This window comes from Leifsonia sp. RCC_180 (assembly GCF_058138205.1).
This window is the reverse complement of the sequence record NZ_CP200340.1, coordinates 3444256-3861539: the sequence shown is the minus strand read 5'-3', so window position 1 is coordinate 3861539 and position 417284 is coordinate 3444256. Positions and strand designations below refer to the sequence as shown.

The following is a 417284-nucleotide window of genomic DNA, read 5'->3' as shown; positions in this document are numbered from 1 at the left end:
GCGATCCCGAACGGCAACGCCGACGGGCCACCCCAAATCTGGCACGACGTGTCCACCGTGGACACATCCCGCAGGATCGACGGGTGGAACTCCACATCCTGGAACGCCTGCCGTGCCCGCGCCAGCGACAACTCGCCCTCCGCGGCACCCTCGGTGTAGTCGAACGCCGCCTTCGGTGTGCGCCGGCGAGCGATCCGTGCCAGATCCTCGATCGTCAACGCCGACGACAACCGCCGCTTCTTCAGATTCAGCTCCGGACGCTTGAACTGCATCAACTCCAGCAACTCGACCGGACGAGGGAACTGACGGGAAACCATATGACTGCCTATCTGGGGTCGTATCGGATGAGGTGGGAGGTGCGGGCGACGAGGCCCCGGAGCGTCTCGAGGTCGCCGGCGAGGAGCCCGGCAGCACGAGCCTGCACCAAGACGTTGCCGATGGCGGTAGCCTCGACCGGCCCGGCGAGAACGGGCACGCCGGCTCGGTCTGCGGTGGCCTGGCAGAGCAGCGCGTTGCGCGCTCCGCCCCCGACCAAGTGGATGGTGTCGACCGGCACGCCCGACAGCTCGGACGCACGCTCGACGGTACGCGCGAACGCCTCCGCGAGGCTCTCCACGATGACGCGGACGATGCCGGCCGGCGAGGCCGGCGCCCGTAGGCCGCGCTCCTCGAACCATGACGCGAGCCGCGAGGGCAGGTCGCCGGGCGCCAGAAACCGCGGGTCGTCTGCGTCGAACAGGTCGGCCGGTCGCGGGAGCGCCGCGGCCTCGGCGAGCAGCGCCTCCAGGGTCACCGGCAGTCCGCGCCGCTGCCATTCGCGCAGCGACTCGCTGAGCAGCCAGAGCCCCATGACGTTGTGCAGGTAGCGGATGCGCCCATCCACCCCGCCCTCGTTGGTGAAGTTGGCGGCGCGTCCCTCGTCGCTCAGGATGCGGCGCTCGATCTCGACACCGACGAGGCCCCAGGTGCCGCACGAGATGTATGCGGCGCGGGAGGCGTCCATCGGCACGGCGACGACCGCCGACGCGGTGTCGTGCGACCCGACCGAGGTGACGACCGGTCCGGCGCCGTCGAACGGCAGCTCGGTCGCGAGGTGCGACAGCAAGGGGCCGACGGCTGTGCCGGCATCCACGAGTCCCGAAAACAGGACCGGCGGCAGGCGGAGTCGGTCCATGAGCCGTCGGTTCCACTCGCCGTCCGCTGCCAGCAGGCCCGTCGTCGACGCGTTCGTGCGTTCGGCTAGCTCCTGCCCGGTCAGCCAGTACGTGATGAGGTCGGGGACCAGCAGGATGCGGTCAGCGCCCCCGAGGGAGCCGTCGGCCGCATCCACCGCCAGCTGGTACAGCGAGTTGAAAGGCAGGAACTGCAGCCCGCCCTCCCGGTACAGCTCGGCCGGGTCGACAGCGGCGTGCACCGCCGAGACGCCGGCTGTGGTCCGCTCGTCGCGGTAGTGGTAGGGCTCCCGCAGCAGCCGACCGCCGGCCATGAGGCCGTAGTCGACCGCCCACGCATCCACCCCGATGCTCGCGAGGCCCGGGTCGGATCGTGCAACCACACCGAGCCCATCGAGCACGTTCGCGTACAGGCCGGTCGCATCCCAGTGCAGGGCCGCGCGGTCCCCCTCCCACACCCGAACGGGCGAGTTCGGGAAGCGCGCGGCCTCGGTTAGTTCCAGCGTGTCGGCGCCGACGCGTGCGTGCATCACGCGTCCACTCGTCGCTCCCAGGTCGACCGCGGCGACGGTTCGAGAGGCGCCGGTCATCGCAGGAACGCGGCCGCGACCCCCGCGTCGACGGGGATGTGCAGCCCGGTCGTGTGGTCGAGGTCGCTGGTGCACAGCACGAACACTGCGTTGGCCACGTGCTCGGGCAGTACTTCGCGCTTCAGCAGGGTGCGCTGCGCGTAGTACTTTCCGAGCTCTTCCTCCGGCACCCCGTAGACCGCGGCGCGTTTGGCACCCCAGCCGCCGGCGAAGATTCCCGAGCCGCGCACGACACCGTCCGGGTTGATGCCGTTGACGCGGATGCCGTGCTCCCCCAGCTCCGCCGCGAGCAGCCGCACTTGGTGCGCCTGGTCGGCCTTGGTCGCCGAGTAGGCGATGTTGTTCGGGCCGGCGAAGATCGAGTTCTTCGAGGAGATGTAGACGATGTCGCCGCCGAGTTTCTGGTCGATCAGGACGCGGGCCGCGGCGCGGGAGACCAGGAACGACCCCTTGGCCATCACGTTGTGCTGCAGGTCCCAGTCAGCGTTCGTGGTCTCCAGCAGCGGCTTCGAGATGGACAGGCCGGCGTTGTTGACCACCAGGTCGAGACCGCCGAACGCGAGCAGCGCATCCCGGATGGACGCCTCCACCGCCTTCTCGTCGGTCACGTCCGCAGCGACACCGATCGCGACGTCGGTGTCGCCGATCTCGGCCGCGGCGGCCTGCGCCTTCGCCAGGTCGAGGTCGGCGATGACGACACACGCGCCCTCCCCCGCGAGCCGGGTCGCGATGGCCTTGCCGATGCCCGAGGCGGCGCCCGTGACCAGAGCGATGCGCCCGGCGAGCGGCTTGGGCTTCGGCATCCGCTGCAGCTTCGCCTCCTCCAGCGCCCAGTACTCGATGCGGAACTTCTCCGACTCCGGGATGGGCGCGTAGGTCGAGAGCGCCTCGGCGCCGCGCATGACGTTGATGGCGTTGAGGTAGAACTCGCCCGCCACGCGGGCGGTCTGCTTGTTCGCGCCGTAGGAGAACATCCCGACGCCCGGGATCAGGACGATCGCCGGGTCCGCGCCGCGGATCGCGGGCGAGTCCGGGGTCGCGTGCCGGTCGTAGTAGGCCTGGTAGTCGGCCCGGTACTGCTCGTGCAGCTGCTCCAGCCGCGCGACCGAGTCCTCGATGGAGGCGTCGGCAGGGAGGTCGAGAACCAGCGGCTTCACCTTGGTGCGCAGGAAGTGGTCTGGGCAGGAGGTGCCCAGCGCTGCCAGCCGCGGGTGCTCCGCCGAGGCAAGGAAGTCGAGCACCACGCGGTCGTCGGTGAAGTGGCCGACCTGCACCCGGTCGGTGGACGCGATGGCACGCAGATGCGGAGCGAGCGCCGCGGCCTTCGCCCGCCGCTCCGCCTCCGGCAAAGGCTCGTAGCCGGGCAGCGCCGACCCGAACGGCTCCGGGCGTCCGTGGGCCGCGATGTAGTCGGCGGCGGTCTGGATGATCCACAGCGAGTTGGCCTCAGCCTCCTCGCTCGTGTCGCCCCACGCCGTGATGCCGTGGCCGCCGAGGATCGTTCCGATCGCCTCCGGGTTCGCCGCCTTGATCGCCGCGATGTCGAGCCCGAGCTGGAACCCGGGACGCCGCCACGGCACCCACACCACGCGTCCGCCGAAGATCTCCTGCGTCAGCCGCTCGCCGTCAGCCGCGGTCGCAATCGCGATGCCCGAGTCAGGATGCAGGTGGTCGACGTGGGCCGCATCCACCAGTCCGTGCATGGCCGTGTCGATCGACGGCGCAGCGCCGCCCTTGCCATGCAACGTGTAGTCGAACGCGGCGACCATCTCGTCCTCGCGCTCGACGCCCGGGTAGACGTTCTGCAGCGCACGGAGCCGGTCCAGGCGAAGCACGGCGAGTCCCTGCTCGGTGAGCGTGCCGAGGTCTCCCCCGGACCCCTTCACCCACAGCAACTCGACCGGCTCACCCGTCACCGGGTCGGTCTCGGTGCCCTTGGCGGACGTGTTGCCGCCGGCGTAGTTCGTGTTCTTCGGGTCGGACCCGAGGCGGTTGGAGCGGGCGATCAGCGCAGCGACGGTCTCGTTCGTCATAGTCAGGCTCCCCATCCCGCCTGCGTGCCGCCGACACGGTCGGACTCGATCTTCTCCTGGTACCCGCTGGCCTTGTACGCGGCCATCGGGTCGGCTGGCAGGCCGCGCGACTCACGCCAGGCGGCCAGGTCGGAGCGCACGTCGGTGTTGAACGCATCCATGAACACCGTGTTGGCCGCGAGGACGTCGTTGGCGCGCTGGGCGGCGTCGAGCGCCTCGAGGTCGACCAGCAGGGCCTTCGCTGTCGCCTCCTGCACGTTCAGCACCGAGCGGATCTGGCCCGGGATCTTCGCCTCCAGGTTGTGGCACTGGTCGAGCATGAACGCGACCTCGGGGTTCGCGTACCCGCCGCCCCGGATCACCTCGAAGATGATGCGGAACAGCTGGAACGGGTCCGCCGCACCCACGATCAGGTCATCGTCGGCGTAGAAGCGGCTGTTGAAGTCGAACGAGCCCAGCTTTCCCAGCCGCAGCAGCTGCATCACGATGAACTCGATATTCGTGCCCGGCGCGTGGTGGCCGGTGTCCAGGCACACCACCGCGCGGTCGCCGAGCGTCGCGGTCTGCACGTAGCTCGTCCCCCAGTCCGGCACATCCGTGTGATAGAACGCCGGCTCGAAGAACTTGTACTCCAGCACCAGCCGCTGGCCCTCGCCGATGCGCTCGTAGATCTTCGCCAGGGAGTCCGCGAGGCGGTCCTGCCGGGCGCGCATCGAGTCCTGCCCCGGGTAGTTGGTGCCGTCGGCCAGCCAGATCTTCAGGTCGCGCGACCCCGTCTCGTTCATCACGTCGATGCACTCGAAGTGGTGATCGATCGCCTTCTGGCGGATCCGGTCGTCGGAATGCGTCACCGACCCGAACTTGTAGTCGTCGTCCTGGAACGTGTTCGAGTTGACCGTCCCGAGCTCGACGCCGTTGTCCTCGGCGTGCTTCTTGAGGTCGGCGTACGAATCCACCTTGTCCCACGGGATGTGCAGGGCGACGCTCGGAGCCAGGCCGGTGTGCTTGTGCACCTGCGCGGCGTCCGAGATCTTCTCGAACGGGTCACGTGCGGTGCCCGGGGTTCCGAACACCTTGAACCGGGTGCCCGAGTTGCCGAACGCCCAGCTCGGCAGCTCGATCGCCTGCAGCGCCAGCTGATCCCGGATCTCGACGGGGAGGGTCATGGGAGTTTCACTTTCTCTCTGCCGCTGCGTGATGCGCGGCCGCTGTCGTGGTCGAAGCCGTCGCCGGTCAGCGGACGACGTCGACGGTGGCCGGCAGTGCGGTCGTCGCGCTCGTGCGTCCGGCGCCGATGGTCTGGTCGTCGCGCCCGGGGAGCCGGAGAACCCCGTCCACACCGTCCGGGAGCTCGGCCTCGACGGTGAGGTCATCGCCGTCGAGGGTCCATCGCACGCGCACCGGGCCGTGAGGCGTGGCCAGCGAGGTCTCCGCCTCGGTCAGACCGCCGCCCGGCTGGGGCGCGACGAGCACCCGGGCGTAGCCCGGCTCGAGCGGGGAGACTCCCCCGACCACGCGGTGCATCCAGTCCGCCACAGCGCCCAGGGCGTAGTGGTTGAAGCTCGTCATCTCGCCGGGGTTGATGGTGCCGTCGGGAAGCATCGAGTCCCACCGCTCCCACACCGTCGTGGCTCCCATCGTGACCGGGTAGAGCCAGGACGGGCACTCGCGCTCCAGCAGCAGCCGGTACGCGTCGTCGAGGTGGCCGGTCTGCGTGAGGGCGTCCGTGATGAACGGTGTACCCGCGAAACCGGTGGAGATACGGTAGCCGGCCTCGGCGGTCAGCTCCGACAGCCGGTTGCCGGCGAACTCCTCGTCGGCCGCGTCGAGCAGGCCGAAGACGATCGCGAGCGCGTAGACGGTGGTGCAGTCGCTCTTCACGACGCCGTCACGGACGTACTCGGTCGTGAACGACTGGCGGAGGCGCGCGGCCAGGGCCTCGAACTCCGCCTGCTCCTCCACCCGGCCGAGCAGCTTCGCCGTCTCGGCGACGATCGTCGCCGAACGGAAGGCGCAGGCCGTCGCGACGACCCCGGTGTCCGCCTTCGCACGCGCCGGGTCCTCCGGCGGTGCGTCGGGGTCGAGCCAGTCGCCGAACTGGAAGCTGGTGTCCCAGACCCCGGCCGGTGACAGCAGCGACTCGACATGCCGGACATGCGAGGCCATCGAGTCGAACTGCCGCCGCAGCACGGTGTCGTCGCCGTACGCCTGGTACAGCGTCCAGGGCACCCACACCGCAGCGTCGCTCCAGATGGCGGTCGATTCGACCGGGCCGAAGTCGGTCGGCTGGTCGATGTGCTTCAGGATGTCCGGGATGACGAAACCGACGATGCCGTCGTGGTGCTGCTGCTCCAGGTCGAGGTCGACCAGCCAGTCGGAGAGGAACCCGTCGACGTCGTACAGGAACGCCGCCGTCGGCGCGAACGCTGCGATGTCGCCCGTCCATCCCAGGCGCTCATCGCGCTGCGGGCAGTCCGTGGGCACATCGAGGAAGTTGCCGCGCATCCCCCACACGACGTTCTCGTGGAACTGGTTGAGCAGCGGGTCCGAGGTGCGGAACTCGCCGATGCGCGTCAGCTCGGAGCCGACCGCGATCGCCGTCAGGTCCTCCGGCTTCAGCTCGCCCGGCCATCCCTCGATCTCGGCGTACCGGAACCCGTGGAAGGTGAACGTCGGCTCGAACTCGTCGACCCCGCCGCTCAGGATGTAGCGGTCGGTCGCCTTCGCACTCCGCAGTGGGCGGACGCCCAGCTCGCCGTGCTCGAGCACCTCGGCGTGACGGATGACGACCTCGGTGCCTGCCTCGCCCTGCACCCGGACCTTGATCCAGCCGACCAGGTTCTGGTCGAAGTCGACCAGGGTCCGGCCCGACGGGGAGGTGGTGATCTCTTGGACCGGGAGCGCGGCCCAGCGGGTCACGCGCGGACCGATGTACGGCGTCAGGGCCGCGGTATCGAAGTCGAGCTCGCGCACGCCCGTCCATCCCTCACCGGCGAAACCAGCGGTCTTCCAGGCGTCGTCGCGCAGACGGGCGTCGATCGTCTGCCCGTCGTACAGGTCATTGGCGAGCACCGGGCCGGGGCCGGAGGTCCAGTCCTGATCGGTCACGACGAGCTGCGTCGTACCGTCGGCGAACTCCACCTCCAGCTGGGCGAACGCTCCGAGGCTGTCACCGTAGTACGAGCCGCCGCCGGCCCATCCCAGCCGGCCGCCGAACCAGCCCTTGCCGAGCGCGAGCGCGAGCACCGAGGTGTCGTCCAACAGCTCGGTGACGTCGTAGTCCGCGTACCGCAGCCGCCACTCGTACGCGCTCCAGCCGGGCGTGAACAGATCCTCCGACACCGGGCGGCCGTTGATCCACGCCTCGACGATGCCGTGAGCGGTGAGGTGCAAGGTCGCACGGGTGACGGCGCCATGGCCCGCCTCGAGGGAGAACTCCCGTCGCAGCAGCGGCGCTCCGTCGAAGTCGTTCGCGGCGGCGATCATGCGGGCGTGCCAGTTCATTGCGGTGTCTCTCCGGTTTCGTGTCGTGGGTTCGGTGTCGGTGGTCTCGGCGGGCATCCGGCTCATCCCTTCACAGCGCCACTCGTCATGCCGGCGATGATCTGCCGGTTGAAGAAGATGTAGGCGACGAGCGGCGGGACGGTGATGAGCAGGAAGTCCATGAAGAGCAGGTTGTAGAAGCTCAGGTTCTGGCCCGAGAAGCTGTAGAGGGTCGTCTGGACGGTCGCGTTGTCGGCGCCCGGCAGGAAGTACAGCGGGTTCTGGAAGTCGTTGAAGACGAAGACCGACTGCACAACGATCACCGTGACGATGACGGGCCGCAGCAGCGGGAGGATGACCTGGAAGAACATCCGCACACGCCCGGCGCCGTCGAGCACCGCCGCCTCGTCGAGCTCCCGGGGTACCGTCCCAAAGAACGCCCGGAACATCAGGATCGAGAACGACAGGCCGAAGGTGGTCTCGATCAGGATCATGCCCGGCATCGTCTTGAACAGGCCGAGGCCCTGCAGCACCCAGATCGTCGGGACGACAGCCGGGGGCACGATGAGCCCGGCGAGCACGAAGAAGTTGACGACCGGTCCCCACTTGCTGCGCTTGCGGGCCAGCACGTAGCCGGCCATGGCCGCGATGATCACCATGAGGGTGACCGAGAAGACGGTGAGGATGGCGGAGTTGAAGAAGGCACGCCAGATCAGACCGTCGCCGCTCTCCAGCACCGCGATCAGGTTCGGAAGGAAGCTCCACTCCTTCGGCCAGGTGAAGGCGAGGCTGGAGGCGTCGTCCGGCGTCTTCGAGGCCTGGAGGAGCACGAAGGCGAGGGGGACGAGGAAGACGACGACGGAGACCGCGATCGCGATGACCCCGATCGTCCAGGACCGGATGCGCTGCCGCTTCACAGCTCCACCTGCTTTCTGTTCAGGAAGTACGACAGCGGCACCATGATCACCGTCACCACGAGGAACAGCACGACGTTGCCCGCGGTGGACAGTCCGTAGAAGCCCGCCTGGTACTGCTTGTAGATCACCGAGGCGAGTACGTCGCTGGTGAAGCCGGGGCCTCCGCCGGTCGTGGCCCAGATGATGTCGAAGGAGCGCAGACCGCCGATGAGCGAGAGGATGATGACCGTCGCCATGGCGCCGCGGCTCAGCGGGAGGGTGATGTCGCGCAGGATGCGCCAGCCGGTGGCCCCGTCCATCCTGGCCGCCTCGTAGAACTCGTTCGGGATGGCGACGATCCCGGCCATGAAGATGAGCGTCGCGATACCGACGCCCTTCCAGATGTCGACGCCGGCGATCGTGTAGAGGGCGAGGTTCGGATCCGTGAACCACCCCGGCTGCGGGAGCCCGAAGAACCCGAGCACGCCGTTGACCATCCCGTGGAACGGGTCGAGCAGCGCTTTCCAGAGGATGCCGACGCCGATGGTCGACAGCAGCACGGGGAAGAAGACGATCGCCCGGAGGTAGCCGCGCCCGACGACCGGGGAGGTCAGGAGCAGTGCCAGGAAGAAGCCGATGATGACCTTGGCTCCGGAGGTGAGGATCGCGTAAACCAGGGTGTGGATGAAGCTCGTGTAGAGCTGCGGGTCCTGGAAGAACTGGACGTAATTCGCGAATCCGATGAACTGCGCATCGAACAGCGACCAGCGGGTGAGCGAGAAGTAGAACGACGACAACGACGGGATCGCGAAGAAGACGGCGTACAGAACCAGCGCCGGGATGAAGAACCAGGTCGGATAGTGCGACCTGATGCCGGTGCGCCGGGCCTTGCGATCATCGGGGCCTTTCGCCTCGGTCAGGATTCCGGCCGCCTGCGTTGCGGTCGAAGTGGTAGCCGTCGACATGTCCGCTCCTCGTCGAGTGTTCTGTGGTGGCCGGGCTCAGGGCCGGGGGCGACCGGGCCGACGCGATCGCGCCGACCCGGTCGGGGCGTCACCAGCCCTTGATGCCCAGCTGCTGGGCCTGCGCCTTCACATCCTGGTCGTAGAGGGCCGCGCCCTCCTTGGCCGAGGAGATGCCGGAGCCGACCTGGATCAGGATCTTCTCCAGGTTCGGACCCTTGATCGGCGAGAGGAACTCGAGCGCCAGGCCGGTCTTCTTCGCCTCCTGGTACGCCAGCTCGTCCTTCACCAGCGCCGGGGCGTCGGTGGGCAGCTTGCACGTACTGATGGCGAACGGCCCGGCAGGGGTGCCCGCACTGTTCTGGATGTCGCAGCCCTCGGAGGAGTTGATGAACGCGATCAGCTTCTTCGCCGCGGTCAGCTTGTCGCCCGTCGTCGACTTCGGGATGTAGGCCGAGGTCGGCTCCCAGACGGTCGCGTTCGGCTCGCCCGAGTCGGACGGGATCGCGAAGTACCCGATGTCGTTGATCTGGTCGGGGTTGGACTGCAGCACGTTGCTGATCACCGCGGTGATCATCGGGTACTGCGCGCCCTCGCCGGTGGCCAGCATCTTCAGGGCGTTGACGTTGGTCAGGGACGCGAAGTCCTTGTTCATCAGACCCTTGTCGAAGATCTCGCGCGTGTGCTCGAAGCCGGCGAGGGCCGGCTCCTTCGAGTACTTCGCGTCGGCCTTGTTCGCCGTGTAGTCCGTGGCCCAGTTCGAGTCCTTCGCATTCACGTTGGCGAAGTCGGCGAGCACGAACAACTGACTCGTCCAGGTGTCGCCGTACGACTGGATCACGGGAGCGATTCCGGCGGCCTTGATCTTCTCGCTGTTCGAGATGAAGTCGTCCCAGGTCTTCGGGACGCTCAAGCCGAGCTTCTCGTAGACCTTCTTGTTGTACATGATGCCGCCGTTGAACGTGGTGCCCGTCGGCGCTCCGTAGAGGGCCTTCTCCGTGCTGACGGTCTTCTTGTAGTCGCTGGTCAGATCCTTCGCCCACGCCTCGTCGCTCAGCGGCTGTAGCTGGGTGTCCGGGCGCAGCGCCTGGAACAGCGAACCCGAGTTGTAGAGGAAGACGTCGTTCATGTCCCCGGTGGAGAGCCGCGTCTTGACCAGGTTGTCGCCGTCGGTTCCGCCGGGGCGGGTCTCGACCTTGACGGTGATCGAGGGGTTGGCCTTATGGAAGGCCTTTACCAGGTCTTTGGCGAACGTGGTGCTCGCGGGGTCGTTGCCCGCGGCCAGCAGCGAGATGGTGGTCGCACCGCCGGATCCGCCGGATGAGCTGCAGCCGGCCAGGGCAGCACCGATGAGCGCGACGCCGCCGAGAGTGGCGGCGACTCGTGTCGCCGTCCTACGAGAGAACATCAAATACCTCCTTGTATTTTGAGAGCGTCGCAGTCCCGGGGATTTTCGGGTGAGTTTGAAACGCTTCACTGACCATAGAGGGATGCGCATCCTCTCGTCAAGGCGCAATAATAACGATTCAAAATCGCCCGTTGGCGCGGCGTTGTTGGTTCGATTCAACGACCCTCCGCTAGCATGGCGACCAGGGAGGAGTCGCATGGCTTCCGCAAGCGTTAAAGACGTCGCCGCTCTGGCGCAGGTCTCGGTCGGCACCGTTTCGAACGTCCTGAACCGGCCGGAGATCGTCGCGCCCGAAACCGTGGAACGCGTCATGTCGGCCATGCACAAGCTCTCCTACGTCCGTAACGAGGCCGCGCGCCAGCTCCGCCTGGGGCACAGTCAGGCGCTGGGCCTGATCACTCTGAGCGGCGGCAATCCCTTCTTCACCGACCTGACGACGGCGGCAGAGGATGCGGCGGCGGAGGCCGGCTACAGCGTCATCGTCGGCAACAGCAACGATCGCAGAGATCGCGAAGCTGGCTACCTCGGCCTGTTCGAGGAGCTGCGGGTCCGCGGCGTACTGCTGTCGCCCGTCGGCGACCCGGCGGCGAGGCTGCGGCAGCTGCGCGAGCGGGGCATCGCGGCGGTGCTGGTCGACCGGGTCAGCAGCGACGATTCGTTCAGTTCCGTCTCCGTCGACGACGTGGCGGGCGGCGCCCTCGCGGCCGCCCATCTCATCCAGTCCGGTCGCTCCCGGCTCGCCTTCGTCGGTGGGCCGCTGCAGATCCGCCAGGTGAGCGACCGCCTCGCCGGCGCACGCGGCGAGGTGGCCAAGCATCCCGGCGTCACCCTCGAGGTCGTGCCGGTCGAGGCGCTCACCGTGCAGGAGGGGCGGCGCGCGGGAGAGGCGCTCGTCCGGCGGCCGCCGGCCCGCCGTCCGGACGCCGTCTTCGCCGCGAACGACCTCGTCGCCGTCGGGCTGCTGCAGGGACTCTTCATCAACGGGCGGCTCGCCATCCCCGAGGACATCGCCCTCGTCGGGTACGACGACATCATGTTCGCGAGCGCGTCGGTCGTTCCGTTGACCTCCGTCCGGCAGCCCAGTCAGCTGATCGGACGCACCGGGGTCGAGATCCTGATCGAGGAATCCCAGAACCCCGCGCTGGAGCCTCGCCACGTGCTGTACCAGCCGCAGCTGGTGGTGCGGGCGAGCAGCTCGGCGGCCGATCGTGATGCCGTCACCCGCGTGGCCCACTAGGATCGGGGCCAACCGCGACGAAGGGGGACGCTCGTGACCGCATCCAAGCTGCGACCGAAAGTGGTGCTGTGGTGGGGCATCGGCCTCACACTCGGCGGGCTCCTGCTGGCGGCGTTGATGCCGCAGCTCGGCTACGCGCTCAGTGTGCAGCAGAACGCCTCCGCCGGTGTCGACGAGGGTCTGTTGTCTGCTGTGAGCATCGTGGTGGGCCTCACCGCGCAGGTCGTGCCGCCGCTGGGCGTCGCCCTGATCGGCGCCTCCATCGTGATGGCGTACGTCGCGCGGCTGTTCTCTGAGACCCGTCAAGCAGAAGGCGCGGCCCCCGTCGACTACGGGAACCGCGCCTCCTGATGCGTGCGGGCTCGCTCAGCTCTGCTGCTGCGCTTCCGCCGCCGCCTTGAGTTCGTCGTACTGCTTGCGCACCTCGGTCATGTCGAGGCCGCGGATCTGCTCGATGAGGTTCTCGACGGCCTCACCAGGGAGGGCGCCGGCCTGCGAGAACAGCGGGATGCCGTCGCGGTAGGCGACGAGGGTCGGGATCGACTGGATGCCGTAGGACGCGGCGAGCGACTGCTGCGCCTCGGTGTCGATCTTGCCGAACGTGATGTCGCTGTGCTGCTCCGACGCCTTCTCGAAGATGGGCGCGAACATGTGACACGGGCCGCACCAGTCGGCCCAGAAGTCGAGCAGCACGATGCCGTCGGAGACGGTCTGGTCGTGGTTGGTCGAGGTGATCTCGGTGGTTGCCATGTGAGGTGAAACGCAACCTCACCAGGCGGTATTCCGCCTCAGCTGCCCCGCCGACCTGTGAACACGGTGAACGCCAGCGGAACCACGGACGCGATCAGGAAGACCGTTCCGAGCACCGCATCGCTCGCATGGATGATCGCGCCGGCGATCAGCACCCCGCCGAACACCACCGCGGCGGAGAGGCGCCGCGCCGTCCGCTCGAGCCGCCCGACCCGCTGCTCCAGGCGCGGCGAGGTGACCGCGATCGTGCCGTCCTCGACTCGGGTGACCAGGCCATCCAGTCGCTTGGGGAGGCGCAGGGCGATACCGGCGATCTCGAGCGCCTGCTTGGCGAGGTCCTGTGCCAGGTTGCCACGCTCGTCCCGCAGCAGTTGCGCCGCGTACGGCTCGACCGAATCCCAGAGGTTGAAGCCGGGATCGAGCGCGCTGCACACCCCCGAGGTGAGCGACATGGCGCGGATGATGAGCAGGAAGTTCTCGGGCAGCTGGAACGGCAGCGACCGCACTACGTCGCCGAACTCGACCGCGAACTCGCGGAACTCGCGCGGGTCCACCTCGCGCAGCTCGGCGAACCCCATCCCGCCGAACCGGCCGAACAGGTGCGTCATCGCGCGCTCGAGCTCCGCCGTGTCGGCGGTCGGCAGCAGAACACCGATGTCGCGGATCGCATCCACGAGCCCCTTGCCGTCGCGGGAGGCCGCGGCGATCAGCAGCTTGCGGAGCCCGCTGCGCGTTCCCGGCGGCACCTCGCCCATCATGCCGAAGTCGACGAAGGTGAGGAGCCACGGCCGCTCCCCCGCCGGTGCGTCGGGCCGCGGGGTGACGAAGATGTTGCCCGGATGCGGGTCGGCGTGGAAGAAGCCGTTCGTGAACAGCTGGTCGAACATCACCTCGGCGAACACCGGCGCGACCTCGGCCGGGTCGATGCCGGCGGCGCGCAGAGCCTCCGCGTCCGTGATCTTGATGGCCGTCACATCCTGCAGCGTGAGCACGCGGCGGGTCGTCCGCTCCCAGACCACCTCGGGTACGGCCACGCGGGCGTCGCCGGCGAACTCCTCCGCGAACCGTTCCGAGTTGGCTGCCTCGTGCAGGTAGTCGATCTCCTCCAGGCTGGTGCGCGCGAACTCCTCGACGAGCGCCGGGGCGTCCACGCGGTCGGAGACCAGCCGGACGTGGCTGAGCCACCGGCCGACCCGGCGCAGGGCGGCGAGGTCCACATCCACGATCGCGTCGATCCCGGGGCGCTGCACCTTGAGCACCACCGCATCCAGCCCCGTCTCCGCGGCGAGCTCGGGCACGAGCCAACCGCGATGGGCCTGCCCGAGGGAGGCCGCGGCGACCGGAACCGGGTCGATGGACGCGAACGCCTGCTCGAGCGGAACGCCCAGCTCGGCTTCGGCGAGAGCGCTGATCGCCGGGAACGGCACGGCAGGGACCTCGTCCTGTAGACCCTCCAGCTCGCTGGTGATCTCCGGCGGCAGCACATCCAGGCGCGATGACATGAACTGTCCAACCTTGATCATCAGTCCGCCGAGGTCGACCGCCAGCACGTGGAACCGCTGCGCGAAGCGCCGCATGCGGCGGGACCGCGTGCGCTCGGCGACGCGGGCCAGCCCGATGCGGGGCAGGAACAGCTCGTACCACCACGTGACGGCGAGGTTCCACCCGGCGAACCGCAGGATGCGGCGGTAGCGGGCGCGGGTCGCCGGCGTCGCCGCGGGGCTGGCCGGAACCGCGGCGGGCGCCTGCTCGGATGTCACCCGGCTCAGCCCTCGGCGAGGATCGAGTAGAGCTTCCGCCGTGCCTCTTCGAGTACGCCGACTGCCTCCTGAACCTGCTCGGGCGTGCCCGTGCGGTGCACCTGCGCCGCGGCCTGCGCCAGTTCGACGCCGGCCTTGGGGAGGTTGCCGGCCGCGCGGCGGTCGCCGGTGCCGGTGCCGGTGCCGGTGCCGGTGCCTGCGCTGCCGGTCTGCCAGGGCGTGGATGCCTCACTCGCCGCGACGGCGCGTCCCGCCTCGGTCAGTGCGTACGTCTTGCGGCCGTTCGACTCCTCCGCGGTGATGAGTCCTTCGTCGGCGAGCAACTGCAGCGTCGGGTACACGGACCCGGCGCTCGGCTTCCAGCTGCCGCCGCTGCGCTCCTCGATCTCGCGGATGATCTGGTAGCCATGCATCGGCTTCTCGCTGAGCAGCGACAGCACGGCGGCGCGGACATCGCCGCGTCCCATCCGCCCGCCGACCTTCTTCTCGAACGTCGACCGCAACTGCTCGAACGCCTGCCACATGGCGTCCGGATCCATGCGGGAACCGAACCCGCCGGTGGGGAAAGAGTTGGACATGATGGGCCTCCTAGCTCGTTGAGCGATACCTAACGATATATCGCTGAGACGAGGATCGGAAGGAGACTCAGCTTTCGCTCAGCGAACGCCGCGGCCAGCCCCGTTCGGGGGGCTTTCCGTACCGGATGACCTGTTTCACGTTAGGGTTCAAACGCCCGAAACGAGAAAGACCCCCGTGACTGATTCTGCTCCGCTTCCCCCTGCCGCTGACCCCCGGAAGCGGCGCCGGATCCCGGTGATCACGTGGGTCGGTGCCGGACTCGTGCTCCTGATCGTCATCATCGTCGGCAGCAGCCTGGCCGCAGCCGCACATCCCGTCGACCCGGTGGAGGCGGCGAGCGTCCAGAGTGCAACGCCGTCGTCCACGCCCAGCCCGACAGCGACGGCGACGCCCCGCGCGGACGAGCCGCTCGATCCCGCGACCGCCGTTCCCGCCGAGAGCGGCCCCGCCGTCGTGCTGGCCGACAAAAGCGTCACCTCTCAGACAGCCCTCGAGGTGCTCGCCACCCTCCCCGTCAAGGGCAAGGCCCCGACGACCGGCTACCAGCGCACCACCGACTTCGGCACCGCATGGCTGGATGTGGACCGCAACGGCTGCGACACGCGCAACGACATCCTGGCCCGCGACCTCACCGGCGCTGTCCGCCAGGGCACCTGCAAGGTCCTGTCCGGAACCCTCGTCAGCAAATACACGGGGCAGACGATCGCCTTCGTCCGGGGCGAGAAGACCTCGGCACTGGTGCAGATCGACCACGTCGTCCCGCTCCAGAACGCCTGGATCACCGGCGCCCAGAAGCTCACGCAGGCGCAGCGGGTGAGCCTCGCCAACGACCCGCTGAACCTGATCGCGGTGGATGCGCGATCCAACGAACAGAAGTCCGCCGGCGACGCGGCGACGTGGCTGCCCGCGAACAAGGCCTTCCGTTGCGAGTATGTGGCGCGCCAGATCTCCGTCAAGGCGACCTACGGCCTGTGGGTGACGAGCGCCGAGCACGGCGCGATGGCGCGGGTGCTTTCGGGATGTTCCTCGCAGCCGGCGGAGTCGTCGGCGTTCACCCCGGCGGCCGCGCCGGTACCTGCTCCTGCTCCCGCGCCGGCACCTGCTCCGGCACCTGCCCCGGCACCCGCGCCTGCGCCTGCGCCCGCTCCGGCACCTGCGCCCGCTCCCGCTCCCGCTCCCGCTCCCGCTCCCGGCGTGTACTACGCGAACTGCGACGCCGCGCGAGCTGCGGGTGCCGCTCCCATCCTCGCCGGCCAGCCGGGATACTCGCGCAAGCTCGACCGCGACGGAGACGGCGTCGCCTGCGAGTGACATCCGGCTCCTCACCCCGCCCGGCGTGCCCCGTAGAGTGAGCGTCATGACCGATCCCCAGCCCAAGCGCCCGTGGTGGCTCGCCGCCCGAAACTCCCGCGGGGCGCTCATCGTCGCGATCGGCTACACGGTGCTCTGCGTGCTGTTCGTGGTGATCGGGCTCAGCGGAGGCAGCTTCTGGAACCTGCTCCTCGCCCTGGTGGCGGCGCTGCTGGGCGTGCTGGAGTGGGCGACCTACGTGTACCTCCGCAAACGCGAGTCCTGAGGCGCTCGCGTCTCAGTCACGCGTGCGGACGCGCCGGGCGAGCTGCGGATAATCGATGACGACACCGTCGGGGTCGACGGTGAGGTCGGCCGTGAAGTCGCGCGTGGCGCTGGCGTAGCGCACGGTGGCGTGGCCGGTCCGTGGCTCGTAGGGCTCCGAACTGTACAGCTGCTCGCTGCGGATGACCGCAAGCGACGGGAGCGCCACCCACGCCATCACGAACGGCGTATCGGCGACCTGGTCCCGATGCGCGCCCAGCCGCAGTATCGGCATGGTGTTCGTGACCGGGCAGAGGGCGAGGTCGCAGTCGTCCGCCCCGTCGAGAGCCCCGGCCCGGAGGTCGTCGTCGCTGATGTCGGGCTCGTCCAGCTCTTCCCCCTGATACAGATGAATGCCCTGCTGCGTCGCTTCGCTCGTCCACCGCCCGTGCGCATCCCGAGCGAGCGTCAGCCGGCGGGTGAACCCGCGCCCGAAGACGGCGACATCGAGCCGCGACGTCACCCATCCCGGCCCGGTCTCGAGCGACCAGCTCGTGACGTAGTCGGTCGTCCGCGAGGTCCCGAGAGCATCCAGCCGGTCCTCTGCGAGCGTGATCGTGGCGGCCTCCAGCCGCTCCGGGTCGTCGTCCCCGACCCACTCGACGTGCCTCACCGCTCCGCGCATCCCGACTCCTTCGCTTACAGGATGAACCCTTCGCGGGCTGCGCTCAAGGAGCCGCTAGCCGGCCTCGGGGTCATTCGTGAAGAGGGGCGGGGCGTGGGCCCACGACGAGCGCCATCGCGGGTCGACCGCCGCCCACCTCAGCGATGCACGACAAACCGGTCGAAGAGTGAGAATTCATCCCGATCGGGACGTTGGAGCCGCAGTCGGGAATCCTCGAGGATCTCGCGCGTTATCGGCACAGCACCGTAGGGCGGACGAGCGTTGCGCGCTTCCAGGCGGCGCCAGAGTTCGTCGAAAGGGACATCGAAGTAGTGCAGCTCGGTGCTGGCGCCGAGCTGCGTGGCGATGCGGCGGATCTCATCGCGCTCTTCCCGCTGCCAGGTCCCGTCTTCGAGGATGACGCTCACTCCGCGCCCGACCAGCTGAACCCAGAGTCGGTCGAGCCGGGCCTGTACGTTGTCGCGCAGCGCATCGAAGAAGTCGAGACCGAGGTCGGCCATCCACTCGTCCGTGCTGAAGCGGATGGCGCCCGTCTCTCGTTCGCGTTGGCGAGCGAAGGTCGTCTTACCGGAGCCTGGAAGCCCGCACAGGAGGATGACGATAGGCCGCTCGCGCGGGTCCCCTGTCGGGGCTCTGCCCGTCCCATCCACGATGTCCATGCTCCCGTCATCCGTCGGCGCAACCAAGCTACTGCGCCGTCCTCACTGAGACAGCGCGTATCAGGAATCGAGAGGACCAGAGGGATCTGCTGCCGCTGTCATTGACGCTGCCACAACGTCAGGGAGATCCCGGCGTTCGCGAACCGGAGCCAGTACAGGAGGCTGACGAGGGCTGCCACGGGAAGGCCCACCGCGAGCGGCCAGGCTTTCTCACCAGATGGGAGCAATGACATTGCGGTGAGGGTGGCGGCGAGCACGTAGGCGAAGACAGCGACGAGCGCGACGCCGATACTGATGTCCCGGCGCTGCCCGTCGACGGATTCCTGAGGCGCTGCGAGCCGCAGCAGGAAGGTGACCACCCGCCGGCGGAAGATCAGCAGCACGGTGGCGACGACGCTGATCCACACGCAGCCGATGATCGGCGCGACGTCGGGTAGGTTCACCATCGACGACATCCCCTCCATAAGGTCCATTGAGCGGCGGTGCTTGAGCGGGCCGCCCTGCTGGACCGAGCTGTCAACTGTCCTGACTGATGAATCCAGTAGGTACCGCGTCGGCTACCTTCACTTTCGAGTTGGAAGAAGCCGTCACCATTCTGGAACGCAGCAGTGGCCTTGCCGACAGGGCTTGCCCAGAATGCGGCCTCAGCTTTCTGATCTGACTTGGCCTGGTGTGCCGAATCGCGAGCGGTCTGCTCAGCGGACTTCTCCTGCTCTGACTTGCCCCACGGCATCGTTCGCTCCATTCCGACAAGCGGCGATCGCTCACTTGGAAACTTAGGGCGAAGCTTTGGGAGGTGCCAGAACCCCAAAGGGGGCGAGTTCGATTGGCGGCGCACGTGGTCGTGACCGTTTGGGGAAGAACCCACCGGCTGTTTCCCTACGTCGGGCTGCGCCCCGCGCGCTCCGCGAACGCCGCTCCGCGCTTCGCTCAGAGGGTCGCCCGCGGCCGCTCACTTGACTGCAATCCGCTTAGTGGTGCGTCATGTTCGGTTGCTTGCTGCGTCCCCCTCAGTGGAGGGCAATTCTGCTCGCTCGGTGGTGGACATGGACCGTTCCGGCGCGACGGGTGACGGGCGTGCGTCCACTTCGTTCGGTGATGAATGAAAGGGAGACATCTGTGAAGAAGTCTCGTGTCTTAATGTCCGCAACCACCCTCGTTGGATGCTGCCTCGTTGGCGCTAGCCTCACCGGTTTCGCGGTGGTGGATGACGCACCCGGGGACATGAGCGTGGTTGACGATGCCCTGGAGGGCATGACCCTGGTGGCCGGTGGCGAGGTTTACAACGCGGACTTGGAACCGGTGGCCACCATGGACGAGTATGTCGAGCAGTACGCCGACGCGGGCGTTGACATCCCCGATGCTCAGGCCAACCTGACCGACGTGCCGGAAGGCCTCGCGCCGATCCAGACGCTCGGCGTCTCCGATCTGGTTGGGGGCAAAGGGTCAAGCGTCGGCAACCGCCTCAAGATGGAGGCGGTGGGATGTGTCGGCCAGGACAAAAATCGCAGCCTTCAGCGCTTCAACCGGACAGCGAAGGGAGGAGCACCCCGCGGAATCGCTGATCTTCGGTGCGGAGTTTCAGGTCCGACGGGGTGGGGATGGCGGCATATTGCGTCAGGCCATGCTGGAGACTACGGGCGTGTCGCGTCGATGATGGGAAAGTCGTGGGACAGCTATGCCAAGTGGTGCTTGGGGCAGACGCTCGGGGTTCCATCCTCGGCCGCGTACCAAGCCGGCAATAGCACGTACGTCTACCACACGCCCATTCAGATTTGGAACAACGGTCGTCTTCACAAGACCTACACGAACCATGTCTCCGTCAGCCGCGGCGACTACCGGATTATCACCGAATACTTCAGCTAGGTGGGATGAATGAAAAGCAGTCTTGATGAGCTGTTCGATTACTTGAACCGCTGGGGAGACCCCATCCAGAAAATCGATCGAGCTAGCAACACTGTTTACGTGAAAGCGCGCAACGGTCGGATTGTCTCACTTCAGGTCACAGCCGCTGGCGCGTCGCAGCTGGCGTCTCGGACCGGCCTTGAATGGATGGGAGGGGCGACCGACGCTGAGCGAAGCTTCGGCCTATTCATGGTCCACCTGGATGAGGCGATCAACTCGTTCGGTAACCAAGAACAGCTCCGGTTCGTGGTCGACGACAGCGGCAGCCCCACACCCGTTGAGCAACCGTGAGGCTATTTTTGGGCGCTACCGCGGCCCAGTAGCAACAACTTCACGGCCAGTGCAGCGCCCCCTTGAACAGTCAAGTTCAGGGGCGCTGTGCTTCCAGTCGTTTCACGCGCACAGAGGACAGGTCAAACCCCAGGAACAGAGAAAGCTCCGATCAACCAAATCCATCGGTGATTGAGGCTTTTGCGCGTCGGGCTGCGCCCCGCACGCTCCCCCAAACGACAGCAGCGAGTAGTGAAAAAGCCGGTGGGCACGTGATCGCTACGCGATCCTCGTGCCCACCGGCTTTTTCACTACGTCGGGCTGACAGGATTTGAACCTGCGACCCCTTGACCCCCAGTCAAGTGCGCTACCAAGCTGCGCCACAGCCCGCTGTCGTCACGCGCCGGCCGGAGGCACCGCGCGAGGCAACCCGTCCATCCTACCGTGTCGGCGGGCCACCTCGCGCACGCGCGGTCACACGTCCTTGCCTGCCCATCGGATCAGTTTCGGTGCGCCCTTCGTTCCTCCGATTTCGCGGATGTTGAGGTTGCTCTTGGCACCCTCGACCGGCGGGTCGATGGGGTAAGCGATGACCGCCTGCCACGTGCCGTCGGCGTTCTTCGTCGGCGGGTGATCGGGGTTGTACGGGTCCATCGTCGCGTTCGGCTGGTCTTTGCCGTAGACCTCCTGGGCGAACACCGCGCACGCGGTCCAGACCGAAAGTGCGTCCAACGGGTCGTCCGGCGACGCGACCACCGGAGTGGGTGTCGCCGTCACGGCGGATGTGACCGTCACCGTCGGAGCCGGCGAACTGCCGCCCCTGCTCCCCCGGCGCAGCCGGATAGTGCGATCAGCGAGGCTGCAGCGGCCCCCGCCGCGAGCGTCATCCTCGTCATTCGATTCATGTCCCCCGCGAATCATGCAGTTCTAGCGTGCCGGCGGGATCGTCGCACACCACCCGAAGGTGCGCCCGATCCCTGCCGGCACTGCGCCGCCGCACCGAAAAGGGTGCATGCGGGCGCCCGGGTCCCCGCCCCGCAGCGGGAGCCCAGGTCGAGTCGGCGACGGGATGCGATGGGGGGAGTCAACATCCCGCCGCCGAGCTGGGGTCAGCGGCCGGAGCCGCCGGTGATCTGGTCGATCTCGTCCTGCGCGAGCGGGGTCCAGGGCGACGAGTCGGGGTCGGCGCTGGCGGCCTCGGGGCTGTCGCCCTGCGTCCACCATTTGGCCTCGAACGGTACACCGTCGAAGAGCACGCGCTGGCCCTTGTCGTAGGCGGTGGTCCCGCTCCATGCCGGGAAGGTGCCTGCGGGCAGGGTCGGCTGTGGGATGGGCGTCTCGCCCGGCAGCACCGGGCCCACCAGCTCCCACGGCGTCTCCCACGCGTTCAGCACCGGGTCGTCGGGAACGTCGCCCTTGGTCCACCACTTCGCCTGGTACACGTTGTGGTGCCAGACGACCTTGGTGCCCTTCAGGTACGAACCCTTGGGGGCCCAGATCGCGTACGGCGAGTGCGCGGGGTCGTCGGCGGCCGCGGTCGAGGTCGGCTCTGCGGTGGTGACCGCCCCCTCCCCCAGCGCGATGTGGCCGGCGAAGCCCTTCGCGAGCACTCCGGCGAACGTCTTCTTGCCCTGGGCGACGCCGCTGCAGGCGTCGGACACGACGGAGAGGTCCACGTAGTTCGAGCCGCAGGTCTTGTCGCGGTTGGCGGACCACATCGACATCCGGCCGAGGCCGTTCGACACGGCCCAGCGGTTGAAGGATGCGGCATCCGCGAGCGTGAAGACCTCACCCTCCACGTCGTTCTGGCCGATCATCGGGGTCGCGCCGAGCTTGGCCCACAGGCTGGGGTCGCTCTGGTGCAGCTTCGCGCGGTCGTACAGGATGCCGAGCTGGCGCTGCGTGGAAGAGACAGCGGACTCGGCGGCCCTCGCCATCGACACCTTCGCGTCCTTCGCGTCTCCGAAGTCCATCGTCATGACGTTGATGCCGGCGATGTCCACTTTGGCGTCCAGCATGGCGGCGATCGCGTCCGTGCCGTCCGAGGTCAGACCCGCGGGCGAGACCGGGAGCGTCAGCCAGACCGCGAGGCTCTTGCCCGCCGCCCGGCGCTCCTGCTGCAGGGCGGCGATGGCAGCGGCGCGGCGTACAGAGGCACCGCGGTCCGCGAGACCGGCGCCCTCCAGGTCGAGGTCGATGGTGCCGATCTTGTAGCGGTCGACCACCGCGGCGTACGCATCCTTCAGGTCCGATGCGTCGACGCAGCCGACCGAGAGTTCGTCGTTGGCCTGGCCGCCGAACGAGACCGCGACGGTTCCGCCCTGCTGCTGCAGGCGCGCGATGCGGCGGTCGAGGTCCAGCGATCCGCGAGCCTGGTCCAGCGAGTACGCGGCGCCCCAACTGGGTGCGCACGGGTCCGACTTCGACGACACGACGAACGAGAGCACGGCATCCTTCGTGGAGGTGCCGCCGAGGTTCTCGAAGGCGAACCGCGGCGTAGCGGTCACATCCACATAGGAGGCGAACCACGGTTTCGCATCGACGGCCGCGCGGGCGCTCCACCACTGCAGGCCCACGGCCGCCGCGGACACGACGATCACAGCGACGAGGCCGGCACCGATCACGCGCCAGGCGGAGAGCCGGCGACCGCCGGTGGATTCGGGCGCCTGGGCGCGCTCGACGGAATCCTGCGACTTCTTCGCTGCGCGGGCCATCAGGCGGCCTGCTTCTCGTTCGAGGCGGACTCCGCGGCGGGGGCGTCGACGGCGTCGACGTCGGCCGGGACCGCACGCTCCTCCACGACCGCCCCGACCGGGGCCCGGTGCGGCACCTCGCCGCCCGCGTGCCCGTGGTAGAGCACCGACCGCCAGTCGATGGATGCGGTCGCCGGCTCGACGATGTCGGTCGTCTGCTTACGTGACTTGTCCACGTAGAGCGGCTTCGTCATCCCGATCCAGATGTCCACGATGGTGTTCCAGATGCCGATGTAGGCGACGATCGCCCAGATGGCGAGTGTAGCGTTGAAGGCGGCGAACGCGGCGTTGCCCCAGTTCTGCGCATTGACGTCACGCCACAGGGTGAACAACGAGAAGGCCACGATGGCGAGCGGCGCGATCACGTACAGCAGCGGCGACGCGGTACGGTTCTTGACCTTCGGCGTGCGGGCGAACGGGATCTTCTTGCCGGTCAGCGACTGCTGGATCGACTTCAGGACTCCGGCGAGATTCACGGGCAGCAGGATGAGGTTGAAGCCGTAGATCCGGAAGATGTCGGTGGCCTTGTACCCGCTGTACCGCAGGTCGGCCGCCTGGCTGATGAAGTACGGCAGCGCGGCGAGCAGCACCATCGGGCTGAGCAGCCGGCCGTCGTACGGGTACGCCAGCAGGAAGATCAGGCCGAAGCTCGCCCAGCTGATCGAGGCCATGTAGTTGACCCGCAGCAGCAGTTCGATGCGCGACACGGACTCGCCGCGGCGCTTGCGCTCCTTCACCTGGCGCCAGAGCTTGGGCAGGATGAGCAGTCCGCCGTTCGCCCAGCGGCGGCGCTGGACGATCAGCGAACCGAAGTCGGGCGGGGTGGCCGAGTAGCTGAGCCGCTCGGGGTAGTTGGCGAGCGTCCAGCCGTGGGTGCCGAGGTCGATGCTCGACTCGGTGTCCTCGATGACGGTGCGGTCCTGGATGTAGCGGCGCACCTCGAAGCCGCCGACGAACTCGGTCTCGACGATGTCCTCGAGCGCGCGCTTGCGGATGACCGCGTTCGCGCCGACCCAGAAAGTGGCGCCGTAGTAGCTCTTGCCCTGGTGCAGGATGTGCTGGATGTCGGTCGTAGCTCCGGCGAGACGCTCGATGCGGGTGCCCGCGCCGCGGAACGACGAGTACGGGGTCTGCGTCACGGCGACCCGCGCGTTGTCGGGCTGCTGCAGGAAGTAGGTGAGTCGGAGGCAGTACTCGCGCAGCAGGATCGAGTCGGCATCCAGGGTCAGCAGGAAGTCGCTGTCCGGGATCTCTACATCGCCCGATCGGCGCTGGCCGGCCGGAACCTGGTTCAGGATGGGGCCCTCCGGCGTCTCCTCGACCCGGTAGGTGCCGCCCATCAGGCCGATGTAGGCGTTCAGGTTCATCGCCTTGTTCGCCTCGTGCGAGAGGGAGGCCCACTTCTTGCGCTCGAAGACGGCGAGCTCGGCGTCGAACGTCCAGGCGAGGCGGCGGTACAGCTGGGCGACCCGCTTGGAGGTGAGGGAGGCGCCCTCGGCGACGGCCGCGGACACGGCCTCCCCGGTGAGGGCGAGGTCGTCGGCCAGGCCGCGGAGCACCTGGTCGGCGAAGAAGACGTCGACGTGGTCCTCGACGGTGTGGGCGTCGGCTTGGGCGTACAGCCACTCGGCGGCCCAGCGGTAGTGGTCGGCGAGCTCGAGGGCGGCTGCGTCGGTCGCGTAGACGCCGGCGTCGCCCAGTTCGTAGCGCATGAGCGCGTCGCTGAAGCGGAAGCGCGGCTCGGCGAGAGTCGCGCTGATCTCGTGGGCGAGATCCCGGGTCGCCTCCAGGCGGTCGCGCACGGCCGGGTCGGTCGGGTTCGGGTTGTCGTCGAGGAGCAGCACGACCCGCTTCGACGGGAACTCCTGCAGCGCCGCGGAGAGAAGCGTCATCCGGACCACCTCCGGCTCTTCCGCGTAGGAGGGCACCAGCACGGTGATCGAGGGCTGGTTCTCGGCGAAGTGCCTGTCGAGTTCGGCGCGCGGCACCCGGACGTGCTTCTGGAAGCGCTGCAGCGCTCCCTGTCGGGCGACCAGGTACATCAGCGCGGAGAACGTGAGGAAGGTCACGACGACGGTGTAGCCGAGCGCCTCCATGGTGAAGCGGAAGTTCTGGCTGCCGCTGTCGATGAACTGGCGGATGATCGTGGTGACGACGTAGATCGCCCAGAACAGCACGGTCAGCACGATGGCGACGCGGCTCCAGGTGATCTTGCGATCGGACGGCCTCGGGTGGACCGTCGGAAGGGGTTCGGTGCGCTTCTCGGAGCCGAGCTGGCGCTTCCGGGCAGGGGTGTATGCGGTGTGAGAACTCATGATCGGGTATGCGTCCTTGAAGTGGTCAGGAGCCCGGCCCTCGGGTGGGCACGGTCGGGTGGCTCCCGGTTGTCCACACTAGTGAGGACAGACCGGGGTACAAATACCCCTTTTGTGGTCGCCCCCGCTTTGGGGTGACGGGTCACCGATCTTTCACACTGCGGGAGTGCGTGTCGCGCTTGCGCGCCAACGTCTCCATGCATATGCATGCACGCCCGGGAGTGTCGGAGGGTGCGGGTTAGGCTGACCGCATGTCGCCGCCGCCGTCGCTGCCACCGCAGCTCTGGCGGGGCCGGAGTGCCGGAGGCCGGATGGCGCTCATCCTCGGGCTGGTGGTCGGCATCCCCGTCGCTCTGGCGCTCGGGATCGTACTGCTGGGCGTCGGCGTCGTCGGCGGTGCGCTGGCCCTGCTGGCGTGGCTGATCGGGATCGCCGCCGCCTGGGTGTGGTTCGCCGTGCAGCGCAGGCAGCGCATCCCGTACCCGTTCGGGTCGCCGCCGCCGACCACGCGACGTGCGCGGCGGATCGCCCTCAGCGGGCTGTACCTGTCCCTCGTGCCGCGAACGGTCGGCGGCGCCGCCCGGGTCGCCGGGTGGCTGCTCGGGCCGCTGGCCCTGCTCGTCTCGGTCGTGGGGCTGTTCATCCCCCGGTGGCGGGCTCGGCCGTACGTCGCCGTGTTCACGCTTCCGAGCATCCTGCTCAAAGTCGTGAATCTGGGCAGGCGGCGGGGGCTGCTGCGCGATGGAGGCGACACCGCACGGGTGGCGTACGACGACTTCCTGGCGCACGCCTTCCCGCTGATCCGCGACGTGCTCGACTGGTGGAACGACCCGGATGCGGGCGACGACTACGTGCCGACGCCCGGGCTGGTGGATGTTCCCGCCGGCCTCCTCGGGCTCCCGCTCGGTCCCTCCCCCGACCCGCTCGGACAGCCGGGGATCGCCGCGGGGGCGATGCGGCGACGCACGATCCGGTCGCTGCGGGACGTGCTGCTCAGCCAGCGCGAGATCGACGACCTGTGCGATCCGGACCTCGACGATCGCGCCGACGTCGGGCTGGTGCGGATCGTCGAGCTGTCGTCGGCCGGCGGGCTGCCGTGGGCCGGCGGGCTGTCGTCGGCCGGCGGGCGACGGTGGATGGTGCAGTTCGCCAGCACGAAGTCGTGGCACCCGCGCGCGGGTGCGGCGCCGAACGACATCACGGCAGACCTCCTCATCGGCGCGGGCCGTCTGCCGTCGTTCACGGCGGGTGCGCTCGACGCGATGCGGGAGGCGGGGATCAGTGCCGGCGAACCCGTGCTGGTGACGGGGTTCAGCCTGGGCGGGATGGTCGCGGCACAGGTGGCGACGGCCGCCGTGGCGTCCGGGATGGACGTGACGCACCTGGTCGTCGCAGGGACGCCGCTCGGACGGATCGCGGTGCCCGAGACGGTGAGCGTGCTCGCGCTGGAGCACGTGCTCGACCCAGTACCGCGGGTGGAGGGGCGGGAGAACCCGCTGCGGGCGTCGGGGCGGGACCGGTTTCTGACGGTGAAGGCCCGGCCGCCGCTGTCGCACGGCTTCCGCATCGGCGCGCTGCACCAGTCGACGGCTTACGCGGACACCGCCGCGGCCGTCGAGGCCGACCCGCCGGATCCGCGCGTCGCCGCGCTGCTCGACGAGCTGGCGCCGTTCTTCGGGGCGGAGCAGCGCATCCACGACCGGGCCATGATGCGGGCGGGCGGGCTGCCGCCGCGCCCCTCGGTGCCGCTGTACCTGCACAGCACGGTCGAGGAGGGGATCACGCGCGGGACGCTGCGGCAGACGGTTCGCCGGCTCCCCGGCGTGATCGCCGTGGACGTCTACCAGTCGCGGAGCGGGTTCGCGACGACGATCGTGTGGAACGCGGACCTGCTGGTGCGAACGCTCGACCCGTGGCTGATCGTGGCCGGGCGCACCGCGGTGTACCGGGGACTGCTCTCGCTGCTGACGCGCCGGAAGGCGGTCGGCATCCACTTGCGGCTGAAGGCGCGAGCGACGCCCGGAATCACGTGGGAGGCGACGGTGCAGCGGCTGTCGGACGGCCGCTGGCGCGAGTCGATCGACATCACGATCGATGACCGCGCCGACCCGGCGAAGGTCGCGCGGTTGTTCCCGCAGGGCACGGCCCCGGTCGTGGTGATCCACGCGCCTGACGCCTTCGCCCCCGTACTCGACGTCGCCCGCCAGCGCTGACAGGTGCGGCTAGCGCTTGCGCTTCTCGCGCACGCGCATGTTCAGGACGATGGGCGTTCCGTCGAAGCCGTAGACCTCGCGCAAGCGGCGGATGATGTACCGCCGGTAGCCGGGGTCGAGGAAGCCCGTGGTGAAGACCACGAATGTCGGCGGACGGCTCGACGCCTGCGTGCCGAACAGGATGCGCGGCTGCTTCCCTCCCCGGACCGGGTGCGGGTGGGCCGCCGTGAGCTCGGCGAGGAAGGCGTTGAATTTGCCTGTCGGGATGCGGGTGTCCCACGACTCGAGCGCGAGCTCCAGCGCGGGCACCAGCTTCTCGAGGTGACGCCCGGTGCGCGCGGAGATGTTGACCCGCGGAGCCCAGGAGACGTGCGCCAGGTCCTGTTCGATCTCGCGCTCGAGGTAGCGGCGGCGCTCGTCATCCAGCAGGTCCCACTTGTTGAAGGCGAGGACCAGGGCGCGGCCCGATTCGAGCACGAGGTCGATGATCCGGACGTCCTGCTCGCTGATCGGCTCGCTCACATCGAGCACGACGACCGCGACCTCGGCCTTCTCGAGAGCCGTGGAGGTGCGGAGCGAGGCGTAGAAGTCGGCGCCCTGCTGCAGGTGCACGCGACGGCGGATGCCTGCGGTGTCGACGAAGCGCCACACCTTGCCGCCGAGTTCGACCTGCTCGTCGACCGGGTCGCGGGTGGTGCCGGCGAGGTCGTTGACGACCACGCGCTCCTCCCCTGCCGTCTTGTTGAGGAGCGACGACTTGCCGACGTTCGGGCGCCCGATGATGGCGACGCGGCGCGGCCCGCCGACCTCGCGCTTGGCGAAGGCGGACTCCTCCGGCAGGACCTTCAGGAGCGTGTCCAACAGGTCGGCCACGCCGCGGCCGTGCAGGGCGGACACAGGATGCGGCTCGCCGAGACCCAGCGACCAGAGCTCGGTCGCATACGGCTCCTGACGGGCGTCATCCACTTTGTTCGCGGCGAGGAAGACCGGCTTGTCGGTCTTCCGGAGCAGGCGGACGACACGCTCGTCGGTGGAGGTTGCGCCGACGGTCGCATCCACGACGAAGAGCACGGCGTCGGCGAGGTCGATCGCGACCTCGGCCTGAGCCGCGACGGAGGCGTCGATGCCACGGGCGTCGGGCTCCCACCCGCCGGTGTCCACCAGAGTGAAGCGGCGGCCGTTCCACTCCGCCTGGTACGAGACGCGGTCGCGCGTGACACCCGGAGTGTCCTCCACGACAGCCTCGCGGCGGCCGAGGATGCGGTTCACGAGCGCCGACTTTCCGACGTTCGGGCGGCCGACGATCGCCAGCACCGGAAGGGCAGGGAGGTACGTGATGCCGTCGACGTCTTCGCCGGCGACGTCGAGGATGTCGAGGTCGCTCTCGTCGAGTTCGTACTCCTCGAGTCCGCTCCGGAGCGCGTTCGCACGCTGGACGGCGAGATCTTCGTCGAGCTCCGACAGCCGGGTGACGAGGTCGTCGTCGCCCGTGGGCTCGTTTTCGATGTCAGACATGGGCTGCTTTCTGTACGACCTGGATGACCGCGTCGACGGTCTGGTCGAAGTCGAGATCGGTGGAGTCGACGGTGGTCACACCGTCTGCGGCGTTCATGAAGTCGACGACGCGGGCATCTGCCGCGTCGCGTCTCCGCAGGGCCTCACCCACATGGGCGGCGGAATGGTCGGCCAGCTCAGCGGAACGCCTCGCCATTCTAACGGCTTCGTCGGCTGTGAGAAGGATGCGCACGGGCGCATCCGGGCACACGACCGTCGTGATGTCGCGGCCCTCGACCACGATCCCGTCGCGGTCGACGGTGCGGATGATGTGGCGGAACAGCTCCGTCAGGAACACCCGCACCTCCGCGACGCGCGCGATCGCGCTCACCGCGGCCGTCACCTCCGGAGTGCGGATGACCTCGGTCACATCGTGGTCGCCGACGAAGACGTGGTAGGTCTCGGGGTCGGTGCCGATGCGGTAGTCGAAGTCGGGCAGCGCATCGATCACGGCGGCGGAGTCCGTCAAGTCGACGCCGCGCTCGAGCGCGTACCAGCTGAGCGCGCGGTACGCGGCCCCCGTGTCGAGGTACGCCCAGCCGAGGCGGCGGGCGGTCGCCTTGCTGACACTCGACTTGCCGCTCCCGGCCGGTCCGTCGACGGCGACGACGATGGTCTCGCTCATCCGGTGATCCTCCATCCACGTTCGGTCAGGTCGTCCACGGTGCGGTGGAGCACCTCCGGGAGCACGGCGATGTCGGCCAGGCCGAACGGCGCGCCCGGTGAGTGCTCGAGGCGGAGATCCTCCATGTTGACGCCGAGCTCGCCGAGCTCGTGCAGCAGGCGGGCGAGCTCGCCGGGCCGGTCTTCGACCATCACCACGAACCTCGAATATTTCCGGTCCTGGCCGTGCTTGCCCGGCAGCCGGGAGACGCCCGCGTTGCCTCCGGCGATCTCCTCCGCGATCGTGCGACGGGCACCGGACGCATCCACATCGCCGAGCGCCACCAGCACCCGGTCGAGGTCCTCGCGGTAGGCACGCAGGATCTCGACGATCGCGGGAGCGTTTGCGCCGAGGATCTGCACCCACAGCTCGGGCTCGCTCGCGGCGATCCGCGTCACATCCCGAACACCCTGTCCCGCCAGGGCGAGGGCGGCCTCCGGCGAGTCGGTCAGACGCTTCGCCATGAGGGAGGACACGATCTGCGGAGCGTGCGAGACGAGCGCGACGGCGGCGTCGTGCCGGGTCGCATCCATCTCGACGGGCGTCGCGCCGAGGTCGAGGATCAGGGCTTCTACGAGGCTGACGGCCTCGCGCGGGTTCTCGGGGCGAGCGGCGACGACCCACGGCCGCCCGATGAACAGGTCGGCCCGGGCGGACGAGGGGCCGCCCCGCTCACGCCCGGCGAGTGGATGCCCGCCGACGTAGCGGCTCAGGTCGATCCCGGCCTCCTGCAGTTCGGAGAGAGGCGCGACCTTCACGCTCGCCACATCGGTCACCACGGCCTCGGGATGCGCCGCCAGCTCTTCGGCCACGACCCGGCCGGTGAGATCCGGCGGGACCGCCACGACGATCAGCGCCGGTTCCACTCCCCCGTCGTCGAGCCGCCCCGCGCCATAGTCCGCCGCCAGCCGCAGGTGTGCGGGCGAGGCGTCGGCGAGCAGCACGTCGACACCGCGGGCACGCAGCCCGAGTCCGACGGACGCGCCGAGCAGCCCTGTGCCGACGACGCGGACAGGGCCAAGGAGGCGGGCGGAAATTTCAGTCACCCGTCCACCTTAGCCAGCGGCGCGCGGCCGTCTCTCCGCCGCCGTCCGCCTGTGCAGAACGGCCGAGCTGTGGAGAACCGTCACTCCTTCGTCCGGCTCTCCCGGGAGATGGTGAGCAGCTGGCCGAGCTCCGCCTTGGTCAGGTCGCGCAGCTGCCCCGATCTCAGCGTCCCGAGATGCAGTGGACCGAACTGCCGGCGCACCAGCTCGATCACCGGATGCCCCACCTCGGCGAGCATCCGTCGCACGATCCGATTGCGACCGGAGTGCAGGGTCACCTCGACCAGGGAGTCGTCCCCGCGGGACTGCAGCAGCTTCGCCTTGTCCGCGGCGATGGGGCCGTCATCCAGCTCGACCCCCTTGGTCAGCCGACCGATCGTCTGCGGCGTGACCACGCCACGCACGCGCGCGATGTACGTCTTCGTCACTCCGAACGATGGATGCGCGAGCACGTGGGCGAGCTCGCCGTCGTTGGTGAGGATGAGCAGGCCCGAGGTCTCCGCATCCAGCCGGCCGACATTGAACAGACGCTCGGGGTAGTCGGCCGTGAAGCGGGACAGGTCGGGACGGCCCTGCTCGTCGCGCATCGAACTCACCACGCCCACCGGCTTGTTGAGCATCACGTACCGCCGGGAGGTGTCCAGTTGAACGGCCGTGCCATCGACGGCGACCTGGTCGGTCAGCGGGTCCACCCGCGTGCCCGGTTCGGTCACAACCGTGCCGTTGACCGAGACGCGCCCGGCGGCGATGAGGTCCTCGGACACCCGGCGGGAGGCCACACCGGCGGCCGCCATCACCTTCTGCAGGCGCTCGCCCTGCCGTTCGGCGTCAGCGGACATCGCCATCGAATCCATCGGCGCCGTCCGCCAGGAGCGGCGAGATCTTCGGCAGCTCGTCGACCGAGTTGATGCCGAGCTGGCTGAGCAGCAGGTCGGTGGTGCCGTAGTTGATGGCGCCCGTCTCGCTGTCGGTGAACAGCTCGGTGATGAGGCCGCGACCGAGCAGCGTCCGCACCACAGAGTCCACATTCACGGCGCGGATGGAGGCGATGGCTCCGCGGCTGATCGGCTGCTTGTACGCGATCACGGCGAGGGTCTCCAGGGCCGCCTGCGACAGCTTGGTGGGATTCTGCTGCAGCACGTAGTCCGCGACGACGTGGTCGAACTCCTCGCGGACGTAGATCCGCCAGCCGCCGCCCACCTCGCGCAGCTCGAAGCCGCGGCGCACGCCGCCGCCCTCGCCATCACCCACGCCGTCGAAGTCGGCGACCAGTGTGGCGATCGCCGCGCGGACGCGCTTCACCGGCGCCCCGACCGCCGTCGCGAGCGTGACGACGCTCATCGGCTCGTCGGCCACCATGAGGATCGCCTCCAGCGCGCGCTCGATCTGCGCGTCGTCCACCGGCGCCGGCACCTCCGAGGTGTCGGTCACCTCCGAACTGTCGGTCACCTCCAAGGCGCCCGACACCTCCAACGCATCCGTGGCCTCGGCCGTGTTCTCAACCGTCATAGTCGGCTCCCAGATTCGACAGGTTCTCTTCTGACCAGTGCTCGGCCGTCCAGCGGAGCGTCAACTCCCCCAGCGGCTCCAGCTGCTCGAAAGCGAGCGCCGCGCGCCGGTACAACTCCAGCACCGCAAGGAACCGCGCCACGACGACGCCCTTCTGCTCGGCGCCGACCACCAGCTGGCGGAAGCTCATCGGCTCGCCGTGCCGCAGCATCCCGACCACGATCGCCGCCTGCTCCCGGATACTGACGAGCGGCGCGTGCAGGTGGTCGAGCCCGACCACGGGGATCTCGCGCGGCGTCATCGCCAGCGTCGCGAGAGCCGCGAAGTCGTCGAGGCTCAGCGTCCAGACGAGCTCCGGGGTGCGCTGCCGGAACTTGTCCTCCAGCCGCACCAGGCGCGCGTGCCGGGCGCCCTCGGCCTCGAGCCGCTCCGCGAACCAGCCGGACGCCTCCTTGAACGCTCGGTACTGCAGCAGCCGCGCGAACAGGAGGTCGCGGGCCTCGAGCAGCGCGACGTCCTCCGCATCCACGAGCTCGCCCTGCGGCAGCAGCCCTGCGACCTTGAGGTCGAGCAGCGTCGCCGCGACCAGCAGGAACTCGCTCGCCTCGTCAAGGCTCTCGTCGGTGTCGAGCTGACGCAGGTACGCGATGAACTCGTCTGTCACCCGACTCAGGGAGATCTCCGTGATGTCGAGCTCGTGCTTGGTGATCAGCGACAGGAGCAGGTCGAACGGGCCCTCGAAGTCGCCCAGCGAGACGCGGAAGCCGACGGACTCCTCGGCACCGGCGACACCCTCCGGCTTCGCCGTGTCAGGCGACGGCGCCACGGAACACCAGTTCCCGCGCCAGCTGACGGTACGCCTCCGCCGCCTGGTGCTCCGGCGCGAACTGCGTGATCGGGGTGGCCGCGACGGACGCATCCGGGAACTTCACGGTCCGCGAGATGACGGTCTCGAGCACCCGGTCGCCGAAGGCGTCGACGACGCGCTCCAGCACCTCGCGGGAGTGCAGCGTGCGCGAGTCGTACATGGTGGCGAGGATGCCATCCAACTCGATCGCCGGATTCAACCGCTCGCGCACCTTGTCGATCGTCTCGATCAGCAGCGCGACGCCGCGGAGGGCGAAGTACTCGCACTCGAGCGGGATCAGGACGCCGTGGCTGGCGGTCAGCGCGTTCACGGTCAGGATGCCGAGCGACGGCTGGCAGTCGATGAGGATGACATCGTAATCGGCGGCGACCTTGCGGAGAACGCCCGCGAGGATCTGCTCGCGCGCGACCTCGTTCACCAGGTGCACTTCGGCGGCCGACAGGTCGATGTTCGCGGGGATGATGTCGAGCCCGGGCGTCGAGGTGGACTGGATCGCGCCCTGCACATCCGCGTTGCGGTTGAGCAGCAGGTCGTAGATCGTCGTCGCGTCGTGCGTCTGCGCGCCGAGGCCCGCGGACAGCGCGCCCTGCGGGTCGAAGTCGACGGCCAGCACGCGGCGGCCGTACTCGGCCAGCGTGGCACCGAGGTTGATGCTGGTGGTCGTCTTGCCGACGCCGCCCTTCTGGTTGCAGAGGGCGATGATCTTGGCCGGACCATGCTGCTTCAGCGGCTGAGGAGCGGGAAAGGTGCGTGCCGGGCGGCCGGTGGGACCGGGCTTCGGGGCGACGGATGCGGCATCCATGCCCGGGAGCTGGGTCTCGACCTCGTCGTTGCGCGTCACCTGGGTGTTCCTCGTCCCTCTCGTGGGCGGTCTTTCAAGGGGACAGTCTATCCGCGCCGTGCCCCGCATGCGGGGTGCGGGCACGGCGGTTCGGTACGCTGGCCGCGTGCAGCCGATGCCGTCCGCCCTTGAGACCCCCCGCCTGCGTCTGCGCCCGCGCGACGGACGCGACGCCGAATGGAACCTCGCGCTGCTCGCCGAGCATCCCCTCGGCCGTCAGCCCGGGTCGGTCGACGAGGAGCGAGAGCGACTGGATGCGCAGCGCCGCCGGTTCGATGAGGTGGGCTTCGGGCTCTACACGATCGAGCTGGCGGAGACCGGGGAGCCGGTCGGCTACTGCGGCCTCATCGTCGGCCGGGCGAGCGCGGCCCAGCCGGAGCTGGCGTACGAGCTCCTCCGGGCCCAGGTCGGTAGCGGGTACGCCACCGAGGCCGCGTCGGTCGTGATGGATGCGGCGTTCGACGCCGGCTTCCCCGTGATCTGGGCGACCGTCGCGACCTGGAACGCGCCGTCGTTCGGCGTGCTGCGCAAGCTCGGCTTCGCCGCCACACGACGCGCCAGCGGCGACGGTCGCTCCGTCTACGTCTGGCTGCGCCGCCGGGCTCCGCGCCGCCGCCACGCCGCCCCTCCCGCGTGACCGCTGCCGTTTGTCACGTTCGCCGCTGCGCGAGCACCGGCGAACGCAACGAACGGTAGCGGTCGCTCGCCGAACCGGCGGGCGGCTCAGCGGGCGGTCAGCGAGCGCGTGGGTGCGCCGACGTGTACACGTCACGCAGGGTGTCCGCCGTGACGAGCGTGTAGATCTGCGTCGTCGCCACGGAGGAGTGTCCCAGCAGCTCCTGCACGACCCGTACATCCGCCCCGCCGGCGAGAAGGTGCGTCGCGAACGAGTGACGGAGGGTGTGCGGCGAGATCTCCAGGCCGAGCTCCGCCCGCTCCGCTGCCGCTCGGATGATCAGCCACACGTTCTGGCGCGAGAGCCGGGCTCCGCGCATCCCGAGGAAGAGTGCGGGCGTCGCCCGGCCCTTCGCGGACAGCACGGGCCGTGCCCGCACCAGGTACGCCGAGACGGCCTCCTGCGCGAAGCTCCCGAGCGGCACCATGCGCTGCTTGCTGCCCTTGCCGGTCAGCCGCACCACGTCGGTGTCGATCACATCGTCGACGTTCAGGCCGACGGCCTCGCTGACGCGTGCGCCCGTGGCGTACATCAACTCCAGGAGGGCCTTGTCACGCAGTGCCGAGACCTCGTCGCCGTCGGTGGCGGCCAGCAGGGCGGCCACCTGGTCGACGGTGATCGCCTTCGGAAGGCGGCTGGGCAGCTTCGGCGGGCGGAGGTCGCGTGCCGCATCCACCTCGACGCGGCCTTCCTCGAGCAGGAACCGGTGGAATCCACGCACGGTCGACAGCATCCGCGCCAGAGAGGATGCGGTGAGCGCCGACTCCTCTCGCGTCCCGAGGTGCACGGCGAAGGCCGACAGCGTCGCGGGTGTCACGGAGCTGACGTCCGTGACCCCCTGCTCGTCGAGCCAGGCGCCGTACACGCCAAGGTCTCGGCGGTACGCCGCGACCGTGTTCGCCGAGAGTCCGCGCTCGATGGCGACGTGTCTGAGGAACACGTCGACATCGGCCGCGACGGTCATCTCGAAAGCTTGGGGTGGCTCGGCCAGGGCTCGTTCGCTGCGCCGAGCGTGCTCCAGCCACCCTCGCGGGCGGTGCGTGCGGCCAGCAGCGCGATGATCAGCGGGGCATTGTGGACGCGGCGCTCGAGCACCGCCTCCACGGCCTCGTCGAGCGGCCCCCAGCGCACCTCGATGTCAGCCTCTTCCGCCTCCCGCGCGAACTCGGAACCGGTGGAGCGCACACCCCGGGCCAGGTAGATGCGGATCGACTCGTCGTTGCCGCCGGGGCTGGTGAACACGTCGGCGAGGACGTTCCACTGGTCCGCCTCGAGGTCCGCCTCCTCCCCCAGCTCGCGCTTCGCGGCATCGAGCGGACTCTCGCCGCCCATGTCGAGGAGGCCCGCCGGAATCTCCCAGTCGCGGTGGCGCACCGGGTGACGGTACTGACGGATCAGCAGGACGCGACCGTCGTCATCCAACGCAAGGATGCCGACGGCGCCGGTGTGGTCGACGTACTCCCGCGTGATCTCCTCGCCGTTGTAGCGGAAGACGTCGCGGCGGACGTTCCAGATCTTGCCCTCGAACGCGGTCTCCGACGACACGATCTCCGGACGGAACGGCTGGTCGTTCAGGCCGGCCGCTGTCTGGTCGTCGACAGTCTGGTCGACGGTCTGGTCGGTGGTCTCCTCGGCGGTCTCCTCGGCGGTCATCAGGCCTCGGCGACCATCTCGGCGTCGGCTTCGGCGACCTCGAACAGAAGGCTGGCCTTCTGGCGATCGAGCGCAGCGCCGACCAGCCCGGCGAACAGCGGGTGCGCACGGTTCGGCCGCGACCGCAGCTCGGGATGCGCCTGCGTGCCCACGTAGAACGGGTGCACGTCGCGCGGCAGCTCGACGTACTCGACCAGGTGGCCGTCCGGCGACGTGCCGGAGAACCACAGGCCCGCGTCGGCGATCTGCTCGCGGTAGTTGTTGTTCACCTCGTAGCGGTGGCGGTGACGCTCGGATGCCTCGCTCGCGCCGTACAGGTCGGCGACCAGCGAGCCCTCAGCGAGGTTCGCCGGGTAGAGGCCAAGACGCATGGTGCCGCCCAGGTCACCCCCTGCGATGATGTCGACCTGCTCGGCCATCGTCGCGATCACCGGGAACTCGGTCTCCGGGTCGAACTCCGACGACGACGCACCCAGCAGACCGGCCTCGTGCCGGGCGTACTCGATGACCATGCACTGCAGGCCGAGGCACAAGCCGAGGGCCGGGATGCCGTTCTCGCGGGCGAAGCGCAGCGCGCCCACCTTGCCCTCGATGCCGCGCACGCCGAAACCGCCCGGCACGCAGATCGCGTCGACGTCGCTCAACTGCGCGGCCGCGCCCTCCGGTGTCTGGCACTCGTCGGAGGCGATCCACTTCAGCTTCACCTTGGTGCGGTGGGCGAAGCCACCCGCGCGGAGGGCCTCGGTGACCGAGAGGTACGCATCCGGCAGGTCGATGTACTTGCCGACCAGGCCGATCGTGACCTCGTGCTTGGGGTCGTGCACCGACTCCAGCAGCCGGGCCCAGCCGTTCCAGTCGACGTCGTCCGCCTTGTCGAGCCCCAGCTGGTCGATGATGTACGCGTCCAGACCCTGGTCGTGCAGCATCGTCGGGATGTCGTAGATCGAGGGCACATCGACCGCGTTGACGACGGCAGCCTCATCCACGTCGCACATCAGGGCGATTTTGCGCTTGTTGCTGTCGGAGACCGGGCGGTCGCTGCGGAGCACCAGGGCATCCGGCTGGATACCGATCGAGCGCAGCGCTGCGACCGAGTGCTGCGTCGGCTTGGTCTTCTGCTCGCCGGAGGCGTTCATGAACGGCACGAGCGAGACGTGCACGAAGAAGCAGTTCTTGCGGCCCAGCTCGTGGCGCACCTGGCGGGCCGACTCGATGAACGGCTGCGACTCGATGTCGCCGACGGTTCCGCCGATCTCGGTGATGATGACGTCGGGGGCGGGCTCGCCGTCCGGACCCGGCTGCGCCTGCAGCCGCATCCGGCGCTTGATCTCGTCGGTGATGTGCGGGATGACCTGGACCGTGTCGCCGAGGTACTCGCCGCGGCGCTCCTTCGCGATGACGTTGGAGTAGATCTGGCCGGTGGTGACGTTGGCCGACTGGCCGAGGTTGATGTCGAGGAAGCGCTCGTAGTGGCCAATGTCGAGATCGGTCTCGGCGCCGTCGTCGGTGACGAAGACCTCACCGTGCTGGAACGGGTTCATGGTGCCCGGATCCACGTTGAGATAAGGGTCGAGCTTCTGCATGACCACGCGGAGACCGCGGGCCGTCAGAAGGTTGCCGAGGGAGGCCGCCGTGAGGCCCTTCCCCAACGAAGAAACGACACCACCAGTCACGAAAATGTGTTTGGTAATGCCGTTTGCTGTGTTTTTGCCGCTTGAAGGGCCCGCGTCTGAATAATCCACCACGGGCTTACAGCCTATCACCGGTCGACGGGCACTCGGACGCGACGAGCCCGGCGATACGTTCGGGATGCGCTCACCGGCGAGCCGCGGACGCCATGTCCACGAGCTCCCGGGCGTGCGCGAGGCCGCTCTCGGAGTCGGGCAGGCCGGAGAGCAGGCGCGCCATCTCGGCGATGCGCTCGTCGCCGTCGAGACGGCGGACACTGGATGCGGTGACCGCGCCGTCGCTGCCCTTCACGACCGTGAGGTGGTTGTTGGCGAAGGCGGCGACCTGGGCCAGGTGGGTGACGACGATGACCTGCGCCGACTCGGCGAGGCGGGCGAGGCGCCGGCCGATCTCGATGGCGGAGGCTCCGCCGACACCGGCGTCGACCTCGTCGAAAATGAACGTCGGAACCGGATCGGTGCCGGCGATGACGACCTCGATCGCCAGCATCACGCGCGAGAGCTCACCGCCGGAGGCGCCCTTCCCGAGCGGGCGCGGTTCGGCGCCGGGATGCGGCTGCAGCAGGAAGGCGACCTGGTCGCGGCCGGTGGCCGAGTACGTCTGCAGGTCGCCGTCGTCGCGCTGGGTCACCTCGACGACGACGCGCGCATCCGGCATGGCGAGGGCAGACAGCTCGTCGGTGACGGCTTCGGAGAGACGTGCGGCAGCGGCCGCGCGTTCGGCGCTCAGTCCCGCAGCCAGGTCTTGGACGAGCGCCGCGTCGGACTCGACCTCGCGCGACAGCTCGCCGATCCGGTCGGCGTCGCCATCGAGTTCGAGAAGCCGGAGGCTGCCCGTCTCGAGGGTCCGGATGACATCGTCGAGGGTGGGGCCGTACTTCCGGAGGAGGATCGCGAGCTCGGAGCGGCGCTCCTGCACGACCTCGAGTTCATGCGCGCCGTCGGCGTCGAGCGCGTCCAGATACGTGGACAGTTGCGCCGCGATGTCCGAGATCAGGTAGTTGGCCTCGGCGACCGACTCGGCCATCGGCCGCAGGGCGCTGTCGTGGGGCGCGACGCGCTCCAGCTGCCGGCGCGCGTTGTCCAGCAGACCCAGCGCATCCACACTCTCGGACACCTCGGCGCTCAGGAGCTCGCGGGCCGCACCGGCGGCGAGGCGCAGGTCTTCGAGGTTGGTGAGGCGCTCTGCCCGCTCGGCCAGTTCGTCATCCTCTCCGGGCTGCGGTGCGACGGACTCGATCTCGGCCATCGCTACCCGCAGGTCGTCGGCTTCGCGGGCGCGGCGGTCCTGGTCGGCGATGAGCTCGTCGAGCTCGGCCCGGTTGTCGCGCCAGCGGTGGAACACCTGCTCGTAGGTGCTCAGCGCCTCTGCGAACGCGGGGCCGGCGAACCGGTCGAGCGCTGCGCGCTGGGCGATGGCCGACTTGAGCCGCAGCTGATCGGACTGCCCGTGGACGACGACGAGCTGCTCACCGAGTTCGGTCAGGACCGCGACCGGCGCGCTCCGGCCTCCGACAACCACCCGCGACCGCCCTTCGGCCGAGACGGAACGGCTCAGAACGAGCTCGGCCTCCGCCGCGTCGATGGGGTCGACGTCGCCTCCCGCGTCGCGCACGCGCTCGACGACCTCACCGGATGACGGCACGCGCCAGCGACCCTCGACCCACGCCTGCGGGCTGCCGAGCCGGACGGCGCCGGTGTCGGCGCGCTCACCGAGCAGCAGCCCGAGGGCCGAGACGACCATGGTCTTGCCCGCGCCCGTCTCCCCGGTGATCGCGGTGAACCCGGCGCCGAGCGGGAGCGAGGCGTCGGCGATGACGCCCAGGTCTTTGATCGAGATCTCCTCGATGCCGCCGCGCGCGTCAGTCACGCCCCACCGGCCCTCTCCACCCGGTCACGGGCAGATCGAACTTGTGCACCAGCCGATCGGTGAAGGGCCCGGGGTGCAGCCGCGCCAGGCGCACCGGGATGGGCGAGCGCCGGACGACGACACGCGCACCCGGGGGAAGGTCGAAGGGCCGGCGGCCGTCGCACCAGAGGATGCCGGCGCCGCCCGCGCGATCGAGGAGCTCGACGGCGAGCGAGGAATCCGCATCCACCACCAACGGCCGGGAGAACAGCGCGTGCGCGCTCAGCGGCACCAGGAGAAGCGCGGCTACGCCTGGCCAGACCACCGGGCCGCCAGCAGAGAAGGAGTACGCCGTCGAGCCGGTCGGCGTCGACATCACCACGCCGTCGCAGCCGAAACTCGACATCGGCCGGCCGTCGACCTCGATGACGACCTCGAGCATCCGCTCGCGACTCGCCTTCTCGACCGTCGCCTCGTTGAGCGCCCAGCTCTCGTAGACGACCTCGCGCCCGACCTTCACCCGCGCCGAGAGCGTCATGCGCTCCTCGACCTCGTAGTCTTTCGCGAGCCCGCGTGCGACCGCCGTCTCGAGGTCGTCGCGCTCGCTCTCGGCCAGGAAGCCGACGTGCCCGAGGTTCACCCCGAGCAGTGGAGCGGAGCAGCCCCGCACGAGTTCAGCCGCACGCAGGATGGTGCCGTCACCGCCCAGGACGATCACGAGCTCCAACTCGCTGGCCGCTACGTCGTCGTCGAGCACCGCCACCGCGTCGAGCGAAGGATCGGCCTCCAGCAGGTCTCTGCGCTCGTCGGCACTCAGCACCGGGACGACGCCCGCGTCGAGCAGCTGCCGGGATACCCGGACACCCGCTTCGAGGGACTCCTGACGACCGGTGTGCGCGACGACGAGGATGTACCGCGTCGCTGCACCCATCAGTGTCACGTTCCCTCCTGTCGAAAGCCGTTCTCCCATTCTGTCGGTTTTCGCGCGCCGGGCGAGGCCACGGGCAGAGGTTTGTGGAGAACGTTCACTCAGCGCGAACTGTGGGCGTCCACAGTGAGCCGCTCCCACTATCCGATGATGTCCGGATTACAGCCTCATTCGTATTGTATTTCTGTTCCTCTGCTAACGTGCTAGTTGTCTTCTTCGTCAGTTTTAGTGGAGTACCGCGTGAGCACAAAAGTCAAGGTCGATACGGCGCAGCTGCGGGTGAGCGCGCGCTCGCTGCATGAGGCGAATGGTGGGCGTAAGGCCTCTTCTGCTGTGCCGGGGAGTCTGGGGGATGCCCGCGCGGTGGCGGTGTTTGAGCAGTTCGACGCGTATTGGCGTTCGGGACTGTCGAACCTTTCCTCCGGTGTTGACTCGTTGAGCACGGCGCTGGGTTCGGCCGCGGACGTGTATGAGCAGCGCGACGCGAAAAGCGCTGAAAGCTTCACGGCGGGTGCACCGCATGCGTTCTAACTCGACGGATTGGTCCCCGGTCGGACTGGATGAGGATCCGACACCGGGAGACATGCAAGCGATCGATGGGCGGACCAAGGACTTCCAGTCGATGGCCGAGTGGCTTTGGCACCGGGCGGACAAGCTCAACGACGTGCTGGAGCAGGTCGGGGAACCGCACTGGTCCGGGTACGCGGCGACCATGTTCGCGGAACGCCTGCAGACGGTGAGCACAGGCTGCCGGGAGACATCGAAACGGTTCAACGAAGCCCGTGACGCCTCCAACGCCTGGTGCTCGGTGATATGGGCGCAACAGGGTGTGGCTGATGCGGCCCTGCGGGCGGCAGAAGACGCCCTGGAGGACATCGCCACCGCCGAAGCCACCATCAGCTCCCTGAGCGTCGAGCAGGCCGCCTTGCACGCGGCACTGACGCTGCTGGAGAAAACGTACAAGCAGTACGCCACCACCGCCCCACCGGCCGGTACCCACGTCCCCACCGGTTCAGAACTGGCCGCGGCACGCCGCCACGCCGATGACGCGAACATTGAGCTCAGCAGCGCGCAACGGCTGCTGGAGGACGCGCAGGACCGGTTGGCGCAGGCAAAACGCGACGCCGCCACCGCCGCCGAGCAGTACCACAACGAAGAGGGCGTGTTCAGAAACGCCCTGGAAGCCACCCTGTACGGGGCCATGCCCGCCATCGCGCCGACACAACTGACCGACTTCGTCACCACCGTCACCAGCTTCGCGAAGATCGACGCACCCGCGATGACCGGGGCGGCGCTGGCGAACATGCTGACCACACTCACCCCCGGCGAGTTGGCGCTGCTCCTGGCCCGCGACCCCGCCCTGGCCCAGAAGTTCTGCGACAGCCCACCCCCGTCCGAGAAAACGGCGGCGTGGTGGAAGAAGCTCAGCCCCGAGCTTCGCGAACAATGGTGCAAAGCCGCGCCGGAGATCATCGGCAACCTCCCCGGCCTCGACGCCGACACCCGCATCCACGCCAACGCCAACCAACTCCAACGCGACCTCAACGACCCCACCATCAGCCCCGACTCCGTCAAGGGCAAAACCCTCACCGACCTCCTCGCCGCCCTCGGCATCAAGAAGATCCCCGGCGGAACTCCAGCCGACTACGAAGCACTCGCCAAAGCACAGAAACCAGCACGCGGGCTGCTCTCCTACAACCTCCGCCACACCCCGCCCCTCGCGGCTGTCGCCATTGGAGACACCCGTGCGGAAGCATCCGGGAAGGTCACCTGGATGGTCCCCGGCATGGACAGCGGACTCGGCGAACCCGGGCGCCTCAAAGGCTGGACCGACGCCGGTATCAACATGTACAACGAACAGAAAGACATGGACGGTTCGCCGCACATGGTCGTTGCTTGGATCGGATATGACCCGCCCGGACTCGATTCCGTCCTCCAGGGCGATAAAGCGAAAGCGGGCGGTAGTCGACTGTCGGCCGAACTGGACGGGCAGTGGGCAGCATCTAGCATCCTCGGCGGTAACCCGCACCCCTACACCGCGGTCGCCGCGCACTCCTACGGCACCACCGTAGCCAGCAACGCCCTCCGTGATCTGACCCACAACGTCCAATCAGTGGTGTTCGTCGCCTCCGCCGGGGTCGAAGGCGGCTTCAGCGCTCTCACCGACCTCCGCGTCGACGGCGGCGCACAACACGTGTATGCCACCCAGTCCTCACGCGATCAAATCGCCGACCTAGGCCGCGCCGGGTCCGGACGGGTCGACCCACGCGACTACCGATACGGTGCCCGCGTGTTCTCCTCCGAAGGAGACCCCTCCCAGCACCTTCAACCCACCGACGGTCACGACACCCTCGGAAACGGCACCGACAACGGCGGCTTGTTCGAGATTCCTCACGCCACCGCTGGCCACGGCTACTTCAACAACGACACTGAAGCCCTCCACAACACCGCTGCGGCAACTCTCGGCGTCGATGGCAAAATCAACGGTCGCGCCACCAGCACCCTGCACGACTAGAAGCTCCCACACCGACGAGCCGCCTCACTGTAAGGCAGACAATGAAACTCCCGCGCAGTATCCGTGCCGCCCTCACCATCGCAATCACCCTCACCCTGACCGCGTGCATCTATCCAGGAGGACCCGTGACACAACCCGGCATCAACCCACCACTCGACGGCCTCTCCACCAAAACCAAAACCCAGCTCCTCGACGACGTCGTGCAACAGGTCAACGATGTCGCACAACTTGCCGGCGGTGAATTCCTCGACGACCATGAGCTCCCCTTCGACTCCGCCAACCTCGAACAGAGGGCAACATGGTCGTGGACTTCGTGTGACAACGAGGCCACCACCGGTCAATACTTCATCTCTGTGCGGCAATTGGCGGACCCCTCGACCGAGTTCGATCCAGAGTCCGTCACCGAGAAGGTCCGCACCTATTGGGAAGGCCTCGGCTACACCATCCGCCAAATCGGACCCCCCGAACAGGACACCACCCGAGGCCGCTCCATCAACGTCGACCTCCCCCACAGCGCCGGCCTTCACTTCGCCGCCAGCACACAAATCCTTGGGATCGGCGCGCACAGCGAATGCGTGAAATGGGAATGACGGGATCGCGCCCGTCGTGTCGCGCCCGATTGCGGGCTCAGTCGACCGCGTCGAGGCGTTTCCCTGCACAGTAGCGGCGACGAAACTCGCCGCAGCACCCGCGCTACCACCGTCGTCGCCACACTCAGCTTGCCCGGCTGCAAGCCAACTTCCTCCGCGAGGCAGCTCACGCGCGCCGTTTGAGCGCCTACCGAACGATCCCGCAGGCAAGAACGCCCGGCGTGGATTCGACGCCCTGGCCAGGTCATGTAATCAGAGGCGCCCGTCGTGCACGCTGCGCCGTGGGAGGAGCACGTGATGAACATTCCGCGATGGGCGTTAGGCGCAGCCGCCGCCGTCGCCGCCAGGTCGCCGTTCTGCAACCGTGCCCCTTGTCGGCACCGGCTTGACAGGGGCATTTTCGACCGGCGAGCGCACGCGATGGAACCGGAGACATCGCCATGGTCGCCAGCGGATTTAGCACGCTGATGTGTGGCCCCTCGCGCGTTCCTCGCTCGCCGTCGGATGGCGGCCTCAATGCCGGGCCGTCGGCTATGGGGCGGACTGCATGAATTCCCGCCGATACACCCAGTCGGACACGACCGGTGGTTGCATTCCCGGGTGGGCCGCTGACCGCAGATCACGCCCTCGCGACGCCTCCCGGGAGTAGGCACGCGAGTCCGGCCCCCGTTTCGAGTCGCTAGCTCCGCGGAAGCATCACTCAGCGCGAAAGCAGGACGACGTCATCCCGCAGGCCGGACGGGTCTGGTGCGCCCCTCCGGAACCAGGCCAGGAACTCCTTGTTGCCGTGGCCGCCGGCGATCGGCGACGCGATCACGCCCGCCGTCCCGAGCCCAGCGTCGAAGGCGGCCCACAGGACGTCGGACACGGCGTCGGCGCGCAGTCCCGCATCCCGGACGACCCCCTCCCGGATGCCCTGCCTCCCCACCTCGAACTGCGGTTTCACCAGCAGCACGAAGTCGGCCGTGCTCGTCGCGGTCGCCACCAGCGCGGGGATGACCTGCGTGAGCGAGATGAAGGACAGGTCGGCGACCACCAGGTCCGGCCGCACCTCGTCGCCCGTGAGGGCGGCGAGAGCGTCGGCCGTGAGGGAGCGCACGTTCACGCCCTCGAACGACTGCAGGCGCTCCTCCCCCGCGATCACCGGTGACAGCTGGCCGTGCCCGACATCCACCGCGATGACCCGCGCCGCGCCGCGCTCCAGCAGGACCTGACTGAATCCGCCCGTGGAGGCGCCGGCGTCGAGCGCGATCCGGCCGGAGGGGTCGATGGAGAACGCGTCGAGCGCTGCGATCAACTTGTGCGCACCGCGACTGACGTACTGGTCGGCGCCTGCGACCCGGACCTCCTGGCTGTCGCCGACCTTTGCCGACGCGCGCACCACCGGGCGGCCGTCGACCGTCACCAGGCCCTCCGCGATCAGCGTCGCAGCGTGCGAGCGCGACCGCGCGAGGCCGAGCTCGGCGAGTGCGACGTCGAGGCGGCGGTCAGCCCCGGCCATGCTCGTCGTCGCCCTCCAGCGTCCGGCGGAGCTGCTCGTGGAGCTGCGCGTACGCGTCGGCGCGGGCGGTCAGCGGCTGCTCCTCGATCACGTCGAGCCGGGCGACGAGAGCCTCCTCGGCCCCGGCATCCTGCTGTTCATCGGACATGGCTCAACCGTACGTCAGCTCGTCAGGCGACGAACACACCAGCGAGGGTCTTCTTGCCGCGTCGCAACACGACCATGTCTCCGGGGAGCACGGAAGAGCCGATCGGCTGCTCCGCATCCTCCACCTTCACGTTGTTGACGTAGACGCCGCCCTGCGCGACCGCACGCCGCGCCTCGCCGAGGCTGGAGGTCAGCCCGGTGTCGATGAGCGCCTGCGCCACGGTGGTCGACGGCTCGGTCGTAGTCGTGTTCGGGAGCTCGCGGAGGGCCGCCTCGAGGGTGACCGAGTCGAGGTCGGCCAGGTCTCCCTGACCAAAGAGGGCCTGGGATGCGGCGATGGCCGCCTCCGTCGCCGCGACGCCGTGGACGAGCGAGGTGACCTCGAACGCCAGGCGTCGCTGCGCCTCGCGCCGGAACGGCTCGTCGGCGACCTTCTGCGCCAGCTCGTCGATCTCGGCGCGCGACAGGAAGGTGAACACCTTGAGCCGGTCGATCACATCCGCGTCGTCAGTGTTCAGCCAGAACTGGTACATCGCGTAGGGCGAGGTGAGCGCCGGGTCGAGCCAGACGGCGTTGCCCTCGCTCTTGCCGAACTTGGTGCCGTCGCTGTTGGTGATCAGCGGCGTGCCGATGGCGTGCACGTGGGCGCCCTCGACCTTGCGGATGAGCTCCGTGCCGCTGGTGAGGTTGCCCCACTGGTCGCTTCCGCCTGTCTGGAGGACGCAGCCGTACTGGCGGAAGAGCTCGAGGTAGTCCATCCCCTGCAGGATCTGGTAGCTGAACTCGGTGTACGAGATCCCCTCGTCGGAGTTGAGGCGCGCGGCGACCGCATCCTTCTTCAGCATGGTGCCGACGCGGAAGTGCTTGCCGATCTCGCGCAGGAAGTCGATCGCCGACATCGGCGCCGTCCAGTCGAGGTTGTTGACCAGGCGCACGGCGTTCTCACCCTCGTCGGAGAGGAACCGGGTGACCTGCGCCTGCAGGTAGCCCACCCACTCGGCGACGGTCTCCTTAGGTGTAAGCGTGCGCTCGGCGGACGGCCGCGGGTCGCCGATGAGGCCGGTGGAGCCACCGACGAGGCCCAGGGGCCGGTGACCGGCGAGCTGCAGACGGCGCATCGTGAGCAGCTGCACGAGGTTGCCGAGGTGGAGGCTGGCCGCGGTCGGGTCGAAACCGCAGTAGTAGGTGATGGGCCCGCCGGTCAGGAGTTCTTTGAGGGCGGCTTCATCGGTCGAGACGTGGATGAGGCCGCGCCACTTCAGTTCGTCCCAGACGTCGTCGAAGGAGGCGTCGTTGGTCTGGGCGGCGAGGCTGAGCGCGCGGTCGCTCGCCTGGTCACGGGTGAGGGCGGTTTCGGACACCCGTTCAGGCTACCAGCGGGGCGGCGGCCCGGTCACTGGGGTGTCAGGCCGTGAGGCCTGATGGGCTATTGATAAGGCCCACAGACCTGATATGCTGTAAATCAGGGCTCAGGGCCTGATGCGAGGAGGAACCATGTTCGTCATCACCGCCGACCAGGTGGACAGCAGACGGCGCGCCGACATCGTCGCCCCGGCGCTCGAAACGATCGGAGACCGCTTCTCCGCACACCTCGCCCTGCCGCCGGACCGCAACGCCGGCGACGAGCTCCAGGCCCTCACGGCAGACGCGGCCACTGCTCTGGAGCTCATCCTCACCCTGACCCGGGAGGGCGCCTGGAGCGTCGGGCTGGGCCTCGGCGAGGTCCGCCTCCCCCTTCCCGAGAACACCCGGGAGGCGACGGGCGACGCCTTCGTGGCGGCGCGGACGGCCGTCGGCCGAGCCAAGCGCGCCCCGGCGCGGTTCGCCGTCGAAGCACTCCGGGCCGAGGAGCCGGCGGCGGATGTGGAGGCCCTGCTCACCCTGCTGCTGACGCTCCGCGAGGGCCGGACCGCCGCCGGCTGGGAGCTCTTCGACCTCGTCTCCTCCGGTCTCACCCAGGCGGAAGCCGGCGCGCGACTCGGCATCACCCCGCAGTCGGCCAGCGACCGGGCCCGCGCCGCCGGCCTCCGTGTCGAGCTCGCCGCCATCCCGGCCCTGACTAGGCTGTTGGCACGCGCGGACGCCGCACAGGCTGACGCGCCGGACGCACGAGACGCACCACAGGCACCAGACGCACGAGACGCACAGGAGAACGCATGACGACGTGGCCGCCGACCCCCGTGCTGCTCAGCCAGCTCGCTCCTCACGCGCTGTGGGTGCTCGCCCTGCTCCTCCTGATCGCGGCGCTCGGCTGCATCGTGGCCACACTGCGGACACCGCGCCGCCCGCTCGTCTATTGCGCCACCGGGCTGCTGGCCGCGACGCTCGTCGTGGTGCTGATCCCGGCGCAGCATGCCCCGTTCGCCCTCCGGCTCCTGATCGGTCTCGCCGCGCTGGCCCTCGCGGTGTTGGGCGGCTGGCCGGTGTCGCAACTGGTGCTCGCCCTGGCGACCCGCAGCACCACCGAGCCGAGCGCTCACGGCGGCATCCTGGTGCGGGCGATGACGCCGGAGGGCGGCACGACGACGCGCGAGGTGCTGCGCGGCGGAACCACCATCGGCCTGCTGGAACGTCTGGCCGCGGCGGGCACGATCATGGCCGGCTTCCCGGAGGGCCTCGCGGTGCTGATCGCGATCAAAGGCGTCGGACGCTTCACCGAGCTGGAGGAGGCCGAGGCACGTGAGCGCTTCATCATCGGCACCCTGACGAGCATCATCTGGGCGTGCCTCTGCGCGGGCGTCTTCCGCATCGTCGCCGGCTGAGGGCGGCACCGGCGTCCGGCCGGACGCGTCAGTCGTGCGATTTCGGGTGCCGCTTGTACGGCGACACAGTCGGGTCGCCGGGCAGCCAGTAGCGCCACGGGAACTCGAGGCCTCCGCCGGCACCGGACACCCCGGTCCGCGGCCCGGTCTCGTACACCGCTTGCTCTCGAGGCAGCAGCAACTCGAAGGGCGGGCTGAACACGTCGGCGCCGTCGTCGGCAAGACTCATCCCCGCCGCCACGACCAGTCGCGCCGGCCCGCGCGCGAGATCGCGGTGAGGGATGCGGCGCCCGCTCGCTCCGACGCGCCGCGCCTCGGCGAGGTCCTCCCCCTCGATCACCTCGGCCGCCCGCAGCAGCACCGCGGTCGCCTGACCCTCGGGTGAGCAGACGATGTTGGCGCACACGTGCATCCCGTAGGTGAAGTACGCGTACAGGTGACCGGGTGGCCCGTACATGACCGCATTGCGCTTGGTGCGACCGCGGAAGGCGTGCGAACCGGGGTCGAGGCCGTCGCCGATGTACGCCTCCACCTCGGTGATCCGCAGCGCGACCGCGCCGTCCGGCGAGTCGTGCCGCAGGACCGCCCCGAGGAGGCGCGGGGCGACCTCCAGCGACGACGCCAGGAACTCGTCGCGCTCAGGACGGTACAGGGTCACGTCAGAAGATCCGGCCGCCCGCGGCCACCGCGACGATGAGGCCGACCGCGATCACAGCGATGGCGACCACGACGACGACCGTGATGATCCAGGGGCGTTTCCGCTCGGGTTCGAATCGTGCCATCAGACGAGGTCCCTCCGGGATGCGCGGAGCGCGAGCGCCGCCTTGCGGACATGGTCGGTGAGCGCGGCGAGCTGCTCGGCGACGCGGTCGGGAGCGGTTCCGCCGACGCCGTCGCGGCTGGCGACCGAGCCCTCCACCGAGAGCACGGACCGCACCTCGGGGGTCAGCAGCGGCGAGATGGCGGCGAGCTGCTCGTCGTCGACCTCGTGCAGTTCCAGCCCGTTCTCCTCAGCGAAGCGGACCAGGCTTCCGCTGAGCTCGTGCGCGGTCCGGAACGGGACGTGCTGCTTGACCAGCCACTCCGCGACGTCGGTCGCGAGCGAGAACCCCTGCGGCGCCAGCTCCGCCATCCGGTCGGTGTGGAACCGCAGCGTCGCAACCATCCCGGTGAAGGCCGGCAGCACGGTCTCCAGGGTGCGGACGGAGTCGAAGACCGGCTCCTTGTCCTCCTGGAGGTCGCGGTTGTATGCGAGCGGAAGGCCCTTCAGCGTGGTGAGCAGCCCGGTCGCATTGCCGATGAGCCGGCCCGCCTTGCCGCGCGCCAGTTCCGCGATGTCGGGATTCTTCTTCTGCGGCATGATGGACGACCCGGTCGAGTAGCCGTCGTCAAGCGTGACGAAACCGAACTCGCGGGTGTTCCAGATGATGATCTCCTCGGCGAAGCGCGACAGGTCGACGCCGATCTGGGCAGCGACGAACGCGAACTCGGCCACCACATCCCGTGCGGCCGTGCCGTCGATCGAGTTCTCGGAGCTGCGTGCGAAGCCCAGCTCGCGCGCGACGAGCAGCGGGTCGAGGCCGAGGGTCGAGCCGGCGAGCGCGCCCGACCCGTAGGGCGACACGTCGGCGCGGCGGTCCCAGTCGGCCAGCCGTTCCAGATCGCGGACCAGCGGCCAGCAGTGCGCGAGCAGGTGGTGCGCGAGGAGCACCGGCTGGGCGTGCTGGAGGTGCGTGCGTCCGGGCAGGATGGCGGCGGGATGCGCGTCCGCCTGGGAGGCGATGGCGTCCACCAGCGCGATCAGCTGTTCGGCGATGATCCCGGCGTGGTCGCGCAGGTAGAGCCGGATCAGCGTGGCGATCTGATCGTTTCGGCTCCGACCGGCCCGCAGCTTGCCGCCGACGTCCGCGCCCGCCCGCTCGATGAGACCTCGCTCCAGCGCGCCGTGCACGTCCTCGTCCGACTCGGCCGCGGTGAAGGCGCCGGAGGCGACGTCCCGGTCGAGCTTGTCGAGGGCGGCCAGCATCCCATCCAGCTCTTCGGGGGTCAGGTAGCCGGCTGAAGCCAGCGCACGAGCGTGCGCACGCGATCCCGCGATGTCGTAGGAGGCGAGGTCCCAGTCGAAGTGGGTGGACTTGCTGAGGGCCGCGAGTTCCGGCGACGGCCCGCCGGCGAAGCGGCCTCCCCAGAGGGAGCCTTCTCCGGTGTGGCCGACGCCGCCTGTGCCGTTCTGATCGCTCACGCGGCCGCCTCCTCGTTGTGCTGCAGCAGCCAGGCGAGCAGCGCTTTCTGCGCGTGCAGCCGGTTCTCCGCTTCGTCCCAGATGACCGACTGCGGCCCGTCGAGCACCTCAGCGCTGACCTCGTAGCCGCGGTACGCGGGGAGGCAGTGCAGGAAGATCGCGTCGGGGGCGGCGAGTGCCATCAGGCGGGAGTCGACCGTGTAGTCGCCGAAGACGGTCACCCGCTCGGCTTTCTCGTCCTCTTTGCCCATCGAGACCCAGGTGTCGGTGACCATGACGTCTGCCCCGGCGGCGGCTTCGGCCGGATCGGTCAGCACGGCGACCGAGCCGCCGGTCCGCTCGGCGATCGCGCGCGCGTCAGCGACGATCCGCTCGTCGGGCGCGTAGTCCGCCGGCGCGGCGATCCGAACGTGCATGCCCGCCGTCACACCGCCCAGCAGGTAGGAGTGCGCCATGTTGTTGGCTCCATCGCCGAAGTAGCTCATGGTGAGCCCCTCGGTGTGGCCCTTGTGCTCCTGGACGGTCAGCAGGTCCGCGAGGATCTGGCACGGGTGGAAGTCGTCCGACAGTGCGTTGACGACCGGGACGCGCGTCCCCGCCGCCAGCTCCTCCAGACCGGACTGGGCGTAGGTGCGCCAGACGATCGCGGCGACCATCCGCTCCAGCACGCGCGCGGTGTCCGCGAGCGACTCCTTGCCGCCGAGCTGGCTCTCGCCGCTCTGGATGATCAGCGGGCTGCCTCCCAAGTCCGCGATGCCGACGGCGAACGAGACGCGGGTGCGCGTGGAGGTCTTGTCGAAGATCACCGCGACGGTCTGCGGACCGGCGAGCGGCTTCGCCGAGAACCGTTCGCGCTTGAGGTCGGCGGCGAGCGCGAGCACCTCCGCCTGCTCGGCAGGCGAGAGGTCGTCGTCGCGGAGGAAGTGCCGGGTCATGCAGCCCGCCCTTTCAGGTGGATCGAGTGGTGGGATGGGTCGGTCTCAGAGTGCAGCGAGGGCGCGACCGAAACGCTCGCGGAACTCCGCAAGCTCCGAGTCCCCGACGATGAGCGGCGGGGCGAGCCGGATGCTGGACTCGTTGGGCGCATTGATGATCAGCCCGTTGGCGAGGGCGGCGTCCGAGAGGCGGTGCGCCTCGCCGTCCGTCAGTCCGATGCCGATGAGCAGACCGTGCCCGCGGACCTCACCGATGAGCGGCGACCCGAACGAGCGGATGATCGCCTTCAGCTCCTCGCCGCGGCGGGCGGCGTTGCCGACGAGGTCGGAGCGCTCGATCTCCGCGAGCACGGCGTTTCCGGCCGCGGTCGCGAGCGGGTTGCCACCGAAGGTGGAGCCGTGCTGCCCCTGCGTGAAGAGGTCCGAGGCCCAGCCGAAGGTGACGAGCGCGCCGATCGGGATGCCGCCCGCCATGCCCTTCGCGATGGTCACGGCATCGGGCAGGATGCCGTCGCGCTGGTAGGCGAACCACTCGCCGGTGCGACCGACGCCGGTCTGGATCTCATCGATGATGAGCAGAGCGCCGTGCTGTTCGGTGAGCTCGCGCGCCCGCTTCAGGAAGCCGGGCGGGAGGTCGAGCACGCCCGCCTCTCCCTTGATGGGCTCCACGAAGAGCGCGGCGACGTGGTCGTCGATCGCCCCCTCCAGGGCCGCGATAGTGGAGTCGATGTGCTGCACGCCCCCGGGGAGCGGCTCGAACGGCTCGCGCATCGGCGGTTTTCCGGTGAGCGCGAGCGAACCCATCGTGCGGCCGTGGAAGGCGTTGTGCAGGGCGAGCACCCGCTTCCGGTGGCCGTGCGGTCCGCGGTTCAACCGGGCGAGCTTGAAGGCGGCCTCGTTCGCCTCGGCGCCCGAATTGCCGAACAGCACGCGGCCGCGATCGCCCGCGCCGGTGATGGTGCGCAGACGCCCGGCCAGCTCCAGCTGCGGCGCCGTCGAGAAGTAGTTCGAGACGTGCGCGAGGGTGCCCACCTGGGCGCTCACGGCCTCCACGAGGGCAGGATGCGCGTGCCCCAGCGAGTTGACGGCGATGCCGGCCAGGAAGTCGAGGTACTCATTGCCGTCGACATCCCACACCCGGCAGCCTTCGCCGCGGGCCAGCATGACCTTGGGCGTTGCGAGCGTACGCATGATCGCGTCGCCGAACGGTTCTCGCCACGCGCCCTCGCGCCACTGCTCGGCAGGCATCTCCACCTCTGTCGTCATGCCGTTCCGATCCTGGTCCTCGCTCACGCGGGCACCACCTCCGTCCCGATCCCGGACTGCGTGAACACTTCGAGCAGGATCGAGTGCGCCACCCGTCCGTCGATGATCGCCGCCTTCTCCACTCCGCCGTCGACCGCATCCAGGCACGCCGCCATCTTCGGGATCATGCCCGACTCGAGCGACGGGAGCAGCTCCCGCAGTTCGTCGGCGCCGATCTTCGACAGCAGCGAGTCGCGATTCGGCCAGTCGCTGTACAGGCCCGCGACATCGGTGAGGATGACCAGCTTGGCCGCTCCGAGCGCCACCGCGAGCGCGGCAGCAGCCGCGTCGGCGTTGACATTGAGCGCCTGTCCGGCGTCGTCGATGTCCGGTGCGATCGAGGAGACGACCGGGATGCGGCCCGCGGCGAGCTGCGCGTGCACGGCCTCCGGGTCGACGGCGACCACGTCGCCGACGAGCCCCAGGTCGACCTCTTCGCCGTCGATCACGGCTGCGCGCCTGCGGCCCTGGAAGAGCCCGGCATCCTCACCCGAGAGGCCCGCCGCAAGCGGGCCGTGCTTGTTGATGCTGCCGACGATGTCGCGATTGATCTGCCCGGTCAGCACCATGCGCACGACCTCCATCGCCTCCGGCGTTGTGACACGGTAACCCCCGCGGAACTCGGAGTCGATCCCGAGCCGGTCGAGCATCGCCGAGATCTGCGGGCCACCCCCGTGCACGACGACGGGGCGGATGCCGGCGTAGCGGAGGTACACCATGTCCTCGGCAAAGCTGCGCTGAAGCTCCTCGCTCACCATCGCGTTGCCGCCGAACTTCACGACGATGATGCGGTCGTGGAAGGTCTTCAGCCACGGCAGGGACTCGATAAGCGTTGCAGCTTTTGCAGCCGCGGCTTCGTGCTCGGTCATGTCGTCTGTCATCGTCATCAGCTGGCGTAGGCGCTGTTCTCGTGCACGTAGTCGTGCGTGAGGTCGTTGGTGAGAATAGTCGCCGTCTCCTCGCCCGCGTGCAGGTCGATCAGAATGTGGACCGCGCGCGGCGCGAGGTCGACGAGCTCGCGGGGCTGGTCCGGCTCGCCCGAGGTGCACACCTGCACGCCGTTGATGGCGACGTCGATGCCGTACGGGTCGAATTCGGCGTCCGTCGTGCCGACCGCAGCGAGCACGCGGCCCCAGTTGGGATCGTTGCCGAAGATGGCGGCCTTGAACAGGTTGCTGCGAGAGACGGCCCGGCCGACCGTGACCGCGTCGTCCTCGCTCGCCGCGTTGACGACCTCGATCGCGATGTCGTGGGAAGCGCCCTCGGCGTCCGCCTGCAGCTGCTCCGCCAGGTCACGGCACACGGCGGTCAGCGCCTGGGTGAAGTCGGCCTCCGCCGGCTCGACCCCGCTGGCGCCGGACCCGAGCAGCGCGACCGTGTCGTTCGTGGACATGCACCCGTCGGAGTCGAGGCGGTCGAACGTGACCCGGGTCGCGGCGCGGAGGGCCGCATCCAGCTGTTCGGAGGTGAGGACGGCGTCGGTCGTGATGACGACCAGCATGGTCGCAAGGCCCGGCGCCAGCATCCCGGCGCCCTTCGCCATCCCGCCGACCGTCCAACCCTCCGGCGACCGGAAGGCAGCCTCCTTGGGCCGCGTGTCTGTGGTCATGATGGCCTCGGCAGCGCCGAGTCCGGCGTCCGTCGCCAGGGCGCCTGCGGCGGTCGCCACTCCCCCGAGCAGCTTGTCGAGCGGCAGCTGATCGCCGATCAGCCCTGTTGAGCAGACCAGCACGTCACCCGCAGACACCGAGAGCTGCTCGGCGACGGCCTCGGCGGTCGCATGCGTCGTCTGGAACCCCTGCGCACCCGTGTAGCAGTTGGCGCCTCCTGAATTCAGAACGATCGCCGAGACGACGCCGTCCTGGATGACCTGCTCGCTCCACAGCACCGGGTTGGCCTTGCAGCGGTTCGTGGTGAAGACGGCGGCCACGGCGTTCAGCGGACCGAGGTTGCGCACGAGCGCCAGGTCGCGCTTCCCGCTCGACTTGAGTCCGGCGACGACACCTGCGGCGGCGAAACCGGAGGCCGCGGTCACGCTCACGACCGTGCTCCCGCCGGGGTGGATGCGGTGCTCGTGCTGATCACGGTGCGACTCCGTTCACGGTGAGGCCTGCCGTCTCGGCGAGTCCGAGGGCGATGTTGACGGACTGGATGGCGGCGCCGGCCGTCCCCTTGTACAGGTTGTCGATCGCGAGCACGGTGACCACGCGGCCGGCTGCCTCGTCGAGCGCGACGCCGATCAGCACGGTGTTCGAGCCCAGCACGTCGGCGGTGCGAGGAACCGTGCCCGCCGGAAGCACCTGAACGAACGGCTCGCCCTCGTACGCCGCCTCCCAGGCGGCCTGCACCTGCTCGGCGGTCACCCCCGGCTTGACCCGTGCGGTCGACGTGGCGAGGATGCCGCGCGACATCGGCACGAGGACCGGCGTGAACGACACGGTCGGGGATGCGGCGCCCGCCTTGCGCAGGTTCTGCTGGATCTCGGGGATGTGCCGGTGCGTGCCGCCGACGGCGTACGGGTTGGCGGAGCCGAGGATCTCGCTGGCCAGGTACATGGTCTTCAGCGACTTGCCGGCGCCAGAGGGGCCGACGGCGAGGACCGCCACGATGTCCTGCTCGTCGATGATGCCTGCCTGGATGCCCGGGGCGAGCGCGAGGGAGACGGCGGAGGCGTTGCAGCCGGGCGCGGCGATGCGCCGTGCGCCGACGAGGCGGTCGCGCTGCTTGGCGACGGTGCCAGCGGCGCCAGCGGCGCCAGCGCCGTCGCCCGAGGGCAGCTCCGGCACCCCGTACGCCCACGCGCCGAAGTACTCGCCGCCGTAGAAGGCACCCCAGTCGGCCGAATCCTTCAGGCGGTGGTCGGCACCGCAGTCGACGACCACGGTGTCCTCCGGCAGTAGCGCGGCGATCTCGCCGGAGGTGCCGTGCGGGAGCGCCAGGAAGACCACATCGTGGCCGGCCAGCGTCTCCGCGGTGGTGTCCTGCAGAGTGAGGTGCGCGAGGGAGCGCAGGTGCGGCTGGTGTGCGATCAGCGGGTGACCGGCGTTCTGGTGCGCGGTGACGGTGCGGACCTCGAAGTCGGGGTGCCCGGCGAGGATGCGCAGCAGTTCACCGCCCGCGTATCCGGAAGCGCCTGCGACGGCGACCGAGAAAGTCATGCTTCTTCCTTTTCGAGTGGACGACGGGAGTCTCGGCGACGGCGACGCCCACGTCGATCCACTTCAGGACCGCCCAGAGCGCCGCCTAGCTTCGGCGGTCGCGCAGGCGTCGGCGCATGGCGCGGGCGGCAAGTGCCGCACGCGTCGAAGCGGTGCGCCGGACGGAAAGCATGATGCAACCCTAGCGCCCCCTCCCCGGCCGCCGCCAAATCCGGCCCCGGCGGTCGACACAGTTGACGCGACACGCCGTCGCACGGAGGGTGCTGGCGGCGTGTCGCGTCAACTGGATGGGCTACTCGCGAATGGTGGCGCCGAAGAGGTCGGCGGCGCGGGCGGCGCCGGACAGCTTCGCCTCGCTCGCCTCGGCTGCGGTGAGGGTGCGGTCGGGGGCACGGAAGCGCAGCGCGAACGTCAGGCTCTTGTGCGTCTCCGGCAGGCCCGGTCCGCGGTAGTCGTCGACCAGGCGGATGTCCTCCAGGAGACCGCTGGCACCCTCGCGGACCGCGCGGAGGACGTCTCCCGCGGGGGCGTCCTCCGGGACGACCAGCGAGAGGTCCTGCGTCGCGGCCGGGAAGCCGGCGATCACGCCCGCCACGATGTCGGCCGGGGCGACCGCGATCAGGGCGTCCAGGTCGAGCTCGAAGACCGCGACGACGCGCGGCAAGTCGAGGTCGTGCGCGAGCGCGGGAAGCAGCTCGCCCGCGTAGCCCACCGGCGTGCCGGAGCCGTCGGCCGCGCGTGCGACCAGCAGTGCCGTGCGACCAGGATGGAGCGCCTGGTGCGACGACTGCTCCGTGTCGATGACCACGCCGACCGCCGCAGCCGTCTGACGCACCATGTCCAGCACGTCGACGAGTCCCGCGGGAACCGCGGGCATCCCGGGCTGCTTCTCGACCGTGTTTCCGGTGACGAGTCCGGCCAGATGACGCGGCTGCGCCGGGATCCCGGCGTTCAGGCCCGCGAGGATGTCGGCGCCGGGAAGCGCCGCACCGGGCGGAAGCGTCGCGCTGCCGATCGAGCCTTCCGACGGACGGAACACCGTGCCCGCCTCGTAGACCCGGAGGTCGACGAGTCCGCGGGCAAGGTTGCGCTTGGCCGCATCCAACAGCCCGGGAAGCAGCGAAGTGCGCAGGTACGGTGCTGTCGCATCCAGGGCGTTGGCCAGGCGGACAGCCGCGACACGACCCGCCTCGGGAGCGCCGAACAGGTCGTTCTGGGCCTCGCTGATGAACGGGAACGACAGCACCTCGGTCGCGCCGTTGTCCGCGAGCATCTGCACCACGGCACGTCGCAGTCGCTGCTCGCGGCTGAGGCCGCGGCCGGGAGGCGCGACAGGCAGGATCGACGGGATGCGATCGTAGCCGACGATGCGCGCGACCTCCTCCGCGAGGTCCGACTTGTCGCGCAGATCCGGCCGCCAGGTCGGCGGCGCGACGAGCAGGCCGTCGGCCGTCTCGGTCACGGTTCCGCCGATCTCGGCAAGGGCACCGCGCACCTCGTCGTCGCTGAAGTCGACGCCGACGAGCGACGCGATGTACCCCTCGGGGAGCCGGATCGCCTCGGCGAGCACAGAGGCGTCGAGCAGCGAACCGAGGTCGTCGGCGTGGCCGCCGGCGAGCTGCTCGAGCAGCTGGACGACGCGTGCCGCCGCCGCGACGGCGACCTGCGGGTCGACACCGCGCTCGAAGCGCTTCGATGCCTCGCTCGGCAGCTTGTGACGGCGCGCCGTGCGCGCGATCGAGACCGGGTCGAAGTTCGCCGCCTCGATGAGGACGTTGCGCGTCTCCTTCCCGATCTCGGTGGAGGCACCGCCCATGACGCCGGCCAGCCCGATGGCGCCGGAGTCGTCGGTGATCACGAGGTCTTCCGGGTCGAGCTTCCGCGTCTGGTCGTCCAGGGTGACCAGGGTCTCCCCCGGGTTCGCCCGGCGGACGACGATACCGCCGGAGAGCTTGTCCAGATCGTAGCCGTGGATCGGCTGCCCGAGTTCCAGCATCACGTAGTTGGTGATGTCGACGATGAGCGAGATGGACCGGATGCCGGCGAGTTTGAGGCGGGCGATCATCCACGCGGGCGTCGGCCGTGAACCATCGACGTCGCGCACGACGCGCGTCACGAAGACGCTGGCCCCGACGCGGCCGCGGATGGGCGCAGCGTCGTCCACGGTCACGCTGAACCCGCTGGGGTGGTCCGGGGCCGCGCTCACCGGCACGGCGTCGGCCGGGTCGCGGAAGGCGGCCCCCGTCGCGTGCGAGTACTCGCGTGCGATCCCGCGGATCGAGAACGCGTACCCGCGGTCGGGAGTGACGTTCACCTCGACGGCGGCGTCGTCCAGGCCGAGCAGGCTCACCGCGTCGGTCCCGACCTCCGGGTCGAGGCCCAGGGTGGCCAGGCGCAGGATGCCGTCGTGCTCCTCCCCGAGGCCCAGCTCGCGCGCCGAGGCGATCATCCCGTCGGAGATGTGGCCGTACGTCTTGCGCGCGGCGATGGGGAACGGACCGGGCAGCACAGCACCAGGCAGGGTGACCACGACCTTGTCGCCCGCGAAGAAGTTGCGGGCGCCGCAGACGATGCCGCGCACGTCGGCGCCGCCGTCGGCCGCGGTCTGACCCTCGGGCGCCACGCGCACCTGGCACCAGCGGATGGTCTTGCCGTTGGTCTGCGGCTCCTCCTCGAACTCGAGCACCTGGCCCACGACGACGGGACCGGAGATCTCGAAGGTGTGGATGTCCTCCTCCTCGAGACCGACGGAGACGAGGGCGGCGTGCACCTCCTCCGGCGTCGTGCCGGGCTCCAGGTCGACGAACTCGCCGAGCCAACTCAGGGGGACGCGCATCAGACCACCATTCCGAACTGCTGGGAGAACCGGACATCGCCTTCGGCCATGTCGCGCATGTCCTTGACGTCGTTGCGGAACATCAGGGCCCGCTCCACGCCCATCCCGAACGCGAAACCCGAGTAGACATCCGGGTCGATGCCCGCGGAGCGCAGGACGTTGGGGTTGACCATGCCGCAGCCGCCCCACTCGATCCAGCGTGCACCGCCCGTGAAGGTGGGATGCCACAGGTCGAGCTCGGCGCTCGGCTCGGTGAAGGGGAAGTAGTTGGGGCGCAGGCGCACCTTCGCCTCGTCGCCGAAGAGCGTCTTCACGAAGTGGTCGAGGGTGCCGCGCAGGTGCGCCATGGTGAGACCCTTGTCGACCGCGATGCCCTCCGTCTGGTGGAACACCGGCAGGTGCGTCGCGTCGAACTCGTCGGTGCGGAACACGCGGCCCGGCGCGATCCGGTAGACCGGGAGCTCGTCGCCGAGCAGGGCACGCAGCTGCACCGGGGACGTGTGGGTGCGGAGCACCAGGTGCGCGTCGGTCGGCTCGACGAAGAACGTGTCCTGCATCGCGCGCGCCGGGTGGTCGGCGTCGAAGTTGAGCGCGTCGAAGTTGTACCACTCGCTCTCCAGCTCCGGGCCTTCTGCGACCTCCCAGCCCATCCCGACGAAGACGTCGGCGATGCGCTCCTGCAGCAGGCTCAGCGGGTGACGGGCGCCGGGCGTCCACCGCGACGGCACCGCCGTCACGTCGATCGTCTCGGCTGTAAGCTGCGCCGCTTCTTCGGCCGCGGCGATCTCGGCTTCCTTGGCCGTGAACGCCTGGTTGACGCGGGCGCGAGCACCGCCGACGAGCCTGCCCGCCGCGGCCTTCTGGTCGCCCGGCAGCGAGCGGATGCCCGCATTGAACCGCGCGAGCGGGGAGCCCTCGGCCGTGTGGTCGTGGCGCACCGCCTTCAGGGCCGCCGAGTCGCCGGCGGCGTCGATCGCGGCGAGGGCCGCGGCGACGGCCGACTCGACCGCGGATTCGGTGATCTCCGTGGAATCTGACACGGTCACCCAGTCTAGTCGGCGCGAGGAGCGCATCCCGGCGCCGGATCCGGGCTGTGGAGAGGCGCCGAGGTGTGGACGACCGGTGTCAGGAGCGCTGGGCGAACGCCGATTCGTAGAGGCACACGGACGCCGCCGTCGCGAGGTTCATGGACTCCGCCTTGCCGTAGATCGGCACGGTCACCACCCGGTCGACGAGTTCGAGCAGTTCGTCGGCGAGACCGTGCGCCTCGTTGCCGAACACCCACGCCGTCGAACGGGCCAGCTCGCCGTCGCGGCGAGCGGAGAGGAGGTCCTCGCCCTTGACGTCCGCGGCCAGCACCTGCAGCCCCGCCGAGTGCGCCCGCCCGACCACATCGGCGAGGTCTGCGCCGACCGCCACCGGCAGGTGGAACAGGGAGCCGGTCGTCGAGCGGACCACCTTCGGGTTGTACAGGTCGACGGTCCTCCCGCTCAGCACCACGGCGTCCGCACCCGCGGAATCGGCGGCGCGGATGATCGTGCCGGCGTTGCCGGGATCGCGCACCTCCTCCAGCACCGCGACCAGGCGAGGCGACCCCGCGAAGATGTCACGGATGGAGGTCGGGAACTGCCGTGCGACCGCGACGAACCCTTGCGGGGTGACGGTGTCGGCCATCGCATCGAGAACGTGCTCGCTGACGTACTCCACATCGATGTCCGCGTCGGCGGCGGCGCGCCCGATCTCCGGGTACCGCTCCAGCGCGGTCGGCGTGACGAACAGATCCACCACCAGTTCCGGGCGGAACGCGAGTGCCTCCTCCACGGCCTGGGGTCCCTCCAACAGGAACAATCCTGTCTCGGCACGGGCGGGGCGTTTGGCGAGCTTGGCGACGGCCCTGACGCGCGGGGAGCGCGGGTTGTCCAGCATGGCACCAGCTTAGGGTGCGGGTGATCCGAACGACCTCGCGTCTCGTGTTAAGAGAAAGCAGATGGAGGTTGAACGATGAGGACGAGCATCAGGATGACGCTGATCGCGGGCGCTGCGGCGGTCGCGCTGGGTCTGGGAACGGCAGCAGCGGTGGCCGCGACCGGTGGCGGCGACGACGGGCCCGGGGTGGTCGAACAGACATCGACTCCTGCTCCGACCGTTGAGGACCGCACCCCGCGGCCGACGCCGAGCGACGTGGCGACACCGCTGACGGTGCCCGGCGTCGGCGACGACCACGGGGTCGACGACCCGGCGACCCACGACCTCGGCGACGACCACGGTTCCGGCGGTCACGGAGCGGACGACTGACTGCTCGCTGCACGCAGAACGGCCCGGCCGACAGAAGTCGACCGGGCCGTTCGTGGTGCGATGCGGGTTACGCGGCAGCGTCCGCCTTCGGGGCCGAGGTGTCGGCCGGAAGCGCCTTCCTGGCGGTCTCGACGAGGGCCGCGAAGGTGGCGGGCTCGGTGATCGCGAGGTCGGCGAGGATGCGACGGTCGACCTCGACGCCCGCCAGGCCCAGGCCCTGGATGAAGCGGTTGTAGGTGAGGCCGTTCGCGCGGCTCGCGGCGTTGATCCGCTGGATCCAGAGACGACGGAAGTCGCCCTTCTTCTGGCGGCGGTCACGGTATGCGTAGACGAGGGAGTGGGTGACCTGCTCCTTGGCCTTGCGGTAGAGGCGCGACCGCTGTCCGCGGTAGCCCTCGGCGCGCTCGAGGATGACCCGACGCTTCTTGTGGGCGTTTACCGCCCTCTTCACTCTTGCCATTAGTCGATTTCCTTAGTGATGAGTCAGTGTCGAGTCGTTACTTGCCGAGCATCCGGCGGATGACCTTGGCGTCCACCTCGGGGACGACCTGGTCCGAGTTCAGTCGACGCTTGCGGCTGGTCGACTTGACCTCGAGGTGGTGGCGCATCCCGGACTGCTGCTTCATGACCTTGCCGCTACCGGTGATCTTGAAGCGCTTCTTGGCGCCGGAGTGGGTCTTCTGCTTGGGCATTACTTCTCCTCGTTCGTCGCCTGGGCGGGCGAACTCTCATCGGACTGAGCAGCGTCGGCTGTCTCAGCAACCTCATCGTGGTCGCGCCCCTGGGCGCGCGCCTTGGATGCGGCACGTACTGCATTGGCCTCGGCCTTGGCCTCGGACTTGTTCTTGAGCGGGCTGATGATCATCACCATGTTGCGGCCGTCGATCGTGGGGTTGGATTCCACGGTGCCGAGCTCCGCCACATCTTCCGCGAAGCGCTGGAGCAGGCGGACGCCCTGATCCGGACGCGACTGCTCGCGGCCGCGGAAGAGGATCATCGCCTTGACCTTGTCGCCGGCCTTCAGGAAGCCTTCGGCGCGCTTGCGCTTGGTCTCGTAGTCGTGCTTGTCGATCTTGAGGCGGAAACGCACCTCTTTGAGGATCGTGTTCGCCTGGTTGCGCCGGGCCTCCTTGGCCTTCTGCGCAGCCTCGTACTTGAACTTGCCGTAGTCCATGATCTTGGCGACCGGCGGCTTGGAGTTGGGCGCGACTTCGACCAGGTCGAGGTCGGCCTCCTGCGCGAGTCGCAGTGCGACCTCGATCTTGACCACGCCGACCTGCTCTCCGCTGGGGCCGACGAGTCGAACCTCGGGGACGCGGATACGGTCATTCGTACGGGGATCGCTGATGTTTTTCTCCTCTGATCAAGCGATGCTGTTCAGCCACGGATCGTCTGGCGACGTTCCGGCGAAAGAGGAGGTTCCACGCACCAACGCGGCCTGCGAACTGTTCTTCGCAAGCCTGGTACCGCACCCTGTCTACCCCCGCGTTCACACGCGGTGGCGGAGTGCAACGACCCGGTAACCTATAAAACGGTCAAGCGCGGGTGGGAGGAATCTCCACTTTCGTACCGGGACAGAAGTCCCGGAGCCTGAACGATTCTAACAGAGGAATGCAGTGAGCGACACATCCTTCGCCTTCGGCGGCCCGGAGCACCACGACGAGGACGTTGCCGAGGCGACGCGCGACATCGCCGAGGTTCCCGCCGTCGAGGTGATCACCACCACCGCGGTGCACCTGATGAGCGCGGCGGCCGTCAAGTGCGGCCTGGCCGACGACCCCGAGCACCAGACCGACCTGGATGAGGCGCGCAAGCTCATCGACGCCTTGGCGGGCCTGGTCACCGCCAGCGCCCAGCACGTGGGCGACCAGCACGCCCGCAGCCTCCGCGACGGCCTGCGCTCCCTGCAGTTGGCCTTCCGCGAGGCGTCTGCGATCCCGGACGAGATCGGCAAGGGGCCCGGCGAGAAGTACACGGGCCCTGTGAGCTGACGATGGCCTTCACGCCGCCTCCCGCGTTCACGACCCGCCCCACGTTGCAGGGCACGTTCGGGATGAGCGCGTCGACGCACTGGCTGGCGACCGCCGCCGCGCAGGCGGTGCTGGAGCGCGGGGGAAACGCGTTCGATGCCGCGGTCGCCGGAGCGTTCGTCCTGCACGTGGTCGAACCGCACCTCAACGGCCCCGGCGGCGACCTGGTCGCGATCTTCGCCACTGCCGACGACCCGACGCCGGTGGTGCTCTCCGGTCAGGGCCCGGCGCCCGCGGCGGCCACCCGCGAGCACTACCTCGCCGAGGGACTCGAGCTCGTCCCCGGGTCGGGCGCTCTCGCGGCGGCGGTCCCCGGCGCGGTGGATGCGTGGCTCCTGCTGCTGAAGGACCATGGCACCTGGGAGCTGGCCGACGTCCTCGCGTTCGCCATCGACTACGCCGAGGGCGGGCATCCCGTGCTGGAACGGGTGTGCGCGACGATCCGCCGAGTCGCGCCGCTCTTCACCGAACACTGGCCGACCTCCGCCGAGCGCTGGATGCCGGACGGGCGCATCCCGGAGCCCGGCGAGCTGGTCGTCGACCCCGCGTACGCGCGGGTCCTGCGGGGCCTGATCGCCGCAGGCGATGCCGCGACCGACCGGGAGCAGCGCATCGAGGCGGCACGCACCGAGTGGGCGACCGGGGCGGTCGCCCAGGCGATCGCCGCCTTCGTGCGCACGCCGCACCGCCACTCCGACGGCGGAGACCACGCCGGTGTGATCGCGGAGGCCGATTTCGCGGCGTACCGCGCCGGGTACGAGGATGCGGTGAGCCTGGAGTTCCGCGGCCACACGATCGCGAAGACCGGCGCCTGGGGGCAGGGCCCAGCGCTGCTCGCGACGCTCGCCATCCTCGACGGGTTCGGGGATGAGCGGCTCGACCCGTCGACCGAGCTCGGCGCCCACACGGTCCTGGAGGCGCAGAAGCTGGCCTACGCCGACCGGGACGCGTACTTCGGCGATGCGGAAGTGCCGCTGGACACCCTCCTCTCCCCCGCCTATGCCGCCGAGCGCCGCGCGCTGATCGGCGACCGCGCCTCGGCGGAGTTCCGCCCGGGCCGCGTGCCGGGGCTCGACCCCTTCTCGCCACCGTTGCGCGTCGAGTACACGTCGCCGTCGGGGTTCGCGAGCGAGGGCGTCGGAGAGCCGACGGTCTCGCGCACCGGCGAGACCCGCGGCGACACCTGCCACATCGACGTCGTCGACCGCTGGGGCAACATCGTCTCGGCGACCCCGTCCGGCGGCTGGCTGCAGTCGTCGCCGACCATCCCCGAGCTCGGTTTCTGCCTCGGCACGCGCCTGCAGATGACGTGGCTCGAAGAGGGCGGCGCCTCCACCCTCGTGCCGGGCCGACGTCCGCGCACGACCCTGACGCCCACGATCGTGCTGCGCGACGGCGTGCCGGTCACGGCGCTCGGTTCGCCCGGTGGCGACCAGCAGGACCAGTGGCAGCTGCTCTACCTGCTGCGCACGATCGTCGGGGGCTACACCCCGCAGCAGGCGATCGACGCGCCGGCGCTGCACACCACCTCCATCGCGGAGTCGTTCTGGCCGCGCACCTGGGAGCCGGCGGGCGCCGTCGTCGAGGACCGCCTCGGCGAGGACGTCATCGCGGGTCTCGAGGCGCGCGGGCACCGCGTGACGCGCGCCGGCGAGTGGACGCTGGGAAGACTCAGCTCCGTCGGCCGCGACCCGCGAACGGGCCTGCTCTCGGCCGGGGCGAACCCGCGCGGGATGCAGGGGTACGCCGCCGGGCGCTGACGGGCGCCCGACGGTCAGGCCGTCGCGTCGACCGCGCGGCGGACGGCCGCGACCGTGCGGCCGGCTTCCTCGGCGTCCGTGAGCCAGTTGCTCACCGAGAACCGCAGCACCGCGCGCCCGTGCCAGACCGACGGCGAGGCGAGCGCCCGTCCGTCGGCCAGCAGCGCCCGACCGACCGCTCGGGTGCGGTCATCGGTCCCGAACGCCGCGCACACCTGGGTGTAGACGACGTCGTTGAGCACCTCGGCCCCGGGGATGCCGCGGATCCGGTCCGCGATCACGGTCGCGGAGTCCGCCAGCCGCTGCACCAGCCCGGCCACGCCCTCCCGTCCGAGCTGCGCCAATGTCGCGTAGACGGGCACGCCGCGGGCCCGGCGCGAGAGCTCGAGCACCCGGTCGGCCGGGTCGGCCACGTCCTCCGACGACGCGAGGTACGCCGCGTGCTGCGCCACGGCCCTGTGAAGCGCCCCGGGGTCCGCGACCGCCGCGATGCCGCAGTCGTACGGGACGTTCAACGTCTTGTGCGCATCCGTCGCCCACGAGTCCGCGCGCTCCACGCCGGCGGTGAGCGCGCGGAGCCTCGGGGCAGCGGCGGCCCAGAGTCCGAACGCGCCGTCCACGTGCACCCAGGCGCCCGCCTCGTGCCCGATGTCCGTGAGCTCCCCCAGCGGGTCGAACGCGCCCGAGTGGATGTTGCCCGCCTGCAGGCAGACGATCGCCGGCCCGCTCCCCTCGGCGAGCGCCGCCCGCAGTGCGTCGGGACGCATCCTGCCCTGATCGTCGGCGTCGATCACGCGGCCACGCCCGAGTCCGGCCACGAGGCCCGAGCTGTCCACCGAGCCGTGACGCTCGGCACCCACCAGGAAGCGGATGCGCGGACCACCCGCGAGCCCCTGCTCGGCCGGATCCCAGCCCGCGCGCCGGAGTACTTCATCTCTCGCGGCCACCAGGCCGACCAGGCTGGCGACCGTGGCGCCCGTCACGAACCCGATCTCGGTCGTGGCCGGCAGGCCGAGCAACTCGGCCAGCCAGTGGGCGGCCAGCTCTTCGGCGGCGACGACACCCGGCGTCACTGAGCGGAGTCCGGTGTTCTGGTCCCACGCCGACACCAGCCAGTCCGCACCGAGCGACACCGGCTGGGCGCCACCCATCACCCAGCCGTGGAAGCGCGGCGAGCCGATCCGCATGAGCCCCGGCTCGATCGCCTCCGCCATCCGGCGCAGCACCTCCGGCGCCGCCGGTCCGCGCTCGGGAAGGTCGCGGCCCAGCGCATCCTTGACCTGCTCCACGTCGGCGGTGGGCGGGATGGGCCCCTCGCGCACGCCGACGAGCCAGCGTCCCGCGATTTCGACGGCTTCGTCGAGGGCAGGGCTGAACGCATCCTGATCGCTCACACGCGCATGCTAGCGGCCACCCGGGTGCTCGTGGCAGCCGGGTTTCAGGCGCATCCTCAGAGCATCACCAGACGGGCGGGCGACGCTCCGACCAGCGGATGCGCCGTTCCAGTTGCGTGGCGAGCGACAGCAGCGTGCGTTCTCCGCCCGGCCGGCCGATCAGCTGCACGCCCATCGGCAGGCCATCTTCCGTCTGCGACACCGGCAGCACGATCGCCGGGAGGCCGGTGACATTGAGCATCGAGGTGAAGGGCGTGTACTGCACCTGCTGCTCGAAGTTGCGCTCACCGTCCTCCTGGTCGTACCAGCCGATGGGTCGCGGTGTCAGCGCCATCGCCGGCGTGAGCACGGCGTCGTACGACGACAGCTGAGCGATGAACGATCGCTCGTACGCCGTCAACGTCGACAACGCCTCGCTCAGCTCACGGGCGCTGAGGGCGCGGCCGCGCTCCACCAGCCAGGCGGTCAGCGGTTCGAGCAGATCGAGCACCTCGCCCTCGGCCGGGATGCGCGCAGCGCCGGCCTGCCAGATCGTCCGGAACGCGGGCGCGTACGTGTCGTCCGGAACGAGAGCCGTCTCCTCCACTCCGTGACCCATCGACGAGAAGGCGTCGACGGCCGCGGCGAGCGCGTCCAGCGCCTCGGTCGAGAGGGTGATGTCGTAGGCGCCGTCCCAGGCGGAGGTCGTCATCACGCCCAGCTGGAAGCGGCCCTCGCCCCGCACCGCCGTTCCGAGGAAGGGACCGTCGTCGTCGTAGGGGGCGCGGAGCGTGTAGTGGTGGTCGATGCGTCCGTTCCGCTTGGCGATCATCCCGTCGAGCAGCAGGGCGGCATCCGTCGTCGTGCGGGCGATGGGACCGTCGACGACGAGGCCCGCCAGCGAGGCGATCCCGCTGCCCGCCGGCACGAGGCCGCGCGACGGCTTCAGCCCGACCAGTCCGCACGCGGCGGCCGGGATGCGGACGGATCCCCCGCCGTCCGATCCGGGGGCGAAGGGCAGCATCCCGGACGCCACGGCGACCGCAGCACCGCCGCTCGATCCGCCGGCGCCTCGCTCCGGATTCCACGGGTTGCGGGCGGGCGGAGCCGCCAGCGACTCGGTGTAGGCGGGCAGCCCGAACTCGGGCGCGTTGGTCTTGCCGAGGCTGACGGCTCCGGCGTCGTCCAGCGTCTCGACGATCTCGTCGCTCGTCTCCGGCACGAACCCGGCCATCGCGCGCGACCCGAATCCGGTCGGGACGCCTGCGCGCATCCAGAGGTCCTTGTCGCCCGAGGGCAGCCCCCACAGTGGAGCCGTCTTCGGGACGGCGTCGGCGACGTGGTCTGCTCTCTCCAGCGCGCGGTCCCGGGTGACCGTGACGAACGCCCCCAGCTGCGGGTTGAGGCGCTCGATCCTGTCGAGGTAGTGGGATGCGAGCTCCTGGGGCGAGACTCGCCCCGACTGGAGCTCCTGCCAGAGTTCGAGCGCTGTCAGCTCGTGGAGGTCGGCCATGGGGCCAGGCTAGCCGAGCCGGTCGTCCTCCCGAGCGGGCGCGAGGAAGTCGATGACCGCCTGATTGAACGCCGCCGGGTCGACGTTGTACTCCCAGCAGTGCTCCGCCCGCGAGAGCTCGACGAGGCGGACCAGCCGCGGGTTGGCCATCGCGAACAGCACGGATGACGAGAGCGGCACGGACCGGTCGCCGTCGGAGTGGATCACCAGCGCCGGGACGGTCAGCCGGCCCGGTCGCGACCAGTCGAGCCGGTCGAAGTCGAGGGGTTCGGGAAGGCCAGCGCGGGCGCTGAGGCCGGGATCGGCGAGCGCCCGGATGGCGAGCGAACCTAACACTCGAGGCAACCCTCGCTCCGCCACGGTGTTCCGGATGGCGGCGCGCCAGTCGGTGACCGGTGCGATGAGCACCAGCCGGTCGATGGATGCGCGATGGGCGCCCAGCTCGGCGAGCTGCAGCGCGATGGTCCCGCCGAGCGACCAGCCGACGAGCACCACCCGCTGGGCGCCTCTGCTCAGGGCCCACGCGACCGCCGCATCCACGTCCTCCCACTCCCGGAGGCCCAGAAGGCTCGCGCCGGCCGGAACGGGCGGCCCCTCGCCGTCGCCGCGATAGGAGACGACCAGCGACGTCATCCCGAGCGAGTCTGTCGCGTGCACCGCCCCAAGCACGGTCACCCGCGGCGCGTTCTGCCCGTGGATGTGGATCGCCCACACGCCGGGACGCCGGTTCTCGCGAGGCTCGACGACCCAGGCGGGAGCGATACCGCCGGGAACCTCGATCTCGACTTCCTGGTACGGGCGCCGCAACGACTCGGGGCCGGCATGCAGATGCCCCGTCCACCGGCCCGACTGGGCGGACGAGAGGTCGCCGCTGACCTCCAGCAGTTCACGCGTCACCGTACCGGCCTCGCGGTCGAAGGCGGTCACGTGGCCGACGACCGCGTGGCCGTGGGTCGCGTGGCCGTGCCGGCCGAACCAGAGGCCGAATTGACCGCGATGCAGTGTGCGCCGGTCGGCGGCCAACGTGACGCTCGTGCCCGTGCTCGAGTGGATGCGCGTCGCCGGGCGCTGACGCGGTGACACCACCGCGCGCGCCAGCGCGACGCCCGCGCGGCGGAGCACCCAGCCCGCCGTCACCCCGAGCAGCGTGGCCGAGACGGCCACGACGACTATCCACGTCATACCCGTTAAGACCCCGCGCGCGGGCCGTTCATGACGCGCGAAGAGAACTCTTGACAAACCATCGGTCGACCTGGTTGGTTAGCTACATGAGTAATGAACCGGTGAAGCTCGGATGATCGACGAAGGCAAGCCGATCTTCGTCCAGATCGCGGAGCAGATCGAAAACGACATCATCGACGGGGTCTACCCCGCCGAGAGCCAGGTGCCGTCCACGAACGAGTTCGCCGCCTTCTACCGGATCAACCCCGCGACGGCGGGCAAAGGCGTGAACCTCCTGGTCGATGAGGGGGTCCTCTACAAGAAACGAGGGATCGGGATGTTCGTCTCCGACGGAGCGCGCGAACGGCTCGTCGCCAAGCGGCGTGACGCCTTCAGCGACGAGTACCTCCGCCCCCTGCTGACCGAGGCCGCAAAGCTCGGCATCGGTCCGGAACAACTCACCAGCATGATCCAGACGGCCGCGCTGCCCGCATCGGGTGGCGCACAGCCGGATGCCCAGACGAAAGGAGTGAGCGCATGAGCGCCGCCCCCGCCCCGATCTCCATCGCACCAGCGGTGCAGGTCTCCGGCCTGACCAAACAGTTCGGATCGTTCGCCGCGATCGACGACGTCTCCCTGACCGTCGAGCCGGGCCGGATCCACGGCCTCCTCGGCCGCAACGGCGCCGGGAAGACCACGCTGATGCAGCTCATCACCGGCCAGGACTTCGCCACGCGCGGCGACATCCACGTGTTCGGTGAGAAGCCGACCGAGAACGCACGGGTGCTCCAGAACGTGTGCTTCATCAAGGAGAGCCAGCGATACCCGGAGGACTTCCAGCCCAAGCACGTGCTCAGAAGCGCGCCCTGGTTCTTCGAGAACTGGGACGCCGAGTACGCCGAGCAGCTGGTCGATGAATTTCGACTGCCGCTCAACCGGCGCATCAAGAAGCTCTCACGTGGGCAGCTCTCCGCGGTCGGCGTCATCGTGGGCCTCGCCTCCCGGGCGCCGCTGACCTTCTTCGACGAACCGTACCTCGGGCTCGACGCGGTCGCCCGCCAACTCTTCTACGACCGCCTGCTGGAGGACTTCGCCGAGCACCCCCGCACGGTGGTGCTCTCCACCCACCTGATCGACGAGGTGGCGAACCTCCTGGAGCACGTCATCGTCATCGACCAGGGCCGCATCCTGATGGATGAGGACGCCGAGACGCTGCGCACGTCGGCCACCACCGTGGTCGGGCCGCGCACCGCCGTCGACGCCTTCGTCCGCTCGCGGGAGGTGCTGCACCGCGACGGAGTCGGCGGGTTCGCCTCCGTCACCGTCGCCGGGCTCGCCCCCGCCGACCGCGCGGAGGCCGCGAGCGCGGGCCTCGAACTCGCGCCGGTCTCCCTCCAGCAACTCATCGTCCGCAGGACCGAGGTCCGTGAAACAGAATTCGAGCAGAGCGCATGAGCATCGCATCCCCGTCACTGGCACTCGTCCCGCCGCCCGCGGCGTGGGACCGCGTTTGGCGCATCGTCCGGCTGAACCTCGTCAACAAGTGGACGGTCATCTGGATCCCGGCCATGATCATGTTCTTCATCTGGCTGGTCAACTGGCTGATCTGGTGGATCATCTGGGGCGCCACCTCGCCGGCTGACCGCGCGGACGCCATGGACGGCACGCAGTGGAGCGGCGGCGCCTTCTACGTCTTCGTCTACATGCTGATCGTGGGCATCCAGATGATCTCGGCGACCTTCCCGTTCGCGCTCGGCTACAGCGTCACCCGGCGCGACTTCGCGCTCGGCTCTGGGCTCACCTTCGTACTGCTGGGCGCGGGATGGGCGCTCGGCTTCACGGTGCTGTCCACCATCGAGGAGTGGACGAACGGCTGGGGACTCGGCGGCCACCTGTTCACGTCGGTGTACTTCGGCGGCGAGACGTTCTTCGGCCGGCTGTTCATCGTCTTCGTCGGGATGCTGTTCTTCTTCGCGGTCGGCGCGTTCTCGGCCTCGCTCTTCATGCGGTGGCGGATGAACGGCATCCTCGTCGCCGGGGCTGTTCTCGCGCTGCTGATCGTCGGCGCGATCGCCCTGATCACGTACACGCAGAGCTGGCCGGCCGTCGGCGACTGGTTCGCCGCGAACGGACCGCTCGGAGTGACGGCCTGGCTCCTTGTGCCGACCGCACTCGCGGCGGTCGCCGGATATGCCGTGCTCAAGCGGGCGACACCGCGGAGCTGACGCGCGCTCGCGCATGCGCCGCGGGCATGGACGTGGCCGGGAGCTTCTGCTTCCGGCCACGGTTTCATGCCATCGGCCTCACTCGAAGGGAGCGGTACACCACTCCGTCCGACGATGTAGGCGAGCCCAGGCTAGGCCGGTTCGGTGACGAGCGACAGAACGCGCAGCGAACTCATAGGGCGGTGCTCGGAGTCGCCGTTCGCTAGCGTGTGTCGCGTGGGCTATCTCTTTCTCGCGGTCGCCATCGCGACCGAAGTCGTCGCGACCACGTTCCTGAAATTCACCTCGGGCGAGAACCCGAAGTGGTGGGCCTTCGTCATCGTCGTGGTCGGCTACCTCGCGTCGTTCTTCGCGCTGTCGCTGGCGCTCGGACGCGGCGTCCCGCTCGGGATCGCCTACGCGATCTGGTCCGCCGTCGGCGTCGCCGCGATCGCGATCATCTCGTGGGTGTTCTTCAAGGAGTCGCTGACCTGGGTGCAGATCGCGGGCCTGGTGCTCGTGATCGGCGGGGTCGGCCTCCTCGAGTTGGGCGCGAAGCACCCCGCGTAGCCGAACGCTGCCGCTCGTCGCATCCGCCGCTGTTCGAGCAGGGGCGGATGCGACAAACGGCGGCGCTCAGATCAGGCGGATCAGGCGGAGCCGACGAACGCGGCGAGCGCCTCGTCGATGGTGCGCGCCGGGGGGATGTAGTCGTACCGTGCGCCCTCGCCGGAGGGGACGTACTCGCCCTCCGGCGTGATGGTCACCTCGCCGAGGAACCGGCCGCGGCCGAGTTCCGCATCCTCGTCCGGGAAGGAGTGGTCGTACACGTCGTAGCGTTCGCCGTCCTCGTAGACGGTCAGGTCTTCCAGCAGCGGCATCTCAGAACCTCCTCGTGAACGGCAACGGCTTGCGCATCCGGATGAGCAGAAGCAGCGGGACGAGCACGTACGGCCCGTTGTACAGCAGGAACACGATCGGGTTCGGCGTGCGCTCCCCCACCGGGCCGAAGAACTCGACGCCGAAGATGGGGATCGCGGTGAGGCTGATGATCATGGTGGCGTAGATGACGGCGAACAGCTGGATCCAGTTGAAGCCCTTCACCAGGGAGATCACCAGCAGCACGTAGAACGGCAGGTAGACGAAGGCGCTGGTGCCCGTGATGAACCGCAGCCACAGCGGCTCGTGCATGTAGAGCGGGTCGTACTGCGACGAGTACGTGTAGTTCCACTGCGCGAGGATGTTCGTCGTCGTCGCGGTCTGCGGGATGCCGAGCGTGGGGATGGCGTCACTGATGATGCAGGTCACGATGAACAGCGAGAACATCACGATGAAGAAGATGTCGACAGGGCGCTTGCGCAGCGGCAGGTTCGCGGGCACCGCCGGGGCGACGGAGGCGACCTGTCCGGTTCCGGGTGTCATGGTGGTCACGCCGCGAGCCTAGCGCCGGTCAGCCGCCGACGGCGGGAGCCCGTGAGTGAGAAGTTCTACTTCAGCGACTTCTGCATCAGGACCGTGCCCAGCCACCGGTCGAACTTGTAGCCGACGCGCCCCATCCGGCCGATCTCGGTGAAGCCGAAGTTCTCGTGCATCCTGATCGAGGCGTCGGCGCCCTTGTCGGCGATGACGGCGATGATCTCCTTGAGGCCTGCTGCCTTGGAGCGGTCGATCAGCTCCTGCATGAGCACAGGTCCCAGGCCCTTCCCGGTCGACGCAGCGCCCAGGTAGATCGAGTTCTCGACGGTGTAGCGGTAGGCGCGCTTCTGCTTCCACGGCTGCACCAGTGCGTAGCCGAGGATCTGTCCCTTCGGCGACTCGGCCACGATGAACGGCATCCCGAGCTTTTTCAGGTAGGCGAACTTGCTCTTCCACTCGCGCAGCGTCATAGCATCCTCGTCGAAGGTGACGGTGCTGTTGGCCACGTAGTGGTTGTAGATCTCGCGGATGTGCGGAAGGTCTTCCGGTCGCGCCTCGCGGATGGCGTACTCGAACGGCGTCTCCGCCGGCTCCTGCTTGCGCAGGTGCGGCGGCAGGACGCGACGCGGCTCGTATTCCTCTTCCAGCACGGCAACAAGCCTACGTCGCCCGTATTGCGTGCGGGTTACGGTTCGAGCGACCAGTCCACCGGCTTCTCGCCTGCGCGCTCGAGCAGGGCGTTCGCCCGGGAGAAGGGCTTCGACCCGAAGAACCCGCGGGAAGCCGAAAGCGGACTCGGGTGCGCCGATTCGATGACCGGGTTGCCGTCGAGCAGCGGCTTCAGAGTGGAGGCGTCCCTCCCCCAAAGGATCGACACGAACGGCCGGCCCCGGGCGACGAGCGAGCGGATGGCGTGCTCGGTCACCGCCTCCCATCCTTTCCCACGGTGCGACGCGGGCTCGCCCGGGCGGACTGTGAGGACGCGGTTGAGCAGCATCACGCCGTGGTCGGACCACGCGCTCAGGTCGCCGTGCGGCGGCGGGACCACCCCGAGGTCGTCGCGCAGCTCGCGGTAGATGTTCTGCAGGCTCCTCGGCAGCGGACGCACGTGGCGATCCACCGCGAAGGAGAGGCCGATCGGGTGCCCGGGCGTCGGGTACGGATCCTGGCCGACGATGAGGATGCGGACATCCGCAAGGGGTGCCCGGAACGCCCGAAGGACGGCGTCACCCGCCGGCAGGTACGGACGGCCCGCCGCAACCTCGGCGCGGAGGAACTCCCCCATCGCGGCGATGCGGTCGGCGACGGGTTCGAGCGCAGTGGCCCATCCCGGGTCCATCGCGCCGTCGGCGGCCAGCTCGGCCAGGGACTTCGGCACGCGCGGCCTCAGTGGGTCGCTGCGGTGACCGGCGGGAGCGCCGACCACGGGAACGTGATCCAGCGATCGGTGCGACGCCACACGAAGTCCGGCTCGAGCACGGTCCTCGGCTTCGAGTACAGGCACACGGTGCGGACGTCCGCGCCCGAGGCGGCGATCAGGTCGACCACCATGGCGAGCGTTCGACCCGAGTCGGAGACGTCATCCACCAGCAGGACGCGCTTGGCGTCGAGCGCGGCCGAGTCGAGCAGCGGAGGAAGCACGACCGGCTCCGGGAGGCGCGTGTCGACGCCGGTGTAGAACTCGACGTTCAGCGCGCCGCAGGCCTTGATTCCGAGGGCGTAGGAGATGGCGCCCGCAAGCAGGAGGCCGCCGCGCGCGATCGCCACGACCATGTCCGGTTCGAAGCCGGACTCGACGACCTCGCCGGCCAGGTGGCGGGACGCCTCACCGAACTCCAGCCATCCCAGTACCTCGCGTTCCGTCTCCTGGAGAACGTCTGCACCGGAATCGTCGAGTTCGCTGGCCATTGCTCTACCGTACCGGGGCCATGCGGGTGTTAGCATCCGCGCATGACCTCGGAGAAGACGTCGGCCCAACGCAGGGCGACCGTCGCGATCGGCGCGGCGGCGGGCCTCATCGGCTGGCTCGCCCTGGTGGAGCTGACCAGCGGCATCCTGCAGGGGTACTACGTCCCGCTGATCTCCGACATCGTGCAGCATCTGGGCATCCACGACGCCGACTACAACTGGTTCGAGGCCGCGCAGCTGCTGCTCTCGGCCCTGGTGGTGCCGGTGCTCGCGAAGCTCGGCGACATGTTCGGGCACAAGCGCATCCTGCTCATCGCCACCGCCCTCACCGCCCTCTCGACGTGGGCGCTCGCGTTCTCCGGCGACTTCGCCACCTACCTGATCGCGTTCGCGCTCCAAGGCTTCTACGTCGTCTGGCTGCCGCTGGAGGTGGCGCTGATCTTCGACCGGGGACGCCGGACGGGGAGCGCCGCGTCGGGGACCCGACGCGCGGCAGGGCTGCTCGTCGTCGCCCTCGAGGCCGGGGCCATCGTCGGCGCGATCGGGGCGGGCCTCCTGTTCGAAGCGTTCGGCGGCGACGTCACGCTGACGCTGATCGTGCCGGCGGTCGCCGTCACGCTCGTCTTCTTCGCGATCCTGTTCGGCGTGCCCGAGTCGGAGCCGGGGCCGGGCCGCATCCTCGACGGCATCGGGTTCACGCTCCTCGCGCTCGGCCTTCTGCTCATCACGTCGGGACTCACCTTCCTGCGCCTCAACGGAGTCGGCACCTGGTGGGTCTGGGCGCTCATCGTCCTCGGCGTGCTCGCGTTCATCCCCTTCGGCCGGTGGGAGCTGAGGCAGGCCGATCCGGCGATCGACCTGCGGGTGCTGCGCCGCCCGTCCATGTGGCCGGTGCAGCTCACGGCGGGCCTCATCGGGATCAGCCTGCTCGGCGCGCAGGCGCCCCTCAGCACCTACGCGGGGACCGACCCGGCCAACGGCTACGGGCTCGGACTCTCGGCCGGCCAGCGCAGCATCCTGATCGGCGCCTACCTGATCTCGATGATCGTCGGCGCGCTGCTGTTCCCGGTGGTCTCGTCGTGGCTGACGCCGCGGGTGACCCTGATCGGCGCGTCGTTCCTGGTCGCGATCGGCTACCTGCTCTTCCTGCCCTTCCACCTCGAGACCTGGCAGGTGTTCACCAACATGGCGATCGCGGGCATCGGCTCGGGCGCTCTGGTCGGCGCGCTCCCGGCCGCTGCCGCCGCCGCAGCGCCACGCGGCCAGACCGGCGTCGCCACTGCCCTCACGAACACCACCAAGACGATCGGCGGATCGTTCGCCTCGGCGGTGTTCGGCGTCGTGCTGCTCGCGGGCGCCGCGACCGTGACGGCCACCGCCGCGAGCCTCCTCGGTTACATGACCGTCTGGACCATCTGCGGCCTCGGCGCGCTGGTCGCCGCGGTGCTCCTCTTCTTCGTGCCGCGACTCGCCTTCGCGGACGCCGAAACGATCGAGCCCGGCGAGCCCGTGCTATCCGCCCAGGAGTGACATGAACGACCAGCTGCCTCCCGCCGTCGCCGACGCGCTCACCGAGTTCCTGCTCGAACAACGGCGCCGGGCGCCGGGGCTGGTCAGCCGTGCGGTCGTGACCGGCTCCGCCGCCACCGGGGACTGGCATCCCGGAGTCTCCGACATCGACGTCGTCTTCGTCGTCACCCGCGACCCGGTGAACGACCTCCCGGCCCTCGCCGAACTGCATGCGGCCTCGGATCCGCACATCGACGGCGTGTACCTGACCGAGTCGGAACTCGCCCGCGGGCCGGAGGTCATCCAGACCGCGCCGCAGGTCGTGGAGGGGGTGCTGGTGTCGCAGCTGGAGGGGGCGCAGCTTAGCTGGATCACCTGGCGCGAGCTGGAGTCGGGCGTGCAGGGCGTCGTCGACGGCGGCGACGTCATCTGGACCCCGGTGGCCGATCGCTACGCCGGGACCCAGGAGGGCGTTGTCGCGTTCTCGCGCCAGAACCTGCTCGACTACTGGCAGCGCATCGGCGAGAGCCTCGAGCAGGAACTGGCCGGGCGGGAGGAGGGATCGCCGCTCCGCCCCGAGACGGTCCGCTGGGTGGCGCTCGGCCCCATCCGGCTGGTCGCGACGATCGACACCGGCGAAGTGCTCTCGAAGACGGCCGCCGCGGACTACGCCGCCGAACGCTGGCCGGAGCACGCCGAACTGCTGCAGCGGGCGGTGCGCGATCGCGCCGGCGATCGCCAGGAGTTCACGGTGCGGGACGGGCGGCAGGCGCTGGAGCTGCTGCGCGCCTGCGTCGACGTGGCTGCGGAGTGAACCTGCGGCTCAGCCCCGGTCGTGACCGCTGTCGCGCGGGTGATTGCGTTCCCGTTCGGCGCGCAACCGCTGCGTGCGGTCGGTGAGGTAGCTGACGATCGTGGCGCTCGCAGTTCCGACGATCACGATCCCTCCGATCATCAGGACGACCGCGAGGACGCGCCCTTGGATCGTCACGGGGTAGTAGTCGCCATAGCCGACCGTCGACATCGTGACGCAGGCCCACCAGACCGAGTCGCCGAACGAGCGGATATTGGACCCGTGCGCGTACCGCTCGGCTTGGAACACGGCGAGCGAGATGACGTAGATGAACATCACGATGAAGCTGGCTGCGGTGATGATCACCCGCCGCCGGAGGTGCGATCCGGAATCGCCGCCGAGGGCCGGGATGCGATGCAGGCTCGTCAGCAGACGGAACGGCCGCGCCATGGGCAGGAACACGGAGAGCAGATCGACCGGGTTGTGCCGGACGAAGGACCCCTTGTCCTTCGACAGCATCAGCCGGATCACGAAGTCGCCGAGGAAGAACAGCCAGACGACGACCAGGATGGCGATCAGGGTGACGGTCAGTGCACGCGATTTGTGCTCCTCGAGGATGTTCCAGGAGTACGCGATGAGGAAGAGGACGCTCGCGGCGACCCCGGGCCAGGCGGTCGCCCGTTCCCAGCGGTCGCGTCTCGGGTTCACCTCCTCCTTCGCCATGTCAGTCCTTGACGCTGAGCTCGCCCTTGTGAAGCCGGTACGGCGCGGCCTGCGCCACCGGCTTCACGACGATCAGGTCGAGGTCGACATGCCGCGGAAGGGTCAGCGCGTGCACGATCGTCCCGGCGACATCTTCGGCCGAGAGCGGCTCGGGGACGTCCTCGTAGACCGCGTCGCGCCTCGCCTGGTCGCCCCCGAACCTCACGAGTGAGAACTCCTCGGTCGCGACCATCCCCGGGGCCACCTCGACCACCCGGATCGGCTCGCCGTTCAGCTCGAGGCGCAGCACCTCGGTGAGGGCGTGCTCGGCGAACTTGGCGGCGTTGTAGCCGCCGCCCCCGACATAGGCGGTGAGGCCGGCGATGGAAGTGACGACGCAGATGTCGGCGTGCCCGGTCTCCGCCGCACCCCGTCGGAGCAACGGCAGCAGCGCCGAGATCACCCGCTTGGTGGCGATGACGTTGATCTCGTACATCCAGACCCAGTCGTCGACGCTGGATGACTCCACCGAGTCGAGGCCGTGGGCGCCACCCGCGTTGTTGACGAGCGCGTGGATGCCGCCGGTCGCCGCCAGGTGGTCGCGCAGGGCGTCGACCTCCTCCTGCTTCGTCAGGTCGGCGACGAACACCTCCGCGCCGGTCTCCTCGGCGAGCGCGTCCAGGCGGTCCTGCCGCCGGGCGACGCCGACCACGTCCCAGCCCTCCGCACGGAACGTGCGCACGGCCGCCGCTCCGATCCCCGAACTCGCTCCCGTCACGACAACCCGTCTACCCATGAGCACATTGTGGCGGGTTACGGCGTGTTTCGGATACGTTGCTCCCGCGCGGGCCCCCGAATAGCCTGCTTGACGACAGCGGTGGCAGACCGCTTGCACACTCTGGACCTCACACCCGAAGGAGAGACGCCATGACCGATGCCGCCGACTGGCAGTTCGAAACCAAGCAGATCCACTCCGGCGCCGCGCCGGACCCGGTGACGAACGCCCGCGCCACCCCGATCTACCAGACCACCTCGTACGTGTTCAACAATGCCGAGCACGCCAAGAACCTCTTCGCGCTGGCCGAGTTCGGCAACATCTACACGCGCATCCAGAACCCGACGCAGGCCGTCGTCGAGGAGCGCGTCGCCGCGCTCGAAGGGGGCACCGGGGCCCTCCTCGTCGCGTCCGGCCAGGCGGCCGAGACCTTCGCGGTGCTGAACATCGCCCAGGCGGGCGACCACATCGTCTCCTCCAGCTCGATCTACGGCGGCACGTACAACCTGTTCAAGTACACGCTCGCGAAGCTCGGCATCGAGACGACGTTCGTGGAGAACCAGGACGACGCCGAGGAGTGGCGCCGCGCTGTCCGCCCGAACACGAAGCTGTTCTTCGCCGAGACCATCGGCAACCCGAAGATCAACATCCTCGACATCGAGCTCGTCGCCGGCGTGGCGCACGAGGCCGGCGTCCCGCTGATCGTCGACAATACGATCGCGACCCCGTACCTGATCCGCCCGTTCGAGCACGGTGCCGACATCATCGTGCACTCGGCGACGAAGTTCCTCGGCGGACACGGCACGGTCATCGGCGGCATCATCGTCGACGGTGGCACGTACGAGTGGTCGAAGAACGTCGAGAAGTTCCCGGGGCTCACCGAGCCGGACCCGTCGTACCACGGCGCCAGCTACACGGCTGCGGTCGGCGACGGTCTCGCCTACATCATCAAGGCGCGCGTGCAGCTGCTCCGCGACCTCGGTGCGGCCATCGCTCCGGCGAGCGCCTGGCAGCTCATCCAGGGCATCGAGACCCTCTCGCTGCGCGTCGAGCGTCACACCCAGAACGCGCAGGAGATCGCGGAGTTCCTCGAGTCGCACCCCGACGTCGCGACGGTGAACTACTCGGGCCTGCCGACGAGCCCCTGGTACGCCACCGCCAACAAGTACGCGCCCAAGGGCGTCGGCGCGGTGCTGTCGTTCGAGCTGAAGGGCGGTGTGGATGCGGGCGCGGCCCTCGTCGACAACCTCTCGCTGTTCAGCCACCTCGCCAACATCGGCGACGTGCGCAGCCTCGTCATCCACCCGGCGTCGACCACGCACTCCCAGCTGACCCCGGAGCAGCAGCTCACCGCGGGCGTCACGCCGGGCCTCGTGCGCCTCTCGGTGGGCCTGGAGAACGTCGACGACCTCAAGGCGGACCTCACCGCCGGGCTTGCCGCCGCCCGCTCGGTGGCGGAGGCTGCGCGCGCGTAACGTCCCTTCCTCACCCCATCCAGTACGCGAAGACTGCACGCGAAACTCCGGTTTCGCGTGCAGTCTTCGCGTATTCGGCGGCTCTCGTGGAGGATCAGCGCGTTGACACTACCGATTCCTTCGCCGGGCCGCCTGCCGAGACGAGCGCACCTCCAGCGATCGACCCGAGGACAGCGCCCAGGTCGATGCCGGTGAGGTCCTTCACGACCGCCGGCACCTGACTGACCACCTGTCCCACCGTCTTCGTCACCGCGGAAGCTCCGTCGGTGCTGATCACGGTCAGCGAATCGATGTTCCCGAGCGGCTCAGCAACAGCGCGGGTGATCTCGGGCAGCCGCTCGATGATCTCCGATGCAAGGCCGGCGTCACCCAGCTTCCGCAGTGCCTCCGCCTTGGCGTCTGTCGCGCGCGCCTCCGCAAGTCCCTCGGCCTCGATCGCCGCAGCTCGAGCCTCACCCTCGGCGCGCACACCCGTCGCCATCGCCACCTGGCGATCCCGTTCCGCCTCGCCCGCGAGCCTTACCGATTCTGCTGCGGCCTGGGCATCCTGAACGGCGGCGATCTTGTTAGCTTCTGCGATCGTCCGCCGCTTGAAGGCATCGGCCTCCGTGGCAGCGTTCGTCGCATCACGCTCGGCCTGCGCGCGCTGGACCGTCGCATACGCATCGGCCTCCGCGGGTTTCCGCACTTCGATATCGAGGCGTTCCTGCTCCACCTTCGCCTTCTCGGCGAGGGCTTCTCGCTCCTCGGTCGCGACGAGTCGCTCCTGTTCCGCCTGCGCCAACTGCCCGGAGGCGGCCGCTTCAGCGTTGGCGCGATCGGTCTCGGCCTTGATGGCCGCCTGCTTGAGGCTCAGGTCCTTCTGCCGCTCGGCGATCTGCTCGGCCGCCTCGATGCGTGCGAACTCGCTCTCCCTCGCCGTCCCGGCCTCCTTGATCTCGGCGTTCTGCCTCGCCAAGGCCGCCTCGGCACGGCCGAGATCGGCCAGATACGTAGTCCCCGGTGTGGAGATGTCGGAGATGTTGAGAAGGTCCACCTGAAGACCTTGTTCGGCGAGATCCATCTTGGTTGCCTCGACCACACCCTCCGACAGCGCATTTCGATTGGAGATGATCTCGGTGACCGGCATGTTGCCGATGATCGACCGAAGCGAGCCCTCCAGGGACTGCTGGATGATCTGGGTCAGCGAGTCCTGCTGGTCGAGGAACCGCTGGGCGGCCCTCCGGACGCCCTCCGGGGTTCCGGAGACCTTGAAGTTGACGCTCGCATGGATCGCCAGTTTGATGAAGTTCGCGTCGACACCCTCCACGACGATGCCGATCTGCCGCTGCTCGAGGGAGATTGAGAATCCCTGCTGCAGGATGGGCCAGATGAACACTCGTCCGCCGATCACGACCCTGGGGCCGTGTTCGTCCGCGGCGGTCGGACGGCCCGTTCCCCGGCCCACGACCACGAGCGCTTCGTTCGGCGCGACCCGGCGGATGCGTTTGCTGATGAAGATGAAGACGGAGATCACGGCGACGACGATCACGAGCACCGCGATCACCCCGATGTATGCATCCAATGGATTCAGTCCTTTCGGTGGTTGGTGAGGTCCAGCGCTTCGACCCGAACGCGAGACCCGCTCAGTGAGACGACCCGCACCAGTCCGCCCGCCGGGATGTCCTCAGCACTAGTCGCAAGCCGTGTCTCCAGCTCGTACGGGCCGTCCAGGCTGACCTCGCCTCCCTCACGGTAGACGCGGGTGCGGGCCACCCCGGTAAGGCCGGTCGGATCGTTGGTGCCGGTGTCTTCTGTCTGCTTCAGACGGCGGATGACTGTCTGCACGCAGACGAGCGTCACAATTCCCACAGCGATCGCCACAACGTATGCGACAACGACCGGCAAGGCGAGCGCGATAACGAGGACGCCCGATGCGCCGAAGACGGATAGCCCAGCACCGAGACCGGTGCCTGAAACGCCACCGTCGAGCAGATCGAAGAGTTCGCCGAAGACAGCCGCAAGCAACAGCACGGCCAGCCCGACAATGCCGATGGTGATGAAAATCAGCACAGGACTCCCAAATTTTCGATGAAACATCAGAGGTACCACGCCCGATGTGGGCGCCGCGGAGGCATGGCCGCAATGGCGTAGCGCGTAACACAGACCAGCAAGCGCGCCGGCTCCGGGAGAATGGACGCTATGGAGTGGCAGACATCCGCCGACACGGCGCCGTCGAGTTTCATCACGGACGCCCAGGCGCGGACGCTGCTCGGCAAGCCGCCCGCGAGCGGCGCCTGGAAGGAGTCGGACGCACCGGGTGACCGTCAGTTCGCCGGGATCGGCGCCTTCTCGTTCGAGAGCGGCGACAGCCTCCCGTTCGTCCGGGTCGCGTATGAGACCTGGGGCGAGCTGACTGCCGAGCGCGACAACGCCGTGCTTGTGCTGCACGCGCTGACCGGCGACTCGCACGCGGTCGGGCCGGCGGCCCGCGGGCACCGCACACCTGGCTGGTGGGAGGGCATCATCGGCCCCGGCAAGGCCATCGACACGGACCGCTGGTTCGTCGTGGCACCCAACATGCTGGGCGGCTGCCAGGGCACGACCGGTCCCGCGTCGCTCGCGCCCGACGGCGCCGAGTGGGGCGCGCGCTTCCCCTTCACGACCATCCGCGACCAGGTGGCCGCGCAAGCGGCGTTCGCCGACGCGATCGGGGTGGACCGCTGGGCGGCCGTCATCGGCGGCTCGATGGGCGGGATGCAGGCGCTGGAGTGGGCGGTCATGTACCCGGATCGGGTCGAGCGGCTTGCCGTCATCGCCGCTCCCCCGCATTCGACCGCCGACCAGATCGCGCTGAACTCGGTGCAGATCGAGGCGGTCCGCACCGACCCGCTCTTCCGCGGCGGTCAGTACTACGACGCCGGCGACGGCAACGGACCGCATCGCGGGCTCGCCCTCGCGCGCCGGATGGCGCTGCTGAACTACCGCAGCCCGTCCGAGCTGAACGTCCGCTTCGAGCGCGCCTGGCAGAGCGGCATCAGCCCGCTGGGCGGCGGCGGCCGCTTCGCCGTCGAGTCGTACCTCGACTTCCACGGCAACAAGTTCACCCGCCGCTTCGACGCCAACAGCTACCTCACGCTGGTCGAAGCGATGAACTCCCACGATGTCGGGCGCGGCCGTGGCGGGCTCGCTGCGGCCCTGTCGCGGGTGACCGCCCGCACCCTCGTCGTCGGGATCGACAGCGACCGGCTGTTCCCCGTCGAGGGACAGAAGCAGATCGCCTACCATGTTCCGGACACGCTGGACGGTAGAGTTCCAGTGGTGATCCGCTCGGACTTCGGCCACGACGGGTTCTTGATCGAAGACGACGCCGTCGGCGCCCAGCTGAGGCGGCTGCTCGCTGACTGACGAGGGATGGAGGGGCATGTCGCGCATCCAGAAGGAGCGTGACCGGCTCCTGGCGGCGACGGCCCGCACCGTCGGTCTGACAGCCACGGTCACTGCCCTGCTCTGCTTGAGCGTCCCCGGTTCGCTCCCGCTCCCCCTGTACCTCGCCTCCGTGGTGCTGATCGTGTGCCTCGGCGTCGCGCAATACCAGCTCGCCGCGCTGCTCCGCTTGACCCTGTGGATGTGGGTCATCGTGGTCTGCGGCCTCGCGCTCATCCTGCTCCACCTCCTCCCGGGCACGGCCCTCGGCCCCTCGGCGATCAGTGCGGTCGGCGTGATCGGTGCGGCGTCGGTGGCGTGCATCTGCGTGGTCGCCGTGACCTCCCGCGCCCGGCTGGTCCTGCTCGTCGCCTCGGCCGCCCTGACCGTTGCCGCGCTGGGCGTGACCCTCGGGATGACCGGCTCGCGGATGATCGAACCTCTTGTCTTCACGATGACCGGCTGGATCGCCCTCACAGCCACCGGCGTGTGGCTCTCGCGCACGGTCCCACGAACCCTCAAGCGCATCTCGACCATGAGCCGCGCGTACCGCGTCGAGCGCCAGGCGAGCGAGACCGAGGCACGGCGCCGTCAGAGCGCCCGCCTGCTGCACGACACGGTGCTTGCGACTCTCACCCTGCTCGCCCACTCCGGCGTCGGCGTCAGCCACGGCGCACTGCGCGAGCAGGCGGCGGAGGATGCGGCCCTCTTGCGGCAGTTGCGGCTCGGCTTCACACCCGACCCTTCGCGCTCGGGCGACTACAAGCTGAAGCCGGTGGAGGAGTCCACGCTCGGCAACACCCTCGAGTCGGTGAAGCAGCGCTTCCGCCGGATGGGGCTGGAGGTCAACTGGCACGGGGCCGGACAGGTGCTCCTCCCGAGCGACGTGCTCGACGCCTTCCTCCTCGCCCTCGGCGAGTGCCTGGAGAATGTCCGGCGGCATTCGGGCGTGAAGGAAGCGCATGTGACGATCACCGACGACGAGGCCAACGTGCGCGCGATGGTCACCGACGCCGGCAAGGGGTTCGACGTGGCGACGATCGACAGCGGCAGGCTGGGCTTCACGGAGTCGATCGTGGCGCGGTTGCGGGATGTCGGCGGCAACGCACGACTCTTCTCCTCCCCCGGCAGCGGCACGACCGTCGTGCTCGAGGTGCCGAAGTGACCCGCGTCGACGAGCGGATGGTCCCCCGCAGCTCGATAGGCCGCGTGGCTGCCGGCGACGAGCGGGATGCGCTCGGCCGGGCACGCCTCGACGTCGGCTTCAACGTCGCCACGGTGGCGCTGATCGCCTTCCTCCTGATCCTCTTCGGGCTGAACGTCTCCGAGTACCCGATGCTCGGGCTCTCCGTCGCGGCCTGGGTGCTCGTCGCCGTCACGCTGGTCGCCGCCCTGGTCCTCCGCTTCCGGCTGCCGGACGAGCTGCCCCTGTGGCTGTTCCTGGGCGCCCTCGCGGTCTGGGCGGCCGCGGTCGCGCTCGACATCGCAGGAAGTTGGCCGGTCGGGGGCGCCACCGCGCCCCTCACGGCTGCGGCGGCGGTCGGCCCCGCCCTGCTGCTGTGCGTGCCCGTGCGACCGGCGCGCGACATCGTGATCGCGGCCGGCGTACTCGGCGGCGTCCTCCTGGCCGTCGTGATCGCGCGCGCGATTCCCGACCCCCAGCTCCTCGGCCCCGGGCTCGTCACCGTCGCCATCGCCGTGGCGCCGCCGGTCGTGGGCGTCCAGATCGTGCGGTCACTGCGCACGCTCGTGCAACTCGAACTCGACCTGGTCCAGGTGCAGAGCACCGTCGTCTCCCCCGGTTACGCGATCGGGATGCTCGCCTCGGAGGAGCTCGCCCGGCTCGACCTCGCCGCCGAGCGCCTCCTCGACGGCGTCGCGACCGGACGCACGGCCCTCCCGCTCGATCAGGACACGGCGGATGCGGCGGCCAGCATCGCCACCGAACTGCGCCTCCATCTCATCCAGGGCCGCAAGGAGACCTGGCTCTACCACGCGGTCACCGAATCGGCCCTGCTGGGTCCGTCGGTCACCCTCACGGACCCCGACGGCCTCGCCGCCGGCCTCAGCCGGGACCAGCGCGACGGGCTCCTCACCGCGGTGTGGCTGCTGATCAGCGACCCCGTGCGGACCGGCGCCGGGCAGCCGCGCACGCTGACGCTCGACCTCGCACGGCCCGTCGGGACGTATCCCCGCACGTCCAATCCGCGCGCGACGATGACGATCGCGATCTCGACCAGCGGTGTGCCGCGAAACGGGGTAGACCCGGCGGCATGGCAAGCTATCCGTAAAGTAGGCCGCTACGTCGAGTCGTTCTCCGGATCGACACTGCACATCGAGATCACCACGGTGAGCGACACGTCAGCCGAGCTGATGTGACCCGGCTGGACCGGCAGAGAGAGAGGCACCCCATGGCTGAGGAACCGCCGATTCGGATCGCGATCGTCGACGACCACAAGATGCTCCTCGGAGCACTGACCGAGTGGATCCGCAGCGTCGCGGACGACATCCGCATGGTCGCGGCCGTCGCCAGCTGGCCGGAACTGCTGACGCATCCCGAGTTCCCGGTCGACGTGGTCCTGCTGGATCTCGACCTGAAGGACAACATCCCGATCTCGCTCAAGCTGTCGACCCTCAAGACGACCGGTGTGGCGACCGTGCTCATGAGCACGTACTCCGAGCCGGCGGTCGTGCGCGAGGCCCTCGCGGCCGGCGCCATGGGCTACCTGGTGAAGAGCGAGGATGCGGAGATGATCGTCGAGGCGATCCGCGCCGCCCGCAAGGGCGAGTCGTTCATCTCGACGGAGCTCGACCTCGCGCTGAACGCGGGTGAGGTCGGCGGAGCACCGAAGCTGAGCGCCCAGGAGCGCCGGGTCATGGCGCTGTACGGCGCTGGCGAGCCGGTCAAGGCGGTGGCGTTCCAGCTCGGCATCTCGGACGAGACGGCAAAGAGCTACCTGAAGCGCATCCGCGAGAAGTACCGGGTCGCCGGGTACGACGTCGGGACGAAGGTGGCGTTGCGGAAGCGCGCGATCCAGGACGGCATCCTGCTCCAGAACGACTGAGCGGCAAGCCGCTGAGCGGCCGTCGCCAGCCTTCGATGCTGCCGTGGGTGGGAGTCCGGGCCCGGCATGCGGGCCGCGAGCTCAGCGGACGCCTCCGCCGCGTCGTCGCATCGTACGCCGCGTCACTAACGATCGATCACCAGAACCATCCATTGGCGTCCGGCATCCCCGCTGAAGAGGGCAACGGCGCCGCGGTGGAGGTCGGAGAAGGCGCGGGCGCGCTGGGTGTCGGGTGGAGGGAGTCCAGGCGTTTCTGCACCCGGGCCTCCGCCCAGTCATCGATGGAGGAGTCGGTGGAGCACTCCGTGGAGACTCTGATAGCTACTTGTTCATTTGTGGCGGTGAGTCCGTAGTAGACACCGTCTGCGCGGGTGGCACGGATTGCGATACCGATGGTTCCCGAGGGGCTGGTCCAGTCGACGGTTCGCTCAACCGTGAACCCTTGGCTCTTCCAGTACGCGGTGAGCTTGTCCGCGATGGGGTGAGGGTCATGTTCGAACGCGAGGTGAGCAACTGAGTCATCGATCTGAGAGGCGTCATCCGAGCCGACGCTGGAGCACGGTGCCAGATGTAAGTCTTCAGAGGCCGGGTCCCACGGTTTGTGCTCCTGGATCGCACCGCTCATCCACCCGTCGGTGACGCCGGTGGCGGCGATGGCGGCCTCGGTGAGGTCCACGTACTGGGTGAGCAGTTGCGTGATCGCCTTCTGCGGGGTGCCCGGGCTTTGCATAGCGTGCGGGCCACTGACAGCAGGAACAGACATACAACCTCCAAGTAACGACACCGTCATAACCGTCACCACAGCCAGACCCATCGATTTCACGAAACGACCAACACTTGTTCCCGACGGGCCGCTCACCGGGTCGGCCTCGCCCCATCGGCGACCTCGCCCGGTCGACCGATCGACGTAAGCCCTGCGTTCCAGAGAGCCTCCGTGTCCGGGTCGAGGTAACCGTGGCCTTCTGGCGCGGTGCCGTTGAGCGGATCCGACCCGTTCGGTGTATCGCCCAGCGCACTGTGCCCCCGGGTTTGTTTCAACACCTCACCACCAGGCAGCACAGCGCCTTCTGAGGAGAAAGACTGCGCACCCGGCATCGACTTCGGCGGTTTGACCACGATCCCCGGCGCCAGAAGCGCACCCGGGGAATGGGTCGCCTCCGGGTTAGGCTCCGCACGCCCCGCTGTTGCCGAACCGAACGGGGCCAGGAAATCCAGCCTCGCCGCTGTGGTGTAGATCGCAGGAGACCCGCCCGCCTGCTTCACATGCAGATCCGTCAACGAGTGCACCACGCTCGTGTCAATTCCCGCGGAGCCCAGCATCGTGAACGAATCCACCTGATACTTCGTATGCGTCAACGCGTCCGCCGCCATCGTCGTCCCATACGAATGGGCCAGCACCGACACATACGGGACAGGCACTGCCCGGTTCGCCGCACGAGCAGCGTGCGTGCCATCCAGCTCGGTGGCGAACCGCCACGCCCCGTCCTGCGCCGACGCCGGATTGTTCACACTGACCATGTCTGGAGTGTCATACCCCAACCAGCCCACCACACCATGCGAACGACCATCCAGGCTGTTCTGCTGGTCGAACAGATTCCAAGCGGACTGGGACCAGCTTGTGGTGGCGTCGGCGGCATCGGACAGCATCCCCGGGGCGGCCCAGGTGACCGTGTCCGCAGTGTCCAGGTCCCCGTATCCGACGGCGACCATCGGCACGGACGCATCCAGGTTGAAGCACACCAACGATGCTGAGCCCTTGTTGAGCACCTTCGCCAACGCGTCGACCACTTTGCGCTGTTCCGCGGTGAGCTTTGCCCTGTGAGCTTGTGCGTCTCTGTACGCGGCCAGGTTGCAGGTGTTGCGGACTGAATACGGCAGCCCGGCCAGGTTACCCAGGATGCCTGGCACCGCCTTGATTAGCGCCGCCTTCGCCGGGGAATCGGCCGCACCGAGGCTGGACCACCACTTCGCGACCTTGTCCGGGGAGGGCGGGTGCTGCCAGAACTCCTGCAACAGTTTCGGGTCTTCCGCGACCAGCGCCGCCAGCTCGGCCGGGGTCAACCGGGTCAACGAATCCATCAGTACTGAGTTCACACTCGCCGACGGATCGATCGTGGCCAGTTTGCCGATCGTGGAGGTGAACGCCTTCAACTCCGGTTTCGAGGGATGCGCGAGAGCACCGTGATGGGTGGCATCCAGGGCATGAGCGAACGACTTCTCGCCGGCGTCGTACTCGTGTTTAGCCTGCGCCGCTTTCCGCTTCGCCCTCGCCAGACGCTCCTGCGCGTCCTCGAGCAAAGAGTTGGCGTGGACCAACCGCTCGTCGACAGCATGCTCTCGCTTCCGCGCCGCGGTCAGCTCGGACGCTGACGGAGCCGCTTTCCCGGGCGGCGGCTTCTCCGGCGACCGATACGCCTTCTCCACCGCACTCAACGCCGCAAGCAGCACAGCATGCTCAGCACCCAGTGCCATGACTGAGGCTTCCGCCGCCTCCACGTCTTCTAGCGCCTGCACCGCCTCGTGCAACGCCGCATCCGCCTCGCCCTGAGCGTCCTCCATCGAGGCGGCCCAGACACGCGTTGCAGCAGCACCTTCCGCGTGCCGTGCCGCCGTGTCCAGCGCAGCAGCCTTCACCGCCCGCAACCGCTCAGAGAACGCCTCAGCAGCCAAACCCGACCACGACGACGTCCCCAGGATCGTGTTCAACACCCGGTCCGCCTCAGCCGCCTGATGCATCAGCAAATCCGACACGGTGCGCAAATCGGTCGCCGCTATCCCGACCGTGTCGTGCTCCCCCGGCGTCGGGTCCTCATCGAACCCGACCGGAGACCAGTCCGACGCCCTAGAACCCAAAATACTCGCCCCCACCACTCCGGAAACGCTCAGCGTCGGCGGCATCACGCTGCTCACACGAATCCGCCGCAGCCTTCAGGGCATCCCCCAGCGCCGCAAAACTCTCCGTCACGGCCGAGACACCCGGAACCCAATACCGCTCGAACCCGTCGATCCCGCCCCGCGACACCCCCGCGCCGAACCCGTCCGAGTCGATCACGGACGGCCTATACACAGCGACAGCCGAATGCAACACCTTCGCACCCGCCCGCAACTGCCCAGAATCAACACCGACCGATCGCCCCACTGCTGCACCTCATCAATTCCAGATTCCTATAGAACCTGGTCAGCATAGGGGCGGGACGACACGGCCCGCTCAGCCTGACCGCTTTTCGGCGCCAACCGCGTCGTTCCCTGTCGATTCAGGTCAAGGTGCCGTCGGCGATGGCTGCGGAGACCCACATCACCCGGCCGGCGACGCGTCAGTCGACGCGCACTGGTTCCGGCCGCTGCGCCTGCACCGCGCCGGTGTTCACGCCGCGCCGGACCCGGGAACGGTCGATTCCAAAGGAGGCCAACGCGAGGCCGAGACCGGCGATCGCGAGGACCGCACCGACGACGACCGGTGACAGGTAGCCGAGGCCTGCCGCGATGGTCAGCCCGCCGAGGAAGGCGCCCGACGCGTTGGCGATGTTGAGCGCCGAGTGGTTGAGGGCCGCGGCGATGGACTGACTGTCTCGCGCCACATCCATCAGGCGGGTCTGGATGGTCGGCGAGAGCGCCGAGCACGCGCCCGACACGACGAAGATCGACACCATCAGCCCCACCATGCTGGCGGCGGTGAGCCACAGCACGCCGAGCCCGATCAGCAGGATCACGAAGAACAGCAGCATGCTGCGAGGGACGCTGTGGTCGGCGGCGCGTCCGCCGAGGATGTTGCCGACGGTCATCCCGAGCCCGGCGACGACGAGGACGAACGGCACGAAGGACTCCGGGTAGCCGGCCACGCTCGTCACGATCGGGGCGATGTACGTGTAGACGGCGAAGAAGCCGCCGAACCCGACGGCGCCGATGAGCAGTGCCATCCAGACCTGCAGCCGGGTGAAGGCGCGCAGCTCGTTCTTGACCGTCGCGCGGGCGTCACCCGCCTGCCACGGCACCAGGAACGCGACCGCTGCGAAGGTGAGGGCGAAGATCGCGGCGACCACCAGGTAGGCGATGCGCCAGCCGCTGTGCTGACCGATCCAGGTGATCGTCGGAACCCCGATGACGTTGGCGATGGTCAGCCCGGAGAGGACGAAGGCCACCCCGCGGCCGCGCTTGCCCGGCCCCATCAGGGAGGCTGCGACCAGGGAGGCGATGCCGAAGTAGGCGCCGTGCGGCAGCGCCGAGATGAAGCGGGCGAGAAGGACCAGCTGGAACGTCGGCGCGACCGCGGAGGCCACTGTGCCGAGTGTGAACGCGACCAGCAGCCAGAGCAGGAGCTTCTTGCGCGGCCACCGCGCGGCGAACGCTGCGATGGTCGGAGCGCCGACGACGACCCCGAGCGCGTAGGCGGAGATGATCCACCCAGCCTGCGCGTTCGCCTCGTTCTGGGAGGCCGCGTACAGCTGCGGCAGCAGGTCGTGCGCGATGTTGGGCAGCAGGCCCATCGCGACGAACTCGGTCGAGCCGATGCCGAAGCCGCCGAGGGCGAGCGCCAGCAGCGCAAGACGAATGCGGGCCGACGACAACTGCGTCGGCCCGTCGATAAGGGGGGTCACCCGCCAAGCCTATATCGAATCGTTTCGACCCGCGGCCCTCCACCCGGCTACGCTGCCCCCATGGCTGCCTGGGGCGACAGGGACCCCTCGCGGGTGCACTGGATGGAACTCTTCTTCGATCTGGTCTTCGTCGCCCTGGTCGCACAGCTTGCCCACGTGCTCCATGTGCACCCGTCGTTCGTCACCTTGGCTCTCTTCGTCGCCCTGTTCGCCGCGGTGTGGTGGGCGTGGGTCAACCTGACGGTCGTGGTGGACCTGTCCCCGCAGTTCAGCCGGCGGCGTCTCTCGGTCGTGATGCTGATCGCCATGCTCCCGATCGGGGCGATGGCGGTCGCTGCGCCCGAGGCGGCCGGCGACCGGGCCTGGCTGTTCGCGGCCGGGAACGGAGCACTGCGGGTCCTGCTCCTGTTCCTCTGGGTGCAGTCGTCGTGGGCGGCCGGCCCCGCGGCCCGCGTCCGGGTCCTGGCATACAACGGATTCACGGCGGTCCTCTGGCTGGTCTCGATCGCGCTGCCGCATCCCGCCGACTTCATCCTCTGGGCGATCGCGGTCGCGCTGGAGGTGGTGCTCCTGCTGTTGACCACGAGCCGCTGGTCGACCGGGGCGTTCGAGGGCGTCAACGTGGAGCACCTCGCCGAGCGGTTCGGGTTGCTCGTGATCATCGTTCTCGGCGAGTCCGTCCTCAGCGTCGTGGCCGCCGTGAGCAGCACCTGGACGATCGCATCCGGTGTGGTGGGGTTACTCGGGCTCGCCATCGCGGCGGGCCTGGCATGGTCGTTTTTCCTCTACGGTACGGACGCCATGCGGAGCGGCCTCGAGCGGCTGCTCGCAAAGGGCGACATGCGCGGCATCCGGGACACCGTCGGCTTTCTGCCGTTCCTCCTCCTCGCGGGCGTCACGGCGTTGTCTGCGGCGCTTGCGGCGGCCATCGCCCATCCGGCTGTTCCGCTCGTGCCCGCGCTCTCGGTGTCGCTCGGGGGCGGCATCGCCCTGTTCTACGTGACGAACGCTGTCATCGCGCGCCGGTTCGGAGACTCGTGGCAGACGGTCCTGCGCTGGGCGATCCCGGCGGTCACGCTCCCCTTGCTGCTGATGCTCGCCGGACTGTGGCTGCCCGCGTGGGTGTCGGTCGTGTGCGCCGTCGCGATTCTCGTCCTGGTCGTCGCGTCCTCCGAGGTGGCTTCGCGCCGGCGGTTGCGGGCCGAGCCGATCCTCCCGGAGGACAGCCCGTCTTAGCCTCGGTCGGTGGTGCCGGAGGCTGCGGCCGCGGTCTGCTCCTCGAAGAATTCGGCCACATCCACATCCCGGGTCTCCTCCGGGCGGCTGGTCCCGGCGCGCACGGCGCCCACGATCGCGACGATGACGCACCCGAGCAGCACGCCGGCCACCAGCACTGCCACGATCACGAGGAAGGGGCCGAAAGCGACGAGCAGGCCGAAGAACAGGCTGACCAGGGTGTAGACATCCACGTCAGTCGTCCTGCTCCAGCGCCGCTTCGAGCCGCTCGACTTTGCCGTCGAGCTCGCCAGAGTACCCGGGCCGGATGTCGGCCTTCAGCACGAGGGAGACCCGCGTGCCGTACCGGCCGACCGCCTCGGTGGCCCGGCGGACCACATCGAAGACCTCGTCCCACTCCCCCTCGATGGTCGTGAACATCGCGTCAGTGCGGTTCGGGAGCCCCGACTCGCGCACCACGCGGACCGCCGCGGCGACCGCGTCGTGCACCGATGCGTCCGCTCCTTCGCCGCCGCTCGGCGCAACGGAGAATGCCACCAGCATGTCTTCCTCCTTCTCTCAGCGTGCGCTGCCGCCGACCGGCTCCGGATGCGCATCCGGGGCCGAGCGGAAGGGCCACGCGTGGGCGGGCACCAGGTCGCCTGCCGCCTCCTGGCGGTGGCGGCGCCGCCACAGCGCGGCGATGCTCCAACCCAGTATCACGAAGTACATCACGTTGCGCACGGTCAGCACCGCGACCATCCCGGGTTCCGGCACGAGCAGCAGGTCGTAGAGGAACGGGTAGAACACCTGCGTGAGCCCGGCGGTGATCAGGACGAGCACGGCGGGCGTACGGAATCCGCGCCCCTGGTAGGCCAGCCCGATCACGACCGGGGCAGCCAGCCACACCACGTACTGCGGCGAGCCGACCTTGTTGAACGCGATGAACGCCGTCACGAGCGCGAGCGTCAGTTCCGGCAGGATCCGCGTGTACGGCGTCCCTCGGCGCAGCGCCCGGACACCGATCAGCATGACCACGATCGCCGTCAGGGCGAAAAGCGGATTCATCAGCGAGCCCGCGACCGCGGTCCCCTGCCCACTGACCTGGAACGTCAGCAGCTCGCGGTCGTAATAGACCTCGGCGCCTGGCACGCCGAACGCCGCCTGCCACATCCAGATCGTGCTCACCGGAGCCTCGATCTGCAGCCCACGGTCTGTCTGCATAGTGATGAAGCTCAGGATGTGCCACCCGGCCCCGAAGATCAGTGGCACCGCCGCGATCACGGCGGAGGTCGTCACGGCGACGAGGACGATATGCCACCGCGAGCGCAGGGCCACCACGGCCGCGAGCAGGATCGCTGCGGGCCAGACCTTGATCCACGTTGCGGCGGTCAGCACGACGACGGCGGCGCGCTCATGCAGCGTCAGCCAGAGCAGTCCGACGATCGCGAGCGACGCCGAGACGGCATCGAGCCGGCCGACCGCGATCGGTCCGAGCAGGAGCAGGAACCCGAGCCACCACCACGCCGCGATCAGGCGGCGCGGCTCACGACCCACGATCAGCACCGCGAAGGCCGCGGCGTTCAGCAGCAGCACCATGTTCAGCCACGCCCAGACGTAGCCGTCCGCACCGAACAGGAGGGGCAGCATGATCGGCACGATGGCGCCGAAGGGGTACACCCAGTCGGAGTTCACGCCCATGATCTGCGTGCCCTGCGCGGCGAGCTGCGCCCACGGCTTGTAGACCAGGAAGACGTCACCCAGGCCTTTGCCCTGATCGAGCGCGAGGCCGCTGATGATCAGGTGGACGGCGAGGAAGCCGATCCACAGCGAATACGGGCTGTAGAGGATCCCCCGACGGGTCGCCTGCTCGGCACGCGGAGTCGATCCGGCGCGGATCGGAACCGCTTCCATCCCCATAGCGCCACATCCTAGGGGACGGAGCGAAACGCCTGGCTGAATCCGGTCAGGCCCCCGAGCGCAGCAGGTCTCGCACCACCCCGGGCAACTCGCCGACGATGTCGAGGGCGACGATCGGGCCACCGTCCGACGCCCGTTCGCCGGCACGCCCGTGTACCCACGCGGCAGTGGCGGCGAGTGCGGCAAGGGCGCCGTGGCCGTCCTCGTCGATCTCCCGCGCGTGCGTGGCGACCAGAGCACCGAGCACCCCTCCCAGAACGTCGCCGCTGCCCGCCGTGGCCAGCCACGCGGGCCCCGCCGTCACCGCGATGTGCGGGCCTCCCGGAGCGGCCACGTACGTGGTGTGGCCCTTGAGGAGCACGGTCACCCCCAGGCTGTCGGCCGCACGTACGGCCCAGGCGGCAGGGTCGGCCGCGATGTCGTCGGCCGTCACGGCGTCGGAGTCGTCATCGGCGCCGGCCGCCAGCACGGTCGCCAGTTCGCGGAAGTGCGGCGTGACGATGACGGGCGCGGACGCCCGTCCGACCAGATCCAGCGCACCGGCGTCGATGACGAGCGGCGTGCCGTCGCGGAGCGCGGAGCGCAGGCGCTGTGCGTCGTCGTCTGGCCGGGATGCCGCATCCATGCCAGAACCGATGAGCCACGCCTGCACGCGGCCGGGTGCGGTGACCACCTCGGGTCTGCGCCGCACCACCTCCTCGGCCGGGCGATCGGCGCCCAGATAGCGGATCATGCCGACGCCCGTTCGGGATGCGCCCTCGACGCCCAGCACCGCAGCGCCCGGATAGCGGTCGGAGCCGGTCACCACGCCCAGCACACCGCGCGAATACTTGTCGCTCGACTCCTGGGGCACCGCGATCCACGACGCCGCATCGCGCTCCTCCCAGTCCTGCCATCCTCCGGTCACCGGCCGCCTCCGCTCCTCGTCGCCGTCAGGTCCGCATCGCGGCCCACGACCCATCGAACCCCTACCGCCCTCACGATAGGTTGAGAGCATGGCGATCAGCATCCCCGGAAAGGTGATCGTGTTCGACTACGGCGAGGTCATCTCGGTGACCCCGACCGAGGACGACCGCGCCGCCCTGACCGAAATCGCGGGCGGCGACGCCCAGGTGTTCTGGCCGGCTTACTGGCGGCACCGCAACCAGCTCGATCAGGGCACGCTGAGCATCCAGGCGTACTGGCGGGGCATCGAGCGCGAACTCGGCGAGAGCTGGGGCGACGCGACCATCCACCGCCTCTGGCTGGCCGATTTCCGCAGCTGGCTCACCATCGACCACGACACGCTCGACATCCTCCTCGACCTGAAGGCTGGCGGCACACGGATGGCGCTGCTCTCGAACGCCGGCCGCGACTTCGGCTCCTACTTCCGGCACGGCACCCTCGGTGACCTGTTCGAGAAGGTGTTCGTCAGCGGCGAGCTCGGCACCATCAAGCCCAGCGCCGAGATCTTCGAGCACGTCATGGGCGACCTGGGCATCACCGCCGAGCAGACGGTCTTCATCGACAACAAAGAAGAGAACGTTCGCGGGGCCGAGGCACTCGGGATCGCCGGGCATGTCTTCGCGACTCCGCAGGGGCTCCGGGCATATCTGGAAGGTCTGTCGTCTTAGATAAGAGCATGCCCACTCTTTTCGATCCCCTCACCCTGCGCGGCGTCACCGTCCGCAACCGCATCTGGACCTCGCCGATGTGCCAGTACTCGGTCTTCGACCAGTCCGGCATCCCGACCACCTGGCACCTGGTCCACCTCGGCAGCTTCGCCGTCGGCGGCAGCGGCATCGTGTTCAGCGAGGCCACCGCGGTGAGCCCGGAGGGCCGGATCAGCCCGCAGGACACCGGCATCTGGACCGACGAGCAGCGCGACGCGTGGAAGCCGATCACGGCGTTCATCGAAGAGCAGGGAGCCGTTCCGGCCATCCAGCTCGCCCACGCCGGGCGCAAGGCATCCACCTGGGGCCTTACGGGCGGCACCGGCACCGTTCCCGAGTCGGAGGGCGGCTGGCGCACGGTCGCGCCGTCCGCGATCGCCTTCGAGGGCTACGACCAGCCCCGCGAACTGGATGCTGCCGGGATAGACAAGATCGTCGACGACTTCCGCTCGGCCACCCGGCGCTCGCTCGAGGCCGGCTTCCGGGTGCTCGAACTCCACGCGGCTCACGGGTACCTGCTGCACCAGTTCCTCTCCCCGATCGCCAACCAGCGGACGGACGAGTACGGCGGGTCGCTCGAGAACCGCGCCCGGCTGCTGCTGCGCGTGATCGCGGCCGTGCGCGAGGAGGCCCCCGAGGCGCCCCTGTTCGTCCGGTTCTCGGCCAGCGACTGGACCGAGGGCGGCTGGGACGAGCACCAGACCGCCACGGTGGCGGCCTGGGCTCAGGACGCTGGAGCCGACTTCTTCGACATCTCCAGCGGCGGCATCCAGGCCGGGATCCGCATCCCGCTCGAGCCGGGTTATCAGGTGCCGTTCGCGCACCACGTGCGCAGCACTTCCGATGTGGATGTGAGCGCGGTCGGCCTCATCACGACGCCCCAGCAGGCGGCGGAGATCGTCGAGAGCGGGCAGGCGGATGCGGTCATGCTGGCGCGCGAACTGCTCCGCGACCCGCACTTCCCCCTTCGCGCCGCCCACGAGCTCGGGGTAGAGGTCGGCTACTGGCCGCCGCAGTACGTCCGGGCTCGCTGGCGCCGCTGAGGGCCGTCGGCGGGTCAGGCCGGCTGGGTCAAGCAGAGGTAATTGCCCTCGCTGTCCTTGAACCAGGCGGAGCGGCCCATCTCGTCCTCCGCGATCCCGTTCTCGGTTTTCAGGCCGGGGAAGTCGTAGTCCTCGAACACGACTCCCCGGTCTCGCAGGTGGGCGAGCGCTGCCTCGATGTCGGGCACCAGCCAGCACATGGCGGTGTTCTGCGCGGTACCGGCGTTACCGGTCTCGTACAGGTAGATCTTCGCAGCCGATCCGGTGCCGTAGAGCACCCCTTGGCCTTCTGTCCGCTCCGGTTCGAGCTCCAGCTTGTCGCGGTACCACGCTGTGGCCCGCTGCAGGTCGGAGGCAGGAAGGACGGAGTACGTGACACACGACTCCAACATGATGTTTCCTCCTTCATCCGGGCGCGATGATACGCGCGGTCGACCCGGGCGGGACTACTGGAACTGGGCGTCTACGAACAGACCTGCCGCTGGGAATCCGCCGCGGAAATCCGGGGGAATCGCGCATCCCGCGCCGATATACTGGGCGCCAAATGGACGACCCTCCCTCTTGTAGCCCATTCCGTCCCGTGAGCCCGCCTGCACGCGAGCGAGGTGACTGTCGTGCTCTCTGAGTGGATCATGCTGGGCGTCGGTCTGCTGCTCACCGTCGGCACCGGGCTCTTTGTCGCGAGCGAGTTCGCCCTCGTGAACCTCGACCGCGGCGACCTCGAAGCGCGACGCGACCGTGGCGAGTCGCGACTGACGATGACGATCGCGGCGCTGAAGATCACCTCGACGCACCTCTCGAGCGCGCAGCTCGGCATCACGCTCACCACACTCCTCACCGGTTACACGATGGAGCCGGCGATCAGTTCGCTGCTGCGCGGGCCTCTCACCGCGACGGGCCTGCCGGAGGGCGTGGTCACGCCCGTCGCCACCATCGTCGCGATCGCCGTCGCGACCCTGTTGTCGATGATCCTCGGCGAGCTGGTGCCGAAGAACTTCGCGCTGGCGCTGCCGCTGGCGACCGCCCGTCTCGTCATCCCTTTCCAGACCGTGTTCACGACCGTGTTCCGTCCGTTCGTGGCGCTGCTGAACGGCACGGCGAACGGCTTCCTCCGGCTGCTCGGCATCGAGCCGAAGGAGGAGCTGTCCGGCGCGCGCACCGCCGACGAGCTGTCCTCGCTCGTCCGCCGCTCCGCCAGCGCCGGCGTGCTGGAGGAGGACACGGCGACGCTGCTCAGCCGCACGCTCGCGTTCTCATCCCGCAACGCATCCGATGTAATGACGCCGCGGCCGCGCATCGAGGCGGTCCAGCGCACCGACCCCGCACAGGCGGTCAGCGATCTCGCACGGAAGACCGGCTACTCCCGCTTCCTCGTCATCGGCGACGACATCGACGACGTCCTGGGCGTGGTGCACGTCAAGCAGGCCGTCGCGGTCCCCCGGCAGCGGCGTGGCCGCGTCCCGGTCTCGGCGCTGATGACCGAGCCGTTGCGCGTCCCGGAGACGATGGGCCTCGACACCCTGCTGGGCGAGCTGCGGGCACGCGGCTACCAGCTGGCCGTCGTCGTGGACGAATACGGCGGCACCTCCGGCATCGCGACGCTGGAGGACCTGGTGGAGGAGATCGTCGGCGAGGTCGCGGACGAGCACGACCGCACTCGGGCAGGCGTGATCCGCGGGCGCGACTCGATCACGTTCCCGGGCATCCTCCGTCCCGACGAGCTGGAGGAGCGCGCGGACGTGACGGTGCCGGAGGAGGGTCCGTACGAGACCGTCGCCGGATTCGTCATGAACGAGCTCGGACGGCTGCCGAAGGTCGGCGACGAGGTCGCGATCGACGGCGGAACCCTGCGCGTCGAACGCCTCGACGGCCGGCGTGTGGACCGCATCCGCTACACCCCGGACCCGGTCGCCGTGGCCGGTGCCGATGTGAACGGCGAGGGGGCCTCCCATGAGTGACTGGGCCGGAATCGCCTGGCTGGTCGTGCTGCTGGCCGTCAACGCCTTCTTCGTCGGCGCCGAGTTCGCCGTCATCTCCGCACGCCGCTCGCAGATCGAACCGCTGGCCGAGCGCGGCAAGCGCAGCGCCAAGACGGCGCTGTTCGCGATGGAGCACGCCACGCTGATGCTGGCGACGACCCAGCTCGGCATCACCGTCTGCTCCCTGCTGATCCTGAACGTGTCGGAGCCGGCCATCCACCACCTGCTGGAGGTGCCGCTCCATGCGACGGGATGGTCGGAGGAGGTCATCGGCACCATCGCCTTCATCGTGGCGCTGATCGTGGTGTCGTTCCTGCACGTGGTGTTCGGCGAGATGGTGCCGAAGAACATCTCGTTCTCGATGCCGGACAAAGCCGCCTTGCTGCTCGCGCCTCCGCTGGTCGGGATCGGCCGGGCGGTCCGGCCGATCATCGTCGCGCTGAACGCGAGTGCGAACGCCGTGCTCCGGCTGTTCCGTGTCGAGCCGAAGGACGAGGCGGCGAGCACGTTCACGCTCGATGAGGTCGCGACGATCGTGTCGCAGTCGACCCGCGAGGGCCTCCTGACCGACCGCACCGGTGCGCTCACCGCCGCGTTCGAGTTCACGTCGAAGAAGGTTCGGGATGTCGCCGTCGCGCTCGACGCGCTGGTCACCCTCCCCTCCTCCCCGACGCCCGCGGATGTCGAGAAGGCCGTGTCCAAGCACGGCTTCTCGCGCTACGTCGTTCCGGACGCCGACGGCGAGCCCACCGGCTACCTGCACCTGAAGGACGTGCTCGACCTGGAGGAGACCGGCTTCGAGCTGCCGGTGCCGGCCAAGCGCATCCGTCGCCTGGTCACCGTGTTCGCCGGGAGCGACCTCGAGGATGCCCTGGCGACCATGCGCCGGTCGGGCAGTCACCTGGCGCGGGTCGTCGACGGCGAGGGCGCGACCGCGGGCGTGCTGTTCCTCGAGGACATCATCGAGGAGCTCGTCGGCGAGGTGCAGGACGCGACCCGTCGCTCGTGAGCCCGGCGGCGAGCGCCACCGTTCGTCACGTGCGCCGCTGCGCGTCCGGCCGCGCTCGTGACAAAGGGCGTCGGTCGTCGGTGTTGACATGCGAAAGAGAGTGAGTGTACAGTCACTCACATGGCACGAACACTCTCCACCGCAGACGACCGTCGGGAGACGGTGCTCGACAGCGCCATCGCCGTGTTCGCGGCGAGCGGCTACCTCGGCACCCCGATCGCGGCCATCGCCTCGGACGCCGACATCTCTCCCGCGTACGTCTTCAAGCTGTTCCCGAGCAAAGAGAGCCTGTTCGTCGCCTCCCTCGACCGCTGTTTCGAGCGAATCGAGGCGGCACTTGAGGCGGGGGCGCGAGCTGCCGACGGCGGCACCCCGGCGGCGATCCTCGACGCGATGGGCGGCGCGTACGCCGAGCTCATCTCGGACCGGTCACTGCTCATGCTCCAAGTGCATGCGCAGTCCGCGTCCGATGTCCCGGAGATCCGCGAGGCGCTCCGGCGGGGCCTCGCCCGCATCACCCGCTTCGCCACCACTCGCTCCGGCGCCGACGAGGATGCGGTCCAGCGCTTCGTCGCATACGGGCAGCTCTGCCACCTTGTCGTCACCGCCGGCCTCGAGGAGGTCCCCGAGACCTGGGCGCGCACGCTCACGCACGGCATCCGTCATCCCTGATTCACCCACTGCACTTTCCATCCATTCGCACCGCCCAAGAGTGATTGATCAATCACTCACAACGAGAGGAATCATCGTGGACAATCCCACCTCCACCCTCGCGGCCACGTCGGCGCAGCCCACCGGGCAGCCCACCCCGCAGACCACGCGGAGCACGCACCGCTGGTGGGCACTGGCCGTGCTCGCGCTGGCTCAGTTCCTGGTCGTGCTCGACGCATCCATCGTCAACATCGCGCTGCCGACCGTCGGCGCGGCCCTCGGGTTGAGCACAGCGGCGCTCGCCTGGGTGGTCACCGCGTACGTCCTGCCGTTCGGAGGGCTGCTGCTGCTCGGTGGGCGCCTCGCCGACCGTTTCGGTCACCGTCGCGTGTTCCTCATCGGCGTCGCCGGGTTCGCGGCCGCATCACTCGCTGCCGGACTGTCCGTGGACGGCACGATGCTCCTGGCGGCTCGCGCCGTACAAGGCGCTTTCGCCGCCCTGCTCGCACCGGCCTCCCTGGCCCTGCTGACCCAGCTCTTTCCCGACACCGCCGCGCGCGGTAAGGCGCTGGGACTCTGGGGCGCTGTCGCCGGGATGGGGAGTGCGGCAGGCGTGCTCCTCGGCGGCGTGCTGACCGCCGGCTTCGGCTGGTCGTCGGTGTTTTTCGTCAACGTTCCGGTGGGCATCCTGGTGCTGGTCGCCATCCCGCTGCTGATCAACCGCGACCGTCGGGGAACCGCGGAGCGGATGGACGCCGCCGGCGCCGCGACAGCGACCCTCGGACTCGCCGCCGCCGTCGCCGCCCTCAGCGAGGGAGGCACCCTCGGCTGGACCAGCCCGACCGTCCTCGGCCTCGGAGTCGCCGCTCTCGCCCTGCTCGCCGCGTTCGTCCTGATCGAGCGGCGCGCGGCGCATCCCCTTCTCCCCTTCGCGTTCTTCCGCAACCGGGACGCCCTCGCCGGCAACACCGTGATGCTCCTGGTCGGCGGGTCGACCGTGGCGCTGTTCTTCGCCCTGTCGGTCTACCTGCAGGAGGTCCTGCACCTGGATGCGCTCTCGGCCGGTCTCAGCCAGTTGCCGCTCGCGCTCGCCCTGGTCGGGATCGCGGGAGTCGTGCCTGCTGTCGTCTCCCGGCTCGGGCTGCGGCCGACGCTGACGGGTGCGCTCGTCGTGCTTGGGGCGGGAGTGGTCTGGTTCGCCCTGGCCGGAGGCACCGGATTCGTCGCGGGGTTCGTCCTTCCCACCATCGTCATCGGCCTGGGACTCGGCGCCACCTTCGTGACGGCGACGCAGCTCGCCGTCCGGGGCGTCGCGGAGTCGGACTCGGGTCTCGCCAGCGGCCTGGTCAACACGGCGCAGCAGATCGGCGGGGCGCTGGGCCTCGCGGTGCTGGGCGGGATCGCCTCGGCGCAGACCGCGGCGCTCCTCGCCGCTGGGAGCGGTGCGACGGCGGCGACGGCGGGCGGCTTCCTGCTCCTGTTCCTCGGCGTCGCGCTGCTCGCGCTGATCGGTGCGGCGGTCACCGCGCTGGTGCGCTCGCGCTGACGGCGCGGAGTTCGTGCGAGGGCGGTCCCGTGCGGGGCCGCCCTCGTGGCGTGGCCGCCTACCAGCTCACCGGCAGCGCCTTGCCCTCCTCGTAGCCTGCCGCCGACTGGATGCCGACCAGCGCCCGCTCGTGGAACTCCGCGAGCGTCCGCGCTCCCGCGTACGTGAACGAGCTGCGCACGCCGGTCGTGATCATGTCGAGAAGGTCTTCGACGGACGGCCGCAGCGGGTCCAGGTAGATGCGCGAGCTCGAGATGCCCTCCGCGAACAGTTCCTTGCGGGCCAGCTCGTAGGCGTCGAGCCGCTCGAAGCGTCCCTTGACCGCCTTCGTGGACGCCATGCCCCAGCTCTCCTTGTACAGGCCGCCCTTGCCGTCCCGGGCGAGCGCCCCCGGCGCCTCGATCGTGCCGGCGAACCAGGAGCCGATCATCACGGACGCTCCGCCCGCGGCGAGCGCGAGTGCGACGTCGCGCGGGTAGCGCACGCCGCCGTCGGCCCAGACGTGTGCGCCGAGTTCACGCGCCGCCGCACTGGTCTCGAGCACGGCCGAGAACTGCGGCCGCCCGACCGCCGTCATCATCCGGGTCGTGCACATCGCCCCCGGGCCGACGCCCACCTTCAGGATGTCGGCGCCGGCCGACACGAGGTCGCGCACCGCCTGCTCCGTCACCACGTTGCCCGCGACGATCGGCAAGCCGAGGTCCAGCGACTTGACCGCGTGGATCGCGCGGAGCATGCCGTCCTGGTCGCCGTGCGCCGTGTCCACCACGAGCACGTCGACGCCCGCGGCGGCCAGCGCCTTCGCCTTGCCCGCAACGTCGCCGTTGATGCCGACCGCGGCGGCCACCCGCAGGCGGCCATCGGCGTCGAGCGCCGGCGTGTAGATCGTGGAGCGCAGCGCGCTGCGCTTGGACAGGGTGCCGACGATCCTGCCGTGGTCGAGGACGGGCGCGAAGTCGATGCCCGCCGCATCCATCACCTGGAAGGCGGCACGACCGTCGGTGAGATCCTCGGCGTCGAGCGAGGTGAGCGCTCCGTGCAGCAGATCGCCGACCCGGGCGTCGGCGAGGGCCGAACCGAGCTGCACGGCGGCGAGGCAGCCGAGGTAGGTGCCGTCGCGGTCGCTCACCACGATCCCGTGCCCCTCGACGGCCGGGATGCGCCGCAGCACGTCGGCGACGCTCTCGTCGGGATGCGCCTCGTACGGGGTGTCGAACATCACCGGCTGCGCCTTCACCCAGCGGATCGCGTCGTCCAGATCCTGCAGGTGCATGTCCTGCGGGAGAACGCCCAGGCCGCCCCGGCGCGCGAGGGTCGCGGCGAGCCGCTTCCCCGTCACCGAGTTCATGTTCGCGGACACGATCGGGATGGTCGCACCCGTCCCGTCGTTTGGGGCGAGGGAGACATCCAGACGACTCGTGACGTTCGAGCGCGACGGCACGAGGAACACATCGGAGTAGGTGAGGTCGTGGCGCGGAGTCGTGGCATAGAACTGCATGGGAATAACGCTATCCCGCGAGGCTGATCGCCCGCACCGGAGTAGGGATGGGATTAGGCTTGAGGATCGGATGGAAGCGGGCGGTGCAAGGCCGCCCGGACGAAACGAATCGATGGAGAGAGTGGGCGATCGGCTGTGTCGAGCCAATTGACCGGAGTGGGAACCGAAGACGGCTCCGCGGGCGAATTCGGAGCCAACGAATGGCTCGTGGATGAGCTCTACGAGCAGTTCATCCAGGACAAGAACTCGGTCGACAAGTCGTGGTGGCCGACCCTCGAGAACTACCACCCGGCGGTGAAGGACGACTCGATCCCGTCGCCGGGTGAGACGCCCGCCCCCACCCCGTCGGAGCCGGGCGCACCAACCCCGCCGGAGCCGACGATCCCGAGCCCGGCCGAGCCCGGCATCCCGACTCCGTCCGAACCCACCCCGCCCGGCGCCTCGGAGCCGTCGGCGCCGGCCCCAGCGGCCGCTCCGTCCGCCGGTGGAGCGCCCGCGCCGCACCCGAACGAGCCCAAGCCGGTCACCACGCCCATCCCCATCATCGGCCAGCAGCCCGTCGCACGCACCACCTCGGTCGCGCCCAAGCCGCAGCCCGTGCCGGCCGACGCGCCTGTGACCGCGCCCAACGCGACCGTCGAGGCGGCGGAAGAGGACAAGGTCACCCCGCTGCGGGGTATGTCGAAGTCGCTCGCCACCAACATGGATGCGTCGCTCACCGTTCCGACAGCGACGAGTGTTCGCACCATCCCGGCCAAGCTGCTGATCGACAACCGCATCGTCATCAACAACCACCTCAAGCGCGCACGCGGCGGCAAGGTCTCCTTCACGCACCTCATCGGCTGGGCGCTCATCCAGGCGCTCAAGGAGTTCCCGAGCCAGAACGTCTACTACGAAGAGGTCGACGGCAAGCCGTCGGTCGTCGCCCCCGCCCACATCAACCTCGGCATCGCGATCGACCTGCCCAAGCCCGACGGCACGCGCGCCCTCCTCGTCCCGAGCATCAAGCGCGCCGACACGATGCGCTTCGGCGAGTACCTGGCCGCCTACGAAGACCTGGTCACCCGCGCCCGCAACAACAAGCTGACGGCGACCGACTTCGCCGGCACCACCATCTCGCTCACCAACCCGGGCGGCATCGGGACCGTGCACTCGGTCCCCCGCCTGATGAAGGGCCAGGGTGCCATCATCGGCGCCGGCGCCCTCGAGTACCCGGCCGAGTTCCAGGGCTCCAGCGAGAAGACGCTCGCCGGGCTCGCCATCGGCAAGACGATCACGCTCACGAGCACCTACGACCACCGCGTCATCCAGGGCGCCGGCTCCGGCGAGTTCCTGAAGATCGTGCACGAGATGCTCATCGGCAAGCGCAGCTTCTACGAGGACATCTTCTCCGAGCTGCGCATCCCGTACATGCCGATCCACTGGAACCCGGACATCAGCGTCGACCTGGCGAGCGCCGTCGACAAGACCGCCCGCGTCCAGGAGCTCATCAACTCGTACCGCGTGCGCGGCCACCTGATGGCCGACATCGACCCGCTCGAGTACAAGCAGCGCACCCACCCCGACCTCGAGATCGAGAGCCACGGGCTCACCTTCTGGGACCTCGACCGCGAGTTCGTCACCGGCCAGTTCGGCGACAAGCGCACCATGAAGCTGCGCGACATCCTCGGCGTGCTCCGCGACTCCTACTGCCGCACCGTCGGTATCGAGTACATGCACATCCAGGACCCGGCGCAGCGCAAGTGGTTCCAGAACAAGCTGGAGCGGCCCTACCAGAAGCCGACGCACGACGAGCAGCTGCGCATCCTCGGCAAGCTCAACGAGGCGGAGGCGTTCGAGACCTTCCTGCAGACCAAGTACGTCGGCCAGAAGCGGTTCAGCCTCGAGGGCGGCGAATCGACCATCGCGATGCTCGACGCCATCCTGCAGGGTGCAGCCGAGGCCGAGCTGGACGAGGTCGCCATCGGTATGGCGCACCGCGGCCGGCTCAACGTCCTGACCAACATCGCAGGCAAGACGTACGGCCAGATCTTCCGCGAGTTCGAGGGCACGCAGGACCCGCGCACGGTGCAGGGCTCCGGCGACGTGAAGTACCACCTCGGCACCGAGGGCACCTTCAAGGGCGCCGGTGGCGAGGAGATCCCCGTCTACCTCGCGGCTAACCCGTCGCACCTGGAGGCGGTCGACGGCGTGCTCGAAGGCATCGTCCGCGCCAAGCAGGACCGTCGCCCGGCCGGCACGTTCCTCACCCTGCCCATCCTCATCCACGGCGACGCGGCCATGGCCGGTCAGGGCATCGTGGCCGAGCAGATGCAGATGTCGCAGTTGCGGGCCTACCGCACCGGCGGCACCATCCACGTCAACATCAACAACCAGGTCGGCTTCACCACCCCTCCGGGCGAGGGCCGTAGCTCGGTGTACTCCACCGACGTCGCCAAGACCATCCAGGCGCCGATCTTCCACGTGAACGGCGACGACCCGGAGGCGGTCGTCCGCGTCGCAGAGATCGCGTTCGCGTACCGCCAGGAGTTCAAGCGCGACGTGGTCATCGACCTCGTCTGCTACCGCCGCCGCGGCCACAACGAGGGCGACGACCCGTCGATGACGCAGCCGCTGATGTACAGCCTCATCGAGGCGAAGCGCTCGGTGCGCCGCCTCTACACCGAGGCGCTCGTCGGCCGCGGTGACATCACCGAGGAGGAGTACGAGCAGGCGCACCGCGACTTCCAGGACCGCCTGGAGCGCGCGTTCATGGAGACGCACGCGGCGCAGACCAACTCGACACCCGTCCTGAACGCGGACGAGTCCGGCGACCTGGAGCAGGCAGCGCCTGTGGAGGACAACGTCGGCGAGCCGGAGACGACGGCGGTCAGCGAGCAGGTCATCCACATGATCGGCGACGCCTTCAACAACCCGCCCGCCGGGTTCACGGTGCACCCGAAGCTGCAGCAGCTGCTCAACAAGCGCAGCGAGATGAGCCGCAACGGCGGCATCGACTGGGGCTTCGGCGAGCTGCTCGCCCTCGGCACGTTGCTGGTGGAGGGCACCCCGGTGCGCCTCGCCGGCCAGGATGCGCGCCGCGGCACGTTCGTGCAGCGCCACGCCGTCCTCCACGATCGCGTCAACGGCCAGGAATGGCTGCCGCTCGCGAACCTCAGCGACAACCAGGCGAAGTTCTGGATCTACGACTCGCTGCTGAGCGAGTACGCCGCGATGGGCTTCGAGTACGGCTACTCGGTCGAGCGAGCGGATGCGCTGGTGCTCTGGGAGGCCCAGTTCGGCGACTTCGCCAACGGCGCCCAGATCATCATCGACGAGTTCATCTCTGCGGCCGAGCAGAAGTGGGGACAGCGGTCGTCGCTGGTCCTGCTCCTCCCCCACGGCTACGAGGGTCAGGGACCGGACCACTCCAGCGCCCGCATCGAGCGGTACCTGCAGATGTGCGCCGAGAAGAACATGACCGTCGCGCGCCCGTCGACCCCGGCGTCGTACTTCCATCTGCTCCGCCGCCAGGCGTACGCCCGGCCGCGCCGGCCGCTGGTCGTCTTCACCCCGAAAGCGATGCTGCGACTCCGTGGGGCGTCGAGCAACGTCGAGGACTTCACGAGCGGCCGCTTCGAGCCGGTGATCGACGACAAGCGGATCACGGACAAGTCGAGCGTCAAGCGCGTCCTGCTCATGGCCGGCAAGCTGTACTACGACCTGCTCAACGAGCTGGAGAAGAACCCGAACCCCGAGATCGCCCTGGTGCGGGTGGAGCAGTACTACCCGCTGCCCGCCGCCGAGCTCAAGGCCGTGGTCGACTCCTACCCGGATGCAGAACTCGTCTGGGTGCAGGACGAGCCGGAGAACCAGGGCGCCTGGCCGTTCATGATCCTCGAGACCTCGAAGCTCGGCCCGCGGCCGCTCGGCGTGGTCTCCCGGCCGCCGTCGGCGTCGCCCGCCGCCGGCTCGGCGAAGCGCCACGCTCAGGAGCAGCAGGTCCTCATCCAGCGCGCGTTGACGCTCTAGCGCGACTGCGGCGCCGTGATACGGCGCCGCAGTCAGGCCGCGGAGGGGATCCTCTCCGACTGCCAAGCGACGGCCTCCGCCTCGGACATCACCTGCATCCCGCCGGAGCGGTCGACGAATCCGCGCAGGCACTCGATCCAGGCAGGATTGAGCGACGGTGGGCGCGAGCCTGAGAACACGAACGCCAGCGGGATCTCCCGGCTCACCCACAGGCTGATGCGGCCGCCACCGCGCTCGCGGGCAACCGACCAGTTCACGAGGAAGCTTTCGTGGCGACGGAGCTTGCCGACGATGGCGACCTTGAGGTGACTCAGCGTGCGGTCGTCCATGTCGTAGGACGTGCCGCCGCTGCCATAGATGAGCTTGCCCATGCGGATCTGGTCTTTCGTGAGCCGCGCCGTGCGCGGAAGCCATGTAGCTTACAGCTGTAAACTAAGGCTCGAGGATACGCAAGGATCCTGGACGGGTTCCGAACCCCGGCTGCGGAGAAGCTGGGCGAGCGATGGACCTCACGCGTCCGACCGGCGGACGAGTCCCGTCTCCAGCAGCGCGCGTACCGCGCGCAGGTCGCCCACGAAATCCCGCTCGCCCTTCTCGCGGAGCCACCGCATCCGCAGCCCGTCGAGCACGATCCCGACAGCTGCGACTGCCGCCGCCGGATCCTCGTATTCCCGTTCAAGGATGGGACGCAGCAGTTGCACGTTCGCGTCGAAGCGGGAGACGAAGTAGAGATGCGCGGGGTGCGTGGAGTCCATGACCGCTTCCGCTTCGAGCGCGTCGAAGCGGACGCGCTCTGCGGCCTGGGCGACGAACAGGTCGGCCGCGCGGTCGAGCACCTCGATGAACGTCAGCCGGCCGGGCGCAGCGACGAGGATGTCGGTCAGTTCGGTGCTGTCCCGCCAGGCGAGCACCGCCTCCAGCAGCGACTCCATCGTGGGAAAGTGCTTCGCCACGCCTGGGGCGCTCATCCCGGCCCGACGGGCGACTTCACGCAGGCTCAGGCGCCGGAACCCGAGCTCGGCCATCGCCTCCTGCGCGACCTGCACGATCTCGGCGCGACGCACGTCCGCGGGAAGTCGTCGAACCACTCGCTCCTCCTGTCGCGCACCGACGACCACATTACGCCGAGAGGTGGGCGCCCGGCCGCCGGCACTGGTGCGCCGTGGGCGCGCGCGGCGTAGCGTGAGCCCATGACCGTCGTGACGAACCACCGCCTCGGAGAGCCCTGCTGGGTCGACTACGCGAGCACCGACGTACCGCGCGCCCGCGACTTCTACACGAGCCTGTTCGGCTGGACCGCGGACACCGCGGGCGAGGAGTACGGGGGCTACGTGACGTTCCGGCGCGACGGGCGTGCCGTCGCGGGCCTCGGCCCGGTGATGGGCGACGCGCAGGGCGACAGTTGGCTCACCTACCTCCTGGTCGAGGATGCCGACACCGCCGAGAAGGCGGCGATCGAGGCCAGAGCCCAGGTGATCGCACCGACGATGACCGTCGGCGACCAGGGCAGACTGGCCGTGCTCGCCGACCCGGGGGGCGCCGTCATCGGCCTGTGGGATCCCGAGCAGCATCGCGGCTTCGAGCTCGTCGCCGAGGTCGGCGCGCCCTCCTGGCACGAACTGTACGCGCGCGACTTCGCGGCCCAGGTCGGCTTCTACACGAAGGTCTTCGGCTGGACGACGCAGGTGCTCGGCGACACGGCCGACTTCCGCTACTCCACGTTCGGCGATCCGGATTCACCCAGCGGCGGTGTCTACGACGCGAACGGGATGCTCCCTCAGGGCGTCCCCTCGCACTGGGTCATCTACTTCGGCGTGGCGGACGCGGCGGCAGCGGCCCAGCGGATCGTGGAGCTGGGCGGGACGGTGGTGCGCGACCCATGGGACAGCGAGTTCGGGCGGTTCGCCCAGGCGAGCGACCCGCTCGGCGGCCTGTTCTTCCTCCACGAGGTGGGATCCGGCAGCGCTGCCTGACCGCCACGCGGGCGAGCCCTGCGAACGGGCTCGGTGAACGCCGGTCTAGTGGACGCTGGCCTGGAACGAGCGGATGCGGAGCAGCACCTCGGTGCGGAGCGTCTCGGGCGCGGTCTCCTTGCACGCCCGCTGCACCACCTCGGTCAGCACAACGCTGAGGTGCGCCTCGTCGGAGCATCCGGCGCAGTTCGCCAGGTGCTCGCGCACGTCGGCAGCATCCTCGCTGCACAGCTCGTTGCGCAGGTACTCCTCGAGTTCGGCCTTGGCCTTGTCACAACCGCAGTCGGTCATTTCTTGCTCCTGGGGGTCTGCACGGCCCGGTCTCCCTGAACGGCGGAGAGCCCACGCTCGTGCGCGTAGTCGGTCAGAAGCTCCCGAAGCATGCGACGGCCGCGGTGGAGGCGGCTCATCACGGTGCCGATCGGGGTCTTCATGATGTCGGCGATCTCCTGGTAGGAGAACCCCTCGACATCGGCGAGGTACACGGCCAGCCGGAAGTCTTCCGGGATGGCCTGCAGCGCGTCCTTGACGGCGCTGTCCGGCAGGTGATCGATCGCTTCGGCCTCGGCCGAGCGGCTCGACGACGAGGACATGGATTCCGCGCCTCCGAGCTGCCAGTCCTCGAGCTCGTCGATCGTCCCCTGGTAGGGCTCGCGCTGCTTCTTGCGGTACGTGTTGATGAAGGTGTTCGTGAGGATGCGGTACAGCCAGGCCTTCAGGTTGGTTCCCTGCTGGAACTGGTTGAAGGCCGAGTACGCCTTCACGAACGTCTCCTGCACGAGGTCCTGCGCGTCGGACGGGTTTCTGGTCATCCGCAGGGCAGCCGCATACAGCTGATCCATGAACGGCAGGGCCTGCTCCTCGAAGAGGGGGCCCAGATCCTCGGTCTCGGTGGTGCTCATCACCGGCCAGTCTAGTTGCGCGGCCGGTGCTGCGCCCCAGGTCGAGGATCCGGCGGGGTCGGCGAACCGTCGGCTCGAGACGCGAGGTGCGTCGAGTACGGCGGTGGCGGCCACGGGTGGATCCTTCCTCATACCGGGAACACGGATAATCTTGACAACAATGCTGATCTCGAAATATTCCGCTCCGGACTTCGATCCGTACGGCGACAACCGGGCCGACGAGCCGAACACGCTGTGGCCCGCACCGGTCGCGGACGCCCCTGTGACGGCGACCGTCTCGCTTCCCGGGTCGAAGTCGTTGACCGCGCGAGAGCTCGTGCTCGCGGCTCTCGCCGACGGCCCTTCGCTCCTGCGCGCCCCTCTGCACTCACGCGACACCGCCAACATGGTGGAGGCTCTGCGCGCGTTGGGCGTCCGCGTCGAGGAGCGTCCGGGCGGCGGTGAGTTCGGCGCGGACCTGCTGGTGACGCCCGCGGAGGAGCTGCTCGGCAGCACCACGATCGAGTGCGGTCAGGCGGGCACTGTCATGCGCTTCGTCCCGCCGATCGCGGGCCTCGCGCTCGGGCCGACGATGTTCGACGCCGACGACTCGGCACGAGGCCGCCCGATGGGCGCGATCATCACGGCCCTCCGCGCCCTGGGCGTGGATGTGAACGACGACGGCCGCGGATCCCTGCCCTTCACCGTCCATGGCACGGGGACGGTCGCGGGAGGCGCGATCGAGGTGGATGCGTCCAGCTCCAGTCAGTTCGTCAGCGCCCTGCTGCTCTCCGCCAGCCGCTTCGAGAATGGCCTCGATCTCACCCACTCGGGCGAGCGCCTGCCCAGCCTCCCCCACATCGAAATGACCGTGGCGGCCCTCGCCGCCCGCGGTGTGAGCGTCGAATCGCCCGAGACGGGCCGCTGGACCGTCTCCCCTGGCACCATCGCCGCGCGCGATGTGGACATCGAACCGGACCTCTCCAACGCGGCGCCGTTCCTGGCGGCCGCCGTTGTCACCGGCGGCACGGTCACCATCACCGGCTGGCCGTCGGCGACCACTCAGGTGGGCGCGGACCTCGCCGACCTGCTCCCGCTGTTCGGCGCGACCGTCACCCGCGACGGTGACCGGCTCACGGTGAGCGGGCCCGAACGACCGAGCGGCGTCCTGCTCGACCTCTCCACGGGCGGCGAGCTCGCCCCCGCACTCGTCGCGATCGCCGCACTGGCCGACGGCCCCAGCGAGATCACGGGGATCGGGCACATCCGCCACCATGAGACGGACCGGCTCGCAGCCCTCGCCGCCGAGATCAACGGGCTCGGCGGCCGCGTCACGGAGCTGGCGGACGGCCTGCGGATCGAGCCGCAGCCGCTCCACGGCGGCGTCTGGCGCAGCTACGAGGACCACCGGATGGCGACGGCCGGCGCGATCGTCGGGCTGGTGGTTCCGGGCGTCGAGATCGAAAACGTCGCCACCACCGCAAAGACACTGCCGCAGTTCACCGAACTCTGGATGCGGATGGTGCAGAACGGGACCTCCCAGAGTGTCTGACAACTCCGGATCGTGGTGGGACGACGGGCAAGACGACGAGGACGAACTCGATCTCTACGACGAGTCCAGCATCCGGAGCCGCCCCAACCCGAAGGGCAATCGCCCGCGGACCAAGACGCGCCCCGAGCACGCTGACGCCGTCATCGCCCGGGTGCTGGGCGTCGACCGGGGCCGCTATACGGTGCTCCTCGACGAGGACACCGACGAGGAGCACGCTCTCACGGCCGCCCGAGCCAGCGAGCTGCGACGCAACCCGATCGTGACCGGCGACCGTGTCGCCGTCGTCGGCGACACAACGGGTGAGACGGGCACTCTCGCCCGCATCGTGCGCGTCGAGCCGCGGAAGACCCTGCTGCGGCGCAGCGCCGACGACACGGACGAGGTGGAGCGCATCGTGGTCGCCAACGCCGACCAGATGCTCATCGTCGTCGCGGCGGCCAACCCCGAGCCGCGCACCCGACTGGTCGACCGCTACCTCGTCGCCGCGTACGACGCAGGGATCGAGCCCATGCTGTGCGTCACCAAGACCGACCTCGCCGACCCTGCGCCGTTCCTCTCCAACTTCGCGGGGCTCGACCTGCCGGTGTTCACCAGCCGCGAGGACGACATCCCCATCGCCGAGATCAAGGACGCCCTCGTCGGGCACGACACAGTCGTCGTCGGGCACTCAGGTGTCGGCAAATCGACACTGGTCAACGCGCTCGTCCCCGGTGCGAAGCGCGCGACTGGGCACGTCAACGAGGTGACCGGCCGCGGACGCCACACGTCGTCGTCGACCGTGTCCCTGCGCGTCGAGGACGACCGGGGCCGCCACGGTTGGGTCATCGACACGCCGGGGGTCCGATCGTTCGGGCTGGGGCACGTCAACACCGACAGCATCCTGAAGGCCTTCACCGACCTGGCCGAGATCGCCGAGAACTGCCCGCGCGGCTGCACGCACCTGCCGGATGCGCCCGACTGCGCCATCATCGAAGCGGTCGAGGAGGGCAAGCTCGGCGAGACGGGGCGGGCACGGCTCGACTCCCTGCAGCGGCTGCTGGCGACGTTCGCCCGCTGACGGTTGGTGCTGACGGTTGGTGCTGACGACTGCTGCCGCGGCCCGGCGGAGCCCTGAGGATGCGAGGATGAGGACATGACTGATGTGCGACTCGAGGCGGGCGAGCAGGCTCCCGCGTTCAGCCTGACCGACCAGGACGGCAATGCGGTGTCGCTCGGCGACTTCGCCGGCAAGAACGTGATCGTGTACTTCTACCCCGCGGCGATGACCCCGGGGTGCACCACGGAGGCGTGCGACTTCCGCGACAACCTCAACTCCCTGAAGTCGGCCGGCTACCAGGTGATCGGGATCTCGAAGGATGCGCCCGCGCGCAACAAGGAGTTCCAGGAGCAGGAGGGCCTCAATTTCCCGCTGCTGTCGGACCAGGACCTCGCGGTGCATCAGGCGTACGGCGCCTACGGCGAGAAGAAGCTGTACGGCAAGACTGTCGAGGGCGTCATTCGCTCCACCTTCGTGGTGGATCCGGACGGCTCCCTCCGCCTGCCGCTCTACAACGTGAAGGCGACGGGTCACGTCGAGATGCTGCGGAAGAAGCTCGGGATCGACGCGTAGGGATCGACGGCTAGCGATCGTCGCCTAGGCGGGCAGTCGCGGCACAGAGGCGAGCAGCCGGCGCGTGTACGCCTCGCGCGGCGCGCCGAGCACCTCTCGTGTCGGCCCCTGCTCGACGACGCGTCCGCCCTGCAGCACGACGGTCTGGGCGCACAACGAGGCCACCACGCTGAGGTCGTGAGAGACCATCACCACGGTCATGCCCTCGGCACTCGCGAGCTCGGCGAGAAGGTCCATGATCTGGATGCGTGTGGTCACATCCAGGGCGCTGACCGGCTCGTCGGCGAGCAGCACGCGTGGACGGGAGACGATGGCGCGGGCGATCGCGATGCGCTGACGCTGACCGCCGGAGAACTCGTGCGGGTACCGTCGCCCGGCATCCGCCGGGAGCGCGACGGCCTCCAGCGCCCGGGCGACGCGGTCCCGGGCGTCGGCGCCGCTCGCGATGCCGAGCGAGGCCAGCGGCTCTCCGACGATCCGGGCGATGTTCTGCCGTGGGTCGAGGGAGGAGTACGGGTCCTGGAACACGGGTTGGACGCTTCGACGGAAGGTGCGGACCTGGGCGCGATCGCGCGGGTCGAGCGGCCGGCCGTCGAAGAGCACCTCGCCGCTCGTCGGGCGCGTGAGCCCGAGGAGGAGCGAGAGAGCCGTGGTCTTGCCCGCGCCCGACTCACCGACGAGCCCGAGGCTCTGGCCCTCCTCGACGGCGAACGAGACGTCGTCGAGCGCTGTGGCCGCCGCGCGGCGGTACCGGAAACCGGCCCCGCGGAGTTCGAGGAGCGGCGTCATGAGACCTCCAGGGCAGCATCCAGTTGGCGGGCGCTGCGCACAAGTTCGGCCGTGTACGGGTCCTGTGGCGCCGCCAGGAGGCGTGCGATCGGCCCCTCCTCCACCACGCGACCCTGGCGGAGCACGAGCGCCCGCTGCGCCATGCGCGAGACCACCGCGAGGTCGTGGCTGACGAACAGCAGCGCCATGCTGCGCTCCGCCACGAGCTTCTCCAGCAGGGCAAGCACGTCGGCCTGCACGGTCACATCCAGGGCGGTCGTCGGCTCGTCGGCGATCAGCAGACGCGGGCGGCACGCGAGCGCGGCGGCGATCGCGACGCGCTGACGCTGGCCGCCGGAGATCTCCCACGAGTACGCGCGGGCGATGCGGTCCGGCTCCGGCAGGCCCACCTCGGTGAGCGCCTCCCGCACGGCCCGCCGGAGGTCGTCACCCCGCAGCCCGAGGTGCCGCCGCAGGGGCTCCGCGACCTGCTGCCCCACCCGCATCAGCGGATCGAGGGCGGTCAGCGGCTCCTGGAAGACGGTGGATGCGACGCGCCCGCGCAGCGGGACGAGATCGCGCTCCCGCGCCCCGACGACCTGCACACCGTCGAGCACGACACTGCCGGATGCCGCGAGCCCCTCCGGCAGGAGACCTGTGAGCGCGAACGACGTCAAAGACTTTCCCGACCCGGACTCGCCGATCAGGGCCACGCGCTCCCCCGGCGCCAGCCGGAATGAGACACCGTCGACGAGCGGGACGCCGTCCCGGGTGGCGACGGACAGATTCTCCACTCCCAGGACGCCCTGAGCGTCCGTTGCGGCGCTCATCGCGACCTCCTTCGCGTCGGATCCGCCACATCCCTTAGGCCGTCGGCGATCAGATTGACCCCGATCACCAGGACGACGAGGGCGACACCCGGTGCGATCGCGCCGACGGGAGCCGTCGACACCGTGCCCTGGGCCTCCTGCAGCAGCCGGCCCCACGAGGCGTTCGGTGGGGGCGCGCCGAGCCCGAGGTAGGACAGGCTCGCCTCCGCCAGCACGGCGACCCCGAACTGCAGTGCCAGGTTGACGCTGAGGGTCGGCCAGATGTTCGGCAGGATGTGCCGGGCGATCACTCCCGCCCACGAGGTGCCCGAGGTTCTCGCCGCAGTGACGTACTGCTGCCCGAGCACGCGCTTGGCCAGCACCCGGGTGAGCCGGGCGACCACGGCCGACATCGCGAGCCCGATGGCGACGATCGCCGTGCCGAGGGAGGCGCCCTGCGCGGCGACGATCAGCATGGCGAGAAGGAGCGTCGGAAACGCGATCAGGATGTCGAGCACGGCCGAGAGGGTGTCGTCGAGCCACTTCGTCGCGAATGCCGCGTGAAGCCCGAGTGTCACGCCGATCACCGCGCCGATCGCCACCGAGCCGAGCCCGACGGCGAGCGCGATCCTGGCGCCGATCATCAGCTGGGTGGTCAGATCGCGGCCGAAGCGATCGGTCCCCAGCCAGTGGGCGGCGCTCGGCTGCTCGAGGCGCGTGCCGGACGTGTCGGCCTGGGCGTAGGGCAGCCAGACGAACGACACCGCGGCGATGAGGACGATGAGACCCACGAGGGTGAGCCCGATGCCCAGCGTCACGGAACGCCGGCGCCGCCGCCCGCCAGCGCGCCCGGCCGGCTCGGGCGCGACGGCCTCCGTCGCCTGCTGCACGATCGCGCTCATACGTTCCCCGAAATACTGCGGCGCAGCCGCGGGTCGACGAGACGCTGGGCGATGTCTGCGAGGAAGCCGACGATCAACACCAGCAGGGTGGAGACGAACAGGATGCCCTGGATGTTGGGGTAGTCGTGCTGCTCGATCGCCTTCAGCAGCATGCTCCCCAGCCCGGGAAGCGTGAACACGCTCTCCACGACGACCGCACCGAGGAAGGTGGTCGCCAGCTCGATGCCGAGAATGGAGATGACCGGCACAGCGCCGTTCCGGAGACCGTGCCGCCACATCGCCCGGCCGAATCCCGACCCGAGCGCGCGGGCGTTGCGCAGGTAGTCGCTGCCGATCACATCCAGCGTCGCGCTACGCACGTAGCGGGAGATCGACGCGCTCATCACGATCGCGATGGTCACCACCGGAAGCGCCAGCGAGGTCAGCGCCGACGCGGGATCGGCCCAGTCGTCACGCGGGAACCCGCCCGACGGGAACCAGCCCAGCGTGATCGCGAACACATCCACCAGCAGGATGCCGACCCAGAACACCGGCACGGCGATCCCCAATTGCGAGAACGCGGAGAGCACCACGCCGTACCAGCGGTCCGCCTTCCAGGCCGCCACGAACCCGATCGGGAGCGCGAGCACGAGCGCGAGGACGAACGACAGCAGGGTGAGCGGAATCGTCACGGACAGCCGCGCGGCGATCTCTGGGCCCACGGGCAGCGAGCTGATGAACGACTCCCCCAGGTTCAGCGAGAGCAGGCTGCCGAACCAGGAGAAGAACTGCTGCAGGATCGGCTGATCGCTCCCCACCTGCCGCTGCGCCGCCGCGATCTGCTCCTTCGTCGCGCCGACCGAGAGCAGGGCGTTCGACGGGTCTCCGGGGAGCACCCGCAGGAGGAAGAACAGCACCACCATGGCCAGCAGCAGCGACACCACGAGGAACGCGGTGCGACGCAGGAGGTAAGTAGCCATGGTCCAATCAGCGTAAATGCTCGCCGGAGCGGTCGGCTCCGGCGAGCATCCCGGGTGTGGAGAGTTCAGGTGGTTGTGGAGAAGTGCTACTTCTTCACGATGTCGTAGGCGAAGAACTGCGAGTTCAGGCCGTTCACCGGGTATCCGGTCACGCTGCTGTCGGCCACGACGATCTGCGGGTAGAGGTACAGCCAGGCGCTGGCCGCATCCTTTGCGATCTGCTCGTTCACCAGCTTCAGCTTCGCGGTCTGCTCGGCGGTCGTGCTCGACTGCTCGGCCTCCGCCACCCACTTCGTCACCTGCGGGTTGTCGTAGCCCCAGTAGAAGTCGGGGTTTCCGTACCAGACCACGTCTCGGTCGTTGACGTGCTCCTGCAGGGTCGCCTGGAAGTCGTGGTTGGTGAACACCTTCGTGTACCACTCGTCCGCCGAGATCGAGTTGATCTTCACGGTCACGCCGATCTTGGCGAGTTCGCTCTTCAGGAACTCGGCCACGGCGGGGTGCGGGTCGTACGTCGGGGTGTCGAGCGTGAAGCTGAAGCCGTCCGGGAGGCCGGCCTCGGCCAGCTCCTTCTTCGCCAGGTTCACGTCGTACGGGTTCACCTTCGTGAGGTTCTCGTACCAGGGGTCGCTCGGCGGCACCATCGAGCCGATGAGCGAGCCGTAGTCGCCCCAGATGGAGTTCAGCAGCTTCTTCGTGTCGATGGCCGAGTACACGGCCTTGCGGACCTCGACCTTGTCGAAGGGCGCCACCTTGTCGTTGAAGGCCAGGAGCTCCTTCGTCGTCGACTTGCCGTCGGAGACGGTGAAGTCCTTGTTCCCCTTGAATGTGGACAGCGCATCCGGGCTCTGGATGCTCGTCACGATGTCGACCTGCTTGGTCTGCAGCGCGTTCGAGAGAGCGGACGCGTCGGTGAAGTAGTCGAACTCCACCTCCTTGTTCTTGGCCTGGTCGCCCCAGTAGCCGCTCCAGCGCTCGAGGCTGAGCGAGCTGCCGCGCTTCCAGGTACCCAGCGTGTACGGGCCCGTGCCGTCCTCCTTGGTCTTGTAGGAGGAGGTTCCCGGGCCGTAGATCCAGACGTAGCTGAGGTTGTACGGCAGCGAGATCGACCGCGACGACAGGTTGATCGTGACCGTCTTGTCGTTCGGGGTGTCGATGGAGGAGATCACGGCGAGCTGCGACTTGCGGGCCGACTGCGAGTCCTTCGCGGTGACCCGCTCGATGCTGCGCTTCACATCTGCACTGGTGAGGGCCTTGCCCGAGTGGAACTTCACGCCGTCACGCAGGGTGAACGTGTAAGTGAGGCCGTCCTCGCTGGTGGTGTACTTCGTGGCGAGCAGCGGCTCGACCTTGCCGTCGTCGGTCAGCTTGAACAGGCCCTCGTAGACGTTGCCGTTGAGCGCCTCCGTGACGCCCTGACCTCCGCCCGCGGTGTTGTCCAGGTTGACCGGCTCGTACAGCGAGCCGATCGCGATGGTCGCGTCGCCGCCGCCGGCGGACGACGAGGATGCGCCCGCGCAGCCGGCGAGCGCCAGGGCCGAGGCCAGGCCGATCGCAAGCGTCGCGAACAGGGAAGTCTTTCTCACGGTGGTTCTCCAGTGCTGTGGGGGTGAAGGGTGGGTGGAGCTCGGGCGCGAAGCCTGGCTCAGTGCTGGGCGCCGCTGCGGAACGTAACGCGCTTCTCCCCTGCGGTGACCGCGACGGGGAAACGGTTGTTGCGCGGCGGCAGCGGACAGTTGTACTGGTCCGAGAACCCGCACGGCGGCACGAAGGCCCGGTTGAAGTCGAGGACGACATGATCGTCGGCGTGCTCCACGAACAGGAAGCGACCGGACGCGTAGGTGCCGTCAGGCCCGTCGGCACCGTTGGTCGGGTCACCGAAGACGAGCAGCAGCGTCCCGTCGTCGTCGAAGGCGCTGAGGGTGTACTCGACACCGTCGCGCTCGAAGGTGATGTCGCCCGGCACGACCAGTTCGCGCGTCAGGCCGTTGTCCCGGATGTGCTCGAACGGGATGGTGCGGTCGTCGCTGACGGGTGTGAACGTCGCCTCGATGACCCAGCTCGGATCGAACGGGAAGACGTCGATGCGCTCGAACTCGCGGATCGCGGGCGACTCGGCGTCCCAGAGGCGGATGCCGCGCTCGGTCTCGCCGGTCTCCAGGCTGCGGCGGGAGAGTTCCGTCGCCGTCACGGTCGCCGGAAGCCCGGCCAGGGCCTCCTCGGGCGTCGTCGTGTCGCCGGGCGCCAGCCAGCGTGTCTCGATCAGAGCGAGGTTGCCGGTGGCAGCGGTCACCGCCTGAAGGCGGCCGGCGCGCCAGGCCTCCCAGCCTTCGCGGGCACGGTCGAGGACCTCGGGAGTTGCGGGCGCGGTGGAGGTCTGTGTGGAGATATCAGTCACGATGTCGGACATAACCATCCGAGTCTCGGACTTGTTCCCATCCGGCGCCTATTCGTGTTGCTCTGTGTTGCGATCCTCAGTGTTGCGCGCCGTGGCCCGCACCACCGGCGGTGAGACGGCCAGCACCCCCGCGAGGACGGCCGGAATCAGGAGCGCCCAGCCCAGGCCCGGTTGCGCGTAGAGGCCTTGGAAGCATCCCACCGCGACCGCGAGCTGGAGGATCTGGATGGTGAACGTCGACGCGCGCGCCCATCCCCGTCGTCGAAGGAGGCCCACCAAGGTCGCGATCACCCATGCGGCGGCCACGAATGCCAGCACGACGATGGCGACGGCGGAGGCGTACGACTGGGGCGTCTGCGTCAGCAGATCGACGAGCAGCCATACGGCGAGTGCTGCGACCAGCAGAGCTTCGAGCGCCAGGATGACGCTGAGCACGAGGAGAAGGACAGGACGCGCGGATGCTTCCGGCTGCATGGATGGGGTGCGCCCGGGGGCATTCTGGGGGTCGGGCACTATAGCATCCTGACGTTTCCGGCTCGTGTTCTCAGCGTTATCCCATACAAAACTATTGATTCGGAATAACCGCTATGGGAGCATGTTCAACGGTCGAGTTAACGCTCACAGGGTCGTGGGCAGGTCTGATTCCCCACGGATCTAAGCACCCTGTCACTCGACTGCTTATCTGCATTCTATGGCCACCTCAGGTCAGGAACCCCAGTAAACAAGGAGCACATCTTCATGGATTGGCGCGACAAAGCCGCCTGCCTCACCGCGGACCCCGAGCTTTTCTTCCCGGTTGGCAACACCGGTCCTGCTGTCGACCAGATCGACAAGGCCAAGGCGGTCTGCGCACGCTGCACCGTTACCGAGATCTGCCTGCAGTACGCACTCGAGACCGGTCAGGACTCGGGCGTGTGGGGCGGACTCTCCGAAGACGAGCGACGCGCCCTCAAGCGTCGCGCTGCGCGCGCACGCCGCGCGTCCTGACGCACCACCCCGTCACCACCCGCTCCACCCGTCGGCGATCCGTTCGGATCGCGCACGACACCGCCGAGGCGGCGCTCACACACCTAGCATCGAGCGCCCCTCGGCTGTTTTCGTGTTCAGATCTTGGTGAGGTAGCGCAGCGGGACCTCGATGGTCACCTCGGTGCCCTGGCCCATCATGGTGTGCCAGTCGATGGCGCCGCCGAGCTCGCCCTGGATGAGCGTGCGGACGATCTGGGTGCCGAGTCCCGAACCCACTTTCCCCTCGGGCAGGCCGGAACCGTTGTCGACCACCTTCACGGTCAGCGACTCCTCCGAGCGGTTCGCGACGATCTCCACCTGACCCTCGCGGCCTGCGAGTCCGTGCTCGACGGCGTTGGTGACAAGCTCGGTGAGCGCCAGCGCCAGCGGCGTCGCATACTCGGACGGCAGCTTGCCGAACGTTCCGGACTTCTTGGGGTGCACCGTCGTGGTGTGACTCGCGGCGACCTCCGCCACGAGCAGCAGCACGCGGTCGAACACGTCATCGAAGTCGACGATCTGCGCCAGGCCGGTCGAGAGGGTGTCGTGGACGACGGCGATGGCCGCCACCCGCCGCATCGCCTGGCTGAGGGCCTCCCTCGCCTCCTCTGAGTGCGTTCGCCGCGACTGGATGCGCAACAGCGACGCCACGGTCTGGAGGTTGTTCTTCACGCGATGGTGGATCTCGCGGATCGTCGCGTCTTTCGTGATGAGCTCGCGCTCCTGGTGGCGCTGCTCCGAGACGTCGCGGCAGAGCACGATGGCGCCGACCCGTTCGCCGCGATTGCGGATCGGGATGGCCCGCAGGGACACCGTGACGCCGCGGGCCTCGATGTCGGTGCGCCAGGGCGCGCGACCGGTGACCACGAGCGGCAGCGACTCGTCGGCGATGATGGTGCCGGCGAGCAGCCCGATCGTCACGGTCGCCAGCGACTCCCCCTCTAGCTCTCCGGTGAAGCCCATCCTGTTGAAGGCGCTGAGGGCGTTGGGGCTAGCGAACGTGGTCGTGCCGTCGACGTCGAGCCGGATGAGGCCGTCGGCTGCACGCGGTGCGCCCCGTCGCGGTGCGGCGGGCGCCCCGAGGTCTGGGAAGTCGCCGGTCGCGATCATGTTGAAGAGGTCGTTCGCGCACTCGTTGAACGTCAGCTCCTGGCGGCTGGGCGTGCGCGCCTCGCTCAGGTTGGTGTGCCTGGTGATCACGGCAACCGGCTCGTCCGCGGTCTCGGGCGAGTGAACGGAGAGGCGGCGGATGACCGGGACTGCGCGCACGCGCGTCGGGGTCTCCTCGTACCAGTCGGGCGCCGACGTGTCGATGATCTGCTTGGACCGGTACGCGTCGGTCACCTGCTGCCGCCACTCGGGCTTGATGCGCTGCCCGACGAAGTCGCGGTAGAACAGGGTCGCCGCAGACGACGGACGTGCGTGGGCCACCGCTACGTAGTCGTCATCGGCCGTCGGGACCCACAGCACGATGTCGGCGAACGCGAGGTCGGCGAGCAGCTGCCAGTCGCCGACGAGCCCGTGCAGCCACTCGACGTCCTCTTCCGAGGAACGGCCGTGGGCGTGGACGAGATCGCTGAGCGTTGACACCTTCCCATCCTAAAGGGGCGTCTCAGAGCGTCCCCGAGTTATCCACACAGCGTTCGTGCCCTGGTCCGGTTGGCGGCGAAGTGCTTGGGTAAGGCATCGTACATATCACAGCTCTATTTCATCACGGGCCACCGACACACCGTCTCCAGGAGGAATCATGGACCATCACGCTCTCGCTCCCGCCGCCTCATCCGCGGCCGTCTCTCCGCTGCCGACGCCGTGGCACAGCCCCGATCACGATGACGCCCGACCCCCGGCCGGCAGGCCAGGGACGGTCACGGAGCTCACCGAGACCGGGGACCCGAACCCCGCGACGCTCTGCTCCAACCTGGCACGCTCCGTCGTCGAGATCCTGGCCGGTGCTCGCTCACTCGACCAGATCGGGCGTTGGGTGACGGATTCGGTCTACGTTCACTTGCTCCGCCGCACCATGCTGACCTCGCACGCGCGCGCCACCTCGGTGGAGGAGGTGCTGCGTCCGCGCATGCGGATCGGGGATCCCCTGCTCAGCTTCCCCTCTGAAGGCGTCGTGGAGGCGGTCGTCCTGGTGCATCAACCCGGGCGGTCGCGCGCGGTCGCCATCCGTCTCGAGCGTCACCGGGCGCGCTGGCGCGCGGCGGCGATCAACGTCCTGCGAGGACGGCTCGCAGACGAGAAACGGCGGCCCTCAGGGGCCGCCGTTCCGTCGTCGTATCCGCTGCTGCGGTCGTTGGTGTAGCGCTCAGCGCTTCTTGGCCTGAGCGCGGCGCTCGGCACGGTTGACCGGGGCCGCCTCGTCGGAGTCCACACGCTGCCCGAAGGCGCCGCGCTGAGTGGCTCCCTGGGCGGGCGGTGCGGCCTGTGCCGCCGGCTGCGCCTGCTGCTCCTGCGCACGCTGGGCGCGGGCGGTGGCCGCCTGCTCCAGCTGACCGCGCTGGTTGCGCACCTCGACGCCGCCCTGCTCGGCCGGGGCCGAGTAGCTCAGTCGGGTGTCGCCCTCGCCGCGTGCCAATCCCTTCGCGGCGACCGCGGGAGACTCGACCTCGCCCGGCGCCTGGTTGACCTCGACCTCCAGGTTGAACAGGAAGCCGATGGTCTCCTCGCGAATGGCGCCCATCATCTGCTGGAACATGGCGTAGCCCTCGCGCTGGTACTCGACCAGCGGGTCGCGCTGCGCCATGGCACGCAGGCCGATGCCGTCCTTGAGGTAGTCCATCTCGTAGAGGTGGTCGCGCCAGCGGCGGTCGATCACGGAGAGCACCACGCGGCGCTCCAGTTCGCGCATCGCCGGAGCACCGAGCGACTCCTCGCGCCGCTGGTAGGCGATACGGGCGTCGGACATGATCTCGCGACGCATGAACTCGCGGTTGATCTTGCCCTTGTTGCCGGCCTCCGAAATGACCTCGTCGATGCTCACGCCGATCGGGTACAGCGTCTTCAGCTCCGCCCACAGCGCGTCGAAGTCCCAGTCATCGCCGCTTCCCTCGCCGGTGTGCTGGTCGAGGATGTCGTCGATCACGTCGGTGAGGAACTGCTGCACGCGCTCGTGCAGGTCGTCGCCCTCCAGAACGTGACGGCGGTCGCTGTAGATCGCTTCGCGCTGGCGGTTGAGGACGTCGTCGTACTTCAGGACGTTCTTGCGGATCTCGGCGTTCCGGGCCTCCACCTGCGACTGTGCGCTGCGGATGGCACGGCTGACGACCTTGGACTCGATCGCCATGTCGTCGGGGACGCTGCTGCGGCCCATCAGGCTCTCGGCCGCGCCGGAGTTGAACAGGCGCATGAGGTCGTCGGTCAGGGACAGGTAGAAGCGGCTCTCGCCGGGGTCCCCCTGACGTCCGGAGCGACCGCGCAGCTGGTTGTCGATGCGGCGTGACTCGTGACGCTCGGTCCCGAGCACGTAGAGACCACCCGCGGCGACGACCTTCTCGGCCTCTTCCGCGACCTGGGCCTTGACCGCGTTGAACACGTCGTCCCAGGCGGCTTCGTACTCGTCCGGGGTCTCCACCGGCGAGAGTCCGCGCGCGTTCATCTCGGCGACCGCGATGAACTCGGAGTTGCCGCCGAGCATGACGTCCGTACCGCGGCCGGCCATGTTGGTGGCGACGGTGACGGCGCCGAGGCGGCCCGCCTGGGCCACGATCGCGGCCTCACGGGCGTGGTTCTTCGCGTTCAGCACCTCGTGGCGCACGCCCTTCTTGGCGAGCAGTCGCGAGAGGTACTCGCTCTTCTCGACCGAGGTCGTTCCGACCAGCACCGGCTGGCCCTTCTCGTGCCGCTTGACGATGTCTTCGACAACCTGGTCGAACTTGGCCTTCTCGTTCTTGTAGACGAGATCCGACTGGTCGATGCGCTGCATCGGCTTGTTCGTCGGGATGGCGACGACGCCGAGCTTGTACGTGCTCATGAACTCGGCGGCCTCGGTCTCGGCCGTACCGGTCATGCCGGACAGCTTCTTGTAGAGGCGGAAGTAGTTCTGCAGGGTCACGGTGGCGAGCGTCTGGTTCTCGGCCTTGACCTCGACACCCTCTTTCGCCTCGATCGCCTGGTGGATGCCCTCGTTGTAGCGGCGACCGACCAGGATGCGGCCGGTGTGCTCGTCGACGATCAGCACCTCGCCGTTCATGACGACGTAGTCCTTGTCGCGCTTGAACAGCGCGTTCGCCTTGATGGCATTGTTGAGGAAGGAGATCAGCGGGGTGTTCGCCGACTCGTACAGGTTGTCGATGCCGAGGTAGTCCTCGACCTTCTCGATGCCCGGCTCGAGCACGCCGACGGTGCGCTTCTTCTCATCCACTTCGTAGTCGACGTCGGGGGTGAGGCGCTTGGCGAGGTTGGCGAACTCGTTGAACCAGCGGTTCGCCTCGCCGGAGGACGGCCCGGAGATGATCAACGGGGTCCTGGCCTCGTCGATGAGGATCGAGTCGACCTCGTCGACGATCGCGAAGAAGTGTCCGCGCTGGACCATGTCGCTCGCCTGCCACGCCATGTTGTCGCGCAGGTAGTCGAAGCCGAACTCGTTGTTGGTGCCGTAGGTGATGTCGGCCGCGTACTGCTCACGGCGCTCCTCCGGCGTCTGGCCGGCCAGGATGACACCGGTCGTCATGCCGAGCGCGCGGTAGACGCGGCCCATCAGCTCGGACTGGTAGCTCGCCAGGTAGTCGTTGACCGTGATGACGTGGACGCCGCGGCTGGCGATGGCGTTCAGGTACGCCGCCGTCGTCGCGACGAGGGTCTTGCCCTCACCGGTCTTCATCTCGGCGATGTTGCCGAGGTGCAGCGCCGCGCCGCCCATCATCTGGACGTCGAAGTGACGCATGCCGAGGGTCCGCTTGGCCGCCTCGCGGACCGCCGCGAAGGCCTCCGGGAGGAGGTCGTCGAGCGACTCGCCGTTGCCGTAACGCTCCCGCAACTCGACGGTCTCGTGCGCGAGTTCCTCGTCGGTGAGTTCGCTGAAGTCGTCTTCGAGGGCGTTGACCGCCTTCGCGTACGCCTCCAGTCGACGGAGGGTACGGCCCTCGCCGACACGGAGGACCTTTTCAAGAACTGAGGCCACTGATGCACTCCACTTACGCTCGGTCGGGCCGTGGGCCCGGCGCCCCTGCGGACGCGCGCCGGACGGCACACTCCGCCGACGCTAGAGACATGCTACTTGTTCAGCCCCTGCATGCGGCCCGTACAGCCTGGGAGGGACCTGCGTCCTCCATGAGTACGCAACGGAGTGCGCCGATGGCGACCGCCGCCCGGGCGGCCGCCATCGGCGCTGGTGCTCGCGGCCGACGCGGTCAGCCGAGCTTCCGGGCGGCGGTCGCCACCTCCTGCAGCTCCTCAGCGTCCTCGTCGAGCGAGATCACGCCGTAGTCCCATCCTTTGCGCCGGTAGACGACGCTCGGCCGCTTGGTCTCCTGGTCGACGAACAGATAGAAGTCATGACCGACGAGCTCCATGTAGTAGAGCGCGTCGTCCACGGTCATCGGTACGGAAGCGAACACCTTCTTGCGGATCACGACGGGGCTGTATTCCTCTTCCGTCTCCGCCGGCTGCTCCGTTTCATCGGATGGGACCGGCGTCGAGCCGGTGCGGACCTGGTCGAGCACAGCGACGGGAGCCGCCGCCAGGCCGACGGCGCTGAAGCCGTCGGTGCTCGCCTCACGCAACGAGGTGGGCCTGTGCTGCCCGCGGTGGACCTTGCGGCGGTCCTTCGCGCGGCGCACCCGCTCCAGCAGCTTGCCGAGCGCGATGTCGAAGGCGGCGTACTTGTCCGTCCCCGTCGCCTCGGATCTGACCACTGCCCGCGGGCCGACCAGCGTCAGCTCGACGCGATCGTCGCCGTTCTGGGTGCCCAGCTTCTCGTTGTGCCTGCTGACCTTGATCTCGAACGAGATCGCCCTCTCGGCCAGGTGCGCCACCTTCTCGGATTTCTCGGTGACGTACTCCCGAAAGCGATCAGTGATGCCCAGGTTGCGTCCGATGATGTTGATGTCCATGGAAACCTCCCTGATCCGGCGCGACGACCGCCCGGGATCACGAAGGGCTTCAGTCGCGCCTTTTCGACAACCGTAGTGCGGTCGCCCCGGTTACGTAACCCGAAAACGCACGGCATCCTCGGTGGGTCTCCTGAGCACTCCCCGTGCGTCTGCACCACCGCGGAGCGGCGTCCGGGCGATGGCGGCGACGCCCGCCACCCTGCCCCCGACCGCCCGGATCGCGCGCGACGCCTCGAGGACCGTCGCGCCGGAGGTGATGATGTCATCGACGATCAGACACTCGCGACCGGCCAGTCGTGGCGAGGCCACGAAGCTCCCCTGCCGATTGCCCGAGCGTTCCGCCACCGAGAGCCCCGCCTGGTCGGCCGTCTGCCGCGACAGGCGCAGCGCACGCCAGAGCGGCGGGACCAGGATGTGCGCCCGTGCGAGCACCGATCGCGTCGGATGGTATCCGCGGTGCCGCCAGGCGGCGCGGGTCGACGGGATGAGCACGGGGAGAAGCGCCGCCCGGCCGGGGCTCGCCTCGTCCGCTTCCCCTGGCCTCGCCTCGCGCGCAACCTGCCGCTGCGCCTCGGCGACCGAGCAGCGCAGCGCTCGGGCGAGGGCGCGCGCCACATCCACTCGCCCACCGTCCTTGTACGCGAGGAGCACGCGCCGGGCGACCCCCTCGTACGCCAGAGCCGACCACACGGGGATCTCGCCCACGGCCTCCACCCTGGCGACCGGCCGCAGCTCCGCCTCACACTCGTCGCAGAGGGATCGGTCGGGGCGCCTGCAGCCGGCGCATCGGACGGGGAGGATGATCGCCGCAGCGTCGAGCAGGGATTCACGGACCAGGGTGTGTGCTGTCATGCTCCGAGCATCCCGGGCGCCAGGTGCCGGTGAGCCCGGCACCGCGGGATCGGTGGAGAATCGCGCGTCAGGCGCGGTTGTGGACGGCTAAGGCTGACCCTGCTGCACGGCGACGGCCGTCACCTTGTCGAGCTGCGCCTGCCATCCGGTGCCCGTCGGGGCGAGCAGTGTGCCGTCGTCGCTGAGCACGACGTACGGCGCCAGGCCCGCTGCCCCGACGATCGTCCGGCCGCTGGCGGGGCCGGACGTGGTCGTCTGCACACCGCCGACCGTCTGCTGCGCGATACTCGTCGCCTCGCCGTTCGTCGCGCTGAGCACGGCAATCGTGAGATCGCTGGTCCAGGCCGCGGAGCGCGGCGCCGAACTCGGAACGGCGAGCTCGATCGGTTCGGTGAGCGCGGTCGGAGCCGCGTTGCCGCCCCGGACGATCCCGGACGCCATCAACGAGTACCCGGTCGTCGTCTTGAGCAGTGCGGCGAGGCGGGTGCCGTCGCGCGACACGGTGAGCGACAGGATCGAGGTCGCATTAGGCCACCCGGCGGTCAGCAGGTGCGCGTCTCCCCCGCCTGCACCGGCGACCTGCACCGCATTCGGCGACCCAGCGGGCACCGACCACACCCAGCCGTTCGCATCCAGCGACGGCCCGATGAGTCCTGACCGTGCATCCACCCGGACCGGGTCGCCACTCTTCCGGACCGAGTAGACGCCCTCCTGCGAGAGCAGGGCCGCCTGGTCGTGGGATGCGCTCAGCGTGACCGCCGTGGGATGCAGCGCCGCGACCTTGTCGCCGATTCCGCCGAGGCTCGTCACCGTATCGCCCTCGAGCGGCCCGAAGACATCGCCGCGGGCGACGAAGGCGTGCGAGTCGACCGACGGATTCCGGACTGGAAGCGCCGCGGTGCTGAGCGAGGGCACCTGCTGGACGTTGCCCTCGATCGACAATTGCACACTCTGGGCGAGACTGCCGAGGGACTGCTCGAGCTGGTACTGCATCCGCTGCAGCTGCGTCGGATCGGCCTGGGACGCCTCCGAACTGAGGTCGACCTGGGCCACGCCGCCGGAGGTCGTCACGGACGGCACGACCAGCTGCGTGCCCTTCGGGAACGCGGTCGTCACCGCGCCGTTCAACCAGGGCGCGGGACCTGCCAGCACCGCGTTCGCCACCCGTGTCGCCGCGGACGCGACCCGGGCCGGGAACCAGCGGGCGTCCGGGACGAGGTAGGCGTAGCCGGGGCTGTAGAAGTAGAGCGTCTGCTGGGTGTAGACGGCACGGAAGGTGGGGTCGTCGATCACGACGCCGTTCGGCGCGACCGAGATCCGCCACTCGCCGTTCTCGCGGACGAGCTGATAGTTCAGGCCGACGGGGGCGGTGCTCCCCACGGGGTGATAGCTGCCGACGGCGTCCACGTTCGCGACCGGAGTCACATCCACCCGCCAGAGCGTGCCCTGGTCGTCGTAGCTGCGATTGCGCCCGTCGTCGACGGTGACGGACTCATCCGGGTTCCAGTTCGCCGCCATCGACCGCGTCAAGTATTCACGGGCGATGGCGAAGTTGTTCTTCGGGCTGGAGGCCGCGTCGATGAAGCCCTGCACGATCCGCTGCTGGCTCGCGCCCTTCTCGGGCTTCGACGGGTTGAAGTCCAGGTCGAGCGGGTCGTTGACCTGCGCGACCGGCGCGCCCTGGCGGACAGGGCCGGAGTCGGGGATGCTCGCGCACGCGGCGAGCGCCGTCAGCAGCAGCGCGGTCAGCGCGGCCACCGCGGTCCGAGCCCGGAACGAGGTGCGCAGCGAGGCGCGGGATGTTCTGCGATGCGTCATGCGTGCGCCTCCCTTCCGGTCGGTGCGCCGGTGGCGTGCGGCTCGGTCGCTCCGGCATCCGCGGGCGGCAGCGGAAGCGGCGAAGCGGTGATCTCGCGGCCGGCGACTCGCGGCAGCGTGAGGCGGAAGCAGGATCCGGCGCCAGGCGCCGACCAGACCTGCAGCCAGCCGGAGTGGAGCGTGGCGTCCTCCAGGGAGATGGCGAGGCCCAGCCCCGTCCCGCCGAGGGTGCGCTTGCGCGACGGGTCGGCCCGCCAGAACCGGTCGAAGACGTGGCCGGTGTCCTGCGGATCGATGCCGATCCCGTAGTCACGCACCGTCAACGCCACCGCGCTCTCGTTGCTGTCGACTGTGACGACGACCGGCTTGCCGTCGCCGTGCTCGATCGCGTTGCCGATGAGGTTGCGCACGACGCGGCGGATGCGCCGAGGGTCCATCGGGACATCGAAGTAGCCGCCGGGGGCGTCGAGCGTGAGCTCGGACCCGTTCTGCTCGGACAGCGCCCGGAGCTCCTCGATGCAGTCCTCGGCGAGCCGGACCAGGTTCGTCGGCTCGGCGTCGAGCACGACGGAGCCCGCGTCGTAGCGACTGATCTCCAAGAGGTCCGAGAGCAGCCGGTCGAAGCGTTCGATCTGTGTGTGCAACAGCTCGGCCGTCCGCGCGGTCGCGGGCGCGAATCCCTCCCGCTGGTCGTAGATCACGTCGCCGGCGAGGCGGATGGTGGTGAGCGGGGTGCGCAGCTCGTGCGACACGTCCGAGACGAAGCGCTGCTGGAGTTGCGACAGGGTCGCCAGCTGGTTGATCTGGCTCTGCAGGCTGTCCGCCATCCCGTTGAAGGACCGCGCGAGCGACGCGAAGACGTCCTCACCACGCTCCGGGATGCGCACCGCCAGGTCACCCGCTGCGAGCCGCTCGCTGGTGCGCGCGGCGACGCGGATCGGCTCAACGACGAACCGGACGATGACCCAGGTGATCGCGCCGATCAGGAGGATGAGAGCGAGACCTGCGAGCAGCAGCGTGTTCTGGACGAACAGCAGCGTGTTCTCGGAGTCGCGCAGGTTGTACCCGATGTAGAGCTCGTACTTGCCGTAGGACGGGAGGATCAGCTGCGAGCCGACGACGATCCCGGGGTCGGTGTCGCCTGCGGACGGGAGCGCCACGGACTGGTAGTACTGCTTCGCTCCGCCTTTCTGCACCTTCTCACGCAGCTCAGGCGAGATGACCGAGTTGATGGCGGGGCTGCCGCGATCGGGCGGAGCCAGGATGCCGGTGTCCTGCCCCGGGACGCGGTACGCGGCGACCAGCCGGCTGGAGGTGGAGGCCTGGACGCTCTGGAGCACGGTGTTCAGCAGGTTCTTGCCCGCATCCCCGGAGGAGACGTCGGAGGCGTTCAGCGTCGACTGCGCGGTGGTGGTGGCGCGGCTGGAGTCGCGCAGCGCCTGATCGAGGCGCGACTGGTAGAGGTCGTTGCTGATGCTGAGGGACATGTAGACGCCTGTGACGAGGATGGCGACGCCAGTGAGGAGCAGCGTGATCGCCACCGTGCGGAGTTGCAGCGAAGTGCGCCACAGGCGCGCCAGACGGGACGGCGCCTGCCGCCACCCGTCCCGCGTCGGCCACCAGCGCATCCGAGGCTCCGCCGGTCAGGCTGCAGCGCCGGCGCGGTAGCCGACCCCGCGCACGGTCATGACGATCTTCGGGTTGTCCGGATCCTGCTCCACCTTCGCGCGCAGGCGCTGGACGTGCACGTTCACCAGGCGGGTGTCGGCTTTGTAGTGGTAACCCCAGACCTGCTCCAGCAGCATCTCGCGGGTGAAGACCTGCTGCGGCTTGGAGGCGAGGGCGAGCAGGAGGTCGAACTCCAGCGGCGTCAGTGCGATGCGGCTCTCGCCCCGGCGGACCTCGTGGCCGGCGACGTCGACGATGAGGTCGCCGACCGTCAGCTCGTCGGACGGCGGAGCGGCCGGTGTGGGGCGGAGCCGGGTGCGGATGCGCGCGACCAGCTCTTTCGGGTTGAACGGCTTGACCATGTAGTCGTCCGCACCGGACTCTAGGCCCTTGACGACGTCGGCGGTGTCGGACTTGGCGGTCAGCATGATGATCGGAGTGCCGGACTCTGCGCGGATCCGGCCGCACACCTCGATACCGTCCATGCCCGGGAGCATGAGGTCGAGCAGCACCAGGTCGGGCTTCGCCGAGCGGAACGTCTCGACCGCCTGCGCACCGTCTTCGCAGAAGACCGGGTCGTATCCCTCGGTGCGCAGCACGATGCCGATCATCTCCGCAAGCGCGGTGTCGTCGTCGACAACCAGGATGCGACTAGTCATGTGCGAAGTTCCCTGAACCCCTCTCGAGCGGCCTCGGGCCGTGAAGTGACATGACCAGCGTAATGGAGCAGCCTGCTACCAGCTTGAATGAAAGCATTACGTGCCCTGTGGACGGGGGCCACCGCGCCGCGAGCCGATGTGCCAGCATGGGATCACCGCACGACGCAGGGGGACGGAAAGGCACGGCGTGAGCGACGAACAGAACTGGCAGGCTCCCGGCTCCTCGGGTTCGGGGAACGGGGCGGACGACGCGCCGCAGCAGCCGCCGCAGTACGGGCAGCAGACTCCGTACGGACAGCCGCCGTACGGACAGCCGCCGTACGGACAGCAGCAGTACGGGCAGCAGGCGCCATACGGGCAGCCGCCGTACGGACAGCAGCCCCCGCAGTGGCAGCAGCAGCCGTATGGCCAGCAGCCCGGCGGCCCTCAGCCCGCCTGGACGCCGCCTCCTAAGCCCGGCCTGATCCCGCTCCGCCCGCTCACGCTCGGGCCGCTGCTCGCCGCACCGTTCCAGGCTCTGCGACGCAATCCGCGGATCACCGTCGGAGCGGCCCTGCTGCTGCAGGGCATCCCCTCGATCGTGGTCACCGTCGTCATCGCCGGAGCGATCGCGTTCCTGGCCGGGCGGGCGCTGTCCGGCGAGGTCGAGGATCAGCCGGCACTCCGTGCCGGGTTGATCGGCGGATCGATCGTGCTCGGCGTGCTCTCACTCGTCGTCACGAGCGTCTTCAGCGCGCTCCTGCAGGGTGTGATCGTCGCAGACGTCGCCCGGGAGTCCCTCGGCGAGAAGTTGACGTTCCGCGCGCTCTGGCAGGTTGTCCGAGGCCGGATCGGCGCCCTGATCGGCTGGACCCTGCTCTACGCGCTCGCCTGGATCGTCGCCCTCGCCTTGGTGGCCGCGATCGTCATCGCGCTTGCCACCCTCGGACCACCGGCCGGGACCATCGGGGCCGTGGTCGTCGGCATCGTCGGTGGGATCGGGCTGATCCCGCTGTACATCTGGATCAACACCAAACTCATCATGGTGCCGAGCATCATCGTGCTCGAACGGCTGTCGCTGAGGGCGGCCGTCGCTCGCTCGTGGCGGCTGACGACCGGGTACTTCTGGCGGACCTTCGGAATCGTCCTGCTCGTCGGAGTGATCGTGTACGCGATCACCCAGACGATCGCCATCCCCTTCGCGATCCTCGGCGGCATCGTCGGGGGTGTCTTCGCGCCAACGTCCGCCAGCTCGGCCGACCCGATGGCCCAGGCGCTGATCGCCCAGTTGGGCGTGAATGTGATCTCCAGCATCGTCACGGCGATCGTCGGCGCCATCGGCAGCGTCATCCAGACGGCGGCCATCGCTCTTCTCTATATCGACCTCCGGATGCGCAAAGAGGGGCTCGACCTCGAACTCGTGCGTTTCGTCGAGGGCCGGCAGACGGGTCAGGAACTTCCTGATCCTTATCTCCCGCCCGCGCAGCAGCCCGCTCAGCCTCCGGCCGGGTGGTCCGTCGGCTGATCGTGTTGCACTTCGACATCCCGGTCGACCCGAGCTCGCCGGAGGCGCAGGAATGGCTGCGCGAGGAATTGGCGCGCCCGGAATATCAGGCTGCGAAGCCGACCTGGTTCGATGTGGCGTCCAAAGCCGTGCAGGACTGGCTCGCGTCGTTGTTCCAAGGTCCGGGCGGAGACGCCGGACCGGTGCTCCTGCTGATCGTCGTCGTGGTGATCGCCGGCCTCATCGTGGCCGCATTCTTCATCTTCGGCCGGCCGCGAGTGAATCGCAGGTCGGCGCTCGCGCGACGCGCGCTCTTCGGGGCGGAGGATGCTCGCACCGCAGCCGATCTGCGCGCGGCCGCCCAGCGCGCCGCTGGCGCGGGCGACTGGGTCACCGCCGTCGAGGAGCAGTTCCGGGCAATCGCCGTGGCGCTCGACGAGCGGACGCTGGTGCACGTGACGCCCGGAACGACCGCCACGGAGTTCGCGCTGCGGGCCGCACGGGTAGCGCCGGACGAGAGCGACACCCTCCGTCGTGCCGCCCGCATCTTCGACGAGGTGCGCTATCTCGACCGACCGGGCAGCGAATCCGGGTACCAGCTCCTCGTCGCCCTCGACCAGCGGCTACAGAACGTCCGCATTCCTGTCCTCGAGGTGTCCGCATGACCGCGCCGGCTCCGATGCTCGACCCAGGGGCGTTCGATACGGAGACGCGTGGCGAAGACGCCATGCCCACTGCGGCGGCGACCTCGCTCACCGTGCGGCAGACCGCGCGCCGTGCCGTTCCGTGGATCATCCTCGCTGCGATCGCTGTGCTGATCGCCCTCGGAGGCATCCTCCTGACCGGCGGTCGGGCGGGCGCCGGCATCCCCCTCGATGCGGCGAACGCCGCGCCCGCCGGCGCCAAGGCGGTCGCGCAGGTCCTCACGGCACACGGCGTCGACGTGAAGGCTGCCACCACGCTGAACGCCGCGCGCGAGGCTGCGGCCGGCGACGCGACCGTGCTCGTCTACGACCCGGAGGGCAACCTCGCCGCCGACGGCTACCGCGATCTGGCCGGCGACGGCCACACGCTGGTGCTGATCGAGCCCGGCTTCCGCACCCTGCAGACCGTCGCCCCGGACGTCAGCGCCGCGGGAGCACCACGCGGAGTTGTGGATGCGGGATGCAGCCTGCCCGCGGCCGACCGAGCCGATCGGATCGACCCGCGCGACACCCCCGGCACCGAGGACATCGTCCTGCCCGGCACGTTCCGCGTCTCCTCCGATGGTGTCGGTGAGCGCGTCGCCTGCTTCGCCGACGCCGACGGACGGGCGTCGCTCGTCCGGACGAGCTTCGACGGCTCCCCGGTGTATCTCCTCGGCTCCGGCTCCCTGCTCACCAACGACGGCGTCGACCGCCTGGGGAACGCCGCTCTCGCCCTGAACCTGCTCGGCGGTGACCGCACGCTGGTCTGGTACCTGCCGTCCGTGGGCGATCGACCCGTCACCGGTCCACCCGACATCGCCGCGCTGACGCCGGGATGGGTGACGCCGGTCATGCTCCTCCTCCTGGTGGTCTTCGTCGCCGCCGCCGTCTGGAGAGGCCGGCGGTTCGGGCCGTTGGTCGTCGAGAACCTGCCGGTCGTGGTGCGGGCCGGGGAGACGCGCGAGGGTCGCGCCCGCCTCTACCAGCGCTCGTCGGCACGGCTGAGGGCCGCCGACGCGCTCCGGGTCGGCACCGTCGGTCGCCTGTCCGCGCTCGTCGGACTGCCGACGAGCGCCACCGCGATCGAAGTGGCCGACGCGGTGGCAGCGGTGACCCGTCGCGACCGGCTGGCGGTCCGCGACGTGCTGCTCGACCGCATCCCTAACACCGACCGAGAGCTGATCGCTCTCTCGGACCAGCTGGCGGAGCTCGAACGCGCCACCGCCGCCGCCGTTTCGCCCTCGACGGGCCCGACCGGAAGAATGGACGAATGACAGACGTCACGACGGGGACAGCGTTCCCCACCTCCTCCCCCGGCGCCGGCAGCGACGCCGCACGACTGCGTGCCGCTCTCGCGGGCGTCCGGTCCGAGGTGGGCAAGGCGGTGGTCGGTCAGGACGGCGCCGTCACCGGGCTCATGATCGCGCTCCTCACGCGGGGACACGTCCTCCTGGAGGGTGTGCCGGGCATCGCGAAGACCCTCCTCGTCCGGTCGCTGAGCCAAGCCCTGAGCCTTGACACGAAGCGGGTCCAGTTCACCCCGGACCTCATGCCCGGGGATGTGACCGGATCGCTCGTCTACGACGCCCAGACGGGCGGCTTCGTCTTTCGCGAGGGACCGGTGTTCACCAACATCCTGCTCGCCGACGAGATCAATCGCACGCCCCCGAAGACCCAGTCGGCTCTGCTCGAGGCGATGGAGGAGCGCCAGGTCAGCGTCGACGGCGTGAGTCGTCAGCTGCCCGACCCCTTCATCGTCGCGGCGACGCAGAACCCCATCGAATACGAGGGCACGTATGCGCTGCCGGAGGCGCAGCTCGACCGCTTCCTGCTGAAGCTGACTTTGGATGTGCCGGAGCGCGACACGGAGGTGGAGGTCCTCCGTCGCCATGCCGCCGGGTTCAACCCGCGGGACCTCACGGCCGCGGGTGTCACGCCCGTGATGGGCGCCGGCGACCTTCAGGCCGCCCGCGAGTCGGTCGCTACGGTGGGCGCGAATGCCGACGTGCTGGCGTACATCGTGGACCTCGCACGCGCGACCCGGCGCAGCCCCTCTGTCCGTCTCGGCGTCAGCCCGCGCGGCACCACGGCGCTGCTCGCCGCGGCGAAGGCCTGGGCGTGGCTCTCCGGGTACGAGTCGATCACGCCCGACCACGTGCAGGCGATGCTCGTCCCGGTCTGGCGGCACCGCATCCAGCTGCGCCCCGAAGCCGAGCTGGAGGGTGTCGGCGCCGATGCGATCCTGCGCTCGATCGTGCAGCAGGTCCAGGTTCCGATCTAGGCGCTGACGTGACCATCTCCGGACGCTTCGTCGCCCTGCTCGCGCTGGGGGCCGTCCCCGTCGTGCTGCTCGGCGGGAGCGAGGCGGCGGCGTACGCCGCCTTTGCCGGCTGGCTGCTGCTGTGCCTGCTGCTCGGGCTCGTCGACCTGCTCCTCGCGGGTTCGCCGCGAGCGGTCGCGCTCGAACGGACCCTGCCGGCCCGTGTCCGCCTCGGCGCGGAGGCGCTCTCCGAGCTGTACGTGACGAACACCGGACGACGCACCCTGCGCGGCACCGTCCGGGACGGCTGGGAACCCTCTGCGGCCGCCGAACCGACACGCACCCGCGTCGTGATCCCGCCACACGAACGGCGGCGGATCGTCGCCTCTCTGCGACCCTGGCGCCGCGGCGAGCGCCGGGTGCGCAGCGTCACCGTGCGCTCGTGGGGTCCTCTGCACCTGTGGGCCCGGCAGGCGACATTGGAGGCTCCCGGCCGCATCCGCGTGCTCCCGCCGTTCACGGCGCGCAAGCACCTGCCGTCGCGACTGGCGCGACTGCGCGAGTTGGAGGGCAGCACCAGCGTGCTGCTTCGCGGTCAGGGCTCCGAGTTCGACTCGCTGCGCGAGTACGTACGGGGTGACGACGTGCGGTCCATCGACTGGCGTGCGACGGCGCGGCGGCACGATCCGTCCGGCGGTCAGGGAGCGCGCGTCATGGTACGCACCTGGCGCCCGGAGCGGGACCGCCGGGTGATCATCGTGATCGACTCGGCACGGACGTCGGCCGCACGGGTCGCCGACGAACCGCGCATCGACACCGCGTTCGAGGCGTCCCTGCTGCTGGCGGCGCTCGCCACGCGAGCAGGCGACCGCATCGACATGGTGGCCTACGACCGCATCGTCCGCGGGCGGGTCCAGGGTGCGAGCGGCCCTGAGCTGCTTTCCCGGATGGTGGACGCGATGGCCGGCATCGAGCCGGCCCTCATCGAGATGGACTGGTCGGCCGTGCCCGCGCAGGTCGCTTCGCTCACCTCGCAACGCTCCCTCGTCGTGCTGCTCACCTCGATCGAGTCTCCGGGAGGATCACGCGGCCTGCTGAGCGTCCTCCCGCAGCTCACCGCGAAGCACCTGGTGGTCGTGGCGAGCGTGACCGACCCGGACACGCTGGAGGCGACCACCGAACGCCGCGACCGCGATCAGGTCTACCGCGCCGCCGCCGCCGAGCGATCCCTGCTCGACCTCAGCCGGGTGGCGGCTGCCGTACGCCGCCTGGGCGGGGATGTGGTGACCGGCTCCCCCGCTGACCTCCCGCCGGCGCTGGCCGACCGCTACCTCGCGCTCAAGGCCGCCGGCCGGCTCTGAGCCGTTCGGCGCTCCCTCGCGCGGACGCGCCCGCCAATCGGCCCGTCAGCCGGCGACGATCCGCCGTGCTCCGGCCTCGAACTCGGTGAGATCGCCGGTCTCCCCTGCCCGCACCGCCCGGCGCCCCAGCACCAGCATGTAGGCGAGGAACGCGGCCAGGGCGAGCGCCCCGATCGTGATCTTCGCCCACACGGGCAGCGACGACGGTGTCACGAAGCCCTCGATCAGGCCGGAGACGAACAGCGAGATCGCGCATCCCACCGCCACCGTGAAGAGGGCACGGCCGTCCTCGGCGAGCGCCTGCCCGCGCGTCCGTGCGCCCGGCGCGATCCAGGCCCAGAAGATGCGGAGCCCGGCCGCCGCCGCGACGAAGACGCTCGTGAGCTCCAGCAGCCCGTGGGGAAGGATGTACGAGAACATCACGTCGCCCCGGCCGTAGGCGAACATGACGCCCGCCGCCGTGCCGACGCCGATCGCGTTCTGGAGGAGCACATACGGCACGTAGAGACCCGTGATCCCGAAGGCGATGCACTGAGCGGCGATCCATGCGTTGTTCGTCCACACCTGACCCGCGAACGACGCGGCCGGGTTGTTGGAGTAGTAGTCGATGAAGTCGTGCTCGACGTAGTGACGCAGGTTAGCGTCGTCGCCGAGGTTGCGCAGCACATCCGGATTGCCGGTGATCCACACCGCGTACAGGGTCGCGATGATCACGGTCGCTACGGCGACGGCGAGGACGATCCACCGCAGCCGATAGAGAGCCGCCGGCAGCTGCAACAGGAAGAAGCGGGGCAACTGCGCGAACGGATTACTGCCGGCGCCGGTGAATCGGAGCCTCGCCGAGGACAGCGCGAGAGACAGCCGGTCGCCGACTGCGGTCGATCCGGCGCTGGTCTGAATTGCGGACAGATCCGCGGCGCCCGACTGGTACAGATCGATGAGCCGATCGGCCTCAGGGCCGTTCAGGCGTCGCTTCGCTGCCAGCCGGGAGAGCTCCTCCCAGTCGGCGCTGCGGGCGGCTGTGTAGGCGTCGAGGTCCATCTGCTTAGATGATATCTATGATGCAGGCCGGGGCGGGAAGCGTGTCGCAGGAAGACCGCGGGCTCGACCTCGGTTCGTACACCGGCGAGGCCGTCGCGCTCGATGTGAAGCCGGCCAGCTACATCCTCCGCGCCGCCGGCACGATCATCGACTGGCTGACGTACACGCTCGTGATGTTCGGGTGCATCATGCTGCTGGTCACCACCGGCGCGGCCATCGATGAGGCGCTCGCGCGGGCGCTGGTCGTGCTCATCCTGGTGTTCGGGATGGTGATCCTGCCGACCACGATCGAGCTGCTGTCCCACGGTCGGTCCCTCGGCAAGCTGGCGGTCGGCGCGCGCATCGTCCGCGACGACGGCGGCGCGATCGGCTTCCGCCACTCGTTCATCCGTGCGCTCGTGGGCGTGCTCGAGATCTTCATGACCTTTGGAGCGATCGCCGCCCTGACGGGCCTGCTCAACGCTCGCTCCAAGCGCCTCGGCGACCTGCTGGCCGGCACCTACAGCCAGCTCGTCCGCGTCCCGCGACCTCAGCCGCTCCCCCTCTATCTCGCGCCGCACCTGAGCGCCTGGGCGGCGACCGCGGACGTCGCCCGCCTGCCCGACCGGCTGTCGCGGCGGATCGCCCAGTTCGTCCGGCAGGCGCCCGAGCTGACGCCGGCCGCACGTCTCGGGCTCAGCACGGAACTGGCGCGGGAGGCATCCCCGTACGTCTCGCCGCTGCCGCCGGTCGACGCCGAAACATTCCTCGTGGCCGTCGCTGCGCTGCGCCGCGATCGTGACGCCCGCGGTCTCGCGCTCGAAGGGCAGCGGCTCGAGCGGCTGGACCCGGTGCTCGGCGCGTTGCCGCACGGCTTCCCCGACCGCTGACCCGCTCCACGCGCCACGCAGCACCCCGCCGCCCACCACCTTTCGCCCGCCCCGCCAGGAGGACACCGCCATGACGCCCGCCCGCCGCCGCATCGTCGATCTGAGCCACCGTATCCGCGCCGGGCTCGTCACCTACCCCGGGCTCCCCGCTCCGACGATCCAGCCGCACCTCACGCGGGAGGCCTCCCGCGCCGTCTACGCGCGCGGCACCGAGTTCGCGATGGACGTCATCACGCTGATCGGCAACACCGGCACGTACCTCGACAGCCCCTTCCACCGCTATGCGGACGGGCCGGACCTCGCAGGGCTCGAGCTCGACACTCTGGTCGGGTTGTCCGCCGAGGTCGTCCACCTCACGGATTCCGCCGACCGGGGAATCCGTGCGTCAGCCCTCGCAGGGCGAGCAACGCCCAGTTCGGCCGTGCTGCTGCACACGGGATGGGATGCGCACTTCGGCACCCCGGCCTACGCCTCCGGAGCGCCCTTCCTCACCGAGGACGGAGCACGGCTGCTGGCGGATGCGGGCGTCGCGCTCGTCGGCATCGACTCGCTCAACATCGACGACACGGAGAGCGGCGGCAGCCGCCCGGCGCACAGCATCCTGCTCGCCGCCGGGATCCACGTCGTCGAGCACCTCACCCGACTGGAGGAGCTCCCCGAGCGCGGCGCTCTGTTCACGGCGGCACCGCCCGCGATCGAGGGCTTCGGCACGTTCCCCGTGCGGGCGTTCGCCGAGCTGCCCGCCGAAGACTAGGCCCGCATCCCGCTCAGTCGTGCAGGATGCGCTGGAACAGCACGTGGTCCTGCCAGCGGCCCGCGATCTTCAGGTAGTTCGGCGCGACGCCGATCCGCTCGAAGCCGGTCCGCGTCAGCACCGACTGCGAGGCGTGGTTCGCCAGCAGCGTCGCCGCTTGGACCCGGTGCAGGCCGTAGCTGTCGCGGGCTGCCTCGATGACGGCCGACAGTGCACTCGACGCGAGCCCTCGGCCGACGTGGTCGCGGTCGAGCCAGTAGCCCACGTTCGCGGACTGGAAGGCGCCTCGGACGAGATGGCTGAGGGTCACGCCGCCGGCGATCTGGTCGCCGTCGGCGAGGACGAGCGGGAGGGCCGCATCCACCTCGCGTAGCGCGAGCAGTTCACGGGTCTGCGCGAGCTGCTCCTGCTCGGTGAAGAAGTCCTCGGTGCGCGTCGGATCCCACGGGGCGAGGTGCCCGCGGTTGCGCTGGTAGGCGGCAGCGAGCGCCGCGGCGTCCTGCTCTCTCCGCACCCGGAGGATCAGGCCGCCGGGGAGCTCCCGGTCGGCGAAGTCGAGTGCCATCAGTAGCGGTAGTGGTCGACCTTGTAGGGGCCGTCGACCGGCACGCCGATGTAAGCGGCCTGCTCATCCGTCAGGGTGGTCAGTTCGACACCGAGGGCGTCGAGGTGCAGTCGGGCGACCTTCTCGTCGAGGTGCTTGGGGAGCACGTAGACGCCGATGGGGTACTTCTCCGGCGAGACGTAGAGTTCGAGCTGTGCCAGCACCTGGTTGGTGAACGAGTTGCTCATCACGAAGCTGGGGTGCCCGGTGGCGTTGCCCAGGTTCATCAGGCGGCCCTCGGACAGCACCAGGATGCTGCGGCCGGTGGGCAGCCTCCACTCGTGCACCTGTGGCTTGATCTCGACCTTCTCGGCGCCGGGGAGCGCCTCGAGCGAGGCCATGTCGATCTCGTTGTCGAAGTGGCCGACGTTGGCGACGATCGCCAGGTGCTTGAGCCCCAGGAGGTGGTCGAGGGTGACCACGTTGAGGTTGCCCGTGCCGGTGATGAGGATGTCGACCTGGTCGATGACCGACTCCAGCCGTGCGACCTGGTAGCCGTCCATCGCCGCCTGCAGCGCGTTGATCGGGTCGACCTCGCTGACGATGACCCGGGCCCCCTGGCCGCGCAGCGCCTCCGCCGCTCCCTTGCCCACGTCGCCATAGCCGGCCACGAAAGCGACCTTGCCGCCGATCAGCACATCCGTCGCCCGGTTGAGGCCGTCGGGAAGGGAGTGGCGGATGCCGTACTTGTTGTCGAACTTGCTCTTGGTGACCGAGTCGTTGACGTTGATGGCCGGGAAGAGCAGCTGCCCCTCCTTCGCCAGCTCGTACAGGCGGTGGACGCCGGTGGTCGTCTCCTCCGTGACGCCGAGGATGTCGCTGGCGGTGCGGGTCCAGCGGTCCTTGGAGGCAGCGAGAGAGGCGCGGAGCGCAGCGAGGATGACGCGGTACTCGTGGCTGTCGCCGTCGGCGTCGTCCGGCACCGCGCCGGCGAGCTCGAACTCGCGGCCCTTGTGGACCAGCAGCGTGGCGTCGCCGCCATCGTCGAGGATGAGGTTCGGGCCCAGGTAGTCGCCGCCGTCGGCGGCGGCCTCAGCGGACCAGTCGAAGATCTGCTGGGTGCACCACCAGTACTCGTCGAGCGTCTCGCCCTTCCAGGCGAACACCGGCACGCCGGCGGGCGCCTCGGGCGTTCCCGTGGGGCCGACCGCGATGGCGGCAGCCGCCTCGTCCTGGGTCGAGAAGATATTGCAGCTGGCCCAGCGGACCCGGGCGCCCAGGGCGACCAGAGTCTCGATAAGGACGGCGGTCTGCACCGTCATATGCAGGGAGCCGGCGATCCGCGCTCCCGCGAGCGGCTGGGACTCGCCGAACTCGGCGCGCAGGGACATCAGCCCCGGCATCTCGTTCTCGGCGAGCCGGATCTGGTGACGTCCCGCTTCGGCGAGGGAGAGATCGGCGACCTTGAACGGAAGGGAGGTGGCGGTGCTAGCTGGCATGAGGACCATTCTGGCATGCGCGGTGGAGCTCAGGGCAGCGCGGAGCGATGCCGCGACCCCAGCGCCGAGGGAGCCTGCGACCGAGGTACGAATCTCCCGCCGGGATCAGCCCCGGATGAGCCCCAGCACCTCGTCGCGGAGGCGCGCCATCGTCGACTGGTCGGCGGCCTCGACATTCAGGCGCAGCAGCGGTTCCGTGTTCGACGGCCGCACCGAGAACCACCAGAACGGCTCGTCCTGGCCGACGCGTCCGGTGACGGTGAGCCCATCCAGCTCGTCGAAATCGGCGCGAGGGGTGAAGGCCTCGACGATACGGGTGAAGGCCGCAGGCACGTCGTCGACCGTCGAGTTGATCTCACCGGACATCGCGTACGGCGTGTAGCGGGCGGCGAGTTCGGACAGAGGGCGGTCCTGCGACCCGAATTCGGCCAGCAGGTGCATGGCGGCGAGCATCCCGTTGTCGGCGCTCCAGAAGTCGCGGAAGTAGTAGTGCGCCGAGTGCTCGCCACCGAAGACCGCGCCGGACTGGCGCATGGCGTCTTTGATGAGCGTGTGGCCGACACGAGTGCGCAGCGGGACGGCGCCGGCGGCCTCGATGGTCTCGGGCACGATGTTGGAGGTGATCAAGTTGTGGATGACCGTGATCTCGGCATCCGGGTCTTCGGCCCGGGCCCGTGCGATCTCACGCACAGCGACGATAGCGGCGACGGCGGACGGCGTGACCGCGGAGCCGCGCTCGTCCACGACGAAGCAGCGGTCGGCGTCGCCGTCGAAGGCAAGGCCGAGGTCGGCGCCGTGTTCGACGACGGCGCGCTGGAGGTCGACCAGGTTCTTCGGCTCGAGCGGGTTGGCCTGATGGTTCGGGAACGTGCCGTCGAGCTCGAAGTAGAGCGGGATGATCGTGATCGGAAGCGCCGGAAGGCCCACCGCCTGCTCCAGCACCGCCGGAACGGTCAGCCCGCCCATGCCGTTCCCCGCGTCCACGACGACGGTGATCGGGCGGATGCCGCTCAAATCGACCAGGGACCGCAAGTACGCGGCGTACCGCTCCAGCACATCCTCTTCGCGGTAGCTGCCGGGGCGATCGACGGCCGGGATGCCATCGGCGAGGTAGGCGGAGGCGCGGTCGCGCACCGCTCCGAGGCCGGTGTCCATACTGAGCCCCTGCGCGCCCGCCCGCGACAGTTTGATGCCGTTGTACGTCGGCGGATTGTGGCTCGCCGTGAACATCGCCGCGGGAGCCTGCAGCGAGCCGGAGGCGAAGTAGGACTCGTCGGTGGAGCACAGGCCGATCGAGACGACATCGGCGCCGCGTGCCCGCGCGCCGCGCGAGAAGGCCTCGGCGAAGGCGGGAGAGGAGTCGCGCATGTCGTGACCCACGATCACGTCGCGGCCGGCCGCATCCACTTCGTCGACGAACGCCGCCGCGATGGCCTCGACGACCTCGACCGTGAGGTCTTTCCCGACCAGACCGCGGATGTCGTAGGTCTTGACGACGGACTGCAGGCGAGGGTCACCGGTGATGCTCATGGCCCCTAACCTACCGTGACGGGAGGCTCAGATCTCGGGCACGCTGACGTGCCGGACGATCTGCCAGCCCTGCGGCGCGGAGAGGCGTTCGGCGTGGATGGCGCACAGGTCGTAGGAGTGCGGCTCGTGCTTCAGACTGAGCGGACCGAGCACCGCCATCGAGTCCGAGTACACGTACGTGAGCGTCTGCACAGCGTCGCGCGGACACGCGACTCGGGAACACGGACGACTCAACATCGGGCTCAGACTACCCGAGCACCGCCGACGTAGGATGGCGACATGCCCCGCAACCGCCGCACCAGCAGCCAACCGCCGGCGACGAGCCGCTGGAGGAGCAGGCACGGGCGGGGCGCCAGGGGGCCGGTGACCGGTCCGCACCTGCCGATGTTGCAGAACCGGATCGACTTCTTCGACATGACCGTGGCGTCGACGGCGGACTACCTGAAGGGCGTCTGGCCGGAAGAGCTGTCGAACGTGCACTTCGAGGTCGCGGCGACACCGATCGGCAACTCGGGCTCGGACGGCGTCGACCGCTGGCGAGTGGATGCCGCGCACCGGCGCATCGTGCTCTACCGCGTGCCCATCCAGCGCCTCACGAAGTTGCACCGCGACGACGAACTGCATCGCCGCATGTACATCGAGGGATGCGTCTTCCGTGCCGTTGCCGAGTTGCTCGGTAAGGACCCGTGGGATCTCGCGCCTGACCGCTACCGGCACTTCTGAGGGCTGTCGGCCCTCGGTTCGGGCCTGCCCTGAGTTCGGGCCTGCCCTCAGTTCGGGTAGACGGTGATCGGCGCCGCGAGCGCCCCGGGCGGTGCGAGCGTGAACGAGCTGGCACGCCCCTCGGCCGAGAAGCTGACACTGCCGTAGAGGGCGCCGGCGCCGGTGACGCGATAGCTCCCCGCCGCGACCTTGAGCGTGACTCCCCCTTCGGCGGGCACCGTCAGCTTGGACTGCTTGCCGCCTCCCGTGACGCCCACCACCGTGATCGCCTGGTCCTTCTCGCCCGGGTTCGCGAAGTGCATCGTCGCACTGCCGCCGGAGGGGACGGCCGCCAGCAGGCTCTTCTGGAGAGGCCGGGCGGAGGCGAACCACGTAAAGTCCCGCGTCTTCGCGCCGATGACCGAGGTGCGCGCGGAGGCGACGATCGGGACGCTGGAGTTCACCGTGACGGTGTAGTTGCCGTCCTTCAGGTGATCGAGCGGCACCTCCGCGACCGTGCCCGCCTTGACCGTGGTGGCGTACGACTCGCCTGCCGCCGTCCCGGCCTCGCCGACGGCTCCGATGGTCACCTGCGCGTCGGTGTCGCCGGGCACCAGCAGCCGAACGACGGGGAAGTCGACCCCGACACCCTCGGCGGATTGCGCTGCCTGGATCGCCGCCATGGAGGCGATCGTGACGCCCGGGAGGATCTGCTGGCGGGCCGGCGACCCGGTTCCTCCGGCGATCTCGGCCCCGCGCGGCTGGATGCCCTGCTCGTAGCTCTGCTGCAGGGAGGCGACGACCTCTCCTCCGCTCGTCTGCACCCGGACGACCGAGGCGGCGGCCGACGGCGCGAGTCCGGACAGTGGCACCACCTTCTGCGAACGGGCGGGGACGATGATGTTCGCAGCGCCCGGTGCGCTCACGACTCCGCTCTCGGTGTAGATGGTCAGATCGACGGTCGCATCCACTTCGCTCGGGTTGGCGAGCAACACCAGGCTGGTCTGTCCGAGCGACGTGGATCCGGCGGCGAGCCAGGTGTCCGCGGCCGGTTCGGCGCAAGCCGCGGCGGCGAGCCCGGCGAGGTCCTCCGTGGCGGCCGTCTGCAGCTGGGCGGCGGCGAACAGCGGAGGAGCCGAGGAGTCCTTCGGAGTGGAGACGGTTGCCACCAGCGGCGCTTCGTCTGATCCGGAGGAGTCGGCGTCGGGCTTCAGAGTGGTGGTGCGGACGGACGCGTCATCGGCATGGAAGGCGGTCTCGGGCGCTCCGATGGCGCTCGGCCGAGTGGCAGCACCCGCGTCTGCGGCGAGTTCCAGGAGCGGGCCCGGGCAGACGCGCTGCTGAGCGGCGGGAACCGGCGTGACGGTCTGCGAGGGCGCGCCGATCGCGAAGTCGGGCAGCGGAAGGAGCGTGGCGCCGGCGACGACGGCCAGAGCAACCCCGATGCCGACGATCCCGCCGAGCGTCCGGAAGCCGATGCGGGCGAGGCCTCTGCGGTCAGCCACGGTCGCCTCCGTCGGTGGTGCGTCGGGGTCGGATGATGGTCTCCTCGAGTCCGTCTTCGAGCGTGGTGGGTGCCGGTGGGGTGGTCACGCGCTCGGCGTCGCGGTCCTCCTCCGTCTTGCGCTCGACGGGCGGCTCAGGCTCGACGACCGGCTCGGGCTCGACGACCGGCTCAGGCTCGTCATCCTCCTCCACGGGCCGGACGACCGCGTCGGGCTCCCGCTCGGGCACGTCGTCCTCCGCGGCGGATTCGACGACGGCCTCGTCCTCCGGCTCCGCTTCGTACTCGTCGAGGCTCTCGTCCGCGATACCGTCCGCGGCGGGATCGGGTTCATCCGGTTCGTCGTCCGGTTCGACGGCCGCATCCTCTTTCCGCCGATGCGGACGGCGGGCGGAGAGGTCCGAGACGCGGTCGGCCGAGCGGGTGGTGGGGATCGCCATGAGCAGCGTCGCGCCGATCACCACACCCTGCACGATCAGCACGAGCATCCGCCAGAGACCACCGGCTCCCGCCGGGATCTGGGCTGCGGGCGGGACGACGGCCGTGCCGCGGTCGAAGGCCCACAAGCGGCCGTTCGTGGTCGCGCCGACCGGCGCGAGCAGCGGGTTCGCGTCCATCGCGATGCTTGCACGGGAGCGGGTGGCATCCGCGGCGGACGCATCCTGCTTCTCCAGAGCCGTCGCCGTCGGGGCGAGGAGCACGAAGTCGATGCCCAGCCGCTTCAGCTGCGGTGAGGCGTCGTAGCCGCTGCGGGAGGACAGGTTACCGGCGAGCAGGGCCAGGTTCCGCTGGGCGGCCGTGAGCGACCGCTCGGTGTCGGCCAGCGTGGACTGGTCCTCCAGCGTCTGACCGCTGCCGCGGACGATGTCCGCCCGGATGCCGCCGTCGGGCTGCGGAACGATCCGCAGGGTACCCGTGCGCGGCTGGGTGGCCGCTTTCGCGGTGACGACGGCCGGCATGGTCCGTCCAGCGCTCTCCTGGACGACCGCGTTGCCGTTCAGCGTGGCGATGCCGATCGGAACCGCGGCGACGGCCAGGGTGACGATGGCGACCCACGCCGGGTACACCGCGGCACGGCCGATGGCCGACAGCGCGAGCACGGCGGCGCCGATCAGTCCCAGCCAGTAGAGGCTCAGGCCGCTTCCGGCCCAGATCGGCACGACGGTCCCTCCGGACACGGCGACCTGGAGGTGCAGAGCGGTCACTGCGGTCAGGAATCCGGCCAGAGCGACGAGCAGCGCCACGATCGCACGGACGGTCCCCCGCAGGAAGAGCGCGAGGATCGCGAGGATTCCGAGCGGCGCGAGCAGGATCGGCACGATCAGGTTCGCCGAGGCCTCGGGGAGTTCCAGCATCTTCGCCAGCTGGTGCCAGCCGCCGAGCGTCCCTTCCGGGAAGCCCAACGCCAGCTGCCAGGCCGGCGTCTGCCGTGCATCCAGGGGCACGCCGGGGTCGGCGAAGATGGACAGCCACGCGCCTCGCGATGCCTGCTGCCAGACCAGCGGCGCGAAGAGCACGACGGCCGGAAGCGGGATGAACGCGATGCGGGCGGCACGGCGTCCGGCGAACGCGATCGCCGCGATCCACGCGATGACGAGCGCTGGGATCAGGATCGGCGCACAGGCCACGGTCGCCGCCGCGAGCAGGGCGGTGGTCGCGCTGGCCGCCCAGGACCGTCGGGCGGCCAGACCCGCGAAGAACAACCACGGAAGGAGGACGTGGGCGAGCACGGCCGCCGGCCGTCCGCCCTGCAGCGCGACCAGAAGGGTCGGGGCGAGGGCGTAGACGAGTGCGCCGAATGCACGGAGCGTCGGCCGCGTGGTCAGCCGTGCCGCCGCAAGCCAGGCGCCCAACGCAGCGAGGGGCAGCGCCAGCACCCAGAGCAGGACGAGGGACAGCGACGGCTGCCAGAAGGTCAGCGTGCCGAGCACGGCCAGCACCGCGGAGAACGGGTCGGCCGCCCCGGTGAACCCGAGGCTCACATCCCGCCAGCCGTAGCCGAGGTTCGCCCACAGCTGCCCCACCGAGGCATCCAGCGGCAGGAGGCCGCCGCCGCTCAGGGCTCCGGAACCGACGAGCGGAAAGAACAGGGCGACGCCGACCAGCAGGGCCGCGAGCACAGCCCATCCACCGCCGGTGCCGAAGAAGTCGAGATCCTGTCGCTCACCCTGCTGCCGGACCGTCGCGGCTTCGCGCTTCAGTGCACGAGCACGCCGCACCTCGGCGAACGGGACGCGCAGCGGCGCGACCGCCGCCCAGCCGACCTCCCGCGCGGAGGAGAGGCGGCGACGGGCGTTGCTGACCGCGAGGCCGGAGAAGGCGACGCGGAACGCCGCGCCGAGCTCTCCGCCGATCGATCCCGGCTCCTTCCGGAGCAGGCGCAGCAACCCGCGGAGGATGCCGAGGGGAACAAGGGTGAGCCAGTGCAGGAAGACCGCCCAGCCGGGCGCGTACGCCATCCGGCGGTGCAGCTGCGCCCGGCGGCGCTCCCCTGCGAGCCGGCGGCGCACTGTCCACTTCGGGGAGAGGTTGGGCCCGGCGACACCATCCCCCGCGATGGCGACGCGGGCCTGGGCGACCAGAGTCACGCGGAAGCCGGCGAGCCGGGCGCGGGTGCAGAAGTCTAGGCCGTCGTCGACGGTGGGGAGGGCAGGGTCGAATCCGTCGAGCCGCTCCCACAGCGCCTGGCGGACGAGCATCCCGGCGCTGGAGACGGCGAGCACGTCGCTGATGCCGTCGTGCTGCGCCTGATCGAGCTCGTTCTCCACGAGCGGCACGGATGCGCCGAACGGCGTCATCGTCTCGCCGAACTCACGGATGAGCGCTGGGTCGTCCCAGTCGACGAGTTTGGGCCCGACGACGGCGACGGATGGGGAGACCTCGAGCGCCGCGAGCAGGGCTTCAAGCGCCTCCGGCTCCGGCGCCGTGTCGTGTGCAAGCAGCCACAGCAGCTGCTCCGGGCCGGACGTGGGCGGAAGGACGCGGACCGCTGTGGCGACGGCGGCACCGAAAGCCAGCTTCTCCGGAACGCTGAGCAGCTGGGTGGGCTGGGCTTCGGAGAGGAGCCGGGTGGCGTCGTCGGAGGTCGCACAGTCGACGGCGATCACGGCGTCCGGTCGACGGGTCTGTTCCGCGAGGGCGTCGAGAGTGCGCTGCAGGTGGGGGCCGCCACTCTGGGCGACGACTATGGCGGTGACTCTCGGATACATCGCCAGTCAGCCTAAGTTGGGGCTGCGCCGATCCCGTCTTTGGCCCGGGCGCGGCGCGGATTGGATGGGCTCAGCCGGCGCGCTTGCGCAGCTTGCGGCGCTCGCGCTCGGACAGCCCGCCCCAGATCCCGAACCGCTCGTCGTTCGCGAGGGCGTACTCGAGGCACTGCGACCGCACTTCGCAGGAGGTGCAGATGCGCTTGGCGTCGCGGGTGGAGCCGCCCTTCTCGGGGAAGAACGCCTCCGGGTCGGTCTGTGCGCACAGGGCGTCGGTCTGCCAGGAGAGCGGGTTGTCGTCTTCGACCTCCGCCGTACGGACCCCGGGGACCCCGAGCTTGACCGGATCGATGAACCAGTCGTCGGGTACTCCAGAACGATATTCAGGAACTGGCATATCGGTCTCCCCACCCATGGACTGCTGAAACACGAGATTCCCGTGTAGCCCTAATTACACCGTTGTCATTCGCTCACGTCAAGTCGCGAATCGTAAAGCCTTGACCGCTGGTCGAGAGTTCGCGACGCGCCGGGGAAACACAACAATCCCGACACGCCCGGTCGGTTTTCGCCGGCCGGGGAGGTGTCAGGATGCCGCCTGGCGTGCTTCCCAGGCGCTGCGGACCATGTCGTCGAGCGTGTGACGCATCTCCCAGTCGAGATCGCGTGCTGCGAGCTCTCCCGAGGCCACGATCCTCGCCGGATCCCCCGCGCGTCGAGGCCCCACTTCTGGGGTGAAGGGTATTCCGGTCACTTCGGCCACGGTCGACATGATCTGACCGACCGAGACGCCGTCGCCGCTTCCGAGGTTGTAGACCGGCTCGATCGACTCGTGCGCATCAAGCCGCTTGGCCGCCGCCACGTGCGAAACCGCGAGGTCGGCGACATGGATGTAGTCGCGCACGCAGGTGCCGTCGGGGGTCGGGTAGTCGGTGCCGTTGATCCGCGGCGTCCGCCCCTCGACCAGCGCGTCGAAGACGAGCGGGAACAGGTTGTGGGGGCTGGTGTCGCGCAGCGACGGGTCGCCGGAGCCGACGACGTTGAAGTACCGCAGCGAGGCGTGGCGCAGGCCCACTGCGACGCCCTGGTCACGGAGCAGCCATTCCCCGATCAGCTTGGACTCGCCATACGGCGACTCCGGATTCTTCGGCGTCGCCTCGGTGACGATGTCGACGTCCGGCGTCCCGTAGACGGCGGCCGACGAACTGAACACGATCGCATCCACCCCGGCGTCCTGCATCGCTGCCAGCAGCACGGCCGTCCCGGTCACGTTCTGCTCGTAGGTGTGGAGCGGACGCTGCACGGAGACCCCGGCGTACTTGAAGCCGGCCACGTGCACGACGCCCGTGATCGCGTTGTCGCTGAAGACCTCGGCGAGCAGCTCGCCGTCGAGGATGGTTCCCCGGTAGAACGGGACGCCCGCCGGCACGAACTCCTCGTGCCCGCTGGAGAGGTCGTCCACGACGACCACGTCGATCCCCTGGTCGCGGAACGCCCGCACGACGTGCGCTCCGATGTAGCCTGCGCCTCCGGTCACCAACCACGCCACGGGCGGTCCTCCTGCTCGTTCGTCACCACGGTCACGGCAACCCTACCGGGACCGCGCGAACAGGAAGCCGTCAGACGAACGCAGCCTGCCCCGTGATCGCGCGACCCACGATGAGGGTGTTCATCTCGCGGGTGCCCTCGTACGAGTACAGGGCCTCGGCGTCTGCGAAGAAGCGGGCGACGTCGTAGTCGAGCACGATGCCGTTGCCGCCGAGCGCCTCGCGGCACCAGGCGACCGTCTCGCGCATGCGGGCCGTGGCGAACGCCTTCGCGAGGGCCGAGTGCTCGTCCCGCTGCTCGCCGTCGTCGAGCATCTGCGAGACGCGGGTGCACAGGCCGATGGAGGCCGTGATGTTGCCGATCGACTTCACCAGGAGGTCCTGGATCAGCTGGTGGGAGGCGATCGGCTTGCCGAACTGCACTCGCTCCTTCGTGTAACGGAGTGCCGCCTCATAGGCTCCGACGGCGACGCCCACGGCTGCCCACGCCACCTCGGCGCGGGTCAGCCGCAGCACCTTCGCGGTGTCCTTGAAACTGTTCGCGTTCTGCAGGCGCAGCGACTCGGGCACGACGACGTTCTCGAGGGTGATGTCGGCGTTCTGCACGATCCGGAGCGACTGCTTGCCCTCGATCTTCGTGGCGGTGAAACCAGGCGTGGAATTCGGGACGATGAAGCCTTTCACCTGGCCGTCCTCGGCGCTCTTCGCCCAGATGACGGTGATGTCGCTGAAGGTGGCGTTTCCGATCCAGCGCTTCGAGCCGTTCAGGATCCAGTTGTCGCCGTCGCGCGTCGCGACCGTCTTGAGTCCCTGCGCCGAGTCGGAGCCGGAGGTGGGCTCGGTGAGTCCGAACGCGCCCAGCACTTCGCCGCTCGCCAGCTTCGGGAGCCACTCGGCGCGCTGTTCGTCGGAGCCGCAGACGCCGACCGCTCCGAGCGCGAGCCCGTTCTGCACGCCGACGTAGGTGCTCACGGAGGCGTCGATGCGGGCGAGTTCCAGCGCGACCCAGCCGCGGAACACCGCGGAGTTCTCGAACGCCGCGGTCTCAGGGAAACCGAGGCCGATCGCGCCGTTGCGGTGCAGCACGTCGATGATCTGGTGCGGGAACTCCGCCTTCTCCCAGTACTCGTTGACGATCGGCTTGACCTCCGACTCCAACTGCTCGCGCAGGGTCTGGATGAAATCCTTCTCGCGGTCGGTGAGGAGGTTCTCGAAGCCGTAGAAGTCGCCGGCGATGGTCTCGAAGGGCATGTCTGCTCCATTGCGTCCACGTGGATGGTCGGGCGCCCGTCAGCCTAAGGAACGCGCCTGGCCGGGACAAAGCGATTGGTAGTTTGGTCCAACGGAATGAAAGGGATGGCGACGGATGTTTGTGCGCATCGGCAACACCCCGCGCGACTACGCGTGGGGCTCCACGACCGCGATCGCCGGTCTGCTCGGGACGGAGCCGAGCGGCCGCCCGGAGGCGGAGCTGTGGCTGGGCGCGCATCCCGGCTCCCCCGCCCGCGTGCTCGACCCGGCGCTGGCCGACGGTGCAGACGACCTCGCCGCCTGGGAGCGGACGAGCGGCCTCCCGTACCTGCTGAAGGTGCTGGCGGCGGCCGGGCCGCTGTCACTGCAGGCGCATCCCTCCCCCGCGCAGGCGCGTGCGGGGTACGAGCGGGAGAATGCGGCGGGGCTGCCGGCCGACTCCCCGGACCGCAACTACAAGGATCCGTTCCACAAGCCCGAGCTGATCTTCGCGCTCAGCGACCCGTTCGAGGCGCTCTGCGGGTTCCGCGATCCGGCCGAGAGCCGTGCGGCGCTCGAGCGTCTGGCTGCCGCCGGCCCAGGCGGAGCGGTGCTCTCCGGCTTCGCCCGCACCCTGCAGGGCGAGCCCGGCGACGTCCTCCGGCGCGCCACCGAGTGGCTGCTCGGCGGCGACACGGACGTCGACCTGCTGGTGGCCGAGGTCGTCGCGGCCGCGCGTGCGCTCCCGCACGACAGGGATGCGGAAACGGTGCGGATGCTCGACGACGCGTTCCCCGGAGACCCGGGCATCGTTCTCGCACTGCTGCTCAACCGCGCGACCCTTCGCCCCGGGCAGGTGCTGTATCTCCCGGCGGGGAACATCCACGCCTACCTGCGCGGGCTCGGGATCGAGCTCATGGCGGCCTCCGACAACGTGCTGCGCGGCGGGCTCACCCGCAAGCGCATCGACGTGCCGGAGCTCGTGAGCGTGCTCGACTTCACGCCGATCCGGGCCACGCCGCTCGCGCCGGAGCACCCGGCGGCGGGTGTCGAGACGTTCCGGCCGGACGTCCCTGATTTCGCCCTCGAGCACATCGCTCTGGTCGACGGCGTGGAGAGCGCGACCGTCGCGCTCCCCGGCGCAGCCATCGCGCTGGTGACCGACGGGGAGGTCGAGCTTGCCGGCGCGACCGGATCGTTGCGCCTGCAGAGGGGTGACGCCGCGGTCGTCACCGACGAGAGCGAGCTGACGGTCACCGGCCGCGGAACAGTGTTCGTCGCGCACCCCAACGGCTGAGTGACGGGACGCCCGTGGCTCTGGGCGGGCGACAGGTCGGTTATCCTGCCGAAGTGACCACGCCGCGCCTGCAGCCGCCCGTCCGCCGCCGTAGCGGTGTCGACCCGGCCCGAGTCGACGCGGTGCGCGCAGCGACCGGCACCGGCGAAGCAGTGCTCGCCGCGGTCGTACTGTTCACGCTGTTCGCGGGCGACTTCTGGCGCAATCTGATCAGCTGGCCGGGATACTTCGTCCTCGCCGGGGTGCTCGGACTCGCCTGCATCGTCCTCGTCGTCCGCTCGCGGCCGCGATTCCGCTGGAGGACCACCCCGAAGACGTTGGTGCTCTTTCTGGCGCTGGCTGTGGCATCCATCGCCTGGTCCGCCTACCCGGGCGCGAGCGCACTCGGCGTGCTCGGCTCGTTGCTCACTGCGGCGGGCGGCGTGTTCCTGGCGCTGCGGCTCGGCTGGCCGGGCCTACTGAGCGCCCTCGGCAACGCCTTCCGGTGGATCATCGGACTGTCGCTGATCTTCGAACTCGTCGTCGCACTGTTCGTCCGGCACCCGGTGCTGCCGCTGACCCCGGTGAAGCCGGTGCCGTCCGGGACGCTCCCCCAGGCGTTCTACTGGAGCCGGGATCTGCTGTTCCACGGCGGACCGATCCAGGGAATCTCCGGCAACAGCAATCTCCTGGCGATGATCGCGCTGCTCTCGATCATCGTCTTCGGCATCCAGGTCGCCGACCGCACGGTCCGCCGCGGGTCGGCCGTCACCTGGCTGGTCCTGGCCGTGCTCACTCTCGCGCTCACGCGGTCCGCCACGGTCATCGCCGCTGCGCTCGTGACGGCCGTGGTCCTCGCGTTCGCGCTCTGGGCGCGCCGCGCGGGCCCAGAGCGCCGCGCCCCCGTCTACGTGGTCGGCATCGCCCTCGTCGCCGCGACGATCGTGCTGGTCTCCGTGTTCTCCTCGCGCATCCCCGCCCTCTTCGGCAAGAGCGAAGACCTGACCGGCCGGTTCGACATCTGGGAGGCGGTGACCCGCCTCGCGCAGCAGCGTCCGGTGTTCGGCTGGGGATGGGTCAGCTACTGGGCCCCCTGGGTGAAGCCCTTCGACGGCCTGGCCACGCGGAACGGCGTCGAATACCTGCAGGCGCACAACGCGTGGCTCGACGTCTGGCTGCAGCTCGGGATCGTCGGTCTCGTCGTCTTCATCCTCCTGGTGCTGACGACGTTCGGGCGTACCTGGTTCCTCGCTGTCGACCGGCCCCGCTTCACGATCGCCGACGACCAGCCGTACCGGGCGACGACGCTCCTGCCGCTGCTCCTCATCGCGGCCCTGATCGCGCAGAGCTTCGCCGAGAGCCGCATCCTGATCGAGGGAGGCTGGGCCCTGCTGGTCACATTGGCGGTCGCGACGAAAGCGAAACAGCGCTGACCGCTGGACGCGCGCAATGCCGCCCTCCCCGTAGTCTGTGAACATGGCAACACCCCGCCGGACCCTGGTGCCCCCCGCGGTGACCGAGTTCCTGGGCTCCGCCCGCTTCACGTCGACGCTCGCCCTCCTGGCAGTGATCACGGGGTTCTCCACGCATGCCATCCGGGGCCTCATCGGCTGGCCGGGGCTGATCGGCGCCCTCGCAGTGCTGGTCGTGCTCGCGGCGCTGTCGTTCGCCGCGCAATGGCGGCTGATCGAGTGGCACGGCCTGCTGCCGATCTCGGCGCTGCTGTTCGTCGGCTGGTGCGCCGTATCCATCTTCTGGAGCCAGTACCAGTGGGCGACGCTGAACGGTGTCGTCTACCAGCTCATCTTCGCGTTCCTGGCCGTCTACATCGCGCTCGTGCGCGACGCCATCCAGATCGTGCGGGTGGTCGGCGATGCTCTCCGATTCCTGCTGACCTTGTCGCTGTCGCTGGAGGTGCTGAGCGGCCTGCTGCTCGACGCTCCGCTCCGTTTTCTGGGCATCCAGGGCAATATCGCGGCGGGCGGTCCGATCCAGGGTCTGTTCGGCACGCGTAACCAGCTGAGCATCGTCGCCTTGATCGCGTTCGTCACGTTCCTCGTCGAGCTGCGCACGCGTTCGGTGCGACCGCCGGTCGCGGCCTACTCGATCACGCTGGCCGGGCTGTGCATCCTGCTCGCCCACTCCCCCGTGATCGCCGCGGTCTCGGTCGTCGTCGGCCTCGCCACCCTGGCGCTGTACCTGCTGCGGAAGGCACCTGTGCAGCAGCGTTCGTACTTGCAATGGGGGCTCGCCATCTTCACGATCGCGGTCCTGATCACCGCGTACATCTACCGCACCCGCGTCATCGACCTGCTGAACGCGCGTGCCGACTTCCAGGTGCGTTACCAGCTGTGGATCCAGATCTGGCAGCTGATCCCCGTCCAGCAGACCATAGGTTGGGGTTGGATCGGTTCCTGGCCGACCGGTCTCTACCCCTTCACGGCGATTCAGGATGCGACGGGCGTCTACCACTCGGACGGCCTCAACGCGTACCTCGACGTCTACCTGCAGGTCGGCATCATCGGCCTCCTGCTGTTCGTCGCGCTCATCGCGCTGGCGTTCAGCCGGTCGTGGCTGCTCGCCTCCAACCGCCGCAGCGTGGTCTACGCCTGGGCGCCGCTGGTGCTCGTCGCGCTGCTCGTCACCAGCGTCTTCGAGAGCTCGATCCTCGTCGAAGCCGGATGGATGCTCCTCGTCATCTGCACGGTCAAAGCGTCGCAGGGGATGAGCTGGCGGCTGAGATTACCGCACCGCGACGGGACAGCCAGGTAGCACCTCTGCCCTCTCGCTCGATCAGCCCATCCAGTTCATGACGTTCCAACCGGAGCCGATCTGTCGAGGGCTGCCCCATCCGGATCGCCCGGTTCCCGGGTAGAGAACCAGCGCGCCGGCCGCAGTGCGTCCCAGCACATCGTCGTGGCCGTCCCCATCGAAGTCGCCCGGAGAGACGATCGCGGTGATCCCATTCCATCCGATCCCCACCACGACCGGGGCCTTCCAGCCTGACGGCGTGTGGGCGTACAGCCACAGCCGACCGGAAGAGTCGCGCGCCAGCAGGTCGGCCGACCCGTCCCCGTTGAAGTCGTTGATGCTCACCACGGCCGTCATCCCGCCCCAGCCGGACCCGATCGCGGAACGTGCACGCCACCCGCCATGGCCGTCGCCCGGATACAGCCACAGGGCGCCGGACCCGTCTATGGCCAGCACGTCCGGCACGTGGTCCCCGGTGAAGTCGTTCACGCCGACCATGATTCTCATACCACCCCAGCCGGAGCCCACCAGCCGGCGCGCGCCCCAACCGCTCGCACCGTCCCCCGGGTACAGCCACAAAAGTCCGGCGCTGTCGCGCGCGACGACATCGTTGCGCCCGTCACCATCGAAGTCCCCCGGCGACAGAATCGTCATCCCGCCCCAGCCGCTGCCCACCTGAATGGACGCGGGCGTCAACCAGCCGCCCGAGCCGCTACCGCGATAGAGGAACAGGCCCCCCGTCGCGGAACGCGCGAGAACGTCGCTCTTCGCATCCGAATTGAAGTCGTTCTGCGTGGGCGCCGCGGCGTTGCCGGGAGCACTCAACGACGAGACCCCCTTCGGCGTTCCGAGTCCCGTCGGGCCGTCGTATCCCGGCGCAGCCGTGCAGAGGTAGGCGGGTGCGCAACCGGAGCCGTTGCTCCCCTGAGTCACGTCGTTGAGCGCTTCGGGATGCGCGTACGGGTACGACGCCGGGTACGTCCCCGCAGCGGGCACACCTGCCAGCGCGTACATGCCCGCGACGAGTGGAGCACTCACGCTGGTGCCTCCGAACACTTGCCACGCCGACGTGTACGGCGCTGTCGCAGTCGGCCCATAGCCGGCGACGCCTGTGCCCGGATCGGCCACGGCCGACACGTCGGCCACCGTCTTGCTGACGCATCCGGTGTCGGTCTGCCAGGCGGGCTTGACGCTGTACGAACTGCATCCGCTGCCAGAACCGCTCCAAGCGGCCTCACTCCAGCCACGATCGGTTCCTGCCGCAACCGACAGGCTGGTCCCGCCGACCGCGGTCACGAAACGGGAGCTGGCCGGGAACTCGGACCCGTAGCCGACATCCCCGGTGGAGGCGGTGATCGCCACTCCCGCGTGGTCGTAGTACGCGTCGTATGGGCTGAAATCCCAGCCGGCGTCGGCGATCCCATACGAGTTCGAGACGAACCGGGCGCCGAACTGCACTGCGGTGTTCACGGCTTGACCGAGGTTCGTGACCGATGCATCGTCCGCCTCGACGAGGAGGATCTTGCAGCTCGGGCAGGCCGCCGACACCATCTCGATGTCGATGGCGGTCTCCGGGCCCCAGGACCGCTGTGGGTCGATCGCCGGATAGCTCCCGCCGCCGCGCTGGTCCATCTTGCGGAAGCACCCGTTGGCGGTGGTGCACGCCGGCAGGCCGAACCGGGAACGGTAGGCAGCGAGGTCGGACTCGGCGGTCGGGAGGTCGTAAGCGTCGATCACCGCGACCGTCGCCCCCTGGCCGGCTCCCGCTGGCAGCGCGTAGGCCTGCTGGAGCTGACTCGGCGAATACCCGACGGGCGCCTGCCCGACCGCCGGGGCGGCAACGCCCTCGACGACCTCGGCGAAGCAGGCGGCGTGCCCGGGCTTCGGCGTGGAACAGGTGCGGCGGTGCGGGTGCCCCGCGAGTCGCGGATCAGCCGTCGGGCCGGTGCCGGGCGTCGGCGCAGTGCCGGGCGGTGCTGCGGCCACAGAGGATACTTCGGCGCTCGAAGGCGCCTGCACCGTCGCGGCCTCCGCCGGGGCCGCGACCGCGAGGCCGGCGACCACCATCGCCGAGAGCGCGATGAGCCCTGCTGTCGAACGTCTCGTCACGCGACCTCCCGTTTTCTCGCGTCACAGTATCAGCCGTCCACGCACGCCTCGTTCCTCCCCCGAACACACGTTGCGATGAACGCCGGCACCAACCTGCCCCCCGTATAGCATCGGTGTGCGACGGCAACTCCCCCGACGGAGTCCGCCGCGCTTGCATCCGAGCGGGGAGACGTCCGATGCCGCATAGAAAACTCCTGATCGCACTCACGACGGCTGTCGTCGCCGTGACGGCGTTGACCTGCGGCGACGCGCTTCCCGCAACCGCCGTCGACGGGCCAGGATCACCGACATCGACTCCGGTCGTGCCAACGGAGCCGGCGACCCCATCTCCCTCATCCGGCTCCACCGTCGCACCCACGCCGTCGCCATCGCCGAGCGCCTCATCCGCGTCCCCGTCGCCCGTCACAGGCGACGATCCGGATCTCGCCACCCAGAACCGCGCAGGAAACCACGCCATGGGCTCCACCATCCGTGCGTTCGATCCCGCCAGCGCACAGGCTCCTGCCACCGCCTCGCCCCGCTCCTTGGTGGCTTCGCCCAACGTCGCTCCGCCCGGGCTGCCCGGCCTCGATGTGAGCGGCTGGCAGACGAACATCAACTGGTCCCAGGTCGCTGCGAACGGCGCGAAGTTCGCGTACGTCAAGGCCACGGAGAGCACCGACTACCGCAGCAGCCAGTTCGCCAGCCAGTACAACGGCTCATACGCCGCCGGGCTTACCCGAGGCGCGTACCACTTCGCCATCCCCAACGAGAGTTCTGGCGCCGCGCAGGCGAACTACTTCGTGGACAACGGCGGCGGCTGGACCCAAGACGGACGAACCCTCCCGCCGCTCCTCGACATCGAGTTCAACCCGTACGGCGCCACCTGCTACGGGTTGAGCGCAGCCCAGATGGTGTCGTGGATCGCGGACTTCTCCAACACCGTGTACAACCGGACAGGGCGCTATCCCGCCATCTACACCAACACCAACTGGTGGGTGGCGTGCACCGGCAACAGCGCGGCCTTCGGTACCAACCCGCTGTTCATCGCGCGCTACCCGAGCAACGTCGCCTCCGGCGCGGGGACGTTGCCCGCCGGGTGGGGTGCCTACACGATGTGGCAGTGGTCCAATGCCGGCATCTTCCCCGGCGACCAGGATGTCTTCAACGGCGGGACGGCCGCGCTGCAGCTGCTGGCCACGACCGGCCGCACCATGCCGCAGCCGGTGGTGGGCGGAGGGGACCTGAACGGGGACGGCAAGCCGGACCTCCTCGCGCGCAAGCCGGATGGTTCGCTCTGGTTCTACGCAGGGATCGGGAAGACCCCGAATGGCGCGGGTTACCTCGCCGCCAAGAAGATCGCCTCCGGAATGGGCATCTACAACCAGATCCTCATCCCCGGGGACATCACCGGAGATGGTAAGGCCGACGTGCTCGCCCGACGGACCGACGGCGCCCTCGTCCTCTTCGCGGGCACTGGCATCATCGATTCCGGTCACAGCGGGCTCGCGCCGGCCGTCACACTCGGCTACGGCTGGGACGCGTACACCGACATCATCGCGTCGGGAGACGTGAACGGAGACCACAAGGCCGACCTGCTCGCCCGACGGCCGGACGGCTCCCTGTGGCGCTACTCGGGCACGGGGCAGGTCTCAGGAAGCGATGTCGGCTTCCTGAACGGTGTGAAGGTCGGGCTGTCCTGGAACGTGTTCACGCAGGTCGTCGGAGCGGGCGACCTCGATCACGATGGCTGGGCGGATCTGGTCGCCTTGCGACCCGACGGTTCGCTGTGGCTGTACCGCGGATCGTCCACCGGGTACGCGGCCGGCGTCACGGTGAGCGTCGCCGGTCTCAGCCCGAGCGACCTGCTCATCACGGCCGGCGACGCCGACGGCGACGGCTCGCCCGACCTCCTCACCCGAACGGCCTCCGGTGCGCTGTACTTCCACGCGGGAACGATCGCATCCCTCCCCGGATACGGCGCTCCCCAGACCGTCGGCGCCGGATGGCAGTCCTTCTCGACGGTTATCGGTGCCGGAGATCTGAACGGAGACGCCGACCCGGACATCGTCACGATCCGCGGTGACGGGACCCTGTGGAGCTATCGCGGCAAGGGGTCATCCGGTGGGGTGAACAACAGCTACCTCAGTGGAACCCTCATCGGATGGGGATGGTCCTCGTTCGTGCGTGTCATCGATGCCGGGGATGTGGACGGCAACGGGACTGGTGACCTGGTCGCCGTCCGCTCGGACGGGACCCTGTGGCTCTACCTGTCGACCGGCACGGTGGCCTCCGGCCAGCCGACGTACGAGGCTGGGCGCCTCATCGGGACCGGATGGACGGTGTTCGACAAGATCATCGCGGGCGATTTCGACGGCGACGGGAAACGCGACCTCCTGGCGACGCGGACCGACGGCTCCTTGTGGTTCTACCCCGGGATCCCCCGATCGAACGGATCCGGATGGTCGGGCCCGGGTGCGCTGGCCGGAGTCGGCTGGTCCGGCTTCACCGGATTCGTGACCTCCGGGGACTCGAACGGCGACGGCAAGACCGATCTCGTGGCCAAGAGGGGGGACGGCACGCTCTGGTTCTACGCCGGCCTGGGCAAGACCTCGACAGGGACTCCCGGGTTCCGAGCGGGTGTGCAGGTCGGGTCCGGATGGGGCACGTTCACCACGGCCACCGGAACTGGCGACCGTTCCTCCGGTCGATCGGGCGACCTCCTGGGCATCACTCCAGGGGGCGCGCTCCTCTACTACCCCGACAAGCCGGTAAAGGCACCAGGGTACGGGCCCAGCATCGTCGCAGGGACCGGATGGGGCATCTTCGGCTGACTCAGGCCGGCTGCAGGAGGTCGCGGACGATGTCCGCCCTCCCCCTGCTGGCGTAACGCGAATAGCGTCCGCCGGCGGCGATACGGAGCACCCCGGCCGGTCGCCGCAGCCGATTGGCGGGAAGGCCGGCACGCTCGGCCTCGAACCGGGCCTTCTCGCGCGCCGTCTCCAACAGCGCCGGCGGAACCCGATCGCCGAGGGTGGCCAGCCGGTCGGCCAGGGCTGCGAAGCGCGCGGCGAGCACGGCGTTCCTGCCACCCCGAGGCTCGAGGACACGCCTCACCTTGCGCGCCAGCGTTGGTGCTGCCACGCCGATCTGGTTGGCGTCGTGCTGGCGGTAATCGATGGTCGATTCTGGCAGCACCTCGACACGACCGACCGCTGCCGCGACGACGGCCAGCCACTCGTCGTGCACCCAGCCGTCCGCGAACGGCAGCGTCGACTCGAGCAGACGGCGGCGGAACACCACGGTGGCTCCGGTCGCCAGGTTGCGGCGGATGAACGTGTCGAAGGCCCGGCCGGCGAGTTCAGCGCCGAGCTCCTCGGGCGCGATCTCCAGCGATTCGAACAAGGTCCGGCCCAGCGGCACGCCTGCTGCGTCCACCAGGTCCGCGTCGGTGTGCACCAAGAGCAGCGCATCGTCTGACGCGAAGCGGGCGACGATGCGCTGCAGGCGGCCTTCGTGCCACACATCGTCCTGGTCGCTCAGCGCGATCAGTGCCCCATCGGCAGCGGACACGGCCCTCTGGAAGTTGCGCGTGACCCCGAAAGGTTCGTCGCCGGTGAGGACGACGACGTCGACTCCGTCGGCGAGGGAGGACCCGGCCAGCTCTTGAACGATTGCCAGCGTGCCGTCCGTGGACCCGTCATCCGAAACGATCAGCTGCGCCGGGCGCGGGACCTGGCGGAGGATGCTCTCGATCTGCGCCCGCACGAACCGGGCGCCGTTGTACGTGCAGAGCGCCACGCTCACCTGGAGGCCGGCCGTCATCTGCTGGAGGCGATCCCGGGAACCGCACGACCCGCGGTGTGGGCTTCCCACGCCGAACCGACGATCTCGTCGAGCCCGTACGTCGCCCGCCAGCCCAGCCGCTCCCTGATCTTCCCGGCCGACGCGACCACGACGCCCGCATCCCCGGCACGGCGCTCGACGACCTCGGGGACGAGGGAGGAGCCGGCGACCTCGACGATCTTCTCGATCATCCGGCGGACGCTCGTCCCCTCGCCCGTGCCGACGTTGAACACGTCGTGGTCTCCGCGACCGGCCTCGGTGCTGTCGACGGCGACGAGGTGCGCCTGGGCGACGTCGAGCACGTGGACGAAATCGCGGACGCAGGTGCCGTCCGGCGTATCGAAGTCATCGCCGAAGATCTGTGGAGGAAGTCCCGCGTCGATCCGCTGAAAAACCATGGGGACGAGGTTCGTCGTCGCGCGGTCGGCCAGGTCGGGTGTGGCGCTGCCCGCGACGTTGAAGTAGCGGAGACTCACCGCCGAGACGCCGAAGGAGCGCCCGGCGTCGCGGACGAGCTGCTCACCGACCAGCTTGGTGCGGCCGTACGGATTGACAGGCTGCGTCACGGCGTCCTCGGAGATCGTGGCCCCGCTGACCGATCCGTACACCGCCGCCGACGAGGAGAACACCAGCCGGGTAACACCGGCCTCCTCCATCGCCATCAGTAGGTTGGCGAGGCCACCGATGTTCTGCTGGAAGTACCACGCCGGACGCTCCACCGATTCCGCGACCTGCTTGCGGGCGGCGAAATGGAGAACGGCGTCGATGCGTTCCTCGCGAAGACAGGTCGCGAGCGGAGCTACAGCGTCCACCGATGCGAGGTCGACTCGCAGAACCCGGATCCCAGGGATGCGGTCGGCGTCACCGAAGACGAGGTCGTCGGCGACCACCACATCGTCGCCGCGCCCGAGCAGCAGCCGGACGACATGCGCGCCGATGTAGCCGGCGCCGCCGGTGACCAGTATCCGCATGTGGTCCAGTCTAGAAGACGCCGTTGCGCCGGGCCTCGTTGTCGACGGGCTCGCCCAGGTGAACGTCTTCTGCGTGCTCCTCCGGCTCCGCCGCAGCGGCCGGATCGGCCACCTCCCGGTCGGCGGGGCTCGGCGCCTGCAGGATCGCCAGCTGCCTGGCGAGGATGGTGATCTCGCGCTCGGTGGTGCGGTGGCGCCGCTGCATGAGGATCGAGTTGCCAGCGAACACCACGATGAGTCCGTAGAGGAGAAGATCCGTTCCTCTCCCGACCCCGACAGCGTGCGCGACCGCGGTCACAGCCGACGGGAAGATCACTGCCAGCACCACGAGGATCAGGAGAACCACCATCACCAGGCGGCGGATCGCGACGTGACGCTGCCCACGGCCGGGCAGCATCAGGAACACAGCGAACGCGGCGAGCACGACGATGAGGATGCCCTTGATCACGGTTTGTCCGGCGTCCATGGTGCACCTCCTATTTCACGAACAGATCGCTGAGGATGTTGACGGAATTCCAGACCGACTGCCCTTTCGCGCGGGAGTACGCGGTGTAGACGACGTGAACGGGCGCTTCGGCCCAGCGCAACTGATTCCGCGAGATCTCCGACACGATCTCCGAGGCGTGCGCCATCCGGTTCTGCGTGATCGCGATCGAGGAGGCTGCTCGGCGGTTGAAGGCGCGCAATCCGTTGTGCGCGTCGGTCAGGTGCAGCCCCGTGCTGCGCCGCTGGAACGCCACCGCCGTCTTCAGGACCGCCTTCTTGATCGGCGAGACCTTGGTGCGAGCGTCGAGGAACCGCGAGCCGATGACGACGTCGAGCGGCTGCGAGGCGAGCAGCTCGACCATCTTCCGCGCGTCGCCGACGTCATGCTGGCCGTCCGCATCGAACGTGACGAAGAACTCCGCCTCGGGGTCACCCAGCGCCCAGTCCAGACCTGTGCGCAACGAGGCGCCCTGTCCGAGGTTGATCGGATGCTGAACGACGACGGCGCCCGCAGCTCTGGCCTCCGCCGCCGACGCGTCGGACGAGCCGTCATCGACGCAGACGACCTTCGGGAACACCGAACGCGCGCCCTCGACGACGCCGCGAATCACCGGCGCCTCGTTGAAGAGCGGGATCACGAGCCAGGTCATGCTCTCGACAGCTGAAATGGGTCGTCTCCTGGTCGACTCGTTACGGAATTGCTGCTCCATAGTAGCCCGCCGGCGTGTGGAGGACCTGGGCGCGCCACGGAGTCCAGGGACCGTCCGCGTACCTCGTGATAGTTTCGATGCGCGCTGCTCGCCTTCTGGAGCGGGCGCCTCCCACTCTGAAAGGACGAACGGCGTTGGCATTCGTTGCACCAGGGGCCGATGTCTCACCCGATGCGTCGATCGGCGAAGGGTCGAAGATCTGGCATCTCGCCCAGGTCCGCGAGTCCGCGGTCATCGGGGAGAACTGCATCGTCGGCCGGGGAGCGTACATCGGTACGGGCGTCCAGATGGGCGACAACTGCAAGGTGCAGAACTACGCGCTCGTCTACGAGCCCGCGCGTCTCGGCCACGGCGTCTTCATCGGCCCGGCCGTGGTGCTCACGAACGATACCTATCCTCGTGCCGTCACTCCCGACGGTGAGCTCAAGGACGCGCACGACTGGACACCGGTAGGCGTGGTGATCGGGGACGGCGCGTCCATCGGCGCACGAGCGGTGTGCGTGGCCCCGGCGACGATCGGACGGTGGGCCACGGTTGCCGCCGGCGCCGTCGTCACGAAGGACGTGCCCGACTTCGCCCTCGTGGCAGGGGTGCCGGCGCGGCGCATCCGCTGGGTCGGCAAAGCCGGGGTGCCGCTCGAGCAGCACGGCGACGAATGGGTCTGCCCGAGCACAGGAGACCGCTACGTAGAAACGGACCACGGACTTACTGAGGTGAACGAATGACTGAAGCCCGAGCTTTCATCCCGGCGGCCAAGCCGATCATCGGAGACGAGGAACGCGCGGCCGTCGACGCGGTCCTGGCGTCGGGGATGCTCGCGCAAGGCGAGGAGGTCGCCGCCTTCGAGCGTGAGTTCTCCGCCGGACTGGTCGACGGGCGGCACGCCGTCGCGGTGAACTCCGGCACAGCGGGTCTGCACCTCGGCCTTCTCGCCGCCGGCGTCGGGCCGGGCGACGAGGTCGTCGTCCCCTCGTTCACCTTCGCGGCCACAGCCAACTCGGTCGCCCTGACGGGCGCGACGCCCGTGTTCGCAGACATCGACCCGGTGACCTACAACCTCGATCCCCGAGCGGTGGAGGCCGTCCTCACGGAGCGCACCGTCGGCGTCATGCCGGTGCACCTGTACGGTCAGCCCGCCGACATGGCCGGATTCGAGGACCTCACCTCCCGTCGAGGGCTGAAGCTGTTCGAGGACGCCGCGCAGGCGCACGGCGCGCAGTTCGACGGCCGGCCGGTGGGATCTTTCGGCACTTTCGGGATGTTCAGCCTCTACCCCACGAAGAACATGACCTCCGGTGAGGGCGGCATCGTCACCACGGGCGACGGCGACGTCGCACGCCGCCTCCGACTCCTCCGCAATCAGGGCATGGAGAAGCAGTACGAGAACGAGATCGTCGGCTTCAACGCCCGCATGACCAACCTCCATGCTGCCATCGGGCGCGTGCAGCTCACCAAGGTGTGGGGCTGGACAGAGCAGCGCCGCACGAACGCGGCCTTCTTCGACGCGCACCTGCGCGGGGTGGGCACACCGGTCGTCACCGAGAAGGCCACGCACGTCTACCACCAGTACACGATCCGTGTCCCGGAGGACCGCGACGGTTTCGCCGCCGCGCTGCGGGAGGAGTACGGGATCGGCAGCGGCGTCTACTACCCGATTCCCAATCACCGCCTTCCGTCGTTCGCACGCACGGAAGATCTGCCCGAGACCGAGCGCGCCGCACGGGAAGTCCTGTCGATCCCGGTGCACCCGTCGCTCTCCTCCGCGGACCTCGATCGCATCGTCGCGGCCGTGAACGCCCTCGCCGGAGCAGGTGCCTGATGGCCGACATCCGCATCGGCCTCATCGGCTTGGGGATGATGGGGCGGCACCACGCACGCGTCATCCGGGAGGTCGAAGGAGTCACCCTGGCTGCCGTCGCCGACCCCGCCGGCGACCCGCACAACGTTTCCGGCGAGCTCCCCCTGCTGGCGAGCGTCGACGAACTGATCGCGGCGCGGATCGACGCCGCGGTCGTGGCCGTGCCCACGGTGCACCACGAAACTGTGGCCACCGCGCTCGCGGACGCAGGCGTCCACGCGCTCGTCGAGAAGCCGATCGCTGGCGACATCGCCGCCGGTGAGCGCCTCGTCGACATCTTCGAGAAACGAGGACTGGTCGGCGCCGTCGGGCACATCGAGCGCTTCAATCCGGCGCTCCAGAGCCTGCGCCAGCGGATCGAGGCCGGCGATCTCGGCGAGGTGTACCAGATCGCGACGCGACGGCAGGGACCGTTCCCCGCCAGGATCGCCGACGTCGGCGTCGTGAAAGACCTCGCGACCCACGACATCGACCTCACCGCGTGGCTCGCTCAGAGCGAGTACGGGTCCGTCGCGGCCCACGTCGCGCTGCGGAGCGGACGCGAATTCGAAGACATGGTGTCCTTCACCGGACTTCTCCAGAACGGCGTCATCACCAACCACCTCGTCAACTGGCTCTCTCCGATGAAGGAGCGCGTGACCGTCGTCACCGGCGATCGCGGCGCCTTCGTGGCCGATACGATCAGCGGCGACCTCACCTTCTACGAGAACGGCACGACGACCACGGAGTGGGAGTCGGTCATGGCGTTCCGCGGAGTCAGCGAGGGCACCGTCGTCCGCTACGCGCTCACCAAGCGGGAGCCGCTTCGCCTGGAGCACGAGGCGTTCCGCGACGCGATCCTCGGCAAGGCCAGCAACGTCGTCACCATGCGAGAGGGCCTGGCGAACGTCAAGGTCGCCGAGGCCGTCCTCCGGTCCGCGCAGGATGCATCGACCGTTCTCGTCTCCGGGTGAGCCGGCGCACGCCGAGGCGTGTCATCGTCGCCTCCCGGCTCTACCCGCCTGAGGTGGGAGCGGCGGCGTTCCGACTGCGGGCGCTCGCCCGAGGACTGGTCGCCGAGGGCGCGCGCGTACGCGTGGTCACGACGGCGCCCCCGCGCCGCACGGCCCCGATGGAGCCCGACGACGGTATCGAGGTCGCCCGCTTCCCCGTCCTGCGCGACGCGGGCGGGAATGTGCGCGGGTACGTCCAATACCTCAGCTTCGACGTGCCGTTGTTCTTCCGCCTGCTGATCGCCCGCGGCGATCTGGTCGTCTCGGAGCCCCCTCCTACGACCGGGATCGTCGTCGCGATGACGAGCATGCTCCGGAGGCGACCGTACGCGTACTACGCTGCGGACATCTGGTCGGACGGGCTCGTCGCTCTGGGTGCCCCGCGCGCCCTCGTCCGCCTCATGCGGGCGGTGGAAGGCTTCGTTCTCCGGCATGCCGAGACCGTCGTGTCCGTCTCGGAGGAAGTGACCGAGAAGGTGATCGCCTTCGGAGCGCCGGGCTCCACGGTGGTGAGCGTAGGAAACGGTGTGGACACGGACGTCTTCACACCTGACGGGCCCACACCCGTGTCCTCGCATCCCACCTACGTCTACACCGGATCGATGTCCGAGTGGCAGGCGCCGGCCGTGTTCGTGGAGGCTCTGGCGATCGTCCGCGACCGGTTCCCGGATGCCTCGATCCGGTTCTTCGGGCAGGGAGTCGACGAGTCGCGGATCCGGGAGACCTCCGAGGCGCTGAACATCGCCAACTACGTCCACCTGGGCGGGGTCATCCCGGCTGCCGAGACGGCCACGTGGATCCGCGGGGCGACGGCCGCCCTGGCCAGTATCAGGCCAGGCATCGGCTACGACTTCGCGAGACCGACGAAGACCTACGCCGCCGCAGCGTGCGGCACTCCCGTCGTCTTCGCCGGGACAGGCGTCGGAGCGGCGCTGGTCGACGACAATGCGCTCGGCTGGAGCTGCGACTTCACCCCGCATGCCGTAGCCGCCGCGATGATCGCCGCGGCCGAAGCCGAGCTCGATGGGGAGACCGGCCGGCTGCGCAGCGAACGGGCCGGCTGGGCGAGAGAGAACGCCTCCCTCGCGGCAGCCGGTCGGCGGGCGGCGCGGCGCTTCCTCCGCGTTCCGGACTGAGCGGGCCGCTCCCGGTCAGCGTCGGCGCGCGGTGGTTCCGCGGGTCTCCAGCAGCTGCCTAGCCGTCGTCAGGAGTGCTGTGGCGTTGGCCTTGACCTGGCCCTCCCCCCAGAAGCGCTTCACGAAGTCCCGGTTCCGTGCGACCGCATCCGGACCGAGCGGTCGGGCCAAAGAGGATGCGTCGCGCAGCTCGGAGGTGGAGCACACCGCCACGTCCTCCCGGCGGAGGAAGGCGTACACCGGGTTCACCTCGTCGAGGATCACCTGAGCGCCCGACTGAAGTGCCATGCCGATGTTGCCGAGCGCTTGCTGTCGCCGGGTGTTGACGATCACGACGCCGCACCCGCCGACGAGTGCGTTGTACTCCTCCAGCGGGAGCCGCTCGACGAGCGGCACGAAGGCGTCTCCCAGAAGTCGAGCACCGTGCGCGACGACGGCGTCGCGGTACGACGGATCGCCATAGCTGAGCGGAACGACGACCCGTGTCGGACCGAGGTCGTGCTGGGCGAGCAGCTCGAACGCCTCGAGATGGTTGTTGGACGGTGTGGCCGAATTCCCGACGAGGATTCCCGGCCGGCCGGCATCCTGTGTCGTCGTCGCGGTGAACGTTTCTTCGAGGCTGGCGTAGCTCAGCTGCGTGAAGGCGCCGTGGAACTCCGGATATCTCGACCGGAAGACCGGTTCGTCCGTGGGGACCGGGGCCGAGAAGAAGTCGGCCCGGCCGGCGGCTCGGTGGACCAGGCTGCGAGTGAAGGCGTGCCAGGGCGCGAGAGCCCGGCGGAGCAGGGGCGGCCGCTGAGAGCTCGCACTGTGGAGGTCGTCCACCAGTTTCCGGGTGAGCGGTCCGAACAGGTCGCGGTCGCCACCCGCGTCCGAGCCGTAGTAGTCGTATCCCCACCCGCTCCAGACCGTCACCGACCGGGGAGTGGCGCGGGAGAACACGGCGGCAGCATGCGGCGTCATCGAATGGGCGATGATGACGTCGGCCTCGGGGCGATGCCGGAGCAGACGGAGCACGCCCTGCATGGAATTGGCGGCGACGACGACCTCTCCCCCGGGTGGAGGGTACTGGAGCGTCCGATCGCCGGAGCGATTCACGACGATGTAGTCGTTCGAACCAGGGGCGACCGATTCGAACGTCCGCGCAGCGAACTGGAGGAACTGCGAGTCCGGTCCGATGTGAAGCACGCGGATGTCGGCAGCGCGGCTCACGCTAGCGCTTCCGTACCGCAGGCACGCCTGCCATGAGTGATCCATCGTCCACCGAAGCGATGACGCAGGCTCCGGCGGCGATCACCGCGTCATCGCCCACCACGAGGGGGCTTCCCGGCAGGCCGTTGATGATGTTCGCACCGATTCCGATGAAGACTCCGGCCCCGATCTGAACGCGGCCAGCGACGTGGACGGCCGGAGAGACGGTCGAGAAGTCACCGACGACGGAGTCGTGGGAGATCGTGCAGCCCGCGTTGATATGGGCGTGCCTGCCGATCACGACATTCGTGGTGAGGACCGAACCGGGGAAGACGACGGCGCCGGGCGCGATGACAGCGGAATCCGAACGCTGGACGCTGGAGTGGACGACGGTCGCCGGCGTCGCTCCTCGGGCTTCCAGGTCGCCGGCGATGCGCCGGCGCGCGGCACTGTCGCCGACTCCTACGACGAAGCGCGAGTCCGCACCGAACTCCACTTCGTCGAGCAGCTGGACGCTGTGGCCGTCGACGAACGTGCTCGACCGGTACCGGACGTCGTCGACGACGAACCGGATCTCGGGGACCTCGCGCCAGGCGCTCCTCGCCACCCAGGCGATCTCCTGGCCGTGTCCCCCGGCGCCGAACACGTACAGGGTGGAGAAGCCGAGTTCAGCCTTCGAGCTCATCGCCCACCACGAGGACCCGGATCATGTCGGCGATCCTCTGGACGGCCGACTCGTCGACGGCGCTGCCCGTCGGCAGCACGATCAGTCTTCCCGCGACGAGCTCAGTGCTCGGCAGTGCTGCGCCCGCATCCGGGTCGATCGTGCGATACGGCTCCATCCGGTGGATGCCGGGCCAGAAGTACTTGCGGGCGAGGACGTTCTTGGAGGTCAAGGCGGCCACGATGTCGTCTCGCGACGTCGACGCCGCGTCGTCGACCTCGATGGTGATGTACTGGAAGTTGTTCGACTCCGCTTCGTCGAAGGTCGTCAACCGGACCCCCGGAATCCCCGCGAGGAAGCGCTGGTAGGCGTGGTAATTGCGGCGGTTCGTGTCGATGACCGCGTCTATCGACCGCAGATTGGTGAGACCCATCGCAGCGGCGACCTCGGTCATCTTCGCGTTCGAACCGGCGGAGATGACGTTGTCGGCCCCGGCGAACCCGAAGTTCCGCATCAACCGCGCCTGTTCTGCCACCTCGTCGTCGTCGGTGACGATCGCGCCGCCTTCGAAGGTGTTGAAGAACTTGGTCGCATGGAAGCTGAAGACCTCAGCGCGGCCGAAACCCCCGATCGGCGTGCCCGACGCGGAGACCGCGAAGGCGTGAGCGGCATCGAAGAGGAGCTGAAGTCCGTGCTCGTCGGCGATCCGCTGGAGCTCGGCCACCGGGGCGGGCCTCCCCCACAGATGGACGGCGAGGATACCGGTGGTGCGAGGCGTGATGGCTGCTCGCACGGATTCCGGATCGAGGTTGTGGGTGCGGGGGTCGATGTCGGCGAACACCGGCGTGATGCCCTGCCAGTGAAGCGCGTGGGCCGTCGCCACGAAGGTGTACGAGGGCACGATCACTTCCCCGGAGAGGCCGAGGGCCCGGATCGCGATGTCGAGGCCGGCCGTGCCGTTGCTCACGGCCACGCAGTGCTTCACGCCGGCACGCTCCGCGATCCGCTCCTCGAACTCCTTCACCAGCGGGCCGTCGTTGGAGAGCCAGCGACGCTCGAACATCTGGTCGACGTACGAGTCGAAAACGGCACGATCGCCGATGTTGGGCTGACCGACGTGAAGAGGGTTCTCGAATGCGGGGATCGACAGCCATGCATGCGACACCGGCGTGCCGCCCGTGCCCGGTTCAGATTCCATCCCGACTCCTCTTCCTGCCGCGGCGGGGAAGCCACGCCACGAAGCAGCTTACGTGACGTGCGCGACAGGCGACCGACGCAGCGGACGGCCTACGAGAGGCGGCCGTGCCGCTCCACGAGGACGTCGACCACCCGCTCGGCGGCGTGGCCGTCCCCGTACGGCGAGGCGTCGGTTTCGGCCGGCCAGGGACGCTGCACCGCCTCTGGCAGGGTCTGCAGAGCGGACCCGACCAGCACGTTCCAGCCCAGGTCGACCGTCTCCACCCATTCGGTCTCCGGTCGAACCGTCGTCGTGGGCACCCTCAGCAGGAACGCCTCCTTCTGCAGGCCGCCGGAGTCCGTCACGACTCCTCGGCTGCCCATCACCGCGGCGACGAGCTCTGGATACGCCAACGGGGCCTCCAGCTCGATGGCCCCGCGCTGCAACTCCACCCCGGAGGCGGACGCGGCTGCCACCAGCCGTGGATGAGCGAGGAGGCGGACGGGACGGTCGAGACCGGCGAGAGCGTCGACGATCGTGGCGAGTCGTCCGGGGTCGTCCGTGTTGTCGGGCCGGTGGATCGTCGCGACGTAGTAGTCGCCGGCCTGCGCGGCACCCCCACCCGCTAGCACCTGGTCGCGGACGGCGTACAGCACGTCGGTCATCACGTCGCCGACGAGCACGCTGCGATCCGCCAGCCCTTCGTCGGCCAGGTGGCCCATCGCGACAGCGGTGGGAGCGAGGAGCAGGTCGGCGGCGTGGTCGGTCAGCACCCGGTTGTGCTCCTCGGGCATCCTCCGGTTGAAGGACCGCAAGCCGGCTTCCAGGTGAGCGAGCGGCACGTGGAGCTTCACCGACGCCACAGCGGCGGCGAGCGTCGAATTGGTGTCGCCATAGACCAGCACCCAGTCCGGCGAGTACCGCTGAATCACCGGTTCGAGCGCCGCGAGCATCGCTCCTGTCTGCTCGCCGTGCGAGCCGGAGCCGATCGCGAGATTGACGTCCGGCGCGGGGATCCCCAGGTCGCGGAAGAAGACATCGGACATCAGCTCGTCGTAGTGCTGCCCGGTGTGGACCACGATGTGTTCCGCCCTGTCCGCCATGGCGGAAGCGATCGGAGCCAGCTTGACGAACTGTGGACGGGCGCCCACGACACTCAATACACGCACCACTCAACCCTATGCGCTCGCGCCTCGCTCGGGCCGGCGAGCGGTCGCGCACGGCCGACACTCGGGACGCCTTCTGTAAAATGGCCGGGACACCCGGCAGTCGACGGGTGCAGAGACGAGCCGTGATGATCCTGTTCCTGCCTCCGTCCACTGCTCAGCGGTGGGGCCGGCCCGAGCTGTGAAAGCGCTCGCGAGAACCCTCCGCGAGCTGGTGCCGCTGCTGCCGGCCGCCGGCCAGCGATACCTCAGGTTCTATTCGTGGTTCGTCGGACTCCTCGCCGTTCTGGACGCCGTCTCGCTCGGGCTCCTCAGCGTGGTGATCTCCCCGCTGCTGTCCGGCAGTTCGCTCACCCTTCCCGTGGTCGGGACGATCGACACCACCGGCCTGGTCTGGATCCTCGTCCTGGTGTGCGTCCTCGTGATCGTCAAAGGAATCCTCGCCTCGCTCATCCAGTACCTCGCAACGCGGCGGTTCGCCTCGTTCGAGCTCGGCATCGGCGACCGGCTGCTCACCGCCTACATGGCCTCTCCGTGGGTGGAGAGGCTCAAGCGCAACTCCGCGGATGTCGTGCGGCTCGCCGACTGGGGCATCGCCAACACGATCGCCGGTGTTTTGCTCCCCGCTGCGTCGCTCGTCGGTGAGGCGACCACCTTCATCGTGGTATTCCTCGTGCTCGTGGTCGCCCAGCCTGCGATCGCCGCGACGACAGTGGTCTACCTGGGCCTCGTGGGACTCGCACTCTACTTCTGGGTGTCACGGCGCTCCCAGGTCGCCGGGCGTGTCAACCGCGACTACTCCTACCGTGTCTCCCGGCTGCTCACCGAGATGATCGGCGCGCTCAAAGAGGTGACCCTGCGGAACAAGTCGGCGGAAGTCGCCGCCGTCGTGCACGCGAACCGGGTGCGGACGTCGCAGGCGCGTGCCAACATCCAATTCTTGAGCCTCGTGCCGCGATACATCCTCGAATCAGCGGTCATCGGTGGGATCGTCCTCGTCGGCGCCGTCGGATTCTTCGTCGGCGGTAGTTTGACCGCTGCCGTCACCGCCGTCTCGATCTTCAGTCTCGCCGGCTTCCGGATGGCGCCCTCGATCACGCGGTTCCAGGCTGTCATCGGGACGACGACGGCGAACCTGCCGCACGCCCAGAACGTGATCGCCGACATCAAGCTCATGGAGCGCCAGAACGAGCGATCCCGGAGCGGGATGGACTCCGGTCACCTGCCCGAGCATCCGACCACACTCGATCTCGAGAACGTGTCCTTCGCCTACTCGCCCGGCGGGCCGGACGCGCTGCGTGAGATCTCGCTCTCGATCCCGTTCGGTGCGACGGTCGCCTTCGTCGGGTCGTCCGGAGCCGGCAAGTCGACCCTGGTCGACCTGATCCTCGGCCTGGTCGAGCCCACCTCGGGTTCCATCTCGATCGACGGCACTCCCCTGCGTCACGTGTCGTCGGCGTGGCACTCCCGCGTCGGCTACGTGCCGCAGGATGTTTCGCTGTTCGACGGCACCGTCGGGCAGAACGTCGCGCTGACCTGGTCGGACGACGTCGACCCGGTGCGCGCCCGCGCCGCACTCGAGCACGCCCAGCTGTGGGATGTGATCGCAGGCCGCGAGGGCGGCCTCGAGGGCCTGATCGGCGAGCGCGGCCTCGCCCTCTCCGGCGGTCAGCGGCAGCGTCTCGGCATCGCGAGAGCCCTCTACGTCGAACCGTATGTGCTCGTCATGGACGAGGCGACCAGCGCGCTCGACACGGCCACAGAGGCCGCCGTCGCCAAATCGATCCGCGAGCTGCACGGCAAGGTGACGGTCATCCTCGTCGCTCACCGGCTGTCGACCATCCGCCACGCCGACCGCATCTACTTCATGGCGGACGGGCGCATCCGGGCGAGTGGCACGTTCGACGAACTCGTCAAGAGCGTCCCTGCGTTCGCCGAGCAGGCCGCGCTGGCCGGCATGATCGAGTAGCCGGCATGTCCCTGCTCGTCGATGCGATCGTCGCCGTCCACGACCCGTCCCGCCCTGTGGACCGGGCGGTCGCGTCTCTCACCCGTTCGGGGCTCCGCCCGGGCACCGAACTGCGGATCACCGTCGTGTGCCACAACGTCGCCGCCGATGCCTTCGACCGGCGATTGGAGCCGTACCGCTCGGACGGTCTCCGAGTGATCACCCTGGCCGACGGAATCCGCAGCCCGGCGGGTCCGTTCAACGCCGGCATCGACGCCGCCGCGGCGCGCTACGTCTCCATCCTGGGCTCCGACGACCATCTGGAGGACGGCGCCCTGGCTCACTGGCTCGCCCGCGCCGAGCGCGACGGAGCCGATGCCGTCATCGCTCCCGAGGCACACGCGAACGGCGGGGTGGTTCGTACTCCGCCGGTGCGGCCGTTCCATCGCGGGAGGCGTGATCCGATCAAGGACCGGCTGGCGTACCGCACTGCACCGCTGGGACTGATCGCGCGCTCCGCGATCGAACGGCTCTCGCTGCGTTTCACGCCGGGCCTCGCGACGGGTGAGGATCAGGCGTTCTCGGCCCGGTTGTGGTTCGAGGGCGGCAGGGTCAGCTACGCGAAAGGCGCGCCGCGCTACATCGTGGGTGCAGACGCCATGACCAGGGTCAGCACGAGTCCTCAGCCACTCGACGTGCAGTTCGCATTCGCATCGCCGTTGCTCGAAAGCGCCTGGTTCACCGCGTTGCCGCCGGCCGCCCGGAGGGCGATCGTCGTGAAGCTGTTGCGCGTCCACGTCTTCCCGGCCGCCCTGGCACGGATCGACTCCCCGGATTTCGCGGCGTCCGATCAGGTGATCCTCGCGGACCTCGTCCGGCGCATGCGTACCGCCGCGCCCGTGTTCGAGCGCTCGCTGTCGATCGCCGATCGGAGGACCGTGGACGTCCTCCTCGACCCCGGGGCAGCCGTCGAGACCGTCGGCCGCCTCGTCCGGGCGCGTCAACGCTACGGTCATCCGTCGACGGTGCTGACCTCCGACCCTCGCGGACTGCTCCTGCCCGACGGTCCGCTGCGGTTCATGGCCGCCTCCTGGCTGATGCGATGACGCCGCGGCCGACCCGACCCGTTAGATTCGTCGTATGGCGTCGTCCTTGCTGAGTCGGATGACCAGCCGGCTGGCGGGTCGCCGGAGCGAGCTGCCCCCGTGGCTCACCGGCATCGGGGAGCACGCGCTCGAGCGACCGGGCTCCGTCGCGGGTCGGCTGCTCTACAAGGCCTTGGGGGCCGACGCCGGCGAGGCGGACCCCAACCCCGAGTTCACCGCCTCGACCCGGGTGTACTTCGGTCCGCTGAATTACGCCGGCCAGGCGCATCTTTGGGCGCGCGCGCTCCGCGCCGACGTGCCGGACGTGGCTGCGGTCAATGCGGCGGTCGTCGCTCCGCGCTCCGCACTCAACTTCCCCTCCGACATCTCCATCCCGCTCCGCGTCTATCGCGGTTCCGATGAGTGGAGGGCGGAGCAGCGGCTCTATCTTCGGCGGTTCACTCACGTGGTCGCGGAGAGCGGCCGATCGCTCCTCGGCGAGCGCGTCGCCTCCGATCCGTTCGACGAGCTCTCGGAGCTGCGCAGCGAGGGTGTCCGGACCGCAATCATGCTGCATGGCACGGATGCGCGGCTGCCGAGCAGGCACCGCGCGACTCATGCGCACTCCCCGTTCCAGGATGCCGAGAGGTTTGCGGGAACGGAGCGCCGAGTGAGTCGGCTGCTGAGCGACCTGGAGAGCTTCGACGGACCCGTCTTCGTCTCCACCCCGGACCTTCTCGCCGATGTGCCGTGGGCTGCATGGTGCCCGGTCGCCGTCGACCCTGCGGTGTGGGCCACCGACTCCCGGCCGCTCATCCGTCCCACGCCGCTCGTGGTCCATGTGCCGAGCCGGTCCTCGGTCAAGGGCACGGAGCTCATCGAGCCGGCGGTTCGGGCTCTCGAAGCGGACGGGCTGATCGCCTACCGGAGGATCGAGGGCGTCCCTCCCAGCAGCCTGCCCGCGATGATCGCGGACGCGGACATCGTTCTGGACCAGTTCGCCCTCGGAAGCTACGGCGTGGCGGCGTGCGAAGCCATGGCCGCCGGCAGAGTGGTGATCGGCGACGTCGACGATGGTGTGCGTGAGGCCGTTTCGCGTTCCGGCGCCGGAGAGTTGCCGATCGTGCAGGCGCGGGCGGGCGAGATAGCCCAAGTCCTCCGCGGGGTCCTCGACGATCGTGAAGCGTACGCCGCACACGCGCGGCGCGGAGTCGACTTCGTCGCGGCGCTGCATTCGGGTCCCGGATCGGCAGCCCGGCTGGCGGACGGCCTCGACATCCGCCGCTGACTCAGGCGAGCGGATCCTCTGCGCCCACGTGGAGCATCGCGGCGATGGCGTCCGCCCACTGCTGCTGCTGCGACTCCGCGGAGAGGGGGCGGGCGGCGACATGGGAGGCGGCCTTCCAGGCCGCGACCTGCTCGGGGGTGATGCGCGCGATCAGTGCGCGCAGGGACTCGACCGAGAAGTCCGGGACCACCGCACCCAGCCCGTACTCCTCCAGGATCGTCACCATCTCGGGTGATGGGCCGATGATCAGCGCGAGCCGCGCCTGCACGGCTTCGAAGAACTTGTTCGGGAGGGCGTGCGCGAGATTGAAGTTGGTGGGCGGGAGGAACGTCATCGAGACGTCGTATTCGGCCAGCGTCTCCACGAGCCGGTCGTAGGGGACGGGATCGCGGAAGGTCAGGCCGGGCACTCCCTCCCCCATCGCCCTCAGCTCGGCCACGTAGTCCGGCTCGTTCGGCATCACGATCATGTCGAGGGTCACGTCGGCGGGTGCATCCTTCATCAACTCGATGAAGTTCTCCAGCTTCCGGTAGCGCTGACCGGCCGCGGAATGGATGAGACGGATCGGCGTGTGCACCGGCCTCGGCTCGCGCTCGGCGTACGGAGCAGCATTTGTGACCACTCCGACCTTGACACCGTAATCCGCCTCGTACCGGTCGGCGATGCCGCGTGCGACCGTGGTCACGGACACAAGCTTCGGAAGATAGTTGCGGCAGAGCCAGCGCATATACGGCGCGACGGCGAGCCGCCACCGGAGGTCGTCGTCCTTCTCCTTCGGCGCGAACTCGTGAAGGTCGCCGTGCACCCCGAACCTGGGCTCCAGCGCGAGAGCCAACGGAACGGCGGTGAGGTCGTTGGCGAGGATGCCGTCGAACCGGCGGCCCTCCAGCTTGGGTCGCGCGTCGGCGACCGCCGCGGTGCCCCAATACGCCCGCTCGTACCGCCGCAGGGCGATCGCGACCTTGTCGTCGACCCAGGTGCGCGCATCCGGCGCCACCTCGATGTGCTCGACGACGCCCTCCGGCGCGTCGCCGAAGCCGCACGTCGTCACGTCGTAGCGGTCCCGGAACAGCTGGACCTGCTTGAGGACGCGCGGATCCGAGCGGATGTTCGAGAACGAGAGGATCAACAGCGAGCGGCGAGCGGGCATGCGGCGTTCCAGCTTTCAGCGGGCAAGTGGCCCGGCGGTAGGCGTCGTCGAGCACGGCCCGGCGGTCGAGCGCGTGCATGTTCACCGTCTAGCTTCGCGCATCGTCCGCCGTTTCGCGCACCGGTGGCCAGGTAAGCTTTCCCAGTGCAAAGCTCGCGGACGGATCGATCGGATCGGTATCGATGGACCCTTCTCATCGCGACCCCCGTCTTCGCACTGATCGCACTGGTCATGTGGGCGGTCGCCACTCCGATCGGCTCCAGCCCCGATGACGACTTCCACCTGGCCAGCACCTGGTGCGCGCTGGGCGACCGGCCCGGTCTCTGCGAGCAGGTCCCCGGTCATCCGGAGGAGCGTGCGATCCCGAAAGGTGTCGCCCAGGTGCTGTGCACCGATCTGTTCCCCAGCCAGCTGGCCAAGTGCGACGTCGATCCCAGCCAGTCGGCACGAGACCTCATCCCGACAGCTCGCGGCAACTTCGGGGGAACATACCCGCCGGTGTACTACGCCGTGATGGGCGTGTTCGCCAGCCCGCAGTACGCGGTCTCCGCTCTGGCGATGCGGCTCGTCAACGCCGTCCTCTTCGTGGGGCTCACATCGCTGCTCTACTGGCTGCTCACCCCCTCCCGGAGACGGACGCTGCTCTGGGCGTGGGCGATCGGCATCGTGCCGCTGGGCGTCTCGCTCCTGTCGTCCAACAATCCGAGCTCATGGGCGATCATCGCAGGCGGGTCGCTCTGGCTCGCCGTACTCGGCTGGTTCGAGAGCAGCGGCCGACGGGCGATCGGGCTGGGAGCGCTTGCGGTGGTCTTCGCTGTGATGGGCGCCGGCGCTCGTGCGGATTCGGCGGTGTACACGGTGCTGGGCATCGTGGTGGCCGGCATCCTCGCCGTTCAGCGCACGCGCCGGTTCCTGCTGAAGGCGATCCTGCCACTCGGGCTGGTGCTCGTTGCGGTCCTCTTCTACTTCGGCGCCAACCAGTCCGTCGGCACAGGTGGGCTGACGGGCAGCCACGACGCCTCGACGCCTCTCACCACGGCGCAGTACGTGTGGAATTACTTCGAGGAGCTCCCCCAGCTCTGGGCGGGCAGCCTGGGCACCTGGCCCATCGGCTGGCTCGACATTCCGATGCCTGCCGTCGTCTCGGTCGCGTCGGTCGCGGTGTTCGGCGCGGTGACCTTCACGGGCTTGCGTTCCCGTTCCCTGCGCAAGCTGATCGCTCTCGGATTCGCCCTCGTCGTGATGTTCGCGGTGCCGGCCTACATCCTTCTCAAGAGCAAGGCCACGGTCGGGCAGGAGGTTCAGCCGCGCTACATCCTCCCGCTGCTCCTCCTGTTCGCCGGCGTGGCCATGGTCGAGGTCATCGGCGGTCGGGGCATCAGCTTCACCCGACTGCAGCGGGGCGTCGCAGCGCTCGCGCTGTCGCTCGCCGGCGCTTTCGCGCTCCACGCGAGCATCCACCGCTACGTCTCCGGCGCCGGTATCTCCGACTTCGACCTCGGGCACGGCGTGCGCTGGTGGTGGGGAGGGCCCGTCTCCCCGATGGCCGTGTGGGTCGTGGGGTCGCTCGCCTTCGCAGGCGCGATGTTCGGCGCGTTCTGGCTTGCACACCGCCGTGCAGAGAACGGGACACGCCTGGACGGGCAGCCCACCGATACGCGCGAGGTGGTCACGAGCCATGACTGACACCGCACCGTCCTCAGAGTCGTCGCCCGCGCATCAGCCGCTGTTCAAGCGCGTGTTCGCGCACTCCGGGGTACGCTATCTCGTCGCCGGAGGGCTGAGCTTCCTCGTCGACTTCGGTCTGCTCGCCCTGCTGCACGACGTCCTACTGTGGCCGGTGTGGCTAGCGAGCGGCGTGTCGTTCCTCCTCAGTTTCGCCTTCACCTACACGATCCAGCGCGTCTTCTCGTTCGGCTCTTCCGCGCCACATGGCCGCGCGGTCCTGCGCTACACGCTCCTGGTAGCCTTCAACACGCTCGCGACGATCGTCATCGTCTCGCTCATCAACTCGTCGGTCGTCGGCTGGGCGGGCGGCAAGGTCGTCGCCACCATCGTGACGACGACCTGGAACTACTTCGCTTACCGGTATTGGGTCTTCGCCGACCCCCAGAAGAACGAACCGAGCCCGGCGACCGGGCCGGCCGAAAGGAACTGAGCGTGTACAACGGTGCTCGCATCGCCGCAGTGGTCCCCGCCTACAAGGAAGAGGCGATGATCGCCACCGTCATCGCGACGATGCCGTCGATCGTCGACCACATCGTGATCGTCGACGATCACAGCCCGGATGCGACGAGCGATGTGGTGCGCAGTGTCGGCGACCCTCGCGTCTCCCTGGTGCGACACGAGGTCAACCAGGGCGTCGGAGGGGCCATCATCACCGGCCACCGCCTCGCGATGGAACTGGGCGCAGACGTGAACGTCATCATGGCGGGTGACGCCCAGATGGATCCCGACTATCTTCCGCCCCTTCTCGACGCCGTCACTTCGGGAGGCTATGGGTTCGCCAAAGCCAACCGGTTCTTCTCGCCGGAGTCGTTCCACGGCATGCCCGGCCATCGGGTGTTCGGAAACATCGTGCTCTCGTTCATGACGAAGCTCGCCTCGGGGTACTGGAACCTCTTCGACCCGCAGAACGGCTACACGGCTGTCCGCACCGAGATCCTCAAGCGCGTCCCGCTCGACAACGTCTCGAAGAGGTACAGCTTCGAGAACGACCTGCTGATCCACCTGAACATCCTGCAGGTTCCGGCGACCGACGTCCCGATTCCCGCCGTCTACGGCGAAGAAGTGTCGAGCATCCGGCTGTCGAAGGTGGTGCCAGAGCTGCTCAGCCTACTCACCCGAGGATTCTGGCGCCGCATCTGGTACCGCTACGTCCTGTGGTCGTTCTCGCCGATCGCTCTGCTGCTCTTCCTCGGCCTGATCCTGTTCGTCGCGGGGCTCGGCGTGGCCATCTGGGTGTGCTTCCAGGTCGCGGCGTCTGTCGTGGCCACCGCCGCGACCGTCATGCTGGCAGCGCTCCCGCTGATCCTCGGCTCGCAGATGTTGATCAGTGCGCTGCAGCTGGACATCCAGGCGAGCCCGTCGACACCCGGTCTTCCACCCTTCGAAGAATAAAGGACCCCGTACACCCCCCTCCGCCGCGCGGCGACTGAGGGGTATGCCTGTTGTATGCAGAATCAACAGGCGAGGATTCGGCGCGCTGACCTGAAGAACGCAAGCGAAGGCGCCACCGTCCGGATACCGCTGGGCCGCCGTTTTCTCGCCGCTGCCTACAGGCGCTGGGTGCCGCTCGCGCTCGTATTCGCGTCGTTGGTCTTGGGGTTCACGGTCACCGCTCATCACACTCAGGCGCTCTCGCCCATCGACGAGTGGGTCTATTCGGACTACCTCGACAAACTCCCCGGGCAGGTGTTCATGCCGCGCGGTCAGGAGATCGGGCCGCAAGCCCTTGAGCACATGGCCTGCGTCGGCGTGCGCGCGTACGGCCCCATGGGGCCGAAATGCGGGTCGGACTACTCCGCACACCTCGATAAGTTCCCGCAGGCCGGCATCACCTCCGCTGATGCGTACACGCCGCTCTACTTCGTGATGACCTGGGCGGGCGCAAAGGCGATCCAGCTCGTCACGGGCGTCTCGCTCCTCGAGGCGGCGCGCTTCACCGGTCCATTCTGGCTGGCCGGCGGCATGGTGCTCTTCTCCTGGCTGCTCCGCCTGATGAGGATCAGACCGGTCATCGTCTTCGGGCTCGGTCTTGCCGTGATCGCATCGCCCTTCGCATGGTGGACGTTCACCTTCGTCAGTACCGACGCTCCGGTGCTCGCCCTGGGAGCGTTCATGCTGATCGCAGCCATCAAGTACGTGCGAGGGCAGTGGTCGGGCTGGTGGTTGCCTCTGATCGCAGCGGTCGCGACGCTGTTCAAGATCACGAGCATCCTGGCGGTGCTGCTCGTGACGCTGTGGCTCGTGCTCGAATTCGTCGCCCGCCGAATACGGGAGAGACCGCGTCGTCGCGGCTTCTCGTGGCGGGAGGCACTCGGGGGACGGGGTGTGGACGGATACCTGATGATCGCCGCGTGCAGCGCGATCGCGGCCCTCATCGTCGAGGTTGGCTGGCTGGCCTTCCGGGCCGCCATCGCCGTGGGACCGGCCGCGAATCAGGGGGTGACGGGCCGGATGTCGCTCAAGGATCTCGGCTCGCAGTTCGTCAACTTCCTGCCCGGCACTGTGATCTCCAACGTCAACATCACCGGACAGACCGCTCTGGGGCTGCCCATCCCGCCCTTCATCGTGGAGCCGCTCTCGTGGATCACGATCGGCGGCGTCGTCGGGGCGGTCGCGATCTACACCTGGCGACGCGCGAACTCCACGCTGGTGTATTCGATCGCCGCGCTGGCGATCCTGGGCGCTCCGCTGCTCGCGATCGCACTCGACGTGCAGAAGACGTACTTCCCCATCCCACCGCGATACGGGACGGCCCTGCTGCCGGCGTTCCTGCTGTCGGCCGGGCTCATCGTCCGGAGCAGACTCGCGATGATCCTGCTCGTCGCGTACCCGGCCATCGTCTATTGCATTATTTTGGTGTTCTCGCCCGTGTTCAAGTGAGGCGAGGGGTTCCCTTCGGCGGCGGCCAGGCCTGAGGCCGTGCTCTCGGCGCGGCTGCGGACGATCCAGGCGCAGCTGATGCCGGCCGCGCCTACGAGGGCGAAGGCGATCCAGATCAGATTCGATCCGGGTGCGTGCCAGCTGGGATGCCGGAGGAACGAGAGCCAGGAACCGTCCATGCCGACGGCATAGCGGCGGAGCGTCCACGCGACGGCAGCCGCCTGGCCGACGGCCGCCAGGATACCGACGAGGATGACCGCACGCACCCGCAGGGCCGCCGGTACCGCCACCCCTGGTCGCCGCGAGAGCACGATGGCCACCGCCGAGATCACCAGGACCGCGGCGTAGGCGACAAGCGAGTAGCGGCCCTGCCAGATGTAACCGCTGCGCTGCACCGCCATGGCCTGCACGGTCGCAGGGACGAGGAAGAATCCGGCGATGGCGACGATCACCGCGGCCAGCAGGCGGCCGCGCGCCACCACGAGCGCGCCGAGCACCGTGCCCAGGGCCAGGAACGACCAGAGCAGATAGACGTATTCGGGCGCCGGGGTGTCGAGCCACCCGAACAGACCGATGATGCCCGGGTCGAGAGACTTGTCGGACAGCATGGTGACGAACGCGAGCGGGGGGCTGACTCCCGTCCCGGCGAACTCGCCCAAACTGGTCAACGTGTTCGTCATGAGGATCCACCAGACGGCGAAGCCCGCTCCGACCGCCAAGATCGCAAGGACGATCCACGATGCCGCGCTCCGGAACAGCAGACGGATGCGGCCGGGCTCGGCGGCGACGATCGCGATCACCGCGATCATCGCCATCCACAAGGGTGAGAGGCCCCGGGCGTTGGCGAGCAGCACACCACTGACGGCCACCAGAGCGAGTGCAGGCTCGGGCCGTGGGAGCGCCGGTCCGCGAACGAGGAGGAGCAGGAGCGAGAGGAGTGCGGCTCCTGCCGCGATCTCGACCGCATTGGGGTTGACCGATCCGCTGAGGAAGACCGTCGTCGGTGTCAGGATCGCGAGCGCGGCGAACCCGGTCACCGCCGAACGCCGGAGCGCGAAGAGGGCGCTGATCGCCACCGCGAAGAGGGCCGAACAGATCAGCGCGGTGAGGAGACGCATCGCGAAGACCGCCGCGAACGAGTGGCTCGTGATCAGGGTCGGCCAGCCGACGAGCACGTAGTAGACCGGGTTGTAGAGCCCTGCGGATGTCTCGACGGCGGTCGGCTGGGACGATCCTCCGCTGATCGTTCCCATGCAGACGGCGGAGGTCTCTGGGTGATAGGCGGGGCAGGTCCACGACCACGCCTTCGCGATGCCCTCCGGAACCGTGACCTGAGTGAATCCGGAGCGCTCGGTCGCTGTGCCGATGAGTTCACCGCGAACGACGGCTGCCGCCTTGATGATGTGGGCCGGTTCATCCGGGCTCGCGCTCAGCGGGGTGGAGACCGCCCAGGTGGCGGAAAGGACGAAGAGCCCGGCGAAGACGAAGAGACCCGAAAGCCATGTCGATCCGCCGATCCGCCCCAGCAGGGCGCCCATCAGGCGGCGACGCCGATGACTCGGTAGAGCACGCCCGGCCACGCATCCGCAGAGCTCACGCGGCGTCCGTCGATCAGAACCGCGATGCCCGGGAGGTCGGAGGGCCCGAGCTCGCGGTACGCGGCATGATCGGTCTGGACGATGGCGGCGTCGACCGGTTCGCCGAGGCTGTACGGACTGAATCCGAGCGCCCGAAGCTCGTCGTCCGAGTAGAGCGGGTCGTGGACGACCGGCACGGCGCCGCGGGCGGCCAGAGCCTCTACCAGGGGGAAGACGCCGGAGAACGCGGTCTCCTTCACTCCGCCCCGGTACGCCGCCCCCAAGACGGCGACCCGTGCGCCGCGGATGTCTCCGTAGGCGCCCTCGAGCATGCCGACCGCGTGGACGGGCATTCCGGCGTTGGCCTGTCGTGCGGCGCTGACGATGGTCGCGCCCGGGTCGTTCCACAGGTAGAGCCGCGGATAGACCGGGATGCAATGGCCGCCGACCGCGATACCGGGCCGGTGGATGTGGCTGTACGGCTGCGAGTTGGACGCCTCGATCACGTTGTAGACGTCAATTCCGGCGCGTTCGGCGTACTGGGCGAACTGGTTGGCGAGACCGATGTTCACGTCGCGATAGGTCGTCTCGGCCAGCTTGGCGAACTCCGCGGCCTCTGCCGAGCCGAGATCCCAGACGCCGTTGGGGCGCGCCAGATCGGCGCGCTCGTCGAAGTCGAGCACGGCCTCGTAGAACTCGGTGGCCCGACGGGCGCCGTGCTCGCTCAGGCCGCCGATGAGCTTGGGATACTTGCGGAGATCGGCGAAGATGCGGCCGGAGAGCACACGTTCCGGTGAGAAGACGACATCGAAGTCGCTGCCCTCGACGAGCCCCGAGACGGCCTCCAGTCGGGGTGCCCACCGTTCGCGGGTCGTTCCGACCGGAAGGGTCGTCTCGTAGGACACCAGCGTGCCGGGGGTCAGGTGGCGACCGACGGATTCGGTCGCCGAGTCCATCCACGCGAAGTCGGGGCGCGCGTCGCTGTCGACGAACAACGGCACCACGATCACCACCGCATCAGCGTCGGGGATGGCGTCGGCGTAGTCGGAGGTCGCCCGGAGCGCACCGGAACGCACCACGTCGACGAGCTTGTCATCCAGTCCCGCCTCACCCGGGAACGGCGCAGTCGAGGCGTTGACGAGGTCGACGACGGTCGAGCTGACGTCGACACCGACCACCTCGTGGCCTTTCGAGGCGAACTGGACAGCCAGGGGGAGGCCGATCTTCCCCAGCGCGACTACCGCGATCTTCATGTATTGGTGACTCCCGATTTCCTGCACAGCACGAGCCCGTCAATCCTACGGTGTGCCGTCGCAGCATCGGCGCGAGGTGCGATCGATCGACGCAGTTCCGGGCCTCCGGTGTCAGGCAGCGGGTCCAGTGGGAATCGCTGCGGCGAACAGTGGATGCACGTTGAGATACCCGGCGCCCTTGCTCAGCTCCTGGTAACGCTGGATGCTGCCGATCGGCCGCTTCTTCCCCCCGTCGAGGAGGTAGATCGAGCCATCCGGCGTGCGGATGAAGCTGGACGCCGGCGCGCCCGCCTTGAGCAGGCGGCAGGTGTACGTGTCGAGCGGGACATAGCTGAACGGGTACAACGCCTTGAGCGTCGGGTCGAGCTTGTGCACGCTCCCGCCCGCGCTGACGTAGTCGGTGGTGCCGCACGTCAGCCCGAATCCGAGAAGGGTCGAGGCGCGCGGATAGGCATCGATCCGCGCTTGGGTGGTGTAGCTGAACGCGGTGATGCCCGCTTCCGTCGCGTAGGCGAAGTTCGACATCGCGACCTTGCTCGTGACGCCGTTGATCAGGTACACGGTCGCATCGCTGGCCGACCTCACCAGCGTGTTCGTCGTGAGCGCCACCGGCCCCTTCGGCATGGCTGCGACGACCGCGTCTGGGACGGTCGTGATCACAGGTGTGCCGTTCGCCGACAACGCGACGAGCGACTCCCAGGCGCCGACAGGGAGGAGCTTGTCGCTCATCACCAGGTAGACGGTGGCCGAGCCGGCCGTCTTGACACTGGATCCGGCGGCGATCGTGCCCTTGCTCGGGTAGGTGCCGAGGAACGCCTGCGGTACCGGGACGGGGGTGAGCGTCGCCCCAGCTGCCTTCCAGACCAGGCGCCCGCCGTCGGCGAGGACCGAGACATCCGGCGATCCCGCCACGGACACGATCCCCGCGAATGCCGTCGGAGCAGCTGGGATCTTCGCGAGGCTGGCGCTGGAGAGCGACCCGGTGGATCGGCTGACCACCTGGGCTGCCGCGACGGTGCCGGCGGCGACCGGGTACCGCAGGCCGTTGCCGAGGTACGCGTAGGCGGACGAGCCGCGCTGCGCCGCGTACACCCCATCCCGCACGATCGGCGCACCGAGCGTCAGCCCGGCGACCGCGTCCTCGGTCAGCACGTTGTACCCCCCGGGGAGACCGGCGGCCGCCTGCGACGCGGAGTCCAGTATCTCCCGCTTGGTCCCTTGCGTGATGTAGTAGCGCGCTCCAGCCGTGGTGCCGAGAACCGGTCCCATCGCGGGTCCTGTGGCGAAGGCGGAGAGCTGGTCGTCCGTCAGCTCGACGTAGCCGTTGGCTGCACACTGCCCGCCGTAGTCGGCGACGAGTCCGCACGAACTGAACGGCAGCTTGATGCTGGCGTCGGTGAAGTAGATGGTGCCGCCGGGCGAACGCATGACCCGGCCGGCCACCTGCGCGGTGCTGAACGAGTCGAGGTAGCTCTGGGACACGTAGCCGATCGGTCCCAGGGGGGCATAGGCGGTGAGGATCGCCTGGCTGGCGATCGGATACTTGGCCGTACCCGAGATGATGTAGACCGTTGCGTTCGATGTGCTGCGCAGCAGCGAGCTACCCGCGGTCGTCGGGCCGAACCAGTCGGTGTAGATCCGCCAGAAGTTGCGGTTGCCGTACGCGCTGCAGCCGTCGCCGGTCCCGTAGAGATTGTTCAGAGCCGCGGCGTTCGGCTGGTAGGGCGTGTAGTTGTACAACCCGGCCGTCGCCAGGTTGTGGATGTAGACGTTAGAGGAGCCGCAGGCCGCGTTCGGGCTGTAGCGGATCGCGTTCACGCGCCCTGCCACGTGGTTCCAGCTGGTGGGGCTTGCCGCGTACCGCTTGAATTGGAGGGCCGCGTTGTACACCTGGTTGAAGAAGCCGAGGTACTGGCTGTCGCACGCCGCAGTGTCTGGGCAGGCGTAGCCAGTCGCCTTCTGGTACTGGTTGGCGGTAGGCCAGGTGTCCGAGACGAGGCTCTGCTCCTTCTCGAGCAGGACGATCAGCACCTTTTGGCTGATCCCGCAGGCCGCCCCCACCCGCGCGATGATGGTCGCGGCCGACTCGTTGGCAGCTCCGGTGTACGCGCTGCAGCGGTAGTCCACCGCCGCTTTGGTGGATGTCGACTGCCGATAGTCCTTGAGGCAGGTGTAGCCCGCGACGCACGTCGACACCTTGGACGAGAGGAACGTCTGCACCTGGCCGGCGGTCATGGCGCCCCCGTCGTAGAACAGGGCGTCGCTGATGATGTTGCCCGCGTCGAACTGCCGCCCGTCGGCCGCGGCCGCGGGAGCCTGAGCTTGCGGTCCGATCGGCGCGACCGGCGACAGCACGGCAAGTGCGAGGGCGATTGCGCCGACGACGGCGACCAGCGCGCGGCGGCTCACGGGATCACCAGGGTCGTCGACGGTGACGTGGAGGGCGCGCCCCCGACAGTCATCCCCACGGTCACCTCGTAGGCGCCGCGCTGGAATGAGGCGATGGGGACCTGGACCGTTCCGCATGACGTCGTCGACCTGTCGGGAGTGGCCTCGTGATCCACGGTGAACGACGATCCGTTCCGCGAGAACGTGAACACGCACGTGCCCTGATCCGTCACGACTCCCTGCACGTAGCCGGAGGCGGTCACGTTTCTGCCGTCGGCGTCGACGGCGGCGACCACCAGAACGGCCTCGGTAGCAGCGGCGGTCGAGTCTCCCGCACCCGGCGATGCCGTCTTCGTCGGGGTGGGGGATGCCAGCACACCCGTATCGGTGCGGCTATCGGTGACCGGCGCCGTGCACGCACTGAGAAGGGCGCTCACCACGAACGCCGTGGCTGCCGCAGCCGCGACGGATGGTGCGATCCTGCTCATTCGTGACTCCTGGTCGGGGAAGGTACGACAAATGTCGCTCGAGATGCGTTTCGGGTCGCCCTTCTACGATATCGGCACTGGGGCTCTCCGGGGCGGGTCGGCGCCGCCCTACTATGGGGGGCATCATCCGACGGCCGTTCAGGTGCGCTGGGTTAAGATGTACGCCATGACTTCAACCCAAGCGCAGGCCCGAGCTGCGCTGATCGCCGACGAGCCCCTCGTCGCTGTCGGCCAGAGCTCAGGACTCTTCCGCGGCGCCGGCGCCTCATGGAAGGACGTCTGGGACCACCGGCAGCTCCTCGGCCTTCTGTCGCGGCGCGAGATCAAGTCGCGGTACAAGGACAGCTCGCTCGGCCTCCTGTGGAGCCTGTTCCGCCCCATCGCGCAGCTGCTCATCTACTATCTGGCCATCGGTCAGGTCCTCGGTGCCGCCCGCGCAACCCCGGACTTCGCGATCTTCGTCTTCATCGGCCTCACGATGTGGGGGCTCTTCTCGGAGATCGTGCAGAGTTCCACCACCTCGATCCTGGCGAACGCCGGTCTCGTCAAAAAGGTCTACCTCCCGCGGGAGATCTTCCCGCTGAGCTCCGTCGGCGGCGCGGCATTCAACTTCCTGGTGCAGGCCGTCGTACTGGTGCTCGCCGTCATCTTCCTGGCGTCCGTGCCGTTCGACTGGGATGCCGACGTGCTGCTCGCTCCGGCGGCCGTCATCACGCTGGTGGTCTTCTCCACGGCGATCGGGCTCTTCCTCTCGGCCGTGAACGTGTATCTTCGCGACGCCCAGCACCTGGTTGAGATCGCTCTCATCATCCTGTTCTGGGCATCGCCGATCGTCTACTCGTACACGTTCGTGCACAAGCTCCTTCAGGGAAACTGGCTGGAACAGCTGTACCTGGCCAATCCCGTCACGATCGCGATCCTCGGCATGCAGCGCGCCCTCTGGTCCGCAGGCGACACGGCCACCGGTCCGATGGCCCAGGTCTGGCCTCCTGCGCTCGGACTCCGCCTGCTGATCGTCTTCCTCATCAGCCTCGTCCTCCTGTGGCTCGCGCAGCGTGTCTTCGCGCGGCTTCAGGGTAATTTCGCCCAGGAGCTCTGAGACAAACCCCCATGTCCTCCCCCATCATCGCCAGCGTCCACGACGTCTCCAAGCGCTTCGTCATGCACAAGGAGAAATCTCTCAAGGAACGGGTGGTCAACTTCCGCCGCTCCCGCCAGCACCGTGACGACTTCTGGGCCCTCCGCGACATCTCCCTCGACATCGGCACCGGCAGCACTGTCGGTCTCGTCGGCCACAACGGTTCGGGCAAGAGCACGCTGCTGAAGGTGATCGGCGGCATCGTTCAGCCCTCCTCGGGCACCGTGCGCCGCCGTGGCCGCATGGCCGCCCTCCTGGAGCTCGGCGCCGGCTTCCACCCCGACCTGACCGGTCGCGAGAACGTGTACCTCAACGCTGCCATCCTGGGGTTGTCGCGTGCCGAGACGGACCGGCAGTTCGACGAGATCGTGGACTTCTCCGGAATCGGCGAGTTCATCGACACCCAGGTCAAGTTCTACAGTTCCGGGATGTACGTGCGGCTCGCCTTCGCGGTCGCCATCCATGTCGATCCCGACCTGCTGCTTGTCGACGAGGTCCTCGCGGTCGGTGACGAGCCGTTCCAGCGGAAGTGCATGGAGAAGATCGCCCAGTTCCAGCATGAGGGCCGCACGATCGTCCTGGTCAGTCACTCGGCCGAGCAGGTCGGCTCGCTCTGCGACCGCGTCATCGTGCTCGACGGCGGCCGCGTGCAGCACGACGGCGCCCCCGGTGAGGGCATCCGCATCCTGCGCGAAGGCTACGAGGACGAGCGGAGGGCCGTGCTCAAGAACCCGGACGGGTCGCGCCGCAGGCTCGCCCTCGAGGTCGGCTCCTTCGACGTGGAGACTTCGGTCGACGAGAACGGCCTCCGGCTGGTCGCCCACCTCGGCGTCGACGTGAACGAGCCGGTGGAGGACTGGGGGGTCGGGTTCTCGATCGAGAGCTCGCTCGGAATGCGCCTCTACAACATGACGACATTCGACGATGTCACCCTCCCGACGAGTGTCGGACGTCACGAGCTGTCGTTCACTATCCCGGACATCCGGCTCGGCCCGGGCCAATACCTGATCAATGTGGGTCTTGGCGACAAGGCCGGCCGCAACTACGACCTGGCCACACCGGCGGGCACTTTCGAGGTGCCGGGCGACGACTACGGCAACGGTGTCCTGGCACTCCGGACCTCTGTCGAGGTGGAGGCGAGCGGAGCCGAGGCCAGGGCAGCGCAGGTGAAGCTCAGCTGAGGTCAGGCCCGCCGCCGTCCTGACCCTCCTCGGGTCACTTCGACGCGGGTGCCCCCGAGCGCTCGTGCTTCAGCTTGCGCTTATGCTCGAGCGAACCGGCCGTGATCGCGCCGTGGTCGTCCAAGTCGACCAGGGCCGAACGGCGATAGCTCCGCCACTTCAGGAAGTGGAAGGCCGGGTTGATCGTCAGCCAATAGGCCTTCCGCTTCCAAGAATACGCGCGGTCGCGAACGATCCGCACGCTGTCCCCGAGCGTCCCGTGCAACGTGTGCCGCAGTACCGCAGTGCGGCTGATCACCGGAAGATCGCTCGTGCCGATCTGGCGCAGCCCGACCGTCTCGTCGAAGATGCGGTCCTTGTACTCGGTCAGCGTGAGATCGTTGGAGTGCTCGACCATCGCGCGGGGGGCGTACGCCTTCGTGTAGCCGGCCATGATGAGGTCGTGACCGAACATCTGGTCCTCCGCGTAGCGGACGTCCCGGTAGGGGATGACGTCGCGGATGAACGTCCGGCGGACCGCGGAGTTCACGTCCGAGTAATAGGACATCACGTTGACGGTCGCCTCGTCCTTGAGCAGTTCGGGCGTCGCGTAGTACAGAGTCGTCCCGAAATCCGGGCCGAGATGGCGGAACATGCCATAGATCTCGTACTTCTGCAGGGGAAAGGCGCGCGGACGCGCCACTTGCTTTCCGAGCACAGCCATCACCTGGGGAAAACGCCGGAACGGGTCGATGAGCTCGCTCATCCAGTGTGCGTTGCTCGGAACCGCGTCATGGGTGAGGTACGCGACGAACTCGCCACGGGCGAGCTCTGCGGCGAGGTTGCGGGTTCTGCCGTGGCCGAACTCGGAATTGGGGATCTCGTGGAGCCTGACTTCGGGGAACGAGCGCACGATGTCGAGCGTTCGGTCGGTGGATCCCGAGTCGATCACGAGCACCTCGAAGGGCTCGGCGAAGTCCTGCTTCCGCAGCTTCTTCAGGATGCGCTCGATGTACTTCTCACCGTTGTAGGTGAGGACGGCGACCGTGACGATGGGAGCATCGCTCACAGGTTTTCCCCTTTCATTTCGGCGAACGTGCGGCGAATGCCCTCGTCGAGAGCCGTCACGTCCACGTCGCCGAACTCGCTTCGGTAGCGCGACCCGTCGAGCACGACGTGGTCGACGAAGGTCGCCGGTTTGTCGCGCTCCTCGATGTCGAAATCAATCGTCGTCACGCGGCGGAGCGCGTCCAGGACCTCGTTGACCGAATGGCCGGAGCCGCTGCCGATGTTGTACACCTCGTGCTCGGGTTCCCGCTCCACCATCGGGACGATCATGCGCACGAGGTCTTCCACGTAGATGTAGTCGCGCACCATCGTGCCGTCGCCGAACTGCACGACCGGCTTGCCGGAGAGAATCTGGCGAAGCGCGATCGGGATCAGACCCTGCTTCTTACTCGGATGCTGACGAGTCCCGTACGGATTGGAGATCCGGAGCGCGGTCGACTGCAGCCCGTGCGTGACCCGGAAGAAGCGCAGGTACTGCTCGATCGCGAGCTTCCCGATGGCGTACGGGGAGGCGGGGGCCGTCGGATCGTTCTCGGAGTAGACGGTCTTGCCCTGGTCGCCGTAGATGGCTCCGCCGGTCGATGCGAAGTAGACCCGGCGGACGCCAGCATGCACACTGGCCTCCAGCAGTTCCACGGTCTGCGCGAGATTGGTGCGGATGTCGAGCGTCGGGTCAGACTCCGCAGTGGCGGGCGTCGTCGTGGACAGGAAGTGGAAGACGTAGTCCTGTCCGGCGACGGCCGCCTCGATGTCCCCTCGGCTCAGGAACTCGCCGACCTGCGTCTCGGCCGGCGCGGCGAACGTCGGCCGGCGCGAACTGAAACGGTCGAACGCGCGGACGGTGTGACCGGCGGCGGACAGCCCGTCGACCAGGTGCGAACCGATGAAGCCGTTCGCGCCGATGACCACCGCCCTAGCCACGCATGACCCTTTCGAAGGCGGCGACGAACGCCTTTCCAGAGTCAGCCCAACTGGTGCCTGCGACCGATTCGGCGATGACGCGCGCGTGCTCGGGGGCATCCGGCCGGTCCACGACCTCCACCAGCTTGCGGGCGATGGCGATCGGCGACGCCGGCACGTACTCGATGTACGGATTGTCGGAGACCATCCGGTTGTTCGGCCCGTCGTTGACGACGGGCACGACGCCGCTGGAGAGCAGTTCGAGCGGCAGCAGGGACATGTTGGAGAGGGAGAGCACGAGGCCCGCAGCGCAGCGGTTGTACACGGCGTTGAGCTCGCTCAACTGGAGACTCGACAGGTTGTTGTACTCGAACGGAATCTCCCAGTTCGAGACATCCCAGCCCGCGAGGTTGATCGTCACGTCGGGCCGCTCCCGCGCGAAGTCCTCGAGTGCGACGAGGCCGAACTCGAAGGCCCGGCGCGGAGTCACCGGGCGTGCGTAGAAGAAGATCTCGTTGCGACGTTCCGTGTTCTCGAAACGGTAGAGCGAGCGGTCGACGGAGAAATCGAAGGAGTCGGTCGACATGCCGAAGTCGTCGTGCAGCTTATGCTTCAGCCAGCCACCAGCGGTGATCCCGTGGAAGCCGAATCGGTAGGTGTTCTCGGCGAGGAGAGCCTCCGAGCCGAGCGGGTAGAACAGCGGCTCGTAGTCCTGAACGAAGTAGAAGCGGCGAGCCCGGCTCGTATCGAGGAACGCGGGGTACGCGGTCTCCCAGCCGGTCGCGAAGATGGCGTCCGTGCCGTCGGCGACTCCCGTCGCGCGATCCCACACCCGGATGTCGCCCTCGATGTGCGGGTACGCCTCGGACGCGGAGAGCATGTCGCGCACGACCTGGAGGTCTACCGCGACCTCCCCCGCGTGGTAGAGGTAGACGTCGCAGCGATGCCCGGCGTCTTCGGCGAATTTGATGAAGCGGAAGAGATTCTGGTGCCCTCCGCTCTCCTTGCCTGGTGGGGACATGATCCAGGCGATGTGCGAGGGACGGTCGACGACCGTGATCGGATCGAGGATGCGGTCGGGAAGCTGCGTCCAGTCGACCGCAGCGGCGTCAGCGAGGTCGACGAGGAGGCGCGGCTTCTGCGCGCCGGTGACCTGTCCGAGCTTCGATCGGAGATATCCGGTCGTCGCGCGAAGACCGTGGTTCTTCAGCATCAGAAAGCCTGTCCGAAGCTTCCGGACGATGACGCGCGGTCCCCGTTCGACGGCCCGAGAAAGGAGTTTGCCTACAGATGCCACGTCGTTTTTCGTCTTCCTCGGTCTCGCTCTGGTTCGCGGTTGCTGGTCGCCTGCCGAGGGCAATCTTCCCACACCCCCATGGGAGCATCCCCCAGCGGGCATGAAGTACCCTGATGTGGTGCTCGGATCAGTTGAGGCGACGGCCGTCGTGACCGTCAGCTACAACTCCAGCGGGCAGCTGGACGCGTTCCTGTCGTCGCTCGACAACGAGATCCGGGCCGGCGTGCTCGTCGTCATCGCGGACAATGCGTCCTCCGACATCGAAGTGACCGAGCGAATCGCGCGAACGCATGGGTCGCAGGTGGTCACCCTCTCTGAGAACCTCGGCTACGGCGGCGCCGTGAACCGTGCTGTCGCGTCGCTTCCGTCCTCCGTCGATGCTGTCCTCGTGTGCAATCCCGATGTGCTCGTGGGGGACGATGCGCTCGAGACCCTGCGGGCGCGGCTCGACGCGGACCCGACGATCGGAGCGGTCGGTCCACGCATCCTCAACGAGGACGGCACACTGTACCCGTCGGCCCGGCGCATCCCCTCCCTGCGCACGGGGATCGGGCACGCCCTGTTCGTCCGGATCTGGCCGTCGAACCCGTGGACGAAGGCCTACCGCTCCGAGAACCAGGTCAGTGCCCGCGACGTGGGCTGGCTCTCCGGCGCCTGCTTCCTGATCCGGCGCTCGGTCTTCGACGAACTGGGCGGGTTCGACGAGGGGTACTTCATGTACTTCGAGGACGTCGACCTCGGCTATCGGATCGGCCGTGCCGGATTCCGCAACCGCTACGAGCCGACGGCCTCGGTCATCCACGTCGGCGGCCTGTCGACGCAGGCCGAGTCCAGCAGGATGGTGCGGGTGCACCACGCGAGTGCGTACCGCTTCCTTGCGAACAAGTACCAGGGGCCGCTGCTCGCACCCGTTCGGGCCGTGCTCCGTGCCGCTCTCGCCGCCCGGGCGTGGCTCCTGACGCGCAGGCCCTAGCTCTCCACCAGGCCCATCAGGTAACGCCCGTAGCCGCTCTTGACCAGCGGGCTCGCCAGCGCCGCCATCTCGGCGTCATCGATCCACCCGGCACGCCAGGCGACCTCCTCGATGCAGCCGACCTTGAAGCCCTGCCGGTCCTCGATGACGCGCACGTACTCGGACGCCTGCATCATCGACTCGAAGGTGCCGGTGTCGAGCCATGCAGTACCGCGGTCGAGCACCTGGACCTGGAGCCGGCCTGCATCGAGGTAGCGCTCGTTGACCGTCGAGATCTCGAGCTCCCCGCGGGCGCTCGGCTCGATGGTCTTGGCGATCTCGACGACGGAGTTGTCATAGAAGTAGAGTCCGGGCACCGCGAACGAGCTCTTGGGCTCTACGGGCTTCTCCTCGATCGAGAGCGCCTTGAAGTCGTCGTCGAACTCGACGACGCCGTACGCCCGCGGGTTGCTCACCTGGTAGGCGAAGATCAGCGCACCGTCGATGTCGTTGTGCTGACGCAGCGACGATCCGAGGCCCGTGCCGTGGAAGATGTTGTCGCCGAGGACCAGGGCGACGGACTCCTCGCCGATGAACTCCTCGCCGATGATGAACGCCTGCGCCAGGCCGTCGGGCGACGGCTGGACGGCGTACTCGAGGCGGATGCCGAGCTGCGATCCGTCACCGAGGAGGGCGCGGAACTGCTCGTTGTACTCCGGCGTCGTGATGATGAGGATCTCGTTGATCCCCGCCATCATCAAGGTCGACAGCGGGTAGTAGATCATCGGCTTGTCGTAGATCGGCATGAGCTGCTTCGAGATGCCCTTGGTGATGGGCCACAGCCGCGTGCCGGAGCCGCCGGCGAGGATGATTCCGCGCATAGGTGCTGGATTCCTTACTTCTTGTCGAGGGACGCGTAGAAAGCCCGGGCGTCGTCCCAGGTGGGGAGCAGCCCGCTCTCCGCCGCCTCCGCGAGGCCGGGCGCGTCGGTGTCCTTCGGGGAGAGCAGCAGCTCGTCGGCCGGGATGGGGAACTCCAGTGCGATGTCACCGTCGAGCGGGTTGATCCCGTGCTCGCGGGTCGGGTTGTACGCATCGGTGACGAGGTAGCTCACCGTCGCGTCGTCGGTGAGTGCGACGAAGCAGTGACCGACGCCTTCGGCGACGTAGATGGCGCGTCGGTCCTTGTCGTCGAGGAGCACCGAGTCCCACGCTCCGAAGGTCGGCGACCCGACGCGGATGTCGATCACGAAGTCGAGCACCGCGCCGTGCGGTGCCATCACGTACTTCGCCTGGCTCGGCGGGATGTCCGCGAAGTGGATGCCGCGCACGGACCCGCGCCGGGAGACGGACGTATTGCCCTGCTTCAGGTCGAGCGAGTGCCCGATGGTCTCCTCGAGACGATCGAAACGGTAGAACTCGAAGAAGAGGCCACGGTCGTCGGAATGCTGCCGAGGGGTGATCTCGTAGGTGTCGGGGATCGAAAGCTCACGGATCTGCACCACGGGAGTCTACCAATCGGTGACCTGTAGACTCTCAGGCGGTTTCCCGACAGAAAAGAGCCTGGACTCCTCATGAAGATTCTCGTCACTGGTGGCGCCGGTTTCATCGGCTCCAATTTCGTCCGTCGCACCCTGCAGGATGCCTACCCGGGCCTCGAGGGCGCTGAGGTGGTCGTGCTCGACGCGCTGACATACTCCGGCAACCTCGCCAACCTCGCGCCGGTCGCCGACTCGCCGCGCTACACCTTCATCAAGGGCGACATCCGCGACGGAGGCCTGCTCGACGAGCTCTTCCCGACAGTCGACGCCGTCGTCCACTTCGCCGCCGAGTCGCACGTCGACCGCTCGGTGCGCGACGCATCCATCTTCGTCGAGACCAACGTCCTCGGCACGCAGCAGCTGCTCGACGCTGCGCTGCGCAACAACCTGAAGCGCTTCGTGCACGTCTCCACCGACGAGGTGTACGGCTCCATCGCCGAGGGCTCGTGGGCGGAGGACCGCCCGCTCGAGCCGAACTCGCCGTACTCGGCGTCGAAGGCCGGCTCGGATCTCCTTGCCCGCAGCTACTTCCGCACCCACGGCCTCAACCTGTCGATCACGCGCTGCTCGAACAACTATGGCCCGTACCACTTCCCCGAGAAGGTCATCCCGCTCTTCGTCACCAACCTCATCGACGACAAGCATGTCCCGCTGTACGGCGAGGGCAACAACATCCGCGACTGGCTGCACGTCGACGACCACACCCGCGGCATCGCGATGGTGCTGGTGAACGGCCGCGCCGGCGAGATCTACAACATCGGTGGCGGCACCGAGCTCACCAACAAGGAGCTCACCCAGCTACTGCTCGACGCCACCGGCAAGGACTGGTCGTACGTCGACCGCGTCGCCGACCGTCTGGGCCACGACCTGCGCTACTCGGTCGACATCTCCAAGATCCAGTCGGAGCTCGGCTACGAGCCGCTGGTGCCGTTCCAGCAGGGCCTCGCCGACGTCGTCCAGTGGTACCGCGACAACCGGGCATGGTGGGAGCCGCTGAAGGCCCGCGCGGCGCTCGACAACTGATGCGCTACCTGATCGCCGGCGCCGCCGGGATGCTCGGCCAGGACCTCCAGAAGGCGCTGGCCGGCCGCGACGTCACCGCGCTGGCCCGGGCGGAGCTCGACGTCACCGACCGTGAGGCCGTGCTCGCAGCGGTGGCCGGCCACGACGTCGTCCTCAACGCCTCCGCCTACACGAAGGTGGATGACGCGGAGGCGCACGAAGACGCGGCCTACGCCATCAACGCCCTCGGCACCGAGAACCTCGCGGTCGCTGCGGCCCGCCACGGGGCGCGCCTCGTGACCGTGTCCACCGACTACGTGTTCGACGGCCACGCGAGCGAGCCGTACGCCGAGGACACCCCGTGGGATCCGATCAACGCGTACGGCCGCAGCAAGGCCGCCGGCGAGGAGCTGGCCCTCGCGGCGCATCCCGACGGCACTTTCATTGTGCGCACCGCCTGGCTCTACGGGGCGGGCGGCCCGAATTTCGCCAAGACCATGGTGAAGCTCGCCGCCGGCCACGACACCGTCAGCGTCGTCGACGACCAGCTCGGCCAGCCGACCTGGACCGGCGACCTCGCGGCGCAGATCGTGGCGCTGCTCGACGCCGACGCACCGGCGGGCATCTACCACGGGACGAACGCAGGGCAGGCGAGCTGGTACGAGTTCGCCCGCGCCGTCTTCGCCCAGGCCGGCCTCGACCCCGAGCGAGTCAAGCCGACCGACAGCTCGACCTTCCTGCGGCCGGCCCCCCGGCCCTCCTACTCGGTCTTGGGTCACGACGGCTGGGCGCGAGCGGGTCTCGAGCCGATGCGACCGTGGGAGGATGCCCTGGCCGCCGCCACTGAGGACGGCCTGTTCGAGGAGCACTAGATGGGAGCAGCATGACCACCCTCCGAGTGATCGTCGACGAGTTGGTCGGCGACACGCCCCGCGGTCTGCGCCGCTACACGGAGGAACTCACCCGCCAGCTGATCGCGACGGCTCCCCGCGACTGCGACGTCGAGGCGATCGTCTCGAACGTGAGCGACCAGCAGGTGCAGGAGCTGCGTGACAGGCTCCCGGGCGTCGGCACCGTCACGCGGCTTCCGCTCGCCCACCGGGAGCTGACGCTGGCCTGGCAGTCGGGTGTCCCGGTCGGAGGCCCGCCCGGGATGCTGCACGCGCCGACCCTGCTCGCCCCGCTGCGCCGCCACGGACACGCGGAGGAGCATCAGCAGGTCGCGGTCACCATCCACGACACCCTCGCCTGGACCCACCCGGAGGCACTCGGCCCGACAGCGGCCATCTGGACGAAGGCCATGGCGAAGCGCGCGCGGAAGCACGCGGACGCCGTCGTCGTACCCACGCACGCCGTGGCGCACCGGCTCAGCGACTTCATCGACTTCGGCGACCGCATCCGGGTGATCGGCGGAGCCCCGGCGACCACGCTCCGGCTGCCACCTGACGCGGAAGAGCGTGCCAAGCGGCTAGGGCTGCCCGAGCGCTACGCGTTCACCGTGGGCACGATCGAGCCGCGGAAGGGTCTTGCTCCGCTCATTCGCGCGATCGCGCGACCCGAAACCTTGGGAATCCCGCTGCTGATCGCGGGTGTCGACCGCGTCGGGGAGCGCTCGGCCACCGGCGTCGCGGCCGCCGCAGGCCTGCCGGAGGACCGCGTGCGCGCCCTCGGCCGGCTCGACGACGCCGACCTCGCCGTGGCGCTCGACCGTGCGACGCTCTTCGTCTACCCGAGTTCCGGGGAGGGCTTCGGCCTGCCGATCGTCGAGGCGTTCAAATTCGGGCTTCCCGTGATCCACTCCGACGACCCGGCGCTCGTCGAGGTGGCGGCTGGCGCGAGCCTGGTGGTGGAACGTCCGGGCGCGGGCGAGGGCGACGACGCGTTCGCGGAACGCCTCGCGGCCGCCATCGGGCGTGTGCTCACAGACCCCGAACTCAGCGCACGGCTGGGCGTGCTGGCCTCAGACCGCGCTCGCGCGTTCAGCTGGCGCGACTCCGCCGAGCGGGTGTGGCAGCTTCACGCCGACCTCTGAGCAGGCTCCTTGGCCCGGTCACCGGCGTCGCGGCGCTCCGCCGACTCCTTCTCCGCCTCGTCCTCACGGCCGAACCAGGTGCGGTAGCGGTCGGACGCCCACTGGCCGGCGGCTTTCGACCAGCCGTGGCTGCGCTTTTCGATCAGCCAGGTGAAGGCCACCGCCACGAGCACTGCGAGCGGGATGCCGAACAGCGGTCCCACGTACCAGGGCTGGTCCGCGAACAGGTACGTGCTGAAGATCAGGATCGGCACGTGCACGAGGTACAGGCTGAACGAGATGGTCCCCGAGAACTGGATGGGCCGCGTCTCGAGCACCGCCCGGAGCGGCTTCCAGCCGAGGGCGCTGACGACGAGCCCGGCAGCGGCCAGCGGCACCAGTCCCTTCAGCGCCGGCTCCAGCTCGGGGATCTCGCCGACATTCGGGCCGACGAGCCACGGGGCGATGAGCAGCAGGAGGCTGGCGACGGTGAGGCCCGCCCACAGGGGGTGGCGGTACCAGTGCGTGTTGATGCGTTCGGCGACGTTGCGCACCGCCTCCAGGCGCACCGCGATGACGGCCCCGACGAAGAACGCCGGCAGGTACGTCATGGCGCCGGAGTCGGCGTGGACGCCCAGGTAGGTGAGCGCGCAGGCAGCGGCCAGGCCGCCGATCCACCACTTGCGCACCGCCAGCGCGGCCACGGCGAAGACGGGCAGGGCGAGCGAGAAGATCAGCTCCCAGCGCAGCGACCACAGCGGGTTGTTGATCTGTCCGTCGCCGCCCAGCAGGTCCCAGGCCTTGAGGATGTACTCCCACCCGAAGTTCGGCGTCGAGGAGTTGCTCAGCCAGGTGCCGTCGGGCTGCGTCGAGCGCTGCGGAATGGCCATCACCCACACCGCCGCGAGTACCACGGACGCCATCACCGGCACCAGCAGCCGCACCGCACGGCGCGGGAAGTAGGCGACCCAGTCGAAGTCGCGGTGCCGGATGACGGGCAGCGTGACGACGAGACCGGACAGCACGAAGAACACCACGACGGACTCCACGCCGGCCGTGAACAGCTTCAGCGGCGTGTAGCTGATCCACCACATCGCCGACCCCGTCGGCGCTGTGCCGCTGCCCGGCGCCCCTGGGAAGTCGGGATTCGTGTACATGGCGTGGTGCAGCAGGACGACCCCCGCGGCGATGCCGCGCAGGCCGTCCAGCGCGGCCAGCCGGCCGCCTGTCGCCTGTTTCGTCTTGTCTGCCACGTTTCCACCTGTACCCGTCATAAGGGGGCGACGGTACCCAGGGGGCCTGAACAGTTCCTGTGACCTGTTCAGGGGACAACTGGATGCGGTGGCAGGCATCGCGTGTCGACGATGCGGCCCGCACGGCCGCGGCGCGGCGTGGCGGGCATGGCCTCCCGCAGGCCTCGATCTAGCATGTGCGTTATGCCCGCAATAACGTCGCCGCTCGTCTCCGTCGTCATGGGCTCCGACTCCGACTGGTCGGTCATGGAGGACGCCTCGCGGCTCCTGACCGAGTTCGGAATCGCGCACGAAGTCGAGGTCGTCTCGGCGCATCGCACTCCTGAGAAGATGATCGCCTTCGGCAAGGAGGCCGCTGGGCGCGGCGTCCGCGTGATCATCGCCGGGGCGGGAGGCGCCGCGCACCTCCCCGGAATGCTCGCTGCGGTCACCACCCTCCCGGTCGTCGGTGTGCCCGTCCCGCTCGCGCGGCTCGACGGGCTCGACTCACTGCTGTCCATCGTCCAGATGCCGGCCGGCGTGCCCGTCGCCACGGTCTCGATCGGGGGCGCCCGCAACGCCGGACTCCTGGCCGTCAAGATCCTGGCGACCTCCGACGAGTCGCTCACGGCGGCGCTCGCCCGCTTCGCCGCGGACCTCGAGGCGGGCGTCGAGCAGAAGAACCAGGCCCTGCAAGCCCGACTGTGAGAGCCGCGCCATGACGATCGCCACGCCGCTGCGTCACCCCGACGCCACCTCTCGGCACACGATGACCAAGCGCGGCTGGTGGCTCGTCACCATGAACGTGCTGCTGCCCGGCTCGGCGCAGGTCGTCGCAGGCAACCGCATCCTGGGCCGGGTCGGTGTGCTGGCGACCCTTCTGCTCTGGCTGCTCGCCGTCGTCACGCTCGTCGTCTATCTGGTGGCGCCCTCCGCGATCTACACGCTCTTCACCCAGACCGGCAGCCTGACCCTCGTCCAGACCCTGCTGATCGCCTACGCAGTGCTCTGGGTCGTCCTCACGCTCGACACCCTGAGGCTGGTGCGTCTCGTGCGTACCACCCCGCGTTCGCGCGGCTGGATCGCCGCGTTCGCGGTCCTCGTGCTGGTCGGCGTCACGGGCACGGCAGGCTACGCGTCGATGGTCGCAGGCTCTGCCCGCGGGGCGCTCGGCGACATCTTCTCGGCCGGTCCCTCGCAGCCTCCTGTCGATGGGCGGTACAACATCATGCTGCTCGGCGGCGACGCCGGACCCGACCGCGACGGACTGCGCCCGGACAGCATGTCGATCGTCAGCATCGACGCGAACAGCGGCCAGGCCGTCACCATCGGTCTGCCACGCGACCTCGACCCGGTACCCTTCCCCGCCTCCTCGCCGCTGCACAAGGAGTACCCGGACGGGTACGGCCACGACGGCCGCTGCGACGTCGATGTCTGCCAGCTCAATTCGATCTACACCGAGGTGGAGCTGTACAAGGCGGACCTCTACCCGAACGCGAAGAAGGACAAGAGCGAACCCGGGATCGAGGCGATGCGGGACGCCCTCGAGGGCGCGACCGGGCTGAAGATCCAGTACTACGTGCTGATCGACATGCAGGGCTTCGCCGACCTGGTGGATGCGCTCGGCGGCGTCGAGATCACGGTGAAGGACCGCATCCCGATCGGCGGCGACGAGAACCTCAACGGCGTCGTGGAGTGGATCGAGCCGGGCAAGCAGCACCTCGACGGGTACCACGCCCAGTGGTACGCCCGGGCCAGGCACGGCTCGAGCGACTACGACCGGATGGCACGACAGCGCGAGCTGCAGGACGCCATCCTGAAGCAGGTCAATCCGGTGAACGTCGTGTCCAAGTTCCAGGGAATCGCGTCGGCCGGCGCTCAGGTCATGAAGACGGACATCCCGCAGTCGATGCTCGGCTACTTCGTCGACCTCGGGATGAAGACGCGGAAGCTGCCCGTGCAGCAGCTCGAACTCGTCCCGCCGACCATCCACCCGGAGAACCCGGACTACGCGCAGATCCAGCAGCTCGTCCGGCAGGCCGTGCACCCGGCGACGGCGAAGCCGAAGGGCTCCTAGGCAGGCTCCTGGCCTCTGCTCCTACCCCTCGAAGAACGCAGCGGCGGCCCGCGCGCGGTAGACCACATCGTCGAGGTCCTCGCCGCCGACGACGGTCACGTGACCGACCTTACGGCCGGGCCGCGGCTGCTTGCCGTAGCCGTGGAACTTGGCCTCGGGATGCGCAGCGAGCGCCGCCGGGTAGCGGTCCTGGAGAGTGCCCTCAGAGGGCCCGCCCAGGATGTTCACCATCACCGACCAGTCGGCGCGCGGCTCCGTCGACCCGAGCGGCAGGTCGAGGACGGCGCGCAGGTGCTGCTCGAACTGGCTCGTGATGGCGCCCTCGATGGACCAGTGGCCGCTGTTGTGCGGCCGCATGGCCAGCTCGTTCACCAGCACTCGCCCATCCGTCGTCTCGAACAGTTCGACGGCGAGGACGCCCGTGACACCGAGTCCCTCGGCCACGCGTCGCGCGATCTCCTCGGCGACCTCCGCCACACGACCCGACGAGCCGGGAGCAGGCGCGAGCACCTCGGCGCAGACGCCGTCGCGCTGGACCGTCTCGACGACCGGCCACGCGGCCATCCCACCGGAGGGCCGGCGGGCGATCAGCTGAGCGAGCTCGCGGCGGAACGGCACCAGTTCCTCCACGAGGAGCGCACCGCCGCGGCCGTCCTCGGCGAGCGCGAGGAACCAGTCGTCCGCGCCGCTCGCGTCCGTCACCACGCGCACGCCCTTGCCGTCGTATCCCCCGCGGGCCGTCTTCACGACAGCGCGGCCGCCGTGGTCGGCCAGGAACACACCAAGCTCGTCGGCCGACTCCACCGCCGCCCAGTCGGGCACCGGCAGCCCCAGCTCGCTGAGCTTCGATCGCATCTGCAGCTTGTCCTGTGCGTACAGGAGGGCGTCAGGGCCGGGGTGCACCGGGATGCCGCGCGAGACGAGCTCCCGCAGGATCGCCTGAGGCACATGCTCGTGGTCGAAGGTGATGACGTCGACCGTCTCGGCGAACGCGAGGACGGTGTCGAGGTCGCGGTAGTCGCCGACTCCTGTCGCCGCGAGGTCGGCGCTCATGGCGGGCGCCTCTTCCAGCACGCGGATCTCGATGCCCAGCTCGACGGCCGGAGGGATCATCATCCGGGCCAGCTGGCCGCCGCCGATCACTCCGATGATATTGCTCGTCATGGGCAATCCGCTCCTCTGATACTTTTCATGCTTGCCGGGGGGACTCACAGCAACGCGAAACCTGATCCGCGTACTGTAACGAAGGCACTGACCATCTTTCCGCATCTCCAGGCAGGGGCATGACGACCGACACCCGAACGCCGGCGCACAAAGCGCGGCTCCTCCCGCAGCTGATCAAGTTCGGCGCGGTCGGAGCTGTGGGCTTCGTGGTCAATCTGCTGGTCTTCAATGCCCTGATGGTGCTGGTGCTGGTGAACGTGCCGCACAAGACGCTGTTCTCGACGGCGATCGCCACCCTCGTCGCCATCGGCACCAACTGGGTCGGCAACCGCTACTGGGCCTTCTCGGGCAACCGCAACGAGAACGCCACGCGCGAGGGCATCGAGTTCCTCATCGTCAGCCTCGCCGGGATGGCCATCCCACTGCTCTGCGTCTGGGTGTCGCACTACCTGCTCGGCTACCAGAGCCTCCTGGCCGACAACATCTCCAACAACGTGGTGGGCCTGGCGCTCGGCACGGTCTTCCGGTTCGCGTTCTACCGCTGGTGGGTCTTCTCCCCCGAGCGCAGCGCGGCCCGGGCGGCCCGTCGCGGCGCGATCTCCCCCGGTGCGCACGTCCCGGCTCGAAGCACCCGCGAGAAGGCGCCGATCAGCGGTGCGCCGCTAGCGGGTGCCCCAGACCGTGGTCTCGTCGGAGACTGACTCCGACTGCTGACGGCGCACCGCCACCACCGTCTGGGAGTGGTCCATGAGCTCGGAGAGCGCGCGCTGCACCTGATCGGCCTTCGGCACGTCCTTCAGCACGACCGGATGCTCGAGCCCCGAGTTGATCAACACGTCGCCGGAGCGGAAGAGGCTCTGCAGCCAGGTGCGCCGGATCGCCACGTCGTAGCCGCGGCTGTGCAGCAACTCCTGCCGCACGCGCACGAAGAAGCCGTGGCGGATGATCAGGCGCCTGTTCGTGATCACGTAGCGCCGGCTCAACCACGCGGTCAGTGGCAGTAGGAAGAGCAGCAGAACGACGGCAGCCGCGGACGACCACAGCAGCACGATCTCCCACACCTGCGAGACGCGGCCGACGAAGAAGCCGACGGCGCCCGAGACCGCGATGAGCACCAGGCTCGGCCAGAACAGCCGGCGAGCGTGGGAGCGCAGTCGAGCGATCACGCGCTCGGGTGGCTGGGCGGGCTGAGCGGAAGTCCCGTCCATGGTGCTGCTCATGCTCAATTAATACCGCAGGTGCGTCACGTCGCCCGCCGCTACCGCGGTGCGGCCGGTTTCCGACTCCACGATCAGCCGGCCGTCCTCGTCGATGCCCACCGCCGTGCCGAGCAGATCCTCACCGGACGGCAGCTGGACACGGACCGAGCGGCCGATGGTGTGGCAGGCCTCTGCGACCTCGTCGCGCAGGGCACTGCGCAGCGGGTCGCCGCCTGCCGCCAGGAAGTCGCGGTACAGGGTGGTGAGCTGGATGAGGTACGCCGAGAGCACTGCATCCGGATCGACACCGTGTGCGCCGGCCAGGGCGAGCGACGTGGAGGTGTCGGTCGGCAACTCCTCGCGGGTCTGCGCGAGGTTCACTCCTGCCCCGATCACCAGCCCCGACATCCCGGGGAGCAGTTCGGCGAGGATGCCGCAGACCTTGTCCCCCTCGATCAGGACGTCATTGGGCCACTTCACCTGCACCCCGCCGGGCACGAAGCGGCCGAGCGCCCGGCTCATGGCGAGCCCCGCGAGGAGGGGGAACCAGCCGAACGAGGCAGGCGGGAGGCCGACGGGCTTGAGCAGCACGGAGATCGCCAGGGCCGTGCCCGGCGGGGTCACCCACTGGCGTCCCAGCCGTCCGCGTCCCCCCGTCTGGTTGTCGGTCACGAGCACCGCGAGGTCGGGGAGGTCGCCCGCGCGGGCGCTCAGGACATCGTTCGTCGATCCCGCCTCGGGGAGCACCTCGAGGACGGGGACGATGGAGCGGCTGCGTCGGAAGTCCGTGGGGTCAGTCTCGTGCACTGGCCCAGTCTGCCAGCCTGAGGGGTCGGATTTGTAGGGTTTCGTCAACGGCATGGCCGTTCGGCTGGCCGGTAGAGTGAACGGCGTGACCGACACCGAACCCCGTCAGAGCGACCAGCTCCCCGACCTGACCACCACCGCCGGCAAGCTCGCCGATCTGAAGGAACGGTTCCACGAGGCCGTCACAGCGAGCGGTGAGGCGGCGATCGAGAAGCAGCACGCCAAGGGCAAGCTGACTGCCCGTGAGCGCATCGAACTGCTCCTCGACCACGGCTCTTTCGTCGAGCTCGACGAGTTCGTACGCCACCGGACCCACGCGTTCGGGATGGAGGCGAAGCGCCCGTACGGCGACGCAGTGGTCACCGGCGTCGGCACCATCCACGGCCGCAACGTCGCGGTGTTCAGCCAGGACTTCACCATCTTCGGCGGATCGCTCGGCGAGGTCGCCGGCGAGAAGATCATCAAGGTCATGGACCACGCCCTGAAGACCGGCGTCCCCATGATCGGCATCCTCGACTCGGGCGGCGCGCGCATCCAGGAGGGTGTGGTCGCCCTGGGGAAGTACGGCGAGATCTTCCGCCGCAACACGGCCGCGTCCGGCGTCATCCCGCAGATCTCGATCGTCATGGGTCCAGCGGCCGGTGGAGCCGTGTACTCCCCCGCGCTCACCGACTTCGTGATCATGGTCGACAAGAAGAGCCACATGTTCGTGACCGGGCCGGACGTCATCAAGACGGTCACCGGAGAGGACGTCGGCTTCGAGGAGCTCGGCGGCGCGCTGACCCACAACAAGGTCTCCGGCGTCGCGCACTACCTCGCCAGCGACGAGGAGGACGCACTCGACTACGCGCGCACACTGCTCAGCTACCTCCCGCAGAACAACCTCGCCGACCTGCCGACCTTCCAGGCGGAGCCGGAGCTGGAGATCACCGACGCCGACCGCCGGCTCAACACGCTCATCCCGGACTCGCCGAACCAGCCGTACGACGTGAAGACGGTCATCGAAGGGATCGTCGACGACGGCGAGTTCCTCGAGATCCAGCCTCTGTTCGCGCCGAACATCGTGATCGGCTTCGCCCGCGTCGAGGGACGCTCGGTGGGCATCGTCGCCAACCAGCCGAGCGCGATGGCCGGCACGCTCAACATCGACGCCGGCGAGAAGGCGTCGCGGTTCGTTCGCTTCTGCGACGCGTTCAGCATCCCCATCCTCACTCTCGTGGATGTGCCCGGATACCTCCCCGGGACCGACCAGGAGTGGACGGGCGTCATCCGGCGGGGCGCCAAGCTGTTGTATGCGTACGCGGAGGCGACGGTGCCGCTGGTGACGATCATCACGCGCAAGGCCTACGGCGGCGCCTACATCGTCATGGGCTCGAAGCAGCTCGGCGCCGACATCAACCTGGCGTGGCCGACCGCGGAGATCGCGGTGATGGGTGGCCAGGGTGCGGTCAACATCCTGTACCGCGGCGAGATCAAGCGTGCTGAGGAGGCCGGCGAGGATGTCGCCGCCGTCCGCACGAAGCTTGCGAACGAGTACACGTACAACGTCGCCAGTCCCTTCCTCGCCGCGGAGCGCGGGGAGCTCGACGGCGTGATCGAGCCCGCGGCGACCCGCGTCTCGGTCATCAAGGCGCTGCGGGCGCTGCGCACCAAGCGTGCGTCCCTGCCGCCGAAGAAGCACGGGAACATCCCCCTGTGAGCGACGGCGCCCAGGCGACGAGCGGTCCGCTCGACCCGTCCCAGCTGCGGTTCGTGACGCGCGGCGTCACCCCGGAGGAGATCGCGGCGGTCACCGCGGTGCTCACCGCCGCTGCAGCCGAGCAGGCCGCCGCGGCCAGGGAGGCGCGGACCGAGCACGGCCCGGATGGCTGGGCCCGCACTCAGCGTTCGCTGCGTGGCGAGCTGCGTCCGGGGCCTGGGGCCTGGCGCTCGTTCTCGGGCTGAACGTCGCGTCAGGAGGACCGCTGAGGGGCATGTACCCCGATTGGGGAGCCCCCCGACTGCGGGACACGCGTAAACTCGTGAATGCACCTCGAAAGGGGGTCGTTATATGTCCCCCAGGTGTCCTCCAAAATGACGACTATGTATTTACTGGGAGCCCCGCCAATATGGTTATTGCTAGGTGTCTCTCCTCGTGAGTCACACCGCCAATCACTCGCCGACTAGGGTAAGCGGGCGAGTGCTTTGGGGGCGAGTCAGGGCGATATTCGGGTTGTCGCCCTGACTCGGGGTTTGAAAAGGGGCCGACAATTCGGGTGTCGGCCCCTTTCCCCTTTTAAGGCGCGCGCAGGCGTGGGATTCGGCACGAACGTGCCCTTCCGGCGGCGTGAAGCCACGATTCGGCACGAATTGCGACTCAGACGGGGCGCGGGATCTCCAGCCAGAGATCGACCTCGTCGTCCTCCGACTCCGCGCCGAGCGCATTCGCCGCGCCGTCATCCGACATGCGCAGGCCCACTACTGTCACGGCCGTCTTCGACGATCGCGGGACCGTTCGCACGATCAGCTTGTCGGTGGTCGTCCCACGGATCGCTTCCGCCAGCCGGTGCAGTACAGCCTCGAGCCCTCGCTGGTCCAGGTCGTCGATGCCGCCCTCATCGAGGAGGCTGACGACGACGCCACGTCGGCGCGCATCCATCACCTCGCGCCTGACATCGTCATTGAGCAACCGACGGCCGCGGATCTCGTCGCGGATCGCGCCCTCGAGGTAGCGGCACTCCCGGCGCTCAGCCTCGGTAAGGTCACCCCCGCGGCGCACGATCTCGGCGAGCATCGGCGCCGCCACGCGGTACGTCTGACGGAGGCGCAGCTGCCGCTCCATGACGTGGGCCTCCTGCGCCGCCTGCCACTCGGTCGCCTCCCGCTCGGCCCGGGCGAACTGCAGGGCGTCTCGGCCGGCCTTGGCCAACGAACCGGAGATCACCACGGCGACGCCCACCCAGACGACAGAGCCGATGACGCCGATGCCGGCGAGCGCGCCGAGACCCGCCCACACGACCGTCTGAACGGCGAGGAAGCCAACACCGGCCCAGGCGACCACCTGCTGCCGCCGCACGGCGCAGATCGTCATCAGCGTTCCCACCGCCGCGACATACCAGGTGGCGTACCCGTTGTCCTTCGCAGGATCGAGTTGGCTGGTCACCAGGATCGGGATCACCACGCAGACCGCCAGGTCGAACGCGGCAAGCCACAGCGGCATCTTGGTCGGACTGGTAGGCCACAGGCTCGCGACCGTCGCGATCCCGTACAGGACCATGGCGACGATCACCGGACCGGCTGCGCTCGGCGTCGACAGCGACGACAGCGCGAGGAACACGTGGTACGCGGAGAACAGCGCACCGAGGCTGAGGAAGAGGACGCGGTTGAGGGTGATCACTCGACGGCCCCCACATCCCGAGGGAACGCCACGCCGGACTCACCGAGGGCGGACCCGACGGGGGCACCGACGGTGTGCTGCTCCGCCGACGGCCACAGGATCGTGACGGTGGTGCCGTTGCCCGGCTCCGACTCGATGCGGGCGCGGCCCCCTACCTTGGCCAGACGGTCCCGGATGCTGATGCGCAATCCCAGACGCTCGGCGGGAACCTCCGCCTCCGTGAAACCACTGCCGTCGTCGCTGACGACGATCTCGACGGTCGCTGCGGGGCCGCCGCCGCGGATGGACACGTTCCGGTGCACCTCGGGGCCGCCGGCGTGCTGCATGCTGTTCACCATCGCCTGGACGGTCGCCGAGTACACCGCCTCCGCCACGTTCACGGGAAGGGTGTGTACCTCTACATCCCGCACATCCACACCGAACGGGGACGAGAAGGCGTTGGCGGAGGTCACCAGGCGCTCGGCGAGCCTGTCGAGCCCCACGAGAGTCTGGTCCTCCGGAGTAGCCGCCTCGGCCGCGTGGAGGTGCCCGATCGCGTCGGAGGCCATCGCGGCGGCCAGCTCCTTCTGCTCCGGGCTGCGGGCGGAGGCGGCAGACAGCAGGGTGGTGAGCACGCTGTCGTGGACGATCGCGTCGACCTGCACACGCTCCACCTCGGTGGCGTGCTGGCGCACGGCGTTGGCGTAGCGAGCCAGAGCCTGACTCTGGGCGGTGTCCACAGCGCTCGACGCCTGACGCATCATGGCGATGATCGAGAGGATCACGCCGCCCAGGATGATGGCGTAGATCGCGTCGAGGGCTCCCAGCTCGAACCCGACGCCCCCGCCCGCCGGAAGGGCGCGGACGATGCCGTAGGCGATCGGTGCGACGAACGTGTACGCCACCGCCAGCCACAACGGGTAAGCCACCGCCGCGAAGGCGGTGAACACCGAGCACAGGAACCAGACCCACGGCTTGTCCGAGCTGAAGGCGCTCCCATCCTCCACCAGCAGTGGCCAGGTGATGATCGCAGCGAGGTAGACGACGGAGAGGACGCCCATGGCGATCTTCACCCCGCGCTGGACAACCGCGAGAATGACGGTGAGCGCGAGGCCGCCGAAGACGGCGATCATCCACGCCGCGCCCCACGGCTCCCGGAGGGCGCTGAGCTGGCCGAGCGCCGTCGGAAGGGTCTGGAGTCCGAAGACCAGGCCGAAGGCGGAGACCGTGCGATCGGAGATCCGCTCGATGCGAGCCCGGCTGAGTGGGTTGCGGGGCTTCGCCGCCTCCAGCGGCAACCCCGGGCGAACCCCGCTAGGAGCGCTCATTGCCTGTCTCCGGGTCGAGCCCCGGAAGGATGCCGTCCTCCACCGCGCGGCGGAGCAGGTCCACCTTCGTCGGCGCCGGTCGACCGACCTCCACGTATTTCACGCGGATGCGGTCCAGGTATTCGCGAGCCGTGGAGTTCGCGATGCCCAGCTGCGCGGCGACCGCCTTCAACGGCAAGCCGGAGGCGTAGAGGTGGAGCACATCCCGCTCGCGCCGGCCGAGCTGCGCCTTCGCGAAGTCGCTGTCAGCGTCGATGGCCGTCGCCCACTCCAGGTTGTTGAGCACGTCGCCGCGCGCGACGGTGGCGATCGCGCTGATCACGGTCGTGGTCGGCGAGGACTTCGGGATGACGCCCGCCGCACCCGCGGCGAGGGCCTCGCGGACGCTGGCGACACGGTCGGCGATGCTGTGGACGAGGACGGCCGCGCCGGTCGCCTGCGCGCGCTTGACGTTGTCGGTGACCTTCGAGCCGTCGCCGAGCGACAGGTCCAGCACGACGACATCGCATTCCTGCGCGCCCAGCTGGGCGACGAAGTCGTCCACCGTCGGAGCGGTGACGACGACGTCGTAGCCCGCGTCCTGACAGGCGGCCTTCAGCCCCAGACGCACGGACTCGTGATCGTCAACGATTGCCACCCGCACCATGTTGACCATCGTAGGGGGTGAATGCGTCACGGAGGGCCGTCGGCGGTCAGCGCGTCAACGTGGCGACGGCCTCGACGTGGTGGGTGTTCGGGAACAGGTCGAAGGCGCGCATCCCCGTCATCGCATACCCGTGGCCCGCGAAGAACGCCAGGTCGCGGGCGAGGGCGACGGGATCGCACGCGACGTAGACGATCTGCGCCGGGGCGAGGGATGCGATCGAGTCGACGACCTCCCGGCCCGCGCCCGAGCGCGGCGGGTCGAGGACCACCGTCGCCGCCCGCAGCCGGGCGCGCTCCGCCGCGGAGGCGTCGGCGGCGAGCCGTGCGACGTACCGCTCGACGCGTTCGGTGAGGGCGGACGCGCCGACCCACTCGGACAGGTTCTCCGCGGCGTCATCGGTCGCCGCTTCGTCGCTCTCCACCGAGGTGATCCGGAGGGTCGACCCGAAGCGGTCGCCCAGCGCGGCTGCGAGTAGACCGACTCCGCCGTACAGGTCGAGGTTGGCCGCCCGCGGGTCGAACAGCGCCTCGTCGACCGCGGCCTGCACCGCCTGCGTCAGTGTCTGAGCCGCCCCGCGGTGCACCTGCCAGAAGCCTCGCGCATCCAGCCGGAACTCGCGGTCGCCGACCCGCTCCCGGATGGGGACCGGCTGCCGGTGCGGCCGTGCTTCGCGCGGCGCGCGCGCCCTGCGGTCTCCTCGCCCCCGGCCCTTGCCGGCCCCGCCGCGCGTGCCGGTTCGAGTTCCGCCGCGGGTGCCGGTTGGAGCGCCGTCGCGCGGGCCGCTGCGTGCAGGAGCGTCGTTGACGAGGACGTGTGCCGTTCCGAGACCCGTGGCGACGATGTCGACCGACTCGGCCCCCGGGAAGAGCTGACCGAAGGGCGTCGCCGCCTGAACGGCTTCGGTCGCCAGGGGCAGGTCCGTCACCGGGATGACCGTGTGGGACCGCGAGGCAAAGGGGCCGACTCGGCCTGCGTCGTCGACCTGGAGCCGGACGCGGGTGCGCCATCCTGTCCCGTCGGCCGTCTCCCCTTCTACGGGTTCGACCAGGATCGGGCGTCCGTCGACGCCTGCCGTCGCGATGGCCTCCGCGGGCAGTTTCGCCGTCCGCTGCAGCGCATCCTCGATCACGCGGCGCTTGAGTTCCCGCTGGTGCTCCAGGCGGATGTGGCCGAACTCGGCGCCACCCGCACGCTCAGCGGGCGGACGCTCGAGGGCGGCGGCACCCCAGACGTGGGCGCGCCGCTCGGGCGATGCCTCGACCACGTCGAGCACCTCGCCGCGCCAGAACCGCTCGTGGCTCGTGTCCGCGATCCGCACGCGCACTCGCTCGCCGGGCATCGTGTCCGGCACGAAGACCACGCGCCCCTCGTGCCGTGCGACGAACACGCCGCCATGGGCGACGTTGGTAATGTCGAGCTCGACCTCGTCTTTCTGGGGCATCCTTCGAGCATCCCACAGGTGACCATGCGCCTCTACCTCGCCTCAACCTCTCCCGCCCGCCTCGCGCTACTGCGCGCTGCGGGCGTCGAACCGGTGATCGTGCCGTCGAACGTCGACGAGCCGGCCGCCGTCGCCGCAGCGGAGGCGGAGCACGGCCCGCTCGATGCCGCGACGATGGTCCAGCTGCTCGCCCGCGCGAAGGCCGAGGCCGTGCGGGGTGAGTTGGATGGCGAGCCGATCGACGGACTGATCCTGGGCGGCGACTCGGCTTTCGCCATCGATGGCGCCATCCATGGCAAGCCGCACCGCCCTGACGTCGCCCGCGAACGCTGGCTTCAGCAGCGCGGTAGCACCGGAATGCTGCACTCCGGCCACTGGCTCATCGACCACCGCGGTGGACGCGAGAACGCCGCGGTCGGCGCCGCCGCGGTCGCCGCGGTGACGTTCGCCGAGGTGACGGACGAGGAGATCGACGCGTATGTCGCCAGCGGCGAACCTCTCGAGGTGGCCGGCGCCTTCACGGTGGACAGCCTGGGCGGCCCGTTCATCACCCGCGTCGACGGCGATCCGAGCACGGTGGTGGGGCTCTCGCTTTCGACCCTCCGCGAGCTGGTGCGCGCCCTGGGCATCTCGTGGACCACGCTCTGGAACCGCACCGACTGAATCGGACCGTTGTAGGCTGCCGGAGCTTCCGGTCGTCCATTTTTGTGAGGTTCGGCCAAAACTCCTTCGATATCGAGCAATAGGCTAGGGAACTGTGCCACGTATCACCAAGGTTTTGATCGCCAATCGCGGAGAGATCGCCGTCCGTGTCATCCGTGCAGCCAAGGACAGCGGGATCGCCTCCGTCGCCGTGTACGCTGACCAGGATCGCGACGCCCTCCACGTTCGCCTCGCCGACGAGGCGTACGCGCTCGATGGCACCACGAGCGCAGAGACGTACCTCGTCATCGACAAGCTCCTGTCGGTGGCGCGGCGCTCCGGCGCGGATGCGGTGCACCCCGGCTACGGGTTCCTCGCAGAGAACGCGGACTTCGCCCGTGCCGTCATCGCCGCAGGTCTCACCTGGATCGGCCCGTCGCCCGAAGCGATCGAGCGGCTCGGCGACAAGGTCTCGGCGCGCCACGTAGCCGAGAAGGTCGGCGCCCCGCTGGCCCCCGGCACTCTGAACCCGGTCGCGGACGCGGCCGAGGTCCTCGACTTCGTCGACGTCTACGGGCTCCCGGTGGCGATCAAGGCGGCCTTCGGCGGCGGCGGACGTGGCCTCAAGGTGGCCCGTGCACGCGAGGAGGTGGCGGAACTCTTTGAGTCGGCCACCCGCGAGGCGATCGCCGCATTCGGCCGCGGCGAGTGCTTCGTCGAGAAGTACCTGGACCAGCCGCGCCACGTCGAGACACAGTGCCTCGCGGACGCCTACGGCAACGTCGTCGTCGTCTCCACTCGCGACTGCTCGCTGCAGCGACGTCACCAGAAGCTGGTGGAGGAGGCTCCGGCACCGTTCCTCACGCCGGAGCAGACCGAGAAGCTGTACACGTCGTCGAAGGCGATCCTCAAGGAGGTCGGTTATCAGGGCGCCGGAACCTGCGAATTCCTCATCGGTAAGGACGGCACCGTCTCCTTCCTCGAGGTGAACACGCGCCTCCAGGTCGAGCACCCGGTCTCCGAGGAGGTCACCGGCATCGACCTGGTGCGGGAGCAGTTCCGCCTCGCCGAGGGTGGCGAGCTGGACTACGACGACCCCGCCCCGCGTGGTCACTCCTTCGAGTTCCGGATCAACGGCGAAGACGCCGGCCGCGGCTTCATCCCCTCCCCCGGGCCGGTTCATGTGTTCAAGGCCGCCGGGGGCCCGGGCGTTCGGGTCGACAGCGGCATCCAGGCGGGCGACGTCATCAGCGGCGCCTTCGACTCCATGCTCGCCAAGCTGATCGTCACCGGAGCCAGCCGCGAGGAGGCGCTCGAGCGCTCCCGCCGCGCCCTCGACGAGTTCGAAGTCGCGGGACTCCCCACCGTGCTCCCGTTCCACCGGGCCATCGTCCGCGATCCGGCCTTCGCACCGCAGGATGGCGAGCCGTTCTCGGTGTACACACGCTGGATCGAGACCGAGTGGGTCAACGAGGTCGAGCCCTGGTCGGGTGAGCTGAGCGACCAGCCGGCCGCCGACCGCCGCAGCAGTGTCGTGGTCGAAGTCGAGGGAAAGCGCATCGAGGTCTCCCTCCCCGCAAAGCTGCTCAGCGGCGGAGCCGGTGAGCCGGCCGCCTCACCTGCGCCGCGGCGCCGCGGTGGATCCCACGCGGTCGACACGGCCACCGGCGACTCCGTCACCGCCCCCATGCAGGCGACCATCGTCAAGGTGGCTGTCGCGGACGGCGATCCCGTGGTGAAGGGCGACCTCGTGCTCGTTCTCGAGGCGATGAAGATGGAGCAGCCTCTGACCGCCCATAAGGACGGGACCGTTTCCGGTATCAATGCTGCGGTCGGCGAGACGGTCTCGTCGGGCCACCTGCTGTTGAACATCGTCTAGGCCGCTTTTCGCTCGAGCAGAGCATCAATCGTCTCGACGACGACTGGCCACTGCTCGAACACTTGGCGTGCGGTGAACCGCACGACGGGTGCGCCTCGCAACCGCGCCCGGGAGTCTCGCATCCGATCGTGCTCGAAGGCGCCGTTCGAGCCGTGGGATGCACACAAGCCGTAGCTCCGTGCCGCCGAACTCGCGGTGAGCCGCCCTCCGATGCGGACCGCGGAGACGGCACGGGGGTCGGCATTCACTGCGGCGTAGTGGGCGCGGCGGACGCGGAGGATGCTGCCCTCACGGACAGCGGCCGCAAGGTGATCCGGGTGAGCGCCGCTGCCGATGAGCTGCCCGCGAGTGGCGATGCCGGCAAATCGTTCGAGGATTCTGTGGAGGGGTTCCGACTGCATGGTTCAAGTCTTGGTGCGGGCGGACACTGACGTCGGCGAAGCTCTGCATCTGTGGAGAAGCTGGCGCCCCGGTGTGCTGTGAAGATATCCGCGCGTCCTGTTTTCAGGAGATCTGACGGGGGTGGTGCAGCTATGTCCTGAATAGAGGGCATGGCTGCATGCGTCAGCCGGTCGCCTCCGTGGGGTCGCCCTTCAGGTCGATGCTGATCTCGTCCGCGTCGAGGTTGCTGAGGGCGCCGGCGAGCACGTCCGCGCTGAAGGTTCCCTCGTCGCGGGCGTCGAGCAGGGCGGCGCGCTGAGCGCGCAATCGGGCCAGTCGAGCCGACTTGAGCTGGGCGAATGCTTCCGGGGTGCGCTCGGTCATCTCGGGCTGAGGAACCGACTTGCCCGCCTCGTAGAGCAGCTCAAGAAGCCGGCGGCGCTCGTCCCGCTCGGACTCCGGGTCGGCGCCCGACGGCTTGACCGCCTTGAGGACCAAGCCGAGGGTTCCGCCCTGGAGCAGCAGCGAACCGGCTGCGACCAGGAACGCGATCAGCACGAGGACCGACCGGCCGGGCGTAGTGGACGGCAGAGACTGCGCCGCGGCCACCGTGACCGCACCGCGCATCCCGGCCCAGACCACGATGGTGCCCTCGCGCCAGCCGAGGGGTGCGCCCGTGAAGTACTCGATGTCGGCCAGCATCCGACGGAGCCGGGTGCCGAAGCGGGTCAGATTCGCGACCGTAGGGACGCCTCGTCTCGCCAGCTGCCTCCGCCGCCGCTCCGCGCGTTTCGGCGAGACCTTCCGGCCGCCGGGCTCCGGGGCGGAGTAGGCACGGTCCGGGAACGCGGGATCCGGAAATACCACGTTTGCGGCCGCAGAATCCGCCTCCGGCACCTCGACCCCGGCCCCAGCACCGGATTCGTCGGCCTCGCCGTCCGCTTCGCTTCCGGCAGCCAACGCGCGCTGGTCGCCGGTCCCGCCCAACCGCTGCGCGATCCCCCGCTGAACCGCCTCCGGGTCGGTGAGGTGCTCCTGCAGCTGCTGCAGCCTCGGGCGCATGCGCTGAGTGCGTCTGCTGCGCCGGGCGAGCAGTGCGAGCAGGGGGGCCACGAAGGCCGCGCGCACCAGGATCGTCAGCAGCAGCGCACCCGCGGCCACCCCGATCGCCGGCGCGACACCGGAGTGGTCGGCCTGCACCTTCTGCACGATGCCGAAGAGCTCCAGGCCCATCGTGAGGAAGATCAGCCCTTCGAGGATGAGTTCGACCGTCCGCCAGTTCTGTGCATCAGAGAGTCGGTGCTCGGGCGACAGCACGCGCGGAGCGCGACTGCCCGTGACGAGTCCGGCGACGACGGCCGCCACCAGGCCGGAGGCGCCGAGCGCCTCAGCGGGGATGGATGCGAGGAACGGCACGGTGAACGAGATGACCGTGTTGACCGTCGCATCCTTCACCCGTGCCCGCACGAGCAGGTTGAGCCAGCCCACCAGCACGCCGAACACGATGGCGATGACCACGGAGTAGATGAACGACACCGTGACCGCGCCGACGGTGAACGAGGCGGCCGCCGCCGCTACGGCTGCGCGCAGCAGCACCAGGGCGGTCGCGTCATTGAGCAGACTTTCGCCCTCGAGGATGGCCACGACCCGAGGCGAGACGCCGGCCCGCTTCACGATCCCGGTCGCCACGGCGTCGGTAGGGCTGACGATGGCGCCCAGCGCGATTCCCCAGGCGAGACCCAGTCCGGGGATGATCCAGGCGAAGAAGAGGCCGAGCAGTACCGAACTGACGATGACGAGCACCACCGAGAGCCCGCCGATCGCCCCGAACTCGCGCCGGAAGTTCATGGCGGGCATGGAGACCGACGCCGAGTACAGCAGCGGCGGAAGCACGCCCGCGATGATCCATTCCGGCTGGAGCTCGAGCGCCGGGACGAAGGGCAGCAGGCTCACCAGGATGCCGACCGCCACGAGGATCAGCGGAGACGCGATCCCGAACTTCGGGCCGAGGGTGGTCGCCGCCGCGATGGTGAGCACGGCGAGCACGCCGATGACGAGCCCGACCTCCATCACAGCAACCCCCGTCAGACCACGATGTGCATGGCGCGCGCGGCGTCGGTGATGGACCCGGACAGGGAGGGATACACGGTGAACGCCCGTGCGACCTGATCCACCGTCAGGCGCTGCTCCACGGCGAGCGCCAGCGGGAAGATGAGTTCGGAGGCACGCGGGGCGACGATGACGCCGCCGATCACCGTGCCGGAGCCGGTACGTGCAAACAGCTTGACGAAGCCGTCACGGATCCCGAGCATCTTTGCCCGAGGATTCGACTTCAGCGGCAGCTTGTAGATGTCGCCCTGCGCGATCCCCTCTTCGATCTGCTTCTGGCTCCAGCCGACCGTGGCGATCTCGGGCTGCGTGAAGATGTTGGAGCTGACGTTGCGCAGCTCGATCGGGTTCACCGCGTCGCCCATGGCGTGGAACACCGCGGTGCGCCCCTGCATCGACGCGACCGAGGCGAGCGGCAGCGAGTCGGAGCAATCGCCCGCCGCGTAGATGTTGGGGATGGAGGTACGGGCCACCCGGTTCGTGCGGATGCTGCCGTCGTGGGTCATCTGCACCCCGGCCTCCTCGAGCCCGATCCCGGCCGTGTTCGGCACGGACCCGACGGCCATAAGACAGTGCGAGCCCTCGATCGTGCGGCCGTCGGTCAGCGTCGCGACAACCCCGTTCTCCGTGCGGACCACGGACTCCGCGCGCGACTTCGACAGCACCTGCATGCCGTTGCGCTTGAACACGTTCTCGATCACGCGGGCCGCATCCGCATCCTCGCCCGGCAGCACTTGATCGCGTGACGAGATCAGCGTCACCTTCGACCCCAGCGCCGTGTAGGCGGACGCGAACTCTGCGCCCGTCACACCCGAGCCGACCACGATGAGGTGCGACGGCACCGACTGCAGGTCGTACAGCTGGGTCCAGGTGAGGATGCGCTCCCCGTCGGGCACCGCCGACGGCAGGATGCGGGGGCTCGCGCCGACGGCGACGACGATGGTGTCCGCCTCGATCCGGTCGAAGTCGGTGCCCGAGTCGCCCGGCGACGTGGAGACGATCACCGCGCTCGGCCCGTCCAGCCTGCCCTCACCGGTCACGATCCGGACACCGGAGCGCACGAGTTCGGCCCGCATGTCCTCCGACTGCTGTCGTGCCAGGCCGATCAGCCGCTTGTTCACCGCCGCCAGGTTGACGGCGATCTCGGGCCGGACCGGCTTGCCGGTCTCGCCGCGAGAGAAGAACTGGACGCCGAGGTCCGTCGCCTCCCCGAGCGAATTGGTCGCCTCGGCCGTGGCGATAAGGCTCTTGGAGGGCACCACGTCGGTGATGACTGCGGATCCGCCGACTCCGGAACGCTCCACCAGCGTCACATCCGCCCCCAGCTGAGCGCCCGCCAACGCCGCCTCGTAGCCGCCGGGGCCGCCGCCGAGGATCGCGATGCGCTGCTTACGCTCGAATTCATACGCCATGTCTCCCATTCTTCCGTATGGGGGTGCACCGATGCGCATCCCATCGTGACCCTGTGGAAAGCCGCCCTCAGTAGAGTTGCCTCATGCTGGAATCCATCACCAATCCGCTCGACGACCCCGCGGCCGACCCCTTCGAGATCGCACGGGAGGCCGCCGGCCAGCTGGCCGAGAAGACCGGCGTCGAGCGTTACGACATCGCGCTCACGCTCGGGAGCGGCTGGGGCAAGGCCGCCGACCTGATCGGCGAGACCGTCGCTTCCGTCCCCGCCACCGAGATCGTCGGCTTCAGCAAGCCGGCGCTCGAAGGGCACGTCGGCACGCTCCGCTCGATCCGCCTCGCCAACGGCAAGCACGCCCTGGTGATCGGCGCCCGAACCCACTACTACGAAGGTCACGGCGTCCGCCGTGTCGTCCACAGCGTCCGCACCGCCGCGGCCGCCGGGGCGACCACGATGGTCCTGACCAACGGCGCAGGCGGCATCAAGGACCACTGGAAGCCGGGCACGCCCGTCCTGATCAGCGACCACATCAACCTCACCGCCGACTCCCCGCTCGAGGGCGCGACCTTCATCGACCTGACCGACCTGTACTCGAAGCGACTGCGCGACCTGGCCCGCACCGTCGAGCCGTCCCTCGACGAGGGGGTGTACACGCAGTTCCGCGGCCCGCACTACGAGACGCCGGCCGAGGTCCAGATGGCAAAGGCCGTCGGCGGCCACATCGTCGGCATGTCCACCGCCCTTGAGGCGATCGCTGCGCGCCAGGCAGGGATGGAGATCCTCGGGATGTCGCTCATCACCAACCTCGCGGCGGGCATCCAGAAGACCCCGCTCAGCCACCAGGAGGTCATCGAGGCCGGCCGCGCCGCGGAGCCGGTGATCAGTGCCCTCCTCGCCCAGATCGTGGAGGCCCTGTGAGCCAGACGGACACCCCGCAGCTGCTTGCCGAGGCCCGTGCCTGGCTGGCGCAGGACCCCGACCCGGAAACCCGTGACGAGCTGGATGCGCTCATCGTCGCCGCCGAGGCGGGCTCGGCCGACGCCGTCGCCGACCTGCACTCGCGTTTCGACGAACGCCTGGCCTTCGGCACCGCTGGCCTCCGCGGCGCTATCGCCGCCGGCCCGAACCGCATGAACCGGGTGCTGGTCGCGCAGGCCGCGGCCGGTTTCGGCCGGTGGTTGCTGGAGCACGCCGAGGGCGGCACGCCGTCGGTCGTCATCGGCTACGACGGCCGCAAGAACTCGGACGTCTTCGCCCGCGACACCGCCGAGCTCATGGCCGGCGTGGGCATCCGCGCGATCCTCCTCCCCCGGCTGCTTCCGACGCCCGTCCTGGCCTTCGCCGTGCGGCACCTGGCGGCAAGCGCAGGCGTCATGGTGACCGCCAGCCACAACCCGCCGAACGACAACGGCTACAAGGTGTACCTCGGCGGCGAGGATCACGGTTCGCAGATCGTCCCGCCTGTCGACGCGGAGATCGCTGGACACATCCTGGAGGTGGCGGAGGGTAGTGTCGCCGACCTCCCGCGCTCCGACCGCTACGAGGTCGCAGCGGATGACGTGGAGCAGGCGTACATCGACGCGACGGTGGCCGTCGCCGCCGCTCAGACGCCGCGGGATGCGGTGTCGTTCGTCTACACCGCGATGCACGGCGTCGGCTGGCGCACCGCTCGCGAGGTCTTCTCGCGAGCAGGCTTCGCCACCCCGACCCCGGTCGCCGCTCAGATCGACCCGGATCCGGCGTTCCCGACCGTGGCCTTCCCCAATCCCGAAGAGCCGGGTGCGATGGACCTCTCCTTCGCCACGGCGAGGGATGCGGGCGCAGACCTGATCATCGCCAACGACCCGGACGCAGACCGGCTGGCCGTGGCCATTCCCGACACCACGAGCCCCGACGGCTACCGTCGGCTCTCCGGCAACGAGGTGGGCGCGCTGCTCGGCTGGCGTGCCGCCGAGCTCGCCACCGCGCGGACCGACGAACGCGGCGCCTTCGGGACGCTGGCCTGCTCGGTGGTCTCCTCCCCCGCTCTTGCCGCCGTCGCCCGGGAGTACGGGCTCGACTTCGCGGACACGCTGACCGGCTTCAAGTGGGTCTCCCGGGCGCATGGTCTCGTCTACGGTTACGAGGAGGCCCTCGGTTACCTCGTGAACCCGGAGACCGTCCGCGACAAGGACGGCATCTCGGCGGCGGTCGCGTTCCTCGACCTGGCGAACGGTCTGGCGGCCGACGGCGTCACCATCTCCCAGCAGCTGGATGCGTTCGCCGAGCGGTTCGGGTTCTTCGCCAGCGACCAGATCTCTCTCCGGGTGACCGAGCTATCGCGCATCGGCGAGATCATGGCCGCGCTCCGGTCGACGCCCCCGAGCCACCTCGGCGAGGTGCGGGTCTCGCAGATCGACGACCTGCGGGACGGGTTCGGCGACCTGCCGCCGAGCGACGTCCTGCGCATCCTGCTTGAGGACGGCTCCCGCGTCATGGTCCGCCCGAGTGGCACCGAGCCGAAGCTGAAGATCTACATCGACGCCTCGAGCGACGAGGGCACGATCAGCGAGCGCCGCGAGACGGCGACCGCCCGGGTCACCGCCCTCGCCGACGCGATGCGGGCGCTCACCGCCTGAGGGTTCTCACGCCGCCACCGCGCGCGGCGCTCGCACAACGTATCCGAGGAGGAACGCGACGAGCGCCGCGACGGTGACGACCGCCCCTGCGAGCGGCACGGCGACCGCTCCGCCGGCTGACAGCGCCAGCGTCCCGATCGGCGGTGCGATCGCGATGCCCACATACATGGCGGTCGAATACCACGACAGCGCGACCGCGGAATTCTCCGGTTCGACGTGCACCAGGCGGTGCTGCACGGGGATGGCGATGGCGAACGCCGCGACACCCCAGAGGCCGAAGACGACGATGGATGCGACGAATGACGCCTCGGCGAAGGCCAGCACGGCCAGCGTCAGCGCCTGCCCTGCGAGCGCAATGACGGCGACGGAACGGCTGCCGAAGCGATCGGTGAGCGGGCCGGCGACCGTGTTGCCGGCCACGCCTGCGACACCGTAGGCGAGCAGGAGGATGGCGAGGAGACCGCCCGATCCCCCCGTGGACGCGTGGGTCACGGCCGCCGAGAAGATGTAGACGATGTTGAAACCGGCGACCATGAGCAGCGTTGTCCCGAGCGGAGCGACGATGCGGAGGTCGCCGAGGGGCGCCAGCCGTCGACGCAGGGACACGGCGGGAGGGACTGGCACCCCTCGCACCACCAGCGGGATCGCCACGATCAGCAGTGCGGCGATGCCGACGATGCACCAGAGGGCGAAGCGCCATCCGGCGACTCCGCCGAGGGCGGTGCCGAGCGGGGAGCCGACGGCCGTCGCCAGCGTGAAACCGGCGCCGACGATGGCGAGCGCTTGTCCGCGCTTCTCGGGTCGCGCCAGCGACGCCGCCGCGGCGGTCGCCGTGGGGACGAGCGCCGCGCCACCGAGGCCGGAGAAGGTGCGGCCCGCGATGAAGAAGCCCAGGTCTGGGGCCAGGGCGGAGGCGGCCGTCCCGAGGACGAAGACCGCCAGGCCCGCGGCCATGAGCGTCGCTCGTGGAACCCGGGGCAGAAGGATCGAGACGGCCGGCGCCGCCACCGCGACGACGAGCGAGTAGCTGGTGATCGACCAGCTCACCTCGGTGGGGGTCGCGCCGAGTCCGTCGGCGACCTGAGGGAGGAGGCCGGCGATCACGAAGGCGTTGGTACCGACCACGAAGAGCGCCAGCGCAAGCACGAGGAGCGCGGGAAGCGATCTGCGGTACGATTGTTCGACGAACGTCATACCGTTACGATACGACCATTGTTCGATGGTTGTCAAACAATTGTGGTGATCATGACCGACTACCCCACCCCCGACATGGGCGACGTGCAGCTTGTCGACGTGCTGCGCGCCGTCGCGGACCCGATCCGTCTGCAGATCGTCCGCGTCCTCGCCGACGGGCGGCCGCATCCCAAGTCGATGACCGAGTGGGGGGTCGACGTGCAGAAGTCGACCATGGCACACCATTTCAAGACGCTGCGCGAGGCGGGCGTCACCCGCACCATCGTCTCGGGGCGCACCCACGAGATCCAGCTGCGCCGGGACGAACTCGAGGAGCGCTTCCCGGGCCTGGTCGCCGCGCTGCTCAGCGATTGAAAGCCTCGACCTAGCCGAGGGCCTCGTCGAGCTTGCGCTCGAGCTCCTCCAGGTCGAAGTAGTTCTGCACCACGATCACGTCGGCGTTGGTCCGGCCGATACGGTCGACCAGCTCCGGCGAGGTCAGGACGACCTGCGCATCCGCTGCTGCATCGGCAATGTGGGCGGCGTCCGACGCTGTGACGTCGGCGTCGATCCCCAGCCGGTCGAGCACGCGCTCGGCGTTGACCTTCAGGATGCCGGACGTGCCGACGCCGACCCCGCAGATGGCGACGATCTTCACCGGTCGGTTCCTCTCACCTCGACGACTCCTCGCTCAGCGTGAGGATGCGCTGGACATCGGCCACGTCGGCCGCCGCTGCGAGGGCCGGGATGGCCTCCGGGTCGTTGAAGACGTTGGCCAGTTCAGCCACGCTCGTCACGTGCGCCTCGGGCGTCGAGACGGCAAGACCGAGGACCACCGAGACGGGGTCGTTATGCGGGTGCCCGAAGACGACCGGCTCGTCGAGCGTGACGACGGACAGGCTGTCCGAGTTCACGTCGGGGCCCGGCCGGGCGTGCGCCAGAGCGAGGCCCGGAGCGATCACGATGTAGGCGCCGAACTCCTCGATCACCTGGATCATCCGCTGCGCGTAGCCCTGCTCCGTCGCACCGGAACGGGCCAGTGCCTCGCCCGCCAATTCCACGGCCTGACGCCAGTCGACGGCGTGCGCGCCGACGGTGATGGCGGAATCAGGCAGCGGTGGCAGTGACATATCTTCAGCGTAGCGCCAGGCGCCTTACGAACCCTCGAAACCTGCTGTGATGATCTCCGCCAGCTCCTCGCGCTCCTCGAGGGGCAGGAAGGCACCGGCGGCAGCGTTCAACTGGAAGATCTCCAGATCGGTCCGGTCGTAGGCGAAGGCGTCTGCGAGGATGCTCAGCTCGCGCGTCAGCGTCGTCCCGCTCATCAGGCGGTTGTCGGTGTTCACCGTGACGCGGAAACCGAGCTGGTACAGCAGATCGAAGGGGTGGTCGAGGATGTCGTTGCCCCAGGCCGCGATGGCCCCGGTCTGCAGGTTCGATGTCGGGCTCGTCTCGAGCGCGATCTCGCGGTCCTTCACCCACTGCGACAGCGTCCCGAGGGTGACGTAGGTGTTCTCGTCGTCCTGGCGCTCCACGGTGATGTCTTCGGCGAGGCGCACTCCGTGGCCGAGGCGCAGCGCGCGTCCGTCGAGGATGGCACTCCGGATGCTGTCCAGGCCGTCCGCCTCGCCTGCGTGGACGGTCGCAGGGAAGAACTCGGACGCCAGGTAGTCGAAAGCCGCACGGTGGTTGGAGGCAGGGAAGCCCGCCTCAGGGCCGGCGATGTCGAAGCCGACCACCCCGCGGTCGCGGTGCCGCACGGCGAGCTGCGCGATCTCGAGGCCGCGGTCGTTGTGGCGCATCGCGGTCACGAGTTGCCCGACGCGGATGCGGCTTCCGGACGCGCGCACGTCGTCGATGCCCTGGTCGATGCCGTCCTGGACCGCCTCGACCGTCTCGTCGAGGGTCAGACCGCCGCCGAGGTGCTGCTCGGGAGCCCAGCGGACCTCGCCGTAGACGACGCCATCCGAGCCGAGGTCCTGAACGAACTCTCTGGCGACGCGTGCGAGGCCCTCGCGGGTCTGCATGACGGCCGTCGTCAGGTCGAAGGTCTTGAGGTACTCCACCAGCGAGCCGGAGTTCGACTTCGCTGCGAACCAGCGGCCCAGCTCGGTCGCATCCTGTGCCGGCAGCTCCAGGCCGATGGCCTCGCCCAGTTCCAGGACGGTCGCGGGCCGCAGCCCGCCGTCGAGGTGGTCGTGCAGGGAGACCTTCGGCAGCGGCCGGATCTCGGTGCCGTCGGCCAACGTGTACTCGTTCCAGGCGTCGCTCATGATTCCAACCCTAGGCGATGCGGTCGGCGATCAGCGGGCCGCGCTCGAAGGGAGTTCCGGGCGGCGCGATGCGGTAAGCGCCCTCCAAAGCCTCCAGTGCACGCTCGAAGCGGGCGGGCTCGTCGGCGGAGAGGGTGAACAGCGGCTGACCCTTCCGGACCTCGTCGCCGGGCTTCGCGTGCAGGTCGATTCCGGCGGCGTGCTGCACCGGGTCCTGCTTGCGTGCGCGACCGGCTCCGAGACGCCAGGCGGCGATGCCGAAGGGCAGCGCCTGCTGCTCCACCAGGACGCCGTCCTGGTCGGCGACGACCGTGTGGGTGTCCGTCGCGACCGGCAGCGCCGCATCCGGGTCGCCGCCCTGGGCGCGGATGACCTCGCGCCACTTGTCCATCGCACGGCCGTCCTTCAGGGCCGCCTCGACGTCCTCGTCCGGGCGTCCGGCGAGGGCGAGCATCTCGCGGGCCAGCGCCACGGTCAGCTCGACGATGTCGGCGGGCCCGCCGCCGGCGAGCACCTCGACCGACTCGCGCACCTCGTTCGCGTTGCCGATGGCGAGGCCGAGCGGGACGTTCATGTCGGTGAGCAGCGCGGAGGTCGCGACCCCCGCATCGCGGCCCAGCTCCACCATCGTGCGGGCGAGCTCGCGCGAGCGCTCGATGTCTTTCAGGAACGCGCCGGAGCCGAACTTCACGTCCAGCACCAGGGCGCTGGTCCCCTCCGCGATCTTCTTCGACATGATCGAGGAGGCGATGAGCGGGATGGCCTCGACCGTCCCGGTGATGTCGCGCAGGGCGTACAGCTTGCCGTCCGCCGGCGCCAGCCCGGAACCGGCGGCGCAGATGACGCCGCCCTCGTTCTGCAGCTGCGCGAACATCTCCGCGTTGCTGAGGTTGGCGCGCCAGCCGGGGATGCTCTCCAGCTTGTCGAGCGTCCCGCCCGTGTGGCCGAGACCGCGGCCGGAGAGCTGCGGCACGGCGACGCCGAACGTGGCCACGAGCGGCATCAGCGGGAGGGTGATCTTGTCGCCGACACCGCCGGTGGAGTGCTTGTCGGCGGTCGGCTTGCCCAGCCCCGAGAAGTCCATCCGCTCGCCCGACGCGATCATGGCGAGCGTCATGTCCTTGATCTCGCGGCGCGTCATCCCGTTGAGGAAGATCGCCATCGTCATGGCCGACATCTGCTCGTCGCCCACGTAACCGCGCGTGTACGCGTCGATCAGCCAGCCGATCTCGGCAGTGCTCAGCTCGCCACGGTCGCGCTTCGTCCTGATCAGGTCGACGGCGTCGAACGCCTCGACCTCTCCTGCAAGGTCGGTCACGGGATGTGCTTCCTGTTCAGTCGTTGTCGTGCTCGGCCGCGTAGGCGGCGAGCTGGCGCGGCCCGAAGGCATCGGGCAGCACCTGGTCGATCGTGCGGATCCCGGAGACGGTCTCCAGCAGCATCCCCTCGGCCGAGTGCTCGTAGAGCAGCTGGCGGCAGCGGCCGCAGGGCATCAGGATGTCGCCGTCGCCGTTCACACAGGTGAAGGCCACGAGATGGCCGCCACCGGTCATCGCCAGCGACGAGACCAGCCCGCATTCGGCGCACAGCGTCACCCCGTAGCTGGCGTTCTCGACGTTGCAGCCGCTGACGATCCGGCCGTCGTCCACGAGCGCCGCGGCGCCGACGGGGAACTTCGAGTACGGCACGTACGCGTACGTCATGGCCTCGGTCGCGGCCTCGCGCAGCGCCTCCCAGTCGATCGCCTCGCTCATGACTTGATGTAGGGCTTGCCGTCGGCGGCGGGCGCGCGGGACAGGCCCACGAGTCCGGCCACCGCGAAGATGGTCACGATGTACGGCAGCATCAGCATGAACTCGCTCGGCACGGGCGAGCCGATGATGCTGAGCACGTTCTGCAGGTTCGTCGCGAAACCGAACAGGAGCGCAGCGAGCGTGGCGCGGATCGGGTCCCAGCGGCCGAAGATGACGGCCGCCAGGGCGATGAAGCCCTGACCGGCGGTCATCTCCTTGGAGAACGCGCCGACCGAGCCGAGCGTGTAGTACGCGCCACCGAGGCCGGCGATCGCGCCGGCGAGCGACACGTTCCAGAACCGCGTGCGGTTGACGTTGATGCCGACGGTGTCCGCGGCCTCCGGGTGCTCGCCGACCGACCGCAGGCGCAGGCCCCAGCGGGTCTTGAACAGGCCGAACCAGACCAGGAACACCGCGATGTACATCAGGTACTCGATGATCGACTGGTCGAACAGCACCTTGCCGATGACGGGAATCTCGCTGAGCACCGGGATGGGCCAGTTCGGCAGTCGCGGCGGGTGGTTCAGCAGCTGCGGGTTGCCGGCGAGCACCTTCGAGTAGAGGAAGCTCGTGAGCCCGATCACCAGCACGTTGAGCACGACGCCGACGATCACCTGGTCGACCAGGTACTTGATCCCGAACGCGGCCAGCAGGAACGAGACGAGAACGCCCGCGATCATCGCGGCGACCAGTCCGACCACCCAGCTGCCGGTGAGCGTCGCGGTCATCGCCGAGACGAACGCGCCGGCGAGGAGCTGGCCCTCGATCGCCACGTTGACGACACCGCCACGCTCGGAGACGACGCCTCCGAGCGCGCCGAACACGAGGGGCACCGCGAGGGAGATCGTGCCGAGCAGGAGGCCCGTCACCGGCACCGGGTACGGGCTGCCGGAGTCGGCCCAGGCGAGGAAGGCGATCATGAAGAGGAGCGAGAAGACGATGACCAGCCAGATCGGCGTCTTCCGAGCACGGTACGACAGGTACGCGCTCCACGCCGTAATGGCCAGAAGCAGGATGGTGACCAGGGTGGTCGTCACGAAGGTGTCCACAGTGACCGTGGGCAGCTTGATCGCATCCGAGTTCTCCGAGAACCGGAAGGTGCTCTCACCGTGACGGCCGAAACCGAAGAACAGGATCAGGCTGATCAGGACGAAGACGCCGAAGGCGATCGGGGCCTTCCAGGACCGGATCTCCGCCTTCTCGAGAACGATCGGCGAGGAGTCGGGAACGACGGGGGCGGTGGTGCTCACTTGGCCTCCACCTCCTTCGTGACGATGGGACGCGGTCTCCGGGGCGAACTCCCGGGCGCCGGCAGCCGGAAGATCGCCCGGACGAGCGGCGGGGCCGCGACGAAGAGGACGATCAGCGACTGCAGGATGAGGACGATGTCGATCGGGATGTCGTTGGCAGCCTGGATGGTGTACCCACCGGCCTTGAGAGCGCCGAACAGGAGGCCCGCGACGAACACGCCGCCCGGCCGGGAGCGACCGAGCAGGGCGACGGTGATGGCGTCGAAGCCGAGGCCCGCATCCACCCCTGAGCTGATGCCCTGCGGGAATACGCCCAGCGCCTGGCTCGCACCGGTGATGCCGATCAGGCCACCGGCGATCAGCATCGCGTAGACGTACATGTTCTTCACGTTGATGCCGGCGACGCGGGCGGCGTTCGGGTTCTCGCCGACGGCGCGGAAGCGGAAGCCGAGGCTCGACCGGTTGATCAGCCACCAGACGAAGACGGTCGCGGCGATGACGAGGACGAACGCCCAGGTCAGGTTGTACTGCTCGCCGAACAGCGGCGGGAAGACGGCGTTGGGGTGGATCGCGGGCGCCTTCGGGTTGTTCGACCCCGGCGCCTGCAGCAGCCCCTTCGTACGGAGCATGTACGAGATCAGGTAGAACGCGATGTAGTTGAGCATGATCGTCACGATCACCTCGTGCGCACCGGTCCGTGCCTTCAGTAGGCCGACGATGCCGGCCCAGACCGCTCCGCCGACGATGCCCGCGATCACCGCGAGCACCAGGTGGAGGACGGGCGGCAGGTCGAACGAGAATCCGACCCAGGCCGCGGCCGCGGCGGCGATGAGGATCTGTCCCTGACCACCGATGTTGAACAGGCCCACGCGGAAGGCCAGCGCGACACCGAGACCGCTGACGATCAGCGGTGTCGCGAAGGCGAGCGTCTCGGTCAGCGGGCGGATGCCGGCGGAGAACGTCGGCCGGCGGAAGTTGTAGATCGCGCCCTGGAACATGGAGACGTAGGCGTTCGACACCGACGACCAGATGGCCGAGAACGTGTCACCCGGGCGGGCGAAGAAGTACCCGGCCGTGCGCTGGACCTCGGGGTCCGTCACCGCGATGAGGACGGCTCCGACGATCAGCGCCAGCACGACGGCGAGAATGGAGATGACCACCGGGCCGCTCATGATCTCGCGGACCGCCTGGTTCCAGCGCGAGGGCTCCTCGTCGTGCCCCGGTGCGGGCGCCGGCTTTCCCGGCTCGACGGGCTGGGCCGGCGCCGTGTCGGTCCCGGTCATGCTGCTGCTCCTGCCTGCTCCGGCGACTCGCCGGCCATCATGAGGCCGAGGACGTCACGCGACGTGTTCCCCGGCACGATTCCTACGATTCCACCGCGGTACATCACGGCTATGCGGTCTGCGAGCGCGGCCACCTCATCCAGCTCGGTCGAGACGACGATGACGGGCACGCCGGAGTCGCGCGTCTCGACGATGCGCTTGTGGACGAACTCGATCGAGCCGACGTCGAGGCCGCGGGTCGGCTGCGCCGCCACGAACAGGCGCAGCTCGCGGCTCAGCTCGCGCGCGAGCACGACCTTCTGCGCGTTGCCGCCCGAGAGACGACCGACCTTGGTGTCGATGGATTGGGTGCGCACGTCGAACTCGCGCACCTTCTCGGTGGCGAAGTCCTTCAAATACGAGAACTGGATGTTGCCGTTCTTCACGAACGGGTCGCCCGTCGAGCGGTCGAGCATCAGGTTCTCCTGGATGCTGAACTCGCCGACCAGGCCGTCCTCGTTGCGGTCCTCCGGGATGAACCCGACGCCTTCGTCGAGCACCCTGCGGACGCTGTGACCCTGGATGGGCCTGCCCTCGAGCAGGATCTCGCCCTGGACCCGCGGCTGGAGCCCGATGATCGCCTCTGTCAGCTCGGTCTGGCCGTTGCCCTGCACGCCCGCGATGGCGAGGATCTCCCCCGCGCGCACTTCGAAGCTGACGTTGTTGACGACGATCTGCCCGATGGCGTCGATGACCGACAGGTCTTTCACGACGAGTGCTGGCGCACCCGGCGTCGCCGCCTGCTTCTCGACCGTCAGCGACACCGCACGGCCGACCATCATCGAGGCGAGCTCGACGTTGGTCGCGGTGGGCTCGGCCTCGCCGATGACCTTGCCGAGGCGGATGACCGTGATGCGGTCGGCCACCTCGCGCACCTCGCGCAGCTTGTGCGTGATGAAGATGATCGCGGTGCCCTGCTCCTTGAGCTGGCGCATGATCGCCATCAGCTCATCGGTCTCCTGCGGGGTGAGCACCGCAGTCGGCTCGTCGAAGACGAGCACCTTGGCGTTCTGCGACAGCGCCTTGATGATCTCCACGCGCTGCTGCACACCGACCGGCAGGTCTTCGACCAGTGCATCCGGGTCGACGTCGAAGCCGAAGCGTGCGGAGATCTCGCGGACCTGCGCGCGGGCGGCGTTCAGGTCGAGGCGCCCGCCGAACTTCGTCTGCTCGTGGCCGAGCATGACGTTCTCGGCGACGGTGAAGACGGGGATCAGCATGAAGTGCTGGTGCACCATCCCGATGCCGGCCTTCATGGCGTCACCGGGGCCTGAGAAGCGCTGGACGACGTCGTCGAGCAGGATCTCGCCCTCGTCGGCCTGGTAGAAGCCGTAGAGCACGTTCATCAGCGTGGACTTGCCTGCGCCGTTCTCGCCGAGCAGACAGTGGATCTCGCCGGGTTCGACCGTGAGATCGATGTGGTCGTTGGCGACCAGGGCACCGAACCGCTTGGTGATGCCGCGGAGTTCGAGCTTCATTCGGGTGGGCTTCCTTCTCTACTCGCCCGTGGTGAGCACAGGGTCTGCTTCACGGAGAGGGCGCGCGGGTCGGCTCGTGGCCACGATGCGCACCATCACATTACCTTTTTGCGCATTTGTCAGTGTGTGCATAAACGAGCACGAGGCGCTGGGGGAACGGAACAGGGAGGCCAGCCGTGGCTGACCTCCCCGTCGGATCGTTCTCGTCGCTGGTTACTGCTTGGGCGACGAGGGCGAGGTGACCTTGATCGAGCCGTCGATGATGCCGGCCTTGATCTTGTCCAGCTCGCCCTTCAGGCCCGCGTCGACCTTCGACTCGAAGTCGTGGAACGGTGCGAGGCCCACGCCGTCGTTCTTCAGCGTGCCCACGTACGGGGTGCTGTCGAACTTGCCCTTGGCCGCCTGCGTGACGACATCGTTCGTCGCCGGCTTCATGCCCTTCATGACCGAGGTGAGGAGCAGGTCCTTCACGGTCGGGTCGGACTGGAAGACGTCGGCGTCGACACCGATCATCGCGATCGGCTTGCCCGAGTCCTTGATCGCCTGAGCGGCCGACTGGTAGATCGGACCGCCGACCGGCATGATCACGTCGGCGTTCTGGTCGATGATGCCCTGAGCGGTGTTCTTCGCCGTCTCGTTGGCGTCGAACCCACCGGTGAAGGAGCCGTTCTGCTTGTCGACGTCCCAGCCGACGACCTTGACCGACTTGCCCTTCTGGTCGTTGAAGTACTTCACGCCATCGGCGAAGCCGTCCATGAAGATGGTGACCGTCGGGATCTGCATGCCGCCGAAGGTGCCGACGATGCCGGTCTTCGAGTAGCTCGCGGCGCTGTAGCCGGCGAGGAACGCGGCCTGGGCCGTGTCGAAGATGATCGGCTTGACGTTCTTCGCCTGGATCTCGTTGTCGTCGATGATGGCGAAGTTGACGTCCGGGTTCGCCTTCGCGGCCTTCTCCGTCGCGTCCTTGAGAAGGAAGCCGACCGTCACGATGAGGTTGCAGTTCGCGTTGACCATGCTGTCGATGTTCGGAGCGAAGTCGTTCTCGCTCTTCGACTCGGCCTGCTTGTACTTCACGTCGAGCGACTTGGCGGCCTGCTGCAGCCCCTCGTAGCCGAGCTGGTTGAACGAGTGATCGTCGAATCCACCGGAGTCGGAGACCATGCAGGGGGTGAAGTCGCTCTTCGCGGCTCCTCCGGACGAGCTGTCCGACGGGGCAGCCGAGCACGCAGCGAGCAGCGACATGACGCCGATCGCCGCCAGGCCGACGAGGCCGGCCTTACGGGCTGTGATTGTCAAGGTTGTTCCTCCAAGATGCGTTGCCTCCGCGGGTAATCGGGGCAATCTGCGGTTCACGTTACCGAATGTGACGAACCACGCCGTTCGAAAATCCGGCTTCTTCATGCAAGCGTTACAAACGCTCACCCGAATGGCACGTGCTCATTCGAGCAGTGCGTACCCCGTTCGGGAGGGGGCGTCAGAGCCAGCCGCGCCGCTTGAAGATCGAGTAGAGCAGCCCGCTCAGTCCCACCATCGCCAGAACCGCGAGCGGGTAGCCCAGCGGCCAGCTGAGCTCCGGCATGTGTGTGAAGTTCATCCCGTAAATGCTTGCGATGAGCGTCGGCGCGAACAGGATGGCCGCCCAGGAGGAGATCTTCTTGACCTCCTCGCCCTGACGGTTGCTCGAGTGCGCCAGCCGGGTCATCTCCTCGTTCTGGCGCTCGGACACCAGTGTGGAATTCACGGTCAGGATGTCGCGCAACAGGTAGCGGAACCCGTCCACCCGCTCGTTCACCTGCGTGAGGTGGTCCGCCACGTCGCGCAGGCGGCGTTCGAGCTCCTGCGTCACCCCGTACTTCGCCGACCCGCGTTCCAGCGCCAGCATCACCGCCGAGAGGGGATGCGTCGCGCGCTGGAAGTCGATGACCTCGCGCGACAGCTCGTATATACGGCGGGAGACGAGCGCGTCGCCGCCGAATACCTGCGTCTCGATCTCGTCGATGTCGTTCGCAAGGCCCGCGACGACGGGGCTGTACGCATCCACCACCGCGTCGATGATCGCGTAGAGGATCGCCTGCGGGCCGAGGGCGAGCAGCTCGGGCTCCCCTTCCATCCGCTGGCGAACGTGCGACAGGTCGGGCGATTCGCTGTGGCGGACCGTGATGACGAAGTTGCGGCCGACGAAGAGGTGCAGTTCGCCGAAGTCGACCTCTTCGGGCACGTCGAGGTAGTTGGCGGCCTTCAGCACGACGAAGAGGACCGTGTCGTAGCGCTCGAGCTTCGGCCGCTGGTGGGCGACGATGGCGTCCTCGATCGCGAGGGGGTGGAGGTTGAACTCCTCCGACAGCGACAGCAGCTCCTGCTCGGTCGGCCGGTAGAGGCCGATCCAGGCGACCCCGCCCGGCGTGCGGTCGAGCGCCGCGTAGGTCTCCGCCAGGTTCGTCGGGGAGGCGACCCGCACACCGTCCGCGTAGATGGCGCTGTCGACCATGCTGGCCCGCCTGCCCGCAGCAGGGGCGGGCGTTGCGACCGTGGAGGGAGGCTCGACCCGGCGAGTGCGCGTCACGAAGGGCATCGGGATGCCGCGTCGGTTCATGTTGGCCATCGGTCACCTCCAGGGTTCAGAGGACGGGTGCGAGGAGCAGGACTCCGGTGGCCCGCTGGGGCCACCTAACTGTACGCTCGCGAACCCGCGACCGGCTGGACACCGGGCGCACCGGGCGACCCGGCGTCTGCGACAGCGTTCAGGATGACGCGTTCGTAGTGACGCAGGAGCTCGCCGCAGACGACCTCCCAGCTGCGGCCGAGGACGGCGCGCCGACCCGCCTCGCCCATCCTGCGGCGGAGCGCCCCGTCGCTGACCAGCATCGACACCGCCGCGCGCAGCGACCGGTCGTCGGACGGGCGGATCAGCAGCCCGTCGACACCGTGCTCGACCAGGTCGATCGGGCCGCCTGCGCGGGGCGCGACGACGGGGAGGCCGGAGGCGTGCGCCTCCTGCACGGTCTGCCCGAAGGTCTCCTCCGCGCCCGTGTGGGCGAACACGTCGAAGGCGGCGTACGCGGCGGCGAGCTCCTCGCCGCCGAGCCGCCCGAGCCAGGTCACCGGGATGCCGCGCAGTTCGCGCGCGACCGCGTCGCGTGACGGACCGTCTCCGACGATCGCGAGCGACACTCCCCCGATCCCGCGTAGTGCACGCAGGCGCTCCACCTGCTTCTCGGGCGCGATGCGTCCGACGTAGCCGACGACCGTCTCGCCGTCGGGCGAGAGCCGTTCGCGGAATGCCGCCGCAGCCGGCGTCCTCCTCTTATTGGGGTGGTACCGCTCCAGGTCCACACCGCGTCCCCAGCGGGCCACCCTCGTGACGCCGGCGATTCGCAGGTCGTACTCGCTCGCGGCGGAGGGCGCCAGCGTCAGGTCGGCGCCCTGGTGCACCCAGCGGACGTACTTCCAGGCGATGGCGGAGGTCATCCCGAGGCCGTTGCGGCGGGCAAAGCCCGCCACGTCGGTCTGGTAGATCGCGACGGACGGCACACCGAGACGGTTTGCCGCCGCGATCGCCTGCGCTCCGAGGAGGAAGGGGGATGCGGCGTGCAGCACGTCCGGACGAAAGCCGGCGAGGATGCGCTGCACCTGCGGGCTCGGTAGCCCCACCGGGAACTGGCGGTACGCGACCGACGGCACCTGGTGGATGCGGAACCCGGCGTACTCGGCCGGCGCCCCTGCATCCGGGCAGACCACGATCGCCTCGTGCCCTTCGGCCGCCAGCTGGTCGAGCACCCGCAGCACGCTCGTCGTGACCCCGTTGACTGTGGGGAGGAAGCTCTCGCTGACCACCGCGACCCGCATGACCCCACGCTAGGAGCCCCCGGTGTCGTGACCGTGAACAACCGGTGTCCGGGACGGCTCGGTATCCTTTCGGCATGACTCAGAAGCGCAGGATCAGCCAGGGCACGCCCATCGAGCGCTTCTATAGCGTGATCCCGGCCGGCGGCATCGGCTCTCGGCTGTGGCCCCTGTCGCGGGCGGACGCGCCCAAGTTCCTGCACGATCTGACTGGGTCGGGCCAGACGCTGCTGCGCGACACCTGGGACCGGCTGGCCCCGCTCTCGGGCCAACAGCGCATCATGGTCGTCACCGGGCGCGCCCACCGTCTCGCGGTCGAGCAGCAGCTACCTGATCTGACCGACCCGAACGTGGTGCTCGAGTCGGAGCCGCGCGACTCCACCGCGGCCATCGGTCTGGCCGCCGCCATCCTGGAGCGCCGGGAGCCCGGGGTCATCATCGGATCGTTCGCGGCCGACCACGTCATCAACAACCTCCCGCTGTTCCAGTCGGCGGTGCGCGAAGCGGCCGCGGCGGCCGAGGCCGGCTACATCACGACGATCGGCATCCAGCCGACCGAGCCCGCCGTCGGCTTCGGCTACATCCACTTCGGCGACCGCCTCGATGTCGCCGGCGCGCCCAGCGCACTCACTGTCGACTCCTTCAAGGAGAAGCCGGACCTGGCGACGGCCGAGCGGTACGTCGCCGACGGCTCCTACCTCTGGAACGCGAGCATGTTCATCTCCCGCGCCGACCGGCTGCTGGAGGAGATCGGGCGCAACAAGCCGGAGCTGCTGGCGGGTCTCCTGGAGCTCGCGGAGGCCTGGGACGATCCGGCCACCCGCGGGCCGGCCGTCGACCGGATCTGGCCGGGCCTGGAGAAGATCGCGATCGACTACACCGTCGCCGAGCCGGCGGCCGCGGCCGGCCGCCTCGCCGTCATCCCCGGGTACTTCGACTGGGACGACATCGGCGACTTCGCGTCGCTCGCCAAGCTGAACTCCGGCGGCCGCAAGTCGGATCTCGCGATCCTCGGCGAGAACGCCCGGGTGCTCTCGGACGCGTCCACCGGGATCGTGGTCAGCCACAGCAACCGGGTGATCAGCCTCATCGGCGTGAAGGACATCGTCGTCGTCGACACACCGGACGCGCTCCTCGTGACCACGAGCGAGAACGCCCAGCGGGTGAAAGCGGTGGTGGATGCGCTCAAGCTCACCGGCTCCACCGACGTACTCTGAGCCAGTCCGGCCGGGTCACTCCGTGACCGACGGACCGTTCCGGATCTCGGCGACGAGCTCCGCGACCCTCTCGTCGGTGAGCGCGATGCCGACCTGGTCGAGCCGCTCCCTCAGCAGCGGCTCTGGCTCCTCGGAGTCCCGCAGCTGGACGTCCGCCCGCACCTGCTCGACGATGCCGGCGACCTTCGATTCGTCGCTCGCCTCGGTGCTGCCGTGCATGATCGGTTCGTCCTGTGTCATGGGCTGGACGGTACGCCGCGGGCTCGCTGGCGTACAGGGCGGGTTATCTCGACGTCGAGATAACTGAGGCCACCCTAAGAGGCGTTCGCCCCCTCCCCGGCATAGACTTGCGCTGCGCTCACCGCGCCCCGATGAAGCGATTTTGCAACCAGGGAGGGTTGTCCCGTGTCAGACCAAGCGACAGGGACGCTGCAGCCGGCCAAGTCCCGGCCCGGCGGCACTCTGTACCGTGGCCGTGAGGGGATGTGGTCGTGGGTCCTCCACCGCATCACCGGTGTGGCCATCTTCTTCTTCCTTCTCGTCCACATCCTGGACACCTCGCTCATCCGCGTGAGCCCCGAGGCCTACAACGCGGTGATCGGCACCTACAAGAACCCGATCATGGGGCTGGGTGAGATCGCCCTGGTGGCGGCCATCGTCTTCCACGCGTTCAACGGTCTCCGGATCATCGCGATCGACTTCTGGAGCAAGGGCGTCAAGTACCAGAAGGTCATGTTCTGGATCGTCATCGCGCTCTGGGTCATCCTCATGGCCGGCTTCGTTCCGGTGCAGCTGATCCACATCTTCTCGGAGGTGAACTGACGTGACGACCATCGAAGCGCCGCGCACCCCCGCCGCCCGCTCCTCCCGCGGCAAGAACTGGGAGAAGTGGGGCTGGATCTACATGCGGGCCTCGGGCCTGGTGCTCGTGATCCTGATCTTCGGCCACCTGCTCATCAACCTGGTGCTGGGCGAGGGCGTCAAGCAGATCGACTTCGCCTTCGTGGCGGGCAAGTATGCGACGCCGTTCTGGCAGGTCTGGGACCTCCTGATGCTGTGGCTGGCGCTCATCCACGGCGGCAACGGCATGCGCACGCTGATCAACGACTACGCATACAACCGCACGATCAACCGCATCCTGAAGTGGGCTGTGCTCGCCGCGGTCGTCGTGCTGGTCGTGCTCGGCACGCTCGTGATCTTCACCTTCGACCCGTGCCCCGCGGGTGCCGCGGCGTCCGACCTGCCGTCGTTCTGCCCCGCACGCTGACCAGACCGCATCCTGACCCCTGCGACGAATCGACACGGAAACCCTGTGACAACAGAAGCTACTGAATCCACCGTCATCGACGGCGTCCACTATCACGAGTTCGACATCGTCATCGTCGGCGCCGGCGGCGCCGGCATGCGCGCGGCGATCGAAGCGGGGCCGCACGCCCGCACCGCCGTGATCTCGAAGCTCTACCCCACGCGCTCCCACACCGGAGCGGCGCAGGGCGGCATGGCCGCTGCGCTCGCCAACGTGGAGGAGGACAGCTGGGAGTGGCACACCTTCGACACAGTCAAGGGCGGCGACTACCTCGTCGACCAGGACGCGGCCGAGATCCTCGCCAAGGAGGCCATCGACGCGGTCATCGACCTCGAGAACATGGGCCTGCCGTTCAACCGCACGCCCGAGGGCAAGATCGACCAGCGCCGGTTCGGCGGCCACACCCGCGACCACGGCAAGGCGCCGGTCCGCCGCGCCTGTTACGCCGCCGACCGCACCGGCCACATGATCCTGCAGACGCTGTTCCAGAACTGCGTCCGCCTCGGCATCAACTTCTTCAACGAGTTCTACGTACTCGACGTGATCATGACCGACGTGGACGGGGTCCCCCAGCCCGCGGGCGTCGTCGCCTACGAACTCTCCACCGGCGAGCTGCACGTCTTCCACTCGAAGGCGATCATCTTCGCCACCGGCGGCTTCGGCAAGATCTTCAAGACCACCTCCAACGCCCACACCCTCACCGGCGACGGCGTCGGCATCATCTGGCGCAAGGGCCTGCCGCTGGAGGACATGGAGTTCTTCCAGTTCCACCCGACCGGCCTGGCCGGGCTCGGCATCCTGCTCACCGAGGGCGCCCGCGGTGAGGGCGCCATCCTCCGCAACGCGTCCGGCGAGCGGTTCATGGAGCGGTACGCGCCCACCATCAAGGACCTCGCTCCTCGTGACATCGTCGCCCGCTGCATGGTGCAGGAGGTCGCGGAGGGCCGCGGAGCCGGCCCGCACAAGGACTACGTGCTGCTCGACTGCACCCACCTCGGAGCCGAGGTGCTCGAGACGAAGCTCCCTGACATCACGGAGTTCGCGCGCACGTACCTCGGCGTCGACCCGGTCGTCGAGCCGGTCCCGGTCATGCCGACCGCGCACTACGCGATGGGCGGCATCCCCACCAACACGGCCGCCGAGGTGCTGCGCGACAACACCACAGTCGTCCCCGGCCTCTACGCCGCCGGCGAGTGCGCCTGCGTCTCGGTGCACGGCTCCAACCGCCTCGGCACCAACTCCCTGCTCGACATCAACGTCTTCGGCAAGCGCGCGGGCAACAACGCGGTGGAGTACGTCAAGACCGCCGAGTTCGTCCCGCTGCCGGAAGACCCCGCGGGCGCTGTGCGCGGCCTGATCGGCGAGCTGCGCTCCTCGACCGGCACCGAGCGCATCGCAGCGATCCGCAAGGAGCTGCAGGACGAGATGGACCGGAACGCACAGGTGTTCCGCACCGACGAGTCCCTCGCCCAGGTGACCGAGACCATCCACCAGCTGCGCGACCGCTACCGCAACGTGCAGGTGCAGGACAAGGGCAAGCGCTACAACACCGACCTGCTGGAGGCCGTCGAGCTCGGCTTCCTGCTCGACCTCGCCGAGGTCGTCGTCTACTCCGCGCGCAACCGCAAGGAGTCGCGCGGCGGGCACATGCGCGACGACTTCCCGAAGCGCGACGACGAGAACTACATGAAGCACACCATGGCCTACCTCACCGGCGACCCCCACTCGTCCGACGCGGCAGACCACATCACGCTCGATTGGAAGCCGGTCGTCGTGACCCGCTACCAGCCGATGGAGAGGAAGTACTGATGTCGAACGCCGTGCTCGAGACTCCCCCTGCCCCTGAGGCCCCGGTCGAGTCGTTCACCGTCACGCTGATCATCCGCCGGTTCGACCCGGATGTGGACACCGAGCCGCGCTGGCAGGACTTCGACGTCGAGCTGTACCCGACGGACCGCATCCTCGACGCCCTGCACAAGATCAAGTGGGAGCAGGACGGCTCGCTGACCTTCCGGCGCTCCTGCGCCCACGGCATCTGCGGCTCCGACGCCATGCGCATCAACGGCCGCAACCGGCTCGCCTGCAAGACGCTGATCAAGGACCTCGACATCTCGAAGCCCATCTACGTCGAGGCGATCAAGGGCCTGCCGCTGGAGAAGGACCTCATCGTCGACATGGAGCCCTTCTTCGAGAGCTACCGCGAGGTGCAGCCGTTCCTCGTCGCGAACTCGAAGCCCGAGAAGGGCAAGGAGCGCGTCCAGTCGGTCGCCGACCGCGCCCGCTTCGACGACACCACCAAGTGCATCCTGTGCGCCGCGTGCACGTCGTCCTGCCCCGTGTTCTGGACGGACGGCCAGTACTTCGGCCCGGCCGCCATCGTCAACGCGCACCGGTTCATCTTCGACTCGCGCGACGACAACTCACAGGTGCGGCTCGACATCCTGAACGACAAGGAGGGCGTGTGGCGCTGCCGCACGACCTTCAACTGCACCGACGCGTGCCCCCGCGGCATCCAGGTGACCCAGGCGATCGCCGAAGTGAAGCAGGCGATCATGCGCGGCAAGCGCTGATCGGCCGCTGCCTTCTGGGAACGGCCCGTCCTGCATCGCAGGGCGGGCCGTTCCTGCATCTCCGACCGCCGTGCCCGGTCGCTATCCTGACGGCGTGGCCAAGAAGACCAAGGGCGCCTCGCTCCAGCCGGATCCCGCGCTGCAACGCGCCGAGGGCTCGGTGGAGCCCGAGCCGGAGGAGTCGCTGAAGGAACGGCTGCTCGAGCGCGCTGATCCGCTCCGACGGCGGTTGCGCAAGCCGGTCGCACGGGTCTCCCGGTGGGCGAAGTGGGTGCAGTCGTTGCGGCCCTATCGCGTCTACATCAACTTCTCGCACTCCGACGGCAACCTCCGCGCCGCCGGGATGGGGTACCAGTCGCTCTTCGCGGTGTTCGCCGCGATCTGGGTCGGGTTCTCGATCTCGAGCTACTGGCTCGCCGGCAACGACAAGCTGTTCGACGCGCTGGTGACCCTGCTGAACCGCGCCGTACCCGGCCTGATCGCGACCTCGACGTCGCCGGGCATCATCCCCGAGTCGCAGTTGCAGGGCGCGACGTCGTTCGGGTGGACGGGCGTCATCGCGGCCATCGGCCTGATCTGGACTGCGATCGGCTGGCTCTACTACACCCGCCAGGCGGTGCGCGCTGTGTTCGGGCTCAGCCGCGACACGACCAACTACGTCCTCCAGAAGATCCGCGACTTCGGTCTGGCGGTCGTCTTCGGCGTGCTGTTCGTCATGTCGGCGGTCATCAGCATCCTCAGCACCCAGACGCTCACCCTGCTGCTGGAGTTCGCGGGGTTGAGCTCCGAGTCGTTCTGGACGAACGCCGCTGCGCGATTCTCCGGCCTGGTCGTCTCGGTCGTCCTCAACATCGTCACGCTCGGCGCGATGTTCCGCATCATGTCGCGGGTCGCCATCCCCTGGCGCAACCTGTTCTTCGGGGTACTGCTGGGCGCGCTCGTCCTCGCCGGGCTCAGCGCTCTCGGCGGACTGCTGTTCGGCGCCGCCTCCACCAGGAATCCGCTGCTGGCGACCTTCACCGTCTTCATCGGGCTGCTGCTCTGGTTCAACCTGATCTCGCGGGTGATCCTGCTCTCCGCATCCTGGATCGCGGTGGGGATGTTCGATCGGGGGATCTCTCCGCGCGCAGTGACCCGGGAGCAGGCGGCGGCCGAGCAGGCCGCGGCGGAGTACGAGGCGCGGGTGCTGGTGTCGCGCTCCGAGCTGCTGCACGCCCAGCAGGAACTCGACGAGGCGCGGTGGTTCGGGCGCATCCCGGCGCAGCGCCGTGCGGCCCGTGCGGAGCAGCGCCTCAACGACCTGCTCGACGAGGGCGCTGTCGGAAGCCCCCGGTAGGCTGGAGGCATGCCCTCGAGTCGCTTGCGCATCGCCACGATCAACGCCAACGGCATCCGCGCCGCCTTCCGCAAGGGCATGGGCTCCTGGCTCGAGGGGCGCGACGTCGACATCCTCGCGATCCAGGAAGTGCGCGCCTCCTCCGAAGACCTGCAGGCGCTGCTGGGCGACGAGTGGGACATCGTGCACGACCCCGCGACGGCCAAGGGCCGGGCGGGCGTCGCGATCGCCAGTCGCCACAGGGCATCCATCCACCGAGTGGAGCTGGGGCCGTCCGAGTTCGACAGCGCCGGCCGCTGGCTCGAAGCCGACTACGAGGTCGACGGAACCGTGATCACGGTCGTCAGCGCGTACGTCCACTCGGGTGAGGCGGGCACTGAGAAGCAGACCGAGAAGTACCGCTTCCTCGACGCCATGGAGGAGCGGCTTCCGGAGCTCCAGAAGCACAACGAGCTCGCCGTGGTGATGGGCGACCTGAATGTCGGGCACCGCACGCTCGACATCCGCAACTGGAAGGGCAACGTCAAGCGCGCGGGCTTCCTCCCGGAGGAGCGCGCGTACTTCGACCGCATCCTCGGTGCGGAGGACGACCCGGCGTACAACAGCGGAGCGGGGCTCGGCTGGGTGGATGTCGTGCGCAAGCACGCGGGCGAGGTCGACGGCCCGTACACCTGGTGGTCGTGGCGCGGTCAGGCGTTCGACAACGACACCGGCTGGCGCATCGACTACCAGCTCGCCAGCCCCGCGCTCGCGGAGCGCGTCACCGGCTACGCGGTCGACCGCGCGGCGGCCTACGACGAGCGATGGTCGGACCACACGCCTGTGGTCGTCGACTACGCACTCTGACGGCCCTCCGCTCCCGCCTCCCACAGATTTCGAAAGCAGAACCATGACTGAACTCCCTCGCCTCTACTCCGGCATGCAGCCGTCGGCCGTCTCGCTGCACCTCGGCAACTACATCGGTGCTCTCCTGCAGTGGAAAGAGCTGCAGAGCACCCACGACGCCTTCTTCTCGGTCGTCGACCTGCACGCCATCACGGTCGCGCAGGATCCCGCCGAGCTGCGCGAGAAGACCCGCCGCACCGCCGCCCAGTACATCGCGGCGGGGATCGACCCGTCCGCGTCGACGCTGTACGTGCAGTCGCACGTGCCCGCCCACGCGCAGCTGGCCTGGGTGCTGAACACCATCACCGGGTTCGGCGAGGCATCGCGCATGACGCAGTTCAAGGACAAGTCGCAGAAGCAGGGCGCCGACGCGACCTCGGTCGGGCTGTTCGCGTATCCGGTGCTGATGGCCGCGGACATCCTGCTCTACGACACCGAGATCGTGCCCGTCGGCGACGACCAGCGCCAGCACGTCGAGCTCACGCGCGACCTCGCCGAACGATTCAACAGCCGCTTCGGCCAGACCTTCGTCGTCCCGCAGGCGATGATCCTCAAGGACAGCGCGCGCATCTACGACCTGCAGAATCCCGAGTCGAAGATGTCGAAGTCGGCCGAGTCCGGAGCCGGCATCGTGTGGCTTCTCGACGAGCCTGACGTCACGCGCAAGAAGATCATGCGCGCGGTCACGGACACCGACGGCGTAGTGTCGTTCGACCGTGCGGGCAAGCCCGGCATCTCCAACCTGCTGAGCATCTTCTCTGCGCTGACCGGCCGCTCCATCGAGTCGCTCGAGCTGGAGTTCGAGGGCAAGGGCTACGGCGACTTCAAGAAGGGCCTCGTGGAGGTGGTGGTCGAGGAGTTCGCGCCCATCCGGCAGCGTGCGCTCGATCTGCTCGCCGACCCAGCGGAGCTCGACCGCATCCTCGCCGTCAACGCCGACCGGGCGAGCGAGGTAGCGGAAGCCACCCTGGCGAAGGCGTACGAGCGGGTCGGCCTGCTCCGACGGGCCCGCTGATGCCCGCCCCGGTCGTGCTCTCCGGCGAACGGGTCACGCTGAGCACGCCGACGCAGCGCGACGTGGACCGGATCGCCGAGTTGTGCGCCGACGCCGCGGTCGCGCGGTGGACGACCGTGCCCTCGCCGTACCGCCGCGAGAACGCCGTGGGCTTCGTCCGCACGATGGTTCCGGACGGGTGGGCCAGCGGGCGCGAGTGCACGTGGGCGATCCGGACAGAGCATGTGCTGGTCGGCATGATCAGCATCGGCGACATCCACGATCACCAAGGCGAGATCGGATTCTGGCTGGGGGCGGAAGCCCGCGGCCAGGGCGTGATGTCGGAGGCGGCCCGGCTCGTGATCGAGCACGGGTTCGCGCCGGCTCCCGACGGGTTGGCCCTCCAGCGCATGGTGTGGCGGGCACTCGCGGGTAACGCGGCCAGCGCCGCCGTCGCCCGCCGCGCCGGGTTCCGCTGGGAGGGCGTCGTACCGCTCGGCGCCGAGCAGCGCGGCGAGCGGTTCGACGAGTGGCGCGGAGTCCTGCACCGCAACGATCCGCGGGAGCCCGCGAGCGGCTGGCCCGACGTCTCGTTCGTGCAGGCCGCAGTATGACGCCACCGCGCGTCGTGCTGTTCGACCTCGACGACACGCTGTTCGCCCACAGGGCGGCCGTCGAGTCCGGCATTCTGCGTTATGCCGAGACCCTCGGCGCGCCGTACGGCGCCTCAGAAGCCGACGAGCTGGTCACGGTCTGGCACGACCTCGAAGAGGAGCACTACCACTCCTATCTCGCCGGCCGGCTCGATTTCGAGGGTCAGCGCCGGGCGCGCGCCCGCGACTTCGCGGCGCGGCACGGCGTCGCGTTGAGCGACGACGAGGCGAGCGCCTGGTTCGCCGACTACTTCGAGCACTACGTCGCCGCATGGTCGCTGCACGACGACGCGGTGCCGGCGCTCGACGCGCTGGAGGCGACCATCCCGGGCGTCCGCTTCGGCCTCATCACGAACGGCGACCTGGCGTTTCAGCGCCGAAAGGTGGAGGCGGTCGGGCTGGATGCGCGCATGGAGCACCTGATCGCGTCCGGCGAAGTGGGCGTGGCCAAGCCCGACGCCGCGATCTTCCGCGTCGCATGCGAAACCTTCGGCGTGCGCCCGGACCAGGCCGCCTACGTCGGAGACCGCTTGCGGACGGACGCCATCGGCGCCGCCCGCGCGGGTCTCACCGGCGTCTGGCTGAACCGTCGGAACGCCGTCCCCTCCCCCGACGACGAACTGGACGCCGTCACCTCCCACGTCCACGCCATCCCCACCCTCGCCGACCTCCCGCCGCTACTGACTTCGGGTTGACGCAACACGCCGTCGGCGGCCTTGCCCGGACGGCGTGTCGTGTCAACTCGGCGGGGCATAACGCCGGGAACGGCGAAGCGCCGCCCGGCGGTGCCGGGCGGCGCTTCGTAGAGGTGGTGTCAGGCGTTGCGCACGTCGTCGTCGACCCAGTCGAACGTCTTCGTGACAGCCTTCTTCCAGAGGCGCAGCTGACGCTCGCGCTCCTCCGAATCCATGTTCGGCGTCCAGCGGCTGTCCTCCTGCCAGTTCTTGCGCAGGTCGTCGAGGTCCGACCAGAAGCCGACCGCGAGGCCGGCCGCGTACGCGGCGCCGAGCGCGGTGGTCTCCGCGACGACGGGGCGGACGACCGGCACACCGAGGATGTCGGCCTGGAACTGCATGAGCAGGTTGTTGGCGATCATTCCGCCGTCGACCTTCAGCTCCTGCAGGTCGACGCCGGAGTCGGCGTTGACCGCGTCCAGCACCTCGCGCGTCTGGAAGGCCGTGGCCTCCAGGACCGCACGGGCGATGTGGCCCTTGTTGACGTAGCGGGTGAGGCCCACGAGGGCGCCACGCGCATCCGCGCGCCAGTACGGCGCGAACAGGCCCGAGAACGCCGGCACGAAGTACGCACCGCCGTTGTCGTCGACGGTCTTGGCGAGGTCCTCGATCTCCGGCGCGCTGGAGATGATCCCCAGGTTGTCGCGGAGCCACTGCACCAGCGAACCGGTGACGGCGATCGACCCCTCCAGCGCGTAGTGCGGCGCCTCATCGCCCAGCTTGTAGCCGAGCGTGGTCAGAAGACCGTTCTTGGAGTGGACGATCTCCTCACCCGTGTTGAAGATGAGGAAGTTGCCGGTGCCGTACGTGTTCTTGGACTCGCCCGGATCGAAGGCCGCCTGCCCGAACGTCGCGGCCTGCTGGTCGCCGAGGATGCCCGCGACGGGAACCTCTCGCAGCAGGCTGGACGACTCGACCTGGCCGTAGACCTCGGAGGAGCTCTTGATCTCCGGGAGCATCGACTTCGGCACGCCGAACACTTCGAGGATGTCGTCGCGCCAGGTGAGCGTCTCGAGGTCCATGAACATGGTGCGGGAGGCGTTGGTCACGTCGGTGGCGTGCACGCCGCCTTCGGGACCGCCGGTCAGGTTCCAGAGCACCCAGGCGTCCGTGTTTCCGAACAGCAGGTCGCCGGCCTCGGCACGCTCGCGTGCGCCTTCGACGTTCTCCAGGATCCAGGTGATCTTGGTGCCCGAGAAGTAGGTCGCCAGCGGCAGGCCGACGATCGACTTGAACCGCTCGACACCGCCGTCGGCCGCCAGGCGGTCGACGATAGGCTGCGTGCGGGTGTCTTGCCAGACGATGGCGTTGTAGACGGGCTCACCGGTGTTCTTGTCCCAGACCACCGCGGTCTCGCGCTGGTTGGTGATGCCGACGGCCGCGATGTCGTGGCGGGTCAAGTCGGCCTTGGAGAGCGCCTGCCCGATGACCTCGCGGGTGTTGTTCCAGATCTCGATCGGGTTGTGCTCGACCCATCCCGCCTTCGGGAAGATCTGCTCATGCTCCAGCTGTCCGCTCGAGACGATCGATCCGGACTTGTCGAAGATGATCGCACGGGTGCTGGTCGTGCCCTGATCGATGGCGACGACGTAGTCGGCCATAGGTAACTCCTTTGTTCTTTGGGGGCGGAACGGGGAGGGCCGGCCGGGAGTCCCGGCCGGCCCTCATGTCACTTGATGAGCGGCAGGAGCACCAGCGCGAGCCAGCCGGCGATCAGACCACCGATGATCGGGCCGACGACCGGAACCCACGAGTAGGACCAGTCGCTGGTCCCCTTCCCCCTGATGGGCAGGATCGCGTGGGCGATGCGCGGGCCGAGGTCACGGGCCGGGTTGATGGCGTACCCCGTCGGACCACCGAGGCTGGCGCCGATGCCGATCACCAGGAGAGCGACGGGCAGTGCACCGAGGGCGGCGAGACCGGGGGCCTGGCCGGGCTGGTGACCGAACGCGATCACGACGAACACCAGCACGAAGGTGCCGATGATCTCGGTGACCAGGTTCCATCCATAGCTGCGGATGGCCGGGCCCGTCGAGAAGACGCCGAGCTTGTTGGCCGGGTCCGGCTCCTCGTCGAAGTGCTTCTTGTACGCCAGGAAGGTCAGCACGGCGCCGATGATGGCACCGATCAGCTGAGCCAGGATGTACAGCAGCACCGTGATGAAGTTGACCGGCACCAGCGTGTGAGCTGCCGCCGAGCCGAACGCCTTCGCACCGTTGGCAACGAGGCCGAGGGTCACAGCCGGGTTGAGGTGTGCGCCCGAGTTGTAGGCGACGACCACACCCGAGAACACTGCGATGCCCCAACCGAAGTTGACCATCAGGAACCCGCCGTTGAAGCCTTTGTTCTTGATGAGGGCGACGTTCGCCACGACACCGGTACCGAGCAGGACCAGCATCGCCGTTCCCACCAGCTCGGACAGGAAATCTACACCGATATTGTCCACGTTGACCTTCCAGTTGTTCAGTTGACCCGCACCCTGTTGTGCGATCTGGTGTGACTCTCGTCAGGGTGGGCCCTTGAACGCTATTGCGGTCGCGCTCACCTTGACAAGAACCGTGTCATGCACGTTCGTGCATTATCGAACCGCGGCGGCTTCGCTCCCGTCCCCCGACTTCAGGTGCACCCGATGGGCGTCGGCGAGGTCCGCTAAGAACGCATCTTCCTCCTCCGTGCGCTGATTTGGCGACCATCCGAGCGCGTTTGCCGCGATTTCGGCGATCTCGTGGACCAGCGGCACGGTGACAGCGCCGGTGAAGGCGAGGCTGGTGCGGCGCAGGAAGATGTCGGCCAGGTGGACGACGTGCTCGCTGCGCACGAGGTGGTCGATCTCGGCGCGGGAGTACGTGGGGGCGGCGGCGAGCGCGACGTCCTCGCCGTCCCAGCCGGAGATCGCGTCGATGACGAAGGCCGCCTTCGTGCCGTACCGGTGCAGGAGGGTCGCGGCGCGCTCCGGTCCGACATCGGCGCCGTACCGGGCGATCCAGTCGCGCTCCGCCTGCGGCGTGGTCGGGAAGCCGGCGCCTCCGCCGATGGGCAGGCCGAGGGTCTGGACCGTCCGCTCGACTCCGAGCACCTTCAGCGTCTCGTTGGCGAGGTGCTCGCTGAGCGCGCGGAACGTCGTCCACTTGCCGCCGACGAGGCTCAGCACCGGGGTGTCGCCGAGACCGGCAACCGTGCCAGGCACGATGCGGTAGTCGCGCGACACGAAGCCCGGGGCGGTGTCGTCGTGGTGCGGTAGCGGGCGCACGCCCGAGAAGGTGTAGACGATCTGCTCGCGGGTGACCGGGATGGATGGGAAAACGTGCGAGACGAGTTCGATGAAGTAGTCGATCTCGTCCTCGGTGATCACCGCGCGCTCCGACATGTCGGCGTCGATGTCCGTGGTGCCGATCATGACACGGCCCTTGAGCGGGTAGATGAGCACGATGCGTCCGTCGTTGTTCTCGAAGAACATCTCGCGCCCCTGGCAGGCTTCCAGCAGCTCGGGGTTGTCGACCACGATGTGCGAGCCCTTGGTGCCGCCCATGTAGCGGGTCTCGTCGCCCAGGGCCCCGTTGGTGAGGTCGGTCCACGGGCCGGAGGCGTTCACGACCACGTCGGCGGTGATGCTGAACTCCTCGCCGGTCTCGCGGTCGCGCACCAGCACTCCGCCGTCGCGGGCGCCGATCGCCTCGACGTAGTTGACGGCACGCGCGTGCGGGCCGGCGGCAAGGCCGTCCGCGAGCACATCGAGCGCGAGGCGCTCCGGGTCGTGCACGGAGGCGTCGAAGTAGGTGGCCGTGTACTTCAGGCCCGGGTTCAGGGCCGGGAGGGTCTGCAGCGACTTCTTGCGGCCCTGGAAGGTGTGCCGGGGCACGCTTCCGCCGTCACGCGAGAACGCGTCGTAGATGGTGAGGCCGGTCTTGATGAGGAACGCGCCGCGCTCCTTCGGCTTGCCCTGCTTGTGGGTGAGGAAGCGGAGCGGAGCGGCGAGGATTCCGGAGAACGTGGAGTAGATGGGGATCGTGGTCTGCAGCGGCTTCACGTAGTGCGGGGCGATCTTGAGCAGACCGTTCCGCTCGGTCACCGACTCCTTGACGAGGCGGAACTCGCCGTTCTCGAGGTAGCGGATGCCGCCGTGGATCATGTGGCTGGAGGCGGCCGAGGCGCCCGATACGAAGTCGTTGCGCTCGACGAGCACGACATCGACCCCCTGCAGCGCGAGGTCGCGGAAGGTGCCGAGACCGTTGATGCCGCCGCCGACGACGAGCACCTGTGCTCGCGGGCGTTCGCGGAGTCGCTGGACCTCGGTGCGTGTGGTCGACGTGGTGCTCACGATGTTCTCCTGATGCTGCTGGTGTCGGGTGGTGCTGCAGCTATAGTTTTCGTGGCGGCACAACTTCGATCAAGCTCGATGCACATACGTGCACCACCCCCGCTTCGCTTGAAGAGAACGCGCTCGAAGAACGCACTGAGGAGAAGAGGCCCCGAATGCCCCAACCCGAGACGGAGCACCTGCCCGACAAGGTGCGCGACGCCCTCAAGGCCGGTCACCTGTATTACATGCAGGACCTCACGATGGAGGCGATCGCGCACGAGATGCACACCTCCCGCTCCAGCGTGTCGCGGCTGCTCAGCTACGCCCGCTCGTCGGGTCTTGTCACCATCCAGATCGCCGAACCGCACGAAGGCGCGACGCGCATCCAGCAGGTGATCCACGAGCGTTTCGGCATCGCCGCGCACATCGTTCCCATGCCGAGCGCGATCAGCGATGTCGACCGCCTCGAGCGCGTCGCCATCTCCGCTGCACGGATTCTCGACCGCTTCATCGACTCCAACCAGACCGTCGGCGTCGCCTGGGGCTCCACGATGAGCGCACTCAGCCGCCACCTCATCCCGAAGGAGCTGCACAACGTCGAGTTCGTGCAGTTGAACGGCGCCGGCAACACCTACACGACCGGCGTGCTGTACGCCTCCGAGATCCTGCGCCGCTTCGGCGACACGTACTCGGGCACGATCCAGGAGTTCCCCGTCCCCGCCCTGTTCGACGACCCGCAGACGAAGGTCGCGATGTGGCGCGAGCGGAGCACCCGGCGCATCCTCGACATCCAGGAGCGGATGGATGTGGCACTCTTCGGTCTCGGCTCCCCCTTCTCCGAGGTGCGCTCGCACGTCTACGCGGGCGGCTACCTCGAACCGGCCGACTACACGTCGCTCGATGAGTCGGGCGTCGTCGGCGACGTCGCCACCGTCTTCTTCCGCGAGGACGGCAGCCATCACGGCATCCCCCTCAACGAGCGAGCCAGCGGGCCGGACATCGACCTGATCAAGCGCGTTCCGCGCCGCGTCTGCATCGTCTCCGGCCCATCCAAGGTGCACAGCCTGCGCGGGGCGCTGGCGGCGGGCCTGATCACAGACCTGATCGTCGACGAGGGCACCGCTCGCGCGCTCGTGCAGCTGACGCAGCCGGTCTCTCCTGTCGAGCCGGACTCCGCTGAGACAGCACCCATCGGCTCGGTGACCGGGACGGTCGCCGCGTAACCAGGCGTCGCATCCACTCAGGGAATAGACGGCGCAGCGACGCGTTGATCTAAACTCGACAACGAAACACGTGCTCCGGGGTCGGTGAAAGTCCGAACCGGCGGTGATAGTCCGCGAGCGGGACGCCCAGGCGCCCTGCTGAGCCGGTGGAATTCCGGCACCGACGGTAATGCGTCAGGCGAGAGCCTGCCGCTCAGTCCGGATGGGAGGAAGCACGGTGGGCAGCCCGCATGGGCTGGCGCCCACGCGACCCCGGCGACACGTCTCGACGACAGAGACAGGATGGCAACGGGATGACGTGGGAAGCCCCCATGCGCACGGCGCTCGAACTCGCGGCGAACGGTCCTGCGACCGGCATCAACCCGCGGGTCGGCTGCGTGCTCCTCGACGCCGACGGGCGCATCCTGGCCGAGGGCTGGCACCGCGGTGTCGGCACCCCGCACGCCGAAGTGGATGCACTCGGCAAGCTTCCCGAGGGTGGAGCCCGCGGCGCGACCGCCGTCGTCACCCTGGAGCCGTGCAATCACTGGGGCCACACCGGTCCGTGTTCGGAGGCACTGCTCGAGGCGGGCGTCTCGCGCGTCGTCTACGGAACCGACGACCCCGGGCACCACTCGGGCGGCGGCGCGGAGCGACTCCGCGAGGGCGGCGTCGAGGTGATCGGCGGCGTGCTGCGCGACGAGATCGACGTCTTCCTGGGCGACTGGCTCACGGCCGCGCGACTCGGCCGGCCCTACATCGTCGTCAAGTGGGCGAGCAGCCTGGACGGCCGTGCGGCGGCCGCCGACGGAACCAGCCGCTGGATCACCGGCGCCGCGGCGCGGCAGCGGGTGCACGAGCAGCGGGAGGCGTCCGACGCGATCATCGTCGGCACCGGCACCGTGCTCGCCGACGACCCGAGCCTCACCGCCCGCGGCGATGCCGGCGAGCTGATGGGCACCCAGCCGACGCCCGTCGTGATCGGCACCCGTGCCATCCCGAAGGATGCGGCGGTGTTCCGTCACCCCAACCCTGTCGTCTTCGAGGGGACCCACGACCTCCACGAAGCGGTCGCCGACCTCCATCAGCGCGGGTTCCGCCGCGCCTACGTCGAGGGCGGCCCCACGCTCGCCAGCGCCTTCGTCGCCGCCGGCCTGGTCGACGAGTACGCCATCTACCTGGCGCCGACACTGATCGGAGGCCCGCGCGTCGCGCTCGGCGACCTCGGCGTCGAGACGATCGGCGAGCAGCGGAGGCTCCGCATCCTCGACGTCGAACGCCTCGGCGGCGACCTCCTCATCCGCGCCGTCCCCGTCCCCGACGGCGCCCCCCGCACCGGCGACCACACACCCGTCGACGTCGCCGGCGCCGACATCTTCCCCGACAGCCAGGAGGGCTGACCACCATGTTCACCGGAATCATCGAAGAGCTGGGCGAGGTCACTGCCGTCGAGCGCACGGCCGATGCCGCCCGCGTCACCGTGCGCGGTCCGCTCGCGGTCAGCGACGCCCGGCACGGCGACTCCATCTCGGTCAGCGGCGTCTGCCTGACCGTGATCGACAAGGACACCGAGAGCTTCACGGCGGATGTCATGGCCGAGACGCTCGCCATCAGCACGCTCGACGGCGTCGAGCCCGGCCGCCGGGTCAACCTCGAGCGCGCGGCGCAGGTCGGCGATCGCCTCGGCGGGCACATCGTCCAGGGCCACATCGACGGCACGGCCACCGTGCTCTCGATCACCGACGGCAGCGCGTGGCGGGTCGTTCGGCTGAGCCTCGACCCGGAGCACGCTCCGCTCGTCGCACGCAAGGGCTCCATCGCCATCGACGGAGTCTCCCTCACGGTCAGCGAGGTCGGCGGCGGACGTGAGGACGCCTGGTTCGAGGTGTCCCTCATTCCGGAGACCCTCGCAGCCACGACGCTCGGCGACCGCGTCGCCGGCGACCGCGTCAACATCGAGACGGACATCCTCGCCCGTCATGTCGAGCGCCTGCTGGCGCTCGAACCGGCACTGAGCGAACGGAGTGCGTCATGAGTCTGGCCACCATCCCCGAGGCCCTCGCCGAGCTGCGCGCCGGCCGCCCCGTCATCGTCGTCGACAACGAGAGCCGCGAGAACGAGGGCGACGTCGTCCTCGCCGCCGAGCTCGCCAGCCAGGAGTGGATCGCCTGGACGGTGAAGAACTCGTCCGGCTTCATCTGCGCTCCGATGACGAACGAGATCGCCGACCGGCTCGAGCTGCCGGTCATGGTCGCCAACAACGAGGACTCCCGTGGCACCAACTACACCGTCAGCGTGGATGCGGCCGACCGCCTCTCCACCGGCATCAGCGCCGCAGACCGCGCTCACACCCTCCGCGTGCTGGCCAACCTCGACTCCAGCCCCTCCAGCCTCCACCGGCCGGGCCACATCCTGCCGCTTCGGGCGGTCGAGGGCGGCGTCCGCGAGCGCGACGGCCACACGGAGGCGGCGGTCGACCTGCTCAAGCTGGCCGGCATGACGCCCGTCGGGGCCATCGCCGAGATCGTCGCCGACGACGGCGAGATGATGCGCCTCCCTGGGCTGATCGAGCTGGGCCAGCGGGAAGGCGTCCTCGTCATCACCATCGAGACGCTCATCGCCTACCTGCAGGAGTTCCACTGCGACCAGCCGCTGGAGACGGTCACGCCGATCCCGGAGACCTCGCGGGTCATCTTCGAGGTCGAGACCACCGTGCCGACGACGCACGGACCGTTCCGGATGCGCGCCTACCGCGACCGCATGACCGGAGCCGACCACGTGGCGATCGTCGCGGGGACGCCCCAAGCGGAAGGCACGCTGGTCCGGGTGCACTCCGAGTGCCTGACCGGTGAAGCGTTCGGTTCGCTCAAGTGCGAGTGCGGGCCACAGCTCGACGCGGCGCTCGACACCATCCAGCGCGACGGCGGCGTCGTCGTCTACCTGCGCGGGCACGAGGGTCGCGGAATCGGCCTCATCAACAAGCTCCGCGCCTACAAGCTGCAGGAGGAGGGGCTCGACACGCTCGACGCGAACCTCGCCCTGGGGCTCCCTATCGACGCCCGCGACTACGGCGCGGCCACGTCCATCCTGCAAGACCTGGGGATCGAGTCGGTGCGCCTGCTGACCAACAACCCGGAGAAGGTGCGGCAGCTCGAAGAGCACGGCATCGAGGTCGAGGAGCGCGTGCCGCTCGTCGTCGGTGTCGGCGCCTTCAACGAGGGCTACCTGGAGACCAAGCGCGACCGGATGGGTCACGCGATCGGGGACATCGATGCGGTGTCCGCAACGGAGACGACCGCGGCACTCGCGGCGGAGAGGACCACACGATGAGCGGAGCGGGAGCCCCCAACGCGCAGGAGCGAGTCGACGGGAGCGGCCTGAACGTGGTCATCGTCGCGGGCACCTGGCACGAGACCATCAGCGACGGCCTCATCGCCGGGGCCCAGCGCACCCTCGACGACGCGGGCGCGAGCCACACGCTCGTGCGGGTGCCCGGCAGCTTCGAGCTCCCCGTGGTCAGCAAGGCGGCGCTTGAGGCCGGGGCGGATGCCGTGGTCGCCCTCGGCGTCATCATCCGCGGCGGCACTCCGCACTTCGAGTACGTCTCGGCGGCCGCGACGGATGGCCTCACCCGCGTTGCGCTCGACACCGGCAAGCCGGTCGGCTTCGGCGTGCTGACCCTGGAGGACGAGGCGCAGGGCATCGACCGCGCAGGGCTCCCCGGCTCCAAAGAGGACAAGGGCGCCGAGGCGGCGCACGCGGCGATGGCCACGGCGCTCACCCTGCGCGGCCTGCGGGGCTAGAGGCCGGTCGGCCGCCACGGCATGTGCTGCAGCGTCCAGGTGTTCCCGTCCGGGTCGGCGAACCAGGCGTAGAAGACTCCGCCCATGTCCTGAACGGGGGCGACGTCGACGCCGCGCGCGACGAGGTCCGCTCGGGCGGCCTCGATGTCGGCGACCACGAGGTGGAGGCCGCGCAACGAACCCGGTGGCGTCTGCGCGTCGGCCAGGCCGGTCGACATGGTGACGGAGCAGTAGGAACCGGGCGGCGTGAGCTGGACGATGCGCACCCCTTCGGCAGGGGTCACATCCACATCGACCGTGAATCCGACCTGGTCGCGGTAGAACTCCTTCGAACGGTCGATGTCGCTCACCGGGAGCATCACCAGTTCGAGCATCATCGCGCCCGGCGTGACGGGCGCTGTCGGGTTCTCAGCCATGGTGGTGCCTCTCGTTCAGTGGAGCGGTCCGGCCAGGCTACGGCTTCCAGACCATGAGCACCACGACGGCGAGCAGCAGGAGGCTGGCCACACCCGACCCGGCGGCGATCGCCGGGTAGCGGGAGGCTGTGCCGTCGCGCAGCGACTCGGCGGCCCGCCGCATCGTCGGCACCACCAGGAACAGGGTGAGCGCCAGGGCGATGACGTACAGGATGATCGACCACAGGATCCAGGGCGTCGTGATGCTCAGGTCGTACTTCTTGTCGGCCAGGCCCATGACCCCGAACCCGAACAGGACCACCAGCAGCGACAGCAACGCGAGCAGGTTGGTCGACTTCGCGAGGGTGCTCACCTGCCCGGCGTCACCCGCGCGGACGGCTCGCATCGCCGTCATCGGGAGGATGGCCATCGGGCCGACGATGAAGACGGCGGTCACCACGTGCAGGACGGCGAAAAGTGTTTCCATGAGAACACCCTAGCGAGGCCCGATTCGGCACGCCCACGGACGGCGCATAGGCTAGAAGGTGCGCCACAAGCGCTCTCCGACTCCCCGCCACGCGCGCCTTCCGCCCGACCGACGCCGCGCACGCCCCGCGGTCTCGCCTCTCTTTCCGGAAGCTCTGCACACGCATGTCTACGACGGCCCCCGTCATCACCCCCGCGCCCGCGAACACCCGCGGCCGCGTCATCCTCGCCAGCCTCATCGGCACGTCGATCGAGTTCTACGACTTCTACGTCTACGCGACCGCCGCCGTGCTGGTGTTCCCTGCACTTTTCTTCACCAATGAGGACCCGACCACGGCGTTGCTGTCGTCGTTCGCCGTGTTCGGCGTCGCCTTCATCGCGCGACCTGTCGGCTCCATCCTGTTCGGCCACTTCGGCGACCGGATCGGCCGCAAGGGCACCCTCGTCGGCTCGCTCCTCACCATGGGCATCGCGACCGTCCTGATCGGCTGCCTGCCGACGGCGCAGGTGCCGGGCTGGGAGTTCTGGGCGCCGTTCCTGCTCGTCGTGCTGCGGTTCTGCCAGGGCCTCGGGCTCGGCGGTGAGTGGAGCGGCGCGGCGCTCCTGGCCACGGAGAACGCCCCAGCGGGCAAGCGCGCGATCTACGGCACGTTCCCGCAGATGGGCGCGCCCATCGGCTTCATCGTCGCGAACGTGCTGTTCCTCATCCTGAGCCTGACCATCTCGCCGGACGCATTCGCCGCCTGGGGCTGGCGCATCCCGTTCCTGCTGAGCGCCGTGCTCGTCATCGTCGGACTGTACGTCCGCCTGAAGCTCGTGGAGACCCCGGCCTTCCAGAAGGTCGTCGACACCGGCGAGGTCGCCAAGCTGCCGCTCGCGCGCGTCTTCCGCACCAGCTGGCGCCAGATCGTGCTCGGCACCTTCATCATGCTCGCGACCTACGTGCTCTTCTACCTGATGACCGCGTTCACCCTCACCTACGGCACCACCGCCGCGACCACCGAGCAGGCGCAGGCCGCCGCCGAGAAGGCCGGCAAGGCGTTCGCGGCCGGCAGCTTCGTGCCCGGCCTCGGCTACAGCCGCAACGACTTCCTGATCATGCTCATCATCGGCGTGGTGTTCTTCGGGATCTTCACGCTTGTCGCCGGCCCCCTGGCCGAGCGCTTCGGCCGCCGCAAGACGCTGATCTGGGTGACCATCGGGATCATCGTCTTCGGTCTCCTCTTCGTGCCGCTCTTCGCGGGCGGAACGATCGGCGTCATGGCGCTGCTCATCATCGGCTTCACCCTGATGGGGCTGACGTTCGGCCCCATGGGTGCCGAGCTGCCCGAGCTGTTCGCCACGAACGTGCGGTACACCGGCTCGGCCGTCGCGTACAACCTCTCAAGCGTGCTCGGCGCGGCGGTCGCGCCGACGATCGCAGTGTGGCTGTGGTCGATGGCGGGCGGCAGCACCGTCTGGGTCGGCGTCTACCTGTCGGCGGCCGCGGTGCTGACGCTCATCGCGCTGCTGCTGTCGAAAGAGACGCGCGACGTCGACTTCACCGACAACGTGAGCTGACTTGCACAGGCTGCGCGCTCAGTCGAGGAACAGGGCGCGCAGCCGGCGGGTGGTCAGGATGAGGCCGAGCACGATCATGACGACGAAGTACAGCACGTGCCACAGCATCCCCGGGTACACGTCGCCCGTCGTGAGTCCGCGGACCAGCTCGACGCCGTGCCACAGCGGCATCGCTTTGATGACCACCTGGATCGCCTCGGGGTACACGGTGATCGGGTAGAAGGTCGCCGACAGCAGAAACATGGGCAGCAGGATGAAGTTGATCCAGTCCATCTGCTGGAACGTCTTCATGTAACTGGTGATGCCCATCCCGAAGCTGGCGAAGCCGAACGCGATCAGCAGCACCGCGGGAAGGGCGAGCAGCGCCCACCACGACAGGTTCAGTCCGAGCGCCTGCATCACGAGCATGAAGCCGACGGCGTAGAGCGCTCCCCGGAGCAGCGCGAGCAGGATCTCCCCGAGCGCCACGTCGAGCGGGCCGAGCGAGGTCGCCAGCATCCCCTCGTACAGCTTGGCGAAGTGCATCTTGAAGAAGACGTTCCACGTCGAGTCGTACACGGCCCCGTTCATCGCCGCTGTCGCCAACAGCGCAGGGGCGATGAAGGCCGCGTATGGCACTGTTTCACCCGACGTCGTCTGGATGTCGCCGACCAGCCTCCCGAAGCCGATGCCGAGCGACAGCAGGTAGAAGATCGGCTCGAAGAAGCCGGAGACGATAACGAGCCAGTTGGTGCTGCGCGTGGCCGACCAGCCGCGCTGCATCACCGAACGCGCGTTCCCGGCGTAGAGAGCGCGCATCGGCCGCATCCGCGGGGCGGAGTCGGCGGTGCGCTGATCGGTGGCGGTCACTTGTTCAACCTCTTCGCGGCGATTCGCCGGCTCCACATCCAGAAGACGATGAAGAGCGCGAGCAGGTACACGACGTGGACGACCGACAGCCAGAGCGGCTCGCTCATCCCGTACGAGAAGACCCGCGACAGCTCGGTCGAGTGCCAGAGCGGTGAGATCCAGCCGATCCACTGGAGGAACCACGGCATGCTCGCGAGCGGGAAGAACGTGCCCGAGAACAGGGTCATCGGCAGCAGCACGAAGCGCATGAGCATCGCGATCTGACCGGTGTCCTGCTCGAGCGTCGCGACGTACGCCATGATCGGCACGCCGAAGGCGAGCCCGCCGAGAGTGGCGACGAGGATGCCGACCCAGCCCCACGGGCTCGGAACGGCACCGAAGAGCACCATGAACGCGAAGTAGACGATGCTCGTGCCGACCAGCCGCGCGATCACCGAGATCAGCACGCCGTCGATGATCTGGCCCGGCGCGATCGGGGAGGCGTTGATGCCGAAGAAGGTCGGATTCCACTTGAAGCCGAGCATCACCGGATAGGTGAACTCCTCGCTCGCGACGGTCACCGCTGCCGTGCAGATCAGCGCCGGAGCGACGAACTCGAGATAGCTCACGCCGTCGACCGCGTTCGGTCCCATGTTGGCGCTGACGAGGCTGCCAAGACCCAGACCCATCGCGAGCAGGTACAGCAGCGGGTTGCCGAACCCGGTGACGAGCAGCGTCTGCAGGTACGACCGCATCACCCGGAAGCGGTGCTCGGCGACGTACCAAGCGCCGAAGCGTCGGGGACGGACCGCTGCCGCGAGCGCCGCGCGCGCATCCTCTCGCCTTTCGGGCCCGCCGCCCGGCGCGCCCGCAGCGCCCGAAGGCCCGACTGCCACGCTCATTCGATCAGGCTCCGTCCGGTGAGCCGAAGGAACACATCCTCCAGGCTGGAGCGCCGCACGAGGCTCGTCAGCGGGTGGAGTCCGCGCTCGGTGATTCGCACGAGCTCCGCTTCGCCGTCGTCGCTGTAGACCAGCACGCGGTCGGGAAGAACCTCGATCCGCTCGCCGATCCCGTCGAGGCCCTGGGCGACCTCAGCATTGCGCTCGGAGCCGAACCGCACCTCGAGCACCTCGCGCGTCGAGTACTCGCGGATCAGCGCGGCCGGCGACCCCTCCGCCATGATCGTGCCCTTGTCGACGACGACCAGGCGGTCGCAGAGCTGCTCGGCCTCATCCATGTAGTGCGTGGTGAGGACGAGCGTCGTGCCCTGCTCCTTGAGACGGAAGAGCCGATCCCAGAGGATGTGGCGCGCCTGCGGGTCGAGGCCCGTCGTGGGCTCGTCGAGAAGCAGGATGCGCGGGTCGTTGATCAGCGCCCGCGCGATCGTGAGCCGGCGCTTCATCCCGCCGGAGAGGTCGTCGACCTTGGCCTTCGCTTTGTCCTCGAGCTGGGCGAAGGCGAGCAGCTCGTCAGCCCTCTTGCGGACCCGGCCGGACGGGAGACCGAAGTAGCGCCCGTACACGATCAGGTTGTCGCGCACGCGCAGCTCGGTGTCGAGGTTGTCCGCCTGCGGCACGACGCCGAGCTGCGACCGAATCTCGGGACCGTACCGGTCGGGGTCGAGCCCGAGGATGCTCAGGTCGCCGCCGGTGCGCGTCGAAACAGCGCCGATCATCCGCATCGTGGTCGACTTGCCTGCGCCGTTCGGGCCGAGCAGTCCGAAGGACTCCCCCGGCTCGACCTCGAAGCTGATGCCGTCGACGGCCGGGAAGTCTTTGTACTTCTTCACGAGCTCACGGGCGGCGATGACGGGCGTCGGCATAGTTCAGCACTGTAGCCGCGACCGGCGACATTCGAAGAGGTGAGCTGTCAATCCAGGTTGACGGTTCGGACGACGTCAACTATGGTTGACGACATGGACAGAGGAACCCTGCACACCCTCGCCGGCGACGCCGACTCGGACGACCCCATCGCGGCCCTCCGCGCCATCCACAAGCTGCACCGGGAGCTCGACCAGCTCGAAGCCGTAGCCGTCCGGCGGGCCCGGAATGCCAACGCGACGTGGCAGCTCATCGCGCTCGCCCTCGGGGTCAGCAAACAGGCAGTTCACAAGAAGTACGGTCGGAGTTAGCGGCATCCGCCGCCCGACGCCCCTCCTCCCCCGATCGGAGACATCGTCATGTCCACCACCACCGCCCCCGCTCCCGCGCGCCGTCGTCGCGGCTTCGGGCGTGCCGCCGACGACGCAGGGCCGCGCGCCCGCTTCTCGCAGCTCCTCCCATACCTCCTCGAGCACAAGCGCGTGCTGTCGGTGGTCGTCGTCCTCAGCATCCTGGGTGCGGCGGCGAGCCTCGCGCAGCCGCTGCTGGTCAGCCAGGTCATCGCGATGGTCGGCAAGGGCGAGCCGCTGAACGGCCTCGTCTGGGGACTCGTCGCGCTGGTGGTGGTGTCTGGCCTGATCTCGGGCTACCAGCACTACCTGCTGCAGCGCACCGGCGAAGGCGTCGTGCTGTCGTCGCGGCGCAAGCTGGTCGGACGGATGCTGCGACTCCCGATCAGCGAGTTCGACACCCGGCGCACCGGCGACCTGGTGTCGCGCGTCGGCTCCGACACGACGCTGCTCCGGGCCGTCCTGACTCAGGGGCTCGTCGAGGCGATCGGCGGCGCGCTCACGTTCATCGGCGCCCTGATCGCGATGCTCATCATCGACCCGGTGCTGCTCGGCCTCACGGTGCTGGTCGTCGCGATCTCGATCGTGACCGTCGTGCTGCTCTCCGGTCGCATCCGAGTCGCCAGCCAGAAGGCGCAGAACAAGGTCGGCGACCTGGCGGCAGCCGTCGAGCGCGCGATCAGCTCGGTGCGGACGATCCGTGCGTCGAACGCGACCGAACGCGAGATCGCCGCGGTGGATGCGGACGCCACGGGCGCCTGGAAGATGGGCATCCAGGTCGCGAAGATCTCGGCTCTGGTTGTTCCCGTCGCCGGCATCGCGATGCAGGTGTCGTTCCTCGTCGTGCTCGGCGTCGGCGGATTCCGGGTTGCCAGCGGGGCGCTCACCATCGCGAATCTGGTCGCGTTCATCCTGTTCTTGTTTATGATGATCCTGCCGCTCGGCCAGGGGTTCGGCGCGATCGCCGCCGTGAACTCGGCCCTCGGAGCGCTCGGGCGCATCCAGGAGATCCTCGATCTGCCGACGGAGGACCAGCGCGACCGCGAGATCGCGCCGCTCGCCCTCACCGTCGGCGCGGCGAACGAAGGTCTCGCGCCGGAAGCACCCGCGATCGAGTTCGTGGATGTGCGGTTCGGCTACCCCGATCAGGCAGTCCCTGAGGCGGAGGATGGCGAGGGTCGCCGGAGCGAGGCGCCGACTCCCGAGCCGACACGCGAGCGCCTCGCGTTCGAAGCATTCACCGGAGCGGATGTCGTGGCGGAGGCGGAAGCGGCGGCAGGGGCCGGTCACGACGAGGGCCCCCTGCGGCACGGCGGCGTGCTGCACGGGGTGAGTTTCCGCGTCCCGCGGGGCAAGCGGACCGCGCTGGTCGGGCCGTCCGGCGCCGGCAAGTCGACCATCCTCGCGCTCGTCGAGCGGTTCTACGACCCGCAGGACGGCGAGGTACGCTTCGGCGGGATGGACGTGCGAACGCTCGACCGCGTCGCGCTCCGTTCGCAGATCGGGTACGTCGAGCAGGATGCGCCGGTGCTGGCGGGCTCGCTCCGCGACAACCTGACCCTGGCGTCGCCGGACGCGACCGACGAGCAGTGCGTGGACGTGCTGCACGCGGTCAACCTGACCGAGGTGCTGGAGCGCAACGAGCTCGGGCTTTCAGCGCCGGTCGGCGAGGACGGCATCATGCTCTCCGGCGGCGAGCGCCAGCGTCTCGCGATCGCCCGCGCCCTGCTCGCCGCACCTCCTGTGCTGCTGCTGGACGAATCCACTTCGAGCCTGGACGGTCGCAACGAGCAGCTGATGCGGGAGGCCATCGACGCCGTCGCGGAGGACCGCACGCTGCTCGTGATCGCCCACCGTCTGTCCACGGTGGTCGACTCCGACCAGATCGTGGTGCTCGACCACGGCCGCGTCGTCGGTACCGGCACCCACTCGGAGCTCGTCGAGACGACGCCGCTCTATCGCGACCTGGCCAAGCACCAACTCCTCGTCTAACCTCTTTCCCCCACTCCCAAGCCAACAGCTCCTGAGTTTTTCCGCTCGAATCGCCGGGTTCGTGCGAAAAACTCAGGAGCTGTTGGCTTGAAACAGCGTCAGGCGCGCAGGTGGTAGCGCAGGGAGGCGAGCTCGGCGCGGAGCGCGGCGGGGACGCGGGAACCGAAGCGGTCGAAGAACTCCTCGGTGAGGTCGCACTCGGCGAGCCAGCTGTCCGCATCCACCTCGAAGAGCGCCTCCACGTCCGCGGCGGGGAGATCGAGCCCCCGCAGGTCGAGCTGCTCGACGACGGGCAGGTGCCCGATCGGGGTCTTGACGCTTCCGGCCGTCCCTTCGACGCGGCGCGCGATCCACTCGATCACCCGCGCGTTCTCGCGGAAACCGGGCCAGAGGAACCGGCCGTCGTCGCCGGTGCGGAACCAGTTCACCTGGAACACGTCGGGCGCGTTCTCGCCCAGCTGCTCCCCCATCTCCAGCCAGTGCGCCCAGTGGTCGGCCATGTTGTACCCGCAGAACGGCAGCATCGCGAACGGGTCGCGCCGGAGCTCGCCGACCGTGCCCTCGGCCGCCGCCGTGCGCTCCGACGAGACGGTCGCGCCGATGAACACGCCGTGCCGCCAATCCCGCGCCTGGGCCACGAGCGGCACGTTCGTCGCACGTCGTCCGCCGAACAGGATGGCGTCGATCGGCACGCCGTCGAAGGCATCCCAGTCGTCGGCGATGGACGGGCACTGCGCGGCGCTCACGGTGAAACGGGAGTTCGGATGCGCGGCCGGGCGACCGCTTCCGGGCGTCCAGTCGTTCCCCTCCCAGTCGATCAGGTGCGCAGGTGGCTCGTCGGTCAGCCCCTCCCACCAGATGTCGCCGTCGTCGCGCAGTGCCACGTTCGTGAAGATGGTGTTGCCCCAGAGCGTGTTCACCGCCGTGCGGTTGGTGCTCTCCCCGGTGCCGGGCGCGACGCCGAAGAACCCGGCCTCCGGGTTGATGGCACGCAGGCGGCCGTCCGGACCTTGACGCAGCCACGCGATGTCGTCGCCGATCGTCTCGACGCTCCAGCCCGGGATACTCGGCTCGAGCATCGCCAGGTTGGTCTTCCCGCACGCCGACGGGAACGCCGCCGCGAAGTGGAAGATCCGGCCCTCCGGCGAGGTCACCTTGATGATCAGCATGTGCTCGGCAAGCCAGCCCTCGTCGCGGGCCATGACGGAGGCGATGCGCAGTGCGAAGCACTTCTTGGCCAGGATGGCGTTGCCGCCGTAGCCGGAACCGTAGGACCAGATCTCCCGCGTCTCCGGGAACTGGACGATGTACTTCGTCGTGTCGCACGGCCACGGCACGTCGTCGCGCTCCTGCCCGTCCGCATCCACGAGCGGGTAGCCGACGCTGTGGACCGTCGGCACCCACGGCTGCCCGGCCGCGATGAAGTCGAGCACGGTCTCGGTGACGCGGGTCATCATCCCGAGGCTGACGGCGACGTAGGCGGAGTCGGTGAGCTGGATGCCGACCTGCGACAGCGGACCGCCGACCGGTCCCATCGAGAACGGCACGACGTACATGGTGCGTCCGCGCATGCTGCCGGCGAAGACTCCGCGCAGTTCGGCGCGCATCGCATCCGGCTGTCTCCAGTTGTTGGTCGGGCCTGCGTCGACCTCGTCCTCCGAGCAGATGAAGGTGCGGTCCTCGACGCGGGCGACGTCGCCCGGGTCGGTGCGGGCGAGGAAGCTGTTGGGGCGCCACTCGGGGTTGAGCCGGATGAGTTTGCCCTCGGCGACGAGCTGCTTGGTGAGACGGTCCGCCTCCGCCAGCGACCCGTCACACCACACGATCTCGTCGGGCCGCGTCAGGGCGGCGATGCCGTCGACCCAGGCGCGCACCGCGGCCATTCCGTCGGACGGGGCGGCGTCGGTGAGGGGCAGCTCGGCGATGCTCATGGGGAGTCCTTCTGGTCGGTAAGAAGTGGCGATGCATCCAGCATCCGGGACGATCAAGCCTTCTCGACTGGAAAATCCACTGTAAGAATCGGCATTCTTTCGCTAACGTGAAGCCATGAGCACTCCAGTGGACTCGGGCGACATCGACGTCGCGACCCTCGGGCACCGCATCCGTCACTTCCGGACCCGCCGCGGGATGACGCTAGACGCTCTGGGCTCTGCCGCCGGTGTCGCCGCCAGCCAGCTGTCGCTGATCGAGAACGGCAAACGCGAGCCGCGGATCTCGCTGCTGAGCGCCCTGGCTTCAGCGCTGGGCGTGCAGCCGGCCGATCTCCTCTCCGCCGAACCGCCGGATGAGCGCGCGGCCCTCGAGATCGAACTGGCCCGGGCGCAGCGCGGCTCGCTCTACGCGTCGCTCGGCCTGCCCGCCGTGAAGCCAACGAAGGGCACGCCGACCGAGACCCTCAGCGCACTCGTCGGGCTGCATCGCGAGCTCAGCCGCCGGGCCAGTGAGGCGATCGCGACGCCGGAGGAGGCACGGCGGGCGAACACCGAGCTGCGCGAGCGGATGCGCGCGCAGGACAACTACATCCCGGACATCGAAGAACTCGCCGAGCAGCAGGTCCGGGCCTCCGGTCACGTGCGCGGAGCCCTCACCCACCGCGAGGTGAGCGTCATGGCCGAGCGGCTCGGCTTCGAGCTGATCTACGTCAACGACCTGCCCCGCTCCGCCCGGTCGATCACCGACCTCGAGAACGGTCGCATCTACCTGCCGCCCGCGTCGATCCCTGGCGGCCACGGCCTCCGCTCGATGGCGTTGCAGGCGATGGCGCACCGACTGCTCGGTCACACCCGGCCGGAGTCGTACGCCGACTTCTTGCGGCAGCGGCTGGAGATCAACTACTTCGCAGCCTGCTGCCTGATGCCCCGGGATGCCGCCGTCGCGTTCCTCCAGCAGGCGAAGAAGGACAAGGACCTCGCGGTCGAGGACTTCCGGGATGCGTTCGGCGTGACGCACGAGGCCGCCGCCCTTCGACTCACCAACCTGGCGACCAGTCACCTCGACATGACGATGCACTTCCTCCGTGTCGGCGACGACGGCGCCCTCTACAAGGGGTACGAGAACGACGGCCTCCCGCTTCCGACGGATGTGACGGGATCCATCGAGGGCCAGGTCGTCTGCCGCAAGTGGGGCGCCCGCACCGCCTTCACGCACACCAACCGGACGACCGAGCTCTACCAGTACACGGACACCCCCGTGGGGACCTACTGGTGCGCCACGCAGACGGGGACGACCGCCGAGGGCGGCTTCTCGATCAGCATCGGGGTGCCGTTCGATGAGGCCAAGTGGTTCCGCGGCCGCGAGGCGACCGACCGCGCGGAGTCGCGCTGCCCGGACGAATCGTGCTGCAAGCGGGCGCCGGCCGCGCTGTCCGGCCGCTGGGCGGGCAAGGCGTGGCCGAGTGCGCGGCTGCACGCGCACATCCTGTCGCCACTCCCCTCCGGCTCGTTCCCCGGCGTCGACGACTCGGACGTGTACGCGTTCCTGGAGGCGCACTCCGGCGCGTGATTCGTGCCGAATCTGCGGGGTTACTTGGGCTGCATGCGGATCGCACCGTCGAGGCGGATGGTCTCCCCGTTGAGCATCGGGTTCTCGACGATCGCACGCACGAGCGCCGCATACTCCGCCGGCCGGCCGAGGCGCGAGGGGTGCGGCACCTGCGCGGCCAGCGAATCCTGCGCCGGCTGCGGCAGCCCCGCCATCATGGGCGTTTCGAAGATGCCCGGCGCGATCGTCATCACCCGGATCAGGTTGCGCGCGAACTCCCGCGCCAGCGGCAGCGTCATCGCCGCGACCCCGCCCTTCGACGCCGAGTAGGCGGGCTGCCCGATCTGCCCGTCGAAGGCCGCGACGGAGGCCGTGTTGACGATCACGCCCCGCTCCTCGCCGACCGGCTCTGTCTGCGCGATCGCGGCCGCCGCCAACCGAACGACGTTGAACGTGCCGATCAGGTTGACGCGGATGACCCGCTCGAAGTGGTCCAGCGGGATGAGCCCGTCGCGCCCGATGACCTTCTCGGCCGTCGCGATGCCCGCGCAGTTGACGACGACCCGCAACGGGGCCAAGCCGGATGCCGTGTCCACCGCCTCCTGCACCTGCTCCTCGTCGGTCACGTCGGCCGCGACGAAGCGCGCGGTCGGTCCGAGGGCGATCGCCGCCTTCTCGCCTTCGGAGCTCGGAAGGTCGAGGATCACGACGTGCGCACCGGCATCCGTGAGGGCGCGCGCGGTGGCGTTGCCGAGCCCGCTGGCTCCGCCGGTGACGAGGGCTGAGCATCCGTCGAGCTGCATGGTTCTCCTTCTCTCTGGGTTGGTCGGTGTGCGTGGCGTTCGCTGCGCCGTCAGCGCAGCACTTCGATGAGGGTCGCGTTTGCGGTGCCGCCGCCTTCGCACATCGTCTGCAGACCGTAGCGGCCTCCTCGCGCCTCGACCTCGTTGAGGAGCGTCGCGAGCAGCCGCGTGCCTGACGATCCGAGCGCGTGCCCGAGGGCGATCGCCCCGCCGCGCGGGTTGAGCCGGGACGGATCCGCGCCGAACTCCTTCCGCCAGAGCAACGGGATGGGTGCGAACGCTTCGTTGACCTCGTACGCGTCGATCTCGTCGAGCCGCACGCCGCTGCGGTCGAGGAGCTTGCGGGTCGCCGGCAGGATGCCGGTGAGCATGAGCAGCGGATCGTCCCCGGCGACGGCGAACGAGTGGAAGCGGGCGCGCGGGCGCAGCCCCAGCCGTTTGGCCGCGTCGGCGCTCATGATCAGGGCGGCCGATGCACCGTCCGTCAGCGGAGACGAGTTGCCCGCGGTGATCCGCCACTCGAGCTGCGGGAAGCGCTCGGCCAGCCGGTCCGTGCGGAACACCGGCCGCAACTGCGAGAGCGCCTCGGCGGTCGTCCCCGGGCGGATGGTCTCGTCCGCCACGACACTGCCCGAGTCGGGTGTCGGCACGCCGACCAGCTCCCCGTCGTACGCGCCGTTCGCCGCCGACCACGCGGCGCGGCCGTGCGACTCGGCGGCGTAGTCGTCCAGCTGGGCGCGGCTGAAGCCCCAGCGGTCGGCGATGAGCTCCGCCGAGACGCCCTGGTTGACCAGACCCTCCGGGTAGCGCGACTTCAGCAGCTCACCGCCGACGGAGGCGCCCTGGAGACTCGAGCCCATCGGCACGCGGCTCATCGACTCGACTCCGCAGGCGATTACGACGTCGTAGGCGCCGGCGATGACGCCCTGCGCGGCGAAGGCGGCCGCCTGCTGGCTGGACCCGCACTGCCGGTCGACCGTCACGGCGGGAACGCTCTCCGGGAAACCCGCGCTCAGCACCGCCGTTCGCGTGATGTTGCCGGCCTGCTCGCCCGACTGGGTGACGCATCCACCGATCACATCGTCGATGATCGCCGGATCGATCCCCGTGCGTCCCACAAGCTCCAGAAGGACCCCGGCGAGCAGGTCGGCCGGGTGGATGTCGGACAGCTCGCCGTCCGGCTTGCCGCGCCCCGACGGAGTGCGGACGACGTCGACGATGACCGCTTCGGCGCGCGTCATGTCACACCCCGAACGGGTTCGGCGTCAGGGTGTACTTGGTGTTCAGGTACTCGTGGATGCCCTCCGGGCCGCCCTCGCGCCCGAGCCCCGACTGCTTCACCCCGCCGAACGGCGCCGCCGCGTTTGACACGACCCCGACGTTCAGCCCCATCATCCCCGTCTCCAGCCGTTCGATCATGCGCTGGCCCCGGGCGAGGTCCTGGGTGAAGACGTAGGAGACCAGCCCGTACTCGGTGTCGTTCGCCAGGCGCACCGCCTCGTCTTCGTCCGAGAACCGGATGATGGAGAGCACCGGCCCGAAGATCTCCTCGCGCAGGATCTCGCTGCCGGCGCGAACGTCGGTGACGACGGTGGGCTCGAAGAACGTTCCCGTTCCCTTGACGCGGGAGCCGCCGGTGAGCACCGAGGCGCCGCGGCTGACCGCATCCTGCAGCAGCGAGGCCGCCTTCTCGATCGCGCCCTCGTTGATGAGCGGTCCGATGGTGACCCCGTCCTCCGTCCCGCGGCCCACCCGGAGACCGTTCACCCGTTCGGTGACGCGGCGGGCGAACTCGTCGGCCACGGCCTCGTGCACGATGAACCGGTTCGCGGCCGTGCAGGCCTCGCCGATGTTCCGGAACTTGGCGAGCATCGCGCCGTCGACCGCCTTGTCGAGATCGGCGTCGTCGAACACGACGAAGGGCGCGTTGCCGCCCAGCTCCATGGAGGTGCGCAGCACGTTCTCTGACGACTGCTGCAGCAGCTTCTTGCCGACCGCGGTCGACCCGGTGAACGACAGCTTGCGCAGGCGCGGGTCGGCGATGATCGGCGCGGACACCTTCCCAGACGTCGTCGTGGTGACGACATTGAGCACGCCCGCCGGGAGGCCCGCATCGGCGAGCAGTTGCGCGAAGTACAGCGTGGTCAGCGGCGTCAGCTCGGCCGGCTTGATGACGACCGTGCAGCCCGCGGCGAGCGCCGGCGCGATCTTCCGGGTCGCCATCGCCAGCGGGAAGTTCCAGGGTGTGATGAAGAAGCACGGGCCGACGGGATGCTGCGACACGATCATCCGCCCGGTGCCCTCCGGGTTGCTCCCGTAACGGCCGGAGATCCGCACCGCCTCCTCCGAGAACCAGCGCAGGAACTCGCCGCCGTAGGTGACCTCGCCGTTCGCCTCGGCGAGCGGCTTGCCCATCTCCAGCGTCATCAGGAGCGCGAACTCGTCCCGGCGCTCCTGCAGCAGGTCGAACGCGCGGCGGAGGATCTCCCCCCGCACGCGGGCGGGCGTCGCGGCCCAGTCGTCCCCGGCGGCGACGGCGGCATCGAGGGCGCGGATGCCATCCTCCGGGGAGGCGTCGGCGATCTCCTTGATGCGATCACCGGTCGCGGGATCGAACACCGGGAACGTCCCGGCCGAACCGGGCGTCCACTCGCCTCCGATGTACAGTCCGTCGGGCACACGCTCCAGCAGAGCCTTCTCGTCCATCAGCCGCGTTCCTCCTCATTCATCTCTTCGTCATCGTCCGGCGTCACCGCCGCCTGAACCAGGGGCACCGCACGTAAGTCGATCTTCGTCGCGAGCGCGATCACCGTCGACGTCCGCATGATCCCGGGGTCGCTGACGATGCGGTCGATGACCCGCTGCAGGTCGGCGTTCGACCGCGCCACAGCGCGGATCATCAGGTCGCCGGCGCCGGTGATCGTGTGCACTTCGAGCACCTCGGGGATGGCCTGCAGATGCTCGACCACGCTCACATCCCAGTCGCCCTGGGATATCTCGGCGGTCACGAAGGCCGTCACCGGGTACCCCAGGCGGACGGTGTCGACGGTCGGCGCGAAGTCACGCACCACACCCGACCGCTGCAACCGGTCGAGCCGAGCCTGCACCGTCCCGCGTGCCACGCCCAGCCGCCGGGAAGCCTCGAACACGCCCAGCCGCGGCTCCGCGGTCAGCAGCGCGATCAGATCGGCGTCGAGCTTGTCGACCATGCGGCCTCCTTCGGTCCTCGCACATCGTACGTCGCACGGTACCCGCCTACGGCACGCTGACCGAAGCTCCCAGGAACGGCAGGGCAGCCTGCTTGAAGCCACGGGCGATGAGGGTCGTGACATGGTTGCGCCGGGGCAGCACGACGAGTTCGGCGCCGAGGAGGCGGGCCGCCTCGTCCGCACCGTCGGCGACCGGATCGGCATCCCCGACGACGAGCATCGTGGGGACGGAGCTCGACAGCGGTAGGGGATGCGCGGCCATGCCTGCGGCGCAGGCGGCAAGGGCCTCGCGATCGACGCCCGGCGCCTGGCGCAGGGAGGCGAGCAGCGGCGCAAGCGGGCTGCTCGCATCGAGTGCGGACGGATCGTCGCGGAGGGCCGCCTGCACGGCGGAGACGCCCCAATGCCCGAACTGCTCGACCGTCCCCACTCCCCCGACGACAAGCCTGCGCACCCGGGAGGGCGCCAGGCCGACGAGAGCGAGCGACACCCAGCTGCCCATGGAGTAGCCCATCACATCCACTCGCTCGACGTCCTGTTCGTCGAGCACGCCGAGCAGATCCTGGGCGAGGAGTTCGGGCGAGTAGGAGTCGGCGTCATGCGGGGCGTCGCTTGCCCCGTGTCCGCGGAGGTCGGGGACGATCGCGCCGCGGCCGGCCTCGGCGAGCGCACCGACCCATCCCGTGGCCTCCCAGGTCATGGCACCGTTCGACGCGAAACCGTGCACCAGCAGCACGGGGTCGGCGCCGGGATGCCGTTCGACGTGGATGTGCATGCCGGTCAGTCCGTGAGGCTCGAGCGGTCGCGGCGGGGTTCCGCCCACACGCGGCGCTGCCCGTGCAGCAGGGGAATCGGATCGGAGAAGGGGAAGTCGAACAGCGCTTCGGCCGCTCGTCCGCCGAGCACCGCGGCGTCCTCGCGCACCCGGTCGGCGAGGTCGCCCGCGGCGTCCGCGACCTCGGCGAAGAAGTCGTCGTCGACGCTCCCGCTCTGCCGCAACTGCTCCTCCGCGAGGGCGAGCGGGTCGCGCGCGAGCCCGGTGATCGCCTCGATGACGGTCGGGCCGCCGCCCCGCCGGGCGCGCTCGATCGCCTCGGTCGTGGCGTCGTAGACCGCGAGGACGTCGTTTCCATCGACGCGAACGTCGGGCATGGCCCTGCCGTTGCTTTGGCAGAAGAAGATGATCGGCAGCTGCGAACCGACGGCGGTGTCGATGGCCTCGCGCAGGTCGCCCTGCGAGCCGGCGCCTTCGTCGACGTACGCGATCGCGACGCCGCCTGTGCGATCGAGCTTCGCTCCGAGCGCCCATCCGACCGCGTGCGTGACCGCGCCGTCCACCTCTCGGTTCGTCGCGAACACGACGTCGCGGCTCGGGTCGAGGGCCGCGGCGCTGCCGACCTGGTTCGCATCAAGCCCGCGCACGATCTCCTCGAGATCGAGCCGCCGGAGAATCGCCATGGTCCGGTACAGACGCCGAAGTAACACGCCACGATCAGACCACGGCGCAGTGGCACGCTCGGTGGCGGTCACGGCCAAGGTCATGGCGCCACTTTCGCGCACAGCCCGCAAGTGAGCAAGTCGCATAGCGACTACTGATCATTTTGATCGCTCAGGAAGACAATTCGGCTCTTTCACTGTGCGTTTTGTCACGTCCGAGCGTGGAGGGCCACCAGATGCTCCGGCCGATGTCGTACGACGCCGCCGGCACCAGCAGCGACCGCACGACAACGGTGTCGAGCAGCACCCCGAACGCCACGATGAACGCGATCTGGACCAGGAACAGGATGGGGATCACGGCGAGCGCCGCAAAGGTCGCCGCCAGGACGACACCCGCTGACGTGATCACGCTGCCGGTGAGACCGAGACCGCGCAGGATGCCGGGCCGCGTCCCGATGCGCAGAGACTCCTCCCGCACGCGCGTCATCAGGAAGATGTTGTAGTCCACGCCGAGTGCGACCAGGAAGACGAACCCGAACAACGGCACCGCCGCATCCGCGCCGGGGAAGCCGAACACGTTGTTGAACACCAGCGCCGAGACGCCCAGCGCCGCCGCGTACGAGAGCACCACGCTGCCGATCAGCAGCACCGGTGCAACGATCGAGCGCAGCAGCAGCATGAGGATGACCAGGATCACCGCCAGCACGATCGGAATGATCTTCATCAGGTCGCTCTGCGCGGTCTCGTTGGTGTCCAGTGCGATGGCCGTCACACCGCCGACGAGCACGGAGCCGTCGTCGGACAGTGACCCACGCAGGTCCTTGACGACCGCCTCGGCCTGCGTCGAGTCCGGCTCTGAGGCGAGCGTCGCCTGGATGAGCACGTGCCCGTCCTTCACAACCGGGTCCGCGGGGACGCCTGCCTGCGGACGTCCCCCACCCGTGTAGAAGGCGGCCGACGCCACACCATCGGTCTTCTCCGTCGCGGCGAGCACCGCGTCTCCTTCGGACTCCGGTGCGACGATCAGCACCGGCGAACCGGAGCCGGCGTCGAAGTGCTTCGCCACGACCGCCTGCCCCTCGACGGCATCGGACTGCGACAGAATGACGTCGGTCTGCTGCACGCCGTTCGCCTTGAGCTGGGTGAGGCCCAGAGCGCACGCCGCGAGCAGCACCAACGACACGATCCAGGTGACGCGCGGACGGCGCGCGATCAGTCCGCCGACCCGTCGCCAGAGCCCACTGACGCCCTCGAGCCCGGTGAGCGTGGCAGCTTCGGCGTGCTTGTGCTGGTGGCCGCCGACGACCGGCCGGAACGGCCAGAACGACGCCCGCCCGAAGATCGCCAGGAGCGCGGGCAGGAACGTGAGCGCCGAGAACAACGAGAAGACGATCCCGATTGCCGCGATGGGGCCGAGGCTCTTGTTCGAGTTGAGGTCGGAGAACAGCAGGCAGAGGAGCGCAAGGATGACGGTCGCTCCGGAGGCGAGGATCGGTGCGAATGACGCCCTCCACGCCCGGAGGATGGCGACCCAGCGCGACGGGTCCGTCTCGAGCGCTTCGCGGTACCGGGCGACCAGCAGCAGCGAGTAGTCGGTCGCCGCGCCGATGACGAGGATCGACAGAATGCCCTGGCTCTGGCCGGACAGCTTGATCCAGCCCCACAGGGCGAACAGGTAGACGAAGAGGATGGCCGCGCACAGAGCGAAGATCGACGTGAGAAGCACCAGGAACGGGAGGAGCAGCGCGCGATAGACCAGAAGCAGGATGACGAACACAGCCGCCACTGCGACGAGCAGCAGGATGCCGTCGATCCCCCCGAACGCATTGACCAGGTCGGCCGTCAGGCCGGCCGGACCGGTGACCCACGCTTGGGCGCCCGCGGGCACGCCCTCGTCGGCGACCGTCCGGAGGTCCGCGATGACGGTCTTGACCTCATCGGAGTCGGCGACGGGAACGATGTACTGGACCGCGCGGCCGTCCTCCGACGGGATGGGTCCGGCGACGCTGGAGGTCTCGCCCTCGGGAGCCGCCTGCACCCCTGGTACCTCGCCGAGCTTCGTGCCTAGGTCGGCGTAGGTGGTGCCGAGCGCGCTCTTCGGGATGCTGTCCTCGGCTTCCACGACGACGATGGCGGGGATGGAGCCGGAGTCGGTGAAACGCTTCTGCCAGTCCTGCACTTCGGTCGACTCGGCGCTGGCCGGGAGGAACGCGGCCTGGTCGTTGCTCGAGACACCCGAGAGCTTGCCGAAGGTGGGGCCGCCGATGCCGGCGACCGCGAGCCAGATCAGTACGAGGACCGTGGGAACGACGATGCGCAGCCAACGCGCGGGCTGCCGCACGTCTTTTGGCCGGTCTCCGGCATCCTTCGACACTTCGCCTCCTGATTACTAGATGAGCTAGCAATCAGACTAACGCGGATGCGCGATGGCGTCCACGCGTTGGGCCACGACCTCGGCCGGGTACCTCACGCGACGAGTTCAGCGCCCGCCTCGGCGAGCTCGGCCAGCGCCGCCTCCGACGACTCGGGGGCGACGCCCGCCACCAGCGAGGTCAGGACGCGGACGCGCTGGCCGTGCGCAAGCGCATCCAGAGCCGACGCGCGGACGCAGTAGTCGGTGGCGATCCCGGCGACATCGATCGTGTGGATGCCGTGCTCCTCCAGGATCTCGTGCACCGTCGTGCCCGACTGCGTGCGCCCCTCGAACAGCGAGTACGCCGGCTCGCCCTGGCCTTTGTGGACGTGATAACCGACCGGGGCGGTGTCGAGCGCGGGGTGGTAGTCCGCGCCAGGGGTGCCCGCGACGCAGTGCACCGGCCAGGTCTCCACGAAGTCCGGCTCGGCCTGGGTGGCGAAGTGGCCTCCGTTGTCGTTGTCCGCGTCGTGCCAGTCGCGGCTCGCGACGATGACCGCATAGTCATCGGCGTGCTTCCGGAGGTAGCCCGTGAGGCCCTGGGCGACCGCGGCACCACCCTCTACTCCTAGCGCGCCTCCCTCGGTGAAGTCGTTCTGCACGTCGACGATGAAAAGCGCCTTGCCCATGCCATCCTCCCGGGGGTCGTGGTCCGCTGCGGCCGATCAGCCGTTGGAGAGGTTGTCTCCGCACTTGTAGAAGCCGGCCACCAGGCTGTCGATCGCCTGCTTCGCGTTGTCGCCGACATCCCCCAGTGCGAACACGGCGAAGGTCAGCGGTGTTCCGTCGGCCGCGTTCACGATGCCGGACAGGGTGTAACCGTGGTCGATCCAGCCGGTCTTGGCGAAGACCGCGCCGCGCGCGACGGAGCTGGAACCGGTGAACCGGTTGTAGCCCGGGCCGAGCGTGCCCGACTTACCGGCGACCGGGAGACCGTCGTAGACCACTCCGAGCCCGTTCTGCCGGTTGAGCACCTTGATGAAAAGCTGCGTGAGGTAGGACGGCGGAACGGCGTTGTCGCCGCTCAGCCCGGAACCGTCGGCGATGTGGATGCCGGCGGTGTCGATCCCGTAGCCCTTGAGTCCCGCGAGCACACCCGCATTGAGCGCGTCGAACGTGTTGCCCGACCCGTTCTTGATCGCCACCAGGCGAGCCAGCTCCTCCATGATCGTGTTGTCGGAGACGCGCATGGCCTGGTCGATCAGAGTCGTTACCGGCTGCGACTGCACGGCTCCCAGCTGCCGGGCGCCCGCGGGCGCGACGCCCTGGCTGACACCGACGTTCGTGCCGAGGTACTGCTGGAAGTACTGCACCGCGCGGCCGACCGGATCGGTGCTGCGGGGCGACTCCACTGCGGTCGGGTCGTCGCGGTCGCCGTCGACCATGAGTGCGGTCATGTACGGGGTGGAACCCTCCACCACCCGCTCTTCGTGCTCATCCCAGCTGGGCTGCCAGAACGGCGCACCGAAGAGGGAGGCATCGACGACGATCGACGTGATCGGCTGCCCGCCCATGGCCTGCTTCACCTGGTTGGCGAGGTCCTGGATCTTCGGGGCGCCGGTGTAGAACGACGCCTGGCCGTCGGGCAGACGCGACAGGGTGACATCCCCGCCTCCGACGATCACCACCTGGCCGGGAGTGCTGCCGGCGACGACGGTGGTCGCTACGCGGTAGTCCGGTCCGAGGGTCGCGAGGGCGGCGGCGGAGGTCAGGGTCTTCAGCACGGATGCCGTCGGGCCGGGCTTCCCGCCGTTGCGGTCGAAGAGGGTCGCGCCGGTCTTGGCGTTGACGACCTGCGCCTCCAGGCTTCCGAGCCTGCCGTCGGCGGCGAGGCCTCCGACCGAGCAGGTGCGGATGCGCGTGGCCGCCGGCTGGTTGGCGGGCACCGGCCGGGCCGGGTCCACCGTCGGAGTGGGCGTCGGTGTTGGCTTTGCGCTCTTGGTGGGCGTGGCGGTAGACGACGGGATGCCCGCCGCAGAGGCGGGCGAGCCGACGGTCGCTCCGAGCGCGACGCTGCCCGACGCGAGCAGCAGGAAGACCGCGGCGGCGGCCGCCGCCAGCCAGGCCTTGGGGTGCGTGCGGATCGTCGCGAGGATCCCCGCAGAGATGCCCGCCGCCGACTGCTTCGCCGAGCTGCTCTCGGCCGCCCGACGTGCCGCCCTCGTGGACGCGGTGTCAGGAGAGGCGGTGTCAGGAGACGCAGCGTCGCTGGGCAGGCCGGTGTCCGGCTCGTCCGAATCGTGCATCCGGGTATGTTACCTGGCGTTTCTGAATGACTCTACGTCGCCAGGGCTCAGGGGACGGCGACGACCAGATAGTTGTCGAACCGCACGGTCACCGGGGTGTTCGTGGCGGAAGCCGACAGGTAGGCACGCAATCCGACGCTCCCGGTCGACTGAAGCCCGGCCGTCGAGTCCGTCGCGGTCGCCTGCCACGCGGCCGGTTCGGCGCCGGTCGCCGGCCACAGCTTCGCTTGGATCGTCGTCGGGGAGGTGCCCACGACCTGGACGCGGAGGTTCAACTGCTGCCCCGCGGTGTAGGTCAGCCCGCCGACCGGGACGGCCTGCAGCGTGTTCCCGTTGACGAGCAACTGCACCTGGACTGCGCCGCTGGCGCTCAGCCACGCACGTCCCTCATACGCCGCGGAGCCGACCTGGCGGCCGATGGCCGAGACGAAGACCCCACCGCCCGACGGCGCCACGTCGGTCGTGAAGGTGACCGTCGAGTCCGTCCGGCTGTTGGAGACACCGCCAAGGGTCTCGGTCCGGGTCGTGCCGGCCGGATCGTTCATCCGTCCGGTGCCCGAGGCGACGGAGTAGAAGGATGCCGCGCCGGCGCCCGTCCAGGCGCCGCCCGTGTCTGCCGATCCCCATCCGCTGGCCACGCTGCGTTCGAACGCGTCCTTGGCGAGCGTGTTGCCACTCGTGGGGGCGACCGTGACCTGCCTGGTCGTCGTCGCGGTTCCGCCGACGTTGTCGGTGACCTTCAGCGTGATCGTGTACGTGCCAGCTGCAGCGTACGTGTGGCCCGCCGAGACACCCGACGCGGTCCCGCCGTCATCGAAGGTCCAGGCGTACGAGGCGATCGTGCCATCCGGGTCGCTCGACGCGCTGGCGTCCACGGCCACCGCCAGGCCGTTGACCCCCGCGGTGAAGGATGCGGTCGGCGGCTGGTTAGCACCGCCCCCGGCGATCACGACCCGGTTGCCCACGCGCGAGATCCGGTTGCCGTCCGGGTCGGTCACCGTGAGCGTGTACGTGTGGGCGCTGCCGCCGGCGAGGCCCGTGTCGGTGAAGTTCATCGCCGGGCGGTTGTAGAAGACCGAGGAGCGCGTCACCTGGAACACCGGGTGCGCCGTGTCTCCGTCGCGGGCCAGCGCGTATGTCAGCGAGACGTTGTCCTGGTCGTACGTGGCCGTCCAGCTCACGTTCGCCTGCCCCACGACGCTGGAGGTGGCGTTGGGGGTGAGCGCCGTGTTGTTGTTGGGTCCGGTCGTGCTGCGCACGACCGAGTCGTTCGCGAAGCGGGTGAGTCCGTACTGAGCAGTGCCGTTGACCGCGGGGAACTCGCCGCCGACGACCAGGTACCGGCTGTCGCCGGCGAGACTCCACGCCGCCTGTCCCTGGCCGGTGTACGACCCGGTCACGTAGTCCGGGAACCAGTTGAGCTGCGTGGGCGAGGGCTGGCCGCGGAAGTTCGCGTAGTTCGGGTTGCCGTCGTTGGTCAGCGTCCCGGTGCGAGCCTTCGAGAAGGCGATGGTGTGGTGGAACGTGCGCGGGTTCGTCTCGGGGTAGCCGCCGACGTTGCGGCAGTCGTGAGGGTGGCCGGCCGCGTAGAGCGCGTCGCCGAGAGGCACTACAGAGTACGTGTCGCCGTGACAGTCCTCCATCCAGATGAGGGAGCCGGTCACGCCGTCGGCCGCGAAGCTGCCCTCGAAGTTACCGCCGGAGCCGAAGACGTAGCCCGAGCCGTACACGCGGTCGGAGGTCGCGACCAGGGCGGTGATGCCGGCCTGGGTGCCGGCGTCACGGATGACGCTGTTCGCCGGGAAGGCCAGATTCGTTCCGGTGGACCCGGTCAGCATCGCGAGGCCGTAGTGAGCGGTGCCGCTCATGTTCTTGAACCGGCCGCCCGCGTACACGCGGTTCCCGTCCGGGCTGACGGCCAGCGCATCCACGACGTAGTCGGCGGACGCGGTCCACGACGTCATCAGCGAGCCGTTGGATGCGTCGATCTTGGCGATGTACCCGCGGCCGGTGCCGTTGACGCTCGAGAAGGTACCGCCCGCGTACACGGCCGTGTTGGTGGCCGCGAGCGCTCGCACCTGACTCTCCATGACCGGCCGGAAGGAGGCGATCGGCTGACCGGTGGCCGTACTGATGGCGACGATCCGGTAGTAGCTGGCTCCGCCGGCCGACGTGAAGTCGCCGCCGAGGTACACCCGCGAGCCGTCCGGGGAGGCCGCGATGGCGAGGGCCTGACCATTCAGTGGGACGTTGATGCTCGTGATGAGCGCGCCGGTGGTGATGTTATAGGCGAGGAAGTTGCTGCGCGGGGTCGTGTTCGACCCAGCCGGCGACCCCGCCGGACGAGCCGTGCCGAACTTGCCGGCGACGTACACCGTGTTGCCGACGACCACCTGCGCCCAGGCCACCCCGTCGATCTGCACGGTCGGCAGCGCCGTCGCGCCGACCGTCGGAGGAGTCGCGGGGTTCGTCGGATCCGGTGGCATCGTGTCTGCGGATGCGGGCCCGGCCAGACTGAGCCCACCTCCGACGAGAAGCAGTGCGCTCAGCACCGCGGTGAGCAACCCGAGCGCGCGCGCCCGGCGGGTTCCCGTCGTTGAATTCATGACAGCCTCGATAGACCTGATTAATTCTCATTTTCCCGCGTGTGCTCAGGCTACTCTCCGAACGGGATGCGCGCACGGTAGAAGCGCGGGTTCAGGTATTGCGAGGACACCAGGCATCCCGAACTCGTAAGCGGTGGGGGCTCCGATTCGAGCATCGGGGTAGGCTACCCGGGCTTCTGAATGCTGCAATTTTCCCGGTGCCCGAAAATGGAACCATCCGGGCCGGTCCGGACAGTAGAGGGTATGAGCAGGGATGATTTCGACGAGGCCGCGGCCTGGTCGGCGGCACGCGGTGGGAACGGTCCCGCGTTCGCGTCGCTGTTCGACCGCCACCGCGACCGCGTCTTCGGCCACGCGCTGCGGCTGGTGCGAGAACGGCACGACGCCGAGGATGTAACCGCTGTCGTCTTCCTCGAAGCGTGGCGCAAGCGCGAGTCCGTGCGCCTGGTCGACGGGTCGATCATCGGCTGGCTGCTGGTGACGACGAACTACGCCGCCCGCAACTACACCCGCGGCCAGCGCCGGTACCGCACCGCGCTCGCCAAGATCCCGGCCCCGGCCCCGCAGGAGGACCATGCTCCCGCGGTGGACGAGTCGCTCGACGGCGCCGGCCGCGATCGCGCGGTGCGGGACGCGTTCGCGAATCTCAGCAAGCGCGACCAGGACGTCATAACGCTCTGCGTGCTCGAGGAGCTCACCACCGCACAGGCGGCCGACGCCCTCGGAGTGCCGGAAGGCACCGTCAAGTCGCGCCTCTCCCGTGCCCGCAAGCGGCTCACCGAGCTGGCCTCGCCGCTCGCCACCGCAACCGATACCGACTCCACGATCCTCGAAGGAGGTGCACGATGAGCACCACGGACTTCACTCCCGAGCGCAGCGCCGCCATCCGGCAACTGCTGATCGACACCGTCGCCGATGAGCCGCGCCGCCGCAAGCATTTCCAGATCCTGCTCACCAGCCTGCTCTCCGGCGTCGCGATCGTGCTCGCCGGTGGAACGGCCGCGCTCGCCCTCACCGGCATCATCCACCTCGGCGGCGACACTCCGCCCGCTCCCGTCCCGACGCCCACCCGGACCGTCACGCCGACTCCGACGCCGACTCCGACGCCGGCTCCGACGCCGACGGCCCCGCCGCTCGTCGATTCGGGCGTCATCGAGCCCCATGACGTCAACAACCTGCGGGCGACGACCCGCTGGTCACTCGACTTGCCCGGCGTCACGGACTGCACCGGAATCAGCACCTTCACCCTGAGCGACGCGCGCGCGGTGCTGGTCTCGGGCATGCGGCCGAAGGAGTACGAGGGCGGCGGCGACTGCGGCAGCCAGAAGGACGAGGACTACGGCGTCACCCTGGTCGACACCTCGAACGGCACCGTGCTGTGGCAGCGCGAGTGGCGCTTCACCATGGAGACACTCGACTACCGGGCCGGCTTCACCGTCCTCGGCACCTCCGGCCGGGCCGCGTTCGTCAGCCCGTATCCCACGGCGGGGCCGCACGACGTGCTCGATCTCGCGACAGGAGCGACCGTCGCGTCGTTCCACCCCGGTGGCGACAACTTCGATCCCAGCCGGGACATGCAGGCGGTGCCTGGCGACTCCGGCGACGTGCTCGTTCTGACCCACAAGCTGGAGGCCGACGGCCGGGAGATCGAGGACACGGTCACGCGGGTTCGCCCGACCGCGCCGGCCGAACCGGTGTGGTCGACCTCACTCGGGAAGGTCGAATCGTGGCTGGACGAACCGGTGCCCGGCTCGTCCGTGGTAACCACCCAGGGCTGGAACCTGGCGAACGGCACGTACCAGGCCTCCTTCATCGACCTGGAGACGGGTGAGCCGACCACCGTCTCGGGCCAGCAGGTCAGCACGATGAGTCAAATTCTGGTGGGACAGCCGTATGGGTCTCAAGGGACGTCCTTCGATCTCACGGGGTTCGGACTGGACGGTCGTCCGGTGTGGACGAAGAGTCTGGCGCCCGGTGGCTCCTTCTTCACTGCCTCCGCCCCCGGCGACCAGGTGCTGGGCTCACCCGATACCGGCCAGTTCTTCGTCGCGGACGGGGCCACCATCACCCTGTTCGACCAACAGACGGGCGATCAGCTGTGGAGCGTGCCGACACCGACGACCTGCATCACGAACGGCTACGGTCCGGAGCGGGCGATGCTGGACGCCGCCAACGACGCCTTCGTGCTCTGGTCCGGAACCGATCACTGCGAGCTGAGTCGAGCCACAGGCGCCGCGGTCGGGAACTTCCCCTCGGCGTCCACGGGCATCGAACTGTTCGGACTGACCAACGTGTACGCGTACGCCGGTTATTCGGAGCCAGGCGCCGCCTACGACCTGGCGACGGGCACGAAGCTCTGGTCGATCGAGCGAACGGGCTGGCCGAGTTGGAAGTTCATGGGCGGATACCTCGTCAGCGTCAGCGGCAACCACGTCGACTCGATCGGCTGACACAGACCAGGGGGAGAGAAAAAGGGGGAACAACGGGGGACGGCGAACGGCCCGCGGATCGGGGGACCCGCGGGCCGTTCGTCATTTCCTCTTCTTATGTAGTGCGCCCGGCTTGTGCACCCGCCTTTTTGCCGCTCTTGCCGCTCTTCACGAGGTACTGCGGGTTGTCCTTCGACGCCTTCACGCTGCGGCCGGCCGACTCGGTGTCCCGGTGATCTTCTTCTCGACCTCGCCCGACATATCCACCCCGTGGGAGGACCACTCGACCAGGTCGGGGCGCGGGGAGCGAAAGTGATGATATGGAGCCGCCCAAGGGAATCGAACCCTTGACCTTCTCATTACGAGTGAGATGCTCTGCCGACTGAGCTAGGGCGGCGTGGGCAGGGCTTCCGCCCGGCGCACAGTCAGATAGCTTACCCGATCCTGCGCGGGCGTGAGTACAGGGACGAACGGCGGCTCAGCGGACCTGGTTGCCGAGGGCGGCGAGCTGTTCGAAGGAGCTGCGCAGACGGTCGGCGAGGGGCTCGACACCCCCGTGATCGGCCCAGCACGACCAGGCGTGCCGCATCCCCGCGAAGGCGACGTAGGTGACCAATCTGGCCCGCTGGTGGAGCGCCTCGGGATCGTCGGCCAAAGCCGGATCGTCGTGCGCCAGGCGCCGCTGCACGACGCCGCTCAGCGCATCCTCGAACGAGTGCATGCTGGCCATCCGCAACGCGAACAGTTCCGGGTTGTCCTTCAGGAGCGCCCGGCGCAGCGTGTGCAGCTGCTGCATGCTGACGGGACCGGCATCCGTCTCCCCCGGGCCACTGCCTCCGGTGTCGCCGACGTCGATCGACGCGGTGAGGAGAATGCTGATGCCTGCGAGGATGGGCTCGGCCGGGCCGGCCGCGATGAACCTCTCGATGCTCTCCTCGTCGGGGAGCTCGGGCAGCTCGCCGATGATGGCGCTCTCCTTCGACGGGAAATAGTTGAAGAAGGTGCGCGGCGACACGTTGGCGACGTGGCTGATCTCATCGATCGTGACGCGGTCGAAGCCGCGCTCGCTTGCGAGCTCGACGGCGGCGAGCTGGATGGAACGGCGGGTCGCGATGCGCTTGCGCTCGCGGAGTCCCAGCTCGCTCAGTGTGGAATCGGGGGCCACTGACACGCCTCGATTATTTCATTCTCTGCAAAATTGCACCACTCTACCGGGGTGCGGTCAGCAGGTCTTTCCCTGCGCGGGAAGAGTTCCCTCGACCAGGTAGGCGTCGACCGTGTCATTGACGCACGAGTTGGACTTGTTGTACGCCGTGTGCCCCTCCCCCTTGTATGTCAGGAGGTGGCCGTTCTGGAGCTCGGAGGCGAGGTTCTTCGCCCAGACGTACGGCGTCGCGGGGTCGTTCGTGGTGCCGACGACGAGGATGGGCGCGGAGCCGTCCGCCGAGATGGGGCCGCGCTGGCCGGTGGCCTTGTAGGGCCAGTTCGCGCAACCGATGTCGCCGTACGCCATGTACGGGCCGATCACCGGGGCCGCCTTCGCGAGCTCTGCGGCCTGCTGACGCATCAGGGCCGGGTCGGCGTCGTAGGTGTAGTCGAGGCAGTTGATCGCGACGAACGCTTCGGTGGAGTTGTCGGAGTACGTGCCATCGGATGATCGGTTGTTGTACGTGTCGGCGAGCGTGAAGGCCACCGCGGCGCTCCCCTTCATGACCGTTTCGAACAGCTTGTCGAGGTACGACCATGCTGTCGCGTCGTACAGCGGGGTGATGATCGCGGTGACCAGGGTGTTCGCGCCGAGCTCGCGGCCGTCCGAGTTGCGGATGGGGCTCTTCTCCACGGCGGCCAGCAGCTGCCCGACGGTACCCATGGCGTCGTCGACCGTCCCGCTGAACGGGCAGTCCTTCCGGGTCAGGCAGTCGGTGAGGTACGCCCGCAGCGCGCTCTCGAATCCCTTCGCCTGCACTTCGGTCACCTCGAAGTTGGAGGCGGCCGGGTCCAGGGCCCCGTCGAGCACGAGTCGCCCTGTCTTCCCCGGGTACAGGCCGGCGTACACGGTGCCCAGGTAGGTGCCGTACGAATAGCCGAGGTAGTTCAGTTTCTTGTCACCCAGGGTCGCGCGCAGCAGGTCCAGATCACGGGCGGCGCTCACTGTGTCGAGCTTCGGCAGGGGCGCACCCGTGTTCTTCTGGCAGGCCTCCCCGAAGTCCTTGGCGATCGTCGTGTTCTCGGCGATCCACTGGTCGGACCCCCGCTGGCCGGGCGTGATGCCGTAGAGGTACTGGTCCATCTTCTCGGCGTCATAGCACTTCACGGCGGTCGAGCGCCCGACACCGCGGGGGTCGAACCCGACGATGTCGAAGTGCTTCTGCAGGGTCTTGTCGGCGACGAAGTCGACCGAGTCCTTCACGAAGTCGAAGCCGGAGGCTCCGGGGCCGCCGGGGTTCGTCAGCAAGGACCCCTGCTTGGTGCCTGTGGCGGGCTGGCGGATGAGGGCCAGCTTGATCTCGCCGGCACCCGGGTCGTTCCAGTCCAGCGGCGCCCGTGCGGTGGCGCACTGCTTGCCGTCCGAGCAGTCGGTCCAGGTGAGCACCTGGCCGTAGTACGGCTGCAGGGCGGCCGGAACGTCGTCACGCGTGGGGGTGGAGGTGGTGACCGTCTTCTGCGGGAGGAACCAGGTCACACAACCGGTGAGCGTCAGTGCGACGATCGCCGCGAGCGCGACGACGACCGTGCGTGCGGCGTGCCGGCGAGCCGGGCGGCCGGGTCGGGTGATCACAGGTCGGTCCCCTTTCGCGCGTTGGTCCCGCGCAGGATCGTGGTCAGCATGGCCTCGAGGGCGAGGGCCGGAGCGACGTTGCCGTCGATGCGTTCGCGCGCGGTCGCCACAGCATCCATCGCCGCGAGCGTAGCGGCCGGAGTCGTGCGGGCGCTGAGAGCGTCGAGTTCACGTCGCAGCTCGCGGTTGACCAGCTCGCTCTCGCTGCCCAGCTGGATCATCATGACGTCGCGGTACAGGGAGAGCAGGTCGACCAGGATGCGGTCGATCCCGTCGCGGAGGCTGCGGGTGGCCCTGCGCTTCTGGTCGTCCTCCAGCTGCCGGAGCTGCCCGCGAAGGGCCGGCGGGATCGTTCCGCCGGGCTCGATGCCCAGGGAGCGCAGCGCGTGCTCGCGCTCCTCCGCGTCGCGCTCCTCCGTGATCGCCTTGGCGTCGGCGCCCGCGATCTCAAGCAGCGTGGCGGCTGCGAGGACCGCGCCGGACACCGAGCGGATGCCGAGGGCCAGTTCCAGCGTCCGGTCGCGGCGGCTCCTGGCCTCCTCGTGGGTGGCGAGCCGGTGCGCCATGCCGATGTGGCTCTGCGCGTGCCGCGCGGCGCGTTCCGCCGTCTCGGCGTCCACCCCGTCGCGTCGTTCGATGAGGCGGGCGACGTCGCCGACGGTCGGGACGCGGAGGCGCACCGTGCGGACCCGGGAGCGGATCGTCGGCAGCAGGTCGGCGTCGCTCGGCGCGCAGAGGATCCAGACCGTCCGCTCGGGCGGCTCCTCGAGGGCCTTGAGCAGGACGTTGGAGGTGCGCTCCGTCATCCGGTCGGCGTCTTCGATCACCATCACCCGGTAGCGCCCGACCGACGGGGCGAACTGGGAGCTGGCGACCAGCGAACGCACCTCGTCGATGGAGATGATCACGCGTTCCGTGCTGAGCACGGCGAGGTCGGGGTGGGTGCGTGCCTGCACTTGGCGCGCCGCGGCGAGGTCGCCCTCCGGCGTCCCGGGGCTGAGGAGCGCCGTAGCGAATGCGTAGGCCAGGTTCGAGCGGCCGGAACCGGGCGGCCCCGTGATCAGCCAGGAGTGGGTCATCCCGCGGCCCGGCGCACCACCGGAATCGCCGGCGCCCGAGCCTTCTGCGGCAGCGCGGACGACGTCGATCGCCTCGTCCTGACCCGTCAGGTCGTCCCACACCGTCATGGTCTCCAGGCTAGCTGGCACCGCGGACACCATCGCTCCGCGGGTCAGACGCGGGCGGCGAGCCGGTCGCGGATCTCGGCCGCGATCTCCTCGACCGGCCGTCCGGCGTCGACGACCAGGAAGCGGTCCGGCTCCTGCTCGGCCAGCCCGAGGTAGCCGGCTCTGACGCGCGCGTGGAAGTCGGATCGCTCCGCCTCCAACCGGTCGTAGCGGGTGCGGGCGGTGTCGAGGCGGGCGCGTGCGGCATCCTCGTCGAGGTCGAGCAGGATGGTCAGGTCGGGCAGGAGGCCTTCGGCCGCCCAGAGCGACAGGTCGCGGATCTGCTGCGCGTCGAGCACCCGCCCGGCGCCCTGGTAGGCGACCGAGGAGTCGATGTAGCGGTCCTGGACGACGACCTCGCCGCGCGCCAGCGCCGGCCGGACGACGGTCGCGATGTGGTGCGCCCGGTCGGCCGCGTAGAGCAGAGCTTCCGCCCGCGGAGCGATGTCGCCGCGGTGGTGCAGAACGATCTCCCGGATCTCGACCCCCGCGTCGGTCCCCCCCGGTTCACGGGTGCGGATGACGGTGCGGCCGAGCCCTCTCAGCCACTCCTCGAGCAGGGCGGCCTGGGTGGACTTCCCCACGCCGTCGCCGCCCTCGAGTGTGATGAAGAGGCCCCCGCTCACTCGGCGGTCTTCTTCGCGGCGGGCTTCTTCGCAGCCGGCTTCTTGGCGGCCGGCTTCTTGGCCGGGGCGGCTTTCCTGGCCGGCTTCTTGGCTGGGGCCTTGGCGCGCTTGTCGGCGAGCAGCTGGACGGCGCGGGCGAAGTCGACCTCGTCGACGGTCTCGCCGCGCGGAATCGTCGCGTTCGTCTCGCCATCGGTCACGTACGGGCCGAAACGGCCGTCCTTGACGCGAATGGGCTTGCCACTGACCGGGTCGGCCTCGAACTCCTTGAGCGCACTGGAGGCACGACGGTTGCCGTACTTCGGCTGAGCGAAGAGTTCCAGGGCGCCCGCGAGGTCCACCTCGAAGATGTCGTCCTCGCTCGGCAGGGAACGGGTGTCCGTCCCCTTCTTCAGGTACGGACCGTAGCGACCGTTCTGCGCCTGGATCTCGTCTCCGCTTTCGGGATCGGCTCCGACGACGCGGGGCAGGTCGAGCAGCTTGAGTGCGGTGTCGAGATCGATCGAGCCGAGGTCCATCGACTTGAAAAGGGATGCGGTGCGCGGCTTCGCCGCTGCCGCCTTCTTGGTGCGCTTCGCCGGTTCCGTCACCTCGCCGGTCTTGGCGTCGGCGGTGGGCTCCTCTTCCGGGTCGGCCTCCGTGACGTAGGGGCCGAAGCGCCCGTCCTTGGCGAGGACGAGCTTACCGTTCTCCGGGTTCGCACCGAGCACGCGGTCGGTCTGCACCGGGGCCTCGATGAGTTCGTGCGCCTTGGCAGGCGTGAGCTCGTCGGGGGCGAGCTCCGGCGGGATGTTGACCCGTCGCGGCGGGGCATCGGGACCCGCTTCGGGGTCGGCGACCTCGAGATACGGGCCGTACTTGCCGATGCGGAGCGTCACGCCCTCGTCGATGGCGATGGAGTTGATGCTCCGCGCGTCGATCTCGCCGAGGTTGTCAATGACCCTGCGGAGGCCCTTGTGCTTGTCGCTTCCGAAGTAGAAGCTGTTCAGCCAGTCGACCCGTTCTGCCGCGCCGTCGGCGATGCGGTCGAGGTCGTCCTCCATCTCGGCGGTGAAGTCGTACTGGACGAGGTCGCCGAAGTAGTCCTCCAGCAGCCGCACGACCGAGAAGGCGACCCAGCTGGGCACGAGCGCCTGGCCGCGCTGGGTGACGTAGCCGCGGTCGATGATGGTGGAGATGATGCTGGCGAACGTCGAGGGCCGCCCGATCCCCAGCTCTTCCAGGCTCTTCACCAGGCTCGCCTCTGTGTAGCGGGGCGGAGGCGTGGTCTCGTGGCCGTCGGCCGCCACATCCTGAACGCTGAGGGGCTGCTTCTCGGTGAGCGGCGGCAGCTTGGCCTCTGCCGCGTCGGACGCGTTGCGCTCTTCGTCCTTGCTCTCTTCGTAGGCGTTGAGGAAGCCGCGGAACGTGATCACCGTGCCGCTCGCCGTGAACTCGGCGACCGAACCATCGAGCGGACCGTCCGTGACGCGCGCCTGCACGGTCACCGAGGCGGTCTGCCCCTTGGCGTCGGCCATCTGGGAGGCGACCGTCCGCTTCCAGATCAGGTCGTAGAGCCTGAACTCCGGTCCGCGCAGCGAGCGCTCCAGCTCGGCCGGCGTGCGGAACGTCTCGCCGGACGGACGGATCGCCTCGTGGGCCTCCTGGGCGTTCTTGCTCTTGGAGGCGTAGGTGCGCGGCTTGACCGGAACGGTCTCGGGACCGTACAGCTTCGCTGCCTGCGTCCGCGCCGCGTTCGTCGCCTGCTGCGACAGCGACGCGGAGTCGGTGCGCATATAGGTGATGTAGCCGTTCTCGTACAGGGTCTGTGCGACGCTCATCGTCTGCCGGGCGGAGAAGCGGAGCTTGCGCGCCGCCTCCTGTTGGAGGGTGGAGGTGGTGAACGGCGCTGCCGGCCGGCGCGAGTACGGCTTGGAGTCGACTTTCGAGACGGCGACGTCGGTGCTGGGCTGGCGGATCGCCGCAGCGAGCGCGGTCGCGGATGCCTCGTCGAGAGTGCGTGCCCCAGAGGTGAGACGGCCGTGGTCGTCGAAGTCGCGGCCTGTTGCGACGCGGTCGCCGTCGAGCCGGGCGAGCCTGGCGTCGAACGGGTTGGCACCCTCGGGTGCGAGCTGGGCTGTCAGCCCCCAATACGACGCCGGCACGAATGCGAGGCGTTCACGCTCCCGGTCGACGACGAGACGGGTCGCAGCGGACTGCACGCGGCCCGCGGACAGGCCGGGGCCGACCTTTCGCCAGAGCACCGGTGAGACCTCGTAGCCGTAGAGCCGGTCGAGGATGCGACGGGTCTCCTGCGCGTCGACCAGCGCGGTGTCGATCTCGCGGGTGTTGTCGCGGGCCTGCTCGATCGCTTCGCGGGTGATCTCGTGGAACACCATCCGCTTGACGGGAACGTTCGGCTTCAGGACCTCGACCAGGTGCCACGCGATGGCTTCGCCCTCGCGGTCCTCATCCGTCGCGAGGAGGAGTTCGTCGGCGTTCTTGAGCGCGCGCTTCAGGTCGGCGACCGTCTTCTTCTTCTGGTCGGATACCACGTAGTAGGGCTCGAACTCGTTCTCCACATCAACCGAGAACTTCCCCAGCGACCCCTTTTTGAGCTCCGGGGGCAGGTTCTTCGGCTCGATGAGGTCGCGGATGTGCCCGACCGAGGCCATGACCTCGTAGCCGTCGCCCAGGTACTGGGCGATCGACTTCACCTTGTTCGGTGACTCGACGATGACGAGCTTCTTCGTGTCAGACACCTGACTCCTCTTAATATGCACGCACTGTGTCGCCACAGCTGACTGTGTCGGGTTCCGACCGGACGGCGTGGCGCGCTCCCCCTGCAGACGCCGATCCACTCGAGACGTGGTCCGTGCGGCCGACAGGCAAACCATACACACCTTCACCGCTTGTCCGCCTAATCGAGTCATCGACGTTCGCCGTGGGCGCAGAGTTCGCAATTCCGCGGCGTCCGCGCCTCAGAGCCGCGGGAGCACGACCCGAGGTCTATGCCGCGTCGACGCTCCGGAGGACAATAAGGGCATGGCAACGACGACGACGTACACCGCCAAATTGATCGACGGTCCTCTCGAGGGAAAGACGATCTCGACCGGTTTCCTCGATTCCGGAGACGCCCGACCTCGCTTGGAGATCTCCGCTCTACAGGGCTCGAAGCACTACCTCTATATCCGCGCCTCGGGTGCCGAACTCGAGTTCGCATCCGACGACGGCCACGGCCGGGGACCGACGGCCGTCTCGTACCGCTACCTCGAGACCGTCTTCGACTGACTCCGGGCCCCACGCACGTCACCCGGGACTCCATTCGGCTCCGCGGGGCGGTCCCGCTCGCGCGGACACGGATGCGCTGAGACCGGCATACGGCACGGCCACGGTGACTGTGACGACCACACCCGCCTGGTCGCAGGCGGCGAGGCCGGCGCCGTTCGCCTCCGCGATGGATGCTGCCGTGTCGCACGGCACGCCCGGAGCGCGTCCGCTCACGATGTCGGCGGCGGCGAGCGCCGCGAGGTCGGCAGCGGCAGCCGCCCGAGCGTGTGCCGCCCCTGCGCCCACCACCAGGAAGGCCCCGGCTGCCAGCGTGAGCACGGCGCACAGTATGCCCAGCGCCAGGACAGACCCGCTCCCCCGGTCGTCGAGGATCGTTGCGCGTGCAAAGCGCCGGAGGCGGCTCTCGGTCACCGTGCACCTCCTTCGTCCAGCGCGCACGCCCGAGCGCTCAACCGAACGCCGATCCGGCTGAGGGTCGCGTCTTCTGCCGCCGTCAGTCGCACGCAGACCGTGCTCCCGGCCCGTTCCACGCCCATCCCCGCTCCGCCCGGGATGGGGGCCGCCGCCGGATCGTCGCCCCGGCCCGCCAGCCGGGCTGCCGCTGCAGCACCGGCTGTCAGCGCACCCAGCTGAGCGGAGCCGGACACAGCGCCAACGCACAGTGCGAGACAGGCGAGCACTGCCGGCAGTGCGACGGCGAACTCGGCGGTCACACTGCCGCGGTCGGAGCGCCACCTTCGCCGACGCGTTCTGTGACTCATCTGCGGCTCACCCACCGGAGAGTGCACGATGCACCAGCTCGGACAGGATGGCTTTCACCTCGTCGCCCTTCAGCAAGGCGACCAGGAGGCCTGCGAAGCCGACCGCGGCGAGGATCGTAATCGCGTATTCCGCCGTGGCCGCGCCCCGATCCTCGCGCAGCCGCCGCTGCATACTGCGTACCTTCTCGATCACCTGGACCATGGGAGCCCCTCTCGTCGTTCTGCTTCCGTTTCCATCCTTCGTCCGGGCCCGCCGGCAGAGAGGGCATCCCCTTCATCTGTGCAGAAGTCACCAGAGGCCCGTCGTTGTGGACGAGAGCAGCGACAGCACCAGCGGCGCCACGGCGAGGAGCAGAAAGCTGGGCAGCACGCAGAGGCCGAGCGGGAGCAGCAGCCTCACGCCCAGCGTCGCCGCAGACCGTCGAGCGTCGGCGCGGGCGGAGCGTCGCTGCTGGCGCGCCGCCGCTGTCAACAACTCCGCGGCCGGTGCGCCCGCGGAGGCTGCGAGGTCGATCACCGCCCGTACGGGACCGTCGTCGTTCGCGGGGAGCCCCGCAGCGGCCGTCGCCGCCCGTGCGGTCTCGATCGCGGCCTCTGCGGACGCGCCGCCGGCGAGTGCAACGGCGACGAGTTCCTCCAACTGACCGGCCGTGTGCTTGCGGGCAAGCGCGCCGACCACGAGTGCGCGCATCCACCACCGCCCGCCGAACAGGAGCAGCAGCCCCGTCCCGACCGCCAGCGCACCGGCAGTCGACGTCACGGTACCGATGAGGTCGGCACCCAGCGCCACCGTCATCGCGACTCCGACCGCGGGAAGCCACGAGATCAGCCGCGCGGTCGCACGCGGTCCGCTGAGTGCCACGTCGGCCTCCCGCTCGGCTTCCGCGACATCGCGCAGCGTCTCGCCGACCGTCCGCAGGGCGTGCCCGAGAGGCGCGCCGGAGCGCTCCGCGACCCTCCAGGCGGCAGCGATCATGCGCACGTCCTCCGTGCTCGCCGCGTCGAGCAGCGCACGCGCGCACGACGGCTGACTCGCCAGCGCGCTCACCACGCGGGCCGCGACGGGATGCACGCGATGCGCTGCCGTCGCTGTCCATGCCGATCGCGGGCTCAACCCCGCGTCGAGTAGCACTGCGAGAGACTCGGCCAGCGCTGCCGTCGCGTCGGCTGCCTCGCCGGGCTTCTGCCGCTTCACGGTCCGCACTCGCGACGGAATCGGCCTCCCCGACCCTCACCCGGTGTCTCACTCACTCCGAGGCCTTGCCCGGGGCGTCCACCGTGACGGTCAGCCGCCCCTCCCGGTCGAGGCGCAGCCGGCCGAATCCCGAGAGGCGCCGGACACCGTCCACTCGCTCCAGGTGGACCACGAGCCCGATCGCGCTGACCGCTTGACGCGCGAGCGCCTGTTCGCCGAGCCCGGCGAGCGCGCCCAGCGCCTCGAGCCTCGCGGGCACATCCTCGAGCGAATTCGCGTGCATCGTGCCTGCGCCGCCGTCGTGACCGGTGTTGAGCGCTCCGAGGAGATCGCGCACTTCTTCTCCTCGGCACTCTCCGAGTACCAGGCGGTCGGGCCTCATCCGCAGCGCCTCACGGACCAGACGTCGCAGGTCGACCCCTCCCGCGCCTTCGAGGTTCGGCTGGCGCGTCTCGAGCCCGACCACATGCGGGTGCTGGATGCGGAGCTCGGCGACATCTTCGATCACGACGATCCTCTCCCCCGGCGGTGCATTGCCCAGCAGCGCCGCAAGCAGGGTCGTCTTGCCCGCTCCGCCGGCGCCGGTGATGAGCAGGTTCGTCCGGGCGCGCACGGCCGCCAGGAGCCGGTCACGGCCGGCCGACGGCATCCCGCCGCCCGCGACGAGGTCGTCGAGAGACGGCTGACTGCGCCGGGGCACACGAATCGACAGGAGGGCTCCGCCGGTCGACACGGGTGGGAGCACGGCGTGCACGCGGACTCCCCCTCGCAGGCGAACGTCGACGAACGGCGTCGCCTCGTCGATGTGCCGCCCGCCCGCCGCGATCAGGCGAACCGCCAACTCCCGGGCCTCCTGCGGGCCGGCACGCCACCCGTTCTCGCGCCGCAGGCCGTCAGGCGGCCCGTCGCTCCACAGTTCGCCCCCACCGGTCAGGAACAGGTCCGTGATGCCCGGGCGCAACAGGTACGGGGCCAGCGGCCCGAAGGTGCGCCAGAGCCCCGGCTCGCGCGACTCGTCGCCGCTCTCGTCAGTACTCATGCGGTCAGTAGTCATGCCGTCAGTAGTCATGCGGCGAGGCTACGAAGGGAGACGGCCGGCCGGTCGTCATCACCGAGAACGGTGGACAACCGAGCAGATCGCTGACCTGTGGACGAGTCACAGCGCGGAAATCCGCGTTAAAAAGAGGGGGGCCGCACCTATTGGGGGGAACAGGTGCGGCCACTGCGGCGCAGGATTGGGGGGAATCGATTGCGCCGCACGCACGAATTTACATTCGGCCGGGGTCCAGTTTACGCAGAATCGATGCAAACGCAAGTCTTCTGGGGCGGCCCTCACAGCAGGTTGTAGAGTCAGGCATTGTCGCGCCACGACTCGAAACGACCGCATCGCAAAGGAGCGAAAAGACTCCCCATGAGCAACACAATCGACAACCTGCTCCACGAAGCCCGCCGATTCCCGCCGAGCGACGAATTCGCCGCCGACGCGATCGCCGACGCCGGCCTCTACGAGCGCGCGGCCGCGGACCGCCTGGGCTTCTGGGCGGACCAGGCACGCGAGCTGATCCACTGGCACACCCCCTTCACCCGCACCCTCGACTGGAGCGAGCCTCCCTTCGCCAAGTGGTTCGACGACGGCGAGCTCAACGTCGCATACAACTGCCTCGACCGCCATGTCCTCGCCGGCAACGGCGACCGTGTGGCGATCCACTGGGAGGGCGAGCCAGGCGACTCGCGCTCGATCACCTACGCCGAGCTGACGGCCGAAGTGAAGAAGGCGGCCAATCTGCTCACGAGCCTCGGCATCCGCGCAGGGGATCGCGTCGCGATCTACCTCCCGATGATCCCGGAGGCCGTCATCGCGATGCTGGCCGTCGCCCGGATCGGCGCCGTCCACTCGGTGGTCTTCGGCGGGTTCAGCGCCGAGAGCCTGCGGTCGCGGATCGACGACGCGGAGGCGAAGCTCGTCATCACCGCGGACGGCGGCTGGCGCAAGGGCCGCGTCTTCCCGCTCAAGGACGCCGTGGATGCAGCCCTCACCGGCGAGGCGACCACCGTCGAGCACGTGCTCGTCGTGAAGCGCGGCGAGAACGAGGTCGCGTGGACCGAGGGCCGGGACCTGTGGTGGCACGACGAGATCGCCCTGGTGGATGCCGACCACGTCGCGAAGGCGTTCCCGGCCGAGCAGCCGCTGTTCATCCTGTACACCTCCGGCACGACGGGGAAGCCGAAGGGCATCCTGCACACCTCGGGCGGCTACCTGACGCAGTCGTCCTTCACGCAGAAATTCGTCTTCGACCTGCACCCGGAGTCGGACGTCTACTGGTGCAGCGCCGATGTCGGCTGGATCACGGGGCACACGTACGTCGTCTACGGCCCGCTCGCGAACGGCGCGACGCAGGTCATGTACGAGGGCACGCCCGAGACCCCGCATCCCGGCCGCTGGTGGGAGATCATCGAGAAGTACAAGGTCTCCATCTTCTACACCGCCCCGACCGCGATCCGCTCGTTCATGAAGATCGGCCGGCAGCACCCGCAGAAGTTCGACCTGTCGAGCCTGCGCGTGCTGGGTTCGGTCGGTGAGCCGATCAATCCAGAGGCGTGGATGTGGTACCGCGAGGTCATCGGCGGCGATCAGACCCCCATCGTCGACACCTGGTGGCAGACGGAGACCGGCGCGATCATGGTCTCGGCCCTGCCCGGAGTGACCACGCTGAAGCCGGGCAGCGCACAGGTGCCGCTGCCCGGAATCTCCATCGACATCCTCGATGAGACCGGGACACCCGTCGGCAAGGACCAGGGCGGCCTGCTCGTGGTCACCGAACCGTGGCCGAGCATGCTCCGCGGCATCTGGGGCGACCCGGAGCGCTTCAAGGAGACCTATTGGTCGAAGTTCGGCGACAAGTACTTCGCCGGCGACGGCGCCCGGTACGACATGGACGGCGACATCTGGTTGCTGGGCCGTGTGGACGACGTCATGAACGTCTCCGGACACCGCCTCTCCACGGCGGAGATCGAGTCGGCGCTGGTCGCGCATCCCTTCACGGCCGAGGCCGCGGTGGTGGGCGCCAACGACGAGACGACCGGTCAGGCCGTGGTGGCGTTCGTCATCATCAAGCAGAACCAGCTGGAGCAGGCCGGCGCGATGGATGTGGCAGCCGAGCTGCGCAAACACGTCGCCGAGCAGATCGGTGCGATCGCCCGCCCGCGCGACATCTTCATCGTCACGGAGCTGCCGAAGACCCGTTCCGGCAAGATCATGCGGCGCCTGCTGCGGGATGTGGCGGAGGGTCGCGAGGTCGGCGACACGACGACCCTCGCCGACACGGCCGTGATGAGCTCGATCCAGGCCAAGCTCTCGTAGCGAGCTGCGGGCACGACGAAGGGGCGGCGCCAGCGGTGCCGCCCCTTCGTCGTTCGTTCGTGCGGCGCGTCAGTCGACCGCGAGCACCAGCTCCACCTCGACCGGGGAGTCGAGCGGCAGCACCGCGACGCCCACCGCCGATCGCGCGTGCACTCCGGCGTCACCGAAGATCTCACCGAGCACCTCCGAGGCGCCGTTGATCACGCCGGGCTGACCGGTGAACGCGGGGTCGGACGCCACGAACCCGACGACCTTCACCACGCGGCGGACGCGGTCGAGCGACCCGAGGACGCTCTTCGCCGCAGCCAGGGCGTTCAGCGCCGAGATGCGTGCGTACTCCTTGGCATCGGCGGCCGAGACGAGGCCGTGCCCTTCGCCGACCTTGCCGGTGGCGGGCAGCGCGCCCGACACCATCGGGAGCTGCCCCGACGTGTACACGTACGAGCCGTCCAGGACCGCGGGGGTATATGCGGCTACGGGCGGGACGACGTCGGGCAGTTCGATCCCGAGCTGCGCGAGACGCGCCTCCACGTCGGCCATCAGGCCTGCTCCTCATCCTGCAGCGGGCGCTTGAGGTAGGCGACGAGGCCGCCCTCCGGGCCGGTGACGACCTGCACCAGCTCCCATCCCTCCGAACCCCAGTTGTTCAGAATCGCTGCAGTGTTGTGGATCATCAGCGGGGTGGTCAGGTACTCCCAGCGCGGCATCGTGCTCCTCGAATCGGGGGATTTTGCAGGTTCATCACCTACTCTGATCCTATGTCTGCGCAAAAACCACAGGCTAGAGGTGTGCTCGGCGCCGCCGGTGCTTTCATCGGCATGAGTGTTGTGGCCGGTCTTCTGGTCACCGCCGCCGTCACCCCCGCGATCGCGGTCACGGGTATGGCCGCCAATAACAGCATCGGTGTGTTCGAAGGTCTCCCGGAGTACCTGAACATCGATCAGCTCGCCCAGCCGACCACCATCTATGCGAAGAACGGCGACCAGGATGTGCCCCTGGCGACCTTCTACTCCCAGAACCGCCTCCCGGTCGCGTTCAACCAGATCTCCCAGGCGGCCAAGGATGCGGCCATCGCGGGTGAGGACCCTCGCTTCTACAGCCATGGCGGCGTCGACATCCAGGGCACCGTCCGCGGTGTCCTCTCGACCGTCGGCGGCGGCAGCGTCCAGGGCGGATCCTCGATCACCCAGCAGTACGTGAAGAACGTGCTCCTGCAGAAGTGCGAGGCGCTCCCGGTCAAGTCCAAGGAGCAGAAGGCCAAGTACCAGGACTGCGTCACCGAATCGACCGGTGTCTCCCCTGACCGCAAGGTCAAGGAGATGAAGTACGCGATCGGCATCGAGAAGAAGTTCACCAAGGACCAGATCCTGGTGGGCTACCTGAACATCGCCGGATTCGGCGGCTCGGTGTACGGCATCGAGGCGGCTGCGCGCTACTACTACAACACCACCGCCGCGGCGCTGACTCCCGCTCAGGCGGCGAGCCTGGTCGCGATCGTGAACGAGCCCACGAGCCTGAAGATCGACAGTCCGGACTCCAAGGACAACGGTGCGGCCAACGGCTACGCGAAGAACAAAGAGCGTCGCGATTACATCCTTCAGAAGATGTACCAGTACAAGAAGCTGACCAAGACGCAGTACGACGAGGCGGTCAAGACCCCGATCCAGCCGGTCATCACCCCGTCGGTGCGCGGCTGCCAGACCGCGGGCGGGTCGGCGTACTTCTGCGACTACGTGCAGAAGACCATCCTCAACGACCCGACCTTCGGCGCCGACGAGGACACCCGCGCGTCCAACTTCAACCGCGGCGGCTTCAAGATCTACACCTCCCTCGACCTCCAGCTGCAGCAGACCGCCGAGGAGACCATCGCCTCCTACGTGCCGCCGTCGTACGACAGGGCCAACCTCGGTGGCGTGCTGACCGGCGTGCAGCCGGGCACCGGCCGTGTGCTCTACATGGCGCAGAACAAGAAGTACAGCCAGGACCCCGACGTGCTGAACACCAGCACCGACTACACCTCGGTGAACTACGCCACCGATCAGGCCTACGGCGGATCCAACGGCTTCCAGGTCGGCTCGACGTACAAGGTCTTCACGCTCGCCGAGTGGCTGAAGCAGGGCCACTCGCTGAACGAGAGCGTGAACGCGAACGTCCGCACCTACGACCAGTCGAGGTTCAAGGACAGCTGCCCGGGAGCCGCCTGGGGCGGCCCGTGGAAGCCGACCAACGACTCCGGCGGCGAGGAAGGCATCCGGAGCGCCCAGAACGCGACCACGAACTCGATCAACACCGCATTCGTCGCGATGGCGTACCAGCTTGACCTCTGCGAGATCAAGAAGGATGCCGAATCCTTCGGTGTCCACACCGCGACCGGTGCCCCCTTGGACAGCAACCCTGCCTCAGTGCTCGGTACGAACAACATCGCACCACTCACCATGGCCACCGCCTTCGCGGGCATCGCCAACAACGGCCTGACCTGCACCCCGATCGTGATCGACAAGATCATCGACGGCACCGGCAAGGAGGTCCCACCGCCGGCCACGAAGTGCTCCCAGGCTGTCGACCCCGCCGTCGCGAACACCATGGCGAAGGCGCTCCAGGGCCCGCTCCAGGGCGGAACCGCCGCGGGGATGAACCGCACCGGCAAGGACATGCTCGGTAAGACCGGCACGACGGACGGCAACGAGCAGCTCTGGCTGGTCGCCGCCACCACGAAGGTCGCCGGTGCGTACTGGGTCGGCAACATCACCGGCCACGTGGACATGCGCCGGATCTTCCCGACGCACGGCACCACTCCCGCCATCGCTCGTACCGCGGTCATGCGGAACATGATGACCGCCGCGGTCGCCAAGTACGGCGGCGACGACTTCCCCGCGGCGCCCGACAAGCTCACGCGCGGCGTACAGGTCGCCATTCCGGATCTGACCGGCAAGACGCCCGACGAGGCGAAGTCCATCCTCACCGGCCTGGGTCTCGACTCGGCCGACGGCGGACCGCAGGACTCGGTGGCGCCGGCGGGAACGATTTCCGGAACTGATCCGGGGCCCGGCACCCAGGTGAGCAAGGGCACCCCGATCACGCTCTTCACGAGCAACGGGTCCCTTGTCGCCGTGCCGAACGTGGTCGGTCAGAAGTACGGGGATGCGCTGGCCGCACTCACGGCGGCGGGATTCAAGGTCAAGACCGCGGGCGGCAACAGTCCAACGGCGACCGTGCAGTCTCAGGACCCTGCGGGCGGTTCGGCCGCGAAGCCGGGCAGCCAGGTGACGCTGGCGCTCTCAGCGGCCAGCGGTGCGCCGACCCCGGGCGCGGGCGGCTAGTGGCTCGCGGAGGTCTTCATCCCGCGGCGTCCGCCCTGGCCCTCGTGGCGGGGGCGGGCGCTGCGGCGTTCGCGTACGGTTCGCTGGTCGAGCGTCGCGCGTACACCCTGCGAGAGGTGAGCGCGCCGGTCCTCCCTGCAGGCGCCGAGCCCATCCGCGTGCTGCACCTCTCCGACCTGCACATGGCTCCGTGGCAGCGCGACAAGCAGGAGTGGATCCGCTCCCTCGCCCGCCTGAAGCCGGATCTGATCGTCGAGACAGGCGACGTGCTCGGCCACGAGCACGGGCTGGAAGGCGTCCGAGCCGCTTACGAGGGCTTCCAGGGCATCCCCGGCGTCTTCGTCCACGGCTCCAACGACTACTTCGGACCGCAGTTCAAGAACCCGCTCAAGTACTTCCTGGGGCCGTCGAAGAAGCGGCCCTCTGTCGCGCCGCGACTCGACACCGCATCGCTGACCGCGTTCTTCCGCGATCTCGGCTGGCTGGACCTGGACAACCGGGCCGCGGCGCTCGAGGTCCGAGGCACCTACCTGGAGTTCTTCGGCGTCGACGACCCGCACATCCGCTTCGACCGGGTGGAGGCCATCCCGGGCGCACTCGATGAACTGCGCGAAGACGACCCGTTCTCCGACGACAACACCTGGCCGGACGAGGGGCCTCGCCCTGAGCGGCAGACCGTCACGCTCGGCGTCGTCCATGCGCCGTACCGCCGGGTGCTCGATGCGTTCGTGACCTACGGCGCCGCCATGATCTTCGCCGGGCACACGCACGGCGGACAGGTGTGCGTGCCCGGGTTCGGCGCACTGGTCACGAACTGCGACGTCCCGCGCAGCCAGGTCAAAGGGTTGAGCGTCTGGCGTCACGCCTTCCGTTCGGCCTACCTCAACGTGTCGGCGGGCCTGGGCACCTCGATCTTCGCTCCAGTGCGTTTCGCCTGCCGGCCGGAGGCGACGCTCGTCACCCTGACCGCCGCACCCTGAGCCCAGTTCAGCGGTCGCTGTGGTCATGAGCGGCGCTGCGCTCGTGTATCCTGGATGAGGCCTTCGGGGTGTGGCGCAGCTTGGTAGCGCGCTTCGTTCGGGACGAAGAGGCCGCAGGTTCAAATCCTGTCACCCCGACGTAGTGAAAAAGCCGGTGGGCACGAGGATCGCGAAGCGATCACGTGCCCACCGGCTTTTTTCACTGCTCGCTGCTGTCTAATGGGGTCCCCGCAGCGGCGTTTGGGGAGCGCGCGGGGCGCACCCGACCATGCATCCTAGAACGCGTCGGGACGAGCGAACTCGGGCTCCGGGAACCGCGACGCGTCGCTGTCCGAGCGGATCAGCGGCAGGGTGCGCGAGACCGCCGTGTCGATGCGGTCGCGGAGGTCCTGCGAGCTGATCTCGTAGTCGGCGAAGTCGCTTTCGGCCGCGTAGATGCCGAGGGGCAGGGTCAGCGACTGGAAGAAGCCGAACAGGGGCCGCATCTGGTGCTCCACCAGGAGGGCGTGGCGATCGCTGCCGCCCGTGGCGGTGAGGACGATCGGCTTGTCGACGAGGGCGTACTGGCCGACGTGGTCGAAGAACAGCTTGAAGAGGCCGGTGTAGGTGGCCCGATACGCGGGTGAGCCGACGACGAGGATGTCGGCGTTCTCGACCGCCTCCAGCGCCTCGATGACGACTGGGCTGAGGCTACTGCGGAACGGGCCCGCGCCGAGTTCCGGCAGCAGGGGCGCGAGCCGGATCGTGCGCGAGACCCCGCCGACGGCGTCGGCGTACGAGCGCGCGACCTCATCGACCAGCACGGTGGTGCGCGACGGGTGGGTGGGGCTTCCGCTCACTCCGACCACGTTGAGTGGATGCGACATGTGGGAACCGCCTTTTGCTCGGGACGGGGATGTGGCCCAACGGTACCCGGCGAGGCGCACCGCCGCGCGGTCGACCGTCACGGTCCGTCATGCTGCGGGGTACAGCTCCCGGACGATCTCGAGCGAACGGATGCGGCCCTCCACGGTCGCTGCCCCCGACGAGACCATCAGCTCGTCCACCTGGGTCGACGCCAGCAGGGAGTCGAGCCGGGCCTTCACCTCGTCGGGGGTCCCGACGGCCTGGCGCGCGTTCCGGTTGGCGATGAACTCCTCCTCCAGGGGGCTGAACTCGTAGGCGAGAGCCTCCTCGACGCTGACCGGCTCGGGCTTCAGCCCTCGGCGCATCCGCAGGAACGACAGCTGGCCCGGGAGGGACAGCGCGCGCACCGTCTCAGGGTCGTCGTCGGAGACGACGTTGACGGCGATCATCGTGTGCGGTTCGGCGAGCAGGTCGCTCGGCTCGAACCGCGAACGGTAGAGGTCCAGCGCCGCCTCGGTGTTCTCCCCAGCGAAGTGGTGGGCGAAGGCGAATCGGATGCCGAGCGCCGCAGCGACCTGAGCGCTGTATCCGCTCGAGCCGAGGAGCCAGATCTGTGGGGCGTCGCCGAGGCCCGGGATGGCGGTCACACCGTGCAGCGGATTGGCGTCGCTCACCCCGCCGTAGAAGAAGCCGAACAGGTCGAGCAGCTGCTGCGGGAAGTCTTCGACGCCGAGCCCCTCGGCGCTGCGCCGGAGCGCCATCGCGGTCGCCCCGTCGGTCCCGGGCGCGCGCCCGATTCCGAGGTCGATGCGGTCGCCGTACAGGGCACGGAGCGTTCCGAACTGTTCTGCGACGACGAGCGGGGCGTGGTTGGGCAGCATGACGCCGCCGCTGCCGACCCGGATGCGCTCGGTGGCCGCTGCGACTCCGGCGATCAGCACCGCCGGCGCGCTGGAGGCGATGGCCGGCATTCCGTGGTGCTCGGCGACCCAGAACCGGTCGTAGCCGAGGCGCTCAGCGGCCTGCGCGAGCTGCACGGTGCCGGCGACGGCGTCGGAGTTGGTCCCTCCGGCCGGACGGCTGGCGAGATCGAGGACGTTGAGGGGGATCCTGGTGGCGCTCACTCCAGGTGTAACGCACTCCTCACACAGTGATTCCCGGCCCGGCCACGAAGGCCGGACCGGGAATCATCGATAGTGGTGTCAGGACGCCTTGACCTTGCGCACCCAGCCGACCACCGCGAGGGCGATGAGGCCCAGGATGACGAGCGAACCGCCCATCCAGGCCGCCCAGGTGGCGACGACCGAGCCCGTGTGGGCGAGTCCGTCTCCGGGGTCGAGGACGGTGCTGGCCTGGTCGGCCGGCAGGACGGTCAGCGAGGCGGGGCACTCGTGCCCGCTGGACTGGCCGACTCCGACGACGCTGTAGGTTCCGGACGCATCCGCGGGGAGCGTCACGGTCAGCACGTCGCTGCCGTCAGCGTTGGAGTGCTTGGTGAATGCGAGGCTGCTGGTCGCGGTCTTCAGCGATGCCAGCTTGAACTGGGCACCGTTCTGTCCGGTCACGGTCCAGTTGATGGCCTCGCCGGGCGACCAGGTGCCCGGGATGCAGACGAGTGTTGCGGTTCCGCCTGCCTCCACGACGCTGACGTCGAACTTGCACTGGGCGCCGTCGGTGTAGTTGACAGCGTTCGCCGCCGCGGGAGCCGCAAGCAGCAGCCCCGCGGTCACGGCGACTGCCGCCAGGATCTTCTTGAACATCGGCCCGCCTTTCTGTAGGGGCCCGGCTCACGGTCGGGTTATCAGTTGAGTAATCTTCACTTTACGACCGTTGAGCACTGAACGACAATGGGCGCGACGGCATTTCCTGCCCCCACATCGGGGGTCGTACCGTCCCCGGGCAGCGTGGGCGTGGTCACGACGCTGAGATCGGATGACGTCTGCCGGTCATTCAGGAACTGCACCGTGACCGTCCTCGACTCCCCTGGCGCCAGCTCGACGGTGTAGAGGCTCACCGGGCGTGAGCGGTCGACGCCTGCGACGGTCGTGTAGTTCTCACCGTCGCTCTGGGTCGCTGCCAGCAGCCCGCCTGCCGGCCCGTAGACCGCCACCCGCGTACGGATGTTCCCGGGATGGACGCCGTAGGTGCCGCCGCCGGTGACGTAGCGCGGAAGTGCCGTCCCTGCGTCGGCCGGCGCCTTGTTCGTCAGCGTCACGCGGACGACCGTCGACGGCTTGCCGTCGGCACGGCACACTGCGGACCCTGCCGCGACGGAGGTGCCGAGGTAGTAGTCCATCTTCGCGCCCGTAGCGTCGTTGAAGTAGACGCCGATCCCTGCCGTCGACAGGTCGGAGAGGGGAAGACTGCCCGCGAGGGTCGTCTGCCCGAGGATCTTCTGATCGTCGTCGTGCGTGCTCCAGATCAGCACTCGCCGGGATTCGCCGGCGTCGGCCAGCGCGGTCACCAGCTTCTTCGCGTCCACATCACCGGACGACATCCGGTCGAACACCGCACTCGCGGCGGAGGCGAAGAACGCATCCTGCTGGGCCGGGTCGGTGTATCGCTGGTAGACGTCGCTCAGGAGCAGCTTGACCGCGTTCGACGAAGTCAGCCGATCTCCCGACGGAAGCGTCACAGGACCGGTCGACTTCAGCAGCCCGCTGAGGACCACCGGATCGACCGCGACGACACCATCGACGGTCCCGCCGTACATGGTGGTCCACATCCGGGAGGCCGTTGCCGCCGCGAGCGGGAAGTCCGGCGTGAGGTTCGCATCCTGCAGGTAGCGTCCGACCAGCGGACCGTAGAGACCGACGGTGTTCAGGGGGACGTCGGCAACCGGCGTCGGCCAGGGACCGATCGATGTCCCCGCGGACTGACGCTGCAGCGTGACCGCCCCGTTGTCGGCGTGCACGAGGGCGACCGCCCCGATCAGCCCGCCGGTCGCGCGGAGCTCGGCAGGGTTCTGAGCGGCGAGCAGGTAGTCGCGGGGGCCGTCTGCCCCGAGCATCGACGGCAGCAGGCGCACGGCATTGCCGATCGCGTCCATCTCCGGAGCTGCACGGTCCAGCACGTCGTGGAGGCGGTCGACGCCGCCCGCGATCGGACTGATCAGTGCGCCGGTCTCGATCGTGGCGACGCTCGCCCGCGCGGCCGTGAAGGCCTTGCCGGCCTTGGCGACCGCCGGTTGCGCGGCCGTGAGGGGAGCGAGGTCGATCCGGCCGTTGCGGATCGCCAGCGCCCGCAGGTCGACCGCCGCGCCGGCGGCGACCAACGGCTCGACGACATGGGAGGCCACCTCGTCGGATGCGGCAGCGGCCGTCCGAACGGCGGTGAGGTTGGGTCCGATCCACGGCACCCCCTCGGCCGTCAGCCAGACGGGATCCGAGGTGAGCGTTGCCGCCTGGTGCGTCTTCCGGCTCAGGGCGTCGGCCGCCCGGCCTGCCGCTTTCAGGTCACCGGACCCGATGGCGGTCTTGACCTGCTCCGCAGCCGGGATGGCATCGGTGAGCGCTCGTTGCGCCAGGTAGCCGCGGGCGCCGATCCACACGATGGCGAAGAGGAGAACGACGCCGATGCCGACGAGGATGCCGATGGTGACGGGATGGCGCAGATGCAGCCGGAGCCACCACCGACCGCGCCGGGGCGCGTTCGACGGCGCATCCGCGGGACGCGGCGGCGCGTCCGGCTCCGTGAGACCTGTCGCCATACGACAAATCTAACAAATCCTCACTTTTTTGGCGGCCCCCAAATGGGGCGAGTTTGCGAGGCGATGAACGCGCTGTGAGCGCCGGGTCAGCGACCGAGCCCGCGGTACGCCCACCCGGCGGCGCGCCACGCGGCGGGATTGAGCGAGTTGCGCCCGTCGATCACCGTGCGGTGCGCCACCAGTTCGCCCAGAGCCTCGGGGTCGAGGCCCGTGAACTCCGGCCACTCGGTGATCAGCAGGACGACATCCGCATCCCGCACCGCTTCTTCCGCGGTCTCCACGAACGACAGCGCCGGCGCGCGGCGGCGCGCGTTCTCCACAGCCTGCGGGTCGGTGGCGATCACCACTGCACCCGCCTCGGCCAGCCGCATCGCGATCTCGAGGGCCGGCGAATCACGGACGTCGTCCGAATGCGGCTTGAAGGCGAGGCCGAGCACACCGACGCGAACGCCCTCGAGACGACCCGCTTCCTCCCGGACCATCTCGACCACGCGTGCGCGGCGACGCAGATTGATCTTGTCGACCTCGTCGAGGAACTGCAGCGACTCCCCCACCCCGAGCTCCCGTGCCCGGGCGCTGAACGCGCGGATGTCCTTCGGCAGGCAGCCGCCGCCGAAACCGACCCCTGCATTCAGGAAGCGGCGGCCGATGCGGGCGTCGTGACCGATCGCGTCGGCGAGCTTCGTCACATCGGCTCCCGTCACCTCGGCGATCTCGGCCATGGCGTTGATGAAGGAGATCTTGGTCGCGAGGAACGCGTTGGCGGACACTTTGACGAGTTCCGCCGTCGCGTAGTCGGTGACGATGATCGGAGTGCCCGTCGCGACCGCAGAGGCGTAGACCTCGTCCAGCAGCCGGGCGGCGCGCTCCCCCGCCTCGCCCTCCGGCACGCCGTACACCAGCCGGTCGGGGCTGACCGTGTCTTTCACGGCGAAGCCCTCGCGCAGGAACTCCGGATTCCAGGCCAGCGTCGCACCCGGCTGGCGCTCGGCCACGAGAGCGGCCAGCCGTGCGGCCGTCCCCACCGGGACGGTGCTCTTGCCGACGATGAGGTCGCCGGGCTTCGCATACTCGAGGAGGGTGGCGAAGGCCGCGTCGACGAAACGCATGTCCGCCGCATCCCCGTCCGCCGCCTGCGGGGTGCCGACGGCCACGAAGTGCACGTCCGCCTCGGCGGCGGCGGCGAAGTCCGTCGTGAAGCGCAGACGGCCCGAAGCGGATGCGCTTTGCAGCACCTCAGGAAGTCCGGGCTCGAAGAACGGAGCGCGCCCGGCCGAGAGGGAGGCGATCTTCGCCTCGTCGACGTCGATGCCGACGACCTCATGACCCAGGTGAGCCATGGACGCGGCATGCACGGCCCCGAGATAGCCGCAGCCGATCACGGAAATTCTCATGTGTCCAAATCCTTCGCAAGGGGTCGGGCCGTCCAGTGGTCGGACCAGCAGGTGAAGCGCCTCAGGTGAAGCGGTGCCTCAGGTGAAGCGGTGCCTCAGGTGAAATCGGGGTCCGGCTCGTCGACATAGGCGGGTGCCGCATCCACAGGCCAGTGCCGACGGCCATTGTTGAGGACACCTCGGCTTTCCTGAAGGTAGCAGTTTCCGCACAACGACTCGTAAGAGACCGACGCTCCGTCGATGGCCACCTGGTCGCCGTCGAAGACGAAGACGCCGTCGATCTTCCGCGCGTTGAAGATCGCCTTGCGGCCGCAGCGGCAGATCGTCTTCAGCTCTTCGAGGCTGTGCGCGACCTCCAGCAGGCGACGGCTGCCCGGGAAGGCGACCGTCTGGAAGTCGGTGCGGATGCCGTAGGCGAGCACCGGGACGCCGTCGAGCAGGGCGATGCGCAGCAGGTCGTCCACCTGCGCCTCGGTGAGGAACTGCGCCTCATCCACCAACAGGGCACTCACGTCGGTGTCGAAGCGCTTGATGGTGCGCTCGCGATGCCGCTGAAAGGCGCCGTATGCGTCGGTCTCCGGGGTGATGAGGAAGTCGACCTCACGTGTCACGCCCAGCCGGGAAAGGATGCCGAGGTCGCCCTTGGTGTCGATCGACGGCTTCGTGAGCAGGACGCGGTGGCCGCGTTCCTCGTAGTTGTACGCGGCCTGAAGCATGGCCGTGCTCTTGCCGCTGTTCATCGCGCCGTAGCGGAAATACAGTTTTGCCACGCATCGATCCTATGTGGACGGGACGCCCGGACGTCGCGGCACGTCAGGTGAGGCGCGTCAGGTGAGCGCGTCAGGTGAGGTAGCCGTCCTCCGCGGCGCGGCGGATCAGGTCCGCGCGCGAACTCGTCGGACGCCCGGCCTTGCCGTACTTCTCCCGCACCCGCCGCAGGTACGTCTTCGCCGTCTCGTACTGGACGTTCATCGCGCGCGCCACCTCCGAGGTGGTGCGACCATCGGCATACAGCACGAGCGCCTGCCGCTCACCGTCGCTGAGGCGGGGTCTCGCCGACTGCGGGATGAGCGGCTTGGGGCGCCAGGCGGTCTGGGCCGGAGCGGTGCGGCCCGCGCCGCGTCCCGCAGCCGCAAGGGCGGCCGACAACAGCTCCGAGATCGGCTGCGACTTGGTGACGTACGCCAGAGCGCCCGCGGCGAGCGCCGCATCCCGGTCTTCCGGCGTGTCGACAGCGCTCAGAACGACGACCTTCGCACCCGCCGCCCTGCATGTGCGCACGCGCGCGCCGATGGAGACCGACTCCTTGAGCTGCAGGTCCATGATGACGAGGTCCGTGGGGAACGCGTCGCTGTGGACGAGTTCGAGCCAACTGCTCGCGCGGAGGACGAGGTCGAAATCCGGCGCGTTCTTCTCGATCCAGGAGGCCAGGCTGTCGAGGAGCAGCTCATGGTCGTCGAGGATAGCCAGCCGGATCGGCGGCTCGGCGTGCGGACCACCGGCGTGCGGGACCGTCACCTGCGGACGCTCCGAGTGGATGCTGCTCATCGTCTCCTCCCTCCGCGATCGTTCGAGCCCCCTCCAGGGTAGGTGAACCTGACGGCCAGGTCGCCGGCGCGCAGGCGCAGCGTCGCCTGCATGGCCACCGAATTGAGTGAGCTGACCAGCGGAAGCAACTCACGACGGAGGTCCGCGCGGGGCTCGACGACGTGCGCCTCCAGCAGGAATCTCGGTCGCTCGGGGTTGCTCGCCGTGACGCGCAGGCTCTCGGGGTCGAGTCCCGGACGGGCCGCGACGGTCGCGATGAGCGCGCCGACGATGGCCCGCTGGTCGGCGGTGAGCACGCGTTCCAGGCGGTCGGGGTCGTCCACGTGTGCCTGAGCGGGGCCTACGGTGTCCACGGACGCCGACTGCACGAGTCGGGGCGCGAGCGCGAGATCGACGGTGTCCTCCAGCCAGCTGCGCGCCACAGCGCGGACCGCTGTCCCGCGCAGGCGATCGGCGATCGCACGCGCCTTCGTGACGTCTTCGCCGGTGACGGTTCCGCTTCGCAGCAGTGCCGTCAGGAACGGCACCGCCTCGACGTTCAGTGCGGTCATGCGCTCCTGCGCGATCATCCGCTCGGCCGCCTGACGCAACTCCCCTTCGAGCCGCTGCTGACCCTCGCGGGCCACCTCGCGCCACCGCAACGTCTCACCCGTGATCGTCCACGCGTAGCCGGCGCCGCCTGCAGCCAGCGCGAGGATGGGAGTCGCAGAGACCGTGGCGTACACCAGCGGGCTGTTGGCGATGACGAGAGAGTGCTGCGCCGCGGCGAGACACCCGAGCACTACGGCCGCGACGATCGCCGAGCCGGCGACCTCTCCGATGGGGCGGTACAGGGGCATCGCGACCAGGAGTAGTGCGACAGCGATCTGACCCCAGTCGTCCTGGATGCGCTCGTTGCTTCCCCACACCGACGCAGTGAACACACAGGCCGCAGTGAGCGTGACGCCGATGATCGAGAAGTGCGACCATCGCCCGAACGGGGCGAGACCCGGATGCGTGCGGATCGCCGCCACAAGGACGGCGAGGAACAACACGACGATCGCGACGATGCCCATCGAGAGGTCGCGGATCTGTCCGGCATGCCGGATCGTGGAGAACAGGGCATAGGCGAGGGCCAGCGCCCCCAGGAGCGGGACGAGCAGCCAGGCCGACTGGGCGCCGAGCGGATCCAGCCGTTGCGGTGTGCGCTCAATGGCGACGGATCGCGCACCGACGATCGTGCGCTGGTTCAGGGCGGTCATCCGGCTCGGCCCCACGTCTCAGCAGCGCCGGGGACCATCGGCACGGTCATGATGACGGTCGTGCCCACATCGGCGCTCGAGTAGATGTCGACGGTGCCTCCGACACGGGCGATGCGGTCACCCACGGACTGCCGCAGGCCCAGCCGGTCGGCGGCCGGCGCGGACACCGGGAAGCCGCTGCCTCCATCCACCACCATGACCGACACGGATCCGCCCCCGGCCGACAGGGCGACCTCGGCGCTGGGGCTGCCGGAGTGGCGGACGACATTGACCAGGCACTGACGCACCGCTAGGCCGAGCGCGCGGCGCGCATCCTCGCTGAGCCGCACGTAGGGCGCGCGGTCGCCGGAGATGTCGACGGTGAGTCCCTCGTCGCGGGCGGCCTCGATGGCGCGGTGGAGTTCGCTGTCGTACCAGGGGTCCGCCTCCGCGTGCGCGGGCTCGCTCTCGGCAGCAGCTCCCTCGTGGGCGCCCGTTCCTAGGCCGCGGAGGTCGGCCTCGATCCGGCGGGCGAGTCGCTCGTCGAGCGGTCCGGGCTCCGACGCGGCGACCGCGACGAGCTCGCTGAGGACCGTGTCGTGGAGATCGGCGGTGGAGGCGGCCACGAGTTCGCGACGCAGGTCGACGAGCCGGGCGTCGCGCACTGCACGGTGCAGGGCGGTCTGCGCACGCGACCGGGTTCCACGTGTCAGCCCGTCGAAGGCGAGCACGCCGACGAGGAGCAGATAGGCACCCAGTGAGATGGCGTCGGGGATGTAGACGCGGTCCGTCGTCGCCGCTCCCAGGATGACCGCCGCCTCCGCCAGCGCGAAGCCGGCCGTGGCCCAGAGGATGCCGACGAGCGCCCCCGTGCCGGTTCCGCCGACCAGGGTCATGGCGACGACGGGGAGTGCGATCACGAAGAGATTCGTGTCGTGGTAGGCCGGCGTACCCGTGAGCAAGGCGACGACATAGAAGTATGTGCATACCGTGCCGACGAGCAGGTACGCCATGGTGAGCCCGACCGTGCGACCGCGCGACAGGGCTAGAAGAAGCGCGACCATCGGGACCAGCACGAGCAGCGTCACCCAGGAGGTGACGTTGCCGTTGCTCAGGCTCGACGTCCCGACGTTTACGACGGCTGCTCCCAGGCAGACCAGGCCGGCCCAGCGGGCTGCCGCGGCGAGGGCGCGGGAGTTCGCGGGTCGCGCCAGGTGGCTGGGCAGACCGAGCGACACGTCCTGTCCCTTCCGGATCCGAGCATGTCTCGGTCCCTTCGGGATTATGGCATCCGCCGACGCCCCTGTGTACCCCGGTCGTGTGCGCCCGTGTGTACCCCGCGTCAGAACAGTGTCGGCTGCACCCCCAGCCCCGTCAGGGATGCGCTCACGATCGACGCCGCGTCCGGCGCCTCCGCCCCCGCGGTCGCCCGCACCGCCGAGCCTACGCTCTGCCGTTCCCCCTCGTCATTGCGCAGCATCCCGAGCGCACTCGACCGGACGCCTCCCGTTGCCGGATCCTCCTCCCCGCGCTCCAGCCCGTATGCGCGGATGAGCGGCTTGATCCGCCCGGCCAACCACCCGCGATACTCCTTCGGCGCGTACCTACCGCGCCCGTACATCTGCCGGTACTGCGGCAGGAGTTCGGGATGCTCGCGCCCCAGCCACAGATAGAACCACTCCTTCACGCCGGGCTTCAGGTGGAGCGCCGAGTACAGCACCGAGGTCGCCCCGGCCTCCTTCGCCTGGCGCAGCGCCTCATCGAGATGGGCCTTGGTGTCGGTGAGGTACGGGATTATCGGCATGAGGAACACCCCACAGTCGAGCCCGTGCTCGCGGACCGCCGTCACCGTGGCGAGACGCGCCTTGGTGGTCGGGGTGCCGGGCTCGACGGACTGCTGCAGCTCGTCGTCGTACACCGCGATCGACATCGCGAGGTCGACGGGCACCCGCTTGTTCGCCTCGACCAACCGGTCGAGATCGCGTCGCAACAGCGAGCCCTTGGTCAGGATGCTGAACGGCGTGCCCGAGTCGGCGAGCGCGTCGATGATCCCGGGCATGAGCGAGTAGCGGCCCTCCGCCCGCTGATAGGGGTCGGTGTTGGTGCCCAGCGCTACGGGATGATGCCCCCAGCTGGGCTTCGACAGCTCTTTCCGCAGAACCTCGGCGACATTCACCTTCACGATGATCTCGTTGTCGAAGTCTTTCCCGGAGTCGAGGTCGAGATACGTGTGCGTCGGTCGCGCGAAGCAGTACACGCAGGCGTGCGAGCACCCGCGATAGGGATTGATGGTCCAGCCGAACGGCATGGGCCCTCCCCCGCCGGGGATCTTGTTGAGGGCCGACTTCGCCAGCACCTCGTGGAACGTGATGCCGGCGAAGTCGGGTGTCCGCACGGAGCGGACGAGGTTGTTCAGGCGGGCGAGCCCAGGCAGCGCGGAAGGCTCATCGACCGACAACTCCTGACCACTCCAACGCATGGAACTATTCGAACATACGTTCGAATCTTAAGCAAGGTGCACCGTCTCCCCCTTCCAGCCGGAGCGCAGCCAGCGGTCGTGGCTCGCGACGACGACGGCCCCCGGGTACGCGCCGAGCGCCTCCTCCAACTCCGTGGCAAGCCCGAGCGAGAGGTGATTCGTCGGCTCGTCGAGCAGGAAGAGATGCGGCGGGCGGGCGATGATCAGCGCGAGCGCCATACGCCGCTGCTGACCGACCGAGAGGGTGCCGACCGACCGGTCCGCGTCGCGCGGGGCGATCAGACCGAGCGAGGTCAGAGGCACCGACTCCGCCCGGCGTTCGCCCACGACGCTCTCGTAGATCCGCCTCGGTGATGCTGCGGGGTCGCCGAACCGCACATCCTGCTCCAGCAGCCCAACGCGCAGCCCGCGCCTGCGCTGCACCGACCCCGCCTCCGGCTCCAGCCGGCCGGCCAGCACGGCGAGCAGCGTCGACTTGCCGGCACCGTTCGCCCCCGTCACCAGGATGCGCGCATCCCGGGCGACCGAGAACTCGCCGACGTCCAGGCGACCGGGGATCCGCACCCCTCGGGCCTGCACCAGCAGTCCCGCGTCGTCGCCGAGCGCCTGGAACCCCGATGGGATGCCGGCGAAGCCGAGCCGGGCGGGAGGCTTGCGCACCTGGGTGCTGCGCAATTCCTCCAGCCGTCCCTCCGCGTTGCGGATCCGTCGGGAGATCTGTTTGTCGAGCGCGTTTCCTTTCACCGACTTGACGAACTTGTCGTTGTCGCGGATCTTCCCCGACCAGGCGATCGAGCGGGCCGTCACATCGGCGGCATGCTTCAGCGCCTTCAGTTCCTCCTGTTCGTCGGCATGCTGCTTCTCCCAGCGCGCGCGCTCAGCGGACTTCTCCGCCAGGTAGTCGCTGTACCCGCCGCCGAACACGGTGGTCCCGGAGCGGGCGGGATCGAGATCCAGCAGCCCGGTCGCCACCGCATCCAGGAACGCGCGATCGTGGCTCGCGAACACGACCGGCCCCGCCCAGCCCCGCAACTGCCGCTCCAGGAAGGCCGCTGCTTCGTCGTCCAGGTGGTTGGTCGGCTCGTCGAGCAGCAGGGCATCGGGTCGCCCGAGCAGCAGGGCTGCGAGGGCGAACCGGCTCCGCTGGCCGCCGGACACCTCGCTGAGCCGCCGGGCCAGCGGGATGCCGGCCACGCCGAGCCCGTCGAGCAGCTCATCGCGACGCGCGTCCACCGTCCAGATCTCGGCGCGCTCCGCGGCGGCGAGAGCGACGTCGTAACGCGCCTCGGCGTCCGCATCACCGGCGCCCAGTGCGGTGGCCGCGTGCTGGAGCTCACGCTCGATCGCACGGACGTCGGCCAGAGCGTGCTCGATGAGGGCGCCGAGGGTGTCACCCGGCTCGAACCGTACCTCCTGCCAGAGGAAGCCGGTGCGCGCCGGCCGGGTGAAGACGCCGGTGTCGGGCGTCTCCGCGCCGGCCAGCATGCGCAGGAGCGTCGACTTGCCCGCACCGTTCTCGCCGATGAGGCCCAGCCGGGAGCCGGGGGCGACGGTCAGCGACACGTCGCTGAGCACCCGCCGCTCGCCGTAGGTGACCGAGACGCCGTCGGCGCGGAGAGGTGTGAGAGTGATCGTTGGCATGGGAACCGCCTTTCCGGGCGCTCCACAAGGAGCAGGTTCCCGCCGGGCGGTCTCCGTCGTGAGCGGCGCTGGAGCGCCCAGGTGCCTGACCGGGCAGCGCAGTGACCGAAGGGTCCTCACTCACATCGACGGCGCCTCAGGCGCGGGACGTCTGGAGGTTCTCACTTCATAGCGTTGACGACCATAACAGGTCGCCCACGCAGCTGTCCAGCGCCCTACTGCTGGAGCTGCAGCGTTCCGGCCGTCGTCTCGAGTACGCGCTCGGCCTCGTCCGGCTTGTCGTTGAGCGTCGTCCCGACCGTCGGGATGAGCTCCTTGAGCGTCGGTAGCCAGGCGGAGAAGCGGTCGGGGAAGCAGCGCTTCAGCAGGTCCACCATGATCGGTACGGCGGTGGATGCGCCGGGCGAGGCCCCGAGAAGGCCCGCGATCGAGCCGTCCTCTGCGGCGACCACCTCGGTGCCGAACTGCAGCACGCCGCCCTTCTTCGCATCCTTCTTCATCACCTGGACGCGCTGGCCGGCCGTGATGAGTTCCCAGTCCTCGCTCTTCGCGGTCGGCATGAACTCCTGCAGCGCCTTCATCTTCTTGGCGCGGTTGGCGAGCAGCTCGCCGACCAGGTACTTGATGAGCGCGAAGTTGTCCCGAGCGACCGCCAGCATCGGGCCGAGGTTGTGCGCACGGATGGATCCGGGCAGGTCGAACCACGATCCTGTTTTCAGGAACTTGGGGCTGAAGCCGGCGTACGGGCCGAACAGCAGGGACGCCTGGCCGTCAACGACGCGGGTGTCGAGGTGCGGCACCGACATCGGCGGAGCGCCGACGGCCGCCTTGCCGTAGACCTTGGCCTGGTGCTGGGCGACCAGCTTCGGGTCGGTGGTGCGCAGGAACTGGCCGGAGATCGGGAAGCCACCGAAGCCCTTGATCTCCGGGATGCCGGACTTCTGCAGCAGGTGCAGCGCTCCACCGCCGGCGCCCACGAAGACGAACCTTGCGGTCGCGACGTGCGACGTGTGGCCGACCTCGTGACGAACCGAGAGCCGCCAGAGACCGTCCTTGGTGCGCTTGATGCTGCGGACGCTGTGGTTCAGCGCGAGCTCGGCGCCATTCTCGACCAGGTTGTCAATGAGGGAGCGGGTCAGCGCGCCGAAGTCGACGTCGGTGCCCGAGGTCTGGCGGGTGGCGGCGATGCGCTGCCGGACGTTGCGCTTCTTCGTCAGCAGCGGCGTCCACTCGCCGATCACCGCCGGGTCCTCCGAGTACTCCATGCCGGCGAACAGCGGCTGGTCCTTCAGGGCCTCGTAGCGCTTGCGGAGGTAGCGGACGTTCTCGCGCCCACGCACGAACGTCATGTGCGGCGTGGAGTTGATGAAGGTATTCGGCTCGGGGAGGTCTCCCGCCGCGACCAGGCTCGCCCAGAACTGGCGGCTGAGCTGGAACTGCTCGTTGATGCTGATCGCCTTGTCAGGGTCGACGGTGCCGTCGGAGGCCTCGGGCATGTAGTTCAGCTCACAGAGCGCGGCGTGGCCGGTGCCCGCGTTGTTCCACGGGTTCGACGACTCCTGGGCTACTTCGCCCAGGCGCTCGTAGATGCGGATGCTCCAGTCGGGCTGCACACGCTGGATCATTGCCCCCAGAGTGGCACTCATGATGCCGCCGCCGATGAGGACGACGTCGATGGGAGGATTGCTCACCCGACAATCCTATGATGCCCCGGCGCGCCGGGGGTCCCGCCGGCCGGCGGCTACGCCCGGCAGCGCGAAGTTGTCTCGATATCGAGACAACTCAGCGCTCGCGGGTCGCTCGTGCGGATCAGGCGGTGACGGGGTTCGACAACCGCTCGGCGACGAGCTCAGCGATCTGAACGGCGTTGAGCGCTGCACCCTTGCGGAGGTTGTCGTTGCTGATGAAGAGAGCGATGCCGCGGCCCTCCGGCGCCCCCTCATCGGCGCGGATGCGGCCGACGAAGCTCGGGTCGCTCCCCGCCGCCTGCAGCGGAGTCGGGACGTCGGTCAGCTCCACGCCCGGTGCGTCCGCCAGCAGTTCTGCGACACGCTCAGGGCTGATCGGTCGCGCGAACTCGGCGTTGATCGAGAGCGAGTGGCCCGTGAAGACCGGGACCCGAACGCACGTGCCGCTCACCAGGAGCTCGGGGACGCCGAGGATCTTGCGCGACTCGTTGCGCAGCTTCTTCTCCTCGTCGGTCTCATTGAGCCCGTCGTCGACGATCGAGCCGGCGAGCGGGATGACATCGAACGCGATCGGGCGGACGTACTTGACCGGCGCTGGAAGCGTCACGGCCGAGCCGTCGTGGACCAGGTCGAGGAGGTGCTCGTCGGCGACCGCCGCACGCGCCTGCTCGGCGAGCTCTTCCGCCCCGGCGAGCCCGGAGCCGGACACAGCCTGGTAGGTGCTCACGATGAGCCGCGTCAGCCCGGCCTCGTCATGCAGGGGCTTCAGGACGGGCATGGCCGCCATGGTGGTGCAGTTCGGGTTCGCGATGATGCCCTTGCGCGCCTCGGCGATGGCGTCCGGGTTCACCTCGGAGACCACGAGCGGGACGTCGGGGTCCATCCGCCAGCCGCTGGAGTTATCGATCACGATGGCGCCCGCCTCGGCGAACCGCGGGGCGTGCGCCTTCGAACCGGTGGCGCCGGCCGAGAACAGGGCGATGTCGATGCCGGAGACGTCAGCCGTCGCGACATCCTCGACCGTGATCTCCTGGCCCTTGAACGGCAGGGTCGTGCCCGCCGAACGGGAGGAGGCGAAGAAGCGGATGCTCTTCACGGGGAAGGCGCGCTCTTCCAGCAGGCGGCGCATGACGCTGCCCACCTGGCCGGTCGCGCCGACGACGGCCAGCCGCACGCCGTTGCTGTCGAAATCAGTGAACTGGCTCATGTCAGCCCCTTCGGGTCGTTTGGAGAGGTGAACCGCCGGTGGCCGGCGGCCATTCCCAGAGGTGTGGATCGGCCTAGCGACCGGTGCCCGCGTAGACGACGGCCTTCTCGTCGCCGTCGAGCCCGAACGCGGTGTGGACCACCCGGGCGGCTTCCGCGACCGTGTCGGCGCGGGTCACAACCGAGATGCGGATCTCGCTCGTCGAGATCATCTCGATGTTGATGCCCGCGTCGAACAGGGCCTCGAAGAGCTTGGCCGAGACGCCGGAGTTGGTTCGCATCCCGGCGCCGACCAGGGCCAGCTTGCCGATCTGGTCGTCGTACTGGAGCGACTGGTAGCCGACCTCGTCGCGCTCCGCGGTGAGGGCGGTCAGCACGCGCTGGCCCTCCGACTTCGGCAGCGTGAAGGAGATGTCGGTGAGGCTCGTCGCCGCAGCGGAGACGTTCTGCACGATCATGTCGACGTTGGCGTTGGCCTTCGCCACGATCTTGAAGATCTGCGCAGCCTTGCCGGGGACGTCGGGAACGCCGACGACGGTGATCTTGGCCTCGCTCAGGTCGGTGGCCACGCCGGAGATGATGGGCTCTTCCACGGTTCCATCCTTCTTGGCGGCCTCGGCGGCCGCGGCTTCGTTGAGCACGTACGTGCCCTCTTTGTTCGAGAACGACGAGCGGACGTGCAGCGTCACGTTGTGGCGGCGCGCGTACTCGACCGCGCGGATGTGCAGCACCTTCGCACCGGCGGCGGCGAGCTCCAGCATCTCTTCGCTGGTGATGCGGTCGATCTTGCGCGCGAGCGGCACCTGCCGCGGATCGGAGGTGAACACGCCGTCGACGTCGGTGTAGATCTCGCAGACCTCGGCGTTCAGCGCGGCCGCGAGGGCGACCGCCGTCGTGTCCGACCCGCCGCGGCCGAGGGTGGTGATGTCGCGCGACTCGCGGCTGAAGCCCTGGAAGCCGGCGACGATCGCGATCGCGCCCTCGCTCAGCGCATCCTGGATACGGCCGGGCGTGACGTCGACGATGCGGGCGGAGCCGTGCTGCGCGTCGGTGATCATGCCCGCCTGGCTGCCGGTGAACGACCGGGCGTCGTAACCCATGCTCTTGATCGCCATCGCGAGCAGCGCCATCGAGATGCGCTCCCCCGCCGTCAGCAGCATGTCGAGCTCGCGCGGCGCCGGGATGGGCGTGACCTCGTGTGCGAGATCGAGCAGTTCGTCGGTCGTGTCGCCCATCGCGGAGACGGCGACGACGACCTCGTTGCCGGCCTTGCGCGTCTCGACGATGCGCTTCGCGACGCGCTTGATGCTCTCAGCTGTCGCGACGGACGAACCGCCGAACTTCTGGACGATGAGGGCCACGGACACTCCTGAACTCACGGGCTTCCCATCCTACCGGCCGGGATATCACCGTTCCTTCATGTGACGACCGCCTGTGGAGAACGCCCGGACCGTGGAGAAACCGCTGGAGTCGAGCGGGGTCAGGAGACCTGACGACGACCCTCGAAGGCGCGGCCGAGGGTGACCTCGTCGGCGTACTCGAGGTCGCCGCCGACGGGGAGGCCGGAGGCCAGCCGTGTGACCCGGACCTCGAGCGTGGTGAGCAGCCGGCTCAGGTAGGTCGCGGTCGCCTCGCCCTCGAGGTTCGGGTCGGTGGCGATGATGACCTCCTGCACCGTACCGTCGGCGAGGCGCTGCATGAGCTGACGGATGCGCAGGTCGTCGGGCCCGACGCCGTCGATCGGGCTGATCGCGCCGCCGAGCACGTGGTACAGGCCGCGGAACTCGCGGGTGCGTTCGATCGCCACCACATCCTTCGCCTCCTCCACCACGCAGATCAGCGTCGGGGTGCGGCGCGGGTCGCGGCAGATGGAGCAGGTCGCCTGCTCGGAGACGTTGCCGCAGATCTCGCAGAAGCGGACCTTGTCGCGCACTTCGAGCAGCACCTCGGCCAGGCGCGTGACGTCGAACGTCTCGGTCTGCAGGATGTGGAATGCGATGCGCTGGGCGGACTTCGGGCCGATGCCCGGCAGGCGTCCCAGCTCGTCGATCAGCTCCTGGACGATTCCTTCGTACACCGGGCTACCTCATTCCCGGGGTCGGAGGCGCGGGCTGCTCCTCGATGAAGGTGGCGCCGAGGATCTCGCGCACCACGGCCTCCCCGTAGCGCTGGGGCTGCTGGAAGGTGGGCGTGCGGGAGCCTGCGGCGGGTGTCGCCGTGGGGCGAGACGACCGGGAGCCAGCAGGCTGCGCGGCAGCAGGCTGCGCGGCAGCAGGCTGCGCGGCAGCAGGCTGCGCGGCCGTGGGCTGAGCGGCGGGTGCGGCCACTCGGGCCGGCGCCGCAGGACCGTCACTCCACTCGTCGGACGGCTCCTCCGGAACCGGCGGCTCGAACGGGGGCTCGGTCTCGGGCGGCGGGACGTCGTCGAAGGGCGGCTCGTCGATTGCGGGGGCAGGCGTCGGAGCAGTCCGCTCGACGACCGCCCGAGTGGACTCTGCCGGGCGCTCCATCGTCGCCACCGCGGCGGTCGCGACCTCCGCGGCAGGCTCGGCCGTCGTGGACGGGATGGTCACCGTGGCCCACTCGGTCACCAGCGCGGCTGGGGCACTGACGGAGGTGGTGTCCTCCCCCCGGGTGGCCGGGGTTTCACGTCGGGCCGGCGTCCCAGCGGGCGTCCCCGCCTCGGCGGCCGCTGACGCCGTAGCCGGGGTAGCCGTCGCCGGGGAGGCCGATGGCTCGGCGCCCGGCCAGGTCTCGGCGGTCGGTGCGGTCGGAGCACCGGCCGACGGTCGGGGAGATCCGCCGGACCCGCCGGCCGAGTCGGCGCGGGCGATGAACTTCACGCGGATGCCCAGCACGTCGACGATCGCCTGCCGCAGGTACTCGCTGACCCCCAGCGATCCGCCCGCGTCGGGCTGCCGGAAGCTCTGCACGTCGTTGTCACTCGGGAAGGAGAGCGACAGCACGTCTCCGTTCAACGAGCGCACCTGGGCCGTGAACACGACCATCCAGGCGCTCCGCTTGGCCTTCTGCACGGCGTCGAGGATCTGCGGCCACGCATCCTTGACCTGCTGCGTCGTCACCGGCCCGACCGGGGCGGCGGTCGCGGACGCCTCAGAGGTGGATGCGACCGGCGCCACGGGCTCGTCGGCCGGCGGAGCCACCGGCTCCGGCGAAGGCGCGACCGGCGCTGCGGAAGCGGGCGCGACGGACGGTTCGGCAGACGGAGCAGCCGCCGCGGCAGGCGCGACGGGCTCTCGCTTGGCGGGCGCCGCAGGCGCACGCGGCGGCACGGATACGGCGGGCGCCTCCACGGCATCGCTCACGCCGACCCTGCGCTCCAGCCGCTCCACGCGCGCCAGAGCACCCCGCTCGCTCTCGTCGCTCGACGGCACCAATACGCGGGCGATCATGAGTTCCAGATGGAGGCGCGGTGAGGTGGCGCCCGTCATCTCGGTGAGGGCCGCATTGACGATGTCGGCGGCCCTGCTCAGCTCGGCGGCGCCGAACTTCATGGCCTGCACGCCCATCCGGTCCAGTTCGTCCTGCGGGACTCCGCGAAGCACTGCTGCCGCTCCCTCGACACTCGTGGCGGCGACCACGATGAGGTCGCGCAGGCGTTCGAGGAGGTCTTCGACGAACCGTCGCGGGTCCTGTCCGGTCTGGATGACGCGGTCGACCGCGGCAAAGGCGCCCGCCGCGTCCCGAGCCGAGATGGCGTCGATCACGTCGTCGAGCAGCGCCGCGTGCGTGTACCCGAGGAGAGCGACCGCACGCTCGTACTCGATCGCGTCGCCCTCCGAGCCGGCCATCAGCTGGTCGAGCAGCGACAGCGTGTCGCGCGGCGAACCCCCGCCCGCACGGACCACGAGCGGGAGGACGCCCGGCGCGACCGTCATGCCCTCGCTGTCGCACAGCGACTGCACGTACTCGAGCATCTGGGCAGGAGGCACGAGCCGGAACGGGTAGTGGTGCGTGCGCGAGCGGATCGTGCCGATGACCTTCTCGGGCTCGGTGGTCGCGAAGATGAACTTCACGTGCTCCGGCGGCTCCTCGACGATCTTGAGCAGCGCGTTGAAGCCCTGCGGCGTCACCATGTGCGCCTCGTCGAGGATGAAGATCTTGTACCGATCGCGGGCAGGCGCGAAGATGGCGCGCTCCCGGATGTCGCGCGCGTCGTCGACGCCGTTGTGACTGGCCGCGTCGATCTCGACCACGTCGAGGGAGCCGCTGCCGTCACGGCTCAGCTCGATGCAGCTCGAGCACTTGCCGCACGGGGTGTCGGTGGGGCCCTCCGCGCAGTTCAGGCAGCGGGCCAGGATGCGCGCGGACGTGGTCTTGCCACAGCCGCGAGGACCCGAGAAGAGGTAGGCGTGGTTGACCCGGTTGGTGCGCAGCGCGGTCATCAGCGGATCCGTCACCTGGGACTGGCCGATCATCTCGGCGAAGGTGTCTGGCCGATAGCGGCGATACAGGGCGGTTACCACTTACTCATGCTACTTGTCGCCGCTGACATTCGGTTGGGGGCGGGGTCCTCACGGTCCTCGAACATTCAGTGCCCGTCCGATGGCCGACCACAGGGCCACCCGGGCGTCTTCCGTGGGCTGCGCCTGCGGGCCCGGCGGCAGATCCAGCGGCGTGTACGGCGGGAGGTAGAAGGTGTGCGTCGCACGCGGCGCCCGCACGTACGCGTCGCCGCCGCGCGCCGGTCGGACAGCTGCCGCGGCCTCCAGCCAGCGGCATCCATTGCCCAGCTGCTCGTCCTGACCCGCGCATCCCAGCACCACCGGTCCGGGGATGCGATCGAGCGACAGAACGGCGGCCGGGGTCACCTCCCTGGTGCCGCTCACGCACGGCACCCAGGCCCCGCCGACCGTCACCGCCGGCCCGGGGACGGGCGACGGGCACACGAGCCCCGTCGTGCCCGCCGGCGCGATCGCGCCGTACACCAGCTCGGGATGCGCGACCGCAGTCCAGAGCGCCAGCTGCGCTCCCCGCGAGGTGCCGAACACGAACACCCGTCGCCCGTCAACGCCCGGCTGCGACCGCAGCCAGTTCAGTGCGGCCACGACCCGCTCCCCCGGAAGCGTGCGCACCGGTCCCAGCTGCCCCGCCGAGCCGTAGGTGGAGAGGGCGAGCGCCGGGTATCCCATCGCCGAGAGGGTGGATGCGGCCAGCACCCCGGTCTGCACGTCCGGCTCCGTGCCGTCGAACACCAGGACGGCCGGTCGGAGCGCTCCGACCGCCGACGCCGGCTGGAAGTAGTCGCCGGTGATGCCGTCGTCGAACACCGCCCGCGACGGCGCGACCGACGACAGGCCGATGCGGTGCAGTCGCCTGGCCGCGACCCTCCGGCCGTCCACGATCGCATCCAGGTCGACGGTCACGGTGGCGCCGCCCCACTGCTGCGGCGACGTCGCCTCAGCGCCCTGGTCGCTCCGGAGGGACCAGAACAGCCCCATCCCATCCGCCCCCGCGAAAGGCGCCTCCACCGGCACTTCGCGGTCGAGGTCGACGACGCCGGTGGACGGCACGACATAGACAGCCTGCGAGCTCCACGTGTCCTGCTTCGCGCCCGGCGGCGTCGCCGGCCGTGCGCTCGCGCGCACCGTCACCCTCCCTCCGGGCGGCAGCGACACGAGCCGCAGGTGGACAGGCTCCCACAGCCCGCTCGGCTCCTCGGTCACCTCGATGTGCGGCCCTCCGACGCTCGGCGGCGCGCTGCAGGCAGCGAGCGCGACCAGCACCGCCGCGAGCACCGCTCCCACCACGCTCCGCCTCACGGCCGGATCGCCCCCGTCAGCTTCGCGATGGCGGTCTGCCAGAACGCCACGCGCGCCGCCTCGGTCGCCTGGGCGGTTGCCGGCGGCAGGTCGCTGAGGCCGATCGGGAGCTGCGGCGGCGTGGTGATGTCGTGCCCGGCGCCGTCTGCGTACAGGAAGGCGTCGCCGTCGGCGCGACCGCGCACCTCCTCCCCCGCGCGGGTCCAGTCGCACGCCGTCGGGAGGAGCCGGTCGGCGACGCCGCACGCCAGCACGAGCGGACCCGAGATGCGCTGCAGCGGCAGGATGTCCGTCCCTGCGATCGTGCGCTCCGGGTTGGCGCACGGCAGCGCCCGCCCGTGCTCGATGAGGAGCGGGCTGCCCGCCGCGGACGTGCACTGCAGAGCTGTGGCCCCTGCGGCCGCGAAAGCGCCGTGGATGCGGTATGGGTCGTTGGCGGCGAACCAGAGCGCGAGCGACGAGGCGCGGCCCGTTCCGTAGACGAACACCCTCCCCTCGTCCACCACCGGGAGGGAGGCGAACCAGCTGAGTACGGCGTCGAACGTCTCCACCGAGAGCGCGGCGGAGCCGGGGATCCGACCGGCCGGAACGAACGCGGGCAGCACGAAGACGGGGAACCCGGCGGTGGCGATCATCCGTGCGGCGAAGGCGCCAGAGGCGCCACCGTCGTCGCCGTCGATGATGATGACGCCCGGCCGGAGGTTCACCGGCGTCGGGTTCGAGTCGATCAGCGCGCCGACCCGGGCGGTGGGGGCGAGGCCGGACGCCTCGGGGTCCCCGGTCGCCTGCAGGTCGCTGCCGGTCACATCCCGGGCGACCGTCCCTGTCGCCAGCGGCGCCCGGTGCAGCACGTCGGAGGCGACCAGCCGACCCTGCTGCTCGGCGGAGAACCGGACGTTCATGCCGCGGAACACCCATTGCTCCTCGAGTTGCTGCTGACTCAGCGACGGACCCGTCATGCTCCACAGGAGGCCCGAGCCGTCCGGCTGCGCGTACGGCGCGGCGAGCGGCTCCTCTGTCCACAGCCGCACCCGCCCACTCGGAGGGACGGCGTACACGGCACGGGATGACCACCAGCCGGCAGCCGTATGCGCCCGTGCTGTGAGCACCACGGGCTCACCCGGTTCCAGGCCCGCCACCTGGATGCCGACGGGTTCGGTGATGCCGTCCCCGAAACGGCTCAACACGAACCGGGCGCCTCCCCCGCCGGTCGGCGCGCAGCCGGAGACGAGCAGGGCCAGCATCGCGACGAGCACGGAGGCCCGCAGCATCGGTCGCCCGCCCCTCGACGGCCGGGTCATTCGAGTACCGCCCGCAGGATGGCCCGGCCGACCGCGTTCCAGAACGCGATGCGGGCCTTCTCGGTCGGCTGCCCGCCGGCGGACGGAAGGGCGAGCGGCAGCCCGGGAGGCACCGACACGGGATGCGTGGCGCCCTCCGCATAGATCGTCACGTCGCCGATCCGCGGGCCCCGCGTTGCGGCGAGCGCCCGCTGCCAGGCGCAGGCGTTCGTCAGCACGTCATCCCGGACCCCGCAGGCGAGGACGACCGGACCGGAGACGCCATCGACCGGCGGGATGGAGGACGGCACGACGGTGCCGGCATCAGACAGGCAGGGCAGCCCGGTCGAGTCTTCGAACGCTGGGGCAATCCGAGCGGCGGGGAGGCAGAGCAGCGCGGGGCTGCCCCCGGCGACGAACAGCCCATGGACCAGCGACGGGAAGCGGGTGGCCGCCCAGACGGCGAGCTGCTCGGCGACCCCGGTGCCGTAGACGAAGACGCGATCATGCTCGATGTCCGGGCGCGCCTGGAGCCAGTCGAACACCGCCTGCACCGTGGTGTCCGAGATGATGCCGGTCGAGCGGATGCCGTCGGCGGCAGCTGGCACCGGAACACGCAGCACCGAGGCACCGAACGCGGCGATGAGCGGTGCCGTATAGTCAGCCGACGCCCCCGGCGTCGGATCGTCGAACATCAGCACGGCCGGCACCCGGGGCCTCTCCAGGCTTGCTGCGCTGTAGAAAGTGCCGAGGGGGACGTCCTCGTGCGTCTGCCGGGGCAGCCGCGGGTCGATCGCCGGTCGCAGGTCGCGGGTGTAGATCGTGCGGACGGCCAGGGATGCGGCGAGCCCCGACAGCTCGAACCGCCGCGAGGCGACGACCCGATCGCCCTGCGAGGCTCTCACCGTCACGTGGGTCGTCTCCCGCATCCACTGGCGTGCCGCCGCCGGATCGGGGAGCCGTGGTCCGCGCAGGGACCAGAACAGTCCGGCGGAATCGGGCTCGGTGAAGGGGGCGAACTGTGGCCGAGCGCTCGCCAGGTCGAGCGTTCCGGACGCGGGGACGGTGTAGGTCGCGGCCGACGTCCACGACCCATGGGACGTGGTCAGCTCCGAGGTCAGCCGGAGACGTGCGCCCGGCTCGGCGCCCACCAGCTCCAGCGGCACCGGCCAGAGCACGGCCGAGTAGCGGACCAGTGGCGGCGTCTCGAAGTGGGGTCCCGCGGCCTGCCCGACGGAACTGCACCCCGTAAGTACGGCGGTCGCAAGAAGAAGGGATGCGCTGACAGCCGCCATGAGTCCGGCGAAGGGCGCACGGGCGGGCGGTCGCGGCATCCCGTGCCGTTCGCCTGTGCCGCGCCGTCGCCGCATGGCTCCGCTCCTGTCAGCCTCCGCTGGTCGCCGTGGTTCCTGTCCCGCTGCTTCCAGTGTCGCCCCGGACGGCCTGCAATGACTGCCGGGAGATCTCCAGCTCCTCGTTCGTCGGCACCACCAGCACCGTCACGGCGGAGTCGTCGGCGGAGATGACGCGCGCCTCGCGCGACGAGCCGGCGTTCCGCTCGGGGTCGAGCCGGATGCCGAACACTTCCAGTCCGGTCAGGACCTCGGCGCGCAGCGGCACGCTGTTCTCGCCGACGCCGGCGGTGAAAGTCAGCACATCGAGGCCGCCGAGCGCAGCCGTGTACGCGCCGATGTAGTGCTTCAGGCGGTGGACCGTCACATCCAGCGCCAGCCGGGCGGCCTCGTCGCCGCTGTCCGCCGCCTCGCGCACGTCGCGCATGTCGCCGCGGCCGGAGAGTCCGAGCAGCCCGCTCCGACGGTTCAGCAGCTCGTCGAGGTCGTCGGTGGTGAGGTGCGCCCGCCGGGCGAGGTGGATGAGCACCGCCGGGTCGAGGTCGCCCGAGCGGGTGCCCATCACGAGGCCTTCGAGCGGCGTCATCCCCATCGAGGTGTCGACGGACCGGCCGCCGTCGATCGCGCACGCCGACGCTCCGTTGCCCAGGTGCAGGACGATCTGCCGCAACTCGCCGAGGGGACGGCCGAGGAACGCCGCTGCCGTCTCGGACACGTACTTGTGCGACGTTCCATGGAAGCCGTAGCGGCGGACCCGGTGCCGCTGCGCCAGGTCGGCGTCGATCGCGTACGTGTAGGCGGCCGGCGACAGCGTCTGGTGGAATGCCGTGTCGAAGACGGCGACGTGCGGGACGTCGGGGAACGCCCGCTTCGCCGCACGGATGCCCTCCAGGTTGGCCGGATTGTGCAGCGGCGCCAGGTCGGAGAGGTCCTCGATGTTGATCTCGACGAGCGGCGTGATGATGGTCGGCTCGAAGAAGCGCTTGCCGCCGTGCACCACCCGGTGGCCCACCGCATCCAGAGGGTTCTCGTCGAGGCTCGGCCCTTCGGCGGCGAACGCGTCGAGCATCGCCCGGAACCCCGCCGTGTGGTCCGGGATCTCGAGCGTGCGCTCGGTCGTGCCGTTCGGTCCGCGGTGCTCGGTGCGGCCGCTGGCCTCGCCGATCCGCTCCACCAGGCCCGAGGCGAGCGACTCCTCGGTGTCGCTGTCGATCAGCTGATACTTGAACGACGACGATCCGCTGTTGACGACCAGGACGGCGCTCACGACAAGGCCGCCTGGATCGCCGTGATGGCCACCGTGTTGACGATGTCGTCCACCGTCGCACCGCGGGACAGGTCATTGATCGGCTTGCGCAGTCCCTGCAGCACCGGGCCGATGGCGACGGCGCCGGCGCTGCGCTGCACCGCTTTATACGTGTTGTTGCCGGTGTTGAGGTCCGGGAAGATGAACACGGTCGCGCGCCCGGCCACCTCCGACCCGGGCATCTTGGCCGCGCCCACCGCCGCATCCGCCGCCGCGTCGTACTGGATGGGCCCGGCGACCGCGAGCTCCGGCGCGCGTTCCCGCACGAGCTCCGTGGCGGTCCGCACCTTCTCCACATCCGCGCCTGCGCCCGAGTCGCCGGTCGAGTACGACAGCATGGCGACGCGGGGCTCGATCCCGAACTGGTCGGCCGTCTTCGCCGAGGAGATCGCGATGTCGGCGAGTTGCTCCGACGTCGGGTCCGGGATGACGGCGCAATCCCCGTAGACGAGCACGCGGTCGGCGAGCGCCATCAGGAACACGCTCGACACCACGGAGACCCCGGGCGTCGTCTTGATGATCTCGAAGGCGGGCCGGATGGTGTGGGCCGTCGTGTGGGCGGCGCCCGACACCATCCCATCGGCGAGCCCCAGGTGGACCATCATCGTGCCGAAGTACGACGCGTCGGTGACCGTGTCCGACGCCTGGTCGACCGTGATGCCCTTGTGGGCGCGCAGGCGTGCGTACTCGGTCGCGAACCGCAGCCGCAGCACGTCGTCGAACGGGCTGACCACCTCGGCACCGGACAGGTCGAGGCCCAGCTCGATCGCCCGAGACCGCACCTCGAACGGCTCGCCGAGGATGGTCAGGCGGGCCACCCCGCGCGCGAGCAGCGTGTGCGCGGCGCGCAGGATGCGGTCGTCCTCACCCTCCGGTAGCACGATGTGCTTTTTCGCGGCCCGGGCCCGCTCGATCAGGTCGTACTCGAACATCAGCGGGGTGACCACATCGTGGCGAGACACGTTGAGGCGCGCGAGCAGCGCGGCCGCGTCGACGTGCCGCTCGAACAGCGCGAGGGCCGTGTCGTACTTGCGCTGGGAGTCGGCGGCGAGCCGGCCCCGGGCATGGGTGATGCGGACCACCGTCTCGTAGGTGTCGAGGCCCGTCCGCACGATCGGCAGCGGCGAGCGGAGGCCCGCGAGCAGGCGCTCGATCGGCTCCGGGAGGTCGAAGCCGCCGTTGAGGACGATGCCGGCGATCGACGGGAATGTGCCCGACGCGTTGGCCATGAGCACCGCGAGCAGCACCTCGGTGCGGTCGCCGGGGACGACGACCACCGCGCCATCCACCAGCCGGGGCAGCACGTTGTTCATCGACATCCCGGCGACGACGACGCCGAGCGCCTCCCGTGCCAGCAGCGCCTCCTCGCCCGCAAGCAGGGTCGCCCCGGTCTCCTCCATGATCGAGCGGATGCTCGGGGCGACCAGGAACGGGTCCTCCGGAATCGCCCACACCGGCGGCCGGTCGGAGCTTCCCGCCGCAACGGCGGCGGCACCGACGACCGAGCCGACCGCCGTGACGATCTCGTCCAGCATCCCGCCGTCCGCCCGGTTGGCGACGACCGCGAGCAGGCTCGCGTGCTCGGCCCGCAGCTCGGCGACGGCGATCTCGGCGAGCTGACGCAGCTCCTCGGCCGAGCGCGGGTCCGCCTGGCCGAGCCGTTCGCCGAAACCCTGGCCGATCCGTCCGCCGAGCACCAGCAGCACCGGCGCTCCGAGGTTCGCGGCGATGCGGGCGTTGTAACCGAGTTCGGTGGGGCTGCCCACGTCCGTGTAGTCGGAGCCGAGGATCACGACGGTGTCGCAGCGCGCCTCCACTGCCCGGAACCGCCGCACGATCTCGCCGAGCGCGATGTCGGCATCCGCGTGGACGTCCTCGTAGGTGACGCCCAGGGCCTCCTCGTAGGTGATGCCCGCGGTGTTCCGCTGTAGCAGAAGCTCGAGCACGTAGTCGCGCTCGTCCGTCGACCGCGCGATCGGACGGAACACGCCGACGCGACCGACCGAGTGCCGCAGCGACTCCAGCACGCCAAGGGCGATGGTCGACTTGCCCGTGTGCCCCTCGGCGGAGGTGATGTAGATGGAGCGCGCCACGTCAGGCGATCCGCTCGATCGCCGGGATCGCGTACTGCCCGTCCAGCACGTCGTCGCCAGGCAGGTACAGCCTCAGGACGGGGCGGAAACCGCCGGCGGGCGCCGGAAGCCAGTTGGCCGCCGCCTTCTCGTCGTCAGGTCGGGTGGCGCTCATCGTGATGGTCAGTCCTCCGTCGTCGTCGTACACGAGCCCGCGGGTCCGGTCGCCCACCGAGTACCGGTCGATGGGATTGCGGACCAGGTAATAGCGCGGAAGGTCGTACATGGTCAGCGACCAGAACGCCTTCACCGGCGGCGTCGGGCTCAGCCGCAGCCGGTAGGTGTGCTCGCCGTTCAGGGGCTGGCCGTCCGCATCCTCGTAGGTCATGAAGTAGGCGGCCTCATACGCGTGGTTGCCCCACAGCCCGCCGAGCGCAGCGGCCGCGCGCTGGGCGTACCGGGTTCGCGGCTCGCTCAGCTTCCACTCGGGGGCGTCGATCGCGCCGAGCTCGAAGAAGTCGAGGTTGTAGTCGAACACGTGCAGGTTGACCAGCCAGTGGTCGACCAGCGCGCCGGAGGTGCGGAGGGCGGATTCGAGCGCCTCCTTGCCGAGCGTGTACCCGGCGACGAGCGCCTCGCGGACACCCTCCGGTTGCTCGGCGATCGTGTACGGGCTGACGAGGCCGAGCGGAGCATACGACTCGAGCGCCGCCCGGTCGCGTTCCGCGGGCGGGAACGCCTGCGACCACACACGCAGCTTCTCGAAGAAGTCGAGCGCCTCGCCCTCACTGGGGCCGACGGCGGGGACCCCCTCCGGCGAAGCTGCGTCCGCAGTCAGGGGCGTCAGGGTGAGCGCATCCTGCAGAGCCCGCACCGCGGGAAGATCGTCGGCGCCGTCAACGGCCCAGCGGCCCACGATGGTGGCGACGCGGGTCGGGAAGCGGATGGTGCGCACCGCCGCATCCGCGTCGACGTCTGTGCCGGTGTCGCCCTCGCTGTCGGCGTCGGGCGGGAGCAGCAGGAACTCGGCCGCTGCTCCCCCGGTCGCTCGCGTCCCGAGGTACGCGAAGTTGTTGCTCCACGCGTCGACGAACTGCAGGACGTAGTAGCGCTCGCCCGCCTCCGGCACGCTCAGCCGCACCGGTCCCCCGCCGAGGTCGACCTGGGCGATCGAATAGACGGTGTCGTTGTTGATGGACACGAACTCGTCGTCCGGGCCGGCTAGCTCACGCGCATGCCCGAAGGTGTTGAACGGCGTCGGAGCGATCGCACCGACCCCGTCCTCGGCGAAGCGCACCACCTGCTCCAGGTCGAACACCAGGGGAAACCCGACGACGTACGCCTCAGTGGCCAGTTCGGTCAGTTGCTCGGACACTGCGACACCCGTCCATCCGTGATCCAGGGAAGGCTGGAATCATTCTACAAGACGTAGAAGACCCGGCGTTGCTGGCCACAATATACGCGGTGCGGATGACGCAGGGCTGGACATGACAAGACTCCCCACGCACCCGCCAGAGCCCGGTTACCCTTGCTGCGTTTCCGCCCTGGGGGAGTTGGCCTGGATGGCGCCACGTGGGGAGCCGGAAACCAGTGTAGCGGGTGCGGCCGGGAGGTGGGTGCGCTCGGGCCCCCCGAGGATCAAGTAGGATACTGTGAGCCGCCGGCCGCGACAGCGGAAGGCGAGCCCAGGAGAATTCGCCTAGTGGCCTATGGCGCACGCTTGGAAAGCGTGTTGGGTGCAAGCCCTCGGGGGTTCGAATCCCCCATTCTCCGCCAGTTTCTTCTTCCGGCAATTGCGCCGCGATCCCAGTGGTTGCGGGGAAGTTCGGCGCTCCAGGGTTCATTTAGTCGTCGCTGCGCCCACACTTTGCCCACATTTTTCTGACGGCCTCCGGCATCTAGGCGCATCGCAACCGCATCCAGGTGATCATCGAAGAGGTCTGCATAGGTATCCAGCGTCATCGCTGCGGACTTGTGTCCGAGCATCCGTTGGACAGCTTTCACGTTCGCTCCTGAACTGACGGCGAGGCTCGCGGCGGTATGGCGGAGGTCGTGCGGTGTGAGCCGCTCCAGGCCCGCTTGGGTGCGAGCGTTCAGGAACCAGGACCGCCTGTTGTTGCTGGCGCTGGGACGCCTCAGGAAGCCGCCGAAGCGGTCCGCGAATAGCAGATCGTCGGGCTCCTTCCGTTCGCACAAGCGCGCTAGGGGTTCAGCGAGAACCCTTCACTTACATGTCGTGCTTCCGCGCCCGCGTTGGCAGGAACGTCGCCGGCTGCCGACCCTGGCTCGTTCCGGCGCTGAGAACAACACGCGGCTCGGCTTGCAGTCGTCGGCTCCTGATCCGCAGCGTCTTAGCCCACCGCTGTCAGCTGGTCGCGGTTGAAGCGCACGAGGTAGCCGCCCGCGAAGCACCATGAGCCGGGATCGGCGGCGGTCGAGCTCCAGAGCTTCGTGCCGTGCTGTCGGTCATACGCCGAGAGGTCACCACTTGGTGCGTTCGTGAATACGTATGTGTTGTCTGGGCCGAATAACAGCCCCGACCCGCTCGGCACGTCCGGCAGCGGCTGAGGTGCTCCCGTCGACGCCGCGAAGGTACACGTCTTAGTGACGTCGTGGACGACGATGACGGCGTCGTGCTCGGTGTCCAGGTAGACAGTGGCAGAAGGCGAGGAGCCGCCGAACCGTGCGGTCAGCCCGCATCGTGTAGCGGGAGCGGCCCAGCGTGTCACCCCAGAGCCGGCGTCGACGATGCTGAGCTCGGAGATGGACACGACAGCGATGAGATCCGTTGCGCCGGGGTGGCTGACTTCTGCGCCGGGGACACCAGTCAAGGAATGGACGACTGACACGTCGGAGTCCGATGAGATCTGCCGGGTCCACGTCGTCGCTCCGGAACGGTCGAGACCGTTGAGTTCCGCGGGCTGTCCCGAACCGTCGTACCGCGACACCACCGCCGGATGGGCCCCGGTGCTGAGGAGGGCAGTTTCGCTCCATCCGGGGTCCAACCGTCCGGTCTGGAGGTCGATACGCGCGGACTCATACGGGCTCCCGTCGGGACCGGGCGCCTTCAAAGCGATGCTGACGGGAAGGAAATCCGTGTCTCCGACCATCGGGAATACCGACGCGGACTTGCCGGGGATGTCCGTCGACCACCGAGGATGTTGCGCGTCGCGGGGGTCCACCCGGACGATCGAGCTCGGAGTCGTCATGACGATGTCGCCCGAATCGCCCGGGACGGCCTGCGCGTTGAGCAGGATGTCGGCCTTCTCGCCGGCGAAGGCCGCCAGAGTCCGACCGGTGGCAAGGTCGATGACGTCGTGCGGTCCGCCTCCCAACGCTTGGTCAACGACGAGGATCCGTCCGGACGTGCCGAGCACCAAGACGCCGACGTCGTACAGTGGCGCAGCGTGCCAGGACCATTCGCGTGTCCAGAGGGCGGTGCCCTGTCGCGTGTCGACGAGGGACACGGAGACGTGCTGCAGGTCATCGTTGCAATCCGGGCTGCCGTCGCCGACGACATGAGCCCCGAGCTGAACAAGAGCGAGGCCGTCGGCGATGTCGTAGACGTGGCGCTGCTCGCAGGACCGTCCCGTACCGGGGAGGTCCAGCGACCACGGCGCCGCTCCCAATTCGCTGACGTCATGCCGCTGGATCGGTGTGGTCTGAACTGCGAGGGGCCGACTAGACGGTGTCGACGTGGGCGTCGGCGTTGGCGTCGGGGCCGGCGTGGAGGTGATGCTCGGTGTCGGAGCCGGCGCGGGCGCGGGCTCCGACGGTCCGAAGTGCAGGGCGCCGCTGAGTGCCAGGGCGGCGGTTCCCCCCGCGAGGAGGACGGCCGCTGCGACGAGACCGCCGACGAGAGCGAAACGGGTGCGCGTCGGTCGCGCCGGCGCTTTGGCGACGGTCTCGTGGAGGATGTCGCGGAGGATGGCGCTGCGCGCCGGATCGAAGACGGGGCCGGTGGCGGTCATTCTGCACCTCCTTCGAAGGCGGGCTGGATAGGTTCGGAGGCGAGCGTGAGATCGCCGAGGCGGCGTTTGGCGCGGGAGAGCCGGGACTTGATCGTCCCGACGGGAACGCCGAGGGTGCGTGCCGCTTCGGCGAGCGGAAGCTCCTCCAGCACGCAGAGCGTGATCACGTTCTGATCGGCGGTCGACAGGCTGGCGAACGCGTCCCGAACGCGTCGGTCCCGTTCCTTGTTGTCGAGGTGGTCCGCGACGCCGTCGGCGTGGTCAGGCTCGAGACCGGGTTCGGACATGCGGGCGAGCGCCCTGCGGTGACGGCGGCGACCGCGTTCGAGGTTGTGCACGGTGTTGTTCGTGGTGACCAGCAGCCAGGCGATGATCGAGCCGTCGACAACGCGGACGGCGTCGCGGCGACGCCAGGCCTCCAGGAAGACCACGGCAGTGACGTCCTCTGCGTCGTGCGGCTGACGGACTAGTCGCAGCGCGTGACCGAAGACGCGGTCGCGATGCTTGTCGAACAGGGACGTGAACGCGTCAGGATCCCCGTCTCGCGCCAGGGACCAGGCGTCCGCCTCGTCCGATCCAACGTTGCTCATATCCCCTAGTGTCCGATCGGCCGGAAAGGTTCCAACATGTACCAGTCCGTCCTGCCCAGCCCGTCTCCAAGCTCAGTTTGGTTCGCGGGACTCTGCAAAGTGAGGGGCTCCACCGGCCGAAGAGTCTGGCGATCTTTAGCGCTGCTGGCGCACACCCCTCTGGTTGCGAGATGGCAGCGGCGACAAGCGGCAAGTGATCACGTGAATGGTGACGCCAACGGTGCGTGTTGCAGACGGCCGATGAAGTCCGTGCCCACACTTTGCCCACATTTTTCTGAAATCGCACGCGATCGCTGTCATCACAAAGCTCTCTAAATGCCCGGAACTCCGGGGATCTTGGCGGCTTCTCGGGCCATTAGAAGGCCTGCGTGGGGGTTCGAATCCCCCATTCTCCGCCATTTTTTCGAGCTCTTGAAGTGCTCAGAATCCCCGTGATTCCGGGGAAGTTGACACTTTCCAGAACGGGTCATTCGGCCCGATGACCAGGTGCGAACATTCAGATTGAGAGTGTGGCGTCCTTCGATCGAGTGCTCCGGGAGCGTGGTGGACTCGGACAGCGGTACTCGCTGCGGCGTGGCCCCGTACTGAAAAGCGCCCCAGGGCTCCACGCATCGTTCCCTCCGCATGGGTGACCAGAACGTTGTCGACACCGAGGTGGAGGGCAGCGGGTCGGCGTAGTCGATGGGACCGAAAGGGTAGAGCGCGTTATAGGTGCCGCTGCCAGCGCCCAGGGTCGTTGCTGTCTCCGCCAACTTGCACGACTAGCCTCCAAGTGCAAAACTACACTCTATGGCCTCAAGTGCAAGTTCCGTACGAACGCGCCGCAAGGCTGAAACGACCCGTGCCCTGAAGGATTCGGTCCGGCGGCTGACGATCGAGCGAGGCCTGCACGGCTTCACGATCGAGGAGGTGTGCGACGAGGTGGGCGTCTCCCGGCGCACCTTCTTCAACTATTTCGCCTCGAAAGAGGACGCCGTGATCGGCGTACCCGTCGATCGTGACGAGTCGGGAGCCGCCGAACGATTCGCCGCCCGCGGTGCGCGCGGTGTGGAGTCCCTCATCGATGACCTCGTGGACCTGCACCTGGATCGGTGGTCCTCGGGAGCGGTCACGTCGGAGGAGGTCGCGCAACTGATCGAGGCCTTCGATCGCGAGCCGCGCCTGATCGGTCACATGCTGCAGGTCGCCGGCGCAGCGGAGCGCGACGACGTCCAGCTCGTGGAACACCGGGAAGGCTTAGCCGTCGGCGACGAACACGCGGCCGCAGCAGTACAGATCGTCGGCACCGTCATCCGCAGCAGCATCGAAGCACTGTTCCAGCCCGACGCCACCGACGACTTCGCCACCATCGTCCGCCGCCGAGTCGACGCCATCCGTGGCCTCTTCCACTGACCCGGCACCCGGCCGACACCTCTGACAGGAGATCATGACCACGACACTCGCCCCGGCTCCGCTGCTTCTGACCAAGCGGCGCATCTGGATCATCTTCAGCGCGCTGATCGCGGGGATGCTGCTCTCGAGCCTGGATCAGACCATCGTCTCCACTGCCATGCCTACCATCGTGGGCGACCTCGGCGGCGTCGAGCACCAGGTCTGGATCACCACCGCCTACATTCTCGCCACCACGATCGTCATGCCTGTCTACGGCAAGCTCGGTGACGTGATCGGCCGGCGCTGGCTTTTCATCATCGCCATAGCCATCTTCACCGCCGCCTCGGTCGGCTGCGCCTTCGCCGGAGACTTCTGGAGCTTCGTCGTCTTCCGCGCCATGCAGGGTCTGGGCGGCGGCGGTCTGATGATCCTCTCCCAGGCGATCATCGCCGACATCGTGCCCGCCAACGAGCGCGGCAAGTACCTCGGCCCGCTCGGCGCCATCTTCGGCCTCTCGGCCGTGGCCGGTCCACTGCTCGGCGGCTTCTTCGTGGACCACCTCACCTGGCAGTGGGCGTTCTACATCAACATCCCGGTCGGCATCGCCGCGCTCGTGATCGCGATCTTCGCGCTCACCCTCCCCACCAAGCAGGCAACTCAGCCGATCGACATCCTCGGCATCCTGTTCCTGTCCGTGGCGACCACGTGCCTGATCTTCTTCACCGACTTCGGCGGCGACAAGAGCTACGGCTGGGGGTCCATGGCCACCTGGGCGTGGGGCATCGGCCTGGTGCTGGCAGCAGTCGCGTTCGTGATCGCCGAGGCACGGGCGAAGGATCCGATCATCCCGCTGAGCCTGTTCAAGAACCCGATCTTCATCAACGCCACCGCCATCGGCCTGGCACTCGGCATCGGCATGTTCGCCGCGATCGGGTTCGTTCCCACGTTCCTGCAGATGTCCTCCGGCACCTCGGCCGCCGCATCCGGGCTGCTGATGATCCCGATGATGGTCGGACTCATCGGCACCTCCATCATCTCCGGCATCGCGATCACCAAGACCGGCAAGTACAAGCTGTTCCCGATCCTGGGCACGATCATCACCGGCATCGCCATGGTCTGCATGACCACGCTCGCCGCGTCCACGCCGATCTGGCTGATCTGCGTCTACTTGTTCGTGTTCGGCGCGGGCCTGGGCCTGATCATGCAGGTCGTCGTCCTCGTGGTGCAGAACGCCGTGCCCGCCGCACAGATCGGAACGGCCACCTCCACCAACAATTACTTCCGCGAGGTCGGTGCCGCGCTCGGCACCGCGGTCTTCGGCACGCTGTTCACCACCCGCCTGACCGAAAATCTCACCGAGGTCTTCACCAAGGCCGGCGCCTCCGCCTCCGCCGCGGCCGGAGCCACCTCGACGCTCAGCCCCGAAGCACTGAACCGACTGCCCGAGGCCGTGCACACCGGCGTGGTCAACGCCTACGCCGACGCTCTCGCACCGGTCTTCTGGTACCTCATCCCCTTCATCGCTGCCGCTTTCCTACTGGCGCTGTTCCTGAAGCAGATCCCACTCTCCGACCAAGCCGGGCTCGTCGCCCGAGGCGAGGCGATCGGCGGCGAGGAAGCGGAAAGACTCGAAGCCGAACAACGCGCGAAATCAGCCCTCGACAGCACTCCAGCCAACGCAACGGGAAGCTGAGCCTGAGAATCGTCGGCCTTCCCTCCATTGGCGCAGCCCAACCGATTTGAACGCATCATCGACACGCGAGGCAGGAGAAGCGCCGCCCGCGTGCCCGCCGTGGCTGAGAGGATGCGGGGGTGGGAAAAGGCGAACTCGATATCGTGAGCGGGCCGCAGTTGGAGCGGCGTCCTGAAGTTCCAACTCTTGGCATCCGCGAGACCGTGCCGTTTCGTACGATGCTCTCCAACCGAGACCGATTGCTTGCCGAACTGATCGAGTGGCTGGCGGACCACGACGTCGAACCGGACGGGCCCTTTTTTCTGCGCCTCCACGTCGTCGACATGTCCGATCTCATGGACATCGAGGTCGGAGTCGTCGGTGCGGCCACTTCCACCGATGCGAGGGTTCACCCGGGTGCACTTCCCGCTGGAGACTACGCCGTGCTGGCATATCGGGCTAAGTCGATGGCAGCGAACCGCTTGCTGCACCGCTGGGTGCAGGAGCAGGGACTCGTTCTGGATACACGACCAGCTGCTCATGGCGAAGCGTTCGCTTCTCGATGCGAGATCTATCTGACGGATCCCCGCACGGAGAAGCGGAAGACGCGATGGGTCGTCGAGCTGGCATTCCTGACCGCTTGACTTCAAGCGCTTGAAGTCTGTTCTGATGGACACATGACCACGTTGACCATCCAGGACGTCTCCCGTCAGAGCGGGCTGAGCGAGCCGACGCTGCGCTACTACGAGGACGTCGGACTGCTCGGCCCGATCGCCCGCGACGACCGCAGCGGCCACCGGCGGTACGCCGAGGGCGACCTCGACGCCGCCCAGGTGCTCGCCTGCCTGCGCGCAATGGGCGTCGGGATCGAGGACATGCGCACGTACCAGGCGAACCGCCGCCGCGGGCGCGAGGCGGCCAGTGAGCAGCGCGACATCCTGCTGCGTCACGCCGTACGCGTCGAGGAGCAGATCGCCACGCTGCGAGTGCACCTCGAGTACCTGCGGGTGAAAGCCGCCCTCTGGGATGCGCGCGATCAGGCGGACACCGCCGCCGAGGCTCAGGCGTACGCCGAGCTCGAATCCATCCTTCCCCGACTCGAGGAGACCTTCCGATGACCACAACCGACCCGACCATCCTCGTCACCGGCGGGACCGGCTACCTCGCCACGCGCCTTCTGGCCGACGTGCTCGCGTCCGGCGTCGCCGTCCGCACCACCGTCCGCACGCTCGACCGGGCCGACGAGGTCCGCGAGGCGGTCCGCCGGGCGGGCGTCGACGACGCCGGTCTGTCGTTCGTCGCCGCATCCCTCACCGAGGACGGCGGCTGGGGCGACGCACTCGCGGGCATCCAGGAGGTGCACCACACCGCCTCGCCGATGATCCAGACCACCCAGCCGGACGAGGTCGTCGTCCCCGCCCGCGACGGCGCCCTCCGAGTACTCCGCGCCGCACGGGATGCCGGAGCGCGACGCGTCGTGCTCACGTCATCTTTCGCCGCCGTCGGGTACTCGCCCAAGCCCGTCCGCGACTACGACGAGAGCGACTGGACCGACCCCTCCACTCCCGGCCTCCCTGCCTACCCGCTCTCGAAGGCAGTCGCCGAGCGCGCCGCATGGGACTTCATCGAGCGGGAGGGCGCAGGCCTCGAGCTGGTCGCCCTCAATCCGACGTGGATCGCCGGCCCGACCCTGACCGCCTCCGCGCGGTCGTCCCTCGCCCTCTTCACCGGGATGCTCGACGGCACGATGACGGCCGTCCCCCGGCAACGCTTCGGCATAGCGGATGTGCGGGACGTCTCGGCCGCCCACCTTGCGGCCATGAATACCCCGGCCGCCGCGGGCAACCGCTATCTCGTACTCGCCGACGGCCCCACCATGACCTTCCTGGATGTGGCGAACGTGCTGCGAGCGCAGCTCGGCGACCTCGCTGCCGACGCCCCCACCGAGGAGTTGCCCGGAGACGAGCCGGCGCCACTCGTCATCCACAACGAGCGCGCGAAGCGGGAGCTGGGCCTCCGCCCGCGTCCCGCCGTGGAAACGATCGTCCAGACCGCCGAGAGCCTGCGCGACCTCGGGCTGCTGGCGGACCGCTCCCTCCGGTAGGCAGCCTCAGACCGGTCAGCGGAGCAGAACCGGCCCGGCGTCGATCTTCACCCGGAACAGCGAGTACGGATACTCCCGCAGGTCTTCGCCGCCCTGGTACTTGGCCTGCCGCTGCAGCTGGTTGGCCGTCACGTACAGGTACCCGTCGGTCGCAACCGACATCGTGTCGGGCCAGAGCAACCGCGGGTCGTGCACGAGCGTCTCCATGGTGCCATCGGGGAGGCGCCGTAGTACCGCGTTGTGCTCCCAGTTGGTGGAATAGAACCGCCCCTGGTCGTCCGTCTCGAGGCCGTCGGCGGCCCCTCCCTTGTCGCCTTCGTCGCGCACGAGCTCAGCAACCTGGGAATCGGGGAGGTCGCGGTCACGCAGAGCCTCGGTCGGCACGCTGTACCAGCGTCGCGACAGCAGCGGGCAGTACCAGAGCCGCTCGCCGTCGGCGGAGATCGCGATGCCGTCGGAGCCCATGGTCACCGGCTTCGGCGGGCCATCGGCCGGCCGCTCGGCGAAGACCCGTCCCTCCACCACCGGTGTCAGCTCGGGCGGGGTGAGTGCCTTGGTGGAGGGATGGTCGTGCAGCCTGCGCCACGCCTCCCCGCTCTCCAGGTCGACCACGATGATGCCGTTCGGACCCTGGTCCGACGAGTCGGTGATGTAGGCGACACCATGCCGCAGGTCGAACCTCACGTCATTGACGTACGTGGTCGGCAGGGCGACATCGGGTTCGAACACGATGGTCGTCGCCACGGTGTCGGTCTGCAGGTCGACGCAGACGAGCTTCGGGCCTCCCCGCTTCACCGGCTGCATCAACGGACTGCCGGTATCGAGGATCCAGAGCCGGTCGGCGGGATCGACGACGATGCTCTGCACCGACACCAGTCGTTCGGGATCGTCATCTCCCCGCGGCTGGTTGATCTCCTCGCTGGGGAAGGGGACCGGATGCCCGCCCTTCAGCTCCACCACCGTCGCCGGCACCTCGTCGCCCCACTTGGGGAAGTTCACGAAGATGCGGCCCGTGTGCGAGACGCTCACGCCGGTCGGCATCGGGCCGTCGTCGAAGCTGTGGACGAGCTCGAGCACACCGGTGGGCGTGTCGACGGGGTACGCGGTCACTGGGGGGTTGGTGTCGTGCGGATCGGTCATAGGAGTCCTCCTTCGTTCGCCGTCGCACCCACCCGACGCGGCCCGTCACCGCGCGTCAAGGGGTGCCACCCGATCCGGCGACGTATCGCCGGATCGGGACAGTGGACGCGTCAGGTGAGGTCTTTGCGCCAGCGCGCGCTGTAGCTGACGGGACGGAAGCCGACCTCCTCGTTCACGTCGAGCATGGGGCGGTTGTCCTCGGCATTCATCGTTTCGACGCTGCGAGCGCCGGGGAACCGCGCGGCCAGTTCGTGCAGGTTGGTGAGCTTCAGCAGCATCCCGAGTCGATGGCCCCGATGGTCGGCGAGAACCAGGGTGTCCAGCTGGTCCACCGGGCGATCCATGGTGGGCGGCACATCCAGGTCGGTGTATCCGGCCGGCAACCCCGTGTCCTCGTGGATCGCAATGGTCGTGAGCACGGTGCGGGGACTCTCCTCCCAGAGGTCGTCGACCGATCTCACGCGGTCCGCCGTCCACACGTCCTCGGTCTGCACGATGCCGGCGTTCGGCGTGTCGGTGCTCATCCTGGTGCGCATGAGGGCGAGGTCGTCCACGCGCGCATCGGGAGTACGTCCCTGCCAGCTCTCCGTCCGATATCCCTGCGCCGCGACGGTCGCCCCGGCGAGAAGGGAGGACAGCCGTCCTGCATCCAGCGGCAGCGGGATGCTGCTCAGGCGTCCCACCTGCTCGAGCGAGAATCCGTACCGCTGGAGGAACCGCGTTGAGGCCAGCGCGAGCGGTACGGTTCCGAAGCCGGTGGGCGCCGCGACGCTTGCGCCTCCCACTCCCGCGGGGAAGTCGATCTGCGTCTGGATGATCGTGCGCCCGAAGTGCAGCGCCTGCCGCTCGAGCTGTTCGTAAAGCGCCGGGCCGATGCCGCGACCGCGGAACTCGGCCAGCACTCCGACCGCTCCCCAGCATTCGCGCGCGCCCACCGGCAACGCCAGATTGCCTCGTCCGACGACACGACCGCCGACCTTGGCGACGAGCCCCCACATCGGATGAGTCTCGTCCTTCCAATTCGGCAGAAGTTCCGCCGCGGCCGAGTTGCGGTCATTCGAGTGCTCGTGCTTCGAGCCGCGCAACTCGGCTTCGACCACGGCTCTGACCTCGGCCATTCCGATGAAGTCCGAGGCGTCAGGCGAATCGAGACGTTCGGGAACGACCAATTCGGAGAGGGAAAAAGCTGGATGGGTACTGGTGTGATGTGAAGTAGACATACGGAAGTCCTTCGTGCAGGCAGGATCGATCACCTCACCTACGGCGTAGGGAGGACGGACAATCACTGCTAGCGGATCACGGGGGCAGTCTTCCACAGCGCGCTCAGAGCAGGCAAGGTGGCCTCGTGAGCGACGACGCCCTCCCCTCTCGGATTCGCACGGTGGTCATCGGGGCCGGCCCCGGCGGCCTGGCCGCCGCCGCCGAACTGAAGCGCGCGGGCGTCGAAGCCGTCGTCATCGACAAGGCCGACCGGGTCGGGGCGAGCTGGGCCGGCCATTACGACCGTCTGCACCTGCACACCTCCCGCGGGCTCTCGGGGCTGCCCGGCTTCCGTATCCCCCGCCGCTACGGTCGCTGGGTTGCGCGCGACGACGTGCTGCGCTACCTCGGCCAGTACGCCGCCGTGCACGACCTCGACGTCCGCTTGGGGGTCGCCGCTTCGGCTGTCGAGCGCGTCGAAGGCGACTGGCAGGTCGCCTGGAGTCGAGGCGACGAGCACGGGGTCATCACGGCCGACGCCGTCGTCATCGCGACGGGCTACAACCACAGCCCCAAGACCTCCGGCTGGCCCGGGCTGGACACCTACACGGGCACGGTCCTGCATTCGAGCGCATACCGGAACCCCGACGCCCTCGGCGCCCGCGACGTGCTCGTCGTCGGCCCGGGCAACAGCGGAGCCGAGATCGCGGCCGACCTCGCTGAGGCGGGTGCCACTGTCTCGTTGGCGGTGCGCACACCGCCGAACATCGTGCGCCGAGCGGTGGTCGGCGTCCCCAGCCAGGCCCTCATCCTGTCGATGGCGCCACTGCCACTGAAGGTGCAGGATGCCCTCGCCGGCGCGCTGCAGCGAGTGGCCGTCGGCGACCTGCGCAGGTACGGCATCCCGAAGGCGCCGCGCGGAATCGCCACCCAGCAGGCCCGTGACGATGTCACGCCGACGCTCGACGTCGGTCTGCTGCGCGCCCTGAAGGCCGGTCGTGTCACGGTCGTAGCGGCGGTCTCGAAATTCACCGCGGATGCCGTCGTGCTCGCCGACGGCACCGAGCTGCACCCCGACGCGGTCGTGCTCGCGACCGGGTTCCGGCGCGGCCTCGAGCCGCTGGTCGGCGCACTCAGCGTTCTCGCCCCCAACGGTCGTCCGCTGGTCAACGCGGAGGCGCAACTGCCTGCGCACCCCGGCCTCTTCTTCCTCGGGTACTCGAATCCGCTGACCGGCAACCTCCGCCAGCTCGGAATCGACGCCAAAAAGATCGCGATCGCGATTTCGCCCACGTCCACGAGGCAAGGGGCGAAGCTAGGGCGGTGACACTTCTCCGGCTGAGGCGGTCGATCTCGCTCGCGATCATCGCGATGCTGACCATGACTCTGATGCAGGGGTGCGCCTGGTCGGAGGCGGCACCCGCGTCGACCGCAAGTGCCGCCGCCCGAGCGGCCGCGACTCCCCCGATGGGCTGGAACAGCTGGAACCATTTCGGATGCTCCGTCACCGAGGAGGACGTCAAATCCGCGGCACGCGCTCTCGTGGATGACGGTCTCCTGGCGGCGGGTTATCGGTATGTGAATCTCGACGACTGCTGGCAAGCATCCCACCGGACCAGCACCGGTGAGCTGACCGCGGATCCCGTGCGGTTCCCCCACGGGATCGCCGCGCTGAGCGCGTACGTTCATGGGCTCGGCCTGAAATTCGGCCTTTACGCCACTCCCGGCCGCTACACCTGCGGGAATCTGTACAACGACTATCCGGGCCGGCTGGGCAGTCTGGGCCACGAGCAGACCGACGCTCGAACCTTCGCGCGCTGGAAGGTGGACTACCTCAAGTACGACTGGTGCAGAGCCGACCGCGACGGCGTGCGCGCTCAGCACGCTTTCACACTGATGCGGCGAGCGCTCGACGACACCGGACGCGCCATCGTCTTCAGCATCCACGCCGTTCCCGAAGTGCCCGTCTCCTCGTGGAGGGCCGGCACCGCCGACCTCTGGCGCACCACCCGAGACATCAAGGACGACTGGGCGTCCATGATCTCGATCGCCCACACCAACCTGCCTCTGGCCCGCTTCGCCGGCCCCGGCCACTGGAACGACCCGGACATGCTGGAGGTGGGCAACGGCGGGATGACGGAGACGGAATACCGGACGCACTTCAGCCTGTGGTGCATGATGGCGGCGCCGCTCCTCCTCGGCAACGACCTCGGACACATGGACCCGGCAGCCCTTCGGCTGGTCGGCAACCGTGCCGCCATCGCGGTGGATCAGGACCCTCTGGGTAGCAAGGGGCACGTGGTGGAGCAGAACCGCTCGCACTCGGTGATCGTGAAGCCGCTGGCCGACGGGGATGTGGCGCTCTCGATCACGAACGAGTCCGCATCCACGCAGACAGCGTCCCTGGCCCCCGGAGAACTGGGCTTGCCGAAAATCCCGACCCGCATCATGGACCTGTGGATGGGAGACAGCAGCTCCTGGAGGAGCGGACCGTTGACCGTGACGGTGAAGCCGCATGACACGGTCATGTACCGAATCTCGGGCGCTGCTCGACACTAGGGCGCTGTGCGAACCGCACAGCGCGGCCGTAATCTCGTGCGCATCGCACATTCCAAGGGCGAACCGGGGTGAATACGGTTTTCGCAACCCGTCCCCTTTCCACCCGTCAGAAGGACCCCAAATGGCACGCACAGCTCATGCCGACGACTTCGCCCTCTCCCGTGTGACCCCCGACGCGCGCAAGCCGTGGTTCGGGATCGCGGTGCAGCGCTTCGGCCAGGTCTCGGCTCTCTCGCAGTTCCTGCTCGGGGCGACCCTGGGCTACAGCATGACGTTCGGGGAGGCGGCACTCGCACTCCTCCTCGGCTCGATCATCCTCGAGGTGCTCATGTGCATCGTCGGCATCATCGGGCAGAAAGAGGGGCTGAACACCGCTCTCCTCGCCCGCTGGACCGGCTTCGGCGAGATCGGCGCCTCCCTCGTCGGCCTGGCGATCGGGATCAGCCTCATCGGCTGGTTCGGCATCCAGTCCGCCATCTCGGCCCAGTCGCTGGACGTCCTCATGCCGGGCGTGATGCCGACGTGGTTGTGGAGCCTCCTCTTCGGCCTGGCCGTCACCGCCATCGTCGCGTACGGATTCGTCGGGATGCAGTGGCTCGCCAACATCACCGTCCCGCTCTTCCTGATCCTCGTCGGGTGGTCGATCATCAGCGAACTGAGCAAGCACTCGCTCGGCGAGCTGATCACGTCGCCCGCGCCTGGCCCGACCATGTCGGTCTGGCAGGGAACGGGGATCGTGGCGGGCGGCCTCATCGTCGGCGCGATCATCACCGCCGACATGACCCGGTTCAACCGCAGCCGGGCGGACGTCGTGAAGCAGACCGTGCTCGGCGTGACGCTCGGCGAGTTCGTCATCGGCCTGGCCGGGGTGCTGCTCGCCCACGCGGCTGCCAGCGGCGACATCGTCGCGATCGTGACATCGTCGATCGGCTTCGTCGGACTGATCATCGTCATCACGGGCACGCTGAAGATCAACGACTGGAACCTGTACTCCTCGACGCTCGGACTCGTGAACTTCATCTCCACGGCGTTCTCGAAGAACCTGCACCGTGTTACCACGACGATCGTGCTCGGCATCGTCGGCTCCGTACTGGCCGCGGCGGGCATCCTCGCACAGTTCACCGGCTTCCTCACGATCCTCGGCGTCGCCTTCCCGCCCATCGCCGGGATCATGGTCGCCGAGTACTTCTTCGTCCGCCGGTGGCGGGGCGACCTGGACTCCACCCGGGCGAGCGGACGTCTGCCCGAGCACGCACCGCGCATCGTGCCCGTGACCCTCGCGGTATGGCTGGTCTCCTCCGTCGTGGGCTACTTCGTGACCTGGGGCATCCCCGCGATCTGGTCGCTGCTGCTCTCGATCGTCCTGTACACGGCCGCGGGCAAGCTCGGCTGGGTCCGCGGCGTCGGCCGGGCGACCACGATCCAGCCGCCGGCCGATGCGACCATCGCCGAGGACGGCTCGACGGCAGCCGCGGCCGACGACCCCACCGGACCCGGGGCCCTCGCCTCCAACTGACACCACCTCTCGACCCGCACCAGCACAGAAAGCGACACAGAATGCATATCGGCATCGACGTCGGCGGCACCAACACCGACGCGGTCCTCATGGACGGCCGCACCACCCTGGCCGGCGTGAAGAACTCGACGAGCCCCGATGTCACCAGCGGCATCGTGAGCGCGATCGAAGCTCTGCGGGAGGCGCAGGACTTCCGGGGCGATGAGATCCACGCGGTGATGATCGGCACGACGCACTTCATCAACGCGCTCGTCGAGGCCAAGCGGCTGGCGCCCACGGCGGCCCTCCGTCTCGGCCTGCCTGCAACCAGGGCCCTTCCCCCTCTGGTGGACTGGCCGGAGTCGCTGATCGCCGCGATCGGTGGCCGAGGCTACCTGGCGCACGGCGGCTACGAGTTCGACGGCCGCCCGATCTCGCCCATCGACGTCGCGGAGCTCAAGGGCATCGCGGCGGACATGGCGGCGAACGGCGTGCGTTCGGTCGCGATCTCTTCCGTCTTCTCGCCGGTGAACCACGACGTGGAGACGCAGGCCGCGGCCATCCTCGCCGACGAGCTGGGCGACGGTGTGGCCATCTCGCTCTCGCACGAGATCGGGCGCATCGGGCTGCTCGAGCGCGAGAACGCGACCATCATCAACGCGGCACTGCGCGAGCTCGCGTCCGAGATCGTCGACGGCCTCACCTCCGCAGTGCGCGCGCAAGGGATCGACGCGCCCATCTTCCTCAGCCAGAACGACGGAACGCTGATGGATGAGGACTACGTGCGCCTCTACCCGGTCGCCACCTTCGCGTCCGGACCGACCAACTCGATGCGCGGAGCCGCACTCACCAGCGGACTGGAGACCTGCGCGGTCGTCGACATCGGCGGCACGACCGCCGACATCGGTCTCCTGGTGAACGGCTTCCCCCGCGAGACGGCCAACGAGGTCAAGGTGGCCGGCGTCCGCACCAACTTCCGGATGCCGGACGTGCTGTCGATCGGCATCGGTGGAGGCTCCATCGTGAACACCGAGACGGCAGAGGTGGGGCCGGAGTCCGTCGGATACCGGCTGACCAGCGAGGCCCTGGTGTTCGGCGGCTCCACGCTGACGGCGACCGACATCGCGGTCGCGGCGGGCAGGGCGGTGGTCGGCGACCCCGCCCGGGTCGCGCACCTCGACCCCGCGTTCGTGCAGCGCGTGCTGGGCCGCATCGCCGAGCGGGTGGCGGAGGCCGTCGACCGGATGCGCACATCCCCCGACCCCATCCCCGTCGTCGCGGTGGGCGGCGGATCCATCCTCCTGCCGGATGAGTTGCCGATCTTCGGCGCCGTTCACCGGCCAGAGAACTACGCCGTCGCCAACGCGATCGGCGCATCCATCGCACAGGTCGGGGGCGAGATCGACAAGGTGTACGCCATCGAGCCCGGCCGTCGCGAAGAGGCCATCGCCGCCGTTCGGGCGGAAGCGGTGGACAAGGCGATCGCGGCCGGCGCCTCCCCCACGTCGGTCGCGATCGTCGACTTCGACGAGGTGCCCATCCCGTACCTGCCCGGTAACGCGACCCGCATCCGGGTCAAGGCGGTCGGCGACCTGGCGATGGAGGTGCGGGTATGAGCTGGACGCTGACCGCCGAGCTGATCGGCGAGCTGGCGCGCGGAGCCGCCGTACTGGGCACCGGAGGCGGCGGCGACCCCTACATCGGGTCGCTGCTCGCCAAGCAGGCCCTCGCCGAGCACGGAGCGGTGACGGTCGTCTCCCTCGACGAGGTGCCCGACGACGCACTGGTTCTCACGGTGGCGATGATGGGGGCTCCGACCGTCATGGTCGAGAAGCTGCCCAGCCTCGACGAGGTGATCGCGCCCGTCCACGCGCTCGGCACCTACCTCGGCCGGCCGGTGACGCACGTGGCGTGCGCCGAGATCGGCGGGGTCAACTCCACCATCCCGGTCGCCGCGGCCGCCGCGCTCGGACTTCCGCTGATCGACGCGGACGGCATGGGCCGCGCGTTCCCCGAACTGCAGATGGTGCTTCCGACCCTGTACGGCGTCACCGCGTCACCGCTCGCCTTCGGCGATGAAAAGGGCAACGTCGGTGTGCTGAACACCGTGGACAACCACTGGACCGAGCGCATCGCCCGCGTCGCGTGCGTCGAGATGGGCTGCTCCATCATGATCTCGGGCTTCCCGATGAGCGGCGCGGTCGCCCGCGAGGCCCTGGTCCCCGGTTCTCTGCAGCACTGCCTGTCCATCGGGTCCGGAATCACGGCGGCGCGTGCGGCCAAGACGGACCCGGTCTCCGAAACCGTCGAACTGCTCGGCGGCCGGGAGTTCTTCTCCGGCAAGGTGGTGGATGTGGAGCGCGGCACGACCGCCGGATTCGCCCGCGGTCGCGCCGCCATCGAAGGGGCTGAGGCGACGCTCGACCTCGCCTTCCAGAACGAGCACCTGATCGCACGATCGGGCGACGAGGTCTTCGTCACCACTCCCGACCTCATCATCGTGCTCGACGCGGAGAGCGGAGAGCCGATCACCACAGAAGGCCTGCGCTACGGCCAGCGGGTACGGGTGATCGCCGCCCCCAGCGATCCGCGCTGGCACAGCGCCGAGGCACTCGCCATGGTGGGTCCGGGATACTTCGGCTACGACCTGCCGTCCCACCGTTTCGACGGCACCGCGGAGCGCACCCTCGAGGAGGTGGACGCGTGAGCTGGGTGCTGACGGCGGCCGACCTCCCCGACCTCGCCCGAGGGGCGACCCTTCTCGGGACGGGCGGAGGCGGCGACCCGTACATCGGGCAGATGCTCGTCGCGCGCGTTCTGCAGGATCGGGGCCTCGACGGCATCACCATCCTCGACCCGGACGACCTGGCCGACGACACGTTCGTCATCCCGACGGCCCAGATGGGCGCGCCGACCGTGATGATCGAGAAGATCCCGGCAGGCACCGAGCCGACGCTGGCCCTGCGGACCCTGGAGGCGCACCTCGGCCGGCGCGCGGACGCCACCATGCCGATCGAGTGCGGCGGGATCAACTCGATGATTCCCCTGATCGTCGCGGCGGAGACCGGACTTCCGGTGGTGGATGCGGACGGCATGGGCCGCGCGTTCCCCGAGCTCTCGATGGAGACCTTCGCCGTCTACGGGGTACACGGCTCCCCGCTGGCATTGGCGGGAGAGCGCGGAGAGACCGTGGTGATCGACACCGGCGACGACGACCGGCAGATGGAATGGCTGGCGCGCGGCGTCACCATCCGGCTCGGCGGCGTCGGGCACATCGCGGAGTACGCGATGAGCGGCGCCGACGTGAAGCGGACCGCTGTGCCGCGCACCCTCTCGATGGCGCTCGCCCTCGGCCGGGCCATCCGGGAGGCGCGGGAGGAGCACCGCTCCCCGTTCGAGGCGATCGCTCGGACCCTCTCCACCACCCTGTACCCGGAGGTCCGGGAGCTCTTCGCCGGCAAGGTCACGGATGTGGAGCGCCGCACCACCGAGGGCTTCGCCAAGGGACGCGCCACCATCTCCTCGCTGGATGGCACGGGTTCGGGCGCCACCCTCGAGATCCGGTTCCAGAACGAAAACCTCACCGCCCACCGCGACGGCCGGCTCGTCGCGATCGTGCCGGATCTGATCTGCGTCACGGACATCGAGTCCGGAGAGCCGATCACCACGGAGGGTCTGCGCTACGGACAGCGTGTCCGCGTTCTCGGCATCTCGACGCCGGAGATGATGCGGACGCCCGCGGCGCTCGCCGCCTTCGGTCCGCGCGCCTTCGGGCTGAGTGAGGAGTTCGTGCCGGTCGAGACCTCGCGGGCCTTGGTCTGACGCCGTCGCTCCGGCGGTCTCCGCCCAGTCTGCCTCCGCCTACCCTGTGGCCGCCTAGTCTGGTGGGCATGAGAACTCTCGGCCCGGAGAGCCTCACGGCTCTCGCCCGGGGTTTCTCCCTGCTCGGCTCCGGGGGCGGCGGCGCGACCACGATGCTGGAGCTCATGGTGCAGGATGCCCCGGTCTGGCCGATCACGCTGCGGGAGCCGCATGAGTTCACGCCGTCCACCCCCTGCGTCGCCGTGGCCTTCGCCGGCTCGACCTATCTGCTCACCGAGCGCCTCCCCGCAGCTGACGCGTTCGGGCCGCTGCTGGCCGCAGCGGAGCGGTGGACGGGCGTGCGCGCCAGTGCGGTCTGCGGTCTCGAGGGTGCCGGGATGAACGGGCTCAGTCCGCTGCTCCTGGCGGATCGCCTGGACCTCGTGGATGCGGACCTGATGGGCCGCGCGCTGCCCCGGCTGGACCAGGTCTCGCTGCTGGTGGACGACCTCCCGGGCGTGGTGACGGTCTGCGACACGGGCGGCGGGGTCGTGGTGATCGACACAGCTCGGCGGGCGGATGTGGAGAGCCAGGTGCGCTCCGCCATCGTGCAGGCCGGCGGCGCTGGAGCGGTCCTGATCGCCGGCTTCACGGTCGGCGACCTCGCGGCGCACGGGGTGCTCGGCACCGTGACACGTGCCCTCGGACTCGGTCTGGCCGCAGCCGACCGCGCCCTCGCGCCTGCCGCTCTCGCCGAGGCGCTCGACGCGCGGCTGCTCGGCACAGGCCGGGTGACCGGCGTCGAGGCGTCGGTCGAGGATCCGTACGTGAGCGCCATCCAGCTGGACGACGACGACGGCGCGCTCTTGCGGCTGGTCGCCCGCTCCGAACTGCTGGCCGTGATGCGCGACGGCCGGACCACCGCCGCGAGCCCGGAGATCATCGTCGCGCTCGATTCGGTGTCGGGAGACGTGCTGCAGGTCGACGAGATCACCCTCGCCCGCAACGTGATCGTGCTGGCACTGGCGGCCCCGACCTGGTGGACCTCCTCTCCCGACCGAGAACGGCACATCACCCCGGCCGGATTCGGACTGGCCGGGCTGGAGGTGGACGCGTGAGCGACGGACTCGACCTCGGCGCGCTGTTCGCGCATCCTGCGAACGGTGGACTGCGCGGCGTCGCAGGGGCGGAGCCGTCGATTCTCTGGCGCGAACTGGTCGTCGCCGCTGCCGAGGGCGGACTTCCGGACCGGGGCGACGGGAGGCTGGCGGTGCTCACGGTCCCGCCGCCCGCCACGCCGTGGCAGCAGGACGCCTTGGTGCGGCGGGTGCGCGACCGCGGGTACCGCGGGCTGGTGCTCCCCGAGGCGGAGGGGTTCGGCGCCGGAACGCGCTCGCTCGCCGTCCGCCTGGGTCTGGCCCTCCTCAGCGCCACGGACCCGATGGCGCTGGCACGAGCCGGGTGGGAACTGCGTGAGGGGCGGGATGCCCTGACGCTCGGGTACGTGCGTCGCGTCGCGCAGTCGATCGAGTACCACGCGGACAACCTCGCGGACCTGCTGCGGCACCTCTCCGCCAGCGTCGGTCACGGTGTCGCCCTGATCGACGCAGAAGGGGTGCTGCTGGAGGCCGGCGAGCCGCTTCCTCCCTCGGTACATGCCGCTGTCGACTTCGGCCCGTGGATCAGCACGGTCGAGCTGCCGGAGGGCTCCGCCGCCTCCGTCCGGGTGGACAGCCCCAGCCGGGCGGGCCTGCGCCTCGCCGTCTTCGGGAAGGGTCTCGGCGTCGTGCAGCTGAGCGCCCTCGCCGTGGCCGCCGAAGTGGCCATGCCCGCGGTCGCCGCGCGCATCCTCATCGACGAGGTCGCCGATGTGAACGACGCGGCGGTGGCCTCCGGCCTGCTGCGCGACTTCCTGGAGCTTCGCGATAGCCGCGATTCCGAGCTGGAACAGCGGATGCTGGAGCGCGGCTGGCGTACGTCGGGATACCACCTCGGCTTCCGGCTGGTCGGTCGCTCCCGTGTGGACACGCTCCAATTGCTGCGATTGGTCGCCCGCGAGCTGACGTCGCTGCCCGTCGACTCCCACGCCGCCACGAGCGGTCGCGGTGTGACCGGGTGGCTCAGCTTCTCGACGCCTCCTCCACCGAGCCGCGTCGAGGAGAGCGTGCGTGCGCTGTTCGCGGTGCACTCGGCCGCACGGCGGGTCTTCAACGTCGCGACCGGCGTCGGGACGCTGGAAGGCGGCGCCACCGGGCTCGTCGCCACGATCGACGGCGCCGCGGACGCCGCGCGCATCGCCGCCGGACGCTCCGCGACCGGCTACTTCGTGCGGATGGATGCGCTCGGCCTTGAGCAACTGCTGCTGTCGTGGACCGAGAGCGACACGTTCGTCCCTGCTGCCGAATCCCTGCTCGCCCCGCTGATCGCGCGCGGACCCGAGCTCGTCGAAACGCTCGCGGCCTACCTCGATCACGAGTCAGGTGTGGCAGCGACCGCTCAAGCGCTCGGCCTTCACCGCAACACCGTCTCCACGCGGGTCATCCGCGCCCAGGAACTGCTCGGACTCGACCTGGGCGACCCGGAGACCCGGCTTGCCGTGCACCTCGCGTGCCGGGCTCTGCGCCGTTGACTCTTGCCAGAATTACTTAATTAAGTAATTATGAACGCGTGACCACCACGCGCAGCTATCGATCGACCGAAGAGCGACGACGGGAAATCGTCGACGCCACCATCCGGGTGCTCGCCGAGCACGGCTTCGCCGCGACGTCCTTCGCCCGCATCCGGGAGATCGCAGAGCTCAGCAGCACGCGGATGATCTCGTATCACTTCGCCGACAAGGCGGCGCTGATGGGTGCCGTGGTCGAGCACGTCGTCCAGAAGGCGGCGGCCGTCATGGTCCCCGCGATGGAAGCGGAGACCACGTGGCGCGGCAAGCTCGCCGCCTACATCCGCACGAACCTGTGCTTTCTCGCCGAGAATCGCCTCGCCGCAAGGGCCGTCATCGAGGTGATCAGCAATGCCCCCCGCAGCGACAACGGGATACGGGAAGACACGTCGGCTCTCCTCCTGTCCGTTCTGCTGTCCCAGGGGCAGCAAGCGGGAGAGTTCCGCGCATTCGACCCTCTCGTCGTCGCCCGGTCCATCCGCGCGTCGATCGACGCATTCGCCACCACCATGCCGGCGACCGACGAGGCCGCCGAGGCGGCCATCGGAGAGATCGTCGAGCTGTTCGACCGTGCCACCCGACCAGAAGGAGCCTGATGACCACCCTCACCGAACCCCGCGAGCGCCAGGAAGTGCGGACCACCTTCGGGCTGGTCTCGCGGCTGTGGATGCTCTGCGCCGCTGTCTCACTGCTCACGCTGGGGGCAGCCGGTGTCCTCACCCTCGTAGCGCCCGCCGAAGTCAATTGGGTCGTCTGGCTGCGCGGCTCGGTCGTCGTCGTCGCGAGCCTGGTCTTCGTCATCGTCACCCGCGCCGCCGCTCGCGGCAGTCGTCGCGCGTACTCGCGGATGCGCTGGATCTCGATCCTCGCGCCGATCGGAATCTGCCTGATCATCGTCGCACCCGACTCCGGCTACCCGGTGTGGATGAAGGTCGAGCAGGCGATCGTCGGGGCGATCATCATCGCGATCGCCGTCCTGCTCAACCGTCGTGTCGTTCGAGCGGCCTTCCCGAAGACGAAGTGATCCGGCCATGAGCCGGGCGGCCTTACGCGGACGCCCGGGTGTGAATGCGCGCACCCTCCGCGTTGAAGAGGCAGAGCACCTCGAGGACCTCGGGGCCCGGGTTTCCGAAGCCATGAGGGACGTTGGTGTCGAACTCGGCGGCCTCGCCGGCCTCCAGGATGAGGTCGTCGTCGGCGAGGAGCAGGCGCATCCGGCCGGAGATCACGTAGATCCAGTCCCAGCCGGGATGCACCCACTGAGGGATGTGCTTGTCGGGCGTGGGCGGCAGCACCTGCTTGAACGCCTCCCACGATCCCGCGCCGCCCGACAGCGGAACGGTGACGACACCATCTCGGACGCGCGGCTTCGGATGGATCCTCGGATCACCCAGGGACGAAGCGCCGACAAGGGTGTCGAGAGGCTGACGGTAGAGCCGGGCGAGCGGGAGCAGATGCTCCAGCTGCGGGCGCCGGGCACCGGACTCCAGGCGCGAGAGGGTGCTGACGGCGATGCCCGTGGCATCGCTGACCGCCCGAAGCGTGAGCTTCCGCGACTCCCGGATGGCCCGCAACCGACTACCGATCCCCGCCAACTCGTCCTGGCGCATCATCGTTCCTCCGGCGTGTTGACAGCATGGCAAAAGTCGTTGTCAACTCTACGCGGACCCCGGCACGATGAACCCATGAACAGCATTCAGAGCGACGTCAACACCGATGTGGTCATCGTGGGTGGCGGACCGGCCGGCCTCAGCGCCGCGCTTTCGCTGGGCCGCGCACGTCGAGACGTGCTGGTCGTGGACCAGGCGCGACCACGGAACAGGACAGCGCCCCACATGCACGGTGTGCTGGGGCACGACGGGCTCCCGCCTGTGGAACTGCTCGAGAAGGGTCGGAGAGAGCTCGCGGGCTACGGCGTGCGCGTGGTCGTCGACGACGCCGTCTCCGCGCGAGCGGGCGCGGAGAGCGTCGAGGTCACGACCGCCACCGGTGTCATCCGGGCGCGTCACCTCATCGTGGCGACCGGCCTGACCGACGAGTTGCCCGAGATCACGGGCCTGCGCGAGCAGTGGGGCACAGGGGCCGTGGTGTGCCCCTACTGCGACGGTTGGGAGCATCGTCATGACGTCATCGGGGTCGTCGCCACTTCACCGCAGAGCGTCGGGCAGGCGCAGCTGCTGCGTCAATGGTCGGATCGCGTCGTCTACTTCCCCAACGTCGTCGGTGAACCCGACGAAGCGGAGGCGGACGCTCTCGCGCGTCGCGGCATCCGGGTGGAACGGGGTGCCGTCGCGGAGCTGGTGACCGCGAACGGCCGACTCGAGGGCATCCGGCTCGAACAGCGGACCGTGCCCGTCGATGTGGTCTTCACCGGTCCCACGCTCAGGCCCAATGACGCCCTCCTGCGGTCGCTGGGCGCGGAAGCGACGGATGGCCCCGCCGGCTCGTGGATCGAGGCCGACCGGGACGGACGGACCTCCGTTCCCCGGGTGTGGGCGGTCGGGAACGTCGTCGAACCGCGCGCGAACGTCTCGGTCTCGCTCGGGCTCGGCTCGCTGACCGCCGGTGCGGTGAACGCGGAGCTCGTGCAGGAGGACATCGCCCATGCGCCGGCGGCGGGATCGACGCCTCTGGCGTCCGCGATCCGTCGCTGACATTCTGGAGGAGCGGGAAAGGTGGTCATGATGACCGAGACCTACGTCGAATGGCGGCCATCACCCGCACTGGCCCAGGTTGTACGGACGATCTGGGTCCAACGAACTGGTGACACGGTCTATCTGCAGCGTCATCTTCCGACGGGAGGCATCGAACTCCATATCCCGCTCGGTGGGTCCCCGACCCTCGCTGGGCCGCTGACCGGACACTGGTTCGAGCCGATACCACCGCACACGACCATCGTCGGGGTCCGTTTCCTTCCGGGTGCCGCGCCCCCGCTTCCCGTCATGCTTGACGAGCTCGTAGACCAGCGCATCCCACTCGCCGATCTGTGGGGAGGACTGGCCACTCGCCTCGCCGATGCTATGGCGGGGGCTTCCGAGCGGAGCGGCCGTCCCGAACACGCCGTCGCCGTACTCGAGGCGGTTCTGCTCCGGGAATTTCGCGCCGCTCAGCACGTGGATCGTCTGATGCGCGAGGCCGTCGCGGTGCTCATGCCGTGGCGGCCGGTCGACGTCGGTGCGGTCGCCGCACACGTCGCGCTGTCCGAGAGCCAGTTACGCCGCCGCTCCCTGCAGACCGTTGGCGTAAGCCCGAAGGTCTTGCAACGAACACTCAGGTTCCAGGGGTTTCTCGCGTTGGCCCAGGCGGGAGTCGCAGCGACCGGCCGACGCGGCAACGATGGGATCGCCGGGCTGGCGGTGGACGCCGGTTACTCGGACCAGGCGCACCTCACCCGCGAATGCGTCCGCCTCACGGGGGTGACGCCGCGGACGCTGTTGCACGGCGACCTGGAGCGCTGCGCGTGCGGTCACGACCATTCGGCCTCTTACGCGCCGTTCCTGGCGAGCCGGACATCCTCGCCCGCCGAGGGACCCTGGCCTGCCAGATAGGAGTGCACCTCCGAGACCACCACGGATCCTTCGCCGACAGCCGAGGCCACTCGCTTCACCGAGCCGGCCCGGATATCCCCCACGGCGAACAGGCCCGGCACCGACGTTGCGTACGTACCCTGCGTCTCGACGAACCCTCGCTCGTCGAGTTCCACACCGGCTGCCCGCAACCACTCGGTGTGAGGAACCGCACCGATCATGACGAACAGGCCGCTCGCCGCGATCCGCTGCTCGCGTCCCGTGCTCTCATCCCTCCACGTGACGGCGTCGAGCCGGTCGTCCCCCTGCGCCGACACGAGCCGGGACTGCGTGTGCACCGCGATCCTCTCGTGTTCGACCAGCCGCCGCTCCAGGTAACTCGACATCGTTTCGGTCAGACTCTGCCGGCGGACGAGCAGGTGCACGTGCTCCGCGTGCGAGGCGAGGAACAGCGCGGCCTGTCCCGCCGAGTTCGCGCCACCGACGACCACGACGGTGCGACCGAGGCACTCGCGCACCTCCAGCTCGGTGGCCGCGTGATACACACCCCTGCTCTCCAGCTCGGCGACGCCCGGCACGTCGAGACGGCGGTACTGCACGCCCGTCGCCACGACGACGCTGCGGGCGGACACGTCCGTCTCGTCGTCCAGCCGCACCCGGAACCCGTCGGGAGTCCGGGCGAGCGCGGTCGCCGAACGGGGCGCGACTATCCGCGCCCCGAACTTGACGGCTTGCAGGGTACCCGCCCGAGTCAGCTCGCTGCCGGAGACTCCGTGCGGGAAGCCCAGATAGTTCTCGATGCGCGACGAGGTGCCGGCCTGACCGCCGAGGCCGAGCTCTTCCACCAGGAGCACGTCCAGCCCCTCCGAGGCGCCATAGACCGCGGCTGCGAGCCCGGCCGGACCGGCCCCGACGATGAGCAGATCGTAGTGATCCTGCCCCCGCGGTCTCCCGAGATCCAGTCCGAATGCGACCGCGAGTTCCCGGTTGGTCGGACGGACGAGAACGCGCTGCCGACCCGTCACCACGCAGGCGCCGTGCTCTGGCAGCTCGCAACTGGCAGCCAGGGTGCGCCACGCCGGACCGTCGGTGCGCAGCACGGTTCGGTAGGGGATGCCGTTGCGTTCGGTGAATGCGCGCAGCCTGTGGAGGTCGGGATCGCCCTCGTCGCCGGCAAGAACAACTCCGCCCTCACCCCCGAGCACCAGCAGGCGCCTGCGCGCATCGAACGCATTCAGCAGCACGTCGCTCACAACGCTCGAGGTGGCCATGAGGCGTTTCAGACTCATGATCGGCACTCGAAGCAGGATGCTCTCCGGAGCCGCCTCGCCCGCGAGGAACGCCGGCTGACCCATCAGCATTCCGAGCTCACCGACGAAGTCGCCCGCCTCCACCACGAAGACCACGCGACGCTCTCTCCGATCGATCAAGAGAATGCTGCCCTCGAGCACGAGGTAGAGGTCGTAGGGGTCCCCTGCCTCCCACAGCACCTCGCCGGCATCCGGACGGACGACTTCTCCCGCCGCAGCGAGAAGCGATCGCTCCTTCTCCCCCAGACGGGGCCATGAGGCCTCATCGACCCGCTGCTCCACCCTCGAGGAGTAGGCGGTTCGATCGTCGAGCACAGGAATGCGGTTCACACGATCACGTCCCGGTCTTCAGCGAGAGAAAGGGGGCGAAGGTGCGGACCGGAGCGTCCTCCAGCTGCGCTGCAAGATCACTGGGCAGGTCACCCAGAACCTCACCGGAGAGCTCGCCCGTGCCGGCGATCGCCGCCATCAGCTCCGGGCCGATGTTGGCAAGATGCTCTTGGAGCGCTCGCGCATCGGTGTATTGCTCGATGACGATGGCCTCCGTCCTGTCCGCGTTGAGGTAGATGTCGTAGCGGAGGGTCCCTGTGTCCTTCTCCCGGACGATCTCCATGCATTGTCGTGACAGGCGTTCGAAGTCGTCGGCTCGTCCCTCGTGGAGGGCGAATCGTCCGATTCCCATCAGTTCGCTCACCTGTCGCTCCGTCTCTGATCGGTTGCTGTCGTCGGCATCGGCTTCATCGGGAGTTGGCCTTACGCCATCCCACGTAGTGCGCGATCGCGCTCTCGATGTCGAACACCGGCTCGAAGCCGGTCTCTTGCCGCAATCGCGTGATATCGAGGTATCCGTCGTCACCGCGGGCGTCGCGCCGGCCGTCGATGAGGGGGACCTGTGCAGACGGGATCGCGTGCGTGATCGCGTCCGTGACCTCTCGATGCGTGTACCGGGAGCCGTTGGAGATGTTGTAGACCTCGTGGCGCAGCTCGCCGACAGTGATGAGGAGGGCGATCGCGCGGCCGATATCGAGCGCATAGCCAAAGTCGCTGCCCTCGTCGGCGTAGAGGGGGGCGGGCTGCTCGCCGCGAAGGAGGGCGCTGACCAGTGGAGGGATCGGATTGAACGCGGACTCCGGGTCCATCAACGGCCCCCACGTGCTCCCGATTCGCAGGATCAGAGGATGGACGCCCGTTCCGTGCAGGGCGTTCAATGCGATCGGCTCGGCGGCTTTCTTGAACGCGACGATCGGATGCGGCAAGGGGACCGTGCGCAAGGGCAGCTCCTCCTTCCAGGGTGGATCGTCCTGGCCGGTATACACACTGATGCTGCTTGCCACGGCGAACCGGCGGACTCCCCAGCTGATCGCGGCGTCGAGCGCGTTCACCAGACCGCTGGTTTCGGCGCGGAAGAACGCGGCGGAATCGGCGCTGGGAATGCTTCCGGCGAGGTGGACGATGTCCCGGATGCGGTAGCGACGTCCGAGGGCGAGGAACTCGTCGCGATCAGTGGTGTCGAGGTGCTCGACGACGACACGGCCGCTGAGGATAGAGGGCACCCGGGTCGTACGGTGGCCGGTGACGATGACCTCGTGACCGAGGTCTGCCAGAGCGGCAGCCGTGTGGGCACCGATCATCCCCAGTCCGCCGGTGACGAGGATCACCGTTCCACCTCGTAGTGGAGGTGCGTGACATCCGGTGCTGAGACGACCTCGACGATGCGGAGACGGAGGCGCTTCGGCAGCTCGTGGAAGAAGCGCCGACCCGCGCCCAGCAGGACCGGTACCTGGTGCAGGATCAACTCGTCCACCAGCCCCGCCTTCAGCGCCTCGGTGACGAGAACCCCGCCCATGAGCCCCACGTCCTTCCCTCCCGCGGCTCGCTTGGCCGCTTCCACGGCATCCACGACCCCGGTGTCGACGATGGTCTGGCGCTCGTTCGCCGGCGGAAAAGACTCGTGGCTGAGCACGATGAGCGGAGCGGTCGGGTGCGGGGCGCCGCCGGCGAAGTCGTTGGAGTCGGTGTAGGTGGTGTGCCCGGCCACGGTGGCGCCGACGCGGGATGCGAGCGCATCGAAGACACGTGCGCTCGCCTCCGTCAGGTGGAAGCCCTCGAACACCCGGCTGGGCACCGTGCCGCTGCTGTACCAATCGAACAGGACGCCGCCGTCGCCGAGCCCTCGGCCGGGCCCGGGGTTGCGGCCGGTGATGTAGCCGTCGACCGAGACGGCCAGGCCGCAGATCACTTTGCTCATGAGGGGACCTCTTTCGTCGTGTCTACGTGGTGGTCGGCAGCTTTCTCGATGGGCGCGGGCCGGATCGCCTGCGGGAAGTCGAAGAACCGGTCCGGGTCGTACAGCCGCTTGATGGCGGACAATCGGGGCCCATTCCCGGCGTGGTAAGCCCACAGCGGGTCGCTCAGCGCTGCGTCCGGGAAATTGGGGTAGACCCGGCCGGACGCCTCGGGATGCGCGGTCGACCATGACGCATCGACCCACGCATCGTCCGGTGCGCCGACGTGCTCGAGCATGAAGCGCTCGTTGCGGTGGGCGAACGCCGTCGCATCCTCGGCCGGCCGGTTGTATGCACCGTCCATGGCAGTGAACGTGAGCCGGCGGTGCATCGCCCCTTCAGGTCCGCTGAGCAGCGCGACGACGGAATCGGTCGCGCGTTCACTCATCGACCGCGAGAAGAACTCCGACCGGATACGGATCGGGTCTTTCGCCGATGACCGGCCGCGGTCGACCAGGCCGTCCTTCAGGGCGGAATATGGGAGCGGACCTTCCGTCCGTAGCCGCGCCGGTCTCGACGCGATCGTGGAGAAGAAGTCGTCAAGGAGCAGGTTCGTCTTCGCCTCGGAGACGACCGAAGCACCGAGGAGGGTTGCTCGCGGCGCTGCGCCTCGCTGGCGCTCGAGCGTCAGATCCAGCGTCAACTCGTCGGAGGCGCTTGGAGCCCAGGCCTGCCAAGCGGCAACGAGGGCGGCAGGTTCGGCCGGCGTCCACTCGGCCTGGATGCGGTACATCAGCGGCTCGGGGACGGTATCGAAGCGCAGAGACGTCACGACGCCGAATTGGCCGCCCCCAGCACCCTGAAGTGCCCAGAACAGCTCCGGCTCGCGGTCACCGTCGCACTGCACGGTACGTCCGTCGGCGAGCACGATGCGTGCGGCACGTAGCCGGTCGCAGGTGAGTCCGTACGAACGACCGAGAAGCCCGATGCCGCCGCCGAGGGTGAGACCGGCGATCCCGACAGAGCTTCCGCAGCCGGCCGGGAGAGTCCGCCCAGCGGCATGCAGCGAACGATATACGGCGCCGAGCCGTGCTCCGGCGCCGATCCACACGCTGCCGTCGGCCTGCATCGTGATCTCGTCGAGGGGAGACACATCGAGGACCAGGTCGCTAGAAGAGGAGCGTCCGGCGAAACAGTGGCCGCCGGCCCGCGGCGTCGCCCGCATCCCGGCCGCGGCGGCGTACGCGATGCTGCGTGCGACATCCGCCTCCGACCGGCAGAGCACCACCGCTTGGGGACGCACACCATCGAAGGCAGAGTTCTGCGGGAGGCGGACCCTCTCATATCCAGGAGACTCGGCGGTGAACAGTTCGCCGTCCAGCGACACTCGCAACTGCTCCAGCCCGGTCATGTCCCGACCTTACGAAGGGGCCCCTCGCCGTCTCTTGAACAAATCCCGCATCGGCGCTCTGCCGTCGTGACCGATCGCGCTACTTCGCGAAGTCCGCGAGCGTGTCGTTCGCCAAGGACGTCCGTAACTGCGCGAGGGCAGCCTGGTCGACGTTCACTATGGACTGGCCGTCGGCCGATGTGCCGGTCCCGGCGGTCGGGAGCGTGAACGTGTGAATGCTGGAGAGACCCGAGAGCCGCATGCTGGCGGCTAGCCCGAGCATCGTCTGCAGCCCGAAGCCCTGGTCCACGCTCACGTACGAGCCGGTGGTTGCGGCGAAGGCGGTGAGCTTTCCGGGGTCGGTGAGCAGTGCAGCGCTCACGAGCTTGGAGCCGAAGGCGCGCATCAGGGCTTGCTGGTTGGTCACACGCTGGTAGTCCGCGGTGGGGAACGCGTACCGCTCCCGGGAGAAGGCCAGGGCCTGGTCGCCGTCGAGGTGGTTCATTCCCTTGACGAAGCTGTAGTGCGGCGATTTGACGGTGGTGAAGGCGACAGGACTGTCCACATCCACCCCTCCGATCGCGTTGGTCATGTCCTTGAGGCCGGTGAAGTCGATGATCGCGACGTGGTCGATGCGCGTTCCGAGCAGTTGTTCCACCGTCTGGACCACGAGCGGAGTGCCACCCCACGCGAGCGCGGCATTGATCTTGGCCGTCCCGTTTCCCGGGATCGGCACCCACAGGTCGCGCATGATCGACATGACGTAGACGTTGCGGCGGTCGGCGTCGACGTGCACGAGCATCATGGTGTCCGCACGCTGATTGGAGACGCCGGTTTCACCGACACCCGTGGGCGCTCCGCGCGAGTCAGACCCGAGAAGCAGGATGTTCATCGCACCGGTCGAGGTGACCGCCGGGCGCGTCGCAGCGGCCGGGAAGGCACGTTGGATGTGGGTCACGTGCGAGTCGAACGACGACGCGACGGAGCCGGCGTAGATCGCCCCGCCGCCCACGACCACTGCGACCACCGCCGCTACGGCGATGACGACAGCGGCCAATGCGACGAACCACCAGTGGTGGTGGCCTCGCGGCGTGTGGTGGTTGTGGTGAACGGCGTAGGAGACCATGACCCTCGCCCTCCTTCGCGTCTGATCGGGGACGCATCGTCAGGTGTTGAGGTGAGCTTTGCTCATCTATTAGTTAGGGTACGACTGTTTTCGGGATTTTGTCCGTGCTTTGGAGGACATATTTGTACCCCAATTCACGGGTCAGCGCCGACGGCACGATCGGCGCCTGGCGAGGTCCGGGGTCGATAGACTCGATGCCATCCCCTATCCCGGAGTGACATGTCATCGCGCGGCGTTCGTGTAGCTCGCGGTCTGGCCGCGGCCGGATTCGCGACGTTCGTCGCTGCGCTGTTCCACGTCGCCGGGGGCGGCCTGCCGCCGAGTGCCCTGGCTGTGACGGTCAGCCTGACCTTCTCGGGGCTGGCGTGCATCGCCCTCGCAGGGAAACACTCTTCGTGGTGGCGGCTCATCAGCTCGGTCGTGATCAGTCAGTTCCTGTTTCACGCGCTGTTCGTCCTGAGCCCCTCCGGTCATTTCGCCGGGCCTGCGGGCCACCTCCACGCGGGTGCACAGTTGACGCTGGTGCCGGGGCCTGCGATGCCGATGAGCCCGGACGGCGCCGGCATGTGGGGTTCGCACGTCGTGGCCGCGTCGCTGACGATCGCAGCCATCCGGTACGGGGAGCGTTCGTTCCGTGCGGTGTGCGAATTCACCGCGTTCCGGCTGCGCCACCTGTTCAGCGGCGCCCGCATCGGTCCTGTCCGAGTGCTGTCGCGCCGTTCGCGCATCGACACCGTTCCGGTGACCCTGCCCGCTCCGGCGGTACTGCTCGGCCGGCTTCGGCATCGGGGTCCGCCCGCTGTGGGGTCTCCCGTCTGAGCCGTCGGGCTCGAAGCGGGAGAAGAGTTCGAAACCGAGTCCATCCATAGGTCGACTCGGTGTTCTCACCCCTTGCGTACCCGGCCGCTCGACGCGGCCGAGAATCGGATCATCACTCATGAACAAGCGTTTCCTGACGCGCGCGGCTGTCGCCTCAGCCGCCGCCGTTGTCCTCGCCCTCTCCGCTCCACTGGCTGCCAGCGCGCACGTCCGCGTGGACCCTGACCAGGCTGCGACGGGCAGCTACGCCACCCTCACCTTCAAGGTGCCCACCGAATCGGTCACGGCCGGCACGGTCAAGCTGGAGGTCGACCTGCCCACCGACACCCCGCTGGGTTCCGTCTCCTACCAGCCGCTGACCGGATGGAAGACCCAGGTGGTCACCGAGAAGCTCGCCAAGCCCGTCAAGACCGATGACGGCACCGTGACAGAGGCCCCCACCAAGGTGATCTGGACAGCCGACCCCGGCGTGCAGATCGCCCCAGGCCAGTTCCAGCAGTTCGTCATCTCCGCCGGAGCGATGCCCGACACGGGCAGCATCCTGCTCCCGACCCACCAGTACTACTCGGATGGAACGGTCGTGGACTGGGATGAGAAGACCGCGGCGTCGGGCAAGGAGCCGGAGCACCCGGCGCCGACCGTGTACATCACCGACGCTCCCCCGGCCGGCGAGGGCACCCTGGCGACGCCGAGCGTGACCGCGGCTCCTGCCGCTGCATCCACGTCGTCGAACTCGAGCGCGAGCGACGCGGTCGCGATCGGCCTGGGGATCGCCGGACTGGCGCTCGGCGCGATCGCGCTGGTGCTCGCCGTGTTCGCGGTCACCCGCCGCGGCCGGGCGACACCGAGCGCGAACAAGTAGCCGTGTTCGCCTCGATCCACCCGTCGCGGATCGGTCGAAGCATGCTCCTCGCTGCCCTCGGGGCGGCGGTCGTCGGTGTGCTGGCGTTGGCCCCCGCGGCCAGCGCCAGCGCGCACGACTACCTGGTGCAGAGCTCACCAGCCGCGAACTCGACCCAGACGACGCCGCTGGAGACGGTGTCGCTGACCTTCAACGACCGGGTGCTCGACCTCTCCGGCGACGGTTCGTCGGCGCTCGTGCAGGTCATCGGTCCCGACCAGGAGCACTTCGAGACCGGATGCGCGTCCATCCTCGACCGCACGGTGAGCGCGCCGGTCGCTCTGGGTGCCGCCGGTGCCTACGAAGTGACGTGGCAGATCGTCTCGGCGGACGGGCACACCGTGTCCGGCTCCTTCGGATTCGGCTACGCACCGCCGGCCGGAACGACCCCCGCCGAGGGCCGGGCGAGCCCGCCGGCTTGCGGAGGAGGCACGTCGTCAACGACGGGAGCGTCCCCCTCAGCATCCGCACCCGCATCCGGTGGGGACGGGTTGGGGCTGGTGATCGGCATCGCCATCGGTATCGGCGTGCTGGCGGTCGCAGGCGTCGTTGTGGTGCTTGTGACCGCCCGTCGCAGCTCCCGAGGGCCGTCGCAGTCGCCCCCGGCGGACGGCTGAACCTCAGGCGCCGGCAGGGACATTCGGGCTGTACGGCACCCGCAGGCTGTCGGCGAACCGGGCGAAGAGGGATGCGTCACCCTCGAGTTGCACGGCGCCCGAGGCCACAGCCGTGTCCGCATCCAGCTCTCCGGCGAGCAGGTCGCGGATCTCGGGACCTGCCGTGACGATCAGGTCGGGCGCCTCTGCGGCGCCCGGCCCGACCGTGATGACGCCGTCGTGCATGAGCACGTGCGCCTCGATGTCGCCGACGCGAACCGTGTACGCCGTCTCCCAGTCGTCGGGCACCACGCCGTCTCCGGCGGCCACGCGCAGGGCCGCGGTGATGGATGCGGTGGTCACGATCTCGCCCTCGCGCGGTGTGCGCATCCCGCCGGCGCCCCAGCGCGAGAGCGCATCCAGAGCCGGACGCAGCTCGTCGCCGCGCGGCGTGAGCCCGTAGACGACGGCGCGCTCACCAGCGGTGGGGGCCAGTCGCGCGATCAGCCCCTCCTCCTCCAACTCTTTCAGGCGGGATGCGAGTGTATTCGTCGGGATGCCGGGAAGGCCGGCGACCAAGTCGGAGTAGCGCCGCGGCTCGACGCTGAGGTCGCGCAGGATCAGCAGGGTCCAGCGCTGGCCCACGATCTCCGCTGCGCGCGCCAGTCCACAGAACTGGCCGTAGTGCTGGTTCGTCATAGATCTCACTTTACCACTTGACTTCATTAATTGCAGTGTGCTTTATTTTTTGAAGTAGACAGAATCGAAGGAGACCGACATGACCGACACCATCGACCAGGCGGAGCTCACCGTCGAGCGAGCACCGGCCCGGGATGCCGCACGAAACCGGACCGCGCTCGCCCTGCTTCTCGCCGCCGTCTTCGTCGTGTTCCTCAACGAGACGATGATGGGCGTCGCGCTCCCGCGCATCCAAGAGGCCCTTCACATCGACGCCACCCAGGGGCAGTGGCTGACGACGGCCTTCGCGCTCACCATGGCCGTGGTCATCCCGATCACCGGCTGGCTGATGCAGCGCCTCAACACCCGGCCGGTCTTCGCCGTCGCGATGTCGAGCTTCACGATCGGCACCCTCGTCGCCGCGCTTTCGCCGACGTTCGAGATGCTCGTCGTCGGCCGCGTCATCCAGGCGGTCGGCACCGCGATCATGATGCCGCTGATGATGACCACGGTGATGACGATCGTCGCCGCCGAGCAGCGGGGCCGCGTCATGGGGCGCGTCTCCATCGTCATGTCGGTGGCGCCCGCGGTCGGTCCGATCGTGTCGGGCGCGCTCATCCAGGTGCTGCCGTGGCAGGGGCTGTTCTGGGTGATGCTGCCGATCGCGGTCACGATGCTCGCGATCGGGCTGCGCAAGGTGCCGAACGTCTCGGAGACCCGGAAGGTCCGGCTGGACACGCTGTCGGTCATCCTCTCGGCGGTCGCGTTCTCCGCTCTCGTCTTCGGCCTCAGCCAGATCGGCGCCGCCGCCGTCGGCGAGGCGGCCGTGCAGCCATGGATCCCCATCGTCGTCGGGCTGATCACGCTGGGCTTCTTCGGGTGGCGGCAGGTCGTGCTGCAGCGGACGGATTCGGCGCTGCTGGATCTGCGGACGTTCCGCTCCCGCGACTTCGCCGTCTCCATCGCCATGATGACGGTCGCGATGGTGTCGCTGTTCGGCGCGTTCATCGTGCTCCCCCAGTTCGCCCGGTACACGCTCGGCCTCGAACCGCTCTGGGTGGGTGCCATCCTCCTGCCGGGCGGCCTGCTCATGGGCCTCGCCGGCCCGACCGTCGGCAAGCTCTACGACCGCTTCGGTCCGCGGCCGCTGGTCGTACCCGGGTCGATCGGCCTCGCCGTTTCGCTCTGGACGTTCGCGCTGGCCCTCGGCGAAGGCTCGTCCTGGGTCGTGCTGCTCGGCGCTCACGTGCTGCTGATGCTGTCGCTCGCCTTCCTGTTCACGCCTGCCTTCAGCTCCTCCCTCGGCTCGCTCCCGCCGAAGCTGTACTCGCACGGCAGCGCCACGATCGCGACGCTGCAGCAGGTCGCGGGCGCCGCAGGGACGGCGATCTTCGTCGCCCTCTACGCCACGGGCGTCGCCGGAACCGGGGACGCGAACCCCGACCTCCCGTCTGCCGCCGCTGCGGCCGCGGGCTCGCACCTCGCGTTCCTCGCCGGCGGCATCCTGTCGCTCGCGGTGATCGTCCTCGCGCTGTTCGTCCGCAAGCCGGGCGCTCCGGCGGACAGTGCGGAGTCCGCCGAGGCAGCGGAGGAGCCGGTGCACTGAGCCGGACCATCCCTGCGCACTGCGTCCGTCCGGACACCCGCGCAGGGGGTGCGTCCCGTGCCCAACCGGGTTATCGTCGCCACATGTGCCGCAACATCCGCTGCCTTCACAATTTCGAGCCGCCGACGACGGAGGACGAGGTGCGCGAGGCCGCGCTCCAGTTCGTCCGCAAGGTCAGCGGATCCACGCACCCCTCCCGCGCGAACACTCCCGCCTTCGAGCAGGCGATCGACGAGATCGCTGAAGCGACGAGGCGGATGCTCGACCAGCTGGTCACCAACGCACCGCCGAAAAGCCGCGAGCTCGAGGCGGTCAAGGGACGCCAGCGGCACGAGAAGCGGATGGAGCGCGAAGTGAGGATCCGCACCGCCTCGGTCTGATGGCAACCGTGCCCCGGAACGGAGCAGTTTCGGAGAAGCCGGCGGGAGGCACCGAGCCCTAACGTGTGGGTATGACGAAGTCGAACGAGACCACAAGCACAGCATCCGCCTTCACCGAGGAGGAGCGCGCCGCCATGAAGGAGCGCTCGAAGGAGGTCAAGACCTCCCGGCGCGGCAAGGGCACGCGTGAGCAGGACACCGCCGACCTGCTCGCGAAGATCGCCGAGCTTCCGGAGCACGACCGCCGGCTGGCGGAGCGCATCCACTCGATCGTCACCGAGACGGTCCCGGAGGTGTGGCCGAAGCTCTGGTACGGGCAGCCGGCGTACGCGATCGACGGTAAGACGGTCCTCTTCTTCCAGCCGTCGTCGAAGTTCAAGACCCGGTACTCGACGCTCGGGTTCAACGACCCGGCGAAGCTCGACGATGGGAGCATGTGGCCGGTGGCCTTCGCGATTCTCGAGCTGACCGAGCAGGACGAGCAGCGCATCCGCGAGCTGGTCGGTCGCGCAGCAGGCTGACGCTGGTCGCGCCCTGGCGCTTGCGTCCGCAGCCGCGCCCCACGAACGGGTGTCCCCCAAAATGCCGCTACCGGGCGCCCCGATGATCGGTCAGGCTCATGAGGTGAGTGAGCAGACCGACGTGGACAGGGATTCGGGATCAGCCCGTGAGACCGTCCTGCGCCCGCACCGTCATCTGTTCATGCGCGGGATCGTGGCCGTCCTCGCCCTCACCACCCCTGTCTTCGCCGTGGTCTACTGGCTGACCATCCCGTCGAACGCCTGGCCGTTCGTGCTGGTCGCCCACCTCGTGGTGATCGCGGCGACCGTCATCGGCGTCGCGTCGTTCCTGAACACGACCATCATCGTGAGCCGTGCCGGAGTTCGTGAGCGCGGTTTCTTCGGTCGGACGGTGCGGGTCGCCCCGGGCGAGGCGGGCGCCGTCATTCTCGTACAGGTCTACGAGGGCAGCACGCTCGATGTGCTGCCCCAGCTCTTCGTGGCGTCGCGCCAGGGCCGGCTGCTGATCCGCATGCGGGGCCAGTTCTGGTCGGTCGACGACATGGAGCGGGTGGCGGAAGAGCTGGATGTGCCGCTCACCCGGCCGGAGGAGCCGATGACCCTCAACCAGCTGCGGCGCGCCTGGCCGCGCCTGCTGTACTGGTTCGAACGCATCCCGTTCGATCGCTGACGCCCTGGCGCCCTGACGCCCTGGCGCCCTGGCGGCCGCGTCCCGTCGTGGCAGGATGGCTGCGTGACCACGCGCAGCGACGCCGAGCCGCGCAGCAAGGGGCTGCTCACTCCTGAGCGGACGATGCCCGGCCTGGGCGACGCGCCCGTGACCATCACGCGACGTGCGCCGGGTGAGGCCGCCGCGGCGTTCGTCCGCCACTACTGGATGCCGCGCTGGCAGCTGCCCGCCGACGGCAGCCTGCGGCAGGACGTCCTCGAGTACCCGACCGCGAACCTGGTGGTGGAGGCCGACTCGGCTGCCCTGTACCGTGCGCAGCGCGGCCTGACGTCGCGCACACTGGAGGGCTCGGGATGGGCGTTCGGCGTCCTCCTGAATTCAGGAGTCGCACGCGGGTGGGCCGGCGCCTCTGTGCGCACGCTGCCCTCCGCCCTCCCGGTGGACCGGCTGCCGCTCGCCGGGACGGCGGGGATGGTCGCAGCAGTCCGCGATCGGATGGCGCAGGGCGAGGAGTCCGGCGCCGTCGATGCTTTCGAGAGCTGGCTGAGCGGCCTGTCCGAGCCGGATGACGACGCTCGGCTGGTCGACCGCATCGTCGCCGAGGTCGAAGGCGACCGCTCGCTGCTCCGCGTCGAGCAGCTGGCCGAGCGCTTCGGGCTCGGCATCCGCCATCTGCAGCGGCTCGTCGCCGGTCACATCGGGTTCGGTCCCAAATGGCTGATCCAGCGGTACCGACTGCAGGAGGCGGCGGCCGCCCTGCGCTCGGCCGAACCGCCGCCGCTCGCCGCCCTCGCCGCCGAGCTCGGCTATGCCGACCAGGCGCACTTCAGCCGCGAATTCGTCGCGGTCATCGGCTCCACCCCGGGCGGTTACGCCGGGATGGGGCGGTCGTGACCGGCGCGGATGCGGCGCTCGCGCCCTGGCGCGAACGCTGGCGGCTCGAGGCAGACGGCGACGCGTTCGCCACGCCGTCGAGCATCCTCCAGCCCGTGCGCCGCGACGACGAGCCGCTCTACCTCAAGGTCGCGACCTCGCACGAGGAGCGCGCGGGCAACACGGTGCTCGCCTGGTGGAGTGGCGGCGGAGCGGCCGGCGCGATCGAGCACGAGGGCGACGCCGTGCTGCTGGAGCGCGCGGACGGACCACGCGACCTCGTCGCGCTCGCCCTGAGCGGCGCCGCCGGCGATGATGCGGCGACGCGCATCCTGTGCCGCACCGGCCTGCGCCTGCATACCGCGGGTTCGGGACCGAGACCCGACGGGCTGTTCAGCCTGAGGCGGTGGTTCCGTGACCTGCTCGACGAGGGCCACCATCCGGCAGGAGCCTCGGCCCTCTACGCGGAGGCCGCGACGGTGGCGGAGGAACTGCTCGCGCATCCCGCCGGCGACGTGGTGCTGCACGGGGATCTGCACCACGGCAACGTGCTCGACTTCGCGTCGCGCGGCTGGCTGGCGATCGACCCGAAACCACTGCACGGAGACCCCGGATTCGACGTCGCCAACATCCTCTGCAATCCGGATGCGGCGATCGCGCTCGCGCCCGGGCGGCTGGAGCGGACGATAACCGTCGTGTCGGACGAGACCGGGATGCCGGTGCGCCGCGTGCTGCAGTGGACGTTCGCGTGGAGTGCGCTCTCCGCGATCTGGTCGGAGCAGGCCGGAGCGGACGCCTCGCCGGCGGCCGGTGTCGCGCAGCGCGCCCGGGCGCTGCTGACCGGCTGAGCGCGACTACTACATCGCGGAGCTAGCGCCGGCGCCGCGTCCCGAAGATGCCCTCGACGACGCTGCCCAGGATGTCGCGCGTCGCCTTCGAGCCCAGCACCTGCTCCAGCACGGTCTTGTCGCTCCCGGATGAGGACGACGAGGACGAGGTGCGTCGCGCTGTCGTGCGCGGAGCGGTCTGACGCAAGATGCGTTCGTACTCCTTCTGCGCCTTCTCCGCCGCCTTCGCCGCTTCCGCGTCGGCCTTCGCCGCCGCCTTCGCCGCGTCGGCGTCCGCTTTCGCCTTCTCGGCGGCGGCCGTGGCGGCGCTCGCCTCGGCCGCTGCCGCATCCAGTTTGCGCCCGAGCATCTCGCGGGCCGAGTCGCGGTCGAGCGCTGTTCCGTACTTCGCCTGCAGCGGCGACGCGGCGATCGTCGCTTCCACCTGCTGCTCCGGCGCGGGCGACATCGACCCTTGCGGCGCGCGGAGCCGTGTCCAGGCCACCGGCGTCGGCGCCCCCTTCTCGCTCATGACGGTGACCACGGCCTCCCCGGTCCCGAGCGATTGCAGCACCTGTGCCAGGTCGTAACCGGAGGTGGGATACGTGGACACGGTGGCCTTCAGCGCTTTGGCGTCGTCAGGCGTGAAAGCGCGGAGCTGGTGCTGGATGCGGGAGCCGAGCTGGGCGAGCACGTCAGACGGCACGTCCTTGGGCGTCTGCGTGACGAAGAAGATGCCGACGCCCTTCGAGCGGATCAGGCGCACCGTCTGCGTGATGGACGCCAGGAAGTCCTTCGACGCATCCCGGAACAGCAGGTGCGCCTCGTCGAAGAAGAACACGAGCTTGGGCTTGTCCAGGTCGCCCACCTCGGGCAGGTCGTTGAACAGGTCGGCGAGCAGCCACATCAGGAACGTGGAGAAGACCGCCGGCTTGTCCTGCACGCCCGGCACTTCCAGCAGGCTGACCATCCCGGTGCCGTCGGGCGCCAGCCGCAGGAACTCGGCCGTGTCGATCTCCGGCTCGCCGAAGAACGCCTCAGCGCCCTGGTCGGCGAACGCGATCAGCTCGCGCAGGATGACGCCGACGGTCGCACCGGACAGGCCGCCGAGCCCCGCGAGCTCCTGCTTCCCCTCGTCGCCCGCGAGGTAGGTGAGCAGCGCGCGGAGGTCGGCCAGATCGAGCAGGGGAAGACCCTCCTGCTCGGCGTAGTGGAACACCAGCCCGAGGCTCGACTCCTGCGTCTCGTTGAGTCCGAGCACTTTCGACAGGAGCAACGGCCCGAAGCCGGCGACGGTCGCCCGGACCGGGATGCCCCGGCCGACACCTCCGAGCGAGAAGAACTCGGTGGTGGCGGCGTGTGGCGCCCAGTCCTGACCGATGCCGCGGGTGCGCTCCAGGAGCTTGTCGTTCGCTTCTCCCGGCGTCGCGATTCCCGACAGGTCGCCCTTGATGTCGGCTGCGAAGACGGGGACGCCTGCCGCCGCGAGCTGCTCGGCCAGCACCTGAAGGGTCTTGGTCTTGCCTGTCCCGGTCGCGCCTGCGACCAGGCCGTGCCGGTTGGTCATGCCGATCGGGATGCGGATCGGTACGTCGCTGACCGCGTCGCCGTTCACCAGCGCGCCCAGCTCGAGGACCGCGCCGTCGAAGGCGTAGCCGGCGCGCACCGCATCCACTTGGGCCGGATCGAGGGGGCCGGCGGGCGTCGGCGGCTCCGTGGTCGGTGTAGGCGCCGCGGCCAGGGCCTCCGCCGCGGCGGACGCCTCCTGCGCCTTCCGCACCGCCTCCGCGGCCTCGGCCTGAAGCCGCTCGGCCTCCTCGGCCGCCGCCTCGGCCTCAGCCTGCGCCGTCGCCAGCGCGTCCGCGTCGCTCATGCGGCACACTCTACTGGCGCGCGGTACGGGCCAGGAAGAACGGATGCGGTTCCGCCGCCTCGTGCGCCAACCGGTGGGCGAGCGGCGTCCAGACGATGACGGCGATGGCAGCGCCCAGCAGGAGGCCGCCGATCGTGTCGCTGATCCAGTGCGCCCCGAGGTAGGTGCGGCTCGCGGCCATCAGGAGCGCCCAGGCGACCCCGAGAACCCACACCCAGACGCGCGGGAAGAGGATGCCGAGGACGACCACCATGGTGGCCGCGTTGGCCGTATGCCCCGACGGGAATGAACCGGTGTCGGCGTGCACGAGAATCTCCGTCGGGCGCGCTCGACCCACCGTGTGTTTGATCAACTGCACGCAGATCACGGACACGATGCTGGCTATGGCGAAGAACGCGGCGCCCCACGGTCTCCGGAAGGCGAGGAGCGCCAGGAAGATGAGCAGCGGGATGACGATGGAGCCGAAGATCGTCCCACCCGCGTAGTTGAAGAACAGCGCCGGACCAAGCCACAACGGCGAACGGTGCTCGACGATCTCGCCCATCCACTCGCGGTCGACGGCGAACGGCTCGCCTGGGCGAAGCGCGAGGATGACGCCGAGGCCGACGACGAGCAGCACGGCGACCGATCCGGCGATGACCGGCCACCTCCGGGTGACGCGAGCGGCCTTGACGACGTCGTGGCCCTCGGCGTCCTCCGGTGGGACGGCGGCGGGATGCGGTTCGGTCATGTCGTCAACGTACCCGTCGCGGCATGCACCTACTAGGGACGGCCCGGGACGGCTCAGTGCGCGAGTTCGGGGACCGTACGCGGGCGGACGACGATCCAGAGCGACGCGATAGAGATCAGGGCGCAGATCGCCATCACAGTGCCCATGGGCGCCGCGCTTCCGACGCCCAGGATGCCGACGACCGGCGAGACGATGCCGGCGATGCCGAAGTTGAGCGCCCCCAGCAGGCTGGCGGCGGTCCCCGCTTCATGCCCGTGGCCGGCCAGGGCGAGCACCTGGACGCACGGGAAGCCGAAGCCGCACGCGGCGATGAAGAACCAGAGCGGGATGACGATGCCGAGGAGTCCGACGTGGGCCTGGTCGAGCGCGACGATCGTCGCAGAGGACAGGAACATCACGATGGTCGAGCAGGCCAGGATCCACTGCGGTCCGACATACTTGGTGAGGCGCGCGGCCGACTGGACGCCGATGATGATGCCGATCGAGTTGATCGCGAACAGCAGTCCGTACTCCTGCGCGTTGAAGTGGTAGATCTCCTGGAAGATGAACGAGCTCGACGACAGGTAGGAGAACAGTCCGGTGAAGTTGGCTGCTCCGACGATCGCGATGCCGACGAAGACGCGGTCGCTGAGCACGTTCTTGTAGCGCTGCCCGACGGTGGAGTGCCCGGCGTCATGGCGCCGTGCCTTGGGAAGCGTCTCCACGATCCAGAGGGCGACGCAGATGATCACGAACAGGCCGTACACGGCGAGGACGACGAAGATGCCCCGCCACGGCATGACCAGCAGCAGGGTGGAGCCGAGCACCGGCGCGAGCACCGGCGCCAGGCCGTTGACCAGGGCGAGGCGGCTCAGCATCCGCACCAGGGGGCGGCCGCCGAAGAGGTCGCGGACCATGGCCATCGCGACCACACCGCCGGCCGCTGCGCCGATGCCCTGGAGCGCGCGGGCGACGCCCAGCAGTTCGACGTTGGGCGCGACCGCGGCGGCCAGGCAGGCGATGATGTGCACGCCGGTCGCCACCATGAGCGGGGTGCGGCGACCGATCTTGTCCGACCAGGGCCCGACGAGCAGCTGACCGACGCCGAAGCCGATCGTCGTGGCCGTCAGCGTGAGCTGGATCGCCGCGGTCGACACATTGAAGTCGCCCTGCAGCGTCGGCAGCGCCGGGAGGTAGGTGTCGATCGTGAACGGACCCAGTGCGGTCAGGGCGCCGAGGATGAGGATGTAGGCGAGGCGCTGGCGGCCGGAGAGCGAGTCTCCGGGATGCACGACGGTGGTCACGAGAAGGGTCCTTGGCAGATCGGGGCGGTGAGGGGCCGCGTCCGCCGTTGGACGCACGAGCGCCACCTCGACGGGTGGCGCGGAAGCAGCACGACCTCGAATCGATTCGATTGATCGGCTACAAGGATCTTATACGCACCAGCCCCGGAATGTGAACGTGCGCATTCGTATTGCGGCCATCGAAACCGGGCCGGCCCACCACAGTGCGACCGGTCAGGATGCCGGCGAGGCCAGCAGCGGACCGAACGCCAGCTCCGCCGCACCGATCATGAGGATGTCCGAGCCGAGTCCGGCACGCACGATCGCCAGCCGCTCTGCGCTCGCGGCCAGCGCCTGCTCCCCCACCAGCCGCGGCAGCCGCTCCGGGTCGAGCGCGTGCAGCGCCCCGAGGAACCCGCCCAAGACGATCAGCTCCGGATCGAAGACGTTCGTCGCGGTCCGCAGGGCTGTCGCGAGGAACCCGATCTGCCGATCCGCCTCGGCGATCACAGCAGCATCGCCCGCGGCGACCGCCGCGGCCAGAGCCCTGTCCAGTTCTTCCGGGTCAGCAGCATCCATCCCGAGCACACGCAGCAGCGCGCTCTGGCTCACCTCCGTCTCCAGGCACCCGATCGCGCCGCAATGGCAGCGGACGCCCGCCGAGTTGACGAGGGTGTGGCCCAGTTCGCCGGCGTACCCGCTGATGCCGGTCAGGGGCGCACCGCTGACGATGACACCCGCGCCGATCCCCGACGCGCCGCCGTTCAGGTAGACCAGGTCGCTCGCGCCGCGGCCCGCACCGAAAAGGCGCTCGGCGTTGGCGCCGAGGCTCGCATCGTTGGCCGCGAGCACCGGGTAGCCGGTCGCCGCGGCGAGGTCGGCCGCGAACGGCTCCTCCGCCCATTCCAAGTGCGGGGCGAGCCGGACGACGCCGTCGCTCTCACGGACGAGTCCGGGAACGGCCACGCCGATCCCGACCACGCGGGTCAGCCCGGCGAGGTGCGGACGCAGACCGTCGATGACGGCGGCCGCGATCGCCACTGCCTCGGCGGCGGTCGGGATGTGACCGGTCGGATAGCGCACGCGGCGGTGCACGGTCGCATCCAGTCCGACGACTCCGACCGTCACCGCGTCGATCTCCGGGTTCAGCGCGATCGCGACGACGCGTCCGTCCGGTGCGACCAGCGGAGACGGACGGCCCACGCGATTGCTCAGCCCGGGCTCGCGCTCCTGCACGAGACCGAGCTCGACGAGTTCGCCCACCAGGGCGCCGACGGTCGAGCGGTTCAGCCCTGTCGCGGTGGTCAGCGCCGAGCGGGCCAGCGGCCCCTCACGGTGGACGAGGCCGAGCACGGTGGCAAGATTGTGCCGCCGCACCGTGTCGAGGTTCGTCCCCGTCGCCCTGCCGTCCATTTTCCCCGTAACTGTACCGTCGAGTCGGGCTCCCGGTGGTGCAGGCGCCAGGCGAGCACCCGCACCACCGGCTGCGGGACCGGAATCAGTCGAGCGTCGCCGTGCCCGACACCGATTCCGCCGTGCGGCCGCTCACGGCATCCCGGAGTGTGAAGGGATGCGCAGCCGGCCCGGTCGCGGTCAGCGATGCGCCCGAACGCGTCACGGTGTACTCCGCGACCTCTCCCCCGGGAGTCGTCACCGTCACCGTCTTCTCACCGTCAGGCCCGGGATGCACCGCGAGGGTCAGCCCGTCGCGGTAGTCGTAGTCCGGTCGGTCGTCGCGACCGCCGACCGGAAGCACCGCGCCCTCGCGCACATAGAGCGGGAGGCTGTCGAAGCCATGCGTCTCGCGCAGCCAGCGTCCACCCTCGACCGTGCGCCCGGAGAAGTACTCGGTCCAGATGCCCGCGGGCAGGTAGAACTCGACCTCCGACGGCGAGAACACCGGTGCTACCAGGAGGTCCGCGCCGAGCATGTACTGCCGGTCGAGGTAGTCGATCGCCGGGTCCCCGGCGAACTCGAGCTGCATCGGCCGCATCACGGGCGTCCCGGAGGTGTGCGCCTCCTGTCCTGCGGCGAAGAGATACGGCATGAGCCGCAGCTTCAGCTTGGTGAACAGTCGGGTGACCTCGACGGCCTCCTCATCGAACGCCCACGGCACCCGGTACGAGTTGCTGCCGTGCAGCCGCGAGTGGCTCGACAGCAGACCGAACGCCGTCCAGCGCTTGAACACGCCCGCATCGGGCGTCCCTTCGAACCCGCCGATGTCGTGGCTCCAGAAGCCGAAGCCGCTGAGCGCCAGCGACAGTCCGCCGCGCAGCGTCTCGGCCATCGACTCGTAGCTGGAGGTGTTGTCGCCACCCCAGTGCACGGGCAGCTGCTGGCCGCCCGTCGTCGCCGAGCGCGCGAACAGCACTGCTTCGCCTTCGCCCTTCGCCTCCTGCAGCACCTCGAAGACGGCCTCGTTGTAGAGCTGCGTGTACAGGTTGTGCATGCGCTCCGGCGACGAGCCGTCGAAGTACGCCACCTCCAGCGGGATGCGCTCACCGAAATCGGTCTTGAAGCAGTCGACGCCCTGGGCGACCAGCGCCCGCAGCTTGTCCTGGTACCAGCGGGTCGCGTCCGGATTCGTGAAGTCGACCAGGCCCATCCCGGCTTGCCAGAGGTCCCACTGCCAGACATCGCCGTTCGGCCGCGTCACCAGGTACCCTGCGGCAGCCGCCTCGGCGAACAGCGGCGAGCGCTGGCCGATGTACGGATTGAGCCAGACGCAGACGCGGAGGTCCTTCTCGTGCAGCCGCGCGAGCATCCCCTCGGGGTCCGGGAAGGTGCGCGGGTCCCACTCGAAGTCGCACCAGTTGAACTCGCGCATCCAGAAGCAGTCGAAGTGGAACACCGAGAGCGGGAGGTCGCGCTCCGCCATCCCGTCGATGAAGGAGGTGACGGTCTCCTCGTCGTAGGCGGTCGTGAAGCTCGTGGACAGCCAGAGCCCGTACGACCAGGCCGGCACGGAGGCGGGGCGGCCGGTCAGCGCGGTGTACCGCTCCAGGATCTCCTTCGGCGTCGGGCCGTAGATCAGGTAGTACTCCAGGCTCTCCCCCGGCACCGAGAACTGCACGCGCTCGACGGACTCCGAGCCGATCTCGTACGAGACGTGACCGGGATGGTTGACGAGCACGCCGTAGCCGCGGTTGGTGAGGTAGAAGGGGACGTTCTTGTACGCCTGCTCGCTGGAGGTGCCGCCGTCGGCGTTCCAGACGTCGACCACCTGGCCGTTCTTCACCAGCGGGCCGAAGCGCTCCCCCAGGCCGTAGACGAGCTCGCCGACGCCGAGCGCGAGCTGCTCGTGCATGTACGTGCCGTCGCCGGCGACGGTCATGTGCCCGAGGGACTTGTGACCGCTGGAGGTGAGCACCCGGCCGCCCGCCGAGAAGGTCAGCGACCAGGGTGCGCCGCGCTTCACCGTGGCGGTGAGGCCGCCGGTGGTCAGCACGCCCGCCTCGTCGTCGACGGACACGGTCGCGTGTCCCTCCTCCACCCGCAGGTCGAACCCGCGCTGCGGCCGGACCCCCTGCCAGTGGTCGACCTTCACGCCGACGATCCCCGGCAGCGGAGAACTGAGCGTGACGGTCAGCGTCGGGCGGTTGAGCGTGTCGCCCCGGCGCTCAATGACCTTGGCGGGCGCGGTGATCGTGATGCTGTCGTCGCCGGCGGACACGTCGTACGCCTCCTGGGCGTAGATCGGCGTGACGCCGTCGCGCAGCATCCAGAAACCATCGGTGAACTTCATGAAGGGGATGCTCCGGTTACTTGACCGCGCCGGCGGTGATGCCGCGGGTCAGGGTGCGCTGGAAGATGAGGAAGAAGATGAGCGTGGGGATGAGGCCGAGGAGCGCCGACGCGGAGGTGGTGGTCACATCCATCAGGCGGTCGCCCTGCAGCACGCTGATCGCCACCGGCACAGTCTGGTTGTCGTTCGACACCAGGAAGGTCAGCGGGATCAGGAACTCGTTCCACGTCCAGATGAAGAAGAAAATCAGGAGGACGCTGAGCGTCGGACGCGAGATCGGCACGACGACCCGCCACAGGATGCGCCAGCGTCCTGCACCATCGAGGGATGCAGCCTCCAGCACCTCCTTCGGGAAGGTGCCGTAGACGCTGGAGAGCAGGTACGTCCCGAACGCGCTCTGGATCACCGTGAAGATGATGATGACCGCCCACACGTTGTCGTACAGGCCGACCTGCTTGAACATGAAGTACAGCGGGTACAGCAGGGCCTCCTGCGGCAGCATGTTCGCCAGCAGGAACAGCACGATGATCCAGGTCCGCGCCTTCACGCGGCCGATGCCCAGCGCGTAGGCGTTCAGCACGGAGAGCACGACCGACAGGATCGCGACCATGCCGGCGATGAAGAACGAGTTCCAGAGCTTCTCCGGGAAGTTCACCCGGTTCCAGAAGTTGACGATGCCGTCGGTGTAGAAGGATGTCGGCAATTGCAGCGGGCCGCCCGCGTTGTAGTCCGCCGGGCTCTTGAACGAGTTCAGCAGGATGAGCAGGAACGGGAACGCGATGGCGACCCCGATCACGATGGCGACGATCAGGATGACCCAGTCGGTCACGGTCTTGCGTGGCTTCTGCCGCTTCAGCTTGCGCGGTTCGGTCGTCGTCGCTGGGGCGCTCGGGCGGGTGAGGGTGGTCGACATCAGATCTCGTTCTCCCTGCGCTCGGCGCGGTTCTGGGCGATGATGAAGAGGACGGAGACGGCGATGATGACCACCGTCAGCGCGGTCGCGATCGTGGCGCCGTATCCCACCTGCTGGCTCTGGAAGAACTCGCTGTACGAGTAGACGCTGGGCACCATCGTCGCGTTGCCGGGGCCACCGCGGGTCAGCGTGTAGACCGGGCCGAAGACCTTGAGCGCCGCGATCGTGCAGGTCAGCGTGACCACGAAGATCTCCGGGCGGATGATGGACACGGTGATCGAGCGGAAACGCTGCAGCCAGTTGGCCCCATCCAGCTCCGCCGCCTCGTACAGTTCGGGGTCGACCCGCTGCAGGGCCGCCATGAAGATGACGACCGGGTAGCCGAGCTGCACCCAGACCATCACCGCCATGATCGAGGGGAGCGCCGTGTCCGGGCTGCCCAGCCAGTTGTGGGCGAACTGCCCGAGTCCGACCGCCTGCAGCATGGTGTTCAGCGCGCCGTTGTCGGGGCGGAGGATCCAGCCGATCACGATCGCCGCGATGACGACGGGGAGGATCTGCGGAAGGTAGTAGGTGGCCCGCAGGAAGCTGGCCAGCTTGCCGCCGAACTTCTTGCCGATCAGGTCGAACAGCATGGCGGCGAGGATCAGGCCGACGAGCGTCGGGATGACGACCATCGCGATGACCATGGCGATCGAGTTGCCGAACGAGGTCCAGAACTTGTCGTCGCCGAACAGTCGGACCCAGTTGTTGAGCCCGATGAACTTCGGCGGACGGATGCCGCGGTAGCTGGTGAAGCTGAGGTAGATGTTCCACAGCAGCGGTACGAGGACGATCACCGTCAGCAGGACGAATCCCGGCAACAGGTACCACCAGAACCGGCCGTGCCCCCCTCCGGGCATCAGCGACTCGCTGCGCCCGCGCTGCCTGCGCCGCTGCGGCGTCCGCTCCTGCGGCGCCGCCACGCTCACGTCGACCATGCGTTGCTCCTTACGTTCTCCCTCCGCCATCCGCTCCGGACTTTTTCGGGCCGACACGCGGGTCGGGGGGCGAAAAAGTCCGGAGCTGACGGCTTGGGGCTGGGGACTTCGGTTACTGGTTGACGATCTCGTCTACGCCGGACTGGTACTCGGAGCCGAGTTCCTTGTTGACGTCCGCCGGCGACTTCGTGCCGTTGATGAGCTCCTGCAGGCCGGCGTTCAGCTGGTCGTAGAAGGTGGGCGTCGGCCAGTCGGGGTAGTACGCGATGCCGTCCTCACCCGTGAGCGTGTTGAAGTTCGCGATGAGTTCCTTCGACTTCTCGTCGGTGATGTCGCTGGTCTTCGCCGCGACGGGGACACCGCCGTTGTTGCCGATCAGCGCCTGGATCTTCGGGGTCATAGTGATGTCGATGAACTTCTCCGCCAGACCCTTGTTCTTCGCCTTCTCCGGGACGACCCACATGTTGCCGGCCGAACCGGGCGACAGCTTCGTGCCGGGGAACAGGAACGTGCCCCACTGGTAGTCCTTGATCTCGGTCTGGAAGCGGCCGTACCACCAGCTGCCGGAGAAGAAGATCGGGTACTTGCCCGAGATGAACGAGGTGCCGGCGTCTTCGGCCTTGAGGCCCGACGCATCCTTGGAGATGTAGCCCTTCTGCACCCAGTCATCCACGGTCTTGGTGGCTCCGGAGAGCTCGCTGCCCTGCCAGTTCACCTTGCCCTTGTAGAGCTGGTAATCGTCGACGAACTTCCGGTCCGCCTTGTTCAGGGCGAGCTGGTACCAGAGCTGGCCGAGCGGGTACTCCGCTGCCGACTCGGCGAGAGGCGTCACGCCGGCGTCCTTGAACTTCTGCAGGGCGGCGACGAACTCCTCGTAGGTCTTGGGGACCTCGACGCCGTACTTCGTGAACATGTCCTTGTTGTAGTAGACCTCGACGTACTCGCCGTAGTTCGGGATGCCGTACCACGAGCCCGAGCCCATGATGCCCTTGTCGTCGTACTTGGCCGTGGTCTGCAGGCTCGGGGCGAGCTTCTTGTCCCAGCCGTACTTCTTGACGGCATCATCGAGGTTGGAGAGCAGGCCCTGGCTGGCGAGAAGGCCGGCGGTGGCATTGCCCTTGTTGTACTCGAGGATGTCGGGGGCCTGGTCGGAGTTGAGGACCTGGGAGGCCGTCGAGCGGATCTGCTCGAACGCCTTCGCCTCGAACTTCACCTTGGCGCCGGTCTCGGCCTCGAACTCCTTGATGGCCTCGTTCCAGGCCTTGCCCATGGCGGAGTCTTCGCTCTCGAAGTGCCACAGCGTGAGGGTCTTGCCTTTTCCGTCGGTGCTGTCGGACGACGAGCCGGACGTGCCCGAGCAGCCGGCGAGCAGCAGCGCACCGGCGGCCAGAACGGCGCCGATCGCGAGGTGCCTCTTGCGCATCTGTTACCTCCTTGTAGTGGAGTGGACGCGCGTCTGCAGGCCTCGCAGCCACTCCGATGCTATTTGTTGACGATCACAACATAAGTGAGGCTGGATGCGATTGCAAGTTGTTTTTTGGATGCGATGTCCGGTCATCACAGGCCGGATGGGTTAGTTCGGGGCGGCAACAATCGCGCGCCCAGCGCACGAAAGCTCAGGCGGCGAGGGCCCGTGCCGGATCCGCGATGAGCTCGGAGAAGACGAGTTCTGCCGCGCCGATCAGCAGCTGATCGGCCCCCAGCTCCGCCTCGGCAACAGAAACGCCCTCCCGCGAGGAGTGCACGACGTCGGCCAAGAGGTCCGGTGCGCCGTGCGCCCGCGCGCCCCGGTACAGCGCGGCTAGGAAACCGCCCAGCACCAGGGACGACGGATTGAAGACGTTGACGGCGTTGCGGGCCGCAACCTGCATGAGCGCATAGTCGCGCTCGAGGACCGCGAGGGCCGCCGGGTCGTCCGTCGCGACGAGGCGGTCGGCGAGCGAAGTCGCCTCGGTGGACGTCAGGCCGACTGCGCCGAGAAGCTCGGCCTGGGTAACCTCGGCCTCCAGGCACCCCCGCGATCCGCAGGAGCAGTGCCGGCCGTCGGAGCGGACGAACGTATGCCCGAACTCTCCCGCATACCCTGCGGCGCCGGTCAGCAGCCGTCCACCGCCGACCGCCCCTCCGCCGATTCCGGAGGCGCCGCCGATCATGTACACGAGGTCGTCGACCCCCCGGCCGGCCCCGAACGCGCCCTCCGCCCGAAGCCCGAGCACTGCCGCATTCGCCGCCCACACCCGGTACCCGGTCGCCTCCGCGAGCATGCGCCCGAGGGGCTCGTTCACCCAGCCGAAGTGGGTCGCCTCCCGGACCATGCCGTCGGACAGCCTCACCTGCCCCGGCACCGCGACCCCGAGCCCGGCCACACGGATCGCCGTCTCGCCCGCGAGCATGCCGGCGATTCCGGCGGACGCGAGCGTCACCGTCTCAGCGGCTGACCGCGCCGAGGCGGTCTCGATGCGGACGCGCTTGAGCACTCGGCCACCCAGGCCGACGAGACCGACGATGATCGCATCCACCTCGGGGTTCACCGCGACCGCGGCGACGTTGTCCGAGGCGCGCACCACCGGGCTCGGCCGGCCGGCTCGACCGCCGCCGGGCGTCTCGTCGACGTCGACCAGCCCGAGTGCCGCGAGCTCGGTGACCAGGTCGCCCACGGTGGAGCGGTTCAGGCCGGTCAGCCGGGTCAGGTCGCTGCGCGACAGCGCGCCTTCGCGATGGACGAGCCCCAGCACGGTCGCCAGGTTGCTGCGGCGCAGCGCATCCGTCGCCCCGCCCGAGGAAGGGCGGACCGTGCTCAGGTCGGATACGGACATGCAATGACCATAACGCGCGTCGTGCGCTCCCTCGTCACCAGGTCTCGGGACGCGCCCCCAGCGGCACCGGCGCCGGCCGCTCGACCGTCGACGTCAGCTCGACCACCGTGTGCGTCGCACCCGCACGCACGACGGACTCCATGATCTCCAGCACGTGGAACGCCAGCTCGCCGGAGGCCCGGTGCGGCCGGTCGGTCTCGATCGCCCGTGCCATGTCTGCCAGGCCGTAGCCGCGGCCCGCGTCCGCGTACCCCGCAGCGACCGGCACCTCGTGGAAGTCGCGGTCCGCCGCCGTGGCGACCTCCACAGGATCCGAGAACATGTTCGGGTCAGGGACGGCGATGGTCCCTTCCGTGCCGTACACCTCGAACTTCGGCGTGCGCGTCGCCCAGACCTCGAACGACACGGTGACGGTCGAGACGACGCCCGAGGCGTGCTCCAGGATGGCGGTGACGTGCGTGTCCACATCCACCGGGATGGTGGATCCGGCGAGCGGGCCGGTCGCGACCGTCCGCTCCCGGGTCGAACGACCCGCGGTCCCCGATACGCGGACGACCGGACCGAAGAAGCTGACCAGGCTGGTCAGGTAGTACGGCCCCATGTCGAAGAGCGGGCCGCCGCCGGGCTGGTAGTAGAAGGCGGGCGCGGGATGCCACAGCTCGTGGCCGGGCGCGCTCCACGCGACCGCGGCGGCGACCGGGTCGCCGATGCGTCCCTCGTCGAGCAGCGCGAGGGCCGTCTGAACCCCGGTGCCGAGGACGGTGTCGGGGGCGCTGCCGACCCGCAGGCCCAGCGAGGCGGCGCGTTCGAGCACCGGCCGCGCCTCCGCGGTCGACAGGGCCAGCGGCTTCTCCCCGTACACGTGCTTGCCCGCGGCGAGCGCCCGCAGGGCGATGTCGGCGTGCGCCTTCGGGATGGTCAGGTTGAGCACCGCATCCACTCGCGGGTCGGCGAGCAGGTCGTCCACCGAGAGAGCGACGACGCCCTGCTCGTCGGCGACGGCCGACGCGCGGTCGAGGTCGAGGTCGGCGACCGCGGCGAGCCGCAGGTTCGGCAGCTGGGGGAAGTGCTCGAAGTATTGCCGGCTGATGACGCCGACTCCGATCACGCCGATGTTCAGCGGGACGCCCACAGCATCCCCCTCTCGATGATGGTGCGGACGGGCTGGCTCTCGACGATCTCGAGCCGGTGGCCGGGAGCCGAGACGAAGATGCGGCCCTTGCCCCACTGGCGGGTCCAGATCGCGGGCGCGGTCACCGGGCGGTTCCACGCATCGAACGGGCGCGCTTCCTGCGTGGTCGTCGCCAGCACGTCGTTGTACTCGTCGCTGAGCACCCAGTACTGCTCGGTGACCAGGTCGAAGTCCTCGATTCCGGCGGTGATGGGATGCGTCTTGCCGTACTCGGTGATGTGCACGGTGTACGGGATGTAGTTGTCCGACTGGTCGCCGACACGCTCGGCCGGATCCTTGCCCGCGTGGTGGGCGAACTGCCCGCCGATCATGTGGAGATAGTCGGCGTTGTTGCGGTACGAGTCGGCGATGCCGCCGTGCCATCCGGCCATCCCGGTGCCGTTCAGGACCGCGCGCTGCAGCCCGCGGAACTCGTCCGATTCGATGGTGTTCATCGTGTTCACCTGCACGACGAGGTCGACGGAGTCCATGACGGCGTCGTCCGCGTACACGGCCGACCCCTCCTCCACCCGCACGTCGAATCCGTACTCACGGAGGAACGGAACGAAGAGTTCCGTCGTCTCGACGGGCATGTGCCCGTCCCATCCTCCGCGGACGATCAGTGCCTGCTTGCTCATGCTTCCTTCCGGGTTGCGGGGATCGCGGTCCAGGCGCTGCCGGTGGCGGCGCTGCGCTCGACGGCGTCGAGGACGCGCTGGATGTGGAGGCCGTCGGCGAACGACGGCTCCGGGTCGGTGCCCTCGCCGATGGCGGTGACGAAGTCGACGACCTCGTGGCTGAACGAGTGCTCGTAGCCGATGGCATGACCGGTCGGCCACCAGTTGGCCATGTAGGGATGCTCGGGCTCGGTGACGATGATGCGGGTGAACCCCTGCTCGCCCGCCGGGGCGGTTGCGTCGTAGAACTGGAGCTCGTTCATCTCCTCCAGGTCGAACGCGATGGCCCCGAGCGAGCCGCTCAGCTCGATGCGCAGGGCGTTCTTCCGTCCGGTCGCGTAGCGGGTCGCCTCGAAGGCGCCGATCGCGCCGTCGGCCGCTCCCCCGTCCAACCGGGCGGTGAACCAGGCGGCGTCGTCGACGGTGACGTGGCCGCGCTCGGCCGAGGCCGTACCGGAGAGTCCGACGCCCTCGCCGAGCAGCGGGCGCTCCTCCACGAAGGTGGTCAGCGTCCCGGAGACGCCGCTCAGGCTCGAACCGGTGAGGTGCTCGACCAGATCGATCGCGTGCGCGCCGATGTCGCCGAGGGAGCCGGACCCCGCGGACGCCTTGTCGAGCCGCCACGTCATCGGGCCGTCCTCGTCGCGCAGCCAGTCCTGGAGGTAGAGGGCCCGGACCTGGCGGATGTTGCCGAGGCGGCCCTCCTGCACCAGGGTCCGGGCGAAGCCGATCGCAGGGACCCGACGGTAGCTGAAGCCGACCATCGAGCGGATGCCGCGCTCGGCTGCCCGCTCGGCTGCAGCGGTCATCGCCTCGGCCTCGGCGACCGTGTTCGCGAGCGGCTTCTCGCAGAGGACGTGCTTGCCCGCATCCAGGGCCGCGATAGCGATCTCGGCGTGGCTGTCGCCCGGCGTGCAGATGTCGATGACGTCGATCTCGGGGTCCTCGACCACCGCACGCCAGTCGGTCTCGGCGCGCTGCCAGCCGAACCGGCGACGCGCATCCTCAACACGGGCGGCGTCACGGCCGACGACCACGGCCATGACCGGCTCGCCGGGGAGGTCGAAGAAGCGGGGTGCGGTGCGCCAGCCCTGGGAATGGGCGGCGCCCATGAACCCGTAGCCGATCATGGCGACCTTCAGCTGCGGCTTGTCGTCGGTCATCGTCGTCCTCACGTCTGGCTGTACCCGTGCGACGGTAGTTCGGCATCCCGGAGGCATGCAAGTTTCTTCAGGCGGTTGGAAAACTTTCGCTAGGGGCCGGCGCGGGCGTGGCCGGCGGGGCCGTCGATCCACGCTCGATCAGGGTGGTCGCCAGCTCCAGCCGGGTGCTGTCGACCTCGCCCGCGCGAAGCCGCAGCGCCAGCCTCGTCGCCTCCTCCGCCATCTTCTGCAGCGGCTGGTGGATGGTCGTCAGCGGCGGGCGCGCCCACGCGGCCGACGGCGCGTCGTCGAACCCGACGACCGAGAGGTCGCGCGGCACATCGAGTCCGAGAGCGAACGCGGCGTCGTACACGCCCAGCGCCTGCATGTCGTTGCCGCACACGATCGCGGTGGGGCGCTCAGCGGCCTCCAGCAGCCGCCGCGCCTCCTGCTCGCCTGCCGCGCGGGAGAAGGCGGCGCTGCGGACGGCGTCTGGCGCCACCGGGACGCCCGCCTCCTGCAGCGCCGAGTGGTAGCCGGCGATCCGCGCCCGGGAGCACATCAACTCCTCCGGACCGCCGATGGCGGCGATCCGGCGGTGGCCGAGGGCCAGCAGATGACGGGTCGCCGTCACCCCGCCCGCCCAGTTGGTGGCGCCGATGGCGGGGACCTCCGGCGGAGGATCGCCGGCGGGGTCCACGACCACGAAAGGGATGTTGCGGGTGCGCAGCTGACGCCGGTGGTCGGCCGTCAGATTCGAGAACTGCAGCACCATCGCGATCGGTTTGCGTCGGAGGACTCCGGTGATCAGGTCGTCGCCGACCGCGTGATAGTCGCCGATCGTGGAGAGCGTCATCGACAGGCCGTTCTCGCGGGTCACCCGCTCCACTCCGCGGATGACCTCCACCGACCATTCGCTGGCCAGGTTCTCGATGACGAGCTCGACCGCGTCGCCGCGCTCAGCATCCACCCCGCGGCGCGCATACCCGGAGTCGTGCAGCAGCTCCTCGACCCGGCGACGCGTCGCCGACGAGACGCCGGGGCGGCCGTTCAGCACCTTCGACACCGTGGACAGCGAGACGGACGCCTCACGGGCGATCGCCTCCAGCGTCGGTCGGGCGGGAGCGGGCATGCAGCCACTGTCGCACATGCGACGCCGCTCACCCTCACGTGCTCGTGGATGCTGTGCCACAATGACGGCCAGCCGCCTCCGATCCAGCGCGATCCACTGCGATGCACTGCGATCCACGTGAAAGCCGTTCTGAAAGCGAGTCCGATGCCGCTCACCGACCTGACCTACGCCGAATTGCTCGCCTTCCGCCCGGAAGTGCAGGAGCCGGCCGATTTCGACCAGTTCTGGGCGCGGACGATCGCCCAGGCCCGGGCGGCAGGCGGGGTCCCGGAGCTGACCCCGGCCGACTCGCCGGTTACCCAGCTCCTGATCGGTGACCTCGTGTTCCCCGGGTTCGGCGGCGAGCCGGTCCGCGCCTGGGTGTCGCGCCCGCTGAATGCCGACGGGCCGCTGCCCGCGGTGGTGCAGTACCAGGGCTACGGCGGCGGGCGCGGGCTCGCCGGCGAGAATGTCCAGTGGGCGCTCGCCGGATACGTCCACGTGTTCGTCGACACGCGCGGCCAGGGCAGCGGCTGGGGCAGCGGCGGCGACACCCCAGATCCGCACGGCTCGGGGCCGGCGACGCCGGGAGTGATGACCCGCGGCATCCACTCGCCGGAGACGTACTACTACCGGCGGGTGTTCACGGATGCTGTGCGCGCGGTCGACGCGACCCGATCGCTGCCGTTCGTGGACGGCGAGCGAATCGCCGTGACCGGCGGCAGCCAGGGCGGCGGGATCGCGCTCGCCGCCGCTGCGCTGGCCGACGGCGTCGCGGCGGCGATGCCCGACGTCGCGTTCCTCTGCGCCTACCGGCGGGGTGCCGAGGTCGCGTCGGGAGGTCCGTTCCTCGAGCTTGCGACCTACCTGTCGGTGCACCGGGATGAGGTCGCCGACGTCTTCCGGACGCTCAGCTACTTCGACGGCGTCAACTTCGCCCGCCGCATCCACGCGCCCTCGCTGTTCTCGGTCGCGCTCATGGATACCGTGGTGCCGCCGTCGACGACGTTCGCCGCGTACAACCACCTCGCGGCGTCCGACCGCGCGATCGAGGTCTATCCGTTCAACGACCACGAAGGCGGCGGCGGCGCGCACTGGCGCGCGCAGGCGGCGTGGCTGGCGGCGCGGTTCGGGTGACGACTGCGTCCTGTTCTCAGGACGCGGTGCGCTTGCGGCGTCCTGAATTCAGGACGCGGCTTGCCCCGCGGTCGGGCTGCTCACACGGTCCCGCGCGGGCTGCGCCCAGAACACGATGAGCACGATGATCCCCGCGATCGGCACCAGCAGCCAGAAGATGTGACCCCAGCCGTACCCCGCGTCGCGCAGCCGTCGGACGCCCACAGCGAGCGTCGGCAACAGCACCGCGATGCCCCACAGGCTCGACAGGATCGCGCCGAGCGACGACGTCTCGCCGATGCGGATGACGCCGAACACGTTCAGCGCGCTCGCGACGAGGACGTAGAACAGCATCCACCACCAGAATTCGGGGCGCGACGCGCGTCCCCCGAACTCCGCGTACTTCCGGAGTACGGTCCGGATCGCCTCACCGAACGTCATGGCGCCAGTGTAGGGCGCGCTTCCCGCGTCCTGTATTCAGGACTTTGCGCGCCTGAGCGGCGCCGAAGGGTAAGTAGTTGCGCGTATCCCGGGCGAGTTGCGACAACTACGAGCACCTCGGCGGCGGCGCGGTCCTGAAAACAGGACCAGCGCATCAGGCAGGCGCCGCCGTCGTCGCGCGACGCACCAACCGCGTCGGCAGGCGCAAGTGGATGCGCTCCGGCGTCTCCCCGCCCATCAGCGAGACCAGCAGATCGGCCGCCGCCGCCCCGAGGCTCTGCATCGGTTGGCGCACCGTCGTCAGCGGCGGGTTGTACTGCGACGCCTCGGGGACGTCGTCGAACCCGATCACCGACAGGTCGCGCGGCACGTCCAGCCCCAGCTCCGCCGCCACCTCCATGACCGCGATCGCCGAGATGTCGTTGGCGGCGAAGACGGCCGTCGGCCGATCCGCCCGGGAGAGCAGGGGCAGCGCGACCTCCCGAACCGTGTCGTGCTCGTACCGCCCCACGGCCACCAGCGACGGATCGAAGGGGATGCCCGCCTCGCCGAGCGCGCGCCGGTATCCCGCGTCGCGCAGGTTCGACGACCGCAGGTCGGGACGTCCGGCGACGAAGGCGATCCGGCGGTGTCCGAGTCCGATCAGGTAGGTGGTCGCATGGCGCGCCCCGCCGAAGCTGTCCGACTCCACCGTCGGAACGTCGGCACGACCTGTGTGCGGGTCGATCGCGACGATGGGCACGTCGGCGTTCGCGTTCACGACCGTCGGCGTCACCATGATCACCCCGTCGATCAGCGTTCCGCTGAGCCGGCTGAGGGAGCGCCGCTCCCATCCTTCGCTCGACGGCTGCCGTGATCCGCTGTACGCCAGGAGGTCGTAGCGGGAGTCGCGCAGGGCTGCACCGACGCCTTTGAGGATCTCGGCCGAGAACGGCTCGAAGTCGGCGACGAGCACGCCGATCACGCCCGTGCGGCGCGATCGCATGCTGCTGGCGACGAGGCTCGATTCGTACCCGAGCTCCTGAACCACCTGCAGAACGCGCTCCACCGTGGAGGTCGCCACGCCGTATCGGCCGTTCACCGCTTTGGACACAGTCGCGACGGAAACGCCGGCCGCTTCGGCCACGTCATTGATCGTCGGACGCCGTCCCATGGAGACAAACCATAGCGTAGAAAAGGTTTTCGAAAACGTTTGACACGATCGACCAGCGCTTGCGACACTTCCGTCGTCCCCACCTCAACGAAGAGAACAGGTTGGAATCACATGAAAGGCACCAAGCTCCTTACCGGGGCCGCCGTCGTGATGGCCGGCGCGCTCGCCCTCACCGGGTGTAGCGGCGGCTCCGACAGCTCCAGCAGCAACGGCAAGGTCAACATGACCCTCTGGCAGAACTCCACCACTGGCCCCGGCCAGCAGTTCTGGAAAGACGCCGTCGCCGCTTTCGAGAAGGCGAACCCGAACGTCACCATCAAGGTTCAGTCCATCCAGAACGAAGACCTGGACGGCAAACTGCAGACCGCGCTCAACTCCGGCGACGCACCCGACATCTTCCTGCAGCGAGGCGGCGGAAAGATGGCGGCGATGGTCAACGCCGGCCAGTTGATGGACATCACCGGCAAGGTGTCGTCCGAGACGAAGAAGAACATCTCCGAGGGATCCTTCAAGGCGGAGACCTACCAGGACAAGGTGTGGGCGATGCCCATCGCCGTGCTGCCGGGCGGGCTCTTCCACAGCCAGGACCTGTTCAAGGCCGCCGGCATCACCGAGGCACCGAAGACGATCGACGACCTCAATGCAGACGTCACGAAGCTGAAGGCCACCGGGGTCGCCCCGATCGCCCTCGGCGCCAAGGACGCCTGGCCGGCCGCTCACTGGTTCTACTGGTTCGCACTCCGCGAGTGCGCCGGTTCGACCATGGAGAAGACCGCTGACTCCAAGTCGTTCAGCGATGGATGCTGGCTGAAGGCCGCTGAGGACCTCCAGAAGTTCTCGGACACCAAGCCCTTCAACGACGGCTTCCTCACCACCTCCGCCCAGCAGGGCGCGGGCAGCTCCGCCGGCCTGGTCGCGAACCACAAGGCCGCGATGGAGCTCATGGGCGCCTGGGACCCGGGAGTGATCGCGTCCCTCACCCCCGACCAGAAGCCGCTGCCCGACCTGGGCTTTTACCCCTTCCCCGAGGTTTCCGGCGGCAAGGGCGAGCCCGGCTCGATCATGGGTGGCGTCGACGGGTACTCATGCTCGGTCAAGGCTCCGAAGGAGTGCGCCGACTTCCTGAACTTCATCGCCACCACGGACCAGCAGGAGGCCTACTACAAGGCCTTCAACGCTCCGCCGGTGAACTCCGAGGCGCAGAAGGTCGTCACCGAGCCCTACCTGAAGGATGTGCTGAAGGCCTACAACGCGGCCCCGTACGTCTCGCAGTGGCTGGACACGGTCCTCGGACAGAACGTCGGCAACGCCCTGAACGTGGCGGTCGTCGACATGCTGGCCGGCAAGAGCGACCCGAAGCAGCTCATCCAGGCGGCCAACGACGCCGCCAAGAAGGGCTGAGGACTGAGCTCGTGAGCAACACCCGCGAGAACACGTCCACCGGCATCGCGCCGCAGTCGGACCTCGCGCAGCACGACGGGAGCGGCGCAGTCGCGTCGCTCCCGTCGCGGCCGCGCCGCAAGCGCAGCAGCTGGGGGATGCGCCTGGAGATCCTGCTGCTCGCCGGTCCTGCGGCGATCGTCTTCCTGGCGTTCGTGATCTTCCCGGTCGTGATCGCCGCCTACTACGGATTCTTCCGCTGGCAGGGCTACGGACCGGCGACGGATTTCGTCGGACTGCAGAACTACGTCACCATCCTCCAGGACTCCGCCTTCCAGCAGGCGCTGATGCACAACGGGCTGATCGTGATCGGCTCGCTGGTCCTGCAGGGGCCGGTCGCCATCCTGCTGGCCCTCCTGCTCAACCGCAAGATGCGCGGACAGTCCATCATCCGCGTCCTGATCTTCGTGCCGTACGTCATCGCCGAGGTCGTCGTCGGCACCGGCTGGAGCCTGATGCTCGCCACGAACGGCGCGCTGAACGGGTTCCTGAAGAACATCGGCATGGGCTTCCTCGCCCACGACTGGCTGTCCGACCCGAGCATCGCGATCTGGACGCTGCTGGCCATCCTGACCTGGAAGTACGTCGGCTTCGCCGTCATCCTCTTCCTCGCCGGGCTTCAGGGCATCCCCGAGGAGCTGTACGAGGCGGCCGCGCTCGACGGCGCGTCCTACTGGCAGATCCAGCGCCGCATCGCGCTGCCGCTGCTCGGCCCGACGCTGCGCATCTGGGCGTTCCTGTCGATCATCGGAGCGCTGCAGCTCTTCGACCTCGTCTACATCATCTGGGGCCAGTACGTGGCCTCGACCGCCGGCACCTCGACGATGGCGACCTACATGGTCGCCAACGGCCGCAACGCCGGCAACTTCGGCTACGGAAACGCCGTCGCCGTCGTGATCTTCCTGATCTCCCTGATCGTCGCGCTGTTCTACCAGCGGTTCGTGCTCCGGCGCGACACCGAGGGCGCGATCACGGGCGACAGGCGCAAGGGAAGGAAGAACCGATGAGCGCGATGGTCGTCATCCCGGACGCTCCCGACGCCCCCGGCGTCCTGGATGCCCCGGATCGCAAGAAGGCGAAGTCGCTGCCCTGGGGCTCCCCCAGCGTCTACTTCATCGCCCTCGTCGTGATCGCGCTGATGCTCACCCCGATCGTGTACATCGTGCTCGGCGGCTTCCGCACCAATTCGCAGATCACGGTGGACCCGGCCGGGTTCCCCAATCCGTGGAACGTGCAGAACTACATCGGCGTCCTCACCGGCGGCACCTTCTGGACCGAGGTCGGGAACTCGACGATCGTCGCGGTCGTCACCACGCTCGGCGTCATCGTGCTCGGGCTGATGGCCAGCTACGTGCTCGCCCGCTACCGCTTCCGCGGCCGCGGCATCCTGTACGCCCTGTTCGCCGCCGGCCTGATGTTCCCGATCACGGTCGCCATCACGCCGCTCTACATCGTGGTGCGGAACCTGGGGCTGATGAACTCGCTGACCGGCGTCATCCTGCCGCAGATCGCGTTCGCGCTGCCGACGACGATCATCATCCTGGTGCCGTTCCTGCGGGCGATCCCGGATGAGATCCAGGAGGCCGCGTTCATCGACGGCTGCAGCCGGCTCGGCTTCTTCTGGCGGATGGTGCTGCGGCTGTCGATGCCCGGCGTCATCACCGTGGGCATCCTGGCCTTCATCGCCAGCTGGAACAGCTACCTGCTGCCCCTCTTCCTCCTCAACAACGAGGCGACGTTCACGCTGCCGCTCGGAGTGCAGGCGTTCTCGTCGCAGTACTCCGTCGACACAGCCAAGGTGCTCGCGTTTACGTCGCTGTCCATGATCCCGGCGCTGATCTTCTTCAGCCTGTTCGAACGCCGCATCGTCGGCGGGCTGACCGGCGCCGTCAAGGGCTGACGCCCGACCATCTCGAGAAGTGTGAGATCGACATGACCGAATCCCTTCCGCGCCCTTCCGCGCCCTCCGAGCGCGTCCGCGGGATCCTCGCCGACATGACGCTGGATGAGAAGCTCGCCCAGCTGGTCGGCTTCTGGGTCGACAAGGGCGACGAGCTGGTGGCGCCGATGGCCGGCGAGATGGGCAACCCGGGCGCCTACGCGGATGTCACCGCGCACGGGCTCGGGCAGCTCACGCGGGTCTACGGCACCCGGCCCGTCGACCCCGCCGAGCGCGCAGCCTGGCTATGGGCGGAGCAGCGCCGCCTGAAGGAGGAGACGCGGCTCGGCATCCCCGCACTCGTGCACGAGGAGTGCCTCACCGGGCTCGCCGCGTGGAAGGCCGCGACCTTCCCCACTCCGCTGGCGTGGGGCGCGTCGTTCGACCCCGAACTCGTGGAGGAGATGGCCGGCCTGATCGGTCTCTCGATGCGCGAGCTCGGCATCCATCAGGGCCTCGCGCCGGTCCTGGATGTCATCCGCGACCCACGCTGGGGCCGCGTCGACGAGTGCATCGCCGAGGATCCGTACGTCGTCGGAACGCTCGGCACCGCGTACGTCCGCGGGCTGCAGGGCGCTGGCGTCCACGCGACACTGAAGCACTTCGTCGGCTACTCCGCGTCGCAGGCCGGACGCAACCACGCCCCGGTCCACGCTGGGCCGCGCGAGGTGCGCGACACCCTGCTGCCGCCGTTCGAGATGGCGCTCCGGGATGGCGGGGTGCGGTCGGTCATGAACTCGTACGCCGAGATCGACGGCGTCCCCGTCGGGGCGAGCCCCGAGTACCTGACCGGCATCCTCCGCGACGAGTGGGGATTTACGGGAACGGTGGTCTCCGACTACTTCTCCGTCGCGTTCCTGCACACGATGCACGGCGTCGCCGCCGACCTCGGCGAGGCGGCGGAGCTGGCCCTCGAGGCCGGGATCGACGTGGAGCTGCCCACCGGCGACGCCTTCCTCGAGCCGCTCGCCTCCCGCATCCGCTCGGGTGAAGTGGATGAGGCACTGGTCGACCGCGCGGTGCTGCGCGTGCTTGCGCAGAAGGAGGAGCTCGGGCTGCTGGATGCGACCTTCGACGAGCCGCCGACCTCCATCGACCTGGACACGCCCGCCCACCGGGATGTCGCCCTCCGCCTGGCGGAGGAGTCGCTCGTCCTGCTGACCAACGACGGCACCCTGCCGCTGGCGGACGCACCGAAGCGGATCGCCGTGCTCGGCCCGAACTCGGACGCGCCAGAAGCCCTGATGGGCTGCTACTCGTTCGCGAACCACGTGCTCGCCCATCACCCGGAGGTGCCGCTCGGGTTCGAGCTGCCCTCGGTGCTGGAGGCGGTGCGGGAGGAGTTCTCGTCGGCGACCGTCTCGCACGAGCGCGGCTGCGCCGTCGAGGGCGACGACCGCTCCGGGATCCCCGCGGCCGTCGCCGCGGCGAGCGCCGCCGATGTCGCAGTGGTCGTCGTCGGCGACCGTGCCGGCCTGTTCGGCCGCGGCACCGTCGGCGAGGGCAACGATGTCGAGAGCCTGGAGCTTCCGGGCATCCAGCGCGAACTGGTCGAGCGGGTCGTCGCGACCGGCACCCCTGTGGTGCTCGTCGTGCTCTCCGGTCGCCCCTACGCGATCGCGTGGGCGGTCGAGGGGGTGACCGCCCCCGCGGCGGTGCTTCAGGCGTTCTTCCCGGGCGAGGAGGGCGGCCGCGCCTTGGCTGCGGTTCTCTCTGGCCGCGTGTCGCCGTCCGGCCACCTCCCGGTGTCGCTCCCCCGCTCGGCGGGCGCGCAGCCGTACTCCTACCTGCATCCCGTACTCGGCGGTCCGAACGAGATCACGAGCGCGGACAGCACCCCGGTGCTGCCGTTCGGGCACGGGCTCTCGTACACGAGCTTCGAGCACACCGAGCTCACTGTAGAGCGGGAGGTCGCGGCCGGCGGGACGTTCAGCGCGAGCGTGCGCGTCCGAAACACCGGCGACCGGCCGGGAACCGACCTGGTGCAGCTGTACGCACGGGATGTGCACGCCAGTGTGACGCGTCCCGTCGCCCAGCTACTCGGCTACCGACGCGTGGAGCTGCAGCCCGGCGAGGAGGCGATCGTGCGCTTCGCGGTGCCGACCACCCGCCTGGCCTTCTCGGACCGGTCGCTGCGCCGCATCGTGGAGCCGGGACTGGTCGAGGTGTGGGCCGGGCCGTCGTGCGACCTTCGCGAGACCTCCGACGAACTGACCATCACCGGTCCGGTGCATCACGTCACCCCGTCGGACACCCGCCTGGTGACCTCGGAGGTCGAGGCGGCTAGCGTGGGTGCCGTCTTCACCGACGCGCTCTGAACCGGGACTCGCGCAGGACGCGAGACTGCGGTATAAGTTTATTGAAACAACAAATCACCGACGACGCTGAAGGAAACACCATGAGCCTCACCCCCACCCGCGCCGACAAGTTCTCGTTCGGTCTGTGGACCATCGGCTACAACGGCACCGACCCGTTCGGCGGCCCCACCCGTCCCCAGCTCGACGTGGTCGAGGCGGTCACCAAGCTGAACGAGCTCGGCGCCTACGGCCTCACGTTCCACGACGACGACCTGTTCGCCTTCGGCTCCACCGATGCTGAGCGCCAGAAGCAGATCGACCGCCTCAAGCAGGCCCTCGCCGACACCGGCATCATCGTGCCGATGGTCACCACCAACCTGTTCAGCGCCCCGGTCTTCAAGGACGGCGGCTTCACCTCCAACGACCGCGCCGTGCGTCGCTTCGCGCTGCGCAAGGTGCTCCGCAACATCGACCTGGCCGCCGAGCTCGGCGCCAAGACGTTCGTCATGTGGGGCGGCCGCGAGGGCGCAGAGTACGACGCCGCCAAGGACATCCGCTCGGCGCTGGAGCGCTACCGCGAGGCCGTCAACCTGCTCGGCGACTACGTCACCGACAAGGGCTACGACATCCGCTTCGCCATCGAGCCGAAGCCCAACGAGCCACGCGGCGACATCCTGCTCCCGACGCTCGGACACGCGCTCGCCTTCATCGAGTCGCTGGAGCGCCCCGAGCTTGTCGGCCTCAACCCTGAGGTCGGCCACGAGCAGATGGCCGGGCTGAACTTCGCCGCCGGCATCGCCCAGGCGCTGTACCACGGCAAGCTCTACCACATCGACCTCAACGGGCAGCGCGGCATCAAGTACGACCAGGACCTCGTCTTCGGTCACGGCGACCTGCAGAACGCGTTCGCTCTCGTCGACCTGCTCGAGAACGGCGGCCCCGACGGAGGCCCGGCCTACGACGGCCCGCGCCACTTCGACTACAAGCCGTCGCGCACCGAGGACATCACCGGCGTGTGGGAGTCGGCCGCGGCCAACATGCGCACGTACCTGCTGCTGAAGGAGCGGGCGCAGGCGTTCCGCGCCGACCCCGAGGTGCAGGAGCAGCTCGAGGCCTCGCGCGTCATCGAGCTGACGCGTCCGACGCTGGGTGAGGGCGAGTCGTACGACGACCTGCTCGCCGATCGCAGCGCCTTCGAGGACTTCGACGCCAGCGCGTACTTCGGCGGCAAGGGCTTCGGCTTCGTCCGCCTGCAGCAGCTCGCCCTGGAGCACCTGCTCGGAGCACGCTGACCCGCATCCCCTCTCCCATTTCCGCGAGGTGCTCGTAGGTGCTCCCCCGACCGGCGTGTCGGCGGCACCTGCGAGCACCTCGATTCTTGAAAGGACACCCGCGTGACACTGGTCGCCGGCGTCGACTCCTCGACCCAGAGCTGCAAGGTGGTCGTCCGCGACCTCGAGACGGGGGCGCTCGTGCGCTCGGGGCGCGCCGTGCATCCCGACGGCACCGAGGTCGACCCCGCCGCCTGGTGGTCCGCGCTGCAGGAGGCCCTGGAGGCGGCCGGAGGGCTCGACGACGTCGCGGCGATCTCGGTCGCCGGCCAGCAGCACGGGATGGTGGTGCTGGATGCGGAGGGCCGCGTCATCCGCGACGCCCTGCTCTGGAACGACACCCGCTCGGCGCAGGCCGCCCGCGACCTGATCGACGAGGTGGGAGCGGACGAGTATGCGGCCCGCGTCGGCGTGGTCCCGGTTGCCTCCTTCACCGCGACCAAGCTGCGCTGGCTGCGTGACGCCGAGCCGGAGAACGCCGCGCGCGTCGCGGCCGTCGCGCTCCCTCACGACTGGCTCACCTGGCGCCTGCGCGGGCACGGGCCGGTCGGTGAGAGCGAGCTCGGGCCCGACCTCGAGGCGCTGACCACCGACCGCTCCGACGCCAGCGGCACGGCCTACTGGGGCGCGGCGACCGGCGCGTACGACTTCGACCTGTTCGAGCGCGCCCTCGGCCGTCCGGGAAGGGAGGCCGGTACGCCTGCTGACGGTTCGGTTGTGCTGCCGCGCGTCCTCGGTCCCTCCGAAGCGGCGGGACGCACGCCGTCCGGCGTCCTGGTCGGCCCCGGCGCCGGCGACAACGCGGGAGCCGCCCTCGGGCTCGGCGCCGCGGAAGGCGATGTGGTCGTCTCGATCGGCACCTCGGGGACCGTCTTCGCGGTCACGGATGCGCCCATCGCGGACGCCACCGGAACCGTCGCCGGCTTCGCCGACGCGTCAGGCGTGTCCCTCCCCCTGATCGCCACCCTCAACGCGGCCCGGGTGCTCGGCTCCATCGCCGGACTGCTCTCGGTCGACCACGACGGACTCTCCGCCCTGGCGCTCTCCGCCGAGCCGGGGTCGGGCGGCGTGGTGCTCATCCCCTACTTCGAGGGCGAGCGGACGCCGAACCTCCCCGACGCGAAGGCCGCCATTCACGGCCTTACCCTCGCCTCGACGACCCCGGCCAACCTCGCGCGCGCGGCGATCGAGGGGATGCTGTGCGGGCTCGCTGACGGGTTGGATGCGGTGCGCTCCGTCGGCGTCCGTGAGCGGCGCATCCTGCTCATCGGCGGTGCGGCGCAGAACCCGGCCGTGGCGCAGGTGGCCGCGCAGGTCTTCGATGCGCCGGTCGAGGTGCCGGTGCCGGGCGAGTACGTCGCCGACGGCGGCGCCGTGCAGGCCGCCTGGGCGTTGACAGGCTCGCGCCCGTCGTGGAACGTCGAGACTTCGGCCGCCCTCCCGGTCGACACCCGCTCCGTCATCCGCACCCAGTACGCCGCCGCGCGCCCCTAACCCGGCGCACCCGCCGCCCCGCCCCCAAGCCAACAGCTCCTGAGTTCTTCCGCCGACGCGCCGCGTGTCGCGGGAAAAAACTCAGGAGCTGTTGGCGTGTGAAGGGGGGCGGGGTCAGAGGGCGTCGGCGGCGCGGGCGGCTAGGGCTGCGGGCGCTTCGGCGATGTCAAGGGTGAGGTGGTGCTCGTCAGGGCCGGGCGGCTCCAGGATGTCGAGCTGCGACTGCAGCATCCCCGACTTCATGAAGTGGTGCTCGCGCGACGCCAGGCGCTCGGCCAGCAGGTCCGGTGAGCCGGTCAGGTGCAGGAACATCACCTCGTCGCGACGAAGCACGTCGCGGTAGCGCCGCGCTAGGGCGGAGCAGGCGATGACGACCGAGCGGCCGGCCTGCAGGCGCTCGTCCATCCAGGCGGCCACGGCGGTGAGCCACGGCGCGCGGTCGTCGTCGGTGAGCGGGATGCCCGCCCCCATGCGCTCGACGTTCGCCGCCGGGTGGAGGGCGTCGCCCTCCAGCAGCTCCCAGTCCAGGCGCTCCGCGAGCAGCTCGGCGACGGTCGACTTACCGCACCCCGCCACCCCCATCACGACGACCGCGCGGGCGCTCACCCCAGGCCGCCCACGAACAGGCTCAGCAGCAGAACACCGGCCAGTCCGACGAGCGAGATCAGGCATTCCAGCACGGTCCAGCTCTTCAGCGTCTGCGGGATGCTCAAGCCCAGGTACTCCTTCACCAGCCAGAACCCGGCGTCGTTCACGTGCGAGAAGAACACCGAACCCGCGCCGATCGCGAGCACCATGAGGGAGACCATCGGCGTCGACAGGTGCTCGGTGAGCGGCAGCAGGATGCCGGCGGCGGTGACGGTCGCCACCGTTGCCGACCCGGTGGCGACACGGATGAGCGCCGCGACCGTCCACGCGAGCAGCAGCACGACGATGCCACTGGCGCCCGTCGCCCAGCCCGCGATGACCTGCCCGATGCCGGTGTCGACGAGGACCTGCTTGAACCCGCCGCCGGCGCCGACGATGAAGATGATCCCGGCGATGGGCGGAAGCGACGCGCCGAGGCTGGTCGAGATCGCCTTGCGGTCCATCCCGCCGCCGACTCCGAGCAGCAGCAGACCGGCGAGGACGGCGACGGTCAGCGCGATGACCGGCGTGCCGAGGAAGTCGAGCACGACCTTCCACACGGGCGAGGCGGTCGGCGAGGCGATGTCCGCGACGGCCTTGCCCAGCATGAGCACGACCGGCAGCAGGATGCTGACCAGCGCCGCCGCGAAGCTCGGGCGCCGGCGGGTCTCGCCCTCCTCGGGGACGAACAGCGCGGGGACGCCGACCGGCACCCACCTCGCCGCCACGCGGCTGAAGAGCGGGCCGGCGATGGCGATGGTCGGGATGGCGACGATCACGCCGAAGGCGAGCGTCAGCCCGAGGTTGGCGCCGAGGGCGCCGATCGCGACAAGCGGCCCGGGATGCGGCGGCACGAGGCCGTGCATGGCGGACAGGCCGGCGATGGTTGGAAGCGCGATCCGCATCAGCGGGAGCCCGGAGCGGCGGGTCACCAGGATGATGACCGGCATGAGGAGCACGAGGCCGACTTCGAAGAACATCGGCAGGCCGATGATCGCTCCGACCGCGCCCATCGTCCACGGCAGCAGCCGTGCGCTGGTCCGCGACACGAGCGTGTCGACGATGCGGTCGGCACCGCCCGAGTCGGCGAGCAGCTTGCCGTACATCGCGCCGAGGCCGATGAGTACGCCGACGCTGCCCATCGTGTTGCCGAAGCCGGTGATGAAGCTGGCGACAGCCGCATCCGCCGCCATCCCGCCCGCGATGCCGGCGACCAGGGAGCCGAGCAGGAGCGAAAGGAAGGGGTGCAGCTTGAGCCAGGTGATGAGCACCACGATCACGGCGATACCGGCGATCGCGGCGATGATGAGCTGCCCCTCGGGGGCCGTCGGCTGGGGTGTGGGTGTGGGGGCCGCTGCGGTCAGCAGCGTGAGCATCGATGTAGTCATGAACGTCCTCGGTCGTGATGCGGGTAGGGCACGAACACTCTAGGAATAAATCTGATTTGTGTCTAATCAATGAACGTATTAGCTGACGTATCGCGACGGCGAGCCGCTTTGACCCGACGTGTCCCGCCGTCGATAATGAGGTGTGACCCAGCCAGCGCCCGGCTCCCTGCACGAGCAGGCCATCGCGTCGCTGGGCGCCCGCATCGTCTCCGGCGACATCCCGGTCGGAACGGTCCTGACGCCCGAGGGACTGGGCATCTCCCGCACCGTCCTGCGCGAGTGCATCCGCGTGCTCGAGTCGCTGGGCCTCGTTCAGGCCCGCCGCCGTCGCGGCACGGTGGTCATGCCCGCCGGCCAGTGGCAGGCACTCGACCCGCGCATCCTGGGCTGGCGTTTGGCGGGGCCGGACCGTCTCGACGCGCTGGGCGACCTCAGCGAGCTGCGGCTCGCCGTCGAACCCGTCGCCGCACGGTTGGCGAGTTCGCGGGCGACTCCCGACCAGTGCGGCGCCCTCACGGCGGCGATCGTCGGGATGTCGGCGACGCAGCGCTCCGCCGACCGGGACGAGTACCTGGCGCACGACCGCGACTTTCACCGGATCCTGCTGGAGGCATCCGGCAACCCCATCTTCGCGGCGCTCAACAGCGCGGTGGCGGAGGCGCTCAACGGACGGACAGCCCACGCCCTCATGCCCCACAACGCCAACCCGGAGGCGATCCGGCTGCACGAGGAGGTCGCCGGCGCCGTCCGCCGGGGCGACGCGACCGCCGCGGAGGACGGGATGCGGGCCATCGTCGAGGAGGCGGACGCCGCGGTGCAGCGGCTGGCGCGCTGATCCGGCAGTCGTCGATTCAGACGCCCACGCGCAACCCGCGCCCGGCCCTCAGCGACGCCGCAGCCGCGGACCGATGACCCAGGCCGCAAGGCACAGCACCGCCGCGACGGCGAACGCCCCGGCGAACGGCCAGCCCCCGGGAAGCCCGCGCAGGGCCGCGAACACGATCGCCGTCGCGGCCAGAGCCACCGCGGATCCGGTGGCGTCGGCGATGGACAGCGCCGAACTGTTGAAGCCCTGATCGTCAGGGTTCGAGTACTCGAGGGTGAGCACACCGAGCCGCGGGTACAGGATGCCCATACCGGCCCCGGCGAACGCCCAGCCGACCACAACGACCGCCGGGTTCAGATGCCACACCGCCGTGGCGATGAGGGAGGCGAGCGCGATCGTCAGACCGAGTGCGCCGAGCCGCGCGGCCATCCCATTGCGGATCCCCGGGAACCGGCCCTGCACCCATGACGCGCCCGACCACGTCAGCCCGGCTGCGGTCAGCGCGAGCCCGGCGATAGCCGCCGACAGTCCGTACTGGGTGACCATGATCAGCGGGACGTAGACCTCGGAGGCGAAGAACGTGCCCGCGACGACGGCGCGCATCAGGATGACGCTGGGCAGCCCCCGGCGGGCGAGCAGCGTTCCGCGCGGGATCAGCGGCCGGATGGCGAAGACGGCCACCGCCGCGGCGAGGACTGGCACGATCCACTGCACCGGACCGGTGGCCTCCGCCGCCAACGTCAGCGCCAGCACGGCGCACGCCAGCAGCACCGCCCAGAGCAGCCGGCCGATCCGGAACGGACCGCCGTCCCCGCGCGGTAGCACGCCGCGCATGACTGGGACCACCATCAGCATCGCGAGGGCCACCAGTGCGACCACGCCGAGGAACACCCACCGCCAGCCGACCGTCTCGCTCAGAATGCCGGCGATGAAGGGCCCGATCAGCGACGGGATCACCCACGCCGCGGCGAAGCCCGCGAAGATCCGTGGATGCAGCACCGGCGGGTAGACGCGGGCGACGATCACGTACAGCACCACCGTCAGCGCTCCGCCGCCGAGACCGTGCACGAGGCGCCCGGCGACGAACACGCCCATCGTCGGGGCCGTCCCGGCGATGAGGAGCCCCGCGGCGAACAGGACGACCGAGGCGATCAGGGCGGCTCGCGGACTCCCCCTGTCGGCCCAGGCGCCCGCCGACACCATCCCGACCACGCTGACCGCGAGAGGGCCGGCGAAGGCGAACGCGTAGAGCGCGGCGCCGTCGAGCTCGCGGCTGACCGTCGGCATGATCGTCGTCACCGCCAGCGCCTCGAACGCGGCGAGCATGATCAGGAGGCACATCCCTATGCTCGTCCAGCGGTACCGCGGGCTCAGCACGCCGCCCGGCGGCACGAGGTCCTGGGATGCGGAGTCCGCGGATACCGAATCCAGGTCGCGCGAGCTCATGGGGAACAGCCTAGGCCGCGCCACCGACGTCAGCAGGGGCGTCTCAGGCGCGCGGGGCGGTGGAGGCGCGCACGATGAGATCCGGCAGCAGGCTGACAGCCTTCGGCTCCAAGCCGCCCTCGATCTCGGAGACCAGGCTCTCGACACTGCGCCGCCCGAGGTCGGTGAAATCCTGCAGGACCGTCGTGAGCGGCGGCCAGAAATGGGCGGCCTCCGGGATGTCGTCGAAGCCGACGACGCTGACGTCCCCGGGGATGCTCCTGCCGAGCTCGTGCGCCGCGTGGTACAGCCCGAGCGCCATCTGGTCGTTGGAGGTGAAGACGGCCGTCACACCCGGATCGCGGAGCACCCGCAGACCGATGCGATAGCCGGACTCGGCCGTCCAATCCCCCTCCGCGGCGGACTCGGGCTCGAGCCCCGCTGCGGCCAGCTCGGCGCGGTAGCCGTGGACGCGGGCCTGGGCCTCGAACCACTCGAGCGGTCCTGAGATGTGGGCGATCCGGCGGTGACCGAGCGAGACGAGGTGACGGACGGCGGCCCGCGCGCCCGCCACCTGGTCCACGGTCAGCTCGCGTTGAACGGTCGACGGCCCGCCCTGCAGGGTCACGTAGGGGACGTCGAGGGCGGCGGTCTCGAGCTGCTCGATCACCACCTCCTGCGGTGCGATCACCACGATGCCCTCGACGGACTGGGCGAGCAGGTGGTCGAGGCCGGCCGCGATCGAGTCGCCGCTCAGGTCGGCCAGCTGCGACACCGCGACGTAGTAACCGGCCGCACGTCCGGCGTCCTGGATCGCGTTGATGCTGGACACCGGACCGTAGAGGGCGGCGGCCGAGGTGGAGAGCACGCCGATCGTTCGCGAGCGGGCCGTCACCAGGGCGCGGGCGGCGCGGTTGGGGCGGTAGTGAAGTTGCGCCATCGCGTCGCGCACCCGCTGCCCCGTGGATTCCCGGATGTTGGCGTGCCCGTTGATCACACGGGAGACGGTCTGGTGCGAGACGCCCGCAAGCGCCGCGACGTCGCGCATGCTGGCGGCGCGCGCATGCTCGGTCACTGCGCCCCCTCTCTGCATCGCGGCCGTCCGGCCGCGCCGTCGCGGCCCCGGCGCCGCGACTGCCCCCATTATGCGGGATCGGATGGGGCGCGGTACCGGGGTGCGCCCTCACCGTCCTTTGAAGTACCTGAACAAGGCCCGCTCCCGGATGGAACACGTCGCGGCAGCGGCGGCGCAGACACTGCAGAGGGCTGCCCCGACCACCAGGAGAAGGGCGCGAGCCAGCAGGGGCAGGCGGTCCTCGTCCTCCAACGTGAGGATGGCGAGCGACGCCGCAAGAGAGGCCATGATGCCGACGATCGCCCAGATCGCCGTTTGTACGATCTGCGTGATCACCTGGGCGAAGCGACCGACGCCCGCGTGGCGGTCGGAGGCGATCGATAGCCGACGCCTGAGCACCTGGGCGGTACCGAGGATGAAGCCGATCGCGGCCGCCGGAGGGGTCGCCGCCGAGTGGTCGAAGGGAACGTCCGTCGATGACCGATTGCCTTTGGTCTGATTCAGTTGTGACAGCGCGGGCCTCTCTTCGCCGCCGTCTGCAGGAAGCACGGATCGGCCGATCGTAGCGACCGCGCTTTCATCTTGAGGCCAGATCGTCACCCAGCAGGCGTCGAAGGTGTCATCCGCTGAGGGCACCACCTCCAAGACCGAGAAGGCGAGCAGGGAGTCCCGGCCGTCGTCAGGGTAGCGAAAGAGAGAGGCCACGGCCGCTTCGCCGCGGCTCGTCGTCAGCCGGTCTCCGACGCGCAGGCCGAGAGTCGCAGCGGCGTCATCGGACAGGCTCACCCCGCTGCGCCTGGCGCCTTCGCCCGTGGAAACCACATCGATGAATCCCGGGCTCACCGCGAACGACGAGACAGGCGTCTGCGGAAGCGTGGCGGCGTAGAGGGGTTCGCCGGTCTCACGCAGGGCCCCAGCCGCAACCACATTCTCTTGAGACCCCAGTGCCTCGCACGCTCGACCGTCGATCCGATCGTCGGCCTTCATGACGAACGTGGCCGATCCGGCGGCCACGTAGGCCCGCGCCTCAGTGATCGCTCTCATGACAGAAAGATCCGCCCCAAGTGCAAGTCCACCCACCAGCGTGGCGAAGAGGAGGGCGAAGGTGGTCGTCCAGCCGGCTCCGGAGCCGACATCGCGGAGAGCTTCGCGTATCGCTTCCCGTGCCTGCATCACACCTGCCGCCTAATGCCGAGGTCCAGGAGGCGGTCGCATGACTCCTGGGTTCCCGCATCATGTGTCGCGACCACCACCGCTGCGCCGCGCCCAGCGAGACGGCCGATCACTGTGTTCACCTGGGCTGCGGAGTCCCGATCGAGCTGAGCCGTGGGCTCGTCGATGAGAAGGAGATCTGGCCTGGTTGCAGCGGCGCGGGCGAGCATCAGTCGCTGGGCCTCGCCTCCGCTGAGGGCGGCGAAGGGAACAGCGGCACGGGCCCCGAGGCTGAAGGTCTCGAGGAGCAGTCGGGCCTCCGCATCGGCCTCCTTCCGCTGATGACCGCGTGCCAGGAACGGAAGGCTGACGTGATCGAGCGCCGAACGCCGTGCGACACCATGCGGGTTCTGGAAGACCCAGGCGCACCGCTCTCGTTCCCGATCGACGCGTCCCAAGGTGGGGGTCACCATTCCGGCGATGATCGCGAGAAGGGTCGACTTGCCGCATCCGCTCGGGCCGACGATCCCTGTGATGCTTCCCGGAACGAATGCGTGGTCGATCGGAGCGAAGAGTTGAGCCTCGAACGCGTGGCTGACGCCGACGAGGGTCACCGGCATGAGCGCCCGGTCGGCGGCCGTATCCGCACGGCTCGGATCGGTGCATCACCCCCGGTGGCCACGAACGATTGCCCCAGGTCCGACCCGAGCAGCCTTACGAGCCGCGGCTTGCCTGTGACGGGCTGAATACACGCCGTCCCCTCTCGGACGTCCCACAGCGAGGCGGGCGGAACCACCAGCGTCGAGACAGGAGTCGCGAGCTCCCAACTCATGGGGAGTGAGGGATCATCCCTTCCCGAACCGACCGCCGCCGCGAACTCGGGAAGTGCAGCAATCGTGCTCAACGCGTCGTCACCCGCCACCGCTCCTCTCTCATCCACGGGGACCATAGCGTTCCCCGACCGCACCATGCGCGGTCCGGGCACCGCGGCGCGGGGTACAGCGGAGATTTGCGCGGAGACGATTCGGACAGGAAGGCGAAGGAGGACGTCCCCGTCCGCGACGGGGGCGCCGACCGCGGCGTCGCATCCGCTGATCCGCACCTCCGGATCGGGGATCCACAAGAAATCCCTGGGATCGACCGTCGGCGATGGGTCCGCAGGAAGGTCCAGCGCGCTCCTCAGTGCCGCCAGGGCTCGGAGCGTCGACACGCCCATCACACCGTCCACCGCCCCGGGATGCCCGAGACGCCCCAACTCAGCCTGCAGCCCTGCCACGTCGTTTCCCGTGTCGTCCAGAACGATCGTTCGCCACAACGGAGCATCGGTCGAGAGGGCGATCAACCGCCTGCCGTCCACGGCGATCGGCGCCGTTCCGGATTTAAGGGCGTCTCCGGCCCTGCAGTCCAGCGCGGTGAGCCTCCCGTCTCGCGGCGACGTGATCAGGCGAGGCGCTCCGGTGACGATGTTCAGTTGCACCTGACGCCGATCGTCGAACGGTCGTTCGGTCACGATCGCTTTGTCCGCTGGATGGGCCGATGCGAGCGTCGCGGGCGCCTGCGCCGGCAACGCGAGGGTGACGACCGCCGCCGCCAGACTTCCGGCGATGATCGTCGAGAGACCCACGACAGACGGACGAAACAAGCGCGGCCTCACTCGGTGAACCAGAGACCAAGCGGATCGGTCGAGCACCGGATCGCTTCCTTCGATGCCGCATCGAACGGAAAGTCATCCTTCTCGTTGTCTCGGGCCCAGCGTTGCTTGCTGTAGGAGGCGTCGACCAATCCGGCGGAGGCGAGACAGGCCACTTGGATGCCGGCTTCGTCCTTCTTGTCCGGATTGCGCCTCACCTGCTCGAACAAGTACAGGATCGACCCGGTCCACTCGGACTCGCACTGCTGCAGCACGGGGTCCGATCGTTCGAAGAAGTCGTCGGGGTACGACCCGGTCTTCGATCCCAGTTCGAAACCGCCGCGCTCGTCCCACGCGATGCTGTATCCGGAATCGTCGAGGCAGGAACGAAGACGGTTCTTCGTCTGCTCGTACTCCGCCGGCGTCACGACGCCATCACGAAGCACGCCTTTCTCGTAGCTGCTCCTGGATTTCGCAAAGGCCGTTTGGAACTGAGCAGCCCATGGGCCCTCAAGCGGAATCAATGATGTCGCCGGTGCTTTCTCGTCCAGCGTCGAGCAACCGGCCAGTCCGGCTGAGATAACGAGAAGCACCGCTACGCCGGCCCTTTTCCGCACCCTCATGTGTCAGGCCTTCAGCGAGTACCCGAACGAGACCACATTGGCCCAGCAGGAGGACTGCTTCGACCATTGGCCCGCTGACGCCCAGTTGCCGTACTTCGAGGCGGAGTTCTTGATGGCATCCCAGTGCCTGGCCGGGACTCCGGCGCACTTGTTGTACGCCTGCCACGTCGTCACGCTCTGAACGCATTCGACGGCGGACGCTTCTGGAGCCCGCGCCATGTCGGCGCCCACTCCGAGGACCACCACAGTCGTGGCTGCTGCTACTAGCGCGATGATGCGCATACTCATTCTCCGGTCCCGGGGAGAGGGCTCCCCGACACAGGCAACGCTATGGGCCGGAATCAGAAATGCATAATTTATACAGGTATTAGCTAGTGCCGTTCAGTGACCGCCTGCGCCGCGCGATGACACCGACCACGAGGGCGATGAGAGCGACGCCCGCCGGGAACACCAGGTGCCATCCCGCCAGCACCAGAAGCCCCGCCGCCAGCACACAGGAGATCAGCGCCATCCACCATCCTGCTGAGCGGACGGGCAGCAGACGGAGTGCCGAAGCGACCCCCAAGCCGTAGACGGCGGCCGCGATGCTGGTGTGCACGAGGATGAACGGCGGCAGGTCGCCGCTCGCGAGCACGACGACCGAGTAAAGCGCCATGACGACCGCGGAGAGCAGCAGCCCCCGCCGGGCGACGGCCCCGTTCTCCACACCGCGGCCGAACCAGGCGGGCAGGTCGCCGTCGCGTCCCATCGCCGCTCCGAGCTTGCTGAACGCGGCGAGATAGGCGTTGAAGACCCCGGTCACGACGATCGCGGCGATGACCGCGACCACCACACCGCCGCCGGAGCCCGTCGCGACCTCGACGAGGTCGAGCAGCGGGACCGCGCTCGACGCGGCGCCGTCGCCGAGCACGGCGACGGTGACGGTCTGGATGGCGAGGTAGGCCACCGACACGATCACCAGGGCGAGCACGGTGGCTCGCGGGATGTCGCGGCGCGGGTTGCGGAACTCGCCGCCGATCCCGGCCACGGCCTCCCACCCGGCGAACGCCCAGATGTAGAGGCTCATCGCGAGGCCGACGCCGCCCCACCCGTGCGGGAGCAAAGGCTGCAGGTTCGCCGGTTGCGCGTGCGGTGCGGCCGCCGCAAGGACGAACACGAGCACGGCGATCAGCGCACCGGAGAGGACGAGCTGGACCGACGCGGCGAACCGGACGCCGAACGCCGTGACCACGATCGGGATCACCATCAGCCCGACCGCGATGAGGGTGGTGCTCACCGCGTCGCCGCCGATCACGGCGACGACGTAGCGCGCCGTCATCAGGGCGGCGATCGGAGCGCCGATCGGGGTGCCGAAGAAGAACCAGTAGCCGATGATGCGCGCGGCGTCCGGCCCGAAGGCCCGGCGAGCGAAGGTGGCAACGCCTCCTGCATCGGGATGCCGCCGGGCGAGGGCGGCGAAGGTGGCCGCCAGAGGGATGGAGATGAGCGCCAGCGCCGCGACCGCGATGATCGCGCCAGGCCCTGCCGCCGCGGCGGCGAGGGCGGGCAGCACCAGGATGCCGGTGCCGAGCACCGCCGCGATGTACAGCGCCGCCCCACCCGCGACCCCGAGGCGCCCGTGCGGCGCCTGTGGCACCCGCGGATCGGGCAGCTCGGGCTCCGGACCGGGGGCGCGCGTGGTCGAGGGCCCGCGTTCCGTCATGTCCCCATGATGGCGCGGACCCCCGACATTGGCGCGGCGGTGCCAGCGGTCACTGCGTCAGGTCGTAGACCGTCACCCCGTCTACCGTCTGCGCGGTGAACGTGTCCGCCACCCAGGTCGCGATCGCACTCGACGCGCTGCTGCCGCCATTCGCCTGACCGCCGACGCCTCCCGCGATGAAGTAGTGGATGCGGCCGTCGGTCACGTACTCCTTGAACTGCGCCAGCGTGGGCGACGGGTCGGACCCGTTGAAACCGCCGATCGGCATGACGGCCTGCTGCGTCGCCAGCTGGTAACCGGCGGCGGAGTTCGATCCGACGGCTGCGGCCACCCAGGTGTAGTCCGACGCGTCCGTCGCGAGCAGCGCCGCCAGCTTCGAGCCCACGGCCCCGGCCCCGAGCAGCGAGCCCATCCCGCCACCCGCGGCAGCGCCCGTCCCGCCTGTCGCCGTCCCTCCCGTCGCTGTCCCGCCGGGCGCCGTACCCGCACCCGGCGCACCGTTCGGCGGCGTGCCGCCTGCCGCACCCGTCCCTCCGGGCGCGTTCGCCCCGCCCGGCGCCCCGCCGCCGAAGCCGCGTCCGCCTCCGGGCCCGCGCATAGCCCCCGCGACGGTGGGCCCGGCGGTCACGATCGAGCCGGTGTGCGCGGTGGTCACCGTCTGCACGGTGTACGCCAGCGGCCCGAGGAGTGCCGAGACGAGGGTGGCCCCGATAGTGACCGCCGCCAGCACCCGGCGCGGCGGGAGCAGCAGCAGCGCCGCGGCGATGACCGACGCCACCAGGACGACGACCTTCAGCCACGGGAGCCAGTCGGCAGCCCGATCCAGGAGCACCCAAGCCCACACGCCCGTCCCGAGCACGGTGGCGGCGGAGAGGATGCGGACCGCAAGGAGCCGACGCGCGCCCCACGCAGCCGCGGCACCGATCGCGACCGTCCCGGCCAGGGCCGGAGCCAGAGCGACCGTGTAGTACGCGTGGAAGATGCCCGCCATGAAGCTGAACGCGAGGGCGGTGACGACCAGCCAGCCGCCGAAGAGCAGCAGCGTGGCGCGCCGGCCGTCCGTCCGCGGCCGTCGCCGGCCGAGCACGAGCGCCAATGCGAACAGCACGAGGGCTGCGGGCAGCAGCCACGAGATCTGGCCGCCGACCTCGTTCTCGAACATGCGCAGGATGCCGGTCGAGCCCCACATCCCACCGCCCGCCTTGGCGCCGCCTCCGCCGGTCACCGAGCCGGTCTCGTTGCCGGTCAGCCGGCCGAGCCCGTTGTAGCCGAAGGTCAGCTCGAGGAAGCTGTTGGTCTGCGATCCGCCGATGTACGGGCGCATCGACGAAGGCACGATCTCCACGATCGCCACCCACCAGCCGGCCGAGACGATCACCGCGCCGAGTGCTGCGAAGAGGTGGCCGAAGCGCTTCCGCCACGACAGCGGCGCCGCCGCCAGGTACACCCCGGCGAGCACGGGCAGGATGAGGAAGGCCTGCAGCTGCTTGGTGAGGAAGCCGAAGCCGACCGCCACCCCGGCCCAGACGACCCAGCGGATGCGGCCGCTCTCGATGCCCCGAAGGGTCAGGTAGGTGGCGAGCGTCAGCAGGAGGACGAGCAGTGCATCCGGATTGTCGAACCGGAACATCAGCGCCGCCACCGGGGTGATCGCGAGCACACCGCCCGCGAGCAGGGCGGTCCGCGCGGGGAAGTGACGACGGACCGTCGCGTACACCAGCGCGACGGTCGCGACGCCCATGAGCGCCTCCGGCACGAGGATGCTCCAGGAGCTCAACCCGAACAGCCGAACCGAGAGCGCCATGATCCAGAGGCTCGCGGGCGGTTTGTCGACGGTGATGGAGTTGGCCGCGTCGCTGGAACCGTAGAAGAACGCCTCCCAGTTCACGCTGCCCGCCTGCACGGCGGCGGAGTAGAAGGAGTTGGCGTAGCCGCTGGCCGCGAGGTCCCAGAGGTAGAGGAGCGCTGTCACGGCCAGCAGGCCGAGCAGCGCGGGTCGCTCCCAGGCGGCGGCGCCCTCCCGCCCACGGACGAGCTGGCGGAGCCCGGAACGCAGGCGGCCGGGAGGCGCACCCGTGTTGGCGGCGGTCGGAGGGGCTGAGGGAGTCACGGTGGTGGACATGGCGATCACTCGCTTTCGGTGGAGGTCAGGGACAAAGGGCTGGGTTCGGACGAACCGAGCGGAGCGGATGGGCCGTCCGTCGGATGCCCGGCCGCGGCCGATCGCGGCGGTCTGCGGAACACCCACAGCCGCAGCAGCACGAACCGGATCAGGGTGGCCGCGAGATTGGCGGCCGTGAGCACGAGCAGTTGCACCTGGGCGGAGGCCTGCGGAGCGGCGGCATGGAGGACGGCGAGCGACCCGCTGGTGAGCGCCCAGGCGATACCGAAGACGACGAGGCCCTGGAACTGGTGCCTCACCATCCCGGGCCCGTTCACGCCGAAGGTGAAGCGCCGATTCGCCCCGGTGTTGGCCACCGCCGTGATGAGAAGCGATGCCAGGTTGGCGACCTGCGCGGTCAGCACCCCCTGGAGGAGGAGGTAGAGCAGGGCGTACGCAGCTGTGGAGAGCACCCCGATCACGCCGAATCGGAGCACCTGCCCGAAGAAGCCCGGAGGCGTCGGCGGCGCGAACGGCCGCCGCCCGAGCTCCGCGTAGACGGCTTCGAGCGGGATGCGCCCCCGGGCCAGGTTGGTGCCGACCCGCAGTATCCCCTTCATGTCGTCGGTGGCGGTGCGCACGATGTCCACCGAGCTGTCGGGGTCGTCGACCCAATCGACCGGGATCTCGTGGATGCGCAGTCCGGCACGCTCGGCGAGGATCAGCAGCTCGGTGTCGAAGAACCAGCCATCGTCCTCCACCAGCGGGAGGAGGCGCTGGGCGACATCCCGCCTGATCGCCTTGAACCCGCACTGGGCGTCGCTGAAACCGACCGACATCGTCCGCCGCAGCAGCAGGTTGTAGCTGCGAGAGATGAACTCGCGCTTGCCTCCGCGGGCCACGCGGGAGCTGCGGCCGAGCCGGGTGCCGATCGCCAGGTCCGAGTGGCCGGAGAGCAGCGGCGCGACCAGCGGGGGAAGCGCGGCGAGGTCGGTGGAGAGGTCTTCGTCGAGGTAGACGAGCACCTCGGCAGGCGACTCGCCCCACACCTGCTTGAGGGCGCGCCCGCGCCCTTTCAACGGCAGGTGCACGGCGGCGACGTTCGGCAGCTCCGTCGCGAGCGCGTCGGCGAGCGCGGGCGTCGCGTCCGTGCTCGCGTTGTCCGCGATCGTGATGCGCCAGCTGTAGCGGAGCGCGCCGGAGAGGTAGTCGTGGAGCCGACGGATGGACGGGTCGAGGGTCGCCTGCTCGTTGTAGACGGGCACGACGACGTCGAGCGCCAGAGGCGGCGCCGGTGGGTGGGAGGGTTCGTGCGTCATGCCGACACCCTCGCGTCGTTACCTCTTCGTGACCTTTTCCGTGTCTATGCGCCCCGCATGCCTTTCCCGCGGGATCCCTATGCCCTGCACATCCGCCCCCTGAGGGTTACGGCCCACCCGCCACCGCGGGAGGATGTGTCAGAAGGAGGTCCAGTGCTCGGACTCGAACTCGTGGTCGTGATCGGCGTCACCACGCTGCTGACGAAGGTCATCGCCCGCAAGACCGGGATCGCCCAGCCGCTGCTCCTGGTCGGCATCGGCATCCTGATCGGCCTGATCCCGCTCTTCGGGAAGGTCGAGCTCGCGCCGGAGGTGGTGCTGTTCCTGTTCCTTCCCGCGATCCTCTACTGGGAGAGCCTCACCACCTCGCTGCGGGAGATCAAGTCGAACCTGCGCGGCATCATCCTGATGAGCACGCTGCTCGTCGTGCTCACTGCCGCCGTGGTCGCCGTGCTCGCTCACGCGCTCGGACTCCCGTGGGGTCCGGCCTGGGTGCTCGGTGCCGCGATCGCTCCGACCGATGCCACCGCGATGACGTCCTTCACCCGCGCCCTGCCGCGGCGCAACGTGACGATCCTGCGCGCCGAGAGCCTGGTGAACGACGGCACGGCCCTCGTCCTCTGGTCGCTGGCGGTCGGCTTCACCGTCGGCGACGCGGATGTGAGCTTCGGAGGGGTGACCGTCACCTTCCTGATCGCCTACCTCGGCGCTGCGGCGGTCGGCGCACTCATCGCCTGGCTGGCGATCCAGGCGCGCAAGCGGCTGCGCGACGCCATCACGCAGAACATCGCGATGCTGCTGACGCCCTTCGTCGCCTACCTGCTGGCGGAGCTCATCCACGCGTCAGGGGTGCTCGCCGTGGTGGTGGCGGGCCTCATCATCAGCCAGGTCGGCCCGCGGATCGGCGTGGCAGAGGGACGGCGGCAATCCGACGCTTTCTGGTCGTTCTCCACGTTCCTCCTGAATGCGAGCCTGTTCGTCCTCGTCGGCATCGAGCTGCCGCGTTCGACGAGTGAGCTGGCGCTCCGCGACCTCGGGATGGGACTGGCCGCCATCGTCGCCGTGACCCTCGCGATCGTGGCGGTGCGGTTCGCCTTCCAGTTCGGATCGGTCTTCCTGATCCGCCTCCTCGACCGCCGCCCCCAGCAGAAGGCGCGGCGGATGAGCAGCCGCTGGCGCGTGGTCAGCAGCCTGTCCGGTTTCCGCGGCGCCGTCTCGCTGGCCGCCGCCCTGGCGGTGCCCGCCACCATCGGTTCCGGTCAACCCTTCCCTGAGCGGGACTTCATCGTCTTCGTCACCACGGGCGTCATCGTCGTGACGCTCGTGGTCCAGGGCCTCATCCTGCCCGCCGTGGTGCGGTGGGCGAAGCTCCCGGCCGACGAGTCGGTCGGGCACGAACTGCGGCTCGCCGAGACGAGCGCGACCCGCGCCGCCCTCGACGAGCTCCCTGAGCTCGCCCGCCGGCTGGGCGTCGACCCCGAGCTCAGCGAACGCATCCAGGGCGAGTTCGAGGAGCACCTGGAACTGCTTGACGCCGAGGACGAGTCGAAGGAGGGCGAGGACGCCGTCGAGCGCAGCCGTCAGGACACCGAGCTGCGCCTCGCGCTGCTGAACTGCAAGCGCGAGGAGGTCCTCCGCCTGCGCGACGAGGGCGAGATCGACGACATCGTGCTGCGGGATGTGCAGCGCCGGCTGGACGTGGAGGAGGTCCGGCTGACCGGCCGCGAGCCCGGGGAGTAGCGCAGGGAGTGAGCCGGGCCCCTTTCCCGCGCCCGACCAGCCGTCTACCATCGCGCTCAGAGCATCCACGGAAGGGGCGCACCATGAGCGACGCCAAGGAGAACTGGCCGGAGACCGCCTCGGGCGAGCCGGTCGACACCGACGCCATCGCCGAGGGAGGGGATGCGGGGCCGTACGACGCGGACGGCGTCTTCGAGCCGGAGCACGACGAATACGATCCGCTGGAGGACGACAGCGGCAACTGATCCGCCGCACCTCTTGTCCCCCGGTCGTGTACCCCGCTAGGGTCGTGCGTAGACAGGCCGCACCAGGGGAGGAAGTGCAGCGTGACGACATTCGAAGCACCCATCGGGAACGTTCCGAAGGCGGGCCAGGACGTGCACTTGGTGCGCTGGATCCGTTCGGCCGACGGCTGGACGAGTCAGACACTGTTGTGCACCTACCTGGGCTGCACTCCGGATCACTGGATCGTGGACTCGCGCGGCGAGCAGGTCTCGCTCGCCCGTGACGAGTGGTCGCAGTTCGCTTTCTGAGCGTGCCGCTGGATGCCGACTCCGGTCGGTTGTCAGAGTCCCGCCTGCCCGGCGAGCACCTCCACCGCGACCCGCCAGTCGGACGCGGGGATGCCGTCGCCCGCCTCCTCCTCGCCCGGAAGGCGGGCCACGAACGCCGGCCACAGCTCGCCGGTGCTGTGCACCTCCTCGATGAGCCCGAGGTACTCGCCCCCGTAGTACACCTCCCAGGCCGCCGTCGCAGTCGGGCTGTACATCAGGGTCAGCGGTAGCGAGCCGTAGGTGTAGACGGCGTGCTGGTGGGCGAGCTCCTTCTCCGTCATGACCGCAGAATAGGCGCGATCCAGCACGCACGGAAGGGCGCGTGAACCTGCGTGACCGGCGTCCGCCACAACCGCTGCCCGGGCGTCATGCGACGACTTGGTCGTCGTCCTCCGACTGCTCGTGCGTGGCAGCCACGGCGAGCGCGACGACGTCGCGAATCCGCCCGCGCTTGCCGAATGCCGCACGCTGACGGCCCGCACCGCCGCCGGTCGTATGGATGCGCGCCAGACCCTTGCGGACGAGCGCCAGGTCGCCGTTCGCCTCCAGCGCCGCCCAGGTATGCGCGAGTAGCGCATCCACCGCTTCCACCGCGGAGACCTCCCGCCAGGTGACGGGATGCGGAAGCGAGCCGGCGACGCCGGTCAGCGCGGCCTGCCATTCGGCGAGGCGCAGCGCGGCGGAGGGGACGGGCGCGGGTTCGACTCCCGCACGCCACTCGTCGGCGGCGGTATCGACCAGGGCCCGGACCAGCGCGGCGATCACCGCGGCGTCGCGAGCATCGAGGCACACATCGGCGACGCGGATCTCGACCGTCGGCTGCTTGTGCGACACGCGCGCGTCGAGGTACAGCATTCCCGTGTCGAGGATGACGCCGGTGTCGACGAGCAGGCGCTCGAACCGGTCGTACGCTTCCACCGAGCCGAAGACGTCGGTGGGGCCCGCGCTCTGCCATTGGTGCCACGCGGCGAAACGGTAGCTCGCGTGACCGGTGTCGGCCCCGCCGAAGTACGGCGAGTTCGCGCTCAGCGCGAGGAGCGTCGGAAGCCAGGTGCGGATGCGGTCGATGACCCCGACCCCCTCATCCCGCGAGTCGATGCCGACGTGCACGTGGTACCCGCAGACCAGAGTCCCCCGCGCCGTGAGCCCGTAGCGCTCGATCATCTTCGCGTACCGCGGGTCGTCTGTGACGTGGGGCCGCAGCCGCGTCGGCGACATCCCGACCGCGATCGCGCGCGCCCCGTGGAGTTGCGCCAGGCTGTCGGCCAGCTCCCGTCCCCCGACGATGTCGAGCAGGAGATCGCGAGTCGTCAGTTGCGGACGCGTCTGCGTCTCGATCATCTCCTGATTGAACTCCGCGCTGACCGACGGGCCGTCGACCACCGGCGGCGCATCCGCGAGCACGAGCGGAGCCACCGGCGACGCCACACCCCGCGCGTCGACCAGGAGAAGCTCCTCCTCCACCCCGAAAGTCCTCACCGTTCCACTATCGGTGCAGGCGGACGAGCGGACAATACCTGCTTCGCCGTGAATGTCCCGTGTGCGGCTGGGGCGGCCAAAAGCTGATCCGTTGCGGCATAGGCATTCGAGAGCGGCGAAAGGAGTCGTATACCATTTGCCGCGCGCCGATCCATGTCCTATAACTGTCTCTGCGGCGCAAGAAATCGTCGCAACGCGTCGGAGCGAGACACGAGGAGTCGCCATGTGGGATACGAAGGCCCGGATCCCCTTCGATGCGTCACTCCTCACCGAGCGCAGCGACCCGGCGGCGCGCGATCGGCTCCTGACTCTCATCGCCGAGCGGCCGGGTATCACCGTGGAGGAGCTGCACAGTCTGCGGCTGCCCGGCCTGTTCGCCGACCTGCGCGCCTTTCACCGCGACGGCGTCATCCGTACCTCGACCGAACCGCCGCGCTTCTTCGAGCGCAGCACTCGTATATATCGCGCCCTCGACTGACCCGAGCCCTCACGCCACCGTGAGGGTCCCGTCCTCCGCGATCGTCCACCCCGGGTTGTACGCGACCTCCCAGACGTGGCCGTCGGGGTCGGCGAAGTAGCCCGAATAGCCGCCCCAGAACACGCGCTCGGCCGGTTTCAGGATGTGCGCGCCGGCCGCCTCCGCCTGCTCCAGCACCCGGTCGACCTCCGCCTCCGAGCGCTGGTTGCAGGCGAGGGTGATGCCGCTGAACGTGCCATCGATCGGCAGTCGTGCATCCTCCGCCAGGTCGTCGCGACCGAACAGGCCGAACGCCATTCCGGGCAGCTGGTAGAACACCACCCCCTCTGGCGCGTCGGCCGGCCGCCAGCCGAGGCCTCCCTCGTAGAAAGCGCGGGAGCGGTCGAGGTCGGCGACGCCGAGCGTCACGAGGCTGATGCGTTGGTCCATGCGCCCGAGGCTAGCGCCGACTACCGACGCAGCGCCTGCTGCACGTCCTCCAGCAGATCGTCGACATCCTCGATTCCGACCGACAGCCGCACGATGTTGTCGGGCACCTCGAGCGGCGTCCCGCGGACCGAGGCGTGCGTCATCTCCGACGGGTAGCCGATCAGCGACTCGACCCCGCCGAGCGATTCGGCGAGCTGGAAGACGCTGGTCGACTCCGCGAACCGGCGCGCCGCCTGAGCACCGCCGGCCAGCGCGACCGACAGCATCCCGCCGAAGCCACTCATCTGGCGTGCGGCGAGCTCGTGGCCGGGGTGGTCCGGCAGCCCCGGGTAGTACACGGTCTCGATCGCCGGATCGCCGACGAGCGCCTCGGCGATGGCCTGCGCGTTGGCGCTGTGCTGGCGCACCCGCACCTGCAGGGTCTTGATCCCGCGCGTGGTGAGCCAGGCATCCATCGGGGAGGACACCGCACCTGCGGCGAACTGGAGGAACTGCGCCTTCTCGGCGAGCTCCTCGTCGGCGAAGATCAGGGCGCCGCCGATGACATCCGAGTGGCCGCCCAGGTACTTCGTGGTCGAGTGGACCACCACATCCGCGCCGAACGACAGCGGCTGCTGCAGCGCCGGCGAGGCGAACGTGTTGTCGACCACGACCACCGCGCCGACCGCGTGGCCGAGCTCCACGAGGGCCGCGATGTCGCTGATCTTCATCAGCGGGTTGCTCGGTGTCTCGATCCACAGCATCCGCGTGCCGTCGGTGCCGAGCGCCGCGCGGACGGCGTCGAGGTCGGCCAGGTCGACCGTGGTGTTGCGGATGCCCCACTCGCTGTGGATGCGGTCGATCAGCCGGTGCGTGCCGCCGTACGCGTCGTTGCCGAGCACGATGTGGTCGCCGGGCCGGAGCGCGGCGCGCAGCAGCGCATCCTCGGCGGCGAGCCCGGAGGCGAAGGAGAGCGCCCGCACGCCACCCTCGAGGGACGCCAGCAGCGTCTCCAGCGAGGTCCGCGTCGGGTTGGCGGCGCGCCCGTACTCGTAACCGCCGCGCAGGCCGCCGATGCCGTCCTGGACGAACGTCGAGGTCTGATAGATGGGCGGGATGATCGCGCCGGTCGTCGGGTCGAACTCCTGACCCTCGTGGATGGCGCGCGTCGCGAAACCGTGTGTCATTGTCGTCTTCCTGTGTGGCCGTCGTGCCGGCGGCGTCAGTCGCTGAAGTAGTTGAGCAGGTCCTGCCGGGTGAGCACCGCGACGGGCTTGCCGCCGTCGGTCACCAGCAGGGCGTTGGTCGTGGCGAGCGCGGCGCGCGCGGCGGTGACCGGCTCGTTCACTCCGATGAGTCCGAGCGGCTCGCCCAGGTGCTTGCCCACCGAGTCGCTCATCTCGGCGTGCCCGCTGAACACCGCATCCACCAGCGAGCGCTCGTCGAGCGCCCCGGCGACCTCGCCCATGACGACGGGCGGTTCGGCCGTCAGGACGACGAGCTGCGAGACGCCGTACGTGTTCATCGTCTGGATGGCGTCGCGCACGGTCTCGGACGGGTGCGTGTGCACCAGGTCCGGCAGCGCGCCGCTCTTCGTCTTGATGATGTCGTGCACCGTCGACTCGTCGGGGACCTCGCTGAAACCGTAGGACTGCATCCACCGGTCGTTGAAGATCTTCGCCAGGTAGCCGCGGCCGCCGTCCGGGAGGATCACGACGACGATGTCGTCGGGCCCCAGGTCCTTCGCCGCGCGCAGGGCCGCCTCGACGGCCATGCCGCTGGAACCGCCGACGAGGATGCCCTCCTCGCGTGCGAGACGCCGGGTCATGCGGAACGCGTCGGCGTCGCTGACCGCGATCACCTCATCCACCACGGCGGGGTCGTACGCGCCCGGCCAGAAGTCCTCGCCGACGCCCTCGACGAGGTATGGACGGCCGGTGCCCCCCGAGTAGACGGAGCCTTCGGGGTCGGCGCCGATAATCCGCACGCCACCTTCCGACACCTCCTTGAGGAAGCGCCCGGTGCCGGTAATTGTGCCACCGGTGCCGACTCCCGCGACCAAGTGCGTGATGCGGCCGTCGGTGTCGCGCCAGATCTCCGGACCGGTGGTCTCGTAGTGGCTGCGCGGACCGTTCGGGTTGAAGTACTGGTTGGGCTTGAACGCGCCCGGGATCTCCGCCGTCAGCCGGTCGGACACCGAGTAGTAGGAGTCGGGATGGTCGGGCGGCACCGACGTGGGCGTCACCACCACCTCCGCGCCATAGGCGGTGAGGACGTTGATCTTGTCCTCGCCCACCTTGTCGGGGAGGACGAACACGCACCGGTACCCGCGCTGCTGCGCGACCAGGGCGAGCCCGACTCCGGTGTTGCCGCTCGTCGGTTCCACGATGGTGCCGCCGGGCTTCAACAGCCCCTCGCGCTCCGCAGCGTCGATGATGCGGGAGGCAATGCGGTCCTTCGACGAACCTCCGGGGTTCAGGTACTCGAGTTTGACGAGCACCGTCGCCGCGATCCCGTCGGTCAGCCTGTTGAGCTTCACGAGCGGGGTGTCGCCGACCAAGTCGATGATGGTCTCTGCGTACTTCACCCGACCCACCTTAACAGCGCCGGTCGGCCAGGACGACTGTGTGACGGCCGCCCTAGAATCGCGTCATGCCCGTGTCCGACCTGTCCTCCGTCGCGCAGGACTACCTGAAGATCATCTGGTCGGCGACGGAATGGTCCGACGGGCCGGTGACGGTCAAGCTGCTGTCCGAGCGGATGGGTGTGCGCGCGGCGACCGTGTCGGACGGCGTCCGACGCCTCTCCGAGCAGGGACTCGTGGAGCACGAACGGTACGGCGGCGTCGCCCTGACCGACGCCGGTCGGCGCCACGCCGTCGCGATGGTGCGGCGCCACCGCCTGATCGAGACGTTCCTGGTGGAGGAGCTCGGCTACGGCTGGGACGAGGTGCACGACGAGGCGGAGGTGCTGGAGCACGCGGTGTCGGACGAACTGGTGGAGCGGATGGACCGCAGGCTCGGCTTCCCGGCGCGCGATCCGCACGGCGACCCCATCCCGACCGCCGATGGCACTCCCCGGCGGCCGGATGCGGTGCCGCTGCTCGAGGCGGAGGCCGGCGCGATGCTGACGGTCGTCCGCATCTCGGACTCCGATCCGGCCGTGCTGCGCCTGCTCCGCGACCTCGGGATCGGCCTCGACACCGCCGTGACGGTCGAGGCGCACGGCCCGTCCGCCGACCCCGTGACGGTGCGTGTCGGTGGTGCGACGGTGTCGCTGAGCGCGGCCGCCGCCGCGGCTCTGTGGGTCGCGGCGCACCCGCGTCCGTGACCCTCCAGCGAGCGCCGCTGTTCGGAACCTGCGCCGCCGGTCGCGCAGCGGCGAATGTGACGCGCGGTCGCCCTCACCGCGGAGGGGACCTCAGGCGCCCGTCACCGTCAGGACGACCAGGGCGAGGTTCAGCACCACGACCAGCGCCGCCACCGTGCCGCCGAGGATGCGCACCCACAGCCGATCGGCGGACTCCCCCATCACCGCACGGGACGCGGTCAGCCGGAGGAGCGGGATCATCGCGAACGGGATGCCGAGGCTCAGGAACACCTGCGACAGCACCAGCGCCCAGGTGGGATCGACACCGAGGGCCAGGATGGCGATCGCCGGGATCAGCGTGACGACGCGTCGGACCAGCAGCGGAACGCGGAACTTCAGCAGGCCGCCCATGATCGTGGCTCCCGCGTAGCTTCCCACGGACGTCGAGGCCAGCCCGGAGGCGAGGAGTCCGACAGCGAAGACCACCCCGACCGCAGGTCCCAGGGCGGAGGAGATCGCGACGTGGGCGCCCTCGATGGTGTCGGTTCCGTCGACGCCGCGCAGCGCGGACGCCGCGACGAGCAGCATCGCGATGTTCACGGCACCGGCGAGGACCAGCGCGAGCACCACATCCACTCGGGTCGCCTGGAGGAGGGTGCGGATGCGGCCGCCGTCCCCCGGTGCGCCGTGGCGGTCGCGTGCGAGCGCCGAGTGCAGGTAGATCGCGTGCGGCATGACCGTCGCGCCCAGCATGCTCGCCGCGAGCAGCACGGTCGGGGCGCCGTCGAAGCGCGGCACGAGTCCGCCGACGGCTTCCCCCCAGTTCACCGGGCTGACGAACAGTCCGGCCAGGAAGCCGATGGCGATGACGGCCAGAAGCCCCAGGATGACCGCCTCGAACGGACGCTGACCACGGCGGGATTGGAGGGAGAGGATCGCGATGGCAACGATACCGACGATGAGCCCGCCGAGGGGGAGCGGGAGGCCGAAGAGCAGGTTGAGCGCGATGGCGCCGCCGATGACCTCGGCGATGTCGGTCGCGGCCGCGACCAGTTCGGCTTGCACCCAGTACGCGCGGCGGGTTCCGGTGCCCAGCCGCTCGCCCAGCAGCTCGGGAAGGCTCCGGCCGGTGACGATGCCGAGCTTCGCCGACTGGTACTGCACGAAGACGGCGATCGCGTTCGCGGCGACCAGCACCCAGACGAGCAGGTAGCCGTACCGGGCGCCGGCGGTCAGGTTCGCGGCGACGTTGCCCGGGTCGACGTACGCGATGGCCGCGACGAAGGCGGGGCCGAGGAGGAGCAGCAGACGCGCCGGCGCGGCGCGGGACGGACGCTCGCGGACCTCGACGCTCATCGCACCTCCCGGACCGGAAGTTAGACCGGCCTAACTCTGTGGAGTCTAGCCCTGTGGGCGCGGTGGCGGGAGGTCTGCGGGACGGTCACCCCGCGAGCAACGTCCGCAGCGACGCGATGCGCCCGTCGCGCACCTCGATCACGTCGACGCCCCGGGCGACCGGCTCGCCCTCCGGGCCGAAGGTCCACGCGAGTGCCCCCGAAGCCGCCCCGAGGTACACGGGTCCGACATCGGCGAATACGAACGATTGCGGTGCGCCGTCGAGGAGGCCGGCCGCTTTCGCCTCCAGCGCATCCCACCCCGTCACCTCACCCTCCGGGTCGGCGAACACGACGTCCTCGGTGTACGTGCGCTCGATCGCCGCACGGCGCGAATGCGCATCGCGGTTCCCGAATACCTCGATCAGGTTGGCGGACAGCAGTTCGGTGATCGTCGGCACGAAGATCCTTTCGTCGGATGCGTGGGAAGCACGGAGTCCGTCACTCCTCAACGACAGCGCTCTCGGACTGCTCGCGGTAGAGCCGCGAATACACGCCGCCCTCCTCCAGCAGCTCGCGGTGCGTCCCGCGCTCAACGACCTGCCCGTGGTCGATCACGAAGATGACGTCGGCGGCGACGATGGTGGAGAGCCGGTGGGCGATGGCGATGGTGGTGCGTCCACTGGATGCGGTGTCCAGCGCCTGCTGCACGACCCGTTCCGAGATGGTGTCGAGGGCGCTCGTCGCCTCGTCGAGGATGAGCACCTCCGGGTCCTTCAGCAGCACCCGAGCGATCGCGATGCGCTGCTTCTCACCGCCGGAGAGCCGGTAGCCGCGCTCCCCCACGATCGTGTCGTAGCCGTCGGGGAAGCTGACGATCGTCTCGTGGATGTTGGCGCGCTTGGCCGCATCCTCCAGCTCCTCCTGCGTCGCGTCGGGCCGGGCGTACCGCAGGTTCTCGGCGATGGTCGCGTGGAACAGGTACGTCTCCTGGCTCACCACCCCGATGTGCGACACGAGCGAGTCCTGCTGAAGCTCCCGCAGGTCGGTGTCGCCGAAGAGGATGCGGCCGCTGGTCGCGTCGTAGAACCGCGGGATGAGGTACGACACCGTGGTCTTGCCCGCGCCGCTGGGACCCACGAACGCCGCGAACTCGCCCGGCTCGATGACGAAGGACACGTCGTCGAGGGTGTTGCGCTCACCCTCGCGGGCGTCCGGGTAGCGGAAGACCACGCGGTCGAACTCGATGCGGCCGAGATCGCGGGCGGGGTCGACGGGGACGGCGTCGGGCCGGTCCGCGATGGCCGGCTTCAGGTCGAGGTACTCGAAGATGCGGGCGAACAGCGCACTGGAGGTCTGCAGGTCGAGCGAGACCCGCATCAGCGCGAGCAGCGGGAACAGGAGGCGCGCCTGCACGGTGGTGAACGCCACGATGGTTCCGGCGGAGATGTCGGCCGCGCCGCCGAGGATCAGCCAGCCGGAGACGAGATACACGATGGCGGGGATCGACGACAGGAAGATGTTCACCATCGCGAAGAACCACTGTCCGCTCATCGCCTGCGACACCTGCAGCCGGATCTGGTTGCGGTTCTCGCCGGAGTAGCGCTCCACCTCGGTGCCCTGACGGTTGAAGCTCTTGGAGAGCAGGATGCCGGAGACGCTCAGCGTCTCCTGCGTGATCGCCGTCATGTCCGAGAGCGACTCCTGCGTCTTCGTCGCGATCCTGGCACGCACCTGCCCGACGCGCCGCTGGGCGATGACCAGGATGGGCATGAGCACCACCGCGACGATCGTGAGCTGCCAGTTGAGCAGGAGCATGGCGACGAGGGCGGCGATCACGGTGACCGTGTTGCCCAAGATGCTGGAGATCGTGTTGGTGAGGACGTTCGCGACGCCGCCGACATCGTTCTGCAGCCGCGACTGGATGATGCCGGTCTTGGTGTGCGTGAAGAAGCTGAGCTCCATCGACTGCAGGTGCGAGAACAGCCGCACGCGCAGCGCACCCATCACCTTGTTGCCCACCGACGCCGTCAGGTAGGTCTGCCACACCCCGAGCAGGGCCGAGGAGACGAAGACGACCAGCATGATCACGACGATCTCGACCAGCACCGGGAGGTTCGGCTCGCCGCCCGGCGGGAAGAGCCCGTCGTCGAACGCGCGCTCCGTCAGCAGCGGAGGGATGACGGTGAGCGCCGCCCCCGCGAGCACCAGCACCATCGTGACGATGATCGCCGAACGGTGCGGCGCGAACAGCTCCACGATGCGGCGGAACAGGTGCGGGATCGTCGGCGCGCTCGCGTTGAGCGCACGCTGCGCTTCGGCATCCCCGCCGCTGACGCGCCCCCGGCCGCCGCCGCCTCCGGCTGCAGCCATGCCGCGCATCCCGCTCATGGACTCAAGCGTAACCCCCTTGGAGGGGTCGACCGACGTGACGCAACCGTGATGCAAGCGCTTGACGTAAACGCTTGCATACGGCGCGAGCGTGGGGGTACCGTGATCGCGGGCGCACACCTGCGCCCGCACCAAGAGCTCAACGAGGAGTGAAATGAAAGCAGCACGTCTCTCCGTGATCGCCGGGGTGGCCCTCGCAGGCCTCGCGCTGGCGGGATGTACTGGTGGCGGCGGGTCGGGTAGTGGTGGCGGCGACGCCAACTCCAACACCG

384 protein-coding genes, 5 tRNA genes, 1 other RNA gene, 1 pseudogene and 1 riboswitch (1 of these 392 running past the window's edge) are annotated in these 417284 nt (G+C 69.2%); of the genes and pseudogenes, 148 read left to right on the top strand and 243 right to left on the bottom strand.

What is annotated here, in order from left to right; translation table 11 throughout:
• The 8 genes from AB7E03_RS18915 to AB7E03_RS18880 all read right to left on the bottom strand — a co-directional run.
• The coding region (locus AB7E03_RS18915; protein ID WP_489942836.1) for an alpha-hydroxy-acid oxidizing protein at window positions 1-317 on the bottom strand (317 nt) is incomplete at its 3' end.
• Between the two features lie 8 nt (window positions 318-325).
• Window positions 326-1762, bottom strand: coding sequence for a rhamnulokinase (locus AB7E03_RS18910; protein ID WP_489942835.1), 1437 nt, complete (start codon window positions 1760-1762; stop codon window positions 326-328).
• On the bottom strand, window positions 1759-3795 hold the full coding sequence (locus AB7E03_RS18905; RefSeq protein ID WP_489942834.1) for a bifunctional aldolase/short-chain dehydrogenase: 2037 nt from the start codon (window positions 3793-3795) through the stop codon (window positions 1759-1761). The genes AB7E03_RS18910 and AB7E03_RS18905 overlap by 4 nt, the downstream gene beginning before the upstream one ends.
• Before the next feature lie 2 nt (window positions 3796-3797).
• The gene (gene rhaI, locus AB7E03_RS18900; RefSeq protein ID WP_489942833.1) at window positions 3798-4961 is read right to left on the bottom strand and encodes an L-rhamnose isomerase; all 1164 of its coding nucleotides are present in this window, start codon (window positions 4959-4961) and stop codon (window positions 3798-3800) included.
• A gap of 67 nt (window positions 4962-5028) precedes the next feature.
• Complete coding sequence (locus AB7E03_RS18895) at window positions 5029-7299, bottom strand: alpha-L-rhamnosidase (RefSeq protein ID WP_489942832.1); 2271 nt, start codon at window positions 7297-7299, stop codon at window positions 5029-5031.
• Window positions 7300-7361: 62 nt separating this feature from the next.
• Entirely contained in the window at window positions 7362-8195 is an 834-nt protein-coding gene (locus AB7E03_RS18890) for a carbohydrate ABC transporter permease (protein ID WP_441783990.1), read from the bottom strand.
• Window positions 8192-9139 (bottom strand): carbohydrate ABC transporter permease, encoded by a 948-nt coding sequence (locus AB7E03_RS18885; protein ID WP_489942831.1) that lies wholly within the window; start codon window positions 9137-9139, stop codon window positions 8192-8194. Before AB7E03_RS18885 ends, AB7E03_RS18890 begins: the two co-directional genes overlap by 4 nt.
• Window positions 9140-9227: 88 nt before the next feature.
• On the bottom strand, window positions 9228-10544 hold the full coding sequence (locus tag AB7E03_RS18880; protein ID WP_489942830.1) for an ABC transporter substrate-binding protein: 1317 nt from the start codon (window positions 10542-10544) through the stop codon (window positions 9228-9230).
• Window positions 10545-10740: 196 nt separating this feature from the next.
• On the opposite strand from AB7E03_RS18880, the gene AB7E03_RS18875 reads away from it, so the two are divergent.
• Both AB7E03_RS18875 and AB7E03_RS18870 read left to right on the top strand, forming a co-directional pair.
• Complete coding sequence (locus AB7E03_RS18875) at window positions 10741-11781, top strand: LacI family DNA-binding transcriptional regulator (RefSeq protein WP_489942829.1); 1041 nt, start codon at window positions 10741-10743, stop codon at window positions 11779-11781.
• Between the two features lie 33 nt (window positions 11782-11814).
• On the top strand, window positions 11815-12132 hold the full coding sequence (locus AB7E03_RS18870) for a hypothetical protein (protein ID WP_489942828.1): 318 nt from the start codon (window positions 11815-11817) through the stop codon (window positions 12130-12132).
• 15 nt (window positions 12133-12147) lie between these two features.
• Here the strand turns inward: AB7E03_RS18870 and trxA are convergent, their stop codons facing one another.
• Genes trxA through AB7E03_RS18855 form a run of 3 tightly spaced genes read right to left on the bottom strand, consistent with a single transcriptional unit; the run spans window position 12148 to window position 14869 of the window.
• A complete protein-coding gene (gene trxA, locus AB7E03_RS18865) occupies window positions 12148-12531 on the bottom strand; it encodes a thioredoxin (protein WP_441783985.1) in 384 nt (127 codons plus the stop codon).
• Window positions 12532-12569: 38 nt separating this feature from the next.
• Entirely contained in the window at window positions 12570-14291 is a 1722-nt protein-coding gene (locus tag AB7E03_RS18860) for an ABC1 kinase family protein (RefSeq protein WP_489942827.1), read from the bottom strand.
• Window positions 14292-14296: 5 nt separating this feature from the next.
• Window positions 14297-14869, bottom strand: a complete 573-nt coding sequence (locus AB7E03_RS18855) for a PadR family transcriptional regulator (protein WP_489942826.1) — start codon at window positions 14867-14869, stop codon at window positions 14297-14299.
• 175 nt (window positions 14870-15044) lie between these two features.
• Between AB7E03_RS18855 and AB7E03_RS18850 the strand changes: the two genes are divergently transcribed.
• Both AB7E03_RS18850 and AB7E03_RS18845 read left to right on the top strand, forming a co-directional pair.
• On the top strand, window positions 15045-16181 hold the full coding sequence (locus tag AB7E03_RS18850; protein WP_489942825.1) for a GmrSD restriction endonuclease domain-containing protein: 1137 nt from the start codon (window positions 15045-15047) through the stop codon (window positions 16179-16181).
• Between the two features lie 46 nt (window positions 16182-16227).
• On the top strand, window positions 16228-16446 hold the full coding sequence (locus AB7E03_RS18845) for a hypothetical protein (protein WP_489942824.1): 219 nt from the start codon (window positions 16228-16230) through the stop codon (window positions 16444-16446).
• Window positions 16447-16458: 12 nt separating this feature from the next.
• On the opposite strand, the gene AB7E03_RS18840 is transcribed toward AB7E03_RS18845, so the two are convergent.
• From AB7E03_RS18840 to AB7E03_RS18830, 3 genes are all read right to left on the bottom strand, one after another.
• Window positions 16459-17109, bottom strand: a complete 651-nt coding sequence (locus AB7E03_RS18840; protein WP_489942823.1) for a putative glycolipid-binding domain-containing protein — start codon at window positions 17107-17109, stop codon at window positions 16459-16461.
• A gap of 137 nt (window positions 17110-17246) precedes the next feature.
• Complete coding sequence (locus AB7E03_RS18835) at window positions 17247-17768, bottom strand: P-loop nucleotide/nucleoside kinase family protein (RefSeq protein ID WP_489942822.1); 522 nt, start codon at window positions 17766-17768, stop codon at window positions 17247-17249.
• 98 nt (window positions 17769-17866) lie between these two features.
• Window positions 17867-18214, bottom strand: a complete 348-nt coding sequence (locus AB7E03_RS18830) for a hypothetical protein (protein WP_489942821.1) — start codon at window positions 18212-18214, stop codon at window positions 17867-17869.
• Window positions 18215-18908: 694 nt separating this feature from the next.
• Here AB7E03_RS18830 and AB7E03_RS18825 point away from each other — a divergent pair.
• Entirely contained in the window at window positions 18909-19634 is a 726-nt protein-coding gene (locus AB7E03_RS18825) for a hypothetical protein (protein ID WP_489942820.1), read from the top strand.
• Window positions 19635-19643: 9 nt separating this feature from the next.
• On the top strand, window positions 19644-19964 hold the full coding sequence (locus AB7E03_RS18820) for a hypothetical protein (RefSeq protein ID WP_489942819.1): 321 nt from the start codon (window positions 19644-19646) through the stop codon (window positions 19962-19964).
• 295 nt (window positions 19965-20259) lie between these two features.
• Here the strand turns inward: AB7E03_RS18820 and AB7E03_RS18815 are convergent.
• From AB7E03_RS18815 to AB7E03_RS18800, 4 genes are all read right to left on the bottom strand, one after another.
• Window positions 20260-20333, bottom strand: a tRNA-Pro gene (locus tag AB7E03_RS18815).
• Window positions 20334-20417: 84 nt separating this feature from the next.
• Window positions 20418-20738, bottom strand: coding sequence for a hypothetical protein (locus AB7E03_RS18810; protein WP_489942818.1), 321 nt, complete (start codon window positions 20736-20738; stop codon window positions 20418-20420).
• 314 nt (window positions 20739-21052) lie between these two features.
• Window positions 21053-22657 (bottom strand): chitinase, encoded by a 1605-nt coding sequence (locus AB7E03_RS18805; protein WP_489942817.1) that lies wholly within the window; start codon window positions 22655-22657, stop codon window positions 21053-21055.
• Entirely contained in the window at window positions 22657-25011 is a 2355-nt protein-coding gene (locus AB7E03_RS18800) for a glycosyltransferase family 2 protein (protein ID WP_489942816.1), read from the bottom strand. The genes AB7E03_RS18805 and AB7E03_RS18800 overlap by 1 nt, the downstream gene beginning before the upstream one ends.
• A gap of 251 nt (window positions 25012-25262) precedes the next feature.
• On the opposite strand from AB7E03_RS18800, the gene AB7E03_RS18795 reads away from it, so the two are divergent.
• The gene (locus tag AB7E03_RS18795; RefSeq protein ID WP_489942815.1) at window positions 25263-27224 is read left to right on the top strand and encodes a hypothetical protein; all 1962 of its coding nucleotides are present in this window, start codon (window positions 25263-25265) and stop codon (window positions 27222-27224) included.
• 9 nt (window positions 27225-27233) lie between these two features.
• On the opposite strand, the gene der is transcribed toward AB7E03_RS18795, so the two are convergent.
• The 7 genes from der to AB7E03_RS18760 form a co-directional block, all read right to left on the bottom strand.
• Window positions 27234-28739: a ribosome biogenesis GTPase Der gene (gene der / locus AB7E03_RS18790; protein WP_489942814.1), complete on the bottom strand. Its 1506-nt coding sequence runs from the start codon at window positions 28737-28739 to the stop codon at window positions 27234-27236.
• Window positions 28732-29403: a (d)CMP kinase gene (gene cmk, locus AB7E03_RS18785; protein WP_489942813.1), complete on the bottom strand. Its 672-nt coding sequence runs from the start codon at window positions 29401-29403 to the stop codon at window positions 28732-28734. Before cmk ends, der begins: the two co-directional genes overlap by 8 nt.
• Window positions 29400-30488: a prephenate dehydrogenase gene (locus tag AB7E03_RS18780; protein WP_489942812.1), complete on the bottom strand. Its 1089-nt coding sequence runs from the start codon at window positions 30486-30488 to the stop codon at window positions 29400-29402. Before AB7E03_RS18780 ends, cmk begins: the two co-directional genes overlap by 4 nt.
• Window positions 30489-30568: 80 nt before the next feature.
• Window positions 30569-31333, bottom strand: coding sequence for a pseudouridine synthase (locus tag AB7E03_RS18775; protein ID WP_489942811.1), 765 nt, complete (start codon window positions 31331-31333; stop codon window positions 30569-30571).
• On the bottom strand, window positions 31317-31997 hold the full coding sequence (gene scpB, locus AB7E03_RS18770) for an SMC-Scp complex subunit ScpB (protein ID WP_489942810.1): 681 nt from the start codon (window positions 31995-31997) through the stop codon (window positions 31317-31319). Before scpB ends, AB7E03_RS18775 begins: the two co-directional genes overlap by 17 nt.
• Complete coding sequence (locus AB7E03_RS18765) at window positions 31987-32823, bottom strand: segregation and condensation protein A (RefSeq protein WP_489942809.1); 837 nt, start codon at window positions 32821-32823, stop codon at window positions 31987-31989. The genes scpB and AB7E03_RS18765 overlap by 11 nt, the downstream gene beginning before the upstream one ends.
• Window positions 32807-33667, bottom strand: a complete 861-nt coding sequence (locus tag AB7E03_RS18760; RefSeq protein ID WP_489942939.1) for a ParA family protein — start codon at window positions 33665-33667, stop codon at window positions 32807-32809. Before AB7E03_RS18760 ends, AB7E03_RS18765 begins: the two co-directional genes overlap by 17 nt.
• 154 nt (window positions 33668-33821) lie before the next feature.
• On the opposite strand from AB7E03_RS18760, the gene AB7E03_RS18755 reads away from it, so the two are divergent.
• A complete protein-coding gene (locus tag AB7E03_RS18755) occupies window positions 33822-34343 on the top strand; it encodes a GNAT family N-acetyltransferase (protein ID WP_489942938.1) in 522 nt (173 codons plus the stop codon).
• 97 nt (window positions 34344-34440) lie between these two features.
• Here the strand turns inward: AB7E03_RS18755 and xerD are convergent, their stop codons facing one another.
• From xerD to AB7E03_RS18730, 5 genes are all read right to left on the bottom strand, one after another.
• Window positions 34441-35346: a site-specific tyrosine recombinase XerD gene (xerD, locus tag AB7E03_RS18750; protein ID WP_489942808.1), complete on the bottom strand. Its 906-nt coding sequence runs from the start codon at window positions 35344-35346 to the stop codon at window positions 34441-34443.
• A complete protein-coding gene (locus AB7E03_RS18745) occupies window positions 35343-36035 on the bottom strand; it encodes an NUDIX domain-containing protein (protein ID WP_489942807.1) in 693 nt (230 codons plus the stop codon). Before AB7E03_RS18745 ends, xerD begins: the two co-directional genes overlap by 4 nt.
• On the bottom strand, window positions 36035-37777 hold the full coding sequence (gene pyrG, locus AB7E03_RS18740) for a CTP synthase (protein ID WP_441784024.1): 1743 nt from the start codon (window positions 37775-37777) through the stop codon (window positions 36035-36037). The genes AB7E03_RS18745 and pyrG overlap by 1 nt, the downstream gene beginning before the upstream one ends.
• 73 nt (window positions 37778-37850) lie before the next feature.
• A complete protein-coding gene (gene recN, locus AB7E03_RS18735) occupies window positions 37851-39593 on the bottom strand; it encodes a DNA repair protein RecN (RefSeq protein WP_489942806.1) in 1743 nt (580 codons plus the stop codon).
• Complete coding sequence (locus AB7E03_RS18730; protein WP_489942937.1) at window positions 39586-40503, bottom strand: NAD kinase; 918 nt, start codon at window positions 40501-40503, stop codon at window positions 39586-39588. Before AB7E03_RS18730 ends, recN begins: the two co-directional genes overlap by 8 nt.
• A gap of 237 nt (window positions 40504-40740) precedes the next feature.
• Between AB7E03_RS18730 and AB7E03_RS18725 the strand changes: the two genes are divergently transcribed.
• From AB7E03_RS18725 to AB7E03_RS18715, 3 genes are read left to right on the top strand one after another with little or no spacing between them, the layout of a single operon-like run.
• Window positions 40741-41031: a hypothetical protein gene (locus AB7E03_RS18725; RefSeq protein WP_489942805.1), complete on the top strand. Its 291-nt coding sequence runs from the start codon at window positions 40741-40743 to the stop codon at window positions 41029-41031.
• 52 nt (window positions 41032-41083) lie between these two features.
• Window positions 41084-43015 (top strand): alpha/beta hydrolase, encoded by a 1932-nt coding sequence (locus AB7E03_RS18720; protein ID WP_489942804.1) that lies wholly within the window; start codon window positions 41084-41086, stop codon window positions 43013-43015.
• A gap of 41 nt (window positions 43016-43056) precedes the next feature.
• Window positions 43057-43605: a hypothetical protein gene (locus tag AB7E03_RS18715; protein WP_489942803.1), complete on the top strand. Its 549-nt coding sequence runs from the start codon at window positions 43057-43059 to the stop codon at window positions 43603-43605.
• 700 nt (window positions 43606-44305) lie between these two features.
• Here the strand turns inward: AB7E03_RS18715 and AB7E03_RS18710 are convergent.
• From AB7E03_RS18710 to tyrS, 3 genes are read right to left on the bottom strand one after another with little or no spacing between them, the layout of a single operon-like run.
• A complete protein-coding gene (locus AB7E03_RS18710; protein WP_489942802.1) occupies window positions 44306-45106 on the bottom strand; it encodes a TlyA family RNA methyltransferase in 801 nt (266 codons plus the stop codon).
• A complete protein-coding gene (locus AB7E03_RS18705) occupies window positions 45093-45254 on the bottom strand; it encodes a hypothetical protein (RefSeq protein WP_489942801.1) in 162 nt (53 codons plus the stop codon). Before AB7E03_RS18705 ends, AB7E03_RS18710 begins: the two co-directional genes overlap by 14 nt.
• A gap of 22 nt (window positions 45255-45276) precedes the next feature.
• On the bottom strand, window positions 45277-46614 hold the full coding sequence (gene tyrS / locus AB7E03_RS18700) for a tyrosine--tRNA ligase (RefSeq protein WP_489942800.1): 1338 nt from the start codon (window positions 46612-46614) through the stop codon (window positions 45277-45279).
• Between the two features lie 133 nt (window positions 46615-46747).
• Between tyrS and AB7E03_RS18695 the strand changes: the two genes are divergently transcribed.
• Window positions 46748-47413, top strand: coding sequence for a DNA-binding protein (locus AB7E03_RS18695; protein ID WP_489942799.1), 666 nt, complete (start codon window positions 46748-46750; stop codon window positions 47411-47413).
• The gene (locus AB7E03_RS18690) at window positions 47410-48015 is read left to right on the top strand and encodes a hypothetical protein (RefSeq protein ID WP_489942798.1); all 606 of its coding nucleotides are present in this window, start codon (window positions 47410-47412) and stop codon (window positions 48013-48015) included. The genes AB7E03_RS18695 and AB7E03_RS18690 overlap by 4 nt, the downstream gene beginning before the upstream one ends.
• A gap of 28 nt (window positions 48016-48043) precedes the next feature.
• Here the strand turns inward: AB7E03_RS18690 and AB7E03_RS18685 are convergent, their stop codons facing one another.
• The 11 genes from AB7E03_RS18685 to AB7E03_RS18635 form a co-directional block, all read right to left on the bottom strand.
• A complete protein-coding gene (locus AB7E03_RS18685) occupies window positions 48044-48673 on the bottom strand; it encodes a DNA-3-methyladenine glycosylase (protein ID WP_489942797.1) in 630 nt (209 codons plus the stop codon).
• A gap of 1 nt (window position 48674) precedes the next feature.
• Window positions 48675-48797: a hypothetical protein gene (locus AB7E03_RS18680; RefSeq protein WP_441783950.1), complete on the bottom strand. Its 123-nt coding sequence runs from the start codon at window positions 48795-48797 to the stop codon at window positions 48675-48677.
• Window positions 48797-50257, bottom strand: coding sequence for an argininosuccinate lyase (argH, locus tag AB7E03_RS18675; protein ID WP_489942796.1), 1461 nt, complete (start codon window positions 50255-50257; stop codon window positions 48797-48799). Before argH ends, AB7E03_RS18680 begins: the two co-directional genes overlap by 1 nt.
• Entirely contained in the window at window positions 50254-51192 is a 939-nt protein-coding gene (argF, locus tag AB7E03_RS18670) for an ornithine carbamoyltransferase (RefSeq protein ID WP_489942795.1), read from the bottom strand. The genes argH and argF overlap by 4 nt, the downstream gene beginning before the upstream one ends.
• A 45-nt stretch (window positions 51193-51237) precedes the next feature.
• On the bottom strand, window positions 51238-52458 hold the full coding sequence (locus tag AB7E03_RS18665) for an acetylornithine transaminase (protein ID WP_489942794.1): 1221 nt from the start codon (window positions 52456-52458) through the stop codon (window positions 51238-51240).
• Between the two features lie 23 nt (window positions 52459-52481).
• The gene (gene argB, locus AB7E03_RS18660; protein ID WP_489942793.1) at window positions 52482-53384 is read right to left on the bottom strand and encodes an acetylglutamate kinase; all 903 of its coding nucleotides are present in this window, start codon (window positions 53382-53384) and stop codon (window positions 52482-52484) included.
• The gene (gene argJ, locus AB7E03_RS18655) at window positions 53384-54538 is read right to left on the bottom strand and encodes a bifunctional glutamate N-acetyltransferase/amino-acid acetyltransferase ArgJ (protein ID WP_489942792.1); all 1155 of its coding nucleotides are present in this window, start codon (window positions 54536-54538) and stop codon (window positions 53384-53386) included. Before argJ ends, argB begins: the two co-directional genes overlap by 1 nt.
• 40 nt (window positions 54539-54578) lie before the next feature.
• A complete protein-coding gene (gene argC, locus AB7E03_RS18650; RefSeq protein ID WP_489942791.1) occupies window positions 54579-55655 on the bottom strand; it encodes an N-acetyl-gamma-glutamyl-phosphate reductase in 1077 nt (358 codons plus the stop codon).
• Window positions 55656-55947: 292 nt separating this feature from the next.
• A complete protein-coding gene (gene pheT / locus AB7E03_RS18645; RefSeq protein WP_489942790.1) occupies window positions 55948-58491 on the bottom strand; it encodes a phenylalanine--tRNA ligase subunit beta in 2544 nt (847 codons plus the stop codon).
• A complete protein-coding gene (gene pheS, locus AB7E03_RS18640; RefSeq protein ID WP_489942789.1) occupies window positions 58491-59531 on the bottom strand; it encodes a phenylalanine--tRNA ligase subunit alpha in 1041 nt (346 codons plus the stop codon). The genes pheT and pheS overlap by 1 nt, the downstream gene beginning before the upstream one ends.
• An 85-nt stretch (window positions 59532-59616) precedes the next feature.
• The gene (locus tag AB7E03_RS18635) at window positions 59617-60417 is read right to left on the bottom strand and encodes a TrmH family RNA methyltransferase (RefSeq protein WP_489942788.1); all 801 of its coding nucleotides are present in this window, start codon (window positions 60415-60417) and stop codon (window positions 59617-59619) included.
• A gap of 75 nt (window positions 60418-60492) precedes the next feature.
• On the opposite strand from AB7E03_RS18635, the gene AB7E03_RS18630 reads away from it, so the two are divergent.
• Entirely contained in the window at window positions 60493-60786 is a 294-nt protein-coding gene (locus tag AB7E03_RS18630; protein WP_489942787.1) for a hypothetical protein, read from the top strand.
• Window positions 60787-60853: 67 nt separating this feature from the next.
• Here the strand turns inward: AB7E03_RS18630 and rplT are convergent, their stop codons facing one another.
• From rplT to infC, 3 genes are read right to left on the bottom strand one after another with little or no spacing between them, the layout of a single operon-like run.
• Entirely contained in the window at window positions 60854-61246 is a 393-nt protein-coding gene (gene rplT, locus AB7E03_RS18625) for a 50S ribosomal protein L20 (protein ID WP_410780949.1), read from the bottom strand.
• Window positions 61247-61283: 37 nt separating this feature from the next.
• Window positions 61284-61478, bottom strand: a complete 195-nt coding sequence (rpmI, locus tag AB7E03_RS18620) for a 50S ribosomal protein L35 (protein WP_489942786.1) — start codon at window positions 61476-61478, stop codon at window positions 61284-61286.
• A complete protein-coding gene (gene infC, locus AB7E03_RS18615; protein ID WP_489942936.1) occupies window positions 61478-62134 on the bottom strand; it encodes a translation initiation factor IF-3 in 657 nt (218 codons plus the stop codon). Before infC ends, rpmI begins: the two co-directional genes overlap by 1 nt.
• Before the next feature lie 268 nt (window positions 62135-62402).
• Between infC and AB7E03_RS18610 the strand changes: the two genes are divergently transcribed.
• On the top strand, window positions 62403-62777 hold the full coding sequence (locus AB7E03_RS18610) for a DUF1844 domain-containing protein (RefSeq protein WP_489942785.1): 375 nt from the start codon (window positions 62403-62405) through the stop codon (window positions 62775-62777).
• Between the two features lie 2 nt (window positions 62778-62779).
• Window positions 62780-64576 (top strand): gamma-glutamyltransferase family protein, encoded by a 1797-nt coding sequence (locus tag AB7E03_RS18605; RefSeq protein ID WP_489942784.1) that lies wholly within the window; start codon window positions 62780-62782, stop codon window positions 64574-64576.
• A 14-nt stretch (window positions 64577-64590) separates the two neighbouring features.
• Here AB7E03_RS18605 and AB7E03_RS18600 read toward each other — a convergent pair whose 3' ends face one another.
• The 3 genes from AB7E03_RS18600 to AB7E03_RS18590 all read right to left on the bottom strand — a co-directional run bounded on the left by AB7E03_RS18600 (window position 64591) and on the right by AB7E03_RS18590 (window position 68626).
• The gene (locus AB7E03_RS18600; RefSeq protein WP_489942783.1) at window positions 64591-65970 is read right to left on the bottom strand and encodes a pyridoxal phosphate-dependent decarboxylase family protein; all 1380 of its coding nucleotides are present in this window, start codon (window positions 65968-65970) and stop codon (window positions 64591-64593) included.
• A 64-nt stretch (window positions 65971-66034) separates the two neighbouring features.
• Window positions 66035-67462 (bottom strand): amidase, encoded by a 1428-nt coding sequence (locus tag AB7E03_RS18595; protein ID WP_489942782.1) that lies wholly within the window; start codon window positions 67460-67462, stop codon window positions 66035-66037.
• A gap of 9 nt (window positions 67463-67471) precedes the next feature.
• Window positions 67472-68626 (bottom strand): alpha/beta hydrolase family protein, encoded by a 1155-nt coding sequence (locus tag AB7E03_RS18590; RefSeq protein ID WP_489942781.1) that lies wholly within the window; start codon window positions 68624-68626, stop codon window positions 67472-67474.
• Between the two features lie 130 nt (window positions 68627-68756).
• Here AB7E03_RS18590 and AB7E03_RS18585 point away from each other — a divergent pair, with 130 nt between their 5' ends.
• The 4 genes from AB7E03_RS18585 to AB7E03_RS18570 all read left to right on the top strand — a co-directional run bounded on the left by AB7E03_RS18585 (window position 68757) and on the right by AB7E03_RS18570 (window position 71397).
• Window positions 68757-69164, top strand: a complete 408-nt coding sequence (locus tag AB7E03_RS18585) for a GntR family transcriptional regulator (protein ID WP_489942780.1) — start codon at window positions 68757-68759, stop codon at window positions 69162-69164.
• Window positions 69161-70078, top strand: a complete 918-nt coding sequence (locus AB7E03_RS18580; RefSeq protein ID WP_489942779.1) for an ABC transporter ATP-binding protein — start codon at window positions 69161-69163, stop codon at window positions 70076-70078. Before AB7E03_RS18585 ends, AB7E03_RS18580 begins: the two co-directional genes overlap by 4 nt.
• A complete protein-coding gene (locus AB7E03_RS18575) occupies window positions 70075-70848 on the top strand; it encodes a hypothetical protein (RefSeq protein WP_489942778.1) in 774 nt (257 codons plus the stop codon). The genes AB7E03_RS18580 and AB7E03_RS18575 overlap by 4 nt, the downstream gene beginning before the upstream one ends.
• 216 nt (window positions 70849-71064) lie before the next feature.
• On the top strand, window positions 71065-71397 hold the full coding sequence (locus tag AB7E03_RS18570) for a DMT family transporter (RefSeq protein WP_441783931.1): 333 nt from the start codon (window positions 71065-71067) through the stop codon (window positions 71395-71397).
• A gap of 80 nt (window positions 71398-71477) precedes the next feature.
• On the opposite strand, the gene AB7E03_RS18565 is transcribed toward AB7E03_RS18570, so the two are convergent.
• The 5 genes from AB7E03_RS18565 to AB7E03_RS18545 form a co-directional block, all read right to left on the bottom strand.
• Window positions 71478-71708 (bottom strand): hypothetical protein, encoded by a 231-nt coding sequence (locus tag AB7E03_RS18565; RefSeq protein WP_489942777.1) that lies wholly within the window; start codon window positions 71706-71708, stop codon window positions 71478-71480.
• Window position 71709: 1 nt separating this feature from the next.
• The gene (locus AB7E03_RS18560; RefSeq protein ID WP_489942935.1) at window positions 71710-72249 is read right to left on the bottom strand and encodes a DUF2781 domain-containing protein; all 540 of its coding nucleotides are present in this window, start codon (window positions 72247-72249) and stop codon (window positions 71710-71712) included.
• Window positions 72250-72314: 65 nt separating this feature from the next.
• Window positions 72315-72893 carry a GNAT family N-acetyltransferase gene (locus tag AB7E03_RS18555; RefSeq protein ID WP_489942776.1) on the bottom strand — a complete coding sequence of 193 codons (579 nt, stop codon included), beginning with the start codon at window positions 72891-72893 and terminating at the stop codon, window positions 72315-72317.
• Window positions 72894-72928: 35 nt separating this feature from the next.
• Window positions 72929-73621, bottom strand: a complete 693-nt coding sequence (locus AB7E03_RS18550; RefSeq protein ID WP_489942775.1) for a uracil-DNA glycosylase — start codon at window positions 73619-73621, stop codon at window positions 72929-72931.
• 8 nt (window positions 73622-73629) lie between these two features.
• A complete protein-coding gene (locus tag AB7E03_RS18545; RefSeq protein WP_441783926.1) occupies window positions 73630-74151 on the bottom strand; it encodes a phosphoribosyltransferase in 522 nt (173 codons plus the stop codon).
• A gap of 42 nt (window positions 74152-74193) precedes the next feature.
• On the opposite strand from AB7E03_RS18545, the gene AB7E03_RS18540 reads away from it, so the two are divergent.
• The gene (locus AB7E03_RS18540; protein ID WP_489942774.1) at window positions 74194-75681 is read left to right on the top strand and encodes an MFS transporter; all 1488 of its coding nucleotides are present in this window, start codon (window positions 74194-74196) and stop codon (window positions 75679-75681) included.
• Between the two features lies 1 nt (window position 75682).
• Complete coding sequence (locus AB7E03_RS18535) at window positions 75683-76474, top strand: nucleotidyltransferase domain-containing protein (RefSeq protein ID WP_489942773.1); 792 nt, start codon at window positions 75683-75685, stop codon at window positions 76472-76474.
• Between the two features lie 9 nt (window positions 76475-76483).
• Here AB7E03_RS18535 and AB7E03_RS18530 read toward each other — a convergent pair whose 3' ends face one another.
• Window positions 76484-77176, bottom strand: a complete 693-nt coding sequence (locus AB7E03_RS18530; RefSeq protein WP_489942772.1) for a potassium channel family protein — start codon at window positions 77174-77176, stop codon at window positions 76484-76486.
• Between the two features lies 1 nt (window position 77177).
• Window positions 77178-77951, bottom strand: a complete 774-nt coding sequence (locus AB7E03_RS18525; RefSeq protein WP_489942771.1) for an SDR family oxidoreductase — start codon at window positions 77949-77951, stop codon at window positions 77178-77180.
• A 131-nt stretch (window positions 77952-78082) separates the two neighbouring features.
• Between AB7E03_RS18525 and AB7E03_RS18520 the strand changes: the two genes are divergently transcribed.
• Complete coding sequence (locus tag AB7E03_RS18520) at window positions 78083-79405, top strand: bifunctional o-acetylhomoserine/o-acetylserine sulfhydrylase (protein WP_489942770.1); 1323 nt, start codon at window positions 78083-78085, stop codon at window positions 79403-79405.
• 94 nt (window positions 79406-79499) lie between these two features.
• Here the strand turns inward: AB7E03_RS18520 and AB7E03_RS18515 are convergent, their stop codons facing one another.
• Both AB7E03_RS18515 and AB7E03_RS18510 read right to left on the bottom strand, forming a co-directional pair.
• Complete coding sequence (locus AB7E03_RS18515) at window positions 79500-80969, bottom strand: flotillin family protein (RefSeq protein WP_489942769.1); 1470 nt, start codon at window positions 80967-80969, stop codon at window positions 79500-79502.
• Window positions 80970-80974: 5 nt separating this feature from the next.
• Window positions 80975-81457 (bottom strand): NfeD family protein, encoded by a 483-nt coding sequence (locus AB7E03_RS18510; RefSeq protein WP_489942768.1) that lies wholly within the window; start codon window positions 81455-81457, stop codon window positions 80975-80977.
• A gap of 129 nt (window positions 81458-81586) precedes the next feature.
• Here AB7E03_RS18510 and metX point away from each other — a divergent pair, with 129 nt between their 5' ends.
• The 4 genes from metX to AB7E03_RS18490 are packed head-to-tail and all read left to right on the top strand — an operon-like array spanning window position 81587 to window position 85875.
• Window positions 81587-82792 carry a homoserine O-acetyltransferase MetX gene (gene metX / locus AB7E03_RS18505; RefSeq protein WP_489942767.1) on the top strand — a complete coding sequence of 402 codons (1206 nt, stop codon included), beginning with the start codon at window positions 81587-81589 and terminating at the stop codon, window positions 82790-82792.
• A 16-nt stretch (window positions 82793-82808) separates the two neighbouring features.
• A complete protein-coding gene (locus tag AB7E03_RS18500) occupies window positions 82809-83975 on the top strand; it encodes a sensor histidine kinase (RefSeq protein WP_489942766.1) in 1167 nt (388 codons plus the stop codon).
• On the top strand, window positions 83972-85189 hold the full coding sequence (locus AB7E03_RS18495) for a hypothetical protein (RefSeq protein ID WP_489942765.1): 1218 nt from the start codon (window positions 83972-83974) through the stop codon (window positions 85187-85189). The genes AB7E03_RS18500 and AB7E03_RS18495 overlap by 4 nt, the downstream gene beginning before the upstream one ends.
• A gap of 32 nt (window positions 85190-85221) precedes the next feature.
• Window positions 85222-85875, top strand: a complete 654-nt coding sequence (locus tag AB7E03_RS18490; RefSeq protein ID WP_489942764.1) for a response regulator — start codon at window positions 85222-85224, stop codon at window positions 85873-85875.
• A gap of 136 nt (window positions 85876-86011) precedes the next feature.
• On the opposite strand, the gene AB7E03_RS18485 is transcribed toward AB7E03_RS18490, so the two are convergent.
• The 3 genes from AB7E03_RS18485 to AB7E03_RS18475 all read right to left on the bottom strand — a co-directional run bounded on the left by AB7E03_RS18485 (window position 86012) and on the right by AB7E03_RS18475 (window position 90470).
• The gene (locus tag AB7E03_RS18485) at window positions 86012-86638 is read right to left on the bottom strand and encodes a hypothetical protein (RefSeq protein ID WP_489942763.1); all 627 of its coding nucleotides are present in this window, start codon (window positions 86636-86638) and stop codon (window positions 86012-86014) included.
• Between the two features lie 92 nt (window positions 86639-86730).
• Window positions 86731-88785 carry an alpha/beta hydrolase gene (locus AB7E03_RS18480; RefSeq protein ID WP_489942762.1) on the bottom strand — a complete coding sequence of 685 codons (2055 nt, stop codon included), beginning with the start codon at window positions 88783-88785 and terminating at the stop codon, window positions 86731-86733.
• Window positions 88786-89189: 404 nt separating this feature from the next.
• A complete protein-coding gene (locus AB7E03_RS18475; RefSeq protein WP_489942761.1) occupies window positions 89190-90470 on the bottom strand; it encodes an MFS transporter in 1281 nt (426 codons plus the stop codon).
• Between the two features lie 60 nt (window positions 90471-90530).
• Here AB7E03_RS18475 and AB7E03_RS18470 point away from each other — a divergent pair, with 60 nt between their 5' ends.
• Complete coding sequence (locus AB7E03_RS18470; protein WP_489942760.1) at window positions 90531-91706, top strand: low temperature requirement protein A; 1176 nt, start codon at window positions 90531-90533, stop codon at window positions 91704-91706.
• Here AB7E03_RS18470 and AB7E03_RS18465 read toward each other — a convergent pair.
• Genes AB7E03_RS18465 through AB7E03_RS18450 form a run of 4 tightly spaced genes read right to left on the bottom strand, consistent with a single transcriptional unit; the run spans window position 91703 to window position 94512 of the window.
• The gene (locus tag AB7E03_RS18465) at window positions 91703-91939 is read right to left on the bottom strand and encodes a hypothetical protein (RefSeq protein ID WP_489942759.1); all 237 of its coding nucleotides are present in this window, start codon (window positions 91937-91939) and stop codon (window positions 91703-91705) included. The genes AB7E03_RS18470 and AB7E03_RS18465 overlap by 4 nt on opposite strands.
• A gap of 1 nt (window position 91940) precedes the next feature.
• Window positions 91941-92249 carry a thiamine-binding protein gene (locus tag AB7E03_RS18460; RefSeq protein WP_489942758.1) on the bottom strand — a complete coding sequence of 103 codons (309 nt, stop codon included), beginning with the start codon at window positions 92247-92249 and terminating at the stop codon, window positions 91941-91943.
• Window positions 92250-92264: 15 nt separating this feature from the next.
• Entirely contained in the window at window positions 92265-93605 is a 1341-nt protein-coding gene (locus AB7E03_RS18455; RefSeq protein ID WP_489942757.1) for a hypothetical protein, read from the bottom strand.
• A 46-nt stretch (window positions 93606-93651) separates the two neighbouring features.
• Window positions 93652-94512: an ADP-dependent NAD(P)H-hydrate dehydratase gene (locus AB7E03_RS18450; RefSeq protein WP_489942756.1), complete on the bottom strand. Its 861-nt coding sequence runs from the start codon at window positions 94510-94512 to the stop codon at window positions 93652-93654.
• Between the two features lie 88 nt (window positions 94513-94600).
• Here AB7E03_RS18450 and AB7E03_RS18445 point away from each other — a divergent pair, with 88 nt between their 5' ends.
• Both AB7E03_RS18445 and AB7E03_RS18440 read left to right on the top strand, forming a co-directional pair.
• Entirely contained in the window at window positions 94601-95218 is a 618-nt protein-coding gene (locus tag AB7E03_RS18445; RefSeq protein WP_489942755.1) for an HAD family hydrolase, read from the top strand.
• Between the two features lie 8 nt (window positions 95219-95226).
• Window positions 95227-96300, top strand: a complete 1074-nt coding sequence (locus AB7E03_RS18440) for an NADH:flavin oxidoreductase/NADH oxidase (RefSeq protein WP_489942754.1) — start codon at window positions 95227-95229, stop codon at window positions 96298-96300.
• 14 nt (window positions 96301-96314) lie between these two features.
• Here the strand turns inward: AB7E03_RS18440 and AB7E03_RS18435 are convergent, their stop codons facing one another.
• The gene (locus AB7E03_RS18435) at window positions 96315-96692 is read right to left on the bottom strand and encodes a VOC family protein (RefSeq protein ID WP_441783908.1); all 378 of its coding nucleotides are present in this window, start codon (window positions 96690-96692) and stop codon (window positions 96315-96317) included.
• Between the two features lie 213 nt (window positions 96693-96905).
• On the opposite strand from AB7E03_RS18435, the gene AB7E03_RS18430 reads away from it, so the two are divergent.
• The 4 genes from AB7E03_RS18430 to AB7E03_RS18415 all read left to right on the top strand — a co-directional run bounded on the left by AB7E03_RS18430 (window position 96906) and on the right by AB7E03_RS18415 (window position 101485).
• Window positions 96906-98258 (top strand): hemolysin family protein, encoded by a 1353-nt coding sequence (locus AB7E03_RS18430; protein WP_489942753.1) that lies wholly within the window; start codon window positions 96906-96908, stop codon window positions 98256-98258.
• Window positions 98251-99288, top strand: coding sequence for a hemolysin family protein (locus tag AB7E03_RS18425; RefSeq protein WP_441783906.1), 1038 nt, complete (start codon window positions 98251-98253; stop codon window positions 99286-99288). The genes AB7E03_RS18430 and AB7E03_RS18425 overlap by 8 nt, the downstream gene beginning before the upstream one ends.
• 120 nt (window positions 99289-99408) lie before the next feature.
• Window positions 99409-99960: a TetR/AcrR family transcriptional regulator gene (locus tag AB7E03_RS18420; RefSeq protein ID WP_489942752.1), complete on the top strand. Its 552-nt coding sequence runs from the start codon at window positions 99409-99411 to the stop codon at window positions 99958-99960.
• A gap of 76 nt (window positions 99961-100036) precedes the next feature.
• Window positions 100037-101485 carry a DHA2 family efflux MFS transporter permease subunit gene (locus AB7E03_RS18415; RefSeq protein WP_489942751.1) on the top strand — a complete coding sequence of 483 codons (1449 nt, stop codon included), beginning with the start codon at window positions 100037-100039 and terminating at the stop codon, window positions 101483-101485.
• A gap of 58 nt (window positions 101486-101543) precedes the next feature.
• Here AB7E03_RS18415 and guaB1 read toward each other — a convergent pair whose 3' ends face one another.
• Window positions 101544-102983 (bottom strand): GMP reductase, encoded by a 1440-nt coding sequence (gene guaB1, locus AB7E03_RS18410; RefSeq protein ID WP_441783903.1) that lies wholly within the window; start codon window positions 102981-102983, stop codon window positions 101544-101546.
• A 135-nt stretch (window positions 102984-103118) separates the two neighbouring features.
• Between guaB1 and AB7E03_RS18405 the strand changes: the two genes are divergently transcribed.
• Window positions 103119-106994, top strand: coding sequence for a multifunctional oxoglutarate decarboxylase/oxoglutarate dehydrogenase thiamine pyrophosphate-binding subunit/dihydrolipoyllysine-residue succinyltransferase subunit (locus AB7E03_RS18405; RefSeq protein WP_489942750.1), 3876 nt, complete (start codon window positions 103119-103121; stop codon window positions 106992-106994).
• A 32-nt stretch (window positions 106995-107026) separates the two neighbouring features.
• Here AB7E03_RS18405 and AB7E03_RS18400 read toward each other — a convergent pair whose 3' ends face one another.
• Complete coding sequence (locus tag AB7E03_RS18400) at window positions 107027-107365, bottom strand: DUF7882 family protein (RefSeq protein WP_489942749.1); 339 nt, start codon at window positions 107363-107365, stop codon at window positions 107027-107029.
• A gap of 138 nt (window positions 107366-107503) precedes the next feature.
• The gene (locus AB7E03_RS18395) at window positions 107504-108082 is read right to left on the bottom strand and encodes a TetR/AcrR family transcriptional regulator (RefSeq protein WP_489942748.1); all 579 of its coding nucleotides are present in this window, start codon (window positions 108080-108082) and stop codon (window positions 107504-107506) included.
• Window positions 108083-108184: 102 nt separating this feature from the next.
• Here AB7E03_RS18395 and AB7E03_RS18390 point away from each other — a divergent pair, with 102 nt between their 5' ends.
• Entirely contained in the window at window positions 108185-108967 is a 783-nt protein-coding gene (locus AB7E03_RS18390) for a VOC family protein (RefSeq protein WP_489942747.1), read from the top strand.
• 45 nt (window positions 108968-109012) lie between these two features.
• Here AB7E03_RS18390 and AB7E03_RS18385 read toward each other — a convergent pair whose 3' ends face one another.
• The gene (locus tag AB7E03_RS18385) at window positions 109013-109258 is read right to left on the bottom strand and encodes a zf-HC2 domain-containing protein (RefSeq protein ID WP_441783900.1); all 246 of its coding nucleotides are present in this window, start codon (window positions 109256-109258) and stop codon (window positions 109013-109015) included.
• Window positions 109255-109869, bottom strand: a complete 615-nt coding sequence (locus tag AB7E03_RS18380; RefSeq protein WP_489942934.1) for a sigma-70 family RNA polymerase sigma factor — start codon at window positions 109867-109869, stop codon at window positions 109255-109257. Before AB7E03_RS18380 ends, AB7E03_RS18385 begins: the two co-directional genes overlap by 4 nt.
• A gap of 160 nt (window positions 109870-110029) precedes the next feature.
• Between AB7E03_RS18380 and aroA the strand changes: the two genes are divergently transcribed.
• The 3 genes from aroA (at window position 110030) to bcp (ending at window position 113009) form a co-directional block, all read left to right on the top strand.
• The gene (gene aroA / locus AB7E03_RS18375) at window positions 110030-111400 is read left to right on the top strand and encodes a 3-phosphoshikimate 1-carboxyvinyltransferase (protein WP_489942746.1); all 1371 of its coding nucleotides are present in this window, start codon (window positions 110030-110032) and stop codon (window positions 111398-111400) included.
• The gene (gene rsgA / locus AB7E03_RS18370) at window positions 111393-112457 is read left to right on the top strand and encodes a ribosome small subunit-dependent GTPase A (protein WP_489942745.1); all 1065 of its coding nucleotides are present in this window, start codon (window positions 111393-111395) and stop codon (window positions 112455-112457) included. The genes aroA and rsgA overlap by 8 nt, the downstream gene beginning before the upstream one ends.
• Window positions 112458-112532: 75 nt before the next feature.
• Window positions 112533-113009, top strand: a complete 477-nt coding sequence (gene bcp, locus AB7E03_RS18365) for a thioredoxin-dependent thiol peroxidase (protein WP_489942744.1) — start codon at window positions 112533-112535, stop codon at window positions 113007-113009.
• Between the two features lie 24 nt (window positions 113010-113033).
• Here the strand turns inward: bcp and AB7E03_RS18360 are convergent, their stop codons facing one another.
• The 7 genes from AB7E03_RS18360 to AB7E03_RS18330 all read right to left on the bottom strand — a co-directional run bounded on the left by AB7E03_RS18360 (window position 113034) and on the right by AB7E03_RS18330 (window position 119358).
• Entirely contained in the window at window positions 113034-113798 is a 765-nt protein-coding gene (locus AB7E03_RS18360; protein ID WP_489942743.1) for an ABC transporter ATP-binding protein, read from the bottom strand.
• Entirely contained in the window at window positions 113795-114607 is an 813-nt protein-coding gene (locus AB7E03_RS18355) for an ATP-binding cassette domain-containing protein (RefSeq protein ID WP_489942742.1), read from the bottom strand. Before AB7E03_RS18355 ends, AB7E03_RS18360 begins: the two co-directional genes overlap by 4 nt.
• Window positions 114604-115488 (bottom strand): ABC transporter permease, encoded by an 885-nt coding sequence (locus tag AB7E03_RS18350; RefSeq protein WP_489942741.1) that lies wholly within the window; start codon window positions 115486-115488, stop codon window positions 114604-114606. Before AB7E03_RS18350 ends, AB7E03_RS18355 begins: the two co-directional genes overlap by 4 nt.
• The gene (locus tag AB7E03_RS18345) at window positions 115485-116447 is read right to left on the bottom strand and encodes an ABC transporter permease (RefSeq protein ID WP_489942740.1); all 963 of its coding nucleotides are present in this window, start codon (window positions 116445-116447) and stop codon (window positions 115485-115487) included. The genes AB7E03_RS18350 and AB7E03_RS18345 overlap by 4 nt, the downstream gene beginning before the upstream one ends.
• Window positions 116448-116533: 86 nt before the next feature.
• On the bottom strand, window positions 116534-118033 hold the full coding sequence (locus AB7E03_RS18340; protein ID WP_489942739.1) for an ABC transporter substrate-binding protein: 1500 nt from the start codon (window positions 118031-118033) through the stop codon (window positions 116534-116536).
• A gap of 59 nt (window positions 118034-118092) precedes the next feature.
• Window positions 118093-118857 carry a DUF1684 domain-containing protein gene (locus AB7E03_RS18335; protein ID WP_489942738.1) on the bottom strand — a complete coding sequence of 255 codons (765 nt, stop codon included), beginning with the start codon at window positions 118855-118857 and terminating at the stop codon, window positions 118093-118095.
• A 36-nt stretch (window positions 118858-118893) separates the two neighbouring features.
• On the bottom strand, window positions 118894-119358 hold the full coding sequence (locus AB7E03_RS18330) for a hypothetical protein (protein ID WP_489942737.1): 465 nt from the start codon (window positions 119356-119358) through the stop codon (window positions 118894-118896).
• A 225-nt stretch (window positions 119359-119583) separates the two neighbouring features.
• Between AB7E03_RS18330 and AB7E03_RS18325 the strand changes: the two genes are divergently transcribed.
• On the top strand, window positions 119584-119832 hold the full coding sequence (locus AB7E03_RS18325) for a WhiB family transcriptional regulator (RefSeq protein ID WP_018190103.1): 249 nt from the start codon (window positions 119584-119586) through the stop codon (window positions 119830-119832).
• A 116-nt stretch (window positions 119833-119948) separates the two neighbouring features.
• Here the strand turns inward: AB7E03_RS18325 and AB7E03_RS18320 are convergent, their stop codons facing one another.
• Complete coding sequence (locus AB7E03_RS18320) at window positions 119949-121442, bottom strand: sensor histidine kinase (protein WP_489942736.1); 1494 nt, start codon at window positions 121440-121442, stop codon at window positions 119949-119951.
• A 157-nt stretch (window positions 121443-121599) separates the two neighbouring features.
• Here AB7E03_RS18320 and AB7E03_RS18315 point away from each other — a divergent pair, with 157 nt between their 5' ends.
• A complete protein-coding gene (locus tag AB7E03_RS18315; RefSeq protein ID WP_489942735.1) occupies window positions 121600-122160 on the top strand; it encodes an Rv3235 family protein in 561 nt (186 codons plus the stop codon).
• Between the two features lie 3 nt (window positions 122161-122163).
• On the opposite strand, the gene secA is transcribed toward AB7E03_RS18315, so the two are convergent.
• The 6 genes from secA to mtrA form a co-directional block, all read right to left on the bottom strand.
• Window positions 122164-124977, bottom strand: coding sequence for a preprotein translocase subunit SecA (gene secA / locus AB7E03_RS18310; RefSeq protein ID WP_489942734.1), 2814 nt, complete (start codon window positions 124975-124977; stop codon window positions 122164-122166).
• A gap of 229 nt (window positions 124978-125206) precedes the next feature.
• Window positions 125207-125908, bottom strand: coding sequence for a ribosome hibernation-promoting factor, HPF/YfiA family (hpf, locus tag AB7E03_RS18305; RefSeq protein WP_489942733.1), 702 nt, complete (start codon window positions 125906-125908; stop codon window positions 125207-125209).
• A gap of 90 nt (window positions 125909-125998) precedes the next feature.
• Window positions 125999-126760 carry a ComF family protein gene (locus AB7E03_RS18300; protein ID WP_489942732.1) on the bottom strand — a complete coding sequence of 254 codons (762 nt, stop codon included), beginning with the start codon at window positions 126758-126760 and terminating at the stop codon, window positions 125999-126001.
• A gap of 87 nt (window positions 126761-126847) precedes the next feature.
• Window positions 126848-128578, bottom strand: a complete 1731-nt coding sequence (locus AB7E03_RS18295) for an LpqB family beta-propeller domain-containing protein (protein WP_489942731.1) — start codon at window positions 128576-128578, stop codon at window positions 126848-126850.
• Window positions 128575-130206, bottom strand: coding sequence for an MtrAB system histidine kinase MtrB (mtrB, locus tag AB7E03_RS18290; RefSeq protein WP_489942730.1), 1632 nt, complete (start codon window positions 130204-130206; stop codon window positions 128575-128577). The genes AB7E03_RS18295 and mtrB overlap by 4 nt, the downstream gene beginning before the upstream one ends.
• Before the next feature lie 15 nt (window positions 130207-130221).
• Window positions 130222-130905 (bottom strand): MtrAB system response regulator MtrA, encoded by a 684-nt coding sequence (gene mtrA / locus AB7E03_RS18285; RefSeq protein WP_441783881.1) that lies wholly within the window; start codon window positions 130903-130905, stop codon window positions 130222-130224.
• A 187-nt stretch (window positions 130906-131092) separates the two neighbouring features.
• Here mtrA and AB7E03_RS18280 point away from each other — a divergent pair, with 187 nt between their 5' ends.
• The 5 genes from AB7E03_RS18280 to AB7E03_RS18260 are packed head-to-tail and all read left to right on the top strand — an operon-like array spanning window position 131093 to window position 136695.
• The gene (locus tag AB7E03_RS18280; protein WP_489942729.1) at window positions 131093-132409 is read left to right on the top strand and encodes a hypothetical protein; all 1317 of its coding nucleotides are present in this window, start codon (window positions 131093-131095) and stop codon (window positions 132407-132409) included.
• Window positions 132394-133053: a DUF4129 domain-containing protein gene (locus tag AB7E03_RS18275; protein ID WP_489942728.1), complete on the top strand. Its 660-nt coding sequence runs from the start codon at window positions 132394-132396 to the stop codon at window positions 133051-133053. The genes AB7E03_RS18280 and AB7E03_RS18275 overlap by 16 nt, the downstream gene beginning before the upstream one ends.
• Entirely contained in the window at window positions 133050-134348 is a 1299-nt protein-coding gene (locus AB7E03_RS18270; protein WP_489942727.1) for a DUF4350 domain-containing protein, read from the top strand. The genes AB7E03_RS18275 and AB7E03_RS18270 overlap by 4 nt, the downstream gene beginning before the upstream one ends.
• Window positions 134345-135355 (top strand): AAA family ATPase, encoded by a 1011-nt coding sequence (locus AB7E03_RS18265; protein ID WP_489942726.1) that lies wholly within the window; start codon window positions 134345-134347, stop codon window positions 135353-135355. The genes AB7E03_RS18270 and AB7E03_RS18265 overlap by 4 nt, the downstream gene beginning before the upstream one ends.
• Before the next feature lie 8 nt (window positions 135356-135363).
• The gene (locus tag AB7E03_RS18260; protein WP_489942725.1) at window positions 135364-136695 is read left to right on the top strand and encodes a DUF58 domain-containing protein; all 1332 of its coding nucleotides are present in this window, start codon (window positions 135364-135366) and stop codon (window positions 136693-136695) included.
• Between the two features lie 45 nt (window positions 136696-136740).
• Here the strand turns inward: AB7E03_RS18260 and AB7E03_RS18255 are convergent, their stop codons facing one another.
• Window positions 136741-137736: a stage II sporulation protein M gene (locus AB7E03_RS18255; RefSeq protein ID WP_489942724.1), complete on the bottom strand. Its 996-nt coding sequence runs from the start codon at window positions 137734-137736 to the stop codon at window positions 136741-136743.
• Window positions 137737-137753: 17 nt separating this feature from the next.
• Between AB7E03_RS18255 and AB7E03_RS18250 the strand changes: the two genes are divergently transcribed.
• Both AB7E03_RS18250 and AB7E03_RS18245 read left to right on the top strand, forming a co-directional pair.
• Window positions 137754-138605, top strand: a complete 852-nt coding sequence (locus AB7E03_RS18250) for an RDD family protein (protein ID WP_489942723.1) — start codon at window positions 137754-137756, stop codon at window positions 138603-138605.
• 70 nt (window positions 138606-138675) lie between these two features.
• Window positions 138676-139359 (top strand): cyclase family protein, encoded by a 684-nt coding sequence (locus tag AB7E03_RS18245; RefSeq protein WP_489942722.1) that lies wholly within the window; start codon window positions 138676-138678, stop codon window positions 139357-139359.
• 13 nt (window positions 139360-139372) lie between these two features.
• Here AB7E03_RS18245 and AB7E03_RS18240 read toward each other — a convergent pair whose 3' ends face one another.
• From AB7E03_RS18240 to AB7E03_RS18225, 4 genes are all read right to left on the bottom strand, one after another.
• Entirely contained in the window at window positions 139373-139924 is a 552-nt protein-coding gene (locus AB7E03_RS18240) for a GNAT family N-acetyltransferase (RefSeq protein WP_489942721.1), read from the bottom strand.
• The gene (ahcY, locus tag AB7E03_RS18235) at window positions 139924-141402 is read right to left on the bottom strand and encodes an adenosylhomocysteinase (protein WP_489942720.1); all 1479 of its coding nucleotides are present in this window, start codon (window positions 141400-141402) and stop codon (window positions 139924-139926) included. Before ahcY ends, AB7E03_RS18240 begins: the two co-directional genes overlap by 1 nt.
• Before the next feature lie 105 nt (window positions 141403-141507).
• The gene (locus tag AB7E03_RS18230) at window positions 141508-142932 is read right to left on the bottom strand and encodes a phosphomannomutase/phosphoglucomutase (RefSeq protein ID WP_489942719.1); all 1425 of its coding nucleotides are present in this window, start codon (window positions 142930-142932) and stop codon (window positions 141508-141510) included.
• Between the two features lie 27 nt (window positions 142933-142959).
• Entirely contained in the window at window positions 142960-143169 is a 210-nt protein-coding gene (locus tag AB7E03_RS18225) for a DUF3499 family protein (protein ID WP_489942718.1), read from the bottom strand.
• Window positions 143170-143211: 42 nt separating this feature from the next.
• Here AB7E03_RS18225 and AB7E03_RS18220 point away from each other — a divergent pair, with 42 nt between their 5' ends.
• Complete coding sequence (locus tag AB7E03_RS18220) at window positions 143212-143655, top strand: metallopeptidase family protein (RefSeq protein ID WP_441783869.1); 444 nt, start codon at window positions 143212-143214, stop codon at window positions 143653-143655.
• Between the two features lie 47 nt (window positions 143656-143702).
• Here AB7E03_RS18220 and AB7E03_RS18215 read toward each other — a convergent pair whose 3' ends face one another.
• The 5 genes from AB7E03_RS18215 to AB7E03_RS18195 form a co-directional block, all read right to left on the bottom strand.
• A complete protein-coding gene (locus tag AB7E03_RS18215; protein WP_489942717.1) occupies window positions 143703-145139 on the bottom strand; it encodes a DUF5719 family protein in 1437 nt (478 codons plus the stop codon).
• Window positions 145132-148347 (bottom strand): glycosyltransferase family 2 protein, encoded by a 3216-nt coding sequence (locus AB7E03_RS18210; RefSeq protein ID WP_489942716.1) that lies wholly within the window; start codon window positions 148345-148347, stop codon window positions 145132-145134. The genes AB7E03_RS18215 and AB7E03_RS18210 overlap by 8 nt, the downstream gene beginning before the upstream one ends.
• A 70-nt stretch (window positions 148348-148417) precedes the next feature.
• Entirely contained in the window at window positions 148418-148741 is a 324-nt protein-coding gene (locus AB7E03_RS18205; RefSeq protein WP_489942715.1) for a WhiB family transcriptional regulator, read from the bottom strand.
• 186 nt (window positions 148742-148927) lie between these two features.
• Window positions 148928-149890 (bottom strand): UDP-glucose 4-epimerase GalE, encoded by a 963-nt coding sequence (galE, locus tag AB7E03_RS18200; protein WP_489942714.1) that lies wholly within the window; start codon window positions 149888-149890, stop codon window positions 148928-148930.
• A 70-nt stretch (window positions 149891-149960) separates the two neighbouring features.
• A complete protein-coding gene (locus AB7E03_RS18195) occupies window positions 149961-151139 on the bottom strand; it encodes an acyl-CoA dehydrogenase family protein (protein ID WP_489942713.1) in 1179 nt (392 codons plus the stop codon).
• Between the two features lie 115 nt (window positions 151140-151254).
• Here AB7E03_RS18195 and manA point away from each other — a divergent pair, with 115 nt between their 5' ends.
• Genes manA through AB7E03_RS18180 form a run of 3 tightly spaced genes read left to right on the top strand, consistent with a single transcriptional unit; the run spans window position 151255 to window position 155166 of the window.
• Complete coding sequence (gene manA, locus AB7E03_RS18190) at window positions 151255-152415, top strand: mannose-6-phosphate isomerase, class I (protein ID WP_489942712.1); 1161 nt, start codon at window positions 151255-151257, stop codon at window positions 152413-152415.
• A 53-nt stretch (window positions 152416-152468) separates the two neighbouring features.
• A complete protein-coding gene (locus tag AB7E03_RS18185; protein WP_489942711.1) occupies window positions 152469-153827 on the top strand; it encodes an O-antigen ligase family protein in 1359 nt (452 codons plus the stop codon).
• A 43-nt stretch (window positions 153828-153870) separates the two neighbouring features.
• Window positions 153871-155166 (top strand): O-antigen ligase family protein, encoded by a 1296-nt coding sequence (locus AB7E03_RS18180; RefSeq protein ID WP_489942710.1) that lies wholly within the window; start codon window positions 153871-153873, stop codon window positions 155164-155166.
• Between the two features lie 21 nt (window positions 155167-155187).
• Here the strand turns inward: AB7E03_RS18180 and AB7E03_RS18175 are convergent, their stop codons facing one another.
• Window positions 155188-157254 carry an FG-GAP-like repeat-containing protein gene (locus AB7E03_RS18175; protein ID WP_489942709.1) on the bottom strand — a complete coding sequence of 689 codons (2067 nt, stop codon included), beginning with the start codon at window positions 157252-157254 and terminating at the stop codon, window positions 155188-155190.
• 455 nt (window positions 157255-157709) lie between these two features.
• On the opposite strand from AB7E03_RS18175, the gene AB7E03_RS18170 reads away from it, so the two are divergent.
• On the top strand, window positions 157710-160067 hold the full coding sequence (locus AB7E03_RS18170) for a GH25 family lysozyme (RefSeq protein WP_489942708.1): 2358 nt from the start codon (window positions 157710-157712) through the stop codon (window positions 160065-160067).
• A gap of 1 nt (window position 160068) precedes the next feature.
• On the opposite strand, the gene AB7E03_RS18165 is transcribed toward AB7E03_RS18170, so the two are convergent.
• The 4 genes from AB7E03_RS18165 to AB7E03_RS18150 are packed head-to-tail and all read right to left on the bottom strand — an operon-like array spanning window position 160069 to window position 163186.
• The gene (locus tag AB7E03_RS18165) at window positions 160069-161058 is read right to left on the bottom strand and encodes a glycosyltransferase family 2 protein (protein WP_489942707.1); all 990 of its coding nucleotides are present in this window, start codon (window positions 161056-161058) and stop codon (window positions 160069-160071) included.
• Window positions 161055-162050, bottom strand: coding sequence for a UDP-glucose 4-epimerase GalE (gene galE, locus AB7E03_RS18160; protein ID WP_489942706.1), 996 nt, complete (start codon window positions 162048-162050; stop codon window positions 161055-161057). The genes AB7E03_RS18165 and galE (AB7E03_RS18160) overlap by 4 nt, the downstream gene beginning before the upstream one ends.
• Before the next feature lie 10 nt (window positions 162051-162060).
• Window positions 162061-162516, bottom strand: a complete 456-nt coding sequence (locus tag AB7E03_RS18155; RefSeq protein ID WP_489942705.1) for a DUF2304 domain-containing protein — start codon at window positions 162514-162516, stop codon at window positions 162061-162063.
• 10 nt (window positions 162517-162526) lie between these two features.
• Window positions 162527-163186, bottom strand: a complete 660-nt coding sequence (locus AB7E03_RS18150) for a glycosyltransferase family 2 protein (RefSeq protein WP_441783855.1) — start codon at window positions 163184-163186, stop codon at window positions 162527-162529.
• Between the two features lie 194 nt (window positions 163187-163380).
• On the opposite strand from AB7E03_RS18150, the gene AB7E03_RS18145 reads away from it, so the two are divergent.
• From AB7E03_RS18145 to AB7E03_RS18130, 4 genes are read left to right on the top strand one after another with little or no spacing between them, the layout of a single operon-like run.
• Window positions 163381-163971: an acyltransferase gene (locus tag AB7E03_RS18145; protein WP_441783854.1), complete on the top strand. Its 591-nt coding sequence runs from the start codon at window positions 163381-163383 to the stop codon at window positions 163969-163971.
• Window positions 163968-165065 (top strand): DegT/DnrJ/EryC1/StrS family aminotransferase, encoded by a 1098-nt coding sequence (locus AB7E03_RS18140; RefSeq protein ID WP_489942704.1) that lies wholly within the window; start codon window positions 163968-163970, stop codon window positions 165063-165065. The genes AB7E03_RS18145 and AB7E03_RS18140 overlap by 4 nt, the downstream gene beginning before the upstream one ends.
• Window positions 165065-166057, top strand: a complete 993-nt coding sequence (locus tag AB7E03_RS18135) for a Gfo/Idh/MocA family oxidoreductase (protein WP_489942703.1) — start codon at window positions 165065-165067, stop codon at window positions 166055-166057. Before AB7E03_RS18140 ends, AB7E03_RS18135 begins: the two co-directional genes overlap by 1 nt.
• Complete coding sequence (locus tag AB7E03_RS18130) at window positions 166054-167232, top strand: glycosyltransferase family 4 protein (RefSeq protein ID WP_489942702.1); 1179 nt, start codon at window positions 166054-166056, stop codon at window positions 167230-167232. Before AB7E03_RS18135 ends, AB7E03_RS18130 begins: the two co-directional genes overlap by 4 nt.
• A 15-nt stretch (window positions 167233-167247) precedes the next feature.
• Here the strand turns inward: AB7E03_RS18130 and AB7E03_RS18125 are convergent, their stop codons facing one another.
• The 4 genes from AB7E03_RS18125 to wecB form a co-directional block, all read right to left on the bottom strand.
• Window positions 167248-168444: a TDP-N-acetylfucosamine:lipid II N-acetylfucosaminyltransferase family protein gene (locus AB7E03_RS18125; RefSeq protein ID WP_489942701.1), complete on the bottom strand. Its 1197-nt coding sequence runs from the start codon at window positions 168442-168444 to the stop codon at window positions 167248-167250.
• A gap of 1 nt (window position 168445) precedes the next feature.
• Window positions 168446-169108, bottom strand: a complete 663-nt coding sequence (locus AB7E03_RS18120) for an acetyltransferase (protein ID WP_489942700.1) — start codon at window positions 169106-169108, stop codon at window positions 168446-168448.
• Entirely contained in the window at window positions 169092-170285 is a 1194-nt protein-coding gene (locus tag AB7E03_RS18115; RefSeq protein ID WP_489942699.1) for a DegT/DnrJ/EryC1/StrS family aminotransferase, read from the bottom strand. The genes AB7E03_RS18120 and AB7E03_RS18115 overlap by 17 nt, the downstream gene beginning before the upstream one ends.
• Window positions 170286-170374: 89 nt before the next feature.
• Window positions 170375-171433: a non-hydrolyzing UDP-N-acetylglucosamine 2-epimerase gene (wecB, locus tag AB7E03_RS18110; RefSeq protein ID WP_489942698.1), complete on the bottom strand. Its 1059-nt coding sequence runs from the start codon at window positions 171431-171433 to the stop codon at window positions 170375-170377.
• Window positions 171434-171644: 211 nt separating this feature from the next.
• Between wecB and AB7E03_RS18105 the strand changes: the two genes are divergently transcribed.
• The 3 genes from AB7E03_RS18105 to AB7E03_RS18095 are packed head-to-tail and all read left to right on the top strand — an operon-like array spanning window position 171645 to window position 175751.
• Window positions 171645-173399, top strand: a complete 1755-nt coding sequence (locus AB7E03_RS18105) for an ABC transporter ATP-binding protein (protein WP_489942697.1) — start codon at window positions 171645-171647, stop codon at window positions 173397-173399.
• Window positions 173400-173404: 5 nt separating this feature from the next.
• Window positions 173405-174484 carry a glycosyltransferase gene (locus AB7E03_RS18100; RefSeq protein ID WP_489942696.1) on the top strand — a complete coding sequence of 360 codons (1080 nt, stop codon included), beginning with the start codon at window positions 173405-173407 and terminating at the stop codon, window positions 174482-174484.
• Window positions 174485-174518: 34 nt separating this feature from the next.
• Window positions 174519-175751: a glycosyltransferase family protein gene (locus tag AB7E03_RS18095; protein WP_489942695.1), complete on the top strand. Its 1233-nt coding sequence runs from the start codon at window positions 174519-174521 to the stop codon at window positions 175749-175751.
• Window position 175752: 1 nt separating this feature from the next.
• Here the strand turns inward: AB7E03_RS18095 and AB7E03_RS18090 are convergent, their stop codons facing one another.
• On the bottom strand, window positions 175753-176901 hold the full coding sequence (locus AB7E03_RS18090) for a glycosyltransferase family protein (RefSeq protein ID WP_489942694.1): 1149 nt from the start codon (window positions 176899-176901) through the stop codon (window positions 175753-175755).
• Between the two features lie 144 nt (window positions 176902-177045).
• Between AB7E03_RS18090 and AB7E03_RS18085 the strand changes: the two genes are divergently transcribed.
• From AB7E03_RS18085 to AB7E03_RS18070, 4 genes are all read left to right on the top strand, one after another.
• Window positions 177046-178587, top strand: coding sequence for a DUF2142 domain-containing protein (locus tag AB7E03_RS18085; protein WP_489942693.1), 1542 nt, complete (start codon window positions 177046-177048; stop codon window positions 178585-178587).
• Window positions 178580-179059, top strand: a complete 480-nt coding sequence (locus tag AB7E03_RS18080; RefSeq protein ID WP_441783841.1) for a GtrA family protein — start codon at window positions 178580-178582, stop codon at window positions 179057-179059. Before AB7E03_RS18085 ends, AB7E03_RS18080 begins: the two co-directional genes overlap by 8 nt.
• A gap of 2 nt (window positions 179060-179061) precedes the next feature.
• Window positions 179062-180021 carry a glycosyltransferase family 2 protein gene (locus AB7E03_RS18075; protein ID WP_489942692.1) on the top strand — a complete coding sequence of 320 codons (960 nt, stop codon included), beginning with the start codon at window positions 179062-179064 and terminating at the stop codon, window positions 180019-180021.
• Between the two features lie 168 nt (window positions 180022-180189).
• Window positions 180190-181509 (top strand): hypothetical protein, encoded by a 1320-nt coding sequence (locus AB7E03_RS18070; RefSeq protein ID WP_489942691.1) that lies wholly within the window; start codon window positions 180190-180192, stop codon window positions 181507-181509.
• Here AB7E03_RS18070 and AB7E03_RS18065 read toward each other — a convergent pair.
• The 4 genes from AB7E03_RS18065 to AB7E03_RS18050 all read right to left on the bottom strand — a co-directional run bounded on the left by AB7E03_RS18065 (window position 181470) and on the right by AB7E03_RS18050 (window position 187215).
• Window positions 181470-183047, bottom strand: a complete 1578-nt coding sequence (locus AB7E03_RS18065) for a DUF2142 domain-containing protein (RefSeq protein ID WP_489942690.1) — start codon at window positions 183045-183047, stop codon at window positions 181470-181472. The two genes, AB7E03_RS18070 and AB7E03_RS18065, sit on opposite strands and share 40 nt — an antisense overlap.
• Window positions 183047-184339: a nucleotide sugar dehydrogenase gene (locus AB7E03_RS18060; RefSeq protein WP_489942689.1), complete on the bottom strand. Its 1293-nt coding sequence runs from the start codon at window positions 184337-184339 to the stop codon at window positions 183047-183049. The genes AB7E03_RS18065 and AB7E03_RS18060 overlap by 1 nt, the downstream gene beginning before the upstream one ends.
• 111 nt (window positions 184340-184450) lie before the next feature.
• Window positions 184451-186748 carry a hypothetical protein gene (locus AB7E03_RS18055; RefSeq protein ID WP_489942688.1) on the bottom strand — a complete coding sequence of 766 codons (2298 nt, stop codon included), beginning with the start codon at window positions 186746-186748 and terminating at the stop codon, window positions 184451-184453.
• Complete coding sequence (locus tag AB7E03_RS18050) at window positions 186745-187215, bottom strand: hypothetical protein (RefSeq protein WP_489942687.1); 471 nt, start codon at window positions 187213-187215, stop codon at window positions 186745-186747. The genes AB7E03_RS18055 and AB7E03_RS18050 overlap by 4 nt, the downstream gene beginning before the upstream one ends.
• A gap of 166 nt (window positions 187216-187381) precedes the next feature.
• On the opposite strand from AB7E03_RS18050, the gene AB7E03_RS18045 reads away from it, so the two are divergent.
• Both AB7E03_RS18045 and AB7E03_RS18040 read left to right on the top strand, forming a co-directional pair.
• Window positions 187382-188314, top strand: coding sequence for an ABC transporter permease (locus tag AB7E03_RS18045; RefSeq protein WP_489942686.1), 933 nt, complete (start codon window positions 187382-187384; stop codon window positions 188312-188314).
• 11 nt (window positions 188315-188325) lie between these two features.
• The gene (locus AB7E03_RS18040) at window positions 188326-189534 is read left to right on the top strand and encodes an ABC transporter ATP-binding protein (RefSeq protein WP_489942685.1); all 1209 of its coding nucleotides are present in this window, start codon (window positions 188326-188328) and stop codon (window positions 189532-189534) included.
• A 34-nt stretch (window positions 189535-189568) separates the two neighbouring features.
• On the opposite strand, the gene AB7E03_RS18035 is transcribed toward AB7E03_RS18040, so the two are convergent.
• The 3 genes from AB7E03_RS18035 to AB7E03_RS18025 are packed head-to-tail and all read right to left on the bottom strand — an operon-like array spanning window position 189569 to window position 192694.
• Window positions 189569-190582 (bottom strand): glycosyltransferase family A protein, encoded by a 1014-nt coding sequence (locus tag AB7E03_RS18035; RefSeq protein ID WP_489942684.1) that lies wholly within the window; start codon window positions 190580-190582, stop codon window positions 189569-189571.
• Window positions 190579-191502 carry an NAD-dependent epimerase/dehydratase family protein gene (locus tag AB7E03_RS18030; RefSeq protein WP_489942683.1) on the bottom strand — a complete coding sequence of 308 codons (924 nt, stop codon included), beginning with the start codon at window positions 191500-191502 and terminating at the stop codon, window positions 190579-190581. The genes AB7E03_RS18035 and AB7E03_RS18030 overlap by 4 nt, the downstream gene beginning before the upstream one ends.
• Window positions 191495-192694 carry a rhamnosyltransferase WsaF family glycosyltransferase gene (locus tag AB7E03_RS18025; protein ID WP_489942682.1) on the bottom strand — a complete coding sequence of 400 codons (1200 nt, stop codon included), beginning with the start codon at window positions 192692-192694 and terminating at the stop codon, window positions 191495-191497. Before AB7E03_RS18025 ends, AB7E03_RS18030 begins: the two co-directional genes overlap by 8 nt.
• A 184-nt stretch (window positions 192695-192878) precedes the next feature.
• On the opposite strand from AB7E03_RS18025, the gene AB7E03_RS18020 reads away from it, so the two are divergent.
• The gene (locus tag AB7E03_RS18020; RefSeq protein ID WP_489942681.1) at window positions 192879-193751 is read left to right on the top strand and encodes a glycosyltransferase family 2 protein; all 873 of its coding nucleotides are present in this window, start codon (window positions 192879-192881) and stop codon (window positions 193749-193751) included.
• Here AB7E03_RS18020 and rfbA read toward each other — a convergent pair.
• Complete coding sequence (gene rfbA / locus AB7E03_RS18015; protein WP_489942680.1) at window positions 193748-194611, bottom strand: glucose-1-phosphate thymidylyltransferase RfbA; 864 nt, start codon at window positions 194609-194611, stop codon at window positions 193748-193750. The genes AB7E03_RS18020 and rfbA overlap by 4 nt on opposite strands.
• Window positions 194612-194625: 14 nt before the next feature.
• Window positions 194626-195231, bottom strand: a complete 606-nt coding sequence (locus tag AB7E03_RS18010; protein ID WP_489942679.1) for a dTDP-4-dehydrorhamnose 3,5-epimerase family protein — start codon at window positions 195229-195231, stop codon at window positions 194626-194628.
• Window positions 195232-195303: 72 nt separating this feature from the next.
• On the opposite strand from AB7E03_RS18010, the gene rfbB reads away from it, so the two are divergent.
• The 3 genes from rfbB to AB7E03_RS17995 are packed head-to-tail and all read left to right on the top strand — an operon-like array spanning window position 195304 to window position 198304.
• Window positions 195304-196293 carry a dTDP-glucose 4,6-dehydratase gene (rfbB, locus tag AB7E03_RS18005; protein WP_441783826.1) on the top strand — a complete coding sequence of 330 codons (990 nt, stop codon included), beginning with the start codon at window positions 195304-195306 and terminating at the stop codon, window positions 196291-196293.
• On the top strand, window positions 196293-197144 hold the full coding sequence (gene rfbD, locus AB7E03_RS18000; protein WP_489942933.1) for a dTDP-4-dehydrorhamnose reductase: 852 nt from the start codon (window positions 196293-196295) through the stop codon (window positions 197142-197144). The genes rfbB and rfbD overlap by 1 nt, the downstream gene beginning before the upstream one ends.
• An 11-nt stretch (window positions 197145-197155) precedes the next feature.
• Window positions 197156-198304 carry a glycosyltransferase family 4 protein gene (locus AB7E03_RS17995; protein ID WP_489942678.1) on the top strand — a complete coding sequence of 383 codons (1149 nt, stop codon included), beginning with the start codon at window positions 197156-197158 and terminating at the stop codon, window positions 198302-198304.
• Here the strand turns inward: AB7E03_RS17995 and AB7E03_RS17990 are convergent.
• On the bottom strand, window positions 198289-199536 hold the full coding sequence (locus AB7E03_RS17990) for an acyltransferase family protein (protein WP_489942677.1): 1248 nt from the start codon (window positions 199534-199536) through the stop codon (window positions 198289-198291). The genes AB7E03_RS17995 and AB7E03_RS17990 overlap by 16 nt on opposite strands.
• A gap of 183 nt (window positions 199537-199719) precedes the next feature.
• Between AB7E03_RS17990 and purE the strand changes: the two genes are divergently transcribed.
• Complete coding sequence (gene purE / locus AB7E03_RS17985; RefSeq protein ID WP_489942676.1) at window positions 199720-200223, top strand: 5-(carboxyamino)imidazole ribonucleotide mutase; 504 nt, start codon at window positions 199720-199722, stop codon at window positions 200221-200223.
• A gap of 10 nt (window positions 200224-200233) precedes the next feature.
• Window positions 200234-201592, top strand: coding sequence for an LCP family protein (locus AB7E03_RS17980; RefSeq protein WP_489942675.1), 1359 nt, complete (start codon window positions 200234-200236; stop codon window positions 201590-201592).
• A gap of 21 nt (window positions 201593-201613) precedes the next feature.
• Here the strand turns inward: AB7E03_RS17980 and AB7E03_RS17975 are convergent, their stop codons facing one another.
• Entirely contained in the window at window positions 201614-202756 is a 1143-nt protein-coding gene (locus tag AB7E03_RS17975; protein ID WP_489942674.1) for a 5-(carboxyamino)imidazole ribonucleotide synthase, read from the bottom strand.
• 119 nt (window positions 202757-202875) lie between these two features.
• On the opposite strand from AB7E03_RS17975, the gene AB7E03_RS17970 reads away from it, so the two are divergent.
• The gene (locus tag AB7E03_RS17970) at window positions 202876-203457 is read left to right on the top strand and encodes a GtrA family protein (protein ID WP_489942673.1); all 582 of its coding nucleotides are present in this window, start codon (window positions 202876-202878) and stop codon (window positions 203455-203457) included.
• On the opposite strand, the gene AB7E03_RS17965 is transcribed toward AB7E03_RS17970, so the two are convergent.
• The gene (locus AB7E03_RS17965) at window positions 203419-203976 is read right to left on the bottom strand and encodes a PH domain-containing protein (RefSeq protein ID WP_489942672.1); all 558 of its coding nucleotides are present in this window, start codon (window positions 203974-203976) and stop codon (window positions 203419-203421) included. The genes AB7E03_RS17970 and AB7E03_RS17965 overlap by 39 nt on opposite strands.
• Before the next feature lie 6 nt (window positions 203977-203982).
• A complete protein-coding gene (locus tag AB7E03_RS17960) occupies window positions 203983-204762 on the bottom strand; it encodes a biotin--[acetyl-CoA-carboxylase] ligase (RefSeq protein WP_489942671.1) in 780 nt (259 codons plus the stop codon).
• A 52-nt stretch (window positions 204763-204814) separates the two neighbouring features.
• On the opposite strand from AB7E03_RS17960, the gene AB7E03_RS17955 reads away from it, so the two are divergent.
• Window positions 204815-206461 carry an acyl-CoA carboxylase subunit beta gene (locus AB7E03_RS17955; protein ID WP_489942670.1) on the top strand — a complete coding sequence of 549 codons (1647 nt, stop codon included), beginning with the start codon at window positions 204815-204817 and terminating at the stop codon, window positions 206459-206461.
• Window positions 206458-206706: an acyl-CoA carboxylase epsilon subunit gene (locus AB7E03_RS17950; RefSeq protein ID WP_489942669.1), complete on the top strand. Its 249-nt coding sequence runs from the start codon at window positions 206458-206460 to the stop codon at window positions 206704-206706. Before AB7E03_RS17955 ends, AB7E03_RS17950 begins: the two co-directional genes overlap by 4 nt.
• 412 nt (window positions 206707-207118) lie before the next feature.
• Here AB7E03_RS17950 and AB7E03_RS17945 read toward each other — a convergent pair whose 3' ends face one another.
• The 4 genes from AB7E03_RS17945 to AB7E03_RS17930 are packed head-to-tail and all read right to left on the bottom strand — an operon-like array spanning window position 207119 to window position 211532.
• Window positions 207119-208138: a DUF8320 family protein gene (locus AB7E03_RS17945; protein ID WP_441783814.1), complete on the bottom strand. Its 1020-nt coding sequence runs from the start codon at window positions 208136-208138 to the stop codon at window positions 207119-207121.
• Window positions 208135-209445 carry a sensor histidine kinase gene (locus AB7E03_RS17940; RefSeq protein WP_489942668.1) on the bottom strand — a complete coding sequence of 437 codons (1311 nt, stop codon included), beginning with the start codon at window positions 209443-209445 and terminating at the stop codon, window positions 208135-208137. The genes AB7E03_RS17945 and AB7E03_RS17940 overlap by 4 nt, the downstream gene beginning before the upstream one ends.
• A complete protein-coding gene (locus AB7E03_RS17935) occupies window positions 209432-210091 on the bottom strand; it encodes a response regulator transcription factor (protein WP_441783812.1) in 660 nt (219 codons plus the stop codon). The genes AB7E03_RS17940 and AB7E03_RS17935 overlap by 14 nt, the downstream gene beginning before the upstream one ends.
• A gap of 46 nt (window positions 210092-210137) precedes the next feature.
• Complete coding sequence (locus AB7E03_RS17930; RefSeq protein ID WP_489942667.1) at window positions 210138-211532, bottom strand: class I SAM-dependent RNA methyltransferase; 1395 nt, start codon at window positions 211530-211532, stop codon at window positions 210138-210140.
• Between the two features lie 24 nt (window positions 211533-211556).
• On the opposite strand from AB7E03_RS17930, the gene AB7E03_RS17925 reads away from it, so the two are divergent.
• Window positions 211557-212195: a Maf family protein gene (locus AB7E03_RS17925; RefSeq protein WP_489942932.1), complete on the top strand. Its 639-nt coding sequence runs from the start codon at window positions 211557-211559 to the stop codon at window positions 212193-212195.
• Between the two features lie 94 nt (window positions 212196-212289).
• Window positions 212290-214053 (top strand): acetyl/propionyl/methylcrotonyl-CoA carboxylase subunit alpha, encoded by a 1764-nt coding sequence (locus tag AB7E03_RS17920; RefSeq protein ID WP_489942666.1) that lies wholly within the window; start codon window positions 212290-212292, stop codon window positions 214051-214053.
• Here AB7E03_RS17920 and AB7E03_RS17915 read toward each other — a convergent pair.
• The 3 genes from AB7E03_RS17915 to AB7E03_RS17905 form a co-directional block, all read right to left on the bottom strand.
• Complete coding sequence (locus AB7E03_RS17915; RefSeq protein ID WP_489942665.1) at window positions 214050-214454, bottom strand: hypothetical protein; 405 nt, start codon at window positions 214452-214454, stop codon at window positions 214050-214052. The genes AB7E03_RS17920 and AB7E03_RS17915 overlap by 4 nt on opposite strands.
• 163 nt (window positions 214455-214617) lie before the next feature.
• Window positions 214618-216504 (bottom strand): cation:proton antiporter domain-containing protein, encoded by a 1887-nt coding sequence (locus tag AB7E03_RS17910; protein ID WP_489942664.1) that lies wholly within the window; start codon window positions 216502-216504, stop codon window positions 214618-214620.
• Between the two features lie 14 nt (window positions 216505-216518).
• Window positions 216519-217955 carry an NAD(P)H-quinone dehydrogenase gene (locus AB7E03_RS17905; RefSeq protein WP_489942663.1) on the bottom strand — a complete coding sequence of 479 codons (1437 nt, stop codon included), beginning with the start codon at window positions 217953-217955 and terminating at the stop codon, window positions 216519-216521.
• Window positions 217956-218038: 83 nt separating this feature from the next.
• Here AB7E03_RS17905 and AB7E03_RS17900 point away from each other — a divergent pair, with 83 nt between their 5' ends.
• Window positions 218039-218872 (top strand): purine-nucleoside phosphorylase, encoded by an 834-nt coding sequence (locus tag AB7E03_RS17900; RefSeq protein WP_489942662.1) that lies wholly within the window; start codon window positions 218039-218041, stop codon window positions 218870-218872.
• On the top strand, window positions 218869-220572 hold the full coding sequence (locus AB7E03_RS17895) for a phospho-sugar mutase (protein WP_489942661.1): 1704 nt from the start codon (window positions 218869-218871) through the stop codon (window positions 220570-220572). The genes AB7E03_RS17900 and AB7E03_RS17895 overlap by 4 nt, the downstream gene beginning before the upstream one ends.
• A 6-nt stretch (window positions 220573-220578) precedes the next feature.
• On the opposite strand, the gene AB7E03_RS17890 is transcribed toward AB7E03_RS17895, so the two are convergent.
• Window positions 220579-221766, bottom strand: coding sequence for an MFS transporter (locus tag AB7E03_RS17890; protein WP_489942660.1), 1188 nt, complete (start codon window positions 221764-221766; stop codon window positions 220579-220581).
• Between the two features lie 51 nt (window positions 221767-221817).
• Between AB7E03_RS17890 and AB7E03_RS17885 the strand changes: the two genes are divergently transcribed.
• The gene (locus AB7E03_RS17885; protein WP_489942659.1) at window positions 221818-222120 is read left to right on the top strand and encodes an ArsR/SmtB family transcription factor; all 303 of its coding nucleotides are present in this window, start codon (window positions 221818-221820) and stop codon (window positions 222118-222120) included.
• 10 nt (window positions 222121-222130) lie between these two features.
• On the opposite strand, the gene AB7E03_RS17880 is transcribed toward AB7E03_RS17885, so the two are convergent.
• The 11 genes from AB7E03_RS17880 to AB7E03_RS17830 all read right to left on the bottom strand — a co-directional run bounded on the left by AB7E03_RS17880 (window position 222131) and on the right by AB7E03_RS17830 (window position 233707).
• A complete protein-coding gene (locus AB7E03_RS17880) occupies window positions 222131-222403 on the bottom strand; it encodes a PTS sugar transporter subunit IIB (RefSeq protein ID WP_441783803.1) in 273 nt (90 codons plus the stop codon).
• Between the two features lie 13 nt (window positions 222404-222416).
• Window positions 222417-222875, bottom strand: coding sequence for a PTS sugar transporter subunit IIA (locus AB7E03_RS17875; protein ID WP_489942658.1), 459 nt, complete (start codon window positions 222873-222875; stop codon window positions 222417-222419).
• Between the two features lie 24 nt (window positions 222876-222899).
• The gene (locus tag AB7E03_RS17870; protein WP_489942657.1) at window positions 222900-224018 is read right to left on the bottom strand and encodes an adenosine deaminase; all 1119 of its coding nucleotides are present in this window, start codon (window positions 224016-224018) and stop codon (window positions 222900-222902) included.
• A gap of 10 nt (window positions 224019-224028) precedes the next feature.
• Window positions 224029-225336 carry a thymidine phosphorylase gene (locus tag AB7E03_RS17865; RefSeq protein ID WP_489942656.1) on the bottom strand — a complete coding sequence of 436 codons (1308 nt, stop codon included), beginning with the start codon at window positions 225334-225336 and terminating at the stop codon, window positions 224029-224031.
• 16 nt (window positions 225337-225352) lie between these two features.
• Window positions 225353-225772, bottom strand: coding sequence for a cytidine deaminase (locus AB7E03_RS17860; RefSeq protein WP_489942655.1), 420 nt, complete (start codon window positions 225770-225772; stop codon window positions 225353-225355).
• Complete coding sequence (locus tag AB7E03_RS17855) at window positions 225769-227061, bottom strand: ABC transporter permease (RefSeq protein ID WP_489942654.1); 1293 nt, start codon at window positions 227059-227061, stop codon at window positions 225769-225771. Before AB7E03_RS17855 ends, AB7E03_RS17860 begins: the two co-directional genes overlap by 4 nt.
• Window positions 227058-228344: an ABC transporter permease gene (locus tag AB7E03_RS17850; protein ID WP_489942653.1), complete on the bottom strand. Its 1287-nt coding sequence runs from the start codon at window positions 228342-228344 to the stop codon at window positions 227058-227060. The genes AB7E03_RS17855 and AB7E03_RS17850 overlap by 4 nt, the downstream gene beginning before the upstream one ends.
• Window positions 228341-229861 (bottom strand): ABC transporter ATP-binding protein, encoded by a 1521-nt coding sequence (locus tag AB7E03_RS17845; RefSeq protein WP_489942652.1) that lies wholly within the window; start codon window positions 229859-229861, stop codon window positions 228341-228343. Before AB7E03_RS17845 ends, AB7E03_RS17850 begins: the two co-directional genes overlap by 4 nt.
• A 213-nt stretch (window positions 229862-230074) precedes the next feature.
• Window positions 230075-231157: a BMP family lipoprotein gene (locus AB7E03_RS17840; protein ID WP_441783795.1), complete on the bottom strand. Its 1083-nt coding sequence runs from the start codon at window positions 231155-231157 to the stop codon at window positions 230075-230077.
• Between the two features lie 178 nt (window positions 231158-231335).
• Window positions 231336-232463, bottom strand: coding sequence for a magnesium and cobalt transport protein CorA (locus tag AB7E03_RS17835; RefSeq protein WP_441783794.1), 1128 nt, complete (start codon window positions 232461-232463; stop codon window positions 231336-231338).
• 65 nt (window positions 232464-232528) lie between these two features.
• Window positions 232529-233707, bottom strand: a complete 1179-nt coding sequence (locus AB7E03_RS17830) for a glycosyltransferase family 4 protein (protein WP_489942651.1) — start codon at window positions 233705-233707, stop codon at window positions 232529-232531.
• Between the two features lie 74 nt (window positions 233708-233781).
• Here AB7E03_RS17830 and AB7E03_RS17825 point away from each other — a divergent pair, with 74 nt between their 5' ends.
• Window positions 233782-234921 carry a mannose-1-phosphate guanylyltransferase gene (locus AB7E03_RS17825; RefSeq protein WP_489942650.1) on the top strand — a complete coding sequence of 380 codons (1140 nt, stop codon included), beginning with the start codon at window positions 233782-233784 and terminating at the stop codon, window positions 234919-234921.
• Between the two features lie 15 nt (window positions 234922-234936).
• On the opposite strand, the gene AB7E03_RS17820 is transcribed toward AB7E03_RS17825, so the two are convergent.
• A complete protein-coding gene (locus AB7E03_RS17820) occupies window positions 234937-235161 on the bottom strand; it encodes a hypothetical protein (RefSeq protein WP_489942649.1) in 225 nt (74 codons plus the stop codon).
• Window positions 235162-235350: 189 nt separating this feature from the next.
• Here AB7E03_RS17820 and sdhC point away from each other — a divergent pair, with 189 nt between their 5' ends.
• The 9 genes from sdhC (at window position 235351) to AB7E03_RS17775 (ending at window position 243360) form a co-directional block, all read left to right on the top strand.
• Window positions 235351-235743, top strand: a complete 393-nt coding sequence (sdhC, locus tag AB7E03_RS17815) for a succinate dehydrogenase, cytochrome b556 subunit (protein WP_441784020.1) — start codon at window positions 235351-235353, stop codon at window positions 235741-235743.
• Window position 235744: 1 nt separating this feature from the next.
• Window positions 235745-236188: a succinate dehydrogenase hydrophobic membrane anchor subunit gene (locus AB7E03_RS17810; RefSeq protein ID WP_441783790.1), complete on the top strand. Its 444-nt coding sequence runs from the start codon at window positions 235745-235747 to the stop codon at window positions 236186-236188.
• A 45-nt stretch (window positions 236189-236233) separates the two neighbouring features.
• Window positions 236234-238036 (top strand): succinate dehydrogenase flavoprotein subunit, encoded by a 1803-nt coding sequence (sdhA, locus tag AB7E03_RS17805; RefSeq protein WP_441783789.1) that lies wholly within the window; start codon window positions 236234-236236, stop codon window positions 238034-238036.
• Window positions 238036-238797, top strand: coding sequence for a succinate dehydrogenase iron-sulfur subunit (locus AB7E03_RS17800; protein ID WP_391507000.1), 762 nt, complete (start codon window positions 238036-238038; stop codon window positions 238795-238797). The genes sdhA and AB7E03_RS17800 overlap by 1 nt, the downstream gene beginning before the upstream one ends.
• Before the next feature lie 94 nt (window positions 238798-238891).
• A complete protein-coding gene (locus AB7E03_RS17795) occupies window positions 238892-240133 on the top strand; it encodes a YihY/virulence factor BrkB family protein (RefSeq protein ID WP_489942648.1) in 1242 nt (413 codons plus the stop codon).
• 9 nt (window positions 240134-240142) lie between these two features.
• On the top strand, window positions 240143-240979 hold the full coding sequence (locus tag AB7E03_RS17790) for an exodeoxyribonuclease III (RefSeq protein ID WP_489942647.1): 837 nt from the start codon (window positions 240143-240145) through the stop codon (window positions 240977-240979).
• A 43-nt stretch (window positions 240980-241022) separates the two neighbouring features.
• Entirely contained in the window at window positions 241023-242033 is a 1011-nt protein-coding gene (gene trpS / locus AB7E03_RS17785; protein ID WP_489942646.1) for a tryptophan--tRNA ligase, read from the top strand.
• A complete protein-coding gene (locus tag AB7E03_RS17780; RefSeq protein WP_489942645.1) occupies window positions 242033-242626 on the top strand; it encodes a GNAT family N-acetyltransferase in 594 nt (197 codons plus the stop codon). Before trpS ends, AB7E03_RS17780 begins: the two co-directional genes overlap by 1 nt.
• On the top strand, window positions 242623-243360 hold the full coding sequence (locus tag AB7E03_RS17775) for an HAD family hydrolase (RefSeq protein WP_489942644.1): 738 nt from the start codon (window positions 242623-242625) through the stop codon (window positions 243358-243360). The genes AB7E03_RS17780 and AB7E03_RS17775 overlap by 4 nt, the downstream gene beginning before the upstream one ends.
• 119 nt (window positions 243361-243479) lie before the next feature.
• On the opposite strand, the gene glpK is transcribed toward AB7E03_RS17775, so the two are convergent.
• From glpK to AB7E03_RS17760, 3 genes are all read right to left on the bottom strand, one after another.
• Window positions 243480-245000 (bottom strand): glycerol kinase GlpK, encoded by a 1521-nt coding sequence (gene glpK / locus AB7E03_RS17770; protein WP_489942643.1) that lies wholly within the window; start codon window positions 244998-245000, stop codon window positions 243480-243482.
• 68 nt (window positions 245001-245068) lie between these two features.
• Window positions 245069-245797, bottom strand: coding sequence for an MIP/aquaporin family protein (locus AB7E03_RS17765; protein WP_489942931.1), 729 nt, complete (start codon window positions 245795-245797; stop codon window positions 245069-245071).
• Window positions 245798-245977: 180 nt separating this feature from the next.
• Window positions 245978-247717 carry a glycerol-3-phosphate dehydrogenase/oxidase gene (locus AB7E03_RS17760; protein ID WP_489942642.1) on the bottom strand — a complete coding sequence of 580 codons (1740 nt, stop codon included), beginning with the start codon at window positions 247715-247717 and terminating at the stop codon, window positions 245978-245980.
• A 155-nt stretch (window positions 247718-247872) separates the two neighbouring features.
• Between AB7E03_RS17760 and AB7E03_RS17755 the strand changes: the two genes are divergently transcribed.
• The 5 genes from AB7E03_RS17755 (at window position 247873) to ribH (ending at window position 252704) form a co-directional block, all read left to right on the top strand.
• Window positions 247873-248922 (top strand): sugar-binding transcriptional regulator, encoded by a 1050-nt coding sequence (locus AB7E03_RS17755; protein WP_489942641.1) that lies wholly within the window; start codon window positions 247873-247875, stop codon window positions 248920-248922.
• A 67-nt stretch (window positions 248923-248989) separates the two neighbouring features.
• A riboswitch (FMN riboswitch) is annotated at window positions 248990-249141 on the top strand.
• 74 nt (window positions 249142-249215) lie between these two features.
• Window positions 249216-250301, top strand: a complete 1086-nt coding sequence (gene ribD / locus AB7E03_RS17750) for a bifunctional diaminohydroxyphosphoribosylaminopyrimidine deaminase/5-amino-6-(5-phosphoribosylamino)uracil reductase RibD (RefSeq protein ID WP_489942640.1) — start codon at window positions 249216-249218, stop codon at window positions 250299-250301.
• 5 nt (window positions 250302-250306) lie between these two features.
• Window positions 250307-250936 (top strand): riboflavin synthase, encoded by a 630-nt coding sequence (locus AB7E03_RS17745; protein ID WP_489942639.1) that lies wholly within the window; start codon window positions 250307-250309, stop codon window positions 250934-250936.
• Window positions 250933-252231 carry a GTP cyclohydrolase II gene (ribA, locus tag AB7E03_RS17740; RefSeq protein ID WP_489942638.1) on the top strand — a complete coding sequence of 433 codons (1299 nt, stop codon included), beginning with the start codon at window positions 250933-250935 and terminating at the stop codon, window positions 252229-252231. Before AB7E03_RS17745 ends, ribA begins: the two co-directional genes overlap by 4 nt.
• Window positions 252228-252704, top strand: coding sequence for a 6,7-dimethyl-8-ribityllumazine synthase (gene ribH, locus AB7E03_RS17735; RefSeq protein ID WP_489942637.1), 477 nt, complete (start codon window positions 252228-252230; stop codon window positions 252702-252704). The genes ribA and ribH overlap by 4 nt, the downstream gene beginning before the upstream one ends.
• On the opposite strand, the gene AB7E03_RS17730 is transcribed toward ribH, so the two are convergent.
• A complete protein-coding gene (locus AB7E03_RS17730; RefSeq protein WP_489942636.1) occupies window positions 252701-253120 on the bottom strand; it encodes a VOC family protein in 420 nt (139 codons plus the stop codon). The genes ribH and AB7E03_RS17730 overlap by 4 nt on opposite strands.
• Window positions 253121-253157: 37 nt before the next feature.
• Window positions 253158-253586 carry a DUF2269 family protein gene (locus tag AB7E03_RS17725; protein ID WP_489942635.1) on the bottom strand — a complete coding sequence of 143 codons (429 nt, stop codon included), beginning with the start codon at window positions 253584-253586 and terminating at the stop codon, window positions 253158-253160.
• A 164-nt stretch (window positions 253587-253750) separates the two neighbouring features.
• Here AB7E03_RS17725 and AB7E03_RS17720 point away from each other — a divergent pair, with 164 nt between their 5' ends.
• Window positions 253751-255145: an MFS transporter gene (locus tag AB7E03_RS17720; protein ID WP_489942634.1), complete on the top strand. Its 1395-nt coding sequence runs from the start codon at window positions 253751-253753 to the stop codon at window positions 255143-255145.
• 18 nt (window positions 255146-255163) lie between these two features.
• Here the strand turns inward: AB7E03_RS17720 and AB7E03_RS17715 are convergent, their stop codons facing one another.
• Genes AB7E03_RS17715 through AB7E03_RS17705 form a run of 3 tightly spaced genes read right to left on the bottom strand, consistent with a single transcriptional unit; the run spans window position 255164 to window position 257798 of the window.
• A complete protein-coding gene (locus AB7E03_RS17715; protein ID WP_441784018.1) occupies window positions 255164-255952 on the bottom strand; it encodes an ABC transporter permease in 789 nt (262 codons plus the stop codon).
• A 38-nt stretch (window positions 255953-255990) separates the two neighbouring features.
• Window positions 255991-256875 (bottom strand): ABC transporter permease, encoded by an 885-nt coding sequence (locus AB7E03_RS17710; RefSeq protein WP_489942633.1) that lies wholly within the window; start codon window positions 256873-256875, stop codon window positions 255991-255993.
• Window positions 256872-257798 (bottom strand): ABC transporter ATP-binding protein, encoded by a 927-nt coding sequence (locus AB7E03_RS17705; RefSeq protein ID WP_489942632.1) that lies wholly within the window; start codon window positions 257796-257798, stop codon window positions 256872-256874. Before AB7E03_RS17705 ends, AB7E03_RS17710 begins: the two co-directional genes overlap by 4 nt.
• Before the next feature lie 93 nt (window positions 257799-257891).
• On the opposite strand from AB7E03_RS17705, the gene AB7E03_RS17700 reads away from it, so the two are divergent.
• Both AB7E03_RS17700 and AB7E03_RS17695 read left to right on the top strand, forming a co-directional pair.
• Entirely contained in the window at window positions 257892-258107 is a 216-nt protein-coding gene (locus AB7E03_RS17700) for a hypothetical protein (protein ID WP_489942631.1), read from the top strand.
• A 48-nt stretch (window positions 258108-258155) separates the two neighbouring features.
• Window positions 258156-260138: an ABC transporter ATP-binding protein gene (locus AB7E03_RS17695; protein WP_489942630.1), complete on the top strand. Its 1983-nt coding sequence runs from the start codon at window positions 258156-258158 to the stop codon at window positions 260136-260138.
• A gap of 98 nt (window positions 260139-260236) precedes the next feature.
• Here the strand turns inward: AB7E03_RS17695 and AB7E03_RS17690 are convergent, their stop codons facing one another.
• Window positions 260237-262069: a phosphoenolpyruvate carboxykinase (GTP) gene (locus tag AB7E03_RS17690; protein ID WP_489942629.1), complete on the bottom strand. Its 1833-nt coding sequence runs from the start codon at window positions 262067-262069 to the stop codon at window positions 260237-260239.
• 115 nt (window positions 262070-262184) lie between these two features.
• Here AB7E03_RS17690 and AB7E03_RS17685 point away from each other — a divergent pair, with 115 nt between their 5' ends.
• Window positions 262185-263639, top strand: a complete 1455-nt coding sequence (locus AB7E03_RS17685) for a helix-turn-helix domain-containing protein (protein WP_489942628.1) — start codon at window positions 262185-262187, stop codon at window positions 263637-263639.
• A 20-nt stretch (window positions 263640-263659) separates the two neighbouring features.
• On the opposite strand, the gene AB7E03_RS17680 is transcribed toward AB7E03_RS17685, so the two are convergent.
• The 10 genes from AB7E03_RS17680 to AB7E03_RS17635 form a co-directional block, all read right to left on the bottom strand.
• Window positions 263660-264421: a 3-hydroxyacyl-CoA dehydrogenase gene (locus AB7E03_RS17680; protein ID WP_489942627.1), complete on the bottom strand. Its 762-nt coding sequence runs from the start codon at window positions 264419-264421 to the stop codon at window positions 263660-263662.
• Between the two features lie 50 nt (window positions 264422-264471).
• Window positions 264472-265662, bottom strand: coding sequence for a thiolase family protein (locus AB7E03_RS17675; protein ID WP_489942626.1), 1191 nt, complete (start codon window positions 265660-265662; stop codon window positions 264472-264474).
• A 1-nt stretch (window position 265663) separates the two neighbouring features.
• Window positions 265664-267127: an NAD-dependent succinate-semialdehyde dehydrogenase gene (locus tag AB7E03_RS17670; RefSeq protein ID WP_489942625.1), complete on the bottom strand. Its 1464-nt coding sequence runs from the start codon at window positions 267125-267127 to the stop codon at window positions 265664-265666.
• Window positions 267127-267630 carry an Lrp/AsnC family transcriptional regulator gene (locus AB7E03_RS17665; RefSeq protein ID WP_441783763.1) on the bottom strand — a complete coding sequence of 168 codons (504 nt, stop codon included), beginning with the start codon at window positions 267628-267630 and terminating at the stop codon, window positions 267127-267129. The genes AB7E03_RS17670 and AB7E03_RS17665 overlap by 1 nt, the downstream gene beginning before the upstream one ends.
• 46 nt (window positions 267631-267676) lie before the next feature.
• A complete protein-coding gene (locus tag AB7E03_RS17660; protein WP_489942624.1) occupies window positions 267677-268405 on the bottom strand; it encodes an alpha/beta fold hydrolase in 729 nt (242 codons plus the stop codon).
• Between the two features lie 5 nt (window positions 268406-268410).
• Window positions 268411-269088, bottom strand: coding sequence for a thiamine pyrophosphate-dependent enzyme (locus AB7E03_RS17655; RefSeq protein WP_489942623.1), 678 nt, complete (start codon window positions 269086-269088; stop codon window positions 268411-268413).
• 151 nt (window positions 269089-269239) lie between these two features.
• A complete protein-coding gene (locus AB7E03_RS17650) occupies window positions 269240-271441 on the bottom strand; it encodes an MMPL family transporter (protein ID WP_489942622.1) in 2202 nt (733 codons plus the stop codon).
• Between the two features lie 92 nt (window positions 271442-271533).
• A complete protein-coding gene (locus AB7E03_RS17645; RefSeq protein ID WP_489942621.1) occupies window positions 271534-272109 on the bottom strand; it encodes an isochorismatase family protein in 576 nt (191 codons plus the stop codon).
• A gap of 36 nt (window positions 272110-272145) precedes the next feature.
• On the bottom strand, window positions 272146-273726 hold the full coding sequence (locus AB7E03_RS17640) for a D-alanyl-D-alanine carboxypeptidase/D-alanyl-D-alanine-endopeptidase (RefSeq protein WP_489942620.1): 1581 nt from the start codon (window positions 273724-273726) through the stop codon (window positions 272146-272148).
• A gap of 47 nt (window positions 273727-273773) precedes the next feature.
• Window positions 273774-276332, bottom strand: coding sequence for a PKD domain-containing protein (locus AB7E03_RS17635; RefSeq protein WP_489942619.1), 2559 nt, complete (start codon window positions 276330-276332; stop codon window positions 273774-273776).
• Between the two features lie 243 nt (window positions 276333-276575).
• On the opposite strand from AB7E03_RS17635, the gene AB7E03_RS17630 reads away from it, so the two are divergent.
• Window positions 276576-277181, top strand: a complete 606-nt coding sequence (locus AB7E03_RS17630; RefSeq protein ID WP_489942618.1) for an RNA polymerase sigma factor — start codon at window positions 276576-276578, stop codon at window positions 277179-277181.
• Window positions 277178-278782 (top strand): outer membrane protein assembly factor BamB family protein, encoded by a 1605-nt coding sequence (locus AB7E03_RS17625; RefSeq protein WP_489942617.1) that lies wholly within the window; start codon window positions 277178-277180, stop codon window positions 278780-278782. Before AB7E03_RS17630 ends, AB7E03_RS17625 begins: the two co-directional genes overlap by 4 nt.
• A 94-nt stretch (window positions 278783-278876) precedes the next feature.
• Here AB7E03_RS17625 and AB7E03_RS17620 read toward each other — a convergent pair whose 3' ends face one another.
• From AB7E03_RS17620 to topA, 7 genes are all read right to left on the bottom strand, one after another.
• Window positions 278877-278966, bottom strand: a complete 90-nt coding sequence (locus AB7E03_RS17620) for a hypothetical protein (protein ID WP_489942616.1) — start codon at window positions 278964-278966, stop codon at window positions 278877-278879.
• Window positions 278967-279082: 116 nt separating this feature from the next.
• Window positions 279083-279158: transfer RNA gene (locus AB7E03_RS17615), tRNA-Thr, on the bottom strand.
• A gap of 81 nt (window positions 279159-279239) precedes the next feature.
• Window positions 279240-279932, bottom strand: coding sequence for a TetR family transcriptional regulator (locus AB7E03_RS17610; RefSeq protein WP_441783754.1), 693 nt, complete (start codon window positions 279930-279932; stop codon window positions 279240-279242).
• A 51-nt stretch (window positions 279933-279983) separates the two neighbouring features.
• Window positions 279984-281540: an alpha/beta hydrolase gene (locus tag AB7E03_RS17605; protein ID WP_489942615.1), complete on the bottom strand. Its 1557-nt coding sequence runs from the start codon at window positions 281538-281540 to the stop codon at window positions 279984-279986.
• A complete protein-coding gene (locus tag AB7E03_RS17600; protein WP_489942614.1) occupies window positions 281537-282727 on the bottom strand; it encodes a DNA polymerase III subunit delta' in 1191 nt (396 codons plus the stop codon). Before AB7E03_RS17600 ends, AB7E03_RS17605 begins: the two co-directional genes overlap by 4 nt.
• A gap of 44 nt (window positions 282728-282771) precedes the next feature.
• The gene (gene tmk / locus AB7E03_RS17595) at window positions 282772-283392 is read right to left on the bottom strand and encodes a dTMP kinase (protein ID WP_489942613.1); all 621 of its coding nucleotides are present in this window, start codon (window positions 283390-283392) and stop codon (window positions 282772-282774) included.
• Window positions 283389-286133, bottom strand: coding sequence for a type I DNA topoisomerase (gene topA / locus AB7E03_RS17590; RefSeq protein WP_489942612.1), 2745 nt, complete (start codon window positions 286131-286133; stop codon window positions 283389-283391). The genes tmk and topA overlap by 4 nt, the downstream gene beginning before the upstream one ends.
• 283 nt (window positions 286134-286416) lie before the next feature.
• Between topA and AB7E03_RS17585 the strand changes: the two genes are divergently transcribed.
• Window positions 286417-286662 (top strand): hypothetical protein, encoded by a 246-nt coding sequence (locus AB7E03_RS17585; protein WP_489942611.1) that lies wholly within the window; start codon window positions 286417-286419, stop codon window positions 286660-286662.
• 18 nt (window positions 286663-286680) lie between these two features.
• Here the strand turns inward: AB7E03_RS17585 and AB7E03_RS17580 are convergent, their stop codons facing one another.
• From AB7E03_RS17580 to AB7E03_RS17560, 5 genes are all read right to left on the bottom strand, one after another.
• A complete protein-coding gene (locus tag AB7E03_RS17580) occupies window positions 286681-287073 on the bottom strand; it encodes an Rv3654c family TadE-like protein (RefSeq protein ID WP_489942610.1) in 393 nt (130 codons plus the stop codon).
• Entirely contained in the window at window positions 287070-287375 is a 306-nt protein-coding gene (locus AB7E03_RS17575) for a hypothetical protein (RefSeq protein ID WP_489942609.1), read from the bottom strand. The genes AB7E03_RS17580 and AB7E03_RS17575 overlap by 4 nt, the downstream gene beginning before the upstream one ends.
• Before the next feature lie 55 nt (window positions 287376-287430).
• Window positions 287431-287625, bottom strand: a complete 195-nt coding sequence (locus AB7E03_RS17570) for a DUF4244 domain-containing protein (protein WP_489942608.1) — start codon at window positions 287623-287625, stop codon at window positions 287431-287433.
• Between the two features lie 87 nt (window positions 287626-287712).
• Complete coding sequence (locus AB7E03_RS17565) at window positions 287713-288618, bottom strand: type II secretion system F family protein (protein WP_489942607.1); 906 nt, start codon at window positions 288616-288618, stop codon at window positions 287713-287715.
• 52 nt (window positions 288619-288670) lie between these two features.
• Window positions 288671-289657 carry a TadA family conjugal transfer-associated ATPase gene (locus AB7E03_RS17560; RefSeq protein ID WP_489942606.1) on the bottom strand — a complete coding sequence of 329 codons (987 nt, stop codon included), beginning with the start codon at window positions 289655-289657 and terminating at the stop codon, window positions 288671-288673.
• Window positions 289658-290029: 372 nt separating this feature from the next.
• Here AB7E03_RS17560 and acs point away from each other — a divergent pair, with 372 nt between their 5' ends.
• Entirely contained in the window at window positions 290030-291979 is a 1950-nt protein-coding gene (gene acs, locus AB7E03_RS17555) for an acetate--CoA ligase (RefSeq protein ID WP_489942605.1), read from the top strand.
• A 69-nt stretch (window positions 291980-292048) separates the two neighbouring features.
• On the opposite strand, the gene AB7E03_RS17550 is transcribed toward acs, so the two are convergent.
• Window positions 292049-292519: a RidA family protein gene (locus AB7E03_RS17550; protein WP_489942604.1), complete on the bottom strand. Its 471-nt coding sequence runs from the start codon at window positions 292517-292519 to the stop codon at window positions 292049-292051.
• Window positions 292519-292686 carry a Sp36 family protein gene (gene sp36, locus AB7E03_RS17545; RefSeq protein WP_489942603.1) on the bottom strand — a complete coding sequence of 56 codons (168 nt, stop codon included), beginning with the start codon at window positions 292684-292686 and terminating at the stop codon, window positions 292519-292521. Before sp36 ends, AB7E03_RS17550 begins: the two co-directional genes overlap by 1 nt.
• A gap of 81 nt (window positions 292687-292767) precedes the next feature.
• Here sp36 and AB7E03_RS17540 point away from each other — a divergent pair, with 81 nt between their 5' ends.
• The 3 genes from AB7E03_RS17540 to AB7E03_RS17530 all read left to right on the top strand — a co-directional run bounded on the left by AB7E03_RS17540 (window position 292768) and on the right by AB7E03_RS17530 (window position 296417).
• A complete protein-coding gene (locus tag AB7E03_RS17540) occupies window positions 292768-295299 on the top strand; it encodes a transglycosylase domain-containing protein (RefSeq protein ID WP_489942602.1) in 2532 nt (843 codons plus the stop codon).
• Window positions 295299-296279 carry a metallophosphoesterase gene (locus AB7E03_RS17535; protein WP_489942601.1) on the top strand — a complete coding sequence of 327 codons (981 nt, stop codon included), beginning with the start codon at window positions 295299-295301 and terminating at the stop codon, window positions 296277-296279. Before AB7E03_RS17540 ends, AB7E03_RS17535 begins: the two co-directional genes overlap by 1 nt.
• A 64-nt stretch (window positions 296280-296343) precedes the next feature.
• A tRNA-Pro gene (locus AB7E03_RS17530) sits at window positions 296344-296417 on the top strand.
• A gap of 137 nt (window positions 296418-296554) precedes the next feature.
• On the opposite strand, the gene msuE is transcribed toward AB7E03_RS17530, so the two are convergent.
• The 23 genes from msuE to ffs all read right to left on the bottom strand — a co-directional run bounded on the left by msuE (window position 296555) and on the right by ffs (window position 325388).
• Window positions 296555-297145, bottom strand: a complete 591-nt coding sequence (msuE, locus tag AB7E03_RS17525; protein WP_441783738.1) for an FMN reductase — start codon at window positions 297143-297145, stop codon at window positions 296555-296557.
• 87 nt (window positions 297146-297232) lie between these two features.
• On the bottom strand, window positions 297233-298249 hold the full coding sequence (locus AB7E03_RS17520) for an LLM class flavin-dependent oxidoreductase (protein ID WP_489942600.1): 1017 nt from the start codon (window positions 298247-298249) through the stop codon (window positions 297233-297235).
• Between the two features lie 78 nt (window positions 298250-298327).
• On the bottom strand, window positions 298328-298885 hold the full coding sequence (locus tag AB7E03_RS17515; protein ID WP_441783736.1) for a hypothetical protein: 558 nt from the start codon (window positions 298883-298885) through the stop codon (window positions 298328-298330).
• A gap of 56 nt (window positions 298886-298941) precedes the next feature.
• Window positions 298942-300834 carry a DUF4012 domain-containing protein gene (locus AB7E03_RS17510; protein ID WP_489942599.1) on the bottom strand — a complete coding sequence of 631 codons (1893 nt, stop codon included), beginning with the start codon at window positions 300832-300834 and terminating at the stop codon, window positions 298942-298944.
• Between the two features lie 86 nt (window positions 300835-300920).
• Complete coding sequence (locus AB7E03_RS17505) at window positions 300921-302228, bottom strand: UDP-glucose dehydrogenase family protein (RefSeq protein WP_489942598.1); 1308 nt, start codon at window positions 302226-302228, stop codon at window positions 300921-300923.
• 95 nt (window positions 302229-302323) lie between these two features.
• Window positions 302324-302998, bottom strand: coding sequence for a thymidine kinase (locus AB7E03_RS17500; RefSeq protein ID WP_489942597.1), 675 nt, complete (start codon window positions 302996-302998; stop codon window positions 302324-302326).
• Window positions 302999-303068: 70 nt separating this feature from the next.
• Window positions 303069-303776 (bottom strand): response regulator transcription factor, encoded by a 708-nt coding sequence (locus AB7E03_RS17495; protein WP_489942596.1) that lies wholly within the window; start codon window positions 303774-303776, stop codon window positions 303069-303071.
• A complete protein-coding gene (locus AB7E03_RS17490; protein WP_489942595.1) occupies window positions 303773-305017 on the bottom strand; it encodes a hypothetical protein in 1245 nt (414 codons plus the stop codon). Before AB7E03_RS17490 ends, AB7E03_RS17495 begins: the two co-directional genes overlap by 4 nt.
• Window positions 305014-306234, bottom strand: coding sequence for a sensor histidine kinase (locus tag AB7E03_RS17485; protein ID WP_489942594.1), 1221 nt, complete (start codon window positions 306232-306234; stop codon window positions 305014-305016). Before AB7E03_RS17485 ends, AB7E03_RS17490 begins: the two co-directional genes overlap by 4 nt.
• A gap of 104 nt (window positions 306235-306338) precedes the next feature.
• Window positions 306339-307475, bottom strand: coding sequence for an Rv2578c family radical SAM protein (locus AB7E03_RS17480; RefSeq protein WP_489942593.1), 1137 nt, complete (start codon window positions 307473-307475; stop codon window positions 306339-306341).
• A 27-nt stretch (window positions 307476-307502) separates the two neighbouring features.
• Window positions 307503-309116, bottom strand: coding sequence for an ABC-F family ATP-binding cassette domain-containing protein (locus tag AB7E03_RS17475; RefSeq protein WP_489942592.1), 1614 nt, complete (start codon window positions 309114-309116; stop codon window positions 307503-307505).
• Window positions 309117-309331: 215 nt separating this feature from the next.
• On the bottom strand, window positions 309332-310807 hold the full coding sequence (locus AB7E03_RS17470; protein ID WP_489942591.1) for a malate:quinone oxidoreductase: 1476 nt from the start codon (window positions 310805-310807) through the stop codon (window positions 309332-309334).
• A 118-nt stretch (window positions 310808-310925) separates the two neighbouring features.
• A complete protein-coding gene (locus tag AB7E03_RS17465) occupies window positions 310926-312011 on the bottom strand; it encodes an aspartate-semialdehyde dehydrogenase (protein ID WP_441783726.1) in 1086 nt (361 codons plus the stop codon).
• Between the two features lie 73 nt (window positions 312012-312084).
• A complete protein-coding gene (locus tag AB7E03_RS17460; protein WP_441784016.1) occupies window positions 312085-313371 on the bottom strand; it encodes an aspartate kinase in 1287 nt (428 codons plus the stop codon).
• Between the two features lie 119 nt (window positions 313372-313490).
• Window positions 313491-314087, bottom strand: coding sequence for a recombination mediator RecR (gene recR, locus AB7E03_RS17455; RefSeq protein WP_489942590.1), 597 nt, complete (start codon window positions 314085-314087; stop codon window positions 313491-313493).
• Window positions 314088-314091: 4 nt separating this feature from the next.
• A complete protein-coding gene (locus tag AB7E03_RS17450) occupies window positions 314092-316497 on the bottom strand; it encodes a DNA polymerase III subunit gamma and tau (RefSeq protein WP_489942589.1) in 2406 nt (801 codons plus the stop codon).
• A gap of 48 nt (window positions 316498-316545) precedes the next feature.
• The gene (locus AB7E03_RS17445) at window positions 316546-317781 is read right to left on the bottom strand and encodes an acyl-CoA thioesterase/BAAT N-terminal domain-containing protein (RefSeq protein ID WP_489942588.1); all 1236 of its coding nucleotides are present in this window, start codon (window positions 317779-317781) and stop codon (window positions 316546-316548) included.
• Window positions 317782-317789: 8 nt separating this feature from the next.
• Window positions 317790-319064, bottom strand: coding sequence for an acyl-CoA thioesterase/BAAT N-terminal domain-containing protein (locus tag AB7E03_RS17440; protein WP_489942587.1), 1275 nt, complete (start codon window positions 319062-319064; stop codon window positions 317790-317792).
• 26 nt (window positions 319065-319090) lie between these two features.
• Complete coding sequence (locus AB7E03_RS17435; RefSeq protein WP_489942586.1) at window positions 319091-320443, bottom strand: acyl-CoA thioesterase/bile acid-CoA:amino acid N-acyltransferase family protein; 1353 nt, start codon at window positions 320441-320443, stop codon at window positions 319091-319093.
• Window positions 320444-320456: 13 nt separating this feature from the next.
• The gene (locus AB7E03_RS17430) at window positions 320457-321692 is read right to left on the bottom strand and encodes an acetate/propionate family kinase (RefSeq protein ID WP_489942585.1); all 1236 of its coding nucleotides are present in this window, start codon (window positions 321690-321692) and stop codon (window positions 320457-320459) included.
• On the bottom strand, window positions 321689-323824 hold the full coding sequence (pta, locus tag AB7E03_RS17425; RefSeq protein WP_489942584.1) for a phosphate acetyltransferase: 2136 nt from the start codon (window positions 323822-323824) through the stop codon (window positions 321689-321691). Before pta ends, AB7E03_RS17430 begins: the two co-directional genes overlap by 4 nt.
• 1 nt (window position 323825) lies before the next feature.
• Window positions 323826-325178: a DUF1254 domain-containing protein gene (locus AB7E03_RS17420; RefSeq protein WP_489942583.1), complete on the bottom strand. Its 1353-nt coding sequence runs from the start codon at window positions 325176-325178 to the stop codon at window positions 323826-323828.
• Window positions 325179-325291: 113 nt separating this feature from the next.
• Window positions 325292-325388, bottom strand: an RNA gene (gene ffs, locus AB7E03_RS17415) — signal recognition particle sRNA small type.
• Window positions 325389-325491: 103 nt separating this feature from the next.
• On the opposite strand from ffs, the gene AB7E03_RS17410 reads away from it, so the two are divergent.
• A tRNA-Ser gene (locus AB7E03_RS17410) sits at window positions 325492-325579 on the top strand.
• Between the two features lie 213 nt (window positions 325580-325792).
• Here the strand turns inward: AB7E03_RS17410 and AB7E03_RS17405 are convergent.
• The 3 genes and pseudogenes from AB7E03_RS17405 to AB7E03_RS17395 form a co-directional block, all read right to left on the bottom strand.
• Window positions 325793-325999: pseudogene (locus tag AB7E03_RS17405) on the bottom strand (tyrosine-type recombinase/integrase); the annotation flags it as partial.
• Between the two features lie 155 nt (window positions 326000-326154).
• Window positions 326155-327774, bottom strand: coding sequence for an outer membrane protein assembly factor BamB family protein (locus tag AB7E03_RS17400; protein ID WP_489942582.1), 1620 nt, complete (start codon window positions 327772-327774; stop codon window positions 326155-326157).
• Window positions 327771-328364 carry an RNA polymerase sigma factor gene (locus AB7E03_RS17395; RefSeq protein ID WP_489942581.1) on the bottom strand — a complete coding sequence of 198 codons (594 nt, stop codon included), beginning with the start codon at window positions 328362-328364 and terminating at the stop codon, window positions 327771-327773. The genes AB7E03_RS17400 and AB7E03_RS17395 overlap by 4 nt, the downstream gene beginning before the upstream one ends.
• A 329-nt stretch (window positions 328365-328693) precedes the next feature.
• Between AB7E03_RS17395 and AB7E03_RS17390 the strand changes: the two genes are divergently transcribed.
• The 6 genes from AB7E03_RS17390 to AB7E03_RS17365 all read left to right on the top strand — a co-directional run bounded on the left by AB7E03_RS17390 (window position 328694) and on the right by AB7E03_RS17365 (window position 333511).
• Window positions 328694-328762, top strand: a tRNA-Ser gene (locus tag AB7E03_RS17390).
• A gap of 391 nt (window positions 328763-329153) precedes the next feature.
• Window positions 329154-329756 carry a TetR/AcrR family transcriptional regulator gene (locus AB7E03_RS17385; protein ID WP_489942580.1) on the top strand — a complete coding sequence of 201 codons (603 nt, stop codon included), beginning with the start codon at window positions 329154-329156 and terminating at the stop codon, window positions 329754-329756.
• Window positions 329757-329790: 34 nt separating this feature from the next.
• The gene (locus AB7E03_RS17380; protein ID WP_489942579.1) at window positions 329791-331428 is read left to right on the top strand and encodes an MDR family MFS transporter; all 1638 of its coding nucleotides are present in this window, start codon (window positions 329791-329793) and stop codon (window positions 331426-331428) included.
• Window positions 331429-331547: 119 nt separating this feature from the next.
• Window positions 331548-332051: a GyrI-like domain-containing protein gene (locus tag AB7E03_RS17375; RefSeq protein WP_489942578.1), complete on the top strand. Its 504-nt coding sequence runs from the start codon at window positions 331548-331550 to the stop codon at window positions 332049-332051.
• A gap of 33 nt (window positions 332052-332084) precedes the next feature.
• Window positions 332085-332525, top strand: a complete 441-nt coding sequence (locus AB7E03_RS17370; protein WP_489942577.1) for a MerR family transcriptional regulator — start codon at window positions 332085-332087, stop codon at window positions 332523-332525.
• Complete coding sequence (locus AB7E03_RS17365) at window positions 332522-333511, top strand: NAD-dependent epimerase/dehydratase family protein (RefSeq protein WP_489942576.1); 990 nt, start codon at window positions 332522-332524, stop codon at window positions 333509-333511. The genes AB7E03_RS17370 and AB7E03_RS17365 overlap by 4 nt, the downstream gene beginning before the upstream one ends.
• 15 nt (window positions 333512-333526) lie before the next feature.
• Here the strand turns inward: AB7E03_RS17365 and AB7E03_RS17360 are convergent, their stop codons facing one another.
• On the bottom strand, window positions 333527-334651 hold the full coding sequence (locus AB7E03_RS17360) for an L-dopachrome tautomerase-related protein (RefSeq protein WP_489942575.1): 1125 nt from the start codon (window positions 334649-334651) through the stop codon (window positions 333527-333529).
• Between the two features lie 110 nt (window positions 334652-334761).
• Complete coding sequence (locus AB7E03_RS17355) at window positions 334762-335769, bottom strand: GNAT family N-acetyltransferase (protein WP_489942574.1); 1008 nt, start codon at window positions 335767-335769, stop codon at window positions 334762-334764.
• Between the two features lie 227 nt (window positions 335770-335996).
• On the opposite strand from AB7E03_RS17355, the gene AB7E03_RS17350 reads away from it, so the two are divergent.
• The 10 genes from AB7E03_RS17350 (at window position 335997) to AB7E03_RS17305 (ending at window position 347395) form a co-directional block, all read left to right on the top strand.
• A complete protein-coding gene (locus AB7E03_RS17350) occupies window positions 335997-337178 on the top strand; it encodes a flavin-containing monooxygenase (RefSeq protein WP_489942573.1) in 1182 nt (393 codons plus the stop codon).
• A complete protein-coding gene (locus AB7E03_RS17345) occupies window positions 337175-338410 on the top strand; it encodes a glycoside hydrolase family 27 protein (protein ID WP_489942572.1) in 1236 nt (411 codons plus the stop codon). The genes AB7E03_RS17350 and AB7E03_RS17345 overlap by 4 nt, the downstream gene beginning before the upstream one ends.
• A gap of 121 nt (window positions 338411-338531) precedes the next feature.
• A complete protein-coding gene (locus AB7E03_RS17340; RefSeq protein WP_489942571.1) occupies window positions 338532-339926 on the top strand; it encodes a purine-cytosine permease family protein in 1395 nt (464 codons plus the stop codon).
• A 41-nt stretch (window positions 339927-339967) separates the two neighbouring features.
• Window positions 339968-341521, top strand: a complete 1554-nt coding sequence (locus tag AB7E03_RS17335) for a hydantoinase/oxoprolinase N-terminal domain-containing protein (protein WP_489942570.1) — start codon at window positions 339968-339970, stop codon at window positions 341519-341521.
• Window positions 341518-342612, top strand: coding sequence for an S-methyl thiohydantoin desulfurase family protein (locus AB7E03_RS17330; protein ID WP_489942569.1), 1095 nt, complete (start codon window positions 341518-341520; stop codon window positions 342610-342612). Before AB7E03_RS17335 ends, AB7E03_RS17330 begins: the two co-directional genes overlap by 4 nt.
• Window positions 342609-343727: an S-methyl thiohydantoin desulfurase family protein gene (locus tag AB7E03_RS17325; RefSeq protein WP_489942568.1), complete on the top strand. Its 1119-nt coding sequence runs from the start codon at window positions 342609-342611 to the stop codon at window positions 343725-343727. The genes AB7E03_RS17330 and AB7E03_RS17325 overlap by 4 nt, the downstream gene beginning before the upstream one ends.
• A gap of 68 nt (window positions 343728-343795) precedes the next feature.
• Window positions 343796-344824, top strand: coding sequence for an S-methyl thiohydantoin desulfurase domain-containing protein (locus AB7E03_RS17320; protein WP_489942567.1), 1029 nt, complete (start codon window positions 343796-343798; stop codon window positions 344822-344824).
• Window positions 344821-346335, top strand: a complete 1515-nt coding sequence (locus AB7E03_RS17315; protein WP_489942566.1) for a PucR family transcriptional regulator — start codon at window positions 344821-344823, stop codon at window positions 346333-346335. The genes AB7E03_RS17320 and AB7E03_RS17315 overlap by 4 nt, the downstream gene beginning before the upstream one ends.
• A 38-nt stretch (window positions 346336-346373) precedes the next feature.
• Window positions 346374-346967, top strand: coding sequence for a TetR/AcrR family transcriptional regulator (locus AB7E03_RS17310; protein WP_489942565.1), 594 nt, complete (start codon window positions 346374-346376; stop codon window positions 346965-346967).
• Window positions 346967-347395, top strand: a complete 429-nt coding sequence (locus AB7E03_RS17305) for a hypothetical protein (RefSeq protein ID WP_489942564.1) — start codon at window positions 346967-346969, stop codon at window positions 347393-347395. The genes AB7E03_RS17310 and AB7E03_RS17305 overlap by 1 nt, the downstream gene beginning before the upstream one ends.
• 22 nt (window positions 347396-347417) lie before the next feature.
• Here the strand turns inward: AB7E03_RS17305 and AB7E03_RS17300 are convergent, their stop codons facing one another.
• Window positions 347418-347981 carry an XRE family transcriptional regulator gene (locus AB7E03_RS17300; protein ID WP_489942563.1) on the bottom strand — a complete coding sequence of 188 codons (564 nt, stop codon included), beginning with the start codon at window positions 347979-347981 and terminating at the stop codon, window positions 347418-347420.
• Window positions 347982-348056: 75 nt separating this feature from the next.
• On the opposite strand from AB7E03_RS17300, the gene AB7E03_RS17295 reads away from it, so the two are divergent.
• Window positions 348057-349025 (top strand): NAD(P)/FAD-dependent oxidoreductase, encoded by a 969-nt coding sequence (locus AB7E03_RS17295; RefSeq protein ID WP_489942562.1) that lies wholly within the window; start codon window positions 348057-348059, stop codon window positions 349023-349025.
• 30 nt (window positions 349026-349055) lie between these two features.
• Window positions 349056-349919 (top strand): DUF6597 domain-containing transcriptional factor, encoded by an 864-nt coding sequence (locus AB7E03_RS17290; RefSeq protein WP_489942561.1) that lies wholly within the window; start codon window positions 349056-349058, stop codon window positions 349917-349919.
• On the opposite strand, the gene AB7E03_RS17285 is transcribed toward AB7E03_RS17290, so the two are convergent.
• The 6 genes from AB7E03_RS17285 to AB7E03_RS17260 all read right to left on the bottom strand — a co-directional run bounded on the left by AB7E03_RS17285 (window position 349856) and on the right by AB7E03_RS17260 (window position 355949).
• Window positions 349856-351538, bottom strand: coding sequence for an FAD-dependent oxidoreductase (locus AB7E03_RS17285; protein WP_489942560.1), 1683 nt, complete (start codon window positions 351536-351538; stop codon window positions 349856-349858). The two genes, AB7E03_RS17290 and AB7E03_RS17285, sit on opposite strands and share 64 nt — an antisense overlap.
• A gap of 4 nt (window positions 351539-351542) precedes the next feature.
• Window positions 351543-351902 carry a putative quinol monooxygenase gene (locus tag AB7E03_RS17280; RefSeq protein WP_489942559.1) on the bottom strand — a complete coding sequence of 120 codons (360 nt, stop codon included), beginning with the start codon at window positions 351900-351902 and terminating at the stop codon, window positions 351543-351545.
• A 43-nt stretch (window positions 351903-351945) separates the two neighbouring features.
• Entirely contained in the window at window positions 351946-352866 is a 921-nt protein-coding gene (locus AB7E03_RS17275) for an NAD-dependent epimerase/dehydratase family protein (RefSeq protein ID WP_489942558.1), read from the bottom strand.
• Window positions 352863-353456 carry a dihydrofolate reductase family protein gene (locus AB7E03_RS17270; protein WP_489942557.1) on the bottom strand — a complete coding sequence of 198 codons (594 nt, stop codon included), beginning with the start codon at window positions 353454-353456 and terminating at the stop codon, window positions 352863-352865. The genes AB7E03_RS17275 and AB7E03_RS17270 overlap by 4 nt, the downstream gene beginning before the upstream one ends.
• A complete protein-coding gene (locus tag AB7E03_RS17265; protein ID WP_489942556.1) occupies window positions 353453-354844 on the bottom strand; it encodes an FAD-binding oxidoreductase in 1392 nt (463 codons plus the stop codon). Before AB7E03_RS17265 ends, AB7E03_RS17270 begins: the two co-directional genes overlap by 4 nt.
• A gap of 79 nt (window positions 354845-354923) precedes the next feature.
• Window positions 354924-355949, bottom strand: coding sequence for an LCP family protein (locus tag AB7E03_RS17260; protein WP_489942555.1), 1026 nt, complete (start codon window positions 355947-355949; stop codon window positions 354924-354926).
• 219 nt (window positions 355950-356168) lie between these two features.
• Between AB7E03_RS17260 and AB7E03_RS17255 the strand changes: the two genes are divergently transcribed.
• The 3 genes from AB7E03_RS17255 to AB7E03_RS17245 all read left to right on the top strand — a co-directional run bounded on the left by AB7E03_RS17255 (window position 356169) and on the right by AB7E03_RS17245 (window position 358286).
• Window positions 356169-356768: a hypothetical protein gene (locus AB7E03_RS17255; protein WP_489942554.1), complete on the top strand. Its 600-nt coding sequence runs from the start codon at window positions 356169-356171 to the stop codon at window positions 356766-356768.
• Between the two features lie 118 nt (window positions 356769-356886).
• A complete protein-coding gene (locus AB7E03_RS17250) occupies window positions 356887-357630 on the top strand; it encodes a YcnI family copper-binding membrane protein (protein ID WP_489942553.1) in 744 nt (247 codons plus the stop codon).
• 41 nt (window positions 357631-357671) lie between these two features.
• Window positions 357672-358286 carry a copper resistance CopC family protein gene (locus AB7E03_RS17245; protein WP_489942552.1) on the top strand — a complete coding sequence of 205 codons (615 nt, stop codon included), beginning with the start codon at window positions 357672-357674 and terminating at the stop codon, window positions 358284-358286.
• 3 nt (window positions 358287-358289) lie between these two features.
• Here AB7E03_RS17245 and AB7E03_RS17240 read toward each other — a convergent pair whose 3' ends face one another.
• On the bottom strand, window positions 358290-358964 hold the full coding sequence (locus AB7E03_RS17240; RefSeq protein ID WP_489942551.1) for a winged helix-turn-helix transcriptional regulator: 675 nt from the start codon (window positions 358962-358964) through the stop codon (window positions 358290-358292).
• Window positions 358965-359043: 79 nt separating this feature from the next.
• Between AB7E03_RS17240 and AB7E03_RS17235 the strand changes: the two genes are divergently transcribed.
• The 6 genes from AB7E03_RS17235 to AB7E03_RS17210 all read left to right on the top strand — a co-directional run bounded on the left by AB7E03_RS17235 (window position 359044) and on the right by AB7E03_RS17210 (window position 363841).
• Window positions 359044-360549, top strand: coding sequence for an MDR family MFS transporter (locus tag AB7E03_RS17235; protein ID WP_489942550.1), 1506 nt, complete (start codon window positions 359044-359046; stop codon window positions 360547-360549).
• An 83-nt stretch (window positions 360550-360632) separates the two neighbouring features.
• On the top strand, window positions 360633-360929 hold the full coding sequence (locus AB7E03_RS17230) for a DUF2277 domain-containing protein (protein ID WP_489942549.1): 297 nt from the start codon (window positions 360633-360635) through the stop codon (window positions 360927-360929).
• A 71-nt stretch (window positions 360930-361000) separates the two neighbouring features.
• A complete protein-coding gene (locus tag AB7E03_RS17225; protein ID WP_489942548.1) occupies window positions 361001-361450 on the top strand; it encodes an iron chaperone in 450 nt (149 codons plus the stop codon).
• Window positions 361451-361553: 103 nt separating this feature from the next.
• Window positions 361554-362120 (top strand): hypothetical protein, encoded by a 567-nt coding sequence (locus tag AB7E03_RS17220; protein WP_489942547.1) that lies wholly within the window; start codon window positions 361554-361556, stop codon window positions 362118-362120.
• A 63-nt stretch (window positions 362121-362183) separates the two neighbouring features.
• Complete coding sequence (locus AB7E03_RS17215; protein ID WP_489942546.1) at window positions 362184-363014, top strand: helix-turn-helix domain-containing protein; 831 nt, start codon at window positions 362184-362186, stop codon at window positions 363012-363014.
• Complete coding sequence (locus tag AB7E03_RS17210; RefSeq protein WP_489942545.1) at window positions 363011-363841, top strand: aminoglycoside phosphotransferase family protein; 831 nt, start codon at window positions 363011-363013, stop codon at window positions 363839-363841. Before AB7E03_RS17215 ends, AB7E03_RS17210 begins: the two co-directional genes overlap by 4 nt.
• A 22-nt stretch (window positions 363842-363863) precedes the next feature.
• On the opposite strand, the gene AB7E03_RS17205 is transcribed toward AB7E03_RS17210, so the two are convergent.
• From AB7E03_RS17205 to AB7E03_RS17145, 13 genes are all read right to left on the bottom strand, one after another.
• Window positions 363864-365693 (bottom strand): helicase HerA-like domain-containing protein, encoded by a 1830-nt coding sequence (locus AB7E03_RS17205; RefSeq protein WP_489942544.1) that lies wholly within the window; start codon window positions 365691-365693, stop codon window positions 363864-363866.
• Window positions 365694-365703: 10 nt separating this feature from the next.
• The gene (locus AB7E03_RS17200; protein WP_489942543.1) at window positions 365704-366423 is read right to left on the bottom strand and encodes a phosphatase PAP2 family protein; all 720 of its coding nucleotides are present in this window, start codon (window positions 366421-366423) and stop codon (window positions 365704-365706) included.
• 53 nt (window positions 366424-366476) lie between these two features.
• The gene (locus tag AB7E03_RS17195) at window positions 366477-367706 is read right to left on the bottom strand and encodes a multidrug effflux MFS transporter (RefSeq protein WP_489942542.1); all 1230 of its coding nucleotides are present in this window, start codon (window positions 367704-367706) and stop codon (window positions 366477-366479) included.
• A gap of 213 nt (window positions 367707-367919) precedes the next feature.
• Entirely contained in the window at window positions 367920-369098 is a 1179-nt protein-coding gene (locus AB7E03_RS17190; RefSeq protein ID WP_489942541.1) for an ROK family transcriptional regulator, read from the bottom strand.
• Between the two features lie 85 nt (window positions 369099-369183).
• The gene (gene yicI, locus AB7E03_RS17185) at window positions 369184-371430 is read right to left on the bottom strand and encodes an alpha-xylosidase (protein ID WP_489942540.1); all 2247 of its coding nucleotides are present in this window, start codon (window positions 371428-371430) and stop codon (window positions 369184-369186) included.
• A gap of 16 nt (window positions 371431-371446) precedes the next feature.
• On the bottom strand, window positions 371447-372343 hold the full coding sequence (locus tag AB7E03_RS17180) for a carbohydrate ABC transporter permease (RefSeq protein ID WP_489942539.1): 897 nt from the start codon (window positions 372341-372343) through the stop codon (window positions 371447-371449).
• Entirely contained in the window at window positions 372343-373323 is a 981-nt protein-coding gene (locus AB7E03_RS17175; protein ID WP_489942538.1) for a carbohydrate ABC transporter permease, read from the bottom strand. Before AB7E03_RS17175 ends, AB7E03_RS17180 begins: the two co-directional genes overlap by 1 nt.
• 112 nt (window positions 373324-373435) lie before the next feature.
• Complete coding sequence (locus tag AB7E03_RS17170) at window positions 373436-374746, bottom strand: ABC transporter substrate-binding protein (protein WP_489942537.1); 1311 nt, start codon at window positions 374744-374746, stop codon at window positions 373436-373438.
• Window positions 374747-374939: 193 nt separating this feature from the next.
• The gene (locus AB7E03_RS17165; protein WP_489942536.1) at window positions 374940-376139 is read right to left on the bottom strand and encodes an ROK family transcriptional regulator; all 1200 of its coding nucleotides are present in this window, start codon (window positions 376137-376139) and stop codon (window positions 374940-374942) included.
• A gap of 34 nt (window positions 376140-376173) precedes the next feature.
• The gene (locus AB7E03_RS17160; RefSeq protein WP_489942535.1) at window positions 376174-377271 is read right to left on the bottom strand and encodes a Gfo/Idh/MocA family protein; all 1098 of its coding nucleotides are present in this window, start codon (window positions 377269-377271) and stop codon (window positions 376174-376176) included.
• The gene (locus tag AB7E03_RS17155; RefSeq protein ID WP_489942534.1) at window positions 377256-377948 is read right to left on the bottom strand and encodes a ThuA domain-containing protein; all 693 of its coding nucleotides are present in this window, start codon (window positions 377946-377948) and stop codon (window positions 377256-377258) included. Before AB7E03_RS17155 ends, AB7E03_RS17160 begins: the two co-directional genes overlap by 16 nt.
• Window positions 377945-379150: a Gfo/Idh/MocA family protein gene (locus tag AB7E03_RS17150; RefSeq protein WP_489942533.1), complete on the bottom strand. Its 1206-nt coding sequence runs from the start codon at window positions 379148-379150 to the stop codon at window positions 377945-377947. Before AB7E03_RS17150 ends, AB7E03_RS17155 begins: the two co-directional genes overlap by 4 nt.
• Before the next feature lie 67 nt (window positions 379151-379217).
• A complete protein-coding gene (locus tag AB7E03_RS17145; RefSeq protein ID WP_489942532.1) occupies window positions 379218-380261 on the bottom strand; it encodes a LacI family DNA-binding transcriptional regulator in 1044 nt (347 codons plus the stop codon).
• Window positions 380262-380405: 144 nt separating this feature from the next.
• Here AB7E03_RS17145 and AB7E03_RS17140 point away from each other — a divergent pair, with 144 nt between their 5' ends.
• A complete protein-coding gene (locus AB7E03_RS17140; RefSeq protein WP_489942531.1) occupies window positions 380406-381377 on the top strand; it encodes an acetylxylan esterase in 972 nt (323 codons plus the stop codon).
• Window positions 381378-381425: 48 nt separating this feature from the next.
• Here the strand turns inward: AB7E03_RS17140 and AB7E03_RS17135 are convergent, their stop codons facing one another.
• Window positions 381426-381797 carry a DUF805 domain-containing protein gene (locus tag AB7E03_RS17135; RefSeq protein WP_489942530.1) on the bottom strand — a complete coding sequence of 124 codons (372 nt, stop codon included), beginning with the start codon at window positions 381795-381797 and terminating at the stop codon, window positions 381426-381428.
• 154 nt (window positions 381798-381951) lie between these two features.
• On the bottom strand, window positions 381952-382950 hold the full coding sequence (locus AB7E03_RS17130; RefSeq protein WP_489942529.1) for a LacI family DNA-binding transcriptional regulator: 999 nt from the start codon (window positions 382948-382950) through the stop codon (window positions 381952-381954).
• A gap of 111 nt (window positions 382951-383061) precedes the next feature.
• Between AB7E03_RS17130 and AB7E03_RS17125 the strand changes: the two genes are divergently transcribed.
• From AB7E03_RS17125 to xylB, 6 genes are all read left to right on the top strand, one after another.
• Window positions 383062-384351 carry an extracellular solute-binding protein gene (locus tag AB7E03_RS17125; protein ID WP_489942528.1) on the top strand — a complete coding sequence of 430 codons (1290 nt, stop codon included), beginning with the start codon at window positions 383062-383064 and terminating at the stop codon, window positions 384349-384351.
• 11 nt (window positions 384352-384362) lie between these two features.
• The gene (locus tag AB7E03_RS17120; protein ID WP_489942527.1) at window positions 384363-385397 is read left to right on the top strand and encodes a carbohydrate ABC transporter permease; all 1035 of its coding nucleotides are present in this window, start codon (window positions 384363-384365) and stop codon (window positions 385395-385397) included.
• The gene (locus tag AB7E03_RS17115; protein WP_489942526.1) at window positions 385394-386290 is read left to right on the top strand and encodes a carbohydrate ABC transporter permease; all 897 of its coding nucleotides are present in this window, start codon (window positions 385394-385396) and stop codon (window positions 386288-386290) included. The genes AB7E03_RS17120 and AB7E03_RS17115 overlap by 4 nt, the downstream gene beginning before the upstream one ends.
• A 32-nt stretch (window positions 386291-386322) precedes the next feature.
• Complete coding sequence (locus tag AB7E03_RS17110) at window positions 386323-388647, top strand: beta-xylosidase/alpha-l-arabinosidase (RefSeq protein ID WP_489942525.1); 2325 nt, start codon at window positions 386323-386325, stop codon at window positions 388645-388647.
• 80 nt (window positions 388648-388727) lie between these two features.
• On the top strand, window positions 388728-389918 hold the full coding sequence (gene xylA, locus AB7E03_RS17105) for a xylose isomerase (RefSeq protein WP_489942524.1): 1191 nt from the start codon (window positions 388728-388730) through the stop codon (window positions 389916-389918).
• A 102-nt stretch (window positions 389919-390020) separates the two neighbouring features.
• Entirely contained in the window at window positions 390021-391451 is a 1431-nt protein-coding gene (gene xylB, locus AB7E03_RS17100) for a xylulokinase (protein WP_489942523.1), read from the top strand.
• Between the two features lie 114 nt (window positions 391452-391565).
• Here the strand turns inward: xylB and AB7E03_RS17095 are convergent, their stop codons facing one another.
• Both AB7E03_RS17095 and AB7E03_RS17090 read right to left on the bottom strand, forming a co-directional pair.
• Window positions 391566-392057, bottom strand: coding sequence for a gluconokinase (locus tag AB7E03_RS17095; RefSeq protein ID WP_489942522.1), 492 nt, complete (start codon window positions 392055-392057; stop codon window positions 391566-391568).
• Window positions 392054-393466 (bottom strand): GntP family permease, encoded by a 1413-nt coding sequence (locus tag AB7E03_RS17090; RefSeq protein WP_489942521.1) that lies wholly within the window; start codon window positions 393464-393466, stop codon window positions 392054-392056. The genes AB7E03_RS17095 and AB7E03_RS17090 overlap by 4 nt, the downstream gene beginning before the upstream one ends.
• A gap of 142 nt (window positions 393467-393608) precedes the next feature.
• Here AB7E03_RS17090 and AB7E03_RS17085 point away from each other — a divergent pair, with 142 nt between their 5' ends.
• Complete coding sequence (locus tag AB7E03_RS17085; protein WP_489942520.1) at window positions 393609-394301, top strand: FadR/GntR family transcriptional regulator; 693 nt, start codon at window positions 393609-393611, stop codon at window positions 394299-394301.
• A 48-nt stretch (window positions 394302-394349) separates the two neighbouring features.
• On the opposite strand, the gene AB7E03_RS17080 is transcribed toward AB7E03_RS17085, so the two are convergent.
• The 10 genes from AB7E03_RS17080 to AB7E03_RS17035 all read right to left on the bottom strand — a co-directional run bounded on the left by AB7E03_RS17080 (window position 394350) and on the right by AB7E03_RS17035 (window position 405319).
• Window positions 394350-395738: an MFS transporter gene (locus AB7E03_RS17080; RefSeq protein ID WP_489942519.1), complete on the bottom strand. Its 1389-nt coding sequence runs from the start codon at window positions 395736-395738 to the stop codon at window positions 394350-394352.
• A 43-nt stretch (window positions 395739-395781) separates the two neighbouring features.
• Window positions 395782-396792 (bottom strand): LacI family DNA-binding transcriptional regulator, encoded by a 1011-nt coding sequence (locus tag AB7E03_RS17075; RefSeq protein WP_489942518.1) that lies wholly within the window; start codon window positions 396790-396792, stop codon window positions 395782-395784.
• A gap of 108 nt (window positions 396793-396900) precedes the next feature.
• On the bottom strand, window positions 396901-397836 hold the full coding sequence (locus AB7E03_RS17070) for a hypothetical protein (protein ID WP_489942517.1): 936 nt from the start codon (window positions 397834-397836) through the stop codon (window positions 396901-396903).
• Window positions 397837-397964: 128 nt separating this feature from the next.
• Window positions 397965-398564, bottom strand: coding sequence for an ATP-binding cassette domain-containing protein (locus AB7E03_RS17065; protein ID WP_489942516.1), 600 nt, complete (start codon window positions 398562-398564; stop codon window positions 397965-397967).
• Entirely contained in the window at window positions 398555-399634 is a 1080-nt protein-coding gene (locus AB7E03_RS17060; protein WP_489942515.1) for a hypothetical protein, read from the bottom strand. The genes AB7E03_RS17065 and AB7E03_RS17060 overlap by 10 nt, the downstream gene beginning before the upstream one ends.
• On the bottom strand, window positions 399595-400197 hold the full coding sequence (locus tag AB7E03_RS17055; RefSeq protein ID WP_489942514.1) for a hypothetical protein: 603 nt from the start codon (window positions 400195-400197) through the stop codon (window positions 399595-399597). The genes AB7E03_RS17060 and AB7E03_RS17055 overlap by 40 nt, the downstream gene beginning before the upstream one ends.
• Window positions 400198-400200: 3 nt before the next feature.
• The gene (locus tag AB7E03_RS17050; protein ID WP_489942513.1) at window positions 400201-400479 is read right to left on the bottom strand and encodes a hypothetical protein; all 279 of its coding nucleotides are present in this window, start codon (window positions 400477-400479) and stop codon (window positions 400201-400203) included.
• Window positions 400480-400564: 85 nt separating this feature from the next.
• Window positions 400565-401899 (bottom strand): APC family permease, encoded by a 1335-nt coding sequence (locus tag AB7E03_RS17045; RefSeq protein WP_489942512.1) that lies wholly within the window; start codon window positions 401897-401899, stop codon window positions 400565-400567.
• A 49-nt stretch (window positions 401900-401948) separates the two neighbouring features.
• Window positions 401949-404021 (bottom strand): ArnT family glycosyltransferase, encoded by a 2073-nt coding sequence (locus AB7E03_RS17040; RefSeq protein WP_489942511.1) that lies wholly within the window; start codon window positions 404019-404021, stop codon window positions 401949-401951.
• A 5-nt stretch (window positions 404022-404026) separates the two neighbouring features.
• Window positions 404027-405319 (bottom strand): bifunctional glycosyltransferase family 2/GtrA family protein, encoded by a 1293-nt coding sequence (locus tag AB7E03_RS17035; RefSeq protein WP_489942510.1) that lies wholly within the window; start codon window positions 405317-405319, stop codon window positions 404027-404029.
• A gap of 153 nt (window positions 405320-405472) precedes the next feature.
• On the opposite strand from AB7E03_RS17035, the gene AB7E03_RS17030 reads away from it, so the two are divergent.
• From AB7E03_RS17030 to AB7E03_RS17020, 3 genes are all read left to right on the top strand, one after another.
• Complete coding sequence (locus AB7E03_RS17030) at window positions 405473-407059, top strand: Na+/H+ antiporter (RefSeq protein WP_489942509.1); 1587 nt, start codon at window positions 405473-405475, stop codon at window positions 407057-407059.
• A gap of 83 nt (window positions 407060-407142) precedes the next feature.
• A complete protein-coding gene (locus tag AB7E03_RS17025) occupies window positions 407143-407304 on the top strand; it encodes a hypothetical protein (protein WP_489942508.1) in 162 nt (53 codons plus the stop codon).
• A gap of 81 nt (window positions 407305-407385) precedes the next feature.
• A complete protein-coding gene (locus tag AB7E03_RS17020) occupies window positions 407386-407592 on the top strand; it encodes a hypothetical protein (RefSeq protein WP_441783657.1) in 207 nt (68 codons plus the stop codon).
• Between the two features lie 32 nt (window positions 407593-407624).
• Here the strand turns inward: AB7E03_RS17020 and AB7E03_RS17015 are convergent, their stop codons facing one another.
• Together AB7E03_RS17015 and AB7E03_RS17010 are read right to left on the bottom strand one after the other, a co-directional pair.
• On the bottom strand, window positions 407625-407894 hold the full coding sequence (locus tag AB7E03_RS17015; RefSeq protein WP_441783656.1) for a hypothetical protein: 270 nt from the start codon (window positions 407892-407894) through the stop codon (window positions 407625-407627).
• Window positions 407895-407979: 85 nt separating this feature from the next.
• Entirely contained in the window at window positions 407980-409092 is a 1113-nt protein-coding gene (locus AB7E03_RS17010; protein WP_489942507.1) for a glutamate--cysteine ligase, read from the bottom strand.
• A gap of 223 nt (window positions 409093-409315) precedes the next feature.
• On the opposite strand from AB7E03_RS17010, the gene AB7E03_RS17005 reads away from it, so the two are divergent.
• Window positions 409316-409570 carry a hypothetical protein gene (locus tag AB7E03_RS17005; RefSeq protein ID WP_489942506.1) on the top strand — a complete coding sequence of 85 codons (255 nt, stop codon included), beginning with the start codon at window positions 409316-409318 and terminating at the stop codon, window positions 409568-409570.
• 9 nt (window positions 409571-409579) lie between these two features.
• Here the strand turns inward: AB7E03_RS17005 and AB7E03_RS17000 are convergent, their stop codons facing one another.
• From AB7E03_RS17000 to AB7E03_RS16990, 3 genes are read right to left on the bottom strand one after another with little or no spacing between them, the layout of a single operon-like run.
• Window positions 409580-409999, bottom strand: a complete 420-nt coding sequence (locus AB7E03_RS17000) for a VOC family protein (RefSeq protein WP_489942505.1) — start codon at window positions 409997-409999, stop codon at window positions 409580-409582.
• Between the two features lie 20 nt (window positions 410000-410019).
• Window positions 410020-411165: a cystathionine gamma-synthase gene (locus AB7E03_RS16995; protein ID WP_489942504.1), complete on the bottom strand. Its 1146-nt coding sequence runs from the start codon at window positions 411163-411165 to the stop codon at window positions 410020-410022.
• 35 nt (window positions 411166-411200) lie between these two features.
• On the bottom strand, window positions 411201-412565 hold the full coding sequence (locus AB7E03_RS16990) for a cystathionine beta-synthase (protein ID WP_489942503.1): 1365 nt from the start codon (window positions 412563-412565) through the stop codon (window positions 411201-411203).
• A gap of 65 nt (window positions 412566-412630) precedes the next feature.
• On the opposite strand from AB7E03_RS16990, the gene AB7E03_RS16985 reads away from it, so the two are divergent.
• The gene (locus AB7E03_RS16985) at window positions 412631-413308 is read left to right on the top strand and encodes a metal-dependent transcriptional regulator (protein WP_489942502.1); all 678 of its coding nucleotides are present in this window, start codon (window positions 412631-412633) and stop codon (window positions 413306-413308) included.
• Between the two features lie 90 nt (window positions 413309-413398).
• On the opposite strand, the gene AB7E03_RS16980 is transcribed toward AB7E03_RS16985, so the two are convergent.
• From AB7E03_RS16980 to AB7E03_RS16970, 3 genes are all read right to left on the bottom strand, one after another.
• Window positions 413399-414643, bottom strand: coding sequence for an Nramp family divalent metal transporter (locus tag AB7E03_RS16980; protein ID WP_489942501.1), 1245 nt, complete (start codon window positions 414641-414643; stop codon window positions 413399-413401).
• Between the two features lie 85 nt (window positions 414644-414728).
• Window positions 414729-415082: a nuclear transport factor 2 family protein gene (locus tag AB7E03_RS16975; protein ID WP_489942500.1), complete on the bottom strand. Its 354-nt coding sequence runs from the start codon at window positions 415080-415082 to the stop codon at window positions 414729-414731.
• A 40-nt stretch (window positions 415083-415122) separates the two neighbouring features.
• Window positions 415123-417012: an ABC transporter ATP-binding protein gene (locus tag AB7E03_RS16970; RefSeq protein ID WP_489942499.1), complete on the bottom strand. Its 1890-nt coding sequence runs from the start codon at window positions 417010-417012 to the stop codon at window positions 415123-415125.
• A 154-nt stretch (window positions 417013-417166) separates the two neighbouring features.
• On the opposite strand from AB7E03_RS16970, the gene AB7E03_RS16965 reads away from it, so the two are divergent.
• On the top strand, window positions 417167-417284 hold the start of the coding sequence (locus AB7E03_RS16965) for an ABC transporter substrate-binding protein (protein WP_489942498.1). It continues 1166 nt past the right edge of the window; 118 of the gene's 1284 nt are visible here — the first part of the coding sequence; it begins with the start codon at window positions 417167-417169; its stop codon lies beyond the right edge, outside the window.

What these genes read in the sequence shown, in the direction of transcription:
- AB7E03_RS18910 (WP_489942835.1), bottom strand. Translation starts at nt 1,762, where the DNA reads ATGACCGGCGCCTCTCGAACCGTCGCCGCGGTCGACCTGGGAGCGACG.
- AB7E03_RS18905 (WP_489942834.1), bottom strand. Translation starts at nt 3,795, where the DNA reads ATGACGAACGAGACCGTCGCTGCGCTGATCGCCCGCTCCAACCGCCTC.
- rhaI (WP_489942833.1), bottom strand. Translation starts at nt 4,961, where the DNA reads ATGACCCTCCCCGTCGAGATCCGGGATCAGCTGGCGCTGCAGGCGATC.
- AB7E03_RS18895 (WP_489942832.1), bottom strand. Translation starts at nt 7,299, where the DNA reads ATGAACTGGCACGCCCGCATGATCGCCGCCGCGAACGACTTCGACGGA.
- AB7E03_RS18885 (WP_489942831.1), bottom strand. Translation starts at nt 9,139, where the DNA reads ATGTCGACGGCTACCACTTCGACCGCAACGCAGGCGGCCGGAATCCTG.
- AB7E03_RS18880 (WP_489942830.1), bottom strand. Translation starts at nt 10,544, where the DNA reads ATGTTCTCTCGTAGGACGGCGACACGAGTCGCCGCCACTCTCGGCGGC.
- AB7E03_RS18875 (WP_489942829.1), top strand. Translation starts at nt 10,741, where the DNA reads ATGGCTTCCGCAAGCGTTAAAGACGTCGCCGCTCTGGCGCAGGTCTCG.
- trxA (WP_441783985.1), bottom strand. Translation starts at nt 12,531, where the DNA reads ATGGCAACCACCGAGATCACCTCGACCAACCACGACCAGACCGTCTCC.
- AB7E03_RS18855 (WP_489942826.1), bottom strand. Translation starts at nt 14,869, where the DNA reads ATGTCCAACTCTTTCCCCACCGGCGGGTTCGGTTCCCGCATGGATCCG.
- AB7E03_RS18845 (WP_489942824.1), top strand. Translation starts at nt 16,228, where the DNA reads ATGACCGATCCCCAGCCCAAGCGCCCGTGGTGGCTCGCCGCCCGAAAC.
- AB7E03_RS18840 (WP_489942823.1), bottom strand. Translation starts at nt 17,109, where the DNA reads ATGCGCGGAGCGGTGAGGCACGTCGAGTGGGTCGGGGACGACGACCCG.
- AB7E03_RS18835 (WP_489942822.1), bottom strand. Translation starts at nt 17,768, where the DNA reads ATGGACATCGTGGATGGGACGGGCAGAGCCCCGACAGGGGACCCGCGC.
- AB7E03_RS18830 (WP_489942821.1), bottom strand. Translation starts at nt 18,214, where the DNA reads ATGGTGAACCTACCCGACGTCGCGCCGATCATCGGCTGCGTGTGGATC.
- AB7E03_RS18825 (WP_489942820.1), top strand. Translation starts at nt 18,909, where the DNA reads ATGTCCGCAACCACCCTCGTTGGATGCTGCCTCGTTGGCGCTAGCCTC.
- AB7E03_RS18820 (WP_489942819.1), top strand. Translation starts at nt 19,644, where the DNA reads ATGAAAAGCAGTCTTGATGAGCTGTTCGATTACTTGAACCGCTGGGGA.
- AB7E03_RS18805 (WP_489942817.1), bottom strand. Translation starts at nt 22,657, where the DNA reads ATGGCCCGCGCAGCGAAGAAGTCGCAGGATTCCGTCGAGCGCGCCCAG.
- AB7E03_RS18800 (WP_489942816.1), bottom strand. Translation starts at nt 25,011, where the DNA reads ATGAGTTCTCACACCGCATACACCCCTGCCCGGAAGCGCCAGCTCGGC.
- AB7E03_RS18795 (WP_489942815.1), top strand. Translation starts at nt 25,263, where the DNA reads ATGTCGCCGCCGCCGTCGCTGCCACCGCAGCTCTGGCGGGGCCGGAGT.
- der (WP_489942814.1), bottom strand. Translation starts at nt 28,739, where the DNA reads ATGTCTGACATCGAAAACGAGCCCACGGGCGACGACGACCTCGTCACC.
- cmk (WP_489942813.1), bottom strand. Translation starts at nt 29,403, where the DNA reads ATGAGCGAGACCATCGTCGTCGCCGTCGACGGACCGGCCGGGAGCGGC.
- AB7E03_RS18775 (WP_489942811.1), bottom strand. Translation starts at nt 31,333, where the DNA reads ATGGCGATGTCCGCTGACGCCGAACGGCAGGGCGAGCGCCTGCAGAAG.
- scpB (WP_489942810.1), bottom strand. Translation starts at nt 31,997, where the DNA reads ATGACGGTTGAGAACACGGCCGAGGCCACGGATGCGTTGGAGGTGTCG.
- AB7E03_RS18760 (WP_489942939.1), bottom strand. Translation starts at nt 33,667, where the DNA reads ATGGATGCCGCATCCGTCGCCCCGAAGCCCGGTCCCACCGGCCGCCCG.
- AB7E03_RS18755 (WP_489942938.1), top strand. Translation starts at nt 33,822, where the DNA reads ATGCCGTCCGCCCTTGAGACCCCCCGCCTGCGTCTGCGCCCGCGCGAC.
- xerD (WP_489942808.1), bottom strand. Translation starts at nt 35,346, where the DNA reads ATGACCGTCGCGGCCGATGTCGACGTGTTCCTCAGACACGTCGCCATC.
- AB7E03_RS18745 (WP_489942807.1), bottom strand. Translation starts at nt 36,035, where the DNA reads ATGACCGCCGAGGAGACCGCCGAGGAGACCACCGACCAGACCGTCGAC.
- AB7E03_RS18730 (WP_489942937.1), bottom strand. Translation starts at nt 40,503, where the DNA reads ATGGGTGCAGCGACGCGGTACATCCTCGTCGTCGCGCACACCGGTCGT.
- AB7E03_RS18720 (WP_489942804.1), top strand. Translation starts at nt 41,084, where the DNA reads ATGCAAGCGATCGATGGGCGGACCAAGGACTTCCAGTCGATGGCCGAG.
- AB7E03_RS18715 (WP_489942803.1), top strand. Translation starts at nt 43,057, where the DNA reads ATGAAACTCCCGCGCAGTATCCGTGCCGCCCTCACCATCGCAATCACC.
- AB7E03_RS18710 (WP_489942802.1), bottom strand. Translation starts at nt 45,106, where the DNA reads ATGGCCGGGGCTGACCGCCGCCTCGACGTCGCACTCGCCGAGCTCGGC.
- AB7E03_RS18705 (WP_489942801.1), bottom strand. Translation starts at nt 45,254, where the DNA reads ATGTCCGATGAACAGCAGGATGCCGGGGCCGAGGAGGCTCTCGTCGCC.
- AB7E03_RS18695 (WP_489942799.1), top strand. Translation starts at nt 46,748, where the DNA reads ATGTTCGTCATCACCGCCGACCAGGTGGACAGCAGACGGCGCGCCGAC.
- AB7E03_RS18690 (WP_489942798.1), top strand. Translation starts at nt 47,410, where the DNA reads ATGACGACGTGGCCGCCGACCCCCGTGCTGCTCAGCCAGCTCGCTCCT.
- AB7E03_RS18680 (WP_441783950.1), bottom strand. Translation starts at nt 48,797, where the DNA reads ATGGCACGATTCGAACCCGAGCGGAAACGCCCCTGGATCATCACGGTC.
- argF (WP_489942795.1), bottom strand. Translation starts at nt 51,192, where the DNA reads ATGACCCGGCACTTCCTCCGCGACGACGACCTCTCGCCTGCCGAGCAG.
- AB7E03_RS18665 (WP_489942794.1), bottom strand. Translation starts at nt 52,458, where the DNA reads ATGACGACAGAGGTGGAGATGCCTGCCGAGCAGTGGCGCGAGGGCGCG.
- argB (WP_489942793.1), bottom strand. Translation starts at nt 53,384, where the DNA reads ATGACGATGACAGACGACATGACCGAGCACGAAGCCGCGGCTGCAAAA.
- argC (WP_489942791.1), bottom strand. Translation starts at nt 55,655, where the DNA reads ATGACTTTCTCGGTCGCCGTCGCAGGCGCTTCCGGATACGCGGGCGGT.
- pheT (WP_489942790.1), bottom strand. Translation starts at nt 58,491, where the DNA reads ATGCGCGTCCCCCTGAGTTGGCTCGGCGAGTTCGTCGACCTGGAGCCC.
- AB7E03_RS18635 (WP_489942788.1), bottom strand. Translation starts at nt 60,417, where the DNA reads ATGCTGGACAACCCGCGCTCCCCGCGCGTCAGGGCCGTCGCCAAGCTC.
- AB7E03_RS18630 (WP_489942787.1), top strand. Translation starts at nt 60,493, where the DNA reads ATGAGGACGAGCATCAGGATGACGCTGATCGCGGGCGCTGCGGCGGTC.
- rplT (WP_410780949.1), bottom strand. Translation starts at nt 61,246, where the DNA reads ATGGCAAGAGTGAAGAGGGCGGTAAACGCCCACAAGAAGCGTCGGGTC.
- rpmI (WP_489942786.1), bottom strand. Translation starts at nt 61,478, where the DNA reads ATGCCCAAGCAGAAGACCCACTCCGGCGCCAAGAAGCGCTTCAAGATC.
- AB7E03_RS18605 (WP_489942784.1), top strand. Translation starts at nt 62,780, where the DNA reads ATGGCCTTCACGCCGCCTCCCGCGTTCACGACCCGCCCCACGTTGCAG.
- AB7E03_RS18595 (WP_489942782.1), bottom strand. Translation starts at nt 67,462, where the DNA reads ATGGCCGACCTCCACGAGCTGACAGCGCTCGAACTCTGGCAGGAGCTC.
- AB7E03_RS18585 (WP_489942780.1), top strand. Translation starts at nt 68,757, where the DNA reads ATGATCGACGAAGGCAAGCCGATCTTCGTCCAGATCGCGGAGCAGATC.
- AB7E03_RS18580 (WP_489942779.1), top strand. Translation starts at nt 69,161, where the DNA reads ATGAGCGCCGCCCCCGCCCCGATCTCCATCGCACCAGCGGTGCAGGTC.
- AB7E03_RS18575 (WP_489942778.1), top strand. Translation starts at nt 70,075, where the DNA reads ATGAGCATCGCATCCCCGTCACTGGCACTCGTCCCGCCGCCCGCGGCG.
- AB7E03_RS18565 (WP_489942777.1), bottom strand. Translation starts at nt 71,708, where the DNA reads ATGCCGCTGCTGGAAGACCTGACCGTCTACGAGGACGGCGAACGCTAC.
- AB7E03_RS18560 (WP_489942935.1), bottom strand. Translation starts at nt 72,249, where the DNA reads ATGACACCCGGAACCGGACAGGTCGCCTCCGTCGCCCCGGCGGTGCCC.
- AB7E03_RS18545 (WP_441783926.1), bottom strand. Translation starts at nt 74,151, where the DNA reads ATGGCCAGCGAACTCGACGATTCCGGTGCAGACGTTCTCCAGGAGACG.
- AB7E03_RS18540 (WP_489942774.1), top strand. Translation starts at nt 74,194, where the DNA reads ATGACCTCGGAGAAGACGTCGGCCCAACGCAGGGCGACCGTCGCGATC.
- AB7E03_RS18535 (WP_489942773.1), top strand. Translation starts at nt 75,683, where the DNA reads ATGAACGACCAGCTGCCTCCCGCCGTCGCCGACGCGCTCACCGAGTTC.
- AB7E03_RS18530 (WP_489942772.1), bottom strand. Translation starts at nt 77,176, where the DNA reads ATGGCGAAGGAGGAGGTGAACCCGAGACGCGACCGCTGGGAACGGGCG.
- AB7E03_RS18525 (WP_489942771.1), bottom strand. Translation starts at nt 77,951, where the DNA reads ATGGGTAGACGGGTTGTCGTGACGGGAGCGAGTTCGGGGATCGGAGCG.
- AB7E03_RS18520 (WP_489942770.1), top strand. Translation starts at nt 78,083, where the DNA reads ATGACCGATGCCGCCGACTGGCAGTTCGAAACCAAGCAGATCCACTCC.
- metX (WP_489942767.1), top strand. Translation starts at nt 81,587, where the DNA reads ATGGAGTGGCAGACATCCGCCGACACGGCGCCGTCGAGTTTCATCACG.
- AB7E03_RS18500 (WP_489942766.1), top strand. Translation starts at nt 82,809, where the DNA reads ATGTCGCGCATCCAGAAGGAGCGTGACCGGCTCCTGGCGGCGACGGCC.
- AB7E03_RS18490 (WP_489942764.1), top strand. Translation starts at nt 85,222, where the DNA reads ATGGCTGAGGAACCGCCGATTCGGATCGCGATCGTCGACGACCACAAG.
- AB7E03_RS18485 (WP_489942763.1), bottom strand. Translation starts at nt 86,638, where the DNA reads ATGTCTGTTCCTGCTGTCAGTGGCCCGCACGCTATGCAAAGCCCGGGC.
- AB7E03_RS18470 (WP_489942760.1), top strand. Translation starts at nt 90,531, where the DNA reads ATGGCTGCCTGGGGCGACAGGGACCCCTCGCGGGTGCACTGGATGGAA.
- AB7E03_RS18460 (WP_489942758.1), bottom strand. Translation starts at nt 92,249, where the DNA reads ATGCTGGTGGCATTCTCCGTTGCGCCGAGCGGCGGCGAAGGAGCGGAC.
- AB7E03_RS18455 (WP_489942757.1), bottom strand. Translation starts at nt 93,605, where the DNA reads ATGGGGATGGAAGCGGTTCCGATCCGCGCCGGATCGACTCCGCGTGCC.
- AB7E03_RS18445 (WP_489942755.1), top strand. Translation starts at nt 94,601, where the DNA reads ATGGCGATCAGCATCCCCGGAAAGGTGATCGTGTTCGACTACGGCGAG.
- AB7E03_RS18440 (WP_489942754.1), top strand. Translation starts at nt 95,227, where the DNA reads ATGCCCACTCTTTTCGATCCCCTCACCCTGCGCGGCGTCACCGTCCGC.
- AB7E03_RS18435 (WP_441783908.1), bottom strand. Translation starts at nt 96,692, where the DNA reads ATGTTGGAGTCGTGTGTCACGTACTCCGTCCTTCCTGCCTCCGACCTG.
- AB7E03_RS18425 (WP_441783906.1), top strand. Translation starts at nt 98,251, where the DNA reads ATGAGTGACTGGGCCGGAATCGCCTGGCTGGTCGTGCTGCTGGCCGTC.
- AB7E03_RS18420 (WP_489942752.1), top strand. Translation starts at nt 99,409, where the DNA reads ATGGCACGAACACTCTCCACCGCAGACGACCGTCGGGAGACGGTGCTC.
- guaB1 (WP_441783903.1), bottom strand. Translation starts at nt 102,983, where the DNA reads ATGCAGTTCTATGCCACGACTCCGCGCCACGACCTCACCTACTCCGAT.
- AB7E03_RS18400 (WP_489942749.1), bottom strand. Translation starts at nt 107,365, where the DNA reads ATGGGCAAGCTCATCTATGGCAGCGGCGGCACGTCCTACGACATGGAC.
- AB7E03_RS18390 (WP_489942747.1), top strand. Translation starts at nt 108,185, where the DNA reads ATGACCGTCGTGACGAACCACCGCCTCGGAGAGCCCTGCTGGGTCGAC.
- AB7E03_RS18385 (WP_441783900.1), bottom strand. Translation starts at nt 109,258, where the DNA reads ATGACCGACTGCGGTTGTGACAAGGCCAAGGCCGAACTCGAGGAGTAC.
- AB7E03_RS18380 (WP_489942934.1), bottom strand. Translation starts at nt 109,869, where the DNA reads ATGAGCACCACCGAGACCGAGGATCTGGGCCCCCTCTTCGAGGAGCAG.
- aroA (WP_489942746.1), top strand. Translation starts at nt 110,030, where the DNA reads ATGCTGATCTCGAAATATTCCGCTCCGGACTTCGATCCGTACGGCGAC.
- bcp (WP_489942744.1), top strand. Translation starts at nt 112,533, where the DNA reads ATGACTGATGTGCGACTCGAGGCGGGCGAGCAGGCTCCCGCGTTCAGC.
- AB7E03_RS18360 (WP_489942743.1), bottom strand. Translation starts at nt 113,798, where the DNA reads ATGACGCCGCTCCTCGAACTCCGCGGGGCCGGTTTCCGGTACCGCCGC.
- AB7E03_RS18355 (WP_489942742.1), bottom strand. Translation starts at nt 114,607, where the DNA reads ATGAGCGCCGCAACGGACGCTCAGGGCGTCCTGGGAGTGGAGAATCTG.
- AB7E03_RS18350 (WP_489942741.1), bottom strand. Translation starts at nt 115,488, where the DNA reads ATGAGCGCGATCGTGCAGCAGGCGACGGAGGCCGTCGCGCCCGAGCCG.
- AB7E03_RS18345 (WP_489942740.1), bottom strand. Translation starts at nt 116,447, where the DNA reads ATGGCTACTTACCTCCTGCGTCGCACCGCGTTCCTCGTGGTGTCGCTG.
- AB7E03_RS18335 (WP_489942738.1), bottom strand. Translation starts at nt 118,857, where the DNA reads ATGTCCGACATCGTGACTGATATCTCCACACAGACCTCCACCGCGCCC.
- AB7E03_RS18325 (WP_018190103.1), top strand. Translation starts at nt 119,584, where the DNA reads ATGGATTGGCGCGACAAAGCCGCCTGCCTCACCGCGGACCCCGAGCTT.
- AB7E03_RS18315 (WP_489942735.1), top strand. Translation starts at nt 121,600, where the DNA reads ATGGACCATCACGCTCTCGCTCCCGCCGCCTCATCCGCGGCCGTCTCT.
- hpf (WP_489942733.1), bottom strand. Translation starts at nt 125,908, where the DNA reads ATGGACATCAACATCATCGGACGCAACCTGGGCATCACTGATCGCTTT.
- AB7E03_RS18300 (WP_489942732.1), bottom strand. Translation starts at nt 126,760, where the DNA reads ATGACAGCACACACCCTGGTCCGTGAATCCCTGCTCGACGCTGCGGCG.
- AB7E03_RS18295 (WP_489942731.1), bottom strand. Translation starts at nt 128,578, where the DNA reads ATGACGCATCGCAGAACATCCCGCGCCTCGCTGCGCACCTCGTTCCGG.
- mtrB (WP_489942730.1), bottom strand. Translation starts at nt 130,206, where the DNA reads ATGCGCTGGTGGCCGACGCGGGACGGGTGGCGGCAGGCGCCGTCCCGT.
- mtrA (WP_441783881.1), bottom strand. Translation starts at nt 130,905, where the DNA reads ATGACTAGTCGCATCCTGGTTGTCGACGACGACACCGCGCTTGCGGAG.
- AB7E03_RS18270 (WP_489942727.1), top strand. Translation starts at nt 133,050, where the DNA reads ATGACCGCGCCGGCTCCGATGCTCGACCCAGGGGCGTTCGATACGGAG.
- AB7E03_RS18265 (WP_489942726.1), top strand. Translation starts at nt 134,345, where the DNA reads ATGACAGACGTCACGACGGGGACAGCGTTCCCCACCTCCTCCCCCGGC.
- AB7E03_RS18255 (WP_489942724.1), bottom strand. Translation starts at nt 137,736, where the DNA reads ATGGACCTCGACGCCTACACAGCCGCCCGCAGCGCCGACTGGGAGGAG.
- AB7E03_RS18250 (WP_489942723.1), top strand. Translation starts at nt 137,754, where the DNA reads ATGATGCAGGCCGGGGCGGGAAGCGTGTCGCAGGAAGACCGCGGGCTC.
- AB7E03_RS18245 (WP_489942722.1), top strand. Translation starts at nt 138,676, where the DNA reads ATGACGCCCGCCCGCCGCCGCATCGTCGATCTGAGCCACCGTATCCGC.
- AB7E03_RS18240 (WP_489942721.1), bottom strand. Translation starts at nt 139,924, where the DNA reads ATGGCACTCGACTTCGCCGACCGGGAGCTCCCCGGCGGCCTGATCCTC.
- ahcY (WP_489942720.1), bottom strand. Translation starts at nt 141,402, where the DNA reads ATGCCAGCTAGCACCGCCACCTCCCTTCCGTTCAAGGTCGCCGATCTC.
- AB7E03_RS18230 (WP_489942719.1), bottom strand. Translation starts at nt 142,932, where the DNA reads ATGAGCATCACCGGTGACCCTCGCCTGCAGTCCGTCGTCAAGACCTAC.
- AB7E03_RS18225 (WP_489942718.1), bottom strand. Translation starts at nt 143,169, where the DNA reads ATGTTGAGTCGTCCGTGTTCCCGAGTCGCGTGTCCGCGCGACGCTGTG.
- AB7E03_RS18220 (WP_441783869.1), top strand. Translation starts at nt 143,212, where the DNA reads ATGCCCCGCAACCGCCGCACCAGCAGCCAACCGCCGGCGACGAGCCGC.
- AB7E03_RS18210 (WP_489942716.1), bottom strand. Translation starts at nt 148,347, where the DNA reads ATGTATCCGAGAGTCACCGCCATAGTCGTCGCCCAGAGTGGCGGCCCC.
- AB7E03_RS18205 (WP_489942715.1), bottom strand. Translation starts at nt 148,741, where the DNA reads ATGCCAGTTCCTGAATATCGTTCTGGAGTACCCGACGACTGGTTCATC.
- AB7E03_RS18195 (WP_489942713.1), bottom strand. Translation starts at nt 151,139, where the DNA reads ATGCCCTTCGAGACCATCGCCGGCGACTTCTACGGCTTCGAGAACCTC.
- manA (WP_489942712.1), top strand. Translation starts at nt 151,255, where the DNA reads ATGTTTGTGCGCATCGGCAACACCCCGCGCGACTACGCGTGGGGCTCC.
- AB7E03_RS18180 (WP_489942710.1), top strand. Translation starts at nt 153,871, where the DNA reads ATGGCAACACCCCGCCGGACCCTGGTGCCCCCCGCGGTGACCGAGTTC.
- AB7E03_RS18170 (WP_489942708.1), top strand. Translation starts at nt 157,710, where the DNA reads ATGGGCTCCACCATCCGTGCGTTCGATCCCGCCAGCGCACAGGCTCCT.
- AB7E03_RS18165 (WP_489942707.1), bottom strand. Translation starts at nt 161,058, where the DNA reads ATGACGGCCGGCCTCCAGGTGAGCGTGGCGCTCTGCACGTACAACGGC.
- galE (WP_489942706.1), bottom strand. Translation starts at nt 162,050, where the DNA reads ATGCGGATACTGGTCACCGGCGGCGCCGGCTACATCGGCGCGCATGTC.
- AB7E03_RS18155 (WP_489942705.1), bottom strand. Translation starts at nt 162,516, where the DNA reads ATGGACGCCGGACAAACCGTGATCAAGGGCATCCTCATCGTCGTGCTC.
- AB7E03_RS18150 (WP_441783855.1), bottom strand. Translation starts at nt 163,186, where the DNA reads ATGACCTGGCTCGTGATCCCGCTCTTCAACGAGGCGCCGGTGATTCGC.
- AB7E03_RS18140 (WP_489942704.1), top strand. Translation starts at nt 163,968, where the DNA reads ATGACTGAAGCCCGAGCTTTCATCCCGGCGGCCAAGCCGATCATCGGA.
- AB7E03_RS18135 (WP_489942703.1), top strand. Translation starts at nt 165,065, where the DNA reads ATGGCCGACATCCGCATCGGCCTCATCGGCTTGGGGATGATGGGGCGG.
- AB7E03_RS18120 (WP_489942700.1), bottom strand. Translation starts at nt 169,108, where the DNA reads ATGAGCTCGAAGGCTGAACTCGGCTTCTCCACCCTGTACGTGTTCGGC.
- AB7E03_RS18115 (WP_489942699.1), bottom strand. Translation starts at nt 170,285, where the DNA reads ATGGAATCTGAACCGGGCACGGGCGGCACGCCGGTGTCGCATGCATGG.
- AB7E03_RS18100 (WP_489942696.1), top strand. Translation starts at nt 173,405, where the DNA reads ATGTCCCTGCTCGTCGATGCGATCGTCGCCGTCCACGACCCGTCCCGC.
- AB7E03_RS18095 (WP_489942695.1), top strand. Translation starts at nt 174,519, where the DNA reads ATGGCGTCGTCCTTGCTGAGTCGGATGACCAGCCGGCTGGCGGGTCGC.
- AB7E03_RS18090 (WP_489942694.1), bottom strand. Translation starts at nt 176,901, where the DNA reads ATGCCCGCTCGCCGCTCGCTGTTGATCCTCTCGTTCTCGAACATCCGC.
- AB7E03_RS18080 (WP_441783841.1), top strand. Translation starts at nt 178,580, where the DNA reads ATGACTGACACCGCACCGTCCTCAGAGTCGTCGCCCGCGCATCAGCCG.
- AB7E03_RS18065 (WP_489942690.1), bottom strand. Translation starts at nt 183,047, where the DNA reads ATGGGCGCCCTGCTGGGGCGGATCGGCGGATCGACATGGCTTTCGGGT.
- AB7E03_RS18060 (WP_489942689.1), bottom strand. Translation starts at nt 184,339, where the DNA reads ATGAAGATCGCGGTAGTCGCGCTGGGGAAGATCGGCCTCCCCCTGGCT.
- AB7E03_RS18050 (WP_489942687.1), bottom strand. Translation starts at nt 187,215, where the DNA reads ATGAGCAGGATCGCACCATCCGTCGCGGCTGCGGCAGCCACGGCGTTC.
- AB7E03_RS18045 (WP_489942686.1), top strand. Translation starts at nt 187,382, where the DNA reads ATGACTTCAACCCAAGCGCAGGCCCGAGCTGCGCTGATCGCCGACGAG.
- AB7E03_RS18040 (WP_489942685.1), top strand. Translation starts at nt 188,326, where the DNA reads ATGTCCTCCCCCATCATCGCCAGCGTCCACGACGTCTCCAAGCGCTTC.
- AB7E03_RS18025 (WP_489942682.1), bottom strand. Translation starts at nt 192,694, where the DNA reads ATGCTGAAGAACCACGGTCTTCGCGCGACGACCGGATATCTCCGATCG.
- AB7E03_RS18020 (WP_489942681.1), top strand. Translation starts at nt 192,879, where the DNA reads ATGAAGTACCCTGATGTGGTGCTCGGATCAGTTGAGGCGACGGCCGTC.
- rfbA (WP_489942680.1), bottom strand. Translation starts at nt 194,611, where the DNA reads ATGCGCGGAATCATCCTCGCCGGCGGCTCCGGCACGCGGCTGTGGCCC.
- rfbB (WP_441783826.1), top strand. Translation starts at nt 195,304, where the DNA reads ATGAAGATTCTCGTCACTGGTGGCGCCGGTTTCATCGGCTCCAATTTC.
- rfbD (WP_489942933.1), top strand. Translation starts at nt 196,293, where the DNA reads ATGCGCTACCTGATCGCCGGCGCCGCCGGGATGCTCGGCCAGGACCTC.
- AB7E03_RS17995 (WP_489942678.1), top strand. Translation starts at nt 197,156, where the DNA reads ATGACCACCCTCCGAGTGATCGTCGACGAGTTGGTCGGCGACACGCCC.
- purE (WP_489942676.1), top strand. Translation starts at nt 199,720, where the DNA reads ATGCCCGCAATAACGTCGCCGCTCGTCTCCGTCGTCATGGGCTCCGAC.
- AB7E03_RS17980 (WP_489942675.1), top strand. Translation starts at nt 200,234, where the DNA reads ATGACGATCGCCACGCCGCTGCGTCACCCCGACGCCACCTCTCGGCAC.
- AB7E03_RS17975 (WP_489942674.1), bottom strand. Translation starts at nt 202,756, where the DNA reads ATGACGAGCAATATCATCGGAGTGATCGGCGGCGGCCAGCTGGCCCGG.
- AB7E03_RS17970 (WP_489942673.1), top strand. Translation starts at nt 202,876, where the DNA reads ATGACGACCGACACCCGAACGCCGGCGCACAAAGCGCGGCTCCTCCCG.
- AB7E03_RS17965 (WP_489942672.1), bottom strand. Translation starts at nt 203,976, where the DNA reads ATGAGCAGCACCATGGACGGGACTTCCGCTCAGCCCGCCCAGCCACCC.
- AB7E03_RS17955 (WP_489942670.1), top strand. Translation starts at nt 204,815, where the DNA reads ATGGCCGTTCGGCTGGCCGGTAGAGTGAACGGCGTGACCGACACCGAA.
- AB7E03_RS17940 (WP_489942668.1), bottom strand. Translation starts at nt 209,445, where the DNA reads ATGAGCGCTCCTAGCGGGGTTCGCCCGGGGTTGCCGCTGGAGGCGGCG.
- AB7E03_RS17935 (WP_441783812.1), bottom strand. Translation starts at nt 210,091, where the DNA reads ATGGTGCGGGTGGCAATCGTTGACGATCACGAGTCCGTGCGTCTGGGG.
- AB7E03_RS17930 (WP_489942667.1), bottom strand. Translation starts at nt 211,532, where the DNA reads ATGCCCCAGAAAGACGAGGTCGAGCTCGACATTACCAACGTCGCCCAT.
- AB7E03_RS17925 (WP_489942932.1), top strand. Translation starts at nt 211,557, where the DNA reads ATGCGCCTCTACCTCGCCTCAACCTCTCCCGCCCGCCTCGCGCTACTG.
- AB7E03_RS17915 (WP_489942665.1), bottom strand. Translation starts at nt 214,454, where the DNA reads ATGCAGTCGGAACCCCTCCACAGAATCCTCGAACGATTTGCCGGCATC.
- AB7E03_RS17910 (WP_489942664.1), bottom strand. Translation starts at nt 216,504, where the DNA reads ATGGAGGTCGGGCTCGTCATCGGCGTGCTCGCCGTGCTCACCATCGCG.
- AB7E03_RS17905 (WP_489942663.1), bottom strand. Translation starts at nt 217,955, where the DNA reads ATGGCGTATGAATTCGAGCGTAAGCAGCGCATCGCGATCCTCGGCGGC.
- AB7E03_RS17900 (WP_489942662.1), top strand. Translation starts at nt 218,039, where the DNA reads ATGCTGGAATCCATCACCAATCCGCTCGACGACCCCGCGGCCGACCCC.
- AB7E03_RS17890 (WP_489942660.1), bottom strand. Translation starts at nt 221,766, where the DNA reads ATGACGTTCGTCGAACAATCGTACCGCAGATCGCTTCCCGCGCTCCTC.
- AB7E03_RS17885 (WP_489942659.1), top strand. Translation starts at nt 221,818, where the DNA reads ATGACCGACTACCCCACCCCCGACATGGGCGACGTGCAGCTTGTCGAC.
- AB7E03_RS17875 (WP_489942658.1), bottom strand. Translation starts at nt 222,875, where the DNA reads ATGTCACTGCCACCGCTGCCTGATTCCGCCATCACCGTCGGCGCGCAC.
- AB7E03_RS17870 (WP_489942657.1), bottom strand. Translation starts at nt 224,018, where the DNA reads ATGAGCGACGCCTGGAACGAGTACACGTTGGCCGACGGCACCGAGATC.
- AB7E03_RS17860 (WP_489942655.1), bottom strand. Translation starts at nt 225,772, where the DNA reads ATGAGCGAGGCGATCGACTGGGAGGCGCTGCGCGAGGCCGCGACCGAG.
- AB7E03_RS17850 (WP_489942653.1), bottom strand. Translation starts at nt 228,344, where the DNA reads ATGACCGGGACCGACACGGCGCCGGCCCAGCCCGTCGAGCCGGGAAAG.
- AB7E03_RS17845 (WP_489942652.1), bottom strand. Translation starts at nt 229,861, where the DNA reads ATGAAGCTCGAACTCCGCGGCATCACCAAGCGGTTCGGTGCCCTGGTC.
- AB7E03_RS17835 (WP_441783794.1), bottom strand. Translation starts at nt 232,463, where the DNA reads ATGGCCAACATGAACCGACGCGGCATCCCGATGCCCTTCGTGACGCGC.
- AB7E03_RS17830 (WP_489942651.1), bottom strand. Translation starts at nt 233,707, where the DNA reads ATGCGGGTCGCGGTGGTCAGCGAGAGCTTCCTCCCCACAGTCAACGGG.
- AB7E03_RS17825 (WP_489942650.1), top strand. Translation starts at nt 233,782, where the DNA reads ATGACTCAGAAGCGCAGGATCAGCCAGGGCACGCCCATCGAGCGCTTC.
- AB7E03_RS17820 (WP_489942649.1), bottom strand. Translation starts at nt 235,161, where the DNA reads ATGACACAGGACGAACCGATCATGCACGGCAGCACCGAGGCGAGCGAC.
- AB7E03_RS17800 (WP_391507000.1), top strand. Translation starts at nt 238,036, where the DNA reads ATGTCGAACGCCGTGCTCGAGACTCCCCCTGCCCCTGAGGCCCCGGTC.
- AB7E03_RS17790 (WP_489942647.1), top strand. Translation starts at nt 240,143, where the DNA reads ATGCCCTCGAGTCGCTTGCGCATCGCCACGATCAACGCCAACGGCATC.
- trpS (WP_489942646.1), top strand. Translation starts at nt 241,023, where the DNA reads ATGACTGAACTCCCTCGCCTCTACTCCGGCATGCAGCCGTCGGCCGTC.
- AB7E03_RS17780 (WP_489942645.1), top strand. Translation starts at nt 242,033, where the DNA reads ATGCCCGCCCCGGTCGTGCTCTCCGGCGAACGGGTCACGCTGAGCACG.
- AB7E03_RS17775 (WP_489942644.1), top strand. Translation starts at nt 242,623, where the DNA reads ATGACGCCACCGCGCGTCGTGCTGTTCGACCTCGACGACACGCTGTTC.
- glpK (WP_489942643.1), bottom strand. Translation starts at nt 245,000, where the DNA reads ATGGCCGACTACGTCGTCGCCATCGATCAGGGCACGACCAGCACCCGT.
- AB7E03_RS17765 (WP_489942931.1), bottom strand. Translation starts at nt 245,797, where the DNA reads ATGCTGGTCCTGCTCGGTACCGGTGTCGTGGCGAACGTCGCCCTCATC.
- AB7E03_RS17755 (WP_489942641.1), top strand. Translation starts at nt 247,873, where the DNA reads ATGCCCCAACCCGAGACGGAGCACCTGCCCGACAAGGTGCGCGACGCC.
- ribD (WP_489942640.1), top strand. Translation starts at nt 249,216, where the DNA reads ATGACGTGGGAAGCCCCCATGCGCACGGCGCTCGAACTCGCGGCGAAC.
- AB7E03_RS17745 (WP_489942639.1), top strand. Translation starts at nt 250,307, where the DNA reads ATGTTCACCGGAATCATCGAAGAGCTGGGCGAGGTCACTGCCGTCGAG.
- ribA (WP_489942638.1), top strand. Translation starts at nt 250,933, where the DNA reads ATGAGTCTGGCCACCATCCCCGAGGCCCTCGCCGAGCTGCGCGCCGGC.
- ribH (WP_489942637.1), top strand. Translation starts at nt 252,228, where the DNA reads ATGAGCGGAGCGGGAGCCCCCAACGCGCAGGAGCGAGTCGACGGGAGC.
- AB7E03_RS17730 (WP_489942636.1), bottom strand. Translation starts at nt 253,120, where the DNA reads ATGGCTGAGAACCCGACAGCGCCCGTCACGCCGGGCGCGATGATGCTC.
- AB7E03_RS17725 (WP_489942635.1), bottom strand. Translation starts at nt 253,586, where the DNA reads ATGGAAACACTTTTCGCCGTCCTGCACGTGGTGACCGCCGTCTTCATC.
- AB7E03_RS17720 (WP_489942634.1), top strand. Translation starts at nt 253,751, where the DNA reads ATGTCTACGACGGCCCCCGTCATCACCCCCGCGCCCGCGAACACCCGC.
- AB7E03_RS17715 (WP_441784018.1), bottom strand. Translation starts at nt 255,952, where the DNA reads ATGCGGCCGATGCGCGCTCTCTACGCCGGGAACGCGCGTTCGGTGATG.
- AB7E03_RS17710 (WP_489942633.1), bottom strand. Translation starts at nt 256,875, where the DNA reads ATGAGCGTGGCAGTCGGGCCTTCGGGCGCTGCGGGCGCGCCGGGCGGC.
- AB7E03_RS17705 (WP_489942632.1), bottom strand. Translation starts at nt 257,798, where the DNA reads ATGCCGACGCCCGTCATCGCCGCCCGTGAGCTCGTGAAGAAGTACAAA.
- AB7E03_RS17700 (WP_489942631.1), top strand. Translation starts at nt 257,892, where the DNA reads ATGGACAGAGGAACCCTGCACACCCTCGCCGGCGACGCCGACTCGGAC.
- AB7E03_RS17695 (WP_489942630.1), top strand. Translation starts at nt 258,156, where the DNA reads ATGTCCACCACCACCGCCCCCGCTCCCGCGCGCCGTCGTCGCGGCTTC.
- AB7E03_RS17690 (WP_489942629.1), bottom strand. Translation starts at nt 262,069, where the DNA reads ATGAGCATCGCCGAGCTGCCCCTCACCGACGCCGCCCCGTCCGACGGA.
- AB7E03_RS17685 (WP_489942628.1), top strand. Translation starts at nt 262,185, where the DNA reads ATGAGCACTCCAGTGGACTCGGGCGACATCGACGTCGCGACCCTCGGG.
- AB7E03_RS17680 (WP_489942627.1), bottom strand. Translation starts at nt 264,421, where the DNA reads ATGCAGCTCGACGGATGCTCAGCCCTCGTCACCGGCGGAGCCAGCGGG.
- AB7E03_RS17675 (WP_489942626.1), bottom strand. Translation starts at nt 265,662, where the DNA reads ATGACGCGCGCCGAAGCGGTCATCGTCGACGTCGTCCGCACTCCGTCG.
- AB7E03_RS17670 (WP_489942625.1), bottom strand. Translation starts at nt 267,127, where the DNA reads ATGGACGAGAAGGCTCTGCTGGAGCGTGTGCCCGACGGACTGTACATC.
- AB7E03_RS17665 (WP_441783763.1), bottom strand. Translation starts at nt 267,630, where the DNA reads ATGGTCGACAAGCTCGACGCCGATCTGATCGCGCTGCTGACCGCGGAG.
- AB7E03_RS17660 (WP_489942624.1), bottom strand. Translation starts at nt 268,405, where the DNA reads ATGCACATCCACGTCGAACGGCATCCCGGCGCCGACCCCGTGCTGCTG.
- AB7E03_RS17655 (WP_489942623.1), bottom strand. Translation starts at nt 269,088, where the DNA reads ATGGCGATTCTCCGGCGGCTCGATCTCGAGGAGATCGTGCGCGGGCTT.
- AB7E03_RS17645 (WP_489942621.1), bottom strand. Translation starts at nt 272,109, where the DNA reads ATGGGCAAGGCGCTTTTCATCGTCGACGTGCAGAACGACTTCACCGAG.
- AB7E03_RS17640 (WP_489942620.1), bottom strand. Translation starts at nt 273,726, where the DNA reads ATGCACGATTCGGACGAGCCGGACACCGGCCTGCCCAGCGACGCTGCG.
- AB7E03_RS17635 (WP_489942619.1), bottom strand. Translation starts at nt 276,332, where the DNA reads ATGAATTCAACGACGGGAACCCGCCGGGCGCGCGCGCTCGGGTTGCTC.
- AB7E03_RS17630 (WP_489942618.1), top strand. Translation starts at nt 276,576, where the DNA reads ATGAGCAGGGATGATTTCGACGAGGCCGCGGCCTGGTCGGCGGCACGC.
- AB7E03_RS17625 (WP_489942617.1), top strand. Translation starts at nt 277,178, where the DNA reads ATGAGCACCACGGACTTCACTCCCGAGCGCAGCGCCGCCATCCGGCAA.
- AB7E03_RS17600 (WP_489942614.1), bottom strand. Translation starts at nt 282,727, where the DNA reads ATGACGGTGTGGGACGACCTGACGGGTCAGGACGAGGCGATCGACGTC.
- AB7E03_RS17585 (WP_489942611.1), top strand. Translation starts at nt 286,417, where the DNA reads ATGGCAACGACGACGACGTACACCGCCAAATTGATCGACGGTCCTCTC.
- AB7E03_RS17570 (WP_489942608.1), bottom strand. Translation starts at nt 287,625, where the DNA reads ATGGTCCAGGTGATCGAGAAGGTACGCAGTATGCAGCGGCGGCTGCGC.
- AB7E03_RS17560 (WP_489942606.1), bottom strand. Translation starts at nt 289,657, where the DNA reads ATGAGTACTGACGAGAGCGGCGACGAGTCGCGCGAGCCGGGGCTCTGG.
- acs (WP_489942605.1), top strand. Translation starts at nt 290,030, where the DNA reads ATGAGCAACACAATCGACAACCTGCTCCACGAAGCCCGCCGATTCCCG.
- AB7E03_RS17550 (WP_489942604.1), bottom strand. Translation starts at nt 292,519, where the DNA reads ATGGCCGACGTGGAGGCGCGTCTCGCGCAGCTCGGGATCGAACTGCCC.
- sp36 (WP_489942603.1), bottom strand. Translation starts at nt 292,686, where the DNA reads ATGCCGCGCTGGGAGTACCTGACCACCCCGCTGATGATCCACAACACT.
- msuE (WP_441783738.1), bottom strand. Translation starts at nt 297,145, where the DNA reads ATGTCGCATCCACTCAACGTGGTCGGAGTGAGCGGAAGCCCCACCCAC.
- AB7E03_RS17515 (WP_441783736.1), bottom strand. Translation starts at nt 298,885, where the DNA reads ATGTTCAAGAAGATCCTGGCGGCAGTCGCCGTGACCGCGGGGCTGCTG.
- AB7E03_RS17510 (WP_489942599.1), bottom strand. Translation starts at nt 300,834, where the DNA reads ATGGCGACAGGTCTCACGGAGCCGGACGCGCCGCCGCGTCCCGCGGAT.
- AB7E03_RS17505 (WP_489942598.1), bottom strand. Translation starts at nt 302,228, where the DNA reads ATGAGAATTTCCGTGATCGGCTGCGGCTATCTCGGGGCCGTGCATGCC.
- AB7E03_RS17495 (WP_489942596.1), bottom strand. Translation starts at nt 303,776, where the DNA reads ATGAGCAGCATCCACTCGGAGCGTCCGCAGGTGACGGTCCCGCACGCC.
- AB7E03_RS17490 (WP_489942595.1), bottom strand. Translation starts at nt 305,017, where the DNA reads ATGACCGCCCTGAACCAGCGCACGATCGTCGGTGCGCGATCCGTCGCC.
- AB7E03_RS17480 (WP_489942593.1), bottom strand. Translation starts at nt 307,475, where the DNA reads ATGCGTTGGAGTGGTCAGGAGTTGTCGGTCGATGAGCCTTCCGCGCTG.
- AB7E03_RS17475 (WP_489942592.1), bottom strand. Translation starts at nt 309,116, where the DNA reads ATGCCAACGATCACTCTCACACCTCTCCGCGCCGACGGCGTCTCGGTC.
- AB7E03_RS17465 (WP_441783726.1), bottom strand. Translation starts at nt 312,011, where the DNA reads ATGAGCCAGTTCACTGATTTCGACAGCAACGGCGTGCGGCTGGCCGTC.
- AB7E03_RS17440 (WP_489942587.1), bottom strand. Translation starts at nt 319,064, where the DNA reads ATGCTGCGGGCCTCCGTGCTCGTCGCGATGCTGGCCCTGCTCGTCTCC.
- AB7E03_RS17435 (WP_489942586.1), bottom strand. Translation starts at nt 320,443, where the DNA reads ATGCGGCGACGGCGCGGCACAGGCGAACGGCACGGGATGCCGCGACCG.
- AB7E03_RS17400 (WP_489942582.1), bottom strand. Translation starts at nt 327,774, where the DNA reads ATGACCGCCACCGGCCCCGTCTTCGATCCGGCGCGCAGCGCCATCCTC.
- AB7E03_RS17395 (WP_489942581.1), bottom strand. Translation starts at nt 328,364, where the DNA reads ATGAGCAACGTTGGATCGGACGAGGCGGACGCCTGGTCCCTGGCGCGA.
- AB7E03_RS17385 (WP_489942580.1), top strand. Translation starts at nt 329,154, where the DNA reads ATGGCCTCAAGTGCAAGTTCCGTACGAACGCGCCGCAAGGCTGAAACG.
- AB7E03_RS17380 (WP_489942579.1), top strand. Translation starts at nt 329,791, where the DNA reads ATGACCACGACACTCGCCCCGGCTCCGCTGCTTCTGACCAAGCGGCGC.
- AB7E03_RS17370 (WP_489942577.1), top strand. Translation starts at nt 332,085, where the DNA reads ATGACCACGTTGACCATCCAGGACGTCTCCCGTCAGAGCGGGCTGAGC.
- AB7E03_RS17365 (WP_489942576.1), top strand. Translation starts at nt 332,522, where the DNA reads ATGACCACAACCGACCCGACCATCCTCGTCACCGGCGGGACCGGCTAC.
- AB7E03_RS17360 (WP_489942575.1), bottom strand. Translation starts at nt 334,651, where the DNA reads ATGACCGATCCGCACGACACCAACCCCCCAGTGACCGCGTACCCCGTC.
- AB7E03_RS17355 (WP_489942574.1), bottom strand. Translation starts at nt 335,769, where the DNA reads ATGGCCGAGGTCAGAGCCGTGGTCGAAGCCGAGTTGCGCGGCTCGAAG.
- AB7E03_RS17340 (WP_489942571.1), top strand. Translation starts at nt 338,532, where the DNA reads ATGGCACGCACAGCTCATGCCGACGACTTCGCCCTCTCCCGTGTGACC.
- AB7E03_RS17335 (WP_489942570.1), top strand. Translation starts at nt 339,968, where the DNA reads ATGCATATCGGCATCGACGTCGGCGGCACCAACACCGACGCGGTCCTC.
- AB7E03_RS17330 (WP_489942569.1), top strand. Translation starts at nt 341,518, where the DNA reads ATGAGCTGGACGCTGACCGCCGAGCTGATCGGCGAGCTGGCGCGCGGA.
- AB7E03_RS17320 (WP_489942567.1), top strand. Translation starts at nt 343,796, where the DNA reads ATGAGAACTCTCGGCCCGGAGAGCCTCACGGCTCTCGCCCGGGGTTTC.
- AB7E03_RS17305 (WP_489942564.1), top strand. Translation starts at nt 346,967, where the DNA reads ATGACCACCCTCACCGAACCCCGCGAGCGCCAGGAAGTGCGGACCACC.
- AB7E03_RS17300 (WP_489942563.1), bottom strand. Translation starts at nt 347,981, where the DNA reads ATGCGCCAGGACGAGTTGGCGGGGATCGGTAGTCGGTTGCGGGCCATC.
- AB7E03_RS17295 (WP_489942562.1), top strand. Translation starts at nt 348,057, where the DNA reads ATGAACAGCATTCAGAGCGACGTCAACACCGATGTGGTCATCGTGGGT.
- AB7E03_RS17290 (WP_489942561.1), top strand. Translation starts at nt 349,056, where the DNA reads ATGACCGAGACCTACGTCGAATGGCGGCCATCACCCGCACTGGCCCAG.
- AB7E03_RS17270 (WP_489942557.1), bottom strand. Translation starts at nt 353,456, where the DNA reads ATGAGCAAAGTGATCTGCGGCCTGGCCGTCTCGGTCGACGGCTACATC.
- AB7E03_RS17265 (WP_489942556.1), bottom strand. Translation starts at nt 354,844, where the DNA reads ATGACCGGGCTGGAGCAGTTGCGAGTGTCGCTGGACGGCGAACTGTTC.
- AB7E03_RS17260 (WP_489942555.1), bottom strand. Translation starts at nt 355,949, where the DNA reads ATGGTCTCCTACGCCGTTCACCACAACCACCACACGCCGCGAGGCCAC.
- AB7E03_RS17255 (WP_489942554.1), top strand. Translation starts at nt 356,169, where the DNA reads ATGTCATCGCGCGGCGTTCGTGTAGCTCGCGGTCTGGCCGCGGCCGGA.
- AB7E03_RS17250 (WP_489942553.1), top strand. Translation starts at nt 356,887, where the DNA reads ATGAACAAGCGTTTCCTGACGCGCGCGGCTGTCGCCTCAGCCGCCGCC.
- AB7E03_RS17245 (WP_489942552.1), top strand. Translation starts at nt 357,672, where the DNA reads ATGCTCCTCGCTGCCCTCGGGGCGGCGGTCGTCGGTGTGCTGGCGTTG.
- AB7E03_RS17240 (WP_489942551.1), bottom strand. Translation starts at nt 358,964, where the DNA reads ATGACGAACCAGCACTACGGCCAGTTCTGTGGACTGGCGCGCGCAGCG.
- AB7E03_RS17235 (WP_489942550.1), top strand. Translation starts at nt 359,044, where the DNA reads ATGACCGACACCATCGACCAGGCGGAGCTCACCGTCGAGCGAGCACCG.
- AB7E03_RS17230 (WP_489942549.1), top strand. Translation starts at nt 360,633, where the DNA reads ATGTGCCGCAACATCCGCTGCCTTCACAATTTCGAGCCGCCGACGACG.
- AB7E03_RS17225 (WP_489942548.1), top strand. Translation starts at nt 361,001, where the DNA reads ATGACGAAGTCGAACGAGACCACAAGCACAGCATCCGCCTTCACCGAG.
- AB7E03_RS17205 (WP_489942544.1), bottom strand. Translation starts at nt 365,693, where the DNA reads ATGAGCGACGCGGACGCGCTGGCGACGGCGCAGGCTGAGGCCGAGGCG.
- AB7E03_RS17200 (WP_489942543.1), bottom strand. Translation starts at nt 366,423, where the DNA reads ATGACCGAACCGCATCCCGCCGCCGTCCCACCGGAGGACGCCGAGGGC.
- AB7E03_RS17190 (WP_489942541.1), bottom strand. Translation starts at nt 369,098, where the DNA reads ATGGACGGCAGGGCGACGGGGACGAACCTCGACACGGTGCGGCGGCAC.
- yicI (WP_489942540.1), bottom strand. Translation starts at nt 371,430, where the DNA reads ATGAAGTTCACCGATGGTTTCTGGATGCTGCGCGACGGCGTCACGCCG.
- AB7E03_RS17180 (WP_489942539.1), bottom strand. Translation starts at nt 372,343, where the DNA reads ATGTCGACCACCCTCACCCGCCCGAGCGCCCCAGCGACGACGACCGAA.
- AB7E03_RS17175 (WP_489942538.1), bottom strand. Translation starts at nt 373,323, where the DNA reads ATGGTCGACGTGAGCGTGGCGGCGCCGCAGGAGCGGACGCCGCAGCGG.
- AB7E03_RS17170 (WP_489942537.1), bottom strand. Translation starts at nt 374,746, where the DNA reads ATGCGCAAGAGGCACCTCGCGATCGGCGCCGTTCTGGCCGCCGGTGCG.
- AB7E03_RS17165 (WP_489942536.1), bottom strand. Translation starts at nt 376,139, where the DNA reads ATGTCCGTATCCGACCTGAGCACGGTCCGCCCTTCCTCGGGCGGGGCG.
- AB7E03_RS17155 (WP_489942534.1), bottom strand. Translation starts at nt 377,948, where the DNA reads ATGAGCAAGCAGGCACTGATCGTCCGCGGAGGATGGGACGGGCACATG.
- AB7E03_RS17150 (WP_489942533.1), bottom strand. Translation starts at nt 379,150, where the DNA reads ATGACCGACGACAAGCCGCAGCTGAAGGTCGCCATGATCGGCTACGGG.
- AB7E03_RS17145 (WP_489942532.1), bottom strand. Translation starts at nt 380,261, where the DNA reads ATGCCCGCTCCCGCCCGACCGACGCTGGAGGCGATCGCCCGTGAGGCG.
- AB7E03_RS17140 (WP_489942531.1), top strand. Translation starts at nt 380,406, where the DNA reads ATGCCGCTCACCGACCTGACCTACGCCGAATTGCTCGCCTTCCGCCCG.
- AB7E03_RS17135 (WP_489942530.1), bottom strand. Translation starts at nt 381,797, where the DNA reads ATGACGTTCGGTGAGGCGATCCGGACCGTACTCCGGAAGTACGCGGAG.
- AB7E03_RS17130 (WP_489942529.1), bottom strand. Translation starts at nt 382,950, where the DNA reads ATGGGACGGCGTCCGACGATCAATGACGTGGCCGAAGCGGCCGGCGTT.
- AB7E03_RS17125 (WP_489942528.1), top strand. Translation starts at nt 383,062, where the DNA reads ATGAAAGGCACCAAGCTCCTTACCGGGGCCGCCGTCGTGATGGCCGGC.
- AB7E03_RS17115 (WP_489942526.1), top strand. Translation starts at nt 385,394, where the DNA reads ATGAGCGCGATGGTCGTCATCCCGGACGCTCCCGACGCCCCCGGCGTC.
- AB7E03_RS17110 (WP_489942525.1), top strand. Translation starts at nt 386,323, where the DNA reads ATGACCGAATCCCTTCCGCGCCCTTCCGCGCCCTCCGAGCGCGTCCGC.
- xylA (WP_489942524.1), top strand. Translation starts at nt 388,728, where the DNA reads ATGAGCCTCACCCCCACCCGCGCCGACAAGTTCTCGTTCGGTCTGTGG.
- AB7E03_RS17090 (WP_489942521.1), bottom strand. Translation starts at nt 393,466, where the DNA reads ATGACTACATCGATGCTCACGCTGCTGACCGCAGCGGCCCCCACACCC.
- AB7E03_RS17080 (WP_489942519.1), bottom strand. Translation starts at nt 395,738, where the DNA reads ATGAGCTCGCGCGACCTGGATTCGGTATCCGCGGACTCCGCATCCCAG.
- AB7E03_RS17070 (WP_489942517.1), bottom strand. Translation starts at nt 397,836, where the DNA reads ATGAGAGCGATCACTGAGGCGCGGGCCTACGTGGCCGCCGGATCGGCC.
- AB7E03_RS17065 (WP_489942516.1), bottom strand. Translation starts at nt 398,564, where the DNA reads ATGCCGGTGACCCTCGTCGGCGTCAGCCACGCGTTCGAGGCTCAACTC.
- AB7E03_RS17055 (WP_489942514.1), bottom strand. Translation starts at nt 400,197, where the DNA reads ATGAGGGTGCGGAAAAGGGCCGGCGTAGCGGTGCTTCTCGTTATCTCA.
- AB7E03_RS17050 (WP_489942513.1), bottom strand. Translation starts at nt 400,479, where the DNA reads ATGCGCATCATCGCGCTAGTAGCAGCAGCCACGACTGTGGTGGTCCTC.
- AB7E03_RS17045 (WP_489942512.1), bottom strand. Translation starts at nt 401,899, where the DNA reads ATGACGGAACGCGGGCCCTCGACCACGCGCGCCCCCGGTCCGGAGCCC.
- AB7E03_RS17040 (WP_489942511.1), bottom strand. Translation starts at nt 404,021, where the DNA reads ATGTCCACCACCGTGACTCCCTCAGCCCCTCCGACCGCCGCCAACACG.
- AB7E03_RS17035 (WP_489942510.1), bottom strand. Translation starts at nt 405,319, where the DNA reads ATGACGCACGAACCCTCCCACCCACCGGCGCCGCCTCTGGCGCTCGAC.
- AB7E03_RS17025 (WP_489942508.1), top strand. Translation starts at nt 407,143, where the DNA reads ATGAGCGACGCCAAGGAGAACTGGCCGGAGACCGCCTCGGGCGAGCCG.
- AB7E03_RS17015 (WP_441783656.1), bottom strand. Translation starts at nt 407,894, where the DNA reads ATGACGGAGAAGGAGCTCGCCCACCAGCACGCCGTCTACACCTACGGC.
- AB7E03_RS17005 (WP_489942506.1), top strand. Translation starts at nt 409,316, where the DNA reads ATGTGGGATACGAAGGCCCGGATCCCCTTCGATGCGTCACTCCTCACC.
- AB7E03_RS17000 (WP_489942505.1), bottom strand. Translation starts at nt 409,999, where the DNA reads ATGGACCAACGCATCAGCCTCGTGACGCTCGGCGTCGCCGACCTCGAC.
- AB7E03_RS16995 (WP_489942504.1), bottom strand. Translation starts at nt 411,165, where the DNA reads ATGACACACGGTTTCGCGACGCGCGCCATCCACGAGGGTCAGGAGTTC.
- AB7E03_RS16985 (WP_489942502.1), top strand. Translation starts at nt 412,631, where the DNA reads ATGCCCGTGTCCGACCTGTCCTCCGTCGCGCAGGACTACCTGAAGATC.
- AB7E03_RS16980 (WP_489942501.1), bottom strand. Translation starts at nt 414,643, where the DNA reads ATGAGCGTCGAGGTCCGCGAGCGTCCGTCCCGCGCCGCGCCGGCGCGT.
- AB7E03_RS16970 (WP_489942499.1), bottom strand. Translation starts at nt 417,012, where the DNA reads ATGAGCGGGATGCGCGGCATGGCTGCAGCCGGAGGCGGCGGCGGCCGG.